General features: G+C 41.8%; 372 protein-coding genes, 24 tRNA genes, 1 other RNA gene, 3 pseudogenes and 1 riboswitch (1 of these 401 running past the window's edge). Of the genes and pseudogenes, 251 read left to right on the forward strand and 149 right to left on the reverse strand.

Features of this window, described 5'->3' with window-relative positions:
• Positions 1–1,059 carry the 5' portion of a putative bifunctional diguanylate cyclase/phosphodiesterase gene (locus tag BCU57_RS00795; RefSeq protein ID WP_102439557.1) on the reverse strand. The gene continues 978 nt to the left of window position 1, outside the view, so 1,059 of the gene's 2,037 nt are visible here — the first part of the coding sequence; its start codon is at positions 1,057–1,059; its stop codon lies off the left edge, out of view.
• A 365-nt stretch (positions 1,060–1,424) separates the two neighbouring features.
• On the opposite strand from BCU57_RS00795, the gene pnp reads away from it, so the two are divergent.
• The 11 genes from pnp (at position 1,425) to deoD (ending at position 14,909) form a co-directional block, all read left to right on the forward strand.
• Positions 1,425–3,527, forward strand: coding sequence for a polyribonucleotide nucleotidyltransferase (pnp, locus tag BCU57_RS00800; RefSeq protein ID WP_102439556.1), 2,103 nt, complete (start codon positions 1,425–1,427; stop codon positions 3,525–3,527).
• A 163-nt stretch (positions 3,528–3,690) separates the two neighbouring features.
• Positions 3,691–4,596 carry a lipoprotein NlpI gene (nlpI, locus tag BCU57_RS00805; protein ID WP_102439555.1) on the forward strand — a complete coding sequence of 302 codons (906 nt, stop codon included), beginning with the start codon at positions 3,691–3,693 and terminating at the stop codon, positions 4,594–4,596.
• Positions 4,597–4,752: 156 nt separating this feature from the next.
• Positions 4,753–6,336 carry a peptide chain release factor 3 gene (prfC, locus tag BCU57_RS00810; RefSeq protein ID WP_076542871.1) on the forward strand — a complete coding sequence of 528 codons (1,584 nt, stop codon included), beginning with the start codon at positions 4,753–4,755 and terminating at the stop codon, positions 6,334–6,336.
• A gap of 173 nt (positions 6,337–6,509) precedes the next feature.
• Complete coding sequence (locus tag BCU57_RS00815; protein WP_102439554.1) at positions 6,510–7,271, forward strand: TatD family hydrolase; 762 nt, start codon at positions 6,510–6,512, stop codon at positions 7,269–7,271.
• A 184-nt stretch (positions 7,272–7,455) separates the two neighbouring features.
• Entirely contained in the window at positions 7,456–8,718 is a 1,263-nt protein-coding gene (locus BCU57_RS00820; RefSeq protein WP_102439553.1) for a NupC/NupG family nucleoside CNT transporter, read from the forward strand.
• Positions 8,719–8,782: 64 nt separating this feature from the next.
• Positions 8,783–9,037 carry a hypothetical protein gene (locus BCU57_RS00825; RefSeq protein WP_102439552.1) on the forward strand — a complete coding sequence of 85 codons (255 nt, stop codon included), beginning with the start codon at positions 8,783–8,785 and terminating at the stop codon, positions 9,035–9,037.
• Between the two features lie 349 nt (positions 9,038–9,386).
• Complete coding sequence (locus tag BCU57_RS00830; RefSeq protein ID WP_102439551.1) at positions 9,387–10,214, forward strand: outer membrane protein OmpK; 828 nt, start codon at positions 9,387–9,389, stop codon at positions 10,212–10,214.
• A 394-nt stretch (positions 10,215–10,608) separates the two neighbouring features.
• A complete protein-coding gene (gene deoC / locus BCU57_RS00835; RefSeq protein WP_102436200.1) occupies positions 10,609–11,382 on the forward strand; it encodes a deoxyribose-phosphate aldolase in 774 nt (257 codons plus the stop codon).
• 128 nt (positions 11,383–11,510) lie between these two features.
• Complete coding sequence (gene deoA / locus BCU57_RS00840) at positions 11,511–12,842, forward strand: thymidine phosphorylase (RefSeq protein WP_102436198.1); 1,332 nt, start codon at positions 11,511–11,513, stop codon at positions 12,840–12,842.
• A 13-nt stretch (positions 12,843–12,855) separates the two neighbouring features.
• Positions 12,856–14,073: a phosphopentomutase gene (locus BCU57_RS00845; RefSeq protein ID WP_102436196.1), complete on the forward strand. Its 1,218-nt coding sequence runs from the start codon at positions 12,856–12,858 to the stop codon at positions 14,071–14,073.
• Between the two features lie 125 nt (positions 14,074–14,198).
• Positions 14,199–14,909: a purine-nucleoside phosphorylase gene (gene deoD, locus BCU57_RS00850; protein WP_076543293.1), complete on the forward strand. Its 711-nt coding sequence runs from the start codon at positions 14,199–14,201 to the stop codon at positions 14,907–14,909.
• Between the two features lie 64 nt (positions 14,910–14,973).
• Here deoD and BCU57_RS00855 read toward each other — a convergent pair whose 3' ends face one another.
• The gene (locus tag BCU57_RS00855; RefSeq protein WP_102436194.1) at positions 14,974–15,792 is read right to left on the reverse strand and encodes an AhpA/YtjB family protein; all 819 of its coding nucleotides are present in this window, start codon (positions 15,790–15,792) and stop codon (positions 14,974–14,976) included.
• A gap of 87 nt (positions 15,793–15,879) precedes the next feature.
• On the opposite strand from BCU57_RS00855, the gene serB reads away from it, so the two are divergent.
• Positions 15,880–16,866, forward strand: a complete 987-nt coding sequence (serB, locus tag BCU57_RS00860; RefSeq protein WP_102436192.1) for a phosphoserine phosphatase SerB — start codon at positions 15,880–15,882, stop codon at positions 16,864–16,866.
• Positions 16,867–17,197: 331 nt separating this feature from the next.
• Positions 17,198–18,094, forward strand: coding sequence for an alpha/beta fold hydrolase (locus BCU57_RS00865; RefSeq protein ID WP_102436190.1), 897 nt, complete (start codon positions 17,198–17,200; stop codon positions 18,092–18,094).
• 184 nt (positions 18,095–18,278) lie between these two features.
• Here BCU57_RS00865 and BCU57_RS00870 read toward each other — a convergent pair whose 3' ends face one another.
• A complete protein-coding gene (locus BCU57_RS00870; protein ID WP_102436188.1) occupies positions 18,279–20,660 on the reverse strand; it encodes a PilZ domain-containing protein in 2,382 nt (793 codons plus the stop codon).
• A gap of 226 nt (positions 20,661–20,886) precedes the next feature.
• On the opposite strand from BCU57_RS00870, the gene radA reads away from it, so the two are divergent.
• Positions 20,887–22,260 carry a DNA repair protein RadA gene (gene radA, locus BCU57_RS00875; protein ID WP_102436186.1) on the forward strand — a complete coding sequence of 458 codons (1,374 nt, stop codon included), beginning with the start codon at positions 20,887–20,889 and terminating at the stop codon, positions 22,258–22,260.
• An 83-nt stretch (positions 22,261–22,343) separates the two neighbouring features.
• Here the strand turns inward: radA and BCU57_RS00880 are convergent, their stop codons facing one another.
• On the reverse strand, positions 22,344–23,621 hold the full coding sequence (locus tag BCU57_RS00880) for a YjiH family protein (RefSeq protein WP_102436204.1): 1,278 nt from the start codon (positions 23,619–23,621) through the stop codon (positions 22,344–22,346).
• Positions 23,622–24,088: 467 nt separating this feature from the next.
• Here BCU57_RS00880 and BCU57_RS00885 point away from each other — a divergent pair, with 467 nt between their 5' ends.
• Positions 24,089–24,850 carry a hypothetical protein gene (locus BCU57_RS00885; protein ID WP_102436184.1) on the forward strand — a complete coding sequence of 254 codons (762 nt, stop codon included), beginning with the start codon at positions 24,089–24,091 and terminating at the stop codon, positions 24,848–24,850.
• A gap of 154 nt (positions 24,851–25,004) precedes the next feature.
• On the opposite strand, the gene BCU57_RS00890 is transcribed toward BCU57_RS00885, so the two are convergent.
• Both BCU57_RS00890 and ubiU read right to left on the reverse strand, forming a co-directional pair.
• Entirely contained in the window at positions 25,005–25,904 is a 900-nt protein-coding gene (locus tag BCU57_RS00890) for a U32 family peptidase (protein ID WP_102436202.1), read from the reverse strand.
• Positions 25,905–25,912: 8 nt separating this feature from the next.
• A complete protein-coding gene (gene ubiU / locus BCU57_RS00895; RefSeq protein ID WP_102436182.1) occupies positions 25,913–26,914 on the reverse strand; it encodes a ubiquinone anaerobic biosynthesis protein UbiU in 1,002 nt (333 codons plus the stop codon).
• A gap of 136 nt (positions 26,915–27,050) precedes the next feature.
• Between ubiU and ubiT the strand changes: the two genes are divergently transcribed.
• Positions 27,051–27,572, forward strand: coding sequence for a ubiquinone anaerobic biosynthesis accessory factor UbiT (gene ubiT / locus BCU57_RS00900; RefSeq protein ID WP_102436180.1), 522 nt, complete (start codon positions 27,051–27,053; stop codon positions 27,570–27,572).
• Between the two features lie 102 nt (positions 27,573–27,674).
• Here the strand turns inward: ubiT and BCU57_RS00905 are convergent, their stop codons facing one another.
• Entirely contained in the window at positions 27,675–27,926 is a 252-nt protein-coding gene (locus BCU57_RS00905; RefSeq protein WP_055023738.1) for a YfhL family 4Fe-4S dicluster ferredoxin, read from the reverse strand.
• Between the two features lie 468 nt (positions 27,927–28,394).
• Between BCU57_RS00905 and BCU57_RS00910 the strand changes: the two genes are divergently transcribed.
• A complete protein-coding gene (locus tag BCU57_RS00910; protein WP_102436178.1) occupies positions 28,395–29,573 on the forward strand; it encodes a threonine/serine exporter family protein in 1,179 nt (392 codons plus the stop codon).
• Between the two features lie 92 nt (positions 29,574–29,665).
• On the opposite strand, the gene BCU57_RS00915 is transcribed toward BCU57_RS00910, so the two are convergent.
• The 5 genes from BCU57_RS00915 to yegQ all read right to left on the reverse strand — a co-directional run bounded on the left by BCU57_RS00915 (position 29,666) and on the right by yegQ (position 37,555).
• The gene (locus tag BCU57_RS00915) at positions 29,666–31,327 is read right to left on the reverse strand and encodes an amidohydrolase family protein (RefSeq protein WP_198589892.1); all 1,662 of its coding nucleotides are present in this window, start codon (positions 31,325–31,327) and stop codon (positions 29,666–29,668) included.
• 113 nt (positions 31,328–31,440) lie between these two features.
• Positions 31,441–32,424: a CobW family GTP-binding protein gene (locus BCU57_RS00920; RefSeq protein WP_102436176.1), complete on the reverse strand. Its 984-nt coding sequence runs from the start codon at positions 32,422–32,424 to the stop codon at positions 31,441–31,443.
• Positions 32,425–32,501: 77 nt separating this feature from the next.
• Entirely contained in the window at positions 32,502–34,175 is a 1,674-nt protein-coding gene (locus BCU57_RS00925) for an amidohydrolase family protein (RefSeq protein WP_055023742.1), read from the reverse strand.
• 602 nt (positions 34,176–34,777) lie between these two features.
• Entirely contained in the window at positions 34,778–35,989 is a 1,212-nt protein-coding gene (locus tag BCU57_RS00930) for an IS256 family transposase (RefSeq protein ID WP_102440683.1), read from the reverse strand.
• A gap of 165 nt (positions 35,990–36,154) precedes the next feature.
• Positions 36,155–37,555: a tRNA 5-hydroxyuridine modification protein YegQ gene (yegQ, locus tag BCU57_RS00935; protein ID WP_102438026.1), complete on the reverse strand. Its 1,401-nt coding sequence runs from the start codon at positions 37,553–37,555 to the stop codon at positions 36,155–36,157.
• Between the two features lie 226 nt (positions 37,556–37,781).
• Between yegQ and BCU57_RS00940 the strand changes: the two genes are divergently transcribed.
• Both BCU57_RS00940 and BCU57_RS00945 read left to right on the forward strand, forming a co-directional pair.
• Positions 37,782–38,624, forward strand: a complete 843-nt coding sequence (locus BCU57_RS00940; RefSeq protein ID WP_102438028.1) for an HDOD domain-containing protein — start codon at positions 37,782–37,784, stop codon at positions 38,622–38,624.
• 100 nt (positions 38,625–38,724) lie between these two features.
• On the forward strand, positions 38,725–40,200 hold the full coding sequence (locus BCU57_RS00945; protein WP_413211443.1) for a putative bifunctional diguanylate cyclase/phosphodiesterase: 1,476 nt from the start codon (positions 38,725–38,727) through the stop codon (positions 40,198–40,200).
• Between the two features lie 15 nt (positions 40,201–40,215).
• Here the strand turns inward: BCU57_RS00945 and BCU57_RS00950 are convergent, their stop codons facing one another.
• The 7 genes from BCU57_RS00950 to ettA form a co-directional block, all read right to left on the reverse strand.
• Positions 40,216–40,650 (reverse strand): thioesterase family protein, encoded by a 435-nt coding sequence (locus tag BCU57_RS00950; protein WP_102438032.1) that lies wholly within the window; start codon positions 40,648–40,650, stop codon positions 40,216–40,218.
• Between the two features lie 179 nt (positions 40,651–40,829).
• Entirely contained in the window at positions 40,830–44,612 is a 3,783-nt protein-coding gene (locus tag BCU57_RS00955) for an EAL domain-containing protein (protein WP_102438034.1), read from the reverse strand.
• Between the two features lie 231 nt (positions 44,613–44,843).
• Positions 44,844–45,317 carry an NYN domain-containing protein gene (locus BCU57_RS00960; protein ID WP_102438036.1) on the reverse strand — a complete coding sequence of 158 codons (474 nt, stop codon included), beginning with the start codon at positions 45,315–45,317 and terminating at the stop codon, positions 44,844–44,846.
• A 27-nt stretch (positions 45,318–45,344) separates the two neighbouring features.
• Entirely contained in the window at positions 45,345–48,446 is a 3,102-nt protein-coding gene (locus BCU57_RS00965) for a multidrug efflux RND transporter permease subunit (protein WP_102438038.1), read from the reverse strand.
• Complete coding sequence (locus BCU57_RS00970; protein ID WP_102438040.1) at positions 48,446–49,570, reverse strand: efflux RND transporter periplasmic adaptor subunit; 1,125 nt, start codon at positions 49,568–49,570, stop codon at positions 48,446–48,448. The genes BCU57_RS00965 and BCU57_RS00970 overlap by 1 nt, the downstream gene beginning before the upstream one ends.
• Before the next feature lie 378 nt (positions 49,571–49,948).
• Entirely contained in the window at positions 49,949–51,103 is a 1,155-nt protein-coding gene (locus BCU57_RS00975) for a hypothetical protein (RefSeq protein WP_102438042.1), read from the reverse strand.
• Positions 51,104–51,644: 541 nt separating this feature from the next.
• The gene (gene ettA / locus BCU57_RS00980) at positions 51,645–53,312 is read right to left on the reverse strand and encodes an energy-dependent translational throttle protein EttA (RefSeq protein WP_102438044.1); all 1,668 of its coding nucleotides are present in this window, start codon (positions 53,310–53,312) and stop codon (positions 51,645–51,647) included.
• 262 nt (positions 53,313–53,574) lie between these two features.
• Here ettA and BCU57_RS00985 point away from each other — a divergent pair, with 262 nt between their 5' ends.
• From BCU57_RS00985 to BCU57_RS01030, 10 genes are all read left to right on the forward strand, one after another.
• Positions 53,575–55,338: a DUF3943 domain-containing protein gene (locus tag BCU57_RS00985; RefSeq protein ID WP_133149367.1), complete on the forward strand. Its 1,764-nt coding sequence runs from the start codon at positions 53,575–53,577 to the stop codon at positions 55,336–55,338.
• Between the two features lie 322 nt (positions 55,339–55,660).
• On the forward strand, positions 55,661–56,917 hold the full coding sequence (glyA, locus tag BCU57_RS00990; RefSeq protein ID WP_102438048.1) for a serine hydroxymethyltransferase: 1,257 nt from the start codon (positions 55,661–55,663) through the stop codon (positions 56,915–56,917).
• A gap of 156 nt (positions 56,918–57,073) precedes the next feature.
• Entirely contained in the window at positions 57,074–57,523 is a 450-nt protein-coding gene (gene nrdR, locus BCU57_RS00995; protein WP_076543024.1) for a transcriptional regulator NrdR, read from the forward strand.
• Positions 57,524–57,664: 141 nt separating this feature from the next.
• Positions 57,665–58,819 carry a bifunctional diaminohydroxyphosphoribosylaminopyrimidine deaminase/5-amino-6-(5-phosphoribosylamino)uracil reductase RibD gene (gene ribD, locus BCU57_RS01000; RefSeq protein ID WP_102438050.1) on the forward strand — a complete coding sequence of 385 codons (1,155 nt, stop codon included), beginning with the start codon at positions 57,665–57,667 and terminating at the stop codon, positions 58,817–58,819.
• 63 nt (positions 58,820–58,882) lie between these two features.
• Positions 58,883–59,539, forward strand: a complete 657-nt coding sequence (locus BCU57_RS01005) for a riboflavin synthase (RefSeq protein WP_102438052.1) — start codon at positions 58,883–58,885, stop codon at positions 59,537–59,539.
• 84 nt (positions 59,540–59,623) lie between these two features.
• The gene (ribBA, locus tag BCU57_RS01010; RefSeq protein ID WP_076543021.1) at positions 59,624–60,727 is read left to right on the forward strand and encodes a bifunctional 3,4-dihydroxy-2-butanone-4-phosphate synthase/GTP cyclohydrolase II; all 1,104 of its coding nucleotides are present in this window, start codon (positions 59,624–59,626) and stop codon (positions 60,725–60,727) included.
• Positions 60,728–60,848: 121 nt separating this feature from the next.
• On the forward strand, positions 60,849–61,328 hold the full coding sequence (gene ribE, locus BCU57_RS01015) for a 6,7-dimethyl-8-ribityllumazine synthase (protein ID WP_102438136.1): 480 nt from the start codon (positions 60,849–60,851) through the stop codon (positions 61,326–61,328).
• Positions 61,329–61,342: 14 nt separating this feature from the next.
• A complete protein-coding gene (nusB, locus tag BCU57_RS01020; RefSeq protein ID WP_076543020.1) occupies positions 61,343–61,747 on the forward strand; it encodes a transcription antitermination factor NusB in 405 nt (134 codons plus the stop codon).
• 93 nt (positions 61,748–61,840) lie between these two features.
• The gene (gene thiL / locus BCU57_RS01025) at positions 61,841–62,797 is read left to right on the forward strand and encodes a thiamine-phosphate kinase (protein ID WP_102438054.1); all 957 of its coding nucleotides are present in this window, start codon (positions 61,841–61,843) and stop codon (positions 62,795–62,797) included.
• Positions 62,797–63,288 (forward strand): phosphatidylglycerophosphatase A, encoded by a 492-nt coding sequence (locus BCU57_RS01030; RefSeq protein WP_102438056.1) that lies wholly within the window; start codon positions 62,797–62,799, stop codon positions 63,286–63,288. The genes thiL and BCU57_RS01030 overlap by 1 nt, the downstream gene beginning before the upstream one ends.
• A 109-nt stretch (positions 63,289–63,397) precedes the next feature.
• On the opposite strand, the gene recN is transcribed toward BCU57_RS01030, so the two are convergent.
• The 4 genes from recN to barA form a co-directional block, all read right to left on the reverse strand.
• Positions 63,398–65,056, reverse strand: a complete 1,659-nt coding sequence (recN, locus tag BCU57_RS01035; protein ID WP_102438058.1) for a DNA repair protein RecN — start codon at positions 65,054–65,056, stop codon at positions 63,398–63,400.
• A gap of 114 nt (positions 65,057–65,170) precedes the next feature.
• Complete coding sequence (locus BCU57_RS01040; RefSeq protein ID WP_102438060.1) at positions 65,171–66,136, reverse strand: AEC family transporter; 966 nt, start codon at positions 66,134–66,136, stop codon at positions 65,171–65,173.
• A gap of 325 nt (positions 66,137–66,461) precedes the next feature.
• Entirely contained in the window at positions 66,462–67,076 is a 615-nt protein-coding gene (locus tag BCU57_RS01045; protein ID WP_076543013.1) for a YjaG family protein, read from the reverse strand.
• Positions 67,066–69,897, reverse strand: coding sequence for a two-component sensor histidine kinase BarA (gene barA / locus BCU57_RS01050; RefSeq protein ID WP_102438062.1), 2,832 nt, complete (start codon positions 69,895–69,897; stop codon positions 67,066–67,068). The genes BCU57_RS01045 and barA overlap by 11 nt, the downstream gene beginning before the upstream one ends.
• A gap of 102 nt (positions 69,898–69,999) precedes the next feature.
• On the opposite strand from barA, the gene rlmD reads away from it, so the two are divergent.
• The 13 genes from rlmD to rpoS all read left to right on the forward strand — a co-directional run bounded on the left by rlmD (position 70,000) and on the right by rpoS (position 84,340).
• Positions 70,000–71,343 (forward strand): 23S rRNA (uracil(1939)-C(5))-methyltransferase RlmD, encoded by a 1,344-nt coding sequence (gene rlmD, locus BCU57_RS01055; protein WP_102438064.1) that lies wholly within the window; start codon positions 70,000–70,002, stop codon positions 71,341–71,343.
• A gap of 215 nt (positions 71,344–71,558) precedes the next feature.
• On the forward strand, positions 71,559–73,766 hold the full coding sequence (gene relA / locus BCU57_RS01060; RefSeq protein WP_102438066.1) for a GTP diphosphokinase: 2,208 nt from the start codon (positions 71,559–71,561) through the stop codon (positions 73,764–73,766).
• Between the two features lie 115 nt (positions 73,767–73,881).
• The gene (gene mazG, locus BCU57_RS01065; RefSeq protein ID WP_102438068.1) at positions 73,882–74,730 is read left to right on the forward strand and encodes a nucleoside triphosphate pyrophosphohydrolase; all 849 of its coding nucleotides are present in this window, start codon (positions 73,882–73,884) and stop codon (positions 74,728–74,730) included.
• Positions 74,731–74,936: 206 nt separating this feature from the next.
• Positions 74,937–76,574, forward strand: coding sequence for a CTP synthase (locus BCU57_RS01070; protein ID WP_102438070.1), 1,638 nt, complete (start codon positions 74,937–74,939; stop codon positions 76,572–76,574).
• A gap of 252 nt (positions 76,575–76,826) precedes the next feature.
• Positions 76,827–78,128: a phosphopyruvate hydratase gene (gene eno / locus BCU57_RS01075; protein WP_102438072.1), complete on the forward strand. Its 1,302-nt coding sequence runs from the start codon at positions 76,827–76,829 to the stop codon at positions 78,126–78,128.
• Between the two features lie 90 nt (positions 78,129–78,218).
• Positions 78,219–78,521: a cell division protein FtsB gene (ftsB, locus tag BCU57_RS01080; RefSeq protein ID WP_102438074.1), complete on the forward strand. Its 303-nt coding sequence runs from the start codon at positions 78,219–78,221 to the stop codon at positions 78,519–78,521.
• Between the two features lie 6 nt (positions 78,522–78,527).
• A complete protein-coding gene (gene ispD / locus BCU57_RS01085; protein WP_102438076.1) occupies positions 78,528–79,244 on the forward strand; it encodes a 2-C-methyl-D-erythritol 4-phosphate cytidylyltransferase in 717 nt (238 codons plus the stop codon).
• Positions 79,245–79,258: 14 nt separating this feature from the next.
• The gene (ispF, locus tag BCU57_RS01090; RefSeq protein WP_102438138.1) at positions 79,259–79,738 is read left to right on the forward strand and encodes a 2-C-methyl-D-erythritol 2,4-cyclodiphosphate synthase; all 480 of its coding nucleotides are present in this window, start codon (positions 79,259–79,261) and stop codon (positions 79,736–79,738) included.
• A gap of 94 nt (positions 79,739–79,832) precedes the next feature.
• Positions 79,833–80,951 (forward strand): tRNA pseudouridine(13) synthase TruD, encoded by a 1,119-nt coding sequence (gene truD, locus BCU57_RS01095; protein ID WP_102438078.1) that lies wholly within the window; start codon positions 79,833–79,835, stop codon positions 80,949–80,951.
• A gap of 3 nt (positions 80,952–80,954) precedes the next feature.
• The gene (gene surE, locus BCU57_RS01100; RefSeq protein ID WP_102438080.1) at positions 80,955–81,704 is read left to right on the forward strand and encodes a 5'/3'-nucleotidase SurE; all 750 of its coding nucleotides are present in this window, start codon (positions 80,955–80,957) and stop codon (positions 81,702–81,704) included.
• Positions 81,701–82,336 carry a protein-L-isoaspartate(D-aspartate) O-methyltransferase gene (locus tag BCU57_RS01105; protein WP_102438082.1) on the forward strand — a complete coding sequence of 212 codons (636 nt, stop codon included), beginning with the start codon at positions 81,701–81,703 and terminating at the stop codon, positions 82,334–82,336. The genes surE and BCU57_RS01105 overlap by 4 nt, the downstream gene beginning before the upstream one ends.
• Before the next feature lie 41 nt (positions 82,337–82,377).
• Positions 82,378–83,283 carry a peptidoglycan DD-metalloendopeptidase family protein gene (locus tag BCU57_RS01110; protein ID WP_102438084.1) on the forward strand — a complete coding sequence of 302 codons (906 nt, stop codon included), beginning with the start codon at positions 82,378–82,380 and terminating at the stop codon, positions 83,281–83,283.
• A gap of 76 nt (positions 83,284–83,359) precedes the next feature.
• A complete protein-coding gene (gene rpoS / locus BCU57_RS01115) occupies positions 83,360–84,340 on the forward strand; it encodes an RNA polymerase sigma factor RpoS (protein WP_102438086.1) in 981 nt (326 codons plus the stop codon).
• Between the two features lie 400 nt (positions 84,341–84,740).
• Here the strand turns inward: rpoS and mutS are convergent, their stop codons facing one another.
• On the reverse strand, positions 84,741–87,320 hold the full coding sequence (mutS, locus tag BCU57_RS01120) for a DNA mismatch repair protein MutS (protein WP_102438088.1): 2,580 nt from the start codon (positions 87,318–87,320) through the stop codon (positions 84,741–84,743).
• A 421-nt stretch (positions 87,321–87,741) separates the two neighbouring features.
• Here mutS and recA point away from each other — a divergent pair, with 421 nt between their 5' ends.
• The 17 genes from recA (at position 87,742) to BCU57_RS01205 (ending at position 102,633) form a co-directional block, all read left to right on the forward strand.
• Complete coding sequence (recA, locus tag BCU57_RS01125) at positions 87,742–88,806, forward strand: recombinase RecA (protein ID WP_076542998.1); 1,065 nt, start codon at positions 87,742–87,744, stop codon at positions 88,804–88,806.
• Positions 88,807–89,217: 411 nt separating this feature from the next.
• Positions 89,218–91,842, forward strand: coding sequence for an alanine--tRNA ligase (alaS, locus tag BCU57_RS01130; RefSeq protein ID WP_102438090.1), 2,625 nt, complete (start codon positions 89,218–89,220; stop codon positions 91,840–91,842).
• 415 nt (positions 91,843–92,257) lie between these two features.
• Entirely contained in the window at positions 92,258–92,461 is a 204-nt protein-coding gene (csrA, locus tag BCU57_RS01135) for a carbon storage regulator CsrA (protein WP_076542996.1), read from the forward strand.
• Positions 92,462–92,688: 227 nt separating this feature from the next.
• Positions 92,689–92,780, forward strand: a tRNA-Ser gene (locus tag BCU57_RS01140).
• Between the two features lie 21 nt (positions 92,781–92,801).
• A tRNA-Arg gene (locus BCU57_RS01145) sits at positions 92,802–92,878 on the forward strand.
• 32 nt (positions 92,879–92,910) lie between these two features.
• Positions 92,911–92,987, forward strand: a tRNA-Arg gene (locus BCU57_RS01150).
• A gap of 33 nt (positions 92,988–93,020) precedes the next feature.
• Positions 93,021–93,097 (forward strand) — tRNA-Arg (locus BCU57_RS01155).
• Positions 93,098–93,118: 21 nt separating this feature from the next.
• Positions 93,119–93,195: transfer RNA gene (locus BCU57_RS01160), tRNA-Arg, on the forward strand.
• Between the two features lie 6 nt (positions 93,196–93,201).
• Positions 93,202–93,293 (forward strand) — tRNA-Ser (locus tag BCU57_RS01165).
• 69 nt (positions 93,294–93,362) lie between these two features.
• Positions 93,363–93,439 (forward strand) — tRNA-Arg (locus tag BCU57_RS01170).
• 759 nt (positions 93,440–94,198) lie between these two features.
• Complete coding sequence (locus BCU57_RS01175; RefSeq protein ID WP_076542995.1) at positions 94,199–94,447, forward strand: OadG family protein; 249 nt, start codon at positions 94,199–94,201, stop codon at positions 94,445–94,447.
• 17 nt (positions 94,448–94,464) lie between these two features.
• Positions 94,465–96,252: a sodium-extruding oxaloacetate decarboxylase subunit alpha gene (gene oadA / locus BCU57_RS01180; protein ID WP_102438092.1), complete on the forward strand. Its 1,788-nt coding sequence runs from the start codon at positions 94,465–94,467 to the stop codon at positions 96,250–96,252.
• Between the two features lie 8 nt (positions 96,253–96,260).
• The gene (locus tag BCU57_RS01185) at positions 96,261–97,391 is read left to right on the forward strand and encodes a sodium ion-translocating decarboxylase subunit beta (protein ID WP_102438094.1); all 1,131 of its coding nucleotides are present in this window, start codon (positions 96,261–96,263) and stop codon (positions 97,389–97,391) included.
• Between the two features lie 665 nt (positions 97,392–98,056).
• On the forward strand, positions 98,057–99,373 hold the full coding sequence (locus BCU57_RS01190) for a CmpA/NrtA family ABC transporter substrate-binding protein (protein WP_227006757.1): 1,317 nt from the start codon (positions 98,057–98,059) through the stop codon (positions 99,371–99,373).
• 170 nt (positions 99,374–99,543) lie between these two features.
• Complete coding sequence (locus BCU57_RS01195) at positions 99,544–100,452, forward strand: ABC transporter permease (protein ID WP_241903509.1); 909 nt, start codon at positions 99,544–99,546, stop codon at positions 100,450–100,452.
• 38 nt (positions 100,453–100,490) lie between these two features.
• Positions 100,491–101,333: an ABC transporter ATP-binding protein gene (locus BCU57_RS01200; protein ID WP_102438100.1), complete on the forward strand. Its 843-nt coding sequence runs from the start codon at positions 100,491–100,493 to the stop codon at positions 101,331–101,333.
• A gap of 139 nt (positions 101,334–101,472) precedes the next feature.
• The gene (locus BCU57_RS01205; RefSeq protein ID WP_198589926.1) at positions 101,473–102,633 is read left to right on the forward strand and encodes an alginate export family protein; all 1,161 of its coding nucleotides are present in this window, start codon (positions 101,473–101,475) and stop codon (positions 102,631–102,633) included.
• A 108-nt stretch (positions 102,634–102,741) separates the two neighbouring features.
• Here BCU57_RS01205 and BCU57_RS01210 read toward each other — a convergent pair whose 3' ends face one another.
• Positions 102,742–103,989: a dicarboxylate/amino acid:cation symporter gene (locus tag BCU57_RS01210; protein ID WP_102438103.1), complete on the reverse strand. Its 1,248-nt coding sequence runs from the start codon at positions 103,987–103,989 to the stop codon at positions 102,742–102,744.
• 362 nt (positions 103,990–104,351) lie between these two features.
• On the opposite strand from BCU57_RS01210, the gene BCU57_RS01215 reads away from it, so the two are divergent.
• From BCU57_RS01215 to BCU57_RS01240, 6 genes are all read left to right on the forward strand, one after another.
• A complete protein-coding gene (locus BCU57_RS01215; RefSeq protein ID WP_102438105.1) occupies positions 104,352–104,774 on the forward strand; it encodes a YqaA family protein in 423 nt (140 codons plus the stop codon).
• 163 nt (positions 104,775–104,937) lie between these two features.
• Complete coding sequence (locus BCU57_RS01220; RefSeq protein ID WP_102438107.1) at positions 104,938–107,769, forward strand: M16 family metallopeptidase; 2,832 nt, start codon at positions 104,938–104,940, stop codon at positions 107,767–107,769.
• A gap of 254 nt (positions 107,770–108,023) precedes the next feature.
• Positions 108,024–109,646, forward strand: coding sequence for a glutamate--cysteine ligase (gshA, locus tag BCU57_RS01225; RefSeq protein ID WP_277869089.1), 1,623 nt, complete (start codon positions 108,024–108,026; stop codon positions 109,644–109,646).
• The gene (locus BCU57_RS01230; RefSeq protein ID WP_102438110.1) at positions 109,646–110,074 is read left to right on the forward strand and encodes a hypothetical protein; all 429 of its coding nucleotides are present in this window, start codon (positions 109,646–109,648) and stop codon (positions 110,072–110,074) included. Before gshA ends, BCU57_RS01230 begins: the two co-directional genes overlap by 1 nt.
• A 305-nt stretch (positions 110,075–110,379) precedes the next feature.
• Complete coding sequence (locus BCU57_RS01235; RefSeq protein WP_102438112.1) at positions 110,380–110,997, forward strand: hypothetical protein; 618 nt, start codon at positions 110,380–110,382, stop codon at positions 110,995–110,997.
• A gap of 277 nt (positions 110,998–111,274) precedes the next feature.
• A complete protein-coding gene (locus tag BCU57_RS01240) occupies positions 111,275–112,453 on the forward strand; it encodes a methyl-accepting chemotaxis protein (protein WP_102438114.1) in 1,179 nt (392 codons plus the stop codon).
• 91 nt (positions 112,454–112,544) lie between these two features.
• On the opposite strand, the gene purK is transcribed toward BCU57_RS01240, so the two are convergent.
• Positions 112,545–113,669 (reverse strand): 5-(carboxyamino)imidazole ribonucleotide synthase, encoded by a 1,125-nt coding sequence (purK, locus tag BCU57_RS01245; protein ID WP_102438116.1) that lies wholly within the window; start codon positions 113,667–113,669, stop codon positions 112,545–112,547.
• A complete protein-coding gene (gene purE, locus BCU57_RS01250) occupies positions 113,669–114,160 on the reverse strand; it encodes a 5-(carboxyamino)imidazole ribonucleotide mutase (RefSeq protein ID WP_076542981.1) in 492 nt (163 codons plus the stop codon). Before purE ends, purK begins: the two co-directional genes overlap by 1 nt.
• A 409-nt stretch (positions 114,161–114,569) precedes the next feature.
• Between purE and BCU57_RS01255 the strand changes: the two genes are divergently transcribed.
• The 5 genes from BCU57_RS01255 (at position 114,570) to BCU57_RS01275 (ending at position 121,393) form a co-directional block, all read left to right on the forward strand.
• On the forward strand, positions 114,570–115,658 hold the full coding sequence (locus BCU57_RS01255; RefSeq protein ID WP_102438118.1) for a YfbK domain-containing protein: 1,089 nt from the start codon (positions 114,570–114,572) through the stop codon (positions 115,656–115,658).
• 209 nt (positions 115,659–115,867) lie between these two features.
• Complete coding sequence (locus BCU57_RS01260; protein ID WP_102438140.1) at positions 115,868–116,431, forward strand: sigma-70 family RNA polymerase sigma factor; 564 nt, start codon at positions 115,868–115,870, stop codon at positions 116,429–116,431.
• Complete coding sequence (locus tag BCU57_RS01265) at positions 116,424–117,287, forward strand: hypothetical protein (protein WP_102438120.1); 864 nt, start codon at positions 116,424–116,426, stop codon at positions 117,285–117,287. Before BCU57_RS01260 ends, BCU57_RS01265 begins: the two co-directional genes overlap by 8 nt.
• Positions 117,288–117,386: 99 nt before the next feature.
• Complete coding sequence (locus BCU57_RS01270; RefSeq protein ID WP_102438122.1) at positions 117,387–117,815, forward strand: GNAT family N-acetyltransferase; 429 nt, start codon at positions 117,387–117,389, stop codon at positions 117,813–117,815.
• A 293-nt stretch (positions 117,816–118,108) separates the two neighbouring features.
• The gene (locus BCU57_RS01275) at positions 118,109–121,393 is read left to right on the forward strand and encodes a S41 family peptidase (RefSeq protein ID WP_102438124.1); all 3,285 of its coding nucleotides are present in this window, start codon (positions 118,109–118,111) and stop codon (positions 121,391–121,393) included.
• Positions 121,394–121,500: 107 nt separating this feature from the next.
• On the opposite strand, the gene BCU57_RS01280 is transcribed toward BCU57_RS01275, so the two are convergent.
• Positions 121,501–121,944: an OsmC family protein gene (locus tag BCU57_RS01280; RefSeq protein ID WP_102438126.1), complete on the reverse strand. Its 444-nt coding sequence runs from the start codon at positions 121,942–121,944 to the stop codon at positions 121,501–121,503.
• A 412-nt stretch (positions 121,945–122,356) separates the two neighbouring features.
• Between BCU57_RS01280 and BCU57_RS01285 the strand changes: the two are divergent.
• The 3 genes and pseudogenes from BCU57_RS01285 (at position 122,357) to hpf (ending at position 130,597) form a co-directional block, all read left to right on the forward strand.
• Positions 122,357–125,334: pseudogene (locus tag BCU57_RS01285) on the forward strand (TonB-dependent receptor).
• 78 nt (positions 125,335–125,412) lie between these two features.
• Positions 125,413–129,741: a pullulanase-type alpha-1,6-glucosidase gene (gene pulA / locus BCU57_RS01290; RefSeq protein WP_102438128.1), complete on the forward strand. Its 4,329-nt coding sequence runs from the start codon at positions 125,413–125,415 to the stop codon at positions 129,739–129,741.
• 499 nt (positions 129,742–130,240) lie between these two features.
• Positions 130,241–130,597, forward strand: a complete 357-nt coding sequence (gene hpf, locus BCU57_RS01295; RefSeq protein ID WP_102438130.1) for a ribosome hibernation-promoting factor, HPF/YfiA family — start codon at positions 130,241–130,243, stop codon at positions 130,595–130,597.
• Between the two features lie 110 nt (positions 130,598–130,707).
• Here hpf and BCU57_RS01300 read toward each other — a convergent pair whose 3' ends face one another.
• On the reverse strand, positions 130,708–131,430 hold the full coding sequence (locus BCU57_RS01300; RefSeq protein WP_102438132.1) for a YebC/PmpR family DNA-binding transcriptional regulator: 723 nt from the start codon (positions 131,428–131,430) through the stop codon (positions 130,708–130,710).
• A gap of 326 nt (positions 131,431–131,756) precedes the next feature.
• Here BCU57_RS01300 and BCU57_RS01305 point away from each other — a divergent pair, with 326 nt between their 5' ends.
• On the forward strand, positions 131,757–132,020 hold the full coding sequence (locus BCU57_RS01305; protein ID WP_102438134.1) for a TIGR02922 family protein: 264 nt from the start codon (positions 131,757–131,759) through the stop codon (positions 132,018–132,020).
• A gap of 305 nt (positions 132,021–132,325) precedes the next feature.
• Here BCU57_RS01305 and BCU57_RS01310 read toward each other — a convergent pair whose 3' ends face one another.
• Entirely contained in the window at positions 132,326–135,064 is a 2,739-nt protein-coding gene (locus BCU57_RS01310; RefSeq protein WP_133126442.1) for an EAL domain-containing protein, read from the reverse strand.
• A gap of 396 nt (positions 135,065–135,460) precedes the next feature.
• Between BCU57_RS01310 and BCU57_RS01315 the strand changes: the two genes are divergently transcribed.
• A complete protein-coding gene (locus BCU57_RS01315) occupies positions 135,461–135,802 on the forward strand; it encodes a zinc ribbon domain-containing protein YjdM (RefSeq protein WP_076542642.1) in 342 nt (113 codons plus the stop codon).
• 176 nt (positions 135,803–135,978) lie between these two features.
• Here the strand turns inward: BCU57_RS01315 and ssrA are convergent.
• Positions 135,979–136,333: a transfer-messenger RNA gene (gene ssrA, locus BCU57_RS01320) on the reverse strand.
• Positions 136,334–136,406: 73 nt separating this feature from the next.
• Entirely contained in the window at positions 136,407–136,904 is a 498-nt protein-coding gene (gene smpB / locus BCU57_RS01325) for an SsrA-binding protein SmpB (protein WP_076542647.1), read from the reverse strand.
• 204 nt (positions 136,905–137,108) lie between these two features.
• Between smpB and BCU57_RS01330 the strand changes: the two genes are divergently transcribed.
• Both BCU57_RS01330 and BCU57_RS01335 read left to right on the forward strand, forming a co-directional pair.
• Entirely contained in the window at positions 137,109–137,546 is a 438-nt protein-coding gene (locus BCU57_RS01330; protein ID WP_102440491.1) for a type II toxin-antitoxin system RatA family toxin, read from the forward strand.
• On the forward strand, positions 137,536–137,871 hold the full coding sequence (locus BCU57_RS01335) for an RnfH family protein (RefSeq protein WP_102440492.1): 336 nt from the start codon (positions 137,536–137,538) through the stop codon (positions 137,869–137,871). The genes BCU57_RS01330 and BCU57_RS01335 overlap by 11 nt, the downstream gene beginning before the upstream one ends.
• A gap of 104 nt (positions 137,872–137,975) precedes the next feature.
• On the opposite strand, the gene BCU57_RS01340 is transcribed toward BCU57_RS01335, so the two are convergent.
• Complete coding sequence (locus BCU57_RS01340) at positions 137,976–138,491, reverse strand: outer membrane protein assembly factor BamE (RefSeq protein WP_102440603.1); 516 nt, start codon at positions 138,489–138,491, stop codon at positions 137,976–137,978.
• Positions 138,492–138,812: 321 nt separating this feature from the next.
• Between BCU57_RS01340 and BCU57_RS01345 the strand changes: the two genes are divergently transcribed.
• The 4 genes from BCU57_RS01345 to aceB all read left to right on the forward strand — a co-directional run bounded on the left by BCU57_RS01345 (position 138,813) and on the right by aceB (position 144,118).
• Positions 138,813–139,634, forward strand: coding sequence for an SAM-dependent methyltransferase (locus BCU57_RS01345; RefSeq protein WP_102440610.1), 822 nt, complete (start codon positions 138,813–138,815; stop codon positions 139,632–139,634).
• A 90-nt stretch (positions 139,635–139,724) separates the two neighbouring features.
• On the forward strand, positions 139,725–139,934 hold the full coding sequence (locus tag BCU57_RS01350; protein ID WP_102440602.1) for a hypothetical protein: 210 nt from the start codon (positions 139,725–139,727) through the stop codon (positions 139,932–139,934).
• Positions 139,935–139,944: 10 nt separating this feature from the next.
• Positions 139,945–141,693 carry a GGDEF domain-containing protein gene (locus tag BCU57_RS01355; protein ID WP_102440601.1) on the forward strand — a complete coding sequence of 583 codons (1,749 nt, stop codon included), beginning with the start codon at positions 139,945–139,947 and terminating at the stop codon, positions 141,691–141,693.
• Positions 141,694–142,462: 769 nt separating this feature from the next.
• Entirely contained in the window at positions 142,463–144,118 is a 1,656-nt protein-coding gene (aceB, locus tag BCU57_RS01360; RefSeq protein ID WP_198589344.1) for a malate synthase A, read from the forward strand.
• Between the two features lie 695 nt (positions 144,119–144,813).
• Here aceB and BCU57_RS01365 read toward each other — a convergent pair.
• The 4 genes and pseudogenes from BCU57_RS01365 to BCU57_RS01380 all read right to left on the reverse strand — a co-directional run bounded on the left by BCU57_RS01365 (position 144,814) and on the right by BCU57_RS01380 (position 147,453).
• The gene (locus tag BCU57_RS01365) at positions 144,814–145,302 is read right to left on the reverse strand and encodes a nuclear transport factor 2 family protein (protein ID WP_102440600.1); all 489 of its coding nucleotides are present in this window, start codon (positions 145,300–145,302) and stop codon (positions 144,814–144,816) included.
• A gap of 69 nt (positions 145,303–145,371) precedes the next feature.
• A complete protein-coding gene (locus tag BCU57_RS01370) occupies positions 145,372–146,196 on the reverse strand; it encodes a M90 family metallopeptidase (RefSeq protein ID WP_102440599.1) in 825 nt (274 codons plus the stop codon).
• A 153-nt stretch (positions 146,197–146,349) separates the two neighbouring features.
• Positions 146,350–146,748, reverse strand: a complete 399-nt coding sequence (locus BCU57_RS01375) for a CopG family transcriptional regulator (protein ID WP_102440598.1) — start codon at positions 146,746–146,748, stop codon at positions 146,350–146,352.
• A pseudogene (locus BCU57_RS01380) lies at positions 146,708–147,453 on the reverse strand (AAA family ATPase). Before BCU57_RS01380 ends, BCU57_RS01375 begins: the two are co-directional and overlap by 41 nt.
• Positions 147,454–147,895: 442 nt before the next feature.
• On the opposite strand from BCU57_RS01380, the gene BCU57_RS01385 reads away from it, so the two are divergent.
• Positions 147,896–148,108 (forward strand): DUF3820 family protein, encoded by a 213-nt coding sequence (locus BCU57_RS01385; protein ID WP_102440597.1) that lies wholly within the window; start codon positions 147,896–147,898, stop codon positions 148,106–148,108.
• Positions 148,109–148,183: 75 nt separating this feature from the next.
• On the opposite strand, the gene BCU57_RS01390 is transcribed toward BCU57_RS01385, so the two are convergent.
• The 4 genes from BCU57_RS01390 to BCU57_RS01405 form a co-directional block, all read right to left on the reverse strand.
• Positions 148,184–148,708 carry a GNAT family N-acetyltransferase gene (locus BCU57_RS01390; protein WP_102440596.1) on the reverse strand — a complete coding sequence of 175 codons (525 nt, stop codon included), beginning with the start codon at positions 148,706–148,708 and terminating at the stop codon, positions 148,184–148,186.
• Between the two features lie 73 nt (positions 148,709–148,781).
• Complete coding sequence (locus BCU57_RS01395) at positions 148,782–149,084, reverse strand: NrfJ (RefSeq protein ID WP_102440595.1); 303 nt, start codon at positions 149,082–149,084, stop codon at positions 148,782–148,784.
• 160 nt (positions 149,085–149,244) lie between these two features.
• Complete coding sequence (locus tag BCU57_RS01400; RefSeq protein ID WP_102440594.1) at positions 149,245–151,005, reverse strand: bifunctional metallophosphatase/5'-nucleotidase; 1,761 nt, start codon at positions 151,003–151,005, stop codon at positions 149,245–149,247.
• A gap of 209 nt (positions 151,006–151,214) precedes the next feature.
• Positions 151,215–152,297: a CNNM domain-containing protein gene (locus tag BCU57_RS01405; RefSeq protein ID WP_102440593.1), complete on the reverse strand. Its 1,083-nt coding sequence runs from the start codon at positions 152,295–152,297 to the stop codon at positions 151,215–151,217.
• 159 nt (positions 152,298–152,456) lie between these two features.
• Between BCU57_RS01405 and BCU57_RS01410 the strand changes: the two genes are divergently transcribed.
• The 15 genes from BCU57_RS01410 (at position 152,457) to BCU57_RS01480 (ending at position 167,621) form a co-directional block, all read left to right on the forward strand.
• Positions 152,457–153,578 carry a bifunctional tRNA (adenosine(37)-C2)-methyltransferase TrmG/ribosomal RNA large subunit methyltransferase RlmN gene (locus BCU57_RS01410; protein WP_076542685.1) on the forward strand — a complete coding sequence of 374 codons (1,122 nt, stop codon included), beginning with the start codon at positions 152,457–152,459 and terminating at the stop codon, positions 153,576–153,578.
• 34 nt (positions 153,579–153,612) lie between these two features.
• Entirely contained in the window at positions 153,613–154,395 is a 783-nt protein-coding gene (gene pilW, locus BCU57_RS01415) for a type IV pilus biogenesis/stability protein PilW (protein ID WP_102440592.1), read from the forward strand.
• Entirely contained in the window at positions 154,395–155,378 is a 984-nt protein-coding gene (locus tag BCU57_RS01420; RefSeq protein ID WP_102440591.1) for a RodZ domain-containing protein, read from the forward strand. The genes pilW and BCU57_RS01420 overlap by 1 nt, the downstream gene beginning before the upstream one ends.
• A 52-nt stretch (positions 155,379–155,430) precedes the next feature.
• Positions 155,431–156,546 (forward strand): flavodoxin-dependent (E)-4-hydroxy-3-methylbut-2-enyl-diphosphate synthase, encoded by a 1,116-nt coding sequence (ispG, locus tag BCU57_RS01425; protein WP_076542693.1) that lies wholly within the window; start codon positions 155,431–155,433, stop codon positions 156,544–156,546.
• 98 nt (positions 156,547–156,644) lie between these two features.
• A complete protein-coding gene (gene hisS / locus BCU57_RS01430; protein WP_102440590.1) occupies positions 156,645–157,919 on the forward strand; it encodes a histidine--tRNA ligase in 1,275 nt (424 codons plus the stop codon).
• A gap of 52 nt (positions 157,920–157,971) precedes the next feature.
• Positions 157,972–158,589 (forward strand): tetratricopeptide repeat protein, encoded by a 618-nt coding sequence (locus tag BCU57_RS01435; RefSeq protein WP_076542697.1) that lies wholly within the window; start codon positions 157,972–157,974, stop codon positions 158,587–158,589.
• 12 nt (positions 158,590–158,601) lie between these two features.
• Positions 158,602–159,789, forward strand: a complete 1,188-nt coding sequence (bamB, locus tag BCU57_RS01440; RefSeq protein ID WP_076542699.1) for an outer membrane protein assembly factor BamB — start codon at positions 158,602–158,604, stop codon at positions 159,787–159,789.
• A 79-nt stretch (positions 159,790–159,868) separates the two neighbouring features.
• Positions 159,869–161,335: a ribosome biogenesis GTPase Der gene (der, locus tag BCU57_RS01445; RefSeq protein ID WP_076542701.1), complete on the forward strand. Its 1,467-nt coding sequence runs from the start codon at positions 159,869–159,871 to the stop codon at positions 161,333–161,335.
• 242 nt (positions 161,336–161,577) lie between these two features.
• Positions 161,578–162,144, forward strand: coding sequence for a cytochrome b/b6 domain-containing protein (locus BCU57_RS01450; RefSeq protein WP_157936137.1), 567 nt, complete (start codon positions 161,578–161,580; stop codon positions 162,142–162,144).
• A 333-nt stretch (positions 162,145–162,477) separates the two neighbouring features.
• The gene (locus tag BCU57_RS01455) at positions 162,478–162,957 is read left to right on the forward strand and encodes a TlpA family protein disulfide reductase (protein ID WP_102440588.1); all 480 of its coding nucleotides are present in this window, start codon (positions 162,478–162,480) and stop codon (positions 162,955–162,957) included.
• 4 nt (positions 162,958–162,961) lie between these two features.
• The gene (locus BCU57_RS01460; protein WP_102440587.1) at positions 162,962–163,201 is read left to right on the forward strand and encodes a DUF4266 domain-containing protein; all 240 of its coding nucleotides are present in this window, start codon (positions 162,962–162,964) and stop codon (positions 163,199–163,201) included.
• Positions 163,192–164,502 (forward strand): DUF3570 domain-containing protein, encoded by a 1,311-nt coding sequence (locus BCU57_RS01465; RefSeq protein ID WP_102440586.1) that lies wholly within the window; start codon positions 163,192–163,194, stop codon positions 164,500–164,502. The genes BCU57_RS01460 and BCU57_RS01465 overlap by 10 nt, the downstream gene beginning before the upstream one ends.
• A gap of 153 nt (positions 164,503–164,655) precedes the next feature.
• Positions 164,656–165,483 (forward strand): FAD:protein FMN transferase, encoded by an 828-nt coding sequence (locus BCU57_RS01470; protein ID WP_102440585.1) that lies wholly within the window; start codon positions 164,656–164,658, stop codon positions 165,481–165,483.
• 47 nt (positions 165,484–165,530) lie between these two features.
• A complete protein-coding gene (locus BCU57_RS01475) occupies positions 165,531–166,190 on the forward strand; it encodes a response regulator transcription factor (RefSeq protein ID WP_102440584.1) in 660 nt (219 codons plus the stop codon).
• A gap of 33 nt (positions 166,191–166,223) precedes the next feature.
• Entirely contained in the window at positions 166,224–167,621 is a 1,398-nt protein-coding gene (locus tag BCU57_RS01480; protein WP_102440583.1) for an ATP-binding protein, read from the forward strand.
• A gap of 157 nt (positions 167,622–167,778) precedes the next feature.
• Here the strand turns inward: BCU57_RS01480 and BCU57_RS01485 are convergent, their stop codons facing one another.
• The 4 genes from BCU57_RS01485 to BCU57_RS01500 form a co-directional block, all read right to left on the reverse strand.
• On the reverse strand, positions 167,779–169,248 hold the full coding sequence (locus tag BCU57_RS01485; RefSeq protein WP_241903596.1) for a DUF3300 domain-containing protein: 1,470 nt from the start codon (positions 169,246–169,248) through the stop codon (positions 167,779–167,781).
• A gap of 127 nt (positions 169,249–169,375) precedes the next feature.
• Positions 169,376–170,752, reverse strand: coding sequence for an ATP-binding protein (locus BCU57_RS01490; RefSeq protein WP_102440582.1), 1,377 nt, complete (start codon positions 170,750–170,752; stop codon positions 169,376–169,378).
• A 7-nt stretch (positions 170,753–170,759) separates the two neighbouring features.
• Complete coding sequence (locus BCU57_RS01495) at positions 170,760–171,437, reverse strand: response regulator transcription factor (RefSeq protein ID WP_102440581.1); 678 nt, start codon at positions 171,435–171,437, stop codon at positions 170,760–170,762.
• 60 nt (positions 171,438–171,497) lie between these two features.
• The gene (locus BCU57_RS01500; protein WP_133126440.1) at positions 171,498–171,869 is read right to left on the reverse strand and encodes a PepSY domain-containing protein; all 372 of its coding nucleotides are present in this window, start codon (positions 171,867–171,869) and stop codon (positions 171,498–171,500) included.
• A gap of 232 nt (positions 171,870–172,101) precedes the next feature.
• On the opposite strand from BCU57_RS01500, the gene BCU57_RS01505 reads away from it, so the two are divergent.
• Complete coding sequence (locus BCU57_RS01505; RefSeq protein ID WP_102440580.1) at positions 172,102–173,013, forward strand: choice-of-anchor H family protein; 912 nt, start codon at positions 172,102–172,104, stop codon at positions 173,011–173,013.
• Positions 173,014–173,096: 83 nt separating this feature from the next.
• On the opposite strand, the gene xseA is transcribed toward BCU57_RS01505, so the two are convergent.
• Complete coding sequence (xseA, locus tag BCU57_RS01510; protein WP_102440579.1) at positions 173,097–174,425, reverse strand: exodeoxyribonuclease VII large subunit; 1,329 nt, start codon at positions 174,423–174,425, stop codon at positions 173,097–173,099.
• 121 nt (positions 174,426–174,546) lie between these two features.
• Here xseA and guaB point away from each other — a divergent pair, with 121 nt between their 5' ends.
• The 3 genes from guaB to tadA all read left to right on the forward strand — a co-directional run bounded on the left by guaB (position 174,547) and on the right by tadA (position 178,516).
• Complete coding sequence (gene guaB / locus BCU57_RS01515) at positions 174,547–176,019, forward strand: IMP dehydrogenase (RefSeq protein ID WP_076542723.1); 1,473 nt, start codon at positions 174,547–174,549, stop codon at positions 176,017–176,019.
• 116 nt (positions 176,020–176,135) lie between these two features.
• Positions 176,136–177,713, forward strand: coding sequence for a glutamine-hydrolyzing GMP synthase (gene guaA, locus BCU57_RS01520; protein ID WP_076542725.1), 1,578 nt, complete (start codon positions 176,136–176,138; stop codon positions 177,711–177,713).
• 128 nt (positions 177,714–177,841) lie between these two features.
• Complete coding sequence (tadA, locus tag BCU57_RS01525; protein ID WP_102440607.1) at positions 177,842–178,516, forward strand: tRNA adenosine(34) deaminase TadA; 675 nt, start codon at positions 177,842–177,844, stop codon at positions 178,514–178,516.
• A 297-nt stretch (positions 178,517–178,813) separates the two neighbouring features.
• On the opposite strand, the gene mltF is transcribed toward tadA, so the two are convergent.
• Positions 178,814–180,271 (reverse strand): membrane-bound lytic murein transglycosylase MltF, encoded by a 1,458-nt coding sequence (gene mltF / locus BCU57_RS01530; RefSeq protein WP_102440606.1) that lies wholly within the window; start codon positions 180,269–180,271, stop codon positions 178,814–178,816.
• A 369-nt stretch (positions 180,272–180,640) separates the two neighbouring features.
• Between mltF and purL the strand changes: the two genes are divergently transcribed.
• Positions 180,641–184,522 carry a phosphoribosylformylglycinamidine synthase gene (gene purL, locus BCU57_RS01535; protein ID WP_102440605.1) on the forward strand — a complete coding sequence of 1,294 codons (3,882 nt, stop codon included), beginning with the start codon at positions 180,641–180,643 and terminating at the stop codon, positions 184,520–184,522.
• A 256-nt stretch (positions 184,523–184,778) separates the two neighbouring features.
• Here purL and BCU57_RS01540 read toward each other — a convergent pair whose 3' ends face one another.
• A complete protein-coding gene (locus BCU57_RS01540; protein WP_102440604.1) occupies positions 184,779–185,126 on the reverse strand; it encodes a hypothetical protein in 348 nt (115 codons plus the stop codon).
• A 769-nt stretch (positions 185,127–185,895) separates the two neighbouring features.
• Here BCU57_RS01540 and ltrA (BCU57_RS01545) point away from each other — a divergent pair.
• Positions 185,896–187,236 carry a group II intron reverse transcriptase/maturase gene (gene ltrA, locus BCU57_RS01545; protein WP_413211381.1) on the forward strand — a complete coding sequence of 447 codons (1,341 nt, stop codon included), beginning with the start codon at positions 185,896–185,898 and terminating at the stop codon, positions 187,234–187,236.
• 95 nt (positions 187,237–187,331) lie between these two features.
• Here ltrA (BCU57_RS01545) and BCU57_RS01550 read toward each other — a convergent pair whose 3' ends face one another.
• Positions 187,332–187,694: a hypothetical protein gene (locus BCU57_RS01550; protein WP_102437056.1), complete on the reverse strand. Its 363-nt coding sequence runs from the start codon at positions 187,692–187,694 to the stop codon at positions 187,332–187,334.
• A gap of 681 nt (positions 187,695–188,375) precedes the next feature.
• On the opposite strand from BCU57_RS01550, the gene ltrA (BCU57_RS01555) reads away from it, so the two are divergent.
• Positions 188,376–189,725, forward strand: a complete 1,350-nt coding sequence (gene ltrA, locus BCU57_RS01555; protein ID WP_413211382.1) for a group II intron reverse transcriptase/maturase — start codon at positions 188,376–188,378, stop codon at positions 189,723–189,725.
• Positions 189,726–189,806: 81 nt separating this feature from the next.
• Here ltrA (BCU57_RS01555) and BCU57_RS01560 read toward each other — a convergent pair whose 3' ends face one another.
• From BCU57_RS01560 to BCU57_RS01570, 3 genes are all read right to left on the reverse strand, one after another.
• The gene (locus BCU57_RS01560; protein ID WP_102436785.1) at positions 189,807–190,346 is read right to left on the reverse strand and encodes a hypothetical protein; all 540 of its coding nucleotides are present in this window, start codon (positions 190,344–190,346) and stop codon (positions 189,807–189,809) included.
• 436 nt (positions 190,347–190,782) lie between these two features.
• Complete coding sequence (locus tag BCU57_RS01565) at positions 190,783–190,989, reverse strand: hypothetical protein (protein ID WP_102436787.1); 207 nt, start codon at positions 190,987–190,989, stop codon at positions 190,783–190,785.
• Between the two features lie 825 nt (positions 190,990–191,814).
• Entirely contained in the window at positions 191,815–192,414 is a 600-nt protein-coding gene (locus BCU57_RS01570) for a CPBP family intramembrane glutamic endopeptidase (protein WP_413211383.1), read from the reverse strand.
• A gap of 1,547 nt (positions 192,415–193,961) precedes the next feature.
• Here BCU57_RS01570 and BCU57_RS01575 point away from each other — a divergent pair.
• Positions 193,962–194,441, forward strand: a complete 480-nt coding sequence (locus BCU57_RS01575; RefSeq protein WP_102436250.1) for a Fur family transcriptional regulator — start codon at positions 193,962–193,964, stop codon at positions 194,439–194,441.
• 355 nt (positions 194,442–194,796) lie between these two features.
• On the opposite strand, the gene BCU57_RS01580 is transcribed toward BCU57_RS01575, so the two are convergent.
• Both BCU57_RS01580 and BCU57_RS01585 read right to left on the reverse strand, forming a co-directional pair.
• The gene (locus BCU57_RS01580; RefSeq protein ID WP_102436252.1) at positions 194,797–196,911 is read right to left on the reverse strand and encodes a TonB-dependent siderophore receptor; all 2,115 of its coding nucleotides are present in this window, start codon (positions 196,909–196,911) and stop codon (positions 194,797–194,799) included.
• 499 nt (positions 196,912–197,410) lie between these two features.
• Positions 197,411–197,968: a hypothetical protein gene (locus BCU57_RS01585; protein ID WP_102436254.1), complete on the reverse strand. Its 558-nt coding sequence runs from the start codon at positions 197,966–197,968 to the stop codon at positions 197,411–197,413.
• A gap of 1,280 nt (positions 197,969–199,248) precedes the next feature.
• On the opposite strand from BCU57_RS01585, the gene BCU57_RS01590 reads away from it, so the two are divergent.
• From BCU57_RS01590 to cydX, 3 genes are read left to right on the forward strand one after another with little or no spacing between them, the layout of a single operon-like run.
• Positions 199,249–200,805 carry a cytochrome ubiquinol oxidase subunit I gene (locus BCU57_RS01590; protein ID WP_102438741.1) on the forward strand — a complete coding sequence of 519 codons (1,557 nt, stop codon included), beginning with the start codon at positions 199,249–199,251 and terminating at the stop codon, positions 200,803–200,805.
• 15 nt (positions 200,806–200,820) lie between these two features.
• Positions 200,821–201,960 (forward strand): cytochrome d ubiquinol oxidase subunit II, encoded by a 1,140-nt coding sequence (gene cydB / locus BCU57_RS01595; protein WP_102438739.1) that lies wholly within the window; start codon positions 200,821–200,823, stop codon positions 201,958–201,960.
• A 13-nt stretch (positions 201,961–201,973) separates the two neighbouring features.
• Positions 201,974–202,099, forward strand: a complete 126-nt coding sequence (cydX, locus tag BCU57_RS01600) for a cytochrome bd-I oxidase subunit CydX (RefSeq protein WP_102438737.1) — start codon at positions 201,974–201,976, stop codon at positions 202,097–202,099.
• A gap of 126 nt (positions 202,100–202,225) precedes the next feature.
• Here the strand turns inward: cydX and BCU57_RS01605 are convergent, their stop codons facing one another.
• The 3 genes from BCU57_RS01605 to BCU57_RS01615 form a co-directional block, all read right to left on the reverse strand.
• Positions 202,226–202,708, reverse strand: coding sequence for a DM13 domain-containing protein (locus BCU57_RS01605; RefSeq protein ID WP_102438736.1), 483 nt, complete (start codon positions 202,706–202,708; stop codon positions 202,226–202,228).
• A 128-nt stretch (positions 202,709–202,836) separates the two neighbouring features.
• Positions 202,837–203,085, reverse strand: a complete 249-nt coding sequence (locus BCU57_RS01610) for a hypothetical protein (protein ID WP_198589939.1) — start codon at positions 203,083–203,085, stop codon at positions 202,837–202,839.
• The gene (locus tag BCU57_RS01615; protein ID WP_241903527.1) at positions 203,064–203,273 is read right to left on the reverse strand and encodes an ATP-binding protein; all 210 of its coding nucleotides are present in this window, start codon (positions 203,271–203,273) and stop codon (positions 203,064–203,066) included. The genes BCU57_RS01610 and BCU57_RS01615 overlap by 22 nt, the downstream gene beginning before the upstream one ends.
• Positions 203,274–203,414: 141 nt before the next feature.
• Between BCU57_RS01615 and BCU57_RS01620 the strand changes: the two genes are divergently transcribed.
• Entirely contained in the window at positions 203,415–204,308 is an 894-nt protein-coding gene (locus BCU57_RS01620) for a LysR family transcriptional regulator (RefSeq protein ID WP_102438732.1), read from the forward strand.
• 50 nt (positions 204,309–204,358) lie between these two features.
• On the opposite strand, the gene BCU57_RS01625 is transcribed toward BCU57_RS01620, so the two are convergent.
• The 3 genes from BCU57_RS01625 to BCU57_RS01635 are packed head-to-tail and all read right to left on the reverse strand — an operon-like array spanning position 204,359 to position 207,064.
• Positions 204,359–204,925, reverse strand: coding sequence for a LutC/YkgG family protein (locus BCU57_RS01625; RefSeq protein WP_102438730.1), 567 nt, complete (start codon positions 204,923–204,925; stop codon positions 204,359–204,361).
• A gap of 1 nt (position 204,926) precedes the next feature.
• Entirely contained in the window at positions 204,927–206,309 is a 1,383-nt protein-coding gene (locus tag BCU57_RS01630; protein ID WP_102438728.1) for a lactate utilization protein B, read from the reverse strand.
• 11 nt (positions 206,310–206,320) lie between these two features.
• Entirely contained in the window at positions 206,321–207,064 is a 744-nt protein-coding gene (locus tag BCU57_RS01635; protein ID WP_076540150.1) for a (Fe-S)-binding protein, read from the reverse strand.
• A gap of 375 nt (positions 207,065–207,439) precedes the next feature.
• Between BCU57_RS01635 and BCU57_RS01640 the strand changes: the two genes are divergently transcribed.
• The gene (locus BCU57_RS01640; RefSeq protein WP_198589938.1) at positions 207,440–207,982 is read left to right on the forward strand and encodes a LysR family transcriptional regulator; all 543 of its coding nucleotides are present in this window, start codon (positions 207,440–207,442) and stop codon (positions 207,980–207,982) included.
• A 91-nt stretch (positions 207,983–208,073) separates the two neighbouring features.
• On the opposite strand, the gene BCU57_RS01645 is transcribed toward BCU57_RS01640, so the two are convergent.
• Positions 208,074–211,148, reverse strand: coding sequence for an efflux RND transporter permease subunit (locus tag BCU57_RS01645; RefSeq protein WP_102438726.1), 3,075 nt, complete (start codon positions 211,146–211,148; stop codon positions 208,074–208,076).
• On the reverse strand, positions 211,145–212,263 hold the full coding sequence (locus BCU57_RS01650; RefSeq protein WP_102438724.1) for an efflux RND transporter periplasmic adaptor subunit: 1,119 nt from the start codon (positions 212,261–212,263) through the stop codon (positions 211,145–211,147). Before BCU57_RS01650 ends, BCU57_RS01645 begins: the two co-directional genes overlap by 4 nt.
• A gap of 241 nt (positions 212,264–212,504) precedes the next feature.
• On the opposite strand from BCU57_RS01650, the gene BCU57_RS01655 reads away from it, so the two are divergent.
• Both BCU57_RS01655 and BCU57_RS01660 read left to right on the forward strand, forming a co-directional pair.
• Complete coding sequence (locus BCU57_RS01655; protein WP_102438722.1) at positions 212,505–213,146, forward strand: TetR/AcrR family transcriptional regulator; 642 nt, start codon at positions 212,505–212,507, stop codon at positions 213,144–213,146.
• A 169-nt stretch (positions 213,147–213,315) separates the two neighbouring features.
• Positions 213,316–214,275 carry a DUF6268 family outer membrane beta-barrel protein gene (locus BCU57_RS01660; protein WP_241903526.1) on the forward strand — a complete coding sequence of 320 codons (960 nt, stop codon included), beginning with the start codon at positions 213,316–213,318 and terminating at the stop codon, positions 214,273–214,275.
• A 105-nt stretch (positions 214,276–214,380) separates the two neighbouring features.
• Here the strand turns inward: BCU57_RS01660 and BCU57_RS01665 are convergent, their stop codons facing one another.
• The 4 genes from BCU57_RS01665 to BCU57_RS01680 all read right to left on the reverse strand — a co-directional run bounded on the left by BCU57_RS01665 (position 214,381) and on the right by BCU57_RS01680 (position 219,993).
• On the reverse strand, positions 214,381–214,941 hold the full coding sequence (locus BCU57_RS01665) for a chalcone isomerase family protein (protein ID WP_102438720.1): 561 nt from the start codon (positions 214,939–214,941) through the stop codon (positions 214,381–214,383).
• Positions 214,942–215,002: 61 nt separating this feature from the next.
• Entirely contained in the window at positions 215,003–215,482 is a 480-nt protein-coding gene (locus BCU57_RS01670) for a DUF2947 domain-containing protein (RefSeq protein WP_102438718.1), read from the reverse strand.
• A gap of 266 nt (positions 215,483–215,748) precedes the next feature.
• The gene (locus BCU57_RS01675) at positions 215,749–217,311 is read right to left on the reverse strand and encodes a methyl-accepting chemotaxis protein (RefSeq protein WP_102438716.1); all 1,563 of its coding nucleotides are present in this window, start codon (positions 217,309–217,311) and stop codon (positions 215,749–215,751) included.
• A 384-nt stretch (positions 217,312–217,695) separates the two neighbouring features.
• Complete coding sequence (locus BCU57_RS01680; RefSeq protein ID WP_102438714.1) at positions 217,696–219,993, reverse strand: peptidase U32 family protein; 2,298 nt, start codon at positions 219,991–219,993, stop codon at positions 217,696–217,698.
• Positions 219,994–220,118: 125 nt separating this feature from the next.
• Between BCU57_RS01680 and BCU57_RS01685 the strand changes: the two genes are divergently transcribed.
• On the forward strand, positions 220,119–220,781 hold the full coding sequence (locus BCU57_RS01685; RefSeq protein WP_102438712.1) for a glutathione S-transferase: 663 nt from the start codon (positions 220,119–220,121) through the stop codon (positions 220,779–220,781).
• A gap of 139 nt (positions 220,782–220,920) precedes the next feature.
• On the opposite strand, the gene BCU57_RS01690 is transcribed toward BCU57_RS01685, so the two are convergent.
• The gene (locus BCU57_RS01690) at positions 220,921–222,333 is read right to left on the reverse strand and encodes an endonuclease/exonuclease/phosphatase family protein (RefSeq protein ID WP_102438745.1); all 1,413 of its coding nucleotides are present in this window, start codon (positions 222,331–222,333) and stop codon (positions 220,921–220,923) included.
• Positions 222,334–222,800: 467 nt separating this feature from the next.
• On the opposite strand from BCU57_RS01690, the gene BCU57_RS01695 reads away from it, so the two are divergent.
• Positions 222,801–223,385, forward strand: coding sequence for a thioredoxin domain-containing protein (locus tag BCU57_RS01695; RefSeq protein ID WP_102438710.1), 585 nt, complete (start codon positions 222,801–222,803; stop codon positions 223,383–223,385).
• 106 nt (positions 223,386–223,491) lie between these two features.
• On the opposite strand, the gene BCU57_RS01700 is transcribed toward BCU57_RS01695, so the two are convergent.
• Positions 223,492–223,824 (reverse strand): YegP family protein, encoded by a 333-nt coding sequence (locus BCU57_RS01700; RefSeq protein ID WP_102438708.1) that lies wholly within the window; start codon positions 223,822–223,824, stop codon positions 223,492–223,494.
• 392 nt (positions 223,825–224,216) lie between these two features.
• Between BCU57_RS01700 and BCU57_RS01705 the strand changes: the two genes are divergently transcribed.
• Positions 224,217–225,533, forward strand: coding sequence for a tyrosine-type recombinase/integrase (locus BCU57_RS01705; RefSeq protein ID WP_102438706.1), 1,317 nt, complete (start codon positions 224,217–224,219; stop codon positions 225,531–225,533).
• Here the strand turns inward: BCU57_RS01705 and BCU57_RS01710 are convergent.
• The 7 genes from BCU57_RS01710 to BCU57_RS01740 form a co-directional block, all read right to left on the reverse strand.
• Entirely contained in the window at positions 225,530–225,868 is a 339-nt protein-coding gene (locus BCU57_RS01710) for a hypothetical protein (RefSeq protein WP_102438704.1), read from the reverse strand. The genes BCU57_RS01705 and BCU57_RS01710 overlap by 4 nt on opposite strands.
• A 322-nt stretch (positions 225,869–226,190) precedes the next feature.
• Positions 226,191–226,457: a YHYH domain-containing protein gene (locus BCU57_RS01715; protein WP_102438702.1), complete on the reverse strand. Its 267-nt coding sequence runs from the start codon at positions 226,455–226,457 to the stop codon at positions 226,191–226,193.
• Positions 226,458–227,022: 565 nt separating this feature from the next.
• A protein-coding gene (locus tag BCU57_RS01720; protein ID WP_413211384.1) for an IS3 family transposase occupies positions 227,023–228,200 on the reverse strand; the annotation gives its coding sequence in 2 pieces (ribosomal slippage) (positions 227,023–227,933 and positions 227,933–228,200; 1,179 coding nt in all).
• A gap of 235 nt (positions 228,201–228,435) precedes the next feature.
• Positions 228,436–229,620: a hypothetical protein gene (locus tag BCU57_RS01725; protein WP_102439750.1), complete on the reverse strand. Its 1,185-nt coding sequence runs from the start codon at positions 229,618–229,620 to the stop codon at positions 228,436–228,438.
• A 244-nt stretch (positions 229,621–229,864) separates the two neighbouring features.
• A complete protein-coding gene (locus BCU57_RS01730) occupies positions 229,865–230,725 on the reverse strand; it encodes a hypothetical protein (RefSeq protein ID WP_102439749.1) in 861 nt (286 codons plus the stop codon).
• 1,158 nt (positions 230,726–231,883) lie between these two features.
• On the reverse strand, positions 231,884–232,048 hold the full coding sequence (locus BCU57_RS01735; protein WP_133149383.1) for a hypothetical protein: 165 nt from the start codon (positions 232,046–232,048) through the stop codon (positions 231,884–231,886).
• A 13-nt stretch (positions 232,049–232,061) separates the two neighbouring features.
• Positions 232,062–232,316 (reverse strand): hypothetical protein, encoded by a 255-nt coding sequence (locus BCU57_RS01740; RefSeq protein WP_102439748.1) that lies wholly within the window; start codon positions 232,314–232,316, stop codon positions 232,062–232,064.
• Positions 232,317–232,445: 129 nt separating this feature from the next.
• On the opposite strand from BCU57_RS01740, the gene BCU57_RS01745 reads away from it, so the two are divergent.
• The 13 genes from BCU57_RS01745 to BCU57_RS01805 all read left to right on the forward strand — a co-directional run bounded on the left by BCU57_RS01745 (position 232,446) and on the right by BCU57_RS01805 (position 251,966).
• Positions 232,446–233,315 carry a WYL domain-containing protein gene (locus tag BCU57_RS01745; RefSeq protein WP_102439747.1) on the forward strand — a complete coding sequence of 290 codons (870 nt, stop codon included), beginning with the start codon at positions 232,446–232,448 and terminating at the stop codon, positions 233,313–233,315.
• Positions 233,316–233,372: 57 nt separating this feature from the next.
• The gene (locus tag BCU57_RS01750; protein ID WP_102439746.1) at positions 233,373–235,880 is read left to right on the forward strand and encodes a type I restriction-modification system subunit M; all 2,508 of its coding nucleotides are present in this window, start codon (positions 233,373–233,375) and stop codon (positions 235,878–235,880) included.
• Between the two features lie 2 nt (positions 235,881–235,882).
• Positions 235,883–237,202 carry a restriction endonuclease subunit S gene (locus BCU57_RS01755; RefSeq protein WP_198589962.1) on the forward strand — a complete coding sequence of 440 codons (1,320 nt, stop codon included), beginning with the start codon at positions 235,883–235,885 and terminating at the stop codon, positions 237,200–237,202.
• A gap of 1 nt (position 237,203) precedes the next feature.
• On the forward strand, positions 237,204–239,003 hold the full coding sequence (locus BCU57_RS01760) for a DUF262 domain-containing protein (RefSeq protein WP_102439745.1): 1,800 nt from the start codon (positions 237,204–237,206) through the stop codon (positions 239,001–239,003).
• Complete coding sequence (locus BCU57_RS01765; protein ID WP_102439744.1) at positions 239,003–241,129, forward strand: DUF262 domain-containing protein; 2,127 nt, start codon at positions 239,003–239,005, stop codon at positions 241,127–241,129. The genes BCU57_RS01760 and BCU57_RS01765 overlap by 1 nt, the downstream gene beginning before the upstream one ends.
• Positions 241,129–244,143, forward strand: a complete 3,015-nt coding sequence (locus tag BCU57_RS01770) for a type I restriction endonuclease subunit R (RefSeq protein WP_102439743.1) — start codon at positions 241,129–241,131, stop codon at positions 244,141–244,143. The genes BCU57_RS01765 and BCU57_RS01770 overlap by 1 nt, the downstream gene beginning before the upstream one ends.
• A 60-nt stretch (positions 244,144–244,203) precedes the next feature.
• Entirely contained in the window at positions 244,204–245,364 is a 1,161-nt protein-coding gene (locus tag BCU57_RS01775) for a hypothetical protein (protein ID WP_102439742.1), read from the forward strand.
• Positions 245,361–245,891: a hypothetical protein gene (locus BCU57_RS01780; RefSeq protein WP_102439741.1), complete on the forward strand. Its 531-nt coding sequence runs from the start codon at positions 245,361–245,363 to the stop codon at positions 245,889–245,891. The genes BCU57_RS01775 and BCU57_RS01780 overlap by 4 nt, the downstream gene beginning before the upstream one ends.
• Before the next feature lie 15 nt (positions 245,892–245,906).
• Positions 245,907–246,368 carry a hypothetical protein gene (locus BCU57_RS01785; RefSeq protein ID WP_102439740.1) on the forward strand — a complete coding sequence of 154 codons (462 nt, stop codon included), beginning with the start codon at positions 245,907–245,909 and terminating at the stop codon, positions 246,366–246,368.
• Between the two features lie 2 nt (positions 246,369–246,370).
• Complete coding sequence (locus BCU57_RS01790; protein ID WP_102439739.1) at positions 246,371–249,814, forward strand: AAA domain-containing protein; 3,444 nt, start codon at positions 246,371–246,373, stop codon at positions 249,812–249,814.
• Positions 249,815–249,865: 51 nt separating this feature from the next.
• Entirely contained in the window at positions 249,866–250,513 is a 648-nt protein-coding gene (locus BCU57_RS01795; protein ID WP_102439738.1) for a HEPN domain-containing protein, read from the forward strand.
• Between the two features lie 279 nt (positions 250,514–250,792).
• Positions 250,793–251,164 carry a hypothetical protein gene (locus BCU57_RS01800; protein WP_102439737.1) on the forward strand — a complete coding sequence of 124 codons (372 nt, stop codon included), beginning with the start codon at positions 250,793–250,795 and terminating at the stop codon, positions 251,162–251,164.
• A 151-nt stretch (positions 251,165–251,315) separates the two neighbouring features.
• Entirely contained in the window at positions 251,316–251,966 is a 651-nt protein-coding gene (locus tag BCU57_RS01805; protein ID WP_133149382.1) for a hypothetical protein, read from the forward strand.
• Positions 251,967–252,255: 289 nt separating this feature from the next.
• Here BCU57_RS01805 and BCU57_RS01810 read toward each other — a convergent pair whose 3' ends face one another.
• The 4 genes from BCU57_RS01810 to BCU57_RS01825 all read right to left on the reverse strand — a co-directional run bounded on the left by BCU57_RS01810 (position 252,256) and on the right by BCU57_RS01825 (position 257,078).
• Positions 252,256–254,355, reverse strand: coding sequence for an AAA family ATPase (locus tag BCU57_RS01810; protein ID WP_241903563.1), 2,100 nt, complete (start codon positions 254,353–254,355; stop codon positions 252,256–252,258).
• A protein-coding gene (locus BCU57_RS01815; protein ID WP_102531200.1) for an IS3 family transposase occupies positions 254,352–255,529 on the reverse strand; the annotation gives its coding sequence in 2 pieces (ribosomal slippage) (positions 254,352–255,262 and positions 255,262–255,529; 1,179 coding nt in all). Before BCU57_RS01815 ends, BCU57_RS01810 begins: the two co-directional genes overlap by 4 nt.
• A gap of 120 nt (positions 255,530–255,649) precedes the next feature.
• Positions 255,650–255,726: transfer RNA gene (locus tag BCU57_RS01820), tRNA-Arg, on the reverse strand.
• A 161-nt stretch (positions 255,727–255,887) separates the two neighbouring features.
• Positions 255,888–257,078, reverse strand: a complete 1,191-nt coding sequence (locus BCU57_RS01825) for a flagellar assembly protein T N-terminal domain-containing protein (RefSeq protein ID WP_102440682.1) — start codon at positions 257,076–257,078, stop codon at positions 255,888–255,890.
• A gap of 272 nt (positions 257,079–257,350) precedes the next feature.
• Between BCU57_RS01825 and BCU57_RS01830 the strand changes: the two genes are divergently transcribed.
• Positions 257,351–258,055, forward strand: coding sequence for a FlgO family outer membrane protein (locus BCU57_RS01830; protein ID WP_102440681.1), 705 nt, complete (start codon positions 257,351–257,353; stop codon positions 258,053–258,055).
• Positions 258,052–258,507 (forward strand): LPP20 family lipoprotein, encoded by a 456-nt coding sequence (locus BCU57_RS01835; RefSeq protein WP_102440680.1) that lies wholly within the window; start codon positions 258,052–258,054, stop codon positions 258,505–258,507. Before BCU57_RS01830 ends, BCU57_RS01835 begins: the two co-directional genes overlap by 4 nt.
• A 132-nt stretch (positions 258,508–258,639) precedes the next feature.
• Here BCU57_RS01835 and BCU57_RS01840 read toward each other — a convergent pair whose 3' ends face one another.
• From BCU57_RS01840 to flgA, 3 genes are all read right to left on the reverse strand, one after another.
• Positions 258,640–259,065, reverse strand: a complete 426-nt coding sequence (locus tag BCU57_RS01840; RefSeq protein ID WP_102440679.1) for a flagella synthesis protein FlgN — start codon at positions 259,063–259,065, stop codon at positions 258,640–258,642.
• A 74-nt stretch (positions 259,066–259,139) separates the two neighbouring features.
• On the reverse strand, positions 259,140–259,472 hold the full coding sequence (gene flgM / locus BCU57_RS01845) for a flagellar biosynthesis anti-sigma factor FlgM (protein WP_102440678.1): 333 nt from the start codon (positions 259,470–259,472) through the stop codon (positions 259,140–259,142).
• Positions 259,473–259,544: 72 nt separating this feature from the next.
• On the reverse strand, positions 259,545–260,252 hold the full coding sequence (gene flgA / locus BCU57_RS01850; RefSeq protein WP_102440677.1) for a flagellar basal body P-ring formation chaperone FlgA: 708 nt from the start codon (positions 260,250–260,252) through the stop codon (positions 259,545–259,547).
• Positions 260,253–260,571: 319 nt separating this feature from the next.
• Here flgA and BCU57_RS01855 point away from each other — a divergent pair, with 319 nt between their 5' ends.
• From BCU57_RS01855 to BCU57_RS02100, 50 genes are all read left to right on the forward strand, one after another.
• Positions 260,572–261,492, forward strand: coding sequence for a chemotaxis protein CheV (locus BCU57_RS01855; protein WP_102440676.1), 921 nt, complete (start codon positions 260,572–260,574; stop codon positions 261,490–261,492).
• A 141-nt stretch (positions 261,493–261,633) separates the two neighbouring features.
• Entirely contained in the window at positions 261,634–262,473 is an 840-nt protein-coding gene (locus tag BCU57_RS01860) for a CheR family methyltransferase (protein WP_102440675.1), read from the forward strand.
• A gap of 143 nt (positions 262,474–262,616) precedes the next feature.
• Positions 262,617–263,015, forward strand: coding sequence for a flagellar basal body rod protein FlgB (flgB, locus tag BCU57_RS01865; protein WP_076540181.1), 399 nt, complete (start codon positions 262,617–262,619; stop codon positions 263,013–263,015).
• Positions 263,016–263,017: 2 nt separating this feature from the next.
• The gene (gene flgC / locus BCU57_RS01870) at positions 263,018–263,434 is read left to right on the forward strand and encodes a flagellar basal body rod protein FlgC (protein WP_102439333.1); all 417 of its coding nucleotides are present in this window, start codon (positions 263,018–263,020) and stop codon (positions 263,432–263,434) included.
• Between the two features lie 24 nt (positions 263,435–263,458).
• On the forward strand, positions 263,459–264,256 hold the full coding sequence (gene flgD, locus BCU57_RS01875; RefSeq protein WP_102439332.1) for a flagellar hook assembly protein FlgD: 798 nt from the start codon (positions 263,459–263,461) through the stop codon (positions 264,254–264,256).
• A gap of 75 nt (positions 264,257–264,331) precedes the next feature.
• A complete protein-coding gene (flgE, locus tag BCU57_RS01880) occupies positions 264,332–265,696 on the forward strand; it encodes a flagellar hook protein FlgE (RefSeq protein WP_102439331.1) in 1,365 nt (454 codons plus the stop codon).
• Positions 265,697–265,949: 253 nt separating this feature from the next.
• Positions 265,950–266,693 (forward strand): flagellar basal-body rod protein FlgF, encoded by a 744-nt coding sequence (gene flgF / locus BCU57_RS01885; RefSeq protein WP_076540191.1) that lies wholly within the window; start codon positions 265,950–265,952, stop codon positions 266,691–266,693.
• 11 nt (positions 266,694–266,704) lie between these two features.
• Positions 266,705–267,493, forward strand: coding sequence for a flagellar basal-body rod protein FlgG (gene flgG / locus BCU57_RS01890; protein ID WP_102439330.1), 789 nt, complete (start codon positions 266,705–266,707; stop codon positions 267,491–267,493).
• Between the two features lie 24 nt (positions 267,494–267,517).
• On the forward strand, positions 267,518–268,192 hold the full coding sequence (gene flgH, locus BCU57_RS01895; RefSeq protein WP_102439334.1) for a flagellar basal body L-ring protein FlgH: 675 nt from the start codon (positions 267,518–267,520) through the stop codon (positions 268,190–268,192).
• 46 nt (positions 268,193–268,238) lie between these two features.
• The gene (locus BCU57_RS01900) at positions 268,239–269,300 is read left to right on the forward strand and encodes a flagellar basal body P-ring protein FlgI (protein ID WP_372001736.1); all 1,062 of its coding nucleotides are present in this window, start codon (positions 268,239–268,241) and stop codon (positions 269,298–269,300) included.
• 17 nt (positions 269,301–269,317) lie between these two features.
• Positions 269,318–270,454, forward strand: a complete 1,137-nt coding sequence (gene flgJ / locus BCU57_RS01905; RefSeq protein WP_102439328.1) for a flagellar assembly peptidoglycan hydrolase FlgJ — start codon at positions 269,318–269,320, stop codon at positions 270,452–270,454.
• Positions 270,454–272,376: a flagellar hook-associated protein FlgK gene (gene flgK, locus BCU57_RS01910; RefSeq protein ID WP_102439327.1), complete on the forward strand. Its 1,923-nt coding sequence runs from the start codon at positions 270,454–270,456 to the stop codon at positions 272,374–272,376. Before flgJ ends, flgK begins: the two co-directional genes overlap by 1 nt.
• Positions 272,377–272,387: 11 nt before the next feature.
• A complete protein-coding gene (gene flgL, locus BCU57_RS01915) occupies positions 272,388–273,593 on the forward strand; it encodes a flagellar hook-associated protein FlgL (RefSeq protein ID WP_102439326.1) in 1,206 nt (401 codons plus the stop codon).
• 282 nt (positions 273,594–273,875) lie between these two features.
• Complete coding sequence (locus BCU57_RS01920) at positions 273,876–275,063, forward strand: flagellin (RefSeq protein ID WP_413211385.1); 1,188 nt, start codon at positions 273,876–273,878, stop codon at positions 275,061–275,063.
• A gap of 308 nt (positions 275,064–275,371) precedes the next feature.
• A complete protein-coding gene (locus BCU57_RS01925; RefSeq protein WP_413211386.1) occupies positions 275,372–276,556 on the forward strand; it encodes a flagellin in 1,185 nt (394 codons plus the stop codon).
• Between the two features lie 246 nt (positions 276,557–276,802).
• The gene (locus BCU57_RS01930; RefSeq protein ID WP_102439479.1) at positions 276,803–277,198 is read left to right on the forward strand and encodes a flagellar protein FlaG; all 396 of its coding nucleotides are present in this window, start codon (positions 276,803–276,805) and stop codon (positions 277,196–277,198) included.
• Between the two features lie 117 nt (positions 277,199–277,315).
• Positions 277,316–278,683, forward strand: coding sequence for a flagellar filament capping protein FliD (fliD, locus tag BCU57_RS01935; RefSeq protein ID WP_102439480.1), 1,368 nt, complete (start codon positions 277,316–277,318; stop codon positions 278,681–278,683).
• Between the two features lie 101 nt (positions 278,684–278,784).
• Positions 278,785–279,117 (forward strand): hypothetical protein, encoded by a 333-nt coding sequence (locus tag BCU57_RS01940; protein ID WP_102439481.1) that lies wholly within the window; start codon positions 278,785–278,787, stop codon positions 279,115–279,117.
• A 6-nt stretch (positions 279,118–279,123) separates the two neighbouring features.
• On the forward strand, positions 279,124–279,528 hold the full coding sequence (gene fliS / locus BCU57_RS01945; protein ID WP_102439482.1) for a flagellar export chaperone FliS: 405 nt from the start codon (positions 279,124–279,126) through the stop codon (positions 279,526–279,528).
• Between the two features lie 399 nt (positions 279,529–279,927).
• Positions 279,928–281,358 (forward strand): sigma-54 dependent transcriptional regulator, encoded by a 1,431-nt coding sequence (locus BCU57_RS01950; RefSeq protein ID WP_102439483.1) that lies wholly within the window; start codon positions 279,928–279,930, stop codon positions 281,356–281,358.
• A gap of 152 nt (positions 281,359–281,510) precedes the next feature.
• Positions 281,511–282,686 (forward strand): sensor histidine kinase, encoded by a 1,176-nt coding sequence (locus BCU57_RS01955; RefSeq protein ID WP_102439484.1) that lies wholly within the window; start codon positions 281,511–281,513, stop codon positions 282,684–282,686.
• A complete protein-coding gene (locus BCU57_RS01960; RefSeq protein ID WP_102439485.1) occupies positions 282,679–284,022 on the forward strand; it encodes a sigma-54-dependent transcriptional regulator in 1,344 nt (447 codons plus the stop codon). The genes BCU57_RS01955 and BCU57_RS01960 overlap by 8 nt, the downstream gene beginning before the upstream one ends.
• Positions 284,023–284,250: 228 nt before the next feature.
• Positions 284,251–284,592: a flagellar hook-basal body complex protein FliE gene (gene fliE / locus BCU57_RS01965; RefSeq protein WP_102439486.1), complete on the forward strand. Its 342-nt coding sequence runs from the start codon at positions 284,251–284,253 to the stop codon at positions 284,590–284,592.
• Between the two features lie 54 nt (positions 284,593–284,646).
• Positions 284,647–286,341, forward strand: coding sequence for a flagellar basal-body MS-ring/collar protein FliF (fliF, locus tag BCU57_RS01970; protein WP_102439487.1), 1,695 nt, complete (start codon positions 284,647–284,649; stop codon positions 286,339–286,341).
• Positions 286,331–287,374: a flagellar motor switch protein FliG gene (gene fliG, locus BCU57_RS01975; RefSeq protein WP_102439488.1), complete on the forward strand. Its 1,044-nt coding sequence runs from the start codon at positions 286,331–286,333 to the stop codon at positions 287,372–287,374. Before fliF ends, fliG begins: the two co-directional genes overlap by 11 nt.
• Positions 287,375–287,418: 44 nt before the next feature.
• Positions 287,419–288,396 (forward strand): flagellar assembly protein FliH, encoded by a 978-nt coding sequence (gene fliH / locus BCU57_RS01980; protein WP_102439489.1) that lies wholly within the window; start codon positions 287,419–287,421, stop codon positions 288,394–288,396.
• Positions 288,365–289,702, forward strand: a complete 1,338-nt coding sequence (gene fliI, locus BCU57_RS01985; protein WP_102439490.1) for a flagellar protein export ATPase FliI — start codon at positions 288,365–288,367, stop codon at positions 289,700–289,702. Before fliH ends, fliI begins: the two co-directional genes overlap by 32 nt.
• Positions 289,702–290,148, forward strand: a complete 447-nt coding sequence (gene fliJ / locus BCU57_RS01990) for a flagellar export protein FliJ (RefSeq protein WP_102439491.1) — start codon at positions 289,702–289,704, stop codon at positions 290,146–290,148. The genes fliI and fliJ overlap by 1 nt, the downstream gene beginning before the upstream one ends.
• Before the next feature lie 147 nt (positions 290,149–290,295).
• Entirely contained in the window at positions 290,296–291,768 is a 1,473-nt protein-coding gene (locus BCU57_RS01995) for a flagellar hook-length control protein FliK (RefSeq protein WP_102439492.1), read from the forward strand.
• 91 nt (positions 291,769–291,859) lie between these two features.
• Positions 291,860–292,384: a flagellar basal body-associated protein FliL gene (gene fliL, locus BCU57_RS02000; protein WP_102439493.1), complete on the forward strand. Its 525-nt coding sequence runs from the start codon at positions 291,860–291,862 to the stop codon at positions 292,382–292,384.
• A 26-nt stretch (positions 292,385–292,410) separates the two neighbouring features.
• The gene (gene fliM / locus BCU57_RS02005) at positions 292,411–293,436 is read left to right on the forward strand and encodes a flagellar motor switch protein FliM (protein WP_102439494.1); all 1,026 of its coding nucleotides are present in this window, start codon (positions 292,411–292,413) and stop codon (positions 293,434–293,436) included.
• A 152-nt stretch (positions 293,437–293,588) separates the two neighbouring features.
• Entirely contained in the window at positions 293,589–293,972 is a 384-nt protein-coding gene (fliN, locus tag BCU57_RS02010) for a flagellar motor switch protein FliN (RefSeq protein WP_076540237.1), read from the forward strand.
• Positions 293,973–293,999: 27 nt separating this feature from the next.
• A complete protein-coding gene (gene fliO / locus BCU57_RS02015) occupies positions 294,000–294,428 on the forward strand; it encodes a flagellar biosynthetic protein FliO (RefSeq protein ID WP_372000991.1) in 429 nt (142 codons plus the stop codon).
• Positions 294,428–295,174: a flagellar type III secretion system pore protein FliP gene (gene fliP, locus BCU57_RS02020; RefSeq protein ID WP_102439495.1), complete on the forward strand. Its 747-nt coding sequence runs from the start codon at positions 294,428–294,430 to the stop codon at positions 295,172–295,174. The genes fliO and fliP overlap by 1 nt, the downstream gene beginning before the upstream one ends.
• 18 nt (positions 295,175–295,192) lie before the next feature.
• Positions 295,193–295,462: a flagellar biosynthesis protein FliQ gene (fliQ, locus tag BCU57_RS02025; protein WP_076540242.1), complete on the forward strand. Its 270-nt coding sequence runs from the start codon at positions 295,193–295,195 to the stop codon at positions 295,460–295,462.
• A 4-nt stretch (positions 295,463–295,466) separates the two neighbouring features.
• The gene (gene fliR, locus BCU57_RS02030; protein ID WP_102439496.1) at positions 295,467–296,270 is read left to right on the forward strand and encodes a flagellar biosynthetic protein FliR; all 804 of its coding nucleotides are present in this window, start codon (positions 295,467–295,469) and stop codon (positions 296,268–296,270) included.
• A 7-nt stretch (positions 296,271–296,277) separates the two neighbouring features.
• Positions 296,278–297,408 (forward strand): flagellar biosynthesis protein FlhB, encoded by a 1,131-nt coding sequence (gene flhB / locus BCU57_RS02035; protein WP_102439497.1) that lies wholly within the window; start codon positions 296,278–296,280, stop codon positions 297,406–297,408.
• 115 nt (positions 297,409–297,523) lie between these two features.
• Positions 297,524–299,623, forward strand: a complete 2,100-nt coding sequence (gene flhA / locus BCU57_RS02040; RefSeq protein ID WP_102439498.1) for a flagellar biosynthesis protein FlhA — start codon at positions 297,524–297,526, stop codon at positions 299,621–299,623.
• Between the two features lie 30 nt (positions 299,624–299,653).
• Positions 299,654–301,039, forward strand: a complete 1,386-nt coding sequence (gene flhF, locus BCU57_RS02045) for a flagellar biosynthesis protein FlhF (protein WP_102439499.1) — start codon at positions 299,654–299,656, stop codon at positions 301,037–301,039.
• 4 nt (positions 301,040–301,043) lie between these two features.
• Positions 301,044–301,925, forward strand: coding sequence for a MinD/ParA family protein (locus tag BCU57_RS02050; protein ID WP_076540438.1), 882 nt, complete (start codon positions 301,044–301,046; stop codon positions 301,923–301,925).
• The gene (locus BCU57_RS02055) at positions 301,918–302,637 is read left to right on the forward strand and encodes an RNA polymerase sigma factor FliA (RefSeq protein WP_102439500.1); all 720 of its coding nucleotides are present in this window, start codon (positions 301,918–301,920) and stop codon (positions 302,635–302,637) included. The genes BCU57_RS02050 and BCU57_RS02055 overlap by 8 nt, the downstream gene beginning before the upstream one ends.
• Positions 302,638–302,678: 41 nt before the next feature.
• Entirely contained in the window at positions 302,679–303,062 is a 384-nt protein-coding gene (cheY, locus tag BCU57_RS02060) for a chemotaxis response regulator CheY (RefSeq protein ID WP_076540257.1), read from the forward strand.
• A gap of 14 nt (positions 303,063–303,076) precedes the next feature.
• Positions 303,077–303,814: a protein phosphatase CheZ gene (locus BCU57_RS02065; RefSeq protein WP_102439501.1), complete on the forward strand. Its 738-nt coding sequence runs from the start codon at positions 303,077–303,079 to the stop codon at positions 303,812–303,814.
• A gap of 16 nt (positions 303,815–303,830) precedes the next feature.
• Entirely contained in the window at positions 303,831–306,110 is a 2,280-nt protein-coding gene (locus tag BCU57_RS02070) for a chemotaxis protein CheW (RefSeq protein ID WP_413211387.1), read from the forward strand.
• Positions 306,111–306,133: 23 nt separating this feature from the next.
• Complete coding sequence (locus BCU57_RS02075) at positions 306,134–307,291, forward strand: protein-glutamate methylesterase/protein-glutamine glutaminase (protein WP_102439502.1); 1,158 nt, start codon at positions 306,134–306,136, stop codon at positions 307,289–307,291.
• The gene (locus BCU57_RS02080) at positions 307,284–307,709 is read left to right on the forward strand and encodes a hypothetical protein (RefSeq protein WP_241903550.1); all 426 of its coding nucleotides are present in this window, start codon (positions 307,284–307,286) and stop codon (positions 307,707–307,709) included. Before BCU57_RS02075 ends, BCU57_RS02080 begins: the two co-directional genes overlap by 8 nt.
• Positions 307,710–307,782: 73 nt before the next feature.
• The gene (locus tag BCU57_RS02085) at positions 307,783–308,574 is read left to right on the forward strand and encodes a ParA family protein (RefSeq protein WP_102439503.1); all 792 of its coding nucleotides are present in this window, start codon (positions 307,783–307,785) and stop codon (positions 308,572–308,574) included.
• The gene (locus BCU57_RS02090; protein WP_102439504.1) at positions 308,558–309,640 is read left to right on the forward strand and encodes a chemotaxis protein CheW; all 1,083 of its coding nucleotides are present in this window, start codon (positions 308,558–308,560) and stop codon (positions 309,638–309,640) included. The genes BCU57_RS02085 and BCU57_RS02090 overlap by 17 nt, the downstream gene beginning before the upstream one ends.
• 8 nt (positions 309,641–309,648) lie before the next feature.
• Complete coding sequence (locus tag BCU57_RS02095; protein ID WP_076540271.1) at positions 309,649–310,143, forward strand: chemotaxis protein CheW; 495 nt, start codon at positions 309,649–309,651, stop codon at positions 310,141–310,143.
• 89 nt (positions 310,144–310,232) lie between these two features.
• A complete protein-coding gene (locus BCU57_RS02100) occupies positions 310,233–310,631 on the forward strand; it encodes a DUF2802 domain-containing protein (protein ID WP_102439505.1) in 399 nt (132 codons plus the stop codon).
• 20 nt (positions 310,632–310,651) lie between these two features.
• Here BCU57_RS02100 and BCU57_RS02105 read toward each other — a convergent pair whose 3' ends face one another.
• Entirely contained in the window at positions 310,652–310,951 is a 300-nt protein-coding gene (locus tag BCU57_RS02105) for an EscU/YscU/HrcU family type III secretion system export apparatus switch protein (protein WP_102439506.1), read from the reverse strand.
• A gap of 34 nt (positions 310,952–310,985) precedes the next feature.
• Positions 310,986–312,785, reverse strand: a complete 1,800-nt coding sequence (locus BCU57_RS02110) for a hypothetical protein (RefSeq protein ID WP_102439507.1) — start codon at positions 312,783–312,785, stop codon at positions 310,986–310,988.
• 480 nt (positions 312,786–313,265) lie between these two features.
• On the opposite strand from BCU57_RS02110, the gene BCU57_RS02115 reads away from it, so the two are divergent.
• Together BCU57_RS02115 and BCU57_RS02120 are read left to right on the forward strand one after the other, a co-directional pair.
• On the forward strand, positions 313,266–314,003 hold the full coding sequence (locus BCU57_RS02115; RefSeq protein ID WP_241901018.1) for a VacJ family lipoprotein: 738 nt from the start codon (positions 313,266–313,268) through the stop codon (positions 314,001–314,003).
• A gap of 51 nt (positions 314,004–314,054) precedes the next feature.
• Positions 314,055–315,200, forward strand: a complete 1,146-nt coding sequence (locus tag BCU57_RS02120; protein WP_102439509.1) for a response regulator — start codon at positions 314,055–314,057, stop codon at positions 315,198–315,200.
• 114 nt (positions 315,201–315,314) lie between these two features.
• On the opposite strand, the gene BCU57_RS02125 is transcribed toward BCU57_RS02120, so the two are convergent.
• Complete coding sequence (locus BCU57_RS02125) at positions 315,315–316,820, reverse strand: peptide MFS transporter (RefSeq protein ID WP_102439510.1); 1,506 nt, start codon at positions 316,818–316,820, stop codon at positions 315,315–315,317.
• Between the two features lie 614 nt (positions 316,821–317,434).
• Here BCU57_RS02125 and BCU57_RS02130 point away from each other — a divergent pair.
• The 5 genes from BCU57_RS02130 (at position 317,435) to BCU57_RS02150 (ending at position 321,195) form a co-directional block, all read left to right on the forward strand.
• Positions 317,435–317,932, forward strand: coding sequence for an OmpA family protein (locus BCU57_RS02130; RefSeq protein ID WP_277869099.1), 498 nt, complete (start codon positions 317,435–317,437; stop codon positions 317,930–317,932).
• 25 nt (positions 317,933–317,957) lie between these two features.
• Positions 317,958–318,782, forward strand: coding sequence for a mechanosensitive ion channel family protein (locus BCU57_RS02135; protein WP_102439512.1), 825 nt, complete (start codon positions 317,958–317,960; stop codon positions 318,780–318,782).
• Positions 318,783–318,869: 87 nt separating this feature from the next.
• Positions 318,870–319,454: a thiol peroxidase gene (gene tpx, locus BCU57_RS02140; RefSeq protein ID WP_102439548.1), complete on the forward strand. Its 585-nt coding sequence runs from the start codon at positions 318,870–318,872 to the stop codon at positions 319,452–319,454.
• Between the two features lie 88 nt (positions 319,455–319,542).
• Positions 319,543–320,568, forward strand: a complete 1,026-nt coding sequence (ltaE, locus tag BCU57_RS02145; protein WP_102439513.1) for a low-specificity L-threonine aldolase — start codon at positions 319,543–319,545, stop codon at positions 320,566–320,568.
• Between the two features lie 258 nt (positions 320,569–320,826).
• On the forward strand, positions 320,827–321,195 hold the full coding sequence (locus BCU57_RS02150) for a hotdog domain-containing protein (protein ID WP_076540291.1): 369 nt from the start codon (positions 320,827–320,829) through the stop codon (positions 321,193–321,195).
• A 164-nt stretch (positions 321,196–321,359) separates the two neighbouring features.
• Here the strand turns inward: BCU57_RS02150 and BCU57_RS02155 are convergent, their stop codons facing one another.
• The 4 genes from BCU57_RS02155 to BCU57_RS02170 all read right to left on the reverse strand — a co-directional run bounded on the left by BCU57_RS02155 (position 321,360) and on the right by BCU57_RS02170 (position 325,836).
• Positions 321,360–322,661, reverse strand: a complete 1,302-nt coding sequence (locus BCU57_RS02155; protein WP_102439514.1) for an NAD(P)/FAD-dependent oxidoreductase — start codon at positions 322,659–322,661, stop codon at positions 321,360–321,362.
• A 412-nt stretch (positions 322,662–323,073) separates the two neighbouring features.
• The gene (locus BCU57_RS02160) at positions 323,074–323,439 is read right to left on the reverse strand and encodes a cytoplasmic protein (RefSeq protein WP_102439515.1); all 366 of its coding nucleotides are present in this window, start codon (positions 323,437–323,439) and stop codon (positions 323,074–323,076) included.
• A gap of 331 nt (positions 323,440–323,770) precedes the next feature.
• Positions 323,771–324,919, reverse strand: a complete 1,149-nt coding sequence (yiaY, locus tag BCU57_RS02165) for an L-threonine dehydrogenase (RefSeq protein WP_102439516.1) — start codon at positions 324,917–324,919, stop codon at positions 323,771–323,773.
• A gap of 299 nt (positions 324,920–325,218) precedes the next feature.
• Positions 325,219–325,836, reverse strand: coding sequence for a peptidylprolyl isomerase (locus BCU57_RS02170; RefSeq protein WP_102439517.1), 618 nt, complete (start codon positions 325,834–325,836; stop codon positions 325,219–325,221).
• Between the two features lie 282 nt (positions 325,837–326,118).
• On the opposite strand from BCU57_RS02170, the gene BCU57_RS02175 reads away from it, so the two are divergent.
• Together BCU57_RS02175 and BCU57_RS02180 are read left to right on the forward strand one after the other, a co-directional pair.
• A complete protein-coding gene (locus BCU57_RS02175) occupies positions 326,119–327,444 on the forward strand; it encodes a DEAD/DEAH box helicase (protein WP_102439518.1) in 1,326 nt (441 codons plus the stop codon).
• Between the two features lie 59 nt (positions 327,445–327,503).
• Positions 327,504–328,544, forward strand: a complete 1,041-nt coding sequence (locus BCU57_RS02180) for a CobW family GTP-binding protein (RefSeq protein ID WP_102439519.1) — start codon at positions 327,504–327,506, stop codon at positions 328,542–328,544.
• A gap of 114 nt (positions 328,545–328,658) precedes the next feature.
• Here BCU57_RS02180 and nadK read toward each other — a convergent pair whose 3' ends face one another.
• Positions 328,659–329,537, reverse strand: coding sequence for an NAD(+) kinase (gene nadK, locus BCU57_RS02185; RefSeq protein WP_102439520.1), 879 nt, complete (start codon positions 329,535–329,537; stop codon positions 328,659–328,661).
• A 98-nt stretch (positions 329,538–329,635) separates the two neighbouring features.
• Between nadK and grpE the strand changes: the two genes are divergently transcribed.
• Positions 329,636–330,253 carry a nucleotide exchange factor GrpE gene (grpE, locus tag BCU57_RS02190; protein ID WP_076540307.1) on the forward strand — a complete coding sequence of 206 codons (618 nt, stop codon included), beginning with the start codon at positions 329,636–329,638 and terminating at the stop codon, positions 330,251–330,253.
• A gap of 176 nt (positions 330,254–330,429) precedes the next feature.
• Here grpE and dxs read toward each other — a convergent pair whose 3' ends face one another.
• Genes dxs through xseB form a run of 3 tightly spaced genes read right to left on the reverse strand, consistent with a single transcriptional unit; the run spans position 330,430 to position 333,447 of the window.
• The gene (dxs, locus tag BCU57_RS02195; protein ID WP_102439521.1) at positions 330,430–332,307 is read right to left on the reverse strand and encodes a 1-deoxy-D-xylulose-5-phosphate synthase; all 1,878 of its coding nucleotides are present in this window, start codon (positions 332,305–332,307) and stop codon (positions 330,430–330,432) included.
• Between the two features lie 19 nt (positions 332,308–332,326).
• Positions 332,327–333,208: a (2E,6E)-farnesyl diphosphate synthase gene (gene ispA / locus BCU57_RS02200; RefSeq protein ID WP_102439522.1), complete on the reverse strand. Its 882-nt coding sequence runs from the start codon at positions 333,206–333,208 to the stop codon at positions 332,327–332,329.
• A 2-nt stretch (positions 333,209–333,210) separates the two neighbouring features.
• Positions 333,211–333,447, reverse strand: coding sequence for an exodeoxyribonuclease VII small subunit (xseB, locus tag BCU57_RS02205; protein ID WP_076540313.1), 237 nt, complete (start codon positions 333,445–333,447; stop codon positions 333,211–333,213).
• A gap of 398 nt (positions 333,448–333,845) precedes the next feature.
• Between xseB and pomA the strand changes: the two genes are divergently transcribed.
• The 3 genes from pomA (at position 333,846) to thiI (ending at position 337,384) form a co-directional block, all read left to right on the forward strand.
• The gene (gene pomA / locus BCU57_RS02210; protein ID WP_102439523.1) at positions 333,846–334,613 is read left to right on the forward strand and encodes a flagellar motor protein PomA; all 768 of its coding nucleotides are present in this window, start codon (positions 333,846–333,848) and stop codon (positions 334,611–334,613) included.
• A 3-nt stretch (positions 334,614–334,616) separates the two neighbouring features.
• A complete protein-coding gene (locus tag BCU57_RS02215) occupies positions 334,617–335,564 on the forward strand; it encodes a flagellar motor protein MotB (RefSeq protein ID WP_102439524.1) in 948 nt (315 codons plus the stop codon).
• A 365-nt stretch (positions 335,565–335,929) separates the two neighbouring features.
• Complete coding sequence (gene thiI, locus BCU57_RS02220) at positions 335,930–337,384, forward strand: tRNA uracil 4-sulfurtransferase ThiI (protein ID WP_102439525.1); 1,455 nt, start codon at positions 335,930–335,932, stop codon at positions 337,382–337,384.
• 161 nt (positions 337,385–337,545) lie between these two features.
• Here thiI and BCU57_RS02225 read toward each other — a convergent pair whose 3' ends face one another.
• Positions 337,546–337,782, reverse strand: a complete 237-nt coding sequence (locus tag BCU57_RS02225) for a hypothetical protein (protein ID WP_102439526.1) — start codon at positions 337,780–337,782, stop codon at positions 337,546–337,548.
• Between the two features lie 178 nt (positions 337,783–337,960).
• On the opposite strand from BCU57_RS02225, the gene BCU57_RS02230 reads away from it, so the two are divergent.
• From BCU57_RS02230 to rlmM, 4 genes are all read left to right on the forward strand, one after another.
• On the forward strand, positions 337,961–338,872 hold the full coding sequence (locus BCU57_RS02230) for a transcriptional regulator GcvA (RefSeq protein WP_076540323.1): 912 nt from the start codon (positions 337,961–337,963) through the stop codon (positions 338,870–338,872).
• 76 nt (positions 338,873–338,948) lie between these two features.
• Positions 338,949–339,680, forward strand: a complete 732-nt coding sequence (locus BCU57_RS02235; RefSeq protein WP_102439549.1) for an alpha/beta family hydrolase — start codon at positions 338,949–338,951, stop codon at positions 339,678–339,680.
• Positions 339,681–339,702: 22 nt separating this feature from the next.
• Positions 339,703–340,083 (forward strand): DUF423 domain-containing protein, encoded by a 381-nt coding sequence (locus BCU57_RS02240; protein WP_102439527.1) that lies wholly within the window; start codon positions 339,703–339,705, stop codon positions 340,081–340,083.
• 187 nt (positions 340,084–340,270) lie between these two features.
• Positions 340,271–341,362 carry a 23S rRNA (cytidine(2498)-2'-O)-methyltransferase RlmM gene (gene rlmM, locus BCU57_RS02245; RefSeq protein WP_102439528.1) on the forward strand — a complete coding sequence of 364 codons (1,092 nt, stop codon included), beginning with the start codon at positions 340,271–340,273 and terminating at the stop codon, positions 341,360–341,362.
• A gap of 131 nt (positions 341,363–341,493) precedes the next feature.
• Here rlmM and BCU57_RS02250 read toward each other — a convergent pair whose 3' ends face one another.
• Positions 341,494–342,504, reverse strand: coding sequence for an isocitrate dehydrogenase (locus BCU57_RS02250; RefSeq protein WP_102439529.1), 1,011 nt, complete (start codon positions 342,502–342,504; stop codon positions 341,494–341,496).
• 620 nt (positions 342,505–343,124) lie between these two features.
• On the opposite strand from BCU57_RS02250, the gene BCU57_RS02255 reads away from it, so the two are divergent.
• Complete coding sequence (locus BCU57_RS02255; RefSeq protein WP_413211444.1) at positions 343,125–345,791, forward strand: prolyl oligopeptidase family serine peptidase; 2,667 nt, start codon at positions 343,125–343,127, stop codon at positions 345,789–345,791.
• A gap of 84 nt (positions 345,792–345,875) precedes the next feature.
• Here the strand turns inward: BCU57_RS02255 and BCU57_RS02260 are convergent, their stop codons facing one another.
• From BCU57_RS02260 to BCU57_RS02280, 5 genes are all read right to left on the reverse strand, one after another.
• Positions 345,876–346,355: a DUF3192 domain-containing protein gene (locus tag BCU57_RS02260; RefSeq protein ID WP_102439531.1), complete on the reverse strand. Its 480-nt coding sequence runs from the start codon at positions 346,353–346,355 to the stop codon at positions 345,876–345,878.
• A 26-nt stretch (positions 346,356–346,381) separates the two neighbouring features.
• Positions 346,382–347,140 (reverse strand): flap endonuclease Xni, encoded by a 759-nt coding sequence (xni, locus tag BCU57_RS02265; protein ID WP_102439532.1) that lies wholly within the window; start codon positions 347,138–347,140, stop codon positions 346,382–346,384.
• Positions 347,141–347,322: 182 nt separating this feature from the next.
• Positions 347,323–348,684, reverse strand: a complete 1,362-nt coding sequence (ppnN, locus tag BCU57_RS02270; protein ID WP_102439533.1) for a nucleotide 5'-monophosphate nucleosidase PpnN — start codon at positions 348,682–348,684, stop codon at positions 347,323–347,325.
• 31 nt (positions 348,685–348,715) lie between these two features.
• Entirely contained in the window at positions 348,716–350,272 is a 1,557-nt protein-coding gene (locus BCU57_RS02275; protein ID WP_102439534.1) for a GGDEF domain-containing protein, read from the reverse strand.
• A 162-nt stretch (positions 350,273–350,434) separates the two neighbouring features.
• Entirely contained in the window at positions 350,435–352,591 is a 2,157-nt protein-coding gene (locus tag BCU57_RS02280) for a tetratricopeptide repeat protein (protein ID WP_102439535.1), read from the reverse strand.
• 153 nt (positions 352,592–352,744) lie between these two features.
• Between BCU57_RS02280 and BCU57_RS02285 the strand changes: the two genes are divergently transcribed.
• Positions 352,745–354,550, forward strand: a complete 1,806-nt coding sequence (locus BCU57_RS02285) for a M61 family metallopeptidase (protein ID WP_102439536.1) — start codon at positions 352,745–352,747, stop codon at positions 354,548–354,550.
• Between the two features lie 129 nt (positions 354,551–354,679).
• Here BCU57_RS02285 and rdgC read toward each other — a convergent pair whose 3' ends face one another.
• A complete protein-coding gene (gene rdgC / locus BCU57_RS02290) occupies positions 354,680–355,591 on the reverse strand; it encodes a recombination-associated protein RdgC (protein ID WP_102439550.1) in 912 nt (303 codons plus the stop codon).
• 344 nt (positions 355,592–355,935) lie between these two features.
• Between rdgC and BCU57_RS02295 the strand changes: the two genes are divergently transcribed.
• From BCU57_RS02295 to phoR, 3 genes are all read left to right on the forward strand, one after another.
• Positions 355,936–356,895 carry a porin gene (locus tag BCU57_RS02295; protein ID WP_102439537.1) on the forward strand — a complete coding sequence of 320 codons (960 nt, stop codon included), beginning with the start codon at positions 355,936–355,938 and terminating at the stop codon, positions 356,893–356,895.
• A 217-nt stretch (positions 356,896–357,112) separates the two neighbouring features.
• On the forward strand, positions 357,113–357,802 hold the full coding sequence (phoB, locus tag BCU57_RS02300; protein WP_102439538.1) for a phosphate regulon transcriptional regulator PhoB: 690 nt from the start codon (positions 357,113–357,115) through the stop codon (positions 357,800–357,802).
• 221 nt (positions 357,803–358,023) lie between these two features.
• A complete protein-coding gene (gene phoR / locus BCU57_RS02305; RefSeq protein ID WP_102439539.1) occupies positions 358,024–359,319 on the forward strand; it encodes a phosphate regulon sensor histidine kinase PhoR in 1,296 nt (431 codons plus the stop codon).
• A gap of 168 nt (positions 359,320–359,487) precedes the next feature.
• Here phoR and BCU57_RS02310 read toward each other — a convergent pair whose 3' ends face one another.
• Complete coding sequence (locus BCU57_RS02310) at positions 359,488–360,279, reverse strand: MBL fold metallo-hydrolase (protein ID WP_102439540.1); 792 nt, start codon at positions 360,277–360,279, stop codon at positions 359,488–359,490.
• Positions 360,280–360,393: 114 nt separating this feature from the next.
• Here BCU57_RS02310 and BCU57_RS02315 point away from each other — a divergent pair, with 114 nt between their 5' ends.
• The 4 genes from BCU57_RS02315 to BCU57_RS02330 all read left to right on the forward strand — a co-directional run bounded on the left by BCU57_RS02315 (position 360,394) and on the right by BCU57_RS02330 (position 363,217).
• Positions 360,394–361,359, forward strand: coding sequence for a GlxA family transcriptional regulator (locus BCU57_RS02315; RefSeq protein ID WP_102439541.1), 966 nt, complete (start codon positions 360,394–360,396; stop codon positions 361,357–361,359).
• A 266-nt stretch (positions 361,360–361,625) separates the two neighbouring features.
• The gene (locus BCU57_RS02320) at positions 361,626–361,997 is read left to right on the forward strand and encodes a hypothetical protein (protein WP_102439542.1); all 372 of its coding nucleotides are present in this window, start codon (positions 361,626–361,628) and stop codon (positions 361,995–361,997) included.
• Positions 361,998–362,052: 55 nt separating this feature from the next.
• The gene (locus BCU57_RS02325; protein WP_157936444.1) at positions 362,053–362,664 is read left to right on the forward strand and encodes a metallophosphoesterase family protein; all 612 of its coding nucleotides are present in this window, start codon (positions 362,053–362,055) and stop codon (positions 362,662–362,664) included.
• Positions 362,665–362,713: 49 nt separating this feature from the next.
• Positions 362,714–363,217, forward strand: coding sequence for a hypothetical protein (locus tag BCU57_RS02330; protein ID WP_102439544.1), 504 nt, complete (start codon positions 362,714–362,716; stop codon positions 363,215–363,217).
• An 840-nt stretch (positions 363,218–364,057) separates the two neighbouring features.
• Here BCU57_RS02330 and BCU57_RS02335 read toward each other — a convergent pair.
• Positions 364,058–365,029, reverse strand: a complete 972-nt coding sequence (locus BCU57_RS02335; protein WP_102435790.1) for a transposase — start codon at positions 365,027–365,029, stop codon at positions 364,058–364,060.
• A 226-nt stretch (positions 365,030–365,255) separates the two neighbouring features.
• Between BCU57_RS02335 and BCU57_RS02340 the strand changes: the two genes are divergently transcribed.
• A complete protein-coding gene (locus BCU57_RS02340; RefSeq protein WP_102435792.1) occupies positions 365,256–365,627 on the forward strand; it encodes a PKD domain-containing protein in 372 nt (123 codons plus the stop codon).
• A gap of 282 nt (positions 365,628–365,909) precedes the next feature.
• On the opposite strand, the gene BCU57_RS02345 is transcribed toward BCU57_RS02340, so the two are convergent.
• The 3 genes from BCU57_RS02345 to BCU57_RS02355 all read right to left on the reverse strand — a co-directional run bounded on the left by BCU57_RS02345 (position 365,910) and on the right by BCU57_RS02355 (position 370,272).
• Complete coding sequence (locus tag BCU57_RS02345; RefSeq protein ID WP_133126587.1) at positions 365,910–368,258, reverse strand: DUF1566 domain-containing protein; 2,349 nt, start codon at positions 368,256–368,258, stop codon at positions 365,910–365,912.
• Between the two features lie 307 nt (positions 368,259–368,565).
• Positions 368,566–369,120, reverse strand: coding sequence for a hypothetical protein (locus BCU57_RS02350; RefSeq protein ID WP_413211388.1), 555 nt, complete (start codon positions 369,118–369,120; stop codon positions 368,566–368,568).
• 99 nt (positions 369,121–369,219) lie between these two features.
• The gene (locus BCU57_RS02355; RefSeq protein ID WP_102436793.1) at positions 369,220–370,272 is read right to left on the reverse strand and encodes a hypothetical protein; all 1,053 of its coding nucleotides are present in this window, start codon (positions 370,270–370,272) and stop codon (positions 369,220–369,222) included.
• A gap of 1,560 nt (positions 370,273–371,832) precedes the next feature.
• Here BCU57_RS02355 and BCU57_RS02360 point away from each other — a divergent pair.
• Positions 371,833–372,804: a PstS family phosphate ABC transporter substrate-binding protein gene (locus tag BCU57_RS02360; protein ID WP_102440693.1), complete on the forward strand. Its 972-nt coding sequence runs from the start codon at positions 371,833–371,835 to the stop codon at positions 372,802–372,804.
• 153 nt (positions 372,805–372,957) lie between these two features.
• On the forward strand, positions 372,958–374,742 hold the full coding sequence (locus tag BCU57_RS02365) for a M1 family metallopeptidase (protein WP_198589994.1): 1,785 nt from the start codon (positions 372,958–372,960) through the stop codon (positions 374,740–374,742).
• Positions 374,743–377,778: 3,036 nt separating this feature from the next.
• On the opposite strand, the gene BCU57_RS02370 is transcribed toward BCU57_RS02365, so the two are convergent.
• On the reverse strand, positions 377,779–378,267 hold the full coding sequence (locus BCU57_RS02370) for a glutathione peroxidase (protein WP_102440660.1): 489 nt from the start codon (positions 378,265–378,267) through the stop codon (positions 377,779–377,781).
• Positions 378,268–378,595: 328 nt separating this feature from the next.
• Here BCU57_RS02370 and BCU57_RS02375 point away from each other — a divergent pair, with 328 nt between their 5' ends.
• Positions 378,596–379,132, forward strand: a complete 537-nt coding sequence (locus BCU57_RS02375; protein ID WP_102440659.1) for a YfaZ family outer membrane protein — start codon at positions 378,596–378,598, stop codon at positions 379,130–379,132.
• A 153-nt stretch (positions 379,133–379,285) separates the two neighbouring features.
• Here BCU57_RS02375 and BCU57_RS02380 read toward each other — a convergent pair whose 3' ends face one another.
• The 6 genes from BCU57_RS02380 to BCU57_RS02405 form a co-directional block, all read right to left on the reverse strand.
• Positions 379,286–380,413: a patatin-like phospholipase family protein gene (locus BCU57_RS02380; protein ID WP_102440658.1), complete on the reverse strand. Its 1,128-nt coding sequence runs from the start codon at positions 380,411–380,413 to the stop codon at positions 379,286–379,288.
• A 172-nt stretch (positions 380,414–380,585) separates the two neighbouring features.
• Positions 380,586–382,301, reverse strand: a complete 1,716-nt coding sequence (locus tag BCU57_RS02385) for a proline--tRNA ligase (RefSeq protein ID WP_102440657.1) — start codon at positions 382,299–382,301, stop codon at positions 380,586–380,588.
• A 138-nt stretch (positions 382,302–382,439) separates the two neighbouring features.
• Positions 382,440–383,084: an acyltransferase gene (locus tag BCU57_RS02390; RefSeq protein WP_102440662.1), complete on the reverse strand. Its 645-nt coding sequence runs from the start codon at positions 383,082–383,084 to the stop codon at positions 382,440–382,442.
• A 1-nt stretch (position 383,085) separates the two neighbouring features.
• A complete protein-coding gene (gene tsaA / locus BCU57_RS02395; protein WP_102440661.1) occupies positions 383,086–383,832 on the reverse strand; it encodes a tRNA (N6-threonylcarbamoyladenosine(37)-N6)-methyltransferase TrmO in 747 nt (248 codons plus the stop codon).
• Between the two features lie 270 nt (positions 383,833–384,102).
• On the reverse strand, positions 384,103–384,498 hold the full coding sequence (rcsF, locus tag BCU57_RS02400) for an Rcs stress response system protein RcsF (RefSeq protein ID WP_102440656.1): 396 nt from the start codon (positions 384,496–384,498) through the stop codon (positions 384,103–384,105).
• 135 nt (positions 384,499–384,633) lie between these two features.
• Positions 384,634–385,038, reverse strand: a complete 405-nt coding sequence (locus tag BCU57_RS02405; protein WP_076540367.1) for an H-NS family nucleoid-associated regulatory protein — start codon at positions 385,036–385,038, stop codon at positions 384,634–384,636.
• A gap of 453 nt (positions 385,039–385,491) precedes the next feature.
• Between BCU57_RS02405 and BCU57_RS02410 the strand changes: the two genes are divergently transcribed.
• From BCU57_RS02410 to BCU57_RS02420, 3 genes are all read left to right on the forward strand, one after another.
• Complete coding sequence (locus tag BCU57_RS02410; protein ID WP_102440655.1) at positions 385,492–386,241, forward strand: electron transfer flavoprotein subunit beta/FixA family protein; 750 nt, start codon at positions 385,492–385,494, stop codon at positions 386,239–386,241.
• Between the two features lie 2 nt (positions 386,242–386,243).
• The gene (locus BCU57_RS02415; RefSeq protein ID WP_102440654.1) at positions 386,244–387,167 is read left to right on the forward strand and encodes an electron transfer flavoprotein subunit alpha/FixB family protein; all 924 of its coding nucleotides are present in this window, start codon (positions 386,244–386,246) and stop codon (positions 387,165–387,167) included.
• 410 nt (positions 387,168–387,577) lie between these two features.
• A riboswitch (Lysine riboswitch) is annotated at positions 387,578–387,798 on the forward strand.
• 77 nt (positions 387,799–387,875) lie between these two features.
• Entirely contained in the window at positions 387,876–389,432 is a 1,557-nt protein-coding gene (locus tag BCU57_RS02420; RefSeq protein WP_102440653.1) for a Na+/H+ antiporter NhaC family protein, read from the forward strand.
• Positions 389,433–389,889: 457 nt separating this feature from the next.
• Here BCU57_RS02420 and BCU57_RS02425 read toward each other — a convergent pair whose 3' ends face one another.
• On the reverse strand, positions 389,890–392,031 hold the full coding sequence (locus tag BCU57_RS02425) for a M3 family metallopeptidase (RefSeq protein WP_102440652.1): 2,142 nt from the start codon (positions 392,029–392,031) through the stop codon (positions 389,890–389,892).
• Between the two features lie 304 nt (positions 392,032–392,335).
• Here BCU57_RS02425 and BCU57_RS02430 point away from each other — a divergent pair, with 304 nt between their 5' ends.
• On the forward strand, positions 392,336–392,914 hold the full coding sequence (locus BCU57_RS02430; RefSeq protein ID WP_076540377.1) for a thymidine kinase: 579 nt from the start codon (positions 392,336–392,338) through the stop codon (positions 392,912–392,914).
• 236 nt (positions 392,915–393,150) lie between these two features.
• Here the strand turns inward: BCU57_RS02430 and BCU57_RS02435 are convergent, their stop codons facing one another.
• Positions 393,151–394,941 carry an acyl-CoA dehydrogenase C-terminal domain-containing protein gene (locus tag BCU57_RS02435; RefSeq protein ID WP_102440651.1) on the reverse strand — a complete coding sequence of 597 codons (1,791 nt, stop codon included), beginning with the start codon at positions 394,939–394,941 and terminating at the stop codon, positions 393,151–393,153.
• Positions 394,942–395,360: 419 nt separating this feature from the next.
• Positions 395,361–396,698 (reverse strand): coproporphyrinogen III oxidase family protein, encoded by a 1,338-nt coding sequence (locus BCU57_RS02440; protein ID WP_102440650.1) that lies wholly within the window; start codon positions 396,696–396,698, stop codon positions 395,361–395,363.
• Between the two features lie 414 nt (positions 396,699–397,112).
• On the opposite strand from BCU57_RS02440, the gene BCU57_RS02445 reads away from it, so the two are divergent.
• From BCU57_RS02445 to BCU57_RS02470, 6 genes are all read left to right on the forward strand, one after another.
• On the forward strand, positions 397,113–397,628 hold the full coding sequence (locus tag BCU57_RS02445; protein ID WP_102440649.1) for a DUF1097 domain-containing protein: 516 nt from the start codon (positions 397,113–397,115) through the stop codon (positions 397,626–397,628).
• A gap of 153 nt (positions 397,629–397,781) precedes the next feature.
• Entirely contained in the window at positions 397,782–398,183 is a 402-nt protein-coding gene (locus tag BCU57_RS02450; RefSeq protein ID WP_102440648.1) for a hypothetical protein, read from the forward strand.
• A 549-nt stretch (positions 398,184–398,732) separates the two neighbouring features.
• Positions 398,733–399,077, forward strand: a complete 345-nt coding sequence (locus BCU57_RS02455) for an FKBP-type peptidyl-prolyl cis-trans isomerase (protein WP_102440647.1) — start codon at positions 398,733–398,735, stop codon at positions 399,075–399,077.
• 616 nt (positions 399,078–399,693) lie between these two features.
• Positions 399,694–400,245, forward strand: a complete 552-nt coding sequence (locus BCU57_RS02460) for a hypothetical protein (protein ID WP_102440646.1) — start codon at positions 399,694–399,696, stop codon at positions 400,243–400,245.
• Between the two features lie 444 nt (positions 400,246–400,689).
• Positions 400,690–400,917 carry a DUF2188 domain-containing protein gene (locus BCU57_RS02465; RefSeq protein ID WP_102440645.1) on the forward strand — a complete coding sequence of 76 codons (228 nt, stop codon included), beginning with the start codon at positions 400,690–400,692 and terminating at the stop codon, positions 400,915–400,917.
• Positions 400,918–400,994: 77 nt separating this feature from the next.
• Positions 400,995–401,384 (forward strand): GntR family transcriptional regulator, encoded by a 390-nt coding sequence (locus tag BCU57_RS02470; RefSeq protein ID WP_102440644.1) that lies wholly within the window; start codon positions 400,995–400,997, stop codon positions 401,382–401,384.
• Between the two features lie 783 nt (positions 401,385–402,167).
• Here BCU57_RS02470 and BCU57_RS02475 read toward each other — a convergent pair.
• The 9 genes from BCU57_RS02475 to BCU57_RS02515 form a co-directional block, all read right to left on the reverse strand.
• Positions 402,168–403,208 carry an IS481 family transposase gene (locus BCU57_RS02475; RefSeq protein WP_413211389.1) on the reverse strand — a complete coding sequence of 347 codons (1,041 nt, stop codon included), beginning with the start codon at positions 403,206–403,208 and terminating at the stop codon, positions 402,168–402,170.
• Between the two features lie 683 nt (positions 403,209–403,891).
• The gene (locus tag BCU57_RS02480; protein ID WP_102436292.1) at positions 403,892–404,548 is read right to left on the reverse strand and encodes a 3-oxoacid CoA-transferase subunit B; all 657 of its coding nucleotides are present in this window, start codon (positions 404,546–404,548) and stop codon (positions 403,892–403,894) included.
• Between the two features lie 11 nt (positions 404,549–404,559).
• On the reverse strand, positions 404,560–405,276 hold the full coding sequence (locus BCU57_RS02485) for a CoA transferase subunit A (protein ID WP_102436294.1): 717 nt from the start codon (positions 405,274–405,276) through the stop codon (positions 404,560–404,562).
• An 81-nt stretch (positions 405,277–405,357) separates the two neighbouring features.
• Positions 405,358–406,260, reverse strand: coding sequence for a hydroxymethylglutaryl-CoA lyase (locus BCU57_RS02490; protein WP_102436296.1), 903 nt, complete (start codon positions 406,258–406,260; stop codon positions 405,358–405,360).
• Positions 406,261–408,306 (reverse strand): acetyl/propionyl/methylcrotonyl-CoA carboxylase subunit alpha, encoded by a 2,046-nt coding sequence (locus BCU57_RS02495; protein ID WP_102436298.1) that lies wholly within the window; start codon positions 408,304–408,306, stop codon positions 406,261–406,263. It lies immediately after the preceding gene.
• Complete coding sequence (locus BCU57_RS02500) at positions 408,306–409,142, reverse strand: enoyl-CoA hydratase-related protein (RefSeq protein WP_102436300.1); 837 nt, start codon at positions 409,140–409,142, stop codon at positions 408,306–408,308. The genes BCU57_RS02495 and BCU57_RS02500 overlap by 1 nt, the downstream gene beginning before the upstream one ends.
• Positions 409,143–409,181: 39 nt before the next feature.
• Positions 409,182–410,789, reverse strand: coding sequence for a carboxyl transferase domain-containing protein (locus tag BCU57_RS02505; RefSeq protein WP_102436302.1), 1,608 nt, complete (start codon positions 410,787–410,789; stop codon positions 409,182–409,184).
• A 199-nt stretch (positions 410,790–410,988) separates the two neighbouring features.
• The gene (locus BCU57_RS02510; protein ID WP_102436304.1) at positions 410,989–412,158 is read right to left on the reverse strand and encodes an isovaleryl-CoA dehydrogenase; all 1,170 of its coding nucleotides are present in this window, start codon (positions 412,156–412,158) and stop codon (positions 410,989–410,991) included.
• A gap of 127 nt (positions 412,159–412,285) precedes the next feature.
• A complete protein-coding gene (locus BCU57_RS02515; protein ID WP_102436306.1) occupies positions 412,286–412,684 on the reverse strand; it encodes a MerR family transcriptional regulator in 399 nt (132 codons plus the stop codon).
• 428 nt (positions 412,685–413,112) lie between these two features.
• Here BCU57_RS02515 and BCU57_RS02520 point away from each other — a divergent pair, with 428 nt between their 5' ends.
• Together BCU57_RS02520 and BCU57_RS02525 are read left to right on the forward strand one after the other, a co-directional pair.
• On the forward strand, positions 413,113–415,032 hold the full coding sequence (locus tag BCU57_RS02520) for a propionyl-CoA synthetase (RefSeq protein WP_102436308.1): 1,920 nt from the start codon (positions 413,113–413,115) through the stop codon (positions 415,030–415,032).
• A 309-nt stretch (positions 415,033–415,341) separates the two neighbouring features.
• Positions 415,342–415,818 (forward strand): hypothetical protein, encoded by a 477-nt coding sequence (locus tag BCU57_RS02525; RefSeq protein WP_102436310.1) that lies wholly within the window; start codon positions 415,342–415,344, stop codon positions 415,816–415,818.
• Positions 415,819–415,989: 171 nt separating this feature from the next.
• Here BCU57_RS02525 and BCU57_RS02530 read toward each other — a convergent pair.
• The 8 genes and pseudogenes from BCU57_RS02530 to BCU57_RS02565 all read right to left on the reverse strand — a co-directional run bounded on the left by BCU57_RS02530 (position 415,990) and on the right by BCU57_RS02565 (position 425,734).
• Positions 415,990–416,764: pseudogene (locus BCU57_RS02530) on the reverse strand (SDR family oxidoreductase).
• 193 nt (positions 416,765–416,957) lie between these two features.
• Positions 416,958–417,968 (reverse strand): LysR family transcriptional regulator, encoded by a 1,011-nt coding sequence (locus BCU57_RS02535; protein ID WP_133149354.1) that lies wholly within the window; start codon positions 417,966–417,968, stop codon positions 416,958–416,960.
• Between the two features lie 359 nt (positions 417,969–418,327).
• Entirely contained in the window at positions 418,328–418,861 is a 534-nt protein-coding gene (locus tag BCU57_RS02540) for a hypothetical protein (RefSeq protein WP_102436314.1), read from the reverse strand.
• Between the two features lie 38 nt (positions 418,862–418,899).
• Positions 418,900–421,125: an aldehyde ferredoxin oxidoreductase gene (locus tag BCU57_RS02545; RefSeq protein WP_413211390.1), complete on the reverse strand. Its 2,226-nt coding sequence runs from the start codon at positions 421,123–421,125 to the stop codon at positions 418,900–418,902.
• A 21-nt stretch (positions 421,126–421,146) separates the two neighbouring features.
• Positions 421,147–421,791, reverse strand: coding sequence for a 4Fe-4S dicluster domain-containing protein (locus tag BCU57_RS02550; protein WP_102435851.1), 645 nt, complete (start codon positions 421,789–421,791; stop codon positions 421,147–421,149).
• A gap of 475 nt (positions 421,792–422,266) precedes the next feature.
• Positions 422,267–422,800, reverse strand: coding sequence for a hypothetical protein (locus BCU57_RS02555; RefSeq protein WP_102435853.1), 534 nt, complete (start codon positions 422,798–422,800; stop codon positions 422,267–422,269).
• A gap of 38 nt (positions 422,801–422,838) precedes the next feature.
• Entirely contained in the window at positions 422,839–425,064 is a 2,226-nt protein-coding gene (locus BCU57_RS02560; protein ID WP_413211391.1) for an aldehyde ferredoxin oxidoreductase, read from the reverse strand.
• A 22-nt stretch (positions 425,065–425,086) separates the two neighbouring features.
• Complete coding sequence (locus BCU57_RS02565) at positions 425,087–425,734, reverse strand: 4Fe-4S dicluster domain-containing protein (RefSeq protein WP_413211392.1); 648 nt, start codon at positions 425,732–425,734, stop codon at positions 425,087–425,089.
• A 388-nt stretch (positions 425,735–426,122) separates the two neighbouring features.
• Between BCU57_RS02565 and BCU57_RS02570 the strand changes: the two genes are divergently transcribed.
• The gene (locus tag BCU57_RS02570; protein ID WP_102439474.1) at positions 426,123–428,522 is read left to right on the forward strand and encodes an OmcA/MtrC family decaheme c-type cytochrome; all 2,400 of its coding nucleotides are present in this window, start codon (positions 426,123–426,125) and stop codon (positions 428,520–428,522) included.
• 475 nt (positions 428,523–428,997) lie between these two features.
• Positions 428,998–430,527, forward strand: a complete 1,530-nt coding sequence (gndA, locus tag BCU57_RS02575; RefSeq protein ID WP_102439475.1) for an NADP-dependent phosphogluconate dehydrogenase — start codon at positions 428,998–429,000, stop codon at positions 430,525–430,527.
• 93 nt (positions 430,528–430,620) lie between these two features.
• Here the strand turns inward: gndA and BCU57_RS02580 are convergent, their stop codons facing one another.
• Complete coding sequence (locus BCU57_RS02580; protein ID WP_102439476.1) at positions 430,621–431,502, reverse strand: 1,4-dihydroxy-2-naphthoate polyprenyltransferase; 882 nt, start codon at positions 431,500–431,502, stop codon at positions 430,621–430,623.
• A 234-nt stretch (positions 431,503–431,736) separates the two neighbouring features.
• Here BCU57_RS02580 and tesB point away from each other — a divergent pair, with 234 nt between their 5' ends.
• From tesB to BCU57_RS02595, 3 genes are all read left to right on the forward strand, one after another.
• Positions 431,737–432,600: an acyl-CoA thioesterase II gene (tesB, locus tag BCU57_RS02585; RefSeq protein ID WP_102439477.1), complete on the forward strand. Its 864-nt coding sequence runs from the start codon at positions 431,737–431,739 to the stop codon at positions 432,598–432,600.
• Positions 432,601–432,603: 3 nt separating this feature from the next.
• Positions 432,604–432,999, forward strand: a complete 396-nt coding sequence (locus BCU57_RS02590; protein WP_076540422.1) for a YbaY family lipoprotein — start codon at positions 432,604–432,606, stop codon at positions 432,997–432,999.
• 161 nt (positions 433,000–433,160) lie between these two features.
• Complete coding sequence (locus BCU57_RS02595) at positions 433,161–434,393, forward strand: MFS transporter (protein WP_241901100.1); 1,233 nt, start codon at positions 433,161–433,163, stop codon at positions 434,391–434,393.
• A 499-nt stretch (positions 434,394–434,892) separates the two neighbouring features.
• On the opposite strand, the gene BCU57_RS02600 is transcribed toward BCU57_RS02595, so the two are convergent.
• The 10 genes from BCU57_RS02600 to gltX all read right to left on the reverse strand — a co-directional run bounded on the left by BCU57_RS02600 (position 434,893) and on the right by gltX (position 438,229).
• Positions 434,893–434,968 (reverse strand) — tRNA-Glu (locus tag BCU57_RS02600).
• 109 nt (positions 434,969–435,077) lie between these two features.
• Positions 435,078–435,153, reverse strand: a tRNA-Glu gene (locus tag BCU57_RS02605).
• A gap of 122 nt (positions 435,154–435,275) precedes the next feature.
• Positions 435,276–435,351 (reverse strand) — tRNA-Glu (locus BCU57_RS02610).
• A 107-nt stretch (positions 435,352–435,458) separates the two neighbouring features.
• Positions 435,459–435,534: transfer RNA gene (locus BCU57_RS02615), tRNA-Glu, on the reverse strand.
• Between the two features lie 108 nt (positions 435,535–435,642).
• Positions 435,643–435,718: transfer RNA gene (locus tag BCU57_RS02620), tRNA-Glu, on the reverse strand.
• 257 nt (positions 435,719–435,975) lie between these two features.
• A tRNA-Glu gene (locus BCU57_RS02625) sits at positions 435,976–436,051 on the reverse strand.
• A 109-nt stretch (positions 436,052–436,160) separates the two neighbouring features.
• Positions 436,161–436,236, reverse strand: a tRNA-Glu gene (locus BCU57_RS02630).
• 109 nt (positions 436,237–436,345) lie between these two features.
• Positions 436,346–436,421 (reverse strand) — tRNA-Glu (locus BCU57_RS02635).
• A gap of 217 nt (positions 436,422–436,638) precedes the next feature.
• Positions 436,639–436,714 (reverse strand) — tRNA-Ala (locus tag BCU57_RS02640).
• A 105-nt stretch (positions 436,715–436,819) separates the two neighbouring features.
• Positions 436,820–438,229 (reverse strand): glutamate--tRNA ligase, encoded by a 1,410-nt coding sequence (gltX, locus tag BCU57_RS02645; protein WP_102436489.1) that lies wholly within the window; start codon positions 438,227–438,229, stop codon positions 436,820–436,822.
• A gap of 423 nt (positions 438,230–438,652) precedes the next feature.
• On the opposite strand from gltX, the gene BCU57_RS02650 reads away from it, so the two are divergent.
• The 7 genes from BCU57_RS02650 (at position 438,653) to BCU57_RS02680 (ending at position 439,408) form a co-directional block, all read left to right on the forward strand.
• Positions 438,653–438,728: transfer RNA gene (locus tag BCU57_RS02650), tRNA-Val, on the forward strand.
• A gap of 39 nt (positions 438,729–438,767) precedes the next feature.
• Positions 438,768–438,843, forward strand: a tRNA-Val gene (locus tag BCU57_RS02655).
• Positions 438,844–438,880: 37 nt separating this feature from the next.
• Positions 438,881–438,956: transfer RNA gene (locus tag BCU57_RS02660), tRNA-Val, on the forward strand.
• Between the two features lie 37 nt (positions 438,957–438,993).
• Positions 438,994–439,069 (forward strand) — tRNA-Val (locus BCU57_RS02665).
• 37 nt (positions 439,070–439,106) lie between these two features.
• Positions 439,107–439,182: transfer RNA gene (locus BCU57_RS02670), tRNA-Val, on the forward strand.
• Positions 439,183–439,219: 37 nt separating this feature from the next.
• Positions 439,220–439,295 (forward strand) — tRNA-Val (locus tag BCU57_RS02675).
• Positions 439,296–439,332: 37 nt separating this feature from the next.
• A tRNA-Val gene (locus BCU57_RS02680) sits at positions 439,333–439,408 on the forward strand.
• Between the two features lie 210 nt (positions 439,409–439,618).
• Here the strand turns inward: BCU57_RS02680 and BCU57_RS02685 are convergent.
• Positions 439,619–441,448, reverse strand: coding sequence for an ABC transporter ATP-binding protein (locus BCU57_RS02685; RefSeq protein ID WP_102439673.1), 1,830 nt, complete (start codon positions 441,446–441,448; stop codon positions 439,619–439,621).
• Between the two features lie 234 nt (positions 441,449–441,682).
• Between BCU57_RS02685 and BCU57_RS02690 the strand changes: the two genes are divergently transcribed.
• The 7 genes from BCU57_RS02690 (at position 441,683) to sstT (ending at position 449,999) form a co-directional block, all read left to right on the forward strand.
• The gene (locus tag BCU57_RS02690; protein ID WP_102439672.1) at positions 441,683–443,242 is read left to right on the forward strand and encodes an Ada metal-binding domain-containing protein; all 1,560 of its coding nucleotides are present in this window, start codon (positions 441,683–441,685) and stop codon (positions 443,240–443,242) included.
• The gene (locus BCU57_RS02695) at positions 443,232–443,747 is read left to right on the forward strand and encodes a methylated-DNA--[protein]-cysteine S-methyltransferase (RefSeq protein WP_102439671.1); all 516 of its coding nucleotides are present in this window, start codon (positions 443,232–443,234) and stop codon (positions 443,745–443,747) included. Before BCU57_RS02690 ends, BCU57_RS02695 begins: the two co-directional genes overlap by 11 nt.
• A 227-nt stretch (positions 443,748–443,974) precedes the next feature.
• The gene (locus BCU57_RS02700) at positions 443,975–445,237 is read left to right on the forward strand and encodes a DEAD/DEAH box helicase (protein ID WP_241903561.1); all 1,263 of its coding nucleotides are present in this window, start codon (positions 443,975–443,977) and stop codon (positions 445,235–445,237) included.
• Between the two features lie 60 nt (positions 445,238–445,297).
• Complete coding sequence (locus BCU57_RS02705) at positions 445,298–445,768, forward strand: dual specificity protein phosphatase family protein (protein ID WP_102439669.1); 471 nt, start codon at positions 445,298–445,300, stop codon at positions 445,766–445,768.
• A 134-nt stretch (positions 445,769–445,902) separates the two neighbouring features.
• Positions 445,903–447,534 carry a phospholipase D family protein gene (locus BCU57_RS02710; protein WP_102439668.1) on the forward strand — a complete coding sequence of 544 codons (1,632 nt, stop codon included), beginning with the start codon at positions 445,903–445,905 and terminating at the stop codon, positions 447,532–447,534.
• A 113-nt stretch (positions 447,535–447,647) separates the two neighbouring features.
• Complete coding sequence (locus BCU57_RS02715; protein WP_102439667.1) at positions 447,648–448,526, forward strand: chemotaxis protein CheV; 879 nt, start codon at positions 447,648–447,650, stop codon at positions 448,524–448,526.
• A gap of 249 nt (positions 448,527–448,775) precedes the next feature.
• Positions 448,776–449,999, forward strand: coding sequence for a serine/threonine transporter SstT (gene sstT, locus BCU57_RS02720; RefSeq protein ID WP_102439666.1), 1,224 nt, complete (start codon positions 448,776–448,778; stop codon positions 449,997–449,999).
• A gap of 107 nt (positions 450,000–450,106) precedes the next feature.
• Here sstT and BCU57_RS02725 read toward each other — a convergent pair whose 3' ends face one another.
• Both BCU57_RS02725 and BCU57_RS02730 read right to left on the reverse strand, forming a co-directional pair.
• The gene (locus BCU57_RS02725) at positions 450,107–450,763 is read right to left on the reverse strand and encodes an RluA family pseudouridine synthase (RefSeq protein ID WP_102439665.1); all 657 of its coding nucleotides are present in this window, start codon (positions 450,761–450,763) and stop codon (positions 450,107–450,109) included.
• Positions 450,764–450,887: 124 nt separating this feature from the next.
• Entirely contained in the window at positions 450,888–451,484 is a 597-nt protein-coding gene (locus BCU57_RS02730) for an ACP phosphodiesterase (RefSeq protein WP_102439664.1), read from the reverse strand.
• Positions 451,485–451,668: 184 nt separating this feature from the next.
• On the opposite strand from BCU57_RS02730, the gene BCU57_RS02735 reads away from it, so the two are divergent.
• The 6 genes from BCU57_RS02735 to secF all read left to right on the forward strand — a co-directional run bounded on the left by BCU57_RS02735 (position 451,669) and on the right by secF (position 457,555).
• Entirely contained in the window at positions 451,669–451,866 is a 198-nt protein-coding gene (locus tag BCU57_RS02735; RefSeq protein WP_102439663.1) for a hypothetical protein, read from the forward strand.
• A gap of 184 nt (positions 451,867–452,050) precedes the next feature.
• The gene (queA, locus tag BCU57_RS02740) at positions 452,051–453,091 is read left to right on the forward strand and encodes a tRNA preQ1(34) S-adenosylmethionine ribosyltransferase-isomerase QueA (RefSeq protein WP_102439662.1); all 1,041 of its coding nucleotides are present in this window, start codon (positions 452,051–452,053) and stop codon (positions 453,089–453,091) included.
• A gap of 145 nt (positions 453,092–453,236) precedes the next feature.
• Positions 453,237–454,355 carry a tRNA guanosine(34) transglycosylase Tgt gene (gene tgt / locus BCU57_RS02745; protein WP_102439661.1) on the forward strand — a complete coding sequence of 373 codons (1,119 nt, stop codon included), beginning with the start codon at positions 453,237–453,239 and terminating at the stop codon, positions 454,353–454,355.
• A gap of 38 nt (positions 454,356–454,393) precedes the next feature.
• Positions 454,394–454,726, forward strand: a complete 333-nt coding sequence (gene yajC, locus BCU57_RS02750) for a preprotein translocase subunit YajC (protein WP_076542918.1) — start codon at positions 454,394–454,396, stop codon at positions 454,724–454,726.
• A gap of 17 nt (positions 454,727–454,743) precedes the next feature.
• Complete coding sequence (gene secD / locus BCU57_RS02755) at positions 454,744–456,597, forward strand: protein translocase subunit SecD (RefSeq protein WP_102439660.1); 1,854 nt, start codon at positions 454,744–454,746, stop codon at positions 456,595–456,597.
• 10 nt (positions 456,598–456,607) lie between these two features.
• Positions 456,608–457,555: a protein translocase subunit SecF gene (secF, locus tag BCU57_RS02760; RefSeq protein WP_076542916.1), complete on the forward strand. Its 948-nt coding sequence runs from the start codon at positions 456,608–456,610 to the stop codon at positions 457,553–457,555.
• Between the two features lie 71 nt (positions 457,556–457,626).
• Here secF and BCU57_RS02765 read toward each other — a convergent pair whose 3' ends face one another.
• Both BCU57_RS02765 and BCU57_RS02770 read right to left on the reverse strand, forming a co-directional pair.
• The gene (locus tag BCU57_RS02765) at positions 457,627–457,887 is read right to left on the reverse strand and encodes a hypothetical protein (RefSeq protein ID WP_102439659.1); all 261 of its coding nucleotides are present in this window, start codon (positions 457,885–457,887) and stop codon (positions 457,627–457,629) included.
• On the reverse strand, positions 457,884–458,282 hold the full coding sequence (locus BCU57_RS02770; RefSeq protein ID WP_102439658.1) for a DUF3224 domain-containing protein: 399 nt from the start codon (positions 458,280–458,282) through the stop codon (positions 457,884–457,886). The genes BCU57_RS02765 and BCU57_RS02770 overlap by 4 nt, the downstream gene beginning before the upstream one ends.
• Positions 458,283–458,411: 129 nt before the next feature.
• Here BCU57_RS02770 and BCU57_RS02775 point away from each other — a divergent pair, with 129 nt between their 5' ends.
• The 4 genes from BCU57_RS02775 (at position 458,412) to BCU57_RS02790 (ending at position 461,291) form a co-directional block, all read left to right on the forward strand.
• Positions 458,412–458,729 (forward strand): DUF2007 domain-containing protein, encoded by a 318-nt coding sequence (locus tag BCU57_RS02775; RefSeq protein ID WP_102439657.1) that lies wholly within the window; start codon positions 458,412–458,414, stop codon positions 458,727–458,729.
• A gap of 125 nt (positions 458,730–458,854) precedes the next feature.
• The gene (locus tag BCU57_RS02780; RefSeq protein WP_102439656.1) at positions 458,855–459,781 is read left to right on the forward strand and encodes a bifunctional precorrin-2 dehydrogenase/sirohydrochlorin ferrochelatase; all 927 of its coding nucleotides are present in this window, start codon (positions 458,855–458,857) and stop codon (positions 459,779–459,781) included.
• 129 nt (positions 459,782–459,910) lie between these two features.
• Positions 459,911–460,447 (forward strand): YaeQ family protein, encoded by a 537-nt coding sequence (locus BCU57_RS02785; RefSeq protein ID WP_102439655.1) that lies wholly within the window; start codon positions 459,911–459,913, stop codon positions 460,445–460,447.
• Between the two features lie 268 nt (positions 460,448–460,715).
• Positions 460,716–461,291 (forward strand): CBS domain-containing protein, encoded by a 576-nt coding sequence (locus BCU57_RS02790; RefSeq protein ID WP_102439654.1) that lies wholly within the window; start codon positions 460,716–460,718, stop codon positions 461,289–461,291.
• The last annotated feature ends 82 nt before the right edge of the window (positions 461,292–461,373 follow it).

The raw sequence follows: 461,373 nt of genomic DNA on the forward strand, positions 1-461,373 counted from the left end.
TAACAGCTGTTCAACGAAATCAGCGGCGTGTTGCGGGGTTTTTATATCATCTGCAACGATAACAAACTCATCACCTCCTAGGCGGGCCACGCTGCCTTTATCAGCGATGCCCGATTCTAAAATTCGGGCTATTCTTACAAGGAATTGATCACCGATAGTATGCCCTAAAGAGTCATTTACATTTTTAAATCTATCGAGGTCAATAAATAACAGTGCGAATTGGCGTTTGTGAACGCGCGCACGTTGTATGGTGACACTTAATGTTTCAAGTAATAGGGTTCTATTGGGCAAATTAGTGAGAGGATCTCGGGTGGCCATTTTTCGTAATTTGTTTTGAGCCTGACTGAACTGCAATAAGATTTGATTTAATTTTGTGGAGACAAGTCCAAGCTCGTCATCTTTATGGGCACAGGTTATGGGAATGAGGTTTTCATCCGGTAATTCAGGATCAATGTTATCAATGGCTTCGCTGATCTGCGCGATTGGCTGAGTGAGGAATCGGTGAAACACAATCGTGAGCACTAAAGTGAGCAATAAGGCTCTGGCTAAGGTGGCGATAAAACTTAACTGAAGTCGGTTAAACAAATTATTGGTCATTGCTTGAATATCGTAATGGATAGATAAGGTGCCAATTTGTTGCTGTTTTTTATCGCCCTCAAAATAGTGCGGTCGATACAAAGGTCGTGAGATTTCCTTTAACTCATCAAAGAGCAAGTAACTCAAACTGTCATAGTAAGTTGGATATCGTTTGGCCTGATGACTTGCTTCAACATACAAGGAATTGTCATCTAAGGTGATGATAGCAGAACGAATATCATCAATTTTTATAATACCTTCTAAGTTTTGCTGGGTCTGTTTGTCATCTAAAGCCCACACCACATTAGATATGGTTTGTTCAACAGAATTGACGAGTTTTTGCTGGGAGGCCTGGATTTGCTGTTTGGTGGTAATAACAACCAGTGCAAGCTCGACAATAAAAATAGCAATAGCAAAAAATAATGCTGTGAACACCACTAAATTTGTTTGCTTCCATGTCAAAGACTTAAACTGTGGCGGCATTATTTTATTTCCATTTGCAATAACGTTGAGCTTACTTTTGTTGGCGGGCTAACAAAATCTTAAATTACCTAAAAAACCTGCTTGTTATTGTTAGGAATTTTCTACCTTTCACTGTAGATAAATTTGTTCAAAAAGTCATTAAGTATAGCGTTTAGCCCAAGGATTAAAGCCTATTTTTCGGCCAGGGCATTGTTATTATCATTTTATATTGCCATGAGATATGAATTCATATAACCATATCGACCTTAAAAGGCAAAATATAAATTATTTTTTAGACTGATATGGCGATGACCTTTAACTATTATAAAAAATTGAAGTATACTTATGCGCGTAATTTAAAGGTCAATAATTAAGGAATGGGTCACGTGAATCCAATTGTAAAGAGTTTTGAGTATGGTCAACATACTGTCACCTTAGAAACAGGTGTTATTGCACGTCAAGCTGATGCTGCAGTACTAGCGAGCATGGGCGATACAACTGTCCTTGTTACTGTAGTTGGTAAAAAAGTTGCGGATTTAAGCCGTGATTTCTTCCCACTAACAGTTAACTACCAAGAGAAGACTTACGCTGCTGGTAAGATCCCTGGTGGTTTCTTTAAGCGTGAAGGTCGTCCAAATGAAGACGAAACGCTTATTGCTCGTTTAATCGACCGTCCAATTCGTCCTTTATTTCCTAACGGTTTTAAAAACGAAGTCCAAGTCATTATTACTGTTGTTTCTGTAGACCAACAAATTGAGCCAGACATTGTGGCTATGATTGGTACTTCAGCAGCGCTGGCTATTTCTGGTATTCCATTCAATGGACCATTAGGTGCTGCACGTGTTGGTTATATCAACGGTGAATACTTACTTAACCCATCAGTAGATCAAGTTGCTGAAAGCGACTTAAATCTTGTTGTTGCAGGTACTAAAAGCGCTGTATTGATGGTTGAATCTGAAGCTAAGTCACTTGCTGAAGAAATCATGCTAGGCGCGGTAACTTACGGTCACGATCAACAACAAGTTGTGGTTGATGCGATTGCTGAGTTTAAAGCTGAAGCGGGCAAGCCTACTTGGGATTGGACTGCTCCTGTTCAAGATCAAGACTTAGTTGCTAAAATTAAAGATTTAGCTGAAGTTGGCATGACTGAAGCTTACCAAATTGAAGTTAAGCAAGATCGTTATGCGCAAGTTGGTGTTGTTAAAGCAGCAGCAAAAGCGGCATTAGTTGCTGAAAACGCAGATGTTGATCAACGTGAAGTTGATAACTTACTTGGTAGCTTAGAGAAGAACATTGTTCGTGGTCGTATTATCAGTGGCAAGCCACGTATCGACGGTCGTGAACCAGATATGATCCGCGCATTGAATGTACTTGCTGGTGTACTTCCACGTACTCACGGTAGCTCATTATTCACTCGTGGTGAAACTCAAGCGTTAGTTACTTGTACTTTAGGTACAGAACGTGATGCACAGAAAATTGATAGCATCATGGGCGAGCGTACTAACCGCTTCATGCTTCATTACAACTTCCCTCCATACTCAGTTGGTGAAACTGGCATGGTAGGTTCACCTAAGCGTCGCGAAATCGGTCACGGTAAGCTAGCTTGGCGTGGTATGAATGCCGTTATGCCTTCAGCTGAAGAATTCCCATACAGCATCCGCGTTGTTTCAGAAATTACTGAATCAAACGGCTCAAGCTCTATGGCTTCTGTTTGTGGTACTTCATTAGCATTAATGGATGCGGGTGTACCAATCAAGAGTTCAGTTGCTGGTATCGCAATGGGTCTAGTTAAAGAAGGCGACGACTTTGTTGTTCTTTCTGACATTTTAGGTGATGAAGATCACTTAGGTGACATGGACTTTAAAGTAGCTGGTACCCGTGATGGTATTACTGCTCTGCAGATGGATATCAAGATTGAAGGTATCACTCAAGAGATCATGGATATCGCTCTGCAACAAGCATACGGCGCTCGTGTTCATATTCTTAACGTGATGGACCAAGCAATTGGTGGCGCACGTGAAGATATCTCTGATCACGCTCCACGTATTACGACTATCAAGATTAATCCTGAAAAAATTCGTGACGTTATCGGTAAAGGTGGTGCAACTATTCGTGCACTTACTGAAGAAACCGGTACAACAATTGAATTAGATGACAACGGTACTGTTAAAATTGCTTCTTCAAATGGTGAAGCAACTAAAGAAGCTATCCGTCGCATCGAAGAGATTACTGCTGAAGTTGAAGTCGGCCGTATCTACAAAGGTAAAGTTATCCGTATCGTTGATTTTGGCGCATTCGTTAACATCTTACCTGGTAAAGATGGCTTAGTTCATATTTCTCAAATCAGTGAAGAGCGTGTTGCTAACGTTTCTGACCACCTTGAGATGAACCAAGAAGTTGACGTTAAAGTGATGGAAGTTGACCGTCAAGGTCGTGTAAGACTTTCTATCAAAGAAGCTGTTACTAAAGCAGAACCTGCTGCAGAATAGTTGTTAGATTAACTCAGTTAATCTAATCGATAAAGGAGAGCTAAGGCTCTCCTTTTTTATTGGCAAAATTTAGCCAATGATAAATTTATCTTTAACTGCGTAGCCCTTGGCGCTATTGGTTGATATGATGCAAACTAACTATAGAACCTGATAAGGTATTTAAATGGAACATAAATTACGGACCACTGTGGTAGCATTATGTGTCGGTGCCAGTATGTTATTGTCAGGTTGTGCTTCACTTTCAGGCAATGATAATAGCGCAGCGTCAGGCAAAGTGATGGTTTCTCCCAAAGTGCCTGATTACAAGTTAGAAGTCACTTTAGCTAAGCTCAATGACATTTTAGCCTCTATGGAATTAACCACTGAGCAACGAGCACGCTTTCATTATGACCGTGGTGTTATCTACGATAGTGTTGGCCTACGACTACTAGCTAAAATTGATTTTCACCAAGCGATAAAATTACAACCTAATCTTGCTGATGCATATAATTTCTTAGGGATTTATTACACCCAAGAAGGCGAGTTTGAACCTGCTTATGAGTCTTTTGATGGGGTCTTAGAGTTATCCCCCCAATACGATTATGCTTATCTCAACCGTGGTATTGCTTTGTATTACGGTGAACGCTATGAGTTAGCCACTGAAGATATGCGCACATTTTTGGCCCAAGCACCTGCTGATGGTTATCGTGCTTTGTGGTTATACCTAGTGCAAGTGCCGACAGATCAGCAAGCAGCGCAAGCCGAGCTATTAACTAACCGCCAATCGCTTAACGATCAGGCGTGGTCTTCAGTCATCATTGATTATTACCTTGGTAAGCTGACTAAAGAGCAAGTTTTTGATGCAGCTAAAGTCAACCTGACTCAACCTCAGGAGTATGCTGAGCGTCTGTGTGAAGCCTATTTCTACCTAGCTAAAAAAGCGGTGGAGCAAAAAGATTATCAACTGGCAGCGGATTATTATCGCTTAAGCTTGGCAACAAATATTTATGATTTTGTTGAACATCGTTATGCCAGAATAGAGCTAGCCCAAGCGCTGCAAATACTTGAACAATCTACAGTCGCTAATTAATAATAATTGTTAGCTCAGCACAAAGGCTAATGCATCGGCATTAGCCTTTTGGGTTTTTTAAACCATCACCATTTGGGTTTAAGTGAGTTTACCTAGCCAACCTAGATGGGAAACGCTATAATTTGCGCCTTTTTATTATGCTAGGGCAAGTAAACCATGTCAGTTCAAACAGTAGAGGTCGATAAACGTCGTACCTTCGCGATTATTTCGCATCCTGATGCCGGTAAGACCACTATTACTGAGAAAGTACTTTTATTCGGACAAGCAATTCAAACTGCAGGTACCGTTAAAGGTCGTGGCTCTAAACAGCATGCAAAATCTGACTGGATGGAAATGGAAAAAGACCGTGGTATTTCTATTACTACTTCGGTAATGCAATTTCCTTACAGTGATTGCCTAGTAAACCTACTTGATACTCCAGGTCACGAAGACTTCTCTGAAGATACTTACCGTACCTTAACCGCTGTTGACTCATGTCTTATGGTGATCGACGCGGCCAAAGGTGTCGAAGACCGAACCCGTAAACTAATGGAAGTTACCCGTTTACGTGACACACCAATCGTGACATTCATGAATAAATGTGACCGTGATATTCGCGATCCTATGGAAGTGATGGACGAAGTTGAAACTGAGCTAAAAATCGCATGTGCGCCAATCACTTGGCCGATTGGCTGTGGTAAGTCGTTTAAAGGGGTTTATCATATCCATCGCGACGAAGCAATTTTATACCAGTCAGGTTTAGGGCATAAAATTCAAGAAGTGCGTACAGTGAAAGGCCTTGATAATCCTGAACTTGATGTAGCAATTGGTGCTGAACTTGCTGAGTTATTACGTGAAGAATTAGAACTTGTGATCGGTGCATCACATGAGTTCGATTTAGAGGCGTTTCTAGCCGGTAAACTTTCACCTGTCTATTTTGGTACCGCATTAGGTAACTTTGGTGTTGATCATATACTTGACGGTTTAACTGAGTGGGCACCTAAGCCTCAACCTCGCGCCACTGAAGTACGTGATATTCATGCTGAAGAAGAAAAGTTCTCTGGCTTTATCTTCAAAATCCAAGCGAACATGGATCCTAAGCATCGTGACCGCGTCGCATTTATGCGTATTGTGTCTGGTAAGTACGAGAAAGGCATGAAAATGCATCATGTACGTGTCGGTAAAGATGTGCGTATTTCTGATGCGTTAACCTTCGTTGCTGGTGATCGTGAGCAAGTTGAAGAAGCCTACCCAGGTGATATTATCGGTTTACATAACCATGGCACCATTCAAATTGGTGATACTTTCAGCCAAGGTGAAAAAGTTAAGTTTACTGGTATTCCTAACTTTGCCCCTGAAATGTTCCGCCGTATTCGCTTAAAAGATCCGTTAAAGCAAAAGCAATTGCTTAAAGGTCTCGTACAGCTTGCCGAAGAAGGCGCTGTTCAAGTCTTTAGACCGCTAGATACCAACGACTTAATTGTGGGCGCAGTTGGCGTACTGCAGTTTGAAGTGGTTGTTGGACGCCTTAAGAGTGAATATAACGTCGAAGCGATTTATGAAGGCATTAGTGTTTCAACCGCCCGCTGGGTTTACTGTAAAGATGAGCGTAAACTCGAAGAGTTCCGTCGTAAGTGCAGCAGCAATTTAGCCTTAGATGGTGGTAATAACCTAACTTATATTGCACCGACTATGGTAAATCTGAATTTATCCATGGAACGTTACCCTGATGTAGAGTTCGCTAAAACTCGCGAAAACTAATCACTGGGGTGTTTGATGTTAAAAGGCGGTCTAACCGCCTTTTTTATTGGCTGTGATTTAAGCTTGAGGCTAATTTTATTCTATAGTGGCAAGATGAGTAACGTAAAAAGTGCTAAGCAGGTTTGCTGCATTAGCTGTGATTTGCAGTAAAGTTATTTGTTTGAGGGAAAGTGATGATAGATACCCATGCCCACCTTGATCTTGTGGATTTTGACCACGATAGAGCTGCTTTGTTTGCAAAGATGCGCGCAAACGGGATCGACAACGTCATTATTCCAGGGGTGAGTGAGTCATCTTGGGCTAAACAGCTAGAGGTTACCAGCGAGTTTGACTGCTATTTTGCCTTAGGTATCCACCCTTGGTATGTACCTGCTGACATTTCTCAAGCAGTGGCGGCGTTAAATAATCTCATCGCTAAACATAGGCCTAATCCAAGGTTTGTTGCCCTGGGGGAATGTGGTTTAGATAAGCTTCGACATTGGTCTCAATCACAGTTGGATTTACTCGAGGCTCAATTAGCATCAGCAATTGATTGGCAATTACCGGTGATTTTACATGCCGTAAAAGCTCATCCACAACTATTAGCCATGTTGAAAAAATACCCTAACCCTAAAGGTGGGGTTATTCATGGCTTTTATGGCGCCCCAGAGTTGGCAAAATCTTATATTGAACTGGGCTATAAACTGGGAATAGGTGGGTTAATCATGAACCCTAGCGCCAAAAAGTTACAAAAAACGGTTACAGAAGTTGATATTAAACACTTCCTAATAGAAACCGACTCTCCCAGCATGGCGCCCTATAATTCACCAGATAAACGAAATACTCCGCTTCAGATAATAAGTTTTGTTGAACAGATAGCAAAATTACAAAAAAAAACCACTGTTTTAATTATGGAACAGTTGGGGTTAAATGCTCGACAACTGTTTGAGCTGTAATTCTTTTTTTTTAAACACCGTGGTTGATGGGCGTTGCTGTGGGATAAGATCCTGAAATTAAACTCTAAAACTATGAACTAATCCACGATTTTCATCCGCTCGTCAGTTATAATCACTAACTGAAAATAGGTGAGTTAACAACAATTATACATATCGTTAACAAATTAAAAAAGGGTCGTGATTAATGGATATACTAATGAGTCTAGTAGGTGTGGTTACCATACTAGCAATCGGTTATGCACTATCAAATAACAGAAAAGCAATTAATGTGCGTACTGTTGGTGGTGCTTTAGCTATTCAAGCATTCTTTGCAGGTTTCGTTTTATACGTACCAGTGGGGAAAGATATCTTACAAGGTATGTCAGATGCCGTATCTAGTGTAATTAGTTATGCACAATCGGGCATTAACTTCGTATTTGGCGATTTAGCTCAATTCAAAGTTGGCTTTATTTTCGCGGTAAATGTTTTACCCGTTATCGTGTTCTTCTCTTCATTAATCGCAGTGCTTTACTACTTAGGCATTATGCAGTGGATCATCCGTCTCATCGGTGGTGGCTTGCAAAAAGCATTAGGTACTAGCCGTACTGAGTCTATGTCAGCGACAGCGAATATTTTCGTTGGTCAAACTGAAGCGCCACTAGTTGTTCGTCCATTTATTGCGACTATGACTAACTCTGAATTATTCGCAATCATGGTTGGTGGTTTAGCATCAATAGCGGGTTCAGTATTAGCCGGTTACGCGCAAATGGGTGTACCAATTGAATACTTAGTTGCTGCATCATTCATGGCGGCTCCTGGTGGTTTGATGATGGCTAAACTAATGCATCCTGAAACTGAAGAAGCTAAAAATGACATGTCAGATCTTCCTGAAGATCCTGATAAACCAGCTAACGTATTAGACGCTGCTGCTGGCGGTGCTTCATCTGGTATGCATTTAGCACTAAACGTGGGTGCAATGTTAATTGCCTTCGTTGGTTTAATTGCAATGGTCAACGGTATCATCGGTGGTGTAACTGGTTGGTTTGGTCTTGAAGGTATTACTTTAGAACTTATTCTTGGTTACATTTTCATGCCATTAGCATTCTTAATCGGTGTACCTTGGAACGAAGCGCTTGTAGCGGGTTCATTCATCGGCCAAAAGATTGTTGTAAACGAATTTGTTGCTTACCTAAACTTTGCTCCTTACTTACTTGATGCTTCTGCAGAAGGTTTCAAAGTAGTTGCTGAGACTGGCATGATGATGTCTGATAGAACCAAAGCTATCATTTCATTCGCATTATGTGGATTCGCTAACTTATCGTCTATTGCTATTCTATTAGGTGGTTTAGGTTCAATGGCGCCTAGTCGTCGTCATGACCTTGCTAAGCTTGGTATCCGTGCTGTTATTGCCGGTTCACTTGCTAACTTAATGAGCGCAACGCTAGCGGGCCTATTCTTAGCGATTTAATATCTGCTATGAGTTAAGCTTGGTTAGTCAAAAGGCCGTTATTATTTATTAATAACGGCCTTTTTTGTATCTAAAAATAGTGGTTATCATTTCATTGGCATTATTTGGTGTTGCTCACTTATCCGCTATGGCTATGGCTATGCTATTAGCTGGATTAGCTGGATTAGCTGGATTAGCTGGATTAGCTGGTTCAATGGTGCCTAGTGGTCACCATGAGCTTGCTGAGCTTAATATACGTGCCGTTATTGCTAGCTCGCTTGTTAACTTCTTGGGTGCAACATTTACGGGTCAATTTTTAGCGATGTTATCACTACCATGATGTAAACATTACCAATAAAAAGGTCGTTATCATTTAGTAATAACGGCTTTTTTTGTCTTTAAAAACAGCCATTCTCCGTGAATTTTACTTAATCAACTTTTGCTACAGCTGTTTATGGTATGTTGCTTGCTAAGGTTTTATATAACGATATTGGGCCTATTAATAGTTTTATAGATTATTTAATTATTGGTTGTTAGTTAAAGGTAGCGACATTGTTCACATTTTGGGATTAAGTATTCGTATTTTGTCTTTTTTGTATTGAGCTTTTAGCTAGAATAGGTACAATGCGAACGTTTTATAAAAATCGCCACCCACGAAGGTGGTACTAAATATATCAATGGGGTTGATAATGAAAAACGTTAAAACTTTAGCTTTAGCTGCAACTACGATCGCTGCAATGTCTGCACCTGCTATGGCTGCTGACCGCACCGATTTACGTTCTGGTGATTACAGTTGGATGCAGTTCAATGCAATGTATGCTTTTGACGAATTACCAAGTGGTGGTGAAAGTGGTCACGATTACTTAGAAATGGAATTTGGCGGCCGTGCTGGTGTTGTTGATTTATACGGTTACGTTGATGTTTTCAACTTATTTACTCAAGATTCTGGTGATAAAGGTTACGGTGAAAACCGTATGTTCATGAAGTTTGCACCTCGTTTTTCTCTTGATGCAATTACTGGTTTAGACCTTTCAGTTGGTCCTATCCAAGAAGTTTACTTCTCTACTTTATTTAACTGGGGTGGCGGACCAATCGCAGAAGACGTGAATGCATCTTTCTGGGGTTTAGGTGCTGATGTTATGGTTCCATGGTTAGGTAAAACTGGCATGAACATATACGCTCACTACGACATGAATGGTAAAGATTGGAATGGTTACCAATTCTCTATGAACTGGTTCAAGCCAGTAATGAACTTTGATAACGGTACTTTCGTATCTTTCCAAGGTTACGTTGATTACCAGTTCGGTGCAGACGATGATTACGGCAATGAGTTCGTACCTATGTCTAGCAACGGTGGCGCAGCATACTTCGGTTTACATTGGCATTCAGACAACTACGCTCTAGGTTACGGCCTAAAAGCATATAAAGATGTATACCTTCTTGAAGATGGTGCTGGTATCGTAGGTCTAGAAACTACTGGTTTCGCTCACTACCTTACAGCAACTTACAAGTTCTAAGATTGCTTGAAAGTATAGAGCCACACTTGTGTGGCTCTATTTTTTTATTAATTTATGTTAGTATTTACTTAAATATATCGTAGAATTTGCTAAAGTGTATTTAGATAAATATTAAGGTCCAAATAAGTGATATTAGCTTGTCATTAATTTGGATTGATTTGCGCGCTAAAACGGATTTTTCGCGGAATGGATGAAACAATAATCTTTGTTTCACCTCTTCCGGTCTTCAAGGATTCAAGTCGTGGTACTCGTTATCAGATTGAATACTTAGTTCAGTAATTTATGAATTTATTTACTGGCAATGCTCGAAGGCCCGGCCCCATCAACACCCTAATGCCAGCTTAATTGCATTGCCATAACAAGATTAATTTATTTTTTGTTTTGGAGAGCACACATGAGTGATTTAAAAAAAGCAGCACAACTTGGCATTTCATTAATGGATTTAACCACATTAAATGATGATGATACTGACCAAAAGGTCATTGATTTATGTCATAAAGCGAATACTGCTGCTGGACATACCGCTGCAATTTGTATTTACCCTCGTTTTATCCCTATCGCTCGTAAAACCTTAAACGAACTTGATTGTGAAGACATCAAAATCGCCACAGTGACTAACTTCCCACACGGTAATGACGATATTGCTATCGCAGTATTAGAAACCCGTGCCGCTGTAGCTTACGGCGCAGACGAAGTTGATGTGGTATTTCCATACCGCTCATTAATGGCTGGCAACGAAAACTTAGGTTTTGAGCTAGTCAAAGCGTGTAAAGAAGCCTGTGGTGATGAAGCTATCTTAAAAGTGATTATCGAATCTGGTGTATTACAAGATCCAGCATTAATTCGTAAAGCATCTGAGCTTTCAATTGATGCAGGTGCTGACTTTATCAAAACATCAACCGGTAAAGTACCGGTTAATGCCACACTTGAAGCGGCTGAAATCATGTTAACCGTGATTAGCGAAAAGAACACCAATGTTGGTTTTAAACCAGCCGGTGGTGTACGTGACGCGGCTAAAACTGCCGAGTTTTTAGGTTTAGCTGAACGCATTCTAGGTGCTGACTGGGTTACTCCGGCACACTTTAGATTCGGCGCTTCAAGCTTATTAACTAGCTTACTTCATACTCTTGAGTTAGCCGATGCGCCTGCTGGTGCACAAGGTTACTAATCAAAGTTAGTATTGTACGGTTTTGACATAACGATTTAGCATGCACCGAATGGATCATTTTAGCCCATTCGGTGCCTTATTGTTGTAGCAAGATGGCTCAATAAATTCATCTTGCTGGAGGAAGTAGCATGTTTCTCGCTCAAGAAATTATTCGTAAAAAACGTAATGGTGATGCATTAAGCGCAGCTGAAATTCAATTTTTTGTTGATGGCATTACTCAAAATACCGTTTCAGAAGGCCAAATAGCCGCTTTTGGTATGGCTGTTTATTTTCAAGATATGAACATGGATGAACGTATTGCCTTAACCACAGGTATGCGTGACTCAGGTACTGTATTAAACTGGGATGCACTGTCACTTGACGGCCCCATTATTGATAAGCACAGCACCGGCGGTGTTGGTGATGTCATTAGCCTGATGCTTGGCCCAATGGCGGCGGCATGTGGTGGTTATGTACCGATGATTTCGGGTCGCGGCCTTGGTCATACTGGCGGCACCTTAGATAAATTTGATGCCATTCCTGGTTACCAAACCGAGCCATCAAGTGAGTTGTTTCGCAAAGTAGTTAAAGAAGCTGGCGTTGCCATTATTGGCCAAACCGGTGATTTAGTCCCTGCCGATAAGCGTTTCTATTCAATCCGTGATAATACCGCAACCGTTGAGTCTATCTCGTTAATTACTGCTTCAATTCTTTCTAAAAAGCTCGCAGCTGGGCTAGATGCTTTAGCAATGGACGTCAAAGTCGGTAGCGGCGCATTCATGCCTACTTATGAAGCCTCTGAAGAACTTGCTCGCAGTATTACAGCAGTGGCAAACGGTGCTGGCACTAAAACTACCGCTTTATTAACTGACATGAACCAAGTATTGGCATCATGTGCCGGTAACGCGGTTGAAGTGCGTGAAGCGATTAACTTTTTAACTGGCGCTTACCGTAACCCACGTCTTTACGAAGTCACTATGGGCCTATGTGCTGAAATGCTCGTACTTGGCGGCATTGCGCAAAATGATGCTGACGCACGTACAAAATTAAATACTGTTTTAAATAATGGTAAAGCGGCTGAAATTTTTGGCCGTATGGTATCAGGCCTTGGCGGGCCAGCAGATTTTGTTGAGTCTTATGACAAATATTTGCCACAGGCGAAAATTATTCGTCCTGTGTATGCCAACAAACAGGGTTTTGCTCATAGCATGGATACCCGAGAGTTAGGTTTAGCGGTAGTGACCTTAGGTGGTGGCCGCAGAAAGCCTGGCGACGCATTAGATTATAGCGTTGGATTAACAGAAGTATGTGCATTAGGTGATGAGATATCAGCTGATAAGCCTATCGCCATGGTACATGCTCAATCTGAAGCCGCTTTCGAAGAAGCCTCTGCTGCCGTTCAGCAGGCGATTAACATTGAAGATTCTGCGCCAGAAAAGACGCCTGAAATCTACCGTTATATCCGCGCTTCAGATTTATAATGGAGTAAAAATTATGAAACGTACATTTATTTTAATGTTGGATTCTTTTGGTGTTGGTGCTGCCACTGATGCTGAAAAATTCGGAGATACAGGTTCAGATACCTTTGGTCATATTGCTAAAGCCTGTGCTGAAGGCCGAGCTGATATTGGCCGAAAAGGACCATTAACACTGCCAAACCTGGCAAAGCTCGGTCTAGGCCATTTAGGTTTTGAAAGTACGGGTAAATTCGCCGATGGTTTCGCTGATAATATCGACGTGATTGGCGCTTATGGCCATGCGGATGAATTAAGCTCAGGTAAAGATACGCCTAGTGGACACTGGGAAATGGCTGGCGTGCCAGTATTGTATGAATGGGGTTACTTTTCTGATTTAACCAACTCTTTTCCAAAAGAGCTTACGGATAAAATCCTCAAACGTGCGGGCTTAACCGACTTTTTGGGTAATTGCCATGCTTCAGGTACAACAATTTTAGAAGAACTTGGCGAAGAACACATGCGCAGCGGTAAGCCAATTTTTTATACTTCAGCTGATTCAGTTTTTCAAATTGCCTGTCATGAAGAATCATTTGGTTTAGAAAACCTATACCGTTTGTGCGAAATTACCCGTGAAGAGCTAGAGCCTTACAATATTGGCCGCGTGATTGCGCGTCCATTTGTGGGCTCGGGTCCTGAAGATTTTGCCCGTACAGGTAATCGACATGATTATGCGGTATTACCGCCAGCGCCAACGGTATTAGATAAGCTTAAAGATGCCGGTGGTGAAGTGGTGAGTATTGGTAAAATTGCCGATATTTATGCTAACAGCGGTATTACCCAGAAATTTAAGGCAACAGGTCTTGAAGAGTTATTCGATGCAACCCTTGAGCAAATCAAGCGTGCTGAAGATAACACCATTGTATTTACTAACTTTGTTGACTTTGATTCCCACTACGGACACCGTCGTGATATTGCCGGTTACGCCAAAGCTTTAGAATACTTTGACCAACGTTTGCCAGAGTTATTAGCCTTACTTAACCCTGATGACTTGTTATTACTGACAGCTGATCATGGTTGCGATCCAAGCTGGGTTGGCACCGAGCATACCCGCGAACGTGTTCCTGTGATTGCTTTAGGCGCGGGGTTAGCTGCCGGTTCATTAGGCCGTAGAAACAGTTTTGCCGACATTGGGCAGTCTATTGCGACGTATTTTAAGCTTGAACCTATGGATTATGGCGAATCATTCATTAATTGATGATTCAAATGCTATCTACTAAGGTTAATCTGTTAATAAATATAGTAGAATCACGTCCGGCAGCGAAGGGGATGACTTTGCTGCCCACATATAAAGATATACGATAAAAATATAGGGGTTTTTCCATGGCTACACCACATATTAATGCTGTTGACGGTGCATTTGCTGAAACAGTTTTATTCCCAGGCGATCCATTACGTGCAAAATATATTGCTGAAACATTTTTAGAAAATGTAGAGCAAGTTACTGATGTACGTAACATGCTTGGTTTTACTGGAACATATAAAGGTACTCGCGTATCTGTAATGGGTTCTGGTATGGGTATTCCATCATGTTCTATTTATGCGCATGAGCTTATTTCTGATTACGGCGTTAAAAACCTAATCCGTGTTGGTTCTTGTGGCGCAATTAGCACTGACGTAAAAGTGCGTGATGTGATTATCGGAATGGGCGCTTGTACTGACTCGCAAGCAAACCGTTTACGTTTTAAAGGTCAAGATTTTGCTGCGATTGCAGATTATGGCTTAATGAACGCAGTGATCGAATCAGCTAAAACGCACGAAACTAAAGTGCGTGTAGGTAACGTTTTCTCTGCTGATTTATTCTACACTCCAGATCCTTCTATGTTCGATACCATGGAAAAAATGGGTGTACTTGGGGTCGAAATGGAAGCGGCAGGCCTTTACGGTGTTGCACACGAACTTGGCGCTAAAGCATTATGCGTAGTGACAGTTTCTGACCACATCAGAACCGGAGAAAAAACCACTTCTGATGAACGTCAAAATACTTTCAACGAAATGATTATCATGACATTAGATGCAGTAGTTACTCTGTAATTTAACGTTTATTATTTCGTAAAAAAGCGTAACTGATTTATCAGTTACGCTTTTTTTTTAATGGTTAATTGGGTTTACTTTTATCATCAAGTCTGAGGTTTTCGGCTTCTAGTATCTCTTGTTTAAAAGTCATATTTTCATCGCTATCAGACTCTGTTATCAGTGAGGATTTTGGGTTAGCGCTTTGGTCATCCACATCTGCCGGTTCAGTCCGGCTATCTTCAAGTTGATGCATTTCTTCAGACAAGCTTTTTTGCACTAATTGGCTATTTTTACGTCCTTGTTTGGCGCGAGTTTTACGTCGGTCGAAATCTGCGCGTTTAAACGAAAAGACCCGCGACAGCAGCAAACCAATAATACCTGCAATAATCAGCATAATTTGTTGTTGCTTCATATTTTCTTGATAGTGGCTTTTTAATTCATCAAAGAAAATATGTAAGTTTAACCTCACCTCGATATAGCCTAAGTTATTGTCACCTTGAAGCACGTTTTCAATTAAAGGTGGGTAGGGCGATAACATCTCAGTTAGTACTTTATCATCGGCGTCAAATTCGATGTCTGATACGCTTTGGGCAAACGCCAGCCTTACCCCTTGAGTACTGTACATGTTCACTGACATCACTTTTGGGTCGAGCACGAGCGCATTGGCTAGCCATTGTAGTTGCTCATCATTTTGTAGATGCATTGCTGGGGCTGCGCCATTGGCCACTTGTTGAGCTAATAAGCGCGCCATGATTTGGGTTTGCGAACTCAGCAGTTGCTGACCGTTATTAAGGCTCGACTTCCATAAATGCACTAAAGCAAATAATAAAATTACAGCAATGCTGATTTGAATTAATCTGCTGATTTTTTGGCTTTTTTTAAGACCTTTAACAAAAATCACTTTAATCCTTGGTCATTTTTCTATTTAATTAATACTAATCGAAATAATTCATTGTAGATAGTCGCAATCATTGGGGAAATGCAGTCCATGGAAACTCAGGTAAATATTCAGCCATTAACGTGGTTATTCTCAACATTTGATGCGACGTATAGCCATAATCATGTCACTTTAACTCGTTATTTTGAAGACGAGTATCTTAACAATGTTCAGGTTAAGTACCCTTATCGTTTTAGAGTGGTATTTGAAGCGCAATCTTTTGGGGCCATTAATGACTGGCTGGCAAAGTTAACCCAAGACTGCGCGATTACGCCTTTGATGAGACATAACGATTTACAAGGTTTTGAACTTGCCTCAACCTCAGCTTTAGGGACACTGATGAGTCAATTTCCGCAGCAGGTAAAAGCAGAACTTCTCAATATAACCGCGCCGCTAGCGAGCTTATTTAAACCGGGTCTATTAGTGATGGATATGGACTCCACCGCGATTCAAATAGAATGTATTGATGAATTAGCTGTGATGGCTGGCGTGGGTGAGGCGGTATCAGAAGTCACCGAAAGGGCCATGCAAGGGGAATTAGACTTTGAAGAGAGTTTACGCTTAAGGGTCAGTAAGCTTGCAGGCGCCAATGAGAGTATTATCAGCACTTTATGTGAGCAACTTCCTTTGATGCCAGGACTTAAAAGCCTAGTGGCAGAGCTAAAGTCTAACGAGTGGAAGTTAGTGTTAGCCTCGGGCGGATTCACCCCATTTGTGGGCTATTTAAAAGATTTACTGGATTTAGATGCCGCTTACGCCAATGAGCTGGTCATTGAAGCGGGTAAGTTAACCGGTGAAGTAACAGGTGATGTGGTTGATGCCCAATATAAAGCCAATGTGATTGATAAGTGCAGTGCCACTTGGCAAATTGCTGCAGGGCAACGGCTGGCCATTGGCGATGGCGCCAACGATATTCCTATGGTTAATGCTGCTGATTTTGGTATTGCCTTCCATGCTAAGCCGAAACTGCTTGCTGCAGCCGATGCGAGTATCAATAACTTGGATTTACGCTGCTTAGTGTATTACTTGCAAGCCTAAAAACACTGCAAGCATAATGTTAAATGACGGTTTAACCTAAGTGACTAAAAGCTGCCGATACCAGTATCAATAACTTGGATTTACGCTGCTTTGTTTATTACTTTGTGTATTACTTGCAAGCCTAAAAACACTGCAAGGGTAAAGAGCTGCAAGCATCAATGGCATCGACTCTTAGCTGTTTAGATATTGGCTGAGAGCACTTTTAAATGGTTCACTTTAAGTGAGCCATTTTTTATCTTGATTAGGCTCATTACTCTAATTAACTTGTAATTAACATTTACACTGATTACCGTATTAAGTTCATACACTCAAAATAGTCATATTCATTCCCATGCAGCAGTCACATTTTATTCCCTATCGAAATGGTCGCCTTCATATTCGGCATATCAAAGCAAACCCTAGCTTGGCTAAAGGCATGCCAATTTTGATGTTACATGGCGCAATGTCAAATGGACGGGTATTTTACAGTGCCTCGGGCAAAGGCTTAGGTTGCTATCTTGCTAGGCAAGGTTTTGATGTGTATATACTCGATACGGCAGGCAGAGGCTTAAGTGAGCCTAAAATCAGCGCGGCCTATTCCTTAGGTCAAACCGAAGTGATTTTAGAGCAGCTGCCCCTTGCCAATGAGTTTATTTTATCGCATTCATCAGCAAGTAAAGTGCATTGGTGCGCGCACTCATGGGGCGGGGTGTTAATGGCGAGCTGTTATGTTCGCTTAGCTAAGGTGCGTACTCAAGTGGCTTCATTTGTCACCTTTGGTAGTAAAAGAACCATCAAAATTAAATCTCTGCGTAAAACCATGATGGTGGATTTATTTTGGAATCGGTTGGCGCCATTTTTGTCAAAAGTGGATGGCTATTTAGCGGCAGATAAATATCGAATGGGTATGGACAATGAAAGCCGGCAATCATTAAGGCAAACCATAGATTGGGTAAAAGGTGATTGGGTAGATTGCCATGATAACTTTGATTATGCCGCTGCAGCTAGGCAGGTGACTTGGCCGCCTTGTTGGTTTTTAGCCGCTAAAAAGGACCGCGTGTTAGGTAACCCTTCAGATGTGCAAGATATGATGGGTGAGTGTCAGATGGTGGCAGCTGAGTATACTTTACTGGCTAAACATCGCGGCTTTAAGCGGGACTACACCCATGCAGGCATGTTAACCGACAAATCCGCAGTAGATGATCATTTCCCGTTAGTGAAAAGCTGGTATGACAGTTTGGCTAAGTAGCAACTTAAAAATAAACTGCAGCGATAAGCGCTAGCTGAAGTAATACAAACCAAGTGATTGCAATATATACTCTATTAGCGCTGTCGAGATTAGTGTATCAATTTGGTTTAGCATTAGCGCACTTAGGCTAGGAGCCTTCAAGTTTTGAGCAACTCAGGTTTTGAGTCATTCAGATTTGGGGTATTTAGACTTGGTGTAACTCTGGATATCTCATTTCAACTTCAGCACTAATCTCTAACAGTTCTCCGGCTCCTAAAACCCGCCATAACAGGGCTTCAAGCTGTTTTGCTCTGTGGGAAGCATGGGTGGCAATATATTCCATTTCGCGGCGAATATAGCTCATGTCTGGCTTTTCAGTTGCGCCATAATAAACTCGTAAAGCCACAAAGCGGCCAACAGTTTTAGCGTGGCGCACAAAGGCAATTTGAGCATCTCGGCTAGCGAAGTCGTTGACTAACTGAGATTGAATGTTAATTGCTCCTCTACCTTGACGAGACACCTGCAGGAATATCTCTATATATTTCAGGCCATCAATGGGCTTCATTGCTCGAACTGGATTAATAATTAGCTGCTTAAACTGGCTTTCATTAAATAATGGCGTCAAATTATAATTTAATGGTTTAGTGGAGCCAGCGGCAAATAGATGGCTAATAGCATCAGTTTTAACGCCGATCCCTAAGCATGATAGTTGCGCCGATTTTTGCGTTTTTTCTACAAAAAAGGGCACATTAGCCAGCTGTCTTAGGAGTAAGTTTTTCATGCCATCGGCTAGCTCTTTTAACTCGCCTTCACTATCTGATAATTGCTCAAGTTTATCCCGATTATGATTAATGAGTTTATTGATAAACTCAACTCCAGCATGGGGTTCGTGACCAATGTTGGCCGACAAATGCAGGGTTTGGTCATGATTACGGCTGCGGATCAATCGATATGGCAAGTTTGACAGTGATGTCTTGCCTGCAATTTGCTGCAGTTTAGGGAAACTAAGTAACACATCTGTAGGCTTTTTGAGGTTAAGATTATCTTCTAAAGCAAGCTGCAGCCCACGGGTGGATATATCATGGCTTATCCCACGGGTTTTATGGTTGTTGTGCTCAATATCTACCAAGGTTTTAAAGGCATAGCGCGCTTCTCGTCGTCGCTCGCTAAAGGGCATTGATAGACGTTTTATGCTGTTTTGTTTGAGCTTAGTTTGGTTAAACTTTTTAAGCTTATTGACGTTATCACTTGGGTTAAACCAGGTTTGATAATCGGATTGAACCTGCTCATTGGTTAAATCGATTAACTGCAGCACGTAGCTAAAGCCTGCCAGTTGTTGCTCTACTAGCGCTGAGTAGTGGGTTTCATCCCCTGGTAGCGTCGAGGTTTTATAATTCAGTTTATGGTCAATGCTTTGTTGGCTTACTTTGAACACTCGCCAACTAGTTTTGCTTGCGCCAAAGCCAAGGAATAACTCTAAGGCATCATGTTGCTTTAACTCATAAAGCGAGGCTGAAAAGTATTGGATTGTGTCGTTTGCTTGGTAGGTGAAGCAAAAAAATAAACTATGGTCACTGTCTTGTGGGTGCTTAATGAGATTGACTAAGCGATTATTGGTCAGTAAACCGGGTAGCTGATTAATCTCTTGCTCATCTTGAAAATATTGTAATGAAGCTTGGTTGCCTTGACTTAATAGCAAATGGCTAATGGTCGGTTTACCGTCATTTAAACTGATATAAATGGGGAGGTGAGCTAATAGTGGTAAATAATGGCGTTCAAACCCAAGCCCGGTTGCATTGACAATCACATCGTTGACATCCACTTTATAGCGAAAGCGGTAACTGCGGATCAGCTGGGTTAATAAGTTATCGAGCTCGTTACTTTCTCCAATACGGCATAGGCGCAATATGGCACTATCATCTTTGTGTTGTATATCGACGATTTTATAGTTGATGCCTTTTTGGAGATCGTCAAAAAAATACTCTTCGTTTAATTCAAGTAATTTAATACGCAGCGGCTTATCTTGATCAAAGCGAATGTCAGCAGGTAAGCGAACTCTCGCGCCACCGACAGATAAATCTAAGCTGGCGCCATTAACTTCGGGGCCACCTGTTTGTGAGGCTGAAATACGAATACTGTAATTCATTCGCTCTTCGCTACGATTAAAATAGCTGCCTAAAACCACCCCAGGCACAATTAACTGGGAGGTTTGTGCTACGGGTTGCTGATTGTTTTGGCGGGCTTTTTCTTTGCGTAATTTGTGCTGGTTGAGTACATGCTCATAAACGCCAACGATATACTTATTGCGATACAGCTGCAGTGCCTCTAGCAAGGAAAGCTTTGCTGGCTCATCGAGAAAATGACGTAGTTTTCCAACCTGAACCTCTTCACATTCAAGATCGCTTTTATCACGTAAATCAATGATCCGAGTACAAATCACCGCAATGCGATTTAATTCCATTTTCAATAAAAATCGAGTCGAGTTTGATTCGTCAGCCGTAAACATTTCAAAGGCATCCTTAAAATCAGGTTCCATTAAAAGTGGCTTTAATTGCTCTATAAGCTGACTGTGCTCTTCTAAACTCATGGCTTCTTTTCTATTGAGGGCTCAGATAAAGGTGATAATTGCAGGCTCGACTGGTAATCTTATCGGCTAGCATCAGGCTTACTTTATACAAAATTAGTCTAGGTGTCTGTTAAAGCTAAGGTAATAATGCGATTTTGGCGCCATTAGCTTAACAATTGAGCTGTGTAAATTTAATAAATTAATAAGTGCTTAAATCCCATAAGCAGCAATCTGACAAAAGTGATCTATGGCAAAAAATAAAACAGCGTATGTGTGTAATGAGTGCGGACAAGATTTTCCTCGCTGGCAAGGACAGTGCAATGCCTGCCAAGAGTGGAATACCATATCAGAAGTGCGCATTTCTGCGGTTAAATCGTCGACCAATTCGGTAGCTGGTTATGCAGGCTCTGTCGGCGGCGGCTCAAAAAAACTTCATGAAGTGGAAGAGTTTGAAGCCCAAAAAATGCTTACCGGCATTGGTGAACTTGATAGGGTCTTATGCGGTGGCTTAACCACAGGCTCAGTGAATATTATTTCAGGCGATCCTGGTGCAGGTAAAACTACTTTACTGTCCGATTTAATTGCCCGCATGTCACAAGTTATGCCTTCATTATATTGTACCGCTGAAGAGTCACTGTCACAGTTCAAAAACCGTGTTAATCGCTTAAAGCTCAGTTATAACGAAGATAACCTGTATTTAATGGCAGAAACCAGTGTCGAAGCGATTATTGCTGAACTGGAAACTAAGCAAGTGAAGTTTGCTGTGATTGACTCAATCCAAGCGGTGGTGTCTGAAAGTGCCAATGGTAGTCCGGGGTCGCCTTCACAAGTTAAAAGCTGTGCGCAGGCATTAACCCAATATTGTAAGCAAAACAATGTCACCATGTTTTTAGTGGCACACGTTAATAAAAATAATGAAACCGCTGGCCCGCAAACGCTTATTCACATTGTCGATTGTCTGACCCATATTGAATGCAATGACGGCCAGATTAGAACATTAAGGGCCAATAAAAACCGTTTTGGTGACGTGGATACCGTGGGCATTTTTAAGATGACTGAACGCGGTATGATAAGTGTTGATAACCCCAGTGAGATTTTCCTTTCGGGCTCAACCACTGAATCACCCGGCGCGGCTATTACCTGTATCCGCAAAGGTAATCGTAATTTATTGCTCGAAATTCAATGCCTAACTACTGAAACCGAAGGCGAGTTTCCGCAGCGGGTTTGTGTAGGTTTGAATATGAACCGGATTAAAATGCTCACGGGGATATTACGCAAGCATACTCGCACCAAGATTTATCATGATACCTATTTTAATTTGGTGGGTGGTTTGAAGATTGATGAATCAGAAACCTGTATTGATTTAGCCTTGGTGACGGCATTACTGAGTAGCTTGAATGACTTTGTGGTGCCTAGAACCACCTGCATTATGGGGGAGCTTAGTTTAAATGGTGATGTAAGACCGATTGATAGCGGTGTGCCACGGGTTAAAGAAGCGGTGCAACATGGTTTTACAGAGGTGTATATTCCTCATCGTAACTACCATAAATCAATGGAGGGATTAGGTGCTAAAATCCATCCGATTAAAACCATTCATGAGTTATTAGAACTGATTAACTAAATGGATTAACAAAACTTGTTAAGCATTAAAAAAGGAGCCTGTGGCTCCTTTTTTGTATTTACTTTATGACTCGAATCAAGCGACTAAATCAGTAAGTGTCCGCAAAGGGCGATAACGGGCAATGTCACTAGGGTACGTAAAATGAAAATCACAAATAACTCAAAGAAGTTAACTGGGATTTTACTGCCAATAAGTAATGCACCGACTTCACTCATATAGATTAATTGGGTGACAGACAAGGCTGCAATCACAAAGCGGGTTAAGTCTGACTCAATTGAACTGGCTAAAATTGAAGGTAAGAACATATCGGCAAAGCCCACCACAATTGTTGTGGAAGCAACATCGGCTTCTGGTATTTGCAGTAATTCGAGCAGTGGAATAAATGGCATACCTAGATAATTAAAAATCGGCGTATTTTCAGCTAATACCAATGCGATGGTACCAATGGCCATAACCACAGGAATAATACCAAACACCATATCAACCACGTTCTTAACGCCTTCAGTTAATACCTGTTTAATACCGCCTGCACGAGAGGCTTTATTGATTGCCTGCTCAAAGCCCCAAGACATTACGCCATGACCTTGTGGGATCATTTCATCATCTGGGTGACGTGGGGTGTTGTCGATATATAAATCTTTTTTCCATGATAGCGGTGGTAATTTAGGGACGATAATCGCAGCGGCGAAACCGGCTAAACATACGGTTAAGTAAAAAGGCACAAATAAGTGCTCAAGTTTAACTTGAGAGATAACCACTAAGCTAAAAGTAATGGAAACAGCTGAGAAGGTAGTACCAATTACGGCCGCTTCACGCTCGGTATAAAGACGGGTTTCATACTGCTTGTTGGTCATTAAAATACCAACACTGCCATCACCTAACCATGATGCCATACAGTCAATGGCACTTCTTCCTGGAAGGTTGAAGATTGGACGCATTAATTTGGTCAGCATGGTACCGAAAAATTCTAATAGACCGAAGTTAAGCAGTAACGGCAGCAGCATGCCTGCAAAAATGAACACTGACAGTAGTACTGGTAATAGGTCATTGAGTACCAAGGCACCGGTATCAGCTGAGTAAATCACTTCTGAACCGATCTCTAAGTAGGTTAATACAATGAATATTGCCCCTAAGACGCGTACTAATAACCAAAATGGTGAGACATTCAGCAGCGAATGCAAAAACGGGCTCTTACGAACTAACTTTGGGTTTATTAGTTTAGTAAGCACCGACACGATTGCCATAAAGACCACGATACAGGTTACGATTAAAGGTAATATATCGGCGAATTGGTTTTGTACAAATTTTGATACAATAGCAATCGGAATGGTGATTGAGCCGTCGTAGCTAATAGGTGTCATAAACAATAACAATCCGATAAGTGACGGAATGATAAAGGTAAGTATTGTTTTGAGATTATATTTTGGTTTTTCTTGAGTCACTTTGTATATGCCTTACCAATTAACTAAATAATCATGGTTGATTTAATCAAACCGTCTTATGGGAAATGCTGAATGTCCATTCATAGGATATCTAAGCGAGGCAAGGTTACCTGCTTATTTATTCTAAGTAAAACTATTCACTAAAACGAATAGTTATGGGCTTTTTTTGCGTATCTATATTGTATCGTTTCCTAACTGAATTGCACGAATTATTTTCTTTGTAATCAATATGTTATATAAACGTTGTTACGGTGGGATTTTGTTATTACAATGAGTAAGTAGATGGTTGTAAGGTTGTTCTGGTAGTGTCCTCTATATTGACGCGGTTAATTGACTGAATACTAAACATTAGATGTCGATAGCGTTTTTATCAAAGGCGATTAAGTATGATAGAGCCTAATTTACAAGGAACAAGATACGCTGTGATAATAAGTAAAACGGAAAAAATTGCTCGATTAGCTTACCTGTTTGGTTTATTAGGCTTGATAGGGCTTTTTATCGGCATAGGTTTATCTGTGTTTATTGAGCATATGCAGCATGGTGATAAGTATAGTTTACTGCAATTTTCAATCAGTGAACTGGGGACTTACAACCGCTCTTCTTCTGCAATACTGATTAATGCGGGGCTATTTTTTGGTAGCTTAAGCCTGACGATGGGTGCTTTATTTGGCTTGCAAATAAATCGTACCATTACAGGTACGTTATTTTGGCTATCTCTTATAGTGACTTTTCTTGCCCTTGCAGCAACGGGGTTATTTCCACTCAACGTTTACCATTTACATATTCAAGCAGTCTCTATTTTTATTTACTTTGGCTTTTTCAGTGCGCTTCTGGGCTTGATTGATGGCTTAATTATGCGTAAAGCCCAATATATAATGCCAATGGTGTTTGCTTGCTTAATGGTGGGGATTCACGGGGCGATTTTAACTTGGCCATATTGGGGGGGAGGGGTAGGGGTAGGTGAGAACCCGTTTTCTGAAGGACTACTATTTCAAGCCATTGTGTCGCAGTCTCCTAAACCGCAAACTTGGTGGTTATCCATCTTATTTTGGCTAAGCATCATAACTACATGGCTGTGGGTTTTGAGCATTTGCCGCTGCTATTTTCTGCCCCAGGGGCAAAGTAAAGCAGATAAGCCAAAGATATGACTCTTGGGCAATTGTAAGTAAGAGCCTTGTAAGTAAGAGCCTTGTCAGTAGGAGACTTGTTATAAGAGCCTTGTAAGTAAAAAGACTTGTAAGCAAAGAGGCTAAAGCTTACAGCGTTATTCACTGCCTTGCATTAGCCCCGATTACTAAGGTGTTAACTAGATTTTTGTAAACCAGCGCCGCCGAACCAATAGCCATTACAGGATTTTGTGTTAGCAAACTCGCGAGTTTCCATCGCCATATCATCTTGAGTCTCATCACTGTTTGCTAAGCGCTTTGTGAGTTCATCTGCAAGCTCAATACAGGCTAATTGGCTAGGTGATACTCTAAAGTAGTTCACTCCCATTTGCTGCATTTGCATCATTTCAGCGGTTAAATCAACAAATGAAGCCGATTGAGTTTGGATGCCATTTAATCTCAGTAAATCCTGATGCTCTTGCGTTTGCACCAAAATCCCTTTTGGGTGTTGCTGGCAAATGGTCTCACAATTGTCTTTACTCAAATTAAAGTGCTTGGCAGTAAAGCAGCGCGCTGAATGCGCCAGTGGCATATAACCATGGCCCATGACTTCCACTTCAAATTGCGGCGTGTTTTCGCCCTCACCAATCACGGTTTTAAGCCATGACTTTGATAATTCAAATGGCATAGCAAAGCGTTGCATACCCATTTTATGCAAAATATCTAAGCTGGCTCTATTGTAGTTATTAATGGTTGGGCCACAAATGAACGGCAGTTTGGCCTCAGAGGCCAATTGCACGCCTGCCATATCATTGGCTTCAATAATAAACTCGCCATTATCGATATACTTTTTAAGTTCGCCAAGCTCAGATTGTGCCTCGATTAATGCCATGGTTGAAAGCACCACATTTTTGCCAGACTGTTTGAGCATAGTGGCGATGGCGAAGTAATCTTTAAATTTCATTAATCGACGCCTGCTGCAGACGGTTTCACCTAAATAAATAGTATCAACCTGGCTTTGTGCTGCCCTATGATAAAATTGTTCCGTGGTGTCTTTGTCCCAGCAATAGCTAATAGCGCCCAGTGAGATTTTCATATTGTTATTTACTGCCATTGACGCTCGTACGCTCCTAATGTGGTGACTTGTCCTTCAGATACCTTGGCTAAGGTATGATTCCATCTTGCTTGCTCTTTAAAAGCGCTAGGATTGTTTTGATAGCTATCAATCGCTTCTCGCCAAACCCGCGTTACTTGCTCTACATATGCAGGGCTGCGTTGACGGCCTTCTATTTTTAGCGATTTGATCCCAGCTTGGGCAAGTTGAGGTAATAGGCTTAAGGTATTTAAGCTGGTGGGCGACTCTAACAGGTAATCGGCTTTGGTATCCGCTTCGGCAATGTAGCGGCCTTTACAGACCACGGGGTAGCCAAGTTGTTGGTCAATACCTGTAGTATCAATCAGCACGTCATTTAGCCTAGTTAGGCATTGGTTGCCTTGCTCTTGCCATCTCACATCTTTTGCTGGCGAGCAAGACCCGCCTGTATTAGGTGATTGGCCAGTGACATAAGACGATAAATGACAACGTCCTTCAGCCATAATACACAAGCTACCAAAGGCAAATACTTCTAACTCTACCGAGCTACATTTTGCTAGGTCGCGCACTTGCTTCATTGATAACACTCTAGGCAATACGGCGCGTTCAATATTAAAATTTTGATGATAGAAATCGAGTGCGGCTTGATTTGTTGCACTCGCCTGCACTGAAAGGTGCAATGGCAAATGTGGATAACGGCTGCTGGCATAATGAAGCAGGGATATATCAGCGGTAATAAGTGCATCCATTTGCAGCTGGGCGGCTAAATCAATCGCCTGATACCAGCGGGTTTCCTCTCCAGGTTTTGGATAAGTATTTAACGTTAAAAAAACTTTTCTGCCTTGGGCATGGGCAAGCTTGGTGGCTTGTTTTAGTTGTTCTGGGGTGAAGTTTAAACCTGCAAATGAACGGGCATTAGTATCATCCTTTAAACCTAGATAAACGGCGTCAGCACCCGCTCTAAAAGCGGCTTTTAATGAGGCTAAATTTCCTGCAGGGCACAAGAGTTCCATATTCTCTCTCTCAAATTTCGATTGAAAGTGAGTGTAAAGTTGAATGACATCACATGATTTGATTTGAAACAGGTTTCAATTGATAAAATGTGAGTAAACTAGCTTAAATTGGAATCTTGTCAGTGTAGGAGTATGAATGTCTTTCGGTTTTTCTGGAAAGGTTGCTAAAAACTTGCTTAATATCGCCCCTAAAGTCGCCACCCAGTCTCTTTCTGTTGTCCCTGAAAAGGTAAAGTTGGATATTCTGGCTAAGATGTTGTCACTTTCGTTAAGTGAACAAATTAAATTTGGTGAGTTAGATTTTCTGCAAGGTAAGTGGGTTGCTATTTGTGTGCAAGACATCGCGCTCAACTTTGAGATTAGTTACGATCAGCAGTTATTATTACGTCCTTTGACGCAAGCTGATGTGACTTTTACTGCCAATGTGCCCGAGTTATTACTGGTTGCTGCGGCCAAAGAAGATCCTGACACGTTATTTTTTCAACGTAAGCTGCGCATTGAAGGCGATACTGAGTTAGGGCTTGAAGTGAAAAACTTATTGCTCGGTATTGAGCTTGATACGTTACCAACAGCGGTAAAACTTAGCATAGAAAAGTTAGCTATTACCCTACAAACGTTACAAGGCTATGCTAATGAGCAGGCCGCGGCCACGGCGTAATATTCAGTCATAATGGCTCAGATGATGAGCGTTAGACATGGGATGAATATAAACATCAAAAAAGGCGCTAATTAGCGCCTTTTATGTCATTTAGTTTAAGGGTTAAACCTTACCTGTAATGACTTCATATTTATATTGCAGCTCAGCTGGGGTTTCTGCGTGGCTGGGATCAGGATCAATGCAATCAATTGGGCAAACTGACACACAGGTCGGCTTTGCATAATGACCCACACACTCGGTACATAGCGCAGGATCAATTTCATAGATCTCTTCACCCATGGTGATAGCCTCATTAGGGCACTCAGGCTCACACATGTCGCAGTTAATGCAGCTATCGTCGATTAGTAATGCCATTTAGTTGATATACCTTATAAAATTCATCTGTAACAATTGCTTATGTATATTCCATATAATGGTAAAAATTACCCAGTCCCGACTTTCAATGATTCATCCAGTGGATTTTCATGTACTTAACCATGAAGAATGACCTGAATGAACACAAAGACTTAATAAGCGTTGAATGACTGCGCTGATCTATCGCGTTTTAACACGCTATAAATCTTTCAATCGTTGATTATATCACACAGAGATAGCCCGCCTAGGGTTAAGCGAGAAATTCACCGTCTAGCTCATGTTTTGCAGTGGAGGTTATCGCGACCACTGCTGATTCAATGAAAGGATTCATTTTTGAAGGGTTTGACCCTCTATTTCAGATTATGAAGTGAATGAGAACGCTACTATTATGTAGCAATTATCATTTAGCTACTATGATTTAACTAAGCCCTCAGAACCACTTTTTGCTGACTTATCGAGAATAAAAAAATGGAAGATAAAAGCCCAACCCAGCAACAGTATGATGATGTTTTATCATTTTCAGATCGATTACATCAATCAGGGTGCGCGCCATACTCAGTGGCGAAATATACCCAGTCTTATGCGGCTCATCACCAGATAGATATCGCCATTGATGTTACCCCAACTAAAATTGTGACCATTTTCGAGCAACCCACTCAAAAAATGGTGATGCAAACTAAAAATCCACCGTCAGTCAATTTACGCAATTTGGTGGCAACCCTAAAGGCAATACACTCAAAAGAAAACTATCAAGGGGTGCCGAGTTACTCAAATTTTACTTTAGGCATTGCCAACCTATTACTGCCGCCTTGCTATTTGATGCTGGTGGGGAGCACGTATCTTGCGGCAATGATTTCGGTTTTTTTAGGGTTAATCGCCTGGTTAGCTCAACTAATGTGCACCGGGCAGCGAGCAATGCTGGTTGAGTTCATTGTGGCGTTTATTGCCAGTTTTGTGGTGGGGATATTAGCCGCTCAATTTCCTGAGTTACCGGTGTTAGCTTTATGCATCTCATCCATTGTGCTGTTTATTCCAGGACTTACTGTCACCAATGGTTTAGCTAGTCTTGCCTTAAATGACTTTCGCTCAGGCATAGAGTTATTGGCCCAAAGTAGTTTGGTGGTAATAAAAATATTCATTGGCGTGGTGATGGGCTTAGGCTTATCAAACTTGCTTGTCGGCCATGTAGCCGCTGCGCCATTTATTAATGAAATCCCTTTAGGTTTGCATATTCTGGCGTTAATTGGCATATCGGTTGCGATTGGACTGATTTTTAATGCCAGTTGGCAAGACATTATTATTGGCCTGCCCGCTGCTGCAGTTGGCATGTGGGGGCCACATTGGTTTACCTCTGATTGGGTTATCGGCACTTGGATTAGCACCATGATTATCACTCTTTATGGGCTGTTAGCCGGTAAAGCACGTAAAGTGCCTGCGTTAGTGTATATTATCCAAGGGGTGATCATTTTAGTGCCAGGAAGCCGGATCATCGTTGGTGCCAGTGAGTCATTCTTTGCCACTGCAATATTGCCTATCCCCAGTATTGGTATGTCAGCATTATTGATGTTTTGTTCGATTATGGCAGGGCAGATCATGGTTTATTCTATTTTCAATGACCGCTTTTTGTTTAACCATAAACGCAACTAATCGATATTAATTGAGAAAAACTAAACACATGAAAAAAGCGCCTAATGGCGCTTTTTCGTTGTCATGTTTTATCGACGTTTTTTGATTATCGATTAGACTGTCACATCGCGACGAATTGCTCTGCCAGGCTTAGCATCCATAAGCAATTGTCCCTTATCAATAATCGATTGGCCATTGACTAGTACATGCTGCATACCCACTGAAAGCTTATTGGGCTCAGTAAATGAGGCCATATCTTTAAAGCTATTGAGATCAAATACCACTATGTCAGCATCTTTACCCACTTGCATACGGCCTTTGTTACGCATTTGCGGCACAGCATCTTCGATGATATGACACGCATTGAGGCTGGTGCGCTTCATTGCCTCGACTAAATTGACTTCTTTATACTCAACCACGTATTTATTTACAAAGCGGGCAAAACACCCGACCGAGCGGGGGTGAGCAAAAGCATCGTTAGGCAATGGCCATACATCACCTTCAATCAATTTACCTTTGCTGTCCATCCACGGCATGGCATCAGAGGCAATAGCGGCGTTAGGAAACAACACCGAACGCTTCATCATGCGTAAGTCTTCTTTACTGTCGTCAGGCTTTAAGAAGTGAATAACGATTACTTCACCAGGGTTGGTTTTTCGTAGTTCATCGATTTTGGTTTGGGTCATAGGTACGCCATTGGCTTCCATGTAACTTGCATCGGGAACGCCAAAGCGGTCAATCCATTCTGGGCCAGCAAATAAGGCCGCGCCCACAGGTGTTGAGCCTGCGCCATAGGGGTAAGCTTCAGTGGTAATCGGCAAACCAGAATCAACAGCTTCTTGCACTAGGTCGGCGCAATCATCAATGTCTCGCACCGAGGTACTGTTGAGGTGACAAATATGCATATGTGCCCCAGTGGTGGCGGCTAAACTGATTAACTCTTGATAGGCTTCAAAGCTTGATCTGGGCTCCATGCCGTTGGCATAACGTACATGGGTGAAGGTCGGTACATCAAAACTTTTGGCCAGTTTAGCTAAGCCGTAATACTCTTTATGGCCATAGGCGGGAGCATAACCGCCATTAATACCAATCCCTAAACCACCTTCTTTTAAGCCTTGTTCAACATCAGACAATATCGTATTTAGCTGTGCGTCGGTGGCGAGATCATTTTGCCAATTTTTTAAACTAAAGGCATTCTGAAACCAAGTAATGGTGCCATCTGCGGGCGAAATTTCACTTTCAATTGCCATAATGCGGGCATAGGTCCAAGCTACTGAGGCGCCGTAGTTAATTGGGCGACCTTCTTTAGCTGTGTCATCATAATACTTACCAATGGGTAATAGGCCTGATTCCAACTCAAGGGCGGTGGTGACACCATCGAAGGCTTGAGCTCTGGCTGCGGGTAATTGTTGTCCATGGGCGTGAAGGTCGATAAAGCCTGGGGCAACCACAAGCCCGCTGGCATCAATGACTTTTTTACCTGTGAGCTTTTCTGTCGATATAGCGGCAATTTTGTCGTCTTTAATGCCTACATTGCGTACGGCATCTAAACCCGTTTCGGCATCAATGACACGGCCATTAGTAATCACTACATCAAACGGGCCTGTTTGATTTGGCATTAACTCTGGCTTTTGTGGACCCTTGTTAGTTTCTGCTGTGGCAGTCGATGAAAGTGTTATTGCAGCGGCGCCAATAGCCAGTTTTTTCATGGTATCGCGCTTGGTTTGATCAACTTCAGCGGTTAATTTGTCATCTTGATTTAACTCGGACATCATTTACTCCTTTCTCGCCAATATCCTTGATTATCATGCTATTAATTATCAGCCAAGCATTTACAGCTTGTCATTAACAGCTTTAGTGGGCCGTTTACTGCATAGTCGTTTTATATTTAAACCACTAAGCTAGCTAACTTTTCACGCATTATTTTTTCGTCCATGCCACCTTTGGGGGCAATAAAGACTAAACGGGTTGCTCTTGCTTCATCGTGTTCCCACGGCTCGCCAACAGTGACATTGGCGCGTTGGCCAGTACATTGAAATATACAGCGATGATCAGGTCGATCAGATAAATTTAAAATACCTTTCATGCGGTAGGCATCGACTGAAAACTGCTGTAATAGCGGATAGAGGCTTTGTAAAGACAGCGGCTTGTCGGTTTCGAAGCTAAAAGTATCAAAGCTGTGGTTTACATGGTCATGATGGTTGCATTGGCTGTGGTCATGGTCTGCACCTTGGTGCTGACAAGTATGCTCATGGCTAAGTTTTACTAACCGCTCAGGTACATCAAATAAAATCGGTAGTGCGACGTTTCCAAACTCCATTTCAACCAGTTTGGCAAAAGGGGCTTGGGTTTGACACCATGCTTTAACTTTTTCCAGCTGCTCAGTTGCCACTAAATCAACTTTATTAACTAACACGATATCGGCGACTTGTATTTGTTGCTCTGACAAGCTGGCCATTGAACCTTCTAAACTTAAAATATTCTCAGCATCGATAGTGGTGATAATCGCGTTCAATGGCGCGTGTGCTTGTAGTTCAGGATCTTCAAATTGCAATGCCACTTCTTTAGGTTCGGCAATACCTGAGGTTTCAACAATAATATGATCAGGGCGCTCTTCAAGTGCCAGTATGCGCATCACTGAGACCACTAAACCTTCGGCAAGATTGCAACACACACAGCCATTTTCGAGGCTAATCATATTGTCGCTTTGGGATTTTACTAGCTCTGCATCGACATTAATTGAACCAAAGTCATTTACGATAACGGCCATACGCATGCCATCGGCATTGGTTAGGATATGGTTTAACAGGGTGGTTTTCCCGGCACCTAAAAAACCCGCTAAAATGGTCACTGGAATAGGTTTTTTATTCATTGACGTTTCTCTATATGATTTACTTTTTAACGAAAAAGCTCGGTATTACCCGAGCTTTATGATTTTAGGCATAATGGTTATGCAACCACTGGATTACGAACTGCTAAGCCAGGATTTACATCTAAATGCAATTCACCATTTTCGATAATAGGTGTACCATTTACGATCACATGATGCATCCCTTCTGAGAGTGCATTAGGCGCATCAAAGGTCGCTAGCACTTTGATTTCGTCAAGTTTAAATAAGACTAAATCAGCATCTTTACCCACTTGAATACGGCCTTTGTTTTTCATTTGAGGAACACTGTTTTCTAATATTCGACACGCATTTAAGCTCGTGCGCTCCATCGCTTCGAGTAGTGTAACTGCTTTGTATTCATTGAGGTATTTACTGATAAAGCGAGTAAAACAAGCAAGCGATCTTGGATGAGCAATAGCATCACTTGGTAATGGCCATACATTACCTTCGATTAATTGCCCCTTAGGATTCATCCATGGCATTGCATCGGATGCAATGGCTGCGCCTGGAAATAATACTGAGCGGTCCATTTTATGGCGATCGGATTTACTTTCATCAGGTTTTAAAAAGTGCATTACTACCACTGTACCTGGCGCATTTGCTTGAAGCTCAGTGACTTTTTCTTGTGTTAAGGCTTTACCATTTGCTTCCATGTAGCTTGCACTTGGCACTCCCCAGCGCTCTAGCCAGTCATCACCGCGGAAAACTTCTGCGCCGATCACTGATGAACCAGCACCGTAAGGATAAGCTTCTGTTGTCACCGATAAGCCTGCATCAACCGCATCTTGAACTAAATCAGCACAATCTTCGATATCTTGCACTGAGGTACTGTTAAGGTGACAAATATGCATGTGTGCACCGGTGGTTGCCGATAAACTGATCAGTTCTTGGTAGGCTTCAAAGCTTGATTTAGGCTCTGCGCTATTTAAGTAACGCACGTGGGTATAAGTAGGCATTTCATAGCGTTTAGCTAGCTTTGCTAATTCGTAGTACTCTTTATGGCCATAACCTGGTGCATAGCCAGCGTTAATACCAATGCCCAAACCTCCCTCTTTAAGGCCTTGCTCAACATAGTTTAAAATGGATTTAAGCTCATCTTTTGTCGCAAGGGTGTTTTGCCAGTTATTTTTAGAAAATGCTTGTTGAAACCAAACAATCGTACCGTCTGCTGGTGGCATTGTGGGCTCTTTTGCCGTGATACGAGCATAAGTCCATGCAACAGAGGCGCCGTAGTTAATAGGGCGGCCCTCTTTGGCTGTGTCATCATAGAATTTAGCAATAGGTAGCAACCCCGACTCCATTTCAAGAGCGGTGGTTACACCATCAAATGCTTGTGCTCGTGCAGCCGGAAGCTGTTGACCATGCGCGTGCATATCAATAAAGCCCGGCGCAACCACTAAGCCTGTGGCATCAATGACTTTTTTGCCTTGTAATTTATCTGTTGAAATGGCGGCAATACGATTGCCTTTAAGGCCGACGTTACGAATGGCATCTAATTTAGTTTCAGGGTCAATGACCCGGCCATTTTCAATAACAATATCAAATGGGCCCTTTTCATTGGCCATTAGCTTAATTTGCTGCTCAGTGAGTTTGTCTGATGCGGCTTGCAAAACTGAGGCAAATGGAAGCGCTGCAGTACCAACAGCACCCGCTGCAAGCTTAGTTAGCGTAGTACGCTTTGACTGGTCGACATTGTTAGTGGTTAAATCATTTAGCTTGGTATCGTCTTTCATTTTTTATCCTCATTTATTCATGCAATAAAAATAGTAAAAACTGGCAACATGTGAAACGGCAAGCACCATAAAAGCTACTTTAAACAGCTTTGCTCTAAATTTGGATAATGTAAAGCACACTTTGATACTTTTGTTGCGCAATCGTGTCTTTGGGGGCGAATAATAAATATTTCAGGGCTTAGGGTTACGGCTTTGTTAGCTTCGGTTGCTCGTATCGCTTTGAGTTTGTTACTGATATTGCGTTAATGATAAAATTTTGCCGCTGTAAAACTTATTACTGATATTAATTAATAGCATAGATTAGAGGAACTCACATTTGAAGGGTCTAACCCTTCAAGTTTTGACCAACCTTGGCCAATAATAAATAAATGATAGGTGATAACTGACTAAATGATAGGTCATGAGTTTTTATATGTAGTAGGCTGGATCTTGAGTGGGCGATAGAGTTGGGTAGGTGATAGAGTTGAGTAGGTGATAGAAGTTGAGTGAAAGGTAGAGATTGAGTCAAAGGTAGAGATTGAGTCAAAGTGGTGGCTTGTATTGCATTGGCGGGTAAACACTTTCTCAACAGGAGGGTGTAACAGATTCTGTGTAACTGCAATTTAGTTAATATGCTTCACAATTCTGTCTTCGAACTCAATAATAAATCGGCTCATCGCAGTACGCCAGTTTCGGATGGGCATGGTCCATTTTTTACTGGCTTCTTTTATCGCAAGGTAAATCATTTTCTTGGCCGAGTCATCATTAGGAAATACCTTACGTTTTTTCAACGCTCGTCTAATCACGCTATTTAACGACTCTATAGCATTGGTTGTGTAAATGGCCTTACGAATATCCTGAGGATAATTGAAAAACGTATTTAAGTTGTGCCAATGATTATGCCATGACTTGCTGATTTGGGGGTATTGCTCATCCCAGGTATCGCTGAAACGGTCTAATTCAAGTAAAGCTTCCTCCTCCGTTGTTGATTGGTAGATGCTTTTAAGGTCCGCAGTGACTGCCTTGTAGTCTTTCCACGATACGTACTTTAATGAATTTCTGACCATATGTACGATACAGAGCTGTACATGAGTATCTGGATAAACGGTATTGATAGCATCAGGGAAGCCTTTTAAGCCATCAACACAAGCGATGAGAATATCCTCAACGCCTCGTTGCTGTAGTTCAGTGAGGACACCTAACCAAAATTTAGCCCCTTCATTTTCAGCTATCCAAAGCCCCATTAGCTCTTTGTGACCTTCAAGGTTAATGCCTAACGCTAAGAAAATAGATTTGTTAATAACGCGCTTATCCTGACGGATTTTTACGACGATACAATCAAGGTAAACGATTGGGTAAATGGCATCTAAAGGTCGACTTTGCCATTCAATAACTTGCTCTAGAACGGCGTTGGTAACGCGAGAAACTAACGTGGGTGATATCTCTGCGCCGTACCATTCATCAAAGGCTTGAACGATATCACGAGTACTCATGCCTTGAGCGTAGAGCCACAATATTTTATCGTCCATAGAGGTAAATCTGGACTGGTGTTTTTTAACTAACTGAGGTTCGAAACTGCCTTCACGGTCTCGCGGCGTATCAAGCTCAAATTGACCATCTTCAGTTTGAATGCGCTTGCTGGTTTTACCGTTACGGCTATTAGCAGAAGTCGATTTATGGTGTTTCTCATAGCCCAGGTGGTCATCCATTTCGGCATTAAGAGCGGCTTCGACCGTTATCTTTTTGAGCATCTGACTGAATTGGTTTAAGTCTTCTGGTGTTTTAATGCTTTTAGCAGCTTCTTTAGCAAAAGCTTCAATATCTTTTTTGTTCATGAGTATCTGCCTATCCTTGACTCTCTATAGAGTACGTGTTGATAAGCAGTTACACAAAATTAGTTACAGTCTCCTCAACAGTCACAGTTATGGCCTAAAAGGCAATAACTGCAACAGCTGAAAACGGATAACCATCCCCTGGTTAGACTGACTTATGTAGCAGGTCTAGGTAACGGGTTCAATCGCTTGATGTGGATTGCGGCTATCTTGCCCTTGAGGCAGATTGCGCATTAAAATTGCTTTATCCAGCTCGACTTCTGCCGGCACAGCTAAGAATACAAAGTGCCCTGAACCTAACCCGGCTTCTACTGATTCACCTTTGCGATTAACTAATTCTGAAATGGTTAAGGTGATATTGCCTTGCGGGGTCATCAATTCAACACTGTCACCGACAGAGAACTTGTTCTTAACGTCAATTTCAGCTGCGCCGGCATCATTGCGTTTACCGGTAAATTCACCAACAAATTGTTGGGTATCACTGATTGAGTAGCCGTAATCATAGTTCTGGTATTCGTCATGAACGTGACGACGTAAGAAGCCTTCGGTATAACCACGATGCGCCAAGCCTTCAAGGTTATGCATTAGCGTGCGGTCAAAATCTTTACCTGCCACAGCATCCTCAATGGCTTGACGATATAACTGTGCGGTTCTCGCTACGTAATAAAAAGATTTAGTACGGCCTTCAATTTTTAATGAGTCGACACCCATTTTGGTTAAACGCTCAACGTGTTGAATGGCACGTAAATCTTTTGAGTTCATAATATAAGTACCATGCTCATCTTCATAAGCAGGCATATATTCGCCTGGGCGTCCTGGTTCTTGCAATAACACCACTTCACTTGATGGCTGACCTGCGCCCAATGTTGGCGGCGTCTCTAACTGCACACCATGTTGGTCAACAAGCCCTTGTGGGTTTACCGCAATAATGTCACCGGTTTCAGTTTGCTTGGCTTCATGGACATCGTACTTCCAACGACAAGCATTGGTGCAAGTGCCTTGGTTAGGGTCGCGCTTATTGATGTAACCAGAGAGTAAGCAACGGCCTGAGTAAGCCATACATAATGCGCCATGGACAAATACTTCTAATTCAATATCAGGGCATTGCTGACGAATTTCTTCAATTTCATCTAACGACAATTCTCGAGATAAAATAACGCGTTTAATACCTTGTTGCTGCCAAAACTTCACCGAAGCCCAGTTAATGGCATTGGCTTGTACTGATAAATGCACTACTTGATCGGGAAAGGCTTCTCTCACCATCATGATAAGGCCTGGATCTGACATGATTATGGCGTCAGGTTTCATCGCCACGACAGGTTCCATATCACGAATGTAGGTTTTTAGCTTGGCATTGTGGGGCGCAATGTTGCTGACCACATATAATTTTTTATTGAGCGCATGGGCTTCCTGGATCCCCATGGCGAGGTTTTCCATTTTGAAGTCATTATTACGAACTCGAAGGCTATAACGAGGCTGACCGGCATATACAGCATCTGCACCGTAGGCAAATGCGTAGCGCATATTTTTAAGGGTTCCAGCTGGAGACAATAGCTCTGGTCTAAACATAATAACTCTCAATTTGATGAAAACTCGCACACAGCGCGGGGGCGGCATTTTACTGAAGTATGGCTGCTGAATGCAAATTTTTCCTCTGTGATTGCGGTTACAGTCAAATTTGATCATCTTTAATGGAATAAAATCCCCATAGTCGTTCTTTTTCTTTATTCAAATAAGCCACATAACTGGTACAATTGCTTACAAAGCGATAATAATAATACAACGGGCTGAATTGATGACGACTGAACACCAACTCCTAGTGGGTTTACTGAAAAAGCTTAAAGATGACGCATTGGTACTGCCAACGCTTCCTGAAGTTGCCATGAGAGTGCAAGAGGTGGTATCAAACCCTAATAGCAGCTTGAAGCAAGTGGGTGATATTATTGGCCAAGATGCGGCGATTTCGGCGCGCATTATTAAGGTGGCAAATAGTGCATTGTATAGCCGTGGTAAAAAAGCTGAAAATATCAGTGCTGCGGTTAATCGAATTGGCTTAGTGCAGATTAAAACCATTGTCACTTCAGTGGCGTTAGAGCAACTTTTTATCTCAACCAATGAAATGGTATGGGAGGTGATGGATGAAGTATGGCAAACCTCCATTGAAGTGACAGCAGCGGCAGGGGCATTACTTGCAATTTATAATAAGCGCAACCCCAGTAAAAGGTTAGATGCTGAAACATTGACCTTGGCTGGCTTAGTGCACAATATTGGCGCGCTACCTGTGTTATCAGAAGCTGAAACAAGGCCTGATACCTTTACCAGTATTGAACAATTACGCGGTCTCGTACGTAAAATGCAAGGGCCAATAGGTAGAGCTATTTTAAAAACGTGGGACTTTGCCCCTGAAGTGATGGAAGTGGTTGAGCGCTGGGCTGATTTGCATTACATCTCTGAGCAGGTCACTTATTTAGACTTTATTCGCTCAGCGGCCTATTACTCTGGTGAGTTAAGAGCAGGTCCCGAGCTTGAGCAGCGGTTAGCATTATTTGCCACAAGAGGCTTACCAGTTACCCCTGAAGATTTAGAGAGTGATGAGTTTTTAGATGTTTATCATTCGATAAAACAGAGTTATCAATAAGCATAAATTCAAGCCCGATGGCTATTGAGTTAACGCTAATAAGGCTAACGCTAATAAAGCAAGATAATAGAGGCACTCGGTTGTGTTAACTGTTGAAATAATGATCATTGTGTTTATTGGCTTAGTTTTGCTGCTCGGTATTGTACTGGGTGGCTATTTTCAGCAAGGGCGCTTTATTAATGAGTTAACCCAAACCCTTGATGTCAATAGTAGCAATAAACTACCGTTAAGTTTCAAACATACCCCTCGGGCTTTTAAACCCCTTATTCGCAATCTAAATCAACTACACAAAAATAATCCTGTTAATCTTGATCGTGACAAACTAACAGGACTGTCCAATCGAGTGGGCTTTAAACGCAAAATGTTTGCCAAAATGCCAGCGACCGAAGGTATGTTGATTTTGGTCGATATTCAACAGTTTAGATTTGTGAATGACTTATTTGGCTTTGTTTTTGGCGATCAATTATTGCAAGCATTTGCAGTGAGGATTAAAGGCTTAACTACCCCCCCTGCGTTTGTATCGCGAATGAATGGTAATGAGTTTTTGCTTTTTTATCCAAATTCATTATTGAGCCAGGATTTACAGGATATGAAGCAGCATTTACAACGACCATTTGAAATTGCTCAAACGCCAATCTGTATTAAAGTTCAACTAGGTGTATTGGAGTTAAATAAACACCATGCTGATGTCAGTTTAATGCTAAGAAGGCTGGATTTAGCCCTTAAAAAAGCTAAGCGCAGCAGTGGCTCTGTTGCTTTTTATAATCAAGATGATGATAAAGCCCAATATCGTGAATTATTAATTATCAATAGCTTACCAAAAGGTTTAAAGCAGAATCAATTGTACATGGTATATCAACCAAAGCTGGACATGAACTCAGGTGCTTGTCATCAAGTTGAAGCACTCATTCGTTGGAAACATGCTGGTCTTGGTGACATTTCTCCTTCGGAGTTTATTCCATTAGCTGAGCATACTGGCATTATCGATTTAGTTAGCCATTGGGCGCTGGATGAAGTGTTAAAACAACAGGTTAAGTGGATTAACAAAGGTTTAAATATCAAAGTGGCAGTGAATTTGTCCACCAAAGATTTAGAGAATAAACAGCTTCCGATCATCATAAGCAGTAAGTTGCTGCAATATAAAGTGCCTGCGCAAAACTTGATCATAGAAATTACTGAAAGCGCCTTGATGATTGATTTGAACAGCACCATAGAAACGCTAAATACCCTCAGAGACATCGGCGTCTCCATCGCCATTGATGATTTTGGCACCGGCCACTCTTCTCTTGCTTACCTGCGCCATCTTCCAGTGGATGAGGTAAAGATTGATAAAGCATTTTTGGACGATTTTAATTGTGATTTACAAGCTAACAAAATTGTCAAAACCAGCATAGATTTAGCTAGCAGCTTAGGGTTTAATGTCACGGTTGAAGGGGTCGAAACAAAGGCGGTATTTGATACCTTGATTGGATTTGGCGCCAATACCATCCAAGGGGATTATTTTAGTAAACCCCTTCGGCCTAGTGAGTTAGAGCATTGTTTAGCTCAGTTAACTAATCCGGTTAGCGCGACGTAATTTATTGCTAAATAGCTAATCTTGACCAAATTGTGATCGTAACTGTGCGATCAGCTCAACTGGCATCGGCGCCATTTGTCGTTGTTGATTCATACAAACCATTTCTATGGTCGCTGTCACAGCAGGCTTGTTAGCATTAGGTCGCCAAATTTCCTGTTGCCACACAGTACGATATTTACTTTCAAAATAATATCGAGTGCGAACATCAACAATATCTGCAAACTCAACCCCATCATGACAAAGCATATCGGTGCGATACACTGCAAATCCCAATTGTTGTAGCTGCCATAAGCTATTTAGTACATCGGCCCCAATAACATGCTCTCTGGCTCTTTCGAAATACTTTAAAAAGTTAGGATGATACACAACCCCAGAAAAGTCGGTGTCTTCATAATAGATTTGCACCGGAAAGTGAAATATTGGGCTATATGCTATTGTTTTTGTGCTCATTCGCTACTCAGTTAGGCTGATTTGGTTATTAAGGTAAAACGGATGCTTATTGTCACCTATTTAAACCACTTTAAACAGACTCTTGCTGTTGATATACCTCAGTTACATACTGCTCAGACCTGCAACGATATTGCATTGTGAGTAGCTTTAAGCATCACAGTCAAACTGATGCTTAATTTTTAGCTGACCTTTTGCTGCATAGACAATGGCAGTAATTGTGTTTCCCCAGTAAGCATTTGGTAAGCGCTTTGCGCGTTGACCGCTGGGCTGAAGATATTACCTTGGCCTACATGACATTGATACTGAATTAACTTTAATAATTGCAGCTCGGTTTCAATACCTTCGGCAACAATTTGCATATTCAAGTCCTTACCGAGATTAATAATGTTTTTAAGTACATTACCAGCCGCTTTGTTATCGATAAAGTTATCGATAAAGCCTTTATCAATCTTTAAGGTATCTAGCGGGAAATGGGTCAGGTAATTCAATGAAGAATAGCCTTTGCCAAAGTCATCTAAACTAATCCTGATATGCAGTTGATGCAGCTGGTTAAGTACTTTTTCAGCGACTTCCACGTTTTCAATTAATAATGATTCGGTAATCTCGAGCTCCAGTTTCTCGGCAGGAAAACCTGTTTCAACTAAAATCGCTTCAATTTGCTGGCAAATATCCGGCTGTGATAGTTGCACTGGCGAAATATTGACTGAAATATTGCCACTTAATAGCCCTTGCTGATGCCATTGATTGCCGGTTATGCAGGCTTGTCTTAATACCCAGTAGCCGATCTCAATAATTTGACCGTTACTTTCAGCTTCTGGAATAAAGCGATTAGGCGGGATCATGCCTTCTTTAGGGTGAAACCAACGCAGTAATGCTTCAAAGGAGCTGATCTCACCGCTGACTAAACAGACTTTCGGTTGATAAAATAACTCAAATTCACCATTCTCTAATGCCAGTTGCAGTTGCTGTTTGATAGTGATTTTTTCTTGCAGGGCGATGGAGAGCGCCTCATTAAAAAAGTATGCACTATTACGGCCTGCATGCTTGGCGGCATACATTGCCGTGTCGGCGTGCTTTAGCAAGGTCTTAGCATCTTGGCCATCTTCAGGGTAACAGGCGACCCCAATACTCGCTGAAGTACTGATCCAATGCTGTTGTACCTGGTAACCGCAATTAATGGTTGCTCTTATCCGTTCAACAATAGTCACTAATTGAGCCAACTCACCAGGATTTCGAATGATAATGGCAAATTCATCGCCACCTAATCGAGCTAATAAGTCATCCCTTTTTATATTGGCTTTTAAACGCTGACTGACCTGAATAATAAGCTCATCACCAATGTCATGGCCCATGGTGTCATTCACTTCTTTGAAATAATCAAGGTCGATAAAAACAATGGCTGCGTGAGTATTTTTAATGCTAATGGACGCTTCAAGTTTGCTATTAAATTGGAAGCGATTCGATAACCCCGTTAACGCATCAAAGTTCGCTCTTTTTCTAAGTTCAGTAATTTTTTGATGGCGAGTTAATAGGTATAAAAACAGTAATAAGGCACATATTATCAGCAAGCTAATAATGGCGTAATGCCACCAAGCTTGGTTTATTTTAAAAGCAAATATGGCTTGATGAGGGCTCCATAGGCCGTCGCTATTACTCCCTTGTACGATGAAGTTATATTCACCGGCACTGAGGTTAGTATATGTGGCAGTGTTGGTGTTACCGACATAGGTCCACTCTTTATCAAACCCATGCAGCATATAGCGATACTGGTTTTTAGTGGGGGCACTGAAGTCTAATGAGGCAAAGGTAAACTGGACCATATTTTTTTGATAATCTAGGCTTAACTTAGCGAGCTGATTATTACTATTAGGGCCAATATATTCTTGGTTAGCAACAAGTGCCGAAGTAATATGCACTTGAGGCTGAAAGTCATTTCTTGTTAGCTGCTGGGTGTCAATTTTAAAGGCACCATGATTAGTGCCAATAAGTAACTCGTGGTTTCTTATTGCTATTGCACCATCTGAAAATGAACTGTCTTTTTGAGTGATGGCACTGGGGTATTGGGTGATTTTATTGGTTTTTGTATCCATGTGCGCAAATTTAGCTTGCGAGGTGATCCATAAATTTCCTTTACCATCACCCACCACGCCCTTGAGGGTATTGCTGGTAAACCCATGCTCTTTGGTGAAGTACTGGATGTTTAATTCATCACTCCATTTCTCGCCAATCTCAATTTTAGCCAGCCCTAACCCTTGAGTGGCAACCCAAATAATATTATCTTCATCTTGGTAAATTTTGACGGTGCGAATATTTTCAACCTCACTGCCTAGAGGCAAGTGTTTCACTTCATCAGTTTCAGGGTTAATTCGGAAAATAGCATTGGTTGTGGCCATCCATAATTCGCCGTTATGAATGATTTTCTTATCAAAGGCAAAGTTACCTCCAGAGCGATATGCATTATCGTAGTGCTCGAAATAGCGCTTTAAAATGCCTTTATCAGGATTGAACAGTATTAAACCCACGTCTAAATAACCGCTTATCCAAACATTGCCTTTGTTGTCAGGTATGGCGAGGTAAAACTCATTACTGGGGAATCCATGGGGGTTGTCAGGGCTATTACTAAAATGCCTTAAAGTATCATTATCAATATTATACTGTGATAAGCCATTGGCACCCGCTATCCATAAATTGTTTTGTTCATCAACAATGGTGCTATAGGGTTCATTGATCACAGCATCTGTTATTGGCGCTATGGTAATTGTTTCTGTGCCAGCGTTAATCTTATCGATACCTTTATCAGTGGCTATCCATATATTATTTTGTTTATCGGTATCAAACCAATAAACGAAATTACCTGATAACTCGGGTTTAAAAGGGTGAGGGCGATATAATCGAGAGCCTTGTTTAAAGCTTGAGTAGCGCGATACACCATTGCCAGTGCCGAACCAAATACCGTTTGAATAATCGATTAAGATGCTTGCAACGTAATCATCAGCAAGTGAATTATCATTATAATCTTGATGTTTGATATGGCTGAAGGTCATGGTATCGAGTTGTAATCTTGTGGCACCATGATCGTGCGCAATCAACAGGGTATTGTTATCTTCAGCGGTAATGTAAAAAATTTGATTTGAAGCGAGTTGCTGGGAGGAGGGATTATCCCCTTGATGTTGAAATACCTCAGTAGCCAGTGTTTCAGGGTTAAACTTGATTAAGCCACTTTGATAAGTGCCAATCCACACAAGGCCATCTTCAGCCTGATACACGGTCGATAAGCTTCCGTCAAAGATCTCTTGGGTGCGCTTATCGTTAAAATTGACTAATTCCAGTTTCTGCTTCAGCCGATTTACCTTGGCCAAGCCAAAGTCTGAGGTTACCCAAATGTTATGGTTACTATCGTAAAAAAAGCCTGCGATAGAGGTATCATATGCTTTATCCGTTTCAACTTCATAGAGGAAGTAGGGGGTAAAGGTTTGAGTGTCTATATTATAGTGACTGACACCAGAGCCGGTGCCAAACCATAGATCGTTATTATCATCTTCAAATATATCTATTATCCAACTGGAACCTAAGCCATTACTTGATGATTTCATATCATGAATAATAATCTGATTATCTGTGGTTAACTGATTTAGACCATCTTCGGTTGCTATCCATATATCACCATTTGTATCCTCGTGGATTTTAGTGACGTAATTGTTTGATATATGGTGTTTATCATTTAATGAAAATTGGAAATTGGTGAAGTTAACCCCATCATAGCGACTGGCACCCGCATCGGTACCAAACCAGATAAAGCCATTTTTTTGTTGATAAAGGGTAGTAATACTCGAAGAAGGTAGACCGTCACTGATGGTCAGGGTTTCTAATCGAAATTGTTCGCCATAGCTTTGAGGCGTAAAAAAAACAGTGACGCAGGCGCAAGTGATTAACAATACAAACTGCTTTAACGCTCCAAACATCGACTAGCCTCAATTATTATTATTTTTTATTAATGAAGTTCGCTAGTAATTCTACATAAATTTAGAAGTGATGTAATGCGGATAAACAGCACAATATGGGAAGTGAGCACTGTGACCATATAGGAAAGCCTAGTTAGTTGTTTATATTGGTATTTTAAAACATACTAGCCAGCTTATATATGTGTATATATTTGTTTACACGAAGCCGAAGAGTGATGAAAAATGTGACAGTTAAAGTAGCAAGTCATGGTTAATCGCGATATGGCTGCCAGTGACATCAAGCAGTGACTTTGCTGTTAAAGGCGCAACGCTGATCACTTGGGTATTACAGCCATATTTTTGTGCTACTTTGGCAAGCAATAAATCAAAGTCACCATCGCCAGACAATAAAATTACCTTATCGACATGCTCGGCAATATCAAGAATATCTATGGTAATTCCTACATCCCAGTCGCCTTTGGCGCTGCCATCACTGCGCTGAATATAAGGTTTGAGTTTGACTTCAAAACCTATGTGTTTTAATGCATCTTGAAACTTTCTCTGACCGTCGTCTGCAGGGGCAATGGCATAAGCAATAGCATGTTCAATGTGATATTGCTGACTCAGTAATTTATATAAAGCGCGGTAATTGAATGAGCGCCCAAAAGCTTGTTTACAGGTGTAATAAATGTTTTGTACATCAACAAAAATAGCCACTTTTTCCATTTTTACACCTGTATTAAAGTCATTAAGTTAAGGTCGTTGTTTTTGCGCCTCAATAGCATCATTGAGTTGTTGTTCAACATACCCGGGTGAATGCGTTGCCCCTGAAATGAGTCGATACATGGCAGGAATAACTAATAAGGTCACTAGAGTAGCAAATGCCATCCCAAAGAACACTACTGTACCCACTGCAATTCGACTTTCCGAGCCTGCTCCTGTTGACATAATGAGTGGAATTGCGCCGATTAGAGTGGTAAAAGCAGTCATTAAAATCGGTCTTAAACGACGAGCTGAGGCGTCGATAATGGCTTGCTCTATTTCAAGGCCTTTATCTCGCAGCTGGTTGGCAAACTCAACAATCAAAATACCATTCTTAGTCACCATACCAATGAGCATTATCATGCCTATCTGGCTATAAATATTTAACCCCTGACCGGTTAAATAAAGCCCTAAGAAGCCGCCAAAGATCCCCATTGGTACGGTAAACATCACCACTAATGGGTTGATGAAACTCTCGAACTGCGCCGCCAGAACTAAATAGGCAACCAATAGCGCTAAACCAAATACGATAAATACGCTGCTCTGGTTTTCTTTAAAATCCTTCGACTCACCGGTATAGGACACATTTATATCACTGGGGAGCATCTCAATGGCTTTTTGGTCCAGAAAATCTAATGCTTCACCGAGTGTATAACCCGCGCCTAAATTCGCCTTTAAGGTTATCGATTTTTGTTTATTTAAATGGCTTAGTTTTTGCGCTGAAGCCACTTCATCAATCTTGGTAATGGTATCAAGGGTGATAAGTTCACCGGTTTTAGTGCGCATATATATCTGACTCAAATCAGCCACGCTATTAAAACTATTTTCATCACCACGTAAGTAAACATCGTATTCTTCACCGCGTTCGATGAAGGTGGTTTCACTTTTGCCGCCCAGCATAATTTCTAAGGTGTCGGCTACTTCTGAGACACTGACGCCCAGCTCTGCAGCGCGTTGCCTATCAACACTCACCAGTAATTCGGGGGTGGTTTCTGCATAATCAAGATCAGCGCCTTCTAGAAGTGGGCTATGATCCGCTTCAAGTTGCAGTGCCTGTGCCCATTTAAATAGCTCCTGATAATTAGAACCACCTAACACAAATTGTACCGGCTCACTGGATTGGCCTCTAAAGCCAGGCAACATTGGCCGAACCATAACGTCAGCAATGCCATCAAGTGCTTTAGCGATAATGCCTAAAGATTGCTGGGCATTAATATCACGGTCTTGCCACTCTTCTAATTGGATAATCACAAAGCCGGTCTGGTCGCCTGCGCGGCCACCAAAAGCAGGCGCTTGAATACTAAATGACTTAATAACACCATCGCCTAACATGGGCAGTAGTCGCTGCTCGACAATATCCATGTTGGCCGCCATGCGGTTATAGCTGGTGCCTTCAGCGCCTTTAACAAAAGCAAACACTACACCGCGATCTTCTTGTGGTGCTAGCTGTGCTGGTACTTGGTTGAGTAACCAGCCACTACCAATCACACAAGCAATAATGATAATAGGCGCGATATAGCGGTATTTCACCGCTTTTGAAACCAGCTTACGGTATTGCTGCTCTAGGCGCTCAAAAAGGTCATCAACCCACAGATTAAATCGATTAGGTTTGACGTTAGCCTTAAGTAATTTACTACCAAGTACTGGGGTTAAGGTTAGGGCAATGAGTGATGAAAACAGCACTGATACAGCCAACATGACTGAGAATTCAGTAAATAGCAGCCCCACCATGCCCTCCATAAAGGAGATAGGTAAAAATACCATGACCAGTACCGCTGTGGTTGCCATTACAGCAAAACCAACCTCACGGGCACCTTTGTACGCGGCAAGTATCGGTGGCTCACCTTTTTCGAGGTGATGAAAAATATTTTCTACTACTACAATGGCGTCATCGACCACTAAACCAATGGCGAGGATCAGTGCCATTAAGGTTAACAAGTTGATTGAAAAGCCAAAGCTATTGGCCGCAATAAAAGCAGAAATTAATGATACCGGAACCGTCACCGCAGGGATCAATGTGGCTCTCACTTGGCCAATAAAAATGTATAGCACCAGTATCACTAAAATAGCAGTGATAATAATAGTGTTATACACCTCATCAATAGAACGAGATATAAACACGGTAGAGTCATAATCTACCGCGAGGGCTGTGCCATCAGGAAGAAACTGTTGAATGTTATCAACCTCTTGATGAACCAATTTAGCGACATCCAAAGGGTTAGCATCTGATTGGGCAATAATGCCTAAACTAAGGTTAGGAACACCATTACTTTTAAAGGTTGAGTTTTCATTCTCTGCACCGATAAATACATCAGCGACGTCTTTTAGATAAATAGGACTGCCATCTTCTGCAGTACGTACAACCAAATAATCAAAATCATCTGGATTATTATAAAGTCTGGCCGTTCTCACAGTCATAACAGTGGTGTCATTACGGACCTCACCACCTGGGGTTTCAACATTTTCAGTATTTAAAGCAGAGACGATATCATTGGCTGACACGTTACGCCCGGCCATAAGTTCAGGCTTTAATTGAACGTACATGACTTTATATAATCCACCAGTGATTGAAATAGAACTCACTCCGGAAACTAAGTTAAATCTGTCCTCTAGCACCCGTTGGGAGTAATCAGTTAACTGGGTCCTATCCATCGTCGATGAGCTTAAATTGACATAGATTGCCGGCTCGCCAGAGCCATTGTCTTTAGAGACCACAGGATCATTAGCTTCATCAGGTAAGCGTCTTTGCGCGCGCGCGACAGCATCACGAACATCGCTTACCCCTTCGGTTAAATTCCAGCCTAATAAGAAGGTTACAGTAATGCGCGACATGCCATTGCGGGTTACTGAGGTAATTTCATCAACACCACTGATACCGGTTAATTCATCTTCAATGGTGGTGGTGATCTGGCTTTCCATAATGGTTGCCGAGGCGCCATCATAGGTGGTCATTACAGTTACCACAGGGCTTTCTACATCTGGCATTTCTCTGATTGAAAGCTTAGACAGTGATACCAGTCCAAATACCCCTAAAAGCAGGCTCAGTACGATGGCGACAACAGGGCGTTTTACCGAAACGTCAGAAAGCCACATTAACTTTTCTCCAATTCAGTGGTTAGCATTGCGCTGTCATCTTCTTTAGCGATTTTCTCAGTGGTTGAGTTGGTTTGTAAAATATCGACACTGACACCATCACGCATATTGACAAGTCCCTGAACCACCACATTGTCGCCAATTTTAAGGCCATTTGAGATCAACACTTCATTATCAATACGGGCACCAAGAATGACTTCAGTACGTTTAGCAATGTTGTTCTTTCCAATCAAATAGACAAAGCGTTTAGTACCTGAGTATTCAATAGCCTGTACAGGAATGACTGGCTCAGCAATCGCAGGAAAGTTAAGTGTCGCCGCCATCATCATTCCCGGCTTGAGTTGACTATTGGAGTTATCAAACTGCACTCTAACTCGTAAATTTAAGGTGTCTTGATTAATGCGGGAATCAATGGCGGTAATCTCGCCGCTAAAGACTTGTTCAGGCCAGGCTTTACTTTGTGCCGCTACAGGCATACCAATGGATAACATAGATAAATAATGCTCAGGCACTTGCAGGTCGAGTCTCATACTAGAAAGGTCGTCAAATGCCAGTAACTCGGTGCCGACAGCAATCATTTTACCTACACTGAAATCAACTAAGCCAGCGGTGCCAGAAAAAGGCGCATTTAATGAATGGTAATCAAGTTCTGCTTGGGCAGCGGCTAAACGCGCCTGAGCTATATCTACACTGGCTTGTTGGGCATCGATTTCAGTTTGGGTAATGGCATTACTTTTAACTAATTTTTGGAACTCTTTGAGCTTTCTTTTTTCATCAGCAAGGTAAGCCGCGGCTTCTGCTGTTGCCGCTTTGGCTTTGGCGTCGTCTAATTGAACAATGATTTGCCCAGCTTGAATATCTTGATTGGACTGAATATTAATTTGACCGATTTGCCCAGCCACTTGCGAAGAGATATACACTGATTGTTCAGCGTCGAGTTTACCAATCAAAGACAGTGATTGAGATAATTCATGTTGCTCTACAAGCCCTGTAACAACCGGAATAGATTTTTTGGCAGGGCCTTTTTGAGACGGCGTAGCTTTATTGGCTTGTGAAAAATCACTATAGATGACTGCGGCAGCAACTAAGCTGCAAATGACAATAAGGGGAAGTAATTTTTTCATAATAGAACTCGATGACTCGTTGCTGAATTGCGGTCTATATTAATAAATAATTAGCCATATAAGCGTAAATGAATGTAAAGCAAAGAAGATAAGAGTGTAACTGAATATTCCGATAACAAGCTTATCAACAGTTCGTTGCAACTATAGGCGATTAGCTGATCATTTTGTAATGAATAGATAACATTAGCTTGGCTTATGTTGTTGGTGACTTTTGGTGTTCGACATTGTTACTGTGACAATTTGCTAGCTTATGATATTAACAACCTGCGGCTAGTTATTCTTCTCATTAAAATAGCTCATTAAGCTAAATGCACTTAAATAAAAAAGCCACTTAGGTAATACCTAAATGGCTTTTTTTACTCGCAGCTTATAGGGCTATTAGTCGAAGTTTTTTTCATGCTCACTATTAGCGGGTTCAATACCCATAAAGTATTCATAACCTTTATCGGTTAAGCTTTTTTTGGAGGTGGCGTTCGCTTGGTTATTGGTATTAACCTGTTTAGGCTTCATTTTTATAACTTGTTTTTTACTGTCTTTGTTTGGCAAGCTGACTAGGTCATTTTGTCGAGACATATTATTGAAGTTATAGCTAAAAACGCCGTTTCCTTGAATGAACTCAACACTCGATTTATCTTGAGACTGGTATGATGCCAAAATGCCATGTTGCCCTAATGGCACCTCATGAAATAATTCTCGGCCTGTACCGATTTTTACCCCATCAATAAACCAATCAGCAGCGACATTACTCACTAAGGTGATCATGGCTGATTTTAACCCTAGCTTTTCATTAATGAGCGAATCAATTTTACTGTTATAAGAAGGTTTGAAGGCCATCTTGATCTTGTAGTTTAAATTACCACTCATGTTCATGCTGGCATCAATAACATCGTATGAAAGCAACACGCTACGATCATTTAAGAATGGATCCGTTTTAATGGTATTAGTGACAATGTAATTTTCAGAATCTTTAAGACAGTCGTTTATTGATTGGAATTTAGAACATAACGTCGAACCGTCTAAATCAATAGTTTGGACAGTATCTGGTTTTGATACATCAGCGATTAGACGTTTGGTAATATCACTTTTTAAGGCGGCTAACTGCTCATCTTTATCGGTACGTTTAGTATTAATGGCATCGTACTCGGCCATAATAGTCTTGTACTCTCTACGAAGTGATTTGCCGTCAATATCATATTTGGTTTCTAACTGGTCAATTTTAAGCACCAGTTTTTCGATATCTTGGTAATAAGCATTAATGTTTGAGCGCGATAAAATTTTAGCCGGTAGTTTTGAGATAACGTGATCATACTCAGTTTTCTTACTCTTTATTTCAACACTGAGAGCATGATAATCAGATTCTTTTTTCTTATGAGTCGATAACTTGTCATTGGCAGAAATAAGTAAGCTGTCAATGTTGTATTTTTGCTCAATTTCTTCAAGTGCTTTAGTTTCACTGCTGGTAATAATATCTAAACCAAATGAGCTGCTTGCATAAAAGCATAAAAACATAAATGTTATTCGACTATATCTCACTGATTTCTCCGTTTTTTCTTAATTTTTTTGGTGTATAGCAATTGCGCCATAACAAATGGTCAACAGTAAAACAATCCGTCAATAATTTTATATTACTGAAGTTGGTATGTCTTTACAAATAGATTGTTGTTTTTGAGTATTTTTTACAACATCGCCACAGCTCACGAAAATTAATTCATCTAGGCCATTTTTATACACTAAGGGATAAGTTGTAAATGATTTTTAAGCTGTTGTTAATTAGTAAAAATAGTCCATATGGATGATGAGTTTGGCAAGGGGCGGATAAACATGAACATAACGGCGCCGCTGCAATATGGTTTGGCGAGTTGTTAATATTTCAATTGTTTTTGGATATGAATTAATGGTGTCATTTTTATGACATTAATCAACAAAACTGCAGCTTTAACCTGTTTAGTGAATTTTTTAGTCATGAGATATAAAAATGCTCCTTTAGACTATTTACTTAAAAATGGGTAAATCGTCATAAGGAGCATTTATTAACTTGCATCACCATCGATAGGTATCGGCAGTGACGCGATTGTTATTTTGCAATACGTTTGTATTTCAAGCGGTGCGGCTCAATGGCTTCTGCACCTAAGTTTTCTTTCAGCCAAGTGGTATATTCACTGTAGTTACCTTCATAGAAGTTCACTTGGCCTTCATCACGGTAATCAAGAATATGGGTAGCGATTCTGTCTAGGAACCAACGGTCATGGGAAATAACCATGGCACAACCTGGGAACTCTAATAAAGCTTCCTCTAATGCACGCAGTGTTTCAACGTCCAAGTCATTGGTTGGTTCATCGAGTAATAATACGTTGCCGCCAGCTTGCAATAATTTAGCAAGATGGACACGGTTACGCTCACCGCCTGATAAAGTGCCAATGATTTTTTGTTGATCTCCGCCGCGGAAATTAAAGCGGCCTACGTATGCACGACTCGGGATCTCAGTATTGTTGATACGCATGATATCTTGACCGTCTGAAATCTCTTGCCAAACTGTGTTCTTATCATTCATTGAATCTCGGAACTGTTCAACAGAGGCTATTTGCACTGATTCGCCGACTTCAATGCTGCCGCTATCCGGTTGCTCTGCACCTGAAATCATCTTGAATAGTGTCGATTTACCTGCACCGTTGGCGCCGATGATACCGACAATCGCGCCTTTTGGAACAGCGAAAGTTAAGTCATCAATCAATACTCGGTCACCATATGATTTGGTCAGGTTATTTACTTCAATAACCTTATCACCTAAACGTGGCCCAGGTGGAATGAATAACTCATTGGTTTCATTTCGTTTTTGGTAATCATTGGTGTTCAATTCTTCAAAGCGAGCCATACGGGCTTTGCCTTTTGATTGACGACCTTTTGAACCTTGACGTACCCATTCTAATTCTTTTTGAATGGTTTTCTGGCGCGCACTTTCTGTGGAAGATTCTTGCTGTAGACGAGCATCTTTTTGCTCTAACCAAGATGAGTAGTTACCTTCCCAAGGAATACCTTCACCACGGTCGAGTTCTAAAATCCAACCTGCAGCATTATCCAAGAAATATCTATCATGGGTAATAGCCACAACGGTGCCAGTATAGTCTTGTAAGAAACGTTCAAGCCAAGCGACTGATTCAGCATCCAAGTGGTTGGTAGGTTCATCAAGGAGCAACATGTCAGGTTTTTCAAGTAACAAACGACAAATGGCCACACGGCGACGTTCACCACCAGAAAGCACTGCGATTTTTTCATCCCAATCCGGCAAGCGCAGTGCATTAGCGGCGCGCTCTAATACCATATCAAGGTTATGGGCATCTTGAGATTGAATAATGGCTTCAAGTTGACCTTGCTCTTTTGCAAGCGCATCAAAGTCAGCATCAGGTTCTGCGTAAAGTGCATACACTTCATCAAGACGGGTTAGTGCATTTTTAGCTTCACTGACTGCTTCTTCGATCGCTTCACGTACGGTTTGCGATTCATCCAGCTTTGGTTCTTGCGGTAGGTAGCCGATTTTTAAATCTTGCATCGGGCGAGCTTCACCTTCGATTTCGGTATCTAAACCGGCCATGATACGAAGTAGCGTTGATTTACCTGAGCCGTTTAAACCCAGTACACCAATCTTGGCGCCAGGGAAAAAACTAAGGGAAATATCTTTAAGGATTTGTTTTTTAGGTGGAACAATTTTGCCCACTCTAAGCATGCTGTATACAAACTGAGCCATATTTATATCTCTTTGACTAAGATTCGGACTAGGAAATTTAATTAATTCTACTTCAATCTCGCCGTAACTGAAAATCGAACTTTTGTCATTGAAGGTTTATTCCACACCGATACGTCAAAAAACTACTTAACAAAAACAACCGAATAAAGTAATAATCGTCTACAACATAGTTGTAACAACCCGATTTGTGGATAGAAAGAGGGACAATCACTGATTGTTGGTGATATCAGGTTAATTTTTCAAAATATGTTAAGGGATTAAAGTGAGCACGATACAAAGGAAGGCTTTAAAGAGAATATTACTGTGTAATTCGTTGTTTTCTGTTTCAATATTCTGCTTGTGTAGTCAAGTTAATGCCCAAGAACACCAAGCAAAAGAATACAGGTCTTTATTCATTGAAAAAGACCAACCAACCGCTGTTTTCACCATTAGCAGCAAAGATGAAAGTTCAGTTAAATCCTTTTATTCAGCAGCAGTAAATCAATCATATTCAAATGAAGTTAATCAACTTAAATATGAGCCATCAGGTTTAGTCATAAGCTCTATCACTGCAGGAAAAGACATTAGAAGTATTAGTGGGCCTGATTTACAAGAAGGTGAAACTCTTATCACAGATACTGAGCTAATAGATAAAGACTGGTGGGGAGCATTAATTGAAATTTCTACGGTATTAGTCATTGGCGAGGTACTTTACCTGACCAGTGAAGAAAGTATGGAAGGAGATTTTGATTACGAAATTGAAGGCAATGCAGGGCAATATTTTGCAGATAGAATTGTGACAACTGATGCTTGGAAACTTGATGACAACAAGGTAGGCATGAATTGGGGGCATACCTATGCTGGTGCACTGTATTATCAAGCGTTCCGTAATTATAACTTTAATTATTATGAATCTTTGGCGGGTAATTTTATAGCATCGGCAGTCTGGGAAGTCTTTGCTGAATATAAAGAAGTGGTAAGTGTGAATGATCAAATCGTTACAACATTTGGTGGTGCAGTATTGGGTGAAAGCTTATTTCAAATATCTGAAATGTTAGATTCAAAACAAGGTTGGGTCCCAACGGCTTTTAGTAGTGTTTTTAATCCGGCTAAAACCATTAAAGGTTGGTTTGGTTATGATAACCCACAACGGTTTAATCGAACATACGCCAAGGATATGTTCAACATCTATACAGGTGCAATGTACTCCAGCAAAAAGCAGGCTGATATTTCTACTACTTCTTTAATATTGGGATTAGAGGCGAGTATTGATAGTGTTCAAGGTAAATATGATGCTTTATCTGCGACACCTAGCCAGGTCGATTTAAACATGGAACTGGGGATTTCTAACGAAGGAATTGAAGATTGGCAAATGGATTCTTCGATTTTTTTAGGTGGCTGGACGAGCGATGTTAATACCATATTAGATTCTGAAAATAGACGCCAGACTTGGTTTATTGGCCCATCCATGGGGCTGGAATATAGCAGTCTGGGTCAAGATGAAGAGGAAGATTTTTACGCAGCAATCAATGTGATTGGTGTATCTGCTGGAACGCAATGGTTTGTTGATGATGTTTCGATAAGTATCAGAGGCGACCTGTTTGGTGATTTTAGTATGGTGAAACCCTTTGCAACAAAAGATTATCGCCAAAATGGAGGCCATTTTTGGGGGACAAAATCGGTGCTTTGGGAAGGTGGCTATGGATATGCTTTAGGCCATACAGCCAAATTAGCACTAGAGGCGAATTATAAAGAATTGTTGCTCGGGGTTAAGTTTCAAAGTCAACGCTGGGACTCTATAGATGATAATGAGTTTAATCGAAGCAGTGATTGGAATCCAAACGTCAGTGACCTAGATTTTAAAGATGCACGTGATAGGTATGAAGTTTATCTCGATGTTCCTTTAACGAATATTATGAGTATCAGTATTCACCATGAACGTATCGATCGAAGTGGCACATTAACCGGAATTGAAAACTTGGCCATTGCCAATCGAAATGATGAAACAGAAAGTCGCAGTAGCATTCACTTTACTTATCAATATTAGCCGATAAATCATTGCCTGTATCATAGACTAGACTATCTAGTTTTTGTGATAAATGGAGCTGTAGAGCTTAAATATTTTGCTGATTAATTTTTTAGAAAAGAGTTTTCTTAAAATTGTCACAAGGTTATGAAACTAAGAGTTAATTTGGATTTTTCTATGAAATACAATTACTGAAAGCTGCTGCAGCTGAAAATTTATAGATGGCAAATGGTACTCATAATGAATTGCAACTAATTTCATGTTTCAAATGCTGGGATTGTGATCAATTGCGCTGTATCATACCGCGCAACCCTACTATAAGAATTAACAGCTGGAGTGAGCAATGCTGAAAAAAGCTATGAATATCGCAGATTATGATCCACAACTATTTGCAGCAATTGAAGATGAGACTCGTCGCCAAGAAGAGCACATTGAATTAATCGCATCAGAAAACTATACCAGCCCTCGTGTACTTGAAGCGCAAGGCTCACAGCTAACAAATAAGTATGCTGAAGGTTACCCAGGTAAGCGTTACTACGGTGGTTGTGAACATGTGGATATTGCTGAAGAATTAGCTATTTCTCGTGCTAAAGAATTATTTGGCGCGACATATGCAAACGTTCAGCCTCACTCTGGTTCTCAAGCAAACTCAGCAGTTTTCATGGCGCTTTTAGAAGGCGGTGATACTGTTTTAGGTATGAGCCTTGCTCACGGCGGTCACTTAACTCATGGTTCTCACGTTAGCTTTTCAGGCAAGTTATACAATGCGGTACAGTACGGCATTGATGAAGTAACAGGTAAAATTGACTACGCAGAAGTTGAGCGTTTAGCCGTTGAGCATAAACCCAAAATGATCATTGCTGGTTTTTCTGCTTACTCTGGGATCATAGATTGGGGCAAATTCCGCGAAATCGCTGATAAAGTAGGTGCTTACTTATTTGTCGATATGGCGCACGTTGCCGGTCTTGTGGCTGCAGGTATCTATCCGAATCCGCTACCTCATGCACACGTTGTGACAACCACTACCCATAAAACCCTAGCGGGCCCTCGTGGTGGTTTGATTTTATCTGCCATTAACGATGAAGCTATCTATAAAAAACTAAACTCTGCAGTATTCCCTGGTGGCCAAGGTGGCCCATTAATGCACGTTATTGCAGCCAAAGCGGTAGCATTTAAAGAAGCATTAGACCCTGAATTTACCACTTATCAAGAGCAAGTGGTTGCTAATGCGAAAGTGATGGCGAAAACCTTCATTGAGCGTGGCTACAATGTTGTTTCTGGTGGCACCGATAACCACTTATTCTTACTTGATTTAATCAACAAGGATATCACTGGTAAAGACGCAGATGCTGCGCTAGGTCATGCAAATATCACAGTTAACAAAAACTCAGTACCAAATGATCCACGTTCACCGTTTGTGACGTCTGGTTTACGTATTGGCTCTCCTGCTATTACCCGCCGCGGTTTCACTGAAACTGAATCGGTAGAGTTAACTAACTGGATGTGTGATGTGTTAGATGACATCACTAACGAAGCTACTATTGAGCGCGTTAAAAACCAAGTGCTTGAATTATGCGCTAAGTTCCCAGTTTACGGTTAATGTCAACCGAGATTGATTAACATAAACAATGATCTATTTAACTAACGCGGATAATCTTTTCGATAAGGTTAACCTTGTAAAGTAAATAGGATAAACTTCAATGGTCGTAAGTACTCAGTGCTTACGGCCATTTTGTTTTTTATTTCAGGAGCGGATATGCATTGCCCATTTTGTAGCGCGACAGATACGAAAGTTATTGATTCAAGACTCGTGGCTGAAGGCCATCAAGTGCGCCGTCGCCGGGAATGTACTGAGTGTCATGAACGCTTCACCACTTTTGAAGGCGCCGAATTAGTCATGCCGCGGGTGATCAAGCAAGATGGCACTCGCCAACCATTTGATGAAGATAAGCTGCGTGGCGGCATGCTTCGGGCTGTTGAAAAACGCCCAGTTTCAATCGATCAAATTGAGCAAGCGTTAAGTAAGATTAAGTCCACTCTTAGAGCAACAGGTGAGCGTGAAATTGATTCGGCCATGATTGGTAATTTGATGATGGATCAATTGATGATCCTAGATAAAGTTGCCTATATCCGTTTTGCTTCAGTTTATCGCGCCTTTGAAGATGTCTCCCAATTCGGTGAAGCCATCGCCAAGCTGCAAAAATAATCTAGCTTATTTTTATTGCCGTCTTTAATTAATTGCAGTCTTACATTTGTTGGTATTGGCACTTTGTATTCTTGCCAATGATTAACCTTATTTAGCAGTTCTGAATTTTAATGACTGCTTTTTAGTTTCTAGAAGGTCTTTATGTCTCAGTGGTCAAAATGTGATATTGAAATGATGAGCCTTGCTATTTCATTAGCTGAAAAAGGCCGTTATACCACACGTCCAAATCCTAATGTGGGCTGCGTGATTGTCGCCAATGGCGAGATCATTGGTCAAGGTTACCATATTAAAGCGGGTGGCCCCCACGCCGAAATTCACGCCTTAAAAGATGTCGAAAATCGACAATTACAACAGCTACTCCCTCAAGCTACAGCCTATGTCACCCTTGAACCCTGCAGTCATTATGGCAAAACCCCGCCATGTGCTAAGGCATTAATTGCAGCCAAAGTGAAGCGAGTGGTGATTGCGCAAATGGATGCGAATCCGCAAGTGGCGGGTAATGGCGTTAGCATGCTTGAAGCGGCAGGTATTAAAGTTGATGTGGGTTTGCTAACAGCTGCGGCAAGCCAACTTAATATCGGCTTTATGAAACGCATGACTACGGGATTACCTGAAATCACCATTAAGCTGGCAGCCAGTTTGGATGGTAAAACCGCGCTATCGAATGGGGTATCAAAGTGGATAACCGGCCCCGAAGCCAGAGCCGATGTGCAAAAGCTGCGCGCCCGTCATTGCGCGCTAGTGACTGGCGTTGAAACTGTGTTAGCTGACGACCCCTCTTTGAATGTGCGCTACGAGCAATTGGCTAGTGTACAAAACAGCCTTGCTGAGTCTGACCTTCAACAGCCTTTAAGAGTGGTGCTTGATAGTAAAGCAAGGCTGACTGCCGACTATAAAATGTTTACTATTGAAACGCCGATTTTGCTGGTGTCTTGTGTCGACTATCCAGCAGAAGTAAAACAAGATTTTAAGTCCCATGTTAGCTTTATCACAATAGCGGCTAATAACGATGGACGAGTTGATTTGCATGCTTTATTTACACACTTAGGCCAGCATTGTAACTCAGTATTAGTCGAGGCTGGTGCCAGCGTTGCTGGTAGTGTTATTCAAAGTAAATTAGCTGATACACTTTATTTGTACCAAGCAATGAAAATATTAGGCAGTCATGGACGCAATTTGATGCAATTAGACGACTATCAAACTATGGATCAGATTCCTGATGTACAATTAACGGATAGTCGCAGAATTGGTACAGACCAACGACTGATTTTAAAGCTTAATTCGCCAGCGAATTAACTAATGCAATTTTGTCTATCGGTCGATGCTAAGCGTGGCCCAAAAGATAACAAGTGAGTAAATATGTTTACTGGGATTATTGAAGCACTAGGTACATTAAGAAAAGTTGAGCGTAAAGGCGATGATATTCGTTTGACTGTAGCCAGTGGCAAGCTCGACTTAACCGATGTAAAACTGGGTGACAGTATTGCCACTAATGGGGTGTGTTTAACCGTAGTACAATGTTTAGCAGATGGTTATGTTGCAGATATTTCTGCTGAAACCGTTGCCTTAACCGGATTTGCTAAATATAACGTCGGTCAAAAAGTAAACCTTGAAAAAGCGGTGACCCCAACGACCCGATTAGGCGGCCATATGGTTAGCGGTCATGTGGATGGTATTGCCACAGTGGAGCAGCGCCTTGTGCGTGGCCAAGCCATTGAGTTTTGGCTGGCAGCTCCCGCTGAGTTATCTCGTTATATTGCTCATAAAGGTTCGATCACCATTGATGGCGTTAGCTTAACGGTAAATGAAGTTGATCAGCACAGATTCAGATTAACCATAGTGCCGCACACTGCAGCTGAAACCACCTTATTAGCTTTACAAGCGGGTCATAGCGTCAACATCGAAGTTGACCTTATTGCACGTTATCTTGAACGCTTAATGAAAGTAGAACAAAAGCCAGCCACTGAAAGTGGTGTCACAATGGAATTGTTGGCAAGTGCTGGATTTATGCGATAACTGATTATTACTGGTAAATATTATTACCGGAGCATATTTACTCTATATCGCTGATATAGACAAAACAATATAAAGGTCTTAGCAATGGCATTACATAGTATAGAAGAGATCATCGAAGACATTCGTCAAGGTAAGATGGTTATCTTGATGGACGATGAAGACAGAGAGAACGAAGGTGATCTTATCATGGCGGCCGATAAGGTGACGCCAGAGGCCATTAATTTTATGGCGACCTTTGGCCGTGGACTGATTTGCCAAACCATGACTAAAGAGCGTTGCCAGCAACTGAACTTGCCGTTAATGGTTACCAACAATAATGCTCAGTTCTCAACAAATTTTACCGTTTCCATTGAAGCGGCAACGGGGGTCACAACGGGCATTTCAGCCCATGATCGCGCTGTAACCGTTCAAGCGGCTGTTGCTAAAGATGCTAAAGCATCAGATTTAGTTCAGCCTGGTCATATTTTTCCACTTATGGCACAAGATGGCGGGGTGTTAATTCGCGCCGGTCACACAGAAGCGGGTTGTGATTTAGCCCGTCTTGCAGGCTGCGAGCCATCTGGCGTGATAGTTGAAATTCTTAATGATGATGGCACTATGGCCCGTTGTCCAGATCTTGAAATCTTTAGTGAAAAGCACGGTATTAAAATGGGCACCATTGCCGATTTAATTGAATACCGCAACACCAAAGAAACCACGGTTGTGCGTGAAGCTGAATGTAAATTGCCAACGCGTTTTGGTGAGTTCAATATGGTGACTTTCAGAGACACCATCGATAATCAGCTACACTATGCCTTATTGAAAGGTGACGTTGAAGAAAACTGCCTAGTACGGGTACATTTACAAAATACCTTTAATGACTTATTCCATTCTGAACGCGATCAAAAACGTAGCTGGCCACTTGAAAAAGCCATGGAGCGTATTGCATCAGATGGTGGTGTATTAGTACTGTTGGCGAATCACGAGCATTCAAGTGACATGCTCGCCAAGGTCAAAGCCTTTGAAGCGGAAGATAACGGTCAAGCGCCTACAGCTGCTAAATGGCAAGGAACCTCGCGCCAAGTCGGTGTTGGCTCGCAAATTCTTTCAAATTTAGGTGTGAGCAAAATGCGTTTATTAAGTTCACCCAAGCGTTATCACTCTCTGTCAGGGTTCGGTTTAGAAGTAACTGATTATATTGCAGAATAATTCACTAACTTAGTGAAGTTAACATTTATCAATAATTGCACAGGACTCAGGGCATTTGGCTGTGGTATTATACCGCCACTTTTGCCCAGAGCCGGGTGCTTTAGCTAATTTAGGTAAGATAATGATCGTAGTTGAAGGTAATATCGAAGCAAAAAATGCCAAAGTGGCGATCGTAGTATCGCGTTTCAATAGTTTTCTTGTTGAGAGTCTGCTTGATGGCGCATTAGACACACTAAAACGTTTAGGTCAGGTAAATGACGACAACATTACTGTTGTTCGTGTTCCTGGCGCTGTTGAATTACCACTTGCTGCACGTCGAATTGCTGCTAGTGGAAAGTTTGACGGTATTGTTGCACTTGGTGCAGTAATTCGTGGTGGTACTCCGCATTTTGATTTAGTTGCTGGTGAATGTAACAAGGGTCTTGCTCAAGTCGCTTTAGAGTATGATATCCCAGTTTCATTTGGCGTTTTAACCACTGATACCATCGAGCAAGCAATTGAACGCTCTGGTACTAAAGCTGGTAACAAGGGCACTGAAGCTGCACTTGGTTTACTAGAAATGGTTAACGTTCTGCAAGAATTAGAACAACAGTTAGTATAGTAGTAGGAAAAGTAATGAAGCCTTCAGAGCGCCGCAAGGCACGCCGTTTAGCTGTTCAAGCTATTTATTCATGGCAGTTAAGCAAGAACAATGTTGCTGATGTTGAACATGAATTTTTAACTGAACAAAACATTAACGGTGTTGATGTAGCTTATTTTCGTGAATTGCTATCAGGTGTAGCCACGAAAGCAACTCAACTTGATGATCTGCTAAAGCCTCATTTAGATCGTGATATTGAAGATGTATCACCCGTTGAGAAAGCCATTGTGCGTTTAGCAGCTTATGAATTAACTTATCGTAAAGATGTGCCATATAAAGTGGCCATTAACGAAGGTATCGAATTAGCGAAAGCGTTTGGTGCTGACGATAGTCATAAGTTTGTCAATGGTATGCTAGATAAGCTTGTTACTCGTAAGTAATGAATGAAAACGGTATCTTCGGATACCGTTTTTGTATGTAACGCTTTTTTCTACAAAATAATAGGTGGGCGGTTATCCGCACCAGATTATATCGTGAAAGAATTCCAACTTATCGAACAATTTTTCCGTGATAAAGGTCAGCAACGTCGAGATGTGCATTTAGGCATTGGCGATGACTGTGCATTAGTCCAACCGGCGGAAAACACATCTATTGCCATATCTTGCGACACCCTAGTCGAGAATGTCCATTTTTTACCGACAATGCCAGCTTATGAGCTTGGCTATAAATCTGTAGCGGTAAATTTATCCGATCTTGCTGCCATGGGCGCAGATCCGGCGTGGATGACGTTAGCGCTAACCTTGCCAGATGTTGATAATGAGTGGTTAGCGCAATTTAGCCAAGGGCTATTTGAAGCGGCTGAATATTACAGTGTTAGTCTGATCGGTGGTGATACCACCCGCGGGCCTCGCTGCATCAATATTACTATTCATGGTCAAGTGCCAACCGGTAAAGCATTAACCCGTAGTGGCGCGAAAATTGGTGACTGGGTGTATGTTACTGGCACTTTGGGTGACTCTGCCCTTGGGCTTGATATCCTGTTGGGCAAAAAAGAAGTCGCACATCAACATAAAGAATTTTTAATTAACCGTCACTATCATCCAACGCCTAGAATACTAGCGGGTCAAGCGCTACGCTCTTTAGCAACCAGTGCCATTGATTTATCTGACGGTTTATTTTCTGATATTCAGCACGTTTTAAAGGCATCTAATGTGGGTGCGATTATTGATGTGAATGAATTACCGCTATCGGAATCATTACAAGCATCATTGAGCCCTAATGAAGCAACTAGTTATGCGTTAACTGGTGGCGAAGATTATGAGTTGATGTTTACTGTACCAGAATCTCAACGTGGCGCTTTGGATATTGCACTGATCCACGCTGGGGTTAAATTTATTAAAGTAGGTCAAATTTGTGCCGGCGAAAAGTTACGCTTAGTGGCTGATGGCAAACCTTTTGAGCTAGAAAAAAATAGTTTTGAGCATTTCTAATGAAGTTTATTTCAACCGATCCAGCCGTTAAGAAATTAACCTTAACAAACCCTGTACACTTTTTAGCATTAGGTTTTGGCAGTGGTTTAGCCGCCAAAGCCCCGGGCACCTTTGGTACCCTTGCCGCAGTGCCGATTGTGTACTTGATGAGCTTTTTAAGCCTATCGGCTTTTATTTTTATCACGCTAATTAGCTGCCTTGTTGGTATTTATATTTGTGATAAAGCCGCTAAAGATATGGGCGTTCATGATCATGGCGCAATTGTGTGGGATGAAGTCGCAGGCTTAATGATCACCATGATTGCCGCCCCTGCTGGGGTAATTTGGTTAGTGGTTGGTTTTGCGTTATTTCGTTTTTTCGATATTTTAAAACCGTGGCCAATTCGTTGGCTCGACGCTAAAGTGCATGGCGGTTTTGGGATCATGATTGATGATGTATTAGCGGGGATTTTCTCGTTAATTTGTTTACAGTTGTTGGCTTATTATATTTAACCAATGATACTTTAATCTCTTTAAAGCTAATCCCATTAAACGTTAAGCCCACTTCATAGTGGGCTTTTTAATGGGCGATGATTAATGGATGATGCTTAAAGCTGCAAGATTATTGCAATAGCTCTCTAGCATTCGCTAAGGTATTTTCAGTTATCACATCACCCGCGAGTAGTCTTGCTAGCTCATTGACTCGCTCTTGTTTATCCAATGACTTCATATTCGTCTCAGTGCCGCCACTTTTGGTGAATTTATTCACTAGCATATGTTGGTGACCATTACCTGCAACTTGCGGTAAATGCGTCACACAGAGCACCTGAGTTGATTGACCTAAGCTGCGTAGCATTCTTCCCACAACTGCTGCAGTAGGTCCTGAAATACCTACATCCACTTCATCGAATATCAAGGTTGGTGTTGATACCTTTTTAGCGGTGATAACCTGAATACCAAGCCCAATACGTGACAATTCGCCACCAGAAGCTACTTTGGCAATGGGCTGCATCGGTTGACCGGGGTTGGTGGTAACCAAGAATTCAACTTGATCACAACCAGAAACTGATTGTAGTTCTGGGTTAAAATTCACCTCAATGCAGAATCTGCCTTTGGGCATATTTAACTCTTGAATCGATTGGGTGACTAACTTATTAAGCTCTTTAGCATAGCGGTTACGGCTATGGCTGAGTTTTTGGGCGCTAATTACGTAAGCTTTTTTGCTTTCATCTACTTGCTGCTGAATTTCATCAAGCCTTGTGGCATCGTTATTAAGCTCGCTAAGTTCAGCTTTTAAAGCTTGGTGATGCTCAAACAGTTGCTCAGAGCTCACATGGTGTTTTCTTGATAATTGCATCGCCTTTGAAATGCGCTGCTCAAGGTAAGCAAAGTGTTCAGGATCGAGTTCTATTCGGCTTAAATAGTCCTGAACTTCGCTGCTGCTTTCCTGCACTTGAATTAACGCTTCATTGAGCATTTGAGCAATATTACTTAGTTGTGGGTCAAACTCAGTTAGGTTTTCAGCTAAGCCCACGACCCGATTAAGTAAAGATTCAATATTGGCTTCATCGTCATCACACAGTAATTGCAGGCTGGATTGGCAGGTATCAATTAACTCTGTGCCGTTAGCAAGGCGTTTATGCTCTTGCTCAATCTCAATAAATTCACCGGCTTTAAGATCAAACTCATCAAGCTCTTCAACTTGATATTGCACTAGCTGTTTTCTGGCGATACGCTCTTGCTGATTTTGTTGTAATTGTTTCAGTTCATTTTCGATTAACTTACAGCGTTGATAGCTTTTGCTTACCCCATCAAGCAATAATTTATGGTTGGCGTAGCTATCAAGAAGGGTCAGTTGATGCTCGCTTTTTAACATTGCATGATGCGCGTGTTGGCCGTGAATACCGACAAATAATTGCCCTAGAGATTTAAGCTGGGCTAACGGAACTGGATTACCATTTATATAGGCACGTGAGCGGCCATCGGCATTAATTGTTCTTCTTAAGATACATTCGTCTTCGACATCAAGGTCATTGTCCTCTAGCCAGCGCTTAGCAAATGGCACATCATCTAAGCTAAAGCGGGCACTCACTTCGGCTTTGGTTGCACCTGGTCTAACGCTATTGGCATCTGAGCGATTACCAAGGCATAAGCCCAGGGCATCAATAGCAATGGATTTACCAGCACCGGTCTCACCAGTAATGCTGGTCATGCCAGCTTTAAAGTCGAGTTCTAGAAAACGTACAATTGCGAAATTATTAATGCTTAATTGGCACAGCATAATCAATCCTTGTGTGAATAACCATCAAACCACTGTATCTGCATACAGTTTACACTGTTTTTATATACAGTAAAGTACTGTATAAAAAAATGGTGCTGATTTTTTATACGAGGATTAAACCAAGGCGCTTAAGATTTTTTCAATAATGGGCAAACTAATAAAGGTGGCTGTAGTGCTGATCAATATGCACTTGGCACTTGATAAGGCATAGATTTGGTAACGCTGTGCCAGTAAGTAAACACTTGCTGCTGTCGGCAGTGCCGCCAGAATGACGCCCATAAAAACTAGCTCAGACTCCACCTTAAAATAGCTTAATAAAACATAGGCAAGTAACGGCTGGACAATGAGTTTTAAACTATTCAGCAAGCTCATTTCAAGGGCGATATTATGTTTCTTAGGCCCAGCTTTTGCGCCGCGATGCATGGCTTTAGCTAACACCATGCCAATGGCAAATAAGGCGCAGGGGCTAGAGGTGTTTCCGATTAACCGAAACATCATGCTGATACTGTCAGGTAGGTTTATTTTGAGCGCTGATACCAATACCCCTAGGGCGCAACCAATAACAATGGGGTTGGTGATTAATGCGTTGAGCATAATCATAATAGGATGACGTTGTTGGGTTTTATTCACCGCAAGTTCCATGCTCACCAGTGCAAATGCGAACATGATAATGGACAGTAGACTGGCAATGGCTGCGGTGGCGATGGCTTGATTGTTATCAGGATACAAGCTCATCATTAAAGGGAACCCAATAAAGGCGGTATTACCAAAACTGGTGTTTAGGCCTCTAATTGCAGCTAGCGCGGGCTGTTTATTGTCTGCAAGGGTTGAGATGATCACTGTAATACAATATGTGCCCGCCATAGCGAGGCCAAAGGCGAATATAAATCCCCATTGCAGAATATCGTTAATGTCAGTTTCGGCCAGTGCAATAAATAAAATAGCAGGGAAGGCGATATAGTAGACGTATTTATTTAGCGCCGAGTCACTATCTTGGGGGAGTAATTTAAGTTTCTGGACACTAAAGCCAATAACCATGATGCCAAAAACAGCTATAAGTGGGGTTAGGATACTAGGCAAGCTTGATTCCTTTTTAGGACCTTGAATGACATATCAATAATGTGGGCGTTGGATATCTTACTTTAATGGCGCCAATAAGATATTAGATAAAGGTAAGGTATGAGATGAATCTAAGCTATTCAAATAAGTTAAGTTTTTAAATTAAACTAAGATAAGAAAAACTGCATAGATCTGATACGACAAGGAGGATGTAAATGTTGCCCATCAGGTTGGCATTAGAGTATAAAGCTATCTGTTAGCGGTATCTTTAATAAGGGCATGATGACAGGCCCTTATTAAAGAGTGCTATTGCTACTTAAAGAGTGCTATTGCTACTTTAAAAGTATCATTGCTGCAGACTGATGCCGATATTAGACACGCCAGCATCAATGATTTCTTTGCGTAATTCCTTAATGAATTCAGGTGTGATTTTTGTTGTTTCTTCAATCACATCTAATAACATTCCTTGTAAGTGCTTCTCTTCTTGCATTACAGGATGGTTAAATACGAACTCTTCTACAACATCTTCATTCATGACGTCTTCAAGTTCTTCAATGCTAATGGCTTCAATATAGTTGGCCACTGTACTTGATGATAATTTACTGACGTTGGTAATATCTTCTTCGATTTTAGCTTGTATGCCACCGAGTAAAGTCGATAACGCTACAGCAGCATCCATTGCAGGATAAACACCGTAGGCTTCAAAATCTGCAGGCTCAGGGGTATTTTCATCTAAACGCTGTAAGTGAATATCGTAATTAAACTTAAGCTTTTTATCGTATTGTGATTGCCAAAGTAAATCCAATACTGTGCTTAATACTTTAGGCTCGCCAAACTCACACACTTCGGAGAAAAGGGCGTAATTGGGCAGCATGCGCTGACATAGCGCGGTCGCAAAAAGTTGCTTTTGAGGTAATGACAGCGCTTTTAAACGCTTAAAAAAACCGGGTTTATTGCTCATAGGGAACATCCGCTGATAACTGTGATATCACTTGATTTGCTGCTGATTCTACCTTAGTTAGCTCGTCAAGTAACTCAAGTATTTCAGGTTCTAAGTCTTCGATGTTGGTTTTGTGCTTTAACGCAGACTCTAATTCTTGGCAAAGTTTTTGGGTGTTGGGCACCCCACAATAACAACTCGCTCCATGAAGTTTATGCACGGTTTGCAGCATAAGCGAACTATTGTTGCTTTTTAATGCCGTTTCTATGTTGCTGACACTTTCAGGCAGTGAGTCCACCAACATTTGCAGCATCTCTAATGCTAAATCCGGTTTTTGATTGGTTTGTGCTAAGCACAGCTCCCAATTAAGGGTATGCATATCAAAGTGGGTAAATTTAGGTTTATTTATCCAGCGATCAATCACCCCTTTTAATGCCGCTTCATCAATGGGTTTTGGCAGATAACCGTCCATGCCGCTACCTAAAATTAATTCTCGCTCTTCAGCGATAGCGTGGGCTGTTACCGCAATAATAGGTGTATTGCGGTTAAGTGAGTCTTGGCGGATAAGTTTGGTTGCTGTAACCCCATCAGTGCCGGGCATTTGAATGTCCATAAAGATAACATCGAAGGCTTGTTTTTGGGCATAGCTCACGGCTTCATCACCGTTATTGACAGAGATGACATTAACCACCAACTCTTTCAGTAGGGTATCGATTAGCTTTAAGTTAGCAAGGTTGTCATCAACAGCAAGTACGCTCAAATTCTTGCGCTCATACACAGTCGCGGGTAGTGACTCGGTTAATAGCGCTGTTTGAGTGGGTGGATGAATTAAGTGGTTAGCCAACTCGTAGTCACTCACTGGCATACTGAGTAAAATATCGCTATTAGGCCTCAATGCTTGGTTTAATATTTTTTGCTGCTCGATGCAATCATGAAGCAAGACTAAACATGAGGTCTTTTCCCTCGCCATGCTTAAACAGCTTAATAACTGCTCTTTATCACTAAAGCCATGGCAGTTAAGCAGAATATAATCGTAATGCACTTTGCTTGATGAAAGCGTTGACTCTAAATGGCTAATTTGGCCAACAGTGGTTAAATGTAGCCCCCACGCTTCAAAGCGGCGATTGAGCATATCGCGGCTTAGCTCTCTTGATTCAAATAACAACAGGGTTTTATTACGTAAAGAGTCCAAATGCAGCACTTCACCAATATGAAACTGGCTTAATTCCAATGGCAGCATGAACCAAAATGTTGAGCCTTGATTTGGAATTGAGGTAAAGCCAATTTGGCCGCCCATTTGGTTAATCAAACGTTTGGTGATCACTAAGCCCAAGCCGGTACCACCAAAGCGGCGTGAAATAGACGAGTCTGCTTGGCCAAAGGCCTGGAACAGATATTCTTGCTGACTTTCATCAATACCAATACCGGTATCAATTACTTCACAGCGCAGGGTGATATTTTCATCTTTTTGGCCTACAAGATGAATTTTCAAAATAACGCTACCTTGATCGGTAAACTTAATCGCATTGCCCAATAGGTTCGTCATGATTTGTGCAACCCGCATCGCATCACCGCTGACACTTTCAGGCACGTTGTCGTCAATATCAATAATCAGTTCGATGTCTTTTTCTTGAGCGCTGCCGGCCACAATGCTGACGGTTTCAGAAATGGTTTCCCGCAGGGCGAATGGCATTTTCTCTAAGACCATTTTACCGGCTTCTAATTTGGAGAAATCAAGAATGTCATTAATGATCCCCAGTAAGTTACTGGCGCTTCGTTCAATGGTTTTTATGTAATCTAACTGACTTGAGTGCAGCGGCGTTTTAATTAACTGCCGAGAAAATCCAATCACACCGTTTAGTGGTGTTCTTAATTCATGGGACATATTTGCTAAGAACTCTGATTTAATGCGACTGGCTTCAAGGGCGCGCTTTTTGGCTAAATCAAGCTCGACGTTTTGGATTTCAATTTGTTCAAGGGTTTCCCGTAAATCAGAGGTCGCTTGGTCAATGTTTTGCTGCATTTCATCGTGATATTCTGACAATGAACTAGCCATGGCATTAATGCCGCGCTTAAGTAAATCTAGCTCGCCGATTAATTGTCCATCAAGACGGGTGTCTAACTTACCTTCACGAATTTTTGCTACTACTCTTACCATTTCAGTAATGGGGTAGTTAACATGCTTAACCAAACGGAATGTGAAAAACAGATTCAGCTGCACCCCAATTAATACAATGACAAATGCGGCAATGGCGGCACGGTGTTGCTCAAGTAAGGCATTTTCTTTATTGAGTAATATTGAGATATACCCCAATATTTGTTGCCCTTCAGCATTGGTGATAATTTTTCTTGGGCCGTTGGCGGGCGAAATTGTCACCCCTTGCGGGTTAGTTTGTTGATTAACGCCGGTATAAGACATAATCGGCACCCGTATCACCATGGTGTCGTCGATGGTTTCATACTGAGTCGAAATTAAAGACTTTAACGCTGCTGTATAGCGCATACTCTCAAAATCTTTATGGTAGTGAGATGTTACAAATAATTGATTTTCATCATCAAAAATAGCAATTGAGTGAATAAGGGCAGAGTTGTTTAATTGCGATGCTGCCAGTAAACGTTTGCTGGCTTCTCTGTCTTCAGTGACCAGTCCGAACTCGCTGGCAATGGCCAAAGGCTCGACAATACTTCTACCTTGATTGATTAAGGTCTCTTCGAGTTCATAAAAACGGTTTATGGTGAAGTAACTTCCAAGTAGAATACCCACCATGACCGTTGGCGCTAACGCAAGTACCAGTACCCAAGAGCGAAGACTGTATTTGGTCATGTTGTTAGCATTTTTCATCGTGAAGACATTATTCCTAAAGACTTTTTATCTATGATGAGGACTAGACTGCCAGAAACAGAGCCGTCTTGACTAGTCATTTATTCAATACCTGAGGCCAAAATGGCACAATTTTTTAAAGCAAAACCAAACAAAACTAAACAACTGTCGGCCAAGTTGACTTTAACGGTATCACAACTTGATCATCTCGGTGCAGGTATTGCTCAACATGACGGCAAAGTGGTATTTATTCCTGGGGCTCTGCCCGGTGAAACGGTAACCGCGCAATTAATTGAACAAAAGAAAAAGTACGCTAAAGCTAAGCTGCTTAAAATTCAAATCGCAACCGATAAAAGAGTCGCGGCGCAATGCCCTCATTATCAGCAATGTGGTGGCTGCGACTTACAACATATGAGCATTGATGCGCAGCGCGAATATAAGCAAGATGCACTACAAAATTTAATGGGTAAGTTAGCGGTCAATATTGATGACAAGATCATGACTTCAATGATAACCGGTGAGCAATGGCATTATCGTCGTCGCGCACGGCTAGCTACGTTATTTGATAAAAAGACGAAGCATTTACAATTAGGCTTTCGAGCTGCCAATAGCAATAATATCGTTGATATTAAGCAGTGCGATGTATTGGCTGTAGCATTGTCGGCATTGATTGAACCCTTCTCAAACGTGCTTAATCAGTTACAAGCTAAAATGACACTCGGTCACCTTGAACTCACTGAAGCTGAAAATGGCATATTTGCAGTACTTAGAATCACCAAAGCATTGAAAACCGATGATGAGCAGCGCCTGAAAGCGTTTGCTTTGGAGCATCAAATACAGTTGTTAGTGCAAGATAATGATGGCGAACTGCGTTCGCTAGTCAGTGACGATCATATTGAATTACCCAAATATTTGTTAGCTAACGGCCAAGTCGAATGTCGATTTAGCCCGGGAAATTTTGTGCAGGTCAATGCTGATATTAACCAGCGTATGGTCGCACAGGCCATTGAGTGGCTAGATCCACAACAAGATGAACGAATTTTGGATTTATTTTGTGGGGTAGGTAATTTTAGTTTGCCCCTTGCTACCCAAGCCGCTGATGTTATTGGTGTTGAAGGCGTACCTGAAATGGTTACGCAGGCGAAACAAAATGCTGCTGATAACAACTTAACCAACCTGAGTTTTTTTCACGCTGATTTAAGTGCGGATTTATCTCAAGCCTCTTGGCTGGGCAAAATTGATAAACTATTGCTCGATCCTGCCAGAGCGGGGGCGTATGAAAGTTTGCAATGGTTATCTAAAATGAAGCCTAAAAAAGTGGTGTATGTGTCATGTAATCCGGCAAGTTTAGCCAGAGACAGCCAAGTATTAATCGAACAAGGCTATCAGCTTAAAAAACTAACCATGTTGGATATGTTTCCACAAACTCATCATATCGAAGCGATGGCATTGTTTGAAATTAAATAACTTGCTGCGCTGGCGTGGCAAACCAGTAAAATCAACTGTTTTTACTGCCAACTCAAACAGAAATACTGTTTGAAGATGACATTTTTTAAATTGATTAATATTAATTTGACATAAATAACTGAATGCTCAAGATGAAAGCATTAGAGTAAATAACACATCAACACAGATTCAGTTATTTGTACGCGTAAAAGTCAGTACCAATAAGGAAGTTAATTATGGTCTCAGTTCGAGAAGCACATTTTAATCTAGCCGATTTTAATATCGACGAATGGGTTATGCGTTATATCGATAACGCCGAAGAAGCCCTATTGTTACGGGATCTGATCCTGTATCTAGATATGTTGCCAACGAAATCTCCCGATGTACATCGGGCCTTGCTTGAGCGTGCCCGTGAAATGGTGGAAATTCTAGCGCCATTGAATATGGATATCGAGACCTTACAAGCTTCATTATTATTTATTGCTCATGATGCCGGTATTTTATCAATTGAAACAATTGAAGAAAAATATGGCGCTAGCTTAAGCAAGCTAGTGGCAAGCGTGGTGACCATGGAGGCCATTGGCGCCTTAAAAGTCAGTCCTGACTCTCGAACCGCCGAGCCGCAAATCGATAATATTCGTAAAATGTTATTGGCCATGGTCGAAGATGTACGCGCGGTAGTGGTTAAGCTTGCTGAGCGGGTAGCGCTACTTCGTGAAGTTAAAAATGCCGATGAAGAAACCCGGGTATTGTTGGCAAGAGAAGTGGTCGATATCTACGGCCCGCTTGCCAACCGTTTAGGAATTGGGCAATTAAAGTGGGAATTAGAAGATATCTCGTTTCGCTACCTGCACCCGACAGTTTACAAAGATATTGCCAAACAGTTAGATGGTAAACGTGTCGACAGAGAAGTGTTTATCGATAAGTTTGTTACCCAGCTGCAACAGCGTCTGGATAATGACCAAATTCGCGCGAAAGTCTATGGCCGCCCGAAACACATCTATAGCATCTGGCGTAAGATGAAAGGCAAAGACTTGAAGTTTGATGAGCTGTTTGATGTGCGCGCGGTGCGTATTGTCACAGAGCGCCTCCAAGATTGTTATGGTGCTTTAGGTGTCGTGCATACCCTTTGGCATCATATTCCCCGTGAGTTTGATGATTATGTGGCCAACCCTAAACCCAATGGTTACCAATCAATTCATACCGTGGTCGTTGGCCCTGAAGGTAAAACGGTAGAGATTCAAATTCGTACTGAAGCGATGCATCAGGACTCAGAACTTGGGGTCGCAGCCCATTGGAAGTACAAAGAAGGCTCTGCTGGTGGCAAGCAAAGTGGCTATGAAGAAAAAATTAATTGGCTACGTAAAATTTTGCTGTGGCAAGAAGATGTTGCTGAAACCGGAAACCTGGTTGATGAAGTCCGCAGCCAAGTATTTGAGGACAGAGTCTATGTGTTTACCCCTAATGGCGAAGTGGTTGATTTACCATTAGGCTCCACCGTGCTCGATTTTGCTTACTACATTCATTCCCATGTGGGCCATAAATGTATTGGCGCCAAAGTCGATGGCCGTATTGTGCCCTTTACTTATCAAGTTGAAACCGGTGAGCGTATTGAAATCATTACCTCAAAGCATCCTAATCCGAAGCGCGATTGGTTAAATCCAAATTTAGGCTACATCAAGTCGTCTCGCTCTCGCTCGAAAATTCAGCATTGGTTCAAGCAGCAAGACCGCGATAAAAACATGGTGGCAGGGAAAGAATTACTTGAGGCTGAACTTAACCGTGTCTCACTTCATTTAAAAGATGCCAAAGTTGCGGTTGAGCGCTTTAATATGAACTCCATGGATGACATGTTAGCGGCTATTGGTGGCGGTGATTTACGCTTAAACCAAGTGGTGAATTACATTGAAACCAGTTTACGCAAAACTGAAGTGACCGAACAAGAGATTGTCGAAGAGCTCATTAAACGCTCGAATCCGAAACCAGCCCGTAAAGGCAAAGGTCAGGTAGAAGTAAATGGTGTTGGTAATTTATTAAGCCATATTGCCAGCTGCTGTAAACCGGTACCGGGTGATGAAATTTTTGGTTATATCACCATGGGCCGCGGCGTGTCAGTGCACCGCAGTGACTGCTCACAGGTTAAAGAGCTAATGCGCGCCCATCCAGAGCGCAGTGTCGAAGTGGTGTGGGGAGAAAACTATTCTGGCGGTTATCGGATTAAAGTACGGGTGATAGCTCATGATCGCAGTGGTTTACTGCGAGATGTCACCACAGTACTGGCGGCTGAAAAGTCCAATGTGATGGCAATGAGTTCAACCTCTGATGAAAAAAACCAAACCGCTACCGTTGAGCTAGAACTTGAACTGTATAACCTCGATGGCTTGTCACGGATATTATCAAAATTAGGCCAAGTTGAAGGTGTGACCGAAGCCAGACGATTATAGTATTAAATCCCAACGGCGCACTTTAGTGTCAAAAGATAAGGTGATAAATCGAAAGGTTTGTCACCTTTATTTTAACTTATCAGCCAGTTTAGGCCATATCATTGAGAAATAGACCATGTCAGCAAATACCCTAAAGCAAGCTAACGATATTATGCAGCCTTTATTAACAATTATGGAAAAACTGCGGGATCCTGAAACGGGTTGCCCTTGGGATAAACAGCAAAGCTTCGAGACTATTGTTCCTTTTACCCTTGAAGAAGCTTATGAGGTTGCCGATGCCATCGAGCAAGCTGATTTAGATTCGCTGCCAGATGAGCTGGGTGATTTGTTGTTTCAGGTGGTGTTTTACTGTCAGCTCGGTAAAGAACAAGGCTTATTTGATTTTGCCACTGTGGTGAATAAAATTTGCGACAAATTAACCAGAAGACATCCCCATGTGTTTAGCGGCGACAACCTTGGCACTAGCGCTGAACAAGTCAAACTTGTTTGGGATGAAATTAAGCAGCAAGAAAGGCTCGCGAAAAGCCAACACTCGATACTTGATGACATTCCAGTAGCAATGCCAGCACTGAACCGAGCGATAAAAATTCAAAAGCGGGTTGCAAAGGTGGGCTTTGATTGGGCTGATTTAGCCCCTGTGGTGGCAAAGGTTCATGAAGAAATCGATGAGGTCATGGCAGAGGCGCAGCACTTAGAAGCCAATAAAGACGAATATTACCCCAAGGTGGTTGATGAAATGGGCGACTTATTATTTGCTGTTGCCAATATGGCAAGACACTTAGGGGTTGAGCCAGAGCAGGCATTAAGGCTTGCTAATCAGAAGTTTGAACGTCGCTTTAAAGGGGTAGAGCAATATGCTGCACAAAGTGGCAAGGCGTTTGAACAGCACTCACTTGAAGAGCTCGATAGCTATTGGGATCAAGTTAAAATGGCAGAGAAAAGTCAGCAGCTTAGTAAAGATTAATCTGCGCACTTGGCAAACATTAGGATGATATTGAATTCAACGCTATGAAAATTAGGGTTAAATTATGACCATGATTTAACTTTGGCTTAATATCAATTTTATGCGTTTATTGTTTGTTGTTAGCGCGCTATTTTGGTAGAATGTCGCCCCGTCCTAGTGCTTTCTTACAAGCACGTTATTTTCAATCTCACATTCTCAGGTTCAGCATGACTACAAGGTATATCTTCGTTACTGGTGGCGTTGTTTCATCACTAGGTAAAGGCATTGCAGCAGCTTCATTAGCAGCAATTTTAGAGGCGCGTGGCCTCAATGTAACCATTATGAAACTTGACCCATACATTAACGTTGACCCTGGCACCATGAGCCCGACTCAGCATGGTGAAGTATTCGTTACTGAAGATGGTGCTGAAACCGATTTAGACTTAGGTCATTACGAGCGTTTCATTCGAACCAAGATGAACCGTCGTAATAACTTCACTACCGGTCGTATCTACGAGCAAGTGCTACGTAAAGAGCGTCGTGGTGATTATTTAGGTGCCACCATTCAGGTGATCCCGCACATCACTAATGCAATTAAAGAAAAAGTACTTGAAGGCGGCGAAGGTCACGATGTTGCTATCGTAGAAATTGGCGGCACAGTAGGCGATATCGAGTCATTGCCTTTCTTAGAGTCAATTCGTCAATTAGGTGCTGAGCTAGGACGTGATCGCACATTATTCATGCATTTAACCTTAGTGCCGTTCTTAGGTGCTGCAGGTGAAATTAAAACTAAGCCAACACAACACTCTGTTAAAGAATTGCGTTCAATTGGTATCGCGCCAGACGTATTAGTTTGTCGTGGCGACCGTGCTATTCCTGCTAATGAAAAAGCGAAAATCTCGCTATTTTGTAATGTAGAAGAAAAAGCCGTTATCTCATTAAAAGATGTCGACAGTATTTATAAGATCCCAGCGTTATTGCGCTCTCAAGGTCTTGATGAGTTAGTGGTTAAACGTTTTGGTATCGATTGTAATGATGCTGATTTGTCTGAGTGGGAAAATGTTATTTATCAAGAAGCTAATCCAAATGGTGAAATTACCATTGGTATGGTGGGTAAATACATCGAACTACCAGATGCTTATAAGTCTGTGAATGAAGCACTTAAGCATGCAGGCCTTAAAAACCGCCTAACAGTGAATATTCAGTATGTTGATTCACAAACAGTAGAAGCTAAAGGCGCTGAAGTACTAGAAGGTTTAGACGGTATTTTGGTTCCTGGTGGCTTCGGTGAGCGTGGTGTTGAAGGTAAAATCTTTGCGGCGCAATATGCCCGTGAAAATAACATTCCATACTTTGGTATTTGTTTAGGTATGCAAGTGGCATTGATCGAGTTTGCTCGACACGTTGCTAAACTTGAAGGGGCTCATTCAACTGAGTTTAAACCAGAAACAGAACATCCAGTCATTGGTCTGATCACAGAATGGATCAATGAAGAAGGTAATGTTGAGCTGCGCCATGAAGCGTCAGATTTAGGTGGCACTATGCGTTTAGGCGCACAGTTATGTCATTTAGCTGAAGGTTCTAAAGCCGCTGCAGCATATAACTCTACTACTTGTGTTGAACGTCATCGTCACCGTTTTGAAGTGAACAACAACTATGTTGAGCGCTTAGAAAAAGCTGGCCTGGTATTTAGTGGTTTGTCATCAGATCGCAAATTAGTGGAAATGATTGAGCTTCCTAATCACCCTTGGTTTGTAGCAGGTCAATTCCACCCTGAATTCACTTCAACACCTCGTGATGGTCATCCATTATTTGAAGGTTTTGTTGCTGCTGCTGCGATTCATCAAAAAGGTGAAGCTGAGTAATTAAAAATAAAGCCACTGATAATCATATCAGTGGCTTTTTTTTATCTGGTCAATTTTTTATCTGCTAATTAATAGATGTGACCTAGGTAGTTGCCGCTTAACGATAATCGGTCTATGCTATGGCTTCAGTTGACCTTTTATTACCAAACTGAAAGTGAAATACCAATAATTGCGCAATTATTAATAAATTGTCGGTGTTTATTGGTATTGATTTTCTATTTTAATATTTAACTTACATATATTGAGGGAATTATGGCTAACATTATTAACGTCATTGGTCGTGAAATCATGGATTCACGCGGTAACCCAACGGTAGAAGCTGAGGTTCACCTTGCTGACGGTTCTATCGGTATGGCTGCTGCACCATCGGGTGCATCAACAGGTTCTCGTGAAGCACTTGAATTACGTGATGGCGACAAAGCACGTTACTTAGGTAAAGGTGTTCTTAAAGCTGTTGAAGCTGTAAATGGCCCAATCGCTGAAGCGTTAAAGGGTAAAGATGCACTAGCACAAGCTGAGCTTGATCAAATCATGATTGACTTAGATGGCACAGAAAACAAAGCTAAGTTTGGCGCAAACGCTATCCTAGCTGTTTCTCTTGCTGCTGCTAAAGCGGCTGCTGTTTCTAAGAAAGTACCTTTATACGCTCACATTGCTGATCTAAACGGTACTTCTGGTGTTTACTCTATGCCTCTTCCAATGATGAACATCATCAATGGTGGTGAGCACGCTGATAACTCAGTAGACATTCAAGAATTCATGATCCAGCCTGTTGGCGCAGCTAACTTCCGTGAAGGCCTTCGTATGGGCGCTGAAGTATTCCATAGCCTTGCTAAAGTTCTTAAAGCTGGTGGCCACTCGACTGCTGTTGGTGATGAAGGTGGTTTCGCGCCAAACCTTGAGTCTAACGAAGCTGCACTTGCTGCAATCAAAGTGGCTGTTGCAAACGCAGGTTACGAGCTAGGTAAAGACATTACTTTAGCGATGGATTGTGCTGCATCTGAGTTCTTTGATAAAGAAGCCAACATCTACGATCTTAAAGGTGAAGGCAAGAAATTCACCTCTGAAGAGTTTAACTACTTCCTTAAAGATTTGACTGAACAGTACCCAATCGTATCTATCGAAGACGGTCTTGACGAGTCTGACTGGGATGGTTTCGCACACCAAACTAAGCTTCTAGGTGATAAAATTCAATTAGTAGGTGACGATTTATTCGTAACTAACACTAAGATCCTTAAGCGTGGTATCGACAACGGTATTGCTAACTCAATCCTAATCAAATTTAACCAAATTGGTTCGTTAACTGAAACGTTAGCAGCAATCAAAATGGCTAAAGATGCGGGTTTCACCGTGGTTATCTCTCATCGCTCAGGTGAAACTGAAGATGCAACTATTGCAGATCTTGCTGTTGGTACTGCTGCTGGCCAAATCAAAACCGGTTCATTAAGCCGCTCTGATCGCGTTGCTAAGTACAACCAACTGCTACGTATCGAAGAAGCATTAGGCTCAAAAGCACCGTATAACGGTCTTAAAGAAGTCAAAGGCCAAGGTTAATTTTCCTTGAGCTAAAAAAAGGCCACCACTAGGTGGCCTTTTTTGTTGTACTATAGTGGGATTAATCATTAATTTCGCCACATTATACCTATGAAAAGCCTATTACTATTACTTTTGATCTTAGTCGGTTTATTACAGTATCGATTATGGCTGGGCGAAAATAATTTATCCCAATATATGAATCTGAAAAAACAGATTGCCAGCCAACAAGCCAGTAACGATAAACTCATCGCTAGAAATCAAATTTTAAAAGCGGAAATCATCGATTTAAAACGCGGCACAGAAGCGATTGAAGAACGTGCTCGAAATGAGTTAGGCATGGTAAAAGAAGGTGAAACTTTTTATCGCGTCGTTGGCAACAACCCTCGAAACAATGCTACTTTTGGTCAATAACATCCTATGAACGTTGAGAATCAATCTGTTATCGCGATTGTCCCTGCTGCCGGTATTGGTGCAAGGATGGGGGCGACTATTCCTAAACAATATTTAGCTCTAGGTGAGCAAAGCATCTTAGCCCACACCTTAGATAGCTTGATTACTCATAAAAGAATCAAGCAAGTTATCGTAGCGCTGCACCCTGAAGACACCTTTTTTGCGACTTTATCTCAAGCAAACCACCCTAAAGTGAGCACGGTTATAGGCGGTCAAGAACGTGCAGATTCTGTATTGCGTGCTTTAGTGTCGATTGACAAAGAAACCATGGAGTCTAATTGGGCATTAGTCCATGATGCCGCGAGACCTTGCTTAACCCACAGCGATATCGATAAATTACTTAATGCTAGAGTTGACTGCCCACAAGGCGCGATTCTAGCCATGCCGGTGCGAGACACCATGAAGCGCTGTGCTAACTCAACTAATCTAATTAGTGAAACAGTATCACGTGACCATCTTTGGCATGCATTAACGCCGCAACTGTTTCCCTGCAAAAGCTTGCAGCAACATTTAAGTGATGCACTTAAACAAGGCGTGCAAATTACCGATGAAGCTAGCGCCATGGAGTGGGCAGGTGTTACCCCTGGTTTAGTCACTGGCCGCGCAGACAATATTAAAGTTACTCACCCTGATGACTTGCAGTTAGCAGCGCTGTTTTTATCTCACATAAATTCTCAAAAATAACGGTTATTATTATGTTGAATATACGCATTGGTCATGGTTTTGATGTACATAAATTTGGTAGCGATAAACCGCTGATCCTTGGTGGTATTACTGTGCCATACGAAACAGGCTTAATTGCTCACTCTGATGGTGATGTAGTACTACATGCAGTAAGTGATGCCATTCTGGGTGCCATGGCATTAGGGGATATAGGTAAACACTTTCCTGATACCGATGCTGAGTTTGAAGGTGCGGATAGTAGAGTATTATTGCGCCATTGTTTTTCTTTGGCTCAAGCTAAGCAGTTTAAAATCGGCAACCTAGATGTCACTGTTATCGCACAAGCGCCAAAAATGTTGCCACACATCGAAGCGATTAGACAATGTCTTGCTGACGACCTAAACACAGCTGTTGATAATATAAATGTGAAAGCTACCACCACCGAAAAACTGGGTTTTACCGGTCGAAAAGAAGGTATTGCAGTAGAATCAGTCGTCCTTATGGTGCGAGATTAACACTGATAAACGACGATATTACGTCTATTAACGTCACGTAAGCTAATTGCACTCAATAGCTGCAATTACATCATTAGCTCATTTGAGAAGAAACATGACTCCGTTATTTTATTTATTTGGTAAGCCTGATTGCACTGCAGATCTACGCACAGTAAACAGTGACTTTATCGTTAAAGAAATGCTGCCTTTTAGCCCAACTGGCGAAGGCGAGCATCATATGATCCATGTTCGTAAAGATGGCTTAAATACCACGCAAGTGGCAGAAATTTTAGCTAAGTTTGCCAAAGTGCATCAAAAAGAAGTGACATACGCAGGCCAAAAAGACCGAAACGCTGTGACAGAGCAATGGTTTGGGGTGCGTATTCCAGGGAAAGAAACCCCTGATTGGCAATCGCTGTCTGATGAGCACTTAACCATCTTATCAAGCCAACGCCATAGTAAAAAACTGCGTATTGGCGCACTGCTGGGTAATCGGTTTGAACTGATTTTACGAAATGTGTCCGATAAAGCAGTGCTTGAGCAACGGATTTTAAAAGTGGCTGAAATAGGCGTACCTAACTATTTTGGAGAGCAGCGTTTTGGCCATAAAGGTAAAAACTTAGTTTTCGGCCAGCAAATGCTCGCGGGTAAAAAAGTTAAAGATAGAAAAAAACGCAGCATGTATTTATCTGCAGTGCGCTCTAATGTGTTTAACACTGCTGTGTCGTACCGTTTAAGTAAAAATGGTATTGCGCCTATTAATGGTGATTGTGTCATGTTAGCGGGCAGTAAAAGTTTTTTTGTCGCGCAGACATGGGATGAGGCCACAATGAAGCGTTTAGCTGACAATGACATTCAATTGTCTGCGCCATTGTGGGGCAGAGGCGAACTCCCCACTCAAGGGCTTGCATCAGTAGTTGAACAAGCTGCATTAGCTGAGTTAAGCACCGATTTAACCGGGCTTGAGCAAGCGGGTTTAGAGCAAGAACGTCGACCATTATTATTAAAGCCTCAAGCGCTAAAATACCGGTTTGAAAATGATGATGTGTTAGTCATCGAGTTTATTTTACCAGCAGGTAGCTATGCGACCTCAGTATTGCGTGAGCTACTGGATTATCAAGATGTTCAAGAAGTGCAGCGACAACAAATGGTGGCAATGCAGCAGCAAGAGCAAGCGCAGCAATTTGCAAATAGCGTTACAAATGACGCAACTAAAAGCACTCTAGAAGGTTAAGTGATGATTAACATATTGGTCAGCAATGATGACGGCGTTACAGCTCCAGGGATCAAAGCCCTAGCGGCAGAGTTAACCAAAATTGCTAATGTGTTAGTCGTGGCGCCTGATAGGAATTGTTCAGCAGCCAGTAATTCTTTGACCTTGACTAATCCATTAAGAATTAATAACTTAGAAAATGGCGCTATTGCTGTCAATGGCACACCGTCAGATTGTGTCCATTTAGCCATTAGAGAATTATGTCCAGTAGAGCCTGATATTGTGGTGTCAGGCATTAATGCTGGGGCGAATATGGGTGATGATACCCTGTACTCAGGTACGGTAGCCGCAGCAATGGAAGGACGCTTTTTAGGCCTACCTGCGATAGCGGTATCATTAGTGGGCAAAGAATTACGTCATTACGATAGTGCAGCAATCTATGCCGCTAAAATAGTGCAAGGTTTACTTGAGCATCCTATTAATAACGATCAAATATTAAATGTAAATGTGCCCGATTTACCGCTAGAACAAATCAAAGGCATGAGAATTACTCGCTTAGGCTCAAGACATAAAGCTGAAGGCATGATCAAAACTCAAGATCCTGCAGGAAGAGATATATATTGGCTTGGGCCTCCGGGCAAAGAACAAGATGCTAGCGCTGATACAGACTTTGGTACAGTTGAACAAGGTTATGTTTCAATTACTCCGCTAACGGTCGATTTAACTGCGTATGATCAGCTTGCTGACTTAGAAAACTGGATTAATAAACTATGAGCCAGGTAGCTTCAACTGTTGCCCTTAATTTAGCCAAAAAACTGCATGAAGCAGGGATCCGTAATCACACTGTGTTGCAGGCGGTATCAAATACCCCAAGGGAGTTATTTCTCGATGGGGCATTAGCCCATAAAGCTTACGAGAATACCGCTTTACCTATTGGGCAAGGCCAAACTATCTCTCAGCCTTATATTGTCGCTAGAATGACGGAGTTATTACTACAACATAACCCTGCTAGAGTGCTTGAAATTGGTACTGGTTCAGGTTACCAGGCAGCGATTTTAGCGCAACTGGTACCTCAGCTTTGCACAATTGAGCGGATCAAGGCGCTACAAATTCAAGCGAGACAACGTTTAAAGCGCTTAGATTTACATAATGTGTCTTTTAAATATGGTGACGGTTGGAAAGGTTGGACCAATAAAGGCCCATTTGATGCCATTATGGTAACAGCAGCTGCAGCATCGGTACCTGAAGCATTATTGGCGCAACTGGCTGAAGACGGCGTGCTAGTGATCCCTGTTGGCGAAGACTCGCAGCAGTTATTAAAAATCACTCGTAAACAAAATGAGTTTCAATCACAAATTATCGAAGCGGTTAAGTTTGTACCGTTAATCAATGGCGACTTAGCTTAACAGTGATGCAAGGGCGATATTTCAAAAGTATGATGGAGACAATGTTGAAGTGTCGTAATTGGCCTTGGGTTACAATTTTACTGCTGTTTATTTCAGGGTGTAGCTTTCAAGCTCACAACCCTGCACCCGTTACGAGTATTTCGAGTAATGCTGGTCAAAAATTTAATAAAGGCTCTATTACCTCTGGCAGTTACAAGGTAAAACGCGGTGATACTCTTTACTCAATTTCATGGGGCGCTGGGCAAGATTTTAATAAAATCGCTCAATATAATGGCTTAAAAGCACCTTATACCATCTATCCAGGACAAACATTAAAACTCACCAAGCCACAGCGCACTAAGCCTGCAGCCAAGCCTGCACCAAAACCGGTCGCTGTAGCGAACACCAAGTCAAAGCCTGCTAATAAAACGGTTGCAAAACAAACTTCAGCACAAAAAAAGCCAGCGACAACGACAAATCAAAATAGTACAAAAAAAGAGCTTGATCACAAAGCTAAGCCTGCGTATTCTGTAAAAACTACCCAAGACAAAACGGTTCAAATAGCGAAAAAATCTGTTTCAACCTTGCCAGACAAAGTAAGTCAGTGGAACTGGCCGACAAAAGGTAAGATTGTAGGTTATTTCTCTAGTACTCAGCAGGGCAATCAAGGCATAAAAATCGCTGGTTCCAGAGGCGATATTATCAAGGCTGCAGCTGATGGAAGAGTTGTTTATGCAGGTAATGCACTTCGGGGCTATGGCAATTTGGTCATTATTAAACACAATGATGATTATTTAAGTGCTTATGCTCATGCAGATGCAATATTGGTCAAAGAAAAGCAATATGTAAATGCTGGACAGACAGTTGCGAAAATGGGTAGTACAGGGACTAATCAGGTGATGTTGCATTTTGAAATTCGTCTCCATGGTAAGTCAGTAAACCCATTAAATTATTTACCTAAACGTTAACTGTTTAGTTCACATTAAAACGGAGAATACGCGCACGAAAATAACTTAATTTTTATCCGGTTTGGGAGAGCACCATATGAGCCAGAAACAAAATACTGCGGTAGCAGAAGAGCTTATGGATTTAGCTAAACAACCACAAGAGATTGCGCTGAAGGAGGCAAAAAATGCCAAGCCAGCACAGCAATCCGACACTGACCAACAAGTTCAAGATGATCTTCAGAAGAATCTTGACGCCACTCAACTATATTTAGGTGAGATCGGTTTTTCCCCTTTGCTTAGTGCAGAAGAAGAAGTCTTCTTTTCACGTAAAGCACTCAAAGGCTGCGAGAAGTCTCGTAACCGCATGATAGAAAGTAATCTAAGATTGGTCGTAAAAATTGCCAGAAGGTATAACAACCGAGGATTAGCATTACTGGATCTTATCGAAGAAGGTAATCTAGGGCTTATTCGAGCAGTCGAAAAGTTTGATCCGGAAAGAGGGTTTCGTTTTTCAACCTACGCGACTTGGTGGATTAGACAAACCATCGAAAGAGCGATCATGAATCAAACTCGGACCATTCGTTTGCCTATTCATGTGGTTAAAGAGCTTAATGTATACTTGCGAACGGCAAGACAGCTTGCGCAAAAACTTGATCATGAGCCGACGGCAGAAGAAATCGCAGACAAATTAGATGTCTCTACTAGCGATGTCAGTCGAATGCTAAAACTAAACGAAAAAATAACCTCTGTAGATACCCCACTAGGCGGGGATAACGATAAAGCATTGTTAGATGTTATTGCAGATGATGATTCAGTTGGACCAGATTATAAAGTACAGGATGAAGACTTATCTAATTCAATTGTCGGTTGGTTAAATGAGCTAAATACTAAGCAAAGAGAAGTATTAGCACGACGTTTTGGTTTATTAGGTTATGAACCATCGACGTTAGAAAACGTAGGGGCTGAAATTGGCTTAACACGGGAACGTGTGCGTCAAATTCAAGTCGAAGCGTTAAAGCGTTTGAAAGATGTATTAGGGGCACAAGGCCTATCAGTCGAAGCGTTATTTAGAAATTAACGCCAACCTTTTAAGCGATTAATTTACGCTTAGGGTTATTTACCTTTGAGGACACGAGTTGTCCTTTTTTGTTGGCTTTTTTTTACTCACTTTTATAGAGCCTGAGCATTATGATAGTTAATGAAGCTAGGTTCTAAGTATTAGTTATGAGTACTTAATCATTATAATTGTAATGAATGAGCCGTTTTAAATAGCCCATTCAGATTTTACACTGAGCACAATTGCGCTCATCATTTACAAGTTTGATAGCCTTTTTAGTTCATAAAGCATATCAATTGCTTGTTTAGAGCAGTAATCATCAGGATTGACTTTAGGTTCTAAGTGTTAGTTAAATTGTAGTGAATGGGCTGTGATAAACAGCCCATTCAGATGTTACACTGAGCACAATTGCGCTCATCACTTACAAGTTTGATAGCCTTTTTAGTTCATAAAGCATATCAAGTGCTTGTTTAGGGCTGTAATCATCAGGATTGATTTGACTGAGTTTTTCAGTCGCAGCATTCGCTTCAGCTTCAGGGATAGATAAATTTAATGCTTCTTGAATTGGCATTTGCTGGCTATTGGCCAAATCTCTACTTTCTAGCATATGCAGTTTTTGTTTAGCCGCTTTGATCACATGGGCTGGAACACCCGCTAAAGAGGCCACCTGTAAACCATAGCTCTTACTTGCCGCGCCATCTTGCACTGCATGCATAAAGGCAATAGTGTCACCATGTTCGATAGCATCTAAGTGCACATTCGCTGCTGATGGGATCTGTTCCGGCAATTGAGTCAGTTCAAAGTAATGGGTGGCAAATAGCGTTAATGCCGCCACTTTTTCGGCTAAGTATTCTGCCGCTGACCAGGCTAAAGATAAACCATCATAGGTTGAGGTGCCGCGGCCAATTTCATCCATTAACACTAAACTTTTGGCCGTTGCGTTATGTAAAATATTGGCGGTTTCAGTCATTTCTACCATGAAGGTTGAGCGCCCTGATGCTAAATCATCGGAAGCACCAATACGGGTAAATATTCTATCTATTGGACCTATCACTGCTTTTTGTGCCGGAACAAAGCTGCCGATATGTGCCATTAAGGTGATTAATGCCACTTGGCGCATGTAAGTCGATTTACCGCCCATATTAGGGCCAGTAACCACTAGCATTCTTCTTGAAGGTGCTAATTGCACCGGGTTGGCAATGAATGGACTTTGGCTGACTAGCTCAACTACCGGATGGCGACCAGCTTCAATATGAATACCAATCTCGTGAGTGATTTGCGGGCAATTATAGCCAAGGGTTTCAGCTCGTTCGGCGAAATTACTTAATACATCCAACTCTGCTGCGGACTGAGCAAATAGCTGTAACTCATGTAGTTTCGGTAGTAATAAATCAAACAGTTCTTCCCATAGTTTTTTCTCAATGGCCAACGCCTTGCCCTGACTTGAAAGTACTTTTTCTTCGTACTCTTTAAGTTCTGGGGTGATATAACGTTCAGTATTTTTTAAGGTTTGACGGCGTTGATAGCTTAACGGCACTTGATCAGATTGTAGGCGGCTGACTTCAATATAATAACCGTGCACACGGTTATAGCCGACTTTAAGGGAATTAATGCCTGTTTGCTCTTTTTCTCGCAGCTCCATTTGCACTAAATAGTCATTAGCGCCTTCACTTAAACCGCGCCACTCATCAAGCTCGGCGTTATAGCCAGTTTTAATGACTCCACCATCACGAATAAGCATGGGTGGATTATCAACAATCGCTGAGGCTAAAAGCTGTTGCTGCTCAGGGAATTCTCCTAGTTTTCGCGCCAGAGTCTTCAGTTCATCTTGCTGACAATGGCTTAAGGTTTGCTGGATTTCAGGCAGCAATTCTAATGCTTGGCGTAAACGGGCAAAATCACGTGGTCGTGCACTTCTTATGGCAAGCCTTGCCATAATGCGCTCGATATCACCTAAAGCTTTCAGTTGTTGGTGTAAGTCGGCATACAAACCGCTATCAATTAGCTCGGCAACCGCTTGTTGGCGCTGATGAATATGCTGCTGGTTTCTTAATGGTTGGTGGATCCAGCGTTGCAGCATTCGACTGCCCATAGGTGTTGCCGTCTTATCTAGCACCCAAGCAAGTGTATTGTCACGCTGGCCCGACAGGTTCAAAGTTAATTCAAGGTTGCGTCTGGTCGCAGCATCTAAAATGATAGTATCAGCTTGATTAAAAAGGGTAATGCTATTGATGTGCGGCAAAGCTGTCTTTTGGGTGTCTTTGACATATTGCATTAAGCAGCCAGCAGCTTGCAGTGATAAGCGAGCATCTGTAATGCCAAAGCCATGTAAATCTTTCGTGCCAAATTGCTCCAGCAATAGCTGTATGCTGGTATCGTAATCAAATTCCCATTCTGGGCGGCGACGAATGCCTTTAATGTTTTCAATTAAATGCACATCGACTAAGTCTTCGCTGTAAAGTAGCTCTGCAGGGCTGGTGCGTTGTAATTCAGCTTCTAATGTCTCAGCGTTTTCTAATTCGACTACCACGAAACGCCCTGATGACACATCTAAAGTTGAGTAGCCGAAACCATTTTTACCTTGATAAACCGCAGCTAACAGATTGTCTTGACGCTCTTGCAGTAAGGCTTCATCAGTTAAGGTGCCAGGCGTTACTATACGGACAACTTTGCGCTCAACCGGACCTTTACTTGTAGCAGGATCGCCAATTTGTTCACAAATAGCTGCTGATTGACCAATTTGGACTAATTTAGCCAAATAGCCTTCAACAGAGTGGTAGGGAATACCTGCCATAGGGATGGCATTACCACCACTTTTGCCTCTAGCGGTCAACGAAATTCCTAAAAATTCAGAAGCAAGTTTGGCATCTTCATAAAATAATTCATAAAAATCTCCCATACGATAAAACAACAACATATCGGGATGCTGCGCTTTAAGCGTCAAATATTGGCGCATCATCGGAGTGTGCTTTTCTAAATTTGGATTTTCAATTGCTGTCATTAATTTGTTGCTCTAAATATGGCTTGGGGATCGGAAAAAGACCAATACTAATCGGCGCTCATCTTAGCAATAATTGATTTGAATCCCAATAGAGTTACTCATTTAGCGCGGTTCTGAACTGCTATTATCGAGTTGAAAGAGTATAACTATTGGCTTATTTGTCAGATGGTTAACATATTGAAACCACTGTATACAGTAGTCTTTATATACAGTGGTGTAGAAGTTTTAATTATATTTTTACTTATAAGGTATTGATATTGATATTGAAAAACCTTGTTTGTTAGTGGTTTTGCAATTTTTTTTTGAGTAACTATTGATACTGTATGATTATACAGTATACTGAGCTCATATTAAGAAACAGACAAATTTATTCGTTATCAATCTCGCCAATGAGATGAGTTCGCTTAGAGGGATAATCACAATGAAAGCAGATCCAAATAAAGAGAAAGCACTGAATGCCGTGTTAGGTCAAATTGAGAAGCAATTTGGTAAAGGTTCAATCATGAAGTTGGGCGCAGACCGCACAATGGATGTTGAAACCATTTCTACTGGCTCACTTTCATTGGATGTTGCCTTGGGTGCTGGTGGTTTACCTATGGGGCGAATCGTAGAAATCTACGGTCCTGAGTCATCAGGTAAAACAACCTTAACCTTAGAAGTGATTGCAGCAGCACAGCGTCAAGGTAAAACCTGTGCGTTTATCGATGCTGAGCATGCTCTTGATCCTATCTATGCTAAAAACCTTGGTGTTGATATTGATAACCTACTTTGTTCGCAACCAGATACGGGTGAACAAGCACTAGAGATTTGTGATGCCTTAACTCGCTCTGGCGCCGTTGATGTGATCATTGTCGATTCAGTGGCGGCATTAACACCAAAAGCTGAAATTGAAGGTGAAATTGGTGACTCACACATGGGCCTTGCTGCTCGTATGATGAGCCAAGCAATGCGTAAACTTGCTGGTAACCTTAAGCAATCAAACACGCTATTGATTTTCATTAACCAAATTCGTATGAAAATTGGTGTGATGTTCGGTAACCCAGAAACTACAACAGGTGGTAATGCACTTAAGTTTTACGCCTCAGTGCGTTTGGATATTCGCCGTACAGGTGCAATCAAAGATGGCGATCAGGTGGTTGGTAACGAAACCCGAGTTAAAGTGGTTAAAAACAAAATTGCAGCGCCATTTAGGCAAGCTGAATTCCAAATCTTGTACGGTAAGGGTATTAACCGTACTGGTGAGCTAGTTGATTTAGGTGTGGCGCATAAGCTTGTTGAAAAAGCTGGTGCTTGGTATAGCTACAAAGGCGGCAAGATTGGTCAAGGCCGTGCAAATGCCGGTAAGTACCTAATTGAAAACCCTGCTGCGGCTGAAGAGATCGAAACTGCATTACGTGAATTATTGCTTAGTAAAGATAAAGAAAAAGATGCCGCCCCTGCTAAACCCGATGAAAACATCGATTTAGAAACCGGTGAAGTGTTTTAAGCCTTTGCTAGGTATTAGTAGTTAGAATTATTAAATCGCGGTGAGCTATATGCTCGCCGCTTTTTTTTATCCAATTTTGCTCAGTATGTAACTCATATCTGTCAGAGGCTATATTTTGCTGTTACGCTAATGAAGCTTAACAGCGCCTATCAATTAGCTTTATAGCCACTCTTGTTAGCCGTTTTGTTAGCTGTTTTAGTTGCGGTAATTTTTTGATTACCCATAAATATGGCTATATTGCACAATCAATCAAATATTCGATGATCAAAATCGTTAAATTCCAGCCTAAAATAGCCAATCTATTGCCCTAGAATGTCGCACCTATAGTTTGTTTAAGTATATAATGTTGGCAATTTAGCGCTGACTAACAGCTTCCTGATAAATACGATTTATCCATTTTAGGGCGATTTCATGTTTCAAACTACCGCAGAACTAAGAAGTGCTTTCCTAGAGTTTTTTCGTCACAACGAACATCAAGTTGTCGATAGTAGCTCTTTAGTACCTCACAATGACCCAACTTTACTATTCACCAATGCCGGTATGAATCAGTTTAAAGACTGTTTTTTAGGTCAAGAAAAGCGTAGCTATACCCGAGCGACAACATCGCAACGCTGTGTACGTGCTGGTGGTAAACATAACGACCTTGATAATGTAGGTTACACCGCTCGTCACCATACCTTCTTTGAAATGTTAGGTAACTTCAGTTTTGGTGATTACTTCAAAGAAGAAGCCATTAGCTATGCATGGCGCTTTTTAACTGAAACATTAAAGCTTCCAACCGAGCGTTTATGCGTCACCATCTATGAAACTGATGATGAAGCGTTTGATATCTGGACTAACAAAATTGGTGTCGCCCCTGAAAATATTATCCGCATTGGTGATAATAAAGGTGCACCTTATGCGTCTGATAACTTCTGGCAAATGGGTGACACAGGTCCTTGTGGCCCATGTTCTGAAATATTTTATGATCATGGCGAGCATATCTGGGGCGGTCGCCCTGGTACTCCAGAAGAAGATGGCGATCGTTTCATTGAAATCTGGAATATCGTATTCATGCAATACAACCGTCAAGCTGACGGCGAAATGAAGCCATTACCAAAACCTTCTGTTGATACTGGTATGGGTATTGAGCGTATTGCTGCGATTATGCAAGGCGTACATTCAAACTATGAAATCGATATTTTCAAACAGCTTATTGCTAAAACGGCTGAAATCATTGGTGTCCAAGATTTAGAAAATAAATCTTTACGGGTTATTGCCGATCATATTCGCTCTTGTGCATTTTTAATTGCTGACGGTGTAATGCCGTCAAATGAAGGCCGCGGCTATGTACTACGCCGTATTATTCGCCGCGCAGTGCGTCATGGTAACAAGCTTGGCGCGACAGATACCTTCTTCTACAAATTAGTGCCAACATTAATTGAAGTGATGGGCGATGCAGCTAAAGGCCTTGTTGATGCTAAAGCAATTGTTGAAAAGTCTTTAAAAGCCGAAGAAGAGCAGTTTGCTAGAACGCTAGAGCGTGGCCTAGGTATTTTAGATGCAGCCCTTAATGCACTTGAAGCTAATATTTTAGATGGTGAAACAGCATTTAAACTTTATGACACCTATGGCTTCCCTGTCGACTTAACTGCGGATGTATGTCGTGAGCGTGATATCACCGTTGATGAAGCAGGATTTGAAGCGGCAATGGCTGAGCAGCGCAGCCGAGCACAAGCGGCTGGCAATTTTGGCACTGATTACAATGCAGGCCTTAAAATTGAAGGTGAAACCGAGTTTTGCGGTTATAGCGAGCTAAATGGTCAAGGTAAAATTACAGCTATATATGTAGAAGGTAATGCAGTTGATTCATTAACGGCAGATCAAGAAGCGGTCATTGTATTAGATAATACGCCGTTTTACGCTGAGTCTGGCGGTCAAGTTGGCGACAAAGGCCATTTAACAGTTAATGATGCTAATTTTGCTGTGACCGATACTCAAATTTTTGGTCAAGCTTTCGGTCATCAAGGCAAGTTAGTTGCTGGTGTTTTAAATGTTGGTGATAGCGTTAGCGCTGAAGTCGATAAAAAACTTCGTCATCGTACTCAGCTTAACCATTCAGTGACCCATTTATTACATGCAGCACTACGTAATGTACTGGGTAGCCATGTAAATCAAAAAGGGTCATTAGTTAACCCTGAGCGTTTACGTTTTGACTTTGCTCACTTTGAAGCGGTCACCGCAGCAGAACTTAAGCAAGTTGAAGACATGGTTAATACTCAAATTCGTCGTAACCATGAATTAAAAACTGCGGTTATGGGGATTGATGAAGCCAAAGAGCAGGGCGCAATGGCGTTGTTTGGCGAAAAGTATGACAGCGAAGTGCGTGTGGTTACCATGGGTGACTTCTCTATCGAGCTTTGTGGTGGTACTCATGTTGGCCGTACTGGTGATATTGGTTTATTCAAAATCACTTCAGAAGGTGGTATTGCAGCAGGTATTCGCCGTATTGAAGCGGTAACGGGTGCCGCAGCAATGGCTTATGTTGCTGAGCAGCAATCTCAACTTGAACAAGCGGCAAGTTTGCTTAAGTCAGATTCAGCCTCTGTTGTAGCGAAATTAAAAGCACAGCTTGATAAAGTAAAATCCCTTGAGAAAGAAATGTCGCAGCTAAAAGATAAGTTAGCTGCAGCAGCCAGTGCCGATATTGCTGGTGAAGCTGTTGAGATGAACGGCATCAAGGTATTAGTTAAAAAGCTTGAAGGTGTGGACCCTAAATCTTTACGAGGCTTGCAAGATGAGCTGAAGCAAAAGTTACCGTCATCAATTATCGTGCTCGGTATTGCTGGCGATGCAAAGGTTAACTTGATTGCTGGTGTGAGCAAAGATCTTGTCGGTAAGGTTAAAGCTGGTGAACTTGTGGCTATGGTAGCACAGCAGGTTGGCGGTAAAGGTGGTGGGCGCCCTGATATGGCCCAAGCTGGCGGAACACAACCAGAGAACTTAGATGCAGCATTAGCCTTAGTTCAACCATGGCTCAGCGAACGTTTAGGCTAACTGACAACTTAAGCCATAAGGTGTTTACGGCATTTTATGGCTTGAGTATTAGGTTGAGCTTTGAGATAGTGGTTCGGCAAGCTTATAAAGCATTCTTAGGTATCATTTTTTACGCTTTTTTGACTCAAGCTACTATAATTCTAAATTGAAGCAACTTTTATGCTTTTTTTGTACGCATAAGCAGCAATTTATTAAATTACCTGTTTTGCTTTTGTTTAAAGAATAGCCTTTAAATGTTATCAACTTGAAATAATCAGGCCGCAGGAATACGTTTTTTCTTTTTTTTGGGGTAAAAAGCTTAAAAGTTTTATTGATTTAGTGTCGTCACTAATGATTTGTATTAAGCTAACATTATTAAACGCGCATATTACGGATAGAAGCTGGTGTATGCTGATTGGACTAAAGGAGCAATCGAATGCTGATTTTGACTCGCCGTGTTGGCGAAACATTAATGATAGGTGATGAAGTGACTGTTACTGTACTAGGTGTAAAAGGTAACCAAGTACGTATCGGTGTGAATGCACCTAAAGAAGTATCAGTTCATCGCGAAGAAATTTATCAACGTATCCAGTCTGAAAAATCTGGCAACGTTACACCTGAAGATGGTGGCAATTTCTGATATATCAGACATTGTTTGCGATTTACCAATAAAGCCAGCGAAAGCTGGCTTTATTGTTTTTAGACTATTTAAGATTGTTTGCTAAAAAAAATACAAATTTTTTTAAATGAATTGATGATAATTGTGGCTTAACTCATCAATGTGCTCAAAAACAGTTCAAATGAATATAAGATGCTGAAAAAGGTTTGACTTATTTTCGGCAAACAGTAATATGTGCGCCAAGAAACGGAGAGGTGGCCGAGTGGCCGAAGGCGCTCCCCTGCTAAGGGAGTATGGGCTTTAACTCCCATCGAGGGTTCGAATCCCTCCCTCTCCGCCATTTCTTAAAATAGTAAACGATGCGGATGTAGCTCAGCTGGATAGAGTACCTGGCTACGAACCAGGCGGTCGGAGGTTCGAATCCTCCCATCCGCACCATTTTCTATTGTTGTGTTTAAATTTTTTAATGAGCGGATGTAGCTCAGCTGGATAGAGTACCTGGCTACGAACCAGGCGGTCGGAGGTTCGAATCCTCCCATCCGCACCATTAAATAATTTAAAAGCTGTAAATTTTATATATGCGGATGTAGCTCAGCTGGATAGAGTACCTGGCTACGAACCAGGCGGTCGGAGGTTCGAATCCTCCCATCCGCACCATATAAAATAGTACCTAATTATGCGGATGTAGCTCAGCTGGATAGAGTACCTGGCTACGAACCAGGCGGTCGGAGGTTCGAATCCTCCCATCCGCACCATAATTCGGAGAGGTGGCCGAGTGGCCGAAGGCGCTCCCCTGCTAAGGGAGTATGGGCTTTAACTCCCATCGAGGGTTCGAATCCCTCCCTCTCCGCCATTATTTGCATATTTTAAATATGCAACTAAGCTCAATTAGCACTGAGTAAAGATTGGCAGTAAAAATTTTGCGGATGTAGCTCAGCTGGATAGAGTACCTGGCTACGAACCAGGCGGTCGGAGGTTCGAATCCTCCCATCCGCACCAGTATTAGAAAAAGCCCTGTAGTTATCTACAGGGCTTTTTTTATGCCTAAAATCCAGTCAGTCATATAAAGTGACTTTAAGTTTTCCTGCCAATATACCTACTTCACACTCACTCAAATGTCGCTAACCTGCTTTAGATCTTAAGTCAAAATGAACCACATCAAAATTTGGATAAATCCTTCAGTCATGCTGGTTAGTACGTTCACTCTAGTTGATTAATTGTACTTAGCTTGGTTAATTAGTTTTGTATGCTTTTATTTTAACTACAACTTGATGATGAGCCATAAATTACAAAAACCACTACATATTTATGCTAAATAGAGCATCTGCACAATTTTGGTGAATATAGCTGTTCTTATTTCTGATATCTCTTTTTATATAGATCTTGTCATGACCTTATCATTTTCCTGATAAAGTAATCAAAAATGAAGATTCTTCATTATATGTGAACTATTTTTATCGAATTATCACCAAGGTGGGCTTAATCTTATTAATTTTGGTCTGACCAATTTACAAGGTGTTGGATTAATTGTTATAGATTGGTTATATTTTTCGTCGATAATAAATCACAGGGTAGTTTAATCGCTGAACTGGTGGATTTTAATGGAATAAAAACAGCTTATGCTGAATGAATAATTATTCCTTTTGTTGATGCCGCATCGTTTTGGTGCAATTTATTCAGCAGACGTTATTGACGTGTAAACATTGGAACTGATCCTGTGGGCAATTCTTAATTGCACATAATGACAAGAGAGGGTTTATGACATCATCAATATCCGAGCAATTATTGGATGCCTTGGGCATGATGATAATGGGGATGAGCTTAGTTTTTATATTTTTAAGCATATTAATTATCGGCATTAATCTTGTAGCTAGATTATGTCAGTCAGACATTCAGCCTGTTGTTGCTAATGCGCCTACACCTGTACCCGCAGCTGCGACATCAATTGATCCTAAGTTAATAGCAGCTATCACTTCTGCTATTCACCAGTATCGTGCCAAAGATTAAATCGTTTAGGAGTTATCATGAGCAAGCCTTTAGCGTTAACAGATGTAGTATTACGAGACGCCCATCAATCTATTTTAGCCACGCGCTTACGTTTAGACGATATGTTACCTATTGCACCTTTACTGGATAAAATTGGTTTTTGGTCTTTAGAGTCTTGGGGCGGTGCTACGTTTGATTCTTGTATTCGTTATTTAGGCGAAGACCCTTGGGATCGTATCAGAGAGCTGAAAAAGGCGATGCCAAATACACCACAGCAAATGCTATTGCGTGGTCAGAATTTATTAGGCTATCGTCATTACGCCGATGATGTGGTGACCCGCTTTGTTGAGCGTGCCCATACCAATGGTGTTGATGTTTTCAGAATTTTCGATGCCATGAATGATGTGCGTAACTTAGAAACTGCGGTTAAAGCAGTTAAGCAAGTCGGCGGTCATGCACAAGGTACGATTTCATTTACTAGTAGCCCAGTTCATAACGTGGATACTTGGGTTGATATGGCTAAAAACCTTGAAGACATGGGCTGTGACTCACTGTGCATCAAGGATATGGCAGGCTTACTTAAGCCAATGCAAGCTTATGACCTTATCAGCCGTTTAAAATCTCAAACTGACTTAACCGTTTCTATGCATTGTCATGCTACAACGGGTTTAAGTACTGCAACCTATCAAAAAGCCATTGAGGCTGGTGTTGATATTCTTGATACCGCGATTTCAACCATGAGCCAAACCTATGGCCATTCAGCTACTGAAACATTAGTTGCTATGGCAGAAGACTCGGGCCGCGCCACGGGTTACGACATGGCAGCATTAGAAGAAATTGCCGCTTACTTTAGAGAAGTACGTAAGAAATATGCCCGTTTTGAAGGGGCGCTTAAAGGCATTGATTCACGTATTCTTCGTGCACAAGTGCCAGGTGGCATGTTAACTAACATGGAAAACCAGCTCAAAGAGCAGGGCGCTGCAGATAAAATGGATGAGGTGTTAGAAGAGATCCCTCGTGTGCGTGAAGATCTTGGCTTTTTGCCATTGGTTACACCAACCTCGCAAATTGTCGGCACCCAGTCAGTGATTAATGTCTTAATGGGCGAGCGTTATAAAACCTTAGCTAAAGAAACCGAAGGTGTACTGAAAGGCGAATACGGTGCAACGCCGGCTCCGGTTAATGCCGAGCTGCAAGCACGGGTATTAAATGGCGCAGAGGCTATTACTTGTCGCCCTGCAGATTTAATTGAACCTGAATTAGATAAGCTTCGCAGCGAGCTTGCTGACATCGCTAAGAAAGACGGTATTACATTAGCCGCAGAAACTGATGATGATGTAATGACCTATGCCCTATTTAATCAAATTGGTCTTAAGTTCCTGACTAATCGCGGTAACCCTGATGCCTTTGAGCCAGTGCCAAGTGCTGATGATATGGCCGTGCCTGCGGCTAAAGCTGAAAAAGGCGCTGAAACCTACACTGTTAATGTGCAAGGACAAAGCTTTGTGGTTGAGGTAAGCGAAGGAGGCGATATCAGCCAGATCGTGCCGACATCAGCAGCACCTGCTGCCGTTGCTCCAACTGTTGCTGCTGCACCTGTGAGCGATGAAGTGAAAGCCACCATGAATGCACCACTGTCGGGTAATATTTTTAAAGTATTGGTAAACGATGGCGATCACGTCAATGAAGGTGATGTGGTGTTAATCCTTGAAGCAATGAAAATGGAAACTGAAGTGCGCGCAGCAATAACAGGTTTCATCAAAAATATTTCAGTTAAGCAAGGTGATGCCGTTTCGGTTGGTTCACCATTGTTAGCATTAGCGTAGGAGATAGCATGGAAGGATTACTGGCCTTTTGGTCTGAGACAGGCATTGCTAACTTCGCTCTTGATCAATTATTTATGATGGCAATAGGCGGTTTATTACTGTATCTCGCAATAGCAAAAGGCTTCGAGCCATTACTATTATTGCCTATTGGGTTTGGTGCCATACTGGCGAATATTCCAAATGCGGGTTTCACTGAAGAAGGCGGCTTACTTTGGTACGCCTACCATGTGGGCATTGAGACCGGCATATTTCCATTACTGATTTTCATGGGCGTGGGGGCATTAACCGATTTTGGTGCATTAATCGCTAACCCAAAAACCTTATTGTTGGGCGCTGCAGCCCAATTCGGGATATTTGCGACTTTATTAGGTGCAATTGCTCTTAATGTGGTGCCGGGTTTTGAGTTCAGCATGACTGACGCCGCAGCCATTGCGATTATTGGTGGTGCAGATGGTCCAACTGCGATTTTCTTAGCCTCAAAACTAGCCCCTGATTTATTAGGTGCGATTGCTGTTGCAGCTTATTCATACATGGCATTAGTGCCGTTAATTCAGCCGCCAATTATGCGTCTATTAACCAATGAGTCAGAGCGTAGCATCAAAATGGAGCAGCTACGTGAAGTCAGTAAGAAAGAGAAAATTATCTTTCCCTTGATGGTTGTCGGTCTAACGATTTTGTTCCTACCAGCGGCGTCGCCTTTAGTGGGCATGTTCTGTTTAGGTAACTTAATGCGTGAGTCTGGCGTGGTTGATAGACTATCTTCTACCGCGCAAAACGAGCTTATCAATATTGTGACTATCTTTTTAGGTTTAGCTGTAGGCTCTAAATTACAGGCAGAACAGTTCTTACGCATTGAAACCTTGGGTATTCTTATTTTAGGTGCCGTGGCATTTAGTATTGGTACTGCTTCAGGGGTATTAATGGCGAAGTTCATGTCTAAGCTATCTGGTGGCAAAGTTAACCCATTGATTGGCGCAGCAGGAGTTTCTGCAGTGCCGATGGCGGCGCGCGTTGTTAACAAGGTAGGTCTTGAAGCTAATAACCAAAACTTCTTGCTGATGCATGCTATGGGGCCAAACGTGGCTGGTGTATTAGGTAGTGCTGTTGCTGCAGGTGTACTACTTGCGGTATTAGGCTAACCAGAGTTGTTTCAACAAGAGTAACCATCAGCTAATGCGTCTCAATTAGCTTAAGTTAGTGATTCAGATTAGTTACTCGCATTAGTTGCTAAATAAAAGCCACTTAATCACCAGATTAAGTGGCTTTTTTATATCGGTAGCTCAATTTCATTTGCTTATCTATCGGTTTAGTTATCGACACAGCCATGACTTAATCATTTACTCTGCGACTAACACAATCACAATCACATACGCAATCACCTACACAGTCAGCAACTAAACCCCAAGTTCCGGTGCTAGTCTAAAGTTAAATGCTGCCCAAAAAAGTGCAACAGTATTTTATCTTGCACCGTTACGGACGCTTAGGGGCAATAGGTTTTTCAGTTGCAAACACATTTAATCATTTATAACAGAGGTTTACATTTATGGCATGGTTACTGAATGGACTATGACAACAATACTCGTCATTGAGACTATTTATTGGTTTAATCTGCAGTTTGTTGAATATTTATGCAGAGCGACAAGATGGAACACATTAACGATAAAGCAAAGGCGCTTTAATTATTCCTTAGGGATAATTAAAGCGCCTTTTTTGTTTTAAGTCATTTTAAACTTAAAAGGGATAAACGATGAACTGGAAAACGTCTTTTAAACAGCTTGCGGTCGCGCTAAGTATTGGTGCAGCGATGCAAGTTAATGTTGCCACTGCAGAAGTAGGCTTTCCTGAAAAAGAAGAGCTGACATTTGGTTTTATTAAACTGACCGATATGGCGCCTATCGCTATCGCTTATGAAAATGGTTATTTCGAAGAAGAAGGCTTATACGTCACCATCGAAGCTCAAGCTAACTGGAAAGTGTTACTGGACGGCGTGATTGATGGCCGCTTAGATGGGGCGCATATGCTAGCAGGTCAGCCTATTGCAGCCACGATTGGTTATGGTACCAAAGCCCATATCATTACGCCTTTTTCAATGGATTTAAATGGTAATGCTATTACTGTATCCAATGATATTTGGGCGCAAATGAAGCCTAACATCGCTAAAAATGCTGATGGTAAACCGGTTCATCCCATTAAAGCAGACTCGCTCAAACCTGTGGTAGATAAATATAACGAGCAAGGTAAGCCCTTTAAGATGGGCATGGTATTTCCAGTCTCTACCCACAACTATGAACTACGTTATTGGTTAGCCGCTGGTGGTATTCACCCCGGTTTTTATGCGCCTCACAAAGGTGATACTTCAGGACAACTTGACGCTGAAGCTTACTTATCTGTTACGCCGCCACCGCAAATGCCATCAACCCTTGAAGCTGGCACCATCTATGGCTACTGCGTTGGTGAGCCTTGGAACCAACAAGCGGTATTTAAAGGCATCGGGGTGCCAGTGGTTACCGATTATGAAATTTGGAAAGATAACCCTGAAAAAGTATTTGGTATTACTGCAGAATTTGCTGAAAAGTATCCAAACACCACTATTCGCTTAACTAGAGCATTAATTAAAGCGGCTAAATGGTTAGACGAAAACAACAATGCTAACCGCCCAGCAGCTGTGAAAATCTTATCTCAATCTAACTATGTTGGCGCTGATTACGATGTGATTGCCAATAGCATGACGGGCACCTTTGAATATGAGAAAGGTGATAAGCGCGCGGTGCCTGATTTCAACGTGTTCTTTCGTTATAACGCAACCTACCCATATTACTCAGATGCGATTTGGTACTTAACCCAAATGCGTCGTTGGGGACAGATTTCAGATGATAAGCCTGATACTTGGTACAAAGAGATAGCTGCCAAGGTTTACCGTCCAGATATCTATGCCAAAGCGGCGCAATCGTTAATTGATGATAAAAGTATTGATGCCAAACATTTCCCTGACTTTGCTACTGAAACGGGCTTTAAAAAGCCGCAGCAACATTTTATTGATGACATTGTGTATGACGGTAGTGCACCGAATGCCTATATCAACAAGTTCAGTATCGGATTAAAACAAGGCGACAAACTGTAAGCCTGAGCTTAAGTACTTTATCTCGAGTTTTATGTCGAGTTTGATTCAGATTTTATGCAAGTAAGAGCTATCGAAGTGAGGATAGACCTATGACAACCATTGCAAGATTAGCGCAGAGACTCCCTATGGATAAGTCGGCTGTAACTTCGTTGTTAGCCAAATCAGCGGCAATGAGCAAAGTATTATTATTACCGCTCATCGGTATTACCGTGTTTTTGGTTATTTGGTCAATTACAGCCAATAATATTAATACATCCCTAGGTAAGTTTCCTGGTCCTGTGGCTGTTATAGGTCAGTTCGATGGGCTTTACCAAGAGCATAATGCCGAGCGAGAAAAGGCGGCGGCTTTTTATGAGCGCCAACAAGTTCGCAATAATGCAAGGCTGGCTGCCGATCCCAGTTATCAAGCGAAAACCAGAACGTACACCGGTAAGGAAACCTTCTTCGATCAGATAGTGACCTCACTTATCACGGTTATGTCTGGGTTTATACTAGCCGCCATTATTGCTATCCCCATGGGGATCTGGATGGGGTTAAGTAAAACCGTTAATGCGGCGGTGAATCCGATAGTGCAAATATTCAAACCTGTGTCACCACTGGCATGGTTGCCGTTGGTGACCATGGTGGTGAGCGCGTTATATGTGTCACCGGATCCGATGTTCTCTAAATCATTTATCAACTCCATGTTAACCGTCACCCTCTGTAGTCTGTGGCCCATGGTCATCAATACCTCAATAGGGGTGGCATCCATTGATTCTGACTTACTCAATGTCAGCCGGGTGCTGCGCTTATCACCGTTAACCCACGTACAAAAAATCGTGCTACCAGCATCAATACCGTTGATTTTTACTGGCATGCGTTTATCCCTGAGTGTCGCATGGATGGTGTTAATTGCCGCTGAAATGTTGGCGCAAAACCCAGGGCTTGGAAAGTTTGTTTGGGATGAGTTCCAAAACGGCAGTTCAGAATCTCTGTCACGAATAATGGCGGCAGTGATTGTGATTGGCTTTATTGGCTTTTTGTTAGACCGTGGCGTACTGGCACTACAGCGCTGGTTCTCTTGGGATAAAAGTCACTAACTGGTTGAAGAGTTCGTTGAGGAATAAGGATAAATCTTATGAGTGTATTTTTAGATATTAGTAATATCGACATGGACTTCCCAACCCCAAATGGGCCGTTTAAGGCGCTAAAGGAAGTCAATTTAAAAATTAATAAAGGCGAGTTTGTCTCGCTTATTGGTCACTCGGGGTGTGGTAAATCAACCGTACTCAATATTGTGGCGGGGCTATATCAAGCCACTAAAGGTGGGGTGATTTTAAATAGTACTGAAGTCTCAGAGCCCGGCCCTGAGCGAGCTGTGGTGTTTCAAAACCACTCTTTATTGCCTTGGTTAACCTCATATCAAAATGTGGAATTAGCAGTAAAGCAGGTGTTTAAAGGCACTAAGTCAAAAGCTGAAATGAAGCAATGGATTGAATACAACCTGAGCCTAGTGCATATGGATCATGCGATGCACAAACTGCCCAGTGAAATATCAGGCGGCATGAAACAACGAGTGGGCATCGCCAGAGCCTTGGCAATGGAACCTGAAGTGCTATTGATGGATGAGCCTTTTGGGGCGCTCGATGCTTTGACCCGAGCCCATATGCAAGACTCGCTGATGGAAATTCAACTGGAGCTTAATAATACCGTCATCATGATCACCCATGACGTGGATGAAGCGGTATTGCTGTCAGACAACATTGTGATGATGACCAATGGCCCAGAAGCAACCGTGGGTGAAATTCTTGCAGTTGATTTACCCCGCCCAAGAGATCGTCTGGCGCTAGCAGAAGATCCTGAATACAACCGTTTGCGGGCCGAAGTACTGAAGTTTCTTTATGAGAAACAGCGCAAAGTAGAGCCTATTAATATTAGTAAGTCATTAACTACATCAGATGAACAGGCTGAAGCGGTTTAACACTGATGCATGGAACAGTTTAGTTATAAATATAAAAGGAAAGATGATGAAACAGAAGCAACTCGCTGCACTGATTAATAGCAAATTAACCAAATCGATAGTAAGCCTTGCGGCGCCGCTATCATTAACCTTGTTGGCCATGGGCTCGGCTCATGCTGAAACGACCCAGTCCGTTGCTGATGCGGTCACCCAAGGCAGCGTTAAGGTCGACTTGAATTTGCGTTATGAAATGGTTGATCAAGATAATGCCTTAAAAGATGCTGATGGTTTAACCCTTCGCACTCGTCTGACTTATGCCACAGCTGATTACTATGGTTTTTCGTCCACCCTTGAGTTTGAAGATTCACGTGTGGTTGCCGGCGTTGATGATTACAACAATACCTTAGGTAAAAATCCGCAATATTCAGTGATTGCCGATCCAGAAACCACCGAGTTTGATCAATTCTTTTTAAAATATAACTATGAAGGCTTTACCGTTAAAGGTGGTCGCCAAGTCATTACCTTTGATAACCAACGCTTTGTGGGTCATGTGGGCTGGCGTCAAGATAGACAGACCTTCGATGGGGTGATGTTAGAGTACAAATTTAACGATGTATTTAAAATTGACTACGGCTATATCAGCCAGCGTAATCGTATCTTTGCACAGGAAAAAGATATCGATTCAAAAGATAACCTGATAAATGCTTCACTAAAAACCGATTTTGGTACCTTAAGTGGTTATGGGTATTTACTAGAAGAAGATAGCGCCATTGATAACGGCCTTGATACCTATGGTTTACGCTTTGCTGGTAATACCGATGTGGGTGATATCAAAGTATTGTATTCAGCAGAGTATGCCACCCAGGATTCTGATAACGCAGACTTGTCCTATTCAGCTGATTATATGAGCGTTGAGGCTGGAGTCGGTTTTTCGGCGATTACTATTAAAGTGGGTTATGAAGTATTGGGATCAGACGGCGGCGACTATGGTTTCCAAACACCTTTAGCGACCTTGCATGGCTTTAATGGTTGGTCAGATCAGTTTTTATCAACCCCTAAACAAGGCTTAGCCGATCTTTACGCCTCAATTGGCGGTAAGGTGATTGGCGGTAAATGGGCGCTGGTATATCACGATTTTGAGGCTGATGAATCATCGGCTTTAGTGGATGATTTAGGGTCTGAAATTAATGCAGTCTTCAGCGTGCCGGTGACAAAAAATTATACCTTAGGGATTAAATACGCCGCGTATTCAAAAGGCGATACTGCTGTAGGTAAAGTCGATACTGATAAACTGTGGTTATGGGCTAATGCTAAGTTCTAGCCGTAGCTTTTAAGCAGTTGGTCTGAACAGTTAACGCTTAAATAAAAACGGCTAACTCAGTTTGAGTTAGCCGTTTTTTAATAAATTTTCGCTGCTGAGCGACTCGATTTAAGCCGCTTGATTTAGCGCTTTTTCATCTGAATAAAATTGTTGCTCATCGAATTGGCCTTCGCTTTTGCCAACAACCACAGCTGTCATCATGTCACCAGTGACATTGGTTGCGGTGCGGATCATATCAATAACGCGGTCAATAGCGGCGATAAAGGCAATGCCTTCAAGGGGTAAACCAACCACGCCCAAGGTCACTGTTAGCATCACCATCGCACTACCTGGAACACCTGCTGTACCTACTGACGCCACAGTTGCCGTTACCGCAATGAGCATGTAGTCGGTCATATCCAGTGGAATACCGTAAATTTGCGCAATAAATATCGCCGCAATAGCAGGGTAAATACCGCCACAGCCATCCATGTTCATGGTAGCGCCTAACGGCAATACAAAGGCGCTATAGCGCTTTGATACACCCATAGACTCAGTACATTTACTACTTGCTGGTAAGGTGCCAAAACTTGATGCGGTGCTAAATGCCACTAGTTGAGCAGGCATGGCTTTACGGAAAAATTGTACAGGGCTTAGGCCGGCAGCAAACTTCACTAAACCACCATAAACAAAAATAATATGAATTAATGCAGCCACATAAATAGCCACAATAAACTTACCTAATGGCAGTAAAGTTGACAGGCCGTATTCACCAACAACCCATGCCATCAAGCCGAACACGCCGATAGGGGTAAGCTTTAATACCATACGGGTTAGTTCAAACATTACTTCTGAACCTGCTTCAATGGTGCGCTTAAGTGGCTCTGCCTTTTCACCAACGGCGTTAATTGCAATACCAACGAGCGCTGCAAACACAATAATTTGCAGGACTTTACCTTCAGCTAATGATGCAAAAGGGTTTACTGGGATCATATTAAGTAACACTTGGGCAAACCCTGGGATATCACGGTCGCGCACTTCTGAGGTCGCTAGTTCTAAACTGCCGCCCATATCAAATGAGCTACCAATGGCTAAACCAATAAACGATGCCATGGTGCCAGTAAACATGAACATGCCTAAGGTTTTAAAGCTTAAGCGCTTTAAATTAGCTTGTGAGCCTAATGAGGTAATACTGACAACGATGGCGCAAAAAACTAAAGGTGCAACCAACATTTTGATGGCGCTAATAAATAAATCACCTAAAGGTTTTAGTATTACTGCACTTTCGCCTAAAGCTACACCTGCAAGGATACCTAAGGCAAAGCCTGCGAGTACTTTTTGCCAAAAAGGAATGCGTTTCAAGGTTTGAAAAATCATCAAGGTTCCAACTATTTATTATGCTTGCCAGTCGTTACCAGCAAGAGGATTATTATTTCAATAACCTTATACAATCACACAAAAGGCCATTGAATAGTCATTGTAGCTATGTATTACGTTAGCGGTATAAACTGAGTTTAGCCATTGACTTCAGGCTATTTTAAGCCAGCCTAATTAGAGTCTTTTAGGTAATATTTTTCGAATTGTATTCAGCGAATATCGTCGGGACAAACCGTTTTTAATATAACTTATATCACTTTTTTAATTTGTTAATTACATGTTGAAATTCAACAGCTTGTTAACTCGTTTTTATATTACGAGTTTAATGGCTAAAACACCATAGATATCATTAGGTAAAGTAAATGACTGCATTGTGGTTAATGTTCAGCGGGGCTTTTTTAGCGGCAACTTTGTTACCAGGAGGTTCAGAAGTTTTACTTGTAGCCTTACTTACGGATCAACCAGAAACCTGGCTTGCGCTGCTGGTGGCTGCCAGTGTTGGTAACACCTTAGGAGCAATAAGCAGTTACTATTTAGGCTATTTAGGTCGCTTTGCTAAGACGCCAGAGGATCTAGCGAGTAAGAAATACCAACATGGATTAAAATTAATTGAAAAATATGGCTATTGGGCGTTGCTGCTTTCTTGGTTGCCATTAATTGGCGATATTCTATGTTTACTCGCTGGCTGGTTAAAGCTACCTATTATCCCGTCTACTGTCATGATGTTAATCGGTAAAACGATTCGTTACTCATTAATAGTGGCTGCCTTTATGTTGGCATGGTAAAACAACTGTTATTGGTTTTTTTTATAAAACCCTATGGTGATCACTGTTGTTAGCTATCTGATTGGAGAGGATATTTTTATATGCGATTGAACCAACAAGGTATAAAACGACTCATAGCATCACATTGACTGATTTCATTGGCTAGATTTCAAGGAGTATATAAGTGAAGAAATGGATCTTGGCAGCAGCGATCTCTATCGCCATTAGTGGCTGCGCACATGAAGCAACAATTTCCCCTGCGTTACCTCAAGGGGTCACATTAGTTGAAACCGTCGCTCAAAGTGACTCTGTGGGTATTCCTTATAAGAAATATCAGCTAGAAAATGGTCTTACGGTGATTTTACATCAAGATACCTCAGACCCTCTCGTTCATGTTGACGTCACTTATCATGTGGGCTCAGCTCGTGAAGTGGCGGGGCGCAGTGGCTTTGCCCATTTATTTGAGCACATGATGTTTCAGGGCTCGCAAAATGTCGGCGATGAGCAGCATTTCAAAGTCGTTACTGAGGCTGGTGGCACCTTAAATGGCACCACCAATACCGATAGAACCAATTATTTTGAGACTGTACCCAGCAACCAGCTGGAAAAAATGCTCTGGCTTGAATCTGATCGTATGGGCTTTTTATTGCCAGCATTGACCAGTGAAAAATTTGAAGTCCAGCGTGAGACAGTTAAAAATGAACGCGCTCAGCGAATTGATAATCAACCTTATGGCCGTTTGAATGAGCGCTTTAACCAAGCAATGTATCCTGCTGGGCATCCGTATTCGTGGCCAGTGATAGGTTGGCCAGAAGATTTAGAACGTGCCAGTGTTGATGATGTGCGTAATTTCTTTAAGCGCTGGTATGGCCCTAATAACGCTACCTTAACCATTGGTGGTGATTTCGATGAAATGCAAACACTAGCCATGGTGAATAAGTATTTTGGTGAGCTAAAACGTGGTCCAGAGGTGTCAGCAGATCCTAAAACCCCAGTGGTCTTAGATAAAACCCGTTATATTTCAATGGAAGATAAAGTTCATTTGCCGCTGATTTATATGGGTTTCCCCACAGTATACGCTCGACATAAAGATGAGGCCGCGCTGGATTTATTAGCCAATATTCTCGGTGGCGGTAAAACCTCACTGCTATACAAAAACTTAGTCAAAGATGGTTATGCAGTACAAGCCTCGGTAGGTCATCCATGCCAAGAGTTAGCTTGTAGCTTAACCTTGTATGCACTGGCTAATCCCGCTTCGGGGGCAACGCTTGCGACGCTTGAGCAGAAAATTAATGACTCTATTAAGGAGTTTGAGCAGCGTGGCGTGACAGATGATGACTTACAAAAGGTTAAAGTACAGTTTGAAGCCGATACTATTTTTGGCATGCAAAGTGTAAAAGGTAAGGTATCAACTCTGGCCTACAATCAAACCTTTTTTGACAACCCTGACATGGTAGCCAGTGACTTGGCCCGTTATGCCAGTGTCACCAAAGATGATGTAATGCGGGTGTTTAATACGTATATCAAAGACAAACCTATGGTGGTCATGAGCGTTGTACCTGAAGGGGCAAAACAATTAATTGCCGCTGAAGATAACTTTACCCCAACCATGATGCCGGTAGCGCCAGAAGCCGTGAGCGGCGTCGATAACGTCAGACAAATTACCTCAAACTTTGATCGTACTATTATGCCAAAGGTGGGTGATGCGCCAGTACTAAAAGTGCCTGAGTTATGGAATGCTTCACTGACCAATGGTATTGAAGTCATGGGTACTGAGAGCCATGAAACTCCAACCGTTGAATTACTGATTTATCTTGAAGGCGGCCACCGCGTTGCGCCCCAAGGTAAAGCGGGCGTGGCGTCATTAACGGCATCTATGCTCAATGAATCAAGCGCTAAACGTTCAACTGAAGAACTAGCTGGCGCATTAGAAATGCTTGGCAGTAGTGTGTCCTTTGGTGCATCGGGCTCACAAAGCTATATTCAGCTTTCAAGTTTGACTGAAAATCTCGCGCCGACTTTAGCGATATTACAAGAGAAGCTATTTACCCCAGGTTTTGTTGAGGCTGACTTTCAGCGCCTTAAACAGCAGCAATTACAAGGTTTACAGCATCAAGAGTCAGATCCTAACTTTTTAGCGCGCCAAGGCTTTTCATCGTTACTTTATGGTGAAAACAGCCCGTTAAGCGTCAATGCTTCTGGCACCTTAGAAAGTGTTGCCGGATTAACCCTTGAGGATGTTAAACAGTTTTATCAGCAGCAGTATCGAGCGGGTAATGCCAAAATGGTGCTGGTATCTGATTTAAGCAAGCAACAAGTGCTGCCGTTATTAAGCCCGTTTGCAGCTTGGCAAGGCAGTGCCAGCTCGCCATTTGTATTACCGCAATTACCAGAGCTTGCTGGTGGCACCATTTACATTATTGATAAACCAGATGCGGCGCAGTCGGTTATTAATATTGGTAAGCGGGCGTTAACCTATGATGCAACAGGCGACTACTTTAAGTCTTACTTAATGAATTACCCATTAGGTGGCGCATTTAACAGTCGGATAAACCTCAATTTGCGGGAAGACAAAGGTTATACCTATGGTGCTCGCAGTGGTTTTAATGGTGATAGCTTAGTGGGGCGATTTATGGCTTCAGCCAGTGTCCGCACTGATGTGACTGCAGAGTCACTTATTGAGTTTATTAACGAGATTAATCTATATCAGCAGCAAGGTATGAGCGAAGAGGAGTTAACTTTTTTACGTAGCTCAATTTCACAAGGTAAAGCATTAGACTACGAAACGCCTTATCAAAAAGCGGGCTTCATGCGGATGATTCAGCGTTACCAACTTGATGACAACTTTACTGAGCAGCAGGCAAATATTGTTCAACAAGTTTCGCGTGCTGAGCTAAATGAGTTAGCTGCCACGCAATTAGACTTATCACAGATGGTGATGCTGATTGTGGGCGATAAAGCTGCTATTCTGCCTAAGTTGCAAGCTTTGGACTATCCTATAGTTGAAATAAAATAAGTATCGCAGTTGTTTTTAGGATAAAAAACCTTATATAGATCAGATATAGGGTTTGATAGCCATTTAAAAATGCTAGAATTTAGTAATTAACGGTGACAGGTTAACTGTTACCGTTTTTTATTTGTAAAACATAGTGAGTGTAGAATGGCTGAAAATGCTTTTTACTGTGAGCTCATATGTGTTTAATAACATGCTTTTAATTGGTTTAAAGAAATGTTAGTGCTAAATATCAGGTCTAGCAGTTTGAATGTCGCATAAGCGAGTCACTACAAGAGAACAGCAAATTGAATTCATTCAATGAAACAGTCGATTATCTATCAAATGCCCAAGGGCGTGAATCTTTACTCGGCATGGTACGAGGCATTGAGCGCGAAGCGCTGCGCATCGAAAGCACTGGCCACCTTGCGATGGATAGCCATCCGCAAAAGCTCGGCTCAGCCTTAACGCATTCTCGTATTACCACTGATTATAGTGAGTCTTTACTTGAGTTCATTACCCCGGTGAATACTAATATTGACACCTTACTTGAAGGGTTAACTCAAACTCACGCCTACAGTGTTAAAAACATGAATGGCCAGACGCTATGGCCTGTGAGCATGCCGTGTTATGTCGGCGATGAAAAAGATATTCCTATTGCCCGTTATGGCAGTTCTAATAACGGTCAAATGAAAACCTTATACCGTAAAGGCTTAACCCATAGATACGGCGCACTCATGCAAATTATTGCAGGGGTGCATTTCAATTTTTCAGTCTCTGAACAATTGTGGGATAGCTTATATGAACGCACTGATAAGTCAGTGTCGCGCTGTGAGTTCATCTCAGAGTCTTACTTTGGCATGATCCGTAATTATCGCCGTTTAGTTTGGGTATTACCGTATTTCTTTGGTTCATCTCCTGCGCTGTGTGGCTCGTTCATTAAAGATAAAAACGTCGGATTTGATTTTAAGAAAACCGGTAAGGGCACCTTATACCTGCCATATGCGACTTCACTTCGTATGAGCGATTTAGGTTACACCAATAAAGAGCAAGAACGCTTAAACATCAGTTACAACTCACTGCCTGAATATTTACAAGGGGTGGGCGAAGCCATTCGCATGCCTTCTGCCAGTTTTGAGAAAATCGGCGTTAAAGTCGATGGTGAATATCGTCAGCTCAATAGCAATGTGCTGCAAATTGAGAATGAGTTTTACTCGCCAATTCGTGCCAAGCGAGTCACCAAAGCAGGTGAGAAACCTTCAGAGGCATTGTCTCGCGCTGGAGTTGAATACATTGAAGTGCGTGCATTAGATGTAAACCCTTATAGCCCAATTGGTATTGATGCCAGTCAGGTAAGATTTTTAGACTTATTCTTGCTGTACTGCTTGCTGTCGTCATCAGAAAAAAGTGATTGCGCTGCAGAGCAGGAAATCGCCGCTAACTTGCAAGCTGTGGTAGTTGAAGGTCGAAAGCCTGGGCTTGAGCTAATTAAAAATGGTCAGTCAATTAGCCGCACTCAATGGCTGAATGACATATTTGAACCTCTGTCTCGCCTCGCTAAGTTGTTAGATGGTGATTCTGGTAATGCATACCAACAGGCATTATCGCAATGGCAAGCCGCTATCGACGATCCAAGTTTAACCCTATCGGGTCGCGTGCTGGACGATGTGGTTAATCAAGGTCAAGATCATAGCAGTTGGGTGAAAAAACTGGCGCTAGATTATCAGCAATATTTATCTGACTACCCATTATCCGCTGAGGTGGAAGCTGGCTATGTTGAAGAGGCGGCACTATCACTTGCTCAACAGCATATGGCGGAAGCGTTACCGAGTGTCGGCTTTGATGAGTTTTTAGCTGATTATTTTGCTGACTTATCCAAACCTGCCGCAGCGTGTCGTTAATGAAAAGGCTAGCTTTATCTGTGGTGGTGCTGGGTCTATTACAAGGCTGTGCATCATCAGTGGATGAGCAAGCTATCTGTGGCTCGGTGGCGAGTTATATAACCCCACCGACCTCGCAGAGTCTTTATCGCGTGGTGGTGACTCATCTTGATGGTAAGCCTGTTATCTCAAGGCCTTATTATAAATTAACCGCTGGAAAACATGAGTTTACCGTGGCAGAGCTCATTGAGTCGCCTGAGTTAAAAGTTAAGCTTGCTGCCCGTAAGCCTAAAAATATTGATGTTGATGTGAAAGCGCACCTGCAGCTTCATTTAGCGGCTGAATTTAATCAAGATAGAATTTATACTGGCGAGAATACCGATTACTGGCAACCCGTCATATGGCAGCAAGAGCCCCATGAATGTGAGTTTGCCAACCCCGATAATTAATGTGCCGCTTAGGCGCGATAAGTGTCCCCAATTAGGCAATAATTTAATGGTTTAGTTACTCATTTATTCCGATATTAAATGTTACCTTGATAGTCTTTTTAGAAAACCTTAGCCGCTGAACCTCCCTCTAGTCCAGCTTTATTGTCAGACTTGAGTTCAAGTATTTTTTGACTAATACCAATGGTCGCATTCTAGCGACAGATTAAGTTCTATTTTTTAACGCCGTGGTTTGCATCTAGTTTATTTTGATGTGAAAATCGAATCGCTTTAGTTAACTCCTGATATTGATTACTTTAAGGGCATTTATGACGTGGTTTTTTCGTGCTTTGGGCGCAATGTTTCTTTTACAGCTTACGGGCTGTGCAACTCCGCCACCTAAAGAGCCTGATAATTTATGCTCAATATTTCAAGAAAATCGCTCTTGGTATAAATCGGCGGTAAAAACGCGCGAAAAGTGGGGCGTACCAGTACATGTGCCTTTAGCTATGATGTTCCAAGAAAGCTCGTTTAAACATAATGCCGCGCCACCAATGGAATACTTTTGGGGCTTTATTCCTATTGGCCGCGCCAGTGATGCCTATGGCTATGCTCAAGCAAAAACCATGACATGGGATGACTATGTACGTGAAACCGGTAATTCATGGTCAAGTCGCAGTAATTTTGATGATGCGATGGATTTTATGGGCTGGTTTATCTATAAAACCCATGCCATTAATGGGGTGTCAAAATGGGATGCGAAAAATCAGTATTTGAATTATCACGAAGGTTGGGGCGGCTATAAACGTGGCAGCTATAAAGCTAAAGCATGGCTTGGACCTGTTGCTAATCGTGTTGATGCTCGCGCCAGAAATTACGCTGCTCAGTATCATACCTGTAAAGAAGATCTCGACTCTTCCTGGTTATGGCGGTTATTTTTCGGTTAATACGCATTAGTTATTGTCATTCTCATCAGCCTCGCATTCGCGGGGCTTTTACTTTCTCTTGGTTAGATCAGTTTTTATACTTAACCTTGTTCATAAATATTTAACAATTAACGCTAAACTTTTTGCAGCTTATTCCGATAGTAATAAAACCGCTTGTGACAATTTGTAACCCTTGAGGCTATATGGCTTTTTGGGGGGATCAATGTTAAGCACCGCTAGCGCTAAAAGCTCATGACGAGTTGCTAGAAAAATATAATCACTACTTTCGGAACTGTATATGCAATCTCACAATAATAATAAATTACAGGCAACACTGCTTTATCCGTTAATCTCGTTGGTGCTGGTGGCATTGGTCATCATTGCATTTTTACCTTCTCAAATTGATAAAACCACGCTGTTACTCATTGTCGCGCTATTAGGTGCGGCGCAAACGATAGTAGGTCTGTATTTATTTAAGCAGTTTTTACACACACGCTTGAGTCAACTGGCTGAGTATCTAAGTTTAGTTATTAGTACGAAAGCCGCCCCTAAAAAGCCGCTAATCGATAGTGGTAATGATTTACTGGCGAAAATTACCAACGACCTTAGTGGTTTTATTGAAGAACTGAAATTGGTTTTAGATGACATTAAGCAAGATGCCAATAATTTTCACCATGGCTCGCAGGAGTTGGCGCAGCAAATGAATTCGGCTGAATCATCCGTTGCCAAAAGCACTGCTGAAACCGAGCTTATTTCAAGCTCATTAGCAGACATAGTGAAAACGGCAGATGAGTTATCAATCAATGCCGACGAATTTAAATCAACCTCTACGGAAGTGAAGCAATTACTTGAGCTCGGTAATAATGATGCGTTAAGTAATCAAACTGCCATGACCACCTTTGCCAATGGCATTGAAAGTTTGGTATCTGATTTGGATTTATTAAACAGCGACAGCCAGAAAATTGGTAATGTTTTAGAAGTGATTAAAAGTATTGCCGAGCAAACCAACCTATTGGCGCTAAACGCTGCCATTGAGGCCGCTAGAGCCGGTGAGCAAGGCCGCGGTTTTGCGGTTGTGGCTGATGAGGTTCGCGCATTAGCTCATCGCACTCAGGAGTCGACGGTAGAAATTCAAACTATTGTTTTAGAGCTGCAAGCCAAAGCGAGTAATGCTGTTAATGCCATTAGCGACAGTCAAAGAGTGACTAATGAAAGCGTGCAACAATGCCTGCGGGTCACCCAAGCATTTACTGATATTGGCGGCGCATTTGAGCAACTTGATAGTGTTGCCAGTAATATGACCTACAGCATTCAAGGGCAGCAATCTTCCACTAACAGTATCAGTAGTCGAGCGCTGGAAATTACCCGTTTGAGTCATGAAGTGCAGCAGAGCTTAAAAGCGATTTCAGACCGCGCTTATAGGCAACAAACCAGCTCTGAGCATCTTGAGAAAGTACTCACTCGAGTGTGTATTTAAACCCTAGCTAAATCATTACTTGCAAATCAATAGTCCATAAAAAAGGAGCCTTAGCTCCTTTTTTATGGGTTACGATTAAGTGCCATTGATCTTAATCAGCGCTAAATTCATCTAAAACCCAGGCTAATGGCGCTTGATACAGCTGCGGCATCCATTGTTGTAGCTGACCAATACTGTCGGTTAGCATCGCGCTATTATGAACCGATAAGTTTAAGTGACCCACTTTACGACCGACGCGAACTTCTTTGTTGTACCAGAATAACTCAGCGTTGGGTAAGCTTAACCAGCGGTCATCTTTATCAACACCAATTAAGTTCACCATCACACATTGATGATTCACTTGTGGGGTATGTAAAGGTAATCCGCACAAGGCACGCAGGTGCAATTCAAACTGATTGATATGACAACCTGATTGAGTCCAGTGACCAGAGTTATGAACCCGAGGGGCTAACTCATTAATCAGTAATTCATCACCAACCCGGAAACATTCCATCGCCATCACTCCAACATACTCAAGCTTATGCATAATTTTACTTAGCATGGCTTCAGCTTGGGCTTGTAAGTGGTTTAAGCGCGATAATGGCGCAATCGATGCCATTAAAATACCGTCTTGATGGAGATTTAACGCTAGCGGGTAAAATAAGCATTCGCCGGTTTGGGTTCGTACGCCCACTAATGACACTTCTTCATCAAAATTAATCGCTTGCTCAGCAATGGCTTCATTACGCCAATCAGCAGGGATGGTGGTTGATTCAGCTTGTTTTAACCAGTGTTGACCTTTGCCGTCGTAGCCACCGGTGCGGCGCTTTAATAATACTCGCTCGCCATATTGCTGATGCAACTGCGCCGTTTGAGTATTATCGTCAACCAGCTCCCAAGGTGACGTTGGTACAGCTAACTCATCCAATAAGCTTTTTTGGGTAAAACGGTCTGCCAGCAGGCCAAAAACCGGGCCATTAATGAAATGCTTATGCTTGCTAAGTTGCAAGCTTAAGTTTGATTCAGGCCATTGCTCTCGTTCTGCGGTGATGACGTCAGTATCGTTAAGAGGTAAACGCTCATCTGATGGGGTCATAATATCAACCGGACGAACATTAATCGCTAAAGGCTGCCCAGCATGGGACAACATAGCGCCTAATTGACCATCACCTAAAACCCATACATTGTGCTGTGTAGCGTGGGTTTGATTTTTTTGCTCACCGTCCTGCTTAGCCATTAAGCTTCCCTCGGATCTGGATTTTCAAGGATTGAATTAGTTTGCTCTTCACGAAAAGCATCCAAACGCGCTGCAAGTTCACTGTCTTCAACCGCAAGAATTTGGCTAGCAAGTAAGCCGGCATTAAACGCCCCAGCAGTACCAATAGCAAGGGTACCAACTGCAATACCTTTAGGCATTTGTACGATAGACAGTAAGCTGTCCATGCCTGATAACGCTTTGCTTTGCACAGGCACACCCAGCACTGGAAGGCGGGTTTTTGAGGCAATCATACCGGGTAAATGTGCTGCACCACCGGCGCCGCCGATAATGACTTTAAAGCCTTTACCAGCAGCAGTGCTAGCAAAGTCCATGAGTTTGTCAGGAGTACGATGCGCTGAGACAACTTCAACGTGATATGGCACCTGCAGCTTATCCATAATTTCTGCGGCGGCTTCCATGGTCGGCCAATCACTCTTAGATCCCATAACTACGGCAACAAGGGCTTGCATGATAACTCCTTAACACACTTATTATATTAGAATAATTTTACTTATACCTGCATAGGGTACAGGCATTATAGGCTGCATTTTTGCGCCTATAAAAAAGGGGCTAGATAATATCATGTTGGCTCACATTTCGCTGCATTTCAGTGTTTTTTGGGGCTGAAACTCAGTTTGTGATTACGAATGCTTATACTGGCTTTTGGTAAACATCGAACAGCAATCGTGTACTGCAAGTTTTGGGTTATTGATAAGGTAAAAATTAACCCGTTAACGTTACGCATAATTAATGTGCTTTTGGGTTTATGGTATTGATTTATATTGTTTTGTTTTGGAGGTGATTAAATGTGAAAGATAAATAACCCTTTTTTAATCTGAGCACGTTAATAATAGTATTGTGGTTATTACGGAGTCATAGATGAGTAAATGTACAATTTATCAGGCGTGCAAACTAAGCCTATTGCTGCTTGTAAGCGTTAATGGGGTTGCTGAAACTCTAACATTACAGCCAAACTGCGTGGCTGCTCAGCAGGCTGTTGTGAGTCATGGCGGCAACATGGTTAGTGGTGAAACGCCATTATCCCTGCTGACATTTAATACGGATAGCAGCGGCTGTATCAGCGACTATAACAGGCTAAAGCACTTACTCAACCAGCAAATCTGGCCTGAAAAAAATACCATCCAAAGCCAGAATTTACTCAATGCATTTCAATATGACTTTAGTCAATATCAGCCATTATCTGAAAACTATCAGATACATACTGAACTGGCGCCATCGCCTTATAATAATGACACCTTGCTGCTGTTGATTAATATCAAACAGAGTGACAAGGCCACAGAGCCTGCAAAGCAAGGCTTAGCTTATTTACAAGCCAAGTTACGCTTCAATCCAAGGTTGATTACGGAATACCGACTAATTGGTTTTGAGCGAAATTATGGCAACCCCGTTAATAAACAAATGTCCAAAGGCCATGCTCGATTGCAGGCTCAATCAAGTGGCCAATATAGTGCCTTGTATGAGTTGCGCATCGATGATTCAGCTGCTTATAAATCACCAGCCCATAAACCAAGTGCTCAGCAGCGCTTTAGTGCCGATAACCTCGCTACATTGTCATTGCATGACATGCGTATAACAAGCCAACAAGCTTTGCTTGGCCAGTTTGATATTGACATTGCTCAACAAGACAAATTCTTTCAACAAGCCAGTGATGAGTTTCGTTTTGCTGCAGCGGTGGCGGGTTTAGGGCAATTAATTAATCAAAGTAATTATGTTCATGGCTTTGATTATCATGAGTTAGTTAATATAGCTCTTGATGCTAAAGGGGCAGATAGCCAAGGTGAGCGCAGCGAGTTTATTGCCCTTGTTAAGCAGGCGATGCTAGTGTCTGTTACAAACAATGTCGGGATAAAAAAGCCCCATCAACGACAAGCTTATCCGATGCCGCAGCCTATTTATGATACTCCGCCAAAGCAGGGCAGCATTATTGGCAAGGCTATTTTTAACTAGCCTATTATTAACTCGGCTATTATTAACGAACTCATTGTCGACAGGAGTATTAATGATAAGGTGCTGTGAATAATATCGCTCAATTGCAGAGTATTAATAGACAATCGCATTTACGCTGGGCAAACTGTTTAAAGTGATTAAAAACAGTCTATAAACCAAGGTTGCCGGCGGTGAAGGATAAAATAACTGCATTATCAGATGAGCAATTAATGTTGAATTATCAGCAAGGGGACTCGCTTGCTTTTGAGCAGCTGTATAGCAAACATAAAGGGCCTTTGTATCGCTATTTTGTGCGCCAAATCAACGATAAGCAATTAGCAGAAGATCTATACCAAGACACGTGGGGCAAGGTGATAAAAGCCGCGAGCAGTTATCAAGTCACAGCCAAGTTTACCACTTGGATTTATCGCATTGCCCATAACTTACTGATCGATCATGTGCGGGCGGTGAAACCACTCGATAAGCTTGCTGAAACCGCAGAAGAGGGCATGGATAGCTTTGATGCCAGCACACTGGATAGTTCTCATCGCAGTCGTCCTGATGAGCAACTGCTTGATAGCCAAAAAGGGCAATTATTAAAGACCTGTATTAGTAAATTGCCTCAATTACAACGAGAGGCTTTTTTGCTGAATATTGAATTGGGCTTAACAGCTACGGCAATCAGTGAGATTGCCGATGTAACCTTAGAGGCCACCAAAAGCCGCATTCGCTATGCCTATCAAAGTATTAAGCAATGTGTAGCGCTGAAATGGCAAGGGGCGGATCATGAGTGATTCTAAAGATAAAAGCTCAGTCAACGATAAGACTGATGAACAGTTTGTGGCTTTGCAGCAAGAAATTAAAACCCTGTATCAGCAGGATTTAGAAACGCCCCCCAAAGCGATGGATAAGGCTATCTTAGCCCAAGCTAAATTGAGCGCCGCTCCAGTTGAGCAGGCAAGAGCATCTCAAGGTTATTCAGCAGCCACAAATGTCGTGCAAGTGAGTTTTTGGCATAAGCATCGTTTAGGGCTGTCAACCGCGGCATCTGTAATGATCATTGCCAGCGTGATATTAGTTAATCCAAACTTTACCCAACATGCCAATATAGATGCGGGTGACAGTGTGCCAATGGCAACGAAAGCCACTGAAACGCCTATTTCAGCAACAGTAACGCCAACAACTATTTCAGCAACGCCAACGCCAATGACGGCAACGACAGTTGAGTCTGCCGCTGATGTGGTCCCAACTGTGACAACTAAAGTTATGCCTCAACAGCAGCGTGAATCTATGTCTGCGGCTCAATCACAACCACAATTACAATCACAACCAGAATCTCAGCCTCAAGCTCAATTACCAACGCCAGCACAAACTCGTTCAGCAGTTACTGTCATGAGCTCAGCTAACGACATTAACTCAGCTAACACGACTAGCGCAGCCAACGCAACTGGCGCAGCTAAGGCAACAAACTCCATTAATGCAATCAAGCATTTAGCTGAACTGTTAGATAACAAACAATTGGAGCAAGCTCAGGCATATTCGAAGGTTATTGAGCTGCAATTCCCTGAGATTATTCAGCAGCAGCATCCTCAATATCAGCAATACCAACAATTAAAACTGCGCTTAAGGTCGCAACAATCGATTCAATAATGGCAGTCATAAACCAAGAGTAAAAATAGACTCTATTGTTGACAACATTTGTTGACGAGAGCAGTAGATTCGACTGATTAGTGATCCAACGAGGTAAAGATGCGTTTTGAGTTCATTCAAGCTTTAGAAAAAGATAAACCTTATCTGTTAGATTTACGTAAATTAACCATGGTTGAGCACTTAGAAAACTCAGGGCAATTTTTATCTGATGACGAGCATGAATTCAGGCTCAACGATGCGTATGGCTGTTCAAATTTAATTATTCATAATAGCGAATTAATCGGCACGTTAAAGTACCGAGAGTTTGAAGACCGCATTGAAATAATGCAGCTGCAAATACATCCTAACTTTCAAGGCAAAGGACTAGGTCGTCAGGTTGTAGAGCAAGTATTGACTGAGGCAAAGTTTAAGTTTGTAGAGCTAACAGTATTGAAAGACAACCCCGCTTTCAGGTTATATCAGCGTCTCGGGTTTTCTATTACGGGTCACGATCAGTACGAGTATTTTATGCGAACTAAGCACTATTAAACGTTTCAATCGGAAAACAGCGGCCAGTTTTCACTCCGTTCAACATTAGTTAAATCTGCTTAACAATAGAGCCAGCGATATTTTTCCGTTTACGCGGGCGTTGACGAGCAAGTCGAGCAGAGAACTTAGGGTAACAACAAAAGTTGTTACCCTTTTTTTTTGCAAGTAAATTGGTTGTTACAATTTGTTAAGCTTTTACCGAGGCAATTACCAGATTTTATACTGCTAAATCAGTTTAAGTTTGCTAGTTTGATTGCTTGAAAATAATAATATTTACAAGGACTTTTCTGACTATGAAACTTCGCCATTCTGTTAGCGCCTGTTTATTAGCTCTTGGGCTGTTAAGCACATCCGCTCTTGCGGTTAATTCAGACAATCAAGGCTATTACCGCGCGCCAGCGCTACATGATCAAACCTTGGTATTTACCGCCGAAGGCGATCTTTGGCTTAGTCAGTTAAATCAAACTTCAGCAACACGATTAACCACCCAAGCAGCAGAAGAAATCGATGCTGTGATTTCAAAAGATGGTAATTGGCTTGCCTATAGCGCGAACTATGATGGCGCTACTGAAGTGTATGTCATGCCGATCAAAGGCGGCGTTGCCAAGCGAGTAAGCTTTGAAAATAGTCGCGTCAGATTGCAAGGCTGGACAGCCAGCGGGGAGATTTTGTATGCCACCGATAATGCTAATGGACCGGCAAATTACTGGGTTCTTAAAACGGTAGATCCACAGACGCTGCAATTAACGGATTTACCCCTAGCAGATGCGATTGAAGGCACCATTGATGATGCGGGCGAGTATGTTTATTTTACTCAGTTTGGCCTGCAAACCAGTGGTGATAACGCCAAAGTTTATCGTGGCGGCGCTTTAGGTGAAATTTGGCGATTTAAATTGGGCAGTAATCAAGAGGCGCAAAAGCTGACAGCAGCTCATCAAGGCTCAGTAAGACAACCCATGCTGTGGCAAAATCGGCTTTATTTTATTAGCGACCAATCTGGCAATGATAATATTTGGTCGATGACGCTTGATGGTCAAGATGCTAAGCAACATACCCAATTTAGTGCTTGGCAAGTCAGAGATGCACAGTTAAATGATGGTCGAGTTGTGTTTCAGCATGGGGCAGATATTAAAGTCTTTAGCATTAATGATGGCAGTTCATCCTTAGTCGATATTAGCCTGACTTCAGATTTTCCCCATCGCCGTGAACATTGGTTAAAAGATCCAATGGCATTTGCTACCTCAGTGGAGTTAGCCGCCAGTGGCGATAAAGCGGTGATCACCGCTAGAAGCCATGTAGCCATAGCAAGTCATGATGGCCGCCGCTTAATCCAAGTGCAATCACCCGCTAACGCCCGCATTAGAAATGCGTTATTAAGTACGGATGGTGATTGGGTTTATGGCATCAGTGATGCATCAGGCGAGCAAGAGATCTGGCAATTCCCCGCTGATGGCAGTGCAGGGGCAAAACAACTCACTAAAGATGGCAGCAACTTAAGAACCAGCCTGCATTTATCGCCCAACGGCCGCTATATTGCCCATGATGATTATGATGGCAATGTGTGGCTATTGGATTTAAAGAGATCCAAAAACAGCAAAATTATCACCAATGGTGAAGGGTTAGGAGAATATCCGGATATCGTCTGGTCTGGTGATAGTAAATTTATTGCTTTAACCAAATTTGAAATGGGTCAACAGCGTCCGCAAATTGTGTTGTATTCGGTTAATGATAATAAAGCCCAATCCATTACCAGTGACAAATACGAGTCATATTCACCCAGCTTTAGCCCTGATGGGCAATGGCTGTACTTTTTATCGGCGCGGCACTTTAAAGCGACTCCAGGTTCGCCTTGGGGTGATAGAAATATGGGACCGATTTTTGATAAACGCACGGAAATCTTTGCCATCGCATTAACGGAAAAATCAGTATTCCCATTCGTAAAACCAACCGAGCTCAATACTCACGTCATTGCCGATGCTAAAGAGGCCAGAAGTCAGGCGGGTAACAATCAAAAAGTAACAGTCGATTGGGATAATATTAGCCAAAGACTATGGCAAGTTCCGGTGGCGTCTGGCAATTACTCTAGCTTAACTGCCAGCAAAGATAAGCTGTATTTACTCGATACCGTGGCAGATAAAAGCAGCTTAAAACTGGTGAAGTTTGATAACTTGTCGCCAGAGGTAACAGAGTTTGCCGCTGATATCAGTGACTATCAACTCTCAGCGGATGGTGAAAAATTACTGCTAAGAAAACAGGCTAACCCAAGTGAGCTACATATCGTTGCTGCTGGCGATAAAATAGCCACAGAACTTAAAAATACTCAGGTTGATACCGCCCAGTGGCAGTTAGCTATAGCGCCAATGCAAGAGTGGCAGCAAATCTTTGAAGATGCCTGGCTGATGCACCGTGACTCCTTTTTTGACAAGAACATGCGTGGGGTTAATTGGCAGCAGGTGAAGCAAAAATATCAGCCATTATTAGCCCGCTTAACCGATAGAAATGAACTTAACGATCTGTTCAAACAAATGATGGGCGAGCTTGATTCGTTGCACTCGCAAGTGCGCGGTGGTGACATTGCTAAAAACGACACTGCCACAGGGGCAAGTTTAGGGGCACGGTTAGCGCAAACGTCAAAAGGGGTGCTGATTAAGCATATTTATCGCAATGATCCAGAGCTGCCAACGCAGGCATCACCGCTCGCCCGTATTGAAGTTGATGCGGCTGAGGGTGACATTATTGAAGCCATTAATGGTAAGCCTGTCACCAGTATTGCGCAGGTGAGTCAGCTACTGCGTAATCAAACCAATAAACAAGTGTTAATGGCGTTAAAGCGTGGTAAAAAAAGCCATCAAACTATCGTCGTGCCCCATGATAACCGCACCGATGCCAAGCTGCGTTATTTAGACTGGGTCACCAATAATGCCGCTAAAGTCAGCAGTGCCAGTAAAGGCAACATTGGTTATTTACATTTGTATGCCATGGGGGCTGGGGATATTGAAAGCTTTGCCCGTGAGTTTTATACCAATTATGACAAAGACGGTTTAATCATTGATGTGCGCCGTAATCGCGGTGGCAATATTGATAGCTGGATTATTGAAAAGCTCCTACGCCGTGCATGGGCGTTTTGGCAACCTACCCATGGCTCTGCTAGCACCAATATGCAACAAACCTTTAGAGGTCATTTAGTGGTGCTGGCCGATCAAATGACTTACTCAGATGGCGAAACCTTTTCAGCAGGCATTAAAGCCTTAGGGTTAGCGCCGTTAATTGGTAAGCAAACTGCGGGTGCAGGAGTTTGGCTTTCTGGACGCAATAGCCTAACGGATAAAGGCATGGCAAGGGTAGCTGAGTATCCACAGTACGCTATTGATGGCAGTTGGATTGTTGAAGGCCACGGGGTTGAGCCGGATATTGAGGTGGATAACTTACCTTTTGCCACATTCTCAGGTCAGGATGCCCAACTTGAAACCGCCATTCGTTATTTAAAAGATGAGCTGATCCAAAAGCCAATCGCGCCGTTAAAAGCTAAGCCAATTCCTGCAAGCGGATTTGCGGCAGATACTAAAGCGCAATTTTAAAGGCGCTAACTTGAGTTAAGCTTGGTAAATAAGTGTAAAAAAACCGATATCAAGTCAAGTTGATATCGGTTTTTTTATTTGTAAATACAGCCTTTAGCAGGTATTTATCAGCCGTTAATTGCTACTTCAGAATTAACACTATTGGCGATAAAGCAATTGGCGTGGGCTTTGTCATGGATTTTATTTATCACTTCCTGACTGACTTCAATGCCTTCTGCAAAAGTTACCACTGGATTTAAGGTCATTTTGGTGACTGACAGCTTACCGTTATCATTTTTGCCTAGTTCTGCTTTGGCATTATCAACATAGGTTTCAACTGTTAGGCGTTTTAAATGGGCAATGGCTAAAAAGGTTAGCATGTGGCAAGAGGATAAGGCCGCAAGCAAACTTTCTTCAGGATTAACCTTGGCTTCATTGCCTTTATATTCAGGCGCAGAAGAGGCGTGAACAACTTGGCCTGTACCAAATTCGATTTGGTGATCCCGGTTAAACTCTGGCGCTTGATGATCAAAATGATCTGCTTGCCATTTTACCGTTAACTTAAAACCCATCATTTATCCTTTGTTTACAATTTCAAACACTTAGTGAGTAATCTGGTTAAAACTGTGATTAGAAGCATTACTCAAATGGTTTAGCTGAAAAGTATTCTACCTGAGTGAGTGACGAAATCTACCTCCCCTTAGATATTTAATGACTAGCCTATAGCCAAAAGTGGATTGCCGCGGATAGTGTAAATATTAATCATAATTAGCAAACCGATTTTAGCATTTGATTACATCAACTTAGCGACTATTGTAATAATTGGTATGTTAATAATATGTTATGAATACGTATGCAGTAAATTGAGGCTAGCGCTGAACCATGTCTAGTATATCGGGATAATAATGCCTGATATTCCATTAGTCTGAGTCGTATAACTGAATGTTGGGTGACTATAAAGTCAGTAAGGTGAGGGGAAACTCAATGTTCAATTGTAAACCTAGTGTGTTATCGCTAGCGCTAGCTGCTGCGGGGGTCGGATTTGCTTTTTCATCCGATATAGCGCTTGCTGCCGATGGCATCAATACAGAAAAAACTCAGGTCGCTAATGCGGTCGAAAATGAAACTAATGTGGATAATGCCGCAGCAAATACCAGTAGCAATAATATCACCGCTGAAGATGACATTGAGGTTATTCGTGTCACCGGTTATAGCCGTAGTTTGATTGATTCACTTAATTCAAAACGTTATGGGGATACTGTTTCTGAGCAACTATCAGCAGATGACTTAGGCGCACTGCCAGATGTATCAATGGCGGATGCATTAACCCGTTTACCGGGGATTTCAGCGGTGAGAACCGGTGGCCAAGCTGCTCAAATCAATATTCGTGGTATGTCAGGTGGCTTTGTCTCTTCAACCTTAAATGGTCGTGAGCAGGTATCGACAAGTGGCTCTCGTAGCATTGAGTTTGATCAATATCCTTCTGAGCTAATTAGCTCTGCTGCAGTATATAAATCTTCTAAAGCATCATTACTTGAAGGGGGCGTAGCCGGTACGGTTGAGTTAGCAACGGTTAGTCCTTTGAGCAAAACAGAAAAACATAACTTTGTGGTGAATGCCCGCGCTATGTATAACGACCGCGCGAGTGAAGTGTATGGTGCGGAAGAATATGGCGATCGCGTCAGTTTTTCATATCAGGGTAAATTTCTTGAAGACACATTAGGTATTGCCGTTGGTTATGCAAGATTGAATCAGCCAAGCGTAGCAACTCAATTTATTGGCTTTGCATACAATGGCACAGCGGATGTCGACTTTATCGAAAATGACACCAATGGCCCGATTGGTGACGATGGCGATATGACTAACGCCCATAAAGAATATTTGGGTGAAGGTTTTGAACTACAGCATCTTGGCGGCGTTGAAACTCGAAATGGCTACATGGGGGCGATTGAATGGGCACCGGTTGATAATTTTGTCCTTAAAGCTGATGCATTTATATCTCGCTTTGACACAGAAGCCTTTGCCCGTGGTTTTAGGGTTAAGTTAGAGCCAGAAAGTGCTTCAATTGCCAACCCTGTTTTAGATGGTAACTCAGTGATTGGTGGTACTTACAACCGTAAGTCTACTGGTAACACGCGGGTTGAGTTGGTTAACGATGACAATCAAGATTTTGATGAAGTAAATAGCTATGGCATTAACGCTGATTGGCAAGTTACTGACAATCTTAATGTGAATGTTGATGTGTCTTTATCATCGGCAAAAAGTAATTTTCGTAATGGTTTGTTATGGTCAAATGTGGCAGTTGATGCCAACGCCGACACGCCCATTTTTGATGAAAATGTATCAATTAGCTACTTACTGAATGGTTTAGATTTACCCGATGTGGGTTTTAATCAAGCGGATGCATTTTCTGATACTGACCGTATGATGGTCAGCAAATATGGCATCTATCCCTATGTGAATGAAGATGAATTAATCGCTTATCGGATAGATTTTGAATACACCCTAGACAATGATGTTATATCCAGTGTTGAGTTTGGTAGTCGTTATTCAGACCGTACTTACTCTAATGACCGCTCAGTATTTGAATACGGAGTTGATAATGCTTTTTCGAGTTCGCAGCCGCCATTAAGATTGACCGATGACATGACCACTGTCGTTGATTGGGAAGGTGATTTTAGCTATTTCCCATCTTATTTAGCCATTGATGTTGATGCGGCACTTAACGCGTGGTTCCCAAATGGAACTCCGCAACCAGTGCAAACATGGGGTAACGCTGATGGTGTTGCACCGGGGCAAGCCCAAGGTTATACCAACAACTATTCATGGTCAGTATTGCAAAGTGGTGAAGTGTACGAAAAGGTTTGGTCTGGTTATGCCTTAGCCAATATCAATACTGAATTAGGTGGTTTGCCAATAACGGGTAACGTTGGCGTAAGGGTGGTAAACACCGAACAATCGGCAACCGTGCTTAAAAATGTGGGTGGCGATCCAGCTTTTGGTGCGCAAAACATTCTCGACGAAATCGGTATCAATAACTCGCTTTATGCTCCCATCGTTGAAGGGGTGAGCTATACCGATTACTTGCCTTCACTTAACCTTAACTTTCATGTGACAGAAAGCGCTCAAGTACGTTTTGGCGCCGCGAAAGTGATGTCTCGCCACCCATTAATCGCTTAGCGGGCGATGCGAGTGCGTCGGTCAGCGACACAGGTGAAATTAATGGTTCAAGCACTAATAACCCATTCTTAAAACCTTTCTATGCCGATCAATACGATGTGTCATATGAGTACTACTTTGATGAAGGTGCGTTTGTTGCTGCGCTTTTCTACAAAGATATTAAGTCATTTATTGATACCGACAGCATCGACAATTACGACTTTAAAGGCAATGGCTACAACGTGCCTGATTCGATTGAATTAGACAGTGGCCAAGTTGTGCCAACGGTTAATGGTACTTTCACAACGGCAATGAATAACGAAAAGGGCGGCTATATTCGCGGTTTAGAACTGGCCTACACCCAAGTGTTTGCTTCATTCCCCGATGCGTGGTCAGGGTTAGGCTTTAATGCCAGTTATTCCTATACCGAATCTGAAATCGAAACCATTTCTACCTTTGCTGGTGAAGCATCAAAGCAAGGCCTACCTGGCTTATCAAATAATGTTGCAAGTGCAACGTTATTTTACAGTTATGAAGGCTTTGAAACTCGAGTTAGCGCTCGCTATCGTGACGACTTTATCTCAGAGCAAGTCGCTATTAATGAGCAGGTGGTCAATTTTGACGGTGAAACCGTGATTGATTATCAAGCGTCTTATCAAGTGACCGATGGGCTAGGACTGTTATTCCAAGTGAATAACTTAACTGACGAGCCAACTAAGAGCTATTTTGGCAACCAAAACAAAACCGGCACCATTCAGTACTTCGGTCGTGAATTTTATCTGGGGTTAAATTATGTCATGTAAATCTAACGCTGATGACGCCGCTACGAAACTTAGCTCAACCAAATGCCCAGTATCGAATTTAACAGGGAGAAGTGACTCATGATGAGCCTTTATAGAATAATAAAATTATCCGCAGTGACTTTATCGTTAACTGCTCTGTATGGTTGTGGTGGTGACTCAGTAGAGTCCGGTGAAGTACTGCTAACCTGTAATGTGCCCAATGTACCGAATGCCGAGGGCACTGCGTGTGTTCCACCGCCGCCATTAAGTTGTCCTGCACCGACTTTTCCTGATGCAAACAATGAAACGTGTGAAGTGGGCTTAAACCCTAACTTGCCTTTGCCTAGTGTGTTAGCGGGGGCAAATCAAGCGGTACTTTATTACCACCGCAAGCAAGATAAAAATAACACTGAGTCAAATCCAAAGTATTCAGCATATAAATTACACACTTGGAATAACGACAAATGTGACGCTTATGCTCCGCCATTTGACAGCACGGACTGGGCCAATGGACATCGTTTTACTGGGGTTGATGAAGTCTACGGCGCTTATTGGGTTTTAGAATTAAAAGAAGGCTATGGAGAATGTGCTAATTTCATTATTCATGATGGTGATGATAAGGCCATTGCTTCGGGCGATTTAAGCATGAGCTTAATTGCCTTTGAAGACGGAGACGCACCAGAAGCCATGTTCGATCGCACAAACTTTACCATTGATGGGATTGGCGATATTTATGCTTATCCTGTGTTAGATACTGGCTTTTCAATTGATGGTGCTAGTGCTCATTGGCTCGATCAAAATACTTTTGTATGGAATCAGTCAGCGGACGGAATCGCAAAATTTGTTATTCATCATTCTGATATTGCAGGAATTGCAGCTGACAATGATGGCAATATCAGTGGCACACAAGTTGAAGTTATGAGCAGTGAGCTAACTGATGCGCAAAAAGCCTTAGTACCGCATTTAGCGGATTGGCCTGCTTATGAAGCGAATTTTACTACAGAAGAAGCTAAGTCTATTGCTAAAAATCAGTTGGTTATGGTGGCTTATGATGGCGACGACAAACCTGTTGCAGCAACTCATGTTCAAGCCGCTAAAGTACTTGATGCACTGTACACCGCTGGTGAGAATGATGCTGATGAAGCTGACTTAGGCATAATCTATGATGGCAGTAACATCATGGCGAAAGTCTGGGCACCAACAGCTCAAACAGTGAATTTGAAAGTTTATGATGCAGCTAAAAACTTAACCCGTACTGAGTCGATGACCTTAGATGCTGAAACGGGGATTTGGTCATTTAGCGGTGATATGAGCTTAGACAGAATGTATTACCGTTACGAACTCATTGTTTTCCATCCTGTAACTAAAGCCATTGAAACACTTGAATCAACGGACCCTTATTCTCTGAATGTGTCAACCAATGGCCGCTATAGTCAATTTATTAACTTAAGTGATGATGACTTAAAACCTGATGGTTGGGATGACCACGAAGTCATGACGGTTGCCAATCCTGAAGATATCGTGATTTACGAAGGTCATGTTCGTGATTTTAGTGCTCGCGATGAAAGCACTAGCGCAGAAAACCGAGGTAAGTATTTAGCCTTTACTGAAGCGGGTAGTGCACCTGTTGAGCATCTACGTAAATTAGCTGAAAGTGGCGTGACTCATTTTCATTTATTGCCTGTCAATGATATCGCTACTGTTAATGAAGATCCGGCAGAGCGAGTTGATATCACAGACACTTTAGGCACCTTGTGTGACAAGATTGAAGACAGTGCAGATGCCTGTGTTACCCAAGATAAATCAGCCACAATTGAATCAATCCTAGAAGGAGCATTACCAGGCTCAAAAGATGCCCAAGCATTAGTTGAAGCTATGCGCGGCTATGACAGCTTTAACTGGGGGTATGACCCTCAGCATTTTATTGCCCCAGAAGGCAGTTATGCTAGCGATGCCGATGGCATTGCTCGAGTTAGAGAGTTACGTGAAATGAACTTAGCTTTACATGAGTTAGGGCTAAGAGTCGTGTTAGATGTGGTGTATAACCATACCAGTTCATCTGGGCTTTGGGATAACTCAGTGCTCGATAAAGTCGTGCCAGGTTATTACCACCGTTATAACGAAATTAGCGGTAACATTGAATCATCCACCTGTTGTGATAATACCGCCACTGAACATCGAATGATGGATAAGTTTGTCTCTGATTCAATGGTGATTTTAGCTGAGCAATATGGTTTTGATGGTTTCCGATTCGACGTGATGGGTCATATGCCTAAGAGCAGTATTTTAGCTGCCCGTGATGCCGTTCAAGCGGTTGATGCTGATAACTACTTCTATGGTGAAGGTTGGAACTTTGGTGAAGTCGCCGATAATCGATTGTTTGAACAGGCCACTCAAGCCAATATGGCAGGCAGTGAAGTCGGTACCTTTAATGACCGTATTCGTGAGGCCGTTCGAGGGGGGGCTTTATTTGCTTCTGAGCAAAAAGATGATTATTTGCGTGACCAAGATACGCTGCGCTTATCAATGGCAGGTAACTTACAAAACTACGTCTTAAAAGACTTTAACGGCAATACTGCCACAGGGAGTAGCTTTAGCTGGAACTCACAGCCAACAGCTTACACCTTAGATCCTGCAGACAGTATTAACTATGTATCAAAGCATGATAACGAAACCTTATGGGATATTTTACAGTATTCAAATGATATTGGTTTATCGTTAGATAGCCGCGTACGAGTGCAAAATATTGCTGCTACGATTCCATTAATGAGCCAAGGTATTCCATTTTTACAAATGGGTGGCGACATGTTGCGCTCGAAATCATTAGACCGAAATACTTATGATTCCGGCGATTGGTTTAACTGGGTCGACTTTACTAAAGGCAGTAATAACTGGAATGTCGGCTTACCGTTAGAGCAAGATAATGCTGCCAAAATGGAGCAAATTATTGCGCTTGCGGGTAATCCTAATTCAGCTGCCTCTATGTCTGAAATTGAGTTTGCTTCTAACGTCTTTAATGAGTTTTTATCTATACGTAAAACGAGCCCACTACTGCGTTTAACGACTGAGCAAGACATTATTGACCGTGTTGGTTTCCATAATATTGGCAAGAATCAAACTCAGGGAGTAATTGTGATGAGTATTGATGATGGTGCTGATTTAACTGATATAGACCCTTCAGTTGATGCCATGGTGGTGATGATCAACGGCAGTGAAAGTGAGCAGTCTCATACAGTGCCGACTGCATCTGGGTTTAGTTTGCATCCAAGTTTATCTATGTCGATTGACACCACAGTGCAAAGTGCCAACTTTAGTGAGGGGACTGAAGAGGGCACGTTTACTGTACCGGCTTATACCACAGCAGTGTTTGTGAAAAACCAAGGTGATACACAAGGTGCAGGTTTAAGTGCTAATGCTACAGCGGGTGCGCCAGATGTTGTGCCATATGGCAGCACTGAAGTATTTGTTCGTGGTGGCATGAATGGCTGGGGTGAAGTGGATAGCTTTACCTATATTGGTAGTGGTGAATATCGCGTTGCAATTACTTTAGCCGCGGGTGGCTATGACTTTAAAGTGGCATCCAGTGATTGGAGCACTGTGGACTTTGGCGGCGTGTCAGATGCCGAAGCGGGAGTTGATGAAGACGTAGCTGAGCCACTTGCTAGAGCGGGCGCAAATTTAAGCTTTACCGCAACACTTGATGGGACTTATGTGTTCTCACTTAATGCAGCAGATAAAGATAACCCAGTGCTAACCGTATACAACGAAGAGCCTTTCGTTGGCACTAGTGTTTATGTTCGTGGCGGCATGAATGGTTGGGGCGAAACCAATGAATTGGTTTACATGGGTGGCAGTATTTACCAAGCAGAAATATTGGTATCAGCAGCAAACCATGAATTTAAAGTTGCCTCAAGTGATTGGTCTACAGTTGATTACGGCAGTTTAGATGATAATGGTGCAGTGACCTTAGATACTGCCAAAGCGTTAGCGGTTGCAGGGACGAATATGAGTCTCAACTTTGAAACTGAAGAAATGTACACTTTTACTTTTAATATGAGTAATCGTTTAGAGCCAATGCTAACTGTCAATAAAACAGAAATGTTTGGCACTAATACTGTGTATATTCGTGGCGGAATGAATGGCTGGGGTGAAGTTGATGCACTAACTTACCAAGGTTCTTCGGTTTACCATGTTGATATCGCTTTAGAGGCGGGCAATCATGAATTTAAGATTGCTACTGCAGATTGGTCTACTGTTGATTTTGGTGCTATTGCTGGCGAAGAAACGGTGTTAGAAGGTGAAATGAAGTCATTGGCATCCAAAGGGGCTAATATGAATTTTAATGCTGCAGATGCTGGCACATATCGATTTACGGTAACTGGCCCCAGTGCGAGCTCTCCCACCTTGTCGGTAACCAAAGTTAACTGACTTTAACGATAAACTTATCTCAAATGACCGATATAACAAAACCCAGCTTATGCTGGGTTTTTTATGAAATCCACTCCAGTGCTTAAAAGTGAGTGTAAAGCGTGAATGATCACTTTTAGTCATAGATTAACTTGAGGCCATGGACGCTTGAACTGTGCCTTAATTTAGCTTTTTTGGCTGATTTTTAAACTATTTTGAAGGTTAATTTTCTTAAAAAACAGCTAAATGCACAAATAAAGTGCAAACACGACAAAAGTTGCAGATTTTGTTTTAATTTTATGTCTATACTGAAGTTGTAAGACAAATCAATTGCTGCATAAAAAATAATTAACATTGGTATTGGGTCGTTGTGAGCTATTTTTGTAACGTTAACAAAAATTTATCCAACTCCCCTTGTGATCTAGGACACAAGCCCTTAAATATACCTATGTAAGAATAAAAATCTGCTTAAAGAAAGTGAAGTATATAGCGACGCTATATTATTAAAGGATAGTTATCTATGAAAATAAATCTTTCGGGTCACCATGTTGATGTTACTGATACAGTAAAAGATCACGTAAACGAAAAGTTCACTAAAATTGCCAGCCATTTCCCTACGTTGATATCAATCGATATCATTATTTCAAAAGAACACGGCGAGTTTGAAGTAGAAATTACCACGAACTATGAAGGTAGCCGAATCGCTGCCAAAGCGTCAGATCCCGTTATGTACCCAGCACTTACCCAAGCAGGTAAAAAACTTGATGCCGCACTCAAGCATCGAAAAGGACAATTAAAAGCAGATTTACATCAGAAGCCCGAGGTTACAGCACCTGAAATAGCTTATGAAAAAGTTCAAGAAATGGAATTAAAATAAGCGACTTGCCCTTATTTTAGCTACAAAGGTAAGCCATAAAAAAACGCAGTCTATTGACTGCGTTTTTATTGGGCTCATCCGCTTTAGGGCTGGCGTAAGAGCTGTTGCTGTTAGTCGTTAATCTCAGCATTGTGATAAACGTTTTGTACGTCATCACAGTCTTCTAAAGCAGCAATAAATTTATCGAAGGTTTCAACATCTTCACCGGTCACTTCGGTCATGGCCTGAGGTACAAATGTGATATGTTCAACTTCAAATTCGATGTCTGCATTATCTTCAGTTAATGCCACACGGACTTTATTGTATTCAGTGATTGGTGAGAAAACGCTGATCATGCCATCTTCTAACTCAACATCAGTCACGTCCACATCAGCCATCATCAGCAATTCTAAAACGGCTTCATCGTCATCACCAGGAAATACAAATACGGCTTGGTGGTCAAAACTGTGAGCAACAGTACCAGGTCCACCTAACTTAGCATCATTTTTAACGAAAGCTTGACGCACTTCAGTGAAAGTACGTTTCACATTGTCAGTTAAGCAATCTACGATGACTGAACATCCACCAGGGCCAAAACCTTCATAACGCGCGGTATCATAATCTTCACCGCCACCGCCTTTGGCTTTTTCAATAGCACGTTCGATAACATGAGTCGGTACTTGGTCTTTTTTCGCTCGTGCAATTAAGCTGCGTAATGCTAAGTTACCGTCAGGATCAACACCACCATTTTTAGCTGAAACATATATCTCTTTACCGTAGCGCGAGTATAAACGCGTTTTTTGGCCAGCGGTTTTAGCCATAGATTCTTTGCGGTTTTGGTATGCTCTTCCCATCTTAATCTCAGTCTTATATCGAAAAATTGTCGATGATTCTAGCAAAAATTATCGCAACTGTTTAGGGGCTGTATCTGTTTCAATGTTAATTTTATTGGTTTTTGCTCATTTTCTTGCCAGCAACACAAAAATGACCGCTGTAGATATTAAAATTCCCCCTAATTTTTGAACAAAATCATCATTAAGCAGTGAGCTAGGTCAAATTAACAATACCTTTGTAAGTAATATGTTGTTCAGTTTCTCGATAAATCAATAATTCATGGCTAGACTTATCATAAGGGAAGTAATAGTCATGTTAGCCGCTTTATAAGGATGAGAGTGAACTTATGACAGAAGTAACGCAGCCGTTAGCCACAGTTGATAAAGATAATAAAGCGACAGTAACGGTATTATTTTATGATGCTCCGGCAGGTCTATCTATGAATAACACTGTACTGAAAGGGTTGCATGTCAGTGCCGCTGGAAGGGTAATATTGCCCGATGAGTTTCGAGAGGGTAAGTCGATTATTGCCGTGCTTGATGGTGAGTGCACAGTGCTTAACACCTTGGGCGAGCGAGTTTATTCTCAACAAAAAATGATTGGTAACTAACTAATTTTTTATAATCAAACAGCAACTAACATCATTAAATAAAACTAGGGCGACTATATTTAGTCGCCCTAGTTTTATTTAATGGCCACGGTTTTGTGTTTCACACTAATCTGATGCCATGTTGTCTGAGCGAGTTTAATTGCAACCAGACTCATAAAAACACAGCTCATCGCTGATTGAGCCGGCTTGGTGAGTGACAACATACCGCAACTGAGTAGCGGTATTTTTTGTTAGTGATTAGCACTTACTTCTAACTCCTAACTCCTTAGTGATTAGTGATTAGTGCTTGCAGATAGTGCTGAGGGTTAACTAAATACTGGCTCAATAACGCTATTTGTCAGCTGTTTTTTTACTGGGCGCGGTAAGCCTAATGCTGCCTCAATTGTTGGCTGGGGTTTACCCAGTAAATAGCCTTGGGCGTAATCAATTTGGTAGTGCTTGACCATATTTAGCACCTTGTCAGAATCCACAAATTCAGCCACGGTTTGAATATGCATTTTGCGAGCAAACTCAGATACGGTTTCAACTAAATGTTGGGCTTTTTTATCATGATCTAGGTGACGGATAAGCGAGCCATCAATCTTAATGATATCCACATCTAAGCTGAGTAAATGACTAAAGTTAGAATAACCAGCTCCAAAGTCATCAATGGCTATTTTACAGCCAAAAGGTTTTACTTTTGCAATGAAGTCTTTTACTAATTGGTAGTTGGTGATCTCATCACTTTCAAGTAATTCAAAGGTTAATCTTTGCGCCACCCCAGAGTATTGCTTCAGTAAATTAAGCAGCTGATTCACTTGTTCAGGTAGGGCAATATCATCGATAGAGATATTGACTGAAAACTCGTAGGGCTGTAGATGAAATAATGCAAAAGATTTTGTTAGCATACTCTGCATCAATAGTGGGTAAATACGCGATTGCACGGCGGTTTTCATAAACATTGCAGGCGTTAAATAATCGCCATCAGCTTGTTTTATTCGCATTAAACATTCAAATTTCGGGGCGCTATTGCCATCCAGTGGCTGGATTAATTGTACAAAGGGCACTACGGCATCATTTTGTATTGCCAGCGCCAACATACGGCTTTGCTGCATGTTGTGTTCAAAAGCTTGTGGGTTGACCATTGATAAAGAAAACAGCTGATAACGCTGAAACTGTTTAAGGGCAATTCTTCTGGCTAAATCAGCATGTTGATGCAGTTGTGAGTAATTACTATCAATACAGTGGGCTCCACCGGCGCTGAGGTTAACATATACCTCGTTGCCATCTATGGTGATGGCATGTTGAGTGACATCATCAATAATGGCTTCTGCTAGTTGTTGTAAGTGCAGATCTTCAACTTGATTGCTAAGGGTGACGACAAACTCGTTAGCGCCGGTTTTGTAAACCGTGTGCTGACTAGCGGCAGCGACGATCCGCTTGGCAATAACTTTGATAGTCGCATCGCCAGTTTTTACTCCGTAAAAATCATTTATTTGGCCAAACTGATTAATGTTAAAGGCAATTAAAGAGTGCGCAGTTTTGCCTGCTAAATCTGCGTAAAGCTTTTTGCGGTTAGGCAAGCCTGTAAGATTATTAAAATAAGCCTCGGTATACAGATTAGTATTTTGCTGCTCAATTTTATTAAAACTGGTGACCAAGGACTGACGCATTAATTCGAAGTCTTCGGCCAGTTGTTGAATTTCATCTTGGCTATTTATGTAAAGTTTTTGGTTTAAATTACCCTTAACGATTCTTTGGGTCCAACTGGTCAGTATTAGAATGTCTTTGGTGACAATTTTACCGACGCGCATAAACAACCAGCTAGCGACAGCAATCAGCCCCAGCAAAAGCAACAACTGAAAAAACAGTATATTTAATAGTTCAGTGCCATAAAGCTTTACTTGAATCGACGCACCATAAAAGCCTTTTAATTGACCTCGGTAGACAATAGGCTGCATCAACTGGCTAAAACCTAGTACCCATTCAGCTTGTTGGGTACGGGCGGTTTCTATTTTACGCATATTACGTGGGCGTTTTTTTACCTGTAATTGCCCAGTAAGCGCTTGTTGTTGTGCCTTGGGAATTAATTGCGCCCATAAGCCCTTCATAAAGTAATCTTCAGAGCTAGCAAAGCCAAGTTTTGAGGCTCTATCTTGTTGGATGGTTTCATTCTGACGGCGGTGATGCAAACTGACTAATTGGCCGTTTTTATCCAGCACCGCAAAATCAGACAAGGTAATTTGAAATAAGCTGTTTTGTTTTTTATCGATGCGGGTAGTCGCTTGAGAAAAAAAACGCTCAATGGTCGCTGAGATTTGTTGTTGCTGGCTTGCTATGTTGTCAAAATCAATTTGTTCACTGGCTAGCAGTAAGTGCATGTTATGCAAGGTGTCACTAACCGAAAGCTTTATCAATTGGCGGCTTTGATGCAGTTGATAGCCAAAAAACACCACTTGTACACAAATAAGGATCAACATGTTGCTGATCATCAGTTTACGGTGAAAGGGCATTTTTAAATGCAGTAACCAATATAAAAAAGGCTCTAATACACAAAATAGTAAAAATGCCCCCACAATCGATAGAGTAAATAGCTGCACTGTGGTGGCAATCTTGGGCCAGTCAAACACGTGTAACACAGAGTTGGTATCACCCCAAGGGTTACTGGCTGTGTTAGGGGTATTCGGGTCTAAAATCCAAATCGGTGTCGGCTGTCCATCGAGATGCAGCACCAGTTTATATTCAATGTCACCGGGATGAATGGAAAGATCATATTGCCACTGGTTAGCAGAGACTTGCTGCATTTGATAATAAGGGTCGTCACTATACCAGTCAGAAAAACTGCCACTGACAAAAACCTTATTCACTTTAGCATCAGGGCTAAGACCATAATCTTGATTGAGGGCGTCAGAGAGCGGCAAGGTTAGCGTGATGCGATAAGGGCTTAACGCATCTGTAGTCATTGCATTAATTAGCCAAGTTTGAATCGGCCACAAACAGACTAGTGCAACCAAAATGCCCAGCCTCATTTTCCATTTATGTAAATAATGAGCAACTATACTCACAGACACGACCTTGTATCTTAAAAAAGTAACTACAGATGACTATATTACTTAGCCTTTGGTAAGCAATATGAGCTGCAATTTCACAGAGGTCAACAAATAGCAGTATAAAAAATGCCTTAAACAGTGTTCGGAAAAATCACCAATGATCGCAAGCCCTTATGAGGCCAGAGTTTGGGCTTAAAATAACTGATGTAACATGTTTAACACACTTGTATGAAAAATAACACCTTGGCCAGTTAAGTCTCACATCAAGGTGCTAATTTGTGAAGCTCAGCAAATAAGCTGTCTAGCAGATATAGCTTATTTTGCGTATAATAACCGCTATCTGTTTCTGCAATAAAAGTGCTATTTAAGCCACTTAAAGGCAGACAATCATTCATTTAAAGAGAACTCACCATGAGCAATATCCCACCATGTCCAAAATGTGAATCAGCCTACGTATACGAAGATGGCTCACAACTAGTTTGTCCAGAATGTGCTCATGAATGGAACCCAAACGAAGAAATCGTTGATCCAGATGCAATCATCCTAAAAGATGCAGTAGGTAACCTACTTGCAGAAGAAGACAAAGTGACGCTGATTAAAGACCTTAAAGTAAAAGGTTCTTCATTAGTGCTTAAAGTTGGTACTAAAGCGGTTATCAAACGTTTTGTTGATGCTGACCATGATATTGACTGTAAAGTTGATGGTCACGGCCAAATGATGCTCAAATCAAAGTTTGTTAGAAAGCAAAACTAAATCGCTTTTTAATTGAGTTTGATAAAAACCTGCCAAGTGCAGGTTTTTTTATGGCCGGCAGTTCAGTTGCCACCGCCTCATTGGAATCGAGAAAGTTATTGATTGGGATTGATAAAAGTTGTTTGAACTAGCCAAAGAAAAAGGGCTTAACCTTGCGGTTAAGCCCTTTTAGAATTTGGTGGAGGCGGCGGGATTTGAACCCGCGTCCAGAAAGCCTACATCCAAGGCGCTACATGTTTAGTCTCTCTTTTGGTTAACCAAGTACACTCCGAAAGACAGGATTGCAATTGGCGAGTCCGATACTATTTCGCGGTTCACCCTCGGACGGAGTTCCCTCGCTATCAAATGTAATATGACCATCTTGAATCCCTGCCCATTTGAGAGACGTGGGTAAGATGGCTAGCTAGCCTAAGCTGCTAGAGAGTAGTTAGAGTCGTTAGCAACTATAACAGTGCGGCTTTTTACGAGGCCAACCGCCCCTCGACATGCTCCCAGGGTTTCGTGAATCCTGTCGAATCCAGAATCGCCCCCAAAGTTTGTTGATTGTATCGGGTAAATACTAAAATACCTAATGTATTTGACCACAGTTACAATCGTTTGTTCATTATCCGTCCAGTCTCGACTTCTTCATTACTCGAGATTGTTCAACTTTCCACTCACGTTCTTTAGTGTCTTGGCGTTTATCGTGATCTTTTTTACCTTTACCGAGTCCTATTTCCACCTTTACCCAAGCGCTTTTGCGCCAGTAAAGTGACAATGGCACTAAGGTGTAGCCTTGACGCTCAATTAAGCCTTCAAGTTTATCAATTTCACTGCGCTTTAATAACAGCTTTTTAGTACGCACTGGGTCGCAAACTACATGGGTGGTTGCAGTGTTAAGTGGCTGAATGGTACAGCCATGCATAAAGGCTTCACCGTTTTTAATAAAAACGTAGCAATCTGCGAGGGTCACTTTACCCATACGCAAAGATTTTACTTCCCAGCCTTGAAGCTCTAAACCGGCTTCGACTTTTTCTTCGATTTTAAATTCAAAGGTGGCGCGCTTATTACGTGTAATCGTAGCGGGCGGATTCTTTGATTTTTTTGAATTCTTTTTTACCATAATCGCGTGTGATACCCGCTGTTATCCCATTTAAAAACTCTGCTTACTCGTTGACGTGTGGCAGAGATGGGGGAGAGAGAAAACTAATCTGTGGATTATACCCAAACGGCTTAAAGATGCGAGTACATTCATCAAGCTGTAATGGATGCGTTTTCTTGGGAGCATGTTAAAATCGACTCATTGTTAATATGAGTGTTGTTTTTCATGCCAAAAATTTCAAAAAGTGTACTGGTTCGATTTAGTGCAATGCAGATGTATGATCTGGTTAATGATGTGGAGTCATATCATGCATTTTTACCCGGCTGTGTGGGTGGGAAAGTGCTGGAGTTTGATGGACAAACTATGGTGGCGTCGGTTGATGTCTCTAAAGCTGGGATCCGTAAAACCTTCACCACTCGTAACCAAGTGGTGCCAGGTAAAACGATTGAGTTAAGGCTTGAGAATGGCCCTTTTAAACATTTAGACGGTTTATGGCGCTTTACCGAGTTAACGGACGATGCCTGTAAAGTTGAATTTGATTTAAATTTCGATTTTTCAAATCCATTAGCTGATTTGGCCTTTGGCAAAGTGTTTAAAGATCTGATGAATTCAATGGTGACGGCATTCACTGAAAGAGCCAAGGTGATTTACAATGACAAATGATGTTGAAACATTTGCGGTGGATGTGATTTATGCGCTACCGACTCAGCAAAAAATTATTAGCGTGAATGTGCTGCCTGGCACCACATTTATTGAGGCGGTAAAGCAAAGCAATATTGTCAGCTTTTTTCCAGAAATTGATTTAGCCAAGGTGAAGCTAGGGGTGTTTAGCCGTCAGGTCAAGCATGATGAAGTATTGGTGTCCGGTCAACGAATAGAAATATATCGGCCATTAATTGCAGATCCTAAAGATGTGCGTCGCAAGCGTGCTGAAAAAGCCAAAGAAGAAGGCCGCAGCAATAAGATAACGGGTGCAAAAGTTAACTGATTTGAACTAAAAGCGGTCATGTATTACTGCTATTACATAAATAAAAACGGAGAGAATGAAACATTCTCTCCGTTTTTATTTTTATTGCTTAAATCTGTTTTTCATTACTGCTCATCTTGCTGCGGTACATCATTTTCAGTTTCTAAGCGCTCTTCTTCAACAAGTGGGTGAATATCGCCCCTCATCGCTTTAGGTTCTTGCTCAGGTAGTAATGGTGCAACAACTGGGGCTGACACTGTTGGCAATGCCCCTTCGTTTAAAGGCGTATTAAAGTCATCACTGAGTTCATAGTCGCCTTCAACTTTGGTGAGTAAGTCGCCATCAAAGTATAAAATAAGTTCTTTATGAGTCACTTTAGCGTTACGGCCACTTTTAAAGTGATAAACGTAATACCAAATATTGTCTGCGAAACTATCACGCAACACTGGGCGACCTAAGATGTATTCAGCCTGCTCTTTAGTCATGTCGATACGCAGTTTTTCAACTTGCTGTAACTCCATGTAGTTACCTTGCGGTATATCTGGCTTGTAAATTAAGTAGTCAAAAACGCTACATGCACTTAGTGATACAGAAAGCGCAACGGCGCCTAAAAGGGTAAGACTTTGTTTTTTATTTATCATTGTCTGCGCTATTTCCTAAAAATCTGACGCCATCATACCCAAGGCTTCCCTATGCTGACAAGTGGCTATTGATACTTCATTACTACTTCAATGACGGTTATGACTCATTAGTGACTCAGTTAGTTCCCCAAATTTGACCAATGATGATTTTATTGGCGCTAAATATGTTGTGCAAATGTTTAAAAGAGGTGGTAATAGCGCAGCTATTTATATAAGTTTGATAGTAACTGGAGTTATTTTTAAATGCCGTGTGCCGCCATGGTAATGCTAGGGCATTTAGTGCAGAAAACTCTTAACCTTTTTTTGAAAAAATTGAGCACAATGTCATTAACAAGAGTTGAACCGGGTGAGACTGGACGTTTAGTTTTTGTAGGGACGGGACTGCAACTTGCCGGCCATATCAGTAAATTAAGTCAAAGTTATATTGAGAATGCAGATATTGTATTTTCTATTGTGCCCGATGGTTTTGCTAACCGTTGGCTTGAAAGCTTAAATGGCAATCATATCTCATTACAGTGCCATTATGCTCAAGAGGGTGAAGTGAAGAATCGCCGCGACAGCTATGCTGAGATGGTTGAGGCGATTTTGCAGCAAGTTCGTCAGGATAAGCTGGTGGTGGTAGCCTTATATGGTCACCCAGGGGTATTTTCTTGTGTATCTCATTTAGCCATTAAGCAAGCGGTTAACGAAGGCTATGAGGCGAATATGCTGCCGGGTATTTCCGCTGAAGCATGTTTGTGGGCAGATTTAGGCATTGACCCCGGCTCTAATGGTCATCAAAGCTTTGAAGCAACACAATTTATGCTTTACCAGCATCATCCAGATCCTGCGACTTACTTGCTATTATGGCAAATCGCTTTGGCTGGTGAGCATACTTTGACCGAGTTTAGTACTGATCAACACCGCCTGGAGATTTTGGTTGATCACTTAAGCCAATGGTACCCACTTGATCACCAAGTTATTATATATGAAGCGGCAAACTTGCCAATTCAATCTCCAAGAATTGACCAAATTCCTTTAAAGGATTTGCCGTTTGCGACGTTAAGTATGATCAGTACTTTATTAATCCCACCTTCAATGCCGCTGAAGTTAAATCAGCTGATGATGAAAAAATTAGGGATTAATGCCAATGATATTGGTTAACAGAATACGGGTTATTGTGGACAATAACCGCGCTTGATAGCTGTACTAATCAATAGTGATAACAACCTTGAAGACAAATAAGGAAATAACATGTCAAATTTAACCGAGTTTTTTACTCAATTAAGCTCAGATGCCAAGTTGTTAGAGACTTATAAGAAAGATCCTCGCGGCGTTATGCAGGCCAATGGTTTATCAGATAAAGACATTGACGCTGTGATGTCAGGGGATATGGCGCAAGTTAAATCCTTGGTGGGTGATGTTGAACTGAAATCAATTTTACTCGTCCATCACTTATCGTAATCTTAGCCTCATGCTAAAAGCGCTTAATCGGTTACTTTGCTCCACGTTATTCATTTTCTGCGCAGCAGTGAGTGCCGATGACGTCAGCGCTGACGATATTGACCAAAAATTAGATCTGCTAGATGTATCAATACTTAAAGATATTGATACCTCTAGCGCCAGCATTAATGAACTGTTTGGTTTGTTTGATAGTCTAAGTCGAGCGCAAAAAATAAGGCTTTATATTTTTGAGTCGGTACGGCTTATTCTTGCCGGAAAATATGAAAGTGCCTTACAGACTTTAGATAAGACTCTATTACTCAACCCGAACGATGAGCAATTAACGAATATTTATGCTTATAAAATTTCTGCTAGTATTCCTTTAAAGCGCTATGAAGATGCTTTTAGCCTACTGGAGAAAAGCCTAGCACGCATTGACAGCTTTCAAGATAACTCGATTAAAATCAGTTCCTATGTCAGGCTAATGAATACCTATCTAGATTTAGATAAATATGACGAGGTACTTAGGCTTTCGAAGATTGTTTTTATGTTAAATAAAGGCCAAGATAGCAAATCCCATTGCTATGCCATGGTACTGACATCTGCCGCGCAATTATCATTGAACCAAATCCCTTATCTAGAACAATTACAATTATTTGCAGATACCCAAGATTATTGTCAGCAAAATAATTTCCCGTTAATTGCAGCTATGGCCATTAAAGGCAAGGCTATAGTTGAGTTTGAACACCATCATTATCAAACCGCAGAAGTGTTATTTCTTAAAGCGTTAGCAGCTTATCAACCGTTTAATTTTGAGTTAGAAATTAATAATATTTACGCTTATTTAAGTGAAGTTTATTTTCAGTTACAACAATTTCAACAGGCGGTTGAGTATGCCGAATTGGTCGATAAACTGACTAACGAGCCTAATAATTATAAGGCTAAGCAGCGTGCTTATAATGTGCTTTCAATGGTGGCCAGTAAACGTGGTCAATTTAAAGTTGCTTATCAATATCATGTGCAAGCCCATGCCATAGGGATGCTGTTAATTAATGATAAAAAGGTCAAAGAAACGGCATACCAAGTTGCAAAATTCGATAATGCAGAAAAGACTCGCCAGTTAAATAAACTGGCACAAGATCAAGAAATGCTAGCGAAAGAGCGCAGCATTATGAATAACGAAAAAAGCGCTTCGTTTATGTTTTCTACCGTCTTGACGGGCACGGTAGCATTTTTGAGTTTGTTGCTTGCCACCGCATGGATGCAAAGAAATCAATTTCGTAAACAAGCTCAAATTGATTTACTCACCGGCTTGTTAAATCGTGGTACTGGCGAAGAAAAAGCCGAAGATGAATTTGTCCAAGTGCTTGCCCGTGGCGGACAATATAGCGTTATAGTGATTGATTTAGACTTTTTTAAACAGATTAACGACACCTTTGGCCACGGCACTGGGGATTGGGCACTGAAAAAGGTTGCTGAGGTGATAACGGCGAATACCCGTAGTACAGATATCGTCAGTCGAATGGGTGGTGAAGAGTTTGCTATTTTTATGCCTTTTACCACAATTGAATTAGCAGTTGAGTTAGCGAAAAAAATACGATTTGATATTGAGTCGATTGATACTCGTTTTTCTGGTCATCAATTTACAATTACCGCAAGTTTTGGGGTTAGCCAAATAACGGCAGATGATCTAAGCCTTGATCCCATCATTAACCGTGCAGATACAGCCTTATATAAAGCAAAATCTGAAGGTCGAAATAAAGTGGTTTATTTATCATAGCTACCTGCTTTGGGCGTTTTTATCTGCACCAATATGGCTTCTGTATTTGCAAGCTTTGACCTTCCTTAGTGCAAAAATGCTTTAAATTGTGACTGTTTTTAACTTTTTATAAAAAAAGATGCATTTTTTTTCGACTAAACCAATAACTTTTGTGATGTTGATCCGGTTACAACTCCACCAGTCTAGAGTATATATTCTATACAGCCTATTTTGTTTACGTAAACGTCAAATTAAAACAGTTGTTTAAATTTGGTTGTGATTAAGCATATTATAACTCAATGATTTTAATTATTTTAATGGCTTTACCTCAGGGTATGTTCAAAACAAAATGCTATTTCTACTTTAGTAGAAAACTGCCTTAAGGCTGTACATAATTATTTGCGACATGTAATTAAAGTACTTGTGTAATTACCTTTTTGTGATGTTGGTAAATTGGTTGGACAAGTTACCAACTAAAACCAATTAAATGTTGTTTTAATTTTTATCTGTTTTAAATCAGTGTCTTGTTGTGTTTTTGCTGTTGGTGTTACCAATTATTAGGTTGCTGTTTGGCTTGTTGAGGATGTTATTTGGTTGTTGCAAATGCAAACGTTTCTGGTTAGGTTTTAGTACGAAACAAACATTTGATGGTTAAAAAGTAGCAGGGTTTGTTTTTAGATATGTGGAAGTAAGTTGTCTGTTTATAAACACTGATAGAGGTGTACAGATAAATACGCTTACTGACCACCATTTAACTTTTAAAAACGAATTATTGCTCAAGGGGCTAAATATGACAGCAGAACAACTAATGGCTAAATATGCTAAATCACAGCCAAGTGCTGAAACTGATTTACCAACAAGCTCAGAGCTTGCTTTGATTGGCCCAGAAGTCCCTGGCCAAGAGGTTATCTTCAATGATGGCTCACTGTCATTATTGGCTAGTTTATGTGGTGCTTTTGCTGCTGAAGTTCCTGAGTTGCTATCACAGCGAAAATTAAAGCAGCAACGCATTGATGATGGTCAATTACCTGGCTTTTTACCTGAAACCCGCGCTATTCGAGATGGTGAGTGGGCGATTAGAGGGATACCTGAAGATCTTACTGACCGTAGAGTTGAAATTACTGGCCCCGTAGATCGCAAAATGATTATTAATGCGCTGAATGCCAACGTAAAAGTATTCATGGCAGATTTTGAAGACTCACTAGCACCAAGCTGGGAAAAAGTCGTTCAAGGTCAAATTAACTTACGTGATGCAGTGCGAGGCGATATTAGCTTTACTGCTGAGGCAACAGGCAAACATTACAGTTTAGATGAAGATCCTGCAGTACTTATCTGTCGAGTACGTGGATTACACCTTAAAGAAAAGCACGTTGAGTTCAAGGGCGAGTCTATTCCAGGTGGTCTGTTCGACTTCGCGATGTATTTTTATCACAACTACCATCAATTATTAGCTAATGGCAGCGGCCCTTACTTTTATCTTCCTAAGCTTGAAAGTCATGTTGAAGCGCGCTGGTGGGCAAAAGTGTTCGCATTCGTTGAAGAACGTTTTTGTTTAAAGCCAGGCACAATAAAATGTACCTGCCTAATTGAAACGCTGCCGGCAGTATTCGAAATGGACGAGATTTTATATGAACTACGTTCAAATATTGTGGCATTAAATTGTGGCCGCTGGGATTACATTTTCAGCTATATCAAAACCTTGAACAAACATGCTGACCGTGTTTTACCAGATCGCCAAGCAGTCACTATGGATACGCCTTTTTTAAGTGCTTATTCACGTCTACTGATTAAAACCTGTCACAAGCGTGGCGCATTAGCTATGGGCGGCATGGCAGCATTAATTCCGGCTAAAACAGCCGAAGAAAATGAAATTATTTTGCAAAAAGTAAAAGGTGATAAAGAGCTTGAAGCGCGTAATGGACATGACGGTACTTGGGTGGCACACCCTGGTTTAGCCGATACCGCCATGGCGATTTTCAATGATTATATTGGCGCCGGAACTAACCAGTTGCACATTACCCGTGATGTCGATGCACCGATATTAGCCGAAGAGCTGCTGACACCTTGTGATGGTGAACGTACCGAAGCGGGCATGCGTTTAAACATTCGTATCGCAGTGCAATATATCGAAGCGTGGATCCAAGGTAATGGTTGCGTTCCTATCTACGGATTGATGGAAGATGCCGCTACAGCAGAAATCTCACGCACCTCGATCTGGCAGTGGATCCAACATGAAAAGTCACTTTCTAATGGCAAGTTAGTCACTAAAGACTTATTCAAAACCATGCTGGCTGAAGAGCTAATTAATGTCGAGCAAGAGCTAGGGCAGCAAAGGTTTACCAGTGGTCAGTTTACTAAAGCGGCCAGTCTGTTTGAGGAAATTACCACCTCTGATGAGTTGGTCGATTTCTTAACACTACCGGGTTATGAGTTATTAACAGCTTAAATTCAGTAGACGTATTACAAAAGTTTAATTTATAGCGGCTGAGAAAGGTTATAGATTCGTGTCGCATCAACAAGAAGTGGGCACAGGTTACTTTGACCAAGTGACAAGCTGTATTCAAGGCGGTTAATCTTCAGTGACGGCATTGACCGGCTTTACCGAAGAAGAGCTGTTTTAATACCACTTCTGTAACAGTTTAGCTGCCATGCAGCTGATGTCCCCCGATGTAGTTCACCTACAGGCTACATCGGGTTTTATCCAGTATTTGGAATTTTAGCGCAAGCTAGTTGTCGTTCTTAATGCGAGGATTTTTACTTCCTACCCAGTAAGTTTTCAACCATTTGCTTGTGTTGCGGCTCTTATGAGCCGTTTTTTTTTGCTTAAAATTTATAGCGAAATCACAGCTGATTCAGTTAAACCTTCTAGTTATGTTATTGATTAATATCAATCCAAAGCGGCTAAAGGATTAGTGAGTCATTATCGAAGGCACCTAATGCTAGAGTAAATAACATAGACACTAATAGGGGGGAGTTTTGTTGCTGTATTCTTTTGCTTATGGACTTTTTTGACTGATAGCTCGTTAAACTCATATCTTGAGAAACTAATCGATTGTTTGGCTTAAGCGCTCAAGTAAGCAAAGCCAGCGTAGCTAAGTTGCTGGCTTAGGTTTTTAATCAAAATTAACTTATCGATAGAGGTTATTTAGCTTGTTTCTTTGCGCCTATCAACTGCGCCACGGCTTTGGCATTGTCGTTAGGCACTGCAATACTTAAATGATATTGAATAATTTTCCAGCCATCATCAGTTAATTGCAACGCACCTGTACCGCGACATAGACCATAACTGGCGCTTTCAAGTAATTCATCAAAAACAATGGTGTTATCAAACTGCAGTAGCTGGCGTGAGCTGACTTCATAATGCCAACCATCTGTAGGTCTGGCATAACCGGCAAATTGCTGCATATCCCAGCGCTCTGTGGCATCAGTGCCTAAAAACACCGCTTGCTGGTGATATAGCGAAAAGTAACTGTCCCAGTTCGCCTGGCTGGCATTTTGGTGTAGTTGGTCGAGAATGCTATTAGCTTGTTGCTTTGACTCGTCAGAGAGTGCCTCTTGAGCTGCTAGGGGTAAAGAAGACATTAAACATAAACTAGTGGTTAATAATAATCTTAAGATGGCTTTGTGCATGAAAATTCCTTGTCTGTTAAATGTTGGCTGGTAATGATAGCCGCGAAAATCAATGACTCAATGCTGATCTTAATGCCAATTGATTGGGTCTAGCTGATAAAACTGACTCAGTTCTTTATAAAGCAATTGATGCTGTTGGTAAAACGCTAACGGTTTCTCGAAAAAGGTTTCACTAATGACGGCAAAAAACTCAGCAGGATTGGTCGCACCATAGTAGTTAAACAGCGAGGGTAATTGATGCTGGGCACAATATTGCAGCGCTTTAAACTCACGACCGAGTGTTGCTGACCAAGTGGCATAATCGGTGAACTCTTTTAATGGCGGTGCGCCATTGGCATTGCCGTTTTCCTGATCTAGCTGATGAGCAAACTCATGAATAACCACATTTTGACCATCAAATGGCGCTGCAGCGCCGTCCAAAGTACTTTTCCACGACAAGATGATCTTGCCATTACCCCAGGACTCTCCCAGTAACACATTACGTTCATTAGAGGATACGCCGGCAAAGTCGGTGTTATTTTTCTCAACAATAAACGCATAGGGATACACTAAAATTTGTTTTAACTTGGGGTAAAAATTGGTTTTTCGATTGAGTAATAACAAGCAGGCTTGCGCGGCAATGGTCACTCTTACTTCGTCGGTAATGTTGAAGCCATCACAGCCGACAAATTGTTTTTCATCAATAAAAAACTGGATTAACTTTTTTAGTTGTAGCTGCAGATCTGTGGGCAATGCATGAAAATAGGGTAAGCGACGCTTAAGGATTTGCCGCCATGCTTTAGGGAAAGGCCTTGTCATAAGCTGTTGCCTGCGCTTTTCAGTGCGTTGAGACTTAGTCATAATCAACGCGATGGCAGTTACCGCAACGGTGACAAGTAAAAACACTGCAAACATTCAGCTCTCCCAGATTATATTAGCTTGTCATTATGTTATTGGGTGAATTTGCGGCAAATTCAAGTGGCTGATTTTTATTGAGACAAAAAAAACTGGCAAACAACCAAGGTTGCTGCCAGAAAGAAGGGGAGGGAGTTTATTTTTATAGTTGATTTAACGTATTTGCAGTCGTTGCTCTATTTGCTGTTGTTCTTCAAGTGATAATGAAAAATGCTGTTTAATCATTATTCTAATTAACTTTGACTTTGCCGATTGGCTGCTTTGACTTAAGCAGTTTAATTGCTCAATTGCCGCTTCACTTAAGGTAAATGTTGCCCGTCTAAATGGTTTAGGTTTTTCATTTATGGGTTCATTCGCTTCAGCTTGGGTGGTTAATTCCCATAGTTGCTGCATCGCCTGTTGGTTTGAATCTGCATTTTTACAGGCGCTCGACTGCTGTGGTTTGCCCATAGCGTAAAGATTTGCTGCCTCAATAAAGTCATCAACTGACATTTGCGGCAAAAAAGGCGTACTACATGGCGTAACGGTTTTCTTCAGATCGGCCAGGCCCATAACTTCCCCTAATTGCGTTACATTATCGTTATTATTTCGCTGCCTGATTAGCTGTTTGGCATCGCTTACTTCTAGCAATTCACAAGCAATATTACGGATTTCAACCGCGGCTTTTCCATTGGGGTCTATTTCAATGACTGACAAGCCAGACTCTTCACTGTCGTCATAAATATTTCGGCTGTAAGTAATCGCATCAAGCACGTTAATATCGTAAGTTTTACATACCTCTTTAGCTTCGAGTATTCGACCTGCTTGGTTAGGCAAACTTGGACACTGAGTTACCACAAAAGAGGCTTTCATGGTGGGATTAATCATTTTGCAGGTAGCGACAATATCATCCATGTGACTGACCGTTTTTAGGTCTCTACGCTTGGGTCTTAGGGGCATTAAGGCGTGAGAGGCCACTGATAATGTAGCGCGCAGGGCTAAATTGTCTTGGCCGCCGCAGTCAACGAGTACATAATCATAATGTTTCTCAAGACTGAGTAAGTCGTTACGGATTTTTCCGTACAATTGGACGCAATTTATTGCTGGTAATTCAGGGTTGTTATTGCGCGCTTGGATCCAATCTGATGTGGTTCTTTGCGGGTCGCAATCGACCATGATAATACTGGCTGTGGCTTCTTTAGCGAGAAATACTGCGATATTTTGGGCTAAGCAGCTTTTACCACTACCGCCTTTTTCACCACCGACTAAGATAATCATCAAAACATCTCCTGATGTGGTATAACGCCATTGGATTGTCAATCATTATTGATTCGCTTGGTTATAAAAGGTTGATTTTTCGTTGACGCTTTATGTTGCACTTGTTATTAACTTTATGTTGCTATGACTTGGTCGTCAATGTGCTATAAATTGACGGTTTTAGTGGCTTTGACAGGCGTTTGTTTTTTGACAAAATAGCGGCTAATGGCGATTTTTTGACTGTGTTAACCTTATGAGCTATTCACTAGAATTTATCAATAAATTGAATTGCTTAAGTTGATTATTTAATAAATCAATGACCAGAAAAGTGGCTAGTGTTGCCAACCGCTAAATGTAAATGACTCTTATCTATAACTAAACTTTGCTTTTGTATTTATCGCTATTCCAAAATGTTATATTGCTATTGTTAACTAAATCTCCTGAACAAAAAGACTTTGACACTATGAATGAGAAATTATTATTAGAAGCCATTAACCAAACCATGCCATTTGGTAAATATGCTGGACGAAAGTTACTGGAATTACCCGAGCCATACCTGGTGTGGTTTCATAGTAAAGGTTTTCCTGAGGGGAAGTTAGGCGAGCAATTGGCATTGATGTATGAAGTAAAACTTAATGGTTTAGAGCAGATGCTGCAGCCGTTATTAACAAAGTAAATCCACTGGTTAACGTGTTTGTAAGACTTGTCTTTATCAGTTGATATCTTGCCTTGTGCTGCTGAGGATTAAGATTTAAGTGAGCGGCTTGCTTAAATAGAAACTATTAATCACCTGCTGTTGACTGATTTGGTAGCTTGGCTGGATCAGTGTAAACCCTTGCTTGATGAAAAATGCTTTTGATAAGTATGACGCATCAACATTCAATTCTGCGTAGCCTTGGCTGAGAGCCCACTTTTCTAAGGTTTCATAAAGCTGACATGCTAGCCCTTGTTGCTGATAGGCGGGGGCGATATACAAACTATCAATATAACCGCGGCTTTTAAAATGGGTTTCGACATTGATAACCCCAATAACCTTTGGCTGCTGACTTGCTAAAGTATCGGCTTTGTTTGTTGCCAGCATTAACCAAGATTGCGATCGCGTCAGCCGTAATTGCCAATGTTTTGCTGAGCGCGGTTTAGTTGACCATGCGGCTAACTGGGCTTGAGAGTATCGTCGGTGTGAGATTTGTCGAACACTTTGATGAACTAGCTCACTGACTTGCTGAGCAAAAGCAGGCCTGAAGGTGATAATTGAATATTGCGCTGTTTGAGTCATGGCTGCTTGATATCAGATAAAAAATCGGCTAATGAGAATTAGCCGATTATGGGGTATTTATTGCTAAAGCGAGTTATTTTTTCTCGATTTTGCCAACAAATAATAATTTATCAAAGGTTTTGTTTAATGTGCTGCTGGTGAAATCTTGCATCCACATTTGCTCATTCATGATCACAGTGTCACCTTTAGTGATCGCAACTTGTGGGCCAGCAGCCCAAAAAGTTTTATCTTCTGCTTTAACTTGAACATAGGTATAACCACCGCTGTTCATCGTTTCTACTACTTCACCTTGGTGCATAATACCAGCAGCCCATGCTGATGATACGCCTAATGCTAATGTTGCTGCTGCAGCTAATTTGATCAGTTTTGCTTTCATGAATACGTTCCCTATTTGATTAGGCTAAATTTTGCAATGATTCAGGTCATGAATCTACATAAAGATAGTTTATTAAATCATGAAGCGCACACAGGGTCTGTGATCCGCGGCAGATTTGTGAATACTAAATTACTACACAAGGCCAAATTTAAACTCAATATTACCTGTGGCTAATATAGTAAACATTAGGCTGTAATGGGTTTTCGATTAAGTTTCCATGCTGGGTAACAAAATCAACAAAGGCTTCAGGTAACGTCATGGTATCTAAGTCTTGTTGCCAATGGGCTTTTAGTAATGCGTCATAACCTTCTTTACCTAAGGCGGTATAGGCCGAAGACACCCCAATATAGAGCTTTTCAGGATCAATTGCCGACCATAAACCGTCTTGATATAACTCAACGGAGGTAATACGTTGATGCATCGCTAAGGTGCCATCATAGAAATAGCGGATACCATAAGTGTAGGGGAAGCTACCAGCGCCAGTGCCAGTTACCCCATTATTGGTGGCGGCATTAATGGCCGACTCCAGCACTTCATAAAGGTATTTGCCTTGAATTTGATATTTCACTAATGGCAACTCAAAAGGCAAAATCCGCCCTAATACATCCGCCATTGATAAGCTGCCTTTATTTAATGACTGCCGAACGCCACCGGCATTATGTAAGGCAAAATCGAGTTTTTCACCTGAATGCTTAGTGGCTTTAAACATACTTCTACAAACCCAAGGGGCAATTTCACTGCCATGGGGAAAGTGCTTACTGGGTAAACGGGTATGAATGAAATCATGGGGTATGTAAGCAAGCACTTGCTCTTCTAGCGCATTTAGCGCTGGGCGGTATTGCTCCATTATAGTGTTATGAATGCTTTCACAGGCCTGATCACCACGGATAGCAGGGTGGCTGATAAGCTTGGTTTTTACGCTATTTATTTGCTGCTCTGTGGGCAAAGTATTGAGGTTAGTAAGCTGATTATCTTGCTTAGGATTAAACAGCACTTCTAATTCATCATCAATCATAAAGTAGTTATTACCATTTATGGCAATACAGGCGCCAGAGCGATCAAAAGTGATATTAGCTAAGCCTAAGACTTCAGCGTATTTACTGGCATGGATGATAGGGGTGTTATTTACCCGCTCAGCATAGGGAGTGTGGCTAAGACCTAGTTCATCGAATTGACCTTGTAAGGTATGTGAGTGCCCACCAACTATGACGCTGATCCCAGATACTTTTTCTGCTAACTCTCGGTCTTGATCTAGCCCTAAATGGCTGAGGACAATAATATGCTGTATGCCTTGCTGCTGCAGACTGGCAATGGTATTAGCCGTCGTGTCAATGGCATTGATAAAATGGGTATCAGGATCGGGGCGAGCAATCAGCGGCATCTGATCCAGCGTAATCCCGACAATGGCGATGTGAGTATCATAAAACGGCTTAACTAGCACCTTGGCACATTGGGTCTGATTGTCGTAATCATAAAGCATAGGGTGACCACTTAGGCGGCCTTCTTTATCGGTTAACTCTTGGCTGAGATCCATATTGCCAGCTAACACCGGAAATTCGATACGATTTAAAAAAGCCAGTACTGGGCTATTACCTGCATCTATTTCATGATTACCTAACACCATAGCATCGGGTTTGAGCATATTGAGTAGGTGCGCGTTAGCCGCGCCTTGAAATTCTCTAAAATATAAGGTGCCTTGAAAGCTATCGCCGCCATGCAAAAACAAAAACTCATGGTTATGTTGAGCAGCTTGTTGCCTTGCTGATTCAATTTGATGGCCTAAACGGGCGTAGCCACCTGTTTTCGTGTTGACGTGATAATGCTGTTGCTCGACCGATAAGGAAAATTGAACACTGCTAGGCTCAAAATTAGAATGAGTATCGTTAATATGAGCAAGGCTAAGGCGATAGTTATTGGGCATCTTTTACTCTAATACAGAAAAAGGAGGCTGTTCCTGATCCGGCGTTTAATGAACTTAATGGGTGACTGATTTTTGTAGCTGTTTACTTTAGTCGTTGTTTACTTTAGTTGCTGCTAATGCATAGCCGTTAAACCAAGGCTGTGGTTATATTAACTAAATTAAAAAGGGAGCTTAAGCTCCCTTAAATCTATAGCTATAAAGCTAGAGTATTATTGCGGTGGGGTTTGAGATTGCTTGGTAAACTCACCGTCATCAGATAATACAATGCCTTTATGCTTCATGCGGCTACTCCACAATTTACGCGCTAATTGCTGCATATCGGTGACAGGATCGTTTGAATCGACAATTTCTAGTCCCAGTAAAGACTCAACAATATCTTCTAAGGTGACAATACCTTCACCAGAACCATACTCATCGACAATCATAGCGATTTTAGTATTTCGCTTAATCATCAATTCAAATATCGGTAAAATCTTGGCGGTTTCAGGAATAACCAGCAGGTTTTTCTTCAATACACCAATGGATTCTTTCTGGGTGTAACGTTCTGCTTGAATGATATTATTACGGTTAACATAACCAATAATATTATCAGGGTCGTCTTCATATACAGGAATACGGGTAAAGGGTTTAGCTAAAAACTGCTGCACAAATTGCCCTTGGGTCAGAGTCACCGGTAATTTAAACATCACGGTTCGCGGTGTCATAATCGCTGAAACGGGCATTTCTTTAACCGATAACATTTGCGTTAAAATGGCAGACTCTTGTTTATCAAGTTCACCTGATTGTCGCCCAATTTCGGCCATCGCACTCATTTCTTGACGAATATACTGCCCTTCGTCGCCTTTACCCATTAATTTGGTGACTTTTGAAGACATCCAGATTAGTGGTTTGGTAATACGCTCTAACCACACTAAAACTAGCGACACTGATGGCGCTAATGAACGCCAATAGTTTGCACCTAAGGTTTTAGGAATGATTTCTGAGAAAAATAAGATGAGAAAGGTCAGTACCCCGGAAAATACCCCTAGCATTTCATCGCCAAAGACCTTTGCCGCTTGAGCACCAGCAACAGCTGCGCCTACGGTATGGGAAATGGTGTTGAGAGTCAGGATAGAAACCAGTGGTGATTCCACGTTTTCTTTCTGTTTATTAAGCCGATCGGCAGCTTTACGATTCGTTTTAGCCAAAGTGGCAATATAACTAGGCGTAACAGACAGTAGTACCGCCTCAAATACACTACAAAGAAAAGAGATTGCAATGGCGATAAATACTATAATGATAAGGGTTATCATAAAGGTGGAATTACACCTCCAAATGGCAGACCAATATTAGTCCGAGGAAATTCTAGCATAGTCTCTAAGCTTTGTTGCTACTTCTATAGCCAAATTTTGTTAGGATCTGTATAATTCGCCGCCCGCAAGCAAGTTTTAGGTTTTTTGAGGTTACACAACATGAGTGAAAAAAAGATCAATTTATTGGATCTTGATCGAAAATCGATGAGAGCGCTATTCGCAGAAATGGGCGAAAAACCGTTCCGAGCCGATCAATTGATGAAATGGCTTTATCACTTTGGTGTTAGCGACTTCGAAGAAATGAACAATATTAACAAGGCACTGCGCGCTAAGTTAGCTCGAAAGTGTGAAATTGTTGCCCCTGAGATTGCTAGCTTTCAAAAGTCATCTGATGGGACCATTAAGTTTGCGATCAATGTTGGTCAAGGCCAAGAAGTCGAGACTGTTTACATCCCTGAAGAAGACCGTGCAACCCTGTGTGTATCATCACAAGTGGGCTGTGCATTGGAATGTACTTTCTGCTCAACAGGGCAGCAAGGCTTCAACCGTAACCTCTCAGTGGCTGAAATCATCGGTCAAGTATGGCGTGTATCAGAATTTTTAGGTTTCCATAAAGACACTGGCGATCGTCCAATCACTAACGTTGTTATGATGGGAATGGGTGAGCCACTATTAAACTTAGCCAATGTGATCCCTGCAATGGACATCATGTTAGATGACTTTGGTTTTAGTCTGTCTAAGCGTCGTGTGACCTTATCGACTTCAGGTGTCGTGCCTGCGTTAGACAAATTAGGTGACGTGATCGATGTGGCTTTAGCGGTGAGTATTCATGCGCCAAATGATGAGCTGCGTGATGTATTGGTGCCGGTAAACAAGAAATACCCGCTAGAAGAATTTTTAGCTGGGATTCGTCGTTACCTAGAAAAGTCCAATGCTAACCGCGGACGTGTTACAGTCGAATACGTGATGCTTGATCATATCAATGACAGTACAGATCAAGCCCATGAATTAGCCAAGCTAATGAAAGACACGCCGTGTAAGATTAACTTAATTCCGTTTAATCCTTATCCTGGTTCGCCATATGGTCGCTCTTCTAATTCTAGAATTGACCGTTTTTCTAAAGTATTAATGGAATACGGCTTAACGGTTATTGTGCGTAAAACCCGTGGTGATGATATTGATGCGGCTTGTGGACAATTAGCCGGTGATATTCGTGATCGCACTAAACGTTTAGCAAAAAAACAAATGCAACAAAATCAGATTTCGGTCACAATGGATTAACTCATTGTTTGTATAGATTAATAGGCGTTGGAATATGCATGGATTGCCAAAGTTTTTGATTGTAGTCGCGATGGCATTACCTCTAACGGGTTGTGTCACTGAGCGAACTTATAGCGGTACTGATATTCCTGTTGCCGAAAGAACCTTAGATAAGCAAGCCGCAGCTATTGAGCGAATGCAGCTGGGACTGACTTATTTAAATCGAGGCAATATTGAACAAGCTAAATTTAATTTAAATCGTGCGGTTGAATATGCACCGCAGTTAAGTTCAGTGCATATCGCGATGGCGTATTATTACCAAACGGTAGGTGATACTGTACGTACAGAGGCGGCTTACCGTAAAGCCATTGCCGCGCCAGATGCAGGTGGTGATGCGAAAAATAACTTTGGCGTGTTTCTTTGCCAGCAAGATAAATTCGCACAAGCTGAAGAAATGCTATTAGCCGCGATTGAAACCAAACAATACACTCGCACCGCTTCAAGCTACGAAAACTTAGGCGTGTGTAGTATGTCTGCAGGTGACACCGAAAAAGCCAAGGATTATTTTGAAGATGCGCTGCGATATGATCCAAGACGACAATCAACCTTGAAAGAATTGATTGAGCTTGCGATAGTAGAAAATGATTATCAAGCCGCTAAAGCGAATTTAACGCGTCTTCACCGTGTGGCACAACAAACACCAGAAAGCTTAGCATTAGGTATTAAAATTTCCCGTGAGTTAGCGGATGATGAAGCGGTAAAACGCTACGGAATTACTTTAATTGCCAAATATCCTGCTTCAGAACAAGCGAAAGAATACAGGGCTAATTTGCATTAATGACAAATAAAATTACAGAGATAGAAACAGATAATAATCTCGAGCAAGCTGAATTACTCGAAACTGTTTCAACAGCGGGTATGCTGCTACGCACTGCCCGCGAAAAAAAGGGTGTCTCGATAGATGCTGTGGCATTACAGCTGCATTTGCGTCCCAGTGTTATTGAAGATATTGAAAATGATATTTTTGATAATATTGCTTCAGCAACCTATGCCCGCGGCTACGCTAAAAACTTTGCCAAGTACGTTGAAGCAGATGTTAATGCCGTTCAACAATGTTTAGCCCAGCAACTTCCTGATGAAACTGCTGCTATGCAAAGCTTTTCTCGCAAAACTACCCGCGAAGCCCGTGACAGCCGTCTCACCTTAGTTACTTATCTCATCGTAGCGATATTACTTGCGCTATTATTGTTGTGGTGGGTACAAAAAGACTCAATGCTAACGGGAGTTGATTTATCAAAGCCGACAGCAGAAGAAGTCGCAGCTGCTAATGTGGCGCAGCAAACACAAGACTTATTAGAGCCAGAAATCGATCCTAAACTGGCTTATCGGGAACCCGTTGCCAGCGAGGTAATCTCAGCACAAAGTCAAAACGATGACGCAGTTCAAGTGAGCAGTAATGTTCAGGAGAGTAACCGTGTTATTAAGCCAGCAACGGCGACTGACACACTTGACTCTGTTGCTGTGTCACCAGCAATAACAGCTGCAGTTGATACTGCAGTAACCACTGCTGATGTGATTGAAACTGATACTATATCGCTTAGCTTTAGTGATGATTGCTGGGTTAACATTATCGATGCCGATGGTAAAACATTGGTTGATGGCGTTAAGGGCTCAGCTAGAGTCGTTGAAGTCACCGGCAAGGCACCTTTTAAAGTGATATTGGGTGCGCCGCAAGTTGTCACCATGAGCTTTAATAATGAAAATGTCAGCCTTGCTGAGTTTTCTGACCGTGTGGCCAAGTTAACCCTGCCTAAAGCCTAGTCTTTAAAGCTTAGTGTTAACTCAATTTTGGTAAGTAGTAGAGCAACAGATTATGTATAACGAATCTCCAATCATCCGCCGTCCTTCTAGCCGCATTTATGTAGGGGATGTTCCGATCGGCGATGGTGCACCAATTGCGGTGCAATCGATGACAAATACTAAAACCACTGATGTCGACGCCACAGTTGCACAAATTTTGGCCCTTGAAAAAGTCGGTGCAGACATAGTGCGAGTCTCAGTACCAACAATGGATGCCGCTGAAGCGTTTAAGCTTATCAAGCAGCGCGTTAGTGTACCTTTAGTTGCCGATATTCATTTTGATTACCGTATCGCACTTAAAGTGGCTGAATACGGTGTTGATTGTTTGCGGATTAACCCCGGCAACATTGGTAATGAAGAACGTATTCGCAATGTAGTTGAATGTGCGCGTGATAAAAATATTCCAATTCGCATTGGTGTTAATGGCGGTTCATTAGAAAAAGATCTGATGGACAAGTATCATGAGCCAACACCAGAAGCATTGCTTGAATCAGCCATGCGTCATGTGGATATTTTAGACCGTCTAAACTTTGACCAGTTTAAAGTCAGTGTAAAAGCTTCAGACGTATTTTTAGCGGTTGAATCATACCGTTTACTCGCCAAGCAAATTAAGCAGCCATTGCATTTAGGCATTACTGAAGCAGGCGGCGCTCGTGCGGGTTCGGTTAAATCAGCAGTGGGCTTAGGCATGTTACTGGCTGAAGGTATTGGTGATACTTTACGTATCTCATTAGCGGCAGATCCAGTCGAAGAAATTAAAGTCGGTTTTGATATCTTAAAATCATTACGTATTCGCAGCCGCGGCATTAACTTTATTGCCTGTCCGTCTTGTTCACGCCAAGAGTTTGATGTGATTAACACTGTCAATGCGTTAGAAATGCGCCTTGAAGATATCACCACCCCAATGGATGTGTCGATTATCGGCTGTGTGGTCAATGGCCCAGGTGAAGCGTTAGTTTCAGATATTGGTTTAACCGGTAGCCACGGAAAAAGTGGTTATTATGATGACGGTAAACGTCAAAAAGAGCGCTTTGATAACAACAATATAGTGGATTCACTGGAAGCAAAAATTCGCGCAAAAGCAGCGATAATGCAAAACCGAATCGATATCAAAGACGCAACAGAATAAGTTAGTTTTAGATAAAAACACACTTACCAGCAGTGGTAGGTGTTTTTTTGTGTAAGGCATATGATTAATTAATTAGCTAAAAATTAGGCGAATTAAACGTGGCAAAACAGATCCAAGCAATCCGTGGAATGAACGACATTCTGCCAACTCAAAGCCCTTTATGGCAACAAGTCGAAGCGGTTATTCGCTCTACTGTTAGTGCCTATGGTTACAGTGAAATCCGTACTCCTATTGTTGAAAGTACTGATTTATTCAAGCGCTCAATTGGTGAAGTCACCGATATCGTTGAAAAAGAAATGTATACCTTTGCTGATCGCAATGAAGACAGTTTAACATTGCGCCCAGAAGGCACAGCATCGACTGTTCGTGCGGGAAATGAGCATGGTTTACTTTACAACCAAGAGCAACGTTTATGGTACATGGGACCTATGTTCCGTCATGAACGTCCTCAAAAAGGTCGTTACCGTCAATTCCACCAATTTGGTGTTGAAGTGTACGGCATTGCAAGTGCGGACATTGATGCGGAAGTATTGATGTTATCTGCAAGATTATGGGATTCATTTGGCATTAAAGACCACGTTAAACTGGAACTTAATACCTTAGGTGATCCTGCTGAACGTGCTACTTACCGTGATGCATTAATTGCATTTTTAGAGCAGCACAAAGAGCAATTAGATGAAGACTCACAGCGCCGTATGTATTCAAACCCGCTACGAGTATTGGATTCTAAATCGCCACAGGTTCAAGCCTTGCTAGCTGATGCGCCAGAGTTAATGGATTATTTAGGTGAAGAATCAAAAACACATTTTTCAACCTTATGTGAACTCTTAGACGCTGTCGGCATCCAATACACAATTAATCCTCGTCTTGTGCGTGGTTTAGATTACTATAACCGCACCGTTTTTGAGTGGGTAACGGATAGCTTAGGCTCTCAAGGAACGGTACTTGCTGGTGGTCGTTATGATGGTCTGGTTGGTCAATTGGGTGGTAAAGATACCCCTGCAGTAGGTTTTGCAATGGGACTTGAGCGTATTGTCTTACTACTGCAAACCCTTGAGCTTGATAAAGATGTCGCGCCAGTTGTCGATGTTTATGTCACGGCAATGGGCGAAAACTGCTTAGTTGAAGCAATTAAAATTGCCCAAGAGTTGCGTCAAAGCCTGCCAGCGCTTAAAGTCATGAGTCATTGTGGCGGCGGTAACTTTAAAAAGCAGATGAAACGTGCTGATAAAAGCGGTGCGCAGTACGCCCTGATCATTGGTGAAAACGAAATTGCCAATAACCAAGTTGCAATTAAGCCACTGAGAAATAAGAACGAACAACTTTTAGTTGCCCGAGAAGAGTTGGCGACTACGATAAAATCATTATTTTAATATTAGCCCTTAGCTAATAAAAAACAGAACTGAATAGAAAGGGGAAGTGCGCGTGGAAATTTATAGCACAGAAGAACAACAAGTAGATGCTATTAAGCAGTTCTGGAAAGATTACGGCAGCTCAATCATTGTGGGTGCAGTCGTAGGTCTAGGTGGATTGTACGGTTGGAATTATTACTCTGACGTAAAAATTGAAAAATCGGAAGCTGCATCAGAAGCATTTCAACGCATTACTGCTAACAGCGACAGCAGTGCAGTACAAGCAGCTATCGCTGAGTTTGGTGCACAGCACGATCAAAAAGGTTACCAAGCCTTGCTTGAACTCATGTCAGCTAAAGCTGCTGTCGATGCAGGCGAGTTAGATAAAGCAGAAGCGGCTTTTACTAAAATCATTGCTGCAAAACCGGGTGCTGCTTTAGAGTCTTTAGCGACGTTACGTCTATCTCGCGTGCAAGCAGAGCAAGGTAACATCGGCACTGCAATTGCTACATTAGAGCAAATTACCGATGAAGCATTTAATGCTCAACGTGATGAGTTAAAAGGCGATTTACTTGTGCGTCAAGGTGACATGGATAGTGCACGTTCAGCTTACCAAGCTGCTGTTGATAACGGCGGTTCGTTAACCAGTCCTGCATTACAAATGAAGCTAGACAATTTAAACAAGGCATAAGGAATTAGCCGAATGAAGTCTTTATGCAAAACTTTGCTAGCAGCGGGCTTAAGCGTCGCATTGCTATCTGCTTGTTCTTCAAATGATAATGAAGAAGAAGTTGTTACTGAACTAACTGAAATTCAAGCAACTGTTTTTCCAGAAGTTAACTGGCATGCCAAGGTTGGGGGGGGAGTCGGTGACTTTTATTCTCAACTTAAACCGGCTATTCGATATGACCATGTATATGTGGCCGATCGCAACGGTGAGGTCGTCGCCTTTGAAGAAGCAACAGGCAAAGTGGCTTGGCGTAAAGACTTAGCTTCAGAATTTAAACATACTGAGCTGGCGAAAACGAAAGAGGCACGCATTGCCGCAGGCGTTACCGCTGGCCGTAATAAAGTCTTTATTGGCGGCGAGTCTGGTTTATTGGTGGCATTAGATGCTCAAACCGGTGAGACCGTATGGTCAGCAGTTGCAAGCGGTGAGCTGTTATCGGCTCCAACTGTGTCTGAAGATTCAGTTGGCGTGCATACCAGTGATGGTAACTTTGAAGCATTTGATATTGATGACGGTGCTAAACTGTGGACCCATGAGATGCAACTGCCAAATCTAACGCTACGCGGCACTAGCTCAGCAGCTTATGATTCAGGTGGTTTCTTCCTTGGCACTGCTGATGGTAAAATAGCGGTTATTGTCAAAAACAATGGACAAGTGGCTTGGGAGCAGGCGGTATTTAACCCAACCGGTGGTAACGAGTTTACTCGTATGGCCGATGTGGACATGACACCGTTAATTTTGGGCGATAATTTATACGCGGTAAGTTACAATGGTAACTTAGTGTCTATGGAGCTAAGAACGGGTCGTGTTGTATGGACGCGTAAGTATTCAAGCTTCAATGAATTAGCGACAGCAGGGGTTGGACTATACTTAGTCGATGACCACAGCCGAATTTATTCAGTAGATAGACGTAACGGTCTTGAATTATGGAGTAACTCTACGTTAATGAATCGTAGTTTAACTTCACCTGCCGTTATAGGCTCTTATATTGTTGTAGGTGACTTTGAAGGTTACTTACATTTTATTGACCGCAACTCTGGCGAAGTCGCTGGACGTGTTGAGGTTGATAGTGATGGTTTATTCTCACAACCAGTAGTGGTTGGAGATAAAATTTATGTGCAAGGTCGTAGCGGCAAAATCGCGACGATTGTACTGCCATAAATTGAATAGCAAACCTTATTAGAGCCCCTGGAAGTGTGTTCCGGGGGCTTTTTATTTTAAAGTTTTTAGAGGCAAAATCATGATCCCTGTAGTGGCCCTTGTGGGGCGACCTAATGTTGGTAAGTCAACTTTATTTAATCGCCTTACTCGCACAAGAGATGCGCTTGTCGCCGATTTTCCTGGTTTAACTCGTGACCGTAAATATGGACGTGCGTTTTTAGCTGGTTATGAATTCATTGTGGTTGATACTGGTGGTATCGATGGCACTGAAGAAGGGATTGAAACTAAGATGGCTGAACAATCGCTAGCGGCGATTGAAGAAGCAGATGTGGTGCTATTTTTAACTGATGCTCGTGCAGGCTTAACAGCAGCTGATTTAGCGATTGCTGAGCATTTACGTAGCCGTGATAAAACTACCTTTGTTGTTGCTAACAAAGTTGATGGTATTGATGCTGATTCAGCCTGTGCTGAGTTTTGGTCATTAGGTTTAGGTGAAGTTTATCAAATGGCAGCTGCGCAAGGTCGCGGTGTTACCAATATGATTGAATACTCTTTAGCGCCTTATGCTGAAGCTATGGGTATTACTCGCCAAGAAGACGGTGAAGAAGTTGAAGATGTACGTGAGTACACTGAAGAAGAAGCCGAAGCTGAACAAGAGCGCCTGCAAAACTTACCGATTAAGCTTGCTATTATTGGTAAGCCTAACGTAGGTAAATCAACGCTAACTAACCGTATTTTAGGTGAAGAGCGTGTGGTTGTTTATGATGCACCAGGTACGACTCGTGACAGTATTTACATTCCAATGGAACGTGAAGGTCGTCAATACGTATTAATTGATACTGCTGGTGTGCGTCGCCGCGCGAAAGTACATGAAGTTATTGAGAAGTTTTCAGTGATTAAAACCCTGAAAGCAGTTGAAGATTCTAACGTTGTCTTGTTAGTGATCGACGCTCAAGACGGTATTACAGAGCAAGATCTTGGTTTGCTTGGTTTTGCGCTTAATGCTGGTCGTGCAATTGTACTTGCTGTGAATAAATGGGATGGTCTTGACCAAGCATTTAAAGAAAGCGTTAAAAGTGAGTTAGATCGCCGCTTAGGCTTTATCGACTTTGCCCGCATTCACTTTATTTCAGCGCTTCATGGCACAGGTGTTGGTCATTTATACGAGTCAATTGAAGAAGCCTATGACAGTGCAACGCGCCGCGTAAGTACTTCAATGCTGACCCGCGTTATGCAAATGTCACAAGATGATCATCAGCCACCATTAGTACATGGTCGCCGAGTGAAGCTTAAGTATGCCCATGCTGGTGGTTATAACCCACCAATCGTTGTGGTGCATGGTAATCAGGTAAGTAAGTTACCTGATTCATACAAGCGCTACATGATGAACTACTTCCGTCGTTCATTGAAAGTTGTGGGTACGCCAATTCAAATGCGCTTTCAAGAGGGAGCTAATCCATTTGAAGGCCGCCATGAAAAGCTAACCATTAGTCAAGAGCGTCGCCGTAAACGCGCAATGAGCCACATTAATAGCCGCAAAAAATAAATTATTTTCTGTGAGTTAAGCAAAACCTGAATGACTGCAAAGTGATTCAGGTTTTTTTATGTCTCTGATTTACTGGTGTTTGAACTGAGGAGTTTGAACTGAGGAGTTTGAACCGAGGTGTTTGAACCGAGGTTATTGAATGTTATTGGCTTGGTAAGGTGAAACGCTCAATGATCTAGCATAAGCAAATGTTAAGTTTTACCTCTTATAATAATCATTCACTTTCAATCGCTGAGGTTTTTATGAGTACTCACAGCCATTTCCCTGCTATCCATCGTCTTCTGCATTGGGGGCTTGCGTTGTCGATGTTGGTGATGCTGTTAACCATCTTACTGCGTTTAGGCTGGATGGAGAAAAATCATATGGCAGAGATGATCCAACAAGGGCTATTGCCGCTTGATTTACTCATCAGCGATAAACAAGCCGTCATCATTGCTAAAAGTATCCGTAATGTGATGTTCCAGTGGCACCTATATTTTGGTTATGCGGTGGCTGTTTTTGTGTCGCTGCGCTTTATCTATATGGCAAAATGCGGTTTACAATACCCTAGCGCATTCAGTAAACAGGCTAGCGGCCGTGAAAAATTTCAAGCGTGGGTATATTGGCTATTTTATCTGGGTATTGCGTTATCGGTCTCCACAGGCTTGTTGATTGAATTTGGGCCAGAGTCAATTGAACACCAAGCTGAAACCGTGCATAAACTTGCCTTGTGGTATTTTATTCCGTTTATCAGTTTGCATTTGGCCGGAATAATACTGGCCGAATTTACCCACGATAAGGGCTTAGTCTCGAGAATCATCGGCGGGTAAACAAAGTCACCAGTTGTGTTGAACTAAGCCTATTGAGCAGCGTATCAGCGGTTGTTCTAGCTATTGCTTCAAGACCGCGTCATGGCGTTAGTGCTAGCGCGGTGATTATTAGTCCTCATTAACCAACTCTTGTTCGCTATCCTATACTCGTCAGACCTTGTTAACGGGTTAATCTTTACCTATTTAACTCTCCAACTTAACACTCTGTTAAACTAACTCGTCACAATGCTTAATAAAACCTTAAGATTGAAGATTTAACTTAGATGATATTGAATCATTAAAAATTAGTCATTCATGACTCCTCAAAAATTAAAACTAACAAAGCGAGACTCCATGAAGCGATCATTACTAGCGAGTTTGTTACTCACATTGGCCTTTAGCGGCCCATTATTTGCCGCGCCTTCACTTGAGCATACTGTACTAACCAAAGATGGCACCGAAACTAGCTTGAAAGAGTTTGCTGGCAAGGTGGTGTATGTGGATTTTTGGGCATCATGGTGCGGTCCATGTCGAAAGTCTTTTCCTTGGATGAACCAGATGCAGGCCAAATACCAGCAGCAAGGCTTTGAAGTGGTTGCTATCAATCTTGATGTTGATACTGAGTTAGCCCATGAGTTCCTCACTAAAATCCCCGCTAATTTTAATTTACGCTTTAATCCAGAAGGGGATGTGGCAAGGGAGTTTGATTTACCTGGTATGCCAAGTAGCTATTTATTTAACCGCCAAGGCGAATTAGTTCAGCGTCATGTTGGTTTTTTTGACAAGAACAAGCCTGCTTACGAACATGAAATTCAACTGTTATTAAAGGAATAAGCCAATGAAAAAATCGAGTTTTAAGCAATACATTAAGCTGTTATTGGCCTTGTCTATTATCAGCAGTTTAGCAGGCTGTTCGAGTTTAGGGGTAGAGCCGTGGGAGAAGGATCAATTTGCCCGCGCTGATATGGCACTTAATAATGAAAAGTTAGATTTAGCATTGGATGACCATATTTACTTCAGTAAAGAAGGCACCAGTGGCGGACGCTCATTAGCTGGTGGAGGTTGTGGATGCAACTAACTTCGAAACTAACGCCGAAACAAAGCATCGCTAGTGCATTGGCCATGGCTAGCTGCAGTTTGTTGTCACAACAAGCTAGCGCACAAGAGCCGGTACCGGCAAACGATGATTGGAAAGTCGATGCCGCCATTATGTATTACGGTGAGCAAGACCGTGTACAAGCCGTTGAAGCTATTGGTAATGTGCAAAAAGCCTTTGGTGAAGATTCGCTGCTCGATATGAAAATCGTTGTCGACAGCTTAACCGGCGCTTCAGCTTCTGGCGCTGTAGCACAATCCATCAGCCAAACCTTTACTCGACCTTCAGGTAAGGGAGAGTATACGGTCGCCCCAGGTGAAACGCCCCTTGATGATACGTTCCAAGATACCCGGGTGCAGTTAAGTGCCAATTGGCAGGAAATTTTAAATCCTGACTGGACGGTTAACTTGGGTGTTTATGGTTCTAAAGAATATGATTATTTATCATTAGGCTTAAATGCGGGTGTGGAGCGCAGTTTTAACAAAAACAACACCACCCTTGCCTTATCGGGTGCCTATACGAATGATACTGTTGATCCTGTGGGCGGACGTCCTGTGGCGTTATCAGAAATGGTATTTCGCGGTGATTATGATGGCGATGATGCCTTTCAAGCTGCATTTGACGCCACTCGATTAGACGGTGATGACACCAAGCAAACCGCTGATGTCATGCTAGGTGTGACCCAAATCTTGAATCGTAACTGGTTAATGCAAGCCAACTACGGTTTTTCAAGTGTGTCGGGCTATATGACCGATCCCTATAAAATTCTCAGTATGGTCGATGGTAACGGTGAGTCCCATGGTTATCGCTATGAAAACCGCCCAGACTCGCGCACTAAGCACAGTGTTTTCTTGTTAGCAAAAGGCGCATTGGACTCAGGGGTGATTGATTTCTCTTATCGCTACAATACTGATGACTGGGATATTCAAGCGCACACTTTAGAAACCCATTATCGCTATTACTTTACCCCAAGCTTATATGGCCAGCTGCATTTGCGTTATTACCAGCAGCAAGCTGCTGAGTTTTATCAGCCATTTTTGCGCACAGAAGCTGCATTACCTGAGTATGCCAGTGCGGATTATCGCATTGGTGACATGTCAGCATATACCGTAGGGCTTAAGTTTGGCCATCGCTTATCTGGCGGCCATGAACTTAGCTATCGTATTGAGTATTATCAGCAAAACCCTGAAAACAACGGCACAGATATCCCTGGTGAGTTAAATAATCAGGATTTATTTCCATCGGTGAAAGCAATCGTAGCTCAAATAAGCTATTCGTTTTAAATAAATAGTCTTAAGATAAATAAACGCAAAACATCAGAGTTATTGAAATTGTTAAATAAAGCCGCTGTTACATCACAAGCCGCTACATCTAAGGCCCCACAGGTCGCGACGCTTACACGTCGCCCTTGGGGCTTTTTAGGTTCATTTAGCGCCATGGCAAGTCCATGTGAAATGTTAATGCGACTAGATGATGAGAAGATTGCCCAGCAGATGTTAAATATCGCGGTGGCTGAAGCCAAACGAATAGAGCGTAAATATAGCCGTTTTTTACAAGGTAATATTGTTTGGCAACTCAATAATGCCCAAGGGCAGGCGGTTAACATTGATGCTGAAACCGCACATTTACTGCAATTTGCCCAGCAATGTTATCAATTAAGTGACGGCGCTTTTGATATCAGCGCAGGTCCTTTAATGAAGTTGTGGCGCTTTGATGGTAGCCATCAAGTGCCACCAGCTAGTGCGATTAAATCGGCATTAAAGCTAGTGGATTTTAGCGCCATTGATTTTACTGACAGCAAATTGACTATGCCTGCAGCAATGAGTTTAGATTTTGGTGGCATAGGCAAAGAGTATGCGGTGGATAGTACAGCGCAATTACTCAGCAAGCGTTGGCCTGATATCTCTGTTTTAGTTAATTTTGGCGGCGATATTGCCTGTCCCATCCTTAACCCAGATGGCTGGCAAGTGGGGATTGAAAACCCGCAGCAATTGGATAATGCCGCGGCGCTGTTAACCATACGCCAAGGCGCATTAGCCACTAGCGGCACCACTCGGCGCTACATTGAAGTGGATCAAAAACGCTATGGCCACATTATTAATCCTCGAACAGGATATCCTGTGGAGCAAGCGCCGCTTTCAGTGACGGTATTAGGGCCAAATAGCGTTACCGCGGGAATGTTATCGACCATGGCAATGTTAAAAGGCGCTGCTGCTGAAGCCTTTTTGAGTGAGCAAGGTGTTGACTTTAAAGTGTTTAGATAAGCTTAAATCGCGCTTTAGTTATTATAAAAGTAATAAGGGAATAACCGATGCGGGTATTGTTAGTAGAAGACAATCAGTTATTAGCACAAGGCGTGGTTTTGAGTTTGGCTAAAGAAGGGATCCAAGTGGATCACTTATGTTCTTATAACCAAGCATTAGCGGCGCTGGATAATGAAGATTTTAGCGCCATTATTCTTGATTTAGGTTTGCCTGATGGCAATGGCGAAGATTTATTAAAGCACTGGCGTAAAGCGGGAGTATCTTTGCCGATTATTGTGCTTACAGCCAATACGGATTTTGATACTCGCTTAAACTGTTTAGACATTGGCGCAGATGATTATCTCAGTAAACCGTTTGATGTGCGGGAATTAGTTGCAAGACTGCGAGCGATTGTTCGCCGCCAACACGGCTTAGATAACAATCAATTTAGTTTCGGCGCATTGACCATCGATTTCAGTTGTTGTGAAGTGCATTTTCGAGAGCAATTAATCAATCTGCCACGGCGGGAATATCAATTGTTATTGGAGTTTGCCCAATCAGCAGGGCGAGTACTAACCCGCAGCCAGCTTGAGCAATTAACCTATGGTTGGGATGAAGTCGGCAGTAATTCCATTGAAGTGCATATTCATCATTTACGTAAAAAAATGGCCCCAGAACTGATTAAAACTGTTAGAGGCATTGGCTATATTTTAGCTGAAATTCAATAAGCATTAATGGTCAGTAGATCATAAAAGGATATTATGTTTTCGTTACGTTTCTCCCTTAGTTTATTGATGTTAGTCGGCATCTTACTGACCGTATCGGTTGCCAGTGTGCTGAGTAGCCGCGATGCCATGTACGAGATAGAAGAGCTATTTGATGCAGAAATGGTGCAAACCGCCAAAGTGCTGGATTTGTTTTATGTCAAAAGGCTTACTGCCGCCAAAGTAGCAAGCTTAATTGAGCAACCTATTCGCTTTCATGTGTCAGAGTCTGAAATAGAAACCTTTGCCGAGCAGTCTACGGTAGAAACCCTCTCTTACGAGCGAAAGCTGTCATTTCAATTATTTACCGCAGCAGGTGAGTTACTTGCATACTCAGATAATACTGGTGTAAAACCGCTAACGGATTTTAACCACGGCTATGCCTATCAGGCAGTCGGTGAGCACACCTGGCATGTGTACAGCTTGTTTTCAACGGCGCAACAGGTGTGGATTGTGACTGCACAGCGTGATGATGTGCGCCAAGAGTTGGTGGATAAGATTAACGCCAATAGCTGGCGCTCGCCTTTGATTATTGCGCCTATCATGTTGCTTATCATGCTATTGGTGACTTACTACTTATTTAAACCCATCAAACTACTTGAACGTCACTTAGCTTATCGCAGTGCTCAAGATCTAGCGCCAATTAATATCCGCTTACCGTCAGAACTTATTACAATTCAGCAGTCGCTTAATAGTTATTTAGCCCGTATCGCCGATATGATGATCCGCGAACGACGCTTTAGTGCTGATGCCGCCCATGAATTAAAGACCCCCTTAGCCATCATTAAACTTCATGGTGATGGTTTAGAAAGCGTGATTAATTCATCAACCGATGAAAGCTTAAAGCAACAAGCAATGCCTTATACTCAAGCCATGGGGCAGGGAATTAAGCGTATGAGTCATACTGTTGAGCAACTGTTATTACTCTCAAGGGTTGATGCCATTGAAGCGATTAATAAGGCTGAATGCGACTTACAAAGCCTAATTGATAATGTGATTAATCAGTTAGTGCATATTGTGGCCGATTATCAGTGGCAGCTTGATATTCCTAAGGGACTTACCGTTAAAGCTGATAGCTTTTATCTTGAATTAGTATTAAAAAATATTATCGAAAATGCCTGTAAATACAGCCCTAAAGAATCGGTTATTAGCATTCGCGCTGAGCAAGATGCTAACCAATGCGTCATTAATATCATTGATCAGGGAATAGGGATGTCTGCAAGCGAAATTGATTTAGCCAAGAACCGTTTTTATCGGGTTGATGAAAATGTATCCCAAGGTGCAGGGCTAGGGTTATCCATTTGTCAGCTCATCATTATGTTGCATCAAGGTGATATGAGTTTTCATCAAGCTAAGCCTCAAGGGCTAAAGGTCAACATTGTGTTACCCAATTAAACTAACTTATTTAATCTTGGGATAGAAAAAGCCTGAGTCACAGTGAATGTGATTCAGGCTTTTTATTTATTTCAGACCCAGCTTCTAACTCAGCTTCTGGCCCAGCTTATGACTTAACTTCTGACTCAGACAAAGCGCAGTTTATTTCACTCGTTACTTATTTCACTCGCTGTTTAGACGACGAGTGATGACTGCTTGAGCGACTACCACCACGGTTGTTGTGGGATGCATTACTCGCTCTTTGCTGCGGTTTGGCGCTACGGTTGTTATTCACTCGCGCAGTTTGGTTATAGTGCTTGCTACTTTGCTGTTTATTAACAGTCGGTCTGCTGGTCGCTTGTCTATTAGTAACCTGCCTGTTTGTCGCTTGTCTGCTGCTCGGTTGCTTGGTCGCTTTTTGGCTTTGATGAGCCTTATTTGAACGGTTTGGCTGTGATTTATTTGCCGTTCTCAGCGCTTTATCCTGCTGGCCATTATGCATTTTATTCGTATTACTTGGCTTAGTGCTCGGTCTAGTGCTCGGTCTAGTGCTCGGTCTAGTACTGGGCTTAGTGCTGGGTCTTGAGCTATAGCTCGGCTTAGCATTATGATTATTTTTTAATGCTTTATTAACACGTTGCTGCTTTGCTATATGGCTTGGCTTAGAGTTATGCAGCTGTGCAGGCTTACCTTTATGACCAGGTTTTTGAGAATGAGCCACCTTGTGGCTTTTATTGTAACGGGCACGATCATACTTATGGCTTACTCTCGGCGCTTTATATGCAACCCCGCGGCGATGAGCAGGTTTGTGCTTCCAGCGGTGTGAGCCTTGGCTATAGGCAATCTTATGGGGCTTACGATAGTAACGAGTCTTATGATGATTAATCACCACCACGCGTCTACTTGACCAATGCACCGCGCCAAAGAAGTAGTTAAAGTTAATGTAAACACTTGGCCCCCAATAAATCGGGCGGTTCGGGCGGTAATGCACATAAGATGGATAACGCCAATATACTGGTGGGTATGCATTCCAGCGCCAGCTACCGTAAACAATTCTTGGGTCGTAATAGGGAACATAAACCACTTCCGTACGGGCAGGCTCAATAATGATCTGCTTTTCTTCACGGGTGATGGTCATGTTTTCCATATCATCAAAACTATTGGCTTCATCGGCTTGATGGCGCAATGTTTGAATGCTGGCTAATACCGTTTCTTCATCTTGCAGAAATGCTTCACCTAACTCCTGAGTCCAATCAAGATCTTCATTAAGCTTTTCAAGCACAGTGGGAAAGGCCACTAATGCCATGACGCTAGGGTCCCAATCCTGTTGCTCGGCTTGCTGCATTTTTTGTTCGCTATCAAGCTGACTATTTTCTTGCTGCCAGCGATGCGCTTGTACTACCTCTAGAGGGTAGGTAGACGCAATCAGAATATGGGTTAACAAACTATCTGGATATAAGGCAATAGGAGCAAGCATTTGTGCCAGCTGCGCTTCAGACAGCTGCTCAGCATCTTGACTGTAGGCTTGATCGCTTACCAGTGTTTGTGCGCCACTGTCTGTGGCCGCGAATGCCGCAGGAGAAAGCATAATGCACACGGCAACTAGGCTTGTTCTGATGCGATTAAACGTCGTATTCATTAATATCATATCGTCTCCAACTCCTTTTTGATAAAGGCAGTTTTTGAATGTTAGATATAGGATAACGAAGTGAAAATGAACACAAGATGAAAGCAGGGAATTTATTTCGAGTGAATTAAGCGGCTAATGGTAAAAGCTAGTCATTAAATGTGATGGTGAATTTAGCGCCGCCATAAGTGTCAGATGCACCGACGCTTAATTGCCCCTGATAACTTTCGACAATATCACGCACTATGGCTAAGCCAATGCCGTGACCTTGTTGGTAGGTATCGGCTCTGATGCCACGTTCAAAAATACCGTGCTGTTGCTCTGGGCTTAGGCCTTTGCCGTCATCTTCAATGATAAAGTGTAATTGGTTATCGGTTTGAACTACGCTAAGGCAAACTTGGGCCTTAGCGGCTTTACAGGCGTTGTCTAACAGGTTGCCAAGCATTTCACTTAAGTCAGCTTCTTCACCTTTAAATAGTATGTTGGCTTGGGCTTGGTAATCGATATCAAGGTGTTGCTGTTGGTATATTTTACTTAAGGTTCTGATTAACTTGCTGGCGACATCATCCACTTTAACCCCTAAATGCCAAGGCTTATTACCGCTAGTTTTGGCTTTATTGAGCTGATAGCTAATGATGTTATTGATATTGCTGGCTTGCTCTTTGGAGTCGGCACTTAAGTCTTTTTGGCTTTGCAGCACAGCTAAGGGGGTTTTTAAACTATGGGCTAGATCGGCTAAGGCATTTTTATAACGCTGCCTTTGCTGTTGCTCAGTTTTTAATAGCACATTGAGCTGTTTTGCCACCGCGTTGAGCTCTATTGGGTAGTTTTGCTCAATGCGAGTTTGCTCACCTTGCTCGACTAACGTGAGCTCTTGAGTAAAACGGTTTAACGGTTTTAATGTCCACAGCAACCATATGGCCTGTATCAAGGCTAGTACCACCATTAACACTGCTAACCATGTCCATAGAGTGTTGCTAAACTCACTAATTTGCCTTTGAAAATCTGCGTCATCTTTAATGATATGAACCGTTATTTGTAGCGGTTTTTTATCTGTTTCAAAAGAAACGGTGAAGTTATATACCACATGATTATTGGGTTCACTACTAATGTCATCATCAAAGATGATTTGAGTAAGCTTGCCTTCGCCCATGGCCGGTATTGGTAATTGAGGCAGGGTTAAGCCTAAAAAAGATTCTGATGACCATACTTCATTAACGCCAGAGGGAGAATTTGAAGTGATAAGTGCATACAAACCAGAGCCGACAATATTAAATTGATTTTCCAATAAGTAATTGGGCATCACCACCTTATTGTCTTTGACTTCTGCCACTGCCAGCACCGAATACACATAGGCTTTTAACTGGTTATTAATCGATTGGGCGATTTGATGTTTAAAGGCATTATTAACCGCCGCGCCAATGAGAGGCAGTAACACCACAATTAACACTAAGCCACTGAGCATCAACCTTACTTTTAAGGAGTTAAAGAGTGCGAGTCGAGGCAAAGTTAATGACTTTTTCATCAGAAGGTTATTTACTTAGCTGGCGTAGGCGATAACCTTGGCCACGCAAAGTTTCAATTAATTTATATTGGTTATCAGGGTCGAGCTTTTTACGTAAGCGGCGGATAAACACTTCAATGACGTTGGAGTCCAAGTCAAAATCCTGATCGTAAATATGTTCAATTAAGGTGGGTTTAGAAATCACTTCACCCTGATGCATCATAAAATATTCAAACAGTTTGAATTCGGAGCTACTTAAAATAACCGACTGCTGTAAATGCGTTAACGCTAAGGTGCGGGTATTAAGACTAAAAGGGCCGTTACTGATCACCGGACTTGCTTGCCCAGCTGAGCGGCGGATTAATGCATTGAGACGGGCGACTAACTCTTCAGGCTGAAATGGTTTAGTGAGGTAATCATCTGCGCCAGAATCTAGCCCTAGCACCTTGTCTTGCCAGCCATCTCTAGCGGTTAAAATCAAAATCGGATAATCGATTTGTTTTTCACGCAGCTGGGTAATTAAGCTCAGGCCATCTATTTTAGGTAACCCCACATCGATGATAGCTGCATCATATTGATACTCAGAGGCTTGAAACAATCCGTCTTCGCCATCAGATGAAATATCAACGCTGTAATTTGCCCCTTGAAGGTGCTCAGTGAGATTGCGTTGTAAGCCTAAATCATCTTCAACTAATAATATTCTCATGCCTAGCCTCTTGAATTTAGTTGCTAAAAATTAAGCTTTGGCAACGATGGCGGTTAAAGATTAGTTTCTTGAAACTGAACCTGAACGTGCATTGACGGTGGCGTAAAACACCATGCCTTTATTTGACAGTAGTTTAACCCGATAGCCAGGAGAGCCGTTCACTGAGGTTGATTGCACCGACAGCACTTTAGCCGAGTATTGCCTTTTAGCCAGTTGCGCTGCCTGCTGTGAGCTATTAACGGCTAACTTTTTCGACTGGTTGGTTTTTTTTTGATTGGGCGCATGCTGATTGGGCGATTGATGGGCACGCTGATGGATGCCTTGTTGACTCCAATTGCCTGAAACTGGCGCAGCCTGAACTAATCCGATACTGAGAAAACTCAATATTAAGATAGTCAGGGGAATGCGTAATTTCGTTGTTACTTTGCTCATTTGCCAAGTCCAATTGAATATTTATCTTTGAAATCAGTCATCAGTGTAAAAGATCTGCTGCAATATAGAAATAGCGCTTCGCTATCAAAACTGCCTATCTCACAGCAGTAGTTTTAATCATTATCTAATGGCTTTGATGAATTCTAGCTGAACGTGTTCAGCTTATATTCATTTTCAATGCACTTAAATAGAAAGCAGGTTTCACCAAGCGCATTGAAAACAAGGATTGATTATGATGACTTTATCTATTTCAAAATGGTCGCTGACGGCAGTAGTGCTTTTATCGATGAGCGGTTTTGTACACACTGCTGTCGCCTCTGAAGCGGCTGCTTTGTCAAATGTGGCTGCTTTATCAAATCAAGTGCAGGCAAAAGTATTAGTGAGTAGTGAAGGGCGACAATTAACTGCCTCAGAAAAGCCAAACCAAGTGAAGGTTGACCCGCAGCGCATTAACGCATTGGTAAATAATGCCAAGCAGCTTGAGCCTGCGCTAGCCGTTGAGCGTTCAGTGCGCATCAAGCAGTTATCGCAGTTATCTAAACAAACCACATCACAAGCAGCGCCTAAAAATACCTTAACCAATAATGCCATAACCAATACTGCCTCTATGATGTATGTGCAGCCGGGGCTTAGGGATTTTACGATTTATCAGGCCTACAGTCATTTATATGATGATTTTGATGAAGATGGTTTTTATCAAACTTTTACCGTGACCTTTGATGCTGATGTTTACGGCTTTAGTGTCGGCGAGCCTGCTAATGTTTATGCTGAATTGTATTTAAGCCGAAATGGCGGCCCGTGGCAGCATTATTACTCCACCGATATTTTTACCATTTATGGCGAAGCTGAAGATGACAGTTATGAGGTGCTAACCACCTTAGCCCAAGGGTATAAAACCGATTACTATGACGTACTGATTGATTTATATGAGGTGGGTTATGAGGATATTGTTGCCACCATCAGTAGTGAAGAGGCTGATAGCTTATATGCCTTGCCGTTAGAAAGTAGCGATAGAGATACGGTTTATATTGAAGAAGAAATCATTGAAACTGAAGTGATAGTCAGTGGCGGTAGTACCTCAGGTGTCATGTTAATCTTAGCTGTAGGTTTGCTAATAATGAGACGAAAAAGTATGACGTCATGAGCTTATTAACTCACCACCGTGACTCTTATTAATTAACAGCGTCGCGGTGGTTATTCATTTCTACTTCACTGTTACTTCACTATTTATTTAACTAGGGACTCAATCTCACCATGATGTAGCTGAGTAACCAGTAAGTCACCTGAGCTTACTTGGTTCGCCTGTTCAACTACCTTGCCATCACTGTCTTTAGTAATACTGTAACCACGGCTTAAGGTGGCTAACGGGCTTACGGTTTCCAGCTTATGAGCGCTGTAACTGAGTTGCTTACTGGCGTTATCAACTCGGCTTTTCATCGCTTCATTTAAGCGATTACTTAGATAAGTCATTTTGTTTTGCTCAAGGGTGAGTTTGTGCACTGGCGATTGCTGCTGCAAACGGCTTTTTAATTGTTGTTGCCTCATTTGGGCGCGGGCCAGTTTGTGCTGCAACGCAGACTCAAGCTTTAACTGCATTTCATCAAAACGTTGTTCAAGCTGTTGTAGTTGCCTTTTAGGATCTTGTCTTTGCAGCTGGTGGCTTAATTCAGCAAGTTGGGTGCTTTGATGCAATATGTAATGACGATAGGCTTGCCTTAAACGCGCGAAAGTCGCAGTCAATTTTTGGCTTTTATTGCCTTTATCATCAGATAACAACTCAGCCCCTGCCGATGGCGTCGGCGCTCTTACATCAGCAACATAGTCACTGATGGTGGTATCAATTTCATGGCCCACAGCGCTCACTACGGGCAATGCACTGTTATAAATCGCGTGGGCTAAGTCTTCATCGTTAAAGCACCATAGATCTTCCAGTGAACCGCCACCACGGGTGAGTAGCAGCACATCAACCTCAAGACGTTTGTTGGCGGTAGTGATGGCATCGATAATTAATTTACTGGCAGTAGCACCTTGTACTTGAGTGGGGTAAACCACCACTTCAATGGACGGATCGCGCCGCGATAACACATGCACTACATCGCGAATGGCTGCACCAGTAGCTGAGGTAATCACACCTATTCGTTGGATATTTTGTGGAATAGGGCGCTTAGTTTCTGTTGCAAATAAGCCTTCTGCGGCTAATTTTAGCTTAAGCGCCTCATATTGCTGTGCTAGCAATCCATCACCCGCAGGCAACATCGACTCTAATAGTAATTGATAATCGCCGCGGGGCTCGTAAACACTGATGGCGCCTTTAACTAAAACCTGTTGTCCATTAACCGGTCTAAAGGCGACTGATTGATTACGACCTTTAAACATCGCACAACGAATTTGTGAGCGACTGTCCTTTAAAGTCATATACCAATGACCTGAATTTGGGGAAACAAAGTTCGAGATTTCGGCCTCTAGCCAGACCTTACCAAGCTCTCCTTCAAGCAGCTGGCGGACTTCACCGTTTAATCGCGAAACGGAGTAAACATTATTTTTTGAGCTTTTCATCAATTTAGGCCACCCAATCGGAACTTTTGACTATTTTCCATTTACCAACCCCAATATGCAAGGTATAATCCCGCCGCAATATTTACCCTTTCTAAACCCTACACTTTCTGGGAGATGTTGCATGTTAAGATTAAGAAATGACGCACTAACATTTGATGATGTACTACTGGTGCCTGCTCACTCAACCGTCCTCCCAAATACCGCTGTTCTAAAAACACGTCTGACTAGAAAAATAGAATTAAACACCCCAATTGTTTCTGCAGCTATGGATACCGTAACTGAAGCTCGCTTAGCGATCGCGATGGCACAAGAAGGTGGTTTAGGTTTTATTCATAAAAATATGACCATTGAGCAGCAAGCTGAAGAAGTTCGTAAAGTTAAAATTTACGAAGCGGGTATTGTTCAGCAACCTGTTACAGTTAATCCATCAACAACCTTAGCTGACGTTAAGCAATTAACTGAGCGCAATGGTTTTGCTGGTTACCCAGTGGTTAATGACGCAAGTGAACTTGTGGGTATTATCACTGGCCGTGATGTGCGCTTTGTCACTGACTGGACCATGACTGTTGAACAAGTTATGACCCCAAAAGATCGTCTTGTGACGGTTCAAGAAGGCACTAAATTAGATGAAGTACAAACATTAATGCATTCTCACCGCGTTGAGAAAGTGCTAGTGGTTGACGCTAACTTCAAGCTTAAAGGCCTTATCACAGTTAAAGATTTCCAAAAAGCTGAACGTAAACCAAATGCATGTAAAGACGAGTTAGGTCGTTTACGTGTAGGTGCAGCCGTTGGCGCTGGTGCAGGTAACGAAGAGCGTATTGCTGCATTGGTTAAAGCCGGTGTTGACGTATTATTGATTGACTCATCTCATGGTCACTCAGAAGGCGTATTGCAACGTATTCGTGATACTCGCGCATCATTCCCTGACTTACAAATTGTTGGCGGTAACGTTGCAACAGCTGAAGGCGCATTAGCCCTAGTTGAAGCTGGCGTTGATGCGGTTAAAGTGGGTATTGGCCCAGGGTCAATCTGTACTACGCGTATCGTAACCGGTGTTGGCGTGCCGCAAATTACTGCAGTATCTGACGCAGCAGCGGCAGTTAAGCATCTTGATATTCCGGTTATTGCCGATGGCGGTATTCGTTTTTCAGGTGATTTAGCTAAAGCATTGGCAGCGGGTGCATCTTGCATCATGGCAGGTTCAATGTTTGCTGGTACTGATGAAGCGCCGGGCGAAACTGAGCTATACAATGGTCGTGCTTATAAGTCATACCGCGGTATGGGCTCTTTAGGTGCGATGACTCAAACTCAAGGTTCATCAGATCGCTATTTCCAAAGTGACAATGCTGCTGACAAATTAGTACCAGAAGGTATTGAAGGCCGCGTTGCTTACAAAGGTAAATTAAAAGAGATTATTCACCAGCACATGGGCGGCTTACGTTCATGTATGGGTCTTACCGGTTGTGCCACCATTAAAGAATTAAATGAAAAAGCTGAGTTCGTTAAAATTACTTCAGCAGGCATGGGCGAGTCTCATGTGCACGATGTCACCATCAGTAAAGAAGCGCCGAACTATCGTAGCGGCACTTAATAGTTAATAAGGCGCTCATTTATTTGAGCGCCTTTTTTCAATTTCATTATGTATTTGAAATTATGCATTTGAGATTGAAGCAAACCTACTAGATCAAACCAGATATAAGGTAACCCATGAGCAACATTCATGAGCATAAAATCCTGATCCTAGATTTTGGATCGCAATACACGCAGTTAATCGCCCGCCGTATTCGTGAAATCGGTGTTTATTGTGAGCTTTGGGCTTGGGATGTATCTGAAGAGCAAATTAAAGGTTTTGCTCCTAACGGCATCATTTTAGCTGGTGGCCCTGAAAGCGTTACCGCTGCTAACTCACCACGAGCACCAGAATATGTGTTCAATGCTGGCGTACCTGTTTTAGGTATTTGTTACGGCATGCAAACCATGTCTGAGCAGCTTGGCGGCAAAGTGATCCAAGGCGTTGGCGAAGGCGAGTTCGGTTACGCGCAGGTTGAACTGCAAACGGAATCAGCCTTATTCAAAAGCATTGAAGATGCCATCAGTGAAACAGGCAAGCCATTACTGGATGTATGGATGAGCCACGGCGATAAAGTATCTGAAATCCCAGAAGGTTTTGTTACTGTCGCTAAAACTGACACTTGCCCATACGCTGCAATGGCCAATGAAGATAAGCATTTCTACGGGGTGCAATTTCACCCAGAAGTGACCCACACTCGTCAAGGTAAGCGCATGCTTGAGCACTTCGCGCTAGAGATCTGTGGCTGTCCTGCTAACTGGAAACCATCATCAATTATTGAAGATGCTATTGAAAAACTGAAAAAACAAATCGGTAACGATGAAGTAATTTTAGGTTTGTCAGGTGGTGTAGATTCATCGGTTGTGGCCATGCTATTGCACCGCGCAATAGGCGACAAACTGACCTGTGTATTTGTTGATAACGGTCTGCTACGTTTAAACGAAGCCAACCAAGTCATGGAAATGTTTGGCGATCACTTCGGACTGAATATTGTTCACGTTAATGCTGAGCACCGTTTCTTAGAGCAAATGGCTGGCGAAGCAGAGCCAGAAGCTAAACGTAAAATCATTGGCCGCGTTTTCGTTGAGATTTTCGATGAAGAGTCAAAGAAATGCGTTAATGCAAAATGGTTAGCACAAGGCACGATTTACCCTGATGTAATTGAATCTGCAGGCAGCGCCACAGGCAAAGCCCATGTGATTAAGTCGCACCATAACGTTGGCGGTTTGCCAGATGATATGGAAATGGGACTAGTTGAGCCATTACGTGAGTTATTTAAAGATGAAGTGCGTAAAATTGGTTTAGAGCTTGGTCTGCCATACGACATGCTTTACCGTCATCCGTTCCCAGGACCGGGTCTGGGTGTACGCGTTTTAGGTGAGGTGAAAAAAGAGTACTGTGACTTACTGCGTTTAGCGGATGCTATCTTCATTGAAGAGCTGCACAAAGCTGACCTTTACAACAAAGTCAGCCAAGCATTTACCGTATTCCTACCTGTTCGTTCTGTCGGCGTTATGGGCGATGGTCGTAAATATGATTGGGTAGTATCGCTACGCGCAGTTGAAACTATCGACTTTATGACAGCCCACTGGGCACATTTACCTTATGACTTCTTAGGTCGTGTATCTAACCGCATTATTAATGAAATCGATGGTATTTCACGTGTGGTTTACGATATTTCAGGTAAGCCACCGGCAACCATTGAATGGGAATAACCCATTTAGATATTGCTGAATAAACAAAAAGGCGCTTCGGCGTCTTTTTTGTTTTAAACTATCTAATTCAATCTAACTGTTTTACAGCTATTTTTTACAACTAAAGCGTTATGAATTATCGAGCCCCCATGCCAACATCTACTGACATTGCAGATCCTATCATTGATGCCGATCTTGAAACCAAGCCTGAAACTGAGCCTAGCTCTGAGCCAGTGAATAAACTGGTTAATAAGCAGATCAATCAACTCGGTCAATTAGTTGAAACCGAGCTGACCGCTGAACAAACAGCTATTGATGAAAAGTGGATGCGAGTAGCAATGGCGCAAGCCAGGTTAGCAGAAGCCAAAGGAGAGGTGCCCGTGGGCGCAGTCTTGGTTAAAGATGATGAGTTGCTTGCTAGTGGCTTTAATTTAAGTATTTGCGAGCATAACCCCACAGCCCATGCTGAAATTGAATGTATTCGCGCCGCAGGGCAGGTGCTTGAAAACTACCGCATGTTAGACACTAGCTTGTATGTCACCCTAGAGCCTTGTTCCATGTGCGCTGGCGCTATGGTGCATAGCCGAATAAAACGAGTGGTATTTGGCGCAGATGATTTAAAAACCGGCGCCGCTGGCAGTGTGGTTAATTTAGTTCAACATGCTGATTTTAATCATCAGCTAGAGGTGACGTCTGGGGTATTAGCGAGCGAGTGTGCTGGGCAATTAAGTGCTTTTTTTAAACGTCGCAGAGAAGAAAAAAAAGCACTTAAAAAGTTACTGAAACAGCAATCAGACTTGTTGCTGCAAAAAGGCGAAAAATAATTTCTGGCGGTTAAGCATTTTACGTTGTTTAAGCTTGATAGCATTACGGCGACGAGCGCTGTTATTAGTGTTTCTTCTCATGTTAAGCCTTACTACATTGGTGAGGTTTTATATTAGTTAAAGCGAGCATAAATCACTTTCGAAAACAAACCATCGCTGCCCGGTTCGCTGTAAATCTAAAACTGGGTTAGCTCACAATCCCCATTTGCTAATTCGTATCCCTTACTTGCATTCACTAGCATAAAGGTGATGGTTAAAAAGTTACCCTAGACAGTGTAAAGCCAGTAAGTGACGGTTTTATTGCGCCGCTGATTTTACAATATCTTCTGGATTTTTATCATCATTGGCTGAAGTCTTAGCTTGGCCTGTGCTGTCATTTTCTGCTTGTTGCTGCATAAGTTCAAGCTGTTTATTTTGACTATCGACCCACACTAAGGTGTCGTAATATCGGCGGATGTTTTCCACATAGTGAACCGCTTCATTACCACGAGCATAACCATAACGAGTATGTTGATAATATTTGCGTTGTTGCAGCAGTGGCAAGACCTCTTTGACATCTCGCCATGCACTGGGATCTTTACCCATCCCTTGGGCTATTTTGCGGGCATCCTCCACATGACCTAAACCCACATTATAGGAGGCAAGGGCAAACCAAATACGCTGACTGTCAGGGATTGATGCTGGTAAACGATCGATCATTTTTTGCAAATAAATTGCGCCACCGCGAATGCTTTGTTCTGCATCGAGGCGGTTATCCACCCCCACAGAGCTTGCCGTTGGCTGGGTGAGCATCATCATGCCGCGAACGCCAGTGGGTGAGCGCGCTTTAGGGTTCCAATGGGACTCTTGATAACCGGCGGCGGCCACTTTACGCCAGTCGAGATCGCCAGCATGTTTTTCAAATAGGGCTTGGTATTCAGGTAGCACATTATCAATAGCGCGAATAAACGCGCGAGTATCAACATAGTCAAAGCGCTTAACATGGCCAAAATACTTTTCATTTAAATGCTCAAGGGTGCCATTCCGTTTTTGCTGATGCCAAAACGACAATAACGAGCCCATTAAGCGGTCGCTGCCATTGGGGCGCAATAACCATACAACGTCAGTTTTATCATCTAGGACGATACTGCCCCGTAACTCAGGTAAATAGCGTTGATTTATTCGTAGACTTTTAGAGTCTGCCACCGTATAAAGCAACTCGCCTTTCGCCACCAAAGAAAACAATTCTTCGTTGTCTTTGTCATACACTTGCTGCCATTTAAGGTTTGGGTGTGATTGCTGCAAGCTGGTTAATGTATCTACCGCCGCAGACTCAGAGATGACATAAATATCACCGCTCAGATTATCAAGATTTCTTGGCTTTTGAGTGCCGGTTTTATAAATCAATACTTGATTGACCTCATATAAAGCAGGCCCCAGTAAAAATTGTTCACGACGGTTTTGGGTAGTGGTAATTGCGGCGGCAACAATATCGATTTCGTCATTTCGCAGAGCGGCGAATAACTGCTGCCTGTGGGTGTAAGGCACCATTTCTAATGGCACATCAAGATACGCTGCAAACTTTGCCGCCATTTCATAATCAAAACCACTCTCGCCAAGATCTGAGTTGAGGTAGGTTTGCGAGCCGTAAAGCGTCCCTACCTTTAAGACGGTACGTTTGGGGGAGGTTTCAACAAATTCAGTGACTTCAAACCTAGGTGGCTCACAGGCCACCAGTAAAAAGCTGAATGAAATAATCGTTAAAAGTTTGGTCATATCCATCTGTAAGCTATTGGTATTAGGCACTGTGCACTATTCAATGTTGAGCCTGAAAATATAATACCGTTTTAAAAAATGTCAGCGCTTTAGATATTTTAGCAGTAGTTTGCTATTTCACCTAGAAACCGGCTCAAGCTGAGTAAAATATACGTTTGAATTGATTAAAGAAAACCAAATGACAATTGGCTTTTAATCGCGAATTAACGCTTAAATTTTAAGCGCTTTTATGTGTTATTTAAATTGATTGTTTTCGTTAACGGGAAACACTGTTCTCACGCGCCTTGGTGGGTGATTTATAGGGTGTGATTCCCTATAATAGCGCCAATTCTTACCCTGCCATTATAATTAATAAGGTGAATTGACGTGATTGAGATCATTCGCGGAGCCCCAGCACTTTCAGCTTTTAGAGTTCAAAAGCTTATGGAGGCCTGTGAAACAGCAGCGCTTCCTGTTGAGCAAATCTATGCTGAGTATGTCCATTTAGCCGATTTAAGTGACAAGCTTGATGATAAAGAATATCAGCAACTTGAAACCATTCTAACCTACGGACCTGCAATTGAATCTCATACTCCAGAAGGATCATTGATATTTGTAACACCTCGCCCTGGAACGATTTCTCCTTGGTCATCTAAAGCAACTGACATCGCCCAAAATTGTGGTTTAGGCAAAGTAAAACGCCTAGAACGCGGTATTGCCTACTATGTTGCAGGAGCATCATTAACAGCGCAGCAGTTAGAGCAAGTGAAAGGCTTAATCCACGACCGTATGGTTGAAGTGATTTTACCTGAGTTTGCCGCAGCATCAGTATTGTTTGAACGCACTGAGCCATTGCCCTTCAAAAGCATCAATATTTTAGCTGAAGGTCGCCGCGCCCTTGAAGTGGCAAACGTGCAATTAGGCCTAGCGCTAGCAGAAGATGAAATCGACTACTTAGTTGATAACTTTGTGCGCTTAAACCGTAATCCTAACGACATCGAGCTAATGATGTTTGCTCAAGCAAACTCAGAGCATTGTCGTCACAAGATTTTCAATGCAGACTGGACTATCGATGGTGAAGTTCAGCCTAAATCATTATTCAAAATGATTAAAAACACCTTCGAAGTCACCCCAGACAACGTGTTATCAGCTTATAAAGATAATGCCGCTGTCATGACAGGCTCTGTTGCAGGTCGATTCTTCCCTGATCAAGATGGCGTTTATAACTATCACACCGAGCCAATGCACGTGTTGATGAAGGTTGAAACCCACAATCACCCAACAGCAATTAGCCCCTATCCGGGCGCTGCCACAGGATCAGGCGGTGAGATCCGTGATGAAGGCGCAACCGGTCGCGGTTCAAAACCTAAAGCAGGTTTAACAGGCTTTAGCGTATCAAACCTTAAAATCCCAGGCTTTGTGCAGCCATGGGAAGGCGACTACGGCAAACCTAGCCGTATTGTAACGCCACTTGAAATCATGACTGAAGGCCCATTAGGCGGCGCAGCATTTAATAACGAATTTGGTCGTCCAGCCCTTGTGGGTTACTTCCGTACTTACGAGCAAGAAGTTGCCAGCCATAACGGTGTTGAAGTACGCGGTTACCACAAGCCAATCATGCTTGCTGGTGGTTTAGGTAATATTCGTGAAGATCATGTTCAAAAAGGCGAAATTACCGTTGGCGCTAAGCTGATTGTACTTGGCGGCCCTGCAATGAACATTGGTTTAGGCGGCGGCGCTGCGTCATCAATGGCCTCTGGTCAATCAAGTGAAGACTTAGATTTTGCTTCTGTACAACGTGAAAACCCAGAAATGGAACGTCGTTGTCAGGAAGTGATCGACCGTTGCTGGCAGATGGGTGACGATAACCCAATTCAATTTATTCACGATGTTGGCGCGGGCGGTTTATCAAATGCCTTCCCTGAGCTGGTGAATGATGCCGACAGAGGCGCATTGTTTAATTTACGTAACGTACCATCTGATGAGCCGGGCATGAGCCCACTTGAGATCTGGTGTAACGAATCTCAAGAACGTTATGTTCTGTCTGTGGCACCTGAGAATTTAGAAACCTTCAAGAAAATTTGTGAGCGTGAACGTGCGCCGTTTTCTGTGGTAGGTGATGCAACTGAAGAGCAGCACCTCACCCTTGAAGATAGCCACTTTGACAACAAGCCAATTGATTTACCCCTTGAGGTTTTATTAGGTAAAGCACCTAAAATGAGCCGCGATGTGGTCACTGCCAATGCTGAGTTTTCAGCGCTCGAAACCGCTAATATTGACCTTAAAGAAGCGGTATCGCGCATCTTGCATTTACCAACTGTGGCCGATAAGTCTTTCCTTATCACCATTGGTGACCGCTCGGTAACAGGTTTAGTTAACCGTGACCAAATGGTTGGACCTTGGCAGGTTCCTGTTGCTGATTGTGCCGTAACTGCAGCAAGTTATGACAGCTACGCCGGTGAAGCCATGTCTATTGGTGAACGTACTCCATTAGCATTACTTGATTTTGGCGCTTCAGCTCGTATGGCCGTCGCCGAGTCAATCTTAAACATTGCGGGTACTGATATTGGTTCATTCAAGCATATTAAATTATCAGCTAACTGGATGTCGGCAGCAGGTCACCCAGGTGAAGATGCCGGTCTTTATGAAGCAGTAAAAGCAGTGGGTGAAGAGCTTTGTCCTGAACTTGAGTTAACTATCCCAGTGGGTAAAGACTCAATGTCGATGAAAACTGCGTGGAACGAAGCCGGTGAAGATAAAGCTGTTACTTCACCAATGTCACTGGTTATCACTGCATTCGGTGTGGTCAAAGACATTCGCAACACTGTGACTCCAGAGCTTCGCACTGATAAAGGCGATACAGAACTGTTACTGATTGATTTGGCTAATGGTCAAAACCGTTTAGGCGGTTCTTGTTTAGCGCAAGTTTACAGCCAGTTAGGTGATGTGGCGCCAGACTTAGATGATGCAGCAAGCTTACGTGGCTTCTTTGAAGTGATTCAGCCATTAGTCGCTGATCAAAAAGTCATTGCTTATCATGACCGCAGTGACGGCGGTTTATTCACGACACTAGTGGAAATGGCATTTGCGGGTAATACCGGCCTTAATATTGATTTAGCAGCACTTAAAGGCACAGACCTTGAGCGCTTGTTTAATGAAGAGTTAGGCGCGGTTATTCAGGTGTCTAAAGCTGATTCAGCTAACATTCAAGCTCAGTTCGCTGCCGTGGGCGTGTCTTGCCAATATATTGCCAAGCTAACCCAAGATGATCAAATCACTATCGTTGATGGCCAGACGCCAGTATTTAGTGACAGCCGCGTAGCACTGCGCACCATGTGGTCTGAAACCACTTATCGCATGCAGTCACTACGTGACAATCCTGAATGTGCTAAAGAAGAGTTTGAACTTAAGCAGCAAGCCAAAGACCCAGGTCTTACAGTTGATTTACGCTTTAACCCAAGCGAAGACGTTGCCGCGCCATTTATCTTAAAAGGTGTCGCACCTAAGATGGCGATTATCCGTGAGCAAGGGGTTAACTCCCACGTTGAAATGGCAGCAGCCTTTGATCGCGCAGGTTTCGAAAGCCGCGACGTGCATATGTCTGACATTTTATCTGGTCGCATTAACCTAGAAGAATTCCAAGGCCTAGTGGCTTGTGGTGGATTCTCTTACGGTGATGTACTGGGCGCAGGTGAAGGTTGGGCTAAGTCAATCTTATTTAACGACCGTGCTCGCAGTGAGTTCTCACAGTTCTTTGAACGTGATGGCACTTTAGCATTAGGTGTATGTAACGGTTGTCAGATGTTATCTAACCTGAAAGAAATCATTCCAGGAAGTGAGCATTGGCCACACTTTGTCCGTAACCGTTCGGAGCGTTTTGAAGCACGTGCGAGTTTGGTTGAAGTACAAAAGAGCCCATCAATCTTCTTTGAAGGTATGGAAGGTTCACGTATGCCAATCGCAGTATCACACGGTGAAGGCCGCGCTGAGTTTAAGTCAGTTGAAGCCTTAGCCGCCGCTGAAGCGACAGGCACAGTGGCACTGCGTTACGTTGACGGTAATGGCGCTATAGCAACCCAATACCCACAAAACCCCAATGGTTCGCCAAATGCGATTACCGCATTAACTACCACTGATGGCCGAGTGACGATTATGATGCCGCATCCAGAACGAGTATTCAGAACCGTTGCCAACTCTTGGCACCCAGATGAATGGGGTGAAGACAGCCCATGGATGCGTATGTTCCGCAATGCACGGGTTAAGTTAGGTTAAGCTTCACTTAACCTAGATTGAGTTAACAGCAAAAAGGCGACCAAATGGTCGCCTTTTTATTGGATGGGACTTGTGTGGAGAGTATTGCTAACTCATTTCTGGATAGAAACGCGTTAGACATTTAACTCTATCTGTGAGTTTCAGATTAAAATTTCGATGAATTAACGCCCACGTTAAGGGGCTAAAAATTTGTTTGCTAAAATGTGTAGCGAAGCGAAACCGAGCAAACTGTTAGCAGTCCCGCTTTAAATTCTTGTTATATTTCGTCGTCAACGAACGGTGTACCTACTGTGTCATTGAGAACTGTATGACACTCCACAGAGAACCAACTATTAAAAAGTTTCATATTTCTAGTTTTTGGCCACAGAGATTCATCAGTATACCACCCACTTAATTCGTCAATGAATAGTAAATCTAAGTTTAACTTAATCCATCGTTGTAATGACTCGGGATCATCAGAGTCTTCGTTTGAGATAAGATAAACATTTAAATCTTCGTTAGCTGAATCTAGTGTCAACCCTGGGGAGTTATATGGATCTGCTTTATTAACCCAATCAACTGCGGGTTGTTTATATCTTAATATTAAGGCTGCACGATTGAGCACATGTTCTCCTAGAAATATAACGCCCAGCTCAGCGGGCAATTGAAGCGCAGCGTAAATTGATCCGCTGCAGCTGCTTGTGTACGCCCAGCATGGGCATGAACTAATGAGGTGAAAGTCCTCTGTAGGAAGATCACCGTTACTCTTTCTAAAAGAGAATAACATACTGTTATTAAACGTTAACTACTAGCGAATGGCAAGGGCTTATCCGTGAGGATTGGTCTGGATGACGCCGCTAGCACTTTTTTATCGGCAACAGGCGAGCTGATGAACAAGAACATCATATGAGGCGTAGGCTAGAGATGAGTTGGCAGGGTCTGCCCCGCGAAGCAAGGGTACAAGACGACGAAATCACGTGATCTAATGGCCACCGTAAATGATGCAGCAGTGCAAAGAAAGTTCATGCTCTTATCTACCAATAAAGAGTGGGGAGATCTGCTTAACTCGCGATCGCGAAGTTTTTGTACAAGCTAACCAGTAAGACTTTGGTTTATAAGTGCCTTGGCTTTTCAGCGTCATCGACTGAAAAGAGCGAATCAGATGGAAACCGATAGCGCATGACGGGGCAACTCGGCATGTGATTAAGCAGAAGACCTAAAATGTTCCCGACATTTTTTGGCATTCACTCCTTCCATGGAGATTTCAGCAGACGGCATACGACTGCATGGATGCAGGAGGTAGAGCAACGCAGGAGCAGTTGCCGAGTAGCCGAACGCCCATCGTAATGGATGGGATATGGTGAAGGCCTGAACATTCAGAAGAAGGAGGAGTCTTGTCAAACTTGTCGATACCCACTACGTCGCCAGACGATTACTATCAGCAGCGTATTGACCTGCAACCGGCCTTCAACAGCGATTTATTCCAGCAACTACTCGAACCTGAGAATTTACACCGAGCGTGGCGGCAAGTTAAAGCCAATAAAGGCGCGGCTGGTATCGATGGTATGACTATCGAAGCCTTCCCGATATGGATGCAACAAGGCGGTTGGCAACAGTGTAAAACTCAACTTGAGCAAGGTAAATATCTACCCTCAGCGGTCAGGCGTGTTGAGATCGACAAACCCGATGGCGGTAAACGCAAATTGGGGATCCCTAACGTCATTGACCGTGTGATACAACAAGCAATTGCTCTAATACTCACGCCACTGTTTGACCCATTTTTCTCGACTAACAGCTTTGGCTTTAGGACGAACAGAAATGCCAAACAAGCGGTACTGCAAGTAAGGGATATCATCAAACAGAAACGCAAATTTGCCGTCGATGTTGATCTGTCTAAGTTCTTTGACCGAGTTAATCATGATCTCTTGATGACTCAACTTAGAAGTAAGGTGCAGGATAAGCGTCTGTTGGCGCTTATTGGTAAGTACCTACGAGCAGGTGTGATGGTCAATGGCCAATTTGAAGCAAGCTTTGAAGGTGTGCCTCAAGGTGGTCCACTCTCGCCATTACTCTCTAACATTATGTTGGATAGTCTGGATAAAGAGCTGGAAAGCCGAGGGCATAAATTCGCCCGCTACGCGGACGACTTTATCATTTTGGTAAAGTCTATTCGAGCGGGAGAACGAGTACTCAAGAGCATCACTCAATACCTTGCCACTAAGCTAAAACTGGTTGTTAATGAACAGAAAAGCCAAGTGGTTAAGGTAAGTCAAAGCAAGTTCCTAAGCTTCACATTTAATCGCGGGAAAATCCAGTGGCATGCTAAAACATTGCACATTTTCAAACAAAAGATGAGACGACTAACGAACCGAAATTGGGGCGTTAGTATGGAATATCAGCTGTTTAAAGTGCGTCAATACATGCAAGGCTGGATCAATTACTTTGGCATAGCTAACGCTTATCAAGGGTGTGTCGATTTAGACCACTGGATCCGACGTCGTGTACGTATGTGCTACTGGCGTCAGTGGCGAAAACCACGGACTAAGGTACAGAATTTACTTAAACGTGGCGTCAGGATCCAAGCCGCAGTTGCTTGTGGTATCACAAGTAAAGGCCCTTGGCGTAGCTCTAAAACGCCAGGGATACAGCAAGCGCTGAGTAATGAGTATCTGAAGAAAGCAGGATTATATTCACTAAGAGATGGATGGATCGCAGTTCATTATTGTAATAAATAGGCTAACCAGAAAGTAAGTTAGGTGTTCTAAATGAACCGCCCTGTGCGGAGCCGCATGCAGGGTGGTGTGGAGGCTAGATACCTCCGGCTACCCGATTATAACGATGATTTCATTGATTTATTTTTGATAAATGCAAGTTCAGAAGCTGTAACCCAACAAGCTACAATTAAACATAAATCGCCAAGTACAATTAAATTATCTAGATCCATTTTTATAGCAATAAACATTAAAATAACTGAGGGAATTAGACCAGCAAAGAATGAGCTCTTGAAAAATAAATTATGTGCAAAGTAGGCATACACACCACCAATTGCACCACCTACAACGGCTAGTAACAATAAAAATGCAAAGGCCATAAAAGATAGTTCTAAACCTTCAAAAGAATACCCAAGTAAAAAAAAGAAAATTGGTAATGTTAAAGCTGTTGTTACCAGCTTTGTAATATCATCTTTAGACAATTCTGACTCCTATCGTTATAACGCCTGCCGCAGCCGCTGCAAAGACTGGTGGTTGTTTTGCTGGTTTTTAGCAAAACAAGTGACAGTTTTTGCAGTCGGTTGCCGGCACTTGTGTACGCCCAGCATGGGCATGAACTAATGAGGTGAAAGTCCTCTGTAGGAAGATCACCGTTACTCTTTCTAAAAGAGAATAACATACTGTTATTAAACGTTAACTACTAGCGAATGGCAAGGGCTTATCCGCGAGGATTGGTCTGAAGGAAGCCGCTAGCACTTTTTTATCGGCAACAGGCGAGCTGATGAATAAGAACATCATATGAGGCGTAGGCTAAAGGTGAGTTGGCAGGGTCTGCCCCGCGAAGCAAGGGTACAAGACGACGAAATCACGTGATCTAATGGCCACCGTAAATGATGCAGCAGTGCAAAGAAAGTTCATGTTCTTATCTGGGGAGATCTGTTTAACACGCGATCGGTCATTAACCAGTAAGGCTCTGGTTTATAAGTGCCTTGGCTTTTCAGCGTCATCGACTGAAAAGAGCGAACCAGATGGAAACCGATAGCGCATGACGGGGTAACTCGGCATGTGATTATGCAGAAGTCAGCAGACGGCATAGTAGCCCAACGCCCATCGTAATGGTTGGGATATGGTGAAGGCCTGAACATTTAGAAGAAGGAGGAGTCTTGTCAAACTTGTCGATACCCACTACGTCGCCAGACGATTACTATCAGCAGCGTATTGACCTGCAACCGGCCTTCAACAGCGATCTATTCCAGCAACTACTCGAACCTGAGAATTTACACCGAGCGTGGCGGCAAGTTAAAGCCAATAAAGGCGCGGCTGGTATCGATGGTATGACTATCGAAGCCTTCCCGATCTGGATGCAACAAGGCGGTTGGCAACAGTGTAAAACTCAACTTGAGCAAGGTAAATATCTACCCTCAGCGGTCAGGCGTGTAGAGATCGACAAACCCGATGGCGGTAAACGCAAATTGGGGATCCCGAACGTCATTGACCGTGTCATACAGCAAGCGATAGCTCAAATACTCACTCCACTGTTTGACCCATTTTTCTCGGCTAATAGCTTTGGCTTTAGGACGAACAGAAATGCCAAACAAGCGGTACTGCAAGTAAGGGATACCATCAAACAGAAACGCAAATTTGCCGTCGATGTTGATCTGTCTAAGTTCTTTGACCGAGTTAATCATGATCTCTTGATGACTCAACTTAGGAGCAAGGTGCAGGATAAGCGTCTGTTGGCGCTTATTGGTAAATACCTTCGAGCTGGTGTGATGGTCAACGACCAATTTGAAGCTAGCTTCGAAGGTGTGCCTCAAGGCGGCCCACTCTCGCCATTACTCTCTAACATTATGTTGGATAGTCTAGATAAAGAGCTGGAAAGCCGAGGGCATAAATTCGCCCGCTACGCGGACGACTTTATCATTTTGGTAAAGTCTCAACGTTCTGGCGAACGGGTACTAAAGAGCATTACTCGCTACCTTGCCATGAAACTAAAACTGGTCGTTAATACACAGAAAAGCCAAGTGGTTAAGGTAAGTCAAAGCAAGTTCCTAGGCTTCACATTTAATCGCGGGAAAATCCAGTGGCATGCTAAAACATTGCACATTTTCAAACAAAAGATGAGACGACTAACGAACCGAAATTGGGGCGTTAGTATGGAATATCAGCTGTTTAAAGTGCGTCAATACATGCAAGGCTGGATCAATTACTTTGGCATAGCTAACGCTTATCAAGGGTGTGTCGATTTAGACCACTGGATCCGACGTCGTGTACGTATGTGCTACTGGCGTCAGTGGCGAAAACCACGGACTAAGGTACAGAATTTACTTAAACGTGGCGTCAGGATCCAAGCCGCAGTTGCTTGTGGTATCACAAGTAAAGGCCCTTGGCGTAGCTCTAAAACGCCAGGGATACAGCAAGCTCTGAGTAATGAGTATCTGAAGAAAGCAGGATTATATTCACTAAGAGATGGATGGATCGCAGTTCATTATCCTAACCAGAAAGTCAGTTAGGTGTTCTAAATGAACCGCCCTGTGCGGAGCCGCATGCAGGGTGGTGTGGGGGCTGGAGGCTAGATACCTCCGGCTACCCGATTATGTGCAATCACTCACTTCACCATCAAACTTTTGTTTTATAAAGGAGCTTATGTTTTGAACATTTTCTAAATTCTTACCGTAATCCACCATAGTTGTTTTAACTGATGATTTACTGTTTATTCTAGCGATGGTAGATGAATCTTTCCGCTCCAGAGAAACTACTATATCTTCACCAAAGCTTTTCCAAGTAAATCCTGTTTTAGCTTCAACAGAACTACGGCTTGTAGATTTAATTTTGGCTTTAGGTACCGATAAAACAGCCTCCTGGATTACAGGTTCAACTGTCTCGAATGGCAATGAAATTATTAGGGACTGCGTCTGATTCACACTTGTGGAATCATTTACGATGCCCTTCTTCTTCATATTTTTATCTGTGAAATAAGTGAAGCCAGCCATTGCAGCACCAAATAACAAGCCTGCAACAACGCCACTAATAGCACCAGCAATATAATTGTTTTGTTGGAATATATAGAAAATACCCATCAATATTCCAAAATAGGCACCAGACTTCATCCATATCTTTAAATACTTATTCATACTTTCCTATTGCACATAACGATTTAGTTCACGAGCCGAAGGTCTCGTGTAACGGCTTGTTCTTTACTTTCGGAGAGAGGGTTATCGCTACTCAATCCGTGAGTTCATATTCCATGCCCTTGGGGCTTAATTGATGCCCCAAGGGCGTGAGGGAAGCATCGCTGCTTTACTTGAAGTCAATTGCAGGTCTCTTTAAAAGCTTTGCTTTACGAGCCTTAGCAAGTGCCTTCAAGCTATCATAAATTAGGCGTTTCTTCCATCACGTTTGGCTCTATCTATTCCTTCGGCTAGACTTAAATATCACTTCTTTTTTGCTAAAAATCGTCTACCGCAGGTCAAGAACGCCCTAATAATGGGCAAAAAATTGTTGGCTAAAATGTTGAGGAACGAAAACAGCCAACTGTTTTTTGTCCTTATTAATTAGCTTGTTATATTACTACTGGTACCAAACAGTTACCACAAGTGTCGCTGGCATCCATGAACCGCCACTTTGAGTTTGAGTAATATTTTTTATTTCAATATCAGGCTTTGATGCAAGCCAAAGGTTAATTTCTGCCTCTAATCCACCATCGAGGTTTCCGATAGGTTTCATCCAAAAATTCAATTTTGGTTTTAATGATTTAGTAAATATTTTAACTTCCATGATTGAAGTAAACTCCATTATTTTTAGTAATATAACGCCCCCATAAGGGGCAAAAAATTGTTGGTTATAATGTTTGAGGCACGAAAAACAACCAACTGTTTTTTGTCCTGCTTGATGGGCTTGTGTACGCCCAGCATGGGCATGAACTAATGAGGTGAAAGTCCTCTGTAGGAAGGTCACCGTTTATTAACATGCTGTTATTAAACGTTAACTACTAGCGAATGGCAAGGGCTTATCCGCGAGGATTGGTCTGGAGGAAGCCGCTAGCAAATTTGCGAGCTGATGAACAAGAACATCATATGAGGCGTAGGCTAGAGGTGAGTTGGCACAAGACGACGAAACCACGTGATCTAATGGCCACCGTAAATGATGCAGCAGTGCAAAGAAAGTTCATGTTCTTATCTGGGGAGATCTACTTAACACGCGATCGGTCATTAACCAGTGAGGCTCTGGTTTATAAGTGCCTTGGCTTTTCAGCGTCATCGACAGAAAAGAGCGAACCAGATGAAAACCGATAGCGCATAACGGGGTAACTCGGGATGTGATTAAGCAGAAGTCAGCAGACGGCATAGTAGCCGAACGCCCATCGTAATGGTTGGGACATGGTGAAGGCCTGAACCTAAAGATCAGTGAGGAGCCTGTGCAACTCAATATTTCATGCCCGACCGGGTTTAGGAGTGTTGGCGTTGATAATACAGAAGCCAGCATTGGGATATGTCGGAGCTAATCGGCCAACCTGTTCTGAAAGTCTTTGGGAACCGCCCTGTGCGGAGCCGCATGCAGGGTGGTGTGGGGGCTGGAGGCTAGATACCTCCGGCTACCCGATTAGGTGCGCTCTTTCAAATAGCCCAACTTATTTAATACTGCTGACTTTATTAAGCCTGGTTCGATTAAACCAGTAACTATTGTGTGTGCGATAATGCAAAGAGCTAAATTTCTATCGCTCATTATGTAGATAAGCGCAAGACCAGAACCTAGGAAAAAAGTATAAAAAGTAGCATTTATAGCCGCTGATAAAGCCTTACCACCCCATACTAAGTGTGCGGTTCCAAATGCTATACCAGAAATAATTATTTGAATGAAATCACTGAAACCTTCTTCTTGAAGGTAATCCATCAATATTTTTCGAATTAATATTTCTTCAAAAAATCCAGAAACTAAAGCACCTAGTAGAGCTAAATATTTTAGTTTATTAAACTTAAACATGTGTTCGCGTACATTAGAGATACTTGACGCCCCCCAAACATATGAGATAACAACCAAAGCGGCTATACCCCATGACACTATGCCTACATTTGATAATGTCGCGAAACCAATGGAGCCGAAGAAATTATCAGACGTAATAATCCAGTAAAGTAAAATTCCTCCTTGAACTAAAATAATTGAAGATATTACCTTTAAAGTTTGATTGTCAGCAGATTGCATGGAACCTCCTTGTGCACCTAACAGCTTATTCAATAGCAGCACAATAATGTTCCAGGCTACTCAATTCAAACTTTAAAGATACCATCGCTAAGTCCTTGTTGTAAATCGAATATTTTCGTGAAAACGTAAGTAATGCTCAAAATATTGCCGGAGAAAGAATGCGTCTTTGTTTACGCGGTCTATACAACACTTTAAAAAATTTCGCAGGAGATTGATATGTATGGGTTTTCTCGAATGTTACAAAATTATCGATGCGTAAAAAGCTCATTTTACGCATCCTTTGGCGCCAGAATTATCTCAATTTGGAGAAAATCAGTTATACCTGTATAGGCAACCAGTCATTTGGACGACAAGTAAGGCGGTCATAATCGATTAGAAAAAGTAAGGTTATGCTGATTATCCCATTGCTAGCACCAACTCATTTTGGGGCAAAATGTTTTACGACCACCAACTTTATACTTCATTTATATTGGATCCGTTACGGTAGTCCATTACTTCAATTTAATCCATTGCCTGCCGCAGGTGATGTATAGGATATACAAATGTCGCGATCACATGGTCAATGATGTTCCCGACATCATCATGACATTTCCCAAATCCCTATGGGTCAGATGTGAAAGAGCGACCTTTTGTGCAGATACAACTGCGAGACGCTGCACTCTTTATATAAATCAAAAGGTCCATGTAAGCTCTGCCAAAACAAATAACATCCATGTTAAACGGCCAGTTCGGCATCCTTGCCTCTCGCTCAGAGCGTTTCACACTGTGAAACTTCGCCATGTTTTGGTCAAATTTGTTCCAGACAAATAATGACATTCTTGCCATCCTTGGCAGTCAGAAGCTCGCTGCTGCATCTACACTGGGATTATTATCTCTTCGATTTGACTGTATTCGTGGCAATTAAAAAAGCTAAAAAAACCAAGAATCTAATCAGCTAAAGGACTCCCTTTGAATTGAGGACGCAGAGAAAATAGCGTGAGCTTGACAGGACGTCAGGCTAGCTTTCGCGGTGCAGGGTCACTCCTTAGCATCCATGCCACCGTGACATTTGTAAATCCATTTACTTCAGACTCACCATCGGAAGCGTTAGCATTTTCGAATAAGACCGAAGTTATCAACAAACGAAGTTAAAAGCTGGATCAATCCCCATCGAAAATCATGCGCTTTTCAGCATTTTTCGTTAGGGCGCTGAGGGTTTGTTAAGGGCTTCTTTTGTAAAATGTGTGCGCTTTCCCCCTTGACTCAGCTCTTTGCAAAAGAAGGGGCGAAGCGCCACGACGTTAATCCAAACGGAGTTTGGAATTACAGGCTGAAACCCAGATATCAAAATCAGCAGTGGGCAGAAAACCCACGATATTAATCCAAACGAAGTTTGGAAATACAAAAAGGAAACCAATGGTCTAAATTAGCTAAGCGCCGAAAAACGGTTTAAAATCACAAAAAATAGCAATTATTTAATGCTGTTAAGATGTTCTATTTTTTATCATTTACAATGTCAGTCCGACAAGAAATAATAACAACAATAACGATTTCTCTTGAGCTTATCTATGCCTACTTCTAATAACACTGAAATTTTTGCTAAAGCAGAACAACTATGTCACGACAATGGTGTAAAGCTAACGGCAAAAAGAAAGAATGTTTTAGGTGTATTACTTAACTCTAGCAAACCCTTATCAGCCTATGAAATCGTTGATATTTACCGTGCGACACACCAAGAATCATTAGCACCGATGTCTGTTTATCGTATGCTGGATATACTCAGTGAACTGCCTTTAGTGCATAAGCTATCATCTGAAAATAAGTACCTTGCTTGTTCACACATCACTTGCGCTCACAAGCACCAAGTACCGCAGTTTTTGATTTGTAAAAGTTGCGGCAAAGTGGCCGAGAAGGGCATTCAAGCCAGCGTGATCGAGGCTTTAAAAGAGAGCATTCAACAAGCGGACTTTCAACTGCTCAACTCTCAAATAGAATTACAATGCTTGTGTAATGACTGTGCTAACCCTAGTGAAAAGCCCAATGATTAACGCATTCTTTATATTTGACACTTGAGCCACTCAGCCCAACTGATAGATTCACCTCTGATATCCTCAACAAAAAAGCGACCCTAAGGTCGCTTAATGTCATTGTGGTACTAAAAAATGCAGTTTGAGTTTACACCGCGGACTTGCCCCTTGTCAGTCGGGACTAGTGACAAGGTTTAACGCTATCAAATTTAACTATCAAATTTAACTATCAAATTTAACTATCCAAATAGCGTTAGTGGCGATGCTAAGACAATGAAGTTTGGGGTTTACCGCGGAGTTGACTGATGTCAATGAGCAGTGAAAACCTTAAACAGAAGTCGTATTAGCAAGCCCAAGCAGCAATTAATACTGAAAATTAGAATTGATACTTAACACTCGCGGTGAAATTAATCGGCTCACCCGGCATAGTCCATAACCTGTGATAGGAGCTTTCAAAGTATTGCTCATTAAACAGGTTATTCACATCAAGCATTACACTAAACTTGCTGCTTAACTCTATCGCTGCGGATAGGTTCACTAAGGTGTATGCAGGTAAAATATAATCAGGTGATGTGGTTTCACCTAGACGGTCGCCAACGTAATTGACCGTAGCGCCAAAATAAGCTTCTTTACCCATAATGTCAGTATAATGTCTTAGGGCCACATGACCGACATGCTCTGCAACGTTGATTAAACGTGAACCTTTAGGGATTGGCACGCCCCAGTCATTATCAATCAAATCGTTTGCTGTTCTTGCATCGGTATAAGCGTAGGCTAACTCAATGCTGGTATCAGCCGTTAGTAAGGTGGTCAGCTGAAACTCAACTCCCTGACTTTCAACCTCACCTAAAGTCGCAGAAAGCCCTGTGTCTGGCTCTGCTGTTAACATATTGGTTTTGCTGGCATCAAACAGTGCAAGGCTACCGGAGAACCTGTCAGCGACATTTTGCCATTTAAGACCGACTTCGAAAGATTTAGTTTGTTCTGGGTCAAAAGCATTTCTGTCTGAATCAAGCCCAGGATTAGGTCTGAAACCTTCAGCGTAGCTGGTGTAAATATTGATATTGTCATCCAATTCATAGACAAAACCGAAACGAGAAGATACTTCAGTTTGATCTTGCTCTTGAGACTCATTATCCAGTTTATTGACAATGTGCTGATTAAAGCTATCGACTCTGAAGCCCAATAACAGCTTGGCTTTATCAGTCAACTCAATTAAATCTTGGGCGTAAAAACCAAGGCCTTTTTGCTCTTCAAAGGTTAAGGTTGTTGGTGTGGTTTCAGGCTGATACATAGTGTAATCAGGGTTATTAGGGTTGATTGAGTATGTCGCATCGCCTGAACCCCAAGCGGTTCGCCACACTCTATAATCAGTATCTAGCTGGAAGTTATAATAATCTAACCCAATTAATAGATTATTGGTCATGCCACCAAGCTCTACGTCACCGCTAACTTCAAAACGCGCCGAGAAGTCTTGCGCCTGATAATCACGCTCTCTTCTTTGTCTTGATAAGGTATTTGGGTCGCTATAAATCAGCTGGCGGCCGTCAGATAGTTCAGCATCTGAAGATTGACCTTTAAAGGATGAATCCCGATAAGCTAAACCGGCTAATAAGTGCCACGAGTTATTAAGCTGATGATTTAATAGTAGTTGGTGTCCTAGCGCTTCAACTTTATGGGCTCCGTCTCGGGTATCACCATAAAATGCGGCAGTATCGACAGCGTCAAAATCATTATCTAATACATAGACACCGCGATCTAACGGCTTGCTTTGATGTAGAATTTCCATTTCATAACTTAAGCTGGTGGCGTCAGAGATATTCCACAAAAGTGACGGGCTTAAATTCAAGCTTTCAATATCAACATGGTCACGAAAGGTATCTGAATCTTCGTAAAAGCCATTGATGCGGTAAGCAACATCGTCACTAATGCCTTTGGTGTGATCAAATTCCACTTGTTTTTGATTGAAATTACCTAAGGTTCCCTGAATATAACCTTGTTCATCAAATTGCGGCTTTTTAGTGATGATATTGACCGTGCCACCCGGTTCACCTTGTCCGTACAGTGCTGAGCCTGGCCCTTTCATTACTTCAATGGTTTCAATATTGGCGGTATTTCTGTTGCCGTTATAACCTCGCGAGTTAAAGCCATTTACTAAGTAACCTGTCGGGTTATTTTCGTCGCCCGAAAAACCGCGAATAGCAAAGCTATCAAACATACCGCCAGAGTTATTTTGCCTTACGATACTAGGCGAAAAGTCCAAGGCGTCCATGAAACGAGTAATGCCCTCGTTTTTGATGGTATCGGCATTAATTCTATCTACTGCTTGGGGAGTATCAATCAATGGTACGTTGCCTCGGTAAGGCTGCCAAAGTCTATTTACCTCAATGCGCTCAATATCATCATTAGTTTCTGAGGTTGGGTTATTGCTATCTTGCGCTAACGCACCATTAGAAATGACAATAATTGAATATAGAAAATGCTTTTTCACGTGCTTTGCCCTATCAAGGATGGATTAAAAAGGCAATGTTATAACATATCATTTATTTGGTCAAAGTGAAGCCAGTAACAAACAGTCACTTTGGCCACTTAAGGGTTTTGAAATACATAAAGCTATTGAGAACGGCAAACAGAAAGTCCGCTGCTGGTACTTTTTAGCGGGGACAGTGAAAAACCAGTTAATCCCAAAGGAGTTTCGAGGTTCAGAAAGGGCGCATCTGGCTTAAACAGGAGATCTTTATTAATCCCATAGTTAAATACAAATAGTTAAATACAAATAGTTAAATACAAATAGTTAGATGAAGAGTGTCAAATAAAAACATTTAAATACAGTAGGTTAGGCGCATTCTGTTAGGTGGGATTAATTAGAGACAAATAGTTAGGTGCAATTTATTAGGTGGGATTAATTTGGGACATATAGTTAGATGCGATTTGTTAGGTGAAATTAATTCGAGACAATTAGTTAGATAGCATTATTAAACTATAAATAGTTAGCGGCAAATTGCGCTAATATCGCACCTTTTTCCTGTCGATTTAGAGTCCTTATCAAAGGCTATTTTAAGTTTTACCATTGAGTGTGTTACTGCTGCAGATAAGTTCACATTTTCAATCACGAAACAGCCTTTCGACTCGCATCTTTTATCAAAACCTATGTGTTCATCACCATGGGATCCTATTCCGTAGCTGTCAATAACGATAAAGGTGGGCGCGTTAAGTAGAATTTGCTCAATAGCATCACTGGTTAGCGCAGTATTCATAACGCCATAGTTTGGCGTGCCGTAACCATTTTGCTCAATGTTTGCGGTAAAAAGTACCAATGCTTTGTCTGCTAACGCTAAAGGCTCTAAATCATCCACTGACGGCATTTCGTGAGTACAATTTATAACAACGACATCGACTTCATACTGTGCTTCTAATGGCTCTGAATCGTAACAATCAATATGAGTACCTATGTGACCAAAAGCGCCGACGGCGTCAGACTGCTTTTTTGCCCATTCATAGGCAGGGTGGCCGCTTTCAATAACAAGGCTTAGCTTTTGTTCATGCATATGTCATCTCTTTAGGATTCATCGCCAACGAGTATTGGGCGGGGGCAACTAATGGGCAATATATAGATTATTATATGATTATATAAGCAGTAGTGTCCTAACTTATGTGTCCTAACTTATGTGTACTAACTTAGAGGTTATGGCTATGCATTGATTACTCTGTTGCAAGCGCCAATGATAAGCAAACTTTAAATTAGACAATAAAAAGCCCCTTAGAATATTAATCCTAAAGGGCCGATTATTGCTCTATGTTGCAAGAGCTGTTTTGCGCTAACAAAACATCAAGGGTAAACGTCCAACGGATTTAGCAAGCAATTGCATACTTAATGCGTCTTTAGTTTTATTGCTGCTAACACTCACCTAAATTGTAGGTATTGATGCTAGCAACAACATAATAGCGTTTAGTACGATTTGTGCATTTCAACAAAGATACGTTTGTAGCTGTTGATTACGCGATCAAATAATTTAGTCATCTTTTAAATCTCCACTCAGTAATAATTTCAAATTAGTAGAGTTGGGGATGTAACTTGAAATCCATTCTGTTCAAGTCCAATCGACCTTCTCTCAACACGGGGCGAATATTAAAGCCTGCCGATGTTTTTCTCAAACGAGTTAAATTAATCTAACGCATTAGCAAAACTAATGAATGAGGTGTGGCTTCCTGCTTTGTTTTTGAACTATTATTTTTATTTGTTATTTATATTCAATGGTTTAATTATTTAAATTAAAGCTGTAAGGGTTAAAATATATATCCCATGGTTTTTTTTGATCTAATTTTGTTACTTAGGCTAAATTCATTAGCAAAACATGGATTAGGGAACACTATTTTAAAAAAATGTAAAAAAATTCCTAGCAATATTTTGGGTGTTGGTCAATACATAAAAGTTGGTAGTTTGCGCTATTGCCCAAAACCCACAGAAAACCCATTAAGGGTGGCAAGTTTGATTGATTTGAATCAAATTTAGATGATATAAAATAGAGGTGTGCACCATTAATTATTTTTATAAGTAACTGTTTTTGCTGATTTTATGATTTTGGTGGGCTTGGTTTGTTGCGCTGTGTCACCCTTTGCTATCTTGGCGTGATAAGCGTCTCACTATTGTGGTGCTGAGGCGAAATAAACTAAAAACGAAATTGAGTTACGGCAGTCTTAAAATAACAATTCATTAACCTGTTTTTTTGGGTGCTGCTTTAGATTAATAAATTTATTTCCTGCAATAACACTTTTGTTTTTGAGGAAGTCGACATGACATTTGGATGTACTGGGTAAGGAGTCGCCAATGATTATTGAAGAGGTTGTTGAACTGTCACGGTTACAGTTCGCGCTAACAGCCATGTACCACTTTATATTTGTACCTTTAACCTTAGGTCTAGCGTTTATTTTGGCTATTATGGAATCCGTTTACGTGATGACTAATAACCAAATCTACAAAGACATGACTAAGTTTTGGGGTAAGTTATTCGGAATTAACTTTGCTTTAGGTGTTACCACCGGTTTAGCAATGGAATTCCAGTTCGGTACTAACTGGGCGTATTTCTCACATTATGTGGGTGATATTTTTGGTGCTCCACTGGCGATTGAAGGCTTAATGGCTTTCTTCTTAGAATCTACCTTAGTGGGTATGTTCTTCTTCGGTTGGGATCGCTTTAGTAAGCGTCAACATTTAGCGGTTACTTGGTTAGTTGCTATCGGCTCTAACATGTCAGCTTTATGGATCCTGATTGCTAATGGTTGGATGCAAAACCCAGTAGGGTCAGTGTTTAACTATGAAACAATGCGTATGGAAATGACCAGCTTCGCTGAAGTACTGTTCAACCCTGTTGCGCAAGTTAAGTTTGTTCATACAGTCGCATCAGGTTATGTTGCCGGCGCGATGTTCGTCTTGGCAATTAGTTCTTACTTTATCCTTAAAGGTCGTGATTTACCGTTTGCCCGTCGCTCGTTTGCGATTGCTGCAAGTTTTGGTATGGCGTCAATCCTATCGGTAATGGTACTAGGCGATGAGTCTGGCTATGAAGTAGGTGAAGTACAGCGCGTTAAATTAGCGGCAATTGAAGCGGAATGGCACACTGAGCCAGCACCAGCGGCCTTTACTGCAGTGGGTTTCCCAAATCAAGAAACCATGCACACTGACTACGCGATTAAGATCCCATACGTAATGGGGATCATTGCAACGCGTTCTTTAGATGAGCAAGTGACTGGTATTATCGACTTAATCGACGAGCATGAAATTCGTATCCGTAACGGTATGATTGCTTACTCTTTACTAGAACAACTTCGCGCAGGTAATGAAACAGAGCAAATTCGTGCTGATTTTGAAATGACCAAAGGCGATTTAGGCTATGGTCTACTGCTAAAACGTTACACAGAAAATGTAGTCGATGCGACAGAAGAGCAAATTAAAGCTGCCGCTAAAGACTCTATTCCTAACGTTGCCCCTATGTTCTGGTCATTCCGTATCATGGTTGCGTGTGGCGTGATTATGCTATTGGTATTTGCTGCGGCATTCTGGCAAAGCACCCGTCATAAAATTGAAGAAAAACCATGGGTATTACGTGCAGCGCTATACAGCTTGCCACTACCTTGGATTGCAATTGAATGTGGTTGGTTTGTGGCAGAGTATGGTCGTCAACCTTGGACCATTTCAGAAGTCTTACCGACCTTTATGTCAGCATCAACGCTAACGCCAGGTGATATATGGTTCAGTATCATTTCAATCACTGTGTTCTACTCAATACTATTAGTGATCGAAATGTTCTTAATGTTTAAGTTTGCTCGTCTTGGCCCATCATGCCTTAAGACAGGTAGATATCATTTTGAAAACCAAGATGCTTAATCTGAGGACCTGATTATGTTTGATTATGAAATGCTAAGATTTATCTGGTGGGCTCTGGTTGGCGTATTGCTAGTTGGGTTTGCTGTGACAGATGGTTTTGATATGGGTGTGGGTGCGTTATTACCAATTATTGGTAAAGACGACACTGAGCGCCGTATCATGATTAACTCGATTGCCCCTCACTGGGATGGTAACCAAGTTTGGTTAATTACTGCAGGTGGTGCGTTATTTGCCGCTTGGCCAACAGTATATGCCGTGTCGTTCTCGGGTTTTTATGTGGCAATGATGTTGGTGTTATTCGCCTTATTCCTGCGCCCTGTTGGTTTTGATTACCGCTCAAAAATTGAAGATCCAAAATGGCGTAAGTCGTGGGATTGGGCCTTGTTTGTCGGTGGTTTTGTACCTCCATTAGTTATCGGTGTTGCTTTTGGTAACTTATTACAAGGTGTACCGTTTGAGTTCGATGAATACCTACGTGCAACTTATCAAGGTGGCTTACTAGGCCTACTAAACCCATTTGGTTTATTAGCTGGCTTAATCAGTGCACTTATGATGATGATGCAAGGTGCTTCATGGTTACAAATGAAAACCGAAGGTGAGCTACGTGTTCGCGCTGCTAAAGCATCACAAGTGTGTGGTTTGTTAGTGACAGTGTTGTTTGCTGCTGCGGGTGTTTGGTTAGTAAATGGTATTGACGGTTATGTGGTTACTTCAGTAATCGATACTGCTGGTCCTTCTAATCCAACGGCTAAAACTGTTGCTATAGAAGCAGGCGCATGGTTAGTTAACTATGACAAGTATCCTCTGACTATGCTGTTCCCAGCATTAGGTTTGTTGATGCCAATCTTGGTGATTCTAGCAAGTCGCTTTAACCGAAGTGGTTTTGCATTCTTATTTAGCTCACTAGCTATTGCAGGCATTATCGTGACATGTGGCGCATCAATGTTCCCATTCGTCATGCCTTCATCGCTTGATCCAAATGTGAGCTTAACGATGTGGGATGCAACCGCAAGTGAAATGACCCTTAATGTGATGACTTGGGCGGCGATTATTTTCGTACCGACAGTATTAAGTTACACCATTTGGACTTACTACAAGATGTTTGGTCGCTTAAACCGCGACTTCATTGAAAAGAACAAAGCATCACTTTATTAATTAAGGAGCCATTATGTGGTATTTCGCTTGGATTTTAGGTGTATTACTGGCCTGTGCTTTTGGCATCATTAATGCGCTTTGGCTTGAAAACACTGAAAACTTAGACCGTATTAGCGAGTCTGAAGCTAAAAATAAGTAAGTGTTTTAAGTTGTAAAATATCAAACCCTGCCTAGTGCAGGGTTTTTTATTGTTTAAAATTAGCTGATGGGTGAAATAAGGGAAGCAAGCTTACAAAGGTTGAATGAGTTATCGTTTTTAAAGCGCTTAAATAGACTGATACTGGGCTGCGGTAATAAACTGACCAAAGCTTTCACACCAAATAATGATGGTGTTGTAAGTTGCGATATCCACCTCTTTTGGTATTGGCACTAAGAAATTGTTGAAGGTTTTGATGTCGGCCACTTGCACCATCGTTGATTTTAAACGGTTAAAATCCGCTTCTGTTTCTACAAACTCTTTGGCCAAATACACTTTAAAGTCAGGACCTGGTGACAGCTTGCCATTCAGTGCAATAAATTCATCGCCTAGGGTCACTTTGCCTTCGCCCCAATGCAATGCGTCGCTATCTTTGAGGTTACGGCTGAATTGACCTGTAAAGCGTTGCACAGAGTCAATTGACTGCACTTGCTCGCGACTTGGTGCATCTGGTGCAGTAAGAATAGGTAAGGTATAAATGCCCGCGCCAAAGCCAATGGCGAGTACGAGTGCATGGGTTGAAAGTAGTGCGATAACGGTGCGTTTTTTCATTCTGTACCTGTTCTGTCATTAAAGTGGTAGTTAATCGTAACCTCATTATCAAATAAAGGGGCATGAACTTTACCGTTCATGCCCCTTATAACGACCTGAGTTAACAATCTTTTATTACAAACAAATGATTAAATTTTAAAGAAGTTAATCTTGGTTTTTAGCTCTCCTGCTAGCGCTGTTAGCCCGTCAGCGACTTCAACGGTTTCTCCGGCGCGCTCTTGCCCTTCATTGGCAAGGGACGACATCTGATGCAAGTTGCGGGTGATTTCATCAGCAACGGCGCTTTGCTGCTCTGTGGCGCTAGCGATACTGCTAGAGAAAGTGGCAAGTTCACCAATACTGGCTGTGATTTGACTTAACTGCTCACTGGTTTGCATTCCCTGTTTGGCTGAAACACCTTGTCTTTCTCGCTATCACAAATACCTGGGCCGTTATCACTAATGATAAAACCGTTGGCGGTTAGCTCAACGTTAATGGCGGCATTAACGCCTGCGTATTTAGTGGCGTTTTCTAATAGATTATATATGGCCCGAAACAGCAGTGTGGCATCCCTTTGAATAGACAAGCGCAGGTTTTTTTATTGTTTTTTCCTTGTTCTAAATTAGTAGGCTGCTGATTCTCATTATTTCCCCAATAAGGCCCATAACCCACTAGGTGACAGAGGGACTTTTTATTACAATAGTTATTTCGCTACCAGAGAGTTGATATGTCCAATAATGCCGGTGCCGAGATTGCGCTAATCCATTTGTTTGTGCATTTAGTCAATGCGGGTAGTTTTACTCAAGTGGCCAAAGAGCTGCAAATGCCTGTGGCTACCGTAAGCCGCAAAATTTCGAAGCTTGAAGCCCACCTTAATACGCAGCTGATTATGCGTAGTACTCGGCGAATTCGCTTAACAGAAGAAGGCGGGGCATTGTTTGAACGCTATCAAGGGGTGATAGCGCAACTTGATGTGCTAAACCATCCATCGAAAGCGAAGCCCGAAGGTACCCTGCGTTTAGCTACGCCAATTTCTATTACCTCGATGTTGCTGATGGAAGCGATAACCGAGTTTTCTATCGCGTATCCTGATATTCAATTGCACATTAGCCAAAATAACCAGACCATTGATTTAATTGATGAAGGTGTTGATGTCGCCATTGTAGGCGGAGCGCAGCCAGATTCATCTTGGGTGTCTAAGTTATTTGGGGTGCTGCATTATGGTTTGTTTGCCGCGCCTAGTTATTTAGACAAAGCGGCAGCAGTGAGCCATCCTAAGCAGCTAGTTGAGCATAATTTAGTAAAAATGTGGCCGCTGTTTAATTGGGTTTTAATTCATAAACAGTTGGGGGAGTTTTACTATGAGGGCCCGGCAAAACTGACCTTATCGGATATTCACGGCGCGGTGAAAGCAACTGTAGCAGGAGCGGGGATCATGTATGGTCCCACTAAGTTTGTTGAGCAAGAAGTGGCATCTGGGGCGTTAGTGCCAGTGCTACCTCAGTGGCAGGGTGAGACGCGGCGTATTTCGCTGTTATACCATCAGCGCAGTCAGCAGCCACTAAAAGTACAATTGTTTTTAGATTTTATGTTGTCAAAGTCAGCCTCTATATTTGGCTAGCAACTGAACTGTTGCTAGCCAAAAACAGGGTGTAGTTTGTCGATAGATACTTAAACTAAGTAAACATCTAAATTACAAGCCCCATGGGCACCGACGACTAAGGCTTGCTCAATATCGGCTGTCTTTGAAGGGCCTGCAATAAACACCCCAAATGACGGTACAGCACTATTAATTAACTTCATCGCTTGATGCATGTCTTGTACTATGTCATCGGCAGCAATGGTGATAATCAGGTTTTCACAGATAAACGGCGTCACTCGATGGCTTTGGGGTAACGATACCCAAATTGCGCCATTTTCAGCTACTGCTATCTCGCCTTTCAGTACGGTAAAGTCAATGTCTTGCATCGCATGGGCAGTGTCAGGCTGCTGACGGTTGCCGCTGACGCCATCAACCATTGATAACACTTGTTTACCTTGGCTGATCAGCTCATGGGTATAGCTGTTTAAGGCAGCAATACCACCTTGTTGAATCAGTTTACCGGCAACGGCGCTGAGGTTAGTGTTAAATGCACTGACTAAGTCCATATCTCGTAATGGGATATCGATAACTGGCATAGTGGCTGTTGCCACGGCAGATTTTTGCAATGCTGCCAAAATGGTATTTTTACTGGACATATTATTGGCCTCTATTACGTTTAAACCAAGCTTCAAAGCTCGACTTTGGTGCCTGTGGTAATTCGCGGTATTTACCCCAAGCGCCAGAAAATGGCTTTAATAAGCTATGGGGTAAAATACGTAATGATGTTCTTGCCGCGCTCATTGAGCAGTTCATCGCTGTGGTACTACTCATAAATTTACCGACTAATGGCATGTAATGCTTTTTGCCATAAGGTAAGCGGTTTTGCTCGGCTTTAATGCGGCGGTGGCGGGCAATAATTTTATCCAGCGGCACTTGTGTTGGGCAGACAAAGCTACAACTGCCACAGAGAGTACATCCCCAAGGCATAGAGTCCGTTTTGTCGTGCTGCGCGCCTACTGCAATCCCAATAGGGCCAGGGATGGTGTAGTTATAGCTATAACCACCAGAGCGGCGATACACAGGGCAGGTATTTAAACAGCCACCACAACGAATACACTTCAGTGACTCGGCTAAAATACTGTCTTGCATCATTGCGCTGCGGCCATTATCAACAATAATAATGTGCATCTCACCATCTGGCTTTGGCGCGTTGTAGAAAGACGAATAAGAGGTAATAGGTTGGCCAATGGCATTTCTAGCTAAGGTTCTTAATAGTACCCCAGCACTGTCTAAATTGGGCACGACTTTATCAATGCCCATAGAATGCAATTGCAGCGCAGGTAAGTTTGCCCCCATATCAGCATTGCCTTCATTGGTGCACACCATGACGCCACCTTGATCGGCAATAGCCATGTTGACCCCTGTCATTGCCGCATCAGCAGATAAAAATTGCGCTCTTAAATGGGCGCGAGCTGCGCGGGTCAGGTAAGTGGGATCAGACTCGCCAGCAGTGGTGCCAAGCTTGTGGTGAAATAGTTCACCCACTTCTTCTTTTTTCATGTGAATAGCAGGCACCACAATATGTGATGGCGGCATACCGGCAAGCTGAATAATGCGCTCACCTAAATCGGTATCAATAACTTCAATGCCGCGCTCTTCAAGGTACGGGTTTAAATGACACTCTTCAGTGAGCATTGACTTTGATTTGACCAGCTTTTTGACATTGTGCTTTGCCAAAATACGATGGGCAATTTCATTATGCTCAGCGGCATCTTTAGCCCAATGAACCTGCACGCCATTTTCAAGGCATTTAGCTTCAAATTGCTCAAGATATTGGCCAAGGTTACTTAAGGTATGCAGTTTAATTTCAGAACCTAATTGGCGTAATTTTTCCCACTCAGGAATTTGCTTTGCAGCGCGATCGCGCTTTTCTCTGAGTAACCATAAGGCTTTTGAATGCCAATCGACGCGAGACTCATCGCGGCAAAAAATGTCGGCCTTTCTAGCGTGAGTCGCTTCAGATGAATGATTGTTTGACATAGCAAAGCCTCCTATAGAACTGAGTTAATGATTTGCGCGATATGGCGAGTTTGGATCGGTAATTGTTGGCGGCGGATCATGCCATCAAGGTGCATTAAACATGATGGGTCAAACCCCACAACAAATTCAGCTTGGGTGGCTGCGTGGGCTTGGGCTTTATCTTTGCCCATTTTTGCCGATACTGCGCCTTCGTCTACGGCAAAGGTGCCGCCAAAGCCGCAGCACTCATCACGGCGATCGGGATAGACAATGGTTAAGCCGTCAATATTTTGCAGCACTGCTTCGACTTTATTAAATTGTCTGCCCATGCTTTCGCTTGGAGTGGCAAGACTCAGCATTCTGATCCCGTGACAGCTCATTTGTAGGCTAACCTTGGTATTCAGAGGTTTCGAAAATTGCTTAATTGGGGCAATGTCATGTAAAAATTCGGTCAGTTCATACAGCTTGCTGATAACCTTTTGGGCTTCTGGGCTATTGTCAAACTCATGGAAATTTTCTTTGGCAGCCACTAAGCAAGATGCAGCAGGGCAAACAATGGCATCACACTCAACATTTTTAAAAGCGTTAAGTAGCTTCATGGTGGTGTTTCTTGCTTCGTTAAAGCAGCCTGAGTTGGTCATCGGTTGGCCGCAGCAAGTTTGACCTGAAGGCAATATCACTTCATGGCCAAGCTTTTCTAATAATTCAAGCGTAGCAACGGCGACTTCTGGCAGCATTTGATTGACGAGACAAGGTATAAACAGTGCAATTTTCATAGCATATTCTCTGTTAAGAATAAGAGTAACTGATAGGTCACAGCGCTAATTAAGGTCATAAAAATAGCGCTGTGACATTTAGGAGGATTAATGTACTGTTTTAAATTTGCAAAAAGTAGAGGTAAAAAAGCAAATGTGCGGGTTTACTTTCTCATAAATGCAATAAGTAATCGATGAGGGTTAGGGCATTGCTAATTAAGTAATTGGTTTTATAGTCGCTTTGCCAAATACCTGATGATTTTACTCTATGATCATTTCTGTTTGGTTTTAACAAGATGACTGTTGTTTAAGTGTCAAAAGTCACTTGCCTTGGTTCATGTGTGCGATTTTGTGTTTATCGCTTATGCTCTTAAGGTATCAACTTGGGATCTTGCTATGAACTACGATGTCTCTTTGCTCGACATAAAACTGTTTTTAATGACGCACCAGTTTGGCAATTTTTCTGAAGTTGCTCGCAGGCTAGATATGACGCCGTCTTCAGTGTCACGCAAAATGAATCAATTAGAAGAGAAGGTCGGTACTAAGTTACTGCACCGTCATACGCGCGCTATTTCATTAACTGAAGAAGGTATTGCTTTTGCTAAGCACAGTGCTGAGATTATCCGTCAGTATGATTTAGTATCTCAGCGGATAGAGCAAAAAGCTGATAGCCCCCGTGGCACTGTTAAAATTAGCGCGCCAGTGGCTTTTGCTCGGTTACATATTTCTCCTTTTTTATCCGAGCTGTTAGAGCTGTATCCACTCTTGAATCTGGAAATACATCAAACCGACAGTTTTATGGACCCCGCCCAAGAGGCCATTGATTTACTGGTACGTATTTACTGGTACGTATTAGGGGGGGCCGCAAAACTCATCAATGCGGATGAAACAATTTGCCACCCTAAACTATGTCATGGCAACAAGCCCAAGTCATTTTAAAATTACATTGTGAACCGAAATCCTAGAACAATTAAACATAAAAAACGGCGCTTAATAGCGCCGTTTTGTTATAGGTATAACCGCCTTTATATTAGACGCTTATTGGCTCAAGGCTTGGTTGCTGCAAGGCTTTTTTCTTCATTAATAATAGATACATAGTCGGTACCCAAATTAATGATAGCAAGGTGGTGAGTAAGGTGCCGCCTGCAATCGCTATTGCAAAGGGAGGCCAGAAACCGCCGCCTGCAATAATCAGTGGTAAGAAGCCGCCAATGGTGGTGATAGTGGTTGAGCCAATATGTCTGCCGCAGCCGCTAACAATGTTGATGATGGTTTCAAGGTTGCCAAGTCTTGCCTCTGGCATGTCTTCAAGTTCTGCCAAAATAACGATAGCGGCATTAATGGCCAGCCCCATTAGGCCTAATAAGCCGATAATCACGGTAAAGCCAAACGGAAACCCAAACACATACACTGCCAGCAGACCAAGCCCAGCTGATTGAAATGCGCTTAATAAGATAATCGCAGTTAATCTAAATGAGTTAAAAGACAGTACCACTGTTGCCAGTAATAAGGTCACCACCACTACGATGTTTGACAGTAAATTGCCCACCGCTTCATTGCGTTTGGCGCTTTCACCGCCGATCTCGATATGGTAACCCGCTGGCAACTCAATTTGGGCGAGTTTATCTTTAACATCATTTAAAACTTTTCCGGGTAATACGCCACTGACAATGTAGGTTTCAATGGTGTTAACCCGCTCGCCATTGCGTCTTGGGATCCCGCCGCGACTGACATTGATTTCATTGTGGGAAATGGCTGACAGCGGAATAATATTGCCATTATTAGACAGTAAATTAAGCTCAGATAAACGAGTGGCTTGCTCTCTTGAGCTATCTGCTAACCTTACTCTTACTGGTAGCGATTCAGTTTGCTCTAAAATACTGCCGCCTATGATACCTGTGGTAGACATTTCAATTTGTTTGGCGATATCAGTTAAGCTTAAGCCGCTCATTAAGCTGGCATCTTCATTGATTTGCATCCACACCTTTGGTGAGCCTGCACTTAAGGTGGCGCGGGTATGGATCACATCTTTGGTTTGCATAAACAAGCCGCGGGCCTGTTCTCCTAGCTGAGTTAATACATCTAATGATGGCCCGTAAATGCGTAATTCAACTGGGGCGTTAAATGGTGGGCCCTGTTCTAGTTTTCTCACTAAAATTTGCGCTTGGGGAAAAGCATCATCAAACTCAGCTTGTAGCGATAAAATCAGTCGATTCGCCGCATCAAAGTCGGCCACTTTGACCATGGCTTGGGCGTAGTTAGCCGCCCCTTGTTGGCGCTGGGTCAGGTTGTAATAAAACGATGGCGTATTGCCGCCAATGACCCAAGTGCTCATTTCAACATCTTCAAGCGCCCGTAAACGCTGATCAATTTGTTCAACTTGCTGACGGGTATTGGCTAAGCTCACATATGGCGCTAAATACACTTCAATTTGAAACATATCCCGATCCGATGGCGGGAAAAACTGCTCGGTCATTTTAGTTGAAGCAACAAAACCGACAACCGGCAAAATACCAATCAGCACAGCGGTGATCACCGGTCTTTTTAAGCCAATGCGTAAACTGGTTTGAAAAGCATGACTAAGACGCGGGAAGGCCATGCCTTTTTGATACCACGCCATAGACGCATTATCTTGGCTAAAACGCCCCGCCAAACCAGCAATGATGGTGTGTGAAATTAAGTATGAGCCCAGTAGAGCAAACATCACTGAAATGGCGATACCACCAACAAACTCACCTGCTGCGCCGGGCATTAAAACTATCGGAGCAAAGGCCAACATGGTGGTAATGGTTGAGCCCGCAAGCGGCAGCCATAAGTGGTGCAAGGTTTTACTCACGGCTTCAAGTTTACTTAAGCCTTGTTTGCGGCGCTGGGCAATAGCATCAACAATTACAATGGCGTTATCCACCATAATCCCCAGTGCCACCACTAAACCAGTGACTGACATTTGGTGGATGGGCAGTCCGGTGTACTTCATACAGGCGAGGGTAAACAAGGCCGTTAGCGGCAGTGATAATGCCACAATCAGCGCATTTCTTAGCCCAAGGGTGAGCATCAGTACCAGTAAAATAATCACAAAGCCTTGGATTAAATTAATGACTAAATCCCCTAGGCGCACACTGGTATAGCCTTGTTGATCAAACAGCCATTGCACTTGAATGTTAGCCGGTAAGTTAGCGCTAAAGTCATCGACCACTTGGCTTACTTGCGCTTGCCATTGATCAACTCGGTTATCGTCAAGCATTCGGGCCGACACCAATACCCCTTCAGCGCCATTAATCAGCGCAATGCTGGTGGCAGGTGTTTTAGGTTGACGGCTAATATTGGCGACATCACCTAGGCGAATGATCTGACCATTAGTATCAATTTTTAACGGCACTTGGCCCACGCGAGTGATTGAATCAAGCTCGCCTGATACTTCTATCAGCGCTTTAAAGGTAGCGTTATGGATTTCACCAGCTGATATTTTACTGTCTGCATTAGACAAAATAGCGGCAATAGCAGCGGGAGTTAATTTAAGTTGACTGATTTTATTGCCATCAAGCTCAACCAGAATTTCTTCATCTGGGGTGCCAGACAAGTTGACGAAGTCAGTGCCATTAAGTACCCGTAACTTGCTTTGCAGCTCTTTAGCATAACGCTTGAGTACGTCAGTTCGAATAGGGCTGTCGTTTTGCCACACTAAGCCTAAAATCGCGGTGTTGGCGTAACCTGTTTGGTCATCCAAAATGCTGTTTTGCGCCGGTAGCGGCAGTGTAGATTTACTGTCGGCGACTAAATCACGGGCTCGAGACCAAACCGGAGCGGTGTCAGTTACCGTGTCTTTAAGCTCTAACTGGATAACGGAAATGCCCGGGCGCGAGGTAGATTGCACTAGCTTTAATTCTTCTAAGCGGCGCAGTTGATTTTCTAACACTTCAGTGACCAAAGCTTCCACTCGCTCAGCCGATGCGCCGGGGTAATGAGTCACCACCGAAGCAAAGCGGTTGGTAATGTTAGGGTCTTCAGTGCGGGGTAAACTGCTAATGGCGCCTAACCCCGCCACCAATAGCAGGGCAATCATTAAACTTGCTAGCCTGCCATTTTCAACAAAGGCCTTAATCATAATGACCTCGCAACAGCTTGTGAGCTTGGGCTAACAATTTGGCCAACCACCAATTTATGTAAGCCCTGAGTGACTATGACATCATTTTTATCAATCGCGCCATTAATAAAGGCTTGTTGCTGGTTGATGTAAATAATATCAACGTCGCGGCGCTCTAGTTGGGCTTGTCCGTCAGCATTTTTGGTGACCACAAACACATTCCATAAGCCTCGCATACCATCAGTGAGTGCGGAAATGGGCACCCAGTAACCGGCGCTATTGACCTGTTGTTGGTATTCAAGATAAGCGATTTCACCATTGATCATGCGGCTGTTATTGGGTAAGTCTACCCGCAGCTGCACAGTGCGAGTGACCGCATCGATTTCTGCGCTGATCCCGGCAATGGTGCCAGTGTAGGTTTGATTGCCAACAGTGATGTTGACGCTTTGATTGGTTTGCATGGTCATCGCGACCGTGTTTGGCACCCCAATATAAGCCTGCTGCTGGTTGTTACCAATTAAGGTAAACACCGGACTACCCAAGGCGATAACTTCGCCGATATTATGGTGACGCTTACTGATGTTGCCATCAAAAGGCGCCACTAATGTGGATTTTGCTAGCTTTAATTCGGTGGCATGAAGCGAGGCTTGTAGGCGTTTTTGATTGGCTTGCAGGCTGGCGACTTGCTGCTGGCTTTCATCAAACTGCTGCTGGGATACATACTGCTTTTTCTTCAGCTTAACGGAGCGATTAAAATTACTTTGCGCTAAATCTAAATCGGCTTGGGTTTGCAGTAGTGACGCCACTAATTGTTGCTGCTCAGCCTGAAGTAATTGGGTATTAAGCTTGGCCAGTTGTTGCCCTTTAATGACGCTATCGCCACTATCAACAACAATGTCGCTTAATTTGCCCGCCAGTTCAAAGCCTATGGCGGTGGTATCGCTTGAGCGCACAATACCCGTGTATCGCTGCTGCTGAAGGTAACTGCTACTGGCATTAAGTGGCTGGGTCATCACATTAGGAATAGTCACTGTTGCCGTATTGGATATTGCGGCCTCATTACAGGCCGTTAACAAAATCAAACTGATGATAATGCCAAGCTTATTGACGCGACGCTGTACGGTGACCTTATTCATGGTGAACATTCCTATTGCAACTTCCTTAATTTCAATAAAACCAAGGCTTAATAGCATTGACCAATTGAATACATCATGTGATGCTGGGCTAATAATGAACTAGACTGTCTAGTCTATTTGGGTTTTAGTTTATTTCTATAAAACTAGACTGTCCAGTCTAATTTGTGATTAAATGTTATTTATTGTTAAGGCGTGGTTGCGCTTGTAGCGAAAACAAACATAAATACAAGAAGATGTGATTATGATAAATGAGGCAAACTCAGCACCGTGCAATCATGGTGCGGTGAAAACTCGTAGCGAACAAAAACGAATGCGGATTTTAGATGCAGCCATTGAGCTTTTTTGCGTGCAAGGTTTTCCTAATACCAGTATGGATTTGGTCGCGAAAAAAGCTGAAGTCTCTAAGCAAACGGTGTATTCACACTTTGGTTCTAAAGATGAGTTATTTGTCGCGGCGATAGAATCTAAGTGTGTGGTGCATCAACTGACCGGCAACTTATTAAATGACTCACTCAATGCTGAGCAAACAATAGTTACCTTTGCGAAACAGTTTAGTGATTTGGTTGTGAGTGAAGAAGTATTAGCAGTTTTCAAAACTTGTCTTGCTCATGCTGATACCCATCCAGAGCTATCAAAGCTGTATTTTGATGCCGGCCCTAAGCATATTTTAGCCTTGCTGGCGGATTACTTTACCGCGGTGAATCAGCACGGTGAGTATTATTTCCCCCAGCCCCATGACTGCGCCGTTCGCTTAAGTTTAATGCTTTTTGGTGAGCTGAAGCTGCGTTTAGAGCTGCGCCTAGATGCCACAGACTTAATGCCTAAACGGGCGCAATATATTGAAGATACCACGCAGATGTTTTTAAAAGCCCATCGAGTGTAGCAGCGGTAAGCTGGGTTATCGCAAACTGGCTTAGATAACATGGTTTTCAGCGCTGAAAAGTGTCATAAAATATTGAAATAGTGATCCAATTTAAAAGCGTTCCAGTATAGACGTTATGATTTATACCTGATAATTTCGATCGATATAATAATGAGAAAGGAAGCGATTAATGAAAACGATTTCAAGTTTGTCCCTCGTGCCAGAGCAAACTGCCTTTGAAGTTAAAAAGCGTTATTCAAAAAGGCTTTCTATTCCCTATGTTGCCAAGCTAGCAGCAGTGTCTAGCTTAGCGTTTAGCGCAACCGCTTCTGCCTACGATTACTCACCGTTTAAGTTTCATGTATCGCGCACTTCAACTGAAGCGGCTCAAGTCGGCAGCTCAGATACCGAACTGCAACGTGATGTATGGCGCATGAAGCTGTCGGCATCGATGCCTATTGGCAAAGAGTGGTCTATCGGCGCCAATGTAGGTTATGACAACCTCGATTATGGCTTTAAAAATGTTGGCGCAGGCCTACTGCAAGGTAACGTTACCCCTTGGAGTTCCATCAATAAATACAGTGCCGGTTTATCTTTAAGTTATCGCCCTAATGCCCAGTGGATGTTTTTATTCGCACCGAAATTACAATATTCCTATGCTAATACGGCATCGTCTTCAGATGCGCAAAGTTATGGGGTTGTGGCTTCAGGTTTGTACCGCTTTAAGTCAGGTAACATGCTTGGGGTTGGGGTGGCGTACTTAAATGATATCTCTGAAGTAAAAACCATTCCTTACCTAGCGGTAAAATGGAACATAACCGACAAACTGTCGTTAAGTAATCCATTCCAAGCAGGCTTTAGTGGCCCAGCAGGTTTGGAGCTATCTTATAAACTTGATGACAAATGGAATTTTGGTTTAGGGGCTTCAAGACGTACCGAGCGCTTTCTAGTGACTGATGCTGAGCAAACTATTGAAGTAGAAGAGTGGGTTAGTTTTATTCGTGCGGGCTGGAATATCAGCAAGAAAGTATCGATTAATGCCTATGGTGGTTACTTCTTTGCTGGTGAAATGGAGCTAAGTCAACCTAAGGTGTCTGATGATATTGAAAATCAAGCGGCAGCAGGTTTAGCCATTGATATTAAGTTTTAAGCTTTATTAACTAGCCTTTTAGCAAAGGTGTTACATAAAACTAGCTATAAAAGCGACCATCAGGTCGCTTTTTTGTGGCTGTGGATTAAGCGCTATTAACAGCGTTTATTTTGCCAGCATGTTTTTGCGTAAGCTTTTTTGAGCAGGCTCATCGCCTAGCCAAATCTTGATTAACGCTTGTCTAAACGCTTCATTGGCAATTGTGGCTTGTTCTTGACCATTTTTAAAGCTGGTTACCCCAGCGTCTTTATGGGTGACAAAGGTAAATTGATCGCCTTTGCTGACTTCTTCGTTAAATAGTCCCATAAACGCATCAATACTGCTTTGAATGGATGCGCTATCGCCATTGGTGGCGGCATCAAAACCTTCGACAATGGCATCAGTCATTTTATCTGCGGTGATCATTCCAGAAGTGATATTGAGCCTAATCACTGATATCGGCTGGGCGATAACCGCATCTACATTGGTTGCAGGTGTTGCTAAGTACAAGCTGCCAACATATAAGTCCATAAAGAACTTGCTGCGCACCCCTGCGCCATTAAGGGCAAGCTGTTGCTCTGCAATCGTCATATTATCCGCCAGCTCAACACCTGAAACGGTTTTAGCTTCAGCCATTTGTGGTAACACTAACGCAGCGGTGAGGGCAATTATTGAAAGTCGTTTCATGGGCAACTCATTTTATAAAGTGTGATTTATACGGGCTGTATGCTGATTTTGCACAACAAGATTACGAACGCGTTCCTAGCTTATATTGGCCATTTTGCTCGAACATAATGGCTTGTTTCTTTTTCGGGGCGATCAAAATTGGACCATCATCGAAAAACAAAAAGGCTTTCCAGTTTTGAGCAAACACTGCCCAGGTGGTTTCGATGATTTGGTATTTTTCATAACAGAAAAATACTTGGGTATCGTCACTCCAGTCAATAAACTCAGCAATCGGTTCTGGCAGGTTATTATCTTCAGAGTCCCATGCCGCTTGCCAGTGCTCGGTTTGCTTCCAAGCATCTTGCTTAGCTGCCCAGTCACCCTTAGAAAATAATTCAGCACGATTACACTTATTACTTATCCATTGATTCCAAACCATCATGGCACTTTTGTCCGTTAACGGTTTGATTAATGCTTTGTCTTCATCAGCAACAGGCAAATCTTTATGGTTAAAAATCCACTTGCGCTTATACACATCTAGCGGGATGTAAGTGTGTGCCAAAAATAGCTCCTAGGGTTTAAAGGGTAATTAAGTGGCCAATTATAACTTTTCGCTATAAATAGTGCTAGCTATTGCCTAGCTTTGGGATAAGAACACAGAGAAGGGCTTTATTGAGGCTGGCTTGTTTTGGGAACAGCCTGTATTGCATCGCTTGATATTGAAACAGGCAGATTGAAGCAGGCTCATTACACAAGCTTGCCAAGAGGGTTATCATGACTTCAGTGCGCCCAATACAGCGCACTGAGATCAGTTTTCCCTATAGCGGCTTATAATTTAAAACGGCGAATAAGAGAGTGAAATACCTTGATGGTTTTTTCTAACTCTTCACTGGCATTGAGTGACTTATTGGCCGCAGAGCCCGTATCTGTTGCCCCATCAGCAATTTCAATAATTTGCTGGTTAATGTGCTCTGCAACAGCGCTTTGCTCTTCAACTGCTGAGGACATTTGAAAGGTCATATCGGTAATATTCGTCACCGCACCTTTTATTTTTTCCAGTGATGAGCGAGTTTTCTCAACTACTTCAAGGCCATTTTTAGTGGCAATTTCACCTTGGTGTGACATATCAACAGCGGCATTAGTACGAGCCGACAACTGCTTAATGACACTGTGGATTTGGTCGGTTGATTCACGGGTTTTTAAGGCAAGGGCGCGCACTTCATCGGCGACAACACTGAAGCCACGGCCTTGCTCTCCAGCCCGAGCCGCTTCAATGGCAGCATTGAGAGCCAGTAAGTTGGTTTGTTCAGCAATGGAGGAAATTAAATTGGCCGCTTGACCGATTTCTTCAGTTGAGGTGGCTAACTCTTTAATCGTAATAGCAATGCTGTCAACCGCATGACTTAGCTGGTGGATTGAGCTTAGGGACTCATCGGCCAGCGCTGCGCCAGAATCAACAAAGCTAATGGCATTTTCTGCACTGTGAGAGTTTTCTTCAATTTTTTGGGCGACTTCTTGAATAGCTTGGGACATCTGGGTGATCGCTGAGGCAATTTGTTGAGTCGCTAAGCCTTGATGCTCTACCGCTGCTTGAGTCACTGACACTTGAGTTTTACTGATATTGGAAATTTTGTCTAAGCCACTAACTGACTCATCGATACGAGTTAATGCTGTGCGGCAGCGGGCTATTTCACTAATGAAAGCCATTTTAGCTTGGGCGCTGGTGCCAGTATCATCAAAGTAGGTTTGGGCAACAGTTTCATTGGCAAATGATTTAGGGCTAATTAATAGTAGTTTATTCCACTGACTAGCTTGTTGCTGCAAACTCCAACCTAGGCTTATTAGCCCAGCGATTAAGCAGGCAGTGGCCGCGAAGCTGTTTCCTTGCGAGGTAAATATCAAGGTGAGTATCACTGAGGGCACAATAACCGGCAAAGCGTTGGTTAAGCTGAATCCTAAGCGACTGCGCAGCGATGATGCTGACTTACCAGCATTGATGCGCAGATAAGCATTGCTAGCCCGCAGCTTTTCATGGGACTCAGCTTGAACACGTACCGACTCATAACCCACCAGTTTATTACCATCATAAACCGGGGTAACAAAAGCACTTACCCAGTAATAGTCCCCATTTTTACGGCGATTTTTTACCAGCCCCATCCATACCTTGCCAGACTTTAATGTCTGCCACATGGTTTCAAATACTGCTTTGGGCATATCTGGGTGGCGAACAAGGTTATGCGGCTGACCAATTAGCTCTTCTCGACTATAGCCACTGGTTTCGACAAATGCTTGGTTACAGTGAGTAATAATACCTCGGGGATCAGTGCTGGAGATTAATGGCTTATCAGGGGAGAACAGATATTCTTTATTACTTGTTATACGAGCTGTCATAAGGCGTCTTATTTTTTTGTGATAAAGGTCAAGTAAATTTAATTGATGTGATTCTGACCCCACTCGGGGGGGGTAAATGCAATTCAATTAACAAAATAATAACAGTGTAAATTCCGTAAGTTACGACGCTAAAATCGAGAAGGGATTTAAGGTGTATTAAAAGCAGCTATTAAAACAAGCGTTTAAATATTTTGATAACATTCAACGCGCGATTCAAATTGTTACATTTAACGTGGTAATATTTGGATTTTTTTAGCATTAGTTGCTGATTTTAAATACCTTACCTATCCCCAAAAATCATATTGTGAAGACAAAAAAGCCCTGATGTCGGTAGCAGACATCAGGGCTTTGTTACTGTGTTATCAATAAATCAGCGGGTTGGTATTACAAACCGTTGATGTACTGATCAACCGTCGACTCTGGCACCATGGCGGCAAGTTCTGACTTAACGTTTTGATTGCCTTGTAGCAATTGCTCAAACTGTTTTATCAATGCCAGCTTGTCAGGTGAGACTCGACTGCCTGCACCAATGTTGGTTAAATCAATCATGAAGCCGTCAAATAAATCAGCTAAATCATCGATGATATCCATATTCAAGAACTGGTCTTGGTTATAGATACTGGGGTAACCCGCTTTTTGCTTATCAATAGCAAAAGAGTCACCTTTCAAATTCTTGATGCTGGTGGACTTATCACAAGACAGCATACAGCCATTATCAATCCGCGGTTTTTCACAGCCAACACTTTGTTGGAAGAAGCATTGTCTGCTGGCCATTAACAAAATGGGATGATAAATGCTGTAGAGCATTTTGAAGTTTTTAGGACGTGCCAATTGCTTCATTTGCTGACGGTTAATTTCATTAGAAATAAAGGCGCCGCTACAATCAAAGCCTTCTTGCAGTGCCAGTAACACATAAGAGTTAGTGGTATTTAAAAATGGTCCAGCAATCCACTTAACGCCTAGCTTTTGCGCATGGTAGGCAATACCGGTGTTATTGGTCACGATAAGTTCAGGTTTTACTTGCTGCAATATATTCAGTGCAGCATCGAAATCCTTACCAATCAGTACTGGCGGAAACCATGGGATTAAACGTGGATTTTGTTTGAAGAAATCCACGTATTGAGTACAGCCACGTTTGTAAGCATCCGGTAATTTGAAATAGATATCAGCATCGGTTTCTTGTGCAAGGGCAATATCTGCCTCATCACTGATTAGAATCGATAATTTTGGCTGCGGGTTTTCCTGATCCACTTTAGGATGACGTTCAAGTTTGGGTAGTTCAACCGTAGGGATAACCTCAATCCCCTCATTTAAATAAGCTAATAGCGCATTTTTGAGGGTGGTTATTTCACGGTAAGGGATACTTAAATTATCACCTAGGTTGCTGCAATCTAAGCTTACAAGCTCATAATTGGCGTTATTAATATTTTTAAAACGCTTTTCAATGGCTTCTTGGTCAACACTGAGCTTCTCACTTGGCAACATACAGCTGCTTGAGAACAGCACCGTGGTTTCTTGTTCAGCGGTGGCGAGCTTGCTACTGGCTTGTTGAGTGGTAACGGTCAGGCTTAACGGCTTACCTTCTTCACTGGAAAAAGATAAGCTTAGCTTGATTTTTTCGATGCTCAAATGGGCAATTTTATCGTCGACAGAGGCATTAATTTCTTGCTTATCGAGTTGCAATTGTTGCTGTGCATCGTGAATTTGTACCACTGAAATAGACTCGCCTTTTTCAGCTTTCAGTTGATCCACTAAATGGTTTTTAGAGTTATCGCGTGGGTTATCAATAAACATTGATTGGTTTAAGTCACCACGTAAAAATGCGTTACTAAAGTCACGGTTAAAGACTTTGTATAAGCGCTCGCCATCTTGGGTTAATTTGCCCGTTTCAACATAACCATCAATCTGTTTACGGAAGCTATCAATCACAGTGTGAACGTAGCTGGCACCTTTAATACGGCCTTCAACTTTAAATGAATACACTCCAGCTTCAATTAACGCCGGTAGGTCAAAAAAGGCGGAGTTATCTTTAATGTTTAGCGGAAAATTATTACCTGATTCAGTGGTTTCATACTCTTCACGACAAGCTTGGCTACAGCGGCCTCGGTTACCTGAGTTACCCGCGCTGGCTGAGGTTGAGTAACATAAACCTGAAAACGCCACACATAATGAGCCATGGACAAACACTTCAAGGAGCATGTCATGCTCGCGGCCAACTTCAGCAAGGGTAGTGATTTCACGTAGGTTTAGTTCACGGGATAAATTCACCCGCTCTGCGCCTAAATGCTTTAAAAACGGGATTTGGCCTGCATTGTGGGTGGTTAACTGGGTTGAAGCGTGAATAGCTAAAGTCGGAAAATGTTTTCTCAGTACATACAGTAAGCCCAAATCTTGCACAATAACGCCGTCTAAGGTGGTATTTACCAACTTATTAAGTAACTTCATTAAGGTTTTAAATTCTTGCTCAAGAATAACGATATTCAAGGTTAAGAAGATTTCGCAGTCGTACTGATGGGCAAGTCGAATGATCCCAACCAATTGGTCAAAAGAAATATTAGCAGCGCGATTACGAGCGTTAAAGGTATCTAAGCCGCAATAAACAGCATCTGCACCAGCAATAATTGCGGCTTTAATCGCCTCGACATCACCGCCAGGGGCTAATAATTCAATCTTAGGTTTCATGTTTTAGACTTGCTCCGTTAATTTTAATGCAGGGATGTTACCCGTATATTTTACTAATGAATATGGTTAAAGTAGATAATTAATTAGTGACCCTGCATGTAATGAGTTGGAAAAAGCGCATAACGATGAATGAAATCATAGATTTACCTGTACTCTATTCTTTAAGAAACTGCCCCTTTGCCATGCGTGCAAGAATTGCCATTTATAAGTCACAACAGCCTATTTTACTGCGAGATCTGGTTTTGAGCGATAAACCCGCTGAAATGTTAACGGCTTCGCCGAAGGGAACCGTACCGGTAATCGTGACTTCTACAGGCCAAGTTATTGAAGAAAGCTATGAAGTGATGTTGTGGGCGTTAAGTCGAAATGATCCTGACGATTTATTGTTTGCCGCTGATGAAGAGACATTCAAAAACATACTGGCATTGATCTATCGATTCGACAGTGAGTTTAAGTCGTGCCTTGAAAACTACAAATGTGCTAAACGCTATAGTGAATCTAATCTCACAGAGTGTCGTCAAGCCTGTGAAGTCTACGTACAGCAACTTGAGCTGTTGTTATCCGAGCATGAATTTCTGTTTGCGGATCGTGAGAGTTTAGCTGATATCGCATTGTTACCTTTTATCAGGCAATTTGCCCGAGTAGAGCGGCAATGGTATTTGCAGTCGCCATATCCACATGTAAGAGCATGGCTTAATGCTTATCTGCAAAGTAAAATGTTCAGTAAAGTGATGACTAAATATCCTCTATGGCTTGAAAGCCGACAAGATGTAATATTTCCTGATTAACACTTTTAGCTGCTATTGAGCGCATAGTTAAAAACAAAAAGTTAAAACAAAAAGCCCGCAAATGCGGGCTTTATCTGTTGTTAACACAAGTGCTTAAAAGCACTCATGTTAAAACCAGCTTAACTAACTTAAGGGCTAATTAAAGCGCTACGTTAATCCACACTAAACGGTGGTCTGAAGACACCGACTTTCCGCCGCCGCCCCATTTACCTACACGTTCGTCATTCATCATTAAACGACCTTCTTCGAAAGTTGCAGGCCAGAACACCCCTGAGTCAGTGACATTCAAATCACTTGATGGAATAACATGGTCTAAGCGTAAACCTGAAGTACTAGTAACCGCATCTGGGTATTTAGTGTCCCAGTTTTCTGCACGACATTCACCGTTAGACAAACACTCTGGTCCGCCTAAGCTACTTGGTGCGTAAATTCCGTGAGTAGCAAGTTGGTTAACTTGGTCACTGTACATTAAGTCTTTGATGGTATCTAAGTAGCCGTCACCACTTTCAGGATCAGCATTCAAATCACCCAAGATAACAAATGATGCATCGCTATCGATACCGCCTTTGTTACCTTCATCATCGTAAATATAGCTACCTTCACCTGATGTGTAATCGTCCCAGAATTTGATTTCAGCACGGTTAAGTAACTTGTTATTTTCAGTTACCGTATCAAAAATAGGTGGTGTTGGGTGAGACATTAGGATATGAATCACTTTTTCACCATCTTCAGTAGGAATGATGATTGGCGCATCAACATGGTTTTTAGATGACATTGGTCTTTCTGCCCAAGCTTCAGCAGTGTACCACTCATCGCCACAAGCCATTCCTTCCGGAATTGGATTGTTTTCATCGTCACAATTAATAATTGTTGGGTTAGTTTCACCAGGCATATCCTTCCATTTAAAATCTTGGAATGTGCGGATATTATCTGTATCAATTGGGTATTGAGACAGTAAGCTGAATGCATATTGACCGTGGTAGAAACCGAAGCCCCAGGCGTCATCAGGTAGCGCCACTTTGCCATCACGGTTTAAATCGTGACCACTTAATAGGCCTGTATTAGTGGCGAAGTTTTCAAAATAACCAAACTGGATTGGCTCAAGGGCTTTAAATTCTTCAGACGTTGAACCTAAAGCATTTTGTGGCACAGTCAGGTAGTTTAAACGGAAACCTTGGATTGCTTGTTGGTTTTCTGCTGTACCATCGTTATTGAATTCACCCATCCATAAGATTGCAGGTCGTTCAGTTTGGATAATTGCTGCAACGTTACGAATTTGAATAACCTTTTCTGCCACAGCGAGTTCTTCGTCGCTAAGTGACTCATCGAACCATTTATTCATTAATTCATCTTGCTCAGCGACGGTTAACGCCATTTCAGCGACAAGATCTTCATAAGTAAAACGATCGAAAGACAAGTTATAAGCACCGATGCGTACATCAGTTGTTTCAGGTGCTGGTTCACCTGGATAGTAATTATTAGTTTCGTCATTGCAACCAGCAAGTAAAGCAACACTCACTGCCATGGCAGCAGCTGTTTTTAACACTTTCATTTTTAACCCCATTATTATAAATATATGCCTCCTTTCTTGGAAGCTAAGGGATTTTAAACACCTAAAAAGCTGGCTAACAAGTATAAATTGAAGCTGTGACTAGCTTGTTGCCACAGGGCTTTTTATATTAAAATTACGTTTCGCGCTTGGTGTTATTGTGTTTTTGTTTGGTTGTATTTGTTGGGGTTTATCAGCAGTAACTAAACTGATACATACTGACATTAGCTTTTAGTATGCTAGCGTATAAGCGAAACAAAGCGCTTTAATGAAAACTACTTTCACTTTTAGATGCTGACTTTAAAACCCAATGAGCTGCTAATTAATATTTTTTAGCTTATGTGACAATAAATAATGTAAATTTCCGGCTGCTTATTCAGCAGCGCGAACGATTTAATTAATGATTTTTAGGTTGCACCATCAAGTGCCTGTCATTTCCCTATTTTGTAAAACATATAAAGAGGTAAATCATGAGTCGCTTGTTTTCTTCTGATAGCAAACAACAACATCAGAGCCAGCTAGATAGTAAGTTGCCAGATGCTAGTAACAAAGTGCCTTTAGGGAAAAAGATCTTCGGCTGGTTAAAGCAAATCGTCATACTGATTGTGTTCGTGATGGTCATTACGGGTTTAATGGATTTATGGCGCGGCAAAGACATTCAGCATGATAACTTACCTGAATTACAGGGAGTAACCCTTAAAGGTGAAAGGGTCGATGTATTGGCGATTAGCCAAGATAAGCCGGTGTTGGTGTATTTTTGGGGAAGCTGGTGCCCAATATGCCGCACAGTAAGCCCAGCCGTTGAAACCATGTCGGCTTATTATCCGGTGATCAGCGTGGCAATGGCGTCAGGCAACAATCATGAAATACAAGCTTACCTTGATGATAAAGGCTATAGCTTTGAAGTGATAAACGATCAGCAAAGTGAACTCAGCAATGACTGGTCGGTACAAGTCGCGCCAACCATTATGGTATTTAATAAAGGTAAACTCACATCCTATACAACAGGGATGACTAGCGTAGTGGGCCTGTGGTGGCGCATGCTGCTGGCATAATTTAGTTGTTGATAGCTAATCAGTTGTAGATAGTTAATAGGTTGTAAATAGTAAAAGCTCCCAAAGCAAAAGGTTCGAGAGCTTTTATTATGATATTTAAAACGAGTTAACAGAGATCTTTTATGGTGGTAGAGCTACCATTATCCATCACTGAACGAATACCATTATCTCGTGATGCGACACTGGCATACATCTGACTGGTACCAATAATTTGATGATTAGCCGCTTTAAGGTTGAAATAGGGCTTATCATTTTTAGCGGTTTCTTTAGTGAATTTATCTTCGCTTTGAGAATTGACTTGCACCGAGGCGATACCATTATTAGCGCCACTTTTAGCGGCATATAGCTCACTGGTCAGTATCACCTCGCCATTGCCAGCCTTTAATGCAAACTTGAACTGACCATTATTGCCTTTGCTTAACTCGAACCATCCAGACATAACACGCTCCTAATTACAGTGCTCGTAGTACATATAGTTAGTGCATACCAAAAATAGTATGCACATATGTTTTATGAAATTAAGTCTAGTAAAAAGAACCTTTAACGGTAGCAACTTTAGTTGGAGTTTCAGCAATAAAATGGAAGGTGCTTGAGCGTTACAAACTTGAACTGAAAATCCGAAGGATAGCGAACGATCAATAAAAAATATGGTCTCCCCACAAGTGAGTTTGGTTGACTTTAACCAAAGTTAACCATTTTTAACTAAATACTATTTATCAGTACCTTACATCAAATTTGTTACTTTTGACATTAACCGAAATTACTGTAAATTAGTCAAAATAGTTCCCTATGGCGGCACATAGGCGGCACAATATTTGAGGCTAAGTGATTATGGGCAAAGAATTAACCTTCACAAAACGTTGTTTTGATCAGCTAAAAATAGCCCCAAAACGCTATAGAATTGCCGATTTAGGCCTTAGAGACTCCGTAAACGGCCTAATTTTAGAAGTTATGCCATCAGGGAAAAAGTATTTTCGCTTTAGACGCAAGCACTTAGGTAAAGACGTCACTGTCACTATCGGGCTCTCCCCAGACATTACCATCGAACAAGCCCGTAAACAGGCTAAAACAATAGCGGTTAATATTGCTCAAGGGGTTAATCCTAATGAGTCAAAACGTGAGGCAAAACAAGCCCAAGCATTAGAAGATGCATTGTCCATAACGGTTGCTCAATTGTTTGATGCCTACGTTGCAGAGTTCACCATTAAAATTAAGTCTGGTGAGCGCCGTCAAAAATCCTTAGATGATGTTTATTCGATTTGGAATAAGCATATCAAAACGCGCATAGGTCATTTAAAAGCTGAAACCATTTCGATAGTCGAAGCCGATAACTTTATTAAACTCATCATCACCAAAAGCTCTGTGGCGATTCGCAATAAATGCTTAACGCTGCTCAAATCCATGTTTAGCGCCCAAAACCCCAATCCATTTTTTCATATCAAAAAACTCGCTGGTACAAAACGAGAACGTATTTTAAGTGAGCTTGAAGTTAGGCGATTGCTGCAAGCCTTAGAACTTGAGTTACCGATTTATCGTGATGTGGTCATGATGCTGCTATTAACAGGTCAGCGTAAAAGCTGTGTGTTCAGTATGGAATGGCGAGAGATTGATCATCAGCGTGGTATTTGGCTTATTCCGACCAGTAAAATGAAAGTTAAAAAGCCTCATGCTGTGCCACTTACTAAAGAAGCGATGGAAATAGTAACTAGGCGCAGTCAAGACGCTAATCAAGGCGAGCGCTTTGTATTTCCCAGCGAGCGCAGTCAATCAGGCCATGTTATCGAAAAGGCAGGTAAGGGCAGTTTCTGGCATCGCATTACAGAGCGTGCAGAGCTTCGTGGAGTCGAAAAAGGGGATAACGTTACTATTCACGATTTAAGGCGCACTATCGCAAGCTGGAGCGTCATGCGAGGCGGTAACATTCAAACGACCAGTAAACTCTTAGGTCATAGTGACATCAGTATCACAGCCAGCACCTATGCTCATTTGGATATTGAACAGGTGAGGGCTGAACTAGGTATCACCACAGCGCAATTGATGGGGACTTATCAACATGAGTCGAATGTTGATAGGCTGGTGAGGGAGATAGAACAGCTCTCAGAGGAGGAAAAGAGAGAGCTGTTAAAGAAAGTTAGAAGAAACAGTTAACCAGCTATAGTAAGACCTTGTTTTTTATATTCTAATGCCTTTTCTAGAGTAAAACCTTTATTCAACCATTTAGATGCTTCACGAGGAGTAAAGCCCGCTCTATGCCAAGTGACAATTTGTTTCGGAGATTTTATTCCTGCTTGAACCCAACTACTCGCATCAGAAGGAGTAAAGCCATTGTACCGAAGTGATTTCGCATCATAAGCCTGAACGCCTATACCTCTCCAAGCATTTGCCTCTTCGTATGGTACTCCAGCCCAAGGGCTAGGGGTAGATGCACAACCTGTTAAAGTTAGAATACTAGCAACTAATGCAGTTAAAACTACTTTTTTCATTTTACGTCCTTATAAAGTTTAATAAGCGAAAGCTAATTAATATGCAAAATAACTATTTCATAAGCATAAGATTTTAAAGGGTAATATATTGATTTTGCAAGTAATATTTATGCTGTTTAATTTGTTTGAATATTAAACAATTAATTTCATCGTTAATGTGAGTATCACGCAGTCATCTATGCTCATTTAAATATTGAACAGGTGAGGGCTGAGTTAGGTATCACTAATTAAAAGGCATCTAAAGTGGGCTTATTAATCAAGTGATTTGAACAGCTCTCTAAAGAAAGAGGCGAGAGCTGTTAATTTTTGCAATAAACCAAATTTACTCGGCTGATTTAGCTGTTTGCTTTTCTGACTCTATTTCTTTTTTCTCATGAGTATGAGTTACCCCATTATGTGAGTGTGCTTCCTCACCTTTTGAATCTACGTTAGTGAAACCATTATGATAATGGTAACCAGTACATAATCCTTTGTTTATAGATTTCTGACTGCAATTGTGACCACCATTTGAGTCAGTTCTTCCACTATGAGAAAAAGCTTGGGTAGAAGTTAATGCTAGTAATACTACAACTAAAAGTATTTTATTCATTTTTATTCTCATTGTTAATTTTAAGGAAATTTATGTTTGTTATAGACCTGAATCTAATCCAAATTAACAGAGACTTAGGTGGCCGTATATAAGTTAATCTTGCTTGAATAACAAACGGTTTTACGTGCTAAATAACTTATGATAAACAGTGAAAAAGACTTTAATAACCCTAATTAATCTATGGGTATTCTTGGCCGTTTTTTGATTTAAATGTTCAGTGTCAATCAAGTTCATTAATGGCTGTAATCATAAGCTAGCTCGAAGTGGAATATTATGAATAAGGAAGTGAGCATTGGATTCGTTTTTACTGGCAATGCTATGAATCATGGAAAGATTGACTTAGGTCAATATACGACACCATTAACGATTTAATGCGAACCATAACCAATTGGAGTGTCATGCGTGGCGGTAACATTTTTAATTTCTAGATTCAAATCACCAGTAAGCAATTAGGTACGGGTAATAGCCATCAGCCGATAGGCAGAGCTGAGGTCTAAACAAGAGTTACAAAAGTCAGCATCACTGCAAGCACTTATGCCCATTTAGATATTGAGCAGTGTAGTGGTCAAGAAATATTGGCCACAGTCATAGAGTTTAACCAGAACAATCGTTCTGACTCATTGGGCGTCAGCCCGCCGTTATATTGATGCGGCCGAAGCTGACAATAATATCCAATAATGTATCGTGTAATTTCATTCTGCGCTTCAGTAAAATTACGATACCCTGTAGTTGGTATCCATTCTGTCTTAAGGCTCCTAAAAAAACGTTCCATAGGACTATTATCCCAACAATTCCCACGTCGAGATAAACTTTGTTTGAGCTGGTATCGCCATAATAGTTGCCGATATCTTCTGCTTGTATAGTGAGTCCCTTGATCGCTATGGAACATAACATCTTTAGGTTTACCACGACCTTCATAGGCCATCGAAAGCGCTTTGCCAGTTAAACGACTATCAGGTGATAACGACATAGCCCAGCCAATCACTTTACGTGCAAATAGATCAATCACCACAGCTAAGTACATCCAACGGTTACCAGCCCACACGTAGGTAACATCACCAACCCAGACTTCATTCGGAGCTGTGACAGCGAATTGTCGACCTAGGTGATTAGGGATTTCAATATGTTCTAGTGTCGCTTTTCGGTATTTGTGCCTAGGTACCTGGCAGCTAACTATACCAAGCTCTTTCATCAACTTAGTGGCACGATAACGGCTTAGCGAGACACCCTGATGGCTAACCATATCTGCAATCGTTCTAGCACCTGCCGATCCATTACTTGCAGTGTGTACTTCGCTGACTAGGCTGCGAAGCTTAACCTTATCTGCGTTAATGGTTATTGGTCTCTTTCTCCAATACTTGTAACTACTACGATGAATACTGAACACTTCGCATAATGTTTTTATGCTATAGCTCTGCCTGAGTTTCTCAATTATTAAGAATTGTTCAGTGAGTCCGACATCAACAGAGCTGTGGCCTTTTTTAATATTTCGTTGTGCTCCTGGAGGCGAGCTAGTTGCTTTTTTAACTCTCGAATTTCAACTTGTTCTGGTGATATAGGTGATGCTTTATGCTGCTTACCTTGTCGCTCTTCTCTTAATTGTCGTACCCACTTATCCATGGTTGATTTGCCCACATTCATAGCTTGAGCAGCTTCAACAATTGAGTAATTCTGATCTAGCACGAGTTGTGCAGATTCAAGTTTGAACTCTGCACTAAAAAGTCTTCTTGTACGTTTTTTCATAGTGTCACCTGTTAACTTATGAGGTGATGATATCACCTCTAACTAGGTGGCCAAATTAACTATGCCACTACAGCCCAAGAACTCAGAAACCTGAGTAGGGGTAAGTAGTAGGTTGTTCATGTTAACTCCGATTAGTTTGTATTCGTCGGAGTGAACAATATAATCAAATAGGAATAGGGTATGCGCTTGTCAGGCTCAAAAAGGTGTTTCTCAGGGTGAGAAACACCTTTTTATTTTAGGTTCTATTTTGACATTTTTGACTAATTTGAAGCATTATTTGGCTTATTTCATAAACTTTAGATTCATTTTTAGGCGCTAATTGAGGTAATCGAATGCCACTATAGCCACCAACTCCAATAGGGCCATAATCTTCATCCCATTGCTCACCTGTATCCATATTTATTGCATAGTGATCATCTTGAGTTACATCAATTTTGTTTTCTTTAGCAAATAATGCCCAGGCATGCTGTTCAATAGGGTCTCTAGAGTTTTCAATTAATTCAGAGATTAAACTTCGATTAGGTTGCTGTAAGGCTGAGAGCTTTAACCATTGATTAAATGGCTGCTTTTTAACATCACTATCATAGTCTTCCCCCCAATATTGATTGAGTAAGTGAAACATTTCCTCACCATCTAGCAGGTAGCAGATTGAGTTTTCAATTGAGTCAAAATCATTTGTTTCAAAAAGCTCATCTATAAAGGGAAAAGCAAAATCAGAAATAGTTACTTGAGAAATAAACCGTTCGAATAATTGAGTAGGCTTTATCTGTTTCGCATAGTTATCTGCCCACTTTTTTTGGGTGTCGCCCATAGTTTGGCCTTTTAAGCTTTGCTCATACCAGTGTTGACTACTTTCATCTCCAGTAACTGAAGATAAATCATCTAGTAGCCATAAAAACTCCAAAAGCGTTGATTGTTTATCGCCTTTTATAGAACTCTGCTGTAACTCAGTAAAGAGGTTTTTAATGTCAATTTCGAATCCATTATAAGAAAACTTATTTACTGATTCATTTTCAAATCTGCTACTAGATTCACTGGAGTCCCTGCTGTCAAAATCATCATAGTTGGTAAGACTGTCAACATAGGTTAAGTAGTGTAGTGCTTGCTGATTGATTAGTGATGATTGCATACCAATAAGCGAAGCTAATTCATCACGTATTAAATTGGCAAGTTGAGTTGAGGCTGTTTCGGTTTGATTTAGATGGATTGCTTTGAGCTTACATCTCTCAAAGGCTATTAAAGGTTCTTTATTTGCTTGCTCTAATAGATTTGTAATTGATGATGTTTTTAAGGCTGCATAAGTTTTTTTACCCAGGTATGCGGCAATTAGTTCGAGGATTTGTGCTCTAGAAATCGTGCATTCAGGCAGTTTTTTTGCGCGTGAGGATACGTTATAAGTGTAAGTTGAAAGCATGTTCATAAATTAACTCCGCGGTTGAGTGCGAGGTGCATTATTAAAGCATTACCACATGCGATTACGGCGAGGCTTCTCAACCTAGTCATTTATGAAAAATTGGTTTTAAATTCTGATTTTAAACTTTCGTTTTTAGTGCCTTTTTTCACTCGCATGTAAGTGAGGCGGGCGCCTAATAAAGAATTTATATTAATGAGTAAATTGAATCAAGTTTATTTGATTCAATTTGGGCTATGACTATATGCGATTGCTATTTATTTGCCGAAAGAAACCAACGGTATACGGTTTGAAACCCTTGGTAATCACTTGTGAAAGGGTGATGCATTTTATTGGCAAAATCATTAATTGATGGAAATAGGCGCTCTGTAGCTTGCTTTGGATTTTTGAACGATTTCTTTGCATATAAGCTAAGGGCAAACTCTTTACGTTGACGGTTTTTGCTGTGCCTAGTATTTTGCCCTTTTATTGAATGACTTTGAGCTTTTTCAATTATGCCTTTCTCAATGTTTATGTCTGATTGCAATGATTGATAGCTTTCATTTTTATCTATGAATTGCTGCTGCAAAAAAAGCTTAAACAGGTACTGTGAGTTTTTTGTCAGTCCAGCAATTTGGCAAGTCATAGCTGCGTGCAGTAGTTCATCAGTTTCTTGGGATACGGTATTTTTAAAAACTGATAACCCAGAAACGCCAGCACCTTCTAGAGCCTCAAAAAGCGAAGGTGAATTACCGAATACTCTGAGCTCGTTAATATCATCACAAGGTTCAGCATTTGAAAACTGTTCAAACATTTCAGTAAACACATTGATTAACTGTGACTGTTCGTCTGCCAAAGTCTGTTGGCTGTTATCAATTTGGGCTAGAGTTTTAGCGAGTGTTTCTTCAGTTATATCATCAGGAAGGCTTTCTTTTAATGCTGAAGGTGTTGAAGATAAAGATTCGAGAGTAACGAATTTTTCCAATAAATCTTGATTATCAACAGTGCTATTTTCTTTAGAGGTAAGAATTGCTAACAGTTGTTCTTTTTGTTCAGCAGGCATTTCACTGAACATTTTGTTAAGCGATTCATCTGTGATTTTATTGTGATTACTACTTGATGAGGTGTCATCCATCACGTTTAATTTCCATATTTTTGTTTGATACAAAACTATTAGAAATGATGCGAAAAGTCTATAACTGTGATGAACTGAGTAAAACAGAGGTTTTTAAGAAAGGCTAAAAATAAAATACTAAATTAGGGGGTGTTCTATGGCGGCACATAGGCGGCACAACTTTTGGGTGTTTTATAAGTTGTTGATAAAATTAGGTAAAAGAGGTGTTATGGTCTCCCACAAGGACTCGAACCCTTATGTACTATAGAGAATTAAGCCTTCGAGTGAGTGAGTGAGTTAAGCCCGTTGAATATAAAGTTATTTTATATGTCCAAAACGTCATTTCTTAATGCACTTAATGCGATAGTAATAAATTTACTGGTTTATGGTTTATTATTCAATCTCTTTCAGTATGAAAAAACAATCCATTGCAATTGACGAAATAATGTTTAGTGCATGTTTATGCAATCTGAGATAAGAGGCTGAACTGGTTCTTAGATCGAGTAAGTATCAATTGATAACTGGCTCCTCTATTTGATATTGATATGGAACTCGTATCGAAACACTAGATGATAAATTTAGACGCTAGAAAAGCCATTAATAGAAATCATGCAGAGAACTGGTGGTGCGTAATAACCTATTTGGAAGTATTGGAAATTATGTGTGATATTTAAAATGGTTGTTTAAGTCAATTGATGGCCCTCGTATTACTCTGATTTCATTTACTAAAATATGAATATTTGATCTGCCCCTGAAGTTGTTTACTCTCCAAAGGGGTAAGCTAATGGTTGTTAGCTTAACAACCATTAGCTTAAGGTGGTGTCATCGTCTTAGCTACCAAGAAAAGTCAGCTAAAGGTGAATTATTTCTGACTCTCAATTTGAGTGTTTTCTACTAGCAAGTCTCGGTTTAAGATACGACCACAAACCATGAAGAGGAAATTAGAGGTGACGCATAGTTCTCAATAATCTATATGTAATAGAATAGTTTAGTTAACATGTAGGCGTAGGCTAGAAGCTAAGTAACCACTTGTTTTAATAACAATAATACAAGTTCTTTTTGAAAGTATTGGTAACTATCTGGGTTATATAAATTTTCTATTTTAGACAAATAGAGATCCCCCGTATGAGTTTGAATGCGTTCTATATGTTGCTGTTCAAAGACGTCGATTCGATCTGCCTATTGCAGTAACTCTTCTGTACAAAGTGTAGAATTGGCTTTTTTAACATATTTAGCACTGAGGCTCGCTGAACGGTATTGATGGCCGATATTGGCTGCACGAAACAATTCTTCAGCAGTTTTACTGCGCTGTATGTTAGCAGTACACAGAAAGAGGATATTCACCGAAGTTTATTCCTCATGAAAAATCACCCGTCCTCATGCGAATCAGCATGCTCGTCACTTCATCTGCATCTATGGATAATTGTTCAAAAGGTGACTTATTCTGTAAAAATCGTTTGGGATTAATTAACCATTCCTGGCTTACCTGGTCATCAAATTTAAATTGAATCATCAGCTCCTGATAAATATCAAAATGTTCAGCTTTTAGGTGTTCTAATTCAGCAAAATCGGAGTACTTATTGTTGCTTGAAGTTTGGCTTTGTTTAGACATATATTTGAGCTATTAAGTAACATTGATCCTAATCAATACTAAAACATAAAATCTATTTGCTGTCTAACTCATAATGATACATACTATTTCGATTCGAACAAAAAATGTCAATATAATCAGATTTATCGAATGGACGAATTCAGTTTTGCACAGAAGCAGCGTTTAGCTTATATCGATTTTAAGCTCTATTTCACAGGGATGGTTACTCGCAGTGAAATAGTTAGCCATTTCGAGTTAGGCCTTGCCGCAGCAACCAGAGATTTAAAGTTCTACAAAGACAATGCGCCCGAGAATATGGCGTATGACAACGTAGAGAAAAAATACTTTATCACGACTCAATTCAAACCGATATTTAAGCACGATGCTCGTCGAACTCTCGTTAAGTTAGCGCATAACATTAGTGATGGTTTTGATGCAATTGGTGGCACATCATTCCCTATTGAATCACCAAGCCCGTTAAACGTGCCCGATATAGATATCATTGCCAAACTATCTCAATCGATTATCAACCATAAGTCTATTAGCGTCATATACACGTCATTAAGCAGTGGTTCTGGCGCAAGAGAACTTGTGCCTCACTCAATTGTAGATAATGGCTTACGTTGGCATGTAAGAGCGTATGATCGCAAATCAAAGTCATTTAGAGACTTTGTTTTAACTCGAATCACTAAAGTTACTGTTCTAGCACAGACACCATCGCCTGACGAAGAGAAGTTAGAAGATCATCAATGGATGCGAATGGTGCCATTACAAATTATTCCACACCCAAATAACGTAAAGCACCCAAGCGCAATTAAGCTCGATTTTGCGATGGAAAAAGGCATGCTAGAAGTCAACGTGCGTGCAGCAATGGCAGGGTACTTACTAAGACGTTGGAACGTGGATTGTTCTGAAAGCGCCTCACTTTCAGGCCCTGAATACCTACTTTATTTGAAAAATAGCCAGAAACTGGACGGTGCAGAACATCTCGCTATCGCCCCAGGCTATCAACAAAATTAGCAATGAATTTAACCATATTAAATAGAAGCGAGAGACTCGTTTCAACTAGGAATACCCATGGATCACAGCGCACATAACAAACTTATCTCATTTATCTGGTCAATTGCTGACGACTGCCTGCGTGACGTATACGTGCGTGGTAAATACCGTGACGTTATTTTACCTATGGTGGTGTTACGCCGTTTAGATACTTTGCTAGAGCCAACCAAAGCAGAAGTGCTAGCTGAGGTGAAATTTCAAATTGAAGAAATGGAAGCCACAGAGCTTGATGATGCACCCTTAATTGATGCCGCAGGTTATGTGTTTTACAACACCTCTAAATGGACGTTAACTAGCATTAAAGAAACCGCAACCAATAACCGCCAAATTATTTTGGCGAATATTGAAGAATATCTAAACGGTTTTAGCGCCAACGTTAAAGAAATTATCGAATGCTTTAACTTAAAATCTCAATTTCAACACATGGCAGGTAAAGATGTACTGCTTGATGTACTAGAGAAATTTGTCTCTCCATATATCAACTTAACGCCTGACGAAGTTGAAGATCCAGAAGGTAACAAATTACCAGCCTTAAGTAATTTAGGTATGGGTTATGTGTTCGAAGAGTTGATCCGAAAATTTAATGAAGATAATAACGAAGAAGCAGGTGAACATTTTACACCACGTGAAGTTATCGAGTTAATGACTCACCTTGTATTTGACCCAATCAAATCAGACTTACCACTAACATTAACGTGTTATGACCCAGCTTGTGGTAGTGGCGGTATGCTTACCGAAACGCAAAACTTTATTAATGAAAAATACCCAGTAGAAAACACCACTCGTGACATTAACCTCTACGGTAAAGAGATTAACGACGAAACCTACGCTATTTGTAAGTCAGACATGATGATCAAAGGCAATGATCCTAAAAATATCAAAGTTGGTTCAACGCTTTCTACGGATGAATTTGCAGGCGAACGGTTTGATTTTTGTTTATCTAACCCGCCATACGGCAAGAGCTGGGCCAGTGAGCAAAAGCATATTAAAGAAGGCTCAGACGTTATCGACTCACGTTTTCAGGTGGTGTTAAAAGATTACTGGGGCAACTTGCCTAAAGAAGGCTTTGTAGACGCAACCCCACGTTCATCTGATGGGCAATTGCTGTTTCTCATGGAAATGGTTAGCAAGATGAAGTCACCACAATTGCAAGGCACCAGTTCGAGCGCTGCGAATAAGCAATTATTAAGAGGCTCTCGTATTGCTTCTGTACATAACGGTTCCAGTTTATTTACCGGTGATGCTGGCTCAGGTGAGAGTAATATTCGCCGTTACATTATCGAAAACGACATGCTCGATGTCATTGTGCAACTGCCAAACAACCTATTTTACAACACAGGCATCACCACCTATATCTGGCTACTGAACAATAACAAGCCAGCAACACGCCAGGGCAAAGTGCAGCTTATTGATGCCAGCTTATTGTTCCGCAAGTTGCGTAAAAACCTAGGCAATAAAAACTGCGAATTCTCACCCGAGCACATTAGCCAAATCACCCAAAGTTATTTAGATGCCGCCAGTATTGATCGCAAGCTTAACGATCAAGGCGATGTAACAGGCATTGCTGCTAAAGTATTCAATAACGACGACTTCGGTTACTACAAAGTCAACATCGAACGCCCCGACCGTCGTAAAGCTCAATTTAAAGCCGAGTTAATTGAACCGCTGCGTTTTGATAAAACATTGCGTGAGCCTATGGAGCATTTACGTGCTGAATACGGTGATGATGTTTACAAAGCCGATTTCTTTAGCGCTAATGAAAAGGCTAAAGAAAAAGAGATCATTGCCTGGTGTGAAGATAACGACATCAGCCTAAACGCCAAAGCGAAAGCCAAACTGCTATCTAATGATACGTGGGAGAATGGCCGATTACTGGTTGCGCTAGCCAATAAACTGGGTGAAACCATCACGCAAGAGTACAGTGATTTTAATATCTTCAAAAAGGATGTTGAAGCACAGTTTAAAACCATCTCTGACGATGTATTAGCCACCATTAAATCGGGCAAGCGCAAAGCCTTTTGCACCACCGTGATGAATGCCGTTAGCTGGTACGATGAAAGCGCAGAAAAAGTAATCAAAAAAGTGGTGAAGTTCAAACAAGATAAGCTTGATGAGTTATTGCATCATTTAGGTTGCGAGCAAGCTGATTTGGCTGACTTTGGTTATTACTCAACGAGTAACAACAATGAGTTCACTACCTACGAGCCCAATTCTGACTTACGTGATGCCGAATCCGTGCCGCTTACCTACCTTGAAGATAAAGCTGATACAGGCGATTCACAAAACAACAGTGAAATCCATCAATACTTCCTTGATGAAGTTCAGCCACATGTTTCAGAGGCATGGATAAACCTTGATAGCACTAAAATAGGTTACGAAATTAGCTTTAATAAATACTTCTACCAACATAAACCACTGCGTGCCATGGATGAAGTGGCAACTGATATCATCAGTCTTGAGCAAAAAGCCGAAGGGTTAATTGCTGACATACTTGGTGTTGATATCGCTAAAGTACATGGAGCGTAGTGATGGATGAATTAACGATTATGCCTAAATATAAGGCATATAAAAATTCTGGTGAAGATTGGATTGGTGATGTTCCTAGCAATTGGGATGTGGTTCCTATCAGATCAATATTTAAATTCCGCAATGAGAAGAATGATCCGGTTATAACAGATAACATTTTATCACTGTCTATAGCACATGGTGTTACTGAATATTCTGAAGAAGGTCGAGGTGGTAATAAAAGAAAGGATGACCTGTCAGCATACAAAATAGCAAGACCAAATGACATAGTCATGAATAGCATGAACGTTATCGTTGGTGCTGTTGGTTTATCTAAATATTTTGGAGCCATAAGTCCTGTTTACTACGCTTTATATACAGAGAACAAGGGTGCCTATATTCACTATTATGAAAAAGTATTTCAGAATGAGAGCTTTCAAAGAGGGCTATTAAAATTCGGCAAGGGAATTCTGATTAAACTTAGTGGAACAGGAAAACTAAATACTATCAGAATGAAGGTTTCTACTGATGATCTCAAAACATTAAATTTTCCAAAGCCTCCGTACGATGAACAAGTTGCCATAGCTTCCTTTTTAGATAAAAAAACAGCACAAATTGATGAAGCAATTGCCATTAAAGAAAAGCAAATTGAGCTGTTAAAAGAGCGTAAGCAAATCATCATCCAGCAAGCGGTTACGCAAGGTTTGAATTCTGACGTTCGTTTAATAGAGACTGAGTTGAGTTGGGCTCCCAAAATAGCATCTCATTGGTCACTATTGCCAAATAGATTATTTATGGAAATGCGGCGCGTTCCAGTAGGTCATGCGTATAAAAATTACCAATTGCTTTCTTTAACCAAGCAAGGTGTGTTGATTCGTGATTTATCTCAAGGAGCTGGTAAACAATCAGATTTTTTAGAAAGAATGCAGGAAGTTCGTAAAGGCGATTTAATTTTTTGTTTATTCGATGTCGAGGAAACTCCAAGGACTGTAGGGCTTTCAGGGCATTTAGGTATGATAAGTGCCGACTATACAATATTCGAATGTAGTGATGAGCTTACAGGGCGATTTTTAGAGTATTTTTACAAAAATGCCGATGACCAAAAATCACTAAAGCCATTATATAAAGGGTTGCGTAAAAGAATCCCTAAGCCTAGGTTTCTACGAACTAAATGTCCCATGCCACCTAGAAACGAATTGATTAAAATAATCCAGTATTTAGATGCTCAAGAAGTAAAAACAGCTCAATCAATTGAGCTAATTGTGTCCCAAATCGAAAAGCTAAAAGAATACAAAACCACGCTGAACAACAGTGCTGTAACAGGGAAGATAAAGGTAATTTAGGATGAAGGAACTTGTTTTTAATATAGCGGATATTTTTAACAGTAAAACAACGGGGGGGTGTCTGTCTCAGTATGAGGCAACATCATTCCATATCCCTGCGTATCAGCGTGGATATAAATGGGCGACTGGGCCAAATGGCGCTGTTACTGTTTTACTGAATGACTTATGGCATGCATTTGAAAAACAAGAAGACGAATATTACCTGCAATACATCACAGTAAAACCTTTACTGTTAGCGGACCGCAGCAACTATTTAGAAGTGATTGATGGCCAACAAAGGTTAACTACCTTATCTATTTTATTGTCAGTATTAAATCTACTACAAGCAGATTCAACCAATGCTGACAATATTGCCTGCAACAAGCTCGATTATGCAATTAGAGCAAATTTTTTTGATGAGTTTATTTATGCGCAAGAAAAGCTAGCAGAAGTTATAGACACCAATTGGGATGAATTTATTGCGGAGGATATTGAACGGTTAGATCGCCAAGATATTTATTACTTATATGGCGCGGTAAAAGAGTGCGCAAATTTTTTTGTTGATAAACCCAAGCTACTGCATGACTTTAAAGGCTACTTATTTAAACACGTTAAGCTCATTGTTAATTCCGTTGAACAACATATTGTCAGTGAAACCGTTTTTAAAAACTTAAACAGCAATAAAGTACCGCTCTCAGAAGTTGAGCTGATCAAGGCCTTGTTTATAACGCGAGTTGGTCGTGACAAAGTGAAAAGGTCCGACAGCCATTTCCGTGAAGTAATGGAAGTCAGGCTTGGCTTAAGTCGAACATGGGAAGATATTCAACAATGGGCACAAAGTAACGCCATTACCAGTTTCTATTTTGATGATAAAGGCTCTTCATTGCACGAGTTACTTAAACTAACTGCGCTGGTGATGGGGGCAAAGCAAACCGAACTAGTTGGCTCTCAATTAGGTAATCACTCGCTTTTTAATTTCTTTTCTCAACAGCAAAGCACTCAAAATGGTTTTGAATACTTAATTTCAACTCAAGAGCGTTTAAAGGATTGGTTTGATACAGACGAAATATATCACCTCATTGGTTTCTGTCGTTTTGCTAAAAACAGTGAATATAAGCGATTAAGCTTTTTAAAAGAATGTTTAGAATTACCAACTAAAACAGAATTAACCTCATTTTTGCGGAAAAAAAAGTCTGAATTACTTTTTGGAAAAAATGCTGAAAGTGATGATAAAGAAGCTTTAGTCAAAAATTTAAAGTATGGCGACGATGATAAGCAAATTCATGCCGTGCTATTAGCGTTAAGTGTTTTCCCTAAAAATGTTATTAGGCGCTTCGATTTTGACTCATTTAAACGGCAAGAATGGTCATTGGAGCATATTTTCCCGCAAACACCTGAAGGAAAAGGTCACGTTTTAACTGATGATGAAAAACAAAATATTAAACATATTTTGGCCAGTGACGGGGAAGAAAGTGAAGCTATTGAATTATTGCTAAAACAAGCGTCTCGAACTACAGATGAACAAAAAGTGTATGTAGATGCCATACGTAAAAATGGTACGTTAGATAATATCGGCAATATGTGTTTATTAACGGGGGGAGCAAACAGTGCGTTAGGTTGCCTATTTTTTGATGGTAAAAGACAAAAAATTCTAGAGCTTATTCAACGAGGAAATTTTGTACCTAAACATACCTTTGATGTGTTTGCGAAGATGATTGCTGGCTTAGATGTTGATTTAAAGCAATGGTCAAAAAAAGATATTGATGCACATGCACAGTATGTAGCCAGTACAATTTTAAACGATATTAAGGATGATGCGTAATGAGAGCAGGTAAATACAATTATCAGGCTTTGTTTGTTAACAGGTATGTTGAACAACTCATTATTCCAGAGATACAACGCGATTATGTGTGGCAAAAGTCTCAAGTAGTTGGGTTGCTTTCATCTATTGCAGATGACTTTACACGATTCCAACATGCCGATATCCCAGTACTTAGCTCAAATGTTGATAGTGCAGATTCAAAACAGCTTAACGCCGATTTTGCTGACTTTTACCGCCAACGAAACCATTCCTCTAATATAGGTTTTATCTATGCCTATAGCGACCAGCAATATGATGGGCGTTACTTTTTAATTGATGGCCAACAACGCATAACCACTTTGTATTTAGTATTGCTATTACTTGCAGTAAGAACCGGTAATACAACCGACTTTGAAAAGAAGTATTGTATTAAAAGAATGCCAAAGCTCGATTATCGAGTTCGAGATTCTGCTTGCAGTTTTATTCGACAGTTAGTTTCATTTGTTCTAACCAAGCCCTGTGCTGACATAACAGGTGAGATAAAAGAACAGTCTTGGTATTTAAATAGTTATGAAAATGACATTACCGTTAAAAACATAATTAATAACCTTGAAGAGATTACTAATTGGTTAGATGAAAAAGAATTAAACGAGTCTGGATTTTACCTGTATCTAAATAATTTTACTGAATTTTGGTATTTTGACACTAATATCAGTGCCCAAGGTGAAAATCTATATATTTACCTTAATGCTCGTGGCGAGCAAATGCAGGGTAATGAAAATCTTAAAGCAGAGCTTTTAAGCGCTTTAGAAACTACAGAAAGTAAAAATGAAATGGGTGCTGAATGGGAAAACTGGCAAGACTTTTTCTGGCGAATGAAGGCACAAGGTGTCCGCTTTCCTAAAGGAGCTAAGCTCAATGCTGATAAGGGGTTTAATGAGTTTTTAAACTGTGTAGCAGGGCTTAATATCTATTTAGAAGATGAAGCTAATACCTGGGTAGATAAACAAGAAGCGTTAAAGCCCTCACAGAGCATGTTAACCCAAGTACTTTCATTAGATCTTATAGCTAAGTATATAAAGGTATTAACGTTTATTGCAGGTAGCCGGCAAGAAATTTTTGATACTTATAGTAACACCGAGTGGTTTGATAAATACTTATATGACTTTTGGGAAATATTGAATACAAGTACAACTGCATGGATTACTGATTATAAAAATTCTCGTTTTTCAACAGAACACCGAAGAATGGTGTTTGTGTGGGGCATATTACACTGGGTCGATTCTGCTTTGAGTTCTGACAAAGAGCTTAGTACATATCAAATATTTCGCGGTATACGTCAATTTTACCTTAGGTATAAAAATAATGTTCGTTCAGTTACTGGTAGTAACGGCATAAAAAACTCTGTTAAAAATTTACTTGAAACCGGTTATATTTCAGCGAAAGCTGACGATGAAGAATATAAAAAAGAGCGTTGGCTTACGCATATCAGTGAGACGGAAGGCTGGGAAAGTTTAGAATCTATGCTTTGGAAAATTGAAGATCACCCATTCAATGTGGATGGTTCAGATGTTGGCTTAACCAATAGTAGCCATTTGGTTGATTACGATGAGAGCTCAACGCTAGAGAAATTAACCCAAATAAAAAATACGTTTTATAACTGTTTTCCTGCTGACAAATCTAATGACAGCAGTAAGTTCCCGAAAATCCAAAGTTTGTTATTACATTACGGTCAATTTTGGCGACAAAGGACACCTTATTATTACAGTAACTATCAATTTAATGATTGGAGAAACATTGTGCGTTCAGGTACTCCATTTTTAAAAGATAGAGAGTTTAAGGTGTTTTTTGATGAGCTTATGGAAACTGGTTGGTCAGTTGGCCAATTATTGGCTGAAAAAAGAAAGCGGTATATCGAAAGAACGGACGATTCATTATTGAGCCAGCTACTGTGGTACAACAATAACGTAAAAGAAGATATGTGGAATCAAGGGGCCTATATTGCACTTTGTGAATACTATACAGATAACAATGAAGACCAAAAATTTGATGAACGTAAACCATTTCTGAATACAAAAGGCGACTTTAAAGGCGGAAGCCCATGTGAGTTATATACATTACTACCAGAAGATAAATGGAGTACTTAATGGTTAGTAAAACAAACGAACAAGCTTTAGAAGCGGCAATTGAAAAGCACTTAACTGGCACTTGTTTAGAAGAGTTAAAAATAGGAGTGCAAGAAGCTGCGCCTGACTATAACAATTCGATGTATAAACTAGGCTATGCTGCTGACTTTGATACGCATTATGCCTTAGATATGAAGTTCTTTTGGCAGTTTTTACAGAACACCCAAGAGCAAGAGTTAGAAAAACTAAAGAAAACGAGCCCTAATGATTGGGAGCGAAAGGTACTTGAGCGCTTTGATAGACTGATAAAAAAACATGGCATTTTACACTTGCTCAAGAAAGGCTTAAGTGTTGAAGATGCTCATTTAAACCTGATGTATCCAGCACCACTGGCTAGTAGTAGTGACTCTGTTAAACAAAACTTTAATGCCAATGTATTTAGTGCGACTCGCCAACTAAGATATTCAAAAGCTAATCCGTTACAAGAAATTGATATGGTGCTGTTTATTAATGGTATTCCGTTAATAACACTTGAACTAAAAAATGCATGGACCGGGCAAAATGCTCGCTACCATGGTCAAAAGCAATATCGTGAAGACAGGGATGTTTCTCAGTCTTTATTACAGTTTGGTCGTTGTTTAGTGCATATGGCGGTTGATACTGATGAAGTGTATATGACCACCAAGTTAGCCGGGAAAAGTACTTTCTTTTTACCGTTTAACAAAGGCAACAACCACGGTCAGGGCAACCCGCCGAACAAGCATGGTCACAAGACTAGTTACTTATGGGAAGAGGTATTTAGCAAAGCTAGCCTTGCTAACATCATCCAGCACTTTGTTCGCTTAGACGGCACAAGCAAAGATGATTTGAAAAAACGAACCTTGTTCTTTCCACGTTACCATCAGATGGATGTTGTTCGTCGTTTAATTGACCATGCCTCAACTAATGGTGTTGGTCATACGTATTTAATTCAGCATTCTGCTGGTTCAGGTAAGTCGAACTCTATTACTTGGGCTGCGTATCAGTTAATAGAAACGTATCCAGTTAGTGCTGATATTCAAGGAAGTAAAGGGGTTGAACAGCCTTTGTTTGACTCAGTGATTGTTGTTACTGATAGGCGATTACTTGATAAGCAAATTCGAGACAACATTAAAGAATTCTCTGAAGTTAAAAATATTGTTGCTCCAGCGTTTAAATCATCAGAACTAAAGTCTGCTCTAGAGAATGGTAAGAAAATTATTATTACTACCATTCAAAAGTTCCCATTTATTATTGATGGGCTTGCAAACTTAAGTGACAAAAGGTTTGCGGTAGTTATTGATGAGGCTCACAGTTCCCAAGATGGAGATACATCAGGCAAGATGAACGCTGCTATGGGCTTTGTTGAAGACGAAGTTGTTGATAAGGCGCTTCGTAGTATAAAAGCTAGAAAGATGAACCCAAATGCATCTTATTTTGCCTTCACGGCAACCCCAAAAAACTCTACCTTAGAAAAGTTTGGTCAAAAACAAGATGATGGCAGTTTTAAACCATTTCACCTTTACTCAATGAAACAAGCGATTGAAGAAGGTTTTATTCTTGATGTTATTGCTAATTACACAACTTATAGAAGCTATTACGAGATAGAAAAGTCGATACAAGATAATCCTGAGTTTGATACCAAAAAAGCACAAAAACGATTGCGAGCTTTTGTAGAAAGTAGCCAGCAGACAATCGATACAAAAGCTGAAATTATGCTCGAACACTTTATCCCTCAAGTCGTTAATACTAAAAAATTACGGGGAAAAGGCAAAGGCATGGTCGTTACACAAAACATTGTTACGGCGATTCGTTATTACAAAGCTATGAAACGAGTGTTAGAGGAACAAGGTAATCCTTTTAAAATTGCGATAGCATTTTCGGGAACAAAAGAAGTTGATGGTATTGAGTACACTGAAGCTGAAATGAATGGCTTTGCCGAAAGCAAAACTAAAGAAAATTTTGATACTGATGAGTACCGACTATTAGTTGTTGCTAACAAGTATCTTACTGGTTTCGATCAACCAAAGCTTTGTTCTATGTACGTAGATAAAAAGTTAGCGAGTGTGCTTTGTGTGCAAACATTATCTCGCTTAAACCGTTCGGCACCTAAGCTTGGTAAAAAGACTGAGGACTTATTTGTACTTGATTTCTTTAATAGTGTTGATGAAATAAAAACGGCATTTGACCCATTTTACACTTCAACGACTTTATCTGAAGCAACTGATGTAAATGTATTACACGAGCTAAAAGACGCTATGGATGATATTGGTGTTTATGAATGGTACGAGGTTGAAGATTTTGTTAAACGCTATTTTGATAATGAAGATGCACAAACCTTAAGCCCAATAATTGATACTGCGGCAAACCGATTTAATTTTGAATTAGAACTAGAAGATGACGATAAAGTCGATTTTAAGATCAAAGCTAAACAATTTGTGAAAATTTACGGGCAGATGGCTTCAATCATGCCTTATGAAATTGTTGCTTGGGAAAAGCTATTTTGGTTCCTTAAGTTCTTAATTCCAAAGTTAATTGTTAAAGATCCTGATTCAGAAAAACTTGATGCATTGTTAGATTCCGTAGATTTAAGTTCTTACGGCTTACAGCGTGTAAAACTTAATTACGGCATTGGTTTAGATGACGGTGAAACTGAATTAGATCCTCAGAACCCTAACCCTCGCGGTGCTCATGGCGGTGAAGAGGAGAAAGATCCGCTTGATGAAATTATTAGAAACTTCAATGAAAGGTGGTTTCAAGGCTGGAGTGCAACACCAGAAGAGCAGAAGATTAAGTTTATCAACATTGCGGAAAGTGTAAAAAGTCACCCAGATTTTGAGGCTAAATATCAAAATAACCCTGATCCGCATAACCGTGAGTTAGCATTTGAAAAAATGCTGAAAGAAGTGATGCTAGCAAGACGTAAAGATGAACTAGAGCTTTATAAGCTGTTTGCGGGAGATTCAGCATTTAAAGCATCATGGACGCAGAGCATGCAACGTAGCGTTGGCTTGTAATTTATAAAGGATTTAGCATGAAGTTTACTGTAATAAGCTGCTTAAGGTCAGGAGGATTCTGTGTTTAATAACGTATTCGCCGAAACTCTTACCTTCCTTAACAAAGAAGTTAAACAAGATTCTGAAAAAATTAAGACAGAGAGTCAAACCGATGCAGTTATAAAAGTCGATGATGACTCATGCGGCCCTGACGTTGTTAATGTCATGCTTCCTCTCAAACTATATGAAATGTCTATTAAACATAGGGTACTTGCTGAACTTGGTGAATTATCCCATTTCATTTTGAGTGCTATGTCAAAACATGACCTAACAATACAAGATATTGAAGACGTTACAGGATTATCTGAAATTCAAATTAGACCTGTAGTGGATAGAATGAAAGCATTGAAGTTTATAAGTGACTCTGAAAGTGGTTTATCAGAAACAGGAAAAAGAGCTGCCTATATTTTAGAAAATATTCACAATAAGCAAACTCCTTTATATATAGATCAAAATTACGCCTCCCGTAATAATGACTGGTTTATTGCTTTAGAAAGTGAAAACTCTTTAAAGGAGATCTCAAAAAGTTGCTTTATTGTTCCTTTGCCACGAAATGTTCGTTTTAACCCAATTGAAGATTGCTTTAAACAGAGTCAGCGATTCCAAAATAATTACTTTGAGATTCTCCCTAATATTTTGCCTGAATTTAATCAAATTATTGACGATTCTAACGCCATCTGGGAACAAGAATGGGATGTTAGCTTTAGATCTCAAGCACGTGATAAAAGTATGGGAATAACAGTAGATTTAGAACTAAAAAACTTCGCTGAAGCTGAAGAAAAAAGCAATGAAGAAAAAAGCAATGAAGAAACTTTGCGTTTGTACACTGAATTATTGAGATTAAAAGTTAAATTTTCATTACCAGAAGGAATTAACTTTGCAGAGTTTGAAAATGTGAAGCCGAAGAGTTTCATTTATTCTGACAATGATCAAAAAATATACGAGCGTATGAACTTTGAAACCGAAGCTGATGTAGACAAGCGCCTTTATAGCGGAGAGTTTTTTGATGAAAAAGAGAGTGCATTAAACCTTTTAGCTCATTCCATTCCTTTTATTGATGAAGATGCTCAACTTTATTCAAGAGAAAACAGTTTTGATAAAGGGTGGCAGCTTCATGAATATTCTTATGAAGAAGTAATTGGTTCGATCACCAAACCTGGAATCATAAGGATAAAAGCATGAGGGCTATTGATAAACATCCATCACTTGCTGAACACTTATTTAGTGATAATAAAGTTCGTAAATATGGAATGATGATATTCCAGCATGGGGTTAAAGGTGCCGCCAAAAAAGTTAACCCGGCAGCATTATATGTTGATGCAGCTTTATCTGTTATTGAAGCTGTAAATAGTTATTTGAAGTACGCCAAAGAGTGTGAAAAGACTAAACAAATACTATCTGAAAATAGAAGAATTAAATCAGAATTAGATGGGCAACTAAAAATTCTAAAACTGAGGCAGGATACTATTTTAAAAGAAGGTGAAGCACGTATAGAAGAATTGAATCAGCAGGTTCAATTAAATGAGCTGCAAAGATCCAATATGCTTATCGAAGTAAAAAAACATATCCAAATAGCTAAAATAATGCAAAAAAAACTCAAAGAAGAACGCGAAAGTGGCATTAATTTCAAGCAACTACAAGAAGCTCAACAAGCATTAGATCATTTATTAAGAGCATCTCTTATGTTTATAACAAATAATATTGAATAAGTAAGGAAGCAAATAATGAGAAAACCTCAACCAGTTAAAGGCCAATATATACCTAGAAATAAAACTAATTCTCCTCAATCAAACACTAATAAACAACCCGAAGTGGATGTTGGTGAAATGCTTGGTAAGCTTAATGGAGAACAATTAGCTCAATTGGGAAGTGGTGTTATTGAACTAGCTAATAATGGAGTAGATTTAGCTAAGGAGTATCTACGAACAGGACAGGTATTTGCGCAAACACAAGCTGAAATTAAAAAAAATGAAGCAGAAGTAAAGAAGGTCGCTCTACAAGAGGAAACTAAGCAAAAAGAAATAACGCAAAGAGGAAAAGATAATGAGCTAAGTTACTACTCTGATACCAGTAAAGAAGCGAATTCTCATGAGCAAATAATGAAAATTCTAGATCAAGTTGAGAGTGGTCAAGTGCCTTCAGAACAACTTTCAGAGCTTATTCTTTCCGTTAAGTCAGGTTCTTAATTATGTTGCACTTAGCTGTCGGGCTTGGCGTTGTAGTTGCAGCTAGCGCTGTAGCATATTATTTCAATGAAAAAACAAATGATGAATTAGCTAGGCAAGATAGAGCTTATAAAGAACGTGATGATATTTACTCACGTTATGATGCTAAACGCGCTAATCAAGATGAAAATTATAGAGAACAAAGGAAAGCACAAGCTGAGGATTATAAGAGCTTATTACTCAAGGAAATCGATAATCATTTTGAAAAAGTAGCGCCAATAACTAAAGCGTATCAGGAACTATATGATGCGATCATAGTTGAAGTAAATTCAGATACAACAAGTCCTTATAGAAAATCAGCACTACAAAAAGAGTTCTCACGAATTGAAGATGCTCAAATTAGAATTTCAGAATATGCAAAGTATCTAGAGTTTGAAAGAACTAAAGTCAACGAGTTGTGGGGGCAAGGTAGTTACGATTGGCTATTAGAACGACCAATTTCAGATGCATTATTGCCCTTGGAGTGGCTATATCCTGGGAAGTTACTAGTGGTTGAGCTAGAAGACATGGATAAGCCATTAGATAATAGTCGGCATATTTTAAAGTTTTTAGGATTTGATGGTGTAATTGAGCAGCAAAAAGCTCTGGCTTTAAACTATGGAACAGAATTTCCAATACTAATAGTCAAAAATAATCGTAATCAATTTTTTGGATGTGTGGCTCGCGGAATAATTTTTCATGATCATATTCGATTGTCTAAGCCACTAAGTATGACCGTAGATCATTATCGTGGTGGAGCGAAGGAGTATTTATGTACTTTTAATGAGGGTTTAGTTAGGGCGTGTTTACCTCAGCAGTCACTTCTTCAACCTGGGCTACGTTGTGTTCCAGGGCAAAATTTAGATGTATATTTTGAAAGTTATGATGCTATTTTACACTCAAACCCTCTTGGTCCGATACAAAGAAACAAAAAGAAGCCACTCCCGTCTATTACTGAAAAGTCACCATCAATTCTAGGATATGATGATTTTGAGCTGTTTATTGAAGCAGATATTGAGATATTAAATAAAATACCATCGAATAGTTCTTTTTATACTGAGTTTACCCAATGGTCATTGTTAGGCTTTAATATTGATAATGGAGTGATAACATTAGGTAAAGGGGAGATTGAAGTACAGTGTGAACTTTCTGAAAATAATGATGGCTTAGTTATTATTAAAACCTTTGAACACCAGATCCCTCAAGTTGGTATGGATTTACCTTTTGAGTTTATATTACTGTCATCAGATCTTTCAGCTAGTGAACTTTTTGGGTGGTCTTACGGGGTCGAACAACTTTTTTCATTTGCAAGCCAAGCATTTATTAATTCAACAACAGCAAAAGAAAGAGTTCAGCAAGTTGAGTTTTTTAGGCGCTGGGAAAAAGTTGTTGAGTATCAAAAACAACAGGAAAGTATCCGAAGCATTGAGTTTGAAATTATCCCCCAGCGTAATAATGCTGCATTTTATTTACTGAACATTAATAGCTCTTCCATTAAAGATTCACGCCTCAATGATAAATCTATATACCAGTTCATGAGGGAAATAGAAACTTCTGGCTTTTTACAGTTTAACCGTAGTTGCAGATTATTAGTTTGGGATGCGGAGCATGGTAAATACTTACCTGCTGTGGAACATTCAAGATCATATCAAATTGATTATCGCCTTGATAATGGTGATATTGAAATTGAAGCACCTCTTAATAATTTCAAAAAGCTAGATTTTACTCAATCGCAAAAATTTCAATTAGTTGTTCAATTACCTAATGCTCCTCTTCAAAGACAGCAGGTTGCTTTGGATGCACTTTTTGAAGATAGACTTGTTGAGCCTCATTTAAAAGAAATTTTCCTAGCTCCATCTTCTTATATTACCGAACAACATCGTAGTTGGCTTGAAAATGACATAACATGGAGTGGAAGACTTACTGATAGTCAAAAAAATGCTATTAAAGTTGCTCTTTCTGCTAAACATATAGCAATGATTCAGGGACCTCCAGGAACGGGCAAGACAACTACAATTGTAGAAATGTTGTTTCAGTTGTTACAAAAGAATCCGAATCAAAAGATTTTAGTTGTATCACAACAAAATACCGCAGTAGATAATGCTATTACAAAATTTAAAAATGTTTATCCACAGCTTGTAAATTCAAGTGTGAATATAGTTCGGGTAGGTAATCCCGACAAAATCGATGATGATATGGCAGAAGACCATTTCGATTTGATTTTTCAATCTTTCATTGAAAAATGTTTGTCTGATACAACAAGTAGATCTGCTACCTATGCTGTTAATGAAGCTATTGAAGCTATTGAAGCTAATGAAGCTAATGAAGCTAATGAAATAAATATTAAAAAGAGAAAGCTCGATGCCATTTATGAATGGAGAGCTTTGCTGATGCAAATTAAAGATACGGCTCAGAATAGTAAAGTTTCTGATGAGTTCTTTACTACTATGTTGGCGGATAAAAACTTAATAGGTGCAACTTGTGTAGGTTTAGCTGCAAGACATGCTGGTATTGATCACGTTACCTTTGATGTGGCGATAGTAGATGAGGCTGGTCGAGCTACAGTGCCAGAGCTTTTAATTCCTTTGCTTAGATCTCGTAAGACAATACTTATTGGTGACCATCATCAACTCCCACCAAGCATTGCACCTGTTTTACGTGAAGACTCAGCAAAAGATGAAATGGAGTTTCTTAAGGAGACCTTTTTAGAAACAAGCTTTTTTGAGACGTTATTTGAACAATTGCCCGATAAATGTACAGCTTCTTTAGCTGAGCAATTTAGAATGTCTGAGCCTATAGGCGATCTTGTTGCGGAACTCTTTTATACAAAAGAAGGTGTAAGAAAACTCCATAACGGGAATAAAGATCCTCTTGATACAACTGGTTTTGTATCAAAAAAATGTCTTGTTTGGGTCGATGTATGGGGTAAACAGTTTAAGCAACATGGATCAACGAGCCTTGAAAATGAGCTAGAAGCTGAGGCCATTTGTTCCTATCTCAATAAACTATCTAAATCTATCAGCCGTAAAATAGATGTTGCAGTTATCACCCCATATGGTGCCCAAAAAAGATTAATAAGAAAGCTACTAAACTCTAATGGTGGCTCGCAGCAAATTAAGCTAAGAAGCTTAACTATTAAAGTTGACACTGTAGACAGCTTCCAAGGGAGTGAAGCTGAATTAGTTTGTTATTCTACTGTTAGAACGCATGGCTCATTGCAGTTTTTACTTGATAAGAAAAGGCTCAACGTTGCTTGTTCAAGAGCTAAAGAAAATTTGATGTTCTTTGGTAATATACGAGCACTCGAAAGTTGGCAGCCGAAATCTGGCGAAGTTAATCTTTTTAAGGAAATAATAAAAAGGTCACATAAAGAGAAGTTTGTACCAGAACGTATCAAAGTTAAAAGAAGTAAAAAATTGAACGTTTAAAAGCCTTATAGCAAGGTAGATGGTAGAAATGCAGAGTAGGAAAGGAAATTTATGAATTACCAGAAGCTAAAAAACAAACAAAGAGAAGTTAGGGGCGGATTTTCTGAAAATCTCGCTTTAAGGGTACATCGTGCTTTAAGCTGGTTGAATAAGTCTGAGCAATGCAATGAAGATCAAGATAGCCAGTTTATTTTCTTATGGATTGCCTTTAATGCTGCATATGCTCAAGATACAGAGGTTCTGAGACATACTGAATCAGAAGCCTTTTCTAAATTTATTTCTAAATTAATTGATATGGATGAAAATGGAGATTTTTCAAATCTCATTTGGTCGCAGTTTTCTTCCACTATAAGAGTATTATTGGATAATAAGTTTGTATATCAACCATTTTGGGATAATCAGAACGGTAAGATAACTGAACCTGAATGGAAAGAACGCTTCAGTAAAGCGAAATTAGCTGCTAATCATGCTCTTAGCAATACAAATACAGATGTTGTTATTTGTATAGTCTTACAAAGGCTATATACACTAAGAAATCAGATAATTCATGGTGGTGCTACTTGGAATAGTTCTGCTAATAGAGAGCAGATTAGGGACGGTGTAGCTTTTTTGAGTGAATTACTACCTATTATTATAGAGCTCATGATGAACAACCCTGACACACTGTGGGGAGATGCAAACTACCCTTTGATTGCTTAGTAATGCCATTCATTTAACTCTTTCAAAAGTGTACAATTTTTATTTTATTACACCTTTGAATCTATAAGTGTTTTTTTGCGGTTAGAAAGTGTTTTAAATCATTAGGTTATCTAGTTGTTACTTTAGGAAACATGTAAAGGTGTAATACAAGTAACTGTAATAAATGGTTGAAATGGCAGCCTGTGACCACAAAAACAAAGCGGAAGCCCATTAAAAATAAGCTAAAACCTCTTAAGTAACGAATATGCTGTGGATGCTTCGGTACTTTGAGGGTTAGTAGTGCCTGAAGAAAAATCACAATATGAAAAAATACTTAAACGACAAGCTCGCCGTTTAGCTAACTTTACTGAATGCAAATTGAATCAGGCGCAAAGAACCATAGCGATTGATTTCTATGGTTATAAGTCTTTAAAAGACTTAAAACTCAGTTTAGAAAACGGGTTGGCAGCTACGGATACAATCAAACTTCTTGAGTTTGATGAAAGCTATGAATGTTTGATAAGTCTTCAGCGTAACTGGGAAAACATTAATGCGGCTTTTGATGAGGTTGACTACCTTGCATGCTTTGACCGTATCGAGGTTATTGCTTGTATCCTAAATATGAAGCCTAGTGAGTTTGAAAACATCATAAATCCAAGCAAAAAAAGATAAACTATATTTTTAAATGCGTATAGTATACGTATCAAGGCTGTCGGGCAGCCTGCGCCTACCTAGTTTAAAACGGCGAAGTCGATGCACCCGAAAAATTTGTAATATTTAACACAAATAAGCGTTTAGTAGGCCTTATTTGTTGGAGAATTTTATGAATTGCCATGTCTGTAGTAGTAATGAGCCATGTTTCATCAAAGGAAACTTCAAATACCTACTTGAGAGTTTTAGTGAACCCATATTTAGTGCTGTTAAAAAGCCGGCGAGTCATTTTTACCTAGATTCAAGAGTGACTGATTTAGTATGTTACCTAGAAAGTTTTTACTTTTCTTATAGAAATGAATCGATAAAAGATATATCAGTTTATACGGAAATTTGCTGCTCTTGTGTTCTGGATGCCATTGCCTCTTTAGAGGATTACCCTGAACAGTGTAGGCGCAAAATCATGTCTTATCATCAGTTTGAAACGGTCCCTATTCACCATTTCCCTTTGCCGTACTTAAATATTAAAAGCCGTTTAGATAATCTAAGAGCCAATGCCTTATTAGAGGCTTATGATTTTAACGGCTGTACTACAGTGGAAGAACTACTAGATGATACTGACATCAATCGCAAACAATTTAACCTATTGATAGAAAATCATTTTAAAATTCATTTGGCAGCACTTTACGATCTGCCTAAAGATGACTTTTTCTATGCCTTGATTAGCAATATGCAGGAATCAGAGCCAGGCAACAATTATAGGGAACAACGAGCACTGTTTTACGATTATAGTACTCGGCGGTTGGCTGGGGCTACTTGGTAACATTGAATCGTTACTGGTTTTTTACAATAATTGGGTGATGTTTGCTCACTATGCTTGGGTTGGAGATGACTATTTCCCTACCTACCAACTAGCTTTTAGACCAATAAACAGACAAACTTTAATGTTGTTAATCAGACTTTATTGTATGCCGATAGCGACTTATTTGATGGTTGTTCAACTACAGGCATATCTAGCTTCGCAAGAGCGTGGAATAAACTGTGGACAACGCTCTACGTTGACACACAGTTTATTTTCGCTTGCACCCGTGGTCACTTTCTCAAGGTAATAATTATTTTAATAGATCTAGTAAATAGCTCATACGGCTATGGGCATTACTAGGAAGCTCTGTTATTAATTTAAAGTCTGCTGCGCTGCCTACTATATGTATTTCACTCTCAGCCCTGGTGATTGCGGTATATATCCAAGATCGGTCAACTATATTTCCTTTTTGTATGGCTATGATGATACGTGGAAACTGAGATCCTTGGGCTTTGTGGAGGGTTATTGCATAACCCAACCCCATGCAGTCCAGTACAGATTGAGTGACTTCAACCTTTTGGCCCGTATCCAGCGTCACTTTGCCGTAGCTTTCACCAGACGATTCAACACTTGTTAATGTTCCAAGAGAACCGTTCTGAATACCTTTGTCGTAATGGTTCTGCGTAAACAGGACTGCATCGTTTAATCTCAGGTCCAGGAAAAATTGTTCGCTGTGCATTTGAAACTCAAGCCTGATCCCGTTGGAGTTTATAGCCATTTGTGTGAGTTTGTTTATTTCCGCTACGAGGAGTTTAGTGGGAGCCATTACATGGCTATTTTCAGGCGATTGTTGGTACAAGTCACAACATACTTGAGCAATGTCTCGTTTGCCTGTTTCGTGGAAGTGGATCGCGGCTGTACTAAGCTGTTCAGGAACTTTTCCCTGATTTATGAGCTTCGAATATTCAGGGATACCAGTAGAGCCTTCTTGCCGCTTAACGATATCAAGCATAGTGTTGGCTATTGTTTTAGCTAGAACGATATCGGCAAGCACTTTGCCGCAACCAATAGGAGGAAGCTGGTCTGGGTCGCCTGCCAAAATGATACGTACCGATGGATGAGTGTGATTAACCAATCTATACATGGTTGGCAAGTCAACCATATTAGCCTCATCAATCACCAGTAGGTGTTTTTTATGCTCTATGTTTGGTTCAATGGGCTTGTTTCTGAGCATCTTAGCAATCGTTGAAGTAATAAAGCCGATTGACTCATGCAAGCGCATGGCTGCGCGACCACTGAGTGCCACGGCATGTATTTCAAACCCCATTTGGTGATAGGCACGCAGTGCAGTTCTAAGTACAGTTGTTTTGCCTGTGCCAGCACCACCAGTTATACAACTTACAGCATTATCTAAACAGGTTGTGACCGCTTCAATTTGTTTTTTTGTCAGCTCGTAAGGCAATTCACTTGCCGCAGAGCAATAGGCGACATTTGAATGCTCGTCGTAGAGATTGTTTTGGCTAGCTAGTGCTTTTAGTCGCTTGGCCACGACACTTTCCATTAGTAATTGTGCTGTAGGATGGTATGAGCCAGTTTCAGGGTTTAGAATATATTGCGCCTTGTCATAGCCGGCCTTGAATGCTTTGGCGACCAGCTCTTTTTCTTTGAGTAATTTTGTTAGGTGAGGGCGCAGCTTGCCTTGTGTTGTGTAGGTGTGGCCTTTATCAATCTCTTTACGTATAGCGACTTCAAGGGCTGCACTAAGTCGTTTGTCATTGCACGTTGTTACCTCAAACTTCAGGTCACAATTTGTTGCTAAAATATCGACATCTTGAAATGACATTCCGAAGCCAATCAATACATAAGGGTTCTTTTTAATCGCCTCAATAGACTGCTCGCTGTGATGCTTTAACAAACGCTGTTGAACACTTGCAGGAATCTTACGTTGGGTCATCCAATTGCAGTAAGCAAGGTTCTTGTACTTGGCATACCCTTCAAGCAAAGCATCAATGGAGTCTTCGCTCAGAACGTTTCTAAGGCGCTCTCTTGATTCTGGTGTGTCATATTTCAAGGTGGCATGAAAATCTTTGCCCAAACACTCCCATAGTGCTCTTGCTTTGCTTTCACCGATACCCTTAAAGGCACTTTCTCTCGCAATAAAACGGATCAACTGCTCACCTGTTTCTGGCAAGCTACATTCAACTTTCACTGGTGATTCATAAGTGTGCTGCTGCATCACGTAATCACCCATATCCATATCATCTATTTGTCTAGCGCCTTTAACCGACCAATGCTGACCAACGGCAGGTTGCACTGGGATGCTATCTGGGTCAGCCTTTATCGTGACGTAGTATTTGCCACTGTTTGTCTTGTATGAATTCTTCCCCAGCGGTACGTCTGTAGTGGTCAAGAAATATTGGCCACAGTCTTAGAGTTTAACCAGAACAATCGTTCTGACTCATTGGGCGTCAGCCCGCCGTTATATTGATGCGGCCGAAGCTGACAATAATATCCAATAATGTATCGTGTAATTTCATTCTGCGCTTCAGTAAAATTACGATACCCTGTAGTTGGTATCCATTCTGTCTTAAGGCTCCTAAAAAAACGTTCCATAGGACTATTATCCCAACAATTCCCACGTCGAGATAAACTTTGTTTGAGCTGGTATCGCCATAATAGTTGCCGATATCTTCTGCTTGTATAGTGAGTCCCTTGATCGCTATGGAACATAACATCTTTAGGTTTACCACGACCTTCATAGGCCATCGAAAGCGCTTTGCCAGTTAAACGACTATCAGGTGATAACGACATAGCCCAGCCAATCACTTTACGTGCAAATAGATCAATCACCACAGCTAAGTACATCCAACGGTTACCAGCCCACACGTAGGTAACATCACCAACCCAGACTTCATTCGGAGCTGTGACAGCGAATTGTCGACCTAGGTGATTAGGGATTTCAATATGTTCTAGTGTCGCTTTTCGGTATTTGTGCCTAGGTACCTGGCAGCTAACTATACCAAGCTCTTTCATCAACTTAGTGGCACGATAACGGCTTAGCGAGACACCCTGCTGGCTAACCATATCTGCAATCGTTCTAGCACCTGCCGATCCATTACTTGCAGTGTGTACTTCGCTGACTAGGCTGCGAAGCTTAACCTTATCTGCGTTAATGGTTATTGGTCTCTTTCTCCAATACTTGTAACTACTACGATGAATACTGAACACTTCGCATAATGTTTTTATGCTATAGCTCTGCCTGAGTTTCTCAATTATTAAGAATTGTTCAGTGAGTCCGACATCAACAGAGCTGTGGCCTTTTTTAATATTTCGTTGTGTTCCTGGAGGCGAGCTAGTTGCTTTTTTAACTCTCGAATTTCAACTTGTTCTGGTGATATAGGTGATGCTTTATGCTGCTTACCTTGTCGCTCTTCTCTTAATTGTCGTACCCACTTATCCATGGTTGATTTGCCCACATTCATAGCTTGAGCAGCTTCAACAATTGAGTAATTCTGATCTAGCACGAGTTGTGCAGATTCAAGTTTGAACTCTGCACTAAAAAGTCTTCTTGTACGTTTTTTCATAGTGTCACCTGTTAACTTATGAGGTGATGATATCACCTCTAACTAGGTGGCCAAATTAACTATGCCACTACAGTGTAAGTAATGCTGAAGCGAGATAAACTTAGATACTTGAAATGAAAATGGTCGGAACGGTGGAGATCGAATCCACAACCTGCCGCTTAGGAGGCGGCTGCTCTATCCAGTTGAGCTACGTCCCGATAAATTTTTCTTCGTCTTTACTTGTGCACTTACATCTATAGTACATAAGAACCCTGATCGATCGCTTAGGAGGCGACTGCTCTATCCTGTTGAGCTATAGGGAGACTAAGCGCAATTATACAAGTTTTAATCTTGATTAAAAGGCTTTAAATTTAGTTGCTTAAATCTTAATCACGATATCTTGTATTTGAATATTCCCTGTTGCGTCTATGCCTTGTAATACTGCGGTGGCACTTTCTTCTGATACTTGATCAATGGTGACTGTTGCGCGGTTTGGTGTGGCAACGGCGCGCATTAAATTCACTCTGTCAGGGATGTTTTGTTGCAATACAATTTGAAAGCTATCACCGGCTCTCACATGGTGCTTACGGCCTAAGTTAATAATTATTCTATTGCCTTGTTTAGCCACAATTTGTCCCAGCAGTGGGCGACAATTTAGCAAATTATCAATGTCAACAGTGCTTTGCTGCATAAGCTGGTTAACCGTTTGGCCATAGCTTGAGCGCCAAAAACGTTTAGTGGTGGGTGATACGGTTTCGTCACGTTCAAACTCCCACTGCGCCTGTGCTGAGTAATCTTTACTCCAGACTTTTTCACCGCTAATAGCGTGATACAAAGTTAACTTAAAGCTGATTTGTCTTTGTGGATAGCCGTGAAATAAGCCAAACATTAATCCTGAGGTGGGCTCGGTTGACATATCGAGGATTTCTGGTTGTAAGATATATTGGCTATCGGTGATTTCGCCTAACCAACTTGGGATGCGATTACCTTTAAAATTGATTAACTCATTGCTGTGATCGAGTGCTTCATCGGCGTGAATGCGGGCAAAGCTATTATGGGAGTGACTATTTAGTAGCACGCCATACTGTTGTGATAGTGCTTGAGTAAAGTTTAATAACTGACCATAACGTAATTGAGCGCGATCTTGAATACTGGCCTGAGGCACCATTATTGCCGCTCTTAATTGCTGACCTCGGCATTGCTGAGCTGAGTCGTCTTGAAGATCTAATCTTAGTAATACAGTAATGTCAGTGCTGGTGAGCATTTCAGATACCAGTTCAATATTATTGTCTTGTCCTATATGACTAAACTGAAATGCATCTTGGCTTAACTGCCCCTGACCCATGCTGTATTGGCTATTAACATTAACGCCAACGCCAACTTGCATGCTGGCATAGCTTAATGCTTGGCTTATTGCCGCTTCACGGGCTTTGTCGACATTACCATTGATGATATTCGCATGGCCTGTTACTTCAATAATTTCAGCTTTTAACGGCAGACTCAAGATACTGACTAACAGCAATATGGCTGCGGAGTAGAGTCGCTGGGTTGTTTTACTGCATATTTTCATATTAATCACTTGCTTAAAGATAACGATGAACGACTAATACAGTGCCAAGTTTATGGCGTTAAAGTACTAGGAGCGATTGTTTGAGAATAAATGCAAAGAATGTGCCTGTTATTGGTTTTCAATATATAAGTCGTTAAGCCAATGCTGAAAGGGATTAATTATCTAAAGTTTTTATCCTGATTGCCGATAGTGTTTTTAGAATTCATTTTTAACCTTTAGGCCTCAAACGCCTTAGCCCATAGCAATGCTTGAGTTAAATACAGGAATGCAATATGCGCCGAATTGGTTTACTTCCAATCATGATGTTGATGACAGCTTGTGCTGGCTCACAACCGACAGAGTATGATGATTTATCTTATGTCAATGAAGGCTATGAGATGAATTTTTGGTATGAGTCTGAGCCCAAAACGGATCATGTTATTCACTACGATATTCAGCAGTCAGGCATAGCGCCCAAAGCTGGGGTTAACCGCTTGGCGGAAAAAATTGTCAATGAATTAGTGCTACAAAACGACAGCTTACGAGCTGATCAACCACTGCTGATCACCACACCTGTCATGCTTGATGATTACGGACAAACTAATTTGCTGGGGCAGCAATTGCAGCAAGGCATGTTGACTGCATTTCATGCCAATGAATTTAATCTTGTTGATATGAATGTGGCTAGTTCACTTCGCGCCACTGCGGAGGGTGAGTTTATTTTAAGCCGCGACTGGAAGCAGCTTGCCACAGATTTAGCGGTATCCCATGTGGTCGTAGCCACCATGGGCACTACCTCAGAGGGTGTGGTGGTCAATGCCAGAATTGTCAATACTAGCAATAATCGAGTAGTGTCAGCGGTACAAACCTTTGTTAAAACCCACAGCCTGCCAGGCTATTTAACACCTGCCAATAAGGTGATTTCAAAAGACGGCATCTTGTATCGAAACGAGCATGCAGGTATGGCAAGCGTGACTATTTTAGGAGATAACCAATGAAGGCAATACTGTTTGCAGCCCTGACAGCAGCCCTCACCTTGTCCGGGTGTGCGGTAAACGACAAGTATGTGCAATGGGAAACCGAGGCGCCTAAACAATTTCCTAAACTAACCGCTATTGGTTATGCGCCGTTAGCAACGCAACCGGCAACAGAGCAATCTCACAAGGTGTTAATGGCGATGCAAGCGTCTAAAATTGCCGCTTATCGGGAACTGGCTGAGCAAGTGTATGGCCAGCAGATTGATGCCAGTAGCCTGGTCGATGATTGGTTGCTGAATAAGCAAACCGTTACCGCCAGTGTCTCGGGCATGATTAAAGGCGCGAAAGTGGTCAAAAGCTATCCGGCTGGTGATATGTATGTGACTGAGTTAGAACTGGATTTTTCACAGGTATGGAGCCTATATCAGCAGCAAAATAGGCCTAGAACGATTAAGCATGTGACTTACTTTTAGTTAAATTTAATTATTTAAATCCAGTCATTTAAATTAACTTAACTGAAGTACAAAAAAAACCGCTCTTTGAGCGGTTTTTTGGTTTTTAAAACACAATCTAGTAACTCGCAGGGCAGTTAATTACCGCCTCGATTATGCTTTAAGGTTTTGCCCTAAAGAGGAAATCGTTGAAGTTCGGCCTTTGTCATTATAGGTCAGGCTTGATGCATTACGGCTCATTTGCAGCGCTTGAGAGAAGCGATTAAGGCTGGCTATATTAAGCTCAATTAAGCTGGCATTTTGACTATTGATGGCCTTGCACTCGTCTAGAATCGCTTTGGCTTCTTCGACTTTAACAATGAGTTCTGGCTCAGCGTTTAATAATGCTTTTTCTGGGTGAGAGGCTAACTTTTCATCATTAAGTTTGAGGTTGTTTAGGCAGTCAACCTTGTCTTTTGCCAGTGACAGTAGTTTATCTGCGTCACGTTCAGTAAGGGCTAATTTTTCTTCAGATACAAGTAATTTCAGCGACGACAAGGTGTCGTGCTGAAAAGATAACAGCTGTAGTAATTCAGTCATAAGTTACTCTTTATTAAAACCCACATTACCCGTTAAGTAATGTGTGGCCGATAATATCAAGAGTAACGATGAGGTTACTCTTGGTCGAAATTTAATCCGTCAAGATCAGCTTCAAAGCTAGCAATGTTAGCAGCTAACTTTTCAGGATCGACTTTGTAGCGACCTTCTGAAATTGCTAATTTAATTGCATCAACTTTGCTTTGGTCAACTTCTGGTAAAGATGCCATATTACTCTGCACTCCCTGCAGCTGCTGCGCTTGTGCAGTAATACTGACCGAATCCGTTTTTACTGGGGCAGCCGTGGTCTTAGCCGCTGAGTCAGCTGTTTGCGTTGTTGCTCCTGCGTCGCGATTGGTGCGCAACTGAGCATGAGAAGCTGTTTTTAGATGGTTAATATCAATTGCCATGTGAGGCTCCAGCGTAATGTTAGGGTTTTCCAAACAGGTTATCGGCCTTGTCAGAAAAAACTTTAGAATATTTTACATTCTAACTTCAACTTCGCCAACGCCTGTGACAATGACATCTAATCGCCTGTTAGAATTGCTATTTCTGACTCTAATAGCATCGCCAATATTACCATCTCTTAGTGCTTCTCCGGCAGTTTTTATTTCAAATGCGTTTGTTTTAGCATAAATAGATACCGAATCTCCTTTGCAAACAAAGCATAAATTATTGTTTAGCAAAGGCGCTTTAGCTGACACACGCCTTTTTGAGCGGGTACCGAGTAATTGTGAGATCTCAGAAAAAAACTGCCCGCGGATACTGTGTTGGTCAACATAGTTAATTGCCACATTATCTGCTGTGATTAACTCACCTTTTTCAATAATTCCCAATGCTGTCACCACTGGATACATAACCTCAACTTTAACCGAGATAAACATTTGCCATGGGTAGTCATAATCAGGGCTGATACAGCTAATTTTGACGGTGTTGGTGCGGCTAATTTCGCGGTCACTGGCCATTTCAACACTAATGGGTGGCAAACATCTTGGCGGTGTTAATCGGCCATCAAGATTTTGCGGGCTAATGTTGATCACCGCATTGGGCTTTTTAGCAATTTTTTTTGCTACTACCTCTTTAGCTAATTCAGTAATGGTCGATAGAGAGTAAGTTATGGTGGCATCTTCACTGGCGTTAACCGGTAAAGATAAAAAAATAATGATCAATAGTAGAATGTTTTTCTTCATAATATTCTAACTAGCTTGATTGGCCAGGTTACCTCTAAACTTCAATTTTAATTAGCAATGATAAGGCTAAACATTCTCAATGTTATCTTTGTCAGAAGTTTGACTTTTTTCATTGAAATCGTCGCTTAAATGCGATGTGACCACAATCAAGCAAAAACTATGCCTATAGCTAAATTTAAGCGCTAAACCAGCAAATTGGCATAAATTACTGTGTTACAATTTGCGAAAATGGTTTTACTGTCGCTTTAAAACACTGATTAACAGTGAACTCTAATAATAAATCCCACTAGGGAAAGCATTCATAAAACAAGGCAGGGTTATGTCGAGCATTCTTGATTCAGTTAATAAACGTACCCAACTGGTAGGCCAAAATAGACTGGAGTTACTGCTTTTTAAACTTAATGGTCGCCAACGTTTCGGTATCAACGTTTTTAAAGTAAAAGAAGTATTACAGTGTCCGCCACTGACAAAGTTACCCCGTTTAAGCCCAATGATTAAAGGCATTGCTCATATTCGGGGCTCGACTATTTCAGTGATTGATTTAAGTGCGGCAACTGGTGGCCGTCCGTTGGCATCGACTGAAAATTGCTTCATCATTATTGCTGAGTATAACCGCAGTATTCAGGGCTTTTTGGTTAGCTCAGTAGAGCGCATTATTAATATGAATTGGGAATCAATTATGCCACCGCCACAAGGGGCTGGGCGCAACTCTTATTTAACTGCAGTAACCGAAATCGAAGGTGAATTGGTTGAGATTTTAGATGTTGAAAAAATTCTTGATGAAATATCACCAGTAAAAACGGAATTAAGCCAAGCTGCCAGTGATGCTATTACCATTGATAAAGAGCAGCATTACCATATTATGGTGATTGATGACTCTGCAGTTGCTCGTAAGCAAATTATCCGTTCATTATCGTCATTGAACCTGCAAATTGACACCGCTATTGATGGTAAAGATGCCTTAGAGAAATTAAAAGCGATTGCCACTGAGATGGATAATGTTGCCGATGAAATTCCACTGATTATTTCAGACATTGAAATGCCAGAAATGGATGGCTATACCTTAACGGCGGAAATTCGCGACGATCCAAAACTTAAAGATATTAAAGTGGTGCTGCATACTTCATTAAGTGGCGTGTTTAATCAGGCCATGGTTGAAAAGGTCGGCGCAAACGACTTTATCGCTAAGTTTAATCCCGATGAGTTAGCGTCAGCGGTCAACAAACATCTCATTTTATAATAATTCAATCGAAAACCTAGGGCTGATGATTCACCATAGGTTGTAGATTTCACGTTTGTTACCAAGTGCTCGGTAACCAAACAAAGCGGCGGCTTTAGATTGCAAACAATGTAAAGCGCCTCTTTAAAATAGGATGTAAAAGTGCCGAACAAATCACTTGCTGAAGCAGAATATAATCAGTTTAAGCTTTTTTTAGAGCAACACAGTGGCATTGTATTAGGTGACAACAAGCAATATTTAGTAAAAAGTCGCTTAGCGCCTTTAATGGGCAAGCATGATTTGCCCTCATTATCGGAAGTGGTTAAGCGCTCAATGAAGCCAATGGAGCGGCATTTACGGGCGGAAGTGATTGACGCTATGACCACAAATGAAACTCTGTGGTTTAGAGACAAATACCCGTTTGAATTACTTCATGATGCTTTATTACCTGAATATAGCCGCTTAGGTCGGCCGTTAAAAATATGGTCAGCCGCTTGCTCGTCAGGGCAGGAGCCCTATTCATTGGCAATGACTATTTTAGAGTATCAGCAGCGTAAGCCGGGGGCATTGCCTGGTAGCGTGACGATCCAAGCCACCGATTTATCACCTTCAATGCTAGCGCGTTGTAAAAAGGCCGAATATGACAGCTTAGCCTTAGCCCGTGGGCTATCAGATGAGCGAAAGCGACAATTTTTTGATCCAATGCCGTCAGGTCATATGAAAGTGAAAGATAATGTTCAGCGGTTAGTGAATTTTAGAAGTCATAACCTGCTTGAAAGTTATAGCTTATTGGGTAAGTTCGATATTATCTTTTGTCGTAATGTGTTGATTTATTTTTCTCCAGAGGCAAAAGCTAAAATTTTGCGGCAATTTGCTGCCGCCCTTAATCCCAATGGGATTTTATTTTTAGGGGCGTCAGAATCTATCTCAGGTTTAAGTGATGAATTTACGATGGTGCGTTGTAACCCAGGGATTTACTATCAAAAGAAAAATATATTGTAAGTTTATGAATTAATATGTTTTTAGTTAATAAAATGCCGACTTACGTCGGCATTTTTCATTTTTATCCTTTCTCATATTAAAACCGCAATATTTTGGCATAAGGTTTGCTTTGTTAGTGACAGTTAGCTGATGGAGGCAATTTTATGGCGATTAATTTTGAAAATGGTTTAGGGGTACATCAATACTCGTTGGGCATACGTGCTCAAAGGGCTGAAGTGCTATCTAGTAATATCGCCAATGCCAATACCCCGGGTTACAAAGCCCGTGATGTAGACTTTGCCTCTGCCATGAATAGCGCCCGCTCTCATCAGCAAGGGCTGCAAATGAGTCAAACAACTGACAAGCACTTTGACCTTAAAGCGTTAAGCCAAGAGCATGTGCAGTTTCGGGTGCCAAATCAGCCAGACACAGGTGACGGTAATACGGTGGATATGCAAGAAGAGCAATCTGCATTTATGCAAAACTCTTTGGAATATCAAATGTCACTGGGCTTTCTTGAAAGTAAGTTTTCTGGCATGCGTAAAGCCATTAGAGGTGATTAATTATGAGTCTTTTTAATATTTTTAATGTGTCAGGCTCGGGTATGTCTGCGCAATCGGTGCGCTTAAATACCACCGCCAGTAATATTGCTAATGCCAACACAGTATCAAGCAGTGTCGGTGAGACCTATAGAGCTCGTCATCCTATTTTTGAGGCTGAAATGGCCAAAGCCAGTCATCAGCAAAATAGTTCTCATAGTGTCAGTGTTAAAGGCGTTGTAGAAAGCGATAAACCGTTATTAAAAGAATTCTCACCTAATCATCCAATGGCTGATAACGATGGGTTTATTTATAAACCCAATGTCAATGTGATGGAAGAAATGGCCGATATGATTTCTGCTTCTCGGTCATATCAAATGAATGTTCAAGTGGCTGATGCCGCCAAATCAATGTTGCAGCAAACGCTTCGTATGGGTAAGTAATATGAATTTAGTTGGAGGTAAACAATGAGCCTCGTTAATCCTTACAGTAGTCAGTCATTACCGCAGTTGCAGACGTCTACCACGGCTTCCACCGTCTCCACTAATTCAGTGGCGACAAACTCACAAACTACACAGGTATCAGACAGTAGCTTTTTAGATAGCCTAACCGCTGCGCAATCAGCTAGCACCACCGAAACCGGAGAAGCTAAAAGCCAAGAGCTAACCCAATCGGATTTCTTTGCGCTTTTGAGTCAACAGCTGTCAATGCAGGACCCGTTTAAACCTGTTGAAAACGATCAGATGATCGCACAAATGGCGTCCTTCGCGACCGTTGATGGTATTGCCAACTTAAATGCTGAAATTTTGAATTTGAACAGTGTGATGAGCTCAAGTCAGGCATTACAAGCCTCGGGCTTAGTGGGGCAAAAGGTGCTCATTCCATCAGATATTGGCCATGTCTCAGAAGAAAACCCAGTCATTAACGGTGTCATTAGTACGCCACAGCCAATCGATACCATTACCGTCACCATTGAAGACGAGTCAGGCCAAGTGATTAAAACCTTTGAGGTTGATGGCTCTGCAGGCGGCAACATTGATGTCAGCTGGGATGGCCTTGATAAAGATGGCGAACCCGTAGAAGAAGGCATGTATGCCATTAAAGCTAACGGTAAAGTTGATGGCAACGCCGAAGATTTAGCGGTTTCAACTTATGCCCATGTCACTAGTGTGTCTTTAGGCAGTGTCGCCAGCGGTCCGATCCTTAACCTCAGAGGCCTAGGTGGTATTCAATTGTCTGATGTACTGGCAGTGGCAGAAAGTTAATAACACAAACAATAATAAGCTGCCAGAAATCTGGCAGCCACACAGAACCTAATTTAAAGCGCTAAGAGGTGATTTATGTCGTTTAATATTGCATTGAGTGGTATCGCAGCTGCTCAAAAAGATCTCAACACCACGGCTAATAACATTGCCAACGTCAATACCATTGGTTTTAAAGAGTCTCGCGCTGAATTTGCCGATGTTTATGCTAATTCAATTTTTTCAAATGGTAATACCGCAGTGGGCGGCGGCGCAACCACAACTCACGTAGCGCAACAGTTTCAGCAAGGTAGCTTACTGTTTACTAACAACTCCTTAGATATGGCTATTAGTGGCGGTGGTTTCTTTGTTACTTCATCTGAAGCGGGCAGCCAAGATCATGCATTCACCCGTGCAGGTGCATTTAAAGTAAACTCAGAAAGTTTTATGACAGATTCAGCCGGTAACTATTTACAGGGTTTCCCTGTGGATGCTGATGGTAATTCGACTTCAGTGAGTTTAACCACCACCCAACCGATTAAAATCCCCGATACTGCAGGTAGCCCAGTGAAAACCGGTAACGTTGGTTTTCAAATGAACCTCAATGTTGGTGATGAAGAACTTGATCCAGCAAACTTTGATCCAGATGACGCAGATACTTACAATAACTCAACCTCAGTAACGATTTATGATTCACTTGGTGAGGCTCATATCTTGACCACTTATTTTGTTAAACCAGAAGGTGGTTCCCATACTGGTGAGAATAACTGGGTTGCCTTTTATGCTGTTGATGGCAAGCAAGTGGATATTGATGCGCCAACGGGTGGTTCATTCCCAACAGATACTACTGGTGATGGTATTGCTGATTCAACTGGTACCGCTGAAAACGCATCCGGCTGGAAAGGCTCAGTACTTACATTTAATGATGCCGGAACTTATACAGGATCTGATCCTGCGGTAGTGTCTACGGTTGAACTAGGTAGTAATGGCGCAGGTGTTATCGGCACCGGCGCTGACGGCTCGCAAAAGGTGAACATCGATTTTAATAATCCTACTCAATACGCCTCACCGTTTGAAGTGACAGAGTTAACCCAAGATGGCACCACAGTCGGGCGCTTAACCAATGTCGGTGTCGGCGATGACGGTTTAGTAACAGCCAGTTACAGTAACGGTTCAACCGTGCCATTAGCTCGGGTAGCATTAGTACGCTTTTCTAATGAGCAAGGCTTAACTCAAGTAGGTAATACCTCTTGGAAAGCCAGCTTAGACTCAGGCCCAGCACTAGCAGGTGAGGCCAATAGCGGCACTTTTGGTAGTATTCGCTCGTCAGCACTTGAGCAATCAAATGTTGATTTAACCACCGAGCTGGTGGATTTGATTTCAGCTCAACGTAACTTCCAAGCCAACTCACGTACCCTTGAAGTGAACAATACCCTTAACCAAACGGTATTGCAGATCCGCTAATTAATCTCGCGCTTTAGTAATCTCGCGCTTTAGTAAAGAGTTGCCGCCATGGCAACTCTTTGCCTTATTGTTCACCTCATTCTTCACCTCGTTACTACAGCCATTAACCTGCCCAATATTGCTTATCTTGTAAAATTCCCCGCTGTTTATAACTGCAAATTTCATCTAAAACTCAAACCCTTAATTTTTTGGCACGTTGATTGCTAGTTCTGTGTATATCTTTTGTTATGAAGAAAGTTTGACGGAGCGGTAAATGGACAAATTACTTTATGTTGCCATGAGCGGCGCTAAGCAGAATATGAATGCTTTGGCGGTGCGAGCCAACAATTTAGCTAATGTGAATACTGACGGCTTTAGAGCTGATTTGGTTCAAGCACGCTCTATGCAAGCTTTTGGCGAAGGTTTACCGACTCGTGTTTTTGCAATGACAGAAAGCCCCGGGCATAACTTTGACTCAGGCCCACTTAAAACCACAGGTCGTGATTTAGATATTGCCGTTAAAGATAAAGGCTGGATAGCTGTGCAAGCTGCTGATGGCGGTGAAGCCTATACCCGTTCAGGCAGTCTAAATTTTGACACTACCGGCTTACTCACTAATGCGCGTGGCAATCCGATTATGGGGGAGGCTGGGCCAATTGTGCTGCCACTGCCGGTTGAAAAAGTGCAAATCTCCCCTGACGGTATTATCTCGGTTAGACCCCAAGGCGCCACAGCCGACATAGTCGAAGAAGTTGCGCGGATTAAATTGGTTAACCCCAACAACGCCGACATGATGCGCGGTGAGGATGGCTTGTTTCGTTTAACCACAGGGCAAAACATCCCTAATGATCCCAATGTTCAAGTTGAAAGTGGCGCAGTTGAAGGCAGTAATGTCAATGCGGTATCTGAAATGGTGGCGCTAATTGATATTCAGCGCCAATACGAAATGCAAGTGAAGATGATGAAAAACGCCGAAGATCTTGATCGCGCCTCGTCAGCTTTAATGAGAATTAGTTAGGAGTAATTATTATGCATCCTGCTTTATGGATCAGTAAAACCGGCCTAGATGCCCAACAAACCGACATTTCGGTTATTTCTAACAACGTGGCCAACGCCAGTACCATTGGCTATAAAAAAAGCCGCGCAGTGTTTGAAGATTTGCTTTATCAAACCGTTAACCAAGCGGGCGGCGTCAGTGCTGATAACACCAAACTACCTAATGGCTTAAACCTCGGTGCGGGTACCAAAGTGGTTGCCACGCAAAAGATGTTTACCCAAGGCAATATGTTAACCACAGACAATGCCTTAGATCTAATGATTGAAGGTCCAGGCTTTTTTGAAGTTGAAATGCCAGATGGCACCGCAGCTTATACCCGTAACGGCCAATTTAGCCTAGATGAAAATGGCCAAATTGTGACCCCAGGTTCGGGTTATGTCATCCAGCCTGCCATCACCATTCCTGATGATGCCACTTCAATCACAGTGTCATCTGAAGGTGAAGTTTCAGTGAAACTTTCAGGTGCTACAGAAAATACCGTCATTGGTCAGTTAGCCATGAGCGACTTTATTAATCCATCGGGGTTAGACCCACTAGGGCAAAACCTTTACACCGAAACCGGTGCCAGTGGCACGCCGATTCAGGGCACGGCTTCATTGGATGGTTTAGGGGCTATTCGTCAAGGGGCGCTTGAAACGTCAAACGTTAACGTGACTGAAGAACTGGTTAACTTGATCCAAAGTCAACGTAATTACGAAATGAACTCGAAAGTGATATCAGCTGTTGATCAGATGATGTCTTACGTAACACAGAACTTATAAGCTTTGATGATAAGAGAGGGGATGATGAATAAGGTTTTAGTCTTAGCATCAGCATTTGTGATGCTGGGTTGCAGCTCAACTCAGCAAAAACCCATAGCCGATGATCCATTTTATGCGCCTGTTTACCCAGAAGCGCCGCCAACCCAAATGGTGTCAACGGGTTCAATTTACATGGATCATCAATCATCCAGTTTGTACTCGGATATTCGTGCCCACAAAGTGGGTGACATTATTACCGTATTGCTTAATGAGTCGACCCAAGCGAAGAAAAGTGCCAATAACGAAATTAAAAGAGGCTCTGATTTAAGCGTCGATCCGGTTTATGCCGGTGGCAGCAATCTGTCGATTAAAGGAATTCCGCTAGATTTTCGTTATTCAGATGACATGAATACCAAGCGTGAGTCAGATGCCGATCAGTCAAACAGTTTAGACGGCAGCATCTCAGCCAATGTCATGCAAGTGCTTAACAATGGCAATTTAGTTATTCGCGGCGAAAAGTGGATTTCAATTAATAATGGTGATGAGTTTATTCGCGTTACTGGCATGGTACGTAGTCAAGATATCACTCCTGATAATACCGTTGAATCCACCCGTGTTGCCAATGCTCGGATTCAATATAGCGGTACCGGCACTTTTGCCGATGTCCAAAAAGTGGGTTGGTTAAGCTCCTTCTTTATGGGCCAATGGTGGCCTTTCTAAGGAGTTAACCATGAAAATCAAATCCCTCATTTTATTATTGCTCAGCATGGTGTTGCTGTCACAGCCAATTCAAGCCCAGCGCATTAAAGATATTGCCAATGTCCAAGGGGTACGAAGTAACCAATTAATTGGTTACGGCTTAGTGGTGGGGTTACCCGGCACAGGTGAAAAAACCCGTTATACCGAACAAACCTTTAGAACCATGCTAAAAAACTTCGGCATTAATTTAGCCGATAATGTTAACCCTAAAACCAAAAATGCCGCTGTGGTAGCCGTGCATGCAGAAATGCCTGCCTTTATTAAGCCCGGTCAAAATCTTGACATCACGGTATCAAGTATTGGTGAAGCAAAAAGCTTACGTGGCGGCACCTTGCTGCAAACCTTCTTAAAAGGGGTTGATGGTAATGTTTACGCCATTGCCCAAGGCACCTTGGTGGTCAGTGGCTTTAGCGCAGAAGGTCAAGACGGTTCACGGGTGATACAAAATACTCCTACCGTTGGGCGTATTCCTAGCGGCGCTATTGTGGAGCGCAGCGTGATGTCACCTTTTGCCAGTGGCGATCACCTCACCTTTAACTTGCGCCGTGCAGATTTTTCAACCGCCAAAAACATGGAACAAGCCATTAATGATTTGCTTGGCCCCGGTATGGCAAGGGCGCTTGATGCTACCTCGGTGCAAGTGAGTGCGCCTCGTGATGCATCCCAAAGAGTGTCATTTTTATCGACCCTTGAAAACATTCAAGTTGATATGGCCGATGAGTCAGCCAAAGTGATAGTCAATTCGCGTACAGGCACCATAGTGGTGGGGCAAAATGTACGCTTAATGCCAGCAGCTGTGACCCATGGTGGCTTAACCGTCACCATTGCTGAAGCGACCCAAGTATCACAACCTAATCCGTTTTCGGATGGTCAAACGGTTGTTACAACCGATAGCACCATAGATGTTGCCCAAGACGATAGCCGAATGTTTTTATTTGACCCTGGCACCTCGCTCGATGAGCTAGTCAGAGCGGTAAATTTGGTGGGCGCTGCCCCTTCAGATGTACTGGCAATATTAGAAGCGTTAAAGATGGCAGGCGCTTTGCATGGAGAGCTTATCATCATCTAAAAATTGTCGGTATGACTATGGAAAAGCTGTCAAATTCATCGAACTATCTGGATCTAGGGGGACTAGATTCATTACGTTCCAAGGCCCAGAAAGACGAGAAGGCGGCATTACAAGAAGTCGCCAAACAGTTTGAAGGGATATTTATTCAAATGCTGATGAAAAGTATGCGTGAAGCTAACGCAGTCTTTAAATCAGACAGCCCGATGAACAGTGAAACCACCGAATTTTTTGAAAACATGCGCGATCAACAAATGTCGGTGGATTTATCAAACAAAGGTATGTTGGGCATCGCAGACATGATGGTGCAGCAACTTTCTCCCCAAGAAAGCGGTTTTACCCCAGCCTCAGTGCTGCGCGGTAATATTGACGCTAACAGTGCACAGTCATTAGTTAACTCTACGAATAAGCCGGTAGATTTTCTTAGCACAGTAGTGAGTGCAAATTCTGCCCCTGAGCGCTCAGAGGCTGATCAGTCAATGTTTAACCACACAATGCCTAATCACTCAATGTCTGATCACTCAACTGTTAATATCTCAACTGCGAACGCTGCAATGGCTAAGCCGATAATTGATAGCCAAGAATTAGATCAAGTTTTGGCTGGTGATCGTGTTGCCACTAGTGGCAATAGCTTGCCGCAATCGATGGCACCAACGCCGAATCAGTATGACAGCCCGCAACATTTTGTCTCAGTGCTTTATCCCCATGCTGAAAAGGCCGCGAAACAGCTTGGCACCACCCCTGAAGTATTACTGGCGCAATCGGCATTAGAAACTGGCTGGGGTCAAAAAATGATCCGTCGTGATGACGGCACAGCCAGCAACAACTTGTTTAATATCAAAGCCGACAGACGCTGGGACGGCGATAAAACCTCAGTCAACACCTTAGAGTTTGAGCAAGGGGTGGCAGTAAAACAACAAGCAGACTTCAGAATGTACGACAACGTTGAACAAAGCTTTAATGACTTTGTGTCATTCATCTCCAATGGCGAGCGCTACCAAGAAGCCAAAAAAGTGGCAGCACAGCCCGCCAAATTTATTCATGCCCTACAACAAGCAGGTTACGCAACTGATCCTCAATACGCCAATAAAGTGTTGAAAGTCATGGAGTCAGTAACCAATGGACTTAAGTCCGTATTACCAAAAGAGACTAACTAATGGCTATCGATTTATTAAACATTGCCCGTTCAGGTGTTATGGCAGCCCAATCGCAAATGGGCGTCACCAGTAATAACATTGCCAATGCCAATACCGTGGGCTATCACCGCCAAGTTGCAGAGCAATCGTCATTAGGGTCCCAACAAATCGGTAGTAGCTTTTATGGTACAGGTACTTACGTATCTGATGTGAAAAGGGTTTATAACGAATATGCCGCAAGAGAGCTGCGCATTGGCCAAACCTCCATGAGTGGTGCTGAAACCCGTTACAGCAAAATGAACGAAATGGATCAGCTGTTCTCGCAAATTGGCGCCATGGTGCCAGCCAGTTTAAATGACTTTTTTACCAGCATTAATAATGTTGGCGATTTACCGACAGATCTCGGTATGCGTAACAACATGCTTAGCTCTGCCGGGCAAGTGGCTAACAGCCTTAATCAAATGCAAAGCCACCTTGACTCGCAAATGAAGCAAACCAATGCGCAAATCGGCGCGGTTGCTGATCGCATTAATGAGATCAGTACTGAGCTTGCCAACATCAACCTCGAGATCATGAAGTCGCCAGGGGCTGACAGCCAATTATTAGACCGACAAGATGCGCTGATTTTAGAGCTAAGCGAATATTCTGAAGTTAATGTTATCCCGCTAGATAATGGCGCTAAAAGCGTCATGCTCGGCGGCTCAGTGATGCTAGTGTCCGGTGAAGTGGCGATGCAAGTCGGCACCACTACGGGCGATCCCTTTTCGAATGAGCCAAGGCTAACCACATCAACCGGTAATAGCACGTTAGTGATTGACGGCTCTAAATTAGGTGGCCAATTAGGCGAGTTATTTAACTTTCGTGATCAAACCTTAATTCCAGCCTCTCAAGAGCTAGGGCAACTGGCCTTAGGCGTGGCAGATGCCTTTAACCAAATGCAGCAAAATGGTTTTGACCTAGACGGCAATATTGGCAGCAATATTTTTACTGATATTAACGACCCCAGCATGGCCGCAGGTCGAGTCGGTGCCTACAGTACCAATACTGGTGACGCCAATCTGAAAGTTAATATTGACGATGTAGGCCAATTAACCGGCAGCGCATACGAATTATCTTTCACTGCGCCAAACACCTATGAGCTTAAAGACACCCAAACAGGCAAAGTTGAGCCACTAACCCTTAATGGCAATCAGCTTGAAGGCGGCAATGGTTTTAGTATTGAAATTGATGCTGGCAGTTTTGCTGATGGCGACCGTTTTGAAATTAGACCTAACGCGGGCGCTGCAGCAGGGCTCAATGTGGCAATGACAGATCCAAGAGGCATAGCCGCAGCCGCACCTAAAATTTCGGCCGACTCAGGCAACTCAGGTAACACCAGTGTAAAGCTCACAGACATTGACCGAACTCATACCAGCTTCCCTGAAACGGGTAGTGAGCTTACCGTCAAAATTGATACCGCTAAAAATACTTTTCAAGTACTGGATGCCAACGGCGCCATAGTCGGCGCTGAAAAATCCTTTACCCCACCACAAATTGACACCGGCTTTGGTTTTAGTTTTGAAATTAACGACTCATCTTCAGCAGGTGTCACTGACAGCTATAGCTTTGATTTGTCCTTTGCCGAAGGCGACAACAGTAATGCGGTTGCAATGGCGCAATTGGCTGATGCCAACATCATGAATAATGGCTCAAGCACCTTAAGCGGGGTGTTTGAAGGCACCAAACTGGATATCGGCAGCAAAACGCAAGCTGCAGCGGTGAGCTTGGCCTCAAATGATGCCATGTATCAGCAAGCCTATAACCGAGTGCAAAGTGAGTCTGGGGTAAATTTAGATGAAGAAGCGGCCAATTTAATGCGCTTTCAGCAATCGTATCAAGCTTCAGCTCGCATCATGACAACTGCCCAGCAGATGTTTGACTCATTACTTAGCTCAGTTCGCTAGGAGAATTAATTATGCGAATTTCAACGGCGCAAATGTTTCAGCAAAACAGCTACAGCATAGCCAAAGGCCAATCTGAGACCAGCAAAACCCTCCTGCAATTAGCCACAGGAAAAAAAATTAATACCGCCGGTGATGACCCCGTGGCCGCCATTGGTATCGATAAGTTAAACCAGCAAAATAACTTAGTTGATCAGTATTTAAGAAATATTGATTACGGTGAAAACCACCTTAATCAAACAGAAACCTTACTGGGGGATTTAGATAATTTAGCTGGCAGCATGAAAGAGCAATTATTGCGTGGCTCAAACGGCAGCATGACCGACAACGAGCGGCAAACTATTGCCGATGAAATGCAAAAAACGCTCGATCAAATGCTTGCCATTGCCAACAAAAAAGATGAGTCAGGCAATTACTTATTTGCTGGCAATAAAACTGGCAGCGCACCATTTGAGTTTGATGCCAATGGTCAAATTATTTACAACGGCGACTCAGGCACCCGCGAAAGCATTATTGCCTCAGGGGTACTCACTGATACCAATATGCCCGGTGATGCTGTTTTTATGAACGCGCTCAATGCCATGGGCGATTATAGCGCCAATTATATGGCAGGCCAGCAAGGTGAGTTTAGCGTCGATAGCGCCAAAATTACCGATAGTGCAGCACATATTGCAGATACTTATCAGTTTGCTTTTATCGACAATGGCGCAGGTGGGGTGGATGTTGAAGTCAGAGACAGCGCCAATAACGTACTGACAACAGTGGCAGATTTTGATAGTTCCATGCCAATTAAGATAAATGGCATGGAAGTAAAGCTAGATGGCGAGCCGATGGCGGGCGACAGTTTTACCCTTGAGCCTATGGCTGAGGTCAGTATTTTAGACAGTTTTAGCCAGGCAATTAGCTTGCTGCAAAGTGGCGACAAGATACAAACCCCACAAGGTAAAGCGGAGTTGGCACAGTTGTTGAATAATATCGATAGTGGTGTCAATCAAATGAGCGCTAAGCGCGGTGAGGTTGGCAACAGCTTAAAAGTAATGGACCAGTACAAATCGAATCACACCGACGAGAAGGTGATCAACGCATCAGCCTTGTCGATGTTAGAAGATTTAGATTATGCCGAAGCCATTATTGAGTTTGAAAAACAGCAGTTAGCACTTAATGCCGTATCAAGTGTTTTCAGCAAGGTAGGTTCAACGAGCTTGTTTGATTACATCTAACAAGCGCGATGAAACTGCAATGTCAGTAATTGGGTAAGGGTGTTTTATAGGCTGATATAACTAATCGTTTTATCAATAAAAGCCCAAATAAAATAGCAACCAATACCCAAAAGCTAACAACAACTTTTAATGTTAATTTATTCATTTAATTTTGTTTAAAGGTTATTGAGTCAACCGTTTTCAGCCGCAAATCAATAGGGATAGAGCGGCTGGGTCAATAACTTTATTAACAAGTTTAGCCAAGCGCTTAGCCTTGGCAATGCTACTAAAAAGGAAAGTAACATGGCTATTTCAGTTAATACCAATGTCACATCAATGAAGGCGCAAAACAGCTTAAATGGCGCTAATGGCAACCTGCAAACCTCAATGGAGCGTTTATCATCTGGCTTGCGCATTAACAGCGCTAAAGATGACGCTGCAGGCCTGCAAATTTCAAACCGTATGACCAGCCAAATCAATGGTATCGGGGTTGCTATGCGTAATGCCAATGATGGTATCTCAATTGCGCAAACCGCTGAAGGCGCGATGCAAGAATCCACCAACATCTTGCAACGTATGCGTGACTTATCACTGCAATCTGCTAACGGTTCAAACTCTGCAGAAGATCGCAATGCCATGCAAAAAGAAGTCTCGTCACTGCAAGCTGAATTGACCCGTATTGCTGATACCACCACCTTTGGTGGTCAAAAATTAGTTGATGGTAATTATGGTACGCAAGCATTCCAAGTAGGTTCTAATGCCAATGAGACTATCTCAATAACCTTAAACGATATTTCTGCAGATGCACTTAGTAAATCAGGTAAAGATGTTGCGGGCGGATTAGTGAAAACGGAAATCGATAGCATTGTCACTGGTGGTACCGGTGATGGTAAAGTTGAGTTTTCCTATACACCTAGTGGTGGTGTAGGGGAAACTATTAAAGTTGATTTAACCGGTGTTTCTGATGCTAACACTATGGCCTCAGCAATTAATACAGCTTTAGGTGGGGCGTCAGCTAGTACTGGTGTGGTAGCAACTTCAGATGGTACTGATGTTACCTTCGAGGGGATTGGTAATAATGGCGATCTATTAACAATAGCTGCAACAGAAAGTGATGGTAGTACTGGTGTAACTCCTACAGCAGGTTTAGCATTAGGTTCAGATGACTCGGCGGTTGCAACCGTTGCCGACTTGGATATCTCTCATGCTGCAGGCGCTCAGTCAGCCATTGCCACCATCGATGCTGCTATTGGCCAAATCGATAGCCAACGTGCCGACTTAGGTGCGGTGCAAAATCGGATGAACTTTACCATTAACAACTTAAGCAACATTCAAGCTAACGTAACCGATGCCCGCAGCCGAATTCAAGATGTGGATTTTGCTTCAGAAACTGCGCAGTTGACTAAGCAGCAGATTCTGTCACAAACGTCTTCAGCGATGTTGTCGCAAGCTAACCAGTTGCCACAAACAGCATTGTCGTTATTGGGCTAATGGCTTTTTACTCAACCACGACAGATATAGTGGCGATGAGAAGAATATAAGTTATCCGAGAGCAACAAGTGTAACAAATCAAGCAGCCATTCAGGCTGCTTTTTTTGCTTAAGCCTTTAAATTGGTGATTAAAAAATAGCCGTTTAGGTCGCGTATGTGCTGATTAAATAGCCTTTTTTAATTGAATTTAATAAAAAGTTTAATTTTTTTACTAAAGCTTTTTTTATCGCCGCCGTTACAGTGTTTGTAGAAGATAAGTATCGTCTGACCTGAGTGGCAGGCACTATTAAATATAAGAGAGGCAATACATGGCTATTTCAGTTAATACTAACGTCACTTCAATGAAGGCTCAAAACTCATTAAACAGTGCTAACGGCGGGCTGCAAACCTCAATGGAGCGTTTATCATCTGGCCTGCGCATTAACAGCGCCAAAGATGACGCGGCAGGTCTGCAAATTTCAAACCGTATGACCAGCCAAATTAATGGTATTGGGGTTGCTATGCGTAATGCCAATGACGGTATCTCAATTGCGCAAACCGCTGAAGGTGCCATGAGCGAGTCTACCAATATCTTGCAACGTATGCGTGATTTATCACTGCAATCAGCTAACGGTTCAAACACAGCAGATGACCGCGCCGCGATGCAAACTGAAATTGACTCATTAAACTCAGAGTTAACCCGTATTGCTGATACCACCGCATTTGGTGGTCAAAAATTGCTCAATGGTAATTATGGTACGCAAGCATTCCAAGTGGGCTCTAATGCCAATGAGACTATCTCAATAACCTTAAACGATATTTCTGCAGATGCACTTAGTAAATCAGGTAAAGATGTTGCGGGCGGATTAGTGAAAACGGAAATCGATAGCATTGTCACTGGTGGTACCGGTGATGGTAAAGTTGAGTTTTCCTATACACCTAGTGGTGGTGTAGGGGAAACTATTAAAGTTGATTTAACCGGTGTTTCTGATGCTAACACTATGGCCTCAGCAATTAATACAGCTTTAGGTGGGGCGTCAGCTAGTACTGGTGTGGTAGCAACTTCAGATGGTACTGATGTTACCTTCGAGGGGATTGGTAATAATGGCGATCTATTAACAATAGCTGCAACAGAAAGTGATGGTAGTACTGGTGTAACTCCTACAGCAGGTTTAGCATTAGGTTCAGATGACTCGGCGGTTGCAACCGTTGCCGACTTGGATATCTCTCATGCTGCAGGCGCTCAGTCAGCCATTGCCACCATCGATGCTGCTATTGGCCAAATCGATAGCCAACGTGCCGACTTAGGTGCAGTGCAAAATCGGATGAACTTCACCATTAATAACTTAAGCAATGTTCAAGCTAACGTAACCGATGCCCGTAGCCGTATTCAAGATGTGGATTTTGCCTCTGAAACGGCGCAGTTAACTAAGCAGCAAATTCTGTCGCAAACCTCATCAGCGATGTTGTCGCAAGCTAACCAGTTACCGCAAACGGCATTGTCTCTTTTATAATGACATCGAAGCGTTAATTAACTTCGCGCTAAGAACGCACTGGCATTACGCTAAGGCTAGAATTAAAGGGAGACTCGGCAACGATTCTCCCTTTGTGCTTTTTAGTAAAGTGAATCATGGGTCACTTGTTTGGGTGACTGTTTTTGTATGGCAATTGCCGCATCGGTAACTAAGTTAAATTTTTTATTGATTTAAACTTAGTTGGCGCATTAATTGCTTTAATTATTGAGTTTGTCGAGGTGCATCATGGATGTCAATATCACCAATGTGGCCAATACTGCAGTGCGTAAAGATAGTTTAGCTACCCTTGCGGAAAAAAATGCCGCCCAAGCATCAACCGCACTGGCTGAAGAGGGCATTCAAAAAGCCGGCGATGTGGCGCGCACCACAGATAAAGTCAATGAAACGGCTAAAGCCGACGCTGAACAATTACAGCAAGCAGTTGATGATATTAATGAGCAATTATCGCTAATGCAAAAAGGCTTAGCCTTTAATATTGACGAAGAGTCTGGGGTGGCGGTGGTTAAAGTGGTTGATATTAAAACCGGAGACTTAATCCGCCAAATACCCAATGAAGAAGCATTAAAAATGGCGAGTAAGCTCACCGATATTGCCAGTATTTTTATGGAAACAGCCGTTTAGTTATTTTTTCAATTGTTGTTTTAGTTATTGTTTTAGCTAATTTTTTAGTTGTAAAAATTCAAAAGTTATTAATTCGTGTGCTAATTAGATTATAGAAATTAAAAAACAGAGGTCGCTATGGGGTTAACATCGGTAGGTATTGGTTCAGGCATGGATATCGCAGGTATTGTTACTGCGCTAGTTAATGCTGAAAGCGCCGGTAAAATTGCCAGTTTTGATACCTCTGAAGGCAAGCTAAATGCGCAAATATCAGGTATTGGTTTGCTTAAAAGTTCCTTGTCAGAGTTCCAAGATAAACTCGAACTACTGACAGATTCTGCAACCTTTGACAGCCATAAAGTATCCCAATCTAATAGTGATTATTTTAAAGCCACGGTAGATGAAAGTGCAGTACCGGGTAAATATCAAGTCATTGTCGAGCAATTAGCCCAGAGTCAAAAAGTTGGCTCTGCTGCCGTGGCGGATGCTGATAGCCCCATAGGTGAAGGTTCGTTAAGCATTGGTGTCGGCAGTGACAGCTTTGATATTGAGGTCGGCGCTGAAGACAGCTTAACTGACATCATGGAAAAGATTAACGCCGCTGAAGATAATGACGGTGTCACCGCCACCATTATTAATGGCGATAATGGCCCGCAGCTTATTTTAGGTTCTAAAAATACCGGCACTGACAATTTAATTACCGTTACCGCAACTGACACCGATGGCGGCACAGGCTTAGCCGATGCCTTTGCCATGACTGAACTCACCCCAGCCCTTGATGCGATATTAACGGTTGATGGCGTCAAGGTGACTTCAAGCTCAAATGATGTCAGTGACATTATTACCGGGGTTAGTTTGGAGCTGACGGATGCTGATATTGGCAAAACCACCACCATTACCGTGGATGAAGATACCGATAAAGCCTCATCAGCAATTGAGGGGTTTGTTGAGAGTTATAACGCCTTAATGACCACGATTCAGGACTTGTCTCGCTATGATGCAGCCACTGAAAATGCCGCTATTTTACAAGGCGACCCACTGCCGCGAAGCTTACAAAGTCAGCTCAGAAATATCATTTCCAGTAGTTTTGAAACCAGCTCTGGCAGTGGCTCACAAATGCTGATGAATATTGGTATTACTACGACCCGTGAAGGTTTGTTAGAAATTGATGATGATAAATTATCAGAGGCCATCGAAGCTGATAAAGGCGGCATTAAAGAGATGTTTATTACTGAGGATACTGGCCTAGCGTCACGCTTAGATACCTTTGTAGATAGCTACCTTGAACCCGGTGGCATTATTGATGGCCGTAATGACACCATTGATAATCAGTTATCACGCCTTGAAGACAGTCGAGAAGCATTAGATTTAAAAATGAGCGCCTACAGTGACCGTTTATATAAGCAATTTAATGCCATGGATTTAGTGGTGGCAAGCCTTAACTCTCAGTCGAGCTCTTTATTTAATGCCTTAGATTCAATGCCTGGCGTGGTGAAGAAGACTTAATACAAATTCAATAGGGCTACTTTGGCGATGCTTTGACGATGTAACTCGCTTTTGAGCCCTAAATACTGCTTAACATTATTTCCCCTACGTTGGAGTACTCAGTGAATCCCATCCTTAGTGAACTTGAACAACTCAATTCAGCAGCGTTTTCCGCTATTACGCAAATAGAACAGGCTAAACCGGAAGATGAACAAGTTGATGAGTTGGTATCACAATTGCAGGTACTTATTCAGCGGCGTCAAATTGTCATTCAAGCGTTAGTTAACGATGATAGCGTTACTGATAGAGCAGTACTTGAAAGTCAGTTTGATTACACTCAATCTTTATTTATAAAGGCTACGAGAGTGTTAGAGCATCGCAAGCTATTACTTCAGGCTGGCAATGCGGCTAAGCGCCAAATAAACGTATATAAATCTATAGATGCAAATAGGTAGGTAATTATGAGAGGTTCACTGCAGACATATCGCAAGGTATCAATCGAAAGTGGCATGGCAGTGGCGTCGCCACACCGAATTATACAAATGTTATTAGCAGGTGCACTTGAAAGACTTGCTCAAGCAAAATATGCCATTGATCAAGGTGATATCGCCAGCCGTGGTGAGTTATTGGGTAAGGCTATTGGCATTGTGTCTGGGCTTAATGGCAGTTTAAATATGGAAGCCGATGGTGATGTCGCCGGAAATTTAACTCAGTTATATGACTTTATGTTGCGCAGATTATCAGATGCCAACATCAATAATGATGCTGAAGCCATTGATGAAGTAGCGGGGTTGTTACGAACCATTAAAGAAGGTTGGGATGCTATCCCAGAAGAAATGCACCAAGTAACCTCTGAAGCTAGTTAAGTGTTGATTAACAAAAGGCGCAGCAAGCGCCTTTTGTCGGTTTTCAATGCCGTAAAGCCGGTCACAGTTTGTTGGCATTTGTGTGTAAAGTAGTCTGTTGGTTTCATAAATCAATGAGATGCTGTAATTTTGTGGTTTGTCACTTGATTCTCACTGGCTGATAATACAATATTCATTTTATAAAAACGTTTAGACTATATTGCGCAGATGTCCGTGTTTACACTATGTGTAACCAAAGCGTATAGGTAGGATGTTGTATTAATGTATTTGTGGTGAGTTTGTTATCAAATATTTATCCATATTGCATATAATAATCACAATCAAGTCGCACTTCCGTTTTATCTCGTATAGCGTGATAATGGCTGTGAAATAATAATAACTCGAGCTTTGGCCTTCTTAATGATGCAAATAGAACAACGAATATTAATTGTTGCTGACCCTTCTGAGCGTGTCTCTCGTCTTTGTTGTATTTTTGATTTTTTAGATGAAAAGTATCATCTAATTACTAAAGACGATCTTGCCTCATTAACCGCAGACTGTCGTTATCGGGCGTTAGTGCTTGATACCCAATCAGTCACGGCTGAGTTTATTAAAAGCGTGAAGTCATCAATGCCTTGGCAGCCAGTGCTATTATCAGGTGAAAGTAACCTTAATGGTGGCAACGTATTAGGCACCATTGCTGAGCCAATAAGCTACCCGCAATTGACCGAATTACTGCATTTTTGTCAAGTCTATGGCCAAGCTAAACAGCCGCAAACACCCACCAGCGCTAACCAAACTAAACTATTCAGAAGTTTAGTGGGCCGCAGTGAAGGTATTGCCAATGTCAGACACCTTATTAGCCAAGTGGCCAGCTCTGACGCAACCGTGCTGGTACTGGGTCAGTCTGGCACCGGTAAAGAAGTGGTAGCCCGTAATATTCATTACATGTCTGATCGCCGCGATGGACCATTTATCCCGGTCAACTGTGGTGCCATTCCGCCTGAGTTATTAGAAAGTGAACTATTTGGCCATGAAAAGGGCTCATTTACTGGGGCGATTTCAACCCGTAAAGGCCGCTTTGAATTAGCTGAAAATGGCACGCTGTTTCTTGATGAAATCGGCGACATGCCACTGCAAATGCAAGTAAAGTTACTGCGGGTATTGCAAGAAAAAGTATTCGAACGTGTCGGTGGTTCTAAAACCATCAATACCGATGTACGCATTGTTGCGGCCACTCACCGTGACTTAGAAACCATGATCAGCGAAAATGAATTTCGAGAAGATTTATATTATCGTTTGAATGTGTTTCCAATAGAAATGCCTTCATTAAGTGAGCGCAGTGATGATGTGCCATTATTATTGCAAGAGCTTGTGAGCCGTGTTTTTAACGAAGGCCGCGGTAAAATCCGCTTTACCCAGCGCGCAATCGAATCATTAAAGGCCCATAATTGGTCTGGTAATGTCCGCGAACTGTCGAATTTAGTCGAGCGTTTAACGATTTTATTCCCTGGTGGCTTGGTTGATGTGAATGACTTACCAAGAAAATATCGTTATATCGATGTGCCAGAGTATTGTGTTGAAGTCAGTGAAGAGCAGCAAGAGCGTGATGCATTAGCATCTATCTTCAGTGATGAGGAACCCATAGAGCTACCTGATACCCGCTTTCCAAGTGAATTACCGCCTGAAGGGGTAAACCTTAAGGATTTATTGGCAGAGCTTGAAATTGACATGATCCGCCAAGCGTTAGAGCAACAAGATAACGTGGTTGCCAGAGCCGCTGAAATGTTAGGCATACGCCGAACCACCTTGGTTGAAAAAATGCGTAAGTATGGCATGGGTAAGGATTAAATTACTCACGAGTATAAGTTCTTTAATTAATTGAAAAAGAAAAGAAAGCATGCCTTATGGCATGCTTTTTTGTTTTCAGAAATATAAATGTTCTGAAACTGGCATACCTCATGCATTAGCTTGTGAAAAGTTATTATTTTGACGGAGTGACCATGTATTCAGCGCAATCACTAGTAGAACAGCCGCAGTATTGTGATAGCTACAAACTAGCCGAGCCTGCAGCAATTGTCAGCGAGGCGCCAGCAGCGCCAATTACACTGCGTCAATCAGTGAACCTCGATCTGCAAGCTGAAACATCACGTCCGCAAAAGGCAGCTAATATGTCTAATCAAATGGCGCATATTCTTCAAGCTATGCCTTCAGGTGTAGTGATTATCAATGGTGACGGTATTGTGACCTTGGCCAACCCAGTCGCAACTGACTTATTAGGCCGGCCGCTGCAAGGGGCCAAGTGGTTTGACATTATTAACCGCGCTTTTTCACCCCAAGATGATGACGGTTATGAAGTGTCACTAAAAGATGGCCGCCGAGTAAAGCTGGCGATTACTCCGCTGTCGCCAGAGCCTGGGCAGTTAATTGTGTTAACTGACTTAACTGAAACCCGCTTATTACAGAAAAACCTATCTCATTTACAGCGCTTATCAGCACTGGGCAAAATGGTGGCAACCTTGGCGCATCAGGTCAGAACGCCGTTATCGGCCGCGATGTTATATGCATCAAACCTTGCTAGCCCTAAATTAAATGATACGGCTAAAAAGCGTTTTCAAGGCAAGTTAGTCGATAGGCTTAATGAGCTAGAGCGTCAAGTTAATGACATGCTACTGATGGCAAGAAACAAACAAGATGGCGCCGCAGAGTCGACATCTACTGCAGATATTATTGAGCCTGTGCTGGCAAATTGTGAGCCCATTGTTGAAAACAAACAGTGTAAATTACACTTTATTGATCAAACCGATAAACACATTATGGCTAACACGAATGCCTTAAGCTCGGCGATTAACAATCTGGTGATGAACAGCCTAGAGGCCAATGCCACAGAAATTCAGATTGTGACTGGCGAAGATGAACACGGCATTAATATCGATGTGATTGATAACGGTAAGGGTTTATCAAAAGAGATGCAGCAACAAGTATTGGAGCCTTTTTTTACCACTAAAAGCCAAGGGACAGGCCTAGGCTTAGCGGTAGTGCAAACCGTGGTGAGAAATCATGGCGGCAGATTACAGGTGACATCGCAGCCCCACAAAGGCAGCTTAATTCGACTATCATTTCCTATGGCTAAAGACACGGAACAAGCCAAAAAAATAGTGGAGGGATCCCATGAGTGAAGCCAAGTTACTGTTAGTTGAAGATGATGCCGCGCTGCGTGAAGCCTTACTTGATACCTTGATGTTAGCCCAATATGACTGCGTTGATGTGGGCTCTGCAGAAGAGGCCATTATTGCCATGAAAACCACGACGTTTGATATGGTTATCAGTGATGTGCAAATGGAAGGTATTGGCGGGCTAGGGCTATTAAACTATTTACAGCAAAACCATAGTAAAGTCCCCATTTTATTAATGACCGCTTTTGCCACCATTGACAGTGCGGTTAGCGCCATAAAACTTGGTGCGGCGGATTATCTGGCTAAACCTTTTGCGCCTGAAGTGTTGTTAAATCAGGTATCTCGCTACTTACCCCTTAAACAAAATTTAGGTCAACCTGTGGTCGCCGATGACAAAAGCTTGGCGCTACTGAATATTGCCCAGCGGGTGGCAAGCTCTGATGCCTCAGTGATGATCATGGGGCCAAGTGGATCGGGCAAAGAAGTGCTAGCACGTTATATTCATCAAAACAGCCCTCGAGCAGAAAAACCTTTTATCGCCATTAATTGCGCAGCAATACCTGAAAATATGCTTGAAGCCACCTTATTTGGCTATGAAAAAGGCGCTTTTACAGGCGCTTATCAGGCATGCCCTGGAAAATTTGAACAGGCTCAAGGCGGCACCATATTGCTTGATGAAATTTCTGAGATGGAGCTAGGGCTGCAAGCCAAATTGTTGCGAGTACTGCAAGAGCGTGAAGTTGAGCGTTTAGGTGGCCGTAAAACCATAGCCCTTGATGTGAGGGTACTTGCCACTTCAAACCGTGATTTAAAGTCCATGGCAACATCGGGCGCATTTCGAGAAGATTTATATTACCGCATTAATGTATTTCCACTAACCTGGCCGGCATTAAACCAACGACCGGCTGATATTTTACCCTTAGCAAGGCACTTGCTGGTTAAGCATGCTAAGGCATTTAATGTCTCACCAGTGCCAGAGTTAGATGAGATAGCTTGTCGTCGTTTATTGGCTTATCGCTGGCCAGGTAATGTCCGTGAGCTGGATAATGTTATTCAGCGCACCTTGATACTGAATAATGGCGAGGAGATAACTGGCGCGGATATTATTCTTGAAGCTGAAGATGTTACTTTGAGCCCCAATGAGCAACCCGTGGCCGCTGCTGAAACGGACGGGCTTGGGGGCGAACTGCAGGCTCAAGAGCATGTGATTATTTTGGAAACCTTAAATCTATGTAATGGTAGCCGTAAAGACGTAGCTGAGAAGCTGGGAATTAGCGCCAGAACATTGCGCTATAAAATGGCTAAAATGCGTGACTTGGGTATTCAAGTCCCTGCTTAAATATCGACGTTTAGTTCATTTTTATACTTAACTCTAAATTCTAAAATATTAGCTTAACCGCTTTGATGTTACTAAAGCGGTTCTATTTTGTGTGTTTTTCACCCTTTCAAGTTGTTTTTAAGCTCTTTTCATGGGCTTAAGTGTATTTAAGCTATTGTTGGCATCCTACTTGCTAATTCTATTGTAACTGTTTTTAAGTCGTCAAATATCCGACGAATGGAGTTTACAATGCAGATTAGTTCAAATCCTTTTTTACAAGAAATGCAATCCTTAAAGGGTGAGATTTCGCCTAATCTTGGCTTACCTATTCAAGCGGATATGATTCAAAAAGTCGGTAATACTTCTGGTGCTGACTTTGGCCAATTGTTATCTCAAGCGGTTGGTGGCGTGGCTGATTTACAATCAAACTCAGCTAATTTAGCCACCCGATTAGAGATGGGCGATAGCACTGTGACCTTATCTGATACCGTGATTGCCCGTGAAAAAGCCGGGGTTGCATTTGAAGCAACGGTGCAAGTGAGAAACAAACTTGTAGAAGCGTATAAAGAAATTATGAGTATGCCTGTTTAGGCTTTTATTAATAGTATTGTTGTTGATATTCTGGTATTGAAGTAGGTAAATATTGTGAGCACAGATCTAGTATTAGATTCAGATAAAGTCGATAGCACAGGGATTCAGCAGGAAAATAAACCTGGCTTGAAAAGCTCGTTTGGTAGTGCTGACTTTATGCGTCAAATCACTATGATATTGGCTTTAGCTGTATGTCTTGTGCTGGCAGTATTTATGATTATTTGGGCGCAAGAGCCTGAATATAGGCCGTTAGGGCAAATGGAAACTGCTGAAATGATCCAAGTATTGGACGTTTTAGATAAGAATAAAATTGCCTATAAAATCTCCGGCGATGTAGTCAGTATTCCTGAAAACAAATATCAAAATGTCAAACTGCTGCTGGGCCGTGCAGGCGTTGAAGCCAGTAGTCAACCAACCGATTATTTAAGCCAAGACAGCGGTTTTGGTGTTAGTCAGCGCATGGAGCAAGCCCGCCTTAAACAAAGCCAAGAAGTTAATTTAGCCAGAGTGATAGAAGAGCTAAAAAGTATTAGCCGCGCCAAAGTGATATTAGCTATTCCCAAAGAAAATGTGTTTGCCCGTAATAAATCTAAACCTAGCGCTACCGTAGTTGTGAGCGTTCGTCGTGGTAGCCTTGGCCAAGAAGAAATTGACTCTATCGTTGATATTGTTGCCTCAGCAGTACAAGGCTTAGAGCCAAGCCGGGTGACAGTGACCGATTCAAATGGCCGCCTGCTAAATTCAGGTAGCCAAGATGGCGCCTCCTCAAGAGCCCGCCGCGAGCTTGAATTAGTGCAGCATCAAGAAGCAGAATATCGTAACAAAATCGATTCGATATTAATGCCTATTCTAGGCCCTGAAAACTTCACTTCTCAAGTGGATGTCAACATGGACTTCACCGCGATTGAGCAAACCGCGAAACGCTTTTCGCCTGATTTACCCGCTGTACGCAGTGAAATGACCATAGAGCGTAATTCAAGCGGTCAATCAATGGGTGGCATTCCTGGGGCATTAACCAATCAGCCTCCTATGGATTCAGATATTCCACAAGAAGCAGGCGCAGAGCAAACTACAGCCGTTAATGGCAATAGCCATCGAGAAGCAACCCGTAATTTTGAACTTGATACCACCATCAGCCATACCCGCCAGCAAGTGGGTGTGGTGCGCAGAGTCAGTGTGTCGGTGGCCATTGATTATAAACCGGGACCAGCTGATGAAAGTGGCATAGTGACCCGCATTCCGCGCACCGAACAAGAGCTAACCAATATTCGTCGCTTACTTGAAGGGGCGATGGGCTTTACCAGTCAACGTGGTGATAGCTTAGAAGTGGTCACAGTACCGTTTATGAACCAGCTTATTGAAGAGCTGCCCGCCGCTGAAATGTGGGAGCAGCCTTGGTTTTGGCGCGCGGTGAGATTGGTGTTAGGGGCGTTTTTAGTCTTAGTGCTGATTTTGTTTGTGATTCGCCCTATGTTAAATCGTTTGTTTAATAACGACGAAGTCGAGATGCCCGAAGAGCCGCGCTTAGGTCATGAATTGGCTGAGATTGAAGATCAGTATGCCGCCGATACCTTGGGTATGCTCAATAGCCAACAAGCAGATTATAGCTATGCCGATGATGGCTCGATTCAAATACCAAACCTGCATAAAGATGATGATATGATTAAGTCGATTAGGGCATTAGTGGCTAATGAACCTGAACTTTCTACCCAAGTAATTAAGAGTTGGTTACAAGAAGATGGCAAATAATACCCTGGCAGCACCCGTAGGCGAACAGGCTAGTCTTGAAGAGCTGAGTGGCATTGATAAAACTGCTATTTTGTTACTGAGCTTAAGTGAAGCAGATGCCGCCTCAATCTTAAAGCACTTAGAGCCAAAACAAGTGCAAAAAGTCGGTATGGCCATGGCCGCCATGCAAGACTTTGGTCAAGAGAAAGTCATTGGGGTGCATAAGCTGTTTTTGGAAGAGATTCAGAAGTTTTCTTCCATTGGTTTTAACAGTGAAGAGTTTGTCCGCAAAGCATTAACTGCGGCCCTAGGTGAAGACAAAGCCGGTAATTTGATTGAACAAATTATTATGGGCAGTGGCGCTAAAGGCTTAGATTCGCTTAAGTGGATGGATGCACGCCAAGTGGCGACCATTATTCAAAACGAGCATCCACAAATCCAAACTATTGTTTTATCTTATTTAGAGCCTGATCAAGCGGCTGAAATCTTCAGTCAGTTCCCTGAAAATACCCGTTTAGATTTAATGATGCGCATTGCTAACTTAGAAGAAGTTCAACCAGCAGCTTTGCAAGAATTAAACGACATCATGGAAAAACAATTTGCCGGACAAGGCGGCGCACAAGCTGCGAAAATGGGCGGCTTGAAAGCGGCGGCCAATATCATGAACTTCCTTGATACGGGTGTTGAAGGCCAGATCATGGAAACCATGCGTGAATCTGATGAAGAAATGGCGCAGCAAATTCAAGATCTGATGTTTGTGTTTGAAAACTTAATTGATGTAGATGATCGCGGTATTCAAGCTTTGCTGCGTGAAGTTCAACAAGATGTGCTAATGAAAGCATTAAAAGGTGCTGATGATCAGTTATCTGACAAAATTATTGGTAATATGTCTAAGCGAGCAGGTGAGCTATTACGTGATGATCTTGAAGCCATGGGGCCGATAAGGATCAGTGAAGTGGAAATGGCTCAAAAAGAGATCCTTGCGATTGCGCGTCGATTAAGTGACAGCGGCGAAATTATGCTCGGTGGCGGCGGTGGTGATGAGTTCCTATAGTCCGATTTAAGCCGATTTTATAACGAGGTACAACCAGAGCAATCATGACTAAAGCTAATAACAATAATAACCTAACAGAAGTTGATGAAGATTTTAGCCATTGGCAATTACCGGATGTTTCCCAACAAAAAACTGACACTGGCTCAAATTTATTTGGCCAACTAGGACGTCAAAATCCCCAGCCTGTTGCTGAAGACAAGCCCCTTTTACCGCCTACCATGGCTGAAATAGAGCAAATTCGAGTTGAAGCTGAACAAGAAGGTTTTGAGCAAGGCCAGCTTGATGGGCTAGCGAAAGGCACGGAGCAAGGTCGGCTTGAAGGTTTAGAGCAAGGTCACGCTGAAGGCTTTAGCCAAGGAGAACAACAAGGTTATGAAGTGGGTTTAGCCAAAGCTAATGAGATGCTTGAGCGTTTATCTGGCTTAGTTGAGCAATTTGAGCAACCCTTATTAGTGCTTGATGCTGAAATTGAAGCTGAGCTATTACAGCTATCCATTAATCTGACCAAATCCATCGTCGGTAATGAATTACAAACTCATCCTGAACATATTATATCTGTACTGCGTCAAGGGGTAGATTCGTTACCGATTAAAAAACAACAAGTCACTCTGAGGTTTAGCCCAGATGATGCTGCACTTGTTAATCAATTATACAGTGAAGCGCAATTAGCTAAGAATCGTTGGGAAATTGAAGTTGATCCATCTCTTAAAAACGGTGACTGCATCATTCACAGCGAGCGCTCCAGTGTCGACTTACGAGTTGAAGCGCGTATGAGTCAAGCTCTTAGTGGCTTGCAGCAACAGGTCGCAGCGATTCAGGCCAATGTGCAAACGATTAAGTCAGATTCAAGTAACTACACCACTAGCATTGCCGAGGATGCTAGCGAATGTAGCCTTAAGGTGGTGGGAGCAAAGCGGGATCAACTCACTGATGACAATGTTTCTTCTGTCGTACATGAAGAGGGTTTACACCTTGTTGATGAGGTAGATGATGCTAAATCGCCAACATCAGTTACTAAATAAATTTAAACTTCATAGTAATAAAGTCACCCCCATTCGGCCTGTGGCCAGTGGTCAGCTGGTTAGGGTTGTTGGCTTAACCCTCGAAGCTACCGGCTGTAGAGCCCCTGTCGGCAGTTTATGCTCTATCGAAACCATGGCCGGTGAGCTAGTGGCTGAAGTCGTTGGATTTGATGATGAATTACTTTATCTCATGCCCGTAGATGAATTAAGAGGGGTGTTACCGGGAGCAAGAGTGCAGCCTTTAGGTGAGCAGTCAGGGTTAAATGTCGGCTTAAGTTTACTTGGTAGAGTTTTAGACGGTAGTGGTTTACCCCTTGATGGCCTTGGACCATTAAATACTGAGCAACATGCCTCGCGTCATGCGCCGCCCATTAACCCTTTATCGCGCCGCGCGATTACCGAACCATTAGATGTGGGGGTTAGAGCCATTAATGCCATGTTGACCGTAGGTAAAGGCCAGCGGATGGGCCTGTTTGCCGGCTCTGGTGTGGGTAAAAGTGTGCTGTTAGGCATGATGACTCGCGGCACCACTGCTGACATTATTGTGGTGGGGCTGGTGGGTGAACGTGGCCGTGAAGTAAAAGAGTTTATTGAAGAGATTTTAGGCCCAGAAGGCCGAGCCAGATCTGTGGTGGTCGCAGCACCTGCTGATACTTCACCATTGATGCGATTACGCGCCTGTGAAACCTCAACACGTATTGCGGAGTATTTTAGAGACCTTGGCTATAACGTATTGTTATTGATGGACAGTTTAACCCGTTACGCCCAAGCCCAGCGTGAAGTAGCCTTGGCAGTGGGTGAGCCTCCGGCGACCAAAGGTTATCCGCCATCGGTGTTTGCTAAATTACCCCGCTTGGTCGAACGGGCAGGTAACGGCGGCCCAGGTCAAGGTTCGATTACCGCATTTTATACCGTGCTTACCGAAGGTGATGATCAACAAGATCCCATTGCCGATGCGTCACGGGCGATTTTAGATGGTCATATTGTGTTATCAAGAACGCTGGCAGATTCTGGCCATTACCCCGCGATTGATATTGAGCAGTCCATTAGCCGCGTCGCACCTATGGTGATTAGCACTGAGCATTTAGAGTCCATGCGTCTGGTTAAACAGATGTATTCACTTTATCAGCAAAACAGAGACTTAATTTCAATTGGGGCTTATTCCCAAGGCAGCGATCCACGCATTGATAACGCTATTCGGTTACAACCAGCGATGAATGCATTTTTACGCCAAGGATTTAAAGATGTTATTTCCTTTGATAACAGTCAAACCATGGTTGGGCAGATTGCTGCTCAGTGTAAATAATGCGCCGGGCTGATCCATTAATTACAGTGCTTAAACTCAATAAAGAAGCAGAAGAACAGGCGGCTTTACAGCTTAAATCTGCACAATTAGAACTACAAAAATGTGAGGGGCAATTAGAGGCGTTAAATAATTATCGTCTCGAGTACATGAAGCAAATGAATGAAAATCAAGGCAAAACGCTAAGTGCCAGTGAATATCATTCTTTTCATGAATTTATTAAGCAAATTGACCAAGCACTAGTGCAGCAAGTTAATACCGTTAAAGAAGCACAAAATCAGACCCAACATCGACAAGTTAATTGGCAGCAAAAGCAACAAAAGCGTAAAGCGGTTGAATTGTTGTTAGCTAAAAATGATCAAAAAGCTCAGCAAATAGCCAATAAACAAGAGCAAAAAGCCTCAGATGAATTTGCGATGCAGCAGTTTATTCGTAAAACCCCGCGTTAAATTCCCTTATCCGTTTTTAGCCTAATTAATTTTTATTCTGGCACTCTTATTGCTTGGTTCGTTATTAATAATAAAAGCGTCAGCAATGTGACTTTCATAATTTTATAGCACCAATAGGTTTTCGGTGTTATTAACTCGGAGTTTGTTATGCAGCAAGTGAGTAATATTTTACTTGGAAATTGCAATAAAATGGCGAATTCCCCAACGGGAGAGACGCCGCAAGGTACTGATAGCCCATCTTTTTTGTCGGCGCTTAATCAAGTTTCTCAAACTGATGAGATGCAGGGTAACACTGAGCAAGCTTCTGAAAATAACTCAGATATCAATCTGGTGGATGACAATGCCTCACAAGAGCATATTGCTGCAGAAACCGATATTGCTTTAATCTTTGCTCAAATTGACTTAGCAGAAAATTTTGAAACCAATAGCCAACCAACTGGTGGCAACATATTGCCGCTGGCTATTGAGGCCGATTCAGCTGAACTGTCACAAGAGGCTTTAGGTAACTTAGCTGAAGCGATTTCAATGCCCCAAATAGATGCTATGGCAGCAGATAGCGACAGTTCAACTACAGAATTTTTAAGTGACTATTCAGCTGAGCAACTACAAAATTTATCTGAATTTAGTGCAATGTCTGCAGCTGAGTTGTCAGCATTATCAGTCAAGGAGTTAAATCAGCTGATCACTGACTTTAACCAGCAAACTCCCATCCAAGGTGGAGCCTTACTCCCTTTGATTGAGTTAGCAACAACCAGCGCCATAGATAATGCTGAAAAACCAGCCCTTGCACTTAGCAGTGGCTTTAGTTCAATTCATAAAAACATAATGGATAACAATAGCGCTGCTGTTGATGTAAACAAAAACCTAGTTGATGTAAACAAAGGCTTAGTTGATGCAAACAAAACTTTAGGCGCTCCTGACAGTATTGAAGGCAAAATAACCTCAAAGGAATCTGGGGTTAACCTGAGTAAAGCTGAGTTCTCGGTATCCATGGATAAGTCTGCTATTCCTTCCTCTGCCAATAGTCCTAGTAGTAATGCCCTAGCAAATAATGCCATTGCCCTTAGCGCTGGTGAGTTTACTCTTGATGCAGAATCTGTGGATCTCAAGGCGATACAAAATCAAAGTAGCTTAACGTCAGTGCATAAAAGTGATGTGCCGCAATTTCAATTATCGTTACGCCAAGGATCTGAGTCGGTAGGGCAAATGCAGGAGATGATCCAAAAGTTCGCCCCTGTGATGAAGCAACAACTCATGACGATGGTAGGACAGGGCATTCAACATGCGGAAATTCGATTAGATCCGGCAGAGCTTGGCCATATGGTGGTCAGAGTTCAAGTTAATGGCGATCAAACCCAAGTGCAATTTCAAGTGGCGCAGACACAAACCCGAGACCTATTGGAGCAAGCTATTCCGCGGCTTCGGGAAATGCTAGCAGAAGAAGGGCTGCAATTGGCTGACAGTCATGTTTCTCAAGACGGCGAACAGCAGAAAAACGCTGATTATGATGAGTCGAGTGCTAGTAATGACAGGCTTTTGGATGAAATTTCAGCACAAGAACTTGAGATAGTCACAAAACATGCCATGAGTGGCAGTTCAGCTATAGATTATTACGCTTAAGTCGGTAACCTATGGGTTAATGATCGCAAAATCAAAAACTAAGCTGAAACTTAGTTAACACAATAATAACAATAGCGTGATGGAATCATTTATGCCAGAAGAAGCTTCTTTAGAATTAACTACCCAGAACCCACCAAAAAGTATCAATAAAATGATTATTTTTTTGGTGGTTGGCATGTTGCTGCTGGCAGGCATTGCTGTGACAGTGCTGTTTTTTATTGGCGACAATGCGAAAGCGACTGCAAACTCACCTGCAACTGACATAAGTACTGCAACTGTAGTAACTGATGCTGCTACTGGTAAGGCAAATTATGTGGGTATGCCAAGACCATTTTTATTCAATCTAGCGGGTGCTAATCGTTCACGTTTAGTTGAAATAAAAGTGCAGTTAATGGTGCGAGGCGATGACGGCGTTACTGCAAAAATGCACATTCCTTTAATTGAACATGCGCTTTTAAACACATTTAGCGCAGCAGATGTACAAAAGCTAAGTACCCAAGCGGGTAAAGATGAATTACGCCAATTAGCCCTATTAAATGTTCAAAATACATTGCAACCCATAACCGGCCAAAAAGTCGTTGAAAGAGTACTTTTTACTGGTTTTGTAATGCAATAACGCCATGAAAAATCCAAGGTGATGATGTGAGTGATTTATTAAGCCAAGACGAAATTGATGCGCTACTCCATGGCGTCGACGATGTTGATGAAGATGATATTTATGATACTGATGAAACCAGAGCATATGATTTCTCCTCTCAAGATCGCATTGTTCGTGGGCGAATGCCAACCCTTGAAATTGTAAATGAACGTTTTGCTCGTCACTTACGCATCAGCATGTTTAACATGATGCGCCGTGCTGCTGAAGTGTCTATTAACGGCGTGCAAATGCTTAAGTTTGGTGAGTACGTTCATACCCTATTCGTACCAACCAGCCTGAATATGGTGCGCTTTAGTCCGTTAAAAGGCACGGCGCTTATCACCATGGAAGCAAGGTTAGTCTTCATTTTGGTGGATAACTTTTTTGGTGGTGATGGCCGCTTTCATGCAAAAATTGAAGGGCGTGAGTTTACTCCCACAGAGCGTCGTATCGTCCAGCTGCTATTGAAAATCATTTTTGAAGATTATAAAGATGCCTGGGCACCAGTAATGGATGTTGAGTTTGAGTATTTAGACTCAGAGGTCAACCCTGCCATGGCCAATATTGTTAGCCCAACAGAAGTGGTGGTCATTAACTCTTTTCATATTGAAGTGGATGGCGGCGGCGGTGATTTTCATATCACCATGCCATATTCGATGATCGAGCCTATTCGTGAGCTGCTTGATGCCGGTGTTCAAAGTGATAAACAAGATACTGATATGCGTTGGGGACAAGCATTGCGTGATGAGATCATGGATGTGCAAGTAGGGATTGATGCCAACATCATTGAGCATGAAGTGACATTAAGAGATGTGATGGGCTTTAAAGCTGGGGATATTATTCCTATTGAGCTGCCTGAGCATGTGATGATGCGAGTTGAGGACTTACCGACTTACCGCTGTAAGCTAGGTCAATCCCGCGAAAATCTGGCATTAAAAATTAGCGAAGTTATTCCAAGACCTGAAACGGCGAAATCAGAATTACAGCTAATTACTCGTAAAGGCAAAGCCCGCGATCTTACTGTGCTATAGACAGGCTTATTTCAAAAAAAGTTTTATTTTAACAATCTTTTTTAAAAAGTTTTTTTAAACAAGATGCTGAAATTAATAATAATTTATAGATTTAATAATTATTGTCCGTGAATGTTTAACGGATAACATGTCAGAATTTTAAGGTGAAATAAATGAGTGATACCGATGATTGGGCTGCAGCAATGGCAGAGCAGGCACTTGAAGAAGCAAAAGAAGCTGAACAAGTCGCCCTTGATGAACTGGTAGATGAAGCCGCGCCAATCTCGCATGATCAAGCTGAAAAGCTCGATGCCATTATGGATATACCGGTAACGATTTCGATGGAAGTCGGTCGCAGTTTTATTAGTATTCGTAACTTGCTGCAACTGAACCAAGGTTCGGTGGTCGAGCTAGATCGGGTGGCGGGTGAGCCCCTTGATGTGATGGTAAATGGCACGCTTATCGCTCATGGCGAAGTGGTTGTGGTGAATGACAAGTTTGGTATTCGTCTGACAGATGTGATTAGCCAAACAGAACGCATTAAGAAGTTAAAGTAATCGAACAAGCATTAAGGATTTAACCCTGTGTTGAATGTGTTCTCCTCGCTAGCGTTAGCTAGCTCTGCGCTTACTGACACGGCAACAACCGCAGTTGCCACAACCGTGTCTAAAGCCCCAGAAACATCAAATGTGGCTGCGCTTTCAAGCATGGTGGGCGGGCTTATTCTCGTTATCGCCATCATCTTTTTACTGGCATTTATTGTCAAAAAATTAAACTTAGTGCAGTCAAATCAAGGGGTGATAAAAACCATTGCCATGACGCCACTTGGTCAAAAAGAAAAGCTGGTTCTGGTTGAGCTTGAAGGTCAGCAATATCTGTTAGGGGTGACCTCACAGCAAGTTAACCTTATTGATAAGCTAGACACAAACGTTGAAATAGAAAGCACTAGTTTTGCCACTCGTCTCAAGCAAGCCAAAGCGCAAGCAACAGTCAAGGCCAAGGATCTGCAATAATGAAAAGATGGATAGTGCTGGCTTTGTTGGCTGGATTAATGTTCACGCCAGTTAGTTTTGCAGAAGATGGCTTACTAAAAGCAGTGACAGTGACTGCAGGGGCTGACGGCAGTACCGAATATTCAGTCACTATGCAGATTTTACTGCTAATGACGGCCATGAGCTTTATTCCAGCAATGGTAATAATGCTGACCTCATTTACCCGCATCATCGTGGTGCTATCAATTTTGCGCCAAGCATTAGGTTTGCAGCAAACCCCATCAAATCAGGTGCTCATTGGCATTACCATGTTCATGACCTTTTTTATCATGGCGCCAGTATTTGATAAAATTCATGCTGAAGCGGTAAAACCTTACATGAATGAAACTCTGACAATGCAGCAAGCCTTTGAAGTGGGTAAAGAGCCCTTAAGGCAGTTTATGTTGGCGCAAGTCAGAACCACAGATTTAGAAACCTTTGTCGAAATTTCAGGTTATACCGATATCACTTCCCCTGAGCTGGCACCGATGAGCGTTTTGATACCAGCGTTTATCACCAGTGAGCTTAAAACCGCTTTTCAAATTGGCTTTATGTTATTTGTGCCATTTTTGGTATTGGATTTGGTGGTCGCCAGTATTTTGATGGCAATGGGTATGATGATGTTGTCGCCGATGATTGTGTCCTTGCCCTTTAAAATCATGCTGTTTGTTTTGGTTGATGGTTGGGGCTTAGTACTGGGCACCTTGGCCAGTAGTTTCGGCACTTAGGTTTAGGGAGCAGGGCTAATGTCACCAGAGTCATTGATTGATATTTTTCGTGAGGCGCTGTCCGTTATCGTGCTCATTGTCTCGGCTATTATCTTACCGGGTTTATTTGTCGGTTTGATTGTGGCGGTGTTTCAGGCTGCCACCTCCATTAATGAACAAACCTTAAGTTTCTTACCGCGTCTATTAATGACCCTGTTTTCACTGATGTTTTTAGGCCATTGGCTGGTGCAAACCATGATGGATTTTTTCTATAATATGGTGGATATGATCCCGCAGGTTATAGGTTAGGTCATTGGATATTCTGTTCGAGGAAATTAGCCAAACCATTGCCGCCTATATTTGGCCGCTGTTTCGTATTTCTTCAATGCTAATGGTAATGACGGTCTTTGGCGCCAATACGACTCCGTCGCGGATCCGCTTATTATTGGCGATGGCCATCACCATTGCCGTTGCGCCGGTACTGCCAAAAACAGCATATGTGGAGCTATTTTCATTAACTGCAGTATTTGTTTCAGCTCAGCAGATTTTAGTGGGCACAGCTATTGGTTTTGTGACCATTTTAGTGATGCAAACTTTTGTATTAACAGGGCAAATTATTGGTATGCAAACCAGTTTAGGCTTCGCTTCCATGGTGGACCCAGGTTCCGGTGAGCAAACCCCGGTAGTGGGTAACTTCTTTTTATTGCTGGCGACCTTGATTTTTTTAAGTGTAGATGGTCATTTATTGATGTTTAAAATGCTGGTGGCCAGCTTTGAAACCATTCCGGTTTCAACCGAAGGCTTTAGCATTGCCAATTATAAAAAACTTACCGAGTTTGGCAGTTATATGTTTGGCGCGGCGTTAACCATGTCAATATCAGCGATTGTGGCATTATTGCTTATTAACCTCTCGTTTGGAGTAATGACCCGGGCTTCACCGCAGTTGAATATTTTTGCCATCGGTTTTCCAGTGACTATGGTCAGTGGCTTATTTATTCTCTGGCTGACCCTAGGCCCTATCATGTCTCATTTTGATCAGGTGTGGCTGCAAGCCCAGCTGCTGATGTGTGATATTTTACAACTGACCTGTCACATTGACGGTTCCATAAGCCAGTAGGGACAAGATGGCAGAAGATACCGGTCAAGAACGCACCGAGGACCCCACCGCCAAGCGACTGGAACAGTCCCGTGAAAAAGGTCAGGTCGCCCGCTCTAAAGAGTTAGGAACCGCAGCAGTATTATTAGCATCTGCTGTGGGGTTTGCGTTTGTTGGCCAAGATCTGGCGCGCAGCTTACACAGCGTGATGACGCAAATGCTCACCATGGAGCGGGATCAGATCTATGACACCAACTCTATGTTCCTAGTTTGGGGGGTTATTGGCGCTGAGCTTGCTTGGCCATTATTCAGTTTCATTGCTTTTCTCGCCTTTATTGCCTTTCTTGGCAATATTGTCTTAGGCGGTATTACTTTTTCGGTTAAAGCTTTTATGCCTAAGGGCAGTAAAATGAACCCTGCTAAAGGCTTTAAAAGAATGTTTGGCACCCAGGCCTTAGTTGAACTAACTAAAGGTATTGCTAAATTTTTGGTGGTGGCAATATCGGCGTATTTTTTATTGTCGTTTTATTTTTACGATATTTTGACCTTATCTATGGGTCATTTACCGGGAAATATTTACCACGCGCTGGATCTATTGGTATGGATGTTTATTTTATTGTGTTCATCAATGCTATTGATTGTGGTGATTGATGTGCCATTTCAAATATGGAACCACAATAAACAGCTTAAAATGACCAAACAAGAAGTTAAAGACGAGTATAAAGACTCTGAAGGTAAGCCTGAAGTAAAAGGCCGTATTAGGCAATTGCAGCATGAGATGGCCAATAAACGCATGATGTCTGAAGTGCCCAATGCCGATGTGATTGTGGTTAACCCAGAGCATTACGCTGTGGCAGTAAAATATGATGCCAGTCGTTCATCTGCGCCATTTTTAGTGGCAAAAGGGGTTGATGATGTGGCCTTTAAAATTCGCGAAATAGCCCGAGAGCACGAAGTGCCAATTGTATCAGCGCCGCCGCTAGCCAGAGCCATATATCATACAACTAAAATTGACCAACAGGTACCGGAAGGACTATTTACCGCCATTGCACAAATCTTAGCTTACGTATTTCAGTTAAAACAATACCAAAAGGGTCGCGGTAAACGTCCAAAACCTATTCCGCTCAATCAACCTATTCCGGATGATTTAAAACATTAGCTGCGGTGTTTTTAGGCACTCAAACCGCAACAGCTGCTATTAACTAATAGCTTGGCTTAGTAATTGCATTTCGCTGATGTCAGCGTCAAAAATATTACGAAAGGGTTTACGGTTAATGGATGTAAAGACAGCGCTAGGTCAAGCAAAGCAAATACGATTTAGCACATTCAAAGGTATTGGTACCCCTTTATTGGTGCTGGCTGCATTAGGTATGGTGGTATTGCCGATGCCGCCATTTCTGCTTGATATTCTATTCTCCTTTAACATTTCCCTCGCTTTAATCGTGTTACTTGTCGCTATTTATAGTGATCGCCCACTAGATTTTGCCGCATTTCCGACTGTTTTACTGGTGGCCACCTTATTACGCTTAGCATTGAATGTGGCCTCAACACGAATAGTGTTACTTGAGGGGCATAACGGTGGTGACTCCGCGGGTAAAGTGATTGAAGCCTTTGGTTCGGTGGTGATTGGCGGTAACTATGCTGTGGGTTTAGTGGTGTTTTTAATCCTGATCATCATCAACTTTGCCGTAGTAACCAAAGGTGCGGGGCGTATTTCAGAAGTGAGCGCGCGTTTTACCTTGGACGCCATGCCGGGTAAACAGATGGCCATTGATGCCGATTTAAATGCCGGCACATTAACTCAAGATCAGGCACGTATTCGCCGTGCTGAAGTGACGAAAGAAGCTGACTTTTATGGCGCGATGGACGGTGCGTCAAAATTTGTGAAAGGGGATGCTATTGCTGGGATTATGATTCTGGTGATTAATATCCTTGGCGGTTTTGTCATCGGCATGGTGCAGCACGGCTTGGATTTTTCAAGCGCGGTGGAGATTTATACCTTACTGACCATTGGTGATGGTTTGGTGGCGCAAATACCCGGATTGCTTTTATCTATCGCCGCCGCCTTGATGGTGACGCGCCAAAATGAGTCTGGCGATATGGGCGGGATGATGATCAGCCAAATGTTCCATAGTCCTAAGTCTATGGCCATTGCATCAGCCGTGCTTTTTGTTATGGGTGTTGTACCTGGTATGCCACATTTCGCGTTTTTAACGTTTGCATTTATTACCGCAGGCGCAGCTTACTTTATTTATAAACGCAATAACGACAATAAAACCCTTGCGCTAGAAAAAGCAGTTAAAGGCCCAAGCGATGTCAAAGAGGCTGAGCCCAAAGAGCTAAGCTGGGAAGATGTACATCATGTAGACACCATTGGCCTTGAAGTGGGCTATCGACTTATTCCGCTGGTAGATAAAGGTCAAGGCGGCGAGTTACTCAGTCGAATTAAAGGGGTACGTAAAAAATTATCGCAGGAATTGGGCTTTTTGGTACCGGCAGTGCATATTCGTGACAACTTAGATTTATCCCCCAACTGCTATCAAATATCCTTAATGGGCGTGGTAGTTGGCGAAGCAGAAGTAAGACATGATTGCGAGTTAGCGATTAATCCAGGTCAGGTTTACGGCAAGCTTGATGGCATAGAGACCAAAGATCCAGCTTTTGGTTTAGAAGCCGTTTGGATAGCTCCAGCGCAACGTGAACATGCGCAAACATTAGGTTATACCGTGGTTGATACCGCGACTGTTGTTGCTACTCATATAAGCCAGTTACTGACCAATAATGCGGCTAAATTATTGGGCTATGAAGAAGTGCAGCAGTTAATGGATATGCTATCGAAAAACTCGCCGAAGTTAGTGGATGGCTTTATACCAGACGTTATGCCGCTAGGTTCAGTGGTAAAAGTGATGCAAAACCTTCTTAATGAAGGAGTTTCTATCCGAGACTTGCGCACAATCGTGCAAACACTGTTAGAATACGGCAGCAAAAGTAATGATACTGAAGTGTTAACCGCTGCAGTACGTATTGCCTTGAAACGAATGATAGTGCAAGAGATCTCTGGGCCCGAATTGGAAATCCCTGTCATAACATTGGCGCCAGAGTTGGAACAGATGTTGCACAAGTCTATGCAGGCAACCGGCGGTGAAGGGCCCAATATTGAGCCAGGCCTTGCAGAACGTATGCAGAAGTCATTATTAGATGCTTCTCAGAAGCAAGAAATGGTCGGTCAACCAGCCATTTTATTGACATCAGGCATGCTTAGGTCAACTTTGTCGCGGTTTGTGAAATACACCATTCCTAATTTACGGGTTATTTCTTACCAAGAAATACCCGATGAAAAGCAAATACGCATAGTATCTGCAGTTGGGCAATAGCAATGACTTTCAGTTTGAAAGAGGTACGTAGTGAAAATTAAACGATTTTTTGCCAAGGATATGCGCTCAGCATTAGCTCAAGTCAAAGAGACTTTGGGCTCTGACGCGGTGATCATGTCGAATAAGAAAGTAACTGGTGGCATCGAAATTGTTGCAGCAGTTGACTACGATGAGCCTAAAGTTGATGTTGCAGTAAAATCGCCCGTTGCTGCCTTTATGAATGTGACTGAAGACCGTGTGTCAATTGGTGCTAATAAACCTGCTATTAAAGCACACACTAAAGTCAGCCCACCGCCAGTAGCTGATTCATTACAGGCGTTATTAGAAAAGCAGCATAGCCGCCTGCAGCAACAAATTTCCCAGCAACATGAAGAGCCGGAATTACCAGATTGGGCTAAACAGTTAGAAGCAAGCAAACCTGCAGCTAAAGAACCAAGACAGCATCAGCAACACATTGAGCCGTCTAGATCTCCAAATAAAGGTCATTCAGCTGAAATGGAAGCAATGCGCGAAGAGATGGCGTCACTGCGTGGTTTGCTAACTCATCAAGTTTCTTCATTAATGAAAGAACAGAAAAAACGCACCGATCCTGTGGGCGCGATGCTTGAAAGTAAATTAATTGCCGCAGAGTTCTCGCCTGCTGTCGCTGCCAAGTTATCCAGCCTAAGTCAGCAGTTTTCTCCCGCCGATTTAGTCAGAGCCTTACCCCAAAGTTTGGCCAACCTGCTCGATAACCAAGGTGACGATATTGTGCGCACTGGTGGCGTAGTCGCATTTGTCGGTCCAACTGGTGTCGGCAAAACCACTTCATTGGCTAAAATTGCTGCCAGATTTGCCGCTCATCATGGCCCAGAACAAGTTGCGTTAATTACCACAGATCATTATCGTATTGGAGCCTTTGAGCAATTGGCAACTTATGGCAAAATAATGGGCTGTCCAGTTAAACAAGCACATGATTTAACTGAATTAGAACAAATTCTTTATCAGTTTAAGAATCGTAAGTTAGTATTGATTGACACTGCGGGTATGGGGCAACGAGATTTACGCCTTTATCAGCAGTTAGATGATTTGATGGCAAACACCAGAATACCCATTCGTAGTTATTTGGTGATGTCGGCAACCTCTCAACGAAGAGTGTTACTCGATGCCGTAGAACATTTTAAAAGAATCCCGTTATCTGGGTGTATACTGACAAAATTAGATGAGTCAGTATCTATTGCTGGCGCATTAAGTGTATTAATCCAAAATGGGTTGCCACTAAGTTATGTTACTGATGGGCAACGTGTTCCAGAAGATATGCAGGTTGCCGATACGCTTTCATTAGCAAGACAAGCGTTAGCAGCACTTAACGAAACAAAACCTCAAACGTCACCTGACACTGCGTGGTCAAATGACATGGCCTATGCATTCGAGTAAAGATATGACCCGAGATCAAGCAAGTGGTTTACGTATGATGAATCAACCAAATAACGATAAAGTAAAAGTAATTGCAGTCAGCGGTGGTAAAGGCGGCGTGGGTAAAACCAGTGTGTCGATTAATACCGCGGTAGCACTTGCTGAGAAAGGCAAACGGGTTTTAGTACTCGATGCCGATTTAGGACTCGCCAACGTTGATGTGATGTTAGGTATTCGAGCTGAGAAAAACTTATCTCACGTATTATCTGGCGAAGCAGAATTAGACGACATTATTGTTCGAGGCCCGAAAGGCATTGGTATTGTACCTGCCACATCAGGCACTCAAGCGATGGTGGAATTGACCCAAGCGCAACATGTTGGATTAATTCGTGCCTTTAGCGATATGAAAACCCAGTTTGATATTTTAATCGTTGATACCGCAGCGGGTATCTCTGATATGGTGCTGAGTTTTTCCCGTGCCTCACAAGATGTATTGATTGTAGTTTGTGATGAACCGACATCAATAACCGATGCCTATGCCCTGATCAAAATATTAAGTCGTGAGCACGGTGTGTTCCGCTTCAAAATTGTGGCAAATATGGTGCGCAGTTTGCGAGAAGGCATGGAGTTATTCGCCAAGTTAAGTAAAGTAACCGATAGATTTTTAGATGTGGCTTTAGAGCTTGTTGCGACAGTGCCATTTGATGAAAATTTACGTAAATCAGTACGTAAGCAGAAGTTGGTTGTGGAAGCATTTCCAAAATCACCAGCAGCCATTGCTTACCACGGTTTAGCCAATAAAATTATGAGCTGGCCTGTGCCACAGCAGCCTGGTGGTCATCTAGAGTTCTTTGTTGAACGTCTTGTTCAGCGCAAAGAAGTAAAAGAGGATACACCGAGTGAATAAAGCCGCCGCGTATACTCAGTTTGATAATAAAACCTCAATTGTTGAACAGTATGCACCGCTGGTAAAAAGAATTGCACATCATATGTTGGCAAGGCTGCCAGCATCGGTACAACTTGATGACTTATTGCAAGCTGGGATGATGGGGCTGCTGGAAGCATCATCAAAGTTTGATGGCTCTAAAGGCGCCAAATTTGAAACCTTTGCTGGGATCCGAATTCGTGGTTCGATGATCGACGAAATTCGCCGTGGTGATTGGGTGCCGCGCTCGGTACATCGTAACCAACGCCGTGTTGCACAAGTTATCGATGAACTGGGTCAAGAATTAGGTCGTGATGCCAGAGATACTGAAATCGCAGAAAAATTGGAAATATCTCTTGAGGAGTATCACCATATTTTAAACGATGTTTCAGTAGGAAAAGTTATTGGGATTGAAGACTTAGGTGTTTCAGAAGATGTGATTGTGTCTGATGAATTAACTGAGGATGAAAGTTTTGATTCTTTAGCCGAAGTGCAGTTTAAATCGGCATTAGCACAAGCAATTACCACATTACCCGAAAGAGATGCGCTAGTTTTGTCGCTATATTATGACGAAGCGTTAAATTTAAAAGAAATCGGTGCCGTTCTTGAGGTCAGCGAGTCGCGTGTTAGCCAGATTTTAAGTCAGGCAATGCTGCGTCTCAAAGGCAAACTCAAGCATTGGACACAGGTATAATTACTAATAAGAGCAACGAATTAAGCTCACCGGAGGAAACCTTGGACAAGAATATGAAGATACTGATTGTTGATGATTTTTCAACAATGAGACGTATCATAAAGAACTTGTTGCGAGACTTGGGATTTAATAATACTCAAGAAGCAGATGATGGCAATACCGCACTACCGATGTTACAAAAAAGCGATTTTGACTTTGTCGTAACCGATTGGAATATGCCGGGTATGCAAGGGATTGATTTGTTAAAAGCCATTAGAGCTGACGATTCATTAAAACACTTGCCAGTATTAATGGTAACAGCAGAAGCAAAACGTGAACAAATTATTGCCGCAGCGCAAGCTGGCGTTAATGGCTATGTGGTTAAACCTTTTACCGCAGCAACGTTAAAAGAAAAACTCGATAAAATCTTTGAACGTTTAGCCTAAGCAAAGGATAAGTTATGCAGGCAGCAATATCAGGGCTCATAGATCTTGAGCAAGCCCAGCAACTTGTTAAATTGCTTGAAGATGGACAACAAGAGCAAGCTGATGCGGTCATTCGTGACCTGTCAGTGCCAATACAACGTGAACTGTTTGATGAAGTTGGCAAGCTGACCCGTCAGTTACACAGTTCACTAAATGACTTTCAATTGGATACCCGTCTGGTTGAACTTGCTAACCATGAAATACCCGATGCAAAAGAAAGACTCAACTTTGTCATTGATATGACAGAGCAAGCTGCAAATAAAACCATGGATGCAGTTGAAGAATGTTTACCTTTGGCCGATACAATAATAAATAACATTCAATCGGTCACGCCAATGTGGGACAAATTGATGCGTAGGGACATTTCCTTAGTGGAATTTAAGTCCTTGTGTCATGACGTTCAACATATCATGTCCCATAGCGAACATGATTCAAATCGACTAAGAGAACTGCTCAATCAAATATTGATGGCGCAAGATTTTCAAGATTTGACTGGCCAAATGATCCGCCGAGTTATTGACTTAGTCATCGAAGTTGAAAGCAGTTTAGTGTCTATGCTGACAATCTTTGGCGAAAATGCAGCCGACTCGGATCGAGTCATTGATGATAATAAAATTGAAGCAGAAGGCCCTATCTTAAATGCTGACACCCGCGAAGACGTGGTGACTGGCCAAGATGAAGTGGATGATCTGCTATCAAGTCTGGGTTTCTAATTAGGAGTCAAATTTAATGTCTTTTGATGTTGATGAAGAGATACTCCAGGACTTTTTGATTGAAGCTGGTGAAATTTTAGAGCTTCTACAAGAGCAACTCGTCGCTCTTGAAAATAATCCTGATGATGCTGATTTACTGAATGCGATTTTTAGAGGTTTTCATACTGTAAAAGGTGGCGCAGGCTTTTTGAGCTTAGGCCCTATGGTCGATGTGTGCCACGAAGCTGAAAATACCTTTGACTTACTGCGAACGGGTAAGCGTCAAGTAAATGCCGAATTGATGGACATCATTTTGCAAGCTGTTGATGCGATTAATTCGATGTTTGCACAGACCCAGCAAGGTCAGCCACAAGATGATGCCGACGCCGACTTATTAGCTCGTTTAAAGCTGTTAAGTTCTGGAGCGCCATTAGCCTCAGAGCTTGCCAGCACGCCCGAAGACGCGTTAATTGCTGAAGAGGCTTTAATTGAAGAGGCTTTAATTGAAGAGACTTTAATTGAAGAGACTTTAGCTGAAGTTGAGCCGATTGCTGAAGACTCTGAAGCATCAGTGGGCTCTATTGATGATATCGACGAGAGTGAATTTGAAGCCTTACTCGATGCACTTCATGGCGCAGGAAACAGTCCTACCTCTAATTCAACAAAAGACCTTATTGATGATACCTCGAGTGCTTCAGTCGCTAATGGTGACACTGCTGTTGCCAGTGATGAAATCAGTGATGATGAGTTTGAAGCCTTACTGGATGAATTGCACGGCGCTGGTAGTTTTAAAGCCGCGAGTACCCCAATTGCAGAAGTAAAACCTGCGGTAATAGAACAAGATCCAATTGTTGATGGCGATGATATTACCGACGATGAGTTCGAAAAGTTATTAGACGAATTACATGGTAAAGGTGCCGCTCCTCAGGCTGTTAGCCTAGCGCCTTCAGCAGTTACTCCCGCAACTCCTGCAACTCCCGTTTCAATGCCCGCAGATATTGCGCCATCAAAAGCCGTCTCAAACACAGCTGCGCCAGCACAGCCAAGTGCGACAGACACAAAACCAGTGCCAGCCGCTAAAGCTGCCGCGTCAGTAAAAAAAGCAGAACCTGCTAAAACCCAAGGTGCCATGCCACAGGGTGAAACCACCGTAAGGGTTGATACTTCGCGCCTTGACCAAATTATGAATATGGTTGGTGAGCTGGTGCTGGTACGAAACCGCTTAGTGAGTTTAGGTATTTCTCGCGATGATGAAGAAATGTCGAAAGCACTTGCCAATTTAGATCTGGTTACTGCCGACCTACAAGGCGCGGTAATGAAGACCCGCATGCAGCCAATTAAGAAAGTATTTGGCCGCTTCCCAAGAGTGGTTCGCGATTTAGCCAGAACACTGAATAAAGAAATTGATTTAATCATGGTAGGTGAAGATACCGATCTTGATAAAAATCTAGTTGAAGCACTGGCAGATCCATTAGTCCATTTAGTACGTAACTCGGTTGATCATGGCATTGAAATGCCTATTACTCGCGAAGCGAATGGCAAACCAAGAACCGGTACGATAACTCTTTCTGCAAGCCAAGAAGGCGACCATATTCTTCTTAAAATTGAAGATGATGGCGCAGGGATGGATGCCGATAAGCTAAAAGAAATCGCCATTAGCCGCGGGGTTCTAGACGAAGAATCAGCCGCAAGAATGACTGATAATGAAGCTTATAACTTAATTTTTGCCCCAGGTTTTTCAACCAAAGTTGAAATTTCAGATATTTCAGGCCGCGGCGTTGGAATGGACGTGGTGAAAACCCGCATCAGCCAATTAAACGGCACAGTGCATATTGATTCGGTAAAAGGCCAAGGCACCATTTTAGAAATTAAAGTGCCACTGACATTAGCGATTATGCCCACATTAATGGTGGATGTTGCTAAGCAGGTGTTTGCCTTACCGCTTTCAAGCGTTAATGAAATTTTCCACCTCGATTTAACTAAAACTAATGTTGTCGATGGTCAGCTCACCGTCATAGTGCGCGATAAAGCCGTGCCACTGTTTTATTTAGAGCAATGGTTACATCGCAACAAGACCACGCTTACTCATGGCGATAAAAAGCAAGGCCATGTAGTGATTGTGCAACTTGGTACCATGCAAATTGGTTTTGTGGTTGATGCATTAATCGGTCAAGAAGAAGTTGTGATTAAGCCTTTAGGCAGTATGCTGCAAGGTACGCCGGGTATGGCAGGGGCAACAATTACCTCCGATGGAGGTATTGCATTGATCCTTGATGTACCGGGTTTATTAAAATATTACGCCAAAAGTAAAAGATAAAATTCCAATTGATAAGGAATGAAATGGCTACCAAAGTTTTAGTTGTTGATGATTCAAGTTTCTTTAGACGTCGAGTCAGCGAAATAGTGAATCAAGATGACGACCTCGAAGTGGTGGGTGTTGCAGTCAATGGCCAAGAAGCCATCGACATGGCTGAGAAATTAAAGCCACAAGTCATCACCATGGATATCGAGATGCCAGTGATGGACGGCATTACTGCTGTGCGTAAAATAATGGCAACTAACCCAACACCGATACTGATGTTTTCGTCTTTAACCCATGATGGCGCTAAAGCGACGCTTGATGCGCTTGATGCCGGCGCATTGGATTTTTTACCGAAACGCTTTGAAGATATAGCCTCTAAAAAAGAAGAGGCCATTAAGCTACTGCAACTAAGGGTTAAAACCTTAGGCAGAAGACGATTATATAAGCCATTACCAAGAACGGTTACAGCTCGAAATGCAGCAGATGCAGCTAACCCTGCAAGCTTGAGAACCACATTAGCATCGAAACCGGCCTTAAATAATCGCTCGCAAGCGAATAATTCACAGGCCAGTAGCGCCCAAAACGTGTGTTCTGCCAGCGCCATTAGAGCGAGCGGTAAAAAATATAAAGCCTTGCTGATAGGCACTTCAACGGGTGGGCCTGTTGCACTGCAAAAAGTCTTAACGGCATTTCCTGCAAATTACCCACACCCAATATTACTTATTCAGCACATGCCGGCTGCGTTTACGCCTGCTTTTGCCAGTCGCTTAAATAGCTTATGTCAGATTACGGTAAAAGAAGCGCAAAATGGGGATGTACTGCAACCCGGTTGTGCTTATTTAGCCCCAGGTGGCATGCAATTGATGGTGGAGCGAAGTGGTTCATTTGGACGTTTAAAAGTTATCGCCGGTAATGCCGAGATGAACTACAAACCCAGTGTGGATATTACCTTTGCATCAGCCTCAAAAGTATTTGGCGGTGATGTATTAGCGGTTGTACTTACCGGTATGGGCGCAGATGGCAGAGAAGGCGCCAGAATGCTGAAAGCCGCTGGAGCAACGATTTGGGCACAAGATGAAGCTAGTTGTGTGGTGTATGGTATGCCGCAAGCGGTTACCGTAGCAGGTTTATCAACTCATTCCATTGCTATCGACAGTATGGCGGAGTCCATTATCAAAGAGACGGCCCGTGGCTAAGGTCAACAAGGCAATGAACACCCAACAAATGTCAGTGGTGTTTTTATTGATTATCGCGGTTATTACGCTGGCTGGATTATATTTTGAGGCGGCAAAAACTAACCGCGAATTGTCTCAACAAGTTGCGCAACTAAAAGCATCGCAAGTGTTGTTAATGGTGCCTGATGAGCAGGCAGCGGACATTGCTGCTTGGCTTGGAAAACATCCAGAACCCACCAAAGCATTAGTGCAAAAGGCGGCGAATGGTGAAGCGGTAACATTAAGCCTAGGGCCTGGAACGACAGCTGAAAATAACCAGCACTTTCAGCCACAGGAACAGCAGAATATACAAACGCTTGAAAACGCTCAAGGGGTAAAAGTAATCCCCTTACCCCATGGTGGGATCAGGATAACCACCCGTGAATCAGACTCACTTTAGAGCAGATTGTAATCTAGTGTAGTCAGTTAATAATCAATTGAATAATAACAATAATAAAGCTGTGAGGCGTCATTTGAAAGTTTGGACAATCGCAAATCAAAAAGGCGGCGTAGGTAAAACAACTACGGTTGCCAGCCTTGCTGGCGCGTTAATTAAGCGTGGTCAAAGGGTATTGATGATTGATACAGACCCTCATGCATCGCTAGGTTATTATTTAGGGATTGATTCTGAGCAAATCCCCAGTTCACTTTACGATATTTTTTTGGCGCATAAGCCGTTATCTTTAGCGGATGTTGAAAAGCATATTGTGCCGACCTCAATTGATGGTTTAGATCTTATTCCTGCCTCAATGGCGCTAGCCACATTAGATAGAGCTTTGGGACATCAAGAAGGGATGGGACTGGTTTTACGTAACCTATTAGCCTTGCTAGATGACAAATATGATATTGCTATCATTGATTGCCCGCCTATTTTAGGGGTGTTAATGGTTAATGCTCTGGCGGCAAGTGAACATATAATCATTCCAGTTCAAACTGAGTTTTTGGCCATAAAAGGCTTAGAGCGAATGGTGAAAACCATGGCGCTAATGGGGCGTTCAAAGAAAACAGATTACAGCTTTACCATTTTAGCAACCATGTATGATCGGCGCACTAAAGCGTCACCTGTTGCGTTACAATCCTTGCAGCTAAGCTATCCAGAAACTTTATGGCCTGATGTTATTCCTGTGGATACTAAATTTAGAGATGCCAGTTTAGCCCATGTGCCACTATCCCATCATATGCCCAGCAGCCGTGGGATGAAAGCCTATAATCGCTTACTGGATTTTTTAATGTCTAGGGAGTTAACTCATGTCAAAATCGGTTGATGAAACTGTTTTTGATTTCTTCTCAGTATTATTACAAGAGCCTTCTGATAAGGCTTTAGATGCTGCTACAAGCTGCAATAAACAGACTTCAATCAGCAGACTACAAGTCGCTCAACACACAGACTCTACTAGCAGTACAGAGGTTGCAGAAATTTATGAAGGCTCCCTGCACAATAGTGAAGATAAATATTTACATGCCACAACTAAGTTGGCGGCTCCAAGTCTTCGCTTGCAAACGGTCGCGACGCTGGGTGAATCTTTAAGTTCGTCATTTGCTGAGCCGCAAGTGGATAAAAATGCCTTATCTAAATTATTGGCGGTAGTCTCAGCACCAGTATCAACAACTTCAGAACAATGTGTTGAATCTCCACTTGAGGTAAAGCAAGTACTTAAAGGTACGGTGCAACAGGCAAAGCTGCCAATAGCTCAACCTGCAGCACAGGCCGCGAAATTATCCGTAGTGGATAATAAAGATTCTCAAATCTCAGCCGATATAGATAATCATAAGCGAGCTTATGTTGAAACCGCGGTTATCGACGTCAGTCAGTCGCCCGCTAAAGCTGAATTAGCATCGATTCCGCCAAGTATCACCACAGATTTACAAGATGTTTTAGATGATGAATTTCAGGTGTTATTTTTCAATGTGGCAGGCTTGACGCTTGCGGTGCCATTGGTGAGTTTGGGCGGTATCGTAAAAATTGAACATATTAATCACCTGATTGGGCGCCCCAAATGGTTTTTAGGGGTACAAACTCGTCGAGATCAAAAGGTGAATGTTGTAGATAGTTGCCGCTGGGTGATGCCAGAAAAGTACACCACCGAAATGGCGCAATCTATTGATTATCAGTATATCGTCATGCTTGAAAACAGTGACTGGGGACTGGCATGTGAATCCTTAGTTAACGCGGTAAAAATTAATAAATCTCATGTCAATTGGCGTGAAAAAGCGGGTAAGCGTCCATGGCTTGCCGGCGTAGTAAAAGAACAAATGTGTGGCATTTTAAATGTGCAAGCGCTCATTGAAATGCTAGATGCAGGATTAGGTTGTCAAGATTCGATTGTCTGAGGTTATTTATGACAGATTCAAGAAATGTAGCAGCGGTTGCTGCAGGTAAAGAAGATGTAGTTTTACAGTGGGTTACTTTTAAGTTAGATAATGAAACTTATGGTATCAACGTCATGCAAGTTCAAGAAGTATTACGTTATACCGAAATTGCCCCCGTTCCCGGTGCGCCTATGTATGTGCTTGGTATCATTAATTTACGTGGCAATGTCGTCACTGTGATAGATACTCGTTCACGCTTTGGCCTTGATGCTGCAGAAGTTGATGACTCATCGCGAATAGTCATCATTGAAGCAGAAAAGCAAGTGATTGGTATTTTGGTTGATAGCGTTGCCGAAGTGGTTTACCTACGCCGCTCTGAAATCGATAATGCCCCGAATGTCGGCACTGAAGAAAGTGCTAAATTCATTCAGGGAGTCAGTAACCGAGATAATGAGTTATTGATTTTAGTCGACCTTGATAAGTTACTATCTGACGATGAGTGGGCAGAAATAACTCAGTTATAAGCGTTTTTTGCGTTTCAACTAAAGCCAGCATTATTATTTGCTGGCTTTTGTGTTTTAATGACAAAAATCAGTCTTATCAGGAAGTATGAATGTCGCAAGAATTGCTTATCACTATTGTTATTTATGTTGTCACTTGTGCCGCAATAGCGATGTTTTTTTCAAAAAGAGCCAGCAAGCTGCAAAGCAAAGTAGATGCATTAACTGTGTTGGTAAAAGAAAATGATCGCCAGCGAGAAACCGTTAAACGAGAGCTGCAGGAATTACGCAGTGGCACTATCGGTGTTGGTAAGCGTGTTTTAGAGTTAGAGCAAAAATTAACTAAACAATCACAGCGCCTAGAAGAGGCAAGTCAGCAAGACCCACAATCTAAATTATACTCTAGAGCATTAAAAATGGTGGGGTTAGGTGCTGGAGTGGAAGAGCTGATTAATGAGTGTGAACTACCTAAAGCAGAAGCGGAATTAATTATCCGTTTACATAAAAAGTAGCTCGTCATTTTGCGAAAGCGCTAAGCTTGTTCAATGATTTTTTGATGTAAGTTATCCCATTGCTCTGGAAATTTACCATCTAACATATACACAAATGCAATGAGCTCGGCGATTAAGGTGTAGAGCTCTTGGGGCACTTGTTCACCGAGTGCTAATAACTGTAAAAATTCACTTAAATTCTCATCTTGATGGATATAGACGCCAGCATCTTTTGCTAGTGCTATTATCTCTTCAGCGACTAAATCTTTGCCTGTGGCGGTGACCGTTGGCGCGCTAATGCCATCAAAGCTTAGCGCGACCGCTTTCTTAATTTTAGTCATTATTTGCTCCTAATTTCACGTCTTAAAGTGCATCTTAAGCATTGGTTTTTACTAGATAATGATCGCCTGGTAATAAGGTTGCGGGTACATTATCAATTACCGTGGTGAACTCTCGCGCGACAAAGCCTGCCTGATTTATTTTTATGCTTAATAGCGCTTGAAAATCACTCACTTTATCTAACAGGCTTTGATTTTCACTGGTAAATTTAACATCAAGAAAATCTCCTATCTTATGGGCATTAACCAATAAAGCCCCCTGAGCCAGATTAAATTTTAATTGCAACCGCCAACTTGTTATCGCGCTGTTATCATTAGAAGAGCCCCGTTCAAACTTGCCCTCTAATTGCTCTTTTCGTGGGCCAATGGAGTAAGGCAGCGCTATATACCAAGCGAGATGCTGATTAGCGTCGCTACTCGCTTGTTGGTATCCGCCAAAGCTAGTGGCTAGTTTGCCTAAGGACTCGACGCTGCGGGCTTTATCTAAGGCACTTAAAAGCAATTGGCTTTGGTCAGTGTTGTTGAGAACTTTTTGCTGCAGTTTATCAAGGTAGTGCTGCAATGACGGGCTCAGCTGGGTGTGAGCGCCTTGGCGTTTAAAGCCAATGAGCAACTGAAATAGTGCGCTAATTGCCCCAGCTGTTAATGCTGTATTGGGTAGCTGCTGCGTATTGGCCAGATTTAAGCTGGTTAAGCTCAGTAGCTCTTGTTTTAATAAGCTTTGATCTGCAAGTTGGGTTAATGGCCGTGGATTTAAGCTCGGCAGTAATGCTAATAAAGCACTGACAAGGGTATTAGTTGCATTATTGCTGCAAGCATTTTTAAGTGGCATTGCGCCAGCTTTATGTAAATTTTGTTTCAGTACTTCAACGGGGCTTTTGTTTACTTGAGCCACAGTTGAGCTTGCAGCGTGTTGATGCGAGTTTACCTGTTGCTGAGGTGGTTTTACATTGGTCACCGTGGTTTCAACACTGGCTCTTAAAGGTATTTGCTCAAGCTTTTTTAATAGCTGACTCAGTAATTGGGCCGGTTCATCTTTTCTTACCACAATATGTTCTGAGATCGCCTTTAACTTATTGTGATTGTTGTCATTGTGGCTATTGGTGTCAATCGTAAACAAATCAGCAGTCGCAACATGCAATATTGGGGTTAATGTTAACAGCGGTTTCCCAGCCACTTGGTTGATATGAGCAAGGTGTTGGCCTTGAGGCAATTTTGCTGATGCTGACACTGAAATCTCAGCCCCGGTATTAAAGCGCAAGTGATTATGTTTTATTTCAACCACAGGTAGCGGGTAACCTTGTGCTCTGGCGGCCAAGGCCAATAATTGCGGTGATGAAATATTATTGCTTTGTGCCAGTTTTAGCAGCTCAATAGGCAGCTTAGTTTGTATCGCAGGTGCGACTAGCACTAACTGCTTATTGGTGAGACTGCTCGTTGTGGCCTGTTTATGAGATGCGGTACCAGTGAGCTTAGTTAATTGCTTTATCGTGTCATTGTTTAACATTAACTGCCCACCAGAACGCAGGATTTGCTGTATTTGATGGCAGGCTGAAAATTGAAATGTTTTATTCGCGACGGCAAAGGTAACCGCGGCATGGTTTTTGGTATCTTGAGATAACTGGGGTATAGATGATGAGCAGGCTGTAGACGCTTGGTTTGTAGCTGATAATAGCGGTGTCGATGATGATTGTGTTGTCGATGATGACCGTATTGAAGATGACAGCGTAACAGGCACTAAGCTTGCTGGTTTAGCGATATTCGCGCTGGTTAAATTGTGGCGCATTTTTGAGGCTTCAGTTGTCGCCAGTCTTGCTGTGATTAAGCCTTGTGTCATATTTTTTATCGTCACTCAAGTTGTTTATTGCTATTTACGTAACAATTTACGAAACCATTACCTAACTATCACCTTTAAATATGTTCTATTACAATTTAAGCGTTGATCTCCTACACTCCTTGAGTATCCTTAGCCGTAATTGTTGACTATAGGTGTTGTAGTTGTAGTATTTTTGACTATCAACAGTGATAAATTCGCGTAATTAATACTGTAAATGAAATCTTAAAAGTTTATTTGGCTAACTTAAATAGCGTTACACAGAATAGGTTATACAGACTGTATCGACTTGATAGTCCTTTGCTTTAATCTTCAATGTAAATCTTTGCTAGAGTTAATCTGTAAGCTTTACTGGTAAGTGAATACAAGTTGAATTTGTAATCTAGCGCGACTGAAATAGAGCCTTAACTCAGAGTATTTCAGTATTGAATTTTCCCGAAAGAGAGATGTATGAAGTATAAATTGTTGTTGCTTTCTTTATTGATGGCTTGCAGTGTCTTTTCATTAAAAGCCGAACCTATTCAGCAGGCAAACAAGCCTGATGTCGAAGTCATCTATGATGATCCTCGCGATCCCATAGAGGGATTTAACCGTGCCATGTGGGATTTTAATTACCACTATCTTGATCGTCATTTTTTCCGCCCTATAGCCCATGGATATAATGATTATTTGCCAACACCAGTAAAGTCTGGGGTTAATAATTTTGTGCGTAACTTTGAAGAACCAAGTTCGTTAGTGAATAACGCATTACAAGGTAAGTGGGGCTGGGCAGCCAATGCTGGTGGCCGATTTACCGTTAATACCACTCTAGGACTTTTTGGGGTGATTGATGTGGCAGACATGATGGGCATGACCCGCAAACAAGATGCCTTCAATGAAGTGTTAGGTTATTACGGCGTGCCAAACGGCCCTTATTTTATGGCGCCTTTTTTTGGTCCTTATGTGACAAGGGAACTCGCCTCAGATTGGGTTGATAGTCTATACTTTCCTTTGTCAGAGTTCTTGTTATGGCAGTCAGTCCTTAAGTGGGGCTTGAAAAACCTCGACTCACGAGCATCAGCCATCGATCAAGAACGTCTATTAGATAATGCACTTGATCCATACACATTTGTCAAAGAAGCCTATTTTCAATATATGGATTACAAAGTTTATGATGGCAACGTGCCAGTCAAACAAGATGATGATGAATTACTAGAAGAATATTTATTAGAGCTTGAGTGATATTGCTGAACGATGAGGCTTCTTCGACAGCAGTGCTATCGGGGGAGTTTTATGGCATTAACCAATGTCGCCGTGTTATTAGTTGAAGATGATGCAGTTTTTAGGCAGTTAGTCGCTGACTTTTTAACTCAGCAAGGCGCTGTGGTTTTTGAAGCAGAAAATGGTGAAGAGGGCGTCAAAGCCTTTCAAGCACAGCCTGTTGATATCGTCATTGCTGATTTAAGCATGCCACGCTTAGGGGGCCTTGGTATGCTTAAACAGATAATCGAGTTAAACCCTTCAGTCCCTTCAATTGTCATATCAGGTAATAATGTGATGGCTGATGTCGTGGAAGCTTTGCGCTATGGCGCCAGCGATTACTTAGTCAAACCCGTTTCTGATCTTTTTATCATCCAGCAAGCCATTGAACAAGCTATAGCGCCGCAGGCTCAGTCCGATAAGCTTGATTTTAATGACAGCCATGCAGTTATCAACTCTGCCGCTAAGATGAGCGAAGATTTATCATATCAAGAATTAGCTGATAACTTTAGCCTACTGGAAAGCAGTGCTGAAGCAGCTAAGAGTGTGCAGCAGCAATTGTTTCCTACCTCAAATATTGGTTACCCTAACGCCGATGTTCACTATAGCTTGTGTAAAAATAGTGATGTAAGTGCTTATTTTATCGATTCCACTATGGTGGGAGATAAGCATTTAATGATGTACATGGCGCATTTTTATCCTGAAGATAATCGCGCCGCATTCGGCTGTGTATTAATGCGAAGCTTTGTTAACCAAAAATTAAAACAATACCGTAATGGCGTCAGTAATACCTTAATCGAGCCTTACAATATGCTGAGCTACTTGAATGAGCGTATGGTGACTTCAGGCCTGAACTTGTATGTGGATATGGTGTATGTGTGTGTTGAGCTTGAACACTTCAGAGTTGCGATTGGCCAAGCTGGTAGCGGACTGCGTTGCTATTTACGTAATAATAACGGTTTAGCACCATTGGCGATTTCACCTTCACGACAACTAGGCTCAGATGAGTGGAATAAGCCTAGTATGCAGTTTAGGAGTTTACTGCCAGAAGAAAAGATCTGTATTGTCAGCAGTGATGCAAATCATCGAGCTCGATTACTGAATAACCAATTTAATGGCTTGTTCTATGATGAAGCGCTAGCCGCTGGCGGCTTTATGGAGTTAGCTCTTAAGCTGTAATAGATTAAATGCAAGCTGCCCACGTCATAAACACAGTATTGGATAAATAAAGCTGAAATAAAAAACCTCGCAAATGGCGAGGTTTTTTAATTCATGATGCACTAAAGCTAAGTATTAATGCTTTATTGCTTCATGTTCAGCCGTCACTGCAATTTCTTCAGTTAACGCTTGCTCTTCAGTTTCGTTGTGACCTTCAGCGCCGTGCATCCAATCAACTAGCTTGTCAGCCATGAAGTATAAGATAACCGCTGAGATACCTGCTGTGATCGCAATACCAGCAAAAATAGACATTGCATTGGCAAGTTGATCTTCCACATCACCGCCGTGACCAATTAATGAACCTACTAAGCCACCAATTTTGTTAGCCGCTGCGATAAATAGGAACCAAGCACCCATCATTAATGATGCGATACGCAGTGGAGCCAATTTAGTGACCATTGATAAGCCAATTGGTGACAAACATAATTCACCCATGGTGTGGAAGAAGTATGCACCGACTAACCACCACATGCTTGACTTAGCGTTTGCGTCGCCGCCCATTTCAAGTACAGCACCGATCATGAATAGGAAACCAATACCCAGTAATACTAAACCTAATGCAAATTTAACTGGTGAGTTAGGTTCGTTTTTACCTAAGCGGATCCAAATAGACGCAATAACAGGGGCAAAAACAACGATAAAGATAGCATTAAGTGATTGGAAATAAGTCGTTGGAACTTCCCAACCACCAATCATACGATCGGTAAAGTTGTTAGTGAATAAGTTCATTAATCCGCCAGCTTGCTCAAAGCCTGCCCAGAAAATAACCGTGAATAAACCCATTACCATGATCACTTTAATGCGATCACGTTCAACTTTAGTTAAAGGCTCTTTACGTGTTTCACCTTTAGCTTCATTTTTTTGCTTTTCAAGTTTAGCGGCAGGAACCGTACCGATATCTCCAAGTAGCTTTTGCGCGAATAGGAATTGGATGATTAATGACGCAACCATACCAATACCCGCACAGAAGAAACCTGCTTGCCAGTTGTTAACAAATACTTCTTTGCCGTCAATAACAATGCTATGGCCAAATTGGGTGTATGCCCATGCCACAATGAAACCTGATAATGCCGCACCAACGTTAATACCCATATAGAAGATAGTAAATGCACCATCACGACGGTGATCGCCTTCTTCATATAAGTCACCAACCATAGTTGAGATGTTTGGCTTAAATAGACCGTTACCAATAATCAAGGTGCCTAGGCCAATGTAAAACATAGTTGTTTCTAGACCTGGCATCCAGCTATGTGGTGCTGCTAGGGTAAATTGACCTGCAGCCATTAAGAAGCCGCCAATATAAATCGCTTTACGTTGGCCTAAAATATTATCCGCTAACCATCCGCCAATAAGCGGGGTTAAGTACACTAAACCGGTAAATGTTCCATAAAGAGAAAGTGCGTCTGCTTGAGTCCAACCAAGACCACTACCACCATTAGACTCAACTTTATCGACCAGATAGAGCACCAAAATGGCACGCATCGCGTAATAACTGAATCTTTCCCATAGTTCTGTTGTAAACAGCAGGAAAAGCCCCTTGGGATGACCAAGCATGGTCCCCTGTGGTTTTGCATTGCTCATTAAGTCTTCCACCTTAAGCTTGTGATTTGCCTGCGGGACCACTGTCGCCACAGAAATTGTTGTTTGCAATTGTGATTATGTTCAACGTATTGATATTTTCAGAATAACATTCTGTCGCGTTTCAACTTAGTTGCTATAAATTTAACCACTTTGTTGTTTATTTATTATAGTAAATGTTGTCATTTTAAAGTTTTAAGGATTAAAACCTTAAAAAGCTACCCTTATATACATCTTATAAGCCGTAAAAGTCAATGGCCATGGGCGATCAGCGTTTGTAAATGTAGACGTTGAATCAGTTTTTAACCGCTTGCAAAGATACCTTTGTTGTTTTTTTGGTGCTAGTTGGCAAGCTTTTAGCTGGCAAATGCTATTAAAGTCACCATAACAACGGATAACAGAATTTGTGACGATTATTTAGTATGAGGTCGGTTAGCGGGCTGACAAATAGAATCTATACTTGTTTTAATTGTGTAAACGCTTTGCAAATTTTTAACAAGTATATAAAATGTAACTCATTGGATTTTAGTGTCAAAAAAACAATATTTAGTTTTATTGCATATTAAGTGTCTGGCCATTGAGTGTAATTAACTGACTTTGATGGCGGAGGCAGGATCTTGTATCGACAACTTGTTTGTTTATGCAGCTTAGTTTTTAGCAGTTCAGTGCTTGCTTGGGTTGATAGTGATCTTGATGGCGTACCAGATAAAAAAGATGCCTGTCCCAATACACAGATTAATACAGCTGTACTTGCCAATGGTTGCCAGCAAAGTTTGGGCTTAGTGAGCGTCAGCCCGATATATTTTAATTTTGACCAGTCTCGGGTGTTAAGGTCGCAATTACCCAGTATTGAGCGGGCGCACCAGCTCATTAAGGACAATAAGCTTGTCAGTATTTCTTTACTAGGTCACACCGACAACATTGGTAGTGAGCAATTAAACGCCAGTTTGTCAGTAAAAAGAGCCCAATCAGTTAAAGATATTTTGGTCGAGCAGTTTGCGATTGATGCCGATGTAATAGAAGTTAGTGGTATGGGGAGTTTGGCTCCCATATCAACAAATCGTACCGCGCTAGGTAGGCAAAAAAATAGACGCGTTGAATTCAAGTTTGAATAATTATTATTAATAAAGGGAGTAAACCATGGAAAGCATCGAGAGTTTGATGGCACAAGCGCCTGAATTTTTAATCACTTATGGATTAAAAGTTGTGATGGCCATTTTGATATTTATCGTAGGTAAATATCTATCTAACGTAGCTAAGAAATTAACTACAAAACTATTACTGGGCCGTAAAATTGATGAAACCGTAGCATCATTTGTCGGTAATTTGGTTTGGGGCGTGGTATTTGTATTTACGATTATCGCAACCTTAGGTCAAATTGGCGTACAAACAGCATCACTAGTCGCTGTATTGGGTGCTGCAGGTTTAGCTGTAGGTTTAGCGCTGCAAGGTTCATTGTCAAATTTTGCCGCAGGTGTGTTGATGGTTATCTTCCGCCCTTGTCGTGTAGGTGATTTTGTTGAAGCCGCTGGTGTAGCGGGAGTGATTGAAGAAATAACTATTTTCTCAACTAAACTTCGTACTGGCGATAACAAGACCATTATTGCTCCAAACTCAGCGATGATGGATGGCACTATTATTAATTACTCAACTAAAGAAACACGTCGAGTTGATTTAGTTATCGGTGTGGGTTACACCTCAGATATCGCAGCAACCAAGAAAGTTATCTCTTCTGTATTAGACAATAATCAATATGTTCTTAAAGATCCTGCATACACTGTTGCACTAGGTGAACTAGCAGATTGTTCTATTAACTTCGTGGTTCGTCCATGGGTTAACACTGCCGATTACTGGCCAGCTCATTTTGAGTTACTAGAACAGATTAAGAATGCGCTAGATGCTGCAGCTATTGAAATTCCATTCCCACAAATGGATTTACATTTAAAAGAAATGCCAGCTAAATAGCCTATTTAGTGCATTTTGTTCACAAAGCCAGCTATTATGCTGGCTTTTTTATGGCCATTTTATCGCAATGATTTCGTGAGGTTAAAAATGTACAATAATATTCTATCTTCAGTCGCAGTGGTTATTGCACTTACCTTGCCTAATGTCAGTGTTGGCAGTGAAGTGACGACAATTACTATGGGCGGTAAGCCGATGGAGTTAGTAGGCCAGCAATTAAGCGTTAATACTCAAGCGCCTGACTTTACCCTTGTTAATGAGATATTCGAGCCCATAAGCCTGGCTGACTTTAAAGGAAAAACCGTATTAATTAGTGCTGTGCCTAGCTTAGATACTGGGGTCTGTGCGTTGCAGACTAAGCGATTTAATAAATCAGTCAGCCAATACAACGACAATGTGGTGATGTTAACTATTAGCACCGATTTACCTTTTGCTCAAAAGCGTTTTTGTCAGGCAGAGCAAGTGGATAAAATAACAGTGCTATCAGATGCTGTATGGCGAGATTTTGGTCATAAATATGGTTTACTGATCAAAGACCGCGGTTTACTTGCGAGAGCTATTTTGATTATTGATACGAACGGAACACTCAAATATAAAGAACTTGTAGCTGAGGTGGCTAATCATCCAGATTACGACGCCGCATTATCGGCATTAAATAAAATTTCTGCCGACTAGCACAAGCTTAAGCACGAATAACTGGGGTAGAATAAGCTAATTTTACAGTACTAGAAACAGTACTCGCGCCAGTTTATTGAGAGTGGATATGATTGATTTTCGCAGTGATACGGTAACAAAACCCACAGATGCCATGCGTAAAGCCATGGCGAATGCCGAGGTTGGCGATGATGTTTATGGTGATGATCCCACGGTAAACCATTTACAAGATATGGCTGCTGACTTATATGGCTTTGATAGTGCTTTGTTTGTTAGTTCTGGTACTCAAGCTAATTTATTGGCCTTAATGGCACATTGTGAGCGAGGTGATGAGTACCTTTGTGGTCAACAGGCTCATAATTATAAATTTGAAGGTGGCGGGGCAGCAGTACTGGGCAGTATTCAACCGCAACCGTTAAACAATCAGCCAGACGGTTCAATTTTACTTGCAGATATTGAAGCTGCTATTAAGCCTAATGATATTCATTTTGCGCATACTCGTTTATTGAGCCTTGAAAATACCATTGGTGGTAAGGTGTTACCGCAGAAATACCTTGCTGATGCCCAAGCATTAGCCTTTAATCATAATTTAAAAATCCACTTAGATGGCGCGCGCGTAGCGAATGCTGCAGTGGCACAAAATATACCCATTAGTGAGATTACTCAGTATTTTGATTCGGTTTCAATTTGCTTATCAAAGGGCTTAGCTGCGCCAATAGGTTCAATATTGCTTGGGGATGAGCGCTTAATACAAAAAGCTATACGCTGGCGTAAAGTGCTCGGTGGCGGTATGAGGCAAGCGGGTATTATTGCAGCAGCAGCCCAATTGGCTATTACCGAGCAAGTGGATAGGTTGGCAGAAGATCATGATAATGCCGCGCTTTTAGCACAGCTGTTATCTGAAATGCCTGAGTTTTCAGTGGATATCAATTTAGTTCAAACTAATATGGTGTTTGCATCTTTAGATAAGGCATATGATGTCAAGCATCTCGCTTTACTATTGGCGCAAAAGGGCATCATTATCAGTCCGTCATCGTCATTACGCTTGGTGACCCACAAAGATATTAGCCGGCAGGATATTGTGACTTTTATCACTACCTTGAAGCAAATAATTGTCCAGCTGAATAATAAATAATCCAGATAAAACTGTCTTAGCTCAAATGTGGCACCCATAAATGAGCGCTCAATCAGTTATTGATTGTCTTTAAAAAGCACTTCTGCCAAGAGGTGCTTTTTTTTGGTGCAAGCAAGTACTGAGGTTGTAATATTATGGCGCAGTTAAGAGACCATATTTAAATCATGGTTTTATCATTTTTAATTATTTCAACAGCTTGAAGAGTTGGCTTTAAAGTTGCTACCTATAAAGTGGTATAGTAATTCAAGGAGCAATATTATGGAATATTTAGGCCGTCATATTGTAAAACCAGTAAATTTAAATGCAGAACAAAGTCTATGTTGTGGCCAGCTACTGATGTGGCTTAATCAAGAAGCGTCGATATTTGCCCGCTGTCAAATGCACAGTAAGCAGCTAATGGCTAAGTTAGTGTCAGAAATTAATTTTATGAGTCCCGCTAAAATGGGTGATGTGATTGAGTTTGGTATGGAAGCCATTAGCTTAGGGCAAAGTTCTATTACATTAAGATGTAAAGTGAGAAATAGCCTTAGCAATGCACCGATCGCTTATATCGATAAAATTGTGTTTGTGAACATTAATGAAAGAGGTTTACCGATCCCTCATGGTATTAGAGCGAATGCCGCCTAAGGGGATGGTTTAATCATTGCGAGTACCGGTAAAGGTAAGTGTTTAGCAAACTAGCCCCAATAGAGTCGTTCACTGGCGTTAACCTTGCCAGCTTTAATTGATCTAAAGCTGGCAAGGTTAATGTTTTATCTTTATCAGTTAGCGCTTAAGCGCCTAATTCCACTTTAGTGTAATTTAAGATGCGGATGAATAATGCGGCTGATCCCTTTTGCCAGCATCATTAAGGTGCCTTTCACCACACCGTGCAGCTCAATTAAGTGACGACGATAAAGTGAGGTGTAAACAAAACGGGCAATTTTACCCTCAACCAAAACCCCGCCACCCATAAATGACATTAGGTTACCGACAGTGTGGAACTTCGACAGGTTCACCAGCGAACCTAAATCTTTGTAAACGTATTCATTTTTAGGATCTTTGCCAGCAAGCATCAACATAATGTTATCAGCTGTCATTAATGCCATTTGTCTTGCTGACTGGCCTCGTGGAGGTACCCAGCTGCCATCAGCTTGTGGGCAAGCTGCACAATCGCCAATAGAGAAGATTGAGGGGTCTAGGGTGGTTTGCATATTTTGCTTCACCATCACTTGGTTAATATGATTACTTTCAAGACCACCAATATTATTTAAAAAGTTTGGTGCTTTAACACCTGTTGACCATATAACCATATCTGCAGGGATCAAGGTGTTATCTGTTGTCGATAAGCCTTCTGGTGTCACTTGTGTAATGCGGGTGTTTGTCATGACCTTCACTCCCAATTGCTTGAGTTCACGGGTCACTGAGTCAGAAATTTCTACTTTGCCGACTTTAGGTAAAATGCGCTCATCAGCTTCAATGAGGGAAACTTCCAGCAAACTGGTATCAATTTTATAGCCAAAGCCACTGAGTTGCTCTACCGCATGGTGCATTTCAGCCGACATTTCCACACCAGTCGCACCTGCACCTACCACAGCAATTTTAATTTTATCATCCAGTTGATGATGACTGGCATAGCGCATAAATTTATTTAATAACAGCTTACGAATTTGCATCGCTTGTTCAGTGTTATCTAAAAACAGGCTGTGCTCTTTGACGCCAGGAATATTAAAGTCATTGGCTACGCTGCCAATGGCAATCACTAAATAGTCATAAGGAATATGACGAGCGGGTAAGAGTTCATCCCCGTTTTCATCATTAATTGGCGCTAAAATAATATGTTTATCATCACGATTAATATCAATCATTGCACCTTGTTGAAAATGGTAACCATGTGCTGAGGCGTGGCCACGGTAGCTAATTGCATCAATGCCAATATCTAAGGCGCCAGTAGCCACTTCATGAAGCAGTGGTTTCCACACATGGCTTTCGGCACAATCCACGAGTGTGACTTTTGCTTTGGCTTTTCTACCAACTTTATGACCCAATTTAGTGGCGATTTCCATGCCACCTGCGCCGCCGCCAACGATGACGATATTCGGAACTGCTTGCATCTAAGATGCTCCTTTAGTGAAGTTAAAATAATTCGGTTATATTTTTATCGGTATGGCTTTAACGACAAGGAACAGAATCGACAAAATCTTATAAAAATTATGCGCTTTAGCGTTGCAAACTCACTTGTCATGTAAAGGTAGTCAGAGTAAAGCGAGTTAATTTATAAGATTAAAAAAGAATGCAGCATATCGAAGCGTTAAAAGGCAGTCGTAAAGCGTGTTAAAAATTATGAGAAGCAGTTTATATAGTAAACAAAGCTGGGATGTCTTAATAAGAGTGTGGAACTGTGAACTGATGGTTAACTAGTTTGGAATAGTGTTAACTGGATCACGTATTGGCTTTGGTAATATTTGAGATTGTCACCGAAAAACATAACAGCGTTTTTCGGTGATTCAGTAATCCTTGGAAACGTTACTGAGCTTTAGCAAGACGCTTGTTATAGTCTTCGACTAAATGGGCAATGATTTTCTCTGGATCTGCATCTTGGCAGCAATCATCGAGGAAGATCTTAAAGGTGACCATAGCGTGGGCATCATTTAACAGGCGATTGCTTTGCATTGAGTAATAAGTGTTGTCGGTGTCCGACTTTCTAACGACAAACTTTCCGCTTTCAAATGATTTTGAACCGGGTGCATTGTGCCATTTGGTGATGCGGTTTAGTGCAATTTCTGAGGATTGGTTGATTTCTATGTGGTTTAACCAGCTAGCTGTTTTATCTTTTTCTTTATAGTGAGGACATCTTACTGTGTAGTTATACACATGAGTGATTGCAGTCATAGCTTACCTACTTATTTAAGAATGTAACTTCATCATAGACCCCTATTTTAAGGCAGGTCAATGGTTATTTTGAGAAGTTAGACGCGGTTAACAGTTATGTGTGTAAGTGTATTATTTATTAAATAAAAGTATCAGTTTGTAGTTAGAATACTTAAGTGTGACTATTATTTTTAGCGCTGTGGCTGGCGCTATTTCAATAGCTTAATGGCAATTTTATTGGCCTTAAGCTGTGTTTTAGTCAGGTTGTTCTCTAGTAGAGAATGCCAGCCATTGACAGGCTTTATTCGCGGATCAGCTTGAGCCGCGAATATATGAAACTTACGGTTGTAACCTATAGTGCGTTAGTGAATATTTCACAAATCTCACCATGGGTCGCTTGTTTTGGGTTAGTGAGGCCACAGGCATCTTTTAACGCATTATCAGCCAGTGTAGGGATGTCTTCTGGGTTAACTCCAAGTTCAGTTAAATTTGCTGGGATATTGACTGCAACAGACAAGGTTTTAATGGCTTCGATTGCAGCCGCTGCGCCTTGAGTATCATCTAATTGCGCCACATCTACACCCATTGCTTTAGCAATGTCTTTTAATTTACCTGGCACCACTTGCGCATTGTAAGCTTGTACATGCGGCAGTAATAGTGCATTACACACACCGTGTGGTAAATCATAAAAGCCGCCAAGTTGATGGGCCATCGCATGAACATAACCTAAGCTAGCATTATTAAATGCCATTCCCGCTAAGAATTGCGCGTAAGCCATTTGCTCACGAGCATTGATATCATCACCTTGTTCAACCGCATTAACCAAGTTAGCTTTAATCAGCTCGATGGCTTTAATTGCACAAGCATCGGTAATTGGGTTCGCAGCTGTTGATACATAAGCTTCCACCGCATGAGTTAATGCATCCATACCGGTTGCGGCTGTTAACGCCGCAGGTTTTTCAACCATGAGTTCAGGGTCATTTACTGACAAAATAGGGGTGGTGTTTTTATCGACAATCGCCATTTTAATATGACGTGACTCATCAGTAATAATACAGAAACGGGTCATCTCACTGGCTGTGCCAGCCGTAGTGTTAATTGCGACTAGCGGCATTTGTGGTCTTGTTGAAACATCTAAGCCTTCGTAGTCTTTGATGCTACCACCATTGGTCGCCACTAAAGCGATACCTTTAGCGCAATCATGTGGCGAGCCGCCACCTAACGAAATAACAAAATCACACTCGTTGGCATTAAGCATTGCTAAGCCTGCTTCAACATTTCCCATGGTTGGGTTAGGTTGTACGCCATCAAAGATAAATACTGCAATGCCATTGTCCATAAGCTTAGCCGCTACTTTATCAACTAAACCAATTTTTACTAACGGTGCATCAGTAACAATAAGTGCGCGCTTAAAGCCCAGTGTTTTGATGTCATTGATTGCTTCATTAACACTGTCTTGACCGAGAATATTTACGCTAGGAATGAAAAATTTAGTCGCCATGGGAAACCTCTTTAATGATTAAAATAATTAATACAGAATTCTTTAATGTCATTAAATTACCAATCATATTGACTATAATTTGTGACTTATTTCATACATTTAAACTTGTTCATGTTGTTTCTGTGGTTTTAATCGTAATTAGCGGAGCTAGCTCTGATTTTGCTAGTGAAGTGTAATCTTGATTGTACTTTTGGTTTTATTTGCGCTGTAAACCAATAAAAAGCCCGCAACGATAATTGTTGCGGGCGTTAATAATAAAGCGCTATACATTAGTCACATACAAATTTTTTGCTAGGTTATCATTGTGGGCAGCTGGTTTCTTCAACGCTGTTGATGACGATATCTGTTACAGGTACGCTATTACTATTAATCGATACCATGTTAATTTGATCGACCACTTCAGCCATACCGTCATACACTTGACCAAAAACCGCATAACCACGTTGGCCACTGGAATAATCTAATTGAGGATTATCGAGGGCGTTGATATAAAACTGTGATGTGGCTGAATCTGCCACTGTGGTGCGCGCCATCGCTATGGTGCCACGTGCGTTAGTTAGGCCAACATTGTCTTCTAATGTGATAGCTTCAAAGCCAGGCTTGCTCACTAATCCTGTGGTAAAGCCACCGCCTTGTGAAACAAATTGATAGACAACGCGGTGAAATAGTGTGCCATCATAAAACTGCTCATCGACATAGCGTTTAAAATTCGCTCCAGTAATGGGTGTATTAGTGGTATCGATGGCTAAGCTGATGTCGCCCATTGTTGTCGACATAACATAGCAAATATCGGCAACTAGCTCAGTAGGTTCGACAGGTGGTGTAGTCTCAGGAGTTTCTGGAACTTGAGAGTCAGAGTCTGAGCCACCACAAGCGCTAAGGGTTAATGCAAATAATAACGGGTATAGCAGTTTCATCACAGGCCTATTAGTTGTTTTATTATTGTGAGACCTATGTTGCTAAAATGTGCCAATTAAATCAATAAATAAAACCATAAGATACAAAGTGTTACCTAAAGGCCGAAATAACATATCTTAGCGTGTTATAAAACAGAGCTAACTTATATGTACTTGGCTGATTTTACAGGTTAATGCATTGCATTAAGCCTAAGTGCCTTTATTTAGCTGTGGTTTTTATTTCGCTAATATTAACCTAAGTCGCTACAATAGCGCCTTTAACAGTAGTTTTCAGAGAACAATATGACTTTTGATTCATTAGGCTTGTCACAACCGATTTTGGATGCGGTTAACACATGTGGTTATAGCGATATGACCCCCGTACAACAAATTGTGATCCCATTAGCTATTGAAGGTAAGGATATATTAGCCAGCGCACAAACTGGTACCGGTAAAACTGCTGCATTTGCTTTACCTTTATTAACTCGTCTTGAGCTTGAAATAGCCGAACAAGAGAGCAAAACAGCTTGGCAACGTTTACGGGTACTGATCATGACCCCAACTCGCGAGCTGGCGATTCAAATCGAACAAAATCTGGTTAACTATGCCCAGTTTTTACCCTTTGAGAGCCTCGCGGTTTATGGCGGTTCGAATATCAACCCGCAACGAAAAGCCCTCGCTAAAGGTGTCGACATTTTGGTAGCAACTCCTGGGCGATTGTTCGATATTATTGGTCAGCATGACCTTGATTTATCCTTTGTGACCCATTTAGTTATCGATGAAGCCGATCGCATGTTGGACTTAGGTTTTGTTAAAGATATCGAAAAAGTGAAGCGGATGATCAATCGTCAACATCAAACCATGATGTTTTCAGCGACCTATTCTAATGATGTCAAAAGCTTAGCGGCAAAAATGCTCAAAAATGCCGAGTATGTGCATATATCGAATCAAAAACCTGCTGAAACGGTAACCCAATCGGTATATCAAGTAGATAAACGCCGTAAAGCAGAGTTACTGTCAGAGCTGATTGGCCGTAATAACTGGCAACAGGTGATGGTATTTACCAGCCTAAAAGAAACGGCTGAGCACTTACTTAAAGAGTTTAAGTTAGATGGTATTAAAGCTGCCGTATTTCATGGTGACAAAACTCAAGGCGCTCGCAACCGTGCTTTAGAAGAGTTTAAGACGGGTAAGCTGCGCGTCATGATAGCGACCGATCTCGCCGCAAGGGGTCTAGATATTGAAGCTTTACCATTAGTGATTAATTTTGAATTACCCCCAGAGCCTGAAGATTATGTTCACCGTATTGGCCGTACGGGCCGCGCAGGCTTAACCGGTCAGGCCATTTCATTGGTCGCACAAAATGAAATGGAGCTGTTAGAAGACATTGAAGCACTCATTAGCACCTCAATACCTGTGGTAGTGTTACCCGGTTATGAACTTGGCGCGCCATTACCGGCTCGATATAGAGAAGTCGATGCTGAAAAACCTAAAAAGCTGTTTAAACATAAACGCCAAGGTGGCAACCGAAATCGCGGCGGCGCAGCTAAAAGTGGCCCTGCTGGTAAAGGTAGTCGTGCTGATGGGAACGCTAAGCCGACTAGACAAGGCAAGTACGCTAAAAAATAATAATCACAATGCTTATTATTTACATGGGTTTAATTTAGTTATTTAGTGGAATTTATCAGGTGATCCGTAAACGCATTAATACTAACCTCATTACCGGCTTTTTAGGGGCAGGTAAAACCAGCTTAATTGTGTCGTTACTGGCAATCAAACCCAAGGATGAAACTTGGGCAGTGCTAGTTAATGAGTTTGGCGAAGTGGGTATTGATGCGAGCCTGATAACTGGCAGCAACTCATCCGAACAAGTGGTCATAAAAGAAGTTGCTGGTGGCTGCTTATGTTGCGCTGCAGGCGTACCGATGCAAGTGGCGATTAATCAAATTATTCAAAAAGCTAAGCCAGATAGATTGTTAATTGAACCAACTGGACTTGGCCATCCTGCTGAAATACTCAAGGTACTGACCAATGAGTTTAATCAGCAAGTATTGCAGTTAAATCAAACCTTATGTGTGGTTGATGCGCGCAAGCTCAAAGACACTCGCTACACTGAAAATAGTAACTTTAATCAGCAAATAGACATTGCAGAAGTGATTTACGCCAGCAAGGCCGATTTATATCAGCAAGATGATTTTGCCTCTTTGTCAGCTTACTTAGCTAATGATAAAAAACTGTGTATTGCCTCTAACACAGCTGATGTGCTTAATCATGTTTATTGGGCGTTGATAAAGCCGCGAGCCATTAGTCTCAGCAGTTCAAGCACTCAAGCATCTTATTTAGCCAAGTCAGTGACCAAGCCTAGCCAATCACTGTTTGACTCAAATGCTGCTGTGGTTGATGATGAGTTCAATGGCCAAGGTTTTATAACCAAGTTAAATCAAGCGCAAGGAGCGCATAGTATTGGCTGGATTTTTAGCGCCGAGCATTGTTTTGACTTTGATAAGTTAGTTGCCTGGTGTGACGGCTTACTTAATGAGGTGCTACGCATAAAAGCGGTAATGATCACAGAAGAAGGCATTGGCGCTTTTAATGCTGTCGATGGCAGGCTGTCGATTAACGAGCTTGATGAAGCCATGGACTCAAGATTAGAGATAATTAGCTTAAACCCGTTATCAGAGGCATTATTAACAGAGCAAATCCTCAATTGCTTGAGTGACATGGCTTAGACGGGCTAGATCACAGTGGTTGTTGTTAAATTTTTTCCTAAAACAACTGCTACTAAAGTAACAACAGTTACTAAAGCATCAGTTATTTTCAACCACTGCAGCTAACATTAGCCCTTAAAACAGTTTGCTGCCCCAGCCCAATTTAGCGCGCAAAACATCAAAGTAATTGTGGCCTTTAGGGTGGATCATTCTTAAATGATTATTGCTACGGCGAATAAAAATTTCATCCCCAGGCAACACAGCTAAATCAACGTGACCATCACAGCTGACTTCTAAGTTCTCGCCGTTATCCGGTGATACCACTAATTTTATGGTGCTACATGCATCCACCACAATAGGGCGAGACGATAGTGTATGAGGGAACATAGGCACTAAAATTAATGCTTGCAGGTTAGGGGTTAAAATTGAGCCGCCAGCAGACAAGGCATAAGCTGTTGAGCCCGTTGGGGTTGATACAATCATGCCATCGGCGCGTTGGCTATACATGAATTGCTCATCAATATAGACCTCAAACTGGATCATGTGTGCCACTTTACCCGGATGCAATACCGCTTCGTTAACCGCAGAGTTACTGGCTTTTAAAATCCCATGACGATGCACTTCAGCCTCTAGCAAAAAGCGGTTCTCTGTATCGTATTCGCCTTCAAGTACCTTAGAAAGTGATTCTTCAAAGTTATCGGGTGGTAAATCCGTTAAAAAACCAAGGTTGCCACGGTTAACCCCAATAACCCCAATGTCAAAGCGAGACAATACCCGCGCGGCGCCGAGCATATTACCGTCACCACCGACGACAATAGCGAGATCGCAGCGCTCACCTAATTCAGTTAAATCAACAGATTCCACTTCAACTTTTAACTCAGAAGCCACTCGCTCTTCGGCTAATATGTCGAAGCCTTGCATGGAAAGCCAATGATGCAAACGCTTTAAAGTGCGATTGGTACCTTGATGATGTGGCTTGCCAATGAGGCCGATTGTTTGAAACTTTTTAGTCATATTAGTATTTGATTTGCACAAAGGCTTGAAACGAAGAAAATGATCCCCATAATATGCCCATAGTAATCAGAAACAAAGCATTTTTAGCTGGAGTGAAAATGAGCAACGAGTCAAACAAAGTAGATCAAGAGATCATTGATGCAGAAGTCGTCAATGAAACGGAAACTGAAGTCGCAGCAGAAGAGGCCACCGAAGTTGATGCGTTAACTCAAGCTAACCTTAAAATTGAAGCATTAGAGCAACAACTTGCTGAAACTCAAGCAGCCTTAGCTGAGCGTAAAGATGTTGAAATTCGCGCCGCTGCTGAAACGGCAAACATCCGCGCTCGTGCAGCAAAAGATGTTGAAAAAGCCCGTGCCTTCGCATTAGAAAAGTTCGTGAATGAGCTTTTGCCTGTATTAGATAATATGGAACGTGCACTTGCTGGTGTTGATGCTGAAGATGAAGCAACTAAAGCGATTGCTGAAGGTGTTGAATTGACCATGAAAGGGTTAATGGCAGCAGTTGAGAAAAATGGCGTAGTGCTTGTTAATCCATTAGGTGAAGCATTTAATCCAAATCATCATCAAGCTATCGGTATGCAGCCAAGTGCAGAATACCCTAAAGATACCGTGATGCTAGTTATGCAAAAAGGTTACATCTTAAAAGACCGTGTACTTCGCCCTGCGATGGTTATGGTGTCTCAAGGTGGCGCAAGTGTTGATACACAAGCGTAATGCATAACAATTGAAAACTGACTTCTTGGTTTGCCAATCAATAAGCAAAGGGTTGGCAAAGCAATAGTTAGTAATCAAGCGTTAGTAATAAAGAGTTAATAAAAAGGACTGCCAATGCAGTCCTTTTTTGTGATTTTTAGTAGCGCCAATCAAATTGGCTTAACTCCCTGAGGCGGTTAACTTAAATAGTCTTGGATTTGGGCTAAAACACCCGCACCATCTAATTTAAGCTCTTGGATGATTTCATCCGGTCCACCATGCTTGATAAATTCATCAGGTAAGCCAATTTGCAGCACAGGCTTTAAGATTTTCATTTGATGCAGCGCTTCAATGACGCCGCTACCCGCACCGGCCATAATGGCATTTTCTTCAACGGTGACAATCACGTCATGACTATGAGCAAGCTCAGCGAGCAGGGTTAAATCTAATGGCTTAACAAAGCGCATATCGGCAACGGTGGCATCGAGCGTCTCAGCGGCTTCAAGCGCTGCAGCAAGAGTAGTACCAAAGTTAACAATGGCTACACGTTGCGTCTGCTGTTGACTTTGACGTTTAACCAAGCCTTTACCAATCGCAATAGGAGTCATTTCTTCAGTTGGTTCAATACCTGTCGCACAACCACGAGGGTAGCGAACCGCCGTTGGGCCATCTTTATAGCGATAACCGGTATAGAGCATTTGGCGACATTCATCTTCATCAGATGGTGCCATAACGACCATATTGGGAACACAACGCAGGAAGCTTAAATCAAAAGCACCTTGGTGAGTTGGGCCATCAGCGCCAACAATACCACCGCGATCGATAGCAAATAACACAGGTAAGCGCTGTAGAGCTACATCGTGAATTAACTGATCGTAACCACGCTGCAAGAAAGTTGAATAGATAGCGACAACAGCTGAGTAGCCTTCACACGCAAAACCAGCACCTAAGGTGACCGCGTGTTGCTCAGCAATCGCGGCATCAAAATACTGGTTTGGAAAACGCTGTGAAAACTCAACCATGCCCGAGCCTTCACGCATGGCTGGTGTAATGGCGAGTAACTTGTCATCTTTTTCAGCAACATCACATAACCACTTACCGAAAATTTGCGAAAATGTCGGTGAACTTGGTTTTGTTTTCGGCTTTCTAAATTGAGTGTGGTCAAATTTAGGTACTGCATGCCAACCGATAGGATCTTTTTCAGCAGGCTCATATCCACGACCTTTTTTAGTCATGATATGCAGGATTTGCGGGCCCTTTAAATCGCGCATATTACGCAGGGTTTCAACTAATGAATCAACATCATGACCATCAATCGGGCCAATATAGTTAAAACCTAGTTCTTCAAATAAGGTTCCAGGTACGACCATACCTTTAAGGTGTTCTTCAGTACGCTTTGCCATTTCTTTAATGACAGGCATACCTTTGAGCACTTTTTTGCTGCTTTCACGAATGGTGGTGTAGAAGCGGCCTGACATTAGTTGGGCTAAATGGTTATTCAGTGCGCCGACATTTTCTGAGATAGACATTTCATTGTCATTTAACACCACTAACATGTCATTGTGCAGATCGCCTGCATGGTTCATGGCCTCAAACACCATACCGCCGGTCATCGCACCATCACCGATAACGGCCACGACTTTACGATTTTTCTGCTCTTTTTCTGCAGCCACAGCCATGGCTAATGCTGCACTAACAGAGGTACCAGAATGCCCGACACTAAAGGTGTCGTACTCACTTTCTTCACGCCATGGGAAAGGGTGTAAACCGTTCTTTTGACGAATGGTATGCATTCTGTCACGACGACCAGTGAGAATTTTATGGGGGTAAGCTTGGTGGCCTACATCCCATACTACGCGGTCAAAAGGCGTATTATAGACATAATGAAGTGCTACTGTTAATTCAACAGTACCAAGGCCTGAAGCAAAATGGCCACTTGAGTTACTGACTGATTTAAGCAAAAACTGTCTTAATTCATCGGATAACTGTGGCAGCATGCCTTGCGGCAGCTTTTTCAAATCGTCAGGGGTATTAGCTTGAGCTAATACCGGAAATTGAGAATTATCGAAACTCATATGGCGGTAAACTGTCTCTTTATATTCTTCGCGCAATGATATAGCGGGCGAAGTCTGCAATTAACTGGCTATTGTAGGTCAATTTTGCCAGCGCTGATAGTGCATCGTTAATTAGTTGCTCGGCGCATTCATTTGCACCCTTAAGCCCTAATAATTTAGGAAATGTGCTTTTATTGGACTCTTGATCACTGCCTTGGGGTTTACCTAATTCTTCAGTGCTGGCAATGATGTCTAAAATGTCATCTTGTACTTGAAAGGCTAAGCCAATATTGGCGGCAAAGTCTCTGATAATTTGTTGGTCTAGGCTTGATGCTGATGCCGCGATTAAGGCAAGTTCTGCAGCGCAGCTAATTAAGGCACCGGTTTTTTTATTATGTAACAGGGTTAGCTGCTCAAGGTCTATACGCTTATTGGTGGCGCCTAGATCAATAGCTTGTCCGCCGCACATACCACTATAACCCGATGCTTTAGCTAAAGCGGTTACCATAGCAAGTTGCTGAGAGGCGCTAATGCTCTCATTAGGCTCGCAAATAAGTTCAAAGGCTAAGGTTTGCAGGGCATCGCCTGCAAGGATAGCGCTGGCTTCATCAAAAGCAATATGCACCGTTGGCTGGCCGCGGCGCAGGGCATCATCGTCCATGGCAGGTAAATCATCATGGATTAATGAGTAGGCATGAATACATTCGATAGCGGCTGCGGCGTTATCAAGCTGCTTTAAATCAGCACCTAACATTTCACCAATGCTATAAACCATAAAAGGTCGAATGCGTTTGCCGCCCAATAAGGCGCCGTGGGTCATTGCGGCTTTTAATATAGGGGCAGCGTCATCAAGCTGGGCAAGTTTAGTTGCTAAAACTTGGTTCACGCGTTGTTGGTATTGTTCAATTGACTGGGCTAACACACTTATTCGCCTTCAACGGTAAATGGGCTGAGGTTGGTATCGTCTTCATTTAATAAGATGGAAACTTTTTGTTGAGCCTGTTCTAGCTTAGATTGGCTCTGGCGCACTAGCTTAATGCCGCGCTCAAATTGTTTAAGGGCATTATCTAAAGTGACTTCACCTTGCTCAAGATCTGCAACAATGTTTTCAAGCTCCGATAAGGATTCTTCAAAACTTAGATTCTCAGGTTTTTTTGCCACAATTCTTATTCCTTCTATTATGCGGGGACAAGGTATATCAGGCCGCGCTAAGGGTCAAATTCAGTCGTTGTTTATTTGCTCAATAGCACGCTTTGTGACTGAATATTTATATAATTCATAAAATATTCCTAAACTTGGGCTAAGTTTGACCGATATAGATAATGAATACCAGTGTCAAGCGGTCGCTTTAAGCGAAGTTTGAAATCCATGGTAGTAATAATGGTAGTCGTAATAGCATTTTTTGATGCTTTTTTGATAAACCAGCCAATTAATCGATGAAAGTGTCACTGTATGAGTTTTTTTTGTTCGTTTGAACATTTGTCCTAATAGCTCAGAGTGTTACATTGGTATTCATAGAAGTAAGGCAGCATTATTAAGACTGCGCTCAAGGAGAAATTGTGGATTTAGCAACCCTAATAGGTTTAATAGGCGCCTTCGCTTTTATTATTGGTTCTATGGTGAACAGTGGTGGGATTTCGATTTTTATTGATGCGCCATCGGTGATGATTGTGCTTATTGGTTCTCTTTTCGTTGTGATGATGAAATATAATCTTAAGCAATTTTTAGGCGCGGTAAAAATTGGCGCTAAAGCTTTCATGTTTAAAATTGATAAGCCTGAGGAGTTAATTGACCAATCAGTGAATATGGCTGATGCAGCCCGTAAAGGGGGCTTTTTAGCATTAGAAGAAGCGCAGATCGGTAACAGTTTTATGCAAAAAGCGGTCGACATGTTAGTGGATGGCCATGATGGTGATGTGGTGCGTGAAGCCTTAGAAAAAGATATTGCCCTGACCGAGGAAAGGCATAAAACCGGCATTGGCATTTTTAAATCCTTAGGTGATGTGGCCCCAGCCATGGGCATGATTGGTACCTTGATTGGTTTAGTGGCCATGCTATCGAATATGGATGACCCTAAATCAATTGGCCCGGCAATGGCGGTGGCATTATTAACCACGCTTTATGGCGCGATTATCGCCAATATGGTGGCGCTCCCGATTGCTGATAAATTGCAATTACGTATGAGTGAAGAGTTACTTAACCGCAATTTGATTATGGATGCGGTCTTGGCGATTCAAGATGGTCAGAACCCACGTGTTATCGAAGGTTTCCTGAAAAATTATCTAGGTGAAAAACAACGTCAAATCGATACCACGGACGGAGAGTAGCTCATGGCTAAAAAAGCCAAGTGTGATTGTCCACCACCCGGCGCGCCGTTATGGCTAGCCACCTTTGCTGATCTTATGTCGTTATTGATGTGCTTTTTTGTTTTGCTGCTGGCGTTCTCTGAAATGGACGTGATGAAGTTTAAGCAAATTGCCGGTTCGATGAAGTATGCCTTCGGGGTGCAAAATAAAGTTGAAGTTAAAGATATTCCTAAAGGCACCTCGGTGATTGCGTTAGAGTTTCGGCCGGGAAAACCGGACCCTACCCCTATTGAAATTATCAATCAGCAAACCAATGAGATGACAGAGCAAACCATTGAGTATCAAGCAGGCGACGATGCCAGTGCGGGCGGCGTGCAAAAACAGCAAGGGGATAATCGCGGCGGTAATGCTCAAGCGACGGCCCAGCAACAAGCACAGGCTCAGCAAGCCCAAGCGAAGTCTGAGCAAGAAAATATTAACGACCAAGTGAAAAAAATGGCCGAAAAACTCAATGAGGAAATTGTTGATGGCGCCATCGAAATTGAATCGTTAGGGCAACAGATTATTATCCGGATCCGCGAAAAAGGCTCTTTTGCATCGGGTTCAGGCTTTTTACAGCCAAGATTTAAACCTGTTATTCGCTCAATTGGTGACTTATTAAAAGATGTTCCCGGCATTATTACAGTATCAGGTCATACCGATGGCATGCACATTAGCAATGAGCTTTACAGTTCTAATTGGGACTTATCCAGTAAACGCGCAGTCTCAGTAGCCCATGAACTGGCCAAAGTGACAGGCTTTGATGACAGCAGAATGCGGGTGGTGGGTATGGCATCTAATGCGCCATTAGTGGCTAACGACTCTGATAAAAACCGTAGCCGTAATCGCCGAGTTGAAATTGCTATTGAACAAGGCAAGGCGAAAGAGTCTGCTGAGATAGAAGTACTCGCGCCACAATCACAGCAGCCATAGAAACGCGCTCTTTATATAAGATGAGATTAGCCGCTTAGTCCTTAAGCGGCTTTTTATCGGCTTTAAATAGCGCTGTATAGCCAGTAATCGCAACGCCGTTTCACTGACGCTGTGTTGCAGTATTGCTTAGACTGCTAATTTTATTTAGATTTAATGACAGCCTTAGCACCTAAGCTCAAAGATTGTGTGTAATAAAATTTATTGTGTTTGGTATATAGACAGTTTTTGCTATAATCCCGCCTTTGTTGGCTGGTTAATTTCCAGCCATTATTATTTTTGACTTTTATGAGTTGATTTTGCGCTGGATATCAACGCAATCCGTAGTCGTAAAAGTGAACATCCAAATCAGTTGCCGCGGAAATCCAATGAAGTTTATTGTAAAGCTATACCCAGAAATCATGATGAAAAGTAAAACTGTTCGTATGCGTTTTACTAAAATTCTTGAGACCAACATTCGAAATGTACTTAAAAAAGTTGATGACGAAGTAAAAGTACAACGTCAATGGGATCGCATTATGATCCACGTCAACAGCGATGAACAAACGCGCATTAACGCCATTGCTGAGCGTTTAGAATGTATTCCTGGTATTGCTCATGTTGTTCAAGTTGATGAATACAGTTTTGAGTCAATGGATGATATCTACCAGCAAGTACTGCCAGTTTATAAAGAGCAATTGGCAGGTAAAACCTTCTGTGTTCGCGTTAAACGTACTGGTAAGCATGACTTTAATTCAATTGAAGTTGAGCGTTACGTTGGTGGCGGTTTAAACCAGCACACAGATGCTGTGGGTGTGAAATTAAAAAATCCAGATATGACGGTTAATTTAGAAATTGACCATGAAAAACTGTATATGGTTGTGCGCCGTATTCCCGGTTTAGGTGGTTTCCCAATGGCGACCCAAGAAGATGTATTATCGCTTATCTCAGGTGGATTTGATTCAGGTGTATCAAGCTATCAATTCATCAAAAAAGGTGCCCGCACTCACTATTGTTTCTTTAACTTAGGTGGCGCGCAGCATGAGATTGGTGTTAAGCAAGTGGCTTATCATTTGTGGCAGAAATATGGCGAGTCACACAAAGTGCGCTTTATGACTGTACCATTTGAGCCAGTGGTTGCTGAGATTCTAGAAAAAATTGATAACGGTCAAATGGGCGTTATTCTTAAGCGTATGATGATGCGCGCCGCCACTAAAATGGCTGAAAAGTACAACATCCAAGCTTTGGTTACAGGTGAGAGTTTAGGTCAAGTTTCAAGCCAAACTCTGACCAACTTAAACGTAATTGACCGCTGTACGGATTTATTGATTTTACGTCCATTAATCACCATGGATAAGCAAGACATTATCAATGAAAGTCGCCAAATTGGTACTGAAGATTTCGCTAAAGCGATTCCTGAATATTGTGGTGTGATTTCGCAAAAGCCAACCGTTAAGGCTGTACTGGCAAAAATTGAAGCAGAAGAGCTTAAATTCAGTGAAGACTTAATTGACCGTATTGTAGAAGATGCCGTGGTTATCGATATTAAGCAAATTGCTGAAAAAGTTGAAACCACAGTAAGTGAAACTGAAACCGTTGATGCAATTGAAGCTGGCAGTGTTGTGATTGATATCAGAGCACAAGATGAAGAAGAGCAAAACCCACTAAGCATTGATGGCACTGAAATCTTAAAAATTCCTTTCTTTAAATTAGCAACGCAATTTGCTGATTTAGATAAAAGTAAAACCTATTTACTCTACTGTGATCGCGGCGTAATGAGTAAATTACAAGCGTTATACCTGACTGAGCAAGGTCACAGCAACGTTAAAGTATACCGCCCTTAATGGTGTAAAAGGAGTATCGCTAGTCGATGCTCCTACTTAAGCTTTGCAGGCTGTGATGTGTATTTCATATTGAAACTGCGACAGTCATTTCAGCCCATAAAAAAACCGCATTACCATTTAAATGGTCAATGCGGTTTTTTTGTTACTGTTTTTACAGTAAATTAATCAGCAGTGCGCGTTTCAGCGGTAGTGATTGGCTGTTGAACTTCTTTGTCTGCAGCTAAAGTGCTGTTAACATCAACCTGAACATTACTTTGCATTTCTGACATGCTTTGTTGAAGCTCTGCGTTTATTGAAGCTTGAAGGTCGCTGATATCAATGCCTTCTTCATTTGCGCTAGCTGTAAAAGCAAAACAAGAAAGTAAAGCTACTGTAGCTAATGATTTTAAATTGAACATAAAGGTCGCCTCCGGGCTGACTTAACACTGGCGGACACACCCTTACACTGCGTAGAAGTTGTCCAACTCACCATAAATCTGATGGTCATAATTTAACCGAACACAGTGTTCTTTACAAACGACAAAATGTAACGCTATTCATTAGAAAAACTAATTAAAAAACGAGAGATGGATCACTATGTCGCGAAGATTGCCACCTTTGAACGCGGTAAAAGCATTTGAAGCAGCAGCAAGGCACTTGAGCTTTACCCGTGCCGCTGAAGAGTTGTTTGTTACTCAGGCTGCTGTTAGTCATCAAATTAAAGCATTAGAAGATTTTCTAGGCCTAAAGCTGTTTCGCCGCAAAAATCGTTCGCTTTTATTGACCGAAGAAGGTCAAAGTTATTTCCTCGATATTAAAGATATTTTTATCCAATTAGGTGAATCAACCGACCGATTATTAGCCCGAAGCGCCATTGGTTCGTTAACGGTAAGTATGTCACCAAGTTTTGCAATTCAATGGCTTGTGCCGCGTTTGGCTAAGTTTAGTGAGCAAAATCCCGATATTGATGTACGCATTAAAGCTGTTGACAGCGAAACGGGCTCATTGACTGATGATGTAGATGTGGCCATCTATTATGGCCAAGGTAATTGGCCTGGCTTAAGAGCGGATAAATTGCGTAATGAAGTGCTCATTCCGGTGTGTTCACCGCTGTTACTTAATGGACCTAAACCATTAGAGAAACCCAGCGACTTAAAAAATCATACCTTACTGCACGATTCTAGCCGTCATGATTGGCAGGCATGGTTTAGGCAATGTGGAATTAGTGAAATTAATGTTAATTCTGGCCCCATCTTTAGTCATTCATCGTTAGTACTGCAAGCTGCCGCTCATGGCCAAGGTATTGCGCTGGGTTACAGCGTACTCGCAAGGCCGGATATAAAAGCAGGCCGCTTGGTGTGTCCGTTCTCAGAGGTGCTAGTCAGCAAAGATGCTTATTACTTAGTGTGTCAGCAAAATCATTCTGAATTAGGTAAAGTCGCTGCCTTTAGAGAGTGGATGGTAGATATGTTTGCTGAAGAGTCTCGCAGTGAATTACTGTCAGGCTAGGGCTAACTTACCCAAGCTTAACCACATAGCGTAGTAATTAATGCTGTTGTCACTAACAATCGAAGAAACTAATGATATGACCCCCCTAGGCCCAGCTGTAACAAACGATAGTTTAGAAATTGAATCAATCTTACAGGGCGACCCCAGTAAAACATTAGTGGTATTGGCCCATGGCGCTGGGGCTAATATGCACCATGAGTTTATGGTCGATATCGCCAATGGCTTGGTTGCTAAAGGTTATCAAGTATTGCGCTTTAACTTCTTATATATGCAAGCCAATATGCAAGATGGCAAAAGAAGGCCGCCAGATAGAGCGCCTAAACTGTTAATGCATTTTACTAGGCTACTTAATTCCATTGAACAAACCATTGAAGACAATGATCTTGTGGTCGAAAACATTGTGTTAATGGGGAAATCAATGGGTGGCAGAATGGCGGCGACATTGTTAACCGATGACGAACTTATCATTAATGATGAGCAGGTTGAGATCTCTGCTTCAGTTAACGCCTTAATTAAAGGCTGCATTTGCTTAGGTTATCCCTTTGTTCCATTAAAAGGCGGAGAGCCGAGACTTGAGCCGTTAAATAATGGCATAAAACCATTAATGGTGGTGCAAGGTGAGCGGGATAAATTTGGCGGTATAAGCGAAATACCCCAGTGGGATATAAATAAACAAGTCAAAGTCAGCTGGATAACCGATGGCGATCATAGTTTTAAGCCACGTAAGTCGTCAGGAACCACATTAGAGGCTAATCTGAAGCACTGCTTAACCATATGTGATCAGTTTATTACTGATATTGTGGATTAATTTTCTATAAAGCGAGATATCAATGAGACAAGGTTTATTACTGTTAGCGGCAATCAGTGGTTTTTTAGCGGTTGCTTTAGGGGCTTTTGGTGCCCATGGGTTAAAAAGTATTGCCCCGCCTGAGTTGGTTGCGATTTTTAAACTCGGTGTCGATTATCACTTTTATCACACCTTTGCCATTATTGCCGTAGCGTTAAGTGGTCACTGGATAAGTTCAAAACTGCTGGATTGGGCAGGTTATTTATTCTTTGTGGGTATTTTATTATTTTCAGGTTCATTGTATTTATATGCCTTTACTGGCGCCAAATGGATTGGGCCAATTACCCCTATGGGCGGCGGTTGTATGCTGATTGGCTGGACATTGTTTGCCATTGGGATAGCAAAACATACTAAGCAGAAATAACTTAGCGTCACCTTTGGCAAATATTTCAAAGCAGCAGCTTGTTTATCAAATCTGCTGCTTTGTTGCTTTTATCGGTTTGCCTTTTCTATTTAACACAGCGGCATAATTTTTGAGTATAATGCCCCCATTATTTTGTCCTTCGACCATACTGTGAAGCAGTTATGGTTATAGAAGCTTAAGGCTTATCATGAAAAACCTCTTTATATTTTGCCGCGCAGGCTATGAGAAAGATTGTGCTGCAGAAATTCAACAGCGTGCAGCTGAATTAAATATTGGTGGCTTTGTTAAAACCAATACCAATGATGCTTATGTGATTTACCAATGTTTTGAAGAAAACGGCGGTGAGCAACTGGCAAAGCAAATTGAGTTAAATTCATTAGTGTTTGCAAGACAAATGTTTGCTGCTGGTGAGTTGATAAAAGATTTGCCTGAAAAAGACAGAGTATCACCGATTGTGGCTGCTTTAAGTGAAGTGTCAAAAGCGGGAGAATTACGAGTTGAAACTCCAGATACCAATGAAGCTAAAGAACTGTCAGGTTTTTGCCGCAAATTTACTGTGCCTTTACGCCAAGGCCTGAAAAAGTCTGGCGCATTATTAGCTCAAGAAAATGACCGCAGACCTATCATTCATGTGTGCTTTGTAGCGCCGGGTACGGCTTATGTCGGCTATTCATTATCAAACAATAGCTCACCTTATTTTATGGGCATTCCCCGTCTTAAAATGGCTGCCGATGCTCCGAGTCGTTCAAGCTTGAAATTAGATGAGGCTTTTGGGCAATTCTTGACAAAGGAAGAGCAAGAAGACCGCTGCCGCTCAGGGCTTCATTCTGTGGATTTAGGCGCTTGTCCTGGTGGCTGGACTTATCAGCTAGTACGTCGTGGCATGTTTGTCGCCGCAGTTGATAATGGTCCTATGGATCAGAAGTTAATGGACACTGGACAGGTTAAACATTATCGCGCCGATGGTTTTCGTTTCGAACCACCAAGAAAAAACATTTATTGGTTAGTGTGTGACATGGTAGAAAAACCGTCACGTGTTGCTGAGCTCGTTGAAGCTTGGGCGATTAATGGCTGGTTTAAAGAAGCCATTTTTAACCTTAAATTACCAATGAAAAGTCGTTATAAAGAAGTCAGACAGATTTTAGATACTATGGCTGAAATTTTAAAAGAAAACGACATCACAGATTTTAAATTACAGTGTAAGCACCTTTATCATGATCGTGATGAAGTGACAGTTCACTTATGGGTTAAACCTAATACTGCTTGGGCGTTTAACTAAGCTATTTAGCTGGAAATTTAAACAAGCATTAAAAAGCCCTTAGTGAATATCACTAAGGGCTTTTTTATTATCCTTTAATTAAAACTAGAGTTATTAGCGCTGCAATAACTCAGCTAAAAGGGTAATAAAGCTTATCCTAAACGATCAACAACAGCTTGAGTGAAGTCAGTTGTACCATGAGTACCACCAAGATCGCGGGTTGTGCGGTCGCCTTCTTCAATCACAGCAGATACTGCAGAGCGGATCATTTCCGCTTTGTCAGCCATGCCTAAATACTCCAGCATTTGTATAGAGGCTAGAATCACGGATGTAGGATTTGCAAGATTTTTGCCTGCAATATCAGGTGCGCTACCATGAACCGCTTCGAAAATTGCCGCATCTTTACCGATGTTTGCGCCAGGCGCCATACCTAAGCCGCCAACAAGACCTGCACATAAGTCAGATAGAATGTCACCGAATAAGTTAGTTGTTACCAATACATCAAAGTTTTCTGGATTCATGACCAACTTCATACACGTTGCATCCACAATCATTTCTTCTGTTTCGATATCTGGGTAACGCTGGCTCACTTCACGCGCCACTTTCAAGAATAAACCTGAAGTTGACTTCATGATGTTGGCTTTATGAACGATAGTCACTTTTTTACGGTTTTCTTTACGTGCTAGCTCATAAGCAAAAGTGGTAATTTGCTCTGCACCTTGACGAGTAATGATACTGGTCGCTTCAGCAGTAGCGCCATCGTCAGATACTTTTTGGCCTAAGCCTGAATACATACCTTCAGTGTTTTCACGTACTGTGATGATATCAATGTTGTCATAACGTGCTTGAGTACCTTTAAAAGAAAGTACAGGGCGCACGTTAGCATATAAGCTGAATTTTTTACGTAGGCTTACATTGATAGAGGTAAAACCTTCACCGACAGGTGTGGTTAATGGCCCTTTAAGGGTAATACGGTTTTTTTCGATAAGGTCTAAGGTACGCTGAGGTACTAATTCACCTTGCTTTTCTAATGCGGCTAAACCGGCGTCTGCAAACTCATATTCAAAGTCGCAACCAGCCTTGTCGAGAATTTTTAAAGCCGAATCGATAATGCTTGGTCCAATCCCATCACCTGGGATTACGGTTATAGTACGTTTTGGCATGGATAGTCCTTCCACTTAGTGGTTACTGCATTTTCTTGTTATTGTTTACAACACCTTAACAAGACTACTTACTCACGGTTTTGTTGCGGCGCATTTTAACGAATTTAGATTTTTTTTTACAGTTTTTAGTGAGTTTAATCACATATTTTTTTAAATAATTAAGCTAATCCTCAGGTGATTGCTTTAAGATATTCACAACCATGTAATTGAAAGGCTTATTTCGCGTCATAAATCAGCTTTAGTTGTTAATAAAAGGTTGGTTGTAAAGTTGTTTCGCGTGCATAGCATAAGCTGGTGACAGATTTTAAATAGACGACTTTGGTCTACTAACTACAGTCTACTAGCTTTGGGCCTACTAACAATCTAAGGGGCTGCAAAATAACTTGGCACAGTTTAGTCTGAAAGGTCATTAATTAAATTGCGGTGATATTTTCAACAATGCTTTATTAAATTTCAATTATGTTTTCAGTTAATGAATTTAGCTGAACTGTATTTCATTCCATAACAACAATAACGAGGAAGATTTGAAGTTACGTAACCTTATTCCATTGACTCTGTTAGCAGTGTCAATGTCAGCCATATCAGCTGACAACATTAAGCCGTTATTGCTCGATGATATTATGCGCTTTGAGACCTTACAGACTCCCGTTATCTCTGAAAATGGCACAGTGTTAGCGGTTGAGGCTATGCCAGATCGCGGTAATAGCCGCGCTTTAGTCAATCAAGTGGCTACACAAAAGCAGTATCAAATTGATGGTGGCTCTGATGTTAAAGTCAGCGCAAATGGTGATTATGTGATTGCCACTATTGCGCCGAGCTTATTAGAAAAAGAAACCCTCAAAAAGTCTGAGCTTAGTGCAGGGCTTAGCTTACTGAATACCAAAACAGGTAACCAGCAACAGTTTAAGCGGGTTAAACAAGCTGAGTTTAGTACCAAAGGTGATTATTTAGCGGTTTGGTTTGATATTGATGACACTAAAGAAGATGGCAAAGAGGACGCTGAAGAAACGAGCATTAATGGCGCAGATAAAGGCAGTGGTTTTAAGCTCATTCAACTCGCCACCAATACTTTTCAGGAGTTTGACCATGTTACTCAATTTAACTTTGACCGCTCAGGTAACCAATTTGTGGTTGCCATTAATGATATTGCTGCCAAGCAGCATGTGATTAAAAAGGTCGATTTAATCACTAATACTCTAACGCAAGTTTATAAGTCAGACGGTTATCAAGTGGCAGAGCTTAGTTTATCTGATGATGGCAACTGGCTTGGCTTTACCCAAGGGGATGCAAGTGTAGAGCGTGATGAGCGAGAGTATCAACTGAAGCTTTTGGCTCTAGAGTCTCTTAAGCTCAAACAGGTGCCAACAGATGATGACTGGACTTTGAATCAGCATTCAAAAATTTTCTTTTCTGAAGATAGCTTAAGGCTATTTATTGGCCGCGTACCGCAAGTAGATAAAGCCCTGACACTGGCATCAATAGAGTCTGAAGCCGATTTATTTGACCAACAAATTGTTACCGGACTTCGTGATTTAAAAGTGTGGCATGGTGACGACCCAAAAATAAAACCTCATGAAGTAAAACAATATGCCAAAGAGTTAAAGCGCACTTATCTTGCTGTGATGCACGTTAATGCTAACCGTATAGTGCAACTGGCAGATAAAGCCGTACCCGATGTGCACTATGGTGAGCAAAAGCGTTATTTATTAGCTACCTCAGATGTGCCTTATCAAAAAATGATCACCTGGGCAGGCTTTTATCAAGATGTCTATTTAGTGGATTTAAATACTGGCCGTAAGCTGCAAATCTTAACTCAACATGCCTCAGGTGAAATGCCAAGCTTGTCTCCTAATGGGCGTTTTGTAGCGTATTATCAACAAGGTGGGTTGTTTTTATATGATATTGCTAATGCCAGAAAACACAGCTTAACCAAAGATATTGCGATTAGCTTTGCTAATGAAGACCATGATTATCCAGGTAATGCGCCAAGTTATGGCTTAGGGCCTTGGCTAGCCGATGATTCAGGCATTATTGGCTATGACAAATATGATGTGTGGCAATTTAGCAGCTCATCGTTTGACGGCTTTATGTTGTCTGCGGGTGAAGGACGTAAAAATCGTCAGCAGTTTAGATTGGCCGGGTTATATGCAACGTCAGATACGCCTGCTGTCATTGAGCAGCAGCAAGCGCTGCTATTGCACGGTTATAATGAACACACCAAAGCTGACAGTTTTTATCGCGCCACTGTTGGCGTCCCAGGAGTGACGTTGCAACTTGAAACCGAGGCAAAATTGACGGTACTTGCCCGCAGTAAAAATAGCGACACTATGGTGTTTTCTAAGCAGCGTTATGATCTTTACCCTGATTTATACACCTCAAGTGTGAATACGCCTAATGAAGCCAGCCAACAAACTGACTTAGATAGTCAGCGAGATGATTTTAATTGGGGCGCTGCAGAATTGGTGCGTTGGCGTGATGGTGATGGCCGCCCAGCTGATGGCGTACTGATTAAGCCCACGAATTATCAAGCCGGTAAACAGTATCCGGTTATGGTGTATTTCTATCGCTTTATGAGCGATCGTTTGCATTCATTCCCGCATATGGCAATTAATCATCGACCAAACTTTGCTTGGTATGCAGATAATGGCTATGCCATTTTCTTACCTGACATTCGTTTTGAAGTAGGTTACCCGGGGATCTCGTCAGTAAAGGCATTAACTGCTGGCGTTCAAAAAATCATTGATATGGGCGTTGCCGACCCAGATGCCATTGGTATTCAAGGCCATTCATGGGGCGGTTATCAAACCGCTTTCGCTGTGACCCAAACCAATATCTTTAAAGCAGCGGTTACCGGTGCGCCCGTGTCGAACATGACTAGTGCTTATAGCGGCATTCGTCATGGCTCTGGCCTTGCTCGTCAATTTCAGTATGAAACAGGTCAAAGCCGAATTGCTGAAAGTTTGTTTAAGTCGCCGCAAAAGTACATTGAAAACTCACCGGTGTTTTATGCTGAACGCATTCAAACTCCAATGATGATTATGTTTGGTGATAAAGATGATGCGGTGCCGTGGGAGCAAGGCGTGGAGCTATATCTTGCCATGCGCAGAACCGGTAAAGATGTGGTGTTTTTACAATATGAAGATGAACCACATCATTTGAAAAAGTACCCTAATAAACTAGATTACACCATTCGAATGAAGCAGTATTTTGACCATTATTTAAAAGGCGTTGCAGCGCCTAAGTGGTTAAAAGAAGGTGAGGCGTATCGAGAATATAACCAAGATTAACGATTACAATTCAATCTAATATTGAACTAAAAATGCCACTGATAGCGATATACAGTGGCATTTTTTATGGGTTCAGCTGAGCGGTTACTGTTCTGAAGTTATTGCTGTTTCTATGCCTTGCTCTGCGGGAATTGGACTGGTTTGTATCGCGTTAAGATCGGTTTCAGTTTGAGGTGCGATAGCGATAATCGGTATTTGCAGAAATTGCTCATAGGTTTCTTGCCCCCAAGCAATCAGCTCACCATCTTTAAATAACAGCGGCGTGCATTCATCTTTAGTGGTTTGACCGTCGGAGGTGACATGGTGAGTGCGGTAAAACATAATTTGAAAGCTGCCATCAGATGATGCTTTGGCCTCTGAAAAATCGGCTCGGCCCATTAGTTGCCTAATGCTATCAATAGTTTGGCCAATTATAATTTCGCTAAGCATTTTATGGTTAAACTCTTGGCGTTCTTGCCAGCTGCGATCTTCTGGCCGAGTCTCGTAGACAAATATAACGAAAATAACAAAAGTGACATATGCAATAAAGATGGTTGCGATTAAATATGACACTTTAGATTTCATCAGGCGATTCCTTGCTTCATTAATGGTTAGCTAACTACTCTAAACTGCTTGAGGTTAATGTTTAGCGGCATATGGCATTGCAGTTGCGCCAATTTATAACTGATTCTTGCCATCTCTTTGCCCTCTGATAATTTTAGCGCTTGTTTCGCACCAAGATTATCCAGTGACTGGTATAAGTTTGCCAAGCTTCTAAACTTGTTTAATAAATCCGCTGCTGATTTTGGCCCAATACCGGTAATACCAGGAACTTTATTCCCCGCGTCTCCCGCAAGCGCGATAAAGTCTAAAATTTGATTTTGCTGCACGGCGAGCTTTTTCTCTAAGGCTTTTATATCAAAATATTGCTGCTTGAAATGATCCCAAATAACAATATTGCTATGCATCAGTTGCCCAAACCCTTTGTCGGTTGACACTATGATGGCCTGACCGTTATTTTCAGCAATTTTAGTGGCCAAGGTGGCAATCACATCATCGGCCTCTGAAATTGCATCATGGGATTGAACATGTTCAATGGCCAGAGCGGTTTTGATATCTTCAAGGCCAGCCTTTAAAGCGACAGGCATAGGCTTACGGCCTTTTTTATAATCAGGGTAGAGCTGTTTACGCCACGATTCTTCATCACCGTCCCACACCATAATGGCATGAGTTGGTTGGTGATGTTTAAGTAATTTTTTACATGCTGACAGTGTGCGCTCTTTAACACTGACGATATCCGTTTCATCTGGCAATACCGCATGAATACGCCTAACAAGATTAAGGCCATCGATAATGAGTAATTTATTCATGGTTTTCTTTTCGTTTGCAGTAAGGTCGCTCACATTGAGCCACTGTATGATTTAATTATAAATTAACCGTCCTTGAGCTTAAACCTTACGGCTTGTTTTTAACAGTGGAATCAATGGCTATTTAAGCGCTACTTGATTAAAAAGCAAGATGTAGACGGCAAAGTAAAGCAATATAACATGTGCTATTTTTTATTATTGATGCGATAGCAAGGAGTATATTCGCTGCCTGGCAGTTTCATTCTTTGTTGCGTTACGAACGCAGCAAGCAGTTTATCCATCATGGTCATCAGCCGCTCATCACCACTTATCTCAAATGGACCTAAGTCTTCAATAAGTTTAATGGTCTCACTTTTGACATTACCGGCAACAATGCCTGAAAACGCCCGCCGTAAACTGGCCGCTAACTCAGCTTTGTTCGGATGAAAAAACAGGTGCAGGTTTTTCATGACCTCGTGATTTGGCTCAAAAGGCAGTTGAAATTCAGGTTCTATTTTCAGCGCCCACTGGTATTGGTAAGCATCACCAAGTTGTTTACGCATGGCTTTTACATCGCTCATGCCTTGTTTCATCAGCTGCGCTACCTTTACAGGATCATCAATAATGATTTGGTATTTATCTCGGGCCTGCTGACCAAGGGTAGCGCCGATAAAGTCATCTATTTCAGTGAAGTAGTCCGCACTTTGTTTAGGGCCAGTTAAAATCAGTGGAAAGGGCAGCTGGGCATTGGCGGGATTAAGCAAAATACCCAAAATATAAAGCAGCTCTTCAGCGGTGCCAGCGCCGCCGGGAAAGATAACAATACCATGGCCTAAACGGACAAAGGCCTCTAAGCGTTTTTCGATATCTGGCATTATCACCAGCTCATTGACTATTTGATTCGGGGGCTCTGCAGCAATAATACTGGGCTCGGTTAAGCCAATATAGCGGGCATCTTTAATGCGCTGTTTGGCATGACCAATGGCGGCGCCTTTCATTGGGCCTTCCATTGCGCCTGGACCACAACCGGTGCAAATATCTAACGCTCTTAACCCCAACTCATAGCCTACTTCACGGGTGTATTGATACTCTATGGGGTTAATGCTGTGTCCGCCCCAACACACTATGACATTAGGATCGATCATCGGTGAAATGACTCTTGCATTACGCAAGATATCAAATACCACATTGGTAATGTGGCTGGCATTGGTGAGATTGATGTGCTTTAGATTGTCATATTTATTGTCGATATAGACGATATCGCGAAGCACAGCAAAAAGATGTTCTTGGATCCCTGCAATGATTTCACCATCAACGAAGGCTTGTGTTGGCGGGTTGATGAGCTCTAGTAATAAGCCGCGTTCACGTTGCAGCACATTGATATGAAAATTGGCGTAGCGCTTGAATAAAGCGTCAGAATTATCACTTTTTAAACCGGAGGCAAGCACTGCCAGTGAGCAGTTTCGCAGTAGTTGGTATAACTCATTTTTAGCACTTTGCTTGAGGCGATCAACCTCCATTTGCGAAAGTTGATCTAAGCTGCCTCTAGGGCTGATCTTTATTATCATATGCAACTCCTTGGTAGAGTTGCAGTAGATACTAGATATCGATTACAACTCTATCTCGACCATTATTTTTGGCTTTATAAAGTGCAGCATCAGCACGTTCAAAGGTTTCTTCGATACGTTCGTTTTCCATGACCTGAGCTGCACCTATGGATAATGTCACAGTAATTCTCTGATTTTTAAACTTAAATGGAATATTCTTAATTTTATCTTTGACCCGATTTAACAATAGACCAATATGCTCTTCATTGACATCTGGTAGCAATAAAACAAATTCTTCGCCGCCATAACGGGCAACAAATTCACTTTCTCTAAGGGAGTTTTTTAGCGCCATGGAAATGACTTGCAGGGTTTTATCACCGGTACTATGACCAAAACTGTCATTGACTGTCTTAAAGTAATCAATATCAGTTACCGCCACCCATAATGGACTATTAAAGCGTTTATGGTTTCTATACTCTTGCTCCATTCTATCTTCTAATGCAGCACGATTTGGCAGTTGGGTTAATGGGTCTAATAGGTTGAGTTTTTGATGCTCAAACAGTTTTTCTTTGTAGCTGTTGGCTTCTTTAGTAATAGAGCTTAGCTCTTTTTTCATCGACTCAACGGATTTACGTAGCAGTGATTGCTCACGAGTTTCAAGGGCTTCTTTACGGTTTAATGCATCTCGTAATGAAGCAAGTTGGACGGTCAGCTCAGTTTTTAGCGCGATGATATCATCGACGTCATCGACAATACCGTCAGCATTATCAACCCGCAGGTTAATTTCTTTATTAAGCTGAGTTTTAATTTGTTGTGAACGCTCGTTATTGTTTGCAGTATTATTGACCACATCACGAACTATGCTAATCGCATCATTTAAGGTATACAGAAAATCCTGAGAGGCGGTTTTTTCTCGGGCAATGTTATTCAGTAAAAAGCTCAGTATTGTTTGATATGACTCAAGTAAAGTATTGAGCTTAATATCACCCATAAGCACTTCTTTCATGACCAGAATTTGATCACGTTGCTCTTTTCTGAATTCTATCTCAGATATTTTTTGGGCTAACTCTTTTGCTAAAATTAAGTGTTGAGGCAAAATGACATGGTCATCAGCATTGGCAAACTTTTGCTGAAGAATTTGCTCGTAAAAGCCGATAACTTGTTCCACCTTAGGAATATATTCCCAAATGGTATGGATCGGCTTATTAAGATCTTTTTTAAAGTAATTAATTTCTTTTTTGATTTCATCAGGGGCAGAATCAACCCGCTGAATCTGGCTGATCACCCGGGACAGGCTGTTGCGACTCTCTTCAAGGCTAGTCATTGTTTGGCTATATTGTGCCTTTAATAACCGCTCAATACCCACCAATTCAGGCAAGGCTTCATCTATTTGCTCAAAACCCTGTAAATGATGTCTCAGTTTGGCAAGGCGATTATCTAATTCAAGATTTTGGCCCTTGCACGCTAAGCTTAAGTGTCCTAAAAATTGAATTAAGGTGCGTAATTTTTCACTACGATCATCATGAATTTCTTCGATAGCTAATTTAGCGGCGTTGAGCTTTTGTTTTAATAATGAAACTTGTGACACCGCTGCTGAAGAGTCTTGCATGCTGTAAGCCTTCTTTGAGAAAAATAAATTTGTTATTAGTCCAATTAACTATATTGGATACAATACCACTAATTACTTGTTTACACACAATTTTTGTTTGCTTTTTTGATATATATCATTGACTTGTGTGTTATTTGAGCGTAAATCACGTGAGTTGTTAACTCAACCGGTTGGCCACTTAATATCGGCAGCTTGACGATTTGTTTCAGCCCTAATTATGCCTCTTTGCAGTGCATGGGTTAAATTTAAATACAAGGGTTTAAAAAATATCGCCGCAGGGGCAAAATTTAAGCTGCGAATACTGACATAGGTTTGATCCTCATTGAGGCTTTTTGCCGCCGCGAGGGCATATTGCACCGTTTCATATTGTAATTGTGCCGTTAATCTTACATCCGGATTGGCCAGTAATGGCAAGTTAACGTGGCCCATAATGGCGTGTAATGGCTGCTCACTAATATCTGAAAAATTAGGTATATTGCTTTTATTGGCAATGGTGATTGCAGCTAGCTGTGCTTGTAAGTTGGTTAATGTTTGCTGGGCTGATAACTCGTCTGAGAAACATAAGCCAAATTCACCCGGCTTGATGATGAACACTTCACAATGTAAATCCAGTTCTAATTGTTTACTAAGGGATACTGTAATTGCCTTATATTCAGATAAACCCAGATCAATATCAATATCAGCCAGGGCGCGTATATTCACTAAAGCCAGCGTTTTGGGTGAACGGGCACTTGAAAGTAAATTAATTAAGGCCTGGTAACCATTCAGTTGTGTCAGTGGTTCTTGTACGGATAACTGTCGTAAGGTTTGGCAGGTTTGTTTGGCACGATTTAATTTTTTTAGGCTGACAAACCATAAAAAGGCAAAGATAAATATCACCGCAAACAGGATTATAATAGCCTTTTGCTGGTCCTTGTTATCACCCATGTAGTGAGTGAGTTTTTGCTGTAAATTTCTAATTTCTAATTTGAATTTTTCTTCGTTTAAGCTTGAATGAACCATGTCATTGACTGGTGACTCTTGTTCACTTTGGCTAATGGCAACCATTTTATCCATTACCTCAAGGGTAGAGGAAATGTCATCCACTTTACGATAAGCAACGGAAAGGTATTCTAAGGCTTCTTTTTGGGCATCAATCAGTTGTTTTGATTCTGCTATCTCTAGCGCTGCCTCAGCATGTGTAATGGTTTGCTGCCATTGCTGCTGTTTTGAGCTTACCTGAGCAAACAATAACTCGTTATACACTAAGTAGTGTAATACCTTTCTGGCTTTAAAAATTTCATTGGCCATGGTCAAGTAATTGAGGGATGACTGATAATCATCTAAATAAAAGTAGGCTTCGCCGATATTATGAAAGTTAAGGGCTTGACCAATGAGATGACCATTTTGTTGATCAATTTGTTGGGCATTAAGGTAGTAATCAATAGCTTTATTCCATTGTTTTTGCATGCCATAAACCATGGCTATGACTGTCAGGGCCTTTGATTGGAAGGCTTGTTGTCCTAGCTGCTGAAAACTAATGGCGGCATTGTTGGCATTTTTTAGGGCTTCATCCCATTGGCCTAGATCTCGATATAATCGTGATAACTGAAATTGAGTGTGTGCATGTAGCACTGGGGTGTCTAATCGACTGGTAATACGAAATGCTTCGTTATAGTGCTGTAATGCCTTCGCCAGTTGCTGCTTATTAACATAGAACTTACCTAAAGCGGTTTCAGCTTGGGCAATGAAATAATCCACCCGCATTTGGTAGGCAAGGTCACGATACTGTTTGTAGTGATACATGGCTTGGGTATCTTGTTTTAGCAAGCTATTCATGATGCTTAAATAACCTTGTAACACAAATTTAAAGGTCATGGCTTCGCTGTCGTTGAGTGAGGCTATTTTGTTTAATGCCTCTTTGAACAGAATGATACTTTGCTGATATTGCTGATCCTCTCTTCCTCTTATTCTTCCTTCTAAGAGTAAAATTTTTGCTTCATCTAGCGGGCTAATAGCGATTGATTCAAGTTGCCTGGTTAATAAGCGGGCATGACTGACTTCATTAGGGGCTGTGATGGTTGATTGTAAATATAATCTTGCTAGGGTCGCTAAATCTCTTTGTAATTGCTTAGGTTGGTATTTTAACTCTTCAGCCAGTTGTTCAAATTGCTGGCGGTTGTTAAATGATAATGGGAAGTTGGTTTTTTTCTGCAGTTGCTCAAACAACTGAACTGGGCGTTCATTAAACTCAATTTCAGCTTCGATAAAGGTATCCGCAACAACAGGAAAGGCCGACAGTAATATTAAGCTGAGTAAACCACTGATGAGTTTTCGCATGAAGAATGAGCAACCTTATTATAATTTTTGTAAGCTTTTATTGTTACTAGGTGAGTGAACTCACTGTACTTGTTATACTGCGCGCCTTAAGGGAAGAAATTTAATTACAAGTCCTTAAAAACATAACAAGAATAATAACAGAAGGAATCGAGAGTGAAAGCCAAAAAATTGACTATTTTATCTGCCAGCTTACTTTTTAGCGCCAGCAGCCTTGCCCAAGTTAGTTACCAAATCGATTTGACTCAGCCACAGCACCATTTAGCCCAAGTGAATGTTAGTTTCCCTACATCTTCAGCTGAGAATTTAACGGTCAATTTACCCGTTTGGCGTACGGGAAAATATGCAGTGCTGCCGTTAGCTGATGGGGTTCGCTCATTTACAGCAACAGATGAACAGGGCCAAGCGTTACCATGGCAGCGTACTGAGACGGGGGAATGGCAAGTGAATTTGTCAAAACCGACTGCAGTTAATGTCAGCTATCAGTTGTATGCCAATGATTTAGGTACTCGAGTGCGTCATATTGATAGCTCACATGCTTATATCGATGCCAGTGGGGTGTTTATGTATAGCCCAGAGTTTCGTGATGACAATGTGTTGGTTTCAATGAATGTGCCCCAAGGCTGGAACAGTTATTCAGGTATGGCACAGGGCAGCAAAGCCCATTCATTTATTGCTGATAACTATGATGTGTTAATTGACTCGCCAATTGAAACCGGTGAAAACGCCCATTATCGCTTTACAGCTGACGGTCGTGAATATGAACTGGTTTTTTGGGGTGAAGGTAATTACGATGCTCAGCAAATCGTTACAGATTTAACCAAAATCAGCAGCCAAGCTGAGGTGATTTGGGATGACTACCCGTTTGAGCGTTATGTGTATATGGTGCATGCCACCAGTGGCGCACGAGGCGCCACTGAGCATTTAAATTCAACCATTATTCAATTGCCACGCTTTAACTTTAGAGAACGTAAAGATTACCTGCGCTTTATCAGCACAGCATCTCACGAGTTTATCCATACTTGGAATGTCAAAGCTTATCGCCCACAGGGCCTAGTGCCTTATGATTACCAAAATGCCAGCATGACAGAGTTATTATGGATGGCTGAAGGCTCAACCAGTTATTTTCAAAATCAGTTATTATTGCGAGCCGATGTCATTACCCCGAAAGAGTTTTTTGCCGATTTAGCCAAACGGATAAATAACAACCTGCATAAACCGGGTCGTGAAATACAATCGGTTGCGCAAGCCAGTTTAAATGAGTGGACCAATACTGGCGGTGATTATGCCATTAACCATGGGGTCAATATCTATTCTGAAGGCTACTTGGCGTCGTTGTCACTGGATTTTAATTTATTGAAAGACACCCAGTTAGCGCATTCGTATCGTGATGTTCATCGTCAATTATACCGTGACCATAAACTGCCTAAAGGCTATAGCGTTGATGATGTAAAAGGTATTTTAAAGACGCTGGCAGGTAAAGATTATCAGCCTTGGTGGCAGCAGCATATTACCCAGCCATTCAGCTTAGATTTTGATACCTTACTGGCACAAGCGGGTTTAGCGATATCCTATGGCAAAGAGCCAAAGTCGACTGTTTACAGCGGTATGACGTTATCGGGTCAGCATGATGATTTAACACTATCCCATGTCAGCCGTAACAGCCCTGCATGGTTGGCGGGTATTGTTGCTGGCGATGAAGTGGTAGCCATTAACGGTTTAAAAGTCACTGCCGCGGGCTTTAAAAAGCGCTTAGAAGATTTCAGCCCGCAAGACACCATTAACGTAAGCCTGTTTAATAACGACACCTTAAAGCAGCTTGAGTTAACCTTAGATGAGCAACCTAAAGGTGAGCTAGCCATAATCGGTGTTGATTCACCAACGGCTGCACAAAAGGCCTTTCTTAAAGCTTGGTTAGGCATTGACTGGCCATTTGATGAGCAAGGTGAGTTTGCTAAATAAGCTAGTAAATTAATAGTTTTAATCAATTTTTTGATTAAAAGCATAGAAAGTTGCTACAAAAAAGCCCAATAGAAATAAATTCTGTTGGGCTTTTAAATTTGATTAAACCACTAAAGTGAAGTTACAAATTTAGATATTTTCTTCAATAGGCCCTAATGCCTGTTTCATCGCATTAATAAATGCGACTAGCTCGCCGCCCATTAATGCAAAATCGGCATCCAGTTTCGCCAAGGGATCTTCTGTGCCCACATCATCGGTAGCAGCTCTAAATTCTTCAGAGAACTTAAGGCGCTTAACGCTGGCATCAGACTGTAATAAAAACGCAATCGACTTAGCAAAATGCAATGACAGTTTATGTACTTGTTTGCCGGTCGCTAAATGGGCTAATACTTCATCTTCTTGCAGTACTTGCTGCTTAAAGCGCACAATGCCGCCTTCATCTGAATCAGACTTAAGCTCAGCTTCATCTTGCATTTCAAAAGGTTGTGGTGATGCGCCGTTTCTTAACCATTCGGTTAACGTGGTTTCAACTGGCGTAGTAAAGTGCAGCGGCACAACCGGTAGGCTGCCTAAGGCTTTGCGTAATAAAGCTAATAATTCTTCAGCTTTAGTGGCGCTTGAGCTGTCCACTAAAATCATTTCTAACTCAGGCATGATTAACGCATGGGTTTGACTACGACGAGAAAAAGCACGAGGCAATAGCGTCATGGTTATTTCTTCTTTCATCGCATCTTTTTCTTTCTTGGTCACTTTGCGGCTTTCTTGATCTTCTATTAACGCTACTTTTTCATCAAGCGCTTCTTTGATCACTTGGCCAGGCAGGATCTTTTCTTCTTTAGTGACACAAATTAAATGACGGTTTTCAGCGCTGTGAACTAACGCTTGGCCTTTTTTGCCCAATGCATTTGAAAAGCCAAACTTACTGATGTCTTGGCTTGAGCATGGCGAAAAGGTGAAGTCAGCTAATGCTGTTTCAAGTGCCTCTGTATCGGTACTGAAAGGCTTATTAAAACGATATAGGGTGAGATTTTTAAACCACATGAAAGACACTCTTCGAAAATTAAAAATGCAGTTTACGGTATCGTGGCGCTGGGGTAAACCATCATTCCCAATCTGCATGATTGTCGCTATGGCAGAATTCATCAAATTGTCATAAATCACTTTTAATTGATATTTTCCTTACTTTTCAGCGTGTTGATTGTCTTGTTTTGTAATTGAATTAGTTTGTTCTAAATAAAAGTCCTGTTTTGAAATATTTCTGCAACAAAAGGTGTGCAATATTCGCCTCGTTCCCAAGCTATTAGGTAGCAGGTTTCTGCTCGTTCCAACTGATTAGCTGCACAGAAAAAGGTGTAAAACACCAACTATTAAGTCTAAAGGATGAAATGATGAACACTTTTTATAAAACGCTAGTTGCTTCTGCTATTGCTGCTGCCACGCTTTCAACCGCTCAAGCGGCAGAGCCACTTGAAATTTACGGTAAGCTCAATGTTTCAATTCAATCAAATGATGACGGTTCAGGTTCAGAAACACGAGTGCAAAGCAATGCATCACGATTTGGTGTGAAAGGCGCTTTCGAATTAAATAGTTCTTTAGAAGCGTTTTATACTATCGAATATGAAGTGGCAACTGACTCAGACAGCTCAAACAACTTCAAAGCCCGTAATCAGTTTGTTGGCCTAAAAGGCGACTTTGGTTCATTCGCGGTGGGCCGTAACGACACTATGCTGAAAAAGTCGCAGGGCAAAGTCGACCAGTTTGGTGATTACTCAGGCGATTTGAAAAACTTATTTGCTGGTGAAAACCGTATAGCAGAAACCGCAACTTACTTAACGCCTAAGTTTGGTGACTTCCAAGCGGGCGTGACTTACGCTGCATCAGGTGACAGTAAGCAAGCAGATGAGGATGGTTTCAGTATCGCTGCAATGTACGGTGACTCAGGGCTGAAGAAAACCCCAATTTATGCATCGGTTGCCTATGATGCTGAAGTTGCAGGTTATGATATTGTTCGTGGTACAGTACAAGGTAAAGTCGCAGGTTTTGTACTTGGCGGTATGTACCAACAAGAAGAAAAAGTCGATAGCGGTGATAGCAAAGATGGCTACTTACTCAGCGCTGCTTATAAAATTGACAGCGTGACCCTAAAAGCCCAATACCAAGACATGGAAGATAAAGGCGATTCATGGTCAATTGGCGCAGATTACTCACTAGGTAAGCCAACGAAGTTATTTGCTTTCTACACTGACCGTACTTCAATGGGTACAGTGGAAGATGCAGATGGTAATGATATGGATATCTCAATCGACGAAAGTTACTTTGCTGTAGGTATCGAACACAAGTTCTAAGTATCGCTTTATTAAAAGCGGTTTAACCGAAAATGTGTGATACATAACAAAGGAGGCATATCGCCTCCTTTGTGTTTTTCAATACATTAATTATGGCGTAGCGTGATAGATTTATGACAAAAATATGATTTTAATTCCATTTAGGGCCTTGAGATCATATTTCTGTAATAAAACTGACCAATAATACTAACGCGGCAAACTACTCACAGATAATATTATGACAGCTAAGATTTTAATTGTAGAAGATGAGTCAGCCATTCGAGAAATGCTGACATTTGTTATGGAACAACACGGCTTTACTACAACGGCTGCTGAAGATTTTGATTCAGCAATAGACCTACTGCAAGAACCTTATCCAGATCTGATTTTATTAGACTGGATGTTCCCAGGTGGAAGTGGAATACAATTAGCTAAGCGTTTAAAGCAAGATGAGTTTACTCGTCAAATTCCTATCATCATGTTAACCGCTCGCGGTGAAGAAGAAGATAAGGTTAAGGGATTAGAAGTCGGTGCAGATGATTACATTACTAAACCGTTTTCACCAAAAGAGTTAGTGGCACGTATTAAGGCTGTGTTACGCCGTAGTGCGCCAACACGACTTGAAGAGCTTATCGATGTGCAAGGGTTACAATTAGATCCGGTAAGCCATCGTGTCTCTGTTGGTGAGTCAGTGCTAGAAATGGGCCCAACCGAGTTTAGGTTACTGCACTTTTTCATGACTCACCCTGAACGTGTCTATAGCCGTGAACAGCTATTAGACAATGTGTGGGGCACCAACGTCTATGTTGAAGATCGCACTGTCGATGTCCATATACGCCGCTTACGCAAAGCCGTTGAAGACTCAGGCCATGATAAACTGATTCAAACCGTTCGCGGTGCGGGATATCGTTTTTCAACCAGAATGTAATTACTCACTATCAGCCAAAGCCTAATATACTGTTGTATTTCACTTTTGTTGTTTAGGTAAATGTAAATATTGTTATTTATTTACAGTAATTTAAGTGTAATTCAACGGCTTGGCTATAGTCAGTAACATGGTTTTAAGTTATCTTGTGAACCATTATTTTTCGACCGACAATACGGTAAAAAATCTGCTTAAGATTTTTTACCATCATAATTAGGCCGCTTATGTTTCGAGCTTACTCAGGGTCCAGACTTCTCCTTCGCCTTGTGGGGATCTTGTTGATTTTTGCCATCATAGGCATGATCATCAATCAAGTTTATATGAGTATTATTGTCGGTTGTATTGCCCTTTTAGGCTGGCATTACCGCCAAATTACCCGCTTAAATTACTGGCTTTGGAAAGACCGCAAACTCACTCCACCTCAAGGCACTGGCAGTTGGGAAGGTATTTTCAATGGCATATACCGCCTGCAAGGTAAAAATCGTCGCCGAGTTGGCCAGTTAGCGTCAATTTTAGGCCGCTTTAGGCAAGGTGCTGAAGCCTTACCAGATGCTGCGGTCGTACTTGATTCTGAACTCAATATTTTATGGTGTAACAAACTGGCGCAACTGCTGCTGGGTTTTGTTTGGCCCCAAGATAGCGGTCAACGCATTGATAACCTCATCCGTCATCCTGATTTTTCGGCCTACCTTAAGTCTGGTAAATTTAACGAGCCATTAGAGCTACCCTCACCACTATCGGATCAACGCTTATTAGAAATACGCTTAATGAGCTATGGCGACAGACAGATGCTACTGATTGCCCGTGATATTACCCGCATTAATCAGTTAGAGGGTATGCGCAAAGAGTTTGTTGCTAATGTATCCCATGAGCTAAAAACCCCGCTTACCGTACTGCAAGGTTATCTTGAGATCATGCAAAGCATGGAAGAGCCTGACAGCATGAACCATAAGCCACTTAAATTGATGCAGCAGCAAACTAGGCGAATGCAATCAATGGTGGAGCAGTTATTAGTGTTATCGCGTATTGAAGATGGGGCTGATATTGATTTAGAAAAAACCATCAATATGCAGGTCATGTTGGATATTTTAAAAGATGAAGCCTCGGCATTGGCAATGGATCAATACCAGCTTGAGTTCATTTGTGAGGATAATTTAAATTGTCACGGTAACGAAGTGCAATTGCGAAGCGCCTGTACTAACTTGATTTCAAATGCGATTCGTTACACAGAGCCAGGCGGCAAAATTACCATTCGCTGGGAGTTAGTCCCAAGCGGCGCTAAATTTAGCGTAACCGATACCGGCCTTGGGATAGCGCCACATCATATAAGCCGCTTAACCGAACGTTTTTATCGGGTTGATAATGCCCGCTCCAGTAAAACTGGTGGTAGTGGTTTAGGGCTAGCGATTGTAAAGCATGCGCTTAATCATCATTACAGTGAGTTGCACATTACCAGTGAGTTAGAAAAGGGCAGTTGTTTTAGCTTTATTATTCCAGCACATTTGGTGATTAAGGGGTAATGACTTTCCCCTAAATTTTTAGCATTAAAAAAGCAGACATCAATGTCTGCTTTTTTGTTTGTGTGACTTGTTGTGATAGCTGGTAAATTGCTGGTTCTGACAAGCTTTTGGACAAAAATCATTTAGATTATTTACTTAAATCGAGAGTCATCGGATTAGTTCAGGTATCTAAAACTCCAAGGTCTCACCATCAGCAGGAATAAGGACTTTATCTGACAAACCGTTTTTATCAATTGCTTCTTTAAGAATTGGTCGAGTCACTGCACAGTGATTGAGTGCCTCCATATGGTTCGCAACCACCTTATTAGGGGAAAGGCGAATAAACTCCATGACCTCATCAATAGACATCAATAACGGTTGACCAACGTCCATACGAGCACGACCTGCCGCGACTACTGTGATATCAGGTTTCAACTCAGTCAACGCTCGTTTTACATCATCGGTTAGAACTGTATCACCGCTAATGTAAATAGAAGGCTCATTGGGGAGCGCCAAGAAAAATCCAACACCATTAGCCATTACCTTGTGAATCCATCCATGGCCGTGCAAAGCCGGAACCGCGGTGAGCTTTCCGTCTAGAAAGTCGATAGTTTGCCAGTCTTCAATTCCCCAATTTACCGTTAAGTCGTATTTTTCTAGGTAAGCCTTATCTTTGGCTGGTGTCGCAACTGGGATATTACGACTTGTTAAAAACGTCTCACCTGCCGGTTCTAGGTGATCTCCATGTTGTAATGCCTTGATACCAAGTGTTTGACTGTGAGTAATTAAGGTATGAGTAACCTTGTTTAGTAGCTCATCGGCATTACTTGGCATCTCAACGGTTGGATTTTTCGCGGCCTTAGCCTTAATGACTGAAAACGGAGGCATAGAGCCTTTTTTCCCCAACATAGGATCAATAAGGATAAATGTTTCGCCAGATTCAATGATAAAAGTTGCGCTACGTAGGTGGTGGATCTTCATAATGCCTCTCTAAACTCACTAAGAAGTCATGTTCTCTATACGATTTAGTATGCTACTTTCCGACTTCTTATGATACTGTCTTGAAAGTCAACGTTCGCGCAAATCGAGACACTCATGAACAAATCAAGCGAGTTAATTAAAATTACTATGATAGCCTTCGAAGGCATCAGTGCTTTTCATCTCTCTGTGCCCTGTCTGGTGTTTCAAGATATCTTTTTCGGTCAGCCGGTTCGGTTTAACTTGAGGACCTGTAGCGAAAACAGCTTGCGGTTTGAAACAAGCTCTGGATTTGGTGTGGTGGTCGATAGCGATCTAAGTGCTACCCAAGAAGCCGATATTATAATTATTCCAAGCTGGCCAAATGACCTGCCAGAGCCAAGTGAGCGACTTCTAGAGGCGTTAATAGATCATCATGATAAAGGGAAGTTGCTGGTAGGGCTCTGCCTTGGTTCTTATGTTCTCGCGTGTGCTGGCGTTCTCGATGGCAAACGAGCCACAAGCCACTGGGCATTTACCGAACAATTTCAGCAGCAATTTCCTAAGGTGAATTTTGACCCAAACCCTCTATTTGTTGAACATGAGACTATCATCACCTCTGCTGGAGTAGCAGCTTCACTCGATTGCTGTCTGCACATAGTGCGCCGTTTGTGTGGTAGTGAGCTTGCGAATGATCTCGCTCGTAAGATGGTGACTGCACCATCTCGTAATGGTGGGCAGCAACAATACATACCAGCACCAGTCAACATAAAACCCCTCACAGAGACAAGTATTAACCTTGTGATTGAGCAGGTTGAGCAGAGTCTCAATCAGTCTCATTCACTAGATGAACTCGCTGAGCGCTGTGCGATGAGTAAACGTACCTTTACACGCCAGTTTAAATCCACCTATGGTTGTACATTTGGTGAATGGCTGCAAAATCGACGTTTGGTGTTTAGCCAACGTCTATTAGAAACCACGAAACTATCGATACCTCAAGTTGCAGAGCAAGCGGGTTTTGGCTCTGACAGTGTATTTAGAAAGCACTTTAAATCTGCTTTTCATGTATCGCCGGTTCAGTGGCGCACGACTTTCAAGCAATAGAATTCATTTCATTGAGGGCATTTTTGCGTTACATGCTACCGCCAGCATACCTTTGGACAGAAATGTGTTAGAACATTGACTCTAAATTAGGAAGTTCAGATTAGGAAATGTATGACGATGGTAGTCCTTATCGCCCATTCCTATGCCTTTTTTTTATCTTAACGGAACAACAATTTATACTCTCAGTGTCAAGTTGACGCCTGGGCATATTGACACTGTCGCAATTGTTATGTAACCTTAATTCAAATCACAAAGGAGTACATCTCATGTCTAGTCAAGTTACCAACTATTTACATCGTTCGTTCATCGCTTTATTTGAAGAGCAAGATGGCCAAGATATTTGGTCGTGCATAAAAGATCCAACTAACATCGTTAGAATGGAAACCGCGATATATCTAGGCAAAACGCCCTTGGAGTCCATTACTCCGGAGCTCTTAAAGCTTGATATTTTTAAACCTGATAGTGGGCAAGATGTCCAACGTCAAAATCGATTCAAACAGTTAACAGGTTCTCTTGTTAAGTATATGCTTTGCAATAAACTTGATAAGTATCAGCTCAATGACAACAAGACCAAGTTGAGAGCAAGTGAAGACCGTCAGCAAATATTTTCAGCGGCATCTACTTACAAAGCTAAGTAACCAAGTCTGATCACACTTAGTAAGTTTGGTGAAGTAGTAATTCGGAGGGGGAATTTTGAGAATTTTGCATGTGACTGACTTACATTTTCACAAGGTTCAATGCGAGTGGGTGGCAAAGCAATCCAATGAAGCCGATGTGCTGTGCATTACTGGTGACTTTCTTGATGATAGGCTTGAGTGCTCAACCACATTAGCAGCTCAAGTGACATGGTTACGAAAGTGGCTAAGTCAAATCCCTATCCCTGTATTTGTTTGCAGTGGTAATCACGACAATCCGTTAGATGATGAATCGGACGCTGACCATGACTGGCTTAACTCAATTCCTAATATCCTTGGTGACAATAGTCAATTTAAGCTAAATGGCGTTAAGTTTGGTTGTATCCCTTACCAATGTGAAAACATAGAGCGCTTCAGTGATTGTGCCGTTTTATTGCATCATGAGCCACCATCAGGTCTAAAAACAGCACTACAAGACCGTGTTGATTGGGGTTCAGAAGATTTAAAATCTTGTCTCAGGCTCGGTGCCATAACGCCACGATGGTTATTGTGCGGCCATGTGCATAGGCCACTAAAGAATGTGTCAAAATATCGATCTAGTATAGTGTCTAATCCTGGCTCCAATAGACATCTAGACACTCCAAATCACCACTGGATTAATATTTTGTAACGGATTAATTTTCAATAAAAATTTGAATTACCAAAAAAGAGAGATTTCAATGAAAGAAAAAGAATTCAATTACCAATTTTGTGGCTTTTCTGTTGTTATCAGAAATGGTAAGGGACGTGCTAAGTTTGGGAAAGATGTTGTTTTCGACACTAGTGGGGAGTCGCACGAGAAGATTAAGTCTGAGTTAGAAAACCAGATTGTTGATCACCGAATTAGTTTACTTACGCCCTTCATATCTGAGTTTGATATCGACACAAAAGTATTGCTTGGGTTAATCCAAATCCCAGCTGTCTTCGCAGAGAGATTGATTCATCAAATGCATCAATATGCCAACAATTGGGGTATGGACGTTAATGTACGATTTGGTTTGCTTGGTATGCTCGCGGAAGGTAAGCCAGGCTTCCCTAACTACCAAATCGAAACGTCTGATTCGAGTAAGAAAGAAACTTTTAAGTTTAGTGGTGAACACTATGGCTATGAGCTTTTTGAAGAAGGTCATATTACGCCTCCAATGAGCACAAACCACTTACGAGCTATTTGGTGCTTGCAGTAGCAATATCTCCAAGCCAGCACGAGTTGTTGTGTAGTTGCATAGTAAACCAGGCCATTCTATTGGAGGTGATAATATTTTTTTGAGGGGGAATGCTACAGGCTTTACCTCAAAATATACCAACTTTAAACTCACTTTGGGGCATAAACGAGTTACCAGCACCAGCTTTAAACTTCATTTATATTAGATTAGTAACAGCAGGCCATCACTTCAATCTAACCAATTGCCTGCCGCAGGCTTATGTGCAAGCACGACTGTGACACGCTGCAAGTTCGTCCCTGAAAGCTCGGCCATGACGTCCTTGTCATGGACGGTCACAGCCGCGCTTACACCGGAATTTTCATCTCTTCGATTTAGCTTTTTATATTGCAACAAGTAAAAGCCAAATATCAAAAGCTAGACAATCTATAAATCTAAGAAAGTAAAAGACTAAAACTCAATTTGAATTGAGGACGTTGAAGAAAATAGCGTGATGCTCACATGGATGTGAGCATAGCTTTCGAGGTGCAGGATCACTCCTTAGCATCCATGCCACCGTGACATTTGTAAATCCATTTACTTCAGACTCACCATCGGAAGCGTTAGCATTTTAAAACAAATAAGACAGCCATTGTTAATCAATAACATAACGACCTTTGCAACGATGTACAAGTGAACACGCTTCATTAAGTAGCCTGTGCCGTTTGGTGGTGGGCTTGGAAGGTTGATAATGATGATATTTGGGCGTTTTCGGCTTAATTTACCGTTTTTAAGCCGTCATTTTGCAACCATCCAAGGATGATGGTTATTGAGTGTTTAACTTTGGTGATATCGGTTCAGAGGGAAACAGTTGAATGCATCAGCTTAATGAAAATACTGGCAGCTTGTAGCGAAATACCGTCGTCGCTTTTGTAGATGCTCACAGTATTGAGTCAGCTCTTGCAGTGAACCTACTGGGCCATGAAATAACTGCCCAAACTCGGTAGTGATTTTAAGCCAGTTTTGTTGTGGGATATTAAGCCTTGTGAGTAATTTAGCGGTGCTTTGGCTGATAGCGCCGCGCTTATCATCACGAATTACTCGGCCTGTATCATCCACTAACTCAAGGTAATCCTGTAATGAAAATGCGATGCCTTTGGGTTGGTTAGCGCGTTCATTGCCTATAAATGGCAGCAAGGTTTTAGGTTGTTCACCTTTAATTGCCGCTTTTATCCGCTGTTGAATACTGGTGTAGTCTGATTGCTCTGGTGTGGCGGCCATATTGGCGCGTATCGGATTTAAGTCTACATACGCCATACAGGCTAAAACTGCGGCTTCATCGAGTAAAGCTTGAGATTTAAACCTGCCCTCCCAGAAACGACCTGAACAGTTATCTTCTTGATTGGCTTGTCTGGCAATAGGTTCATTTAAGCAGCGCATAAACCATGAGATATCACATAAGCGACTTCTGTAGATGGCGATGGTGTGCTTTAACCTTGTCACCTCGTGAGGTTCAATGAGCTGACCTTTAGCAAACTTTTGGGTTAACCCGTCCCCTTTAAACAACTTATGCCATTGCTCAATGACATCACGGTCACTCCAGTTATTTACCGTTTCAATATCAATGTGTAACACCACATGCAGATGATTAGACATCACCGCATAAGCCGTCACATCAATGGCAAAAACGTCTGTCAGTTCAAGAATAAGTGATTCAACCCAACCCCGTCTGTGGTCATAGTTGTTACCTGTGTATTTATCATCACCACATAAGAAAGCGCGGCGAACCACGCGACTACAGCAATGATAATAAGACGTGTCTTCTAGGCTAATTTGGCTTCTACGAGGGCGCGGCATCATAACCTCCTTGTTTAATGCTTAACCAAAGCCTAGTAGAAGGTGGGCAGGTTTGCCATTAACAATGGGTGGCACTTTATTTTTCAACGCCTATTAACCTGGCTAAAGTCTGGCGAGCAAGACTACTGGCATATTTGGCAAAACATCATCTCAAGTTACCGACCTCAATCCCCAACAAGTGGGTGGTTGACTGGCTAGCGAAGTCGTTAATGTAACGGTCGAAAATGTGCCTTTATCATTTGATATTAGCTTTAGTGGAAACACTGAGCTAAATGAAGGTGAGAACACCGTTATCACTGCGGCTATTGCTAATGAACCTGCAGGTTTAACCTATAGCTGGACACAAGTTTCAGGCGCTCAAACTGATTTTACTGCAACGGGTCTTGTGCTAAATCTGACAACACCAGAAGTTTCAGTAGATCAAGCATTAGTGTTTGAACTTGTTGTGAGTGACGGGGAAGAAGAAACAAGTGCTTCTGTCAGTATCAATGTGGCAAACACGTTAGATGATGGTTGGAGCGAAAACTATAGCGCGGGCAGTTTAGGAGCTGGGCTTCTATTATTATTGCCACTGCTATGGCGTCGCCGTCAGTCTTAATGACGTTAAATAATGTCAGTTAGATTATAGTGCTAATAGCTTGAATTAAGCTTAAGTTCGCTATCAGACCTTAAAAGCCAGTAATACGAAGTTTACTTTGTATTACTGGCTTTTTTATCTTCCCTTTAAATTTGAATAGCTTGTCTAAATATTCTAAATCATCATCAACTGTACTGGTCAAATTCAAACAACCTGTCGGGTTAATCACTTCTCTATATTATGTTAAGTCGATAACAACAGCCTTTCTGTAAAACACAATAATAAGTCGATTCAGTAATGCTTTTACTTGGTGTTTTTAGGCGGTCCAGTAGGTGCCTCATCTGCCGTGATGTAACCATCTTTATTTTTATCAAAATGATTAAAGCGCTTTGTGCCAGCTTTAAACTCTGAAGCCGATACTTTTGCATCGCCATCTTTATCAAATCGATTAATAAATTTATTACTTTGAGTACTGCTTTTGATTTTGTTGTTTTGTTTTTGAGTCGTTGAACCCGTCAGGTTACTTGCCCTTGCATATTCGTTAATATATTCAGTCAGAGGCTGCTCATATGTTTGGGCCGCTAAAACGACATTGCCATCTCGTACACTGCGTACATAATTCTCAACTCGAATAAAATCGCCTTGTGGCCCACGAGACATCGGTGCACCTGTTTTAGGGTCGCTGCGCTGAGAACCCGCGCCATGAACATCCATTGTTATGCCACGCATTTCACCTAAGGCTTTACCAAAGGCCACATAAACCGCTGCAGATTCTGGCACTGGCCCATCAAGATGAGTTGTTGAACTCCAGTAATAAGGATAATCTTTTTCGCCAGATTCATTCTTTATCGAAGATGTGTAAAAAATCGGGTCGATTGCCGCTGAATTAGAGGTTTCAGGTGAGCGGGTATAATCCACGATGCTTTGTAACTCTTTTGCATCTGGTAAACGCCAATCGCTATGGCCAGCTAAAGTTAGATCCTCAGAATATTGCAGTGCTTGTTGCCAATTCAAACCTTTGTTACTGTCTGTCTGTTGCCAAGTTAAACCAGTCGCCAAATCAGTGGTGGTACCATCCTTATTGTCAATGAAGTTGTTTTTACCATAGGCTTTATTTCCCCTCACAAACCTAAAGTACATTTTATTCGGCGTTTTAGTGCGTGGATTAAACTTTGGGTAACCTTTAATACGGCCATCAACAAAATTCACCCCAAAAACCGTATCATCACTTTTCATTGTTTTGCCGACATACTCGGTACTCGACCATGTTTGGGCATCAATCTCTCGTTCTCCAGCTTTAGTATTACCAAGAGGTTGATTGAAGAAACTGGTGTCGATGAAAGGGGTGAGCGCTTTTTCTCCTTTAACGCTGCCTGTAAATTGAATGAGAGAATAGAGCTCTTTAATGGTGGGAATTCGCCAGTCACCATAACCTGCTAATTTTAGAGTGTTTATTTTTAAAAGTGCTTCATCATAACTCAGTTTATCCCCCATCTGTTTTTGCCAGATTAAACCAGTGACATTATCGGTGATAGTGCCATTGTTATTGTCGGTGTAAGAAGGAGGGTTAGTGCTATAACTGGCATCTTGACCATAAAAATCATTGGCATTGTCTGGTAATGGTATTACTGCATTGTTGCTGTAGGATTTTCTTTGTCCGGTATCGACGATTGGGTAACTAGCTATCTTTTGTGATGTTTTGACTATGCTTTCCTTCACTGCAGTATTAACGGCCATAAGATCTTCACTGAAAATGACATTACCACTATAATTTTTATGAATTTCTTTTAAGCTCGCTTCAGCATCAACTTCCCCCGCAGTAAAATGGGTGTAGACCAGATTTTTGACATTAGCTTTTTGGGCAAGTGTACTGGAGTCGTTTAAATTAAGGTGAGCACGATTTTTTTTATTACCGCTCTTTTTATTTTTGTTGTTCGAACCTTTATTTATGCTTTGATCATTAGATTTTTTGTTTTTATTCCGTCCACCTATCATTACCATTCCGCCAGAATCGATAATCATATAATCTGCATTGCTCGCGAAGGTGGGCAGTGCTTCTGAATAAGTCAGATCTCCAGTAATGACAATCGATTGGCCATTGTAATCGAAGCGGTAAGCAACAGTATGAATGGTGTGTGGAACTTGAAGCGTGGTGACCTGTATATCACCGACCTTAAAGGATTCTCCGCCTTGTATATCTGTAACATCAAAAGCCTTGATACGATCGGCAAGGTTTCTCTTAGTTTTGCCTAGTCGATATGTAATATCAGCTTCATACAAATCCAAATTTGTTTCCGTGAGTTTCTTCGTATTGGGTGGACCAACAATGGTGAAGTTATTTCGCCCTAGTAACAGACGAATTAACATGGGTACAAATTCTTCATTATGATCAAGATGATGATGGGTAATAAGTAGGCTAGATAAATGACGAATATCAACGCCGAGTTTAGACAAATTAGCTTGAGTGCCATTACCCATATCAACCAATATATGAGTGTTTCCGGCAGAGATTAACGTACTCGCGCTCGCACGGTTTTCATTATAGATAGGCGAACCAGAACCAATAATAGTGGCCGTTAATTGATCTGCTGCATGAGCAGTAGCAGCTAGCAATGAACTGAACATAAAAAAACCAAATATTATCTTTTTCATAGAAACCTTTTTATGTCTATTGGATGCTATCAACAACGAAAATAGGGTAAATCAAGTCGTCATTATTGTTGCTTGGATATTTAAAATACCAATAAAAAAACCAACAAAAATAAAATTTACTTAACTTTAATAACTTTACATAACGGGCTTTAGTTTATAGTTTTATCCACATAAAGGTATCTCGATGCTGTTAAACGCTAAGGAATGTAGCGCTGTGATTAGGGTGAATTGATGTTAATACAGACATATTAAAGGTAAAGCTGGGGCAGGGGTTTAACTCAGAAATGTAAAAATGTATTGCTTCGTTTTATGTGGAGAAATACGCTAAATAGTTTGAAGTCGTGGCCACTAATACATAGCCACCCATTATTTTGCATATCTGACACTGACTAGCATGAAGAGCTTTTACTTTAGAGGAAAGGGCCGTATCACGAATTATGCGCGAGGTAATAATATCCTCTCGGTCTGGAGCCTCAATATCAGATGGAATAAAAATAAATTCTTCATCGAGGTATGGAGACCAATCATATTCTTTCGATTCCTTAACTTGTTGAGCCCACCAAGCATAATCACCATCATCTTTACCAAAAAGATTAAAGTACCCTTTGCCAGGTTCTAAAGTTGAACGATTTATGATAATTCCAGTAATCCCTGGCTTATTGTTTATTTCAGTCCAATCAGCTAAAGAAGTGAGCCCTTGTGGCTTTAAGCTTTCACCCCACTTCTCTCTCATTTGAGTTAGACCAAGTAAATCATGGCATTCTTTGTAACCAACATAGGTCTCTGGCCGTCCAGGAACTGCTGTTTGGATTTTTTCGACCAGTAAAGAAAGTAAATTTTTTCCTAGAGAATCTAAATGCATACTTTATCTCGATGTTTGATTGGCCCTAGCGCTTTGCTAAGCGGCTAAAAATCTGGCTATAATGGCTAGGAACGAGCACAACCAGCTGTTTGTGTCCGTTTAAGCAACTTGTGATGAATTTTTACTCTCAAGCATTAAAACTCGTTTTTCTAATTTTTTAATTTCATCGAAGTTTTGCTTCAAGACTTTTATTTCAGGTTCTTCTGCATGGTCATCATCAGTAAAAAAATCTACTTCGCCACCTTTTTCAACAAAGTCGATTAGATTTCTTACTGACTTCTCTAGTACTTTAACTTTCTCACCGTCTCCGTTAGCTTCAATATTTAACTTGATGGAGATCTCTTTAGTGATTTTTTCTAAACCTTCTTTTTTCTCTTTATCAGCTTCTTTTGCTAAATCAATTTCTAACTTTTGATTATTCAATTTTAGGGATTTAATTTCTTCAACTTTTTTTCTTATTGTTAGTACCCGGTCAGCAACCTTTAGCGCAGAAAGAATAATCGTGCTTGCCGTAGTAGCTATTGCAACTGCAACCGCTAGTTCAATAATTATTGATCCTTTGCTTGCTCCAACAACTTTTATATCTTCGGGGGCACTGTCATGTGCCATAGCTATACCGCGACCAATTTCCCACCAAGAATTACCAAGTTTTTTGAAGTCTGTAACATTATCCATTCCAACTTCATTTTGGAAATGTACCCTCATAACAACACTTCCCTTTTCTATATCGTCTTCTTCTGGGATTGTTATTAATGGCATTAATGCAGCTTTTATTTGATCTGATTTTTGAATTGCTGCGTTTATTTCTTGAGTTATTTTAGTCACTTCGGCAGCTGCGGTAGCAATATCAAGTGAATTTTTATACAAGATACTCTCGATCCGATCAACACCCTCGTCACCAATATTTTGAGTTATATTTAAGTGCTCAAGCATATCTTCTTGTTGATAGGTTAATCCACTTGTATCTATGACCTTAATCGTATCAATAAGATCATGTTTCTGGATTTCAAACGGTTGCTTAGGTTGATTATTTCTGGCACTAACATTTTGCTGAATCCCTGCTTGTAAGGCTTGGTACTTGGGGGAAATTTTAGGCTTTTTTATATTTTCGTCAATCCAAACTGACAGTTGCAATAACTCTGATATTTGCACAATACTTCCTTAAATTCATAACAGCTAACTTATCCAGTATCTCGGATAAATCTCTAATTATAATTAATTTTGCATCTAACTTATCACGTAACTTATTGATGTAAAGTGACTAATACCTACTTTTGTTGACCCGCATTAGGGTTAATCACTCCGCAAAATTGATCAAGAACATTTATCGGGTCCATTATCACTCAAAATAGTAAACTTAAATAATTGAAAAATATGAGTTAAATTTTTAACCTAAAATTTATCGATGCCAATTTTGTTGATTTTTTCTTCGATAAGAATGGCAAACAGTTAGATTCCCCTTATAACTGTATTTTTGCCAGTACTGCTGCGATTTGGAGGAAGTATGTTGTAGCAGAATTTATTGACACTGTTATTGATATTAGAAGTGATGGTTTAGATTGGTTTCTAGCAAACTTTGGGGCATAAACGAGTTACCAGCACCAGCTTTAAACTTCATTTATATTAGATCAGTAACAGCAGGCCATCACTTCAATCTAACCAATTGCCTGCCGCAGGCTTATGTGCAAGCACGACTGTGACACGCTGCAAGTTCGTCCCTGAAAGCTCGGCCATGACGTCCTTGTCATGGACGGTCACAGCCGCGCTTACACCGGAATTTTCATCTCTTCGATTTAGCTTTTTATATTGCAACAAGTAAAAGCCAAATATCAAAAGCTAGACAATCTATAAATCTAAGAAAGTAAAAGACTAAAACTCAATTTGAATTGAGGACGTTGAAGAAAATAGCGTGATGCTCACATGGATGTGAGCATAGCTTTCGAGGTGCAGGATCACTCCTTAGCATCCATGCCACCGTGACATTTGTAAATCCATTTACTTCAGACTCACCATCGGAAGCGTTAGCATTTTCACTCTTTATAATAAACAGGGGCCGAAGTTAGCAACAAACGAAGTTAAAAGCTGGATAAATCCCCATCGAAAATCATGCGCTTTTCAGCATTTTTCGTTAGGGGCGGCGGGGCCTAATTCATTAATAAAGAGTATGGAGGGTAATGCTGTTGATACCCTTTTGGTTGGGTGTGGGTGGAAAACCCACGACGTTAATCCAAACGGAGTTTGGAAATACAAAAAAGGCATCAACAGTCTAATTTGGGTGCGGACTAGGTATCACGACTTTGAATTGTTCATAATAACCGATTCTTTAAGCCACAATAATGCTTCTTTAAAATGGTCAGTATCAAATAACTTACATGAAGCGGGTTTTATAAGGTCTTGCGGATGCGTCTGTAAACTATTTGCTGGTCTTTATTGCAACAAAGCCTAACTTGTTAGGTAAAAACTGCAGGCTTAATAAATAACTCATAGTCAAAATTAGCTGTATTAAGCAATTTAAATAAACTGATTTTCAGCTAATACCATGATTTTTAACTGCTTAAGGTTGCCATTAATTAGCTTTGGAACGTGTTTGGTGTGATTGTTAAAAGTGTTAATTGTCATACTGCTGTCACATTAGCGTCATAGACTTGTCATCATCGTCATTGATACTGAGCCTGTCTTAAATAACAACGCTTATAATACCGGAGCACAAAAATGAAACTTAAACAGCTAGTTGGCGCTATCGCCTTTTCTGCAGCTGGTGTATTTTCAGCTACATCTATGGCAGCCATTGATAAAACATTACCTGTGTACGAAAAAACCAGTGGTGTTTCAGGTAACTTGTCATCAGTGGGTTCAGATACTTTAGCTAATATGATGACCTTATGGGCTGAAGATTTTAAACATATTTACCCTAACGTAAATATCCAAATTCAAGCTGCTGGTTCTTCTACTGCGCCGCCAGCATTAACTGAAGGTACTTCTCAGTTCGGCCCAATGAGCCGTCAAATGAAGCCAAACGAAATTGAAGCATTTGAAAAGCATTACGGTTACGCGCCGACAGCTATTCGTGTAGCCATTGATGCATTAGCGGTATTTGTGCATAAAGATAACCCAATTGAAGGGCTAAGCATCGAGCAAATCGATTCAATCTTCTCATCAACTAAAAAGTGTGGTGGTGATGATGTAACGCGTTGGGGCGATGTTGGGCTAGAAGGTAACTGGGCTAAGAAAGACGTGCAATTATATGGTCGTAACTCAGTATCAGGTACTTACGGTTACTTCAAAAAGAAAGCACTTTGTAAAGGTGACTTTAGACCAAACGTTAATGAGCAACCAGGTTCAGCATCAGTGGTTCAATCAGTTTCTCAAGGTCTTAATGCTATCGGTTATTCTGGTATCGGTTACAAAACTGCAGGTGTTAAAGCGGTAGCGCTTTCAAAGAAAGGCACTAAATACATCGCAGCAACTGCAGGTAATGCAGCGAATGGGACTTACCCATTATCACGTTACTTATACGTTTACATTAACAAGCACCCTAACAATGACTTATCACCAATGGATCGTGAGTTCATCCGTTACGTGTTATCGCTGCAGGGTCAGCAAATTGTTGAGAAAGATGGCTATGTTCCACTACCACGTAGTGTTGTAGCAAAAGATTTACAAAAAGCAGGTATTAAGCTGTAAGCTAAACTGCTTCTTTTTAAAAAGCCTCTTTTTAAGAGGCTTTTTTATTTCAAATAGTGAGCGTTAAGTTTACTAGATACACAGTGATACTCGATGAAAAGCGGCCATTGGTATACAGTACTCATTAGAACTTTTGGAGTAATGGATATCAAAATGCGCAAGCTTTGGGACAATAATCGTGATTATCATTCAGTGGCAAATACTGATCAGATAAAAGTGCATCATTTACAGTTAAACTTAGATGTTGATTTTGATAAGCAGCAATTAGTCGCTCAAGCGACACTGCAATTTAATCGCTGTGAAGACTGTAATGAATTAGTGCTAGATGGCCGGGATTTGATTATCGATACCATTACCGATAATAGTGGTCGCTTGCTTGAATTTAGTATTGAGCATATCAATGAGCGACAAGGCGAGAAGATTATCATTGCAGTAGGTGATGACATCAACCAAGTGACCATCAGTTATCGTACCTCCCCAAAGGCGCAAGGGCTGCAATGGCTGACGCCTGAGCAAACCTTAGGTAAACAAGTCCCTTATCTTTTTAGCCAATCTCAACCGGTTAATGCCCGCAGTTGGATCCCTTTGCAAGATACTCCCAAAGCGCGTATTACTTTTTCAGCTGCCGTTAAGGTCAATAACGGTTTACGGGCAGTGATGAGCGCGGCAAATAGTGACATTATGCCCGCTGATGGCGTGTTCCAGTTTGAGATGGAAAAGCCCATTCCGACCCATTTACTAGCACTGGCAGTAGGAGATTTAGCTTACGGGGCCATTAGTGACCGCTGCGGTATTTATACCGAACCTGCGATGCTAGCCAAAGCGTTGGCTGAGTTTGAAGATACCGAGGAGATGATATTAGCGGCTGAGTCCTTGCTTGGCCCATATCCATGGGATCGCTATGACATGATAGTGTTACCGCCGAGCTTTCCCTTTGGCGGCATGGAAAATCCACGACTGGCTTTTATTACTCCTACCTTGATAGCGGGCGATAAAAGCTTAGTGTCTACCGTAGCCCATGAGTTAGCTCACTCATGGACGGGCAACTTAGTCAGCAATGCCACATGGCGAGATTTATGGCTCAATGAAGGCTTTACCACTTACTTTACTAATCGTTTAGTGGAAAAAATCTATGGCAAAGAGCAAGCGGAGCTTGAGTGGGTTATTGAGTTTGGCCGCCTTAAAGAAGAAATGATCTCCATGCCATTAGCTGCGCAAACATTGCCGGCTAATGTGCAGCAACAAGATGCCAATGACGCTTTTAATCGCTTTACCTATGACAAGGCATCAATGTTTGTCCATGAACTTGAAGCGCGCTTAGGCCGTAACGATTTTGATCAATTCTTATTTGATTATGTGCAGCATTTTAAGTTTCAAGCTATTACCACTGAAACCTTTATTGAATATGCCAAGCAAACCTTGCTTGTGCAGTATCCCGAGGCCATCAGTGAATCAGAGTTGATGACTTGGGTATACGGTGAAGGATTACCCCAATGGTTTGTTGGGCCGACATCCACAAGCTTAGATAAAGTGGATTTGGCATTGCAGCAATTAAAGCTGGGCGACAGTGCGGCTAAATTGAATGTGGCTGGTTGGCGAGTGCATCATTGGCAGTATTTTATCAAACAGCTACCGCTGCAACTCACGCAGCTACAACTTACCGATCTTGATAGCGTGTTTGGCTTCTCGGGTTCACAAAATGCTGAGCTTGCCTGCGACTGGTACAGTGTAGCCATCCGCAATAACTATGAGATAGTGCTGCCAAAGGTTGCAGCCTTTTTAGGTCATATTGGCCGAGCAAAGTTTGTTAAGCCGCTTTATAACGAGTTATTAATTGCCGGGTATGAGCAACAGGCTTTAGCGATATTTCAGCAGGCAAGGGCAGGTTATCATCCTTCACTGCAAGTACAACTTGATGCACTGATGCAGCAGCTTTGAAGCTCGGCGCTATTGATTAACAATGGCTAAAAAAATGGCAACCCAGTGGGCTGCCAGAAGTATTACTTTGCGGGTTTTGCTAATAATGCGCTAGCGTATTAACAATGCCCTAAATGGAGGATGATGATGAACAATGAAACCGGGTAAAACATAATTCGGTTAGCGATAATGTCATTTAGATATTCAGTCACTGTGATGAAGAGTTTGTGAACATCGCCTTAAAAGCACATTACCTCGTTGCTACAGTTACTCAGAGTGGCTCATTTCAAAAAAGTTCATTACCGCGGTAAATTATTTTAAAGTTTTTTTGGCTAGCTGGTTTGATTGGATTTTATTACTGCAATTTAGCTGTTTAATCAGTCAGCTTGTTCCAGCTTTTGCTCATAGCTCTAATCAAAGAAAATAAACTTGGCGCAAAAAAAATGGCAACCCAGTGGGCTGCCAGAAGTATTACTTTGCGGGTTTTGCTAATAATGCGCTAGCGTATTAACAATGCCCTAAATGGAGGATGATGATGAACAATGAAACCGGGTAAAACATAATTCGGTTAGCGATAATGTCATTTAGATATTCAGTCACTGTGATGAAGAGTTTGTGAACATCGCCTTAAAAGCACATTACCTCGTTGCTACAGTTACTCAGAGTGACTCATTTCAAAAAAGTTCATTACCGCGGTAAATTATTTTAAAATTTTTTTGGCTAGCTGGTTTGATTGGATTTTATTACTGCAATTTAGCGGTTTAATCAGTCAGCTTGTTCCAGCTTTTGCTCATAGCTCTAATCAAAGAAAATAAACTTGGCGCAAAAAAAATGGCAACCCAGTGGGCTGCCAGAAGTATTACTTTGCGGGTTTTGCTAATAATGCGCTAGCGTATTAACAATGCCCTAAATGGGGGATGATGATGAACAATGAAACCGGGTAAAACATAATTCGGTTAGCGATAATGTCATTCGATATTCAGTCACTGTGATGAAGAGTTTGTGAACATCGCCTTAAAAGCACATTACCTCGTTGCTACAGTTACTCAGAGTGGCTCATTTCAAAAAAGTTCATTACCGCGGTAAATTATTTTAAAGTTTTTTTGGCTAGCTGGTTTGATTGGATTTTATTACTGCAATTTAGCTTTAAATCAGCAGTTTGAATCAGCAACTTGTTCCAGCTTTTACCCATAATTTTAATCAAAGAAATAAATTTGGCGCAAAAAAAATGGCAACCCAGTGGGCTGCCAGAAGTATTACTTTGCGGGTTTTGCTAATAATGCGCTAGCGTATTAACAATGCCCTAAATGGGGGATGATGATGAACAATGAAAACCGGGTAAAACATAATTCGGTTAGCGATAATGTCATTTAGATATTCAGTCACTGTGATGAAGAGTTCGTGAACATCGCCTTAAAAGCACATTACCTCGTTGCTACAGTTACTCAGAGTGGCTCATTTCAAAAAAGTTCATTACCGCGGTAAATTATTTTAAAATTTTTTTGGCTAGCTGATTTGATTGGATTTTATTACTGCAATTTAGCGGTTTAATCAGTCAGCTTGTTCCAGCTTTTACCCATAATTTTAATCAAAGAAATAAATTTAGCGCAAAAAAATGGCAACCCAGTGGGCTGCCAGAAGTATTACTTTGCGGGTTTTGCTAATAATGCGCTAGCGTATTAACAATGCCCTAAATGGGGGATGATGATGAACAATGAAAACCGGGTGAAACATAATTCGGTTAGCGATAATGTCATTTAGATATTCAGTCACTGTGATGAAGAGTTTGTGAACATCGCCTTAAAAGCACATTACCTCGTTGCTACAGTTACTCAGAGTGGCTCATTTCAAAAAAGTTCATTACCGCGGTAAATTATTTTAAAATTTTTTTGGCTAGCTGGTTTGATTGGATTTTATTACTGCAATTTAGCGGTTTAATCAGTCAGCTTGTTCCAGCTTTTACCCATAATTTTAATCAAAGAAATAAATTTAGCGCAAAAAAAATGGCAACCCAGTGGGCTGCCAGAAGTATTACTTTGCGGGTTTTGCTAATAATGCGCTAGCGTATTAACAATGCCCTAAATGGGGGGATGATGATGATGAACAATGAAAACCGGGTAAAACATAATTCGGTTAGCGATAATGTCATTTAGATATTCAGTCACTGTGATGAAGAGTTTGTGAACATCGCCTTAAAAGCACATTACCTCGTTGCTACAGTTACTCAGAGTGGCTCATTTCAAAAAAGTTCATTACCGCGGTAAATTATTTTAAAGTTTTTTTGGCTGGCTAGCTGGCTAGCTGGCTTGATTGGATTTTATTAGTGCAATTTAGTTTTAAATCAGCAGTTTGAATTGGTGTTTAATCTCAGGTCATATTCAAGCTGAGATAAACTTGGCGCAAAAAAAATGGCAACCCAGTGGATTGCCAGAAGTATTTCTATGCGGGTCACTGTTAACGGTGCGCTAGCGTGTTAGCAATGTCCCAATTGGGAGTGATGATGAAAAAGAGTTACCAAATTCGAGTAGCGAAATAATTGGGGAGATTAAATCTATAAAAGCTCAGTATCGAAATAACCTTGATGAGGGGTTAGCCTATTACTGACTAGCTACATTACTAAGAGAGGCTAAGCTGCAAATGGTTCAATAAAATTTATTATTTTTTAAATATTTAGAATGATCGAAAGCGATACATTTTTATGCATCTGTTTTTATTGAGTTTTTGTGGTAACCTTTATTGTTCTTTTATGGCGAACATCGTCAGGATTAAGGGGTGCTTTATAAACTTTGCTTTAACAAACCAGTCTCATCAAAAATTAGCGCCATAAAAAAAGGCAATCAAACGATTGCCTATTGATCCACTTTGAGATCAAAGGGACCGCGCTAGAAGTCCCAGGGAGATGATGAAAGTGAAAACACTGTCTATATACTATGAGCATCTCAAAGTGAAATAGTTCAAAAAAACATCAATTTTTTTATATTTTTTATCAATAATTTTTTTATGCAATTAAATCAGTAGATTAAAAATACATTAAGTGTCGATTTAATGCGGTAACTATTACTTTTTCAGTAGATACTCAATTTGTTCTACTAAATTTTCAGGTTTCATGGTCGGTGCATAACGCTTTAACACCTTGCCTTCTTTGTCTATTAAGAATTTAGTGAAGTTCCACTTAATTGACTCGCTGCCCAGCAACCCTTTAGCTGAAGACTTAAGAAACTGATAGATAGGTGCGGCATTGGCGCCATTAACGTCCACCTTACTAAATAATGGAAAACTAACCCCGAAATTCAGTTCACAGAATTTGCTAATGGTAGCTTCGTCGCCTTTTTCTTGGGAGCCAAACTGGTTACATGGAAACCCTAATATCACTAAACCTTGCTCTTTATATAACTGATACAGGTGCTCAAGGGGTTTATATTGATGGGTGAAGCCGCATTCGCTAGCGGTGTTAACAACCAATACCACATGATCTTTAAATTGATCCATGGATACAGTGTTACCTTGAATGTCTACTGCGCTTTGCTGATAAAATGTTTGGCTCATGGTCAACTCCTAAAACGATAATAATACTTTTAAGTTTTATCATAACTGCAAATTGGATTGTGCACAATTTAAAGTGCGGATTTAATAAACGCATAAGCTGATCTGGGCTTGCCATCAACGAGAGCAGTTAATTTTACCGATTAAGTTATACTCAACCGCGACTTGATATATTAACTTACAGGTATTGCTAACTCTTATTTATTGTAACTTGGTTGTGGTTTAATTGTGTGTTAATCCATCTAGGCGCTCGTGTTAGGCCTTTTTATAAAGACTAATTAATTAGCTCAGTATAATCTTGGCCCATAAGCACTTAGGTTTGAGGTTATAAATGAATAAAAAAATGATGGCTGTTATTGCAGCGAGTGTGTTTTGCGTCAATGTTAATGCTACTGAGTTTTCTTTAGGGCTCAGTGAGCACGTGGTATCTGCTGACATTAAGACCAATATTAACCCTAATGTTAATCTTGAAGCCGGTTATGTGTATTCAGATAAAAAGGGTAACTTGGCGCAGTTTGCCATGCATATGACCCATCAAACAGGTCCGCATTCAATTGAAATTGGCCCTAAGTTATCCAGTGTTTGGTTTGATAATAGTCCTAATGGCAGTGTCATTGCCGTCGGTGGACACTATGGCTTTGCGCTAGGCAATAAAATATCGCTGCATGCTGATGCTTATTATGCGCCGTCAGTATTGTCTTTTTCGGATGTCGATGGTTACACCGAATTAGGTGGAAAAGTGCAGTATGACTTTAACCCTAATATGGCGGTTTTTTTCGGTTATAGAAATATGACCTTCCAGTATGATGGTCGTTCAGATCGTGCTTTTGAAGATGGTTTCTATATTGGTGGCACTTCACGCTTCTAATACTTATTAAGCGGCACCTGTGGAAACACTCTCCACCAAAAAAGCAAGTTGCGTGGCAACTTGCTTTTTATTATTTGTAATAGCAGCGTATTTGGCAGTGAGTTCATCTCAAAGTGAGTCGTGCTGCACTAATCATTTAGCCAAGAAGCCTATTTAGGTTTCCAGTTCAAAAAAGGTTTTGATGGTATCCATTTGGTTCATAGCGTCTTTATAACCGAGATCAATTAAGGCACTGGTGTAGGATTTTTCAAATAATAAGTATGACGCGATACTTGAGTCTGATTGACGATTAATGCCAATAAATTTCAATAATATTCTGATGGCGAGAGGTAAGTCTTGAAAGTAGCGCGCGGCAATAACACTTAAATCTTCACTGGGCTTAATGACTAAGGTGTCAATTTTACGCAAATTAACCAGCTTAGCATCGGCGGGTGGAATAAGGTCTAAGGTGCTGTTTATCCGCTCTAAGCGTTCTAAATCACTGTTTAAAGTGTCTGAGAAAATGGTATCCAGTAAATGACCTGCAATGGTTGCTGTTTTTGGGTGAGCATCTATATCACTGTGCCTTTGTTTATGAGGGCTATCTAGATTGATCACCATAATTTTTCTGGCTCCTAGATGTATCGGGCTGGATAACGGCGACAATTGGTGTACTGAGCCATCACCAAAATAGGCTTGTTTTAATTTTACCGATGGAAAAACCAATGGGATAGCTGAGGTCGCCATCAAATGATCTGTGGTTAATGTGGTGCGGGTACCTTGTCTTCTTGCCCGTTGCCAGTCGTTAATATGATGGCTAGCTTGATAGAAACTGTAGGAATATGAGTCATTGTAACTTGATGCATCTAAGCTAATGGCCTTTAAAGCGCCACTACCGATGTTGCGTTCAATACGCTGAAAATCGATTAATTGATTCAGTAGTTTTCGTAACGGCTGATTATCAAGCAGGCTGCCCGCTTCGGTATTGACCTTATCACTTTGTAGCCCTTTTAAGGCCATTTTTGATAAGTGTTTTAATACATTCCAAAACGATGAACTGTAGACTTTATGGGTTTCAAAGTGCCGCCAAACCCAATCAAGTTTGCGAACCCCTAAATGGAAACAAGAGGCATGGGTAGCTAATGACGTTGCGTTAATTGCACCTGCTGAGCTACCACTTAGAATATCAAACGGGATATGATGATTACGCGGATAAAGCTGAACTAGCGCTTTTAACACGCCAATCTGATACGCAGCCCGTGCGCCACCGCCACCTAATACCAGTGCAATTGAATCTGACAACTATGCTCTCCTCTGTTTGATAAGCTGATGATATCAGTATGTATAGCAATAACTGGTTATACCAATCAAAATAACATAATCGACAGTAGTTACATGTAAAATATGAAATGAAAACCAAAAAAAACGCACCTTAAAAGGTGCGTTTTTTACGGCATAGTTTTAAAGCGAATGATTAGCCATTAATTGCTGACTTGATAAAGTCGACAATCTGATCAAACGGGATATCTTGTTTTTCACCAGTGCGGCGGTTTTTATATTCAAACACGCCAGCATCGATATTACGATCGCCAATAACAATTACATGAGGCAAGCCAATTAGCTCCATGTCATTGAACATCACGCCTGGGCGCTCTTTACGGTCATCTAATAAGATTTCAATGCCTTGGGCACTTAAGTCTGCGTAAAGCTGCTCAGCCATGTCTTTTACGCGATGAGACTTATGCATATTCATCGGTAAAATCCCCACAGTGAACGGCGCCAGTGACTCAGGTAACTTCATACCGCGGTCATCATGGTTTTGCTCGATTGCAGCGGCAACGATACGGCTAACACCAGCGCCATAACAGCCCATTTGCATCACTTTTGACTTACCGTTTTCATCAAGTACGGTTGCGCCCATTGCTTCTGAGTAGTTAGTACCAAGTTGGAAGATATGACCGACTTCAATACCACGTGCAAACGCATAAACACCTTTACTATCTGGGCTTGCTTCACCTTCAACCACGTTACGAATATCCATCGCTTGTGCCATTGGTAAATCGCGCTCCCAGTTGATGCCAAAGTAATGCTTACCTTCTTGGTTAGCACCAGCAGCAAAGTCGCTCATTAGCGCGACGTCACGGTCAATGATAATAGGCATTTCAAGGCCTACAGGGCCGATTGAACCTGGACCTGCGCCTACAGCTGCAACCATTTCAGCATCAGTGGCAAACTCAAGTGGTGAGGCAACGAGCTCATGCTTCTCAGCTTTTAATTCGTTTAACTCATGATCGCCACGAATAACTAATGCTACCAATGGTGCATCTTCAGTTGCGCCCTTAACAATCAGGGTTTTAACTGTTTTAGTTATTTCAAGTTCAAACTGCTCAACTAATTCAGCAATGGTTTTGGCATTTGGCGTATCAACGACAGTCATTTCCTGTGTTGGTGCGGCTAATGTGCCAGTTGGTGCTGCAGTTTCTGCTTTTTCAATGTTTGCGGCATAATCACTTTCAGTTGAATAAGCGATCAAGTCTTCACCACTGTTAGCAAGAACATGGAACTCATGTGAGGTACTACCACCAATTGAACCCGTGTCAGCAATAACAGGACGGAAAGCAAGACCCATACGATTAAAGATGTTGCAGTATGCTTGATGCATGTCTGCATAAGTCTTATCCATGCACTCTTGGGTTAAATGGAAAGAATAGGCATCTTTCATCAAAAATTCACGTGCACGCATCACGCCAAAACGAGGACGGACTTCATCACGGAATTTTGTTTGTACTTGATATAATGTCAGTGGTAATTGCTTATAAGAGCTCACTTCTTTACGGACTAAATCAGTAATCACTTCTTCATGGGTTGGGCCTAAAACGAAGTCGCGGTTATGACGATCTTGGAAGCGGAGCAATTCAGGACCAAATTTTTCCCAACGTCCTGTTTCAACCCAAAGATCGGCCGGCTGTACTAGGGGCATCAAAATTTCAATAGAACCGACTTTGTTCATTTCTTCACGAACAATGGCTTCGACTTTACGTAATACACGTAAACCACTCGGTAACCATGAATAAAGGCCTGATGCATTACGACGGATAAAGCCGGCACGTAACATCAATTGATGGCTGATGACTTCTGCATTTGCAGGTGTTTCTTTTTGTGTTGAAAGCAGGTACTTGCTAACTCGCATTCCCAATGTCCACTTAGTAGCTATTAATGTGCGACATTTTATCACCTGTAACGATGAAGTCACCAGATAATTAAGCGATACCTGACAAAGATAGCCATAGGGCTATGGCAAAATGATATGGGCGATAAATTAAAGCAACTATTTATCGCGTCGGTCGCCAATGATTTTGGCAGGGTTACCGGCAACAATCGCAAATTCGGGAACATCTTTGGTCACAATACTACCCATGCCAACAATGGCTTGGTTGCCAATAGTAACCCCATCAACAATGCCAGCTTGGGCGCCAATCCATACATCACGGCCAATGACAATACCCTTTGATTGACTGGGTTGTTGATAGATATCTTGCTCTGCTGACATGCCATGGTTAAAAGCATAAATCGTGACGTTATTGGCGATACGGGTTTTATCACCAATGGTGATGCCGCAGCGACCGCCATCAAAAGAGCAGCCATGATTAATGGCCACTTCATTGCCTAGGGTTATCGGCCCATGTAAAAACACCTCGGCGGCAATCATGCATTGATTTCCCATAGTTATATTGCGCCCAGGCTCTGCAAACACATTGGCTTCGGGGGCGATAAAACACTGCTGACCAAACTTAATGGTTTCAAGCTGCTCAAATTGTTGCTGAACTTCATCTTGCCAGGGTTTAGCCCAGGTAAATTGTTTGTCTTTTAAGGAAAAATACAACCACGGCATCCAAGATAAACGTTTTTTATGCTGAGTTTGATAATCAGGACTTTTGTTTGTATCAAGGGTGCTGTTCAAATCAGACTTCATATTAGTTTTGACCAACGCTGGTGGGTTTAATTTCAATAACATTAATCTGCTGCTCAGTGACGGTCCAAAAAATATCAATATCATATAAGGCCACTTGATATAATTTTGGATCTGCTTTGGCTTTTTTATAAGCAGGTCGAGGGTCTTGAGCTAACACGTCAGTAATAAGTTGAATTAAATCACTGTTATTGAGCTTAGATGAGTGGGCGTCAATTTGCGCTTTTGCCAAGCTTGAAAATTGTACATCAATTAATTTTGGCGCATCTTGAGCGATGCCACCTGTCGCACTTTCTATTGAGTCAGAAAATGGAATATAAGGTTTTATATCAATAATGGGGGTACCATCTAATAAATCCATGCCGGATATTTCAAGACAAACTTTGCCATTTTTCTGAATAACCTTATGCAATTTAACCACTGACTGGCCAATACCATTAGGTCTGAATGTAGAGCGGGTGGCAAATACGCCTAACTTTTCATTGCCACCTAATCTTGGTGGTCTGACGGTATTTTTCCAACCTTGCTGTAGGTTTTCATGAAAACAAAAAAGCAGCCATAAGTGTGAATATTGTTCAATACCTCTAACCGCATCAAGGTTATTGACTTGAGGGGCTAATTCAATAACACCTTTAATATTTACTAACCCTGGTTGTCTTGGGATACCAAACTTTTGTTTGTAAGGGGTACGACAATACCCGACGGCCTCTATTTGAGAGTTAAAGTTTTGCGCGTTAGGATCTGTTTTCATGTCTAAGAAACCGTCAAGTGTTGTTACTAATAAATTAAGAGGGGGCATAATCAAGCATTGAACCTAATAAATGTTCAATGCTTTGTTAATTTAATACTAAAGAGCCATTAGCCAATGTAAGGTTTTAAGCAAAGCGGGTGTTAATGTCTTTAAAATGCTTCGGATAACAGCATAAATAAAATGACTTAGACACCTAGCCTGATGGTTTAATTTCTTTGACCATTAGCCATTAATAGTCGGTTGCTCTAATACTAAATTATTAACAAGTATCTACTGCTCAGTAGCGGTTTTAATTGCTTGGCCGACACAAATTGCTTGGCTGTAGCAGCTGTCGACCTGTTGTTCTGTTAATAGGCATTTTTTGATCATTAGCCCATTGGCACCTAGCTCGACCGCCTGTTTTCGTGCATCGGTTCTCGCATCTGCAATGCTTGCAGGAACCCCATCAGCAGTTTGTTGGCATGATTCACCTTCAACTAGGCCTAACACCTCAAATGACCCTTTAGGGCGTTGGTTCTCTTTATATAGAACCACATTTCCAGGTTTGAAATAGTCATCAATTGCCTTAGTGTCTAGGTTACTATTAAAAGTGTATTCACTAGCACAACCAGATAATAATATTGCTGAGCTTATAGCTAAAGAAAAAACAGGACGAGAAACGTTCATAGTAAAGCCTAATTCAAAAGAGGTGAATGTAGTATAGTTTACAATGCTTGCTAGCAGGTGGGAATAGAATACAGATAAGAAAAAAGCTTACCAAAGTAAGCTTTTTCTATATGAAGGATGTCAAAACAGCAAGTGTTATTCCATACCAGGAATTAAGAAGTCTTCCATTGTTTTGCCATTATCAACTTGGTTTTTGAACACAGTTGGCATACGGCCTTGACCCGTCCACTGGATTAATTCGCCATCAACTTCAATTTGGTATTTAGCAGGGCGCGGCGCACGTTTTTTTGGTGCAGGCTTAATTGATACTTCACCTAAGTCTTCAATTGATAAACCACTGTTTTCAATTTGCGCTAGAATTTCAGCAATGCGTGCATTTCTTTCTGCATTGGCTTCTTGTTCTGCTTTTTCGTCTTCTTCTCTTTCTGTAATGATTTTTTCAAGCTTTACTGAAAGCTCACGTAAATCTTCTACAGACAACTCTTTAACTGCAGCTTTAAAACGACGACCATGGGTTAGTATTTCTAAAAAGTCACTCATATCAATGTGCATCCTAATGGTTATTAAATAATAAGTTTTCAAGTAATGCTTTAGAGATTAAAGAATACCTATCAAAATCGCTACATTGCTTAATTATTTAGCATTGGAGTGTCAATTTAATTGACCATTAAACATGTCAATAAAGCACAATATTTAATAGTAGCAAAATAAGTTTACTTGAATAGTCATTAATAATAGAAACTAAATCTGAATGGATCAAATAAAATCATCAATAAGTAGATAAAAATTAATTAATCTACCCTTTTAGGTACCTTATTTAATATAAATTGTGCAGATGTCAGTTCTTTTAAACGCACATTGAGCCAAAAAAAATATAAACAAGTGTTTGACTTAGGTTGACGTTAACGTTAACAGGCCGTAAAGTTGAGCCATATTACATTGGTTAAAACCAATGTGCCGTCCACATACATTGAAGGTGTAAAAGGAAATCCCATGAAAGTATTGGTGCCTGTAAAGCGCGTAGTCGATGCAAATGTGAAGGTCAGAGTAAACGCTGACAACACAAATGTTGATACTGCTAATTTGAAAATGGCGTTAAACCCATTCTGTGAAATTGCAGTTGAAGAAGCTGTAAGATTGAAAGAAGCAGGAAGTGTTACGGAAATTGTTGTGGTCACTATTGGAGCTAAAAATGCTCAAGAACAATTACGTACCTCGATGGCGCTTGGTGCCGACCGTGCTATTCATGTCCTGACTGATGACGAGTTAGTGCCGTTATCGATTGCTAAAATTTTAAAAGCGGTTCAAGAAAAAGAACAAGCAGAATTAGTGATATTTGGTAAGCAATCTATTGATGGCGACAATAACCAAACCGGTCAAATGCTAGCTGCATTAACGAATATGCCTCAAGCAACGTTTGCATCAGAGCTAACATTAACGGCAGACAGTGCAGAAGTAACCCGTGAGATTGACGGCGGCTTACAAACAATAAAAATGCCATTACCAGCGGTGGTTACGGTTGATTTACGTTTAAATGAACCTCGTTACGCATCATTACCTAATATTATGAAAGCTAAGCGTAAGCCATTAGAGACACTTTCAATTGATGATTTAGGCGTAAGCTTAAAAGCACATCAAACCATTATAAAAGTCACCCCTCCAGCTGAGCGTAAAGCTGGCATCATGGTGAATTCAGTGGCTGAATTAGTTGAAAAGTTAAAAAATGAAGCGAAGGTGATCTAATTATGACTATTTTAGTATTAGCTGAACATGATAACGCAAGCTTAAAATTAGATACCGCTAAAGCAGTAAGCGCAGCGGTTGCCATTGGTGGTGATGTGCATGTGTTAGTTGCTGGTAGTGATTGCGCTGCAGCAGTTACCGCAGCGCAAGCATTAACAGGCGTAAGCAAGGTATTAGTTGCTGATAATGCTGTGTATCAAGCGCAACTAGCAGAAAACCTTTCACAGTTAGTGGTTAACCTTGCAGGTGATTACGAACATATTATTTCTGCGGCTAGCAGTGTCGGTAAAGATACCCTGCCACGAGTCGCGGCGTTATTAGATGTGGCGCAAATTTCTGAAGTGATTGAAGTTGTAAGCACAGATACCTTCGTGCGTCCTGTTTATGCCGGTTCGGCATTAGCGACAGTGCAAAGTTTAGATGCGGTTAAAGTGCTAACAGTACGAACCAGTGCTTTTGATGCCGCAACCAATGACGGCAGTGCAGAAGCGGTTATGGTTGATTTTGTTGCCACAGCAGCGGCAGAATTTGTTTCGCAAACATTAACTGAATCAGAGCGTCCTGAGCTTGGCAGTGCTGGGGTGATTGTTTCCGGCGGCCGCGGTATGGGCAGTGGTGAGAACTTTGCTATTTTAGAAGCGCTTGCTGATAAATTAACTGCTGCTGTTGGTGCTTCGCGCGCAGCTGTTGATGCTGGCTTTGTACCGAATGATTTACAAGTAGGTCAAACTGGTAAAATTGTCGCACCTGATCTGTATATTGCTGTAGGTATCTCAGGGGCTATTCAGCATCTTGCTGGTATGAAAGACTCTAAAGTCATTGTGGCAATCAACAAAGATCCTGAAGCGCCGATTTTCCAGGTTGCAGATTATGGTCTGGAAGCTGATTTGTTTGAAGCGATCCCTGAGCTAACTAATTTGCTATAGTCCTTAATTAGAGCCCTTAATTAGAGCCCTAAATAAGAGTCCTAAATAATGCTCTTTATAATAGGATTATGGCTTACGCTAGTTTTTTAGTGAGTTAATATCCACTAATAAAAAACGGCACTAAAAGGCTTTTACCGAGAGGTAAAAGCCTTTTTTAATGTTCCGTAGATAGTTGCTGCCAATTTATACTAATGCGTTGTTATTTGCGGTGCGGTTCTATCAGTGAGCAAAAATTACCACTGCGTTAAATATGAACCCTTGCTAATAAAAGGTTACACTAGTGCTGCGTCAATGTGCGCGGTTTTAGTTGTGATGTTATATATCACAAGATAATCAAGTTTTATCTGGCAATGATGCTACTGCTTATGTTTGTATGATGGGGTGTTGATATACAGAGCCTTTCTGTTGTTAACATAAGTAGAGGTGCATTAAGTATCAGTACGGGTGAGTTGGGTGATGCCAATAACTTATTCGGAAAGGATTTAGTGCCGAAGTAAATGGATTCTATCAAAACCATTTATTGGGGCAGTTACCGAAAGGGACTGCACTGTCATGGTAATTTCTATCCGAAAGGGTAGAAGAATATATATCGACAACGATATTGATATTACTGTGGAGTGCTACTGAAAAGATTTTCGTTTACGTATTCAACGTAAACTTGCCTTATCAGTTATTCTCCATTCGTACTCAACGAAGAAATTATAAGAAATGATGATAACAAGTTACGCCGATTCGGCTCTCTCGCTTTTGCCACCAGTAGTGGCTATTTTGCTCGCAGTATTAACTCGCCGAGTCTTACTTTCATTGGGCTTAGGTATTATCACCGGGGTGTTTTTACTCGGTGATTTTTCAGTTAGCGCTGCAGCCTCAAATTTACTGATTACCGTCACGGGTCTAGTTTGGGATGATGGCGCGCTCAATTCATGGAACCTACAAATTTTAGGTTTCTTGGTGATTTTGGGCATGATCACGGCATTAATCACGGTAAGTGGTTCAGCTCGCGCCTTTGCTGATTGGGCTCATCAACGTATTCGCAATAAACGTGATGCCAAGTTGATGACTATCTTCCTTGGTGTTGTAGTGTTTATTGATGACTACTTTAACAGTATTGTGGTGGGATCTATTGCACGTCCAATCACCGACCGTTACCACATTTCACGGGCTAAATTAGCCTACTTATTGGATTCAACAGCGGCACCAATTTGTGTTATCTCGCCTGTTTCAAGCTGGGGAGCGTACATTATCGCCCTGATCGGCGGGATTTTAACGGCTCATGGCTTTGCTGATACAGGGCATTTAAGTGTGTTCCTGCAAATGATCCCAATGAACTTTTATGCCATTTTTGCATTATTATTATTGGTGTGTGTGGCGTTATTTGGTTTAGATATTGGCCCAATGCGTAAGCATGAACAAAATGCCCAAAAGGGTGAGTTGTTCGACGAATCTAAAGGCTTACCACCAGGAGCCACAGCCGATTTACCAGAAGCGGAAACCGGTAAAATCATTGGCTTATTCTTACCTATATTAGTGTTAGTTGCGGCAACCTTCTATTTCATGGTGGCGTCAGGCGCTGATGCATTATCAGCTAATGATTTACCTTTTAGCATTTTAGGAGCATTTGAAAATACTGAAGTGAGCTCGTCACTATTTTTCGGTTCACTGGTGGGGTTAGCGGTCACCTTAGTATTAACTGTGAAGCAAAAAATTGCTCTGCCTATGGTGTTCACTGGCATCAAACTTGGCGCTAAATCAATGCTACCTGCCATTTATATTTTGTTATTTGCTTGGACGATTTCAACGGTTATTGGCAACCTTGAAACCGGTAAATACATGGCCAGTTTAGCCACAGGCAATATTCCATTTGCGATGCTACCTGCAGTATTATTTTTATTAGCAGGCCTAACCGCATTTGCAACCGGCACCAGCTGGGGTACCTTCGGTATCATGTTGCCAATTGCAGCTGATATGGCGATGGGCAGTGATAGCACTATGATGTTACCTATGCTTGCAGCCGTGTTATCTGGTGCAGTATTTGGCGATCATTGTTCACCGATTTCAGATACCACTATCTTGTCGTCAACGGGGGCGAGTTGTCACCATATCGATCACGTAATGACGCAATTACCTTATGCGTTAATCGTGGCGGTCATTAGTATTATTGGCTACGGTGTATTAGGTTTTACCGCGTCAGTGGCCATGGGCTTGGTCACCTGTAGTGTGCTATTTGTATTAAGCGTTATTGGACTGAAGTTGATCACTAAATAGCGTAAGCTAACTCGGTTTGATTTAAGCTTATCGCGAACTTTAGATATAGCTAACTTGTATGAAAATGCCGCTCAGATGAGCGGCATTTTTTATGTTTTAAAATCAAGGCTGCATAATAAAGTGGTATATATAAGCTAAATATCTAAGTCGAATCACTAGAGTGAACCTCAAAGGTTTAAGCTCACATGTTTTGTTTATGCAGCAGTTATTGTTAGCGAAGAGAAGCAGCGATTAGCACTGTGAGTGAATGACTGTTTCTGCCAATGGTGAGTGTGCAAGGGTTAGCAATTATAGGGATTAACAGGTACTGCTAATCAGCGTACTCGGATCTAGGTGAAAATTGAGATAAAAAAATGCCGCTCAAATGAGCGGCATTTTTAGGATTTAAGTTTAAGTGCTAAATAAAATTAGCTTTAACCAAACTTAAATGATGTTAAGCCACAAGGTTCTAATAGCGTTAGTTTAAACCACGACGCTCAAGTAATGCATCAGTCGTCGGCTCTTGACCTCTGAAGGCTTTATACGCATCCATTGGTGGTACTGAGTTACCCACTTCACGAATGGTTTTGCGATACTTCATCCCAATTTCACGGTTTAGACCGCCTTGAGTTTGTACGTAAGCAAAGGCATCAGCTGCAAGGATTTCACTCCACATGTAAGCGTAATAACTTGCAGAGTAGCCGCCCGGGAAAGCGTGAGCAAAATAGCTTGAGCGGTAACGAGGTGGTACCGCTTTAATGTCAACACCGTGTTTTTTCAGGGCGCTTGCTTCAAAGCTCGCCACATCTTGTAATGGCACATCAGCAGCAAGTGAATGCCACTCTAAATCAACTAGTGCTGCCGCCATATACTCTAAGGTGTCAAACCCTTGATTAAAGCTGCGAGACTCAAGTAATTTTTCTAGTAGTGCCTCAGGAATGACTTCGCCTGTTTCATAGTGCTTAGCATAGTTAGCCAGCACTTTAGGGTGCGCTGCCCAGTCTTCTTCAAATGTCGATGGGAACTCTACAAAGTCACGTGATACTGAGGTGCCCGCAAGTGATGGGTAAGTAACTTTTGAGAACATACCGTGGGTACCATGGCCCATTTCATGGAACATGGTGGTGACTTCACTGTAGCTCACAAATGTTGCCTGACCTTCAGGGGCTTTCTTAATGTTCATCACATTAACTACCACAGGCTTGTTGTTTAATAACTCAGACTGACCCACAAACGAGTTCATCCAAGCGCCGCCACGTTTACCTTCACGAGAAAAGTAATCAGCATAAAAGATAGCCATACTGCTGCCATCTTCATCAAACATTTCATACGCTTTTACATCAGGGTGATAAACAGGCAGATCAGGTCTTGGTGTTAAGGTCACGCCATACAATTCTTTAAGAGTGAAAAACACGCCATCTTCCAGTACACGATTAAATTCAAAATAAGGCTTAATTGATGCCTCATCTAAATCAAATTTTTCTTTACGTACACGCTCGGCATAATAAGCCCAATCCCATGGTTCAAGGGTAAAGTCGCCGCCCATTTTGGTGATCATTGCTTGTATGTCTGCGGCTTCTTTTTGGGTGTTTTCAACTACAGCAGGCACCATTGAGCCAAACATCTTATAAACCGCATCTGGGGTTTTGGCCATTTGTGGCGCTAAGCGGTAATCTGCCCAACTGTCATAACCCAGTAATTGGGCTTTTTCGGCACGTAGTTGCGCTAAACGAGCCACTAAAGAAGCGGTTTCATTGTCACCCGTTAAACCGCGGTTAGCAGATGCTTGCCATACTTGTTGACGTAACTGACGGTTGTCTAGTTGGGCTAATACAGGCTGACGAGTGGTGTTGGTAATGCTAAGTAAGTATTTACCTTCATGGCCTGCTGCACTGGCATCAATGGCTGCTGATTTAATGGCGGTTGCTGATAAACCCGCAAGCTCTGACTCATCCTCAACGACTACGGCGATTTCTTTACTTAAGCGCATTAGTCGCTGTGAGAATTCGTTAGTCAAGGTAGACTGCTCTTCATTCAATACACGAATTTGCTGTTTTTGCGCTTCTGTTAGTTTAGCGCCCGCTAGAACAAAACGTTGATGATAAACTTCAATTAAGCGTTTTGCTTCAGGGCTAATTTCTAAGCCTTCACGGCTGTTATAAATCTGTTCAATGCGGCTAAAAAGTGCAGCATTTAAATTAATGTTGTCAGAATGGGCTGCCATTTTAGGCGCCATAATGCCCTGTATTTTACGTAGCTCAGGGTTACTTGTTGAACCGGTTAAATTATAAAAAACCTTCGATGTACGGCCTAATAGTTCACCGCTTTTTTCCATGGCAACAATGGTATTTTCAAAGGTTGCAGGCGCTGGATTGTTAGCAATAACCAAGATTTGCTGGTAATGCTCATTGATACCTTGCTCAAGCGCAGGTAAGAAGTGCTCATTTTTTATGTCAGCAAAATTAGGGGTTTGATATTGCAAGCTGCTTGGAGCAAAAAAAGGATTATCTGCTTGTATCATAGTGACGTTTTCAGCTTGGGTTGTATCAGTATTTGAGATTGAGCATCCACCTACGACGATTGTGGCAGCAATAGCTGCAGCAACAAGTGTTTTATGCATAGTGTTTAGACTTCCTATTATATTTTATTGTTCAAACAATCTATCAATTGTTTCTTAATCGTATCTGAAGTAATACAAAAAGCGTGAACTATGATGGCTTTTTTAACGTTAACTGTTTAATAAATGTGACATGTTAACTGGATTTAACATGTAATTACTGCTGCGAGAGGTGATTAGCTCAAAAGCGCAGCTGCACAGAGATGATTTTTTGTGATGCCGACATGAGTTTATCTATTCTAACGCTTATTTCGCTGCTGAAAAAATGATAAACTGCCACGGTAAATAACCATAAGGACACACCGTTTTGGCGCAACTCTACTTCTACTATTCTGCAATGAATGCAGGTAAATCAACTTCGCTACTGCAATCATCGTACAACTACCGTGAACGTGGAATGAATACCTTAGTCATGACAGCGTCAATTGATGATCGTTATGGTATTGGCAAAGTGGCTTCTCGTATTGGTATTGAAACCGAAGCCCATGTTTTTAGTGATGGTGATAACCTTGCTTATTTTATTGAAAAGCAACTTGCTGAACAAAAGCTGCACTGCATATTAATTGATGAGTCGCAATTTTTAAGTAAAGAGCAAGTTAAGCAGTTAACCCATGTGGTTGATAATTTTGATATTCCAGTGCTGTGCTATGGTTTAAAAACCGACTTTCAAGGTGAATTGTTTACCGGAAGCCAATACTTATTAGCCTGGGCTGATAAATTGGTAGAACTTAAAACTATTTGCCATTGCGGCCGTAAAGCCAACATGGTGTTAAGACTGGATGGCAACGGTAAGCCTATGCGTGATGGTGAGCAAGTTGCCATTGGCGGTAACGAAAGTTACGAGTCGGTATGCCGTAAGCATTTTAGAGAATTTCTTTGGGACTAGTTCGTTGCAGTTAACGAGTTACTCTTAAATAAAACAGCGCCTATATTGATTTATAGGCGCTGTTTTTGTTTGGACTTGTTTTTGGTAGTTACTTACAAAGCAGCGTTAAAAATCCGCCTCATCAAAATTAGCAATATGCGCTACTCGCTTCAATTTGCTTAGGTAAACTTCGAGCCTAGCTACCCCAGTAACTCAGATATTATTAGGGCGTAGTTTGAATGTATCGTTATCAGCGATTAAAAATCCGCGTCATCAAAGCTGGCAATATGTTCGCTACTTGCTTCAATTTGCTTACGTAAGCTTCGAGTCTGACTGCCCCAGTAGCTCATATAAAACTGAGCGGTTTTAAGTTTGCCTTTATAGAACTCCGTTTCTTCAGTACCTGCTTCAATAGCTGCAAACGAGGTGGCGGCAATACGGGTCCACATCCACGCCAGTGTGGTGATGCCAAATAGCTGCATGTAGGCCATAGAAGCTGCGCCAATAATATCTGGATTAGTGCTGGCAGATTTGACGATAAAGCCAGTGGCTTTTTCTAAATCGCCTGCCGCATCCATTAAGCCGGCAATGTAAGGCTGCATGTTTGCATTGGCGCTGTTTTCTTGGATGAGTTGTTTAACCATCCCTGACCACAATGTCAGTGCAGCGCCTTTATCTGAGAGTAATTTACGGCCAACTAAATCCAATGCTTGTACGCCATTGGTGCCTTCATAAATCATCGCAATGCGAATATCGCGGACAAATTGTTCCATGCCCCATTCGTTAATATATCCGTGGCCGCCATAAACTTGCTGCGCATCAACACAGGCTTTAAAGCCTTGGTCGGTGACAAAGCCTTTTACTATTGGGGTAAATAGCGCTGCCAGCATTGAAGCTTGTTTTGCTTGTGCGGGATCAGTATGGCGCTCAGCAGAGTCTAGCCAAAGCGCTTGCTGGCCCATTAAGGCGCGGGTGCCTTCATTAAATGCTTTTTGCGACAACAGCATTCTGCGCACATCGCCATGAACTAAAATAGAGTCAGCGGCTTGCTCTGGTTGTTTAGCACCAGATAACGCGCGGCCTTGAATGCGATCTTTAGCATATTCCAATGCGTTTTGATAAGCGATATCAGACACGCCTAAACCCTGAATGCCGACGCCTAAGCGGGCTTGATTCATCATGGTGAACATTGCCTTTAAACCTTGATGAGGTGCGCCGACTAATTCACCTAGAGCATTATCAAAATGCATCACACAGGTGGAGTTACCATGAATACCCATTTTATGTTCAAGACCGGTGGCAGATAAACTATTAGCTTCACCCAAACTGCCGTCATCGTTAACCATAAACTTAGGTACCGCAAACAATGAGATCCCTTTAACGCCTTCTGGAGCGTCAGGTAGTTTAGCTAATACCAAGTGAATGATATTTTCCGCTAAATCATGATCACCAGATGAGATAAATATTTTTTCACCGCTAATGGCAAATTGGCCATCTGCAGCTGGGGTTGCCTTAGTGCGCAGTAAAGCTAAATCAGTGCCAGCATGAGACTCAGTTAAGTTCATGGTGCCAGTCCACTCACCACTGACCAGCTTGGCAAGGTATTTTTGTTTCAGTGCATCACTACCATGAACGTGGATAGCTGAGTAAGCACCATGGGTTAACCCTGGGTACATGGCAAAGGCCATATTGGTGGCGGTTTTCATTTCGGTGGCAAAGGTGCCAATAACTTCGGGTAAGCCTTGACCGCCATATTCAGGATCACAGGTTAATGTGGCCCAACCATCATCAACGTATTGTTTATACGCCTGTTTAAATCCTTTTGGGGTAATCACTTTGCCATCCACAAGCTGACAACCTTCAAGATCACCTGAAGCATTAAGCGGCAACATAATCTCGGTAGTGAAATCGGCCACGCCTTGCAAAATAGCATCAGCAAGCTCAGGGTCGATTTCATCAAAACCTGATAAGTTAGGTTGCTGATAAATATTAAGTAATTCAGATAATATGAATTGATAATCTCTAAGGGGGGCTTGATAAATCGGCATAATAGGATCCTTTCTTATGATATTTCTGTGCTTACTCGCATAGTGACAGAATTGATGTTCAAGAATTAAACAGGTGTTTAACCATAACTAACTTTGAGCAAAAACTCAGTAATTATTTATCGGCGGTTTGTTAACTTCACATCGGCAATTATAGCGTCAGGTGTCGTTATTGAATGTGGATGGCTATTGAAAAGTGAGATTGATGTGCTTCTATTATGCTAATAGGTAATATAGTCAATGGGTTGTATTGAGCTAGTTTTGAATTAAAGCTGATTTGAGTGATTGATTTGAGTGATTGATTTGAGTGATTGATTTGAAACTAGCACTCACATCCCTGTGAATGCTACATCGATTCAGTATTGTGGCAATGGCTGCTAAAGTTTAACTCAAAACCACGTTTATCGCCCTAGTTATAGCATTTAGTTAGTGCACGTAAGTACTGATTCAGTTAATTCGCGGTCTTGCTGTTGTGATAACGGCAACTCCCTTGCTTGCTCGCGCAGATAGTCCATTCCCGCTAAGAAACCGGAGAACATTTTCAGCGCAATAAATTGCCCTTCAGTGGTAGTGCGGTAGTTACTGCCTTGTTTCTTTATTGCCCCAGCTGCATGCAAGTAACTCATTTCTAAGGGGAATGCCTGCCACAATGTTTTACCGGTATGGGCTTTAAATTGTTGATTATCTAATACACCATGACCCATCATCATCATTAAGTGATGTTGTATTAGCGCTTTTTGCTCAAGAGGTTTGGTATAACAGGTACCACTATGGCCGGCATTGATACGCTCAATATAGGTTGGGATATCAAAGCTGGAAATGTTGAATTGCTCGCCAAAGCGGCCAAAGGCACCAGAGCCAACCCCAAAGCAATCTTCACCGTCGAGCACATATTTGTTTTCAACTGGTTGGCCAAAATTACGGCTAAATGTCCATGGGAACTCCATTATGTACTTGTCACCTAACGCTTGTTTAACAGCTAGAAATTGCGGCCAAAGCTCATTAGGCTCACCTGCAAGGCTACCTGCTTTTTTACGGTTTTTACCAATGCCGATAGTCAGTGGATAAGTAGTAATTTGATCAGGGCTTAAGCGAATCGTTTGCTCAAGATCCCAAGCAATTGACTCAGGCGTTTGCACCTTAAAGCCATACATCATATCGAGGTTTACAGTGGGGATGACCTCAATGGCGCGGCTAACGTATTCAGCTTGCTGTAATCCCGAGCCAAACTTTTCAAAACGGCCACTGGCTTTTAAAATCTTATCGTCAAAGCTTTGCACCCCAATGGACATTCTATCCACTAAGCCTTTAAGTAAATGTGGATTGCCTTCTTTAAAGTAGATTGGATCGCTTTCGCAAGAGACCTCGCGTACCGTGGTGATCGATTTAATCATCTCGATGGTTTTAATCAACTCATCTTCTAAAATGGTCGTAGTACCACCGCCAATATAAACCCGGTTAAAGGTATAGCCTTTGGCAATAACTTCTCTAATTTCTTTTCTCAGGGCTTTGAAATACTCTCTGGCAATGCCTTCAACAAATTTGATTTTATGGAATGAGCAAAAACGGCATAAAGTATGGCAAAAAGGAATGTGAATATAGAGGGTTTCGATGGGTTTTTCAGGGATATAGTCTTTGGCGTCAACATCAACTTCAACCGCATTTTTCAAGCTTAAAGAGCGTTTAATCGTTTGACCCATAACCCAGTCGAGGCTATTGGTTGCAAGGTCTAACCTTGTGGTTGAGAGAGTGGATTTCATTAAAGCCCTCATTGATATCATTATGTCTAATATAACCAGACTAATGGACTCCAGTGGTGATAAATGTCGGCTGAAGCATGAAAATACAAATATCTACAAATTAGAGGGTAATTTGTTACTAAAGTTTGATGGTTATCACTTTCTTGTAGCAGTTGCAGACTGCAAGATTTTGATTATTTGTTGTTTTTTTGTACGAAGCCGTTAACCGTTCCTAATTTTCATTCTGGTTAATAGTTTATTTTGAATCACTAATATTGAATATAGCGCTAACGCTGTGGTTGCGGCAGGTGGGCAATTAATTAAAACAAGTGTGTGATCACTTTTACTCAGGCTGCAAATAGCGTACATTATGCGCAATTGTATTTTTTAAAGAACTCTTCATTTTATTTTATAAACTATGTGCAAGGGAAAACTATGAAACATCGTTGGCAGATAGCCATTTCAGCAGGGCTTTTGGCGGGATTATGGGCTGGTGTGGCCGATGTATTTCAGTTAGTTACTTGGATTGGCTTTTTAAGTTGTAGTACTTTTTTTGCTCAGGCTGAATCAGGCATAAAAGGTATGTTCATGGCCATGAGCACTAATTTATCAGGTGTATTTTGGGGCTGGTTAATTATTGCTGGCAGTAGCTTGTTTGTGTCACCGACATTTGGTTACCTCTTTACAGCTATCGCAACCTCAGCAATGTGTTTACAGGCAAGCTATCAAAAGCTGGCATTCATTCCTGGGGCATTTATTGGCTGTTGTGTCACTTTTGCCATGGGAGGCGATATTGCTGCAATATTACCGCCATTGTTAATTGGCGCTATGCTGGGTTACAGCATGAGTTTATTGACGGGGCAGTTGATTAATTTGACTGAAAAGTTTCAAGGTTTATCGGTAAATAAATCAGTTGATGCCGCTAATAATAATGCAGCGAAAGAGTTATAAGCCTGTTAGTAAACCCATTGTAAAAGCAGCATTTTTTGTTTTTGATACTTTTAAGACATAGTGTTTTTTGTCATTGAGTTAGCACAAATTGATTTACTCCCTTGTGCTAACTCGCTAGGATGTTGCCCCATTTAGCATCTAGCAAGGTATCACATGAGATCCGTAACACTGGCTTTAACCCTCATCGCTTTATTCAGTCTTTTTAGCAGTTCATCAGTTAACGCCGCGCCACAAGTGGGTTTAATGGTGGGTAGTGATTCAGGTATCAATGTCAAAATTGATGATTACAAGATTGGTGTTGGATTTGACGAGTTATCTTTTACTATGGATAGAACCTTTAATTTCCAAGATAACCCAAATTTTTATTGGGGCCTTGGGGGTAAAATTGCTGACTCACATAAAGATGATATTCAGTTAGGTGCTAGAGCGGTGTTTGGTGCTCACGCTAAAGTGGAGCGTTTTACCTTTTTTGCTGAAGCACAACCGACCTTGTATATACTTGATGATGTTAAAGTGAAATTAGAAGCCATTGCTGGGGTGAGATATCACTTCTAGGTTTTCAATCTGCCGATTGAATGGCTAAGTTGAGATTTGTTGCCATCGTTTTGGTTAAAGTTGTAATCAAAGCTTTAGCTAGTGAGTTAGTGAAGTAGGGAATACCAAGGTATTCCCTTTTTTGTGGCTGATTTTTGATGGTTTGATGGTTTGTTTGATGGTTTGTTTGATTGGATGTAACTTGATAGCTGGTGATTGGTGATTGGTGATTGGTGATTGAGAGTTAGTGGCAGGATTACAAGCTGTCGGTTGCTAAAGTCAACGTCGTGGGTTATCCACCCACACCCGATGAAGAGGGGAAACAACAGCAATCCGCCTCTTACTTTTCTAAGAACCATTTTTCTTGATCCCACTTATTTAACAATGGCGGTCATTACCCCAGTGACAATGAAGATAGGCTAAAAACGTTTGGCAGTATCTAAGCATGTTTACAACAGCATTTAGCGATGAAAAACGCTGCAAAATACTGACTATGAGTTATTTTTAGCATCTGAATTGAGTCAATTTGCTGTTATCATAGCGACATTATTTTATAGAAAAGGCATTCGTATGACCTCCCTTGCAGAACTTAATATTACCGACATCACGGTTGGTGAAGGCAAAGCCGCAGAAAAAGGTGCATTAATCACCTGTAAATATACCGGTAAATTAGCCGATGGCAGCGTATTTGATAGCTCAGTAGCATTTCAAGTGGTGATCACCGCTAAACGGGTTATCCAAGGTTGGTATCAAGGTATTATTGGCGACAACCCAATGAAGGTCGGCGGAACACGTAAACTGTCAGTCCCTGCTCACCTTGGTTATGGCGAGCGCAAAATTGGCGATAAAATCCCGCCTAATTCTGATTTATTCTTTGAAATTGAATTATTAGAAGTGCTAACCCGTGATGATTAATATTAGTACTTTATAACTGCTGAGATTAATCATCAGCATTGTAGTGAATGATGAATGGCAACAGTAATGTTGCCATTGTTGTTTATGGCTAACCTATCAGGGCGAATAAAGCCTTAGCTGCAAACTCACGTTCTTCTTTCAATATCAATTCTTCAACAACATCAGCAATTTCCAATGTAGATTGTTGAATTTATAGGTTCTATTGGAGTGTTTGGATTCGTTTACTTTGATTTGATTACAACCTAACGGTTGCTAAAGTCGTGGCGTTTCGCCACATTAAATCAACGTCGTGGGTTATCCATCCACACCCGACCAAGAGGGGAAACAACAGCAATCCCCCTCTTACTTTTTCTAAGAACCATCCCATGCCATTCCGGCGAAGTTGTCACCTTCGGTCTTATTCGAAAATAGCTGACGCTTTCGATAGGCCATCCATGGCCAAACGAAAGCTAGCCAGACATCCATGTCTGGCTCACGCTATTTTCTTCAACGCCCTCAGCAACTTCCAACGGAGAATATTGAATCAACAGGTTCAATTGTTGGTTGGATAAAGAAAGTTTACTCTGACCCCATTTATTTATAAAGTGGGGTTAAGTACTTCTTCAAAGTGAGCAAAATGGCTACCAATAAAGTTAAATGGAATGGAAGAAAAAGGACAGTTAAATTATCCATATTTTTAGTTATCATTATTGCTTTAAATGTTCTGACTTACTTGTATAGAGATTTAATACTTTACGGTTATATTTTTTATAGCAGCGATTATAAAGAAGATAATAAGGTTGTATTACTTTCAGATGAAAGTGGTGGTAATCAGTCATTTGAACTGAGTGATTACTATGTAATAGCTAGAGGGGAGCCCAGCATAAAGTATTTCGTTTATACTAGTTTATTAGTATATGAGGGTGGCATTATTAGAATTGATAAGCTATCTGTTGACAAAAAAGAGCTAATAGAAAAGTTATATTCTGACCATTATATTGAAGATATTTATGTTACTGGTCACTGCTCTGTATTTAGGTTTATTAAACCTTTTAAAGGTGTTGAACATGAGTATTTTGCGCTTCTCGGCGGTGTTCAAGCTGTATTGTCATTTGATAGTAGCGATGGCGAGGGAAGTAGCTCCTCTGAAATATGTAATATTTTTAAGAATGCGGATAGTTTGTCATAGTTTAAGAATCTTGCTGTTTCTATATCGTCTACTTTTCAAATATTACCTACAGTGACTAAGATTTAAAGTCGTGGTGCTTCGCCCACACCAGACGAAAGGGAAACAACAGCATTTCCCTTTTCGCTGATTCATATATAAAGATTCTTGCCGCTCCGGCGAAGTGTTGATCCTCATGCTTAATTAAGCGAATTCACTACCGCCTTAGATTCGCCATCCATGGCTCAACTAAGGCTATGTCGGCGTCCTGCCTCCATCACGTAAATTAGCTTAACGCATTCGGACACTTCCAACGGAGTGAATTGAGCCCGCAGGTTTCATTGTTATCTTGGCTAAAACATGCTCCTTTGAGTCTATATATAGTGTTATTTGTGTAAGTTTTTACTACATGCTGTGTTGTTTGGTTATTTTGTTACTATATAAAGGCATTTCACAACAGAGGTTTATATGCCAAGAAAAAATCAACATGCAGTTCCACATCCTGAAGGTGGATGGGGAGTTAAAGGTGCTGGAAACGAAAGGTTCACTAGTCGACACACAACTCAATCTTCTGCAATAGAAGTTGCAAGAGAGATTGAAAAAAATCAGAAATCAGAATTATTTATTCATAGGCAAGATGGTCGAATTCGCAAACGGGATTCTCACGGAAATGATCCATTTCCACCTAAGGGGTGATTGATTTTAAATTAACTATCAGAAGCAAGAATTCTGATTATTAAACTCTATTATCCATTGTATAAATAGGAACCATTATGAATTTAGATGAAAAATTAGCACTGACAGGTTTTAAAAACTTAGCACATCTAGCTGATGTTATTGAAGCACCAAAGTTGAACCTTGAAGAATATAAAATAGAACACCCAAAACTTTTTAACGCATTGATTGATGGAGTAGCATCTCAAGTTAGATTGAATAAAATGTTAAACCAACATTTCCAATTCAGGATTGTTTTTGAATATTTAAATGGGCATTATAAATCTGGTCAGAATTTGCCCTCAGAAAATGACTTAGCTCTCGAAATCGGTTCAGTGAAAAGCGTGATAAGGGAGCAATTAGCTAGATTAGAATCACTAGGTTATATAGATATTATTGAACATGGAAAAAGAAATGTTTGGCGTTCAAACTTATCATTTGACAGTTGAGGTCTATATTTTTTTGATTAGTATAATGAATGTTAAATATCCTCTGTAACCCTCTCTTAAAATATGATCGATATAAGGGAGGGTTACATGTGGATATATGAATGTCTCGAAGACAGGGATATCAGAGTGACCATGACTCAACTGAGGTAATATCAGTTTCGATAGACTGGATGCTTGAATGTCATGAAGTGCATGGATGCAAGAGAATGAACTGCCTCCATCACTAAAATTAGCTTAACGGATTCAGACACTTCCAACGGAGATCATCGAACCCGCAGATTAATTTTGCTGTACGATAAAGAAAGTTTGATCTGTTCCCACTTATTATATGAAATCGGGAGTAACTTTTGATAAAGGCGCAACCCCAAGGGACAGAATTTAAAACACCTATATTGTTTTTTAGTACCATATCTTTTGTTGGGGGGCTGAATAAATATAGCAAGCCAGTGTTATCCGCTAACGAATAAGTGGGAACCCTCAGATTTTGAGTAATGATTTGTAGGCCAGAATTTAGATAATAACCAAAGGGAATGATATAAATGGAAAATCCGTATGAAGGCTGTGAGCGTCAAGATACCTATTCTTTTATACAGTCGTCGATAATTCCAATTATGTTTATGCAAGGAAGTCTATTTTTCACTTTTTTGGGAAATTATGCAGTCGGAGTTGTAAGTGGAATTATATTTTTAGTCGCGCTTTTTACACAGGAAGAAATAAAACTGTTTAAATGTAGTAGCTCAGACTTGATCTGACAGTTACCCATTTTTTATGGTGTCTGTCAGCTTAGATTTGAGCTAGATTTTTATCTGCCCAAATCTGTTTCCCATCCAATAATGTTTCAAGTGGCGTTCGACCACAGCACATTTTGCCTTGATGAGTTCGATCATTGTTGTAGTAATTTATCCATGCGTCTAGATCTTTTTGCAACATTTCTAAATTATCGTATAGCTTTTTTCGGAAAGTAACCTGATAAAAATCATTCAAAATTGTCTTATGGAACCGTTCACAAATACCATTCGTTTGCGGTGACATTGCCTTAGTTTTTGTATGATCGATATCATTTATTGCTAGGTATAACTGGTAGTCATGCTGCTCAACTCGCCCGCAGTATTCTGTTCCCCTATCAGTCAATATTCGTAGCATAGGAAGCTCGTGTTGTTCGAAATAAGGCAGAACTTTATCGTTGAGCATATCTGCTGCGGTGATTGGTGTTTTTGTCGTATAGAGCTTGGCAAACGCTACCTTGCTATAAGTATCGACGAAAGTCTGTTGGTAGATCCTACCCACACCTTTTAGGTTACCGACATAGAACGTATCTTGTGAGCCGAGGTAGCCTGGATGATGAGTTTCTATCTCGCCACATGCTTCATCATCATGTTTTTTCTTTTCAAGAGCAGCAACTTGGGCATCGGTTAGTATAATTCCGTCATTGGCGACCTTGTCCTCTAATGCTTTAAGCCGTTTCTTAAAGTTTTCTAGGTTATGGCGAAGCCAAATAGAGCGAACACCACTACCTGACACAAATATCCCCAGCTTACGCAGTTCATTACTGGTTCTATGTTGGCCATGAGCCGGAAAGTCGATAGCATATTTAATTACTGACTGTTCGGTCGCTTCGTCAACTCGATTCTTCAGATTAGGTGTTCTGCGTGTCTTTTCAATTAAGGCTTCAATACCACCATCTTCAACAAGTTCTTGATAGCGATAAAATGTATCTCTAGAGACACCCATTACTTTACATGCTCGAGATACGTTACCCAGCTCTTCAGCTAAATTGAGTAAACCTGCTTTGTGTTTAATGATTGGATTGTTAGTATGCAACATGAGAGTTACCTTTGGTTTTGATTAAAAGATTCGACACCTTTATCAAAACGGGTAACTCTCACTTTTTCAAGTTGAATGTCAGATCAAGTCGAAACTAATACAGTTTAAATATGATGCAGATTTCAAACTTATTTTCTTATGTGTTTATGCTTCCACTGGATTGTATTCAGCAATCTTAGGTTTCTTTGATAAATTTTCACCAATGTTGATTCTTATAGTGATTGATACCTGTTGGATTATGTATATTTATTATGTATATGAACGAGTTTATTTAGAAGGCAATAAGTGAAGAAAATAAGTTTAGGTAAAGTAAATTGAATATCTAATTAAAAACAAACCTGCCGATTCAACAATCTCCATTTGAAGTGTCCGATGACGTTAAGCTAATTGACGTGATGGAGGCAGGACGCCGACATAGCCTTAGTTGAGCCATGGATGGCGAATCTAAGGCGGTAGTCAATTGGCTTAGTAAGTCAGAGGAATAACACTTCGTTGGAGCGGGTGGGTGTTCCAAGAGGGAGTTGCCGTTCACTCCCTTTTGGTCTGGTGTGGGCGAAGCGCCACGACGTTAATCTTTCAAAAACTAAATAATTCAACCGAAGTTGGCAGCCAACAAAAAAACGAACTCCAATGAGTCCGCTTTTGATCTTAAAAAGGCCAACACATTAACTTTTGGCTAGAAGTTAAAATACCATTTCTGGTACATGCTCTGGCACAACCAACTTACCTGCAGTTTTAGATTGAATCTCTTCAACACTCACACCTGGAGCACGTTCTAATAAGTGGAATGCGCCGTCTTTGATTTCCATAAAGGCCAAGTCAGTCATGACACGTTTAATGCAGCCATAACCGGTTAATGGCAGCTCGCATAAAGGTAATAACTTAGAGTTACCTTTTTTGTCAGCATGCATCATGGTGACAATAATATTGTCAGCGCCTGCCACTAAATCCATGGCGCCGCCCATGCCTTTAATCAATTTACCTGGGATCATCCAAGAGGCGATTGAGCCGTTTACATCAACTTCAAAAGCGCCGAGCACGGTTAAATCGACATGGCCGCCACGGATCATGGCAAAGCTTTCAGCCGATGAGAAAAATGATGCGCCATCAACTGCGGTGACTGTTTGCTTACCTGCGTTGATGAGGTCGGCGTCAATGGTGTCTTCAGTTGGGAACTCGCCCATACCTAATAGGCCGTTTTCAGATTGCAGCATCACGCTCATGCCTGCAGGAATGTAGTTAGCCACTAAGGTCGGAATACCGATACCTAAGTTAACGTAAAAGCCGTCTTGCATTTCTTGGGCTACACGTTGAGCAAGTTGTTCTCTTGATAAAGCCATGATCTTGCTCCTTATGCTTGGTTGTCAGGTTGAGGTTTAACGGTGCGCTGCTCAATACGTTTCTCAAAACTTGCTTGAATCACCCGATCAACATAAATACCAGGGGTATGAATATGGTTTGGGTCTAGCTCGCCCGGCTGGACAATTTCTTCCGCTTCTACCACGGTGATTTTGCCTGCGGTAGCCATCATAGGATTAAAGTTAGCCGCTGTTTTACGAAAGATTAAGTTACCCATGGTATCGGCTTTCCATGCACGAACTAAGGCGAAATCGGCGGTTAGTGACTCTTCAAGCACATAATTACGGCCTTTAATTTCACGGGTTTCTTTACCATCAGCGATTGGCGTGCCGTAACCAGTTGCAGTGAAAAAGGCTGGGATACCCGCTCCGCCAGCACGAATTTTTTCAGCCAAGGTGCCTTGTGGGGTTAAGATGACATTTAACTCACCTGATAGCATTTGCTGTTCAAAAGTGGCGTTTTCACCCACGTATGAGGCAATCATGGTGGCAATTTGGCGCTGCTTTAACAATAAGCCCAAACCAAAATCATCAACCCCAGCGTTGTTTGAAATTGCGGTAAGCCCAGTTACGCCTGTGGTCACCATATGATTAATCAGGCCTTCAGGGATACCACACAGGCCAAAGCCACCGACCATAATTGTCATGTCGTTATTGAGGCCGTTTAGGGCTTCTTGGTAACTGTGAACGACTTTGTTGAGTCCTGCCATAATCTTGTCCTTTTCAGTTTGCGGTTTGCAAATTTATATCGTTTTAATGTGCGCTATTAAGCACTGACTTTAAACAATGGCCTATACCGTTAGCGCTTGGGCGACTTTTGAACCTGTGGTGCGGCCCAATACTTGGCTGATTTGATTGCCTGCTTGGGCAAGTTTGTGTAAATCAATGCCAGTTTCTATGCCCATGCCATGGAGCATATAAACTAAATCTTCAGTGGCGAGATTACCCGATGCGCCTTTGGCATAAGGGCAGCCGCCAAGGCCTGCGACCGATGAGTCAATTACGCTTACGCCTGTGGTTAAACAGGCTTGAATGTTGGCTAATGCTTGGCCGTAGGTGTCATGAAAGTGTAGCGCCAGTTTATCGACAGGCACTAAATTAGCGACGGTTTCAACCATCTTACGGGCTTTTAGTGGCGTGCCAACACCAATGGTGTCTCCGAGGGAGATCTCGTAACAGCCCATTTTGTAAAGTATTTCAGACACGCGGGCCACTTCTGTGCTCTTTATCTCGCCTTCATAGGGGCAGCCCAGTACACAGGAAACATAACCGCGTACCTTAATGTTTCGCGCTTTAGCGAGCGCCATGACTGGCTCAAAGCGGGCGATTGACTCGTCAATCGAGCAGTTAATATTGCGTTGGCTGAAGCTTTCTGATGCGGCGCCAAAGATGGCCACTTCATCTGCGCCAGCGTCAAGGGCAAGTTCCAGCCCTTTTAAATTTGGGGTGAGGGCAGAGTAGACCACGCCTTGTTTACGCTTAATTTGCCGTAAAATATCACCTGAGTCGGCCATTTGTGGCACCCACTTAGGTGAAACAAAGCTGGCCGCTTCAATACGATTAACACCGGCAGCGGCTAACTGCTCAATAAGAGTAATTTTGTTTTCAATAGAGACCGTGGTTTCATTTTGCAGTCCGTCACGGGCACCAACTTCAAAAATACTGACCTGAGTCGGGAGATTGCTCGGTAACATTTATGCCTCCGAGTCAGCAGATTCAGGCGCTGTGACATCAAGTGTTGTTGGCTCGACATTTAGCAGTTGGGCACCATCGGTGACGAGCTCGCCGCTTTGAAAGTAAAATTCACTGACCACACCATCAAATGGCGCTTCAATGGTGTATTCCATTTTCATCGCTTCCATCACTAATAAGCCTTGGCCTTCAGTGACGCTATCGCCCACCTCAACTAAGTGAGTGACCACAGTGCCATTCATTGGCGCTTTTAATTTGTCGGCGCTATCAATGGTGTCTTCAGCTATTTGGGCTAATATCGCTTTAAAGTGATAGCTGCCGCTCGGTAAGAACAAGGTAAAGTCATCACCTTGATGGCTGACGGGAATGTTGCTTTTATGGCCATTAATTTCAGCCTGCAGCATGTCATCTTTAATGGTGCCTGCAAGCGATAATGCTTGGCCGTTAAGGTTAAGATGCAGTGCATCGCCTAAATCGGTGATGACGAGATTGTGCAATTGCTGCTCGTCACTGCTGTCGCTGAGTAGGGCAACATGATGCACGCTGGCGCTATTGAGTCTAAAGCCACTAACTTGTCCCCACGGTGAGTAAGGGTCGTGGCTGTTGGTGGCGGTGGATTTTGCCGCTTGCTGGCGAGCTAATACTTGATAAAGCCCCGCTAATGCCAGTGCGTTGTCTGACTCATCAGTAACATTGCCAATTAAACTGTCGGAATAGCGCTCGATAAAGTCGGTACAAAAATTGGCGTCTGCAAAGGCTTTATGCTCAGCAATATTAGCGAGGAACTCGATATTGTGTTTAAGGCCGCTGATTTGATACGAGCTTAATGCGTGGGTTAAGCGCTGCAGTGCGCGGGGGCGAGATTCGTCCCAGACAATCAGTTTTGAAATCATTGGGTCGTAAAAGTTACTAATGACATCATTTTCGCGAATGCCTGAATCAATGCGTACATGACGGTTTTGATCCGGCTCGCGCAAGAAGGTTAACTTGCCTGACGCGGGTAAAAATTCATTGCGGGGATCTTCAGCATAAATACGAGCTTCAAAGGCGTGGCCATGAATACGCACTTCAGCTTGGGTAAGGGGCAACTCACTGCCACTAGCGACCATTAGTTGCCATTTTACTAAGTCTTGCCCGGTGACCATTTCTGTAACTGGGTGCTCAACCTGTAGACGGGTGTTCATTTCCATGAAGTAGAAACTGCCATCAGTATCTAATAGAAACTCAACCGTGCCTGCGCCCACATAATCAATGGCTTTAGCTGCGGCTACTGCCGCTTCACCCATTTGCTTACGCAGTGCATCTGACAGCCCTGGGGCTGGCGCTTCTTCGACCACTTTTTGATGGCGACGCTGGATGGAGCAATCACGATCTGATAAATAGATGGTATTACCGAAAGTATCGGCAAACACTTGTAGCTCCACATGACGTGGCTGGCGTAAGTAGCGTTCCATTAATAATTTGTCATTACCAAACGATGATGCCGCTTCTCGACGAGCTGAGTTAATCGCTGCTAGCACTTCAGCTTGGCTTTCAACAATCTTCATGCCTTTGCCACCACCGCCATAGGCCGCTTTAATCAGCATGGGGTAACCAACATTTTCAGCTTCAGCCAGTAGGGTTTCATCTGATTGGTCATCACCATGATAACCGGGCACTAATGGAACATTGGCTGCGCCCATAATCATTTTGGCGGCGCTTTTACTGCCCATAGCATCAATGGCATCACTGCCTGGGCCGATAAATACAATGCCGTTTTGCTCACAGTTGCGAGCAAAGTCAGCGTTTTCAGACAAGAAACCATAACCGGGGTGAATCGCTTCAGCGGCTGACTTTTTCGCAATTTCAATGATCAAATCAGCTTTTAGGTATGAATCAGCCGGAGCGCTGCCACCAATGTGGAAAGATTCATCGGCCATGGTGACATGGCGGGCATCTTTATCGGCATCAGAATAAAGCGCTACAGTACGAACGCCCATGGCGCGGGCGGTGTTGATGATGCGACAGGCAATTTCACCACGATTGGCAATTAAAATCTTAGTAAACATTATTGGGCTCCTTGTGCATCAGTCTTAGCGCTGCTTTTAGTCGATTGAGCACGCCATGATGGTGAACGTTTTTCAAAGAATGCATTGAGGCCTTCTTGGCCTTCGTCTGATACACGTATGCGGGCAATCTGCTCGCTAGTATGGGCAAGGGTGGCGTCATTTATCACGCCATCTTCAAGGTGGGACACTAAGGTTTTAACCCATGCCATGCCTTGGGGACTGTTAGCGTTAAAGGCCTCGATAAACGGCTGGGCTGCTGCGTCTAAATCATCATTAACTTCATGAATTATTTGATGAGTTAAGGCTACAGTGGCACTGAAGCGCTCGGCGGTGAGCATATAACGTCGTGCTTGGCGGTTGCCCATGGCTCGCACCACATAAGGGCTGATAACCGCAGGGATTAAACCGAGTTTGACTTCACTGAGGCAAAAGCTTGCGCGCTCATTGGCAATGGCAATATCGCAGCAGCAAATTAATCCCAGTGCGCCGCCAAAGGCTGCGCCATTGACTAAGGCGATAGTCGGCTTAGGAAACTTATCTAGCACGTGCATTAATTTAGCCAGTTCATGGGCGTCATTGAGGTTTTGCTCAAAGTCCATTTTGGCTTGCTTGCGCATCCAGTTAAGGTCAGCGCCAGCACTGAAGTTTTTACCGTTGGCGCGCAATATTAATTGCTGGCATTGGTCGTTTTCGGCAAAGGCTTCGATGGCGGTGATCATTTCATTAATCATCACTTCATCAAAGGCATTATGTTTTTCAACGCGGTCTAAAATTAATTCACCAACGCCTTGGTTAAGCTGGCATTGAATGTATTGATATGGGTTGGCTATTGCCATGTTTGCATGCTCCTATTGATATTGAATGAATAACCGCAATTACATGCGGAACACACCAAACTTGGTATCTTCAATAGGCGCATTTAACGCCGCCGATAACGCTAAACCCACTACATCACGCGTTTGAGCAGGGTCGATAATGCCGTCATCCCACAGGCGTGCACTGGCATGGTAGGGATGACCTTCTTTGTCATATTGCTCAACAATCGGTTTTCTAAAGGCTTGCTCGTCTTCATCAGACCAGTCTTGGCCTTTACGGGCTAAACCGTCACGGCGAACTGTGGCCAATACACCAGCAGCTTGTTCGCCGCCCATGACTGAAATGCGAGCATTGGGCCACATCCACATCATGGTGGGCTCAAATGCACGGCCACACATGCCGTAGTTACCCGCGCCATAACTGCCACCAATGATGACGGTAAATTTAGGCACATTGGCACAAGATACTGCGGTAACCATTTTAGCGCCGTGCTTAGCAATACCCTCATGTTCGTACTTTTTACCTACCATAAAACCAGTGATGTTTTGCAGGAACAGTAATGGGATTTTGCGTTGGCAACACAATTCAATAAAGTGCGCGCCTTTTTGGGCAGATTCAGAAAATAAAATGCCGTTGTTAGCCACAATGCCGACAGGGTAGCCATGAATGCGGGCAAAGCCGCAAACCAGCGTGTTACCGTAATTGGCTTTAAATTCATCAAAATCTGAGTCATCAACAACCCGGGCAATAACCTCTTTAACATCAAAGGGTTTTTTAAGGTCGGTACCGACAATGCCGTACAATTCACTGATATCGAATTTAGGTGGCTTTGATGGACTTAGCTGGGCTGTAATTTGCTTTTGATGGTTTAAGCGTGAAATGGCTTTACGGGCAAGCTCAAGTGCGTGGTCATCATTTTGGGCTAAATGGTCGGCAACACCAGAAATCTTAGTATGTACTTCAGCGCCGCCTAATTCTTCGGCGGTTACTTCTTCGCCGGTAGCGGCTTTAACTAATGGCGGGCCGGCTAAAAAAATAGTGCCTTGCTCTTTTACGATAATCGACTCATCTGCCATGGCGGGAACATAGGCGCCACCTGCTGTACACAAACCCATGACCACAGCCACTTGCGGAATGCCTTTAGCTGACATTTGCGCTTGGTTGTAAAAAATACGCCCGAAATGATCGCGATCGGGAAACACTTCATCTTGCCTTGGTAAGTTTGCCCCGCCTGAATCCACTAGGTAGATACAAGGTAAATGACAGCGACTGGCAATGTCTTGGGCCCGTAAATGCTTTTTCACCGTAATAGGGTAGTAAGTACCGCCTTTAACGGTGGCGTCATTGGCGATAATCATACATTCAACACCGCTTACACGACCAATACCGGCAATCACACCGGCTGCGGGCACAGCTTCATCATAAACTTCATAGGCGGCGAATTGGGATATTTCTAAAAAGGGTGAGCCGGGATCGAGCAGTTTTTCGACTCGATGACGGGGCAGTAATTTACCTCGTGACAGGTGGCGTTCAAGGGCGACGGGACCGCCACCTTGTTCAATTTGGGTGAGTTTGATTTTTAGATCATCAACTAATGCCACCATGTCATCATGCTTGGCTTTAAACTCGTCACTACGGGCGTTAATACGGCTGCTCAATTGCGTCACAATTCATATCCTTAATGAGTCAAGTGAGGCGTTAGCATGGCTGAGTCTAAAGGGGGATGGGGCCTCAACCACGCTACGCACTAAACACTTTGCTATTGACGTTAACTTTTGAATAATTTGGTGTTGATTGTATTTTTTAGTGTGCTGCTAACTAGCTAAATTCTAGAAGTTATTTGGATTAGCTATCCAAATTTAACAGCTATTTGGATTCATTAAACAGCTCACGTCCAATCAACATGCGGCGAATTTCTGAGGTTCCCGCACCAATTTCATATAACTTGGCATCACGTAATAAACGCCCTGTGGCATATTCATTGACGTAACCATTGCCACCTAGTAACTGAATCGCATCCAGTGACATTTTTGTGGCAAGCTCGGCGCTATATAAAATTGCGCCAGCAGCATCTTTACGGGTGGTTTCGCCGCGGTCACAAGATTTGGCCACGTTATAGATGTAGGATTTAGCAGCGTTCATGCCGGTGTACATATCGGCAAGCTTGCCTTGGACTAATTGGAATTGACCAATGGATTTACCAAATTGTTCCCGCTCGTGAATATAAGGCATGACAATATCCATACAGGCATTCATGATGCCTAACGGCCCACCTGATAACACCACGCGTTCGTAATCAAGGCCGCTCATCAGTACTTTTACGCCATTGTTAAGGCCGCCTAAGATATTTTCTTCAGGGACTTCACAATTCTCAAATACCAATTCACAGGTATTGGAGCCGCGCATGCCTAATTTATCGAGTTTTTGTGCGGTGCTGAATCCTTTAAAGGTTTTTTCAACAATAAATGCAGTGATGCCATGTGGGCCTTTGTCTGCATCAGTTTTGGCATAAATCACTAAGGTGTCAGCATCAGGACCATTGGTGATCCACATTTTGTTACCATTAAGAATGTAACTGTCGCCTTGTTTACGGGCGCTTAACTTCATTGACACCACGTCTGAGCCCGCATTAGGTTCACTCATGGCCAGTGCGCCGATATGTTCACCGCTAACTAATTTGGGTAAGTACTTGGCTTTTTGCTCAGCGCTGCCATTACGGTTAATTTGATTAACGCAAAGGTTTGAGTGGGCGCCGTAACTTAAGCCAATAGAAGCAGAGGCGCGGGAGATTTCTTCCATGGCGACGACATGGGCAAGGTAGCCCATATTCGCGCCGCCATACTCTTCAGGCACGGTGACGCCAAGGAGTCCCATCTCTCCTAGAACTGGCCACATGTGGTTAGGAAAAGCATTATCTTGATCAACTTGCGCCGCGATGGGCGCAATCTCGTTGCTGGCAAAATCATGTACGGCATCGCGAAGCATGTCCACGTCTTCGCCCAGGCCGAAATTAAGGCTTGTATAGAGTGATGTCATTGTCTTGTGTCCTGTTGAATATTAGCTATTTGCGCCGTGAAACTATCTTGTTCCTTAGGCTTATAATTTTTATATTGTTGCTGTTATTATTCAGTTAAACGGATCTTTTGCTGTCGATGATGAGTCGCTATTTAACACTTTCCTCTAGGGCTGACTTACATTGCTGCTCAGCAGAGTTCAGTTCCATAAGTACCACCTTGATATCGTCCATTTGCTGCTGCAAAGAAGCTTTTTTCTCTTCTACTAAATCGAGCATTGTTTGTAGTTGAGAAGTACTGCTTTTATCTGCATCGTAAAGCTCAAACAAACGACGGGTTTCCGCTAACGAAAAACCTAAACGTTTACCTCGTAATATCAGTTTTAAGCGCACACGATCTTTTAAACTATAGATACGTGTTTGACCGCGGCGCTTAGGTTTTATTAAGCCTTGGTCTTCATAAAACCGAATACTACGTGTGGTGATATCAAATTCCTTTGATAAATCACTAATTGAATAAGTGGATTGTGGGTTTAAATTTGCGCTCATCGTTTCACCAAAAGTACGTCTTTTGATGCAAGATATATGAAGTTTACGTAAAGGTAAAGTTTGTCGCCAGTTGCCAAGGCTGTTTTTGTTAAAAAACAATGTAAATACAGCTTGCCAAGGCCTAGGGATTACCGCGCGCAAGAATGGCGCAGTGACAGAATAGTGAATTCAATATTGTAGCAAAGACGCCATTAATTAGGTTGATAATTAATGGTGATTTTTAGTGCTAACTTATAATTATCATTAAGTTAGCATCATAACACTGAAGTTTTTATTTAAGTGTTATTGCTGAGATTTCTATATCCCTTGGTCTAATGGGGAAACTTTTTTAACCACGCCATAATGAAGTTAATTCAATATTACTCACGGTAAGTTATTTAAAGGTATGACTTAGCGTGAAAGGTCAATCGTTCAGTGGGGAGTAGCTTATGGCTGGTTTAGGGATTGAAATGCATCAAGATTCTTTACAGGATAAACAAGGGTTTTGGGGAAAGGCTGCCAAGGCCATTACCTGGGATAAGCTGTTTGATAGTGTGTTAGATGAGGCTAATGCGCCATTTTATCAATGGTTTGCTGGTGGCGAAATGAATACCTGCTATAACGCTGTTGACCGTCATGTGTTAGCTGGCCACGGTGATCGCATTGCCATTGAATACATAAGTCCTGTAACCCAAAATCAGTACAGTATTAGTTATCAAGAATTACTATCCCAAGTGAGCCGGTTAGCCGGTTACATGCAATCCATTGGCATTGAAAAGGGCGATAGAGTGGTCATTTATATGCCGATGGTGCCAGAAACCGCCTATGCCATGCTGGCCTGTGCCCGCATAGGCGCCATTCACTCTGTGGTGTTTGGCGGCTTTGCAGCCAATGAATTAGCCACCCGGATTAATGATGCTAAACCGAAACTTATTTTATCGGCATCTTGTGGTATTGAGCCGTCAGGCGTGGTGAAGTACAAACCGCTATTAGATGATGCCTTAGCTCAAGCGTCTCACCAAGTTGACCATTGCGTTATTCTCAATCGACCTCAATATACTGCAGACTTACAAAGCCCAAGGGACGTTGACTGGCAAAGTGCTGTGAGCCATGCATCGTCAGTGGATTGCGTCGCCGTTGAAGCGACCCATCCGCTGTATGTGCTTTATACCTCAGGTACAACAGGCCAACCCAAAGGCGTGGTGAGAGATAATGGTGGCCATGGGGTGGCGCTAATCTGGTCTATGAAGCACATATATAATATCGGCGCTGGCGATGTGTTTTGGGCAGCATCAGATGTGGGCTGGGTTGTGGGTCATTCTTATATTGTTTACGGGCCATTATTAGTTGGCGCAACAACATTGATGTATGAAGGTAAGCCCATTGGTACCCCCGATGCGGGGGCTTTTTGGCGGATCATCGAACAATATAATGTAAAAAGCTTTTTTACCGCGCCGACGGCCATTCGAGCCATTAAACGCGAAGATCCTGACGGAGCATTAGTTAAAGGTGTTGATTTATCGTGTTTAGGGCAAGTATTTCTTGCGGGTGAACGCTGCGATCCCGACACGCTCAATTGGGCCCAAGATAAATTGGCCAAACCTGTTATCGATCACTGGTGGCAAACTGAAACCGGTTGGCCAGTTGCGGCGAATTTGATGGGGATAGATCCTATCGAGATTAAAGCGGGATCGCCCGCAAGACCAGTACCCGGTTATCAGGTCGAAGTACTCGATGCCATGGGCGAGCAAGTTAGCGCCAATGAAAGTGGTAATGTGGTGATTAAACTGCCGTTGCCACCGGGTAACTTAACCACCTTATGGAACAACGATAAACGCTATGTGGAGAGCTATTTATCTATGTATCAAGGTTATTATTTAACGGGCGATGCGGGCTATATTGATGAAGATGGCTACCTGTATATTATGAGCCGCATAGATGACATTATTAACGTTGCTGGGCACCGATTATCTACTGGGCGCTTTGAAGAGGTATTGTGCCAACATTCAGCGGTTGCAGAAGCGGCGGTTATTGGGGTGCAAGATAAACTCAAAGGTCAGGTACCGTTAGGGCTAGTGGTACTTAAAAATGGCGTCGAGTTATCTGATGAAGTTTTATATCAAGAGTTACTAGCATTGGTGAGACATGAAATTGGCCCAGTGGCGTCTTTTCGATTAGTCAGCGCGGTGCAAAAACTGCCTAAAACCCGCTCGGGTAAAATCTTGCGCGCCACCATGCGTAAGATTGCTGACAATAACGAATATACTATGCCTGCCACTATTGAAGATCCGATGACGCTAGATATTATTCGCACGGCATTAACTAAGATGGGCTATGCTGATGCGTTGGCCAAGGAACTCACGGTTTAGTTTGTGTGTCATGTTAACAAACGAGCTTTATAGAGTATATAGTAGAAAGTATGTTTATTCTCGTTTTTTTATGGATAACGCCTTTTTATCGAATATAAAGATATTAAGGACTAAATTTGGTCTAAACTGAGAGTTAAGTGCTGATTTATAGTGTTATTTAATCAAACTGAGATGTTTTTTATTTTATAATCGGCAAGGGTATTCTATCTATCGTTAAACTAGATGTATTCTCGAATTCAGTTACTCGTGGCTGAAATTGAGAAAGATGACTGTTAACCAGTAAATATGACAAAGGTTTGATCAAGTTTTATGAACAACATTAAAGAACTGCCAGAAAAGATTAATACTAAAACCAGCAGACTATTTTGGTTAACCATTTTTACTGGTGGTATTTACCCGATAATTTGGTTATTTGCTAAGTATCCCAAAATGGATGCAATTACATCAATTCGCACCGCTGATGACGACTTTATTATCGCTATTGCGGTTTGCTTTGGCTTTGGTGGTGTGCTGTCACACAGTGCAATGGGGTTATTGAGTGGAGTAGGTAGTTTGTTACTTTTTGGCGCTTTCTTCTTGTACGTGTTTTGGTCATTTAGGGCCCGTTCTGCATTACAAGACTATGCCCATGTGAATTTTGGAATTGATTTGAAAATGAATAAAATTCTCACAGTCGTGTTTAACATTTTTTATATCAATTACTGCATTAATCAACTGCCTGAAGAACAACAAAAAGGTCATCCAACTTACGGTAAAGGTTCAATCAATATTACTGAACTTAAGTAAGCGACTTTGTCGCCCTATACTCATTAGACGGGCGCGAGACGAGCACAAAAAAGAGAAGCTTAATGCTTCTCTTTTTTATGCAGAGCCGTAATTTAAGATGATACGGTATCAAAATATTTATTGAACAATTTTACTGTCTTTTGGTTTGATGCTTGTTCGATTTGTTGTTTTTTAACTCATTTTGCGCAGAATTTTATCTGGCAGTACTCTTAAAATAAGTTGGATAAATGCCCATGGGTAACTCGGCACATAACAGTTAGCCGGCTCTTTATTGATAGCTTTGACCATAGCTCGACAACCGGTTTCTGCATCAACCATAAATGGCGCGCCATCAGCGTGATCGTTAATCTCAGTTTTAATGTATCCTGGATGCACACAAGTAACCGCTATTGGTGTATTTATAACATCGAGTCGGATCCCTTCGGTTAACGAAGTCAGTCCAGCTTTAGTCGCGGCGTAAACCGTCATCGCGCGCCTGAAACCGCGCAGAGCACTAATTGATGAAACGGTGACCAGATGCCCTGCATTTTGTTGTCTGAAAATTTTCATTGCTGCTTCACACTGAGCTAATGCGGCAACAAAATTGGTTTGGGCAGTCTGTTTATTGGCTTCAAATAGCCCTGTGCCGATAGAGCCACCTTTACCCATGCCTGCATTAACAATAACCCTGTCGACATTGCCCATTAACTCTTTGAATTGGTCAAACACGTCAAATACTTGTTGATGATCGTTAACGTCTAAGGCTAGTAACCAGACTTTGACATTGGGATAAGTGTCGTTGATTTGGGCTTTTAATGCTTCTAAACGATCGGTCCGCCTTGCGCACAAACCTAAGTTTGCGCCTTGCGCACAAACCTAAGTTTGCGCCTTGTTTCGCGAACTCAAGTGCCATGCCTTGGCCTAGCCCAGAACTGGCGCCAGTAATAATAATATTTTGTCTAAACATCTTGATTCCATTCTTCGCAATCTAGTGATAAAAGCCTGTTTTAGGAGGGTTTTAGTCTTTTTTAGTTTGTTGATTATCTTGCGGGGAACAGCGCTATGTGTCAAATAGGCGGATTTAAGGCAATAAAAACGCCAACTAAGTTAGCCTAGTTGGCGTGGTATAACTGGGTGCATGCGTTATGAATTTATTGTGATTAACGCGATAATTGGCAAGCTTTAATACAGCCATTGGCACCCGTAGAAATCAGCTCTGCTATCTTATTTTTAACGCAGTTTGATAACTTGCGCTCAGTTTTACGAGTTTGCATATACAGCGTCATATTAGGCTTGTTGCGCATTAATTCAGCGCGCTCTGTTTGCGGCACGATTTGCGCGCGTAAAGCATCGTCATTAGTTAAATAATCAACCGCACCTTGAGAAACCACTAGCGTGATGGCATCTGTGCCAGTTAAAAAGTCGTAAATCTCATTTAAATTATTGGTTTTTGCTGCGACTTTTAATTCTCGCATTCTGCCGTCAGCAAACTGCTTTAACGGCGTGGCTTCAAGCTCGCTGTTGAAGTGCATTACTTCCGTTAAAATGACAGGGTAGTTTAATACGCGATCTAAAAGGGGTTTATAGATTTCATCCCAAATGGGGTGATCATGTTTAGCGACGACAAAAGTGTCTGTTACTTCACAAATCTTTTGGCTTTGAATACCAACATGGATAGACGGATTACAGCTAATAACCATATCGCACTGGCTATTTAACAGCATTTCTTCATCATTTGAGCCATTGTCTTGCAGTACTGCAGACTTGACACATGCACTGCCGCAATGGTTCTCACATTGGCAGTTATAAAGCTTTCTTAATACGCCATTGGTAAAACCTGATGGAGCTTTAATAATAATGTCACTGTCTAAGCTTTCAACGCTTTTATTAATCTCTTGGGCAAGGTCGATGTGGTTTATTTCAATTTTTTTTAATATTGGATATAAGCGCTGTGACTTATCGGTAATTTCTAATCCTGACACTCTTTTTACAAACAAAGGATCATCAAAAGCTTCTCTGAGCCTTGATAAACAGCGGCTGATTTTTGATTGAGGGACGCTAAATGACTCAGCTGTTAATTTTCCGCTTTGGAATTCATATAGCCTTAAAAAAACTAATAAGGTCATGTAGTCGAGGTTTAGTAACCTTTCTTGTGTTGTTGTAGGGTTCATTATGCACGCTTATTATGGATTAACCTTGTTAGTAATGTACCAATTTAGAGGTAACTGAGCAGAGAGCGTTGTAATAATTTATACCTTAATCACGCTTTTGAATGATTTATACTATCGAACTGTTAACTCACGATAATTAAAAGGAAAATCATCCTAAAGTTTATTTTGTATACTGAGTGAAATAGTGAATTTCAATATGTTATATGAGTAACAGAGAATCTTGCCTTAAACTGGCTTTTGAAATTTAACTTTTAAACTCATTCTTGAACCTGATGATAACGTTGCAGGTAAAAGAAAATGCCAATCTTTCGATTGGCATTGTTAATTTTTATCCTTCAACTCATTAATGAATAATGAGTTTACGCTGACCATTCAAAAGGATCATGATCCGCTAGCACTTTGGCATAGGTTGTTGTCATGGTTTTGATAGAAAAAAAGTAACCCTCACTTTTAGTTTCATAGGATTGAGCATCCAGCTGAAAATGAATATCTTCACATCCTGCTGTTTGATCAAACCTCTCAATCAAGCCTACTAACGCTGAATGCTCAAGGTTATAGGGTGGATGGGTGAAATTTGATGCCGCGACTAATTCACCCATTGAAGAGTAACGGCGTATATAATCAGCCATAGTTTCAATTAACTTACCGTCTTTAACACCCACCCACTGAGTAGCATAGCTGCGGACAATGAACTTTTTAGAATAAAAGTAATGTTCAGTTTCTGCAGCAATGATGGCGATATCTTGATATTGACTATCTTCAATCAGGGCTTGATGTGCGACTTCTACATCTTCAATTTCAAGATCAAGTCCAGCAACGGCAATGACCTGTTCGGCCGTCACAAGACGACCGTCCTTACTGAGTAAACGAATATAATCGACTAGTTCAATCATGAAATAACCACCTTTCTTTATTACTAACTAATCAATGCTTAAGCTGGTAGCAAGGCTAAACTTTCTAGTTTATCTGCGACATAGCCCAGTTTGAACTTCTCTAAGGTGGCACGTGTAGGCACGCCTGTGTCTTTATCCCAACCCATTTCGGCATAGAACATGTCTAAACCTATTTGGATATCGTCGCGATCCATTTTAATCGTGCCTTCATCGCCGAAGTTCATGTCATGATCTAAATCGTAAACCCATTCAGATAACACATCATGTTTTTCGCGTTGATTTGGCTCATTCATTTGCAGCACTGTTAATGCTCGGTGCAGTTGCAGTACCGTTTCAGCTTTTGCATCAAGCTCTGCTTCAGAGGTCTCAATCCCTGTGACGAGACTGAACATTTGCGATTCAATTGAGCTATCACCAATGTAATCACGATTTACGTCAGGTGAAACCAATAACGGGAACATCCAGTTACATAAAGTCAGTGAATCATGAAGTACATTTTTCACTAAACACCATTTAGCAAACTTGGCTTTAGAGGTGTTCATTGGCTTGTAATGTTTTACAGGGTCAAATGCTCCTTCCCCCCACATTGATGCCGCCACTTCGGCAACTTTGGCGTAAGGCAAGCCACAATCGATTAGGTTAATGTGCGAGTGACATTGAGGGTCACGGTTAAATACGGTATTCAGTAGCGCGCCAACTTGACCTGCTGATTCACTGGCATGGTGGACGCCACCGACCATCGAGCGATTAAACACTTTCATGCTTTTATCGAGATAAACACTGTAGGTTTTTCCTATCAGGCCGTAACCAGCGTCTCCATCAAGCTCAAACGTCAACTCTGCCATCCGCGGTGTTTCAACGTCATTGAGAATATCTTCGATGTTATACAATTCACCATCGTCATTGATAAATTCATGTAAGCCTCGACCTAGACAACGGCCTAAGATATTTGAACCTTGGTAAGTTTCACCGTAAGCAATACGTGTGTAAAAGTCTTGCATAAAGTGTGCATCTTGGGAGTTGTATTGCGTCCAATTAATTGTCGCAAATTCCTCAGGAGGTAGCAGTATCTCCCAAAACCCACGTTTATTGAATTCGCGCATCATATGGGACAGTTGTCCATATGCGCTCCAAATACCCAAGTTATCCATATAATATGCGCCAACGGTTTGAATATCGGTGCGCTTTTCACCATTTGCTGGTAGCCCCATTACAAACCAAGGATCAAGAAAACCTAAACAGACGTTGGTGATGTTTTCGGTTGGTAGCTTGTACTCAGTTTTCATTTTAGGGTTTTTGATTTCACAAAAACAGCGAATAGGGCATGAGTGACAACCACCAGGGCGTTTAAATATTTTATTCGCTTCTTCACGGCCAAAATACATTTCAGCCATCGAGGTACGCATGCCGACTTTTTGATGATCGTCCCATGGTGTTTCGCCTACATCTACGGGATTATCTGCTGCGCCCCATGTTACCCCCGGGCCACCACGCCAGCGACTTGTGGTGCTGCTGTATTCTGCCCAAGATTGTGGCTGATTAGGAACCACACCTTGGTTGTTTGCGCCAATGATGCCAAGGATATGATCATCTAATGCTCGCAGTTGCTCATTAGATGTCGTCGCGGCAATCTCAACGGTGCCAGTACCGATAATGCCAATCGCTTTCAGTTTTTTGGAACCTAGAACAGCGCCATGCCCGCCAGCTGAATGACCACCTTGGGTTTGAATGGTTGATTGGGCGATGAGGTGCTCACCACCTGGGCCAATAGCGGCAACTTGTGCTTCTTGCCCCATCATTTTACTGACCGCGGCGAAGGTGTCGAACATACCTAAACCCCAAATCGAACTTGCAGACTCTAAGGTCACTTTATCATCGACAATTTTAAGCCAAACTGGCGTATCTGACATACCTTCGACAATAATCGCATCGTAGCCTGCAAACTTTAATTCAGGAGAAAAGTGACCACCAAAGTGACCATCTGTAATTAAATGATTGCGGATGACAGGGTTGCGAGAAGTAATTGTTGTTCTTGCTGAACAAATTGCGCCAGAACCACTCAATGGCCCTGCAGAAATAACTAAACGGTTTTCTTCATCCGTTGCTTTAATATTATCAACATGGTCATCCCATAAAACTTTATAACCAATACCCATGCCACCAATATAATCGTGATAAGTTTCGGTGGTTTCTTTGGTTATTATTTTAGTGGTTAAATTAACTCGTAAAACATTTCCGGCCCAGCCGCCATATTGATTCGTCATAATTGTTCCTTTAGCTTTTAATTAAACTAATTTTAAATATTTTTCGTGATGCTCTACTTCGGCAACAGCTTCTTCCCATGTATAAAATTTAATTGCTGCTGTTGGGCAAACTTGGGCGCAATTAGGGTTACCTTCACATAGGTCACATTTGAGAGATTTTCGAGTGGATTTATCTATGGTAATCACTTGCTGAGGACATTTATCTGCGCAATAACCACAACCAACACAGAGTTCGTCGTTAACGATTCTTGCTCCGGTTTTTTCATGAACAAAGATTGCATTTTGAGGGCAAACTGTCATGCAAACATCACATTGACGACAAGTTGAGGGGACAATAGTGCTGTCACCTTCTTCGCCACGTTGTTCTTGGTAATTTGCTTGAACGCCATGGGGGCCAAAGTTAAGATTTTTAGCGACTTTAATTCTTGAAGTACTTGGACTAACTGCTGATTTGCCATGGCTCCAACTGCAGGCTATTTCGCATCGTCTACATCCGACACAAAGTACAGGGTCGACGACCATCAGTCCGCCAGGAAGAACCTCGACGATAGGGCCATCTTTGTCATCACTACTACAGCCAGTCAGAAAACCGACTAATGTTCCACCGTATATAGTACCGACAGCAACTTTAGCGCCATTAGCAAGAAGTGCTCTCCTTGTAATCATATTTGTTTTCCTCTTAATTAATAAATATTACTTTGTTTATTTATATTTATTGTTTGAGTATTGTGGAGGGGGAATTAAAATAAATTGATTCCGATCACGTTTATTAATTCATTTTGTTTTTCATTGTTATTATTCTTCCTTTGTCACAGTTTATAATTTCATTAATGGTTGTTTATAGGTAAATGCTATTTATTTCTTTGGGTTTCTTATTGTTGAAATTTCATTTTTTGAAACATACAAAAATAAATAATGATTGAGGTTGGTTTTAATTTATTTTTAGGGTGCTTTTATCGATATTTGTAATTTTATAAATTGATATCAACTAGCCATTTAAAGGAGGGAGTCGCATGTTACCACTGGAGAGTTTACTGAAAACTAGTATCGTGGATTAGGTGTGAAAAATGCCAATCAATGACTGGCATTCGAGCACTAGGTTGAAGTGTTTTACAGTTTACAAGTATCTGTTGCAATATTATTAAGCAGACCACTCAAATGGATCATGCTCAGCTAATACTTTTGCGTATGTATTGGTCATCGTTTTGATAGAGAAATAGTACCCTTCACTGTCAGTTTCATTCGTATTAGCATCGAGTTGGAAATGAATATCTTCGCACCCATCCGTACTATTAAATCTTTTCATCAATTCAGCTAATTCAGACCGTTCAAGTTTATAAGGCGGATGGGTAAAGTTTGTTGCTGCCACGAGCTCACCCATTGCAGAATAACGGCGTATATAATCAGCCATAGTCTCAATGAGCTTTCCATTCTTAACACCAATCCACTGCGCGGCAAAACTGCTGACTATGTACCTTTTAGAATAAAAGTAATGTTCAGTTTCTGCAGCAATGATGGCGATATCTTGATATTGACTATCTTCAATCAGGGCTTGATGTGCGACTTTTACATCTTCAATTTCAAGATCAAGCCCTGCAACTGCAATGACCTGCTCGGCCGTCACGAGACGGCCGTCCTTACTGAGTAAACGAATATAATCGACTAGTTCAATCATGAAATAATCACCTTTCTTTATTACGAACTAATCAATGCTTAAGCTGGTAGCAAGGCTAAACTTTCTAGTTTATCTGCGACATAGCCCAGTTTGAACTTCTCTAAGGTGGCACGTGTAGGCACGCCTGTGTCTTTATCCCAACCCATTTCGGCATAGAACATGTCTAAACCTATTTGGATATCGTCGCGATCCATTTTAATCGTGCCTTCATCGCCGAAGTTCATGTCATGATCTAAATCGTAAACCCATTCAGATAACACATCATGTTTTTCGCGTTGATTTGGCTCATTCATTTGCAGCACTGTTAATGCTCGGTGCAGTTGCAGTACCGTTTCAGCTTTTGCATCAAGCTCTGCTTCAGAGGTCTCAATCCCTGTGACGAGACTGAACATTTGCGATTCAATTGAGCTATCACCAATGTAATCACGATTTACGTCAGGTGAAACCAATAACGGGAACATCCAGTTACATAAAGTCAGTGAATCATGCAGTACGTTTTTCACTAAACACCATTTAGCAAACTTAGCTTTAGACGTGTTCATTTCAGTGTAATGTTTGACTGGGTCAAATGCACCGGGGCCCCACATTGATTCTGCGACTTCTGCAATTTTCGCCCAAGGAAGGCCACAATTGATTAAATTAATGTGTGAATGACATTGTGGATCGCGGTTAAATACCGTATTTAACAGTGCGCCAACTTGACCTGCAGACTCACTGGCATGATGTACACCACCAACCATTGAGCGATTGAATACTTTTACATGGGAATCTAAGAATACGCTATAGGTCTCACCGTAGAATTCATAACCTTCATCACTTTCAAGTGCAAATGTCAGTCCTGCCATTCTTGGTGATTCGACTTCGTTTAGAATATCTTCAATGTTATAAAGTTCACCATCATCGTTGATAAAATTATGTAAACCTTGACCAAGCATACGGCCAAAAATGTTTGAGCCATTATAAGATGCACCATGAGCAATTCGAGTATAGTAATCTTGCATGAAGTGAGCATCTTGGTCAGCGTACTGGGTCCAATTAATCGCTGCATATTCTTCTGCAGGTAGAATGATTTTCCAAAAGTCGCGTGCGGTAAATTCACGCATGACATGAGAAAGCTGGCCATAGGCGCTCCAAATGCCATTATAATCCATATAATAAGCACCAACGGTTTGAATATCGGTGCGTTTTTCACCACTGCTTGGTTTACCCATTGAATACCATGGATCAAGGAATCCTAAACATACATTAGTGATGTTTTCAGTTGGTAGTTTGTATTCGGTTTTCATTTTTGGGTTCTTGATTTCGCAGAAACAGCGAATAGGACAAGAATGACAACCACCAGGACGCTTGAAGATTTTATTGGCTTCGTCGCGGCCAAAATACATTTCCGCCATTGAGCTGCGCATGCCCACTTTTTGGCGATCGTCCCATGGGGTTTCTTCTAAATCAACAGGGGTGTCAGCTGCGCCCCATTTTACGCCTGGCCCACCGCGCCAGCGGCTGCCAGAAGAGCTATATTCTGCCCAAGATTGCGGTTGGTTAGGCACAACGCCGTTATTATTCGCGCCAATGATACCAAGAATATGATCATCTAATGCTCGCAGTTGCTCATTGGTTGTGGATTCAGCGATATCAACTGTGCCGGTACCAATAATACCAATTGCTTTTAATCTCTTAGAACCTAGAACTGAACCATGTCCACCAGCAGAGTGACCACCTTGGGTTTGGATTGTTGATTGGGCAACGAGGTTTTCACCGGCTGGACCAATTGCAGCCACTTGGGCTTGTTGTCCCATCATTTTGCTAACAGCAGCAAAAGTATCGAAAATTCCCACTCCCCATAAAGATTCTGCGGGTTCTAATGTTACCGTGTCATCGACAATCTTTAACCAAACAGGCGTGTCTGATTTGCCTTCAACGATAATTGCATCGTAGCCTGCAAATTTAAGTTCGGGTGAGAAGTGCCCGCCAAAATGGCCGTCAGTAATTAAGTGGTTACGAATAACAGGGTTGCGTGAAGTAATAGTTGTTCTTGCTGAACAAATAGCACCAGAGCTACTTAATGGTCCTGCTGAAATAACTAGTCTATTTTCTTCATCTGTTGCTTTAATACCATCAACATGATTATCCCATAATACTTTATAACCAATCCCCATGCCGCCAATATAATCGTGGTAAGTTTCGGTGGTTTCTTTAGTTATTATTTTTGTTGTTAAATTAACTCTTAAAATATAACCGGCCCAGCCGCCATATGTAGTAGTCATAATTATTCCTTTTAGTTTTTATTTAAACTAATTCTAAATATTTTTCATGAAGCTCAACTTCAGCAACTGCTTCTTCCCAGGTGTAAAACTTAATGGCACCTGTAGGACAAACTTGAGCGCAATTAGGATTACCTTCGCAAAGATCGCATTTAAGAGATTTTCTGGTTGTTTTATCAATGGTAATGACTTGTTGGGGACACTTGTCGGCGCAATAACCACAGCCAACACAAAGTGAATCATTGACCACTCTTGCGCCTGTGGTTTCGTTTATCGAAATGGCTTCTTGTGGGCAGACTGTCATGCAGACATCACACTGACGACAGGTAGATGGAACAATGGTGCTATCACCTTGTTCGCCACGCTGGTCTTCATAATTGGCTTGTACGCCATGAGGGCCAAAGTTTAAGTTTTTAGCGACTTTAATTCTTGAGGTGCTTGGGCTGACAGCTGATTTCCCGTGGCTCCAACTGCAAGCAATTTCGCAGCGACGACAACCGACACATAGCATTGGATTAACCACCATAAGGCCGCCGGGAAGAACTTCTACAATAGGGGTGTCAGCGTCATCACTGCTACCACACCCTGTTAGAAAACCAACTAATGTACCGCCGTATACTGTACCAACAGCAACTTTAGCGCCATTAGCAAGTAGTGCTCTCCTTGTGATCATATTTGTTTCCTCTTAATTATAAATATTGCTTTTATGTTTATATTTATAATTTGAGTATTGTTTAATTAATGTGGAAAGATTTTGATAATGATCACATTTGTTTTTCTGATGTTTTTTAAATCATTAATATTAACTTGTGTCACACTTTTTGGGGCTGTATTTCATTGTTTGAAAATAACTATTTCATTTGCTGGTTTATATTGGTTGTTAATATCATTGGTTGGAATTTTGATTTTTAAAATATGTATTCTATTAATTGAAACTTGAAGTATTTTAATTAATATTTTTATGTTTTAAATGGTTTTATGATTTTTATCACAATAAGATTTTTATAAATAAATAATGATTAATAAAAATAAAATCCCATGGATTAATAAAAGGAATAACAATGATGAGCAAATTGTTAACTAGGAAATATAAGAAGTGGATAACCCCGCTTGTTTTAGTTCCATTGGTAGCACTTACAGCATGTTCCGGTGATGACGGACATGATGGCGAAGATGGTGAGCCGGGTGACATCAATATTTCAATATCTTCAGCTCAGTCTTTAAAAGCTGAAATCGAAAAAGTGACTATTGATGATGCATTACAAGTTTCTTTTGAGTTTTACTTAAGTAATGTCAATGGCGTTGCTGTAAGTGGTCTAGCTGACTTAGATTCGATTCAAACATTAGGTGCGGGTATTGCCAAACTTGGCGATCAACAAAGACGTATTAGACCGTTAAATGAAGCTGACAGTGCCAGCGTGCAAAGTACGGCTGAAACGGATTTATCTCCACAATGGACCAGTTATATTAATAACGTGGTTGAGCCTGGAGAGGTTGCTGATAATGATTTAGAACCGGGCTGGGATAAAAATAAAGGCACGCAGTGGCAAGCAAGCATAGAGTCTACTTGTAAAGAAGCCTGTATTGAAGTCATAGGTAATGGTTTATATCGTTACACATTCTCGCAATCTTTAGACAGCTATTCGAATATTGATGGCATCAATACTGAGTACGTTGCTGAAAACATTCACCGTGTTTATTTAGAGTTGTTGCCTTATTCTGGGGCTACAATTGATACGATGTTGGTTAATACGACATTTGATTTTGATCCACAAACGGGCACAGCCGCTGCAGAAGCAGATAGCCGAGTGTTATTGGCTTCTGAGCAAAGCTGTTATCGCTGTCACACAGCCGATTTGTCTGCAGAGAATAGCTTACTTATGCATGGTAGCAAGCGCTTCGATTATGAAGGCTGTGTAATGTGTCATACCAGTTATTCAGGTGACCCTGAAACAGGTGTAAGCATTGGTATGGCGAGCGTAGTGCATAAAATCCATAAGAGTGATTACTTAGTGATTGGCTATAAGGGCTCAGTTCATGACTACAGTGATTTATCTTACCCAGGTGATATGCATCAGTGTCAGCAATGTCATATTGAAGATGCTGCGCCTCAAGCGGATTTTTATCAATACCCAGGTCAAGAAACCTGTTTAAGTTGTCATGAGAAATATGCGCCAGAAGGCTGGAATGGCACCGCTGTTGGTTTATTCCATGATCGTGATGCATTTCCTGATGCGTGGGCAATGAGTTGTAGTGGTTGTCATCCTGATAGCAATAACCCATTAGGTTCAGCAATATTTCATAATGCCGCGGTCAGTGTGACGGATGCGTTAGCTGAGCAATATCAATTTGCTATTACTGATAGTGTGATTGATGAATTGCAAGATACCTTAACGGCGACCTTAACCTTTAATCAATTAAGTGCTAATCCAGATGTCGATCCTGCAATTGATAACTTATGGATTGTGGCTTCAGGTAATGCGCAGCAAACAGTGATGCCTGAGAATAACGGCCAGCGAAAAGTGTGGGATATTGTATCTGGCGCTGATGATATTACGATGACTAGAGATGGCTCAGTGGTCACTATTATTGTTAAAAATGCTGGTGTTGCTGACTTTGATTTAGATTCAGTAGGCACTCTGTACGCTAAAGTGATGGCGTGTGGCGATAAGTCTACTGGCCTTGTGGCTTCTTGTGACGCGCAAGGTACTGATTCAAATATTGTGGTTGCAGAAGTTCCAGCTGATAGTGCTGTTGCATTAACGGCGAATGTGTCGGCTTATGCAGAGTTGGTGAACAACCAAAAATGTGCCGCTTGTCATGATGACCAGTTCCAGCAACGTGTGAACGATGCCCACAGTAAAATTTCGACTCCTGGTAATGGTGCTACCTGCGGCGCATGTCACTCACCACAAGTGGCAACCACACTTGCTGATGGTAGTTGTCAAAGCTGTCACACCAATGACATGGTCAAGTATATGAATGCAACGCGCAAGCATACACCGGGTGATGCCAGTGTGAAGGCGTTCAGAACCATCAGTAACAGCTTAGGTTATCGTGAATTAGTGCATTCTTTACATGCTAATACTCGTACAACCGTAGGTTACAGTGGTAGCGAGCGAGAGGATATGACTTATCCTGCTGCAGCGAATGACTGTCAGGCTTGTCATGATGAAGGCCAGCTGACTATGGATACTCTGTCTGCGCAAAGTTCAGTTATTGTCGCGACACCGAATGCGACAATGACGGGTGAAGTGGCTGAGTATTCTCCAACTGTCGCAGTTTGTGCTGCATGTCATAACAATGAAGCTAGTTGGGCTGCCCATGCTCAAAGTTATGGTGGGGTGTTCCAACAAGATGCGAGTTCAGGTGCGATATATCAACCTGGAGATGAATCTTGTCATACTTGTCATGGCGAAGGTAAAGGCTTTGGCATTGATGTGATGCACGGCTTTAATTAACCTAAAGCCCTAGCGTTATATTGATAGAAGGTTGTTTGAGTAAAGTCAGTCTGATTTACTTGAACAACCTTTTTTATTAAGACATTTTATCAGTGCCCTTATTGAGCATTGTTAATGCTCGTCTGATTTATCCGCACTTCTGTTTGTATCTAACATCTATTTGTATTCAATATCTGTTTGTATTCAAAATCTGTTTGTATTCAAAATCTATTTTTATCTAACATCAATTTGTATTCAACACATATGAATATCCAAAATCTTGTATTTAAACGGCTTAGTCATAATTTACATTAAGAAGGGTATGTCATAACTGATTGTGTTTATTAGTTAAAACTTGTTTATTTCTCTGCCTTCCAATTTATGCAATAGAGTGTGCACATTTTGCGACTGTAATTTTGTTACATAAATCCGTATAATCCCCCTTCAAATGGATTCGCTACGCGCGATTAATCTCTGTGACCTTTGGAAAATAATAATGAATACCCAACCATTCCGTTCAGACATCGGCGTTATCGGCCTCGGTGTGATGGGCAAGAATCTCGCGTTAAACATAGCTGATAATGGCTACCAGGTAGCCGCTTTCGATCTTGACAGTGAAAAAGTTAATGCTGCTATTAATCAAGAAACAGCAGAAAGAAAAGCCAATTCAGCCCCCCGAATGCTGGCTTGTAATAATCTTACTGAAATGCTCGCATCATTAGTAAAACCTCGTGTCATCGTGTTATCTGTTCCTGCTGGTGGCCCAGTTGATGGTGTGTGTAATGCACTGATTGATGCTGGTATTGAAACTGACGACATCATTGTCGATACAGGTAACAGTTTATGGACTGATACTGTAGAACGTGAAGCACGTTTTAAAGGCAAATTTGTGTTCTTTAGTTCAGCGGTTTCAGGTGGTGAAGTTGGGGCGCGCTTTGGCCCGTCATTGATGCCAAGTGGTAATAAAGATGCATGGCAATACGTTGCACCTGTCTGGAAAGCGATGGCAGCGAAAGTCGATCCAGAAACAGGGTTACCAATAGAGCGCTTTGAGCCAGGAAACCCAGTTATTGAAGGCGAGCCATGTACCACTTACATTGGCCCTGCGGGTTCTGGTCATTATGTGAAAATGGTACATAACGGTATTGAATACGCCGATATGCAATTAATCTGCGAAGCTTACCAATTACTTCATGATGGCTTAGGGTTATCGGCTCATGAAATTGGTGATATTTTCAATGGCTGGAATAATGGCAGTTTGAATAGCTATCTGATGGGGATAAGTGCAGAAGTATTGCAGCAAGACGATCCACTAACAGGCAAGCCATTAGTTGAGATGATCCTTGATAAAGCGGGTCAAAAAGGCACAGGCCTTTGGACTGCGGTAAGCAGTTTACAAATTGGTTGCCCTGCGCCTACGATTGCTGAAGCCGTGTATGCGCGAGCTGTCAGTACTCAAAAAGTCTTGCGAGTTGACTTAAGCACTAAGCTTGCAGGCCCAGCTAAGGTTACGTTAACTGATGCAGAGAAAGCCGAGTTTATTGCTAACCTTGAGGATGCATTATATTGCGCCAAAGTGTGCTGCTATGCACAAGGGTTCCAGCTAATGGCAATGGCCGCGAAAGAGCAAAACTGGACTTTAGATTTTGCTGAAATAGCCAAAATTTGGCGTGCAGGCTGTATTATTCGTGCCACTTTCTTGCAAGAAATTACCAAGGCTTACCAAGATAATGCTGAGCTGCCGAACTTATTAATGGCTGATACCTTCAGTGCTAGCTTATCGGCTAAACATATGAATTGGCGTAAAACGGTTGCCGCATCAGTGATGCAAGGCACGCCAGCGCCATGTATTAGCTCGGCAATTGCTTATTATGATAGTTACCGATGTGAAACTTTGCCTGCTAACTTACTTCAAGGTCAGCGCGATTTCTTTGGTGCTCATACGTTTGAACGCACTGACAAGCCAGCGGGTGAAAAGTATCATTTAGATTGGAGTGCTAAAGCGCGCACCTTATCTAAAGTTTAAATTGCAAAAGCAGTTTAAGACTTATTGTAAATCAATAGATTAAAAAAGGGCTTCTACTAAATAGTAGAAGCCCTTTTTATTGGTGATATTTTATTATTGCGGCAAACTAAACACTAAACCTATGCTAAATAACAAGCTAAAAATCATTGTGAGTTTTGCGGTTCTGCCTAGAATTGGATTGAGTGCTTCACCACTGGTGTTACTGAACTCGCCACTTAACTGACGGGCATAAACGATGGAAAGCCCGGCGAGTAAAACCGGTAAACCAGCAAGGTAGCCCATCAGAAAACCGCCAATGATGAGCCCAAAGGGTAAATACACTAAGGCTTGATAAAGCACTCTTGCCTGAGCTTGGCCGATACGAACCGCTAAGGTGTTTTTGCCAGCTTTGGTATCAGTTTGGATATCACGGGTATTATTGACGAGCATAATCGCGGCATTGAACATACCAATGGCGCTGCCAAGTAACCAAGCGCTGATACTGGTTTCCCCAGCCTGTAAGTAATAACTACCTACTACGGCCACTAGTCCAAAAAAAACAAATGCGGCGATTTCACCTAAACCGTGAGAAGCTAATGGATACGGGCCGCCACTGTAACAGACGGCACCTAATAATGAGGCTACAGCTAAAATAGCGATAGGCCAACCACCGTGTAAAATCAGTGCTGAGCCGACGATAAGTGCGAGAATAAGACACAAAATCATCGCATTTCGAACACTGTTGGGAGATATCATGCCACTTTGGGTAACTCGAACTGGACCAACACGCTCATCGGTATCAATACCGTTTTTGTAGTCAAAATAATCGTTGGCTAGGTTTACGGCTATTTGCAATAAAATAGCACACAGCATCGAGATACAAGCAATTGTAAAACTAAAAAGTTCTAAATGTAGTGCTAAAATATTACCAATTAATAATGGACCAATCGCAGCCGGTAAAGTACGTGGTCTAATAGCTAAAATCCAAGATTGCATATAATTAAGGCTTCAGGGTGTTGATTTAAATTAGAATGGACTAATAGCATAGCAATTTTTTGAGATTTTGTACGGGGTTATGATCTCGCAAATGATGAAAAAGTTATGCTATTTTTTCTTCTAGGTAGATTTAATTTTATATGCGACTCAATTTACGATTAAATTTTCCAGTAACCAAGGTTATTAAGTTAACCTATGATATTAGTGATAAGTAAATAAACTGCTAGGAATATTATGAGCCAAGTATTAAATGACCTTTTGTCTTTGTTGTCTCTAGAGCGAATTGAATTAGGGCTGTTTCGCGGTCAAAGCCAAGACTTGGGTTTTGGTCATGTTTTTGGTGGCCAGGTGATGGGGCAAGCGCTGAGCGCTGCTAAGCAAACCGTCAGTGAAGATCGCCATGTGCACTCTTTACATTCTTACTTTTTACGAGCCGGTGATGAAAAGTTACCGATTGTCTATGATGTTGAAAATATGCGTGATGGCGGCAGCTTCAGTGCAAGACGCGTAAAAGCGATTCAGAAGGGTAGGCCAATTTTTTATATGACCTGTTCTTTTCAAGCTCCAGAGGAAGGCTTTGAACATCAAGCTGAAATGCCTAATGTCCCCGGGCCTGAAGGCATACTTAATCAGCAAGAACTTGCTGTGAGTATGCGAGATAAGATCCCAGCAAGAATACTTGAAAAGTTTATGACTGACTCACCGATTGAGATGCGTTTAGTTAACCCTTCGCACCCCATCGCGCCTGATTCCACTGAGCCCAAACGATATATCTGGATGCGTGCCAATGGTAAAATCCCAACGGATCATAATGTACAAGAATATTTATTGGCTTATGCCTCTGATTTTAATTTTTTAGTCACCGCAGCTCAGCCTCATGGGGTTTCATTTTTAACGCCTGGCGTTAGGATGGCGACTATTGATCATGCGATGTGGTTCCATAGACCGTTTAACTTTTCTGATTGGTTGCTTTACAGTGTTGAAAGCAGCAATGCTAGCGGTGGTCGCGGTTTTGTAAAGGGGCAGTTTTTTGATCAACAAGGCCGTTTAGTTGCATCAGCAACCCAAGAAGGCCTACTTAGAATGACAAAAGGATAATTTATGAAATTTTCATTTAAAATGGCGATATTTTCGTTATTAACATTAATGCTAAGTGCTTGTGTCACCGTTCAACCTGAGCCGCCAGTGGTTATTAATGGCTATGCGGGCTACTTAGAAAAAATAGCCTTGCCTCAAGGCTGTAAAATCAATATTGCCATTATTGACTTTAATACCCCAGGTTCAATCATTTCACAAAAGACCTTCGATATTGCCAGAGCTCCAGTGCCGTTTAAGTTTACTTTACCTGCTGAAGGTATTGATGATGCGGTGGATTATGGGGTGGTGGCAATGATTACCTACAATGAGCAGGTAATTTTTCAAACCTATGAAAAGTTTCAAGTCATCCACAACGACAAGTTCACCACTGAAGTTGTGATGAAAAAAGTCCCTCATTAGTTTTCGTTAGGTTTAACTCACTCAACCTATAAATATAATGCCCTAAGAATCATTTTAGGGCATAAGTCACATCTTAATATTTCCGCCATTGCTTATGTTGGTTTTCGGGTAATAATCAAATTCTTCATCAATTTTTATTTAAGGCTTAAGTTGTGCCTGAATTGTCTGCATCTACAAGGACTAAAACCTGTCGGCCAAAATCTGAAATACGCTTAATTTGGGCTTTGTGCTTAGCATCTGTCGTGGTTTATATAAACCTATATGCCATGCAGGGGATGTTGCCATCCATTGCTGAACACTTTGAGGTTTCAGGTGCTAGAGCTACATTGATTCTATCTTTTACCAGTTTTTCACTGGCATTTTCATTACTGTTGTATGCGGTTATTTCCGATAGGGTCGGGCGGTTAATGCCGATCATGGTGAGTATGTGGTTACTCGCAGCCTCTAATATCTTACTGATTTTTGTACAAGACTTTGACTCTTTGTTGATGGTGAGGTTACTGCAAGGGGTTTTGTTAGCTGCCGTACCAGCCATTGCGATGGCTTATTTTAAAGAGCAACTGCCAGCGAGCTTTATGCTAAAAGCTGCAGGTATTTACATTATGTCCAATAGTCTTGGTGGTATTGGCGGACGCCTGATGGGTGGGTTATTGTCACAATACTTTGATTGGCAGTCAGCAATGATGGTGAATTTTTTGGTGACCTTAACGGGTATCGCCTTGGTGACTTATCTATTACCTCGATGTGAGCAAAAAAATGCCCCACAATTAGATAAGCAAAGTACCTTTTTGAAGATAAAACAAGATATTGGCGGCTTTGTTTATCACTTAACGGATCATCAAATGCGCTTAGTGTATGTCATTGGTGGCATAGCGTTTATGATGATGGTAAACCAGTTTAGTTTTATTCAATTACACCTCATGGCTGAGCCGTATGGGTTTAGTCGTTTCGGTGCGACATTAATTTTCTTATGCTATCTCAGTGGCACTTTTACTTCGTACTTATCTGCAAAGTGGGTGGTTAAATTTGGGGTGGAATTTTTATATCGCGGCGCATTAGTTGTGATGTTCTTGGGTACTTTACTGACCTTAGTTGATAATTTATTTGCTATCGTTATAGGCTTTTTATTAACAGCAAGTGGATTCTTTTTAACCCATAGCTGTTGTAACTCATTTGTGGCCATCAGGGCGTCCTCTCACAGGGCTAAAGCAACATCACTATACCTTTGTAGTTATTATCTCGGCGCAGCTCTTGGAGGGCCTTACTTGATGATGTTTTGGGTTCAAGCTGAATGGCAAGGTGTTGTTGTGGGTTCAGTTGGCTTATTGGTATTACTGTCGCTGGCTATATTCAGGTTGTCGCATTATCAAAGCCTAAGTAAAGCTGCTGTATAATGTCAGTCCTCTTGGGAAAATAATTTCGTCATTGTTTATAGAAGAAGCCTTAATGGCTTCTTTTTTTGTCTCAAATTTACAGTTAAATAAGACTTTATAAGCACAGAGTTGAATAGCGATTTAGTTAATGAATTTAATAAAGTCACTAATTGATGAATTGAATAGCAGGTTGTGAGTAGGCAGTGCTTAGTATTGGTTTGAATCGTTCTAGTTAGAAAGCTCTCTAAGGCGGATTTGAAGTTATCAATTGGAGGATTTTATAGTGTTTTCGCTTGGTTGCTGTAATTGGTGTGATCGAGTATATCCGTAATAGGATCTATGATGGATAAGAGCTGTTTGAATTAGGTTACAGATATCGATGAGATATTAGCGATGAGTTCTTTTGGGAAATTTACTCATATTCGTCATTGGAGCTTTTTTAACACGCTACCAACTCGCCTAATTTTAGGCACAAAAAAACCACATTTAAGTGGTTTATGTTCTTTTAGAAAAAAGAAGGTGGTATCCCCTAGGGGATTCGAACCCCTGTTACCGCCGTGAAAGGGCGGTGTCCTAGGCCTCTAGACGAAGGGGACCCGGACTGGCGTTATACTCTACCAAAGAGTGAATAACTCATTAAGTTCTGTAGGCTAAAACTTAACGCTTGTTTTAAACTATCGAAATAAACCAATAATTTTAAAATTGTGGTATCCCCTAGGGGATTCGAACCCCTGTTACCGCCGTGAAAGGGCGGTGTCCTAGGCCTCTAGACGAAGGGGACCCGGACTGGCGTTATACTCTACCAAAGAGTGAATACTCATTAAATCCTGTAGGCTAAGATTTAACGCTAAAATTCAAACTACCAATTACTCAGTAATTTTTCTTCTTTTCGAAAAAAGAAGGTGGTATCCCCTAGGGGATTCGAACCCCTGTTACCGCCGTGAAAGGGCGGTGTCCTAGGCCTCTAGACGAAGGGGACCCGGACTGGCGTTATACTCTACCAAAGAGTGAATACTCATTAAGTTCTGTAGGCTAAAACTTAACGCTTGTTCAAACTATCGAAATAAATCAATAATTTTAAAATTGTGGTATCCCCTAGGGGATTCGAACCCCTGTTACCGCCGTGAAAGGGCGGTGTCCTAGGCCTCTAGACGAAGGGGACCCGGACTGGCGTTATACTCTACCAAAGAGTGAATACTCATTAAATCCTGTAGGCTAAGATTTAACGCTTGTTTTAAACTATCGAAATAAACCAATAATTTTAAAATTGTGGTATCCCCTAGGGGATTCGAACCCCTGTTACCGCCGTGAAAGGGCGGTGTCCTAGGCCTCTAGACGAAGGGGACCCGGACATATTGTTTCACTTCTAATATAACGAAGACCTATAAGTAACACTTTAGAAGGCTATTAAAGTGAAACCGCCGTGCTCTTAATAAAAATAGCGCGGTGTCCTAGGCATCTCTTCTTTAATCGAAGGAGACCCGGACTGGCGTTATACTCTACCAAAGAGTGAATACTCATTAAATCCTGTAGGCTAAGATTTAACGCTAAAATTCAAACTACCAATTACTCAGTGATTTTTCTTCTTTTCGAAAAAAGAAGGTGGTATCCCCTAGGGGATTCGAACCCCTGTTACCGCCGTGAAAGGGCGGTGTCCTAGGCCTCTAGACGAAGGGGACCCGGACTGGCGTTATACTCTACCAAAGAGTGAATAACTCATTAAGTTCTGTAGGCTAAAACTTAACGCTTGTTTTAAACTATCGAAATAAATCAATAATTTTAAAATTGTGGTATCCCCTAGGGGATTCGAACCCCTGTTACCGCCGTGAAAGGGCGGTGTCCTAGGCCTCTAGACGAAGGGGACCCGGACTGGCGTTATACTCTACCAAAGAGTGAATAACTCATTAAGTTCTGTAGGCTAAAACTTAACGCTTGTTTTAAACTATCGAAACAAATCAATAATTTTAAAATTGTGGTATCCCCTAGGGGATTCGAACCCCTGTTACCGCCGTGAAAGGGCGGTGTCCTAGGCCTCTAGACGAAGGGGACCCGGACATATTGTTTTACTTCTAATATAACGAAGACCTATAAGTAACACTTTAGAAGGCTATTAAAGTGAAACCGCCGTGCTCTTAATAAAAATAACGCGGTGTCCTAGGCATCTCTTCTTTAATCGAAGGGGACCCGGACTGCATTAACTCTGCAAAGAGTGAATAACTCATTAAGTTCTGTAGGCTAAAACTTAACGCTTGAATTGTTGTAAAATTGGTGGAGCTACACGGGATCGAACCGTGGACCTCTTCGCTGCCAGCGAAGCGCTCTCCCAGCTGAGCTATAGCCCCTCAACTTTACAAATTGCATTTGGACATGCTGCGATAAATAATCACATCGTGTCTCAAGTACGGGGCGCATTCTATGCAGCCTGCCCAAAAGTGTCAACTCGTTTTTTAAGAATTTATTCTAGCTGCTACAAAATCAATCGCTTTGGATATTCTTTGTTCGCAACGAGCCTTTCCAATGAGAAATAAGGTTAAATCTACAGCAGGTGACATTCCGGCGCCTGTAACAGCGACACGTAAAGGCATTCCAACTTTACCCATTCCTACTTCAAGTTCTGCTGCGGTGTCTTCAATTGCTTGATGAATTGCTTCAACAGACCAATCAGATAGAGCAGAAATTTTTTGTTGGATTAACTTAAGTGGTTCCATTGCAACACCACGCAAGTGCTTTTTCGCTGCATTTTCATCAAAAGCGTCGAAATCTTCATAGAAGTAGCGACTAGATGCGGCTAACTCTTTTAAGGTTTTCGCTCTTTCTGCAAGTGCTGTGACAACTTCAGCTAAAGCAGGGCCGTTTGTGGTATCAATTTTTTGGTCATCCATATGCCATTGAAGGTGGCCTGCAACATATTCTGGTGCCGACTCTTTAATGTAATGCTGGTTTAGCCAATTTAATTTGTCAGTATTGAATGCAGAAGCTGCTTTGTTGATGTCATCTAATTTAAATAATGAAATCATTTCATCAATTGAGAATACTTCTTGATCGCCATGTGACCAACCTAAACGAACTAAGTAGTTCAATAGGGCTTCAGGTAAATAGCCATCATCACGGTATTGCATTACGCCAACTGCGCCATGACGTTTTGATAATTTAGCGCCATCGTCGCCTAAAATCATTGATACGTGCGCATATTCAGGAACAGGTGCACCTAATGCTTTTAAAATATTAATTTGGCGAGGGGTGTTATTGATGTGATCTTCACCGCGTACAACACAAGTGATCCCCATGTCCCAGTCATCAACAACTACACAGAAGTTATAAGTTGGCGTGCCTTCAGTTCGGGCAATGATCAAATCATCTAAAGTATCGTTAGCAAATTCGATGCGACCACGAACATGATCATCAAATACCACACTACCTTCTGTAGGGTTTTTGAAACGAATAACAAACGGCTCGTCAGTTTCACGTGGCGCTAAGTTACGACAATGGCCATCATATTTTTGAGACTCACCATTAGCAGCTTGTTCTTCACGCATTGCTTCAATACGCTCACGTGAGCAGTAACACTTATATGCACTGCCTTGTTCTAGCATTTGAGCAATGATTTCATTGTAACGATCAAAGCGCTTGGTTTGGTAATACGGGCCTTCATCCCAAGTTAAGCCTAACCACTCCATACCTTCTAAGATCGCAGCGCAAGCTTCAGGTGTTGAACGTTCAATATCTGTATCTTCCACACGTAAAACAAACTCACCTTGGTTCGCACGAGCATATAGCCAAGAATAAAGTGCTGTACGAGCACCACCTACATGTAAAAAGCCTGTTGGGCTTGGAGCAAAACGCGTCTTAGTTGTCATAATGGGACACTGACCTATTTCTGAAAACGTCTATATAAAGACAGATATAATAAAGTGGCAGATATTCTATACCCAAACCACCACATTATGCGAGTTCCACTCTTGTTATTTTCATTCTTGTGGAGCAGGCATTCACTATAGTCAACGTCATCTAATATTGCGCAATCAATTTAAGTTTGAATATAAAGGTTAGTAGTAGTCTACTAACTAACAGGTATTAGTGGAGGCAGAAAGAATATAATAGGGGGCTTATCAATAGTGAGATGTTATTTATTCGCCAAAATCTGGTTGAAGTCAGCAAAAGGCGGTCTAATGCGTCTAACAATCAACCAAGACGGCTGTTTTTAGCGCGCCTGAACTTTTTTAATCAAAAAGTCGTTGACAGTATTTCGTTGCTCCCTATAATACGGCCCCACACAGCGAGGTCGATTAGCTCAGCTGGGAGAGCACCTCCCTTACAAGGAGGGGGTCACTGGTTCGAGCCCAGTATCGACCACCATTCTTTTTTATAAAGAATTAAATCATTGTGTAAATCCCAGGTCGATTAGCTCAGCTGGGAGAGCACCTCCCTTACAAGGAGGGGGTCACTGGTTCGAGCCCAGTATCGACCACCATTCTTTTTATAAAGAATTAAAACATTATAAAATCCCAGGTCGATTAGCTCAGCTGGGAGAGCACCTCCCTTACAAGGAGGGGGTCACTGGTTCGAGCCCAGTATCGACCACCATTCTTTTTATAAAGAATTAAAACATTATAAATTCCCAGGTCGATTAGCTCAGCTGGGAGAGCACCTCCCTTACAAGGAGGGGGTCACTGGTTCGAGCCCAGTATCGACCACCATTCTTTTTATAAAGAATTAAAACATTATAAATCCCCAGGTCGATTAGCTCAGCTGGGAGAGCACCTCCCTTACAAGGAGGGGGTCACTGGTTCGAGCCCAGTATCGACCACCATTCTTTTTATAAAGAATTAAAACATTATAAAATCCCAGGTCGATTAGCTCAGCTGGGAGAGCACCTCCCTTACAAGGAGGGGGTCACTGGTTCGAGCCCAGTATCGACCACCATTCTTTTTATAAAGAATTAAAACATTATAAATTCCCAGGTCGATTAGCTCAGCTGGGAGAGCACCTCCCTTACAAGGAGGGGGTCACTGGTTCGAGCCCAGTATCGACCACCATTTTCTTCGATTTATCCTCTTCAAGTCATAATATTTTACTTTCAATGAACACCCATTCATCAGTTATAAATTTATTTAATATTTCTTGTGTTTTCTTAGCTTAACCGCTGCAGATAAAGTAACTCTTGCCGCTTAATGACATAAAAAACGCCCAGTTTCGATAGAAGTCAAAAGTGAGCGTCATAAAAGTGTGTTATTTATTGTGGAATGTTAATCAACGCCTAAAAAGCCGCCAGTTTGATGGGACCAAAGTTGGGCATAAATACCCTCAGACTTGATCAACTCTTGGTGAGTTCCTTGCTCAACGATCTGGCCTTTATCAATGACAATTAGTCTGTCCATAGCCGCGATGGTTGATAGTCGGTGAGCAATGGCAATCACGGTTTTACCTTCCATTAATTCATATAAACTTTCCTGAATTGCCGCCTCAACTTCGGAATCTAATGCTGAAGTGGCTTCATCTAGTAGTAAAATCGGGGCATTTTTCAATAATACTCGGGCAATTGCAATACGTTGGCGTTGACCGCCAGAGAGTTTTACCCCACGTTCACCCACTTGTGCATCTAAGCCTGTATTACCAAAGGGATCTGATAAATCATCAATAAACTCGGCTGCTTGAGCCTGCGCAATGGCTGCTTGAAGCTGTTGCTCCGAAGCATTAGGATCGCCATAGAGGATGTTTTCTCGAATTGAGCGATGCAGTAGTGAGGTATCTTGAGTTACCATGCCGATTTTAGCCCGCAGCGAATCTTGGGTAACATCGGTAATCGGTTGATCGTCAATACTCACTTGACCTTTTTCAACATCGTGAAAGCGCATTAGCAAGTTAACGAGCGTTGATTTACCAGCGCCAGAGCGACCTACTAAACCGACCTTTTCACCGGCTTTAATGTTTAAATTCAGATTGCTAATCACCCCTGATTTTTCGCCGTAATGAAAACTAACATCGTTAAAGTCAATTTTACCTTTGCTAACAACAATATCTTTAGCGCCAGGTTTATCTTCAATTTCAATGGGTTTTGATAAGGTATTCATCCCATCAGTGACAGTACCGATATTTTCAAACAGTGAGCTTATTTCCCACATGATCCATTGAGACATGCCGTTTAAACGCAGTGCTAAGCTAACAGCAATAGCAATCGCACCCACAGTAATCGCATTATCTGCCCAAAGCCAAATTGAAACCGCCGCAATGGTAAATGCTAAAAGGTAATTTATGATCTGCACTAAAACGTTAATGATGGTCACAAGGCGCATTTGGCCGTAGACGGTTTTAAGAAAGCCCATCATGCTGTCTTGGGCGTATTCAGCCTCTTGCTTGGTATGAGAAAACAGCTTCACGGTGGAAATATTGGTATAACTATCAACGATCCTGCCAGTCATGGTCGAGCGGGCATCTGCTTGCTTGGCTGAAATGGCTTTTAGCTTTGGCACTAACTTCCACTGAATAGCAATATACGCAAATAGCCACACCAGCATTGGCAGCATTAAGCGCACGTCAGCACTGGCGATCATCACCAGCATTGAAGTGAAATAGATGATGATATACATCAATACATCTAACAGTTTCATGACGGTTTCACGCACTGCTAATGAGGTTTGCATTACTTTAGTGGCAATGCGGCCGGCAAAGTCATCCTGATAAAATGAAACGCTTTGTTTTAGTAAGTATCGATGTGCTTGCCACCTGATGGCCATAGGGTAATTACCCAGCAAGGTTTGATGCACGATAGCCGCATGCAAAGCCACTAATAACGGAATAATCACCAGTACTACCACAGACATCAATATTAAGGTGCTACCTTCATCTTGCATTAAGGTCTGTGGGTTTTTAGTGACTAACCAGTCAACTAATTTGCCCATAAAGCCAAATAATGACACTTCTAAAATCGCCAAAGTCGCTGTCAAAATTGACATGATGATTAAGTGTTTTTCAAAACCGCGGGTGTAATGACGGCAAAAGGCATAAACGCCTTTTGGGGCTTGGCTGGGTTCTTCTGAAGGTAATGGGTTGGTAAGGGATTCAAAGAATTTAAACATCTATTTCTCAATATTTGAAACGGGAACAGCAATATATACAGAGGATACCTTAACTTGGTGCTGACTTGTTAGCTAAGTGTTAGTTAGATTGTTTCGATACTTGTAGGCTAGCATTAAATGGGGTCAGTGGTTGAGTTCCGTTTTCCGCTAGTGACTAGCGTCATTATTCGCTAAAGTGACGCTAATAATCTTCAAGCTGCTATTAACCAGCTTACATAAACGGGTAACGATAACATGTCTCCTAAAGCAGTGCTAAACAGCGAGAAGTCTTTAGCACCTATAGCCAGCAGTCAGGCGTGCAGTTTAGCTGCTAATGTTTGCCGTCAAGCAAGGCTAAGCCGTGATGCGCGTTTTGATGGGCATTTTTTTACTGGGGTTTTAACCACAGGGATTTATTGCCGCTCAATTTGCCCTGCGACGGCACCTAAAGAGCAAAACGTGCGTTACTTTGACTCTGCGATTAAAGCTGCTCAGGCGGGGCTTAGGCCTTGTTTACGTTGCCGCCCTGATAGTGCGCCACAATCCAATGCATGGAAGGGCACTCAAACCAGTTTGCAGCGAGCGATAGCCCTGATTGATGGCGGTTGTTTAAGTGGCGAACAGGGTCAAACACTTGCATCATTATCACAACGGCTGGGTATTAGTAGCCGCTATTTAAGCCAACTCTTTAATAAGCAGCTAGGCACCTCGCCAAAAAAATATGCTATTTATCGACAACTGATGTTTGCTAAACAGCTGTTACATCAAACCAGCTTGCCAATAACGGACGTGGCATTAGCTGCAGGTTTTAATAGTATCAGACGCTTTAATGAAGTTTTTAAGGAGCAGTTGCAATTGACCCCATCCCAATTAAGGCGTGATAGCGCCAAGGCAAATGTTGCTACCAAAGCTGACGGTATTAGCCTGTTATTAGATTACCGCCCGCCGTTTAATTGGTCGAAACAGTGGTCGTTTTACCAGTTAAGAAGCGTTGAAAACATGGAGTGGCTTGATGAGGCATCAAAGGCTTATGGCCGCAGTTTTTGTTTAAATGTTAATCATCGGCAGGTTAGCGGCACCATTGATGTATTACCGCTAAAAGATAAACACCAATTGTCACTTACGGTGAAATTTGAACGTGCTGACGACTTAGACTATTTACATCATGTGGTGCTGTTTGTGCGTAAGTTATTGGATTTAGATGCGGATATGGCGGTTATCCATCAATCATTTAAGTCACTTGTCGACATGGGGTTAACCCCTACAGAGGGTTTACGGATCCCTGCCACAGCCTCGGTGTTTGAAGCCGGATGCCGGGCAGTATTAGGTCAGCAAGTGAGTGTGGTACAGGCAAGTAAGCTACTGAATATCTTGGTGAGGAGTTATGGTAAAAAGCTTGTAATTTCAGATCGTGAGCTTATCTTATTTCCAACCCCGCAAGCGATAGCAGCGGCAAGTTTAACTGAATTTAACATGCCAGCATCACGCAAAGCCGCGCTTAATTTGTTAGGTCAGTTTGTCGCTGAGCACCCAGACGCAAGCCCTGATGATTGGCTCAGCGTTAAAGGTATTGGCCCATGGACTATTGCCTATGCCAAAATGCGCGGTCAAGGCGATCCGGATATCTTTTTAAGTGGCGATTTAGTGATAAAAAACCGCTTGAAAGTTCTGCGCTGCCAGCATGGGAAGGTTGATGGGCAGACAGAAGCGCTTACCGGTAAAGCCTATCGACAATTTTGCGACAAGATTGCCAAGGATGTCAGCCCATGGGGCAGCTATGTCACTTTTCAATTATGGAATAGTAATGAAAGTTAATAATCAACCGCCGATTTACCTGCAAATTGAGCTAAGCCCTGTGGGTTACTTGAAGCTGCGAGCCTCAGAATTAGGCCTTACCCATTTGCAAGTGGTCAGTGAGGCTGACGCTGTCGATAGTGGCGATATTATCGATGCAAGTGCTGACTCAATTGAGCAAGCTCAAAAACATGTGCAGCAAGCCATCACAGAACTTAATGAATATTTTGCCGGTAAGCGCAGTGAATTTGACGTCACGCTTGCAGCCACTGGTACTGTGTTTCAGCATGAGGTTTGGCAAGCGCTGCGAGAGCTGCCGTTTGGGCAGGTATGCAGTTATGGCGATATCGCCAATAAAATTAATCGACCTAAAGCAGTTAGGGCGGTGGGCGCTGCCAATGGTGCTAATCCCATAGCGATAATCGTGCCGTGTCATCGAGTGATTGGTAAAAATGGTACCTTAACCGGTTATGCCTATGGCCTTAAAATGAAACAAGCTTTGTTGTCATTAGAATCAGCTGATTAATCGAATGCGGCTTGTTTCATCATCTATGAGCAGTAATTCATCATTGCTTGATCTATTTCGCTAACTTAAGCGGCATAAATACGCTAAAATAGCTGGCTATACCTTATTTTGAGCACTTGAAATTAATGACCTCTGCTACTGATCGCAAAGATGATACCCAAACGAGCCTAAATGCTGACACCCTTTTAGCGACGCAATCTGAAACTAATACCGTTAGTTTCACCGAAATGGGCTTAATCTCGCCATTATTAGCGCGGTTAACTGAACTTGAGTACCTCACTCCAACGCCGATCCAAGCGCAGGCCATTCCTCACGTATTAGCGGGTAAAGATTTACTGGCTGGTGCAAATACTGGCTCTGGTAAAACCGCAGCATTCGCTTTACCGATTTTGCAGCAGTTAAGTCAGTCTGCTGGGGCGTCAAAAAATAAAGGTAACTTTGTTTCAGCGTTGATTTTAGTGCCGACCCGCGAGCTTGCAAAGCAAGTCGCCGATAGCGTTAAATCCTATGCGGTGCATTTTAATGGCGCCATTAAAACCGTTGCCGTGTTTGGCGGCGTGTCAGTGAATACTCAAATGCTGGCCCTTCGCGGCGGCGCAGATGTACTTGTGGCAACTCCTGGGCGATTATTAGATTTAATCTCAAGTAACGCCATTAAGCTTGATAAGGTAAAAACCTTAGTGCTTGATGAAGCCGATCGTATGTTAAGCCTTGGTTTTACTGACGAGCTGGCTTCAATATTAAAATTAATGCCTGAGAAAAAGCAAAAACTGTTGTTTTCAGCAACTTTCCCAGAGGAAGTTCGCACCCTTACGGCGAGTTTACTGGTTGAGCCAGTAGACCTTCAGTTGCAAAGCGCCGAAGAAAGCACCTTAGTGCAACGGGCATTTACCGTAAACCGTGAAAGTAAAACCGCATTATTAGCCCATTTGATCAAAGAGCATAAATGGCGCCAAGCATTGATTTTCGTTAATGCTAAAAATAGCTGTAAGCACTTGGCTGAAAAACTATCAAAACGGGGTATTAGCGCTGAAGTTTTCCATGGCGACAAAGCCCAAGGCGCCCGTAATCGTGTGCTAGATGGATTTAAGTCAGGTGAGATTGAGGTATTAATTGCCACCGATATCGCCGCACGTGGTTTAGACATTGATAAGCTCCCAGTGGTTATCAATTTCGATTTACCAAGAAGTCCTGCTGATTACATGCATCGTATTGGCAGAAGTGGTCGTGCCGGTGAAGTTGGTTTAGCGATATCATTATTAGCCCATGCGGATTACCATCATTTTAAAGTGATTGAGAAAAAAAATGCCCTGCGTTTAGAGCGTGAGCAAGTTGCTGGCTTTGAAGCCGATGAGCAAATGCCTGATGACTTGTTAGAGCTTGATAAGCCAATGGCAAAACCTGAAGGCACAGGTAAGAAAAAGCGTAAAAAGAAAGCCGAAGTCAATGTCGATTTTTGGGCTCATATTAAAAAACCTGAACAAGACTAATTCAGCCTTAGTCCCGAGAGAACGCCCCATTTCATAGTTAACAAGAGTATTAACGTTTTTATGAAGCAGTTATTTTGGTTAGTAGAGGGGGTCATTGCAGGTCGCAGTGGCCCTAATAAACACCCTTGGGATTTAGCGGAATTAAAAGCGGCAGGTATTGGCGCTATTTTATCGGTCAATGATGGTGACGAGGTCGCTGCTGCCGCCATAGAAGCGTTAGGGCTAAAATATTGCTGCACTCCTTTTTCAAATAATATCCCACCGCAAGAGGGTGATGAGGCTATTTGCGTTGCGCAAATGCCAACAGCGTTGGCCTTTATCAGAGAGTGTGAAGCGCAAAATATTGCGGTACTTATCCATTGCCGCTCCGGTAAAGACCGCACGGGCATCATGATGGCGTATTACTTAATGGATAATGGCGCAGCGCCAGTCCATGCTGTGAGTCAAGTGCGCAGTGTAAGAGACATTGCTTTTAGCGCTGAAGGTTGGGATCAATTTGTATTTGATGTCTTGTATGCGCTGCAAGATTAAACCATAGTTATACAGCGCATCTGTGACGGCTTATGATAGCGGTCATGTTAGCAATACGCTTAAACCATAGTGTAAAAGGCTGCCTGATAATAGAGCCCCAGTAAAACCTGAGTCAAATTGAAAGGAAGCCATCAATGCCCAAAAACAATTCTGTCATATTCGTTTGTTGTGTATTGTGTTTAACTCTCATTGGCTGCGCCAATCGCGCTGAATTCAAGCCTCTTTCTCAGCAGTATAAACTCGCGCCTGTCACTGACTCTCCTTTAGCACAATACATTCAATCTCAACTGCAGCAGTCCTCACCTCAGTACTCTTCACTTCAGTACTCTCAAACTAGCAGCCAAAGCAATGATGATACTCAAGCAGAGTTAAGTTTAACGGGAGTTAACCCCCTTAGTGATGGCATTGATGCTTTTATTGCTCGTTTAGCCATGATTGAAGCAGCCACTGAAAGCATCGACTTGCAATACTACATTTATCGCAATGATGAAACCGGGAAAATCCTCAGTTTATTTCTCTATAAAGCCGCTCAGCGCGGGGTGCGAGTTAGGGTGTTGCTGGATGATTTAACCACAGCAAATGGCGACGATGGCTTAATGGCCATTGCAACTCACCCTAATATTTCAGTGCGTTTGTTTAATCCATCCTATGAACGTCAGTATCGTGGACTGGCATTTTTATGGAACTTTAGCCGCCTCAATCATCGTATGCATAACAAATCACTGACCATTGATAATTTAGTGACAGTGGTTGGGGGGAGAAATATTGGCGCTGAATACTTTTCAGCAGATGAGAATGTCGATTTTGGTGATTTTGATTTACTGGCCATTGGCGACGCTGTTGATAAGGTATCAACCCAATTTGATACTTATTGGAACTCGGCCCAAGTTAATAGCATTGAGCAATTGGTAAAGGCCGCTGAGCCATATCAAGGCAATAATACAAATCCTGAGCAAGATAACGTGCTAGCGAAACTGGATGCCAGAGCAAGCATTCTTGAGAAGAGCTTAATGACCGATGAATATGTTACTCGTTTAGAAAAAAATACCTTATTAGATCGCCTGCAAAATCAAGGGTTACAGTGGTATTGGGGCGAAGCCCAAGTGGTGTATGATCCGCCAAATAAACTTGAAAGAAACCCTAATGACAGCATTTTATTAGATGACTTAAGTTATTTTTTTGAGCAAGCGCAGCATCAATTACTGATTGTCTCGCCTTACTTTGTCCCAGGCGATGCGGCAACCCATGCATTAATCAATGAAGTAAAACGGGGTAAAGAGGTCACCATAGTGACTAACAGTTTAGCTGCAACGGATGTATTAGCGGTTCATGCAGGGTATCAGCAGTACCGCCAAAAACTCATTGAAGGCGGGGTTAAGATTTATGAAGTAAAAGGCAATGCCAAGGGCCAAAAATCTAAAAAAACCAGTTGGAAAGGTAGCAGTCGCACGAGTTTACATGCCAAAACCTTTATTATTGATGAGCAAACACTCTTTGTTGGTTCGTTTAATTTTGATCCCCGCTCAGCACTGATCAACACCGAAATGGGCTTAATTATTGATAATGAGATGCTGGCTAAAAAGATCCTTGCAGGGCTTGCGCTGTCAGCAAATGATAAAGCTTATGAAGTGGTGTTAAAAAATGGCGAGCTGGTGTGGCTTGACCATCAGCATCATAAAATTATTTATGCAGAGCCCGGTGCTGGCTTTTGGCGTAAGTTTTTAGCTGATTTTTTAGCATTGTTGCCAATAGAGTCCCAGCTGTAGTTTTCTAATTGATAAAGCAAATTAGCGACTTAACCCCCGAAATTCAGATTTGAATTTGATATGACGAAAAGGCTGTGGTTAACTTTAAATAATCAGTTTTAATCGGCAATATTATGAAAAGTAAAGCAAGCCAGTCACAAGGATTGTTACTGTTTCACCTTTCCCATACTCAGCAGTTTGCTTTGGGCACCTTAAAAGTTCGCGAAATTGTCCCGTACACGCGTTTGTCGGTTATTCCGAAATCCCATCCGTCAATATTAGGTGCAGCAACCATACGCAGTAAAACCATTGCGGTGATTGATATGGCTGCATCGATTGGTTTTAAGCCGATAGGTCCAAGCGACTATGATAAATGCAATATTATCATCACTGATTGCCAGCGAATGGTGATAGGCTTTTTGGTTAGAGGAATTGACAAAATAATTGAGTGTAACTGGCGAGATATTGAGGCGCCTGCAGCGAACTTAGGCCATCAGGTTTTTCTTACTGGGGTTGCTCGCCTTGATGGCAAATTAGTGCAATTGTTGGATGTCGAGTTATTAATGGCAAAATTATTCCCCTATGATCCCGACGCTAATCGAGCTATTTTGACAGATATTCAACGAGAGAAATTAAAGCCACTGAATATCTTATTAGTGGATGATTCTAAAGTCGCTCGAAAGCAACTTTCAGATGCACTCGATTCTATCAATATCCCTTATTCTGTCACCGCAGATGGCCATGATGCACTACAGATCATGCAGCGGGCTGCAGATAACCAAAAACCTATAGATTTGTTAGTGAGTGATATTGAAATGCCAGGACTTGATGGTTATGAGCTTGCATTTGAAGTCAAAAATAACCCGCAACTTGCCAATGCCTATATTATTTTACATACCTCTTTATCCAGTGAAATTAGTGTCAGCCAGGCTAAACAAGTTGGCGCCGATGAAGCGTTAACAAAATTTGATGCCCATGAATTAATTGATGCTATTCTCCGAGGGGCAAAATAACAATTTTCATCTAATACAATAATTTGCCAATAATGAAACGCGCTAAATTTCATCACATGTTGGCTAAATGTGGTTTGTTTGGGAACGTACGGTAATATTAGTGCATCATTTTGCAGCGAAACTAGACTTTAGCCATCCCATCCGATATATACCTATCAGAGCTTATTAAAATCCCGTTATTCGATTTTTAAAAAGTCACAAATATTAGAGCTTAATAAAAGCCATAAATATAAAAATATAGGTCAAGCAATGAATCAAAATCCATCACTGTTAGCGCGATTAGCTAATGGCAGTTTAGTGTTACAAATTCTCGCCGGTATTGTACTGGGTGTTCTTCTCGCCACATTTTCAACTTCAGCAGCAGGGCAGGTTTCCTTCCTTGGTGATTTATTTGTTGGAGCATTAAAAGCAGTCGCACCGATCTTAGTGTTTGTACTGGTGGCATCATCAATTGCAAATCAAAAGAAAAATGCCCATACCAATATGCGTCCTATTATTGGTTTGTATTTAGCGGGCACATTTGCTGCCGCGTTAACTGCAGTACTGTTTAGTTTTGCCTTTCCGACAACATTAGTACTTGTTGGCGGCGTTGAGGGGACTAATCCTCCTCAAGGTATCGCAGAAGTGTTAAATACCTTGTTATTTAAAATTGTTGATAATCCAGTGAATGCACTGCTTACCGGTAACTATATTGGTATTTTAGCCTGGAGTATTGGTTTAGGTATTGCTTTACACCACGCCAATGAGTCGACAAAGAAAGTTATTTCAGACTTAAGCGATGGCGTAACCGCAATCGTACGCTTTGTGATCCGCTTTGCGCCTATTGGTATCTTTGGCTTAGTGTCGGGCACCATTGCGGCAACAGGCTTTGATGCATTAGCAGGCTATGCGCAATTACTTGCAGTATTGGTAGGCGCTATGGCCTTTATTGCTTTAGTGGTTAACCCGATTATGGTTTACGTAAAAATCAAACGTAACCCTTATCCATTAGTGTTTAAGTGTTTACGTGAAAGTGGCGTAACGGCGTTTTTCACCCGTTCAAGTGCTGCCAACATTCCAGTGAATATGGCTTTATGTGAAGAGTTAAAGCTGCATAAAGATACTTACTCAGTGTCAATCCCATTAGGCGCAACCATTAATATGGGCGGCGCGGCAATTACTATTACCGTACTGACTCTTGCAGCTGCTCATACCTTAGGTATTCAAGTTGACTTCTTAACAGCAGTGTTATTAAGTGTGGTTGCTGCAGTATCGGCATGTGGCGCTTCAGGCGTTGCTGGTGGCTCATTACTGCTTATTCCGCTTGCGTGTAGCTTGTTTGGGATCTCTAATGATGTGGCGATGCAAGTTGTTGCTGTAGGCTTTATTATTGGCGTTATTCAAGATTCTGCGGAAACTGCGCTAAATAGCTCAACGGATGTGGTATTCACCGCTGCAGCTTGTGAAGCGGCTGAGAATAAAGCAAACGGTTAAGGGTTAAGCTTAAAAAGCTTCAACCTCTAATGTGAGATAATAAAAAACCGACAACTTGTCGGTTTTTTTGTATCTGCATACTTATTTTAGCGCCAGTTAAATTGTTTTTAGCAAAAAGGGTGTTTGCTAAAAAAAGTGCGTTGCTTTTGAGTGTACGGGTGAATAATTGTCAGCATTTGCGCATGCAAGCTAAGGCGCTTTTTGGCTTTAGCTGTAATGTCATCACCGTAAAAGTTATCACCAAGTATCACATGGTTAAGTGCTAGCATATGAACACGTAACTGATGAGTACGACCTGTTTCTGGCATCAACTTAACCAAGGTATGATTTGCAAAACGCTCGATGACTTCATAGTGAGTAATCGCTGATTTACCTTGATCTGATACCACTTGAAATGGTGGGTTTTCTTTGTCGCCAGCTAACGATAAATCAATCGTGCCACTGTCAGCGCCCATAACACCATCTACTTCAGCGATATAAACTTTCTTGGTTTTTCTATCTTGAAACTGAGTTTTAAGATGAGACTCGGCTTTTTTATTGCGGGCAAATACCATGATGCCAGAGGTGTCGCAGTCTAAGCGATGTACCAAAATGGCTTCAGGGTAGAGTTTTTGTAAACGAGTAATAGCACAATCATGGGTATTGGCAGCTTTGCCAGGATTTGCTAATAAGCCGGCAGGTTTATTAATAACAATGATATCTCGGTCTTTATAACGGATATCAAGCCATGGAATACTAGGTGGTTGGTAGTCAAAAATTTGCATTTAGTCGCATCGGTTTACAAAAATAGGTGACTATTTTAGCAAATAAACGGCGCTGCAGTAATGGATATCAACCGCTAAAGTAAAATAGCCTCAATTAATCGGCTATTTGATTGCGGCAAATCAGTTATGGCAGGTATTGTTCAGGTGTCTTACGGCTATAGATACGGCTATAGGCCATTAACTGTGGATAGAAAGTACGAAAAGCAATCTCAATTTCAACATATAACTTGTCAACGTCGCTGATGGCCGTCTTAAAAAGCTCAGGTTTTGAAATACGTTGACTCACACCTTCAATTGCTTTGTTTAGCCCAGCTCTTGTTTGGTAGCTCATTAACCAATCTTGTTCGATGACTTTTGGGATGATCAATTGCAGCTTTTCCGGCAGTTCGGCGGTATGTTGCAGGCTATGGTATGCCTTTTGAGTAAACTCAGATAACGATTGCTGATGATACTCATCCCAGTAGAAAGCAAGGTAATGATCAAACACTAAATCAATTAAAATTGGCGCCACACGGCGTGAACTTTTTGGAAATAATTTGATTAAATCGGTGATTAATTCATGGCTGTCAGTAATTTGATCGATTTGTCGATGTAGCCATAAACCTTGTTGCAAATGCTTTGGGAAGTGTTTTATATCGCCCTTGGCAAAGTCTCCAGCAAGATTGGCTGCTAAGTGGCTGTCGCTAATATCAGCTAAATGTAGGTGCGCTAGAAAGTTCATATTTTGTACTTTTATTTTTGAAAATTTACAGTATGATACTAAACAACAAAATTGGAAATATAGTAACAACTGACTGTAAGATTCATCATATAGATTTCTCTTTAAAAGTCATGGCTATTATTTACAATTTGTACTTATGGAAGATATTTTATGCCTGTTGAAATTTGGGCTGTAGGGATCATGGATGATGAAAAACTGGATAAAATCAGTATTAAGGCAGCAGTCTGCTAAAAAACGTAAAAAAGTTGACATAGACCTCAAGATTGAAAGCCATTCTTTTAAACCTGACAGTTTATGTAATTCTGCCGATAAAAATTTGTTTTCATCAGTATCTGAAGTTGATGATAATTTAGCAAATGTACAATCAACGAATTCAAAATAACCCTATCTTCGTGGTTTTTTAAACGCCGCGCTTAAGCCAGATCCCCAACTGATTTTAATGTTGGCGTTAGCCATTAGCCGCTGGCGTGCATTAATCGATCACTATTTCATACCCTTTGCTTGATATTAGCAGTTACTAGTCCTAGACTAGCGCGGTTTTTATTGTCTATAAAAGAGTATCGAAAATGCGCGTAGCAGACTTTTCTTTTGAATTACCAGATGAGCTTATTGCTCGATATCCAATGGCTGAGCGAAATGCTTCGCGTTTATTGACCTTAGATGGCAATTCAGGTGAGTTGGCCGATAAGCAATTTACCGATGTCCTGTCGAAAGTGAATAGCGGTGACTTGATGGTATTTAATAATACCCGTGTTATTCCAGCACGTTTGTTTGGTCAAAAAGCAAGCGGTGGTAAATTGGAAATGTTGGTGGAGAGAATGCTTGATGATAAGCGTATTCTTGCCCATGTTCGTTGCTCTAAGTCTCCTAAAGTTGACTCTATGATTATTGTTGACGGTGGCTACAAAATGAAAATGCTAGCCCGTCATGACGCTTTATTTGAGTTAGCCCTTGAAGATGATAAAACCATTTTAGAAGTACTTGAAGAAGTTGGTCATATGCCTTTGCCGCCGTATATCGATCGTCCCGATGAGGATGCTGATAAAGAGCGCTATCAAACGGTTTATAACCAAACCCCCGGCGCTGTGGCAGCACCTACAGCAGGTTTGCACTTTGATGATGCCATGCTTGAGGCGCTAAAAAACAAAGGCGTTAATATCGCTTTTGTAACCTTGCATGTAGGCGCGGGTACTTTTCAGCCAGTGCGAGTGGATACCATCGATGAACATGTGATGCATTCTGAGTGGGCTGAAGTTAGCCAAGAGGTTGTCGACTTAATTGCTCAAACTAAAGCGGCGGGCAAACGCGTTGTTGCTGTAGGCACTACATCAGTGCGTTCATTAGAAAGCGCTGCGAAAGCCTGTGGTGATGACCCGTTGACGGAATTTAAAGGCGATACCGATATTTTTATTTATCCAGGATATCAGTTCAAAGTTATTGATGCCATGGTGACTAATTTTCATTTACCAGAGTCAACCTTGATTATGTTAATCAGCGCATTTTCGGGTTATGAAAATGTGATGCAGGCTTATCAGCATGCGATTGAGCACAAATACCGCTTTTTTAGCTATGGCGATGCCATGTTTTTAACGAAAAAAGCCCCGTAACGATTGATTTTGATCTAAAATACCCGCCCACAGAGGTGGGTATTTTTTTGGGTTTATTTTGTAGCCTCACTTGAAGTTGCAACATTTGCCCTCATGTCTTAATGAAACAACAGCGAGTCAGACTGTTTATCTGGCAAGGTGATTTATGAAATTTGAATTAGATACAACTGATGGTCGCGCACGTCGTGGTCGTCTGATTTTTGAGCGCGGCACCGTTGAAACTCCAGCATTTATGCCAGTAGGTACTTACGGTACTGTGAAAGGGATGACGCCTGAAGAAGTTAGAGCCACAGGCGCTGATATTCTGTTAGGTAACACCTTCCATTTATGGCTTCGCCCAGGTGAAGAAATCATGCGTAAGCATGGCGATCTTCATGATTTTATGAATTGGCAGCGTCCAATTTTGACTGACTCTGGCGGGTTCCAGGTATTTAGCTTGGGTGATATTCGTAAAATCACTGAAGAAGGGGTGCATTTCCGTTCGCCTATCAATGGTGAGAAGATTTTCTTAGACCCTGAAAAGTCGATGCAAATTCAAGACTCATTAGGCAGCGATGTGGTGATGATTTTTGACGAATGTACGCCATATCCTGCAACACATGATGAAGCGCGTAAGTCGATGCAAATGTCATTACGTTGGGCACAGCGTTCACGTGACGAATTTAACCGTTTAGAAAATCCGAACTCGTTATTCGGTATTATCCAAGGCGGTGTGTACGAAGATTTGCGTGATGAAAGTATTAAGGGCTTAACTGAAATCGGATTTGATGGCTACGCCGTAGGTGGTTTAGCTGTTGGAGAGCCTAAAGAAGATATGCACCGTATTTTAGAGCATGTTTGTCCTCAGATCCCTGAAGATAAGCCTCGCTACTTAATGGGCGTTGGTAAGCCAGAAGATTTAGTTGAAGGCGTCCGTCGTGGTGTGGATATGTTTGATTGTGTTATGCCAACCCGTAACGCACGTAATGGTCACTTATTTACTTCTGAAGGCGTGATTAAAATTCGTAATGCTCGTCATCGCGATGATACTTCTACCCTTGATGAAAATTGTGATTGTTATACCTGTAAAAACTACACCCGCGCGTATTTATATCACTTAGATCGCTGCAATGAGATCTTAGGTGCGCGTTTAAACACCATTCACAACCTACGTTACTATCAAATGTTGATGGAAGGTTTGCGTGGCGCAATTCAGACAGGTACATTAGACGCCTTCGTGACAGAGTTTTACACCAAACTGGGTCGTGAAGTACCAGAACTATAGTTGACTGATTTTTTTTTAGAAAATAAGAAGAGAGTAATATGTTAATTTCAAATGCATACGCAAACGCAGCAGGCGCTCCTCAAGGTGGCGGCACCATGGAACTGATTTTCATGCTAGTTATTTTTGGCTTGATCTTCTACTTCATGATCTTCCGTCCGCAGTCTAAGCGTGTAAAAGAGCACAAAAACTTAATGTCTGCATTAAGTAAAGGTGATGAAGTGCTTACAAGCGGTGGCATTTTAGGCAAGATTGCTAAAATCAGCGATGATAGTGATTATGTTTTATTAAGCATTAATGAAACCAGTCAGATCACCATTAAAAAGGACTATATTGCAGCGGTATTGCCAAAAGGCTCTATCCAGTCGTTGTAAGCCAAGAGGGCTCAGGTGTGTTAAATAAATACCCAATGTGGAAGAACATCATGGTGATGCTAGTCATCGCCATTGGTGCTTTTTACGCAACTCCAAACCTATTTGGTGAGGATCATGCAGTACAAGTCGTAGCGACTCGTGGTGCAGAAGTGACAACTTCAACTCTATCGACAGTAAACGGATTACTTGAAAGTAAAGGCATTGCGGTAAAGCGCTCTGAGCTCGAAGATGGGCAATTACTTGTCCGTGTTCAAAATTCTGAGCAGCAATTGCTTGCTAAAGAAGCCATTGCTGATTCATTAGGTGATAAATATACCGTTGCATTAAACCTAGCTCCGGCGACACCTGAGTGGCTTGAAGCTCTTGGTGGATCACCAATGAAGTTTGGTTTGGATTTACGCGGCGGTGTTCACTTCTTAATGGAAGTGGATATGGGCGAAGCTATTCGTAAGATGGAAGAAGCCAAAATTGCTGATTTTAGAAGCCAATTGCGTGAAGAGAAAATTCGTTACGCAGGTGTTCGTAAAACTGCAAAAGGCCTTGAGATTAAATTCCGTGATGCTGAAAACTTAGCCAAAGCAGAACGCTTCTTAAAGTCTCGCAATAATAATGAAATGGTATTTAATGATGGTAGCAGCGGTGAAAACTTTGCCCTGTATGCCACCATGAGTGATAGCTACCTTAGTCAAATTAAGGAAGAAGCACTACAGCAAAACATGACGACTATTCGTAATCGTGTTAACGAACTGGGTGTTGCTGAGCCGGTAGTACAGCGTCAAGGCGCTGAACGTATTATTGTTGAACTGCCAGGTGTACAAGACACTGCGCGTGCAAAAGAAATTTTAGGTGCTACAGCATCAATTGAATTTCGCATGGTTGATCAAAACACTGATCAAAGCGCAGCAGCAAATGGCCGCGTACCTGCGACCTCAGAGGTATTTCCTCGTCGTTCAGGTGGCATTGCGGTGCTGAAAAAAGAAGTGATGTTAACTGGTGATCATATTACCGGTGCCCAACCTTCTTTTGATGAATATAGTCGCCCACAAGTATCGATTAACTTAGATGCTAAAGGTGGCAACATCTTCTCTAACGTCACTAAAGACAACATTGGTAACCCAATGGCGACTTTATTTATTGAGTATAAGGATAGCGGTATTCGCAATCCTGATGGCTCAGTGAAAATGACTAAAATTGAAGAAGTTATTTCAGTTGCTACCATTCAAGCTCGTCTAGGCCGAAATTTCGTTATTAACGGTCTTGATCATTCTGAAGCACAAAGCTTAGCGTTATTACTTCGTGCAGGTGCGCTTATTGCGCCAGTGACGATTGTAGAAGAACGTACTATTGGTCCAAGCCTTGGTGCACAAAATGTTGAAAATGGTATCCAAGCAATGATTTGGGGCTTGGCAGTTGTTTTAGTCTTTATGCTTATCTATTACCGTGCATTTGGTGTTATCGCAAACTTAGCACTTACCGCTAACTTAGTGATGGTTGTTGGCGTGATGTCAATGATCCCAGGTGCCGTATTAACCCTGCCTGGTATTGCCGGTATGGTATTGACCGTTGGTATGGCAGTAGATGGTAACGTGCTGATTTACGAACGTATCCGTGAAGAGTTACTTGCTGGACGCAGTGTTCAACAAGCGATTCATGAAGGTTACGCCAATGCATTTTCAACCATTGCTGATGCAAACATTACCACCTTTATGACGGCATTAATTTTATTTGCTGTGGGTACGGGCGCGGTTAAAGGTTTCGCAATTACTCTGATGATTGGTATTGCAACGTCAATGTTTACTTCTATCGTGGGAACGCGCGTTATCGTGAATCTCATGTGGGGTGGTAAACGCGTTAAGAAACTATCAATTTAAGGAGTTGACCATGTTACAAATATTTTCAGTAAAGAAAACGATCAACTTTCTAAAACATGCAATGCCAATCAGTGTTTTATCAATGATTTTGGTGGTAGCTTCTTTTGTGTCATTAGGCACAAAAGGCATCAACTGGGGTCTTGATTTTACTGGTGGTACGGTTGTTGAGTTAGAGTTTTCAAAACCAGTAGACTTATTAGAGCTACGTGCTGAATACAGTACTGATGGCGCTGACGGAGCAGTAGTGCAAAATTTCGGTTCAAGCCGAGATATCTTAGTACGTTTACCTGTTCGTGATGATCTAAAAAGTGATGATCAAGTCGCTGCGATTGTGCACGGTGCTCAAGTTATTGATGCCAACGTTATTCAAAAGCGTGTTGAATTTGTTGGCCCTCAAGTGGGGAAAGAGTTAGCAGAGCAAGGCGGCTTAGCCGTGATTGTGGCGTTAATTTGTATTCTCATTTACGTATCATTCCGCTTCGAATGGCGTTTAGCAATGGGCTCTGTTGCCGCACTTGCTCACGATGTCATCGTCACCTTAGGCATTTTCTCTATTTTACAATTAGAGTTTGATTTAACGGTATTAGCAGGTTTGCTTACGGTAGTGGGTTACTCGTTGAACGATACCATCGTAGTCTATGACCGTATCCGCGAGAACTTCTTGAAGATGCGTAAAGGCGGTCCTGATGAAGTGGTTAATACGTCTATCACGCAGACAATGAGCCGTACTATTATTACTACAGGTACTACCTTAGTGGTGGTGATTGCGCTATTCCTTAAGGGCGGTAGTATGATCCATGGTTTCGCAACGGCGCTACTGTGTGGTATTTTTGTTGGTACTTACTCATCTATTTACGTGGCAAGTTACTTAGCCATTAAATTGGGTATTTGTCGCGAGCATATGATGCCAGTTGAGATTGAGAAAGAAGGTGCTGATCAACCTTCAATGATGCCTTAATCTTAAGCCGCAACACAAAAAAGCCACTCAATCGAGTGGCTTTATTATTGGAATGTATTTCTTAAATTTAATTACTGATGTTTAAGCTGCTTGCAGGGATAACTTGCAGGGATAACTTGCTGGGATAACAAGTGCCTATAAACTTCAGCTTTAATGGATGCAATGAACTGGCTGTTAGTCGGGTGATGAATATCCAATGCAACCCAGCCATCAGTGGACATTTGTTCTAACTGAGTAAATTTAGTGCCTGAAATAGTGTCAGCATCCCACTGCCCAGTAGCTTTAATTATGCCAACCGAAGAGTGTAAGCGGCTAATAGAAAACCCCATCATATTTGGCTTAATTCCATTTGGTACTCAGCTTGGCCTTTTTCACCAGAAGTAAATGCGCCTTTACCAGCAATGTTAATCAACTCGCCTTGGCCAGAATTTGGCACGATAATGAAGTCACTGCTGGCGACACCACTTTCAAACTTACCATTGTGTTGCAATACAAAGCTGCCGGACTTGCCATTAATGCTGACTTCCACGTTTTCAAAACCACAAAACACTGCTTTGCCATCTGCGGTATAACACATGATATATTTGGGCTGGCTGACACCTTCAAGATCGCCTGAGTACATTTGGCTAATACTTGCTGAGGTTTGCTTAGCACCATCAGGGTGTTCTATATCTGTGGCTTCATCCCAATTTGTAATTTGAAATACACCGGATATTTGCAGATTCATATGATTCTCCTTTAAAGGCTATCAAGAGCATATAATGAGTATAAAGTTTAATCAATGCTCGACAGCAAGAACCATTTACAAGTACGATGATTAAAAATTTGCCATCAGAGCAATGCAGTAGGAATAATAATGGACAATAGAAAAGTACTCTTAACGGGCGGTAATTTACTCCAAGCGCATACTTGGAAAGGGCTGCTTGAAACAAATGGCATATTGGTAGAATTGACCGGTGAAGCTTTACTCGGTGGTGTTGGTGAGTTACCCACTGAAATGCAAACTGTGGATATCTGGGTTTGTCAAAATCAACTCGAGCAAGCTAAAACGCTGTTAGAGTCTCATAATATGGACTGTCCGCAATGGCAATGCCTTCAATGTCATGAGATGAATGAAGGCAGTTTTGAACTGTGCTGGCAATGCAGCTCGCCACAAAGTACCACCCACAACTAACATTGACCTTTTACCGCTGTAAAAGTCTTAAGATTGAATCATTATTATTGATACTAAATAAGACGATGACAATGGCACTATTAACTGGTTATAGTTGATTATCTTAATTATTTTGCGAGTGCTCGATGCAGTATTTTCCATTATTTGTGGATACCAATAATTTACAGGTATTAATTATCGGTGCAGGGGAAGTGGCCACTAGAAAGCTTGATTTGCTGTCACGCACCGAAGCTGACATTACTGTTATTGCCCCGGATATCGCTCAAGAAATTCAAAGCTATCATCAAAAAGGGCGAATTCGATTACATAGGCGCGTTATTGAAGCAGCTGATATTGCTGATTATGATGTGATCTACATGGCCACAGCCAATGAACAACTCAATAAAGACTATGCCGTTTTAGCCACCCAAAAAGGCATTTGGGTCAATGTGGTTGATAATCCCAGTTTTTGCCGCTTTATAACACCTTCCATCGTCGACAGAGGTCGCTTAGTCGTTGCCATCAGTACCGCTGGCGCCGCGCCAGTGTTTGCTCGCACTATTCGTTCCCGACTTGAAACGCTATTGCCCCAGTCATTGAGCCCTCTATTTGATTTTGTTGCGTCAAAGCGCACTGAAGTGCAGCAAAAAATCAGTTCTGGTAAAGATAGACGTTTATTTTGGGAGCGATTCTTTAAACTAAACAGTGATCGTTTTGATAGTGTGACAGAAGCTCATTATCAAGATGCATTTAGCAGTTTAGCTGCCGATGGCGAAATATTATTGTTAGATGAAAACGATAACGCGGCCTTATTGCCTATTGCCGCTATGCCATTATTGCAGAAAATTGAAGTAATTTATCGGGACAGTCCGCTGACTGAAAATGGCGTTAGTACCGATATTAATGAACTTATAAGACGTGATGCTAGCCGCGAAGCTGTCCCTAATTTCAGTGAAATTGCAGCAAAATATCACCATGGCGAGCGCATGCTATTGGTGCTAGACACTGAAAAGTTAAAAAAATTTAAAGCACATTTCCCCATGGCGAAGCATCTTCAACCTGGGGCTTTATAGTCATTTTTGTGGGGATATTTACTGCCTAGCTTAATGGTAAATTGACTGAGCTAAAAACATATTCTAAACCGAGTTTCATACTTGTGCTAAACAGGTTAGACTCGGTTTTTTTATTTGTATGGAACTCCCATGGCGCCTAAAGCTACCGTCTATAAAGCAACAATTCAAATCGCTGATATGGATAGACATTACTATGCCGATCATCAACTTACCATTGCCCAGCATCCTTCAGAAACGGATAGCCGCATGATGGTGAGAATTTTAGCGTTTATTATGAATGCGTCGGACTCGCTGCAATTTAGCAAAGGGCTTTGTGTTGAAGATGAACCTGAGCTATGGGAAAAAAGCTTATCTGATGAAATCAATTTATGGATTGAATTTGGCCAAGCTGATGAGAAGTGGCTGCGTAAAGCTTGTGGTCGGTCAAAGCAGGTTCAGTTAATCACCTACAGTGGTCGCAGTGTGCCTATTTGGTGGAAGCAAAATGAACAAGCACTGCAACGCTATAAAAACTTAAGTGTATTTAATATAGCTGAAGAAAGTGTTGCAGCAATGGAAGTGTTTGTTAACCGCAACATGAAATTGCAGGTGAGTATTACTGATGGCGAAATTTGGTTGTCTGATGAAGCCAATAGCCTGATGGTTCAACCTGAGCGTTTAAAGTAAGGTCAACCAAAGAGCTTATAATTGTTTTAAACCTTTAAATTATACATTTTGCACTATAATTTACAGGTTAACCTGTCTAAATTAAGCCGTCGTATACCACTATCAAGTTTGCCTATGCCAAAACCTGATAGTGGCAAATTAAACTATGAAGTCATTGCAAGTGATTATAATTTAGAAGCTTTAATTGTAATAAGCTTGATAACTTCCCTCAGTTAGACTCGATAACACCCAGAAATATCGGTTGTTTTGTCAAAAAAGGAAGTTTTTAATGAAAACACTAAATTTATATTCAGTTGACAAAGTCGATGAGCTTGCCCGCCCTGAAGTGTCTGAGCATATCAATATTTATTCAGCCGCCGCTGCGGTGTTTACTGATTTTAGCCAGCTAAAACCTTTTGTAATTGAAATGAATACCGCTGCGGTAGACGTTGAACATTTAATGAAACAATCCCATGTCAGGTTAAAAATTGTCATTGATCAACAAGGGCATTTTATGGGGCTGGTGAGTTTACAAATGCTTCATAGCCAAGAAATGCTTAAGCAGGTCGCCGCAGGTTTTTCGCGAGATCAACTTTTATTGAGTGACTTTATGTTGCCAAAAAATAAGCTAAAAGCCATTGATTATGTGGAACTGGTTAAAGCGCGAATTATTGATGTCATTGAAACGCTGAAGCATTCCCAGCATCAGCACTGCTTAGTGGTTGACGAACGAGCCCACGTTATTCGTGGCTTAATTTCGGCTAATGATATTGTGCGAACCTTAAAACTCCCCATTGATGTGAATTTAAATCCCAGCTTTATGGAGATTGCCGATAATGTCGAAAAACTGAAAGCCGCGAGTTAACCGCACTCAACGTCGATTAATCAAGGTCAATTAATCAAGGTCAATTTATCAAGGTCAATTTATCAAGCTTGATGTGTTGTTT

Origin of the sequence: Shewanella sp. 10N.286.48.B5 (genome assembly GCF_002874355.2) — a bacterium.
Taxonomy (GTDB): domain Bacteria; phylum Pseudomonadota; class Gammaproteobacteria; order Enterobacterales; family Shewanellaceae; genus Shewanella.

Coding starts and splice junctions, on each gene's coding strand:
- nlpI (WP_102439555.1), top strand. CDS start 3,691: ATGGAACATAAATTACGGACCACTGTGGTAGCATTATGTGTCGGTGCC.
- prfC (WP_076542871.1), top strand. CDS start 4,753: ATGTCAGTTCAAACAGTAGAGGTCGATAAACGTCGTACCTTCGCGATT.
- BCU57_RS00815 (WP_102439554.1), top strand. CDS start 6,510: ATGATAGATACCCATGCCCACCTTGATCTTGTGGATTTTGACCACGAT.
- BCU57_RS00820 (WP_102439553.1), top strand. CDS start 7,456: ATGGATATACTAATGAGTCTAGTAGGTGTGGTTACCATACTAGCAATC.
- BCU57_RS00830 (WP_102439551.1), top strand. CDS start 9,387: ATGAAAAACGTTAAAACTTTAGCTTTAGCTGCAACTACGATCGCTGCA.
- deoC (WP_102436200.1), top strand. CDS start 10,609: ATGAGTGATTTAAAAAAAGCAGCACAACTTGGCATTTCATTAATGGAT.
- deoA (WP_102436198.1), top strand. CDS start 11,511: ATGTTTCTCGCTCAAGAAATTATTCGTAAAAAACGTAATGGTGATGCA.
- BCU57_RS00845 (WP_102436196.1), top strand. CDS start 12,856: ATGAAACGTACATTTATTTTAATGTTGGATTCTTTTGGTGTTGGTGCT.
- deoD (WP_076543293.1), top strand. CDS start 14,199: ATGGCTACACCACATATTAATGCTGTTGACGGTGCATTTGCTGAAACA.
- serB (WP_102436192.1), top strand. CDS start 15,880: ATGGAAACTCAGGTAAATATTCAGCCATTAACGTGGTTATTCTCAACA.
- BCU57_RS00865 (WP_102436190.1), top strand. CDS start 17,198: ATGCAGCAGTCACATTTTATTCCCTATCGAAATGGTCGCCTTCATATT.
- BCU57_RS00870 (WP_102436188.1), bottom strand. CDS start 20,660: ATGAGTTTAGAAGAGCACAGTCAGCTTATAGAGCAATTAAAGCCACTT.
- radA (WP_102436186.1), top strand. CDS start 20,887: ATGGCAAAAAATAAAACAGCGTATGTGTGTAATGAGTGCGGACAAGAT.
- BCU57_RS00880 (WP_102436204.1), bottom strand. CDS start 23,621: ATGACACCTATTAGCTACGACGGCTCAATCACCATTCCGATTGCTATT.
- BCU57_RS00885 (WP_102436184.1), top strand. CDS start 24,089: ATGATAGAGCCTAATTTACAAGGAACAAGATACGCTGTGATAATAAGT.
- BCU57_RS00890 (WP_102436202.1), bottom strand. CDS start 25,904: ATGAAAATCTCACTGGGCGCTATTAGCTATTGCTGGGACAAAGACACC.
- ubiU (WP_102436182.1), bottom strand. CDS start 26,914: ATGGAACTCTTGTGCCCTGCAGGAAATTTAGCCTCATTAAAAGCCGCT.
- ubiT (WP_102436180.1), top strand. CDS start 27,051: ATGTCTTTCGGTTTTTCTGGAAAGGTTGCTAAAAACTTGCTTAATATC.
- BCU57_RS00905 (WP_055023738.1), bottom strand. CDS start 27,926: ATGGCATTACTAATCGACGATAGCTGCATTAACTGCGACATGTGTGAG.
- BCU57_RS00910 (WP_102436178.1), top strand. CDS start 28,395: ATGGAAGATAAAAGCCCAACCCAGCAACAGTATGATGATGTTTTATCA.
- BCU57_RS00915 (WP_198589892.1), bottom strand. CDS start 31,327: ATGATGTCCGAGTTAAATCAAGATGACAAATTAACCGCTGAAGTTGAT.
- BCU57_RS00920 (WP_102436176.1), bottom strand. CDS start 32,424: ATGAATAAAAAACCTATTCCAGTGACCATTTTAGCGGGTTTTTTAGGT.
- BCU57_RS00925 (WP_055023742.1), bottom strand. CDS start 34,175: ATGAAAGACGATACCAAGCTAAATGATTTAACCACTAACAATGTCGAC.
- BCU57_RS00930 (WP_102440683.1), bottom strand. CDS start 35,989: ATGAACAAAAAAGATATTGAAGCTTTTGCTAAAGAAGCTGCTAAAAGC.
- yegQ (WP_102438026.1), bottom strand. CDS start 37,555: ATGTTTAGACCAGAGCTATTGTCTCCAGCTGGAACCCTTAAAAATATG.
- BCU57_RS00940 (WP_102438028.1), top strand. CDS start 37,782: ATGACGACTGAACACCAACTCCTAGTGGGTTTACTGAAAAAGCTTAAA.
- BCU57_RS00945 (WP_413211443.1), top strand. CDS start 38,725: ATGATCATTGTGTTTATTGGCTTAGTTTTGCTGCTCGGTATTGTACTG.
- BCU57_RS00950 (WP_102438032.1), bottom strand. CDS start 40,650: ATGAGCACAAAAACAATAGCATATAGCCCAATATTTCACTTTCCGGTG.
- BCU57_RS00955 (WP_102438034.1), bottom strand. CDS start 44,612: ATGTTTGGAGCGTTAAAGCAGTTTGTATTGTTAATCACTTGCGCCTGC.
- BCU57_RS00960 (WP_102438036.1), bottom strand. CDS start 45,317: ATGGAAAAAGTGGCTATTTTTGTTGATGTACAAAACATTTATTACACC.
- BCU57_RS00965 (WP_102438038.1), bottom strand. CDS start 48,446: ATGTGGCTTTCTGACGTTTCGGTAAAACGCCCTGTTGTCGCCATCGTA.
- BCU57_RS00970 (WP_102438040.1), bottom strand. CDS start 49,570: ATGAAAAAATTACTTCCCCTTATTGTCATTTGCAGCTTAGTTGCTGCC.
- ettA (WP_102438044.1), bottom strand. CDS start 53,312: ATGGCTCAGTTTGTATACAGCATGCTTAGAGTGGGCAAAATTGTTCCA.
- glyA (WP_102438048.1), top strand. CDS start 55,661: ATGCTGAAAAAAGCTATGAATATCGCAGATTATGATCCACAACTATTT.
- nrdR (WP_076543024.1), top strand. CDS start 57,074: ATGCATTGCCCATTTTGTAGCGCGACAGATACGAAAGTTATTGATTCA.
- ribD (WP_102438050.1), top strand. CDS start 57,665: ATGTCTCAGTGGTCAAAATGTGATATTGAAATGATGAGCCTTGCTATT.
- BCU57_RS01005 (WP_102438052.1), top strand. CDS start 58,883: ATGTTTACTGGGATTATTGAAGCACTAGGTACATTAAGAAAAGTTGAG.
- ribBA (WP_076543021.1), top strand. CDS start 59,624: ATGGCATTACATAGTATAGAAGAGATCATCGAAGACATTCGTCAAGGT.
- ribE (WP_102438136.1), top strand. CDS start 60,849: ATGATCGTAGTTGAAGGTAATATCGAAGCAAAAAATGCCAAAGTGGCG.
- nusB (WP_076543020.1), top strand. CDS start 61,343: ATGAAGCCTTCAGAGCGCCGCAAGGCACGCCGTTTAGCTGTTCAAGCT.
- BCU57_RS01030 (WP_102438056.1), top strand. CDS start 62,797: ATGAAGTTTATTTCAACCGATCCAGCCGTTAAGAAATTAACCTTAACA.
- recN (WP_102438058.1), bottom strand. CDS start 65,056: ATGCTGTGCCAATTAAGCATTAATAATTTCGCAATTGTACGTTTTCTA.
- BCU57_RS01045 (WP_076543013.1), bottom strand. CDS start 67,076: ATGAGCAATAAACCCGGTTTTTTTAAGCGTTTAAAAGCGCTGTCATTA.
- barA (WP_102438062.1), bottom strand. CDS start 69,897: ATGAAAAATGCTAACAACATGACCAAATACAGTCTTCGCTCTTGGGTA.
- rlmD (WP_102438064.1), top strand. CDS start 70,000: ATGGCACAATTTTTTAAAGCAAAACCAAACAAAACTAAACAACTGTCG.
- relA (WP_102438066.1), top strand. CDS start 71,559: ATGGTCTCAGTTCGAGAAGCACATTTTAATCTAGCCGATTTTAATATC.
- mazG (WP_102438068.1), top strand. CDS start 73,882: ATGTCAGCAAATACCCTAAAGCAAGCTAACGATATTATGCAGCCTTTA.
- BCU57_RS01070 (WP_102438070.1), top strand. CDS start 74,937: ATGACTACAAGGTATATCTTCGTTACTGGTGGCGTTGTTTCATCACTA.
- eno (WP_102438072.1), top strand. CDS start 76,827: ATGGCTAACATTATTAACGTCATTGGTCGTGAAATCATGGATTCACGC.
- ftsB (WP_102438074.1), top strand. CDS start 78,219: ATGAAAAGCCTATTACTATTACTTTTGATCTTAGTCGGTTTATTACAG.
- ispD (WP_102438076.1), top strand. CDS start 78,528: ATGAACGTTGAGAATCAATCTGTTATCGCGATTGTCCCTGCTGCCGGT.
- truD (WP_102438078.1), top strand. CDS start 79,833: ATGACTCCGTTATTTTATTTATTTGGTAAGCCTGATTGCACTGCAGAT.
- surE (WP_102438080.1), top strand. CDS start 80,955: ATGATTAACATATTGGTCAGCAATGATGACGGCGTTACAGCTCCAGGG.
- BCU57_RS01105 (WP_102438082.1), top strand. CDS start 81,701: ATGAGCCAGGTAGCTTCAACTGTTGCCCTTAATTTAGCCAAAAAACTG.
- BCU57_RS01110 (WP_102438084.1), top strand. CDS start 82,378: ATGTTGAAGTGTCGTAATTGGCCTTGGGTTACAATTTTACTGCTGTTT.
- rpoS (WP_102438086.1), top strand. CDS start 83,360: ATGAGCCAGAAACAAAATACTGCGGTAGCAGAAGAGCTTATGGATTTA.
- mutS (WP_102438088.1), bottom strand. CDS start 87,320: ATGACAGCAATTGAAAATCCAAATTTAGAAAAGCACACTCCGATGATG.
- recA (WP_076542998.1), top strand. CDS start 87,742: ATGAAAGCAGATCCAAATAAAGAGAAAGCACTGAATGCCGTGTTAGGT.
- alaS (WP_102438090.1), top strand. CDS start 89,218: ATGTTTCAAACTACCGCAGAACTAAGAAGTGCTTTCCTAGAGTTTTTT.
- csrA (WP_076542996.1), top strand. CDS start 92,258: ATGCTGATTTTGACTCGCCGTGTTGGCGAAACATTAATGATAGGTGAT.
- BCU57_RS01175 (WP_076542995.1), top strand. CDS start 94,199: ATGACATCATCAATATCCGAGCAATTATTGGATGCCTTGGGCATGATG.
- oadA (WP_102438092.1), top strand. CDS start 94,465: ATGAGCAAGCCTTTAGCGTTAACAGATGTAGTATTACGAGACGCCCAT.
- BCU57_RS01185 (WP_102438094.1), top strand. CDS start 96,261: ATGGAAGGATTACTGGCCTTTTGGTCTGAGACAGGCATTGCTAACTTC.
- BCU57_RS01190 (WP_227006757.1), top strand. CDS start 98,057: ATGCAAGTTAATGTTGCCACTGCAGAAGTAGGCTTTCCTGAAAAAGAA.
- BCU57_RS01195 (WP_241903509.1), top strand. CDS start 99,544: ATGAGCAAAGTATTATTATTACCGCTCATCGGTATTACCGTGTTTTTG.
- BCU57_RS01200 (WP_102438100.1), top strand. CDS start 100,491: ATGAGTGTATTTTTAGATATTAGTAATATCGACATGGACTTCCCAACC.
- BCU57_RS01205 (WP_198589926.1), top strand. CDS start 101,473: ATGGGCTCGGCTCATGCTGAAACGACCCAGTCCGTTGCTGATGCGGTC.
- BCU57_RS01210 (WP_102438103.1), bottom strand. CDS start 103,989: ATGATTTTTCAAACCTTGAAACGCATTCCTTTTTGGCAAAAAGTACTC.
- BCU57_RS01215 (WP_102438105.1), top strand. CDS start 104,352: ATGACTGCATTGTGGTTAATGTTCAGCGGGGCTTTTTTAGCGGCAACT.
- BCU57_RS01230 (WP_102438110.1), top strand. CDS start 109,646: ATGAAAAGGCTAGCTTTATCTGTGGTGGTGCTGGGTCTATTACAAGGC.
- BCU57_RS01235 (WP_102438112.1), top strand. CDS start 110,380: ATGACGTGGTTTTTTCGTGCTTTGGGCGCAATGTTTCTTTTACAGCTT.
- BCU57_RS01240 (WP_102438114.1), top strand. CDS start 111,275: ATGCAATCTCACAATAATAATAAATTACAGGCAACACTGCTTTATCCG.
- purK (WP_102438116.1), bottom strand. CDS start 113,669: ATGGCTAAGCAGGACGGTGAGCAAAAAAATCAAACCCACGCTACACAG.
- purE (WP_076542981.1), bottom strand. CDS start 114,160: ATGCAAGCCCTTGTTGCCGTAGTTATGGGATCTAAGAGTGATTGGCCG.
- BCU57_RS01255 (WP_102438118.1), top strand. CDS start 114,570: ATGAGTAAATGTACAATTTATCAGGCGTGCAAACTAAGCCTATTGCTG.
- BCU57_RS01260 (WP_102438140.1), top strand. CDS start 115,868: ATGTTGAATTATCAGCAAGGGGACTCGCTTGCTTTTGAGCAGCTGTAT.
- BCU57_RS01265 (WP_102438120.1), top strand. CDS start 116,424: ATGAGTGATTCTAAAGATAAAAGCTCAGTCAACGATAAGACTGATGAA.
- BCU57_RS01270 (WP_102438122.1), top strand. CDS start 117,387: ATGCGTTTTGAGTTCATTCAAGCTTTAGAAAAAGATAAACCTTATCTG.
- BCU57_RS01275 (WP_102438124.1), top strand. CDS start 118,109: ATGAAACTTCGCCATTCTGTTAGCGCCTGTTTATTAGCTCTTGGGCTG.
- BCU57_RS01280 (WP_102438126.1), bottom strand. CDS start 121,944: ATGGGTTTTAAGTTAACGGTAAAATGGCAAGCAGATCATTTTGATCAT.
- pulA (WP_102438128.1), top strand. CDS start 125,413: ATGATGAGCCTTTATAGAATAATAAAATTATCCGCAGTGACTTTATCG.
- hpf (WP_102438130.1), top strand. CDS start 130,241: ATGAAAATAAATCTTTCGGGTCACCATGTTGATGTTACTGATACAGTA.
- BCU57_RS01300 (WP_102438132.1), bottom strand. CDS start 131,430: ATGGGAAGAGCATACCAAAACCGCAAAGAATCTATGGCTAAAACCGCT.
- BCU57_RS01305 (WP_102438134.1), top strand. CDS start 131,757: ATGACAGAAGTAACGCAGCCGTTAGCCACAGTTGATAAAGATAATAAA.
- BCU57_RS01315 (WP_076542642.1), top strand. CDS start 135,461: ATGAGCAATATCCCACCATGTCCAAAATGTGAATCAGCCTACGTATAC.
- smpB (WP_076542647.1), bottom strand. CDS start 136,904: ATGGTAAAAAAGAATTCAAAAAAATCAAAGAATCCGCCCGCTACGATT.
- BCU57_RS01330 (WP_102440491.1), top strand. CDS start 137,109: ATGCCAAAAATTTCAAAAAGTGTACTGGTTCGATTTAGTGCAATGCAG.
- BCU57_RS01335 (WP_102440492.1), top strand. CDS start 137,536: ATGACAAATGATGTTGAAACATTTGCGGTGGATGTGATTTATGCGCTA.
- BCU57_RS01340 (WP_102440603.1), bottom strand. CDS start 138,491: ATGATAAATAAAAAACAAAGTCTTACCCTTTTAGGCGCCGTTGCGCTT.
- BCU57_RS01345 (WP_102440610.1), top strand. CDS start 138,813: ATGTCATTAACAAGAGTTGAACCGGGTGAGACTGGACGTTTAGTTTTT.
- BCU57_RS01350 (WP_102440602.1), top strand. CDS start 139,725: ATGTCAAATTTAACCGAGTTTTTTACTCAATTAAGCTCAGATGCCAAG.
- BCU57_RS01355 (WP_102440601.1), top strand. CDS start 139,945: ATGCTAAAAGCGCTTAATCGGTTACTTTGCTCCACGTTATTCATTTTC.
- aceB (WP_198589344.1), top strand. CDS start 142,463: ATGACAGCAGAACAACTAATGGCTAAATATGCTAAATCACAGCCAAGT.
- BCU57_RS01365 (WP_102440600.1), bottom strand. CDS start 145,302: ATGCACAAAGCCATCTTAAGATTATTATTAACCACTAGTTTATGTTTA.
- BCU57_RS01370 (WP_102440599.1), bottom strand. CDS start 146,196: ATGTTTGCAGTGTTTTTACTTGTCACCGTTGCGGTAACTGCCATCGCG.
- BCU57_RS01375 (WP_102440598.1), bottom strand. CDS start 146,748: ATGGGCCTGGCCGATCTGAAGAAAACCGTTACGCCATGTAGTACGCCT.
- BCU57_RS01385 (WP_102440597.1), top strand. CDS start 147,896: ATGAATGAGAAATTATTATTAGAAGCCATTAACCAAACCATGCCATTT.
- BCU57_RS01390 (WP_102440596.1), bottom strand. CDS start 148,708: ATGACTCAAACAGCGCAATATTCAATTATCACCTTCAGGCCTGCTTTT.
- BCU57_RS01395 (WP_102440595.1), bottom strand. CDS start 149,084: ATGAAAGCAAAACTGATCAAATTAGCTGCAGCAGCAACATTAGCATTA.
- BCU57_RS01400 (WP_102440594.1), bottom strand. CDS start 151,005: ATGCCCAATAACTATCGCCTTAGCCTTGCTCATATTAACGATACTCAT.
- BCU57_RS01405 (WP_102440593.1), bottom strand. CDS start 152,297: ATGATAACCCTTATCATTATAGTATTTATCGCCATTGCAATCTCTTTT.
- BCU57_RS01410 (WP_076542685.1), top strand. CDS start 152,457: ATGAGTGAAAAAAAGATCAATTTATTGGATCTTGATCGAAAATCGATG.
- pilW (WP_102440592.1), top strand. CDS start 153,613: ATGCATGGATTGCCAAAGTTTTTGATTGTAGTCGCGATGGCATTACCT.
- BCU57_RS01420 (WP_102440591.1), top strand. CDS start 154,395: ATGACAAATAAAATTACAGAGATAGAAACAGATAATAATCTCGAGCAA.
- ispG (WP_076542693.1), top strand. CDS start 155,431: ATGTATAACGAATCTCCAATCATCCGCCGTCCTTCTAGCCGCATTTAT.
- bamB (WP_076542699.1), top strand. CDS start 158,602: ATGAAGTCTTTATGCAAAACTTTGCTAGCAGCGGGCTTAAGCGTCGCA.
- der (WP_076542701.1), top strand. CDS start 159,869: ATGATCCCTGTAGTGGCCCTTGTGGGGCGACCTAATGTTGGTAAGTCA.
- BCU57_RS01450 (WP_157936137.1), top strand. CDS start 161,578: ATGAGTACTCACAGCCATTTCCCTGCTATCCATCGTCTTCTGCATTGG.
- BCU57_RS01455 (WP_102440588.1), top strand. CDS start 162,478: ATGAAGCGATCATTACTAGCGAGTTTGTTACTCACATTGGCCTTTAGC.
- BCU57_RS01460 (WP_102440587.1), top strand. CDS start 162,962: ATGAAAAAATCGAGTTTTAAGCAATACATTAAGCTGTTATTGGCCTTG.
- BCU57_RS01465 (WP_102440586.1), top strand. CDS start 163,192: ATGCAACTAACTTCGAAACTAACGCCGAAACAAAGCATCGCTAGTGCA.
- BCU57_RS01470 (WP_102440585.1), top strand. CDS start 164,656: ATGGCAAGTCCATGTGAAATGTTAATGCGACTAGATGATGAGAAGATT.
- BCU57_RS01475 (WP_102440584.1), top strand. CDS start 165,531: ATGCGGGTATTGTTAGTAGAAGACAATCAGTTATTAGCACAAGGCGTG.
- BCU57_RS01480 (WP_102440583.1), top strand. CDS start 166,224: ATGTTTTCGTTACGTTTCTCCCTTAGTTTATTGATGTTAGTCGGCATC.
- BCU57_RS01485 (WP_241903596.1), bottom strand. CDS start 169,248: ATGATATTAATGAATACGACGTTTAATCGCATCAGAACAAGCCTAGTT.
- BCU57_RS01490 (WP_102440582.1), bottom strand. CDS start 170,752: ATGAAAAAGTCATTAACTTTGCCTCGACTCGCACTCTTTAACTCCTTA.
- BCU57_RS01495 (WP_102440581.1), bottom strand. CDS start 171,437: ATGAGAATATTATTAGTTGAAGATGATTTAGGCTTACAACGCAATCTC.
- BCU57_RS01500 (WP_133126440.1), bottom strand. CDS start 171,869: ATGAGCAAAGTAACAACGAAATTACGCATTCCCCTGACTATCTTAATA.
- BCU57_RS01505 (WP_102440580.1), top strand. CDS start 172,102: ATGATGACTTTATCTATTTCAAAATGGTCGCTGACGGCAGTAGTGCTT.
- xseA (WP_102440579.1), bottom strand. CDS start 174,425: ATGAAAAGCTCAAAAAATAATGTTTACTCCGTTTCGCGATTAAACGGT.
- guaB (WP_076542723.1), top strand. CDS start 174,547: ATGTTAAGATTAAGAAATGACGCACTAACATTTGATGATGTACTACTG.
- guaA (WP_076542725.1), top strand. CDS start 176,136: ATGAGCAACATTCATGAGCATAAAATCCTGATCCTAGATTTTGGATCG.
- tadA (WP_102440607.1), top strand. CDS start 177,842: ATGCCAACATCTACTGACATTGCAGATCCTATCATTGATGCCGATCTT.
- mltF (WP_102440606.1), bottom strand. CDS start 180,271: ATGACCAAACTTTTAACGATTATTTCATTCAGCTTTTTACTGGTGGCC.
- BCU57_RS01560 (WP_102436785.1), bottom strand. CDS start 190,346: ATGAATAAGTATTTAAAGATATGGATGAAGTCTGGTGCCTATTTTGGA.
- BCU57_RS01565 (WP_102436787.1), bottom strand. CDS start 190,989: ATGGAAGTTAAAATATTTACTAAATCATTAAAACCAAAATTGAATTTT.
- BCU57_RS01570 (WP_413211383.1), bottom strand. CDS start 192,414: ATGCAATCTGCTGACAATCAAACTTTAAAGGTAATATCTTCAATTATT.
- BCU57_RS01575 (WP_102436250.1), top strand. CDS start 193,962: ATGCCTACTTCTAATAACACTGAAATTTTTGCTAAAGCAGAACAACTA.
- BCU57_RS01585 (WP_102436254.1), bottom strand. CDS start 197,968: ATGCATGAACAAAAGCTAAGCCTTGTTATTGAAAGCGGCCACCCTGCC.
- BCU57_RS01590 (WP_102438741.1), top strand. CDS start 199,249: ATGATTATTGAAGAGGTTGTTGAACTGTCACGGTTACAGTTCGCGCTA.
- cydB (WP_102438739.1), top strand. CDS start 200,821: ATGTTTGATTATGAAATGCTAAGATTTATCTGGTGGGCTCTGGTTGGC.
- cydX (WP_102438737.1), top strand. CDS start 201,974: ATGTGGTATTTCGCTTGGATTTTAGGTGTATTACTGGCCTGTGCTTTT.
- BCU57_RS01605 (WP_102438736.1), bottom strand. CDS start 202,708: ATGAAAAAACGCACCGTTATCGCACTACTTTCAACCCATGCACTCGTA.
- BCU57_RS01610 (WP_198589939.1), bottom strand. CDS start 203,085: ATGCAAACCAGTGAGCAGTTAAGTCAAATCACAGCCAGTATTGGTGAA.
- BCU57_RS01620 (WP_102438732.1), top strand. CDS start 203,415: ATGTCCAATAATGCCGGTGCCGAGATTGCGCTAATCCATTTGTTTGTG.
- BCU57_RS01625 (WP_102438730.1), bottom strand. CDS start 204,925: ATGTCCAGTAAAAATACCATTTTGGCAGCATTGCAAAAATCTGCCGTG.
- BCU57_RS01630 (WP_102438728.1), bottom strand. CDS start 206,309: ATGTCAAACAATCATTCATCTGAAGCGACTCACGCTAGAAAGGCCGAC.
- BCU57_RS01635 (WP_076540150.1), bottom strand. CDS start 207,064: ATGAAAATTGCACTGTTTATACCTTGTCTCGTCAATCAAATGCTGCCA.
- BCU57_RS01640 (WP_198589938.1), top strand. CDS start 207,440: ATGAACTACGATGTCTCTTTGCTCGACATAAAACTGTTTTTAATGACG.
- BCU57_RS01645 (WP_102438726.1), bottom strand. CDS start 211,148: ATGATTAAGGCCTTTGTTGAAAATGGCAGGCTAGCAAGTTTAATGATT.
- BCU57_RS01650 (WP_102438724.1), bottom strand. CDS start 212,263: ATGAATAAGGTCACCGTACAGCGTCGCGTCAATAAGCTTGGCATTATC.
- BCU57_RS01655 (WP_102438722.1), top strand. CDS start 212,505: ATGATAAATGAGGCAAACTCAGCACCGTGCAATCATGGTGCGGTGAAA.
- BCU57_RS01660 (WP_241903526.1), top strand. CDS start 213,316: ATGAAAACGATTTCAAGTTTGTCCCTCGTGCCAGAGCAAACTGCCTTT.
- BCU57_RS01665 (WP_102438720.1), bottom strand. CDS start 214,941: ATGAAACGACTTTCAATAATTGCCCTCACCGCTGCGTTAGTGTTACCA.
- BCU57_RS01675 (WP_102438716.1), bottom strand. CDS start 217,311: ATGACAGCTCGTATAACAAGTAATAAAGAATATCTGTTCTCCCCTGAT.
- BCU57_RS01680 (WP_102438714.1), bottom strand. CDS start 219,993: ATGAAACCTAAGATTGAATTATTAGCCCCTGGCGGTGATGTCGAGGCG.
- BCU57_RS01685 (WP_102438712.1), top strand. CDS start 220,119: ATGAATGAAATCATAGATTTACCTGTACTCTATTCTTTAAGAAACTGC.
- BCU57_RS01690 (WP_102438745.1), bottom strand. CDS start 222,333: ATGAAAGTGTTAAAAACAGCTGCTGCCATGGCAGTGAGTGTTGCTTTA.
- BCU57_RS01695 (WP_102438710.1), top strand. CDS start 222,801: ATGAGTCGCTTGTTTTCTTCTGATAGCAAACAACAACATCAGAGCCAG.
- BCU57_RS01700 (WP_102438708.1), bottom strand. CDS start 223,824: ATGTCTGGATGGTTCGAGTTAAGCAAAGGCAATAATGGTCAGTTCAAG.
- BCU57_RS01705 (WP_102438706.1), top strand. CDS start 224,217: ATGGGCAAAGAATTAACCTTCACAAAACGTTGTTTTGATCAGCTAAAA.
- BCU57_RS01710 (WP_102438704.1), bottom strand. CDS start 225,868: ATGAAAAAAGTAGTTTTAACTGCATTAGTTGCTAGTATTCTAACTTTA.
- BCU57_RS01715 (WP_102438702.1), bottom strand. CDS start 226,457: ATGAATAAAATACTTTTAGTTGTAGTATTACTAGCATTAACTTCTACC.
- BCU57_RS01725 (WP_102439750.1), bottom strand. CDS start 229,620: ATGAACATGCTTTCAACTTACACTTATAACGTATCCTCACGCGCAAAA.
- BCU57_RS01730 (WP_102439749.1), bottom strand. CDS start 230,725: ATGGATGACACCTCATCAAGTAGTAATCACAATAAAATCACAGATGAA.
- BCU57_RS01740 (WP_102439748.1), bottom strand. CDS start 232,316: ATGTCTAAACAAAGCCAAACTTCAAGCAACAATAAGTACTCCGATTTT.
- BCU57_RS01745 (WP_102439747.1), top strand. CDS start 232,446: ATGGACGAATTCAGTTTTGCACAGAAGCAGCGTTTAGCTTATATCGAT.
- BCU57_RS01750 (WP_102439746.1), top strand. CDS start 233,373: ATGGATCACAGCGCACATAACAAACTTATCTCATTTATCTGGTCAATT.
- BCU57_RS01755 (WP_198589962.1), top strand. CDS start 235,883: ATGGATGAATTAACGATTATGCCTAAATATAAGGCATATAAAAATTCT.
- BCU57_RS01760 (WP_102439745.1), top strand. CDS start 237,204: ATGAAGGAACTTGTTTTTAATATAGCGGATATTTTTAACAGTAAAACA.
- BCU57_RS01765 (WP_102439744.1), top strand. CDS start 239,003: ATGAGAGCAGGTAAATACAATTATCAGGCTTTGTTTGTTAACAGGTAT.
- BCU57_RS01770 (WP_102439743.1), top strand. CDS start 241,129: ATGGTTAGTAAAACAAACGAACAAGCTTTAGAAGCGGCAATTGAAAAG.
- BCU57_RS01780 (WP_102439741.1), top strand. CDS start 245,361: ATGAGGGCTATTGATAAACATCCATCACTTGCTGAACACTTATTTAGT.
- BCU57_RS01785 (WP_102439740.1), top strand. CDS start 245,907: ATGAGAAAACCTCAACCAGTTAAAGGCCAATATATACCTAGAAATAAA.
- BCU57_RS01790 (WP_102439739.1), top strand. CDS start 246,371: ATGTTGCACTTAGCTGTCGGGCTTGGCGTTGTAGTTGCAGCTAGCGCT.
- BCU57_RS01795 (WP_102439738.1), top strand. CDS start 249,866: ATGAATTACCAGAAGCTAAAAAACAAACAAAGAGAAGTTAGGGGCGGA.
- BCU57_RS01805 (WP_133149382.1), top strand. CDS start 251,316: ATGAATTGCCATGTCTGTAGTAGTAATGAGCCATGTTTCATCAAAGGA.
- BCU57_RS01825 (WP_102440682.1), bottom strand. CDS start 257,078: ATGAAAATATGCAGTAAAACAACCCAGCGACTCTACTCCGCAGCCATA.
- BCU57_RS01830 (WP_102440681.1), top strand. CDS start 257,351: ATGCGCCGAATTGGTTTACTTCCAATCATGATGTTGATGACAGCTTGT.
- BCU57_RS01835 (WP_102440680.1), top strand. CDS start 258,052: ATGAAGGCAATACTGTTTGCAGCCCTGACAGCAGCCCTCACCTTGTCC.
- BCU57_RS01840 (WP_102440679.1), bottom strand. CDS start 259,065: ATGACTGAATTACTACAGCTGTTATCTTTTCAGCACGACACCTTGTCG.
- flgM (WP_102440678.1), bottom strand. CDS start 259,472: ATGGCAATTGATATTAACCATCTAAAAACAGCTTCTCATGCTCAGTTG.
- flgA (WP_102440677.1), bottom strand. CDS start 260,252: ATGAAGAAAAACATTCTACTATTGATCATTATTTTTTTATCTTTACCG.
- BCU57_RS01855 (WP_102440676.1), top strand. CDS start 260,572: ATGTCGAGCATTCTTGATTCAGTTAATAAACGTACCCAACTGGTAGGC.
- flgB (WP_076540181.1), top strand. CDS start 262,617: ATGGCGATTAATTTTGAAAATGGTTTAGGGGTACATCAATACTCGTTG.
- flgC (WP_102439333.1), top strand. CDS start 263,018: ATGAGTCTTTTTAATATTTTTAATGTGTCAGGCTCGGGTATGTCTGCG.
- flgD (WP_102439332.1), top strand. CDS start 263,459: ATGAGCCTCGTTAATCCTTACAGTAGTCAGTCATTACCGCAGTTGCAG.
- flgE (WP_102439331.1), top strand. CDS start 264,332: ATGTCGTTTAATATTGCATTGAGTGGTATCGCAGCTGCTCAAAAAGAT.
- flgF (WP_076540191.1), top strand. CDS start 265,950: ATGGACAAATTACTTTATGTTGCCATGAGCGGCGCTAAGCAGAATATG.
- flgG (WP_102439330.1), top strand. CDS start 266,705: ATGCATCCTGCTTTATGGATCAGTAAAACCGGCCTAGATGCCCAACAA.
- flgH (WP_102439334.1), top strand. CDS start 267,518: ATGAATAAGGTTTTAGTCTTAGCATCAGCATTTGTGATGCTGGGTTGC.
- BCU57_RS01900 (WP_372001736.1), top strand. CDS start 268,239: ATGGTGTTGCTGTCACAGCCAATTCAAGCCCAGCGCATTAAAGATATT.
- flgJ (WP_102439328.1), top strand. CDS start 269,318: ATGGAAAAGCTGTCAAATTCATCGAACTATCTGGATCTAGGGGGACTA.
- flgK (WP_102439327.1), top strand. CDS start 270,454: ATGGCTATCGATTTATTAAACATTGCCCGTTCAGGTGTTATGGCAGCC.
- flgL (WP_102439326.1), top strand. CDS start 272,388: ATGCGAATTTCAACGGCGCAAATGTTTCAGCAAAACAGCTACAGCATA.
- BCU57_RS01920 (WP_413211385.1), top strand. CDS start 273,876: ATGGCTATTTCAGTTAATACCAATGTCACATCAATGAAGGCGCAAAAC.
- BCU57_RS01925 (WP_413211386.1), top strand. CDS start 275,372: ATGGCTATTTCAGTTAATACTAACGTCACTTCAATGAAGGCTCAAAAC.
- BCU57_RS01930 (WP_102439479.1), top strand. CDS start 276,803: ATGGATGTCAATATCACCAATGTGGCCAATACTGCAGTGCGTAAAGAT.
- fliD (WP_102439480.1), top strand. CDS start 277,316: ATGGGGTTAACATCGGTAGGTATTGGTTCAGGCATGGATATCGCAGGT.
- fliS (WP_102439482.1), top strand. CDS start 279,124: ATGAGAGGTTCACTGCAGACATATCGCAAGGTATCAATCGAAAGTGGC.
- BCU57_RS01950 (WP_102439483.1), top strand. CDS start 279,928: ATGATGCAAATAGAACAACGAATATTAATTGTTGCTGACCCTTCTGAG.
- BCU57_RS01955 (WP_102439484.1), top strand. CDS start 281,511: ATGTATTCAGCGCAATCACTAGTAGAACAGCCGCAGTATTGTGATAGC.
- BCU57_RS01960 (WP_102439485.1), top strand. CDS start 282,679: ATGAGTGAAGCCAAGTTACTGTTAGTTGAAGATGATGCCGCGCTGCGT.
- fliE (WP_102439486.1), top strand. CDS start 284,251: ATGCAGATTAGTTCAAATCCTTTTTTACAAGAAATGCAATCCTTAAAG.
- fliG (WP_102439488.1), top strand. CDS start 286,331: ATGGCAAATAATACCCTGGCAGCACCCGTAGGCGAACAGGCTAGTCTT.
- fliH (WP_102439489.1), top strand. CDS start 287,419: ATGACTAAAGCTAATAACAATAATAACCTAACAGAAGTTGATGAAGAT.
- fliI (WP_102439490.1), top strand. CDS start 288,365: ATGCTAAATCGCCAACATCAGTTACTAAATAAATTTAAACTTCATAGT.
- fliJ (WP_102439491.1), top strand. CDS start 289,702: ATGCGCCGGGCTGATCCATTAATTACAGTGCTTAAACTCAATAAAGAA.
- BCU57_RS01995 (WP_102439492.1), top strand. CDS start 290,296: ATGCAGCAAGTGAGTAATATTTTACTTGGAAATTGCAATAAAATGGCG.
- fliL (WP_102439493.1), top strand. CDS start 291,860: ATGCCAGAAGAAGCTTCTTTAGAATTAACTACCCAGAACCCACCAAAA.
- fliN (WP_076540237.1), top strand. CDS start 293,589: ATGAGTGATACCGATGATTGGGCTGCAGCAATGGCAGAGCAGGCACTT.
- fliP (WP_102439495.1), top strand. CDS start 294,428: ATGAAAAGATGGATAGTGCTGGCTTTGTTGGCTGGATTAATGTTCACG.
- fliQ (WP_076540242.1), top strand. CDS start 295,193: ATGTCACCAGAGTCATTGATTGATATTTTTCGTGAGGCGCTGTCCGTT.
- flhB (WP_102439497.1), top strand. CDS start 296,278: ATGGCAGAAGATACCGGTCAAGAACGCACCGAGGACCCCACCGCCAAG.
- flhA (WP_102439498.1), top strand. CDS start 297,524: ATGGATGTAAAGACAGCGCTAGGTCAAGCAAAGCAAATACGATTTAGC.
- BCU57_RS02050 (WP_076540438.1), top strand. CDS start 301,044: ATGACCCGAGATCAAGCAAGTGGTTTACGTATGATGAATCAACCAAAT.
- BCU57_RS02065 (WP_102439501.1), top strand. CDS start 303,077: ATGCAGGCAGCAATATCAGGGCTCATAGATCTTGAGCAAGCCCAGCAA.
- BCU57_RS02070 (WP_413211387.1), top strand. CDS start 303,831: ATGTCTTTTGATGTTGATGAAGAGATACTCCAGGACTTTTTGATTGAA.
- BCU57_RS02075 (WP_102439502.1), top strand. CDS start 306,134: ATGGCTACCAAAGTTTTAGTTGTTGATGATTCAAGTTTCTTTAGACGT.
- BCU57_RS02090 (WP_102439504.1), top strand. CDS start 308,558: ATGTCAAAATCGGTTGATGAAACTGTTTTTGATTTCTTCTCAGTATTA.
- BCU57_RS02095 (WP_076540271.1), top strand. CDS start 309,649: ATGACAGATTCAAGAAATGTAGCAGCGGTTGCTGCAGGTAAAGAAGAT.
- BCU57_RS02100 (WP_102439505.1), top strand. CDS start 310,233: ATGTCGCAAGAATTGCTTATCACTATTGTTATTTATGTTGTCACTTGT.
- BCU57_RS02105 (WP_102439506.1), bottom strand. CDS start 310,951: ATGACTAAAATTAAGAAAGCGGTCGCGCTAAGCTTTGATGGCATTAGC.
- BCU57_RS02110 (WP_102439507.1), bottom strand. CDS start 312,785: ATGACACAAGGCTTAATCACAGCAAGACTGGCGACAACTGAAGCCTCA.
- BCU57_RS02115 (WP_241901018.1), top strand. CDS start 313,266: ATGGCTTGCAGTGTCTTTTCATTAAAAGCCGAACCTATTCAGCAGGCA.
- BCU57_RS02120 (WP_102439509.1), top strand. CDS start 314,055: ATGGCATTAACCAATGTCGCCGTGTTATTAGTTGAAGATGATGCAGTT.
- BCU57_RS02125 (WP_102439510.1), bottom strand. CDS start 316,820: ATGAGCAATGCAAAACCACAGGGGACCATGCTTGGTCATCCCAAGGGG.
- BCU57_RS02135 (WP_102439512.1), top strand. CDS start 317,958: ATGGAAAGCATCGAGAGTTTGATGGCACAAGCGCCTGAATTTTTAATC.
- tpx (WP_102439548.1), top strand. CDS start 318,870: ATGTACAATAATATTCTATCTTCAGTCGCAGTGGTTATTGCACTTACC.
- ltaE (WP_102439513.1), top strand. CDS start 319,543: ATGATTGATTTTCGCAGTGATACGGTAACAAAACCCACAGATGCCATG.
- BCU57_RS02150 (WP_076540291.1), top strand. CDS start 320,827: ATGGAATATTTAGGCCGTCATATTGTAAAACCAGTAAATTTAAATGCA.
- BCU57_RS02155 (WP_102439514.1), bottom strand. CDS start 322,661: ATGCAAGCAGTTCCGAATATCGTCATCGTTGGCGGCGGCGCAGGTGGC.
- BCU57_RS02160 (WP_102439515.1), bottom strand. CDS start 323,439: ATGACTGCAATCACTCATGTGTATAACTACACAGTAAGATGTCCTCAC.
- yiaY (WP_102439516.1), bottom strand. CDS start 324,919: ATGGCGACTAAATTTTTCATTCCTAGCGTAAATATTCTCGGTCAAGAC.
- BCU57_RS02170 (WP_102439517.1), bottom strand. CDS start 325,836: ATGAAACTGCTATACCCGTTATTATTTGCATTAACCCTTAGCGCTTGT.
- BCU57_RS02175 (WP_102439518.1), top strand. CDS start 326,119: ATGACTTTTGATTCATTAGGCTTGTCACAACCGATTTTGGATGCGGTT.
- nadK (WP_102439520.1), bottom strand. CDS start 329,537: ATGACTAAAAAGTTTCAAACAATCGGCCTCATTGGCAAGCCACATCAT.
- grpE (WP_076540307.1), top strand. CDS start 329,636: ATGAGCAACGAGTCAAACAAAGTAGATCAAGAGATCATTGATGCAGAA.
- dxs (WP_102439521.1), bottom strand. CDS start 332,307: ATGAGTTTCGATAATTCTCAATTTCCGGTATTAGCTCAAGCTAATACC.
- BCU57_RS02215 (WP_102439524.1), top strand. CDS start 334,617: ATGGCTAAAAAAGCCAAGTGTGATTGTCCACCACCCGGCGCGCCGTTA.
- thiI (WP_102439525.1), top strand. CDS start 335,930: ATGAAGTTTATTGTAAAGCTATACCCAGAAATCATGATGAAAAGTAAA.
- BCU57_RS02225 (WP_102439526.1), bottom strand. CDS start 337,782: ATGTTCAATTTAAAATCATTAGCTACAGTAGCTTTACTTTCTTGTTTT.
- BCU57_RS02230 (WP_076540323.1), top strand. CDS start 337,961: ATGTCGCGAAGATTGCCACCTTTGAACGCGGTAAAAGCATTTGAAGCA.
- BCU57_RS02235 (WP_102439549.1), top strand. CDS start 338,949: ATGACCCCCCTAGGCCCAGCTGTAACAAACGATAGTTTAGAAATTGAA.
- BCU57_RS02240 (WP_102439527.1), top strand. CDS start 339,703: ATGAGACAAGGTTTATTACTGTTAGCGGCAATCAGTGGTTTTTTAGCG.
- rlmM (WP_102439528.1), top strand. CDS start 340,271: ATGAAAAACCTCTTTATATTTTGCCGCGCAGGCTATGAGAAAGATTGT.
- BCU57_RS02250 (WP_102439529.1), bottom strand. CDS start 342,504: ATGCCAAAACGTACTATAACCGTAATCCCAGGTGATGGGATTGGACCA.
- BCU57_RS02255 (WP_413211444.1), top strand. CDS start 343,125: ATGCGCTTTGAGACCTTACAGACTCCCGTTATCTCTGAAAATGGCACA.
- BCU57_RS02260 (WP_102439531.1), bottom strand. CDS start 346,355: ATGAAATCTAAAGTGTCATATTTAATCGCAACCATCTTTATTGCATAT.
- xni (WP_102439532.1), bottom strand. CDS start 347,140: ATGAATAAATTACTCATTATCGATGGCCTTAATCTTGTTAGGCGTATT.
- ppnN (WP_102439533.1), bottom strand. CDS start 348,684: ATGATAATAAAGATCAGCCCTAGAGGCAGCTTAGATCAACTTTCGCAA.
- BCU57_RS02275 (WP_102439534.1), bottom strand. CDS start 350,272: ATGCAAGACTCTTCAGCAGCGGTGTCACAAGTTTCATTATTAAAACAA.
- BCU57_RS02280 (WP_102439535.1), bottom strand. CDS start 352,591: ATGCGAAAACTCATCAGTGGTTTACTCAGCTTAATATTACTGTCGGCC.
- rdgC (WP_102439550.1), bottom strand. CDS start 355,591: ATGTGGTTTAAAAATCTCACCCTATATCGTTTTAATAAGCCTTTCAGT.
- BCU57_RS02295 (WP_102439537.1), top strand. CDS start 355,936: ATGATGAACACTTTTTATAAAACGCTAGTTGCTTCTGCTATTGCTGCT.
- phoB (WP_102439538.1), top strand. CDS start 357,113: ATGACAGCTAAGATTTTAATTGTAGAAGATGAGTCAGCCATTCGAGAA.
- phoR (WP_102439539.1), top strand. CDS start 358,024: ATGTTTCGAGCTTACTCAGGGTCCAGACTTCTCCTTCGCCTTGTGGGG.
- BCU57_RS02310 (WP_102439540.1), bottom strand. CDS start 360,279: ATGAAGATCCACCACCTACGTAGCGCAACTTTTATCATTGAATCTGGC.
- BCU57_RS02315 (WP_102439541.1), top strand. CDS start 360,394: ATGAACAAATCAAGCGAGTTAATTAAAATTACTATGATAGCCTTCGAA.
- BCU57_RS02320 (WP_102439542.1), top strand. CDS start 361,626: ATGTCTAGTCAAGTTACCAACTATTTACATCGTTCGTTCATCGCTTTA.
- BCU57_RS02330 (WP_102439544.1), top strand. CDS start 362,714: ATGAAAGAAAAAGAATTCAATTACCAATTTTGTGGCTTTTCTGTTGTT.
- BCU57_RS02335 (WP_102435790.1), bottom strand. CDS start 365,029: ATGCCGCGCCCTCGTAGAAGCCAAATTAGCCTAGAAGACACGTCTTAT.
- BCU57_RS02345 (WP_133126587.1), bottom strand. CDS start 368,258: ATGAAAAAGATAATATTTGGTTTTTTTATGTTCAGTTCATTGCTAGCT.
- BCU57_RS02350 (WP_413211388.1), bottom strand. CDS start 369,120: ATGCATTTAGATTCTCTAGGAAAAAATTTACTTTCTTTACTGGTCGAA.
- BCU57_RS02360 (WP_102440693.1), top strand. CDS start 371,833: ATGAAACTTAAACAGCTAGTTGGCGCTATCGCCTTTTCTGCAGCTGGT.
- BCU57_RS02365 (WP_198589994.1), top strand. CDS start 372,958: ATGCGCAAGCTTTGGGACAATAATCGTGATTATCATTCAGTGGCAAAT.
- BCU57_RS02370 (WP_102440660.1), bottom strand. CDS start 378,267: ATGAGCCAAACATTTTATCAGCAAAGCGCAGTAGACATTCAAGGTAAC.
- BCU57_RS02375 (WP_102440659.1), top strand. CDS start 378,596: ATGAATAAAAAAATGATGGCTGTTATTGCAGCGAGTGTGTTTTGCGTC.
- BCU57_RS02385 (WP_102440657.1), bottom strand. CDS start 382,301: ATGCGAGTTAGCAAGTACCTGCTTTCAACACAAAAAGAAACACCTGCA.
- BCU57_RS02390 (WP_102440662.1), bottom strand. CDS start 383,084: ATGAAGTCTGATTTGAACAGCACCCTTGATACAAACAAAAGTCCTGAT.
- tsaA (WP_102440661.1), bottom strand. CDS start 383,832: ATGAAAACAGATCCTAACGCGCAAAACTTTAACTCTCAAATAGAGGCC.
- rcsF (WP_102440656.1), bottom strand. CDS start 384,498: ATGAACGTTTCTCGTCCTGTTTTTTCTTTAGCTATAAGCTCAGCAATA.
- BCU57_RS02405 (WP_076540367.1), bottom strand. CDS start 385,038: ATGAGTGACTTTTTAGAAATACTAACCCATGGTCGTCGTTTTAAAGCT.
- BCU57_RS02410 (WP_102440655.1), top strand. CDS start 385,492: ATGAAAGTATTGGTGCCTGTAAAGCGCGTAGTCGATGCAAATGTGAAG.
- BCU57_RS02415 (WP_102440654.1), top strand. CDS start 386,244: ATGACTATTTTAGTATTAGCTGAACATGATAACGCAAGCTTAAAATTA.
- BCU57_RS02420 (WP_102440653.1), top strand. CDS start 387,876: ATGATGATAACAAGTTACGCCGATTCGGCTCTCTCGCTTTTGCCACCA.
- BCU57_RS02425 (WP_102440652.1), bottom strand. CDS start 392,031: ATGCATAAAACACTTGTTGCTGCAGCTATTGCTGCCACAATCGTCGTA.
- BCU57_RS02435 (WP_102440651.1), bottom strand. CDS start 394,941: ATGCCGATTTATCAAGCCCCCCTTAGAGATTATCAATTCATATTATCT.
- BCU57_RS02440 (WP_102440650.1), bottom strand. CDS start 396,698: ATGAAATCCACTCTCTCAACCACAAGGTTAGACCTTGCAACCAATAGC.
- BCU57_RS02445 (WP_102440649.1), top strand. CDS start 397,113: ATGAAACATCGTTGGCAGATAGCCATTTCAGCAGGGCTTTTGGCGGGA.
- BCU57_RS02450 (WP_102440648.1), top strand. CDS start 397,782: ATGAGATCCGTAACACTGGCTTTAACCCTCATCGCTTTATTCAGTCTT.
- BCU57_RS02455 (WP_102440647.1), top strand. CDS start 398,733: ATGACCTCCCTTGCAGAACTTAATATTACCGACATCACGGTTGGTGAA.
- BCU57_RS02460 (WP_102440646.1), top strand. CDS start 399,694: ATGGCTACCAATAAAGTTAAATGGAATGGAAGAAAAAGGACAGTTAAA.
- BCU57_RS02465 (WP_102440645.1), top strand. CDS start 400,690: ATGCCAAGAAAAAATCAACATGCAGTTCCACATCCTGAAGGTGGATGG.
- BCU57_RS02470 (WP_102440644.1), top strand. CDS start 400,995: ATGAATTTAGATGAAAAATTAGCACTGACAGGTTTTAAAAACTTAGCA.
- BCU57_RS02475 (WP_413211389.1), bottom strand. CDS start 403,208: ATGTTGCATACTAACAATCCAATCATTAAACACAAAGCAGGTTTACTC.
- BCU57_RS02480 (WP_102436292.1), bottom strand. CDS start 404,548: ATGGCTTTATCAAGAGAACAACTTGCTCAACGTGTAGCCCAAGAAATG.
- BCU57_RS02485 (WP_102436294.1), bottom strand. CDS start 405,276: ATGGCAGGACTCAACAAAGTCGTTCACAGTTACCAAGAAGCCCTAAAC.
- BCU57_RS02490 (WP_102436296.1), bottom strand. CDS start 406,260: ATGTTACCGAGCAATCTCCCGACTCAGGTCAGTATTTTTGAAGTTGGT.
- BCU57_RS02495 (WP_102436298.1), bottom strand. CDS start 408,306: ATGTTTACTAAGATTTTAATTGCCAATCGTGGTGAAATTGCCTGTCGC.
- BCU57_RS02500 (WP_102436300.1), bottom strand. CDS start 409,142: ATGGCAATAGCCAACCCATATCAATACATTCAATGCCAGCTTAACCAA.
- BCU57_RS02510 (WP_102436304.1), bottom strand. CDS start 412,158: ATGACATCACTCTATACAAGCCTTAATTTCGGCCTGGGCGAAGACGTG.
- BCU57_RS02515 (WP_102436306.1), bottom strand. CDS start 412,684: ATGAGCGCAAATTTAAACCCACAATCCACTTATTCAATTAGTGATTTA.
- BCU57_RS02520 (WP_102436308.1), top strand. CDS start 413,113: ATGGCTGGTTTAGGGATTGAAATGCATCAAGATTCTTTACAGGATAAA.
- BCU57_RS02525 (WP_102436310.1), top strand. CDS start 415,342: ATGAACAACATTAAAGAACTGCCAGAAAAGATTAATACTAAAACCAGC.
- BCU57_RS02535 (WP_133149354.1), bottom strand. CDS start 417,968: ATGAACCCTACAACAACACAAGAAAGGTTACTAAACCTCGACTACATG.
- BCU57_RS02540 (WP_102436314.1), bottom strand. CDS start 418,861: ATGATTGAACTAGTCGATTATATTCGTTTACTCAGTAAGGACGGTCGT.
- BCU57_RS02545 (WP_413211390.1), bottom strand. CDS start 421,125: ATGACGAATCAATATGGCGGCTGGGCCGGAAATGTTTTACGAGTTAAT.
- BCU57_RS02550 (WP_102435851.1), bottom strand. CDS start 421,791: ATGATTACAAGGAGAGCACTTCTTGCTAATGGCGCTAAAGTTGCTGTC.
- BCU57_RS02555 (WP_102435853.1), bottom strand. CDS start 422,800: ATGATTGAACTAGTCGATTATATTCGTTTACTCAGTAAGGACGGCCGT.
- BCU57_RS02560 (WP_413211391.1), bottom strand. CDS start 425,064: ATGACTACTACATATGGCGGCTGGGCCGGTTATATTTTAAGAGTTAAT.
- BCU57_RS02565 (WP_413211392.1), bottom strand. CDS start 425,734: ATGATCACAAGGAGAGCACTACTTGCTAATGGCGCTAAAGTTGCTGTT.
- BCU57_RS02570 (WP_102439474.1), top strand. CDS start 426,123: ATGATGAGCAAATTGTTAACTAGGAAATATAAGAAGTGGATAACCCCG.
- gndA (WP_102439475.1), top strand. CDS start 428,998: ATGAATACCCAACCATTCCGTTCAGACATCGGCGTTATCGGCCTCGGT.
- BCU57_RS02580 (WP_102439476.1), bottom strand. CDS start 431,502: ATGCAATCTTGGATTTTAGCTATTAGACCACGTACTTTACCGGCTGCG.
- tesB (WP_102439477.1), top strand. CDS start 431,737: ATGAGCCAAGTATTAAATGACCTTTTGTCTTTGTTGTCTCTAGAGCGA.
- BCU57_RS02590 (WP_076540422.1), top strand. CDS start 432,604: ATGAAATTTTCATTTAAAATGGCGATATTTTCGTTATTAACATTAATG.
- gltX (WP_102436489.1), bottom strand. CDS start 438,229: ATGACAACTAAGACGCGTTTTGCTCCAAGCCCAACAGGCTTTTTACAT.
- BCU57_RS02685 (WP_102439673.1), bottom strand. CDS start 441,448: ATGTTTAAATTCTTTGAATCCCTTACCAACCCATTACCTTCAGAAGAA.
- BCU57_RS02690 (WP_102439672.1), top strand. CDS start 441,683: ATGTCTCCTAAAGCAGTGCTAAACAGCGAGAAGTCTTTAGCACCTATA.
- BCU57_RS02695 (WP_102439671.1), top strand. CDS start 443,232: ATGAAAGTTAATAATCAACCGCCGATTTACCTGCAAATTGAGCTAAGC.
- BCU57_RS02700 (WP_241903561.1), top strand. CDS start 443,975: ATGGGCTTAATCTCGCCATTATTAGCGCGGTTAACTGAACTTGAGTAC.
- BCU57_RS02705 (WP_102439669.1), top strand. CDS start 445,298: ATGAAGCAGTTATTTTGGTTAGTAGAGGGGGTCATTGCAGGTCGCAGT.
- BCU57_RS02710 (WP_102439668.1), top strand. CDS start 445,903: ATGCCCAAAAACAATTCTGTCATATTCGTTTGTTGTGTATTGTGTTTA.
- BCU57_RS02715 (WP_102439667.1), top strand. CDS start 447,648: ATGAAAAGTAAAGCAAGCCAGTCACAAGGATTGTTACTGTTTCACCTT.
- sstT (WP_102439666.1), top strand. CDS start 448,776: ATGAATCAAAATCCATCACTGTTAGCGCGATTAGCTAATGGCAGTTTA.
- BCU57_RS02725 (WP_102439665.1), bottom strand. CDS start 450,763: ATGCAAATTTTTGACTACCAACCACCTAGTATTCCATGGCTTGATATC.
- BCU57_RS02730 (WP_102439664.1), bottom strand. CDS start 451,484: ATGAACTTTCTAGCGCACCTACATTTAGCTGATATTAGCGACAGCCAC.
- BCU57_RS02735 (WP_102439663.1), top strand. CDS start 451,669: ATGATGAAAAACTGGATAAAATCAGTATTAAGGCAGCAGTCTGCTAAA.
- queA (WP_102439662.1), top strand. CDS start 452,051: ATGCGCGTAGCAGACTTTTCTTTTGAATTACCAGATGAGCTTATTGCT.
- tgt (WP_102439661.1), top strand. CDS start 453,237: ATGAAATTTGAATTAGATACAACTGATGGTCGCGCACGTCGTGGTCGT.
- yajC (WP_076542918.1), top strand. CDS start 454,394: ATGTTAATTTCAAATGCATACGCAAACGCAGCAGGCGCTCCTCAAGGT.
- secF (WP_076542916.1), top strand. CDS start 456,608: ATGTTACAAATATTTTCAGTAAAGAAAACGATCAACTTTCTAAAACAT.
- BCU57_RS02765 (WP_102439659.1), bottom strand. CDS start 457,887: ATGATGGGGTTTTCTATTAGCCGCTTACACTCTTCGGTTGGCATAATT.
- BCU57_RS02770 (WP_102439658.1), bottom strand. CDS start 458,282: ATGAATCTGCAAATATCCGGTGTATTTCAAATTACAAATTGGGATGAA.
- BCU57_RS02775 (WP_102439657.1), top strand. CDS start 458,412: ATGGACAATAGAAAAGTACTCTTAACGGGCGGTAATTTACTCCAAGCG.
- BCU57_RS02780 (WP_102439656.1), top strand. CDS start 458,855: ATGCAGTATTTTCCATTATTTGTGGATACCAATAATTTACAGGTATTA.
- BCU57_RS02785 (WP_102439655.1), top strand. CDS start 459,911: ATGGCGCCTAAAGCTACCGTCTATAAAGCAACAATTCAAATCGCTGAT.
- BCU57_RS02790 (WP_102439654.1), top strand. CDS start 460,716: ATGAAAACACTAAATTTATATTCAGTTGACAAAGTCGATGAGCTTGCC.